Below are 460,080 nucleotides of genomic sequence, written 5' to 3' on the forward strand. Positions count from 1 at the left end.
ATGCGCGGAGTCTTCGCCGGCCGGCTGCGCAACGCCCACCAGGTCGAGTCGCTGGTCGCCAATCTGATCTCGGTCAACCGCCGCTACAAGGCCCACGCGGGGCTGCGCGTCACCGACGTGTGAGTGCGATCGGGCATGGGGGACACTGGGGGGCGAACCGACTCAGCCCCCGGACAGGAGCCGCCCCCATGCCCCGCCTCGCTCTGTACGCCCTCGTCGTCTGCGCCCTCGCCGTAGCAGCGGCCGTGGTCTCCTTCGTCCAGGGCAGCCTCATCGGGATCGTCTGGATCCTGCTGGCGGGACTCTCCTCGAACATGGCCTGGTTCTATCTGCGCAAGAGCCGCGCCGCGAAGTCGGCGAGCGCCCCCGTCACCCGCTGACGCCGAGCCGCCCGCTGACCCGGCCGCGCCGCTCGCGCTACCGCGGGCAGAAGAACCCGGCGGGCTGCCCGTACCAGAAGCGGTAGAAGTTCTGCCCGCAGTACGTGTCGTTGCCGCTGACCCCGACACCGCGCAGGATCGCGTCGATCAGGTCGAAGAACGCGTGGTTCAGTGACGGGATCCACAGGAGCGCGAACACCGCGATCATCCCGACCTGCCCGAACGGCTCGACCTGGCGGCGGACGCTGTGCGGCAGCCAGGGCTCGATCACGCCGTACCCGTCGAGCCCCGGCACCGGCAGGAAGTTCAGGATCGCCGCCGTGAACTGGAGCAGCGCGAGGAAGCCCAGCGCGTAGCGGAACAGCGGTGGTACGCCGTCCAGCGCGTGCAGCCAGAACGGCGCCGTGCAGACGAACGCGAACAGCACATTCGTCAGCGGTCCCGCCGCCGAGATCAGACTGTGCCGCCAGCGGCCCCTGATCCGGCCCCGCTCGATGAAGACCGCGCCACCGGGCAGACCGATCCCGCCCAGCACCAGGAAGATCAGCGGCAGCACGATGGAGAGCATCGCGTGTGTGTACTTCATCGGGTTGAGGGTGAGATAGCCCTTCGCGCCGACCGAGATGTCACCGCTGTGCAGGGCGCTGCGCGCGTGCGAGTACTCATGCAGACAGAGCGACACCACCCACGCCGACGTCACGAAGAGGAACACCGAGAAACCGGGGACCTTCGCGAAGTCCGCCCACACCGCCCAGCCGGTGACCGCCATGACAGCGACGATCCCCAGGAAGACCGGACTGATCCGCCGCTCGCTGCGGCGGGTGAAGGCGGTGGTCATGGACGGAGCTCCTGATGGGTGGGCGGTGCGTGGGCGGCCGTGTCTCAAGAGCTCCGACCGTACAGGTGACACGCGCTAAACGTCTCGCGGTCGGGGAGGGGTTCCGGGCAGGGTGGGGGCATGACGGTATGGCAGGTGGTGTACGCGGACTGGGAGATGGAGTGCTGCGGCACCCCGTTCTCGGTGGGCGACGAGGTCACCTGGACCGTGGGCCCGTACGCCGGGGCCGGCCCCGGCCTGCCCGACGGGACGCTCCGCGTCTCGAACCACAGCATGGGCGGTCCGGAGGCGGAGCCGCTGACGGCGCGCGTCCGGTCGATCCAGGTGATGACGGAGGAGTTCGTGGAGGCGACGAGCGGGTCCGGGTACGAGCCCGTGCCGGGGCGGCTCGGGCTGCGGTCCGTGCGGCGCTGCCCGAAGTGGTTCAGCCGGGAGGCGGACGGGGCCGGCGCGCCGGGTCACGACAGGCGTGCGACCGGTGTCCTGGTCGAGCTGGAAAGACCGGGCGGCTGAGGTGCGCCGGGTAACGGACAATGGGCCCGTGCGCTACCGGATCCTCTCCACGACCCAGGCGCTCCGCCCCGACGGCACGGCCGTCGCCCTCGGCGGGGCGCGGCTGCGTGCTCTCCTCACCGTGCTGGCGCTGCGCGTCGGACGGACCGTCCCGGCGGCCGTGCTGGTCGGCGAGGTGTGGGACGGCGAGCCGCCCGCCGACGCCACCGGCGCGCTCCAGGCGCTGGTGGCCCGGCTGCGGCGGGCCATCGGACATGCGGCCGTCGTCTCCGTGGACGGCGGGTACCGGCTGTGCGCCGATCCGGACGACGTCGATCTGTACCGGTTCGAGCGGCTGGCGGGGGAGGGGGCGCGGGCGCTGGACGAGGGCGACCCGGCCAAGGCGGCCGTTCTCCTGGAGGACGCGCTGGCGCTGTGGCGGGGGATGGTGCTCGCCGACCTCCCCGACCGCACGGCGGTGGCGGCCCGCTGGGAGGCCCGGCGGCTGGACACGCGCCGGGCGGCGCTCGGCGCCGCGCTCGCGCTCGGCCGGGCCGATGAGACGCTGCCGGAGCTGGCCGCGCTCTGCGCCGGCCATCCGATCGACGAACCGCTGCAGGCCCTGCGGATCCGGGCGCTGCGGGACGCGGGGCGGACGGCGGAGGCGCTGGTGGCGTACGAGGAGGTGCGGCGCGGCCTCGTGGAGCGGCTCGGCGTGGACCCGGGGCCCGAACTGCGCTCGCTGTACGCCGAGTTGCTGTCATCCGGCGAGCCCGCCGCAGAGCACCGGCCGGACGGGCAGGCCCCGGCCGCACCCGCCGCCGGACCGGAGACCCCGGGCCAGCAGCCCCCGAGCGGGCAGATCACTGACCGGCAGCCGCCGGGCCTGGACACCTCTGAGCAGGCGAGCCCCGCCCCGGCCCCCGGACGCCCGCCCGGCAACCTGCGGGCCCGGCTGACCAGCTTCGTCGGACGTGAGAGCGACATCGACGCCCTGCGCGGCGACCTCGGGTCGGCCCGGCTCGTCACGCTGCTCGGCCCCGGCGGGGCCGGCAAGACCCGGCTCTCGCAGGAGGCGGCCGAGGCCGCCGCCGGAGCCTGGCCCGACGGGGTGTGGCTGGCCGAACTGGCCCCGGTGGACGACCCGGAGACCGTGCCCGAAGCGGTACTGGGCGCACTCGGCGCCCGCGAGACGGTGCTGCGCGGTGCGGGCGCCGAGGAGATACGCGCCGCCGACCGGCACGCGGACGACCCCCTCACCCGGCTCGCCGAGCACTGCGCGCGGCGCCGGATGCTGCTCCTGCTCGACAACTGCGAGCACGTCATCGGGGCCGCCGCCACCCTCGCCGAGGAACTCCTCGCACACTGCCCCGGTCTGACGATCCTCGCCACCAGCCGGGAGCCGCTCGGGGTGCCCGGCGAGGTCGTACGCCCCCTCGAACCGCTGCCCCAGCCGTCCGCGCTGCGGCTGTTCGCCGAGCGCGGGAGCGCCGCGAGACCGGGCTTCCGGATCGACGACGACCCGGCGGCCGCCACCGAGATCTGCCGCCGCCTCGACGGACTGCCGCTGGCCATCGAACTCGCCGCGGCCCGGCTGCGGATGCTCTCCCCGCGCCAGATCGCCGACCGCCTCGACAACCGGTTCCGGCTGCTCACCGGTGGCGCCCGGACCACCCTGCCGCGCCAGCAGACCCTGCGGGCGGTCGTCGACTGGTCCTGGGACCTGCTGGACGGGCCGGAGCGCACCGTACTGCGCAGGCTCTCCGTCTTCGCCGGGGGCTGCGGGCTCACCGCGGTGGAGGCGGTGTGCGGCGCCGACGCCCTGGACGTACTGGGTTCACTGGTCGACAAGTCCCTGGTGGTGGCGGCCCCTTCGGGCGAAGGCGACATGCGCTACCGGCTGCTCGAAACCGTCGGCGAGTACGCGGCCGAGCGGCTGGACGAGGCCGGGGACCGCGCCGATGCCGAGCGCTGCCACCTGGTGCACTACCGGGAGCTTGCCAGGCGGGCCGACCCCGAACTGCGCGGGCACGGGCAGCGCGCGGCGATCGACCTGCTGGTGCGCGAGTACGAGAACGTGCGCACCGCCCTGCGCCGTGCCGTCGCCGCGGGCGACGAGCAGGAGGCGCTGATCCTGGTGCACTCCCTCGCCTGGTTCTGGCAGATGCGCGATCTGCGCAGCGACTCCAGGCACTGGACCGCCGCGACCGCGGAACTCGGCCCCGACCCGTTCGAACCGCCGGTCGTGAAGGCCCCGCCGCTGCACGCGCGGTGCACGGACGCCCCGCCGCCGATGAGCCCCGAACTCCTGGAGGAGGCGCGGCGCGGGGTGCGGCTGATCCACCTGACCTCGGCCGACCACGACTTCGACGACTGGAACACACCGGAGAGCAGGGAGCGGCTCAGCCGGGTGGTGGAGGCCTACGGGCCCGGGCTGCCGCAGACCTGCCGGAGCCCCGCCTCGCTCTGGTTCTTCGCCGTCATGCTCACCGGCACCGGCTCCCCCGACCAGCTGCGGGTGGTGCTCGACGAGACGGTGCGTTCCTGCCGGAACTTCGGCTACGAGTGGGAGCTGGCCTCCGCCCTGCAGATGCGGGCCAACATCCTGGCCAATCGCAGCGACTGGGCGGGCGACGCGTCCAGGGACGCCGAGGAGGCCCTCGACATCTTCATCCGCCTCGGCGACGCCTGGGGCGCCGGCGAGGCGCTCTCGGCGCGGGGCGAGGCGCGTGAGCGGCGCGGCGACTTCCTGCTCGCTGGTGAGGATTACCGGATGGCCCTGGGCTACGCCGAGAAGCTCGGCGCCCGGACCCAGGTCGCGGTGTTGCGGGCGCGGCACGCCGGGGTGCTCCTCGAAGCGGGCCGCGGCGATGAGGGCGAGGCGATCCTGCGGGAACTCCTGGCGGAGGAGCAGGGCCCCGACCTCGGGCACGAGGTCTGGCCGATGGCCCGGATGTTCCTCGCGATGTGGCTGGGCCGCAGCGGCCGGACGGCGGAAGCACGGGTCGAACTGGACCTGCTGCACGAGAAGTTCACGTCGGGTCCGCTCGCCGTCTTCGAGGGCATCCTGCTCGGTCTGACGGCCTGGCTCGACAACGAGGAAGGCCGGTACGCCGACGGCATCGACCATGCACGGAAGGCGCTGACCCGGACCCGTGATCCGCTGTCGCTGATGGTGGCCCCGCAGATGCCCGCCACCCATCTGGTGACGTATGCCTGGTCGCTGGCGGGCCTCGGCGATCCGGCGGACGCCCGGGACGCGGCGCGGCTGATCGCGTCATCCGACGCGCAGCTGCCGCCCGGCCACTTCAGCGCGGCCACGGAGCGCGCCAACCGAGGGAAGGCCGAGGCGGCCGCCCGCGCAGCGCTGGGGGACGCCGGCTACGAGCGTGCGTACGCCGAGGGCGGTGGCCTCACCCCGGAGGAGGCCACCGCCCTGGTGGAGCGACGCGATCGGTGAACGGGACCGCCGGGCCGGCGGACCCGGCGGCCCGGTCAGGTCTTCTTGCGGAACTTCCGGATCGCCAGCGGAGCGGTGAGCGCGGTGATCGCCACCGACCAGCCGAGCGTCATCAGCACGGAGTGGGCGACCGGGCCGCCGTTCACCAGGTTCCGTGCCGCGTCCGCGAGGTTGGAGAGCGGGTTGTAGTCGGTGAACGCCTGGAGCCAGCCGGGCATCGTGGTGGGCGGGGCGAAGATCGACGAGCCGAACTGCAGCGGCATCAGAACCAGCATGGCCATCCCCTGGACGGCCTGCACCGTCTTCATGGTCAGTCCGAGCAGAATGAAGATCCACATCAGCGAGGCGCCGAACACCAGCGAGAGGCCGATCGCCGCGAAGAGCGAGAGCACCGAGGTGTGGATGGTGAGACCGAGGATGAAGCCCACGGTCAGCAGGATCGTGATGGCGACCAGCATCCGGCCGATCTCCACGACGATCTTCGCGATGAGGACGGACGACCGGGCGATGGGCATACTGCGGAACCGGTCCATCACCCCCTTCTTGAAGTCGTCGTTGACCCCGGTGCCGACGGCCATGGCGATGTTCATGCCCATCATCGCCATCAGGCCGGGGACGACGTAGTCGACGTACTGCGTCTGGTTGCCCTTGCCCGCGATGGCGCCGCCGAAGACGAACACGAACAGCAGGGTGAAGATGATCGGCATGAACAGGACGTCGAACATCGACTCCGGATCTGCCTTGATCTGCAGCGCGTTGCGCCGGGCCAGCGCTCCGATGTGGCGCAGATTGGCCCGCAGCCCGATCCGCCCCTCACCGGCGGTCGCGGCAGTCACGGCGGGTGCCGGTTTCTCGATCGTTGCCGTGCTCATACCGCGGCCTCCTGGACCTGGTCCGTCTTCTCGTTCTCGTCGAAGCCGTCCTGCACGGTGGGCTTCTGGCCGGTGATGGCCAGGAACACCTCGTCCAGGCTGGGCAGATGGGTACCGATGTTGGTGATGCCGAAGCCGCGCGAGGCCAGCAGGCCGACCACCGCGGTCAGTTGCTCGTCGCTGAGGATCGGCACATTGAGCAGGCCCTCGTCGGGCACCGCCTGCGAGCCGGCGACACCGTCGAGCCCTGCCTCGGCCAGGGCGCGCGCCATGGCGGGCAGCTGAGCACGGTCGCTCGGCTCGATCCGGAGGGTGCGGCCGCCGACCTTCGCCTTCAGCTCGTTCACCTTGCCGTTGGCGATGACCTTGCCCTTGTCGATGACCGTCAGCTCGTTGGCGAGCTGCTCGGCCTCCTCCATGTACTGGGTGGTGATGAGCACGGTCGCCCCCTCCGCGACCATCCGCTGCACCTCGTCCCAGACCTCGTTGCGGGTACGGGGGTCGAGACCGGTCGTCGGCTCGTCGAGGAAGAGCACCGACGGGTTGCCGATCATGGAAGCGGCCAGGTCGAGCCTGCGGCGCATCCCGCCCGAGTAGTTCATCGCGGCCTTCTTGGCGGCCTCCGTCAGCGAGAACCGCTCAAGCAGCTCGTCCGCGCGGCGCCTGGCGTCCTTGCGGGGGAGGTCGAGCAGCCTGCCGATCATGTAGAGGTTCTCCCAGCCGGAGAGCTTCTCGTCGACCGATGCGTACTGCCCGGTGAGACCGATGACCCGGCGCAGCTGCCGGGGCTGGGTCAGGACGTTGTAGCCGGCCACGGTCGCGGTGCCCGAGTCGGGCTGCAACAGGGTGGAGAGGACTCGTACGAGGGTGGTCTTCCCGGCGCCGTTGGGCCCGAGCACACCGAGGACCGTGCCCTCCCGGACGTCCAGGTCCACGCCGTCCAGGGCCTTCGTGTCCCCGTAGTGCTTCACCAGCCCCCGCACCTGTACGGCGGGTCCGCCGTTCCCGGGGTTCTTGTCGATTCGCGTCATGCCGACTATCAGACCAGCCACCACTGACAAGTCACCGACAGAATGCCGACAGCCCGCCGATGGGGGATGTCGGCGGGCTGTCGGTCCGTGCGGCAGTGGCCTCGAAGGGGCCCGGGAAGGGCCGGACAGGACCTAGTGGAAGGTGTGCTGCTCCTGCGGGAACGTCCCGCCGACGACCTCGTCGGCGAACTCCTTCGCCGCGTCGCCGAGCGTCCGGCGGAGGTCCGCGTACTGCTTGGTGAAGCGCGGCACCTTGCCGCCCGTCAGACCGACCATGTCGGTGTAGACGAGCACCTGCGCGTCGCACTCGGGGCCGGCGCCGATCCCGACCGTCGGAATGTGCAGGATGCGGGTGACCTCGGCGGCCAGCTCGGCGGGTACGAGTTCGAGTACGACCGCGAACGCGCCCGCGTCCTGCACGGCCTTGGCGTCGCGCAGCAGCTGCTGCGCGGCCTCCTCGCCGCGGCCCTGCACCCGGTAGCCCATGGAGTTGACGGACTGCGGCGTCAGCCCGATGTGCCCCATGACGGGGATGCCGGACCGCACGAGCAGATCGATCTGCTGGTGGGAGCGCTCGCCGCCCTCCAGCTTCACCGCGCCCACGCCCGCGTCCTTGATCAGCCGCATCGCGCTGCGCAGTGCCTGGACGGGGCCTTCCTGGTAGCTGCCGAAGGGCAGGTCGGCGACGATCAGCGCCCTTGAGGTGCCGCGTACGACGGCGGCGGAGAGCATCGTCATCTCGTCGAGGGTGACCGGGACCGTGGTGTCGTAGCCGAGATGGCAGTTGCCCATCGAGTCGCCGACGAGCATCACCGGGATGCCTGCCTCGTCGAAGACGGAAGCGGTCATCGCGTCGTACGCGGTGAGCATGGGCCACTTCTCGCCGCGCTCCTTGGCGCCGCCGATGTCGTGGACGGTGATGCGCCTGCTGCTCCGGCCGCCGTACAGCGCCTTGCTGCTGTCGGCGGGCTTCCCGGCGGAGGCGGTGGGGCTCTGGGGGTTCAACGCGCGCGTCATCGCAACGCTCCTGTTCGTCATCTCGAGGCGCCCTGACGGCGTCCCCGGACCGCCTCCATGGTTGCACCGGACCGCCGTCGTACGGAAGTGGGCTCCGGGCCCGCAACCGGCCGCCGGGTAAAATCTTTTCGATACGAGACGGTGTCGTATCGAAATTGCTAAGCTGTCCGCATGACCAACTCCACGGGGCCAGTCGCAGCGCCCCGCATACCCGAAGCCGTACACCGGCGCCGCTGGGCGATCCTGGCCGCGCTGATGCTGAGCCTGCTGATAGTGGTGCTCGACAACTCCATCCTCAATGTGGCGGTCAAGACCATCGCCGCCCCCGCGCCGACCGGACTCGGCGCCACCCAGAGCCAGCTGGAATGGGCGATCAACGCCTACACGCTGGTCTTCGCCGGACTGCTCTTCACCGCGGGCCTTCTGGGTGACCGCATCGGCCGCAAGAAGGTCCTGCTCTTCGGGCTCGCGGTCTTCGGAATCGGCTCGGTGCTCGCCGCGCTCTCCACCTCGCCGGCCGAACTCGTCGCGTTCCGGGCCGTGATGGGCCTCGGCGGGGCCTTCGTGATGCCCGCCACTCTCGCCGTGCTGATGAACGTCTTCGAGCGCGAGGAGCAGCCCAAGGCCATCGGTATCTGGGCCGGCGGCGTCGGCCTGGCCATCGCCATCGGCCCGATCACCGGCGGAGTGCTGCTCGAACACTTCTGGTGGGGCTCGGTGTTCCTGGTCAATGTGCCGGTGGTGATCGTCGCGCTGATCGCGATGGTGTTGCTGGTCCCCGATTCGAGGGACCCCAACCCCGGCCACATCGACCCGGTGGGCGTGAGCCTGTCCATCGTCGGCCTGGTGCTGCTGGTGTACGGGATCATCCGCGGCGGCGAACTGGCCGACTTCACGGCGCCGTCCGTACTGCTGACCACGCTCGGCGGGGTCGCGGTACTGACCGGCTTCGTGCTGTACGAGAAGCACAGCAGCCACCCGGCCATCGACGTCACCTACTTCAAGAACCCGGCGTTCTCCGCGGCCGTCGCCGCCATCGCGCTGGTCTTCTTCGCGCTGATGGGCGTCACCTTCTTCTCCGCGTTCTACATGCAGAGCGTCCGCGGCTACAGCGCGCTGGAGTCCGGCGTCCTGCTGCTCCCGCTCGCCGCAGCCCAGATGATCTTCTCGCCGCGGGCCAGGCTCGTCGTCGAGCGGTTCGGCGCCCGCGCCGTCTGCACGGCCGGCATGGTGCTGGTCGCCGCCGGGCTTGGCTGTTTCGCGTTCTTCGGCGCTGGTACGCCCATCTGGGTGATGGAGGCCGTCTTCTTCGTCATGGGCACGGGAATGGCCCACATCATGCCGCCGGTCACCGTCTCGATCATGCAGTCGCTGCCCCGTGAGAAGGCCGGTTCCGGTTCCGCGATCAACAACACCTTCCGCCAGGTGGGCGGGGCGCTCGGGGTCGCCGTCCTGGGGTCGGTGCTCTCCGCCTCGTACCGGAGTGGCATCGAGGGTCACCTCGGCGCGGTGCCGCCCGGTGCGCGCAAGGCGGCGGGGGAGTCGATCGAGGCGACGCTGGGCATCGCGGAGAAGCTCGGCCCGGCCGGCCGCGCACTCGCGGGCCGGGCGGACACCGCATTCCTGCACGCCATGCATGTGACGGCACTCGGCTCGGCCGGGGTCGCCCTGCTCGGCGCCGTCGTGGTGGTGCTCTTCCTGCCCGGTCGTCCGAAGTCCGGCGGCGCCGCCGGAGCGGAGGTGGAGGCGGTCCCCACGTCGGCGACAATCGGTACGGACTGAACGGACAGCGAGAGGTGGAGCGGGCGTGCCCCCGACGGAACACAGGCCGGCTGAGCAGCGGCGCGGACGGCCGCGCTCGGAGGCGGTCGAGCGGTCGATCGTCGAGGCCGTGGTGAAGCTGCTGGAGGAGGGCGTCCCGCTCACCGAGGTGTCCATCGAGCGGGTCGCCCGCACCGCGGGCGTCGGCAAGGCGACCATCTACCGCCGCTGGAAGGGCAAGGAAGAACTCTTCATCGATGTGCTCAAGGCCATCGAGCCCGCTGCCCCGGAGCTGCGGGGCACCTCGGTCCGCGACTATCTGGTCGCCATGCTCGAATCGCTGCGCCGGCAGGGCCTCGCGAAGCGCTCATCGACACTGCTGTACAACGTCTTCGCGCAGATGCAGAGCTATCCGGAACTCTGGCGGGCCTACCACGACACGGTCGTCGAGGCCCGCCGCCGGATGGGGGCGGAGATCGTGCGCCGGGGGATCGAGGAGGGCGAGATCCGCTCCGACCTCGCCCCGGACCTGATCAACGACCTGTTCGTGGGGCCCATGCTGCTGCGCACCGTGCTCCGCCCCGAAGCGGAGCTCGATGACGATCTGGCCGCCAGGGTCGTGGACGCGCTCCTGGAGGGGCTCGCTCCGCGCGGAAGCGAGGGGCAGCACAGCTGAAATATGCGCATTCCGTCACAACCGGAACTCCAGGTGCCACCCCCACGTCCTCGTGACAGTACGGCCGTGTCCCCACGGCGCGGAAAGTGCCGTTCCATCGCTTAGTGTCAAGGGCGGGACGGCGTGCACGGCAAGGCAGCGAGGGCAACGGTATGGCGCAGGCGCACTTCACGGACACGGAACACGGCGGCTCGGAGCACGGGCATTCCGAGTCCGGTTCCCGGCGTCTGTTCGGCGGGCGCTGGCGGGGTGACCAGGGCATCTGGCGCCGCGGCATCGTCCTCGCGTGCTTCGCCGTTCTGCTCACGCTGACGATGCTCTTCCACGGGCATCTCCCCAACGACATCGGCAACCTCGGCAGTCTCACCGAGACCTTCCTGCCCTGGCTGGGCCTGATCGGCATCCCGGTCCTGCTCGTTCTGGGGCTGCTGCGCCGCTCGGCCACCGCGCTGATCGCCCTGCTGCTGCCCGTCATCGTCTGGCTGAACGTCTTCGGCGGACTGCTCACCGACAAGTCGGCCTCCGGCGGCGACCTGGTGGTGGCCACCCACAACGTGAACGCGGCGAACCCCGACCCGGTGGGCACCGCGAAGAAGGTCGCCGCTTCGGGCGCCGACGTGGTCGCCCTGGAGGAGCTGGCGGCGGGCAAGGTCTCGACGTACTCGAGGGCCCTCGCGGCCACCTACCCGTACCACGCGGTGGAGGGCACGGTCGGGCTCTGGAGCAAGTACCCGATGAGCGACACCGAGCCCGTCAATATAAGGCTCGGCTGGGTCCGCGCCCTGCGGTCCACGGTCACCACACCCAAGGGCAAGGTCGCTTTCTACGTCGCGCACCTCCCCTCGGTGCGGGTGAAGCTCGACGCCGGGTTCACCGCGTCGCAGCGCGACCAGAGCGCGGACGCGCTGGGTGCGGCCATCAGGAAGGAGCCGCTGAAGGACGTGGTGCTCCTCGGTGACCTCAACGGGACGATGAACGACCGTTCGCTGAACGCGGTGAGCGCGCAGATGCGCTCCACCCAGGGCGCAGCGGGCAACGGCTTCGGCTTCAGCTGGCCCGCGAAGTTCCCGATGGCGCGGATCGACCAGATCCTGGTCAAGGGCGCCGACCCGGTCTCCTCCTGGACGCTGCCCAGGACCGGCAGCGACCATCTGCCGATCGCGGCCCGCATCAAGCTCCAGGGATAGGCGTTCCCGGGAGACGCACATCACTTAACGGGGCGTTCACCTGCCGGAACAAGACGGCGGGGACACTTTGTTCAGCAGGAGAACTTACGCTGGTCCTCGGGCACGCCGCCGTGCCCCCGTTCCCGTACTCCCCGTGATCCCGTCCCCGTGTTCCGCTCTCGTAAGAGAAGGTCTCCCTTCATGCCCCTGGCCCTGCTCGCGCTGGCCATCTCCGCGTTCGGCATCGGCACCACAGAGTTCGTGATGATGGGCCTGCTGCCCAATGTCGCCGACGACCTGGGCACCTCCGTGCCCACTGCGGGCTATCTCGTCTCCGCCTACGCGATCGGCGTCGTCGTCGGCGCCCCGCTCCTCACCGCCATCGGCTCCCGGATCCCGCGCAAGCGGATGCTGCTGCTCCTGATGGCCCTGTTCACCGTCGGCAACCTGGCATCCGCCTTCGCGCCCGGCTTCGGCTGGCTGCTGGCCGGGCGGGTACTCGCCGGGCTGCCGCACGGCGCCTTCTTCGGCGTCGGCGCGGTCGTCGCCTCAGGCCTGGTCGACGAGGGCAGGCGCGGCCGCGCCGTCGCCACCATGTTCCTCGGCCTGACCATCGCCAACATCGTCGGCGTCCCCGCCGCCACCCTGCTCGGGCAGCACCTCGGCTGGCGCGCCACCTTCGTCGTGGTCGGCGTGATCGGCCTGGTGGCGCTGGCCGCGCTGGCCCGGCTCATCCCGTACGTCCCCGTCGACGCACACCAGAGCCTGCGCCACGAGGTGCGCGCCCTCGGCAACCGGCAGGTGCTCCTCGGGCTGCTCACCGCGGTCTTCGGCTTCGCCGGGGTCTTCGCCGTGTACAGCTACCTCGCCTCGATCACCACCGAGGTCATGGGCTTCTCCGAGTCCTCGGTGACCCTGGTGCTCGCGCTCTTCGGTATCGGTATGACGCTGGGCGCGCTGGCCGCCGGGCCGCTGAGCGACCGGGCGCTGCGCCCCACGGTGTACGGCTCGCTGGCCGGGCTCGCCGTCGTGCTGGTCGCGTTCGACTTCACCGTCCATGTGAAGTGGGCCGCGCTGCTGAGCGTGGTGCTCCTCGGCGCGGTTGGCTTCATGACCACGACCCCGCTCCAGATGCTGGTGATGGAGAAGGCCAGGTCGGCCCCCACCCTCGCGTCGGCCTCCAACCACTCCGCCTTCAACCTGGCCAACGCGGGCGGCGCCTGGCTCGGCGGGGTCGCCATCGCGGCAGGCTGGGGCTGGATGTCACCGACCCTGGTGGGCGCGGCGCTCGCCGTGATCGGTCTCGCCATCGCGGTGACCGCGGGCGTGCTGGACCGCGGTACGCGGAAGGGGGCCTCCCGCGTGGTCGCGGAAGGCCCCCGTACGGAGCGTGCGCTCAGCTCGTCTCGCGCCAGCGGTTCGTGATCGGCAGCCGCCGGTCCTTGCCGAACCCCTTCGCGGAGATCTTGGTGCCCGGCGGGTACTGACGCCGCTTGTACTCGGCGGTGTCCACCATCCGGAGCGTCTTCGCCACCAGCTCCGGGTCGAACCCGGCCGCGACAATGGAGTCGAGGCCCTGGTCGGCGTCGACGTACCGCGCCAGGATCGCGTCGAGCACCTCGTAGTCCGGCAGCGAGTCCGTGTCGACCTGACCCGGGCGCAGCTCGGCGCTGGGCGGCTTGGAGATCGAGTTCTCCGGGATCGGCGGCGTCTGGCCCCGCTCGGTCGCCGCCCGGTTCCGCCACTCGGCGAGCCGGAAGATCGACGTCTTGTAGACGTCCTTGATCGGGCCGTACGCGCCGACCGAGTCGCCGTAGAGCGTCGAGTACCCCACCGCCAGCTCGGACTTGTTGCCCGGCGCGAGCACGATCTGGCCCTCCTGGTTGGAGATGGCCATCAGCGTGGTGCCGCGCAGCCGCGACTGGAGGTTCTCCTCGGCCAGGCCGGTGAGCGAGAGCGACTCCATGTACGCGTCGAACATCGGCGCGATCTCCACGGTCCGGTAGTTCAGCCCGGTACGCCGGGCCAGTTCGGCCGCGTCGCCCCGGGAGTGGTCGGACGAGTACTTGGACGGCATCGAGACGCCGTACACGTTCTTCGCACCGATGGCGTCGCAGGCGATGGCCGCGACGAGCGCCGAGTCGATACCGCCGGAGAGCCCGATCAGCACCGAGGAGAAGCCGTTCTTCGCCGCGTACGCCCGCAGGCCCACGACCAGCGCCGTGTACAGCTCCTCGTCGTCGTCGAGCCGGTCGGCGTAGCCGCCGGGCAGCTCGGCCGGGTACTCGGGAACCGGCTTGTCGGAGAGCGTGACGTGCTCGATGCGCAGCCCGTCGGCGACCACGCCGGAAGGGACCGGGCCCGCGGCGGGCAGCTCCAGGTCGACCACCACACAGCCCTCGGTGAACTGCGGTGCCCGCGCGACGACTTCGCCGTCCTGGTCGACCACGATCGAGTCGCCGTCGTAGACCAGCTCGTCCTGGCCGCCGGTCATCGCGACGTACGCGGTGGTGCAGCCGGCCTCCCTGGCCCGCTTGCGGACCAGCTCAAGGCGCTGGTCGTCCTTGTTCAGCTCGTACGGCGACGCGTTGATCGAGACCAGCAGTCCGGCGCCAGCCGACCGGGTGGCGGGGACCCGTCCGCCGTCCTGCCAGAGGTCCTCGCAGATGGCGAGCGCGACATCGACGCCGTGCACCCGGATCACCGGGAGGGTCTCGCCGGGGACGAAGTAGCGGAACTCGTCGAAGACGCCGTAGTTCGGCAGGTGGTGTTTGGAGAAGGTCAGCGCGACCTCCCCGCGGTGCAGCACGGCCCCGGCGTCCCGCGGGGCGCCCGCGGGCTGCCCGTAGCGGGGCTGGGCCTTCTCGGTGCGGTCGAGGTAGCCGACGACGACGGGGACCTCCCCGAACCCTTCGGTGTCCAGCCGGGCGGCGAGCGCGCGCAGCGCGGCCCGGGACGCGTCGACGAAGGACGACCGCAGGGCCAGGTCCTCGACGGGGTATCCGGTCAGCATCATCTCGGGGAACGCCACCAGATGGGCGCCCTGCTCGATGGAGTGCCGGGTCCAGTGGACGATCGCCTCGGCGTTCCCGGCGAGGTCACCGACGGTCGAGTCGATCTGATTCAGTGCGAGGCGTAGTTGAGGCACGTGGCCAGTGTAATCGTCTCTCTGACGCGATGTCCTGCTGGGAGGGTGCGCGGTATGTCACTGCGGCAGGCCGCTGCGGCATGTCACAGCAGTGCCGCCCCGCCCCCACCCGCGATGCGGGGTTGCAGGGGGCGGGGCGGCGACTGTGACTACCGCGTGCGACGACGGGTCGCCGTACCGCGGACGTCAGTGACAGCCTGCGGCGGTCAGCGACGGGCGAACGAGCTGATGTACGTCCGTCCCGGGCTGCCGACACCCGTCACGTCGTCGTAGCCGACGGTGGCGACCAGCGAGGAGTCCGCGCCGAGCGTCCGCAGCGAGGTCAGCAGACCACCGCTCGCGTCGACACTGTTGGCGAAGTCGACCCGGACGACCGACTGGGTGTGGCCCGCGCCCAGCGGGTGGTCGGTGACGTCGTGGTACGCCGGCGTGCCGTAGCGGGAGTAGATCGACGGGTTGGCGAACCCGATCGGAACCCCGTGCTGCGCCTGCTGCGCCAGCGCCTGGATGCCCGCGATGACCGGAGCCGCCAGCGAGGTGCCGCCGATGCGGTACTCGCTGTACTGCTGCGAACCGTCCGGGAAGGTCTGCGTCTGGCCCACCAGGAAACCGGTGTTCGGGTCAGCGATCGCCGAGATGTCCGGAGTGGTGCGCATGGCCGTCTTGCCGTTGGCCTTGGCGAGCTTCCCGGGGACCACACCGCGCTGGTAGAACGGCTGCGCCACGGTCTTGCTGGTGCCGCCGCCCGCGCCGCCGTTGAAGGTGCCGGGGAAGGCCGTCCAGGTCTTGTTGTCGGCCGAGAGGCTCGACTTCAGGGTGCCCCAGCCGGTCTCCCACTGGTACTTGTCGCCCTTGCCCACGGCGAGCGAGGTACCGCCGACCGCCGTCACCCAGGCGGAGTTGGCCGGGGTGTCGACCTGCTTCGTACCGGTGTTGGCGACCTCGTCGCCGTTGTCGCCGGTGGAGAAGTAGAAGCCGATGCCCTCGACGGCGCCCAGCTGGAAGACCTGGTCGTAGGCGGCCGCGACGGCCGGGGTCTCGTTGGCCTCGATGTCGCCCCAGGAGTTGGAGACGATGTCGGCGAGGTGGTTGTCGACGACCTTGCCGAGCGAGTCGAGCAGCGCGTCGTCGTTGCAGGACGCGGCGCCGACGTACACGATGTCCGACTTGGGTGCCACCGCGTGGACGGCCTGGACGTCGAGGGTCTCCTCGCCGTACCAGCCGGCCGCGCCGCACTCGTCGATGTCGGTGTAGTCGCTCGGCAGCACCTGCGAGAGCTGGCCGCCGGCGTACGCGCTGTCGCCGTTGCGCTTGGCGTACTTGGTCGCGTCCTGCGCGATGGTCGGCGAGGCGTAGGCGTCCGTGATGGCGACCGTGACGCCCTTGCCGGTCTTGTTGCCCGCGCCGTACGCGGAGCGCAGCTGCTGACCGGTGTAGCCCTTGATCGCGTAGGGGGCCTTCTCGCCGTACGCGTTCGGAAGCGTCTTGTTGACCTTCGAGCCGTAGTACGACGACATCGGCCCGGCGTTCTTGAAGACCGCGCTGGGCGGGGGCAGCGTCGTGGTGTCGTGCTTGACGTTGTGCGGCGCGTTGTCGAGGCCGACCACCGTCAGCACCGCACCCCGGAGGGACGCGGGCGCAGAAGCCGTCGACGTCGGGGCGCGGTAGGTCTTGCTGCCCTTGCGGTAGTTGTGCAGCTGCGTCGAGAAGGCCTTCTCGGCCGCGCTCACGTCACCGCTGACCGAGACGTAGTGCTGGTTCGAGCCGGTGACCTTCAGACCCGAGGACTTCAGCCAGGCGGTGACCTGCTTGATCTGCTCGGGCGTCGTGCCGAAGCGGGCCTTGGCCTGCTTCGCGCTCAGGTACTTGCCGTAGGAGGCGGACTGCGGGTCCGACACCTCCTTCGCGTACGCCGTCAGGCCCTGGGCGTCGCGCCCGGCCAGATAGACGCGCGCGTTCACCTGGCCCGAGTTCGCGCTCGCGCCACGGTCGGCGGAGGCCTTCGCCCACAGCGGCTTGGTGCCCTGAAGTGCATGGCGGCTGCCCGTACCGGAGTCGGCGTTGGCGCTGGGTATGGACAGAGCCAGCGCGCCGGCGAGCAGTGGCAGTGTCGCTGCCACGCTCAGCCCGGCGCGCATTTTCGAGCGGCTGGATCTCATGGAACCCCCTGTGTTGCGGTTCGTCGCAGGTACGCGTGTACGCCACACCCTGCCCGATGAACAGCTCATGCCAGGGGTATGTGATGACCAAGAAGAGATCAAGGAACGGTCATGAACCGGCAGTTGATCCCGTTGTTGCCGAAGCGCCCCTTTCCTTCAGCAGATCGGCCATGAGCTGCACCTCGGACTGCTGGGCGGCCACCATTCCCTGCGCCAGCTTCTTCTCCGCGCCGACCTTGCAGAGCTGCACACACCCCTCCGCCATGTGGATACCGCCCTTGTGGTGGGCCGTCATCAGCTGGAGGTAGAGGATCTCCGCCTTCCTGCCGCTCAGCTTCCGCAGGGTGGAGAGCTGCGCCGTGGTGGCCATGCCGGGCATCAACGCCCCGTCCGTGGACGGCTCCTGGCCCATCCCCATCCACTGCATCGGCAGCCGGTCCGCGTCGCTCACCGGCAGCCCCCACAGGTTCAGCCAGCCCGTCATCATGCCGCGCTGGTTGGCCTGGGTGTTGGCGATGTCGTACGCGAGACGGCGCACATCGGCGTTGTCCGTGCGGTCCCGCACGATGAACGACATCTCCACGGCCTGCTGGTGATGGACCGACATGTCGCGCGCGAAACCGGCGTCCGCCGATCCCTCGGTGGGCGTCCGCGCGGCGGGAGCGGAGTGCGTGCCGGGGCCCCTGGTGAACGCCATCGTCCCGGCGGCCGCGCACAGCAGGACGAGAACGGCGGCTGCGACGGCCAGCAGCCGGGTGCCCCTGCTCACTGGGCGCCCAGCCCGCCCGTGCACGCCGCGCCCGGCTCCGGGGTCTGCGGGCCCTGCACGTACTTGGTGAAGAACTGGTTCACCCTCGGATCGTTCGCGCCGTCCACCGTCACCTGCTTGCCCCAGGCGCTGAGCATGATCGCACCCGACTGGCCCGGGTACGGGCTCATCAGAGAGTACGGAGTCCTCGACACCTTCGCGCCGAGCTTCTTCACATCGGCCGCCGGGGCCTTGTCCGTGTAGGTGACCCAGACCGAGCCGTGCTCCAGCGAGTGGACGGCGTTCATGTCGGGGAGCGGCTTGGTGTAGACGTTCCCGTTGCAGTCCATCCAGACCTGGTTGTGGTTCCCGCCCACCGGCGGCGTCATCGGGTAGTTCACCTTCGTGGTGACGTGGGTGCGGCCGAGCTTCTTGATGTCCCAGTCCCGCTCACCCTTGATGGGCCCGGCTGTCGTCGCGCCGTCCGCCGTGCTGTCGGACGCCGTGCTGTCCGACGAGCTGTCGCTGACGAGATACGTACCGAAGCCGACCAGACCCGCCACGGCGACCGCCGCCACCGTGATCGCGGCGATACGGACACGGCGCTCACGCGACTTCTCGGCGCGGCGCATCTCCTCTATTCGGGTCCTGCGATCGTTCTTCGAGCCCTGCGTCGAAGCCATCGATGAGTCCTCAAGTCCTGGTGGGATACGGACGGTCCGGGGGCTCAGATCGTAATGGCGGGGCATGCGGCATGGCACAGGGGCCGGACAGCACAAGTGCGGCACTGTGGCCGGGGCACTGGCGTACGGAGGTGGACGAAGGGTGCACAAGTATGCGATCGCCGCGGAACTGCTGCTCTGGTGGGCGGCTCTGACGGCGCTGTGGCTGGTCCTCATCAGCACCGTGGACGTACTGGAAGCAGCGGTGGGAGCGGCGTTGGCACTGCCGGCGGCAGTCGCCGCCCGCGCGGCACGGACGGCGGTGAGGCAACGGTGAACGGCTGGCTCTTCGCCGCCGCCGCGCTGCTGGTGTGCGGGCTGGCACCGGCCCTGTGGGGGGTGGCCACCGGCCCGCTGCGGCGCCGCGTCGTCGCCCAGAACCAGGCCACTCTGCTGGTCTGCCTCGCCCTGCTGCTGCTCGCCCAGGGGTTCGGCCGCTCCTCCGCGTACACCGATCTCGCCCTCGTTCTCGCGGTACTCGGCCCGGTCGGCACCCTGGTGTACGCCCGGCTGCTCGCCGACGACCTGGCGGACGACCCGCCGCACAGCTCCCGGACCAGCTGGCCGGCCGTCGCCGCCACGGTGCTGGTCGTCCTGCCGCTGTGCGTGGTGACCGGGCCGGGCCGGGCGACGGTCAAGCTGCTCGTCATCGGGGCCCTGCTGGTCGTCGGCAACGTCGTCGCTTCACGGGCGCTGGACGACCCGGTCCCGGAGGCGGCGCCCCATGACTGACGCGCTGATCACCATCGCGCTGCTGCTGGTCGCGGCCGCCGCGACCGCCGCGGTCCTGGTCCGGGACCCCGCCCGGCAGGCGCTGGTCCTCTCGGTACTCGGCCTCGCCCTGGCCGTGCTGTTCACCGTCCTCCAGGCCCCGGACGTGGCGCTCTCCCAGCTCTCGGTGGGCTCCGCGCTCACCCCGCTGCTGGTGCTCCTCTCCGTACGCAAGGTCCGCCGCAGGCGCCGGGGCGAGCGGAAGGAGCGGAGCGGATGAGCCGACGGCTGCGACTGTGGGTGCTGGCCCTGGGCCTGGCGGGACTCGCGGCCATGCTCGCCGGCGCGTACCGGCTGCTCCCGCGCTTCGGCGGGGCTGTCCACCCGTACGGCGAGCGCGCGGTGCGGGCGGCGCTGAGCCGGCACACCGCCAACGTCATCTCCTCCGTCAACTTCGACCAGCGGGCCTTCGACACCCTGGGGGAGGAGAGCATCCTCTTCGGCGCGGTCCTCGGCACGGTCGTGCTGCTGCGCCAGACACGGGGCGAGCGGCAGCACCGCCCCGAGCCCGCCCCCGTCCTGCGCTCCGTGCGCCGCTACGCGCTGGTGGCGCTGCCCGTCACCCTGCTCGCGGGGGCGTACGTGGTCGCGCACGGCCAGCTCAGCCCCGGCGGCGGATTCCAGGGCGGCGTCGTGATGGCCACCGCCCTGCATCTGCTCTACATCGCGGTCGACTACCGGGCGCTGGAGCGGGTCCGGCCCATCGGCGTCTACCACATCGGTGACGCGGCGGGCGAGGGCGCCTATCTGGTCCTGGGGCTCGCGGGACTCCTCTGCGGGACCTCGTTCCTCGCCAACTTCCTGCCGTACGGCACCTTCAACACCCTCGCGTCGGGCGGGACCGTGCCGCTGCTCAACGCGGCCATCGGGGTGGAGGTCGCCTGCGCGGTGGTCGTCCTCCTCGCCGGCTTCCTCGACCAGGCACTGGAGATCGAGGAGACAGAGACGGAGACAGCGACGCGATGATGTCCGCACTGCCGTACGCGATCGCCGGATGGATCTTCGTCATCGGTATCTACGGCCTCGCCACCAGCCGCAATCTCATCCATGCCGTGGGCTGCCTCGCCGTCTGCCAGTCCTCCACCTATGTCCTCCTCCTCTCCGTCGGCTACCGCGACGGCGGCACCGCCCCGGTCTTCTCCGATCTGAAGCCGGGCTCACGGCCCCTGGTGGATCCCGTCGTGCAGGCCCTGGCCCTGACCGACGTGGTGGTCGGCGCCACCCTCACCGCACTGCTGCTCGCGCTCGTCGTGCAGGTCGACAAACGGCACGGCACCGTCGACCCCGACGAACTCTCCGAGCTGCGCGGATGAACGGGTCCGGGCAGCTGAACCAGCTGCTGCCGCTGATCGTGGCGCTCCCGCTCGCCGGGGCCGTCGCCCTGGTCGCCGCCGGCCGCAGGCTGCCCAGGTCCGCCGCCGAAGTGATCGCCGCCGCCTTCGCCGCGGGCACCGCGGCGCTCTCCGCCGTCCAGCTCGCGGGCGGCACGGACCACGCAGCCGAATGGGTCGGCGGCTGGACCCCGGAGCACGGGCAGAGCGTCGGCATCGTCCTCACCGGCGACCCGCTCGCGCTGGGCATCGCCACGCTGATCTCCCTGCTCGTCGTCGCCGTACTCGCCTACTCCTGGCGGTACTTCGACGAGCCACCGCTGCGGCACGCCGGGGCGTTCCCCGCGCTCGTCCTGCTCTTCCAGGCAGGAATGTGCGGCTTCGTGCTCACCGGGGACCTCTTCAACGCCTTCGTCTTCTTCGAGCTGATGAGCGTGGTCGCCTATGCGCTCACCGGCTACCGGGTCGAGGAGGCGAAAGCGGTCCAGGGCGCCCTCACCTTCGGCATCGTCAACTCGCTCGGCGCGTACGCCACGCTCACCGGGATCGTGCTGCTCTACGCACGGACCGGTGAACTCGGTATGCGGGCCATCGGGCGCCGCCTGGACGAGCAGGGCGGACCGGACGCCCTCGTCCTCACCGCCTTCGTCCTCATCCTCACCGGGCTGCTCGTCAAAGCGGCCGCCGTCCCCTTCCACTTCTGGCTTCCCGACGCGCACGCGGTCGCCCCCACCCCGGTCTGCATGCTGCTCTCCGGTGTGATGGTCGAGCTCGGGGTGTACGGGACGGGGCGGGTCTACTGGACGGTCTTCGGCGGCCCGGGCGGCGTCCCGGCGCACGACGCCGAGCGGGCCCTGGTGACCCTCGGCGTACTGACCGCCCTGGTCGGGGCGGTCATGTGCTGGTACCAGCGCCATCTCAAACGCCTGCTCGCCTTCTCGACCGTCGCGCACACCGGCCTCTTCCTCGTCGGCCTCGGACTGCTCACCCCGCAGGCGTCTGCGGGCGTCGCGCTGTACGTGCTGGGGCACGCGGGTGTGAAGGCGGCGCTCTTCGCCTGCGCCGGGATCCTCCTCGACCGTTACGGCTCCATCGACGAGCACGAACTGCACGGCCGGGCGCGTGGACTCCCGTTCGTCGGTGTGCTGTTCACGGCCGGCGGTCTCGCACTCGCGGGGCTGCCGCCGTTCGGCACGGCCCTGGGCAAGGCGGTCATCGAGGAGTCGGCAGGCATCCCCCTCACGGTGCTCTGCGTCGCGGTGTCGGTGCTCACCGGGGGAGCGGTACTGCGCGTCGCCGCGCGGGTCTTCGGCGGGTTCGGCAGGCCCCCGGAGGAGAGCCGCCGGTACGAGACGAGCGGTGAGCACGAGGAGCCCGAGACCGGCGACCGGCCGCTGTCCCGCGTCCCCGACACCATGCTCGCGGTGCCGGCGGTGCTGCTCGCCGGGGCACTGGCCGCCGGTGTGGTGCCGGGCATCGCCGGCGCGGTCGGCCACGCGCTGGACGAGGCGATGCCGGGGAAGGCGGACCACGGGCCCGCGTGGTCGGCTGCCGGAGTGCTCCTGGGACTGCTGTCCACGGTGCTCGCGGCGGCCCTGGCCACCGTGGCCGTGCGCCGGCCGGACCGTCTCGGCGGCCCCGACCGGTTCCGGCCACTGCGCCGGCTCCACTCGGGGCACGTCGGTGACTACGTCGCGTGGCTGGTCGCGGGGGCGTCCCTGCTGGGCGCGCTGGTCCGCTGGTAGCCGGCCGGCGGCCCGCACAACATCAACACCGTACGCGGGTGTTCGACGTGGTCGCCGCCCTCGCGGGGGCCGTCCGGGAGGGCGGCGACCCTGACTCGTTCACGGCCCCCACGTGACTCACAATGGAGGCTGCGGTACACCCGAACGGGGTCAGATGTTCGGACGAGGGTTCGCAACATGCTGGAAATCGTGTGGTGGGATGCTCATGAGCCCCGGTGACTCCGGAGGCGTGGGAGCAGGTGGCTGACCAGCAAGGATAGGTAGGAACGGTATGGATAAACAGCAGGAATTCGTACTCCGTACGCTGGAGGAGCGCGACATCCGCTTTGTGCGCCTGTGGTTCACCGACGTCCTCGGGTTCCTGAAGTCGGTCGCCGTGGCACCCGCCGAGCTGGAGCAGGCCTTCGACGAGGGCATCGGTTTCGACGGATCGGCCATCGAGGGATTCGCGCGGGTCTACGAGTCCGACATGATCGCCAAGCCGGACCCCAGTACCTTCCAGATCCTGCCGTGGCGCGCGGAGGCTCCCGGTACCGCCCGGATGTTCTGCGACATCCTGATGCCGGACGGCTCCCCGTCCTTCGCCGACCCCCGCTATGTGCTGAAGCGGATCCTGGCCAAGACCTCCGACCTGGGCTTCACCTTCTACACCCACCCGGAGATCGAGTTCTACCTCCTGAAGGACAAGCCGCTCGACGGCACCCGCCCCACCCCAGCCGACAACTCCGGCTACTTCGACCACACTCCGCAGAACGTCGGCATGGACTTCCGCCGCCAGGCGATCACCATGCTCGAATCCATGGGCATCTCGGTCGAGTTCAGCCACCACGAGGGCGCACCGGGACAGCAGGAGATCGATCTCCGGTACGCCGACGCGCTGTCGACCGCCGACAACATCATGACCTTCCGGCTGGTCATGAAGCAGGTCGCGCTGGAGCAGGGGGTGCAGGCCACCTTCATGCCGAAGCCGTTCAGCGAGTACCCGGGCTCGGGCATGCACACCCACCTCTCCCTCTTCGAGGGCGACCGCAACGCCTTCTACGAGTCGGGCTCCGAGTACCAGCTCTCCAAGGTGGGCCGGTCCTTCATCGCGGGCCTGCTGACGCACGCCGCAGAGGTCTGCGCGGTCACCAACCAGTGGGTCAACTCCTACAAGCGGATCTGGGGCGGCTCGGCGCGCAGCGCGGGGGCGGGCGGCGAGGCCCCCTCGTACATCTGCTGGGGGCACAACAACCGCTCCGCGCTGATCCGCGTCCCCATGTACAAGCCGGGCAAGACCGGCTCGGCGCGGGTCGAGGTCCGCTCCATCGACTCCGGGGCCAACCCGTACCTGACCTACGCGCTGCTGCTCGCGGCGGGGCTCAAGGGCGTCGAGGAGAACTACGAACTCCCGGCCGGCGCCGACGACGACGTGTGGGCGCTCTCCGACTCGGAGCGCCGCGCGATGGGCATCGAGCCGCTGCCGCAGAACCTGGGCGAGGCGATCGAACTGATGGAGCGCAGCGAACTGGTCGCCGAGACGCTCGGCGAGCATGTCTTCGACTTCTTCCTGCGCAACAAGAAGCAGGAGTGGGAGGAGTACCGCTCCGAGGTGACGGCCTTCGAGCTGAGGAAGAATCTGCCGGTGCTTTAAGCGCAGGTCAGAGCGCTTTTCGCCTGTCGCTCGGAAGGGGCTCACGGTCTTGGACCGTGGGCCCCTTCGGCGGTCTGGCTAGCCCTGGGCCGTCTGTGGGCCGTCCGGCGGCGAACCGGGCCGCTGAAACACGGAATCCACGGCCTTGCGGCTACGGCCCTCGCTACTCGGGAGCAGGTGCGTGTACACGCGGAGCGTGAAGCCGGGGTCCGTGTGCCCGAGGTAGGTACTCAGAGCCTTGATGTTCTCGCCCGCGTCCAGGAGCACGGACGCGTAGAAGTGCCTGAGCGCGTGCATGCCGTGCTCGCGGGCCGCCTGGTGTCGTTCGCCAGGCTTGGGCTTGGGGATGACGCCGGCCGTCACGAGAGCGGGCTTCCAGAACCGCGTGTTGAAGTCCGTACGCCGCACTGCGCCGTCGCCGTCGGGGCGGACGAACAAGAGCCGCTTGGTGAGCAGCTCGCCATCGGGGCGCAGCCACGGCAGCGTGACTTCGACGGGTGGATGGGCGTCCATATGCTCCTTGAGGGCATGCGCGACGGAATCGGCGAGTGGTACGTCGCGCTCCTTGTTGCGCTTCGGTGGCGCGAAGACGAGCCGTCCTTCCGCGACCTTCACTTGGTATCCGACGTGCAGCCAGCCGGTATCGAACCCGATCTCGTCGACCGGAAGGCCGAAGATCTCGCCTTGCCTCAGGCCGCATCCCGCGCCCAGGTCGACGGTCGCCCGGTACTGCTCGGGGAGCGCGGCGCGCACGGCGAACGTGCGCTCCGTGGTCCACGGGACAACACGGCGGTTGTTCGGGCCAGGCGCGCGGACGGTGCTCGCCTTGCAGGGATTTCGGTGCAGGTGGTCATCCTCCACGGCTGCCGTGAACACAGCCGAGACGCTCGCGAAGATGACACGGCGGTACGACGATGCGGGTACTGCTCGTTCCAGCTCTGCGAGCCACTCTCGAATGTGCTCCGGCTTGCAAGAACCGAGTGGACGCGTCCCCAGGTAGGGGATGGCGTGGCGCCTGACCTGAACGGATACGGGCTCACGAGTAGTCGCATCGGTCGTCTGCGACTTGAGCCACTTCTCGGCGTACTGGCGGAACGTGGTTCGGCTCGCTTTGGGATCGACGTACCGGCCGCTGTCCATGTCGGCCTCGATCTTCGTCAGCCACTTCTCGGCAAGTCGCTTCTTGCCGTCAGGGAAGCTCTGGGATTTCTCGGTTCCGTCGGGGCCGATGTAGCGGGCCCGGTAGCGCATGCCGGTGCCGTGGCGGTCGGACCTGACGCGGCGGGGCTTGCCGTCGCTGCCGAGGACGGGGTTCCCGTCGTCGTCGGTCTCGGTCTTGAACCAGCGGTCTTGGATGTGGCCTGCCATGTGGCGCGGTCCCTTCTCGACAGCACGCTGGGAGGGCCACGGGGTGGCCCTCCCAGGGGAGTTGAACAGCGGATTCGACTGGTGGTGTCAGGCGGTGTCGGCGTCCACGCGGCGCAGTTCGGTGACGTAGGTCTGCACGTCGGCGGGGTCGTAGCGCAGGTGCTTGCCGATGCGGAAGCCGGGAGGGCCGGTGCGCTTCTTGCGCCACTGGTAGACGGTTTCGAGCGGGACGCCGAACATCGCGGCGATGTCGTCGGGGGTGAGGTACCGGTCGGGCAGGCCGCCGCGCAGAGTGGCGCGGGGGTCGGGTGGAGTGGAACGGGTTCGGCTCATGGCGTCCTCGGGAGTTGAGCCGCGGTGCACGTGAATTGGAGGCGCGTGTGTCCGAGGTTGGGATTTCTGCGTCATCGCGTCATGTCCGTCACGAATGGCCACTGACCTGCTGTTTTGGCGTGACGCAGGGGTGCGGCGGCGCGTCATCGGTGACACAGGGGTGCTGTCGCGGGATGACGCAGGTGACGCACGATGACGCAGCGATTTGCCGTCTGCGTCACCTTGAAGCAGCAGGTCAGGGGCCGTTTTTCCGCCGTGGTGACGGGGGTGACGCAGGGTCTCTTTCCTTCGGACAAAGAGAGGGGGTGTCTGTTGGTAGTGCGCGGCTCTCACGAGCGAAAAGCGAAGGGCGTAGAAGGAGCCGCTTCGCGGCACGTCCTCGGGCGGCGGCAAGCCGCCGAACAGCAAGAAGAGCACTCTGCGCGGCGCCGGGTGCTCTTCTTTCTTGTTCAAGGGCGGCCCTGTCGCCGCAGGTCAGAACACCTGCACCTGCACCTGCTCGGGCTCAGGCGGCGCCGGCCGACGGCTCATCTCGATGTAGCGGGCCGAGCTGGTACGGCCCCAATCGACGAACACGCCCCGCGCGGCCAGCGTCGGCTGAAGCCGCTTGAGCCGGTCGGAGAGCACCTTGCCGGTGGTCGGCCACCCCTTGGGCATCGGACGGCAGTCCTCGCCGCTGTAGAGCCGCGTGAGGGCCGACAGCCAGTCAGCCGACGACATCCGTTGATCGCGGCCCGGCTCGATGGTGGCGGCGTGCTGAAGGACGGTCTGCGCGAGCAGGTCGCCCTCGATCACGTCGTCGTTGAGGTCGTCCAGGCTGCGCCGGTACGCGCTCAGCGCCCCGAACCCGGTGGCCGCATCGAGCTGCGCGCACAGGTGCGCGAAGTCCGCCATGCGCAAGTCGGTCGGGATCTCGGCCTGCGCGGCGCGCCCTTCGCTGGCCGAAGAGGTCCTGAGGGCTGGAACGGACTTTGACGGCACCGAGCGCTCACCGATGCGTAACTCTGAAGCCCGCGTCACGTTGGGGGTCACGGCAGCGCGAGAGGGCGACTTGGAGCAAGCCCTGACGATGGGGGGTCGTGCTCTCGAAGGTGACCGTCAGTCCGTGCCGTCGCTCATCATGACCAGCCGCGAACTGGCTGCCGAGATGAAACGGCGATATGCCTCAGAACCATCCGCACAGGAGTACCTGTCTCGGCTGAACACTCTCGGACGGGCGGCACCCGGATTTCTGCCACAGTGAGTTGCTCAGCAGTCCGAACCTAGAGGAGCAAGCTGAGGATCACTGTCAGTCCCGTCTCGTACGATACGTGGTCTGGTAGCCAACTTTGAGGAGGGGTCGCATGACTACTTTCAAGCGTGAAGCAGACATGCTGCACCCCATCACCACTAGTCGATATAAGTTCACATCTCCCAGGACCCCTTGGGAGCACTTCTACGAGATCCAGACGCCAAAGGGCGTAGCGGACATCATCTTTGCAGTGTTCGACAAGGGTGTCGTCGACGACCGAAAAAGGTGGGGAGTCCACCCGATTCAGTCAAAGTCGGCCATTGATGTCTTATCGCTTCTGACTGCAACAAAGAAAAAGAACGAGGCAGGTAAGCCCGCACCTTCTTCGCTTTCAACGTCAGAGGTTGCCCAAAAAACGCTCACCTCTGCCTCACACCTAAGTCAGCAACTATTCCCCAAGCTCATCGAATACGGCTGGGTCGAGCGGACAGGAAGAGGTCAATGGCAGGCCAAACATCTCTATGAGTGTCCCGCCACAAGCATCTACGCCATCGAAGTCAAGCGCACCGACTGGCAACGGGCGCTCAGTCAAGCCGCCTCGCATACAAAGTTCACCAACAAGACCTTTCTAGCGCTGGACTCCGAACGTCTCCCCAAGGCTCAAAGTGCACTACGTGTTGCACTTGAGCACGCAGGCGTCGGGCTATTCGCTGTATCTGCGAATGAACTGGAAGACCCACTGACGGTGATCGCTAATCCGCCACGCAAGTCACCGCGTAACAGCGAGCGTTCAGTCGTGTCAGAACGCCTCCTTGCTGTCCGCAACTCGGGTGGCAATTCGGGGTTCTGGGGGCACGTCTTCGGTAGGATCGTCACCACAAGCAGCGGCGACGATCCTCGGAAGTCTATGTTGCTTCTTAACTGAGCCGGTCCAGCCAGAGATCTAGATGCTTGGGATCGTTCGCACCACTGAGCGGAACGATCGCCGACGCTGAATCCCTGAAGTCTCTGGCGCCGCGGGCGATAGCTCGCGTTCCTGCTCTTCTTCCCCGGGAATAATCCGATGCTTCAGCCACAGCATCGGCCACGGTCGCAAGATAGTGCGCGCCGGCCCTAGCCTTATCCCACAGGCCGGGAGTTTGAGCACGGCAAAATTCGCAGCCGCATACACTCTGCCCTGGCAACGCCGACAGGCGAGAGTCGGTGTCTACATCGACGACGTGCAACAAGCTACGCCGAAACGTCCTGTTGGTTGGCGCCGGCCGTGGAGTTGTACGCTTAATCTTGATGACTTTTGTGTCAGCGAATGCGCGCTCGCCTGACCCGATTCCCGTAGAGAAGCCGCTGGCCCCCCAAGCAAGCGCGGCCCAGCCGGTCAGTGCAGTGTTCGGGAGAATCAAGAACTTGTCGTTCTCCTCGCAGACACTAGCCAGCTCAACGTAACCGTCTAGGATTTCTGGCGAGGCCAACTGGCCATAGGGTTGCGCCAGAAGAGGCCAACGCACCCGGACGTAGAAGACCTCTTCGTCCATGTCCAGCAGCTCAGCCAAAAGTGAATCCCGCAACCGCTCAGTGGTCAACCAGGTGTACGGGATGGTCACATTGACTGCCAGATTCTCGTAGTCACGCGTTTCCGCGCGCGCCCAGGACACGCAGTCCCTCAGAACCCGCAGACTCTCCGCACGGTCCGCAGGGTTCAACCACAGGCCCGGCGTTAGAAACACCGTTGCGCCCTGCTCGCGCTGGACTCGAATGACATCCGCGACCCAATCGGCAGTCCATCCCGAGGAGAGATTGCGATGGAAGTAGGGCCACTTGGTCGATGTCGAGGGACCGGCAAAGGGCTTGCCATCCCGCTGATCTGCAAGGACCGCTCCATAGGAGTCCGGTCTGGCGAAACACTCTGGGTCAGCGATCTGGACAGGAGCAATCTCCGTATTCCGAAAGAACGTAGGGATGCCGGATGCCCCACTTGGCCGCATGCGCGGGATCGGGGCAACAACGCCCAGGTTGAGCGAGGAGTTATGTGCGGTGTTGATATGGTTTAGCGCAGCCGGGATCAACGCCGCATGCTGATGACTCCGCTGGATCAGGAATAGCGGCTTACCCCCCTGAAGACACTCCTTCGCTTCGGCGAAGCGTTCCTCTTCGATAATATCGCCGAATGCTTCTGTGTCAGCTTCTGCCTCGCTGTCCCAACCGAAGAAATCCTCATCGATTGTTTCAGCATCTGACGCCTCGGCATTCGCCGTGTCGACAACAAAGTGCAGCTCGTCATCGCGTTCCATGTGCTACTCCCCCTTGATGCGAAGGATGGCCTTCGCTACCGTACCCCTCTTATGCGGTTGTTCAGAAAGACAGCGATCAATCAGATCGGAAACAGTAACTGGCACATGTTCCGGAAGAGCAGGTTTGTTCTTGATGCGCTCAAAGAACGTGTCCCAGGAGAGCGTCTCTCCGGGTGCCACGTATGGATGTGTTCCGGTAGCCGCCTCGTAGAGCACGACACCTACAGCCCAGAGATCGCTGGCCTTTAGGGCCCTATCACCTCGAAGTTGCTCAGGCGCCATGTACATCGGTGTCCCAATCGCCTGCGGGTAGCGAGTGATGGACTCCACGTCCATTAGTTTGGCCAGACCCAAATCCAAGACCACAGGGTGGGAATAGTCCCCTCTCCGGAGAGCGATATTGGCTGGCTTCAGGTCTCGATGCAGGAGATTCGCCGCGTGGATGGCGGATATGCCTTGAAGTAGCCCGCTCGCCAGGTTGACTAGCTGATCCCCGGTCGGGCGCCCATTCGGGATCGCCTCAGCCAGGTCGCCGCCCTCGATATACTCGAAAACGAGATTAGCCCTGCGTTTCCCCGCGATCTCCAGGTACATGACGTTGTCGAGGCGTACGACATTCTCAGACGCTACTCGTCGGTAGCTTTCGATCTCACGACGCAGCCGCTCAAGATCCGCATCGTCGCGATAGATGATCTTGTACGCCGCGTCCTTGCCGCCGGTGACGACTCTCCATGTCTCCCCGAAAGTGCCCGTGCCGAGATACGACACGGAAGAAGTGCCAGCCGCTCCCTCGATGTCGGTAGCAGAGAACTGTTGCTCCATCGGTTCACCCCCTTGCACGCTTTGGCATATGACGCTCTGACAGGTTATACGGCAGTCGGGCGCACGGATAAAGCGTCAGAGAAGATGATCCGCATCGGGCCATGAGTGGGCATCGGTTAAGCCGGGGGCCAAACAGGGCGCCAAGCAGCCGCCGCTGCCAGGGTTGTCTCGGACAGTCGTGGACTGCGCTGGAGCCGTACGGGCAGGTCAACACACTCAAACTAAGGTCACGGAGGGCTCGGTCGCGTTCTGGTTGGAGTAGTCGCGCGTTCCGCATGGCTCGCGTTGACGAGCCACTTCGGCTGGAATCACTTGCGTCGAAGATCGCCTTCGCGGGCATGCTGGCTGGGTCGAGCATCAGACGGAACCCCAGGGGGACGGCGTGATCGTGAACCGGTACTTCGGCAGCAAGCAGCCTGATGAGTACGACGAGTTGGAGCAGCACCTCGTTCAGGACCTCAACGCCCCACTCGACTGGCCCGAGGGGGACGGTCTCACCGTCAGCCAGGTCGCCCAAATCGCCTCTGCCGCAACCTGCGACTCCGCGTACAGCCGAGCGGCCAATGGCCACTTGATCGACCTGTTCGCAGCGCTCCCGTTGCCGGGCACCCCGGATGGGAGCGCCTTCTGGAGGCGCATCCTCGACGCCGCAGATGAGGCCGCTTGGAACATCGTCCCGGCCAACATGGGGGGTCCCTTCTTCGACCGTATCCACGAAGGCAACGAAGGCGGCATCGCGTCGCGCGTCCTGAGCTTCCTGGAGGAACTGACGCCGTCTCAGCGTGCTGACGTCGCGGAGGTCATCGGCTCGTCCTTGGACAAAAGCACTGTTGGAGTCAGCGGGCGGTACGGCGGCGAACTGTGGCTGCGGGATGCAGAGATGAGCGCGTGGCGCGTCGCTCTAGCCAGTCGGCGGGAGTTCGAGGCGGCGCAGGACCGCGAGCGGTTCTTCGAAGCGTGGCGCAACGCGTGACCATTTGCGGTCGGCCTGTCCAACGCGTGCCGATGGCAGATCGGCCGGCCGCGCCGGGGGTCGTCACCGGGCCGTCGCTGGGCCGTCAGAGGGCGGCCCGCAGCGACCACCAACGACCACCAATGGCCGCCGCGCCGCAGGTCAGAAGGGAGCCGGGTTAGATCGCGGCAGGCCGCCACAGAGGCTCATCAATTCCTGCGCAACAAGAAGCAGGAGTGGGAGGAGTACCGCAGCGAGGTCACCGCCTTCGAGCTGCGGAAGAACCTGCCGGTGCTGTAGGGGCAGGTCAGCGAGGGTTTCCCGCTCGGTTTTCGTTCCCGGGCCCGCACTTCGCAGGTGCGGGCCCGGAAGGCCGGATCCGGCGGCCATACCCGGGTGATGTGGCTGAAGCCGAGGGAGGTCAGTCCTCCGGCCTGACACAGCCGGTCGGAGGGGCCGCTGACCTCGGTCTGGAGGAGTTGGTAGGCAGCGCCGTGGGACTGGCCCCAGTGCATCGCGGCCCGCCACAGCATCCGGCCCAGCCCCCGCACCCCGGGCAGGACGGCGAAGTACTGGGGCATGAGCTGGGGGCATCCGATGGCATCGGGGCGTACTTCCATGGGGCCGATCGCGCCCACCATGCAGTCTTCGACGGAGGCAGCGAGGACCGGGCCGCACCGGCCGGCCTGCATCTGGGTGTGAAGGAAGGCCAAACCATCGCCCGCCATGGCCTCGGCGAACGGAACGAAGGTCTCCTGCACGGTGGTCGGCCAGTCGGTGACCGGGCGGACCGGGCCGCCGGGGTCGGGGCAGGAACGGGCCGTGAAGTCCTGGAGCTGGATGCGAGGTCGACGGTGAGCGCGTGCGGGTGGACGGGACCGAGAGTCGGCACGATCGGCGCGGTCAGTACGGACCGGAGCCAGTCCCAGCGGAAGAACATGAGCGGCACCCTGAGGGGCGGCCGGTCGGGGTTCGGGCCCCGGCGTGAACGAACCGGGGCCTGGACGGAATCGACCGGGCCGTGTCGGTCAGTGGGGGTTGTCGTCACCGGCGTCGCAGGAGCACTCCGCGCTCTCCACGACGTCATCCAGGCTGCCCCTTGGCTGTAGCCCTCAACGGGTGTCGCTTGTCGACGAGTTCGGATGGCAGTGGAGGGTCTGCGCGCTTCTGGATACCAGTGAGTTCCGATGTCGCTCGACGAGCGTGCAGGCTTTCCTTGACCTGAAGTGCGATTGAGCTTTTAGCGTGTCCTCAAGTTGCTCACCTGCCGATGGGAGAACGCGCTCATGATCCTCGTGACCGGAGCCACCGGAAACATAGGAAGTGCACTGCTGGGGGAGTTGCACGCATGCGGTGCGGGGCCGCTGAGAGGGTTCACCCGTGACGCCTCACGGGCGGCGTTCCCCGCAGAGGTCGAGGCCATTGAGGGTGACTTCGCGGTGCAGGAGTCGTTGAAGCCCGCTCTGGGCGGGGTGCGCTCGCTGTTCCTGTTGTCGCGTGTGGGCCCGGACGCGAACATCCTCGCGGCAGCCCGTCGGGCGGGTGTGGAGCACGTGGTGCTGGTGTCGTCCATTACCGTCCAGACCCATCCGCACCTGGGCCCCGCCGGCGAGAACCTGGCGGTCGAGCGGCTACTCAAGGACAGTGGCATGGCCTGGACGATTCTGCGGCCGACGCAGTTCGCCTCGAACGCTCTGATGTGGGCGGCGTCGATCCGCGACCGTGAGGCGGTCCGCGCGCCGTATGCGGACACCGGGCTGCCCACGATCCACCCCGCGGACATCGCGTCGGTGGCGCGGGTTGCGCTGACCGAGCCCGGCCACCAGGGGCGGACGTATGCCCTGACCGGTCCGGAGCCGGTGACAGCCCGGCAGCAGGTCAAGGCCATCGCGGCAGCCCTCGGGCGGGAGGTGCCCTTCATCGAGATCAGCCGGCAGGAGGCCCATGCTCAGATGGCCGCGGTCTTCGGGCACGAGGCAGCGGATGCAGTGCTCGACGTCACGGGCGGAGACGTCAATGACGAGTTGCTCGCGGTGCGCGACACGGTTTCACAGGTCACCGGCTCGCCGGGCAGACCGTTCCGGCAGTGGGTTGCGGAGAATGCCAACATCTTCCGCTGAGACACCCGGCCGGTGAGAGCTGACATCCTGGCGCGGTGGTCGCGGCGGATCGGCCCATACAGATCAGCCTCGGATTTTGACAGGCGCATCGGTCGCCCGCACTCCCCAAGCGCCCTTCTGCCGGGGACAGTGCCTGCCGTTTTCCCATCTGCCAGGGGCGATTCTGTCCGGGCAGGTGAAGGCTGCCGGGTAGTCATGTGGACGACGTGGCCCCTTTGCTCTGGGTTTTGATCATCTGACGGAGGCTGGTGCGGGCGGCGGTGAGCTCGTCTTCGAGCTCGGTCACGCAGTGGGCGAGGCCGTTGGCCTCGGCGGTCTTGGTGGCGAGGAGTGCTTCCAACTCAACTTTGGAATGGTTGAGTTCATAGACTCTGGTGGTGAGATCGGCGGCGCCGATCTGGTCGAGTTGGTGGCCGAGGTGGAGGCGTGCGTTGCGCTGGAGCTGGTCGCGTTCCGTGCGAAGTTTGCGGATCTCCTCGCGGGCCAGTTCGAGATCGACGCGGAGGCTGATCGTGCTGGCCTGGTTGTCCCGCTTGGAGGGTCGAGGTGCGGTCTGTCCGCTGATGGCGGCCTCAACGTGTTCGCGCACGCCGTCGGCATAGGTGAGCCACGAAGAGACACCGGCGGTGCGAGCGACGGCAGCGTGAGTGATCTTCTCGCCGCTCTGCTGAAGCGACCGGATCGCTTCAAGGACGCGGGCTCGCTCGGCCCGGCTGTCCCGGCGGCGGGCTTCCTTCAGGACCTGCGCGGGAGTCCGGCTCTGCGCGCTCGGGTTCGTCGCCGGTGACTGGGTCACGAGGACCTCCGGTTGATCACTGTCAAGGGGAGGGCGGCGCGTCCGCGGCCGGCTCGCGCCTTTCGCAGAACGGCACTGGCCTCTTCGACCTCCTGGCGTTCCTCGGAGCCCATCGCGTCCAACTGCTTGCGCATCGCGCTCAGGACCTGCTGGAACGCGTCGATCTGGTCGCTGAGGTTGCGGGTGACGAATGGTCGGCGTCCATCGCCTCAGCGGTGAACCGGTCAGCCCGCAGCGAGTTGATGTGCTCCTCGATGGCCGGGAGGTAGGAAGGATCGGGCCGGTAGAAACGCAGCCCGCACACTGGAAGCGGATAGGACACGCGCTTCCGCCGGCTTTGACGTTGGACGGTTCGCGGCAGTTGCCGAACGGGACCGCGACGGAGCGAGCCTCGTGTCGACCAGGGCGTCAAGGTCCTCTCGCTCAGCGATCACGTCGGTGACGCCGCCTACGCCCCCACGTACGAGAACGTCGCCTCGGCCGCCTACCCGCTGAGCAGGGTTACGTACTTCAACGTCAACAAGCGGCCCGGGAAGCAGCTGGACCCGGTGATGGAGGAGCTGATCCGCTTCATCCTCAGCAAGCAGGGGCAGCACGTGGTGGCCGGACAGCAGGTCTTCCTTCCGCTGCGCTCCGGCCAGGCGACAGCCAGCCTCCGGGCACTGAACACCGCGCCCTGACGCCGTCCGCCGATGGCCGCCGCTGGATGGCGGCGACCACTCGGTCAGCGTGCTCTGTCCCGCGAGCGCCCACGAGGAGTCCCGCCCGGTCGTCCGACCGGGCGGGACTCCCCGCGTTCCCGGTGTGGCCGGGCCTGGCGAAGTGGCTCTTGGACTTTGGCAGGGCAGCACTTGTCTTTTCGTCACCAGCCGTTGACGAAGCGTCAGTTGGTGCGTGAACGTGCTTGTCCAAAGCCCTCGGTGAACAGAACCACTCACCAGGCTGCACAACGCCAGCAGTGAACTCCACCCCCACACAGGAGACACACATGCGGATGCGGCACCTGCTCACCACCGGAACACTGGCCACGGCGGCGGGCGCCGCCGTGCTGCTCATGGGGCCCGCGGCCCCCGTACAGGCCGCCGACACCGGGCAGACCCCCGGTACGTACGCCTACTGGAGCGCACCCTCCGACGTCACATCGGTCTCCATCCCGATGACGCTCCAGCACTCGCCCGGCAACTACAACGCCTACTGGTCGACCCAGTTCAACTTCGCCGGCAGCGGGGCCTCCGGTTACATGGGGTTCCAGACCCACCAGGACGGCGGCGGGATGTTCCTCGTCTCGATCTGGAACGGTACGGAGGCCACCGCGGGCGGCTCCGGCACCTACTGCCAGGACTTCGACGAGGGCGGCACCGGCAAGACCTGCCGGCTCGACCAGCGGCCCGTCGAAGGGCACCAGTACGCGATGGAGGCGGCGCAGCAGTCCGGCTCGTACTGGAAGTACTCCATCGTCGACAGGACCGCGGGCACCACCACGGTCCTCGGGAACATCAAGATCGACGGCGACCATCCGATGGCCGGATCCAGCTTCGACAGCTGGACCGAGTACTTCGACTGGAACAACCCCGCCACCGTCTGCGCCGACGCCAAGTACTCCAAGCTGCTGTTCGGCATCCCCACCACCAGTGCGGGCAAGGGCACTTACAACTCCTCCAGCCTCAGCGACACCTGCCAGTCCATCGCCAAGGTGACCCTGGACGCCTCCGGGGCGACGGAGGAGAACGGCATCGGGCAGTAGCCGGGCCCCCGACCGTCTGCCGCGGGACAAGCGCCACCCGCGGCACAAGCGCCACCCGCGGCACAAGCGGCACCCGCCGTCGGCCGGGTCCCCGGGGACCCGGCCGACCCCCGCAGTGCGATGCGGCAACGCCACCGCAGCCCGCTGCGACTACGCTCGGAACCGGACTTCGATCAACCGGTGTTCCGGCCAGCCGGGTGCCACGTGACGAGAGGCGGCAGCATGAGCGTGCCGGGACGCAGAGGCAGTACGTTCACCCGGCTGCTCCGGCACGGTTTCACCGACCCGGCGGCGGCCGAGCGGCTGCTCGACGCCCCCGAGCTGGCCTCCGTACGCGATGATTCCGTCCTGCTCGACGCGCTCGGTGCCACCGCCGACCCGGACCTCGCCCTGCTCGGGCTGGTCCGCATGGCCGAGTCCCAGGAGCCCGACGAGCGGCAGACGCTGCTGGACACGCTGATCGCGGCCAAGCCGCTGCGCGACCGGCTGCTCGGGGTGCTCGGCGCGTCCGAGGCGCTCGGCGACCACCTGGCGCGGCACCCGCACGACTGGCACGCCCTCGTCACGTACGAGACGGCCGATCTGCATCCCGGCGTTCCCGAGTTCGAGGAAGGGCTCGCCGGGGCTACCGACGCGGTGGAGCTGCGGATCGCCTACCGGCGGTGTCTGCTGGCCATCGCGGCCCGGGACGTCTGCGGTACGACCGACGTGCGGGAGGCCGCCGCCGAACTGGCCGACCTGGCAACCGCCACCCTGCGCGCCGCCCTCACCATCGCATCGGCCGCGGCCCCCGAGGACGCCGCGCTCTGCCGCCTCGCGGTCGTCGCGATGGGCAAGTGCGGCGGGCACGAGCTCAACTACGTGTCCGACGTGGACGTCATCTTCGTCGCGGAGCCCATCGAGCCCACCGGCATCGGCGAGAGCGCCGACGAGGCCGGGGCGATGCAGGCCGCCACCCGGCTCGCCGCACACCTCATGCGGATCTGCTCCGACACCAACATCGAGGGCACCATCTGGCCCGTCGACGCGAACCTGCGGCCCGAGGGGCGCAACGGACCGCTGGTCCGTACGCTCTCCAGCCATCTCGCGTACTACGACCGCTGGGCCAAGACCTGGGAGTTCCAGGCGCTCCTCAAGGCCCGTGCGGTCGCGGGCGACGCCGCGCTCGGTGTGGAGTACACCGAAGCGGTCGGGCCCCTGGTGTGGCAGGCGTCCGAGCGGGAGAACTTCGTCGCCGACGCCCAGAAGATGCGCCGCCGGGTCATCGACAACATCCCCCCGGACCTCGTCGACCGCGAACTGAAACTCGGGCCCGGCGGGCTGCGGGACGTGGAGTTCGCCGTCCAGCTGCTCCAGCTCGTACACGGCCGCAACGACGCGACCCTGCGCAGCGGCAACACCCTGGACGCCCTCGCGGCCCTGGCAGCCGGCGGCTACGTGGGCAGGACCGACGCGGCGCAGCTCGACGCGGCCTACCGCTTCCTGCGGGCCATGGAGCACCGGATCCAGCTGTACCGCCTCCGGCGCACCCACCTGGTGCCGGAGGACCCGGCGGACCTGCGCAGGCTCGGGCGCTCGCTGGGACTGCGCACCGAACCTGTCGCCGAACTCACCAGGCAGTGGAAGCGCCATGCGGCGGTCGTCAGGCGGCTGCACGAGAAGCTCTTCTACCGGCCGCTCCTGGACGCCGTCGCACAGCTGGCGCCCGGCGAGATCCGGCTCAGCCCCAGGGCGGCGGGCCAGCGCCTCGAAGCGCTCGGCTACGCGGACCCGGCCGGCGCCCTGCGGCATCTGGAGGCGCTCTCCTCCGGGGTCTCCAGGAAGGCCGCCATCCAGCGCACCCTGCTGCCCGTGCTGCTCGGCTGGTTCGCGGACTCCGCCGACCCGGACGCCGGGCTGCTCGGCTTCCGCAAGGTCTCCGACGCGCTGGGCAAGACCCCCTGGTACCTGCGGCTGCTGCGGGACGAGGGCGCCGCCGCCGAGAATCTCGCCCGGGTCCTCTCCGCCGGCCGGCTCGCCCCCGACCTGCTGCTGCGGGCCCCGGAGGCGGTCGCGCTGCTCGGTGCGCGCGGCGGGCTCGAACCGCGCCCTCGCGAGATCCTGGAGCAGGAGGTGCTGGCGGCCGTCGGCCGCGCCGAGACCCCCGAAGGCGCTGTCGCGTCCGCGCGCGGAGTGCGCCGCCGCGAACTGTTCCGTACCGCGGCTGCCGACCTGATCAGCTCGTACGGCACCGAGGAGAACCCCGCGGAATCCGATCCCGGGGCGCTGGTCGACCGGGTCGGCAACGCCGTCACCGATCTGAACGCCGCCACCATCGCGGGCGCGCTGCGGGCCGCCGTACGGGCGCAGTGGGGCGACACCCTGCCCACCCGGTTCGCGGTCATCGGCATGGGCCGCTTCGGCGGCCACGAGCTGAGCTACGGCTCGGACGCCGACGTGCTCTTCCTGCACGCGCCGCGGGACGGCGTGGACGACCAGGAGGCGGCCCGCGCCGCGAACGCCGTCGTCGCCGAGATGCGCAGGCTCCTCCAGCTGCCGACCGCCGACCCGCCACTGGTGATCGACGCGGACCTGCGCCCCGAGGGCAAGAGCGGCCCGACGGTGCGGACACTGGCCTCCTACGCCGCGTACTACCGGCGCTGGTCGCGCGTCTGGGAGAGCCAGGCGCTGCTGCGCGCCGAGCCGATGGCCGGCGACGCGGAGCTGGGCCGCGGCTTCATCGAGCTCGTCGACCCGCTGCGCTATCCCGTCGAGGGGCTCGGGGACGACGCCGTACGCGAGATCCGCCGTCTCAAGGCGCGAATGGAGTCCGAGCGGATGCCGCGCGGCGCCGACCCGACGCTCCACGCGAAGCTGGGCCGGGGCGGGCTCAGCGACGTGGAGTGGACCGTGCAGCTGCTGCAGATGCAGCACGGCTGGGAGGTGCCGGGGCTGCGGACCACCCGCACCCGGACCGCGCTCTCCGCCGCGCACGCCGCGGACCTGATCTCCACGGAGGACGCGCAGACGCTGGACGAGGCGTGGGTGCTGGCGTCGCGGGTGCGCAACGCGGTGATGCTGGTGCGGGGGAGGGCCGGTGACACGTTTCCCTCGGACGGGCGGGAGCTGGCCGCGATGGCGCGGTACCTGGGGTACGAGACGGGGCACGTGGGGGACATGCTGGACGACTACCGGCGCGCGACGAGGCGGGCCCGCGGGGTGATGGAGGAGCGGTTCTACGGGGCGTAGGTGCGCAGGGGGCGCCTCAGCGGTCCGACGGGACCGATTTGGCCGGTACCGGCTTCAGCGTGCCGTGGATGCCCTGGGTGAAGGTACCGCCCTTGCCGCTGGCTCTGACCTTCTCCGGGACCCGTGGCAGCCGGTGCGGCAGTGCTCCGTACCAGGCGTACGAGAGGCCGGTGCCGAAGGCCAGGCAGAGTACGCCGCCCACCGCGTCCAGCCAGAAGTGGTTCGCCGTCGAGACGATCACCAGGAGGGTCAGGGCGGGGTACACCAGGCCCAGGATCCGGACCCAGGGGGCGCGGGCCAGGGCGAAGATGATCAGGCCGCACCAGAGGGACCAGCCGATGTGCATCGAGGGCATCGCGGCGTACTGGTTCGACATGTTCTTGAGGTTGCCCGAGGCCATCGAACCCCAGGTGTGGTGCACCAGCACCGTGTCGATGAAGTGGTTGTTGTTCATCAGACGCGGCGGTGCCAGTGGGTACAGGTAGTAGCCGGCCAGCGCCACCGCGGTCGTCGCGAAGAGCGCCAGACGGGCCGCCGCGTAGCGCCCCGGATGGAAGTGGAACAGCCAGACCAGGACGCTGATGGTCATGATGAAGTGCAGTGTCGCGTAGTAGTAGTTCATCGCGACGATCAACCATGTCACCGAATTTATGGCGTGGTTGATGTGCTGCTCGACCGAAATACCGAGAAAGTGCTCGGCGTGCCAGATCCAGTCCGCGTTGCGCAGCGCCTCCGCCTTCTGCTCCGGTACCGCGTTGCGGATCAGGGAGTAACCCCAGTAACTCACCGCGATCAGCAGTACTTCGAACCAGATACGGGGGCGGCGGGGCGTACGCAGACGCCCGATGAATGAGATGTGAGGCTCCTTGGCCACGACGGGTGACGCGGTGGCCGAATGGCCGTCCAGTGTCTTCACAGTCGTTTCACCCATAGGGGAAGAGTCTGCCAGAAACTCGGCTTCCCACAGATCATCCCTCGGGAGGGACGCGTCCGCACCCGCTACGCCTTGTTGACGTCCTCGCCCCGGGATACCGGGCCCGACGCGGATCCCGGCGCGGCCGCGGTGGAACCACGGACTACCAACTCGGTCATAAAGACGAATTCGCTGTGCGGTGCAGGGGTGCCGCCGACCTCTTCGAGCAGGGTGCGGACAGCTGCCTGGCCCATGGCGGTGACCGGCTGCCTGATGGTGGTCATCGGCGGGTCCGTGAACGCTATGAGCGGGGAGTCGTCGAAGCCGACCACCGAGATGTCGCGCGGAACGTCGAACCCCAGCTGGCGGGCGGCCCTGATGGCACCGAGTGCCATCATGTCGCTGGCGCAGACCACCGCCGTACAGCCCGACGCGATGAGCTCGGACGCGGCCGCCTGGCCGCCCTCCAGCGTGAACAGCGAGTGCTGGATCAGCTTCCCGCTCTCGGCCGCCGACAGCCCGAACCTGGCCCGCATCTCGGCCTGGAAGCCCTCTGTCTTGCGCAGTACGGGCACGAAGCGCCGCGGTCCGAGCGCCAGCCCGATCCGGGTGTGGCCGAGCGACGCGAGGTGGGTGACGGCCAGCCGCATCGCCGCGCGGTCGTCGGGCGAGATGAAGGGCGCCTGCACCTTCGCCGAGAAGCCGTTGACCAGGACGTACGGCACACCCTGGGCGCGCAGCTGCTCGTAGCGCCGCATGTCCGCCGTGGTGTCCGCGTGCAGTCCCGAGACGAAGATGATGCCCGCGACCCCGCGCTCCACCAGCATCTCGGTGAGCTCGTCCTCGGTGGAGCCGCCCGGTGTCTGGGTGGCCAGGACCGGCGTATACCCCTGCCGGGTCAGGGCCTGGCCGATGACCTGGGCCAGCGCCGGGAAGATCGGGTTCTCCAGCTCGGGCGTGATCAGACCGACCAGACCGGCGCTCCGCCGCCGCAGCCGTACCGGACGTTCGTAGCCGAGTACGTCGAGTGCGGCGAGTACGGACTCGCGGGTGGCCGCCGCTACCCCGGGCTTGCCGTTGAGGACCCGGCTCACCGTCGCTTCGCTGACCCCCGCCTGAGTTGCGATGTCGGCAAGCCGTGCGGTCATGGGAAGGGACTGTACCGGGCGTGTGTCAGATTGCCCACCAGGTGCAGGAATCACCGGGAATGCGCACGGATTCACCGGAGATGTCCGGGGCGGCCGACGACAGCAGCGGCCTTCCCGGTACGCGCAGTTCGACGGAGTCCGGCAGGGTGTTGACGGTGCAGACGAAACCGGGCCGGGTGAAGACGAGTACCCCGTCGGGCCCTTCGAGCCAGCTCATCGGACCGTCGCCCAGACCGTCCACCCGGCGCCGGAGCGCGAGCGCGGCGCGGTACAGCTCCAGGGTCGATCCGGCGTCCCCGGTCTGCGCCGCAACGGAGAGCTCCCCCCAGCCTGTCGGCTGCGGCAGCCATCCCGGGGCGGGCCCGAATCCGTACGAAGGCCCTTCTCCGGTCCAGGGGATCGGCACCCGGCAGCCGTCCCGCAGCCCGTCCTGTCCCGCGCCGCGGAAGAACGACGGGTCCTCGCGCAGCTCGTCGGGCAGGTCGGTGACTTCGGGCAGCCCGAGCTCCTCGCCCTGGTAGAGGTAGACGGAGCCGGGCAGTGCCAGCATCAGCAGCGCGGCGGCGCGGGCCCGGCGCAGTCCGGCCGCCCCGTCCCCGTACCGCGTGACATGGCGTACGACATCGTGGTTGGAGAGCACCCAGGTGGTGGGCGCCCCCACCGAAGCCGTCGCGGCCAGCGAGTCGTCCACCACCGCGCGCATCGCCGCCGCGTCCCAGGGACACCGCAGGAACTGGAAGTTGAAGGCCTGGTGCAGTTCGTCGGGGCGCACGTACAGGGCGAGGCGCCCGGCGGACGGGGCCCACGCCTCGGCGACCCCGATGCGTTCCCCCGGGTAGGAGTCGAGCAACGTCCGCCAGGAGCGGTGGATCTCGTGCACCCCGTCCTGGTCGAAGAAGGGGAGCGTCTGGGAGCCGATCATCCGCACCTGCTCGGCGGTGCCGATGTCGGGCAGCCCGGCGGCCTTGACCATGCCGTGCGCCACGTCGACCCGGAACCCGTCCACGCCGCGCCCGCCGAGCTCCAGCCAGAACCGCAGCACCGACTCGAACTCCGCACGCACCTCCGGGTTCTCCCAGTTGAGGTCGGGCTGTTCGGGGGCGAAGAGATGGAGGTACCAGGAGCCGTCGGACACCCGCGTCCAGGCCGGGCCGCCGAACACCGACTGCCAGTCGTTGGGTGGCAGTTCACCGTCCGCGCCCCGGCCGGGCCTGAAGTGGTAGCGGGTGCGGGCCGGGCCGCCCGCCAGTGCCTCCCTGAACCACACATGCCGGTCCGACGTGTGGTTGGGGACCACGTCCACGATCACCCGCAGCCCCAGCCGGTGCGCGGCGCGCAGCAGCGACTCGGCGTCGGACAGCGTCCCGAACAGCGGGTCAACGACCCGGTAGTCGGCGACGTCGTAGCCCCCGTCGGCCTGCGGCGACGCGTAGAAGGGGGTGAGCCAGACCGCGTCGGCGCCCAGCTCGGCGAGGTACGGCAGCCGCTCCTCGATGCCCCGCAGATCCCCGATGCCGTCCCCGTCGCTGTCCGCGAAGGACCGCACGTACACCTGGTAGATGACGGCGTCCCGCCACCATCGGGTGCGGGCCCCGGATGCGGTGGCCGCGCCGGTGAGCTGCTGCGTCTGCTGCGTCATGAGGGGATGGGTCCCTTTCGGAAGGCTGCAACGTACGGGAACAACGCCGGTGCCCTCCGAAAGTAACAGTCTTGCAAGGGCTTGCGAAGGCCGCCGCGACGCCCAGCGCGGCGTGCGAAGAGCCCCAATGCCCCGTTTGACAAGGGTCATCACGGCAACCGTGCGGACACGCCGAGGTAACGAAGGCGGCTTCTTGCAGAAATTCTTCGCAAGGTCTTTCGGTCGTCTTTCATCCTTGTTACGTTCCTCGACGACCCGGAGCCGTGACGGCACGGCACCCCTCGAAGGAGTTCACATGCGACGTGGCATAGCGGCCACCGCCCTGGTCGCGGCCCTGGCGCTCGCGGCGACGGCTTGCGGCAGTGACAGCGGCAGCGGCAAGGCGGACGGTGTCACCACCATCACCTGGTGGGACACCTCGAACGCCACGAACGAGGCACCGACCTACCGGGCGCTGGTCAAGGAGTTCGAGGCGGCGAACAAGGGCATCAAGGTCACCTACGTCAACGTCCCCTTCGACCAGGCGCAGAACAAGTTCGACACGGCCGCCGGTGCCAAGGGCGCCCCGGACGTGCTGCGCTCCGAGGTCGGCTGGACCCCTGCCTTCGCCAAGAAGGGCTACTTCCTCCCGCTGGACGGCACCGAAGCCCTCAAGGACAAGGCGCACTTCGAGCCCAACCTGCTGAAGCAGGCGCAGTTCGACGGCAAGACCTACGGTGTCCCGCTGGTCACGGACACCCTCGCCTTCGTCTACAACAAGGCGCTCTTCGCCAAGGCCGGCATCACCAAGGCCCCCGCCACCTGGGGCGAGCTGAAGAGCGACGCGGCCGCGGTCAAGTCGAAGACCAGGGCCGACGGCTACTGGGCCAGCACCGCCGGGTACTACGCGCAGCCCTTCCTGTACGGCGAGGGCACCGACACCGTCGACCTCGCGCACAAGAAGGTCACCATCGCCGGTGCCCCCGCGGTCAAGGGCCTGGAGACCTGGAAGGGCCTCTTCAGCGGTCCCGGTCTGCACAAGGCGGACACTACGGCCGACGCCTACGCCCACCAGCAGGACGCCTTCGTCAACGGCAAGGTCGCCTCGATCATCCAGGGGCCCTGGGAGATCACGAACTTCTACAAGGGCTCGGCCTTCAAGGACAAGAAGAACCTGGGCATCGCCACCGTCCCGGCCGGCTCCACCGGCAAGGCGGGCGCCCCCACCGGCGGCCACAACCTCGCCGTCTACGCGGGCTCCGACAAGGCGCACCAGGCCGCGTCGCTGAAGTTCCTGAACTTCATGACATCGGCGAAGAGCCAGGAGCAGATCGCGCTCAAGAACTCCACACTGCCGACCCGCTCCGACGCCTACACCGCCGAGGTCACGGCCGACCCCGGCATCGCCGGCTTCCAGAAGGTGCTCGGCGCCTCGCAGCCGCGGCCGGAACTGCCCGAGTACAGCTCGCTCTGGGGTCCGATGGACACCGAGCTGCCCAAGGTCGCCGACGGCAAGGAATCGCTCCAGGACGGGGTCAAGTCCCTGAGCGAGGACATGGCCAAGCTGGTCCCCGGCTTCACCAACTGATCAGCCGGCCGCCGGGCCCGCAAGCACCCGCGGGCCCGGCGGCCCGATCGTCGTGCGTCACGCCGAACTCCCCTGAAAAGGTGTCAAGATGACCGTTGCCGTCGCAGGCGCGGGCCCGAAGCGTCGAAGGCCGGCGCAGCGCATCAAGCAGTCCTGGCAGAAGCACTGGTACGCCTACGCGATGGCGGCCCCGGTCGTCGTCGTCCTCGGTGTCCTGGTGGGCTATCCGCTGGTCCAGGGCCTCTACCTCACCCTGACCGACGCGAACAGCCTCAACTCGGCCCGCACCATCGGCGTCAACCACATCGACGCCACCTACAAGTTCATCGGGCTGCACAACTACGCGGACATCCTCTGGGGGCCGACCGCCTGGGACCGCTTCTGGTCCCACTTCCTCTGGACCATCGTCTGGACCGCCGCCTGTGTGGCCCTGCACTACTGCATCGGCCTCGGCCTGGCCCTGCTGCTCAACCAGAAGCTCCGCGGCCGGACCCTCTACCGGATGCTCCTGATCCTGCCCTGGGCGGTGCCGACCTTCGTCACCGTCTTCTCCTGGCGGATCATGCTCGGCGACTCCGGCATCGTGAACTCGGTGCTGGGCGGCCTCCATCTGCCCCAGCCCGCCTGGCTGGAGGAGCCGCACTTCCAGCAGCTCGCCGCGATCATCGTCAACACCTGGTGCGGGGTTCCGTTCATGATGGTGTCGCTGCTCGGCGGGCTCCAGTCGATCTCCGCCGACCTGTACGAGGCCGCCGAGATGGACGGCGCGAGCCCCTGGCAGCGGTTCCTCAACGTCACCCTGCCCGGCCTGCGTTCGGTGAGCTCCACCGTCGTCCTGCTCGGCATCATCTGGACGTTCAACCAGTTCGCCATCATCTTCCTGCTGTTCGGCAACGGCGCACCGGACGCCCAGATCCTCGTCACCTGGGCCTACCGCCTCGGCTTCGGCCAGCAGCCCAGGGACTACGCCCAGTCCGCCGCGTACGGCGTGCTGCTGCTCTCCATCCTGATCGTCTTCACCTCCTTCTACCGGCGCTGGCTGGCCCGTAGCGAGAAGGCCAGCAGCTGAGACCGGCCGGACACACAAGAAGGCAGGCCCCCGATGACGACCCAGACGACCCTCACCACAGCGACCACACCGGCGGAGCAGACACCGCCGCCCGTACGGCGGCCCGCCCGCACCGTCCGCCGCGACCGGCCGAGCCGCAGGGCCACCGTGCTCTCGCACACCGCCCTCAGCATCGCCAGCCTGATCGCGCTCTTCCCGATCGCGTGGCTGGCCTTCCTCTCGCTCGGCCCCGACAAGAGCGACTATCTGCACCCGGGCCGGATCTGGTCCAAGATCTCGTTCTCCAACTACTCGTTCGTCCTGGAGCACACCCGCTTCTTCACCTGGCTCGGCAACACCGCCCTGATCGCCGTCGCGACCAGCGTCATCGGGGTCTTCATGGCCGCCACCGCCGGCTACGCGGTCTCCCGGATGAGGTTCCCCGGCCACAAGAAGCTGATGTGGCTCCTGCTGGTCACCCAGATGTTCCCGGTTGCCGTCCTGATGGTGCCGATGTACGTGATCCTCGCGGATCTCGGCCTCATCGACACCTTCGGCGCCCTGATCCTCGTGTACTGCTCCACGGCCGTCCCGTACTGCGCCTGGATGCTCAAGGGGTACTTCGACACCATCCCGTACGAGATCGACGAGGCGGGGCGCGTCGACGGGCTGAGCCCCTTCGGCACCTTCTGGCGGCTCATCCTGCCGCTCGCCAGGCCCGGTCTCGCGGTGGCCGGCTTCTACACCTGCCTCACCGCCTGGGGCGAGGTCGCCTTCGCCTCGACGTTCATGCTCGACGACAGCAAGTACACCCTCGCGGTGGGCCTCTCCAGCTTCGTCAGTGAGCACGACGCCCAGTGGAACTACATGGCGGCCACCGCTGTCCTCATCGCCATCCCCGTCTCCGTCATCTTCTACCTGGTGCAGAAGCACCTGGTCACAGGTTTGACCGCGGGCGGGACCAAGGGCTGAGCCGCACCCCTTCTTTACGCCCCATGACGCATCTGACTCACCCAGGGAAGACATGACTCAGCACTCCGCCGCCCCTGCCACCACCGCCGGCCCGACGACCGCCGCCAGCACCGGCTGGTGGCGGGACGCGGTGATCTACCAGGTCTATCCGCGCAGCTTCGCCGACAGCAACGGCGACGGCATGGGCGACCTCGAAGGCGTCCGCGGCCGGCTGCCGTACCTGCGCGACCTCGGCGTCGACGCCGTCTGGCTCTCGCCGTTCTACGCGTCGCCGCAGGCCGACGCCGGGTACGACGTCGCCGACTACCGGGCCATCGACCCCATGTTCGGCACGCTCATGGACGCCGACGCACTGATCCGCGACGCCCACGCCCTGGGCCTGCGGATCATCGTGGACGTGGTGCCCAACCACTCGTCCGACCAGTGCGAGTGGTTCAAGCGCGCCATCGGCGACGGCCCCGCGTCGCCGCTCCGCGACCGCTACCACTTCCGCGAGGGCAAGGGGGAGAACGGCGAACTCCCGCCCAACGACTGGGAGTCCGTCTTCGGCGGCCCCGCCTGGACCCGGGTCGCCGACGGTGCCTGGTACCTCCATCTCTTCGCCCCCGAGCAGCCCGACCTCAACTGGGAGAACCAGGCGGTCGCCGACGAGTTCCGCTCGATCCTGCGGTTCTGGCTCGACATGGGCGTGGACGGATTCCGGGTCGACGTCGCCCACGGGCTCGTCAAGGCGCCCGGCCTGCCCGACCTCGGCAGCACCGACCAGCTCCGGCTGCTCGGCAATGACGTCATGCCGTTCTTCGACCAGGACGGCGTCCATGAGATCTACCGCTCCTGGCGCACCATCCTCGACGAGTACCCGGGGGAGCGGATAGCCGTCGCCGAGGCGTGGACGCCGACCGTGCAGCGCACCGCGAACTACGTACGCCCCGACGAGCTGCACCAGGCGTTCAACTTCCAGTACCTGGCCACCCACTGGGACGCCGCCGAGCTGCGCGAGGTCATTGACGTCTCGCTGGCCGCGATGCTCCCGGTGGGCGCGCCCGCCACCTGGGTGCTCTCCAACCACGACGTCACCCGGCACACGACCCGCTTCGCCAACCCGCCGGCCGGCACCCAGATCCGCACCCCCGGCGACCGGGGACTGGGCCTGCGGCGGGCCCGCGCGGCGACCCTGCTGATGCTGGCGCTGCCCGGCTCCGCCTACCTCTACCAGGGCGAGGAGCTGGGCCTCCCGGACGTCACCGACCTGCCCGACGAGGTCAGGCAGGACCCGTCGTTCTTCCGCGCGGCGGGCCAGGACGGCTTCCGCGACGGCTGCCGGGTGCCGATCCCATGGACCGCGGAAGGCCCTTCGTACGGCTTCGGCAGCGGTGGCAGCTGGCTCCCGCAGCCCGCGGACTGGGGTGCGCTGAGCGTCGAGGCGCAGACCGGCGACCGCGGTTCCACCCTGGAGCTGTACCGCGGCGCGCTCGCCCTGCGACGGGAGCTGCCGGGCCTGGGCGCCGGCGAGTCCGTCGACTGGGTGCCGGGCACCCCGGACGGAGTGCTGGCGTTCACCCGCCCCGGCTTCCACTGCACCGTCAACACCACCGGCCGCCCCGTACGCCTGCCCGTGCCGGGCCGGATGGTGCTGGCCAGCACCGAAGTCGCCGTGGAGGAAGGCGAGCCGGCGGAAGGCGAGTTCGAGCTGCCCGCGGACAGCACCGTCTGGTGGTCGGTGTGACCGTCCCTCCCCGGCTCGCGCACATCGCCGCGCAGGCCGCCGTCAGCGAGGCCACCGTGAGCCGGGTGCTCAACGGGAAGCCGGGCGTCGCGGACACCACGCGCCAGCGGGTGCTCGCTGCGCTCGACGTCCTCGGCTACGAGCGGCCCGTGCGGCTGCGCCGGCGCAGCGCGGGCCTGATCGGCCTGGTGACCCCCGAGCTGACCAACCCCATCTTCCCGGCCTTCGCCCAGGCCGTGGAACAGACGCTCGCGGGACACGGCTACACCCCGGTCCTCTGCACGCAGATGCCGGGCGGCGCCACCGAGGACGAACTGGTCGAGCAGCTGGTGGAGCGCGGGGTGGCCGGCATCGTCTTCCTCTCCGGGCTGCACGCCGACACCTCGTCGGACCCCGGGCGCTACGCCGGTCTCGCCGAACGGGGGGTGCCGTACGTCCTGATCAACGGCTACAACGAGCGGATCAGCGCGCCCTTCGTCTCGCCCGACGACCACGCGGCGGCGCAGATGGCCGTGCGCCATCTCTCGGATCTGGGGCACCGCAGGATCGGTCTGGCGGTCGGGCCGCTCCGCTATGTGCCCTCGCGCCGCAAGCGGGAGGGGTTCATCGAGGCGATGGCGGACCGGCTCGGCCAGTCCGCGGAAGAGGCCGGAGCCCTGGTCCAGCACACCCTGTTCAGCGTCGAGGGCGGCCGGGCCGCGGCGGGCGCGCTGTTCGACCAGGGGTGCACCGCCGTGGTCTGCGGCAGCGACATGATGGCGCTGGGCGTCGTACGGGCGGCCCGCGAACGCGGTCTCGAAGTCCCCGACGACGTCTCGGTGGTCGGCTTCGACGACTCGCAGCTGATCGCCTTCACCAGTCCGCCGCTGACCACGGTCCGCCAGCCCGTCCAGGCGATGGCCGCGGCGGCGGTGGGCGCGCTCCTGGAGGAGATCGGCGGCAACCCCGTCCAGCGCACGGAGTTCGTCTTCCGGCCCGAGCTGGTGGTACGGGGGTCCACGGCCCGCCGTACCGGCTGACCGGCGGCGGGACCGGCGTGCGAGGCTGAGCGGTGGCAGCGGCGCCGCTCCGCCCTGCCGACCGGACCGGACGCCGTCCGTTCCGGACCAGCAGCCCGCCGGGAGGAAACCGCCATGCCGCAGATCACCGTCGAGTACTCCGAGTCCCTGGAGGACGCCTTCGACCGCAGGGGCTTCGCGCTCGGCCTGCACCCGGTCGTCGTGGAGACGGTCTCCGCAGGGCTCCCCGCCTGCAAGACCCGGTTCGTCAGGACTGCCGGGTTCGTCGTGGGCGACGGCACGGGCGACGACGCCGTGGTGCACGTGGAGATCGCGCTGCTGGCCGGCCGTACCGACGAGGCCAAGGCGCGGCTGAGCGAGGCGGTGCTCGATGTCGTACGCCGCCATCTGAAGCCCACCGGGAGCACGGTGCACCTCTCCGCCGAGACCCGCGATCTGGACGCGTCCTACCACAAGGGCTGAGCGCGGCCGGGGGTTCATGGGGCCGGGTGTTCATGGGCACGGGCCGGCAAGACCGCCCCATGACACCGCGCCCGCCGGGGCCGTTGGCCGGTACTGAGCAGGCGCTCAGCCGGTGCGCTGGGCCGGGAGGTCCGTCGCGGGCGGCGGCGCCAGCGAGAGCAGCCGGCCGACCAGATCCCCGAACGGCCCGTCGGCGGGCTCCTCGCTCAGTATCCGCCGTACGACCGCCGCCATCTCCGTGTCGTACGCGGCGCTCACCGCGGCCAGCGCGGCGAAGTCGTGCACCAACTGCAACTCCAGCTCGGCCCGCGGGATGCTCCGCCCGTCGAGCCAGATCAGCGCGGTCGACTCGGCGAGCGACACCCATGACCTGACCACCAACTGGAGCCTGGCGGGCGGCCCCTGGACGTCCAGATGGGACAGGATCTGGAGATACGCGGCGGTGCGGACCTCGTCGATCATCGCGTTGGTGGTGGTGGAACCCACGGCCGGGCCGCCGCGCATCAGCGCGGAGAAGCCGGGCCCGTGCTCCTCGACGAAGTCGAAGAACCGCTCCATCACCCGCAGCAGCCGCGCCCCCAGCGGCCCTTCGCGCGGCTCGACGAACCGCTCGGCCAGCTCGTCGGCCGCGCGGCGCAGGGCCGCTTCGTACAGACTCTGCTTGCCGGGGAAGTAGTGGTAGACGAGCGGCCGCGAAATGCCCGCAGCCGCGGCTATCTCGTCGATGGAGACATCGTCGGGGGAGCGGCGGCTGAACAGTTCGAGGGCGACGCTGATCAGCTGCTGCCTGCGCTCTTCGACGCCCATCCTGCGGCGTACCCCGGTCGTCATGGGGACAGGGTACCGACTGCGGCGCCGCCGGGTGTTGGCCGTACCGGGGCCGGCTGCGTCACCCGCGCCGGGCGCGGGCGGCTGCCCGGACACCGGGCGGAGCGGTCCGCGGGTCAGCGGGTGAGCCAGTCGCGGAGTATCTCCTCGTGGTGCGCGTCGAGTCCGGGGGTGGTGGACGGCGGGGCGTCGGGGACGCCCTGGAACACGACGGGTTGGCGCAGCGCGGTCATGCCCGCCAGCTCCGGATCCCGGAACCGGCCGGTGACACCCCGCGTACCGACACTGCCGATGGCCTCCCTGAGGTCCTGCACCGGGCCTGCCGGGACGCCCTGTTCCCCGGCGAGCGCGACGATCTCGGCAGCGGAGTGCTGCCGGGTCCAGGCCTCGATGGTGGCGCGGACCTCCGGTTCATGGGCCGTGCGCGCCTCGTCGGTGCGGTACACGGGGTGGTCGGCCAGGTCCGGGCGGCCGATCAGGTCCAGCAGGCGCTGGAACGTACGGTCGTTGGCGGCAGCCAGGACCACCGGTGCGTCGGCCGCCCGGTAGACGCCGAACGGGGTGGACACCGGATGCCGGTTGCCGACCCGGGTGGGCGGGGCGCCGTCGGCCGCCAGCAGGCTGGCACCGGTGAGCTGGAGGGAGACCATCGCGTCCAGCATGGCGATGTCGAGATGCTGTCCCCGCCCGGTGCGGGCCCGTTCGACCAGTGCGGCGCAGACCGCCCATGACCCGTAGAGACCGGCTTGCAGATCGGCGATGGACTCACCGACCTTGGTCGGCTCGCCGTCCGGGGTGCCGGTGGTCTCCATGATCCCCGACATGGCCTGGATGATCAGGTCGTAGGCGGGGCGCGCGGACATCGCGCCCGACTGCCCGAATCCGGAGATGCTCGCGTACACCAGCCTCGGGTTGTGGGCGAGCAGCGCCGGTGCGCCGATGCCGAGCCGGTCGGCGACGCCCGGCCGGAAGTTCTCCACGAGTACGTCCGCCTGCGCGGCCAGCGACCACAGGGTCTCCAGGTCCCCGGGGTCCTTCAGGTCGAGTGCGATGCTCCGCTTGTCCCGGTTCAGCATCGCGAAGTAGACGCTGCGGTCCTTCGCGAACGGGCCGAGCCGCCGGGTGTCGTCACCGCCCGGCGGCTCGACCTTGACGACATCGGCGCCGATGTCGGCCAGCAGGGACGTACAGAACGGGCCGGCCAGCACGCGGGACAGGTCCAGCACACGAATACCGCTCAACGCCGGCATGGCAACTCCTCGGTTGGACACGGTTCGACTCGGTTCGACTGCACAGTGCGTACTGCGTACTGCGCAGTACGCCGAACGCTAGGAGCGCGGAGCGGCCCGGGGATATGTGCACAGCCACGGAGACAGCCGCTGTTGTTGTGCGGCCGCACATGGCGGTGGGCGGTCGGTGAGTGGATGACTTGAGTCCATGAGCACCTCTGAACAGACCTCCCAGGAGCACCTGCCGTACCGGATGCCCGACGAGTACGAGGACTTCCGGGCCTCCGTACGCGCCTTCGCCGAGGACCGGATCCAGCCGCTGGCGGACCGCGCCGACGCCGAGGACGTCTTCTCCGCCGACGGATACACCGAACTCGTCGCCGCCGGATTCCACGCACTCGGCGTCCCCGAACAGTACGAAGGGGCGGGCGCCGACGCGCTGGCCCAGGCCATCGCCATCGAGGAAGTGGCACGGGTGTCCGCGGGCATCTCCACCGTGCTGAGCTCCAACAAACTCGGCGTCACCCCGCTGCTGCTCGCCGGGTCCGACGAGCAGCGCGGCCGGTATCTGCCCGACGTGGCATCGGGCGAAGCGCTGTGCGCGTACGCGATCTCCGAGCGCGAAGCGGGCAGCGATGTCGCCGCGATGACCTGCCGGGCGGAGCCCGAGGACGGCGGCTGGCGGCTCTCCGGCACCAAGAGCTGGATCACAGCGGCGGGCGAGGCCGCCGTACTGATCGTGTTCGCGGTCACCGATCCCGGCCAGGGCAAGCGCGGTATCTCGGCGTTCGTCGTGGAGGGGACCGACGAAGGGATCTCCTACGGCGCCCCGGAACGCAAGATGGGGCTGCACGGTTCGGTCACCAGGGAGGTCCACTTCGACGGTGTCCGCATCCCTGCCGGCCGGCTGCTGGGCGAGCGGGGGCGCGGGCTGCGGCTGGCCCTGGCGACGCTGGACCACACCAGGATCTCCATCGCCGCCCAGGCCGTCGGCATCGCGCAGGGCGCCCTGGACTACGCGGCGGATTACGTACGCGAGCGCCGCCAGTTCGGCCACCCGGTCGCGGAGTTCCAGGGCGTCCAGTTCATGCTCGCCGACATGGCGATGCACATCGAGGCGGCGCGCACCCTCACCTACCGTGCCGCGGCGGCCTCAGAGGCGGGATCCGGGGACCTCACCTTCCTCGGCGCCGCCGCGAAGTGCCTCGCATCCGACACGGCGATGGCGGTCACGACCGACGCCGTTCAACTGCTGGGCGGGGCGGGTTACGTCCGCGACCACCCCGTGGAGCGGATGATGCGCGACGCGAAGATCACCCAGATCTATGAAGGGACGAACCAGATCCAGCGGATCGTCATGGCGAGGAACCTGCCGTAGCAGGAGTCGAGTTGTCGGGCCCGCTCAGCGTCCACGAGGGGGTTCGGTGGCCTCCGCCGTCCGCAGTTCCGCATGGAGGCGTGCGAGTGCCGCGCCGACCGGGGGGACGACCAGTGCCGTCAGAACCAGCAGGCTCACCGCGGCCGGGACGATCTCCATCACGGCGCCCGTGGCATAGGCGTTGTCGTCCGTGAGCCACAGCACGGAGAGACCGACCGGATGGGCGAGAGGCTCCGCCGCGTGCGACAGGACGATGTACGCGGCGACGGCGACACCCATGACCGGTGCGGTGACGCGCAGCGCCCGCCACCGTCGCGGGTGGCCGGTCAGTGACCAGGACCGGCGTACGGCGGCCCGCGCGGTGGACGCGCCGTTCACCGCGGCGGCGGTGGCGAGGCTCAGGCGGAGCCATACGAAGGCCCCGATGACGATGACGAGGGACGTCAGGCCGTTGGCCGACAGCCGGTAGCGCGTACTGCTCCAGTAGTCGAGCGGCTCGATGTCGATGCCCATCATGCCGCCGTCCCGGAAGAAGGCCGCCACGAGATACGCCAGCAGCGCCAGCGGAGCCAGGCACACGATCGTCAGCAGCTGTACGCGGATGGCGAGCCCGATGTGGGGGCGGCTGCGCCGCCACAGCTCGCCGGAGCCCGGGCGATGTCCGCCCGCCTCCGTGTCGCGGACGGCCACGGCATACGCGACATACAGCAGGGCGAGGACGAAGAGGGCGACCAGCAGCAGCAGCCCCATGAAAGGGAGGCTCCTGAGGAAGATGGAGGTGTACTGGTCCGGGTAGTAGCCCAGGGGCGGATCCTCGTACGCGATATCGGAGCGTGCCAGCTTCCAGGTGAGGGCGAAGTCGTGCCAGGAGAGAGCGAATGCCGCCGTCACCAGCGCGGCGCCCACGAGCGCGGTGAACAGCGCGACGCCGGAGGAGAAGCCGAACAGGCTGCGCCACCCGGTGCGGAAGAGCTCCAGGGTGCCCGCGATGAGGCCGCGCCGTGGCGGCGTCCCGCGCCGGATCCCCCCGCCTTCCGGGTACTCCGGGTCCTCCGCTCCGTCCGGCACCGCCGCCCGGCCCTTCTTCTGCGTCACTGCTCGCGCCCCTCTCCGTACGAGCATCACGCTCTCCCAACGGGTTCCCTGCGGTTGTTCTTCGAGGTGAGATGCAGGGGCAACCCCCGGAAGTTCCGGGCTTGATCGCCGTATGACAGGACCGTGACATACGGGCCTGAGAAGGCCGCGCGGAAGGCCGTGCCGGTCCCGGCCTCCCGCGGCGGCTGTTCGTTCGCTACTGCTTGCCGTGTGCGGCAGACCGCTTGGTGATCTCGGTCCTGACCGTCTCGTGCATCTCGTCCGACGTGAAGCCGAGGTTGCGCAGGATCTGCGCGGCCGGGCTCTCCCCGACGCGGATCAGGCCCAGCAGCGCGTGTTCCGTGCCGACCCAGTCGTGGCCGAGGTCGGCCGACGCGCGGCGCGCCTGCTCGATGGCCTCCTTGCTCTCCGGCCGGAACGCGATGTGACCGCGCAGCGCCTTCTCCCCGGACGGCGGCATCGCTTCCTCGACTGCGTCGCGGACGTGTTGCTCCGATCCGGCCTTCGCGATCAGCACCTCGCAGGCCAGGCCCCGCGGTTCGCCGAGCAGGCCGAGCAGGAGGTGTTCGGTGCCGATGAAGTCGTGCTTGTGTGTTCGGGCGGCCTCCTGCGCCAGCACGATGCTGTGCCGGTTCAGGTTGGTGTACCGCTCGAAAGGGCCGGGGGCGTGGCGTTGTTGGGCGGCCTGTTTGGAGACCCCGATGGCGTCGCCGATCTCGGTCCATGACGCGCCGGTCTGCTTGGCCTTGCTGACGTAGTGGTCGATGAGCTGGTCGCCGAGGTCGGACAGGGTCTGGGCGCGCAGTCGCGCCTCGCTGATACGGGCCAGTTCGTCGGTGCCGGGGAGTTCTTGGTCGAGACGGGCGATCAGGTCGGCGAGGCTGATGTCGAGTGGACTCATGCGTCAAGCGTAAGTTGACGCTCGGGGATCGTCAATCTGTAATTGACGATTGTTCCGGGTCTGCTCCCGCAGTTCCGTGCGAGGGTCCGGTGCGGCTCGGCCCCATCAGCCCTTCAGCCCTCGGCCGGGCCGAGCACCTGGAGCGCCAGCCAGAGTTCCAGCCGGTCCTGGGTCGCCGTGAGCCGCTTGCCCAGCAACCGTTCGATCTGGCCGAGCCGGTAGCGCAGCGAATTGCGGTGCAGGTTCATGGCGCGGCAGGTCTCCGTGACCGACCCGTCGTGTTCGAGATAGCTGCGCGCGGTGGCCTCCAGTGCCGCACCGCGTTCGGCGTCGTAGCGGCGTACGGGTTCGAGCAGGGCGGACGCCAGCTCAGCCAGCGGCAGTTCGGCGCTGCTCAGCAGCAGGCCGGGCAGCGACAGGGTGCGGCACTCCTGCACCCCGGGCCCCTGGCGCTGGGCCTGCCGGGCCTCGTGGTATCCGATGCGGATGCCGTGCGCCCCTTGGTGCACCCCGCTGACCCCGACCGCCGTCGTCCCGGGCCCGCCGCCGATGTGGTGCAGCAGCCGGTCGGCGACGGTCCGGGCGTCGCCGTCCGTACCGACGACCACGACGATGCCGTCGTCCAGCGGGCACATCGGGTACGGGTCGGACTGCCCGTGCAGCAGCGCCGCCAGATCGAGGGGCCGCTGCCGCAGCAGGGCAGCGGCCTGGCCCGAACTCGCCACGACCACCCGGTGGCTGCCCCGCGGATCCACGCCGATCCGGGGCAGCTTGCGCTCCGCCTCGGGCCCCGCGAGGCCGTGGTGCAGGATGTCCGCGACGACCTGGCCGACCAGTTCACGGCGTCCGGACAGCAGCGCCTGACGGCGTGCGATCTCCAGGCCGACCAGACCGGCCACCGGCGCGAGCAGCGTGACCTGCTCGTCGGCGCCCCGGGCCACGAGGTAACCGGCGACGGTGCCGTCCGCCCGTACCGGGAAGGAGACCAGACCCGGTCCCGGAGCGGCCGTTCCCGGGGCGTCCGAGGCGTCCGCGACCTCGTCGACGGGCCACCGCGCGGACCGGGGATGCTGCTCCAGCACCGCGCCGGCCGGATCGAGGACCGCCACATCGGCGCCCAGCCGGCGGGCCAGCAACGGGACGAGATGGCGCAGTCCGCGGCCGGCGAGCAGGGCGCCGGTGATCTCCTCCTGCAGCTGGATCATCAACCGGGTGCGCGCGTACTGCTCGGCGAAGATCCGGTCCGCCGCCCACCGGCTGATCTGGATGAACGGGATCTCCACCGGCGACGTCAGCAGCGCAAGACCGTGCCGCTGCGCCGCGGCCCGCAGCCCGGCGGGAACCCGGTTGTGGACCAGCCCGGTCCCGACGCAGAGGGCCGCGACCGGAACCGCCACCAGGTCGCGTACCAGCCGGTCCCACTGGTCGCGGGTGCGCCTGCGCAGCGCGGTGGTCAGCACCAGTTCGCCGCCGCGGAGGAAGGGGACCGGGTCCTCCAGCTCGGTGGTGGACGACCAGCTGATGGGTACGTCGGCCCAGGAGTTCGGGGAGGTGACCGCGGTCAGCCGCAGTTCGGGCTGGGCCAGCAGATCGGACGCGAGGACGGGCACCAGCACAGGGTGCCACAGGCGCCCCGCGGCCCCGGGGTGGTGCAACCGCCCGGAGGAGAGAAGCGAACGGGCCGGCGCCGCACGGAATCCGTGCCGCGCCGGCCCGCCGGCCGGTGGCCGCCCCGTCAGGCGGTGGCCACCGCGAAGACGTGCAGCACGCCGCCGTCCGTCGTGGATGGCAGTGTCACGCTCGCCAGCTGCTTGCCCGCCTGGAGTGTGACCGGTGCGGTCGCGAAGATCTCCGTGCCGACCGGGTCCGTACCGCCGCCCTGGACATCGCGGTACGGGGTGTGCACCGCGACCGTGTTGCCGAACGACGGCTTGTCCGCTCCGCCGCCCAGCGTCCAGTCGCTGAAGCCGATGTCCGCCTTCTGCGTGGTGCCGTCGGTGTACGTCAGCGTCGCCGTACCGCTGGCCGAACCCTCCGCCGCGCTGCCCAGCAGGCTCAGCTTCGTGGCACCCTGCGCCGACGGGACGTTCAGCACCTGCGGGGTGTCCCCGGCCACCTCGATGTTGTCGGGGTCCCCGGCCGCCACCTTCGGCCAGGTGAAGTCGAAGCCGCCGGACGAGACCGTACCCCCGGGTGTGGCGCCCGCCGCTGCCAGCGCCTTGGCCGAGTAACTCCAGCCCTCACCGTCGAAGTTGGCCTGCGGGTTGTCGTCGTCGGTGGAGATGGCCGTGCTGTTGCGGTTCCAGAGCATGCTGTTCTTCGCGGCGACGGTCACCGCGACCGACGTCTTCGGAAGCTCGGTGCCCGCGGACGACTTCAGCGTGACCGGGACCGTGTAGCGGCCCTCCGCCGTGCCGGACGCGGCCGACACGGAGAGCTTCGCGCTCGCCGAACCGCCCGCCGGGACAGTGAAGTCGCCCTGCGCGGGCCGTACGGTGACACCGGCCGGCGGCGTTGCCGTCCAGTGCACCGTGGTCGGCTCCTTCTCCAGCGTCTGCACCTTGACCGTGGTGTCCGCACCCGCGGCGCCGGGCTCGATCTTCAGCTGCTCGGGGGTGGCGCCGGTGAAGTACTTCACGCCGCCGCCCGGGAAGGACGGCGGGGCGTCGGCCGCGGCGCTGCCCCATGAGGTGTCCGCCGTGGCGCCCAGCGTGTAGTCGAGGGTGCCGCCGTGAGTGACCAGTGAGGCGGGGACCCAGGGCTTGCCGGACGTCCGGCCGTTGACCTTCAGCCCGTGGATGTAGGTGTTGCCGGCCGAAGCGGCGGGGGCGTTGACGGTGATGGTCCGCCCGTGCCCGGTGTGCACCACCGCGTGCGGGAACAGCGGCGCGGAGAGCGTCAGATCGGCGCGGCTGGGGTTCTGCGGGTACATGCCGAGCGCCGAGAAGACGTACCAGGACGACATGGTCCCGGCGTCGTCGTTACCGGGAATGCCGCCCGGGGCGTCGGTCCACAGCTGGTCCATCTCCGCGCGGACGGTCTCCTGCGTCTTGTACGGGGCGCCCAGGTAGTCGTACAGATAAGGCGTGTTGATGTCCGGCTCGTTGGTCGCGTCGTAGCGCGTGTCGTCCTTCGCCGAGAAGTCGAACTTGCCGTCCGGCGTACGGAAGAAGGCGTCCAGCCGCTTCACCGCGGTGTCGTCGCCGCCCATCGCGGACGCCAGGCCCGCCACGTCCGAGTACACCATCCAGGTGTAGCGGGCGCTGGTCCCCTCGACGAAGCCGCTGCCGGTGCCGGGTGTGAAGGTGCCCGCCCAGGTGCCGTCGGCTTTGCGGTCGCGGATGTAGCCGCCCTGCGGTGTGGCGTTGGCGTCGAAGACGTTCGTCCAGTTCCCCGAGCGGTCCAGGAACTTCTTCGCGTCGGCGTTCTTCCCGGTCTGCCGGGACAGCTCGGAGAGCCCGTAGTCGGCTGCCGCGTCCTCCAGCGTCTCGGCCGCGCCGCCCCAGCAGTGGCAGTTGTCGGCCGGTACGTACCCGAGGTCGAGGTACTTGTCGAGCGCGGGGCGCTGGCCCACGCACTCGACGTTGCAGCCCGCACTGTCCGAGTCGTTGGCCGTCGGCACGGTCGCAGCCTTGACCAGCGACTTCAGTGCGCCCTTGACGTCGAAGTCATGGCCGCCGAAGGCGTAGATCCCGGCGAGCGCGGCGTCGGACGGGTCGCCCGACATGACGCTCGTCTTGCCGTTCTCCAGCAGCCAGCGGTCCCACTCGCCGCCGCGCTGGCCCGCATAGTTGTAGAGCGACTGGGCGTAGTCGCTGCCCGCCCGGGGGTTGAGCAGCGTCATCAGCTGCACCTGGGCGCGGTACTGGTCCCAGCCCGAGAAGGTGCCGTACTGCGCCTTCTGCCCCTTGGCCAGCCGGTGCGGCTTGCGGTCGGCGCCCAGATAGCGGCCGTCGACGTCGCTGGTCAGCGTCGGCTCCAGCATCGAGTGGTAGAGCGCGGTGTAGAAGGTCGAGCGCTGGGCGTCGGTGCCGCCGCCCACCTCGACCGACTTCAGCACCTTGTTCCAGGCTCCGGCCGCCTGTGACTTCACGGAGCCGAAGCTCTTGTGGGGCGCGTTCTCGGCGCGGAGGTTTGCCTCGGCGTTCTGGGGGCTGACATAGGAGACGGCGACCTTGGCCTGTGCCTCGGTGGTCCCGCCCGCGAAGGTGATGTACGCGCCCGAGCCCTTGCCCTCCACGGCGTTGCCGGACGCGCTGTAGCCCGTACCGCCGGACGCCGATGTGGAGCCCGGGCTGACCGTGCTGTCCTTCCAGGTGCCGACCTTGGCGAACGCCTTGTCGAAGTGGGCGGTGAAGTACAGCGTGTACAGATCGTGCCGGTTGTTCGCGCTCTGCGGACCGCAGAAGTTGCCCGCGGTGACCGAACCCGTCACGGTCCGGGTCTTCTTGTCGATCTTCACGGTGGCGTCCGTGCTGCCGCTCTCCGAGTTGGAGGTGCGGAAGAGCATGCTGGCCGGCTTGGACTTGGGGAACCCGAACTGCCCGGAGCCGGTCCGCGCCGTCGTGGTGAGCGCGGCGGATGCGCCGTTGTCCAGGCCGACCTTGTAGTAGCCGGGCGATGCGCTCTCGTTGGCGTGCGAGAAGGTGCTGGCGTACTTCGCGTCGGTGGTGTCCGCGCTGGGCGAGGAGTCGACGTCACCCGTGTACGGCATGATCGGGATGTCGCCGTTCGCACCGGAGCAGCCCACCCCGTTGAGATGGGTGAGGCTGAAGCCGCGGATCTTCGTGGCGTCGTACTGGTAGCCGCCGGGCGCGGGCGTGGAGACCTGCTTGCCCTTGGAGTTCTGCGGACTCCAGGCCAGCATCCCGAAGGGCTGCACCGCGCCCGGGTAGGTGTTGCCCGCGTTGGCGGAACCGATCAGCGGGTGGACGTACGACACCGGGTCCTTGACGGTGCCGTGCGGGGATGCGGCCGAGGCGGGGGCGGCGGTGGCCGCCATCCCCAGGGCGGCCATGGCGGTCACCACGACGGAGCTGAGCGCTCTGGTCCCGGTGCGCGTCCGACGGCTGTGCGTGTCTGACACCCGTTCCTGCCCTTCGTGTGTGACGGACTCGTTGTGACGGACTCTGTGTGACGGACTCTGTGTGGCGGTCGGTCAACGCGGCAGGAACGGGAGCGCCGTTGACCACTCCGGAGCGGCGCGCCGTTCAGACAACGTTGTCAACGACGTGAGGATGCTCCTCCTGCCGATCCGGGGTGTCAAGGCTCCCCGGGCCCGCGAACGGACCCGGGGAGCACCCGAGGCGCGTCAGGCCTACAGGTCCAGGACCAGCCGCCCGCCCCGCGCCCGTGACACGCAGATCAGCATCGAGTCGTCCCGCTCCGCGTCCGTCAGCAGTTCGTCCCGGTGGTCGATCTCGCCTTCGACGACGCGCTGTTGGCAGGTCCCGCAGAAGCCCTGCTCGCAGGAGTACGGCACATTCGCCACCTCCGCGCGGACGGCGGCCAGCACCGTGGAGCCGGGCGCGACCGTCACCGTACGGCCGGAGCGGCGCAGTTCGACGTCGAAGCTGTCCGAGTCCGCTGCGGCCGCCCGCGGCGCGAACCGCTCCAGATGGAGTGCGGCGCCGGCCGGGAGCGCCGCCGACACCGCTTCGAGCAGGCCCTCCGGTCCGCAGCAGTAGTACGCGGTCCCCGCCGGGTCGTCCGCGAACTCCAGCTCCGGGTACCCCAGTTCGTCCTGCGGGACCACCATCACACGGTCCGTGCCGCCGCCCAGCTTCTCGGCCTCCACCAGGAACGGCATCGATGCGCGCGTACGCCCGCAGTACACCAGCCGCCAGCGCGCACCCGCCGCTTCGGCCGCCCGGAGCATCGGCAGGACCGGGGTGATCCCGATGCCGCCCGCGACGAAGACGTACGAGGCGGCTTCGACCAGCGGGAAGCGGTTGCGGGGGCCGCGGATCTCGATCTCCGCGCCCTCATGGAGCTGTTCGTGCACCTCGCGGGAGCCGCCCCGGCCGTCCTCGATGAGCCGGGTGGCGACCGTGTACGCCGCCCCGTCGGCCGGGTCGCCGCACAGCGAGTACTGGCGGACGAGACCGGACGGCAGCACCAGATCCAGATGGGCGCCCGGTGTCCAGGGGTCGAGCCGTTCGCCGGACGCGCTCTCCAGCCGGAGCCGCACCACGCCGTCGGCCTCCGGAGTGCGCTCGGTGATCAGCAGCCGCCGGCTGACGGTCCGGTGGCGGCCACGGCCCGAGACCGGGGTCTCCAGCGCGGGCAGCGGCCAGAGCGGGGACGCGGTGATACGGCGGCGCAGGGCGCGCTTGACGAGCAGCGCCGCACCGGCGACCAGGACGACCGTACGGACGCGGGGCAGTGACGGTGCCATGTCAGTGAGCTCCGTTCGCGGCAGATGAGTTCGCGGCAGGCGAGTTCGCGGCGGGCGAGTTCGCGGCGGGCGAGTTCGCGAGATAGGCGACGGCCTGCGCGGTGCTGCCTTCCTGCGAGGGGTGGTACGTACGGCTCAGATAGCCCGGTACGGACCGGGCAATGGCCCCGGTCGTGGGCAGCAGCCCCTGCTTGCCGCGCCGATGGTACGCCCGCAGGGTCGCCCGGCCGTCCACGAGCAGCGGATCGTTCTCCATGAAGAACCTGACACCGCGCTGCCAGAGGAAGACCAGCGCGGAGAAAGCGGTCGCCCAGGTGCGCACCCTGCGGCGGTAGCCGCCGTCGATGTGCTGGAAGACCTCGAAGGCGACCGACCGGTGCTCGACCTCCTCGGCGCCGTGCCAGCGCAGCAGGTCCAGCATGGTGGGGTCGGCGCCGCGCCGGTCCAGAGCCTCCGCGTTGAGCACCCAGTCGCCGAGGAAAGCCGTGTAGTGCTCGATCGCTGCGATCGTCGCGACCCGCTCCTTGAGCCACCAGCGGCTCGCCCGGCCGGGCGGCAGCGTCCGGTCGCCGAGCAGCTTCTCGAAGAGCCAGTCGACCTGGGCCGTGTACGGGGACGGGTCGAGCCCCTGTGCCGCGAGATGGGGGAGTACGTCGTCGTGCGCCTGCGAGTGCATGGCCTCCTGGCCGATGAACCCGATGACGTCCTCGCGCAGCCGCGCGTCCCGGATCAGCGGCAGCACCTGCTTGTAGACGTGCACGAACCAGCGTTCGCCCGCCGGGAGCAGCAGATGCAGCACATTGATGGTGTGCGTGGTGAACGGGTCACCGGGCACCCAGTGCAGCGGGGTGGACTCCCAGTCGAAGGAGACCTTGCGGGCCTTGAGTGCTATGTGCTCCGAAGCCACCGGGGCGGGCTGCGTATTAGACATGGCGTCAATGTACCGACGGGTACGCCCGAGGAACAGGGCCTTGCACGCAGCTGTTCGGCTGCGCGAGAGTCCTTGTCGGCCCTGACTGGGGCGGGTCAGCCGGTGCCGTGGGCGCGGGTGAGGGGCTGCTCAGCGCCGGCCGGGCGATCCGGGCGACGGCATGGATTCGTTGAGCGGTACGACGTTGAAGTATTCCTCGATGCGGTCGATGAGGCCGCCGTCGAACCGGAAGTACATCGCCGCGTGTACGTCACTGCGGGACCGGTCGGTCATGGTCAGGTGGAGCACTTGCTGCTGGAGTACTTCGTCGCCGTTCTGGAACTGCCGCACGATGTCGTACCGAAGTGTCTCGACGTCGGCGGCCAACTGCTTCAGCAGTTCCATGTTCTCGTCGATCGGCTGGTCGCCGCTTCCGTCGTTGTGCCACACGGTGGCGGTGCCGGTGCACAGGGATCGCATCGTGGCGTAGTCCCGCACCTCCCACTGCCGGAGGTAGTGCACCGCTGCTGCGCGAAGGTCCTGGTCGGGTGTCATTGTTTCTTCCTCTCGGGTGTGCCGGTTGCGGCGGATGTCAGACGGCGGGGCCGGCCGCGGTGCCCGCGGCCGTCTCATCGCCGAAGACGGGGGCACGTTCCCCCGCTTCGATGCGCAGGGGGAGGTGGTTCTCCCGGGGCGGCAGCGGGCAGGGGAAGGCCGCCGAGAACATGTGGTGAGGAACAACAGCCCGGTTGAAGTCGATACGGGCCGTACCAGCGGCGTCGTCGGGCAGAGGCAGGATCAGCCACCGGCCCATGGCGGGCGTGTCCGTGCCGCTGGTGCCGTCGGTGAACGTGATCAGCAGGGTGTCGCCGCCCACACCGAACGCCCGGAGCGTGTGCCGCTCGCCTCGCAGATCCAAGACGAAGTCACCAGGGGACGGGAGGGTGTCCCGCATACTCGGGCTGGTCAGCCGGGTCACTTCCAGGAGACGCCCGGCGTCCGCCGGACGGAACTCCGCCTCGACGGCCCAGGCCGGATCCCATGGCCACGCCTCGATCCCGCGCAGGCCGACGAGGGTGGGCGCGGCCGGATCCCACACGACCAGGACATGGGCTCCCCGCAGTTCCTCGATGGTGCCGCGCCGTCCGCCGGGGAAGGACAGGCGGCTGGCGCCGGTCAGTTCCACCGCGCCGTCCACGGCTCGGTCATCGACGGAGACGCCCTCCGCATGGGCCGCGGTGAGCGTCAGGCTCCCCGAGAAGCCGGTGGACGTCCACCGCCCCGGGACCTCGGGGATTTCCTGACCCGGTTCCGTGATCAGCCGAGAGGCGATGCGGCCCGCCTTCCCGTCCGGGCCGGCCATCTCCTCCCACCGGCTCCGACGCCACCGGTCGTACCCGGTCAACGCGCCGTCGTCACTGAAGCATTCGCTGGACACAGTGTTCTCCTCTGTAGGGGGCGGTCACCTGTGACCGCCGTCAGGACCGTCGCGGTCCGACCGGTCGTGGCGATGGTTCGGATGGTGCGCTCGCCCGAGAACATGAGCAAAGCTGTTTGCTGTTACGGCAAATGCGGGAAAGGTGCCGTGCTGGTGATCGCGGGCGGCGAGCAGCGGATTCGCGTGCACGTGCGCGTCCGGAACGGCGTCCCACCGGCGGGTTTGCGGATTCGGCAAGTTCTTTTGCCTCATCGGCCAGGGCGGGTGAACATGCCTGATATGAACACAAACCAGTCCGTGGAAGTGATCGTCATCGGCGGCGGTGCCGCCGGTCTGTCCGGGGCATTGACCCTGGCCCGGGCGCGCCGCTCCGTGATGGTGATCGACTCGGGGGAGCCGCGCAACGCGCCTGCTTCCGGCGTGCATGGATTCCTCTCGCGCGACGGCATGCCGCCTCGCGATCTCGTCGCTCGTGGGCAGGAGGAGGTGGCCCGCTACGGCGGCAGTGTGGTGCCCGGTCGTGTGGTCTCGGCCGAGCACGTCGACGGCCTGTTCGAGGTCACGACGGAGACCGGCGAACGCTACAGCGCCCGGCGGCTGCTGGTGGCCACGGGGCTGACCGACGAACTGCCTGAGGTGCCCGGTCTCGCCGAGAGGTGGGGACGCGATGTTCTGCACTGCCCCTACTGCCACGGGTGGGAGATCCGCGACCAGCCCCTGGGAGTGCTGGGGACGGGGCCCATGTCGGTACACCAGGCGCTGCTCTTCCGGCAGTGGACCTCGCGCATCACCCTGTTCACCGCCGACCGCGTCGAGGTCACCGATGATCAGCGCGAACAACTGACTGCGCGCGGCGTCGACGTGGTGGAGGGCGCGGTGGCGGCCATCGAGGTGGACAAGGACCGGCTGACCGGGATTCGGCTGGCTTCCGGCCGGGTGGTCGAGGTCACGGCGGTGGCGTTGAGTCCACGGATGCGTGCCGGCAAGGTGCTGTCGAGCCTGGGCCTCGACCCGGTCGAGCACCCGATGGGAGTCGGCGAGCACATCGAGGCCGATGCGACCGGCCGCACCGCGGTGCCGGGCGTGTGGGTGGCCGGCAATGCCACCGACCTGGCCGCTCAGGTCGTCGGTGCGGCGGCGGCCGGCACGGTGAGTGCTGCCGCGATCAACGCTGATCTGGTGGCGGAGGACACCGGCATCGCCGTTGCCGCGCTGCGGCGCGCGCAGGAAGGCCGGGAGCGGGCGGAGAGCCAAGGGCTGTGAACGCCTGTCCGGTCAGCCCGGAACACGGAAGGGAGAGGGGCATGGGGACTTGAGCGTCCGGCTGGGCCGCTGGAGTGCCGGGCCGCCCCGCCCCAGCTCCGCGTCATCGCAGCGCGCTGACGCGGGTCCCGTCCGCCAGCCGTCCGGTCAGCTGCGCCTTCGCACCCTGCTTCGCGGGCACGGCGAGCAGCGGGCCGGTCGCGCTGCCCGTCACGCCGCCCGTCGTGGCCAGCGAAGTGAACTGCGTACTGCCCGCAGCCAGCACGTACCACTGCCCGCCCCGCGACTTCCACAGCACTCCGGCGAGCACCCGCGGCTGCCGCTTCCCGCAGGCCGGTGAGTTCTCCGCCTTGGCCACCACCGTGTCGGGGTCCGGCCCCCGGCCACCGGGCACCCGGAACTGCGCGAGCACCCGGCTCCCGGCGCCGCGCCAGGTCTCCGCGCGGGTGCAGAGCCAGGCCGCCCGGCCGCCCGACGCGGGCAGTTGCTGGGCGGCGAACTGCCAGGAGTTCACCGTGCGTACGCCGTGCGAGCGGACCACGGGGAGCAGACAGGCGGTGTGCGCCCAGCTCGCCAGGTCCGCCGCACCCGTCACGTCGTGCGGCCCGGCCGGCGGACCCGCGAGCAGCCGGGCCGGGGGCAGCTCGCCCAGATCGGTCACCAGATGCGTGCCCGCGCCGTCGCGCAGCGCGAGCGCGTTCCAGGAGGTACAAGCGCGGGAGGCACCGGGGCCCGGCACCGGATCGGTGACACCGTCGGCCGAGCGGCCCAGTGGCCGCGCCCCCGCAGAAGGGGCGAGCAGGTCCCGCACACTCGCGCCGCGCACCCAGGGCGCCGTCAGATAGCGGACGTTGCCGTCGGACCTGCCCACGACCAGCGCGTCCGAAGCGGCCTCGTCCGCGCCGTCCACCCGCGCGAAATCCAGTGCGCTGCCTCCGCCGCCGTCCTTCGCCTCGGCGTACCGCACCACCCGCAGACCGTCGTAGAGCAGCACGACCACCGCGTCGTCCACCGTGCCCGCGTACAGCAGCTGCGGCGCGCCCATCGGCGGCCCGGCGGGAGTGCCGGGGGTCGCCGAGACCTGTACGGAGTCGCCGGGGCGGGCCCAGACGGCGAGCGCGCGCCGGAGCAGCGCGGTGTCACCGGTGCGGTCGCCGCGCGCGGGCCACACGGAGAAGTCCGTACGGGACGACATCTTCCACGCGGTGCCCGCGACCCGGGTCAGCTTCGCCGGATTCAGGGCCTGTTCGGACACCGGATTGCCGGTGTACGCAGGTGCTGCGGCCCGACCGGCACCCAGACCGCCGTCCGGCAGCGCCAGCAGGGTCCCGCACACCAGGACGGCGGCCGCCGCGACCAGCGCACCCCTGCCACGGCGCCTGCGCCGCAGCAGATCGGTCGGCCTGGCCTGGAGCGAACAGGGGTCGAACGCGGCGGACGCCAGCAGCCCGTACTGCGCCGCCGGGCCGTCCGCCCGGTCCAGCGCCGTTCTGGGATCGGCCACCCCTGCGGCCTCCAGCACCCGCCGTACCCGGGTGTCGTCCAGCCCTTCGAGGCCGCGCAGCGCGTACGCGGCGCGGGCGGGCCCGGAGAGGGCGGAGAGCCGCTGGTCCAGGGCGAGTTCATCGGCGCCGCCGGACCGGGGGAAGAGCCGCAGCCCCCACACCTGGGGCAGCAGCGGCGGCAACTGGGCGCGGCGGGGCCAGGCGTTCCACCGCCGGGGCCGCGCGACCTCCAGCGCCGCCGCGACCACCCGGCCACGCACATAGGCGTAGGCCGGGTCGCAGTCGTCCGCCCGGCGGGGCGACGGAAAGGAATCGGCCGCCCCGGACCGCCGTCCGCGCGGCAGCGCCCGCTGCGCGAGGGAGTGCGCGGTCAGCACCCGGCGGTTGCGGCCGAGCGAGGGCGGCAGGATCAGATACGCCAGCCGGACCAGCCGGGGGTAGTGCTCGACGAGCGCGGCCCCGGCCTGTCCGGCGTCGACATCGGTGGCGGCATCGGCGGCGGCCGGGCCGGGCGCGGAGCGACGGGTGTTTGACGGCACATTCAGCAGAACGAGCGAATGGTGGGATGGTCACCCGGGGCCCCGCCGCGACAGGGCCCCGGCGCGGCTCAACTCAGCGACCAGCCGCTGAAGTCCACGGTCCCGCGCATCCCGTTTCCGCCGTTCGTCGCACTCATGAAGATCCCGGTGTCCTGGCTGTCCGCCGCACTCGGCACGGCGACGGTGGCGACCGCGCGCCAGCTGCTCCCGCCGTCCGTCGAGAAGGAGCCGGTGTACGCCGTGCCCGCCCGCGTGAGCCGCAGCACGACCGGTGCCTTGATCCCGGTGACGCGCTTGTAGGTGTCCAGCGCTCCGTCGCCTTCCGTGTCGTACGAGAGCACGACGCCCTGGCCGGGTGTCACCGCCAGGTTCAGGAACCCGGCAGAGCCCGGGGTGGCCAGGCTGTTGCGCACGACGATCCCGCACCGGGCCCAGCTCCCGGTGTCGTCCTGGGAGTCCACCCGTACTGTCACGCTCGTACCGTCGGTCATCGCCCCCGCGCGGAACGCGGTGCCGAACTGGGTGGTGCCCTTCCACAGGTCCTGCCCGCCGCCGTTGATGGCCAGCCGTCCGTCCAGCTGCCCGAACACGGCGTCGTTGCCGGTGTACGTCCGCCACCCGGCGGCGAGCGGAGCGGCCACGTACACCGCGCTCCGCTCCCGCACGTCCACCTGCTTCCCGCCCTGCGGTCCGAACCGGGTCAGCAGGGTGTACGGCATCGGGCGCAGCGGAGTGGTCAGCGGTTCGGAGGGTGCGGTGACCAGCCACGAGACCGAGCCCGACGCGCCAGGACCGACACTCTTCAGGGAGGTGCCGCCCTTCGGTGTCCCGTTCAGGCCGGTCAGCGTGAAGTCGACCTGGCCGGTCGCGCGCAGCCCGTTGAGGTTGCGGAAGCCGGCCGTGACCGTGCCGGTGCTGCCCGGGGTGAAGGCGACGGGCTGCGCGGAGACGGTGGCGGCGCCCTGGTACGGGGCCGTGGCCAGGGTGTCGTACACCCGCTGCGCTGTGCGGTACGCGTCGCCGGTCGCCTTGACGGGGTACGACTGCGTCCCGTGGGTCCAGGACTGCTCGTCCGGGAACCAGTCGAACGTCTTGGCGTCCCGTCCTTCGGCGAGCGCGGCCGCCAGTTCGTCCAGGAACGCCTGCCACTGCGGGAGGTGGACATCGCTGAGCAGCCCGTGCCAGTCGCGGTTCGCGTAGTTGCTGAGGTGGTCGGCTGCGGTGCGGTCGCCCCACGTGGTGATGAGGGTGCGGGCCGTCCACTCCAGCTGCACCGCCTCGGCCGGGCTGGTGGCGAAGCGCTTCGCCTCCTCCAGCCAGGGACCGAGCAGGAACGCCTGGTGGCAGCCGGCCAGCGTGTCGGCGAGCCGCATCAGCTTCAGCCAGAGCGCCGACAGCGTACGGAGGGTGGCGGCGTCCTTGCCGGTGTAGGCGTCGTGCAGTTGGGGCAGCAGGATCCGGCCCCGGTCGGCGAGTGCCTGCCGGGCGAGATCGACGAGGTCGTAGCGGTACGCGTCCGAGCCGCGCAGCGGTGCGCCGACATCGAGCAGGGCGGCGAAGGCGGTGTCGAACCCGGCGGTGTCGAAGGCGGACTTGACGGAGGCGGTGAGGCTGGGCCGGCGGGCGAAGAGCGAGTCGACCGGGCGTCCGTCGGTGGTGGTCAGCTGGTAAGCGGTGGTGGCGAGCGCGGCGAAGGCCGTGCGCGCGGCGCGGTCGTCGCCGCCGTAGCGCACGCCGGCGTACCGGGTGAACCACGCGGTCCGGTCGATCTTCTCGGTGCGCCAGGCCAGTTCGCTGAAGAGCTCGAAGGCGGCCGGGTCGCGCTCGGCGGCCTCCGGCATGTACGCGGTGCCGACCAGCGCGCTGCCCGCCCGGTCGCGCCACGCCGTGAACTTCTCCGTCCAGCGGTCGGTGTCGGCCCCGATCGTCGTACGGCCGCCGAAGTCGGGGATGGAGCCGAAGGCGTACGGGGCGCCGCCCCAGTCCTTTTCGCGATCGGTGACGGTGTCGATGTCGGAGAGCCCGTCGACGATCAGGATCCGGTCGGTGTCCACGGCCCGGAGCAGTTCGGCGCGCGGGTTGGCGCCCCAGCCGAGGATGACCCAGGTGGCGTCGGGGTGGGCGGTGTGCAAGGAGGTCTCGACGGCCCGGGCGGCGTCGGCGACGGGGACATCACCGGGGGTGCCGCCCTCGTGGAGCAGGTCCATCTTGAAGTGCTGTGCCTCGCCGAGGAGTTCGGACTGGTGCCGGTAGAAGGCCGCGGCCACCCGGTCGAAGACCTCGCTCCTCGGGTCGAGCCAGTCGGGGCGCCGCAGCCCGTTCCAGGTGCCCTGCGGTACGACGTCGGCGCCGGGGTTGCGCTCGGGGAACTCGTCAGGCACGGTCCCGAAGTAGCCGGGGAACACCGGGTGCATCCCCAGTTCGCGCAGCCGGTCGGCGATCCGCCGGCCCAGGGCGGCGCGCCGGTCGATCAGCGCGGTGGAGAGCGGGCCGCCGTATCCGCTCATGTTCTGGAGGAGCCACCAGGGCTGGTGGGAAGGGGCGGGCAGCCAGGCGCGGGCCTCGGTGTCGGAGTACCCGAAGTCCTGGAGCAGCCGGTGGTAGACGGCCTCCTGACCGGGCGTGATGAGGACCTCGTTGCAGCCGTGCAGGGCCAGGACGTCGATCGTCCGCTCCCAGTGCGGCCAGTCCGCGTAGGGGGCGGTGTAGCCGTCGTGGGTGTCGTTGAGCGCGAAGCGGTGCGGGACGGTCGCCGACTGCTGGACGGCCGCGCCGGGTGCGGGCAGCCGTGCGGGGAGGTCGAGCTGCGAGGTGTTCCACGAGATGTGCGCCCGGCACACGTACTTGAGGTACCAGTGGACGCCGGTCAGTGCCGTGGCGGGGCCGGTGGCGGCGACCTCGATCCGGCCCGTGGAGCCGGTGACCCGGAAGCGTTCCGCGCCGGTGAGAAGCGTGAGCGTGAACTGGTCTGCGTGGCGCGGCAGCAGACGCTTCAGGGCGGCGCGGGCCGGGCCGGTGTTGAGGGGCTCCGGTGCGGCGGGGGAGCGTCTCGGGGGGATGGCGGCCGGTGCGCCGGCCGCTGCGGCGGGGGTCGCCTGTGCGCCGATCGCGGCGCCGGCGCCGATCGCGCCCGCGGTGCTCAGCAGCGTACGTCTGGACAGCTCGTGCATCGGCACTCCCTCGTGTTGCGCGTCAATGCTGCTGACGGTCCGTGCGATGACAGATGCATGCGATGCGCACGGTAATGACGAGGGGGAGGCGGAGCAATGGGGCGCACAGGTATGAGTGCGTAAAAGCGGCCCGGTTCCATCTTTCGGCCCGCCGGATTCAGGGTTGGTCAGCCGTGGAGTTGGGTATCACGGCGATCTTCATCAGGCCGATTCCGGTCTGTTGGCAGCTGCTCGGGTGTACGGCACTGACCTGCGAATTGTTCACCCGTTCCCGGCAGGGCCGTTCAGCTGCCTGCCCCGCCGGGCGCCGGCCTCTCGCTCCGGGAGATCTCCGATCGGCATTTCCGGTACGGACGGACCGTTCAATGAATTCGAGTGACCGGTATCGAGCCGCTCATTCGCGGCGGGGCGGCAAAGTGGCAACTGAAAGAAACTGGACCATGAAAAGGGCGGTCTTTCCGGGGGAAAGGCCGCAGATGGGCCACGTTCGCTTATCCGCGGGATCTCGCTCCCGGTTCCGGTCCGTACGGGTCAACCGCCGGTACCGCTACCCCCGGTCGAGATAGGCGAGCACCGCGAGGACCCGCCGGTTGTCGTCGTCCGACACCGGCAGGCTCAGTTTGCCGAAGATGTTCGACGTGTGCTTCGCCACCGCCCGCTCCGTCACCACGAGCTGGCCCGCGATGGCCGCGTTGGAACGCCCCTGCGCCATCAGCTCCATGACCTCCAGCTCGCGCGGGGTGAGGCTGCCCACCGGCTTGTCCTGGGCCCGCCGGGACAGCAGTTGCTGGATCACCTGCGGGTCCATCGCGGTACCGCCCGCCGCCACCCGGCGCACCGCGTCGATGAACTGGTCGGCGTCGAACACCCGGTCCTTGAGCAGATATCCCACGCCTCCCGTACCGTCCGCCAGCAGCTCGCGCGCGTACAACTGCTCCACATGCTGCGACAGGACCAGGACCGGCAGCCCGGGCCTGGCCCGGCGGGCGGCCAGCGCGCACTGGAGGCCCTCGTCCGTGTGGGACGGCGGCAGCCGGACGTCGACCACAGCGACGTCCGGCTCCAACTCGGCGAAGGCCTTTGTCAGTTCGGGTCCGGTCTCGACCGCTGCCGCGATCTCGAAGTCGTACGCCTCCAACATCCGGACCAGGCCGTCTCTCAGCAGGAAGAGGTCTTCGGCGAGGACAACGCGCACGGAATCTCCATCGTCACCATGGTCGGGCCGCCCACCGGGCTGTTGACGGCCAGTACGCCGTCGAATGTACCCAGTCGGCGTTCGATTCCGCTCAGTCCCGAACCCTTTCCCGGCGACGCGCCCCCGCGGCCGTCATCGGTGACCGACATCCGCAGCATCCCCCGGGTGTGGTGGATGTCGACCCAGATCCGGTCCGCCCCCGCGTGCTTGACGGCGTTCGTCAGGACCTCGCTGACCGCGAAGTACGCCGCCGACTCGACCGGGGCCTCCGCACGGCCCGCCATGTCCACCTCGACCTCGGTCGGTACGGGCAGCCGCAGCGCCAGGGCCCTGACCGCGTCACCGAGTCCGCGCTCCGCCAGCACCGGCGGGTGGATGCCGCGCACCAGGTCCCGCAGCTCCGTGAGTGCCTCCGCCGACGACTCGCGGGCCATCGACAGCATCTTCTTCGCCTGCGCCGGGTCCTTCTCGATGAGCGCCTCGACGGTGGAGAGGTTCATGCCCATCGCCACCAGCCTGGCCTGCGCACCGTCGTGCAGATCCCGCTCGATCCGGCGCAGTTCGGCGGCCGAGCTGTCCACGGCGTCGTGCCGGGTCTCGGTGAGCCGGTCGATGCGCTCGCCCAGCTCGGCCTCCCTGGTCGGGGCCAGCACCGAGCGGGTGATGGCGAAGTGGACGCGGATCAGAGCGGGCCCGAAACGCAGTCCGGCCGCGATCCAGCAGACACCGACCAGGGCCGCGAGCGCCGCGGTGGTCCAGCTGTCGACCCGGACGAACTCGTACCAGTAGCCGCCGCCCGCACGGACGATCGGCTTCCACAGACCGAGCAGCAGCAGGATGCCGAAGACCCCCTCGCTGAACAGCGACAGCGGCAGCAGCGCGGTGACCGCGCCCGCCGTCATGTCGACGAGCAGCCAGCGCATGTCGCGCCATGTCGCTGGATCCTTCACCAGCACCGTGCAGCGCTCCACCTGACCGGCTATGCCCGGCCGTGGCTGGAACGGGAGCGGCCGGCGCACCACCGGAATGCGGGTGCCCGTCCACTTGGCCGCCAGCAGCCGGCGCTGGTCGGCGTGCGAGCGGATCAGGTCCAGCAGCGCCGGCGTGGTGAAGACACCGACACCGACCGGGATCAGTGCGATCGAGGTGACCGCCAGGGTGAAGAGCGTGATCGAGCCGATGAGCGACATCCCGGCCAGCGCCAGGCCCCGTACGGCCGCCACCCCCGCGTCGCGTACCTTCGTCGCCCTCATGGTGATGTCCCTCTCGTCCCTGGCCGGGTGATCGCCGGCCTGGACACCAGTGTGGCCGCAAGGGGGCGCCCGGGGCATTGGGTTCCGCACCCGATTCGGGGGTGTAGCTGGCACCACCCCCCGCCCCTCGCCCTATGGCTCCGCACAGGGGGCCTCGACGGCTGGGGCCGTCCGCGGCCCGTTCCTAGCGTGGGAGGCGAATCAACCGACGCTTACAACTGGGGGCGAAACGCCATGAGGCTCAACCTCGCGGCCCGTATCGGTGTGTGGAGCGCGCACCACCGCAGAACAGCCATCATCGGCTGGCTGGTGTTCGTGGTGCTCGCCATGGGCATCGGCGGGGCCTCCGGCATGGTCAACATGTCCGACTCCGAGAACGGCGCGGGCGACTCGGCGCGGGCCACCCGCATCCTGGAGGACGCCGGTCTCAGCCGGCCCGCCGGCGAGATGGTCATGGTGTCGGGCAGGAGCGCCGGCGACTGGAAGCCCGCGGCCCGCGCGGTCACCACGGCCGTCGGGAAGACCGGAGCGGTACGGAACATCGCGGCGCCCGTCCCCTCCAAGGACGGCAGGGACGCGCTGATCACCTTCGACATGAAGGGCGACGCGGACACCGCGGCCGACCGGGTGGGGCCGGTGCTCGACGCGGTGTCCGGGGTGCGTGCCGGCCGGCCGGACGTACGGATCTACCAGTTCGGCGACGCCAGCGCGGGCAAGTGGCTCGGCGACCTGCTCTCCAAAGACCTCCGGTCGGCCGAATTCACCGCCGTACCACTGGCGTTGGGCATCCTCCTGGTGGCCTTCGGGGCCGTGGTGGCCGCGCTGCTGCCCGTCGGACTCGCGCTGACGGCGTGCATGGCGGCCTTCGGGCTGCTGTCACTCGCCAGTCACCAGCTGCACCTCTTCCAGACCACGTACTCGGTGATGTTCCTGATGGGCTTCGCCGTCGGCGTCGACTACTGCCTCTTCTACCTGCGGCGCGAGCGGGACGAACGGGCCGCGGGGCGCGACGCCGAGACCGCGCTGCGTATCGCGGCGGCCACCAGCGGCCGGGCCGTGCTCGTCTCCGGGGTCACCGTGATGGTGGCGATGGCCGGGATGTTCCTGTCCGGCCTGATGCTGTTCAAGGGCTTCGCGCTCGCCACCATCCTCGTGGTCCTCATCGCGATGCTCGGCTCGGTGACGGTGCTGCCCGCGCTGCTCTCCTGGCTGGGCGACCGGATCGACGCCGGCCGGGTCCCGCTGCTGAACCGGCGCGGCAGGCGCGGCGTGCGGCAGAGCGGCGCGACAGCCGGACGGCTGCTGAAGCCGGTGCTGTCCCGTCCCGCGGTCTTCGCGGCCGGAGCGGTGGTGGTGCTGCTGGCCCTGGCGGCGCCCGCGCTGGGTATGAAGACGGAGGAGCTCGGCCTGGAGAAGCAGTTCGGCTCGTCGTCCGAGCTGTCGGTCTCCTACCGCCATATCGCGGACACCTTCCCCGGCGGTCCCGCCCCGGCCACGGTGGTGGTCGAGGCCGACGACATCGGAGCGCCGGGCGTACGCACGGCACTCGCCGGCTTCGACCGGGTCACCGTGCACAGCCGGCAGAACGTCGCGGAGATCGAGGTGCCCCTGCCCACCGGCCGGGCCGGGCTGACCGAACTGCGGGACGAGCGGCTGCCCGCCGTCTTCGACGGCACCGGCGCCCATGCCTACGTCACCGGGGAACTGGCGAACTCGGTCGACTTCAACCATCAGCTCAAGCACGGCATCGTTCCGGTCTTCGCCTTCATCACGGCGGTGACCTTCCTGCTGATGCTCTTCTGCTTCCGCTCGTACGTCATCGCGCTGACGTCGGTCCTCCTCAACCTGCTCTCGGTGGCCGCCGCCTACGGGGTGATGGTCGCCGTCTTCCAGCACGGCTGGGGGGCGTCGCTGATCGGCTCGGAGAAGGCCGGTGCGATCGAGTCCTGGATGCCGCTCTTCGTCCTGGTCGTCCTCTTCGGTCTGTCGATGGACTACCACGTGTTCGTCGTGTCCCGGATCCGGGAGGCGCGCGAACGGGGGCTGAGCACCAGGGACGCGGTCGACGAGGGCATCCGGCGGACCGCGGGCGCGGTGACCGGCGCAGCAGTGATCATGGTCGCGGTGTTCTCGGTCTTCGGCTCGCTCTCGATGCAGGACATGCAGCAGATGGGCGTCGGACTCGCGGTGGCGGTCCTGCTGGACGCGACCGTGGTGCGGATGGTGCTGCTGCCCGCGGTGATGACGCTGCTGGGCGAGCGCAACTGGCGTACACCGAAGGGGGCTTCCCGGCTGCCCGGCCGCGATCACCGCGACGCGCCGCCGAAGGTACCGGCAGGCATCTGACCGTACGCACCCGGCGGCCGCACCAGTTCAGGATCAAAGGCAGCACAGCGCCCTCCCGGGCCGTGGGACAGGGGACCAGCCGGGGAGGGCGCTTCGGTGGGTGCGCGGAGACGGAGACGTACGGGTGTGATCAGGGCGCGTACTTGTACCCCACGCGGCGCACCGTACGGATCGTGTGCCGGTGCTCGGCGCCCAGCTTGCGGCGCAGCCGGGCCACATGGACATCGACGGTCCGGCCGTCGCCCACATGCCCGTAACCCCACACGGTGGTCACCAACTGGTCGCGGCTGTGCACCCGGTGGGGGTGCGCGACGAGATGCGCGAGCAGCTCGAACTCCAGATACGTCAGATCCAGCGTCCGCCCGTCCACCGAAGCGGTGCGCTGCGCACTGTCGATCCGCACCGCCCCGTCGGACGCGGTCGGGGCCGGTACCGGGCCCGGCTGGTGATCGGCGGGCACCAGCACCAGATAGCCGACCATCGGCGGCTGCCCGGGCACGGAGGGCAGGGTGTGCTGGGGTGCGGGCAGCCAGGTGGCGCCGGGCGGCAGGAAGTCCGCGACCGGGACCACCTCGTCACGGTCGACGGACCGCAGCCGGTGCCGGTGGGACGGGAGAGGTGTGGCGGTCGCGGCAGCCGCAGTGGTCGCAGCCGTCGCGGCAGTCGCTGCGGAGAAGGAACGGGTGTCAGCCATGAGTGGTCAGCTCTTTCACGCGGAGAGGTCGTCGAGGGACGTACGTCGTGCGCGCCGGCCGAAGGCTTCGAAGCGGAAGAGGCGTTAGAGGGCCGGCGCCTGTGTCGCACGGCAACACACTCGGTCGAAGTCGTGATGCTGACGGGACGGCCAGAACGGTTCGAGGTCGAAGCGACCGGTCGAGGTGTTCTGATGGCGGGCCATGTGCCCATTGAACCAGATACGCCGGACCGGCAGCAGGGGCTCCCGGCAAAGGAACGGCACGGGGGCGCCCACCGGTGCGGCGGGCGCCCCCGTGGGGAACGCGGTGCGGAGGCGTACCCGGGTGCGCAGAGTGTTCTGGGTGCTCAGGCACTCAGGCACTCAGGCACTCCGGGTACTCCGGGTGCTCAGACCTGTCCTGCCTTCTCCAGCGCGGTGCAGCAGGTGTCGGTGACCAACCGGGTCACCACGTACGGGTCGACGTTCGCGTTGGGCCTGCGGTCCTCGATGTAGCCCTTCCGGTCCCGCTCGACCTGCCACGGGATCCGGACCGACGCACCGCGGTCGGAGACACCGTAGGTGTACTCGTCCCACCGGGCCGTCTCGTGCAGACCGGTCAGCCGGTCGTCGATCCCGGCGCCGTAGTTCTTGACGTGGTCCAACGGCTTCGAGCCCTCGCCCAGCGCCTCGCACGCGGTGATGATCGCGTCGTATCCCTCGCGCATCGCCTGGGTGGAGAAGTTGGTGTGCGCGCCCGCGCCGTTCCAGTCGCCCTTCACCGGCTTCGGGTCGAGCGTCGCCGACACGTCGAAGTCCTCGGCGGTCCGGTAGAGCAGCCAGCGTGCGATCCACAGCTGGTCGGACACTTCGAGCGGCGACAGCGGACCGACCTGGAACTCCCACTGGCCGGGCATGACTTCGGCGTTGATGCCGGAGATGCCCAGGCCCGCGGCGAGGCAGTGGTCGAGGTGCTTCTCGACGATGTCGCGGCCGAAGATCTCGTCGGCGCCGACCCCGCAGTAGTAACCGCCCTGCGCGGCCGGATACCCGCCCTCGGGGAAGCCGAGCGGCCGGTGGCCGTCGAAGAACGTGTACTCCTGCTCGATACCGAAGATCGCCTCCTGCGCCTCGAACCGCCCGGCGACCTCGGCGAGCGCCGCCCGGGTGTTGGAGGAGTGCGGGGTCAGGTCGGTGTTGAGGACCTCGCACAGGACGAGTACGTGATCACCGCCGCGTATCGGGTCGGGGCAGCTGAACACCGGGTTGAGCACCAGGTCGGACGCGTGGCCCTGCGCCTGGCCGGTGCTCGAACCGTCGAAACCCCAGAGCGGCGGCGCCTCCCCGGTGGCCAGGACCTTCGTCTTCGAACGGAGTTTGGCGGTCGGCTCGGTCCCGTCGATCCAGATGTACTCGGCCTTGAACGTCACGGAAGCCATCCTTCGCTGGTGCGGCCCTGCTGGTGCGGCCCTGCGAGTGCGGCAGGTCCATGGCGGCAGCATCGCAATCCGCGGTTTCCCGGCCGTTGCCCGACGGTGAACGGGGTGTTTCCCGGCCCGGATCCGATGGCCGAGACTGGCCGGTATGACGAAGCCATCCGGTACGCAGCCATCCCGTACGCAGCCTTCCCTTGCGCAGCCATCCAGCGCGCAGCCACCCCGTACGAGGCCGCGCATCGGTCTCCTCGGCACCGGCCCCTGGGCGCGGTCCACCCATGCTCCCGCGCTCGCCGCCCACCCGGAGATCGAGTTCAGCGGGGTCTGGGGCAGGCGGCGCGAGGCGGCGGACGAGCTCGCCGCCGAACACGGGACGACCGCATACGACGAGGTGGACGCGCTCCTCGCGGCGAGCGACGCGGTAGCGGTGGCTCTCCCGCCGGACATCCAGGCCCCGCTCGCGGCCCGCGCCGCGGCAGCCGGGTGTCATCTGCTGCTCGACAAGCCGGTCGCCACGACGGTCGCCGGCGCACGCGACGTCGTTGCCGCGGCCGAGCGCTCCGGTGTCGCGTCCGTGGTCTTCTGCACGCTGCGCTTCACACCGGGGGTGGCCGAGTGGATCGCCGGACAGGCCGCTGTGGACGGCTGGTTCACCGGCCGCGCGGAGTGGCTCGGGGCGCTCTTCTCGCCCGGAGCGGACAGCCCGTACGCGGCATCCCCGTGGCGCAGGGAGAAGGGCGGGCTGTGGGACGTGGGCCCGCACGCGCTCTCCGTCCTGTTGCCGGTGCTCGGGGACGCGACGGAGGTCACAGCGGCCGGGGGCGCCGAGGACACCGTCCAGCTCGCGCTGCGCCACACCTCGGGCGCTTCCAGTTCGGCGACGCTCAGCCTGAGCGCCCCGGCCCGAGCGGCGGGCACCACCGTCGAGTTCCGCGGCGCCCACGGGGTCGCGGTGCTGCCGGAGCGCCGGGGCGGGGGTGCGCGGGTGCCGTTCGCCGCGGCGGTCGACGCGCTGCTCGCGGCCGTACGGACCGGTGAACCACATCCGTGCGACGTACGGTTCGGCCTGCGGCTGACCGAGATCCTGGCGGAGGCGGAGCAGCAACTGACCGGGAAGTGACCGGCGGTGGCCGCAGCAGGGCCGCTGAACCCCCGGCCGGGCAGCCCGGCCGGGGGAACTCACCGCCCGAGAGCGTCCCGGACCGCCTCCTCCGTACGCGCCACCACCGCTGTGCCGTCCTCCGCCGTGATGATGGGCCGCTGGATCAGCTTCGGGTGCCCGGCCAGCGCGGCGATCCACCGGTCCCGCGCCTCCGCGTCGCGCGGCCACTCCTTCAGCCCGAGCGCCTTTGCGTCCGGCTCCTGGGCCCGGGTGATGTCCCACGGCTCCAGTCCGAGCCGGCCGAGCACCGCCCGGATCTCGTCCTCACCGGGCACGTCCTCCAGGTATCTGCGGACGGTGTACGAAGCACCTTCCGCGTCCAGCAGGTCCACCGCACTGCGGCATTTCGAGCACGCGGGATTGATCCAGATCTCCATGGGGTCAAAGGTACGTGAGAGGCTGCCGGGACCCTTCTGGCCAGGGGCTTCTGTCAGTGCCCGGCAGTAAAATGGGGGCAGTTCGTGAGGGTCCGCAAGGGCCCCGTCACCAGCGCCTGGAGGTCGCCGATGGCCGTAGCCATGTCCCCGACGGAGTCACTGGTCAAGAAGAAGCTGCCCGCGGGAAAGCCCCGTGACTGGTATGTCTCGCACAACCGCAGGCTGAAGGCGATGCGCCTGGCCATCGCACTGCTCGACACCGGTGTCTACCGACCGGATCAGGCACCGAACCGGAAGATACGCTCCACGGCTGCCCTCGCGGGCATCCACCCGCCGTCCGACGCCACTTGCCGGATGGTGCGCGTCCTGATCCGCTTCGGGCGCTGAGCACAGCACTGCCCGACCGATGTTTCACCGACTGCTTCACCGATTGCTCCACCAGCCGTTCGGCCGGTGGGGGCGGATGTCAGCCCGCTCCCACCGGCCGAACGGCCCCCGGAATCCGGCCCGTTCGACCGTCAGTCCGTGCCGCGCGTCCCGATGACGACCGTGGCGTACCGCTCGGCGCAACTGGCCACCCGCGCGGTCAGCCCGTCCCGGGTGACCGTCCGTACGGCCGCGGGCGCCTGCCGTTCGCTGGTCTCGAACAGGAGGTGGCCACCCGGTGCCAGCCAGGGCAGCGCGGCCGCGGTCACCCGCCGCAGTACGTCGAGGCCGTCCGCACCACCGTCGAGCGCGACGCGCGCCTCGTGCACCCGGGCCTCGGCGGGCAGCAGCTCGATCTCCTCCGTGGGCACGTACGGCACGTTGGCCAGCAGGATGTCGACGTGCCCGCGCAGCGACCGGGGCAGCGGGCCGTAGAGGTCGCCCTCGTACACCCGGCCCCCCGCGCCGGCGACATTGCGGCGGGCGCAGCGGACCGCGGCGGGGTCGACATCGGCTGCGTGCAGCTCGGCTCCGTCCAGCGCGGCGGCGAGCGCGGCGCCCAGGGCGCCCGATCCGCAGCACAGGTCGACGACGACGGCCCCGGGCGGAGCGAGGGCGACGGCCTGCTCGACCAGGAACTCGGTCCGCCGGCGGGGTACGAAGACACCCGCGTCCACAGCGATGCGCAGACCGCAGAACTCGGCCCAGCCCAGCACGTGTTCGAGGGGGAGACCCACGACGCGCCGGTCGACCATGGCGGCCAGTTCGGCAGAGTCGCGGGCGGCGGAGACAAGCAGCTCCGCCTCGTCCTCGGCGAAGACACAGCCCGCGGCCCGGAGCCTGGTGACGACGGCGGAGAGCGGCAGCGGCGATTGAGATGACGGCGGTGACTGAGATGGCTGCGGCGATTGAGATGACGGCGGTGAGGGATGCGACAGATGTGACGGTGGGACCGGCATGTGAGCCTTTCGGGATACCTGTGGGGCTCCCTCGGTCACCTGGGTCAGATGAACCGCACGGCCGTGAGGGGGAGCGCCCGTCCTGCTACAGCGGTAATGGGGCTCACCTCCTCGGTACGGTCCACGGGTCGTGGGGAGGGCAACAGTACATGAGCGGGCGGCGCAGCCGGTGGGCGTACGAGCCGCACCGGTCGCGCCGCCCCGCTGCGGCCTACGACGTGGCGGCCGTGTCCAGAGCGAGTACGCCCTTGGCCGGGACCGTCGCGGTGACCTTGCCGTCGTCGCCGACCGTCACGGTGTTGCCCGCGCAGTTGTCCGGAGACGCCTTGGCGACGTTGCAGTACGTGCCGCCGGGCAGTGACGTGGTGAACGTCTGCTGGAGGTCGCCGTCCCCGTTGTTGAGGGCGACGTACCCCTTGGCGCCGCGCCCGAAGGCGATGGCGCTGCCCTGCGACCACCAGTCGGTCAACGCCGCGTCGCCGACGGCGTTGTGGAACCCGACCATCCCGGTGATCTCGGGGTCCGCGTGCATATTGGTCCAGCCGTCGCTGCCGCTGGGCGGTCCTGCGTCCTTGTCGGACCACTCGTAACCGGAGAAGACGTTCGGCGAGCCGTAGGGGTGCGCCAGCATGAAGGCGTTGGCGAGCTTGTAGGTGTCGCCGTCCTTGTAGCTGAGTGTCGACCCGTTGCGCTCGGTGTCCCAGTCGTCGACGAACGTGGTGGCCTTGTCACCGGCCAGCTTTCCGTCGGCGACGTTCTGCAGGCCGCTGAGGTCGCCGCCCTGGAAGGCGCTCTTGAGGTGGGTGCCGTAGCGGAACTCGTCGACGTCGCCGAGGCCCGTGTACTCGTCGGGCTGTACGGCCTCGCCGCTGCCGTAGATGACCTCCGAGACCCAGAACCCGGGGTCGGGCATCTTGCTCCTGATGCCCTGCAGGTCGGCGGCGGCCATGTGCTTCGCCGCGTCGATACGGAATCCGTCGACGCCCATCTTCCGCAGGCCGGTGAGGTAGCCGGCGATGGTGGACCGGACGTAGTCGCTGCCGGTGTCCAGGTCGGCCAGGCCGACCAGTTCGCAGGTCTGGACGTTCTCGCGATTGGTGTAGTCGGTGATGTCCTGGCGGCAGGTGTGGAAATCCGGGTCGCTGTAGGTCCCCGGGTAGTTGTACTTGCTGTACTGGGTGCCGCCGGTCCCGGTGCCCGACCCGGCCGACATGTGGTTGATGACCGCGTCGGCGATCACCTTGACGCCGGCCGCGTGGCACGCGCTCACCATGCCCTGGAACGCGTCGGCGTCCCCGAGGCGCCCGGCGATCCGGTAACTCACGGGCTGGTACGAGGTCCACCACTGGGGGCCCGCTATGTGCTCGGTGGCGGGTGACACCTCGACGTACCCGTAACCGGCCGGGCCGAGGGAGTCCGTGCAGATCTTGCCGACGTCCGCGTACGGGCGCTCGAAGAGGGTTGCGGTGACGGTCCGGTCGCCGGGAGGCGCGGCCTGCGCCTGCTGCGTCTGCAAGGGAGAGAGGGCGAGCAGGCCGCCGGCGGCCATGACCCCGGCCATGGACGTGCCGATCAGACGGTTGCGCATCGTTTGCGGCTCCTTCGCTGTGCGGGCAGTGCGGTGTCCCGGGGTGGCCGCGTGCGGTCGACCACCGTGGGGGGAGACGCAGAGGAGCCTGCCGCTAAGGCATGAGCACTTCAAGAGTTTGCGCAAAAGTTTCCTGCAAGTTGCAGAAAACTCTTGCCGGTTCATGCTTGCCGATTCATGGAGGAGCTGGTTCTTCCGGGGCGGGCCGCCGCCGGTCTAGCGGGCGGCGGGCCGGCTGCTGCGCGGATGCCGCAGGACGCAGTCGCCGCAGAGGCCGCCGCCCGGGACCCGGTAGTAGAGGCAGCAGTTGTTGCGCAGGAACGCGAAGCCGAGACCCTCCTCGACGATGAAATCGCCGCAGCCCGCGAGGGGTTCGCTCGCCAGCACGGCGGCCGCCAGTGCGGTGGCCCGCGCCTCGGCTTCGGGGCGCCGGCCGTTCAGTACGCGCACCGCCCCGACCAGCGCGGACGCCGCGTTGCCCCGCAGAGTGTGCGGCGAGAGGCCGTACCGGGCCCGCAGGGCCGCGTGGAACGGGCGCAGATGGGCGAGGTGCACCGCCGCGAGTACGGCGCCGGCCGGGTGGTCCGGCTGCGGTCCCTGCGGCGCGAGTACCGGTACGGGCAGCCACAGTTCGAGCGGACCGTCGTCGGTGAGGCGGACCCGCAGCCGCTCCGGGGTCAGGTCCGGCAGCCGCCCGGCGAGTACGGCTGTGCCGAGCGCGACCGACCAGAGGCGGGCGGCGAGACCCAGCTGAAGGGTGGAAGCGGCCACCCGGAGCTGGTCGGTGCCCATCCGCCGGGCGTACAGACGCACATACGCACTGAGCGGGTCGGCCGCGCCGCCACCGTCGCCGGCGCCGTCCGTTCCGTACAGATCCGACAGCGGCCTGAAACCATCCGGGTCCGGCCTCTCGCCGTACCGGACTGTGAAGTACGCCCCTACGGAGTCCAGTTGGGCGAGTACGGCGGAGGCTTCAGTCACGGGGTGCACCAGAGGGTTCGACGGCGGTGGTTCGGTTCGAGCCACGGTGTCACGGGGCCGGGCTATTTCAGCAGCCGGGACATCCGCCGGTCCGCCAGGATTTTGCCGCCGGTCTGGCAGGTGGGGCAGTACTGCATCGCGGAGTCACTGAAGGACACCTCGCGGATCGTGTCCCCGCAGACGGGGCAGGGCTCTCCCGCGCGCCCGTGGACACGCAGACCGCTCTTCTTCTCGGCCTTGAGATTGCGCAGGGCCAGCCCGTGCGACCGTTCGACCGCCTCTCCGAGCGTCGTCCCGATCGCCGTGTGGAGCGCGGCCACCTCCTTCTCGGAGAGTTTGGCGGCCAGCCGGAACGGCGACATCCGGGCCGCGTGCAGAATCTCGTCCGAGTACGCGTTGCCGATCCCGGCGATCACGCTCTGGTCGCGCAGCACGCCCTTGATCTGGCGGCGCTCGCCCTCCAGCAGGCCGGTGAAGGCGGCCAGGGTGAAGGAGTCGGCGAGCGGATCGGGCCCCAGGCGCGCGATGCCCGGCACCTCCAGCGGATCCCGGACGACGTAGACCGCCAGCCGCTTCTGGGTCCCGGCCTCGGTGACGTCGAACCCCGCGCCCTCCGGCTCCTTCAGCCTGACCCGGAGCGCCAGCGGGCCCTTGCCCGGACGGGGCGGTGCCTCCGGCAGACGGTCGCTCCAGCGGACCCAGCCCGCCCTGGCGAGATGCATGACCAGATGCACTCCGCCGATCCCGAGGTCGAGGAACTTGCCGTGCCTGGTCACCTGGTCGAACGACTGCCCTTCGAGCGCAGTGAGGGGCGGGTCGTAGGTCTTGAGCGCGTTGATGGCCACCGGATGGACACGGGCGACGGTACGGCCGACGACGTGCTCACCCAGGAATCGGGTGAGGGACTCGACCTCCGGCAATTCAGGCATAACGCCATTCTGCCTCGCATCGACGCGACCGGACCGCCGGAAGCCGCCGGACCGGTCCGCGCCGGATGCGTCCCTTCGTACGCCGCCGGGGGCAGGCCCGGGGCGGATCGGGCTACCAGGCCCTCGCTCAGGCAGCGGGGACGCGGTCCAGGAAGCCGTGCACCGTACGGATGCGGCCGTCCTCCGCGAGCGCGATCACATCGAACCCGGCGACGGGCGCCGAGCCGTCGGCGAGGGACACCAGTTCCCAGCTGAAGCGGGCGATGCCGTGGTGGCCGTCGACGGTCCCGGTCGGCCGGAACTCGAAGCCGGGGAACTGCTCCCCGGCCGCCGCGATCACGGCCGCGATCCCCTCGTGCCCGGTGACATCGGCCAGCGGGTCGGTATAGCTGCCGTCCTCGCTCCAGGCGGCGGCCACGGCCTTGGCGATCTCGTCGGGCCGCCCGGCGGCGTTCCAAGCCTCGAAGTAACGGGCGACAGCGGTCTCGTGCACAGACATGGTGGATCAGCCTCCGGCAGGTCGTACGGGCGACGGTTACCGAACCCGGGGGGAGTGCGTCCCCGGCCTTCGGATGGCTTCAGCCTGCCGTGCGAGCGCGGAGGGGTCGATTACGTCCGGGGTAATGGTGCCGGTCCGCCGGGATGCCGGACGGCGGCGACGGGCGTCGTGAGCCGCGTCGCGGCGCCGCGACGCGGCTCAGCCCCTCACAGCCACCGCTGGGCCGCCTCGACGCTGTCGCCCCCACTGGTGTTGAACGCGATGGCGGCCTGCGGCGCGTGCTGCCGGACCAGATTCACCGCCTGCTCGAACAGGGGCAGGAGCGGCTCCGGCTTACGGATGCCACCCCCGACGACCACGACGTCCCACGCGCGCCCTGCCAGCGCCGCGACCATCGCGGGACCGGCCGACTCGTCGAGCGGGATCAGCGCCATGGACGCATCGACGCCGAGCTCACCGAAGCGGGCCAGCTCACCGTCGAGAGCCGCACGAATGCCGTCGGCGTCGATACCGGGCACCACGTGGGGATCAATACCGAGAACGAGTACGGAAGCCATCCGGGCAGCCTACGACGGCCCCCGGCGGCGCTCTCACCGCGAACCCGGTCAGGGGGGGCGGGCGGACCGCGGCGGACCACCGCAGCACCCGATCTGCCTCCATATCAGGAGCCGCGGTGAATGTTTTCCGACGGAACGGCTCCGGTTCTTCACCCCGTCACTAGAAACTGACAAAGTGACAGATCAGATGGCGCCGGGACACCGGGGGCCGTCTCCGCTCAGGAGACCCGACCCACTCCGGTGTGCGTGAGCAGACCCCGAGCGCCATACCCCCACCATCCCCGGCCTCCGTGGGGCGAAGTGACAGCCGCCCAGCCGAAGGCATTCCGGGGTCAGTTGCACGGAAGGAAACACCCTTGCACAAGAGAAAAGGGAAGCGATGGCTGCCGGCGGCCGTCCTCGGCGGCACCCTGGCCGCAGGAGCCCTCGCTTTCCTGCCTGCCATCGCCCAGGCGGGGAACGAGGACGACGCGAAACAGCCGAGCACCGCGCAGGCCGACTTCAACGCAGCGGCTGCGGAGTTCAAGGTTCCGGTCTCTGTCCTCCAGGGCGTGGCTCACGAGGAGTCCGGCTGGCAGCAGCACACCGGTTACAGCGACACCGGTGGCTGGGGCCTGATGAACCTCACTGATGTGACACCGGCGATGGTGGCGGACGGTTCGGCCGGCGCATCGGGCCGCTCCGACCTCACCTCGTTCACCGACCACCCCGAACTGCACACACTGCAGGCCGCCGCGAAGCTGACCGGCGTTCCGGCCGGACAGCTCCAGCACAACCGGCGGGACAACATCCGGGGTGGGGCCGCCCTTCTCGCCTCGTACCAGAAGCAGCTCACCGGCAGTACGTCCGCCGACCCGTCGCAGTGGACCGCGGCGATCGCCAAGTACAGCCGGATGACGGACCGGAAGGCGGCCACGTCGTACGTTCACGACGTGTTCGCCACCATCGCGTCGGGCGCCAAGCACGACTCCAAGGCCCCCGCCGGATCGAAGGCGGCGACGGCGGCCACGGCGCCCACCACCGCGGTCACCATGCACGCAGTGCCGTCCGCGAAGCCGGTCACCAGTCAGCTGAGCAAGCTCCGTCTGAAGGACACCTCGTCGCCGCAGGCCGAATGCCCGCAGTCGATGGACTGCCAGTTCGTCCCGGCGGATCCGTCCAACGGGCAGGTGTCCGACCGCCCCGCCAACGGCATAAAGATCAACCAGATCATCATCCACACCACGGAGGGGTCGTACGACGACGCGATCAAGACCTTCCAGACCCCGGGCGGCGCCTCGGCGCAGTACGTGATGCGGTCGTCGGACGGCGCGGTCACGCAGATGGTGGCCGACAAGGACGTCGCGTTCGGTGACGGCAACTACGACAGCAACCTCCACGCGGTCCAGATCGAGCACGAGGGCTTCTCCGCGCACGGCGCGGACTGGTACACGACGGCGGCCTACGAGCAGACCGCCAAGCTCGTGCGGTACCTGGCCGACCGGTACGGTATCCCGCTGGACCGGCAGCACATCCTCGGCCACGACAACGTGCCGGGACCGTCGGACGCCACCCTGTCGGGTATGCACTGGGACCCGGCCGACGGCTGGGACTGGACGCGCTTCATGCAGCTGCTCGGAGCCCCGTTCGACTCCGGCCTCCACGGTGTCGGACCCGTCGGGTCCGCTGTGACGATCACCCCCGGGTTCAGCAACAACCAGCAGACGTACACCGTCTGCCCGGCGGACGACCCGTCGGGTGCGGTCACCACCTGCACGCCGGTGACCGCGCCGTCGAGCGCCCTGTTCGTACGGAGCGCACCGAGTGACGACGCCCCGCTGATCCTCGACCCGGTCGTCCACCCGGACCCCGCGGCCAAGGGCGGCACCGACAGCGTCAGCGACTGGAGCGTCACCGTCCAGGCCGGGCAGCAGTTCGTCGTCGCCGGTCAGCAGGGTGACTGGACGGCGATCTGGTACGACGGCCAGAAGGGCTGGATCCACAACCCGGGCGGCAGCAACACCTCACCCGCCCCGGGCGCACGGATCCTCAGTCCGGCCGGTACCGCCGCCGCCCCGGTGTACGGCACGGCGTACCCGGACCCGTCCGAGTACCCGGCCGGGCTCTCCCCGTCGAAGCAGGCCCCGCTGACGGCGAAGAACTACTCGATCCCGGTCGGCCAGGCCTATGTGGCGGCCCAACCGCCGGTCGCCGGCCAGGACTTCTTCCCCAAGGGAGGACAGGTGGTCACCGGGGCCAAGCGCTACTACACGGTCCAGTTCAACCACCGGTACATCCTGGTCAACGCGGCGGACGTCACGGTGACCCGGACAGTGCGTCACTGACGGACGAAGGCGAAGGCCACCGCGACGGGTGGCGCGGGCGCGGTTCCCGGGGGCCCAACACCCCTGGGAGCCGCGCCCGTTGGGTGTTCCGGGGCCGTTTGCCGCTCACGGAATCCGGTACTCCTGCTCGGGGCGCCCGGTCGTCCCGTAGCGCAGTTTCATCTTCAGGAGACCGCTGGTGACCAGCCCCGCGAGGTAGCGCTGCGCGGTGGCGCGCGAGACGCCGATGAGGGCACCGACCTCGCCCGCCGACAGCGGGGACGCCGAACCCCGTACAGCCGAGAGCACCGCGTCGCCGGTCACCGTGCGGGCGCCGGGATGCCGGGCCGTACGGGTGGCCGGCGGGCTCCGCAGTGCCGCGTACGCGCTCTCGACCGTGCCCTGGTCGACGATCTCCGCGTCGGTCAGCTGGCGGAAGCGGGCGTAACCGCGCAGCTTCTCGGCCAGCAGTTCCGGCGTGAACGGCTTGACCAGATAGGCCAGTGCACCGGCCGACACCGCCCGCCGCACCATCGTTCCCTCGGCGGCCGCGCTCAGTACGAAGGCATCGCAGGCCAGGCCGCGCAGCAGGTCGATCCCGGAACCGTCGGGCAGATAGAGGTCGATCAGCGCCAGGTCCACCGGGGCATCGTCGGCGGCCCGCAGCGCGGCACCGGCGGAGTTCGCCGTGGCGACGGCCCGGAATCCGGGTACGCCGTCCACGAGCGACGCATGGATCCCGGCAACCCGGAAGTCGTCGTCGACGACCAGCACGGAAAACGGCTCACGTTCGGTCATCGGCCTGCCTCATCCACGGTTCCTGCTCCACGGTTCCTGCTCCACGGTTCCTGCGACCACGGCTTCTGCGACCACGGTTCCCGGCCCGGTCGCTCCTGGCTCCATGACTCCTGGCTCCATGACTCCGGGCAGCCGGGCCACGAACACGGCACCGCCCGAGACCCGCCCCTGCTCGGCGCCGCTCTGTCCGGATGCGGACGCCGTTGCTTCGTACGGCCCCGACGGGTCCCGGCGTCCGGCCTCCGGCCCGGGCGGGCCATCAGGTCCAGCTTCCGCCCCGGGCGGGCCATCACGTCCGGCTTCCGGTACCGGTGGACCCCCACGTCCGGCCCCCGCCCCGGGTGGACCCCCGTGCTCGGCGAGATGGACGTCGCCGCCCCTGACCCGCGCGATCTGCCGCGCCAGCGCCAGCCCGATGCCCCGGCCGCCGACGGCCGATGTGTGGTCCTTCGTCGACATGCCCTCGCGGAACACATCGTCGGCCGCTCCGGGCGGAATGCCGTCCCCGGTGTCGGCGACGGTGATGAGGAGGGTGGTGCCCTCGGCCATCAGCTCGACCTCGACCAGGGAAGGGGTGCGCGCCCCGTGCCGGGCGGCGTCGATCGCGTTGTCGACCAGATTGCCGAAGACGGTGGTGACATCGACCGGCGCGGTCACGGTCCCGTCGGCCCAGGTCGCCCCGCCGATCACCAGCGTCACCCCGCTCTCCCGCGCCTGGGCGGCCTTCGCGGAGAGGAAGGCCCGTACGTAGGAGTCGCGCACCGCGTCGATACCGGGCAGGGCCTCACCCAGCGGGCCGGTGCCGAGCAGTGTGCCGATGTACTCGGTCGTCTCCGCGAGGTGACCGCCGTGGACCAGCGCCGAGACCACATGCAGCCGGTTGGCGAACTCATGGCGCTGCGCGCGCAGCGCCGAACTCATCGCCTGGACCGCGTCGAGCTGGCGGGTCAGCGACTCGACGTCGGTGCGGTCCTGCACGGTCAGCAGCGTGCCGAGATCCTGCCCGTCGCGTTCGACCGGCCGCGCCGAGAGCACCAGGACGCGCTCGCCGACCGCCGCCATGACCGGGCTGCCGACGGGCGTACGGATCGTCTCCAGCACCCGCGGTGTCAGCCCCAGTGATGCGACGGACCGTCCGGGCCGGGCCGGGATCGCCAGCAGCCGGCGCGCCTCGTCGTTGACCACGGTGACGGTCCCGGCGTTGTCGACGGCCAGGACCCCTTCGCCGATTCCGTGCAGGACGGCTTCCTGCTCCTGCACCAGACCGGCCAGCTCCTCCGGTTCCAGGCCGAGCGTCAGCCGCTTCCAGCACCGGGCCAGCAGCGCCGAAGCGCCGACACCGAGCAGCAGGGCGGCCACCAGCCAGCCGAGGCCGCCCAGCAGTACGCGGATCAGCTGCGCCCGCACGTCGGAGACGGCGACACCCGCGTTGGCCTCGCCGACGACCCGGTGCGAGCCCGGGGCGTACACCGGGACCTTCGCGACCACCTCGTCGCCGAGATGCGCGTGGTCCCGCGCCAGCACTTCACGACCGGAGAGCGCACCGCTGGGGTCGGTGCTCACCATCCGGCCCAGCTGGGACCGCTGCGGGTGCGCCAGCCTGATGCCCCGGTCATCGGTGACCACCACGAACAGCGAACCCGTCCTGGTGCGGGCCGCCTCCGCCGCCGTCTGGACCGGCCCGGCGGCGAGCGTCGCGCGCGGCGTGCTCGCGGCCCCGCCGCCGGGCCGGGAGTTGGCCGCCGAGTACTGCGCCGCGCCGCGCCGGACGGCGGGCTGGGCGGCGACCGTACGGGCCACCGCGAGCGCACGCAGCTGGTACTCGCTGACGAGCCGGTGCTCGTTGGTGTACGCGAAGGCGCCGAACGCGGTGGCCAGGGTCACCGCGACCACAGCGCACTGGAGCAGCAGGACCTGGGTGCGCAGCCGCACCCGCCCGCGTATCCGCAGGCGCGCGGAGGGCAGCCGGGCGGACAGCCTCCTGGCGGACGGCATCCCGGCAGCCGGTATTCCGGGAGCCGCCTTTCCGGCAGCCGGAATCCTGGCAGCCGGTTTCCTGGCGGACGGTCCGAAGAATCTCACCCGGTCGACGGTAACCGCCTCCGCCCGGTGCACAGAATGCACACAACGCGCGGATCAGGGGTTACGCGGGTTGTGCGCAGAACCTGGAGAGCAGTGGCAGGCGCCGGATAGCTTCCGCCCGGGACACAACGAGCCGCACCAGGAGTTCTCTTGCTGAAGATACCGCGCCCCGGACCACGGGCCCGCTCGCGTCGCACCCGCGGGGGCCTGCTGTGACGGGGCACACCTGGACGCTGCTGATCATCCTGGCGGCAGCCATCGCCGTACTGATCCTGCTGATCAACTCACGGTTGCGGTTCCACCCCTTCGTGGCGCTGATGACCGTGTCGATCGGTGTCGCGCTGGCCGCGGGCGAGCCGGTCGAGAAGATCGCGGAGTCACTGGAGTCGGGCGCCGGAGGCATCCTCGGCAACGTCGGTGTGACCCTGGCCTTCGGCGCGATGCTGGGCAGGCTGCTGTCGGGGTCGGGCGCCACGGACAAGATCGCCCGCTTGATCGTCGACCGGTCGGGGGAACGCTCCCTGCCCTGGTACATGGCGGGCGCCGCCTTCGTCATCGGCATCCCGATGTTCTTCGAGATCGGGCTGATCGTGCTGCTCCCGCTGATCTTCAGCGTGGCCAGGCGCCTCCAGGACACCCACCGGGTCAAGGGCTCGCCGTACGTCTTCCTCGCCACCCCCGCGATCGCCGCGCTCTCGACCCTGCACGGAATGGTGGCGCCGCACCCCGGCCCGCTGGTCGCGGTGGAGGGTCTGCACGCCAACCTGGGCATCACGATCGTGGTGGGCCTGATCTGTGCGATCCCGACGATCATCATCGCCGGTCCGGTGTACGGCCGCTGGATCGCGCCGCGTCTCGACGTACACCCCGACCCGGAACTGGTCGCGAAGTTCACCGGCCCCGAGCGCCCCGACGACACCACGGCCACCGCTGCCGACGGCTCCGCTCCTCCCGCCAACAAGGTCCGCACCGGCTGGGCCCTGACCGCCGTGCTCGTCCCGGTCGTACTCATGCTGCTGCGCACCCTCGCGGAGCTGGTGTACGACGAGTCGAGCCCGGTACGGCACGTCCTGACCTTCACCGGTGAGCCGGTGATCGCCATGCTCGCGGGCTTCCTCTTCGCGCTGTTCGCACTCGGCTACCGCAGCGACATGACCCCCGACGCCATCAGGTCGTCCCTGACGGACAGCCTCAAGGCGGTGGCCGGCATCCTGCTGATCATCGCGGGCGGCGGCGCGTTCAACCAGGTCCTGGAGGACTCGGGCATCGGCAAGGCCGTCGAGTCGGCCGCCTCGGGACTGCACATCAACGTCCTGATCCTGGGCTGGCTGCTGGCCCTGCTCCTGTCCTTCTCGACGGGCTCGGCCACCGTGGGGATCGTCGCGGCGACCGGCATTTTGGCCCCCCTGGCGGCATCCGGCAGCAGCCTGCACACCGCACTGCTCGTCGTCGCGATCGGAGCAGGCTCGATCGGCCTCAACTACGTGAACCACGCGGGATTCTGGCTGGTCAAGGAGTCCTTCGGGATGTCACTCGGCCAGGCCACGAAATCACACACGGCGATCCAGACGATCGTGAGCGTCTGCGGCCTGCTGATGGCCCTGCTGATCTCGGTCGTGGCGTGAACACGGCCTTCCTGCACACCGGATCACGCACCGGACACTGACCCACGACACGACCGAGGGCCGCCGCCCAGCAACTGGGCGGCGGCCCTTTCGCGGTACCGAACGCCGACCTGCGGGCATATCCGCCCAGGCCGGCCGCACGCTCTTAGAGGTCGAAATGCAGTGAGGGATCGCTGCTGACCTGTATCTACACTCTCCCCCGAGGTGGCAGGTGCACAATCGGTGCACCTGACGCAGTGGCTGTTCCCCACCCGGGCGCACCATTCCGAACACATGGAAGATCACTCATCGGTACTCCGCGCGGATGGCTCTCCATATGATTCACGCGGATAGGACGTACCGCAGGAAGGCTCTGCTCCGGAAGCCGGTCCGACACTTCGGGTGTCATATTCTGGCGAGGGCTCTTGGGGGTGACGAACGGCCCCGCTGCGAAGTTCGTTCCGTACTTGCCGCCAAGCACGGATGATCTGAGGAAGCTTCGACAACACCTCGCCCACCTGTGTCAGTAGGAGTGTGAGGCAACCGAAGGCGGCAAGGATGATCAGGCTGATGTTGTCCCAACTCACCGGGCGGCCTCCGACTTCTGCTGCACGGGGGCTCGCCGTCCATCCAAGCGCAAGATCGCATCGCCCAACCGGACTTCGAAGTGATCGCTGACACCGTGAGCAATTGCACCGGAGACGCCAATGGGAGGAGCGGTCAGCGACGCGGCCACATCGTCGACGTAGGGGAAGCCGTTCCACCGGAACGTCCAGCGGTGCCCGTATCCCCGCAACTGTTTCTCGTATCGATCTTCACCGCCGTCGCTGAGCCAGCCGGGCCGCATCAGCGGGTCGGAGAACCAATTGCCGATCGCCCATCCACCTTCGGCGTCCTGTGCGGCAATGCGGCAGGTCAGGCCCGCCAACAGCCGTTCGGCGTCTTCGCTCATGGCAGGGATTTCTTCCAGCTGTGCCTTCTCGTACCCCGTGATGGGCTTGTCGATGGGATGGAAATCCCATCGAGGAGACGGGCGCAGCTTCCCGCCCCAGGTCCCCGAAGGGTTGCCAGTGATGACGAGTTGAGCCCCAGTCGGGAGATGGCGTGCCACGTACGTGCGCCGCCCCCGGAATTCTTCGAAGCGGAGCCCCGGCAGGGAGCTTCCGCCGTCCCGACTGGGTAGGAGATACGGGGCCACGTTATGCGGCACGTCCGTGATGAGGACGAGCCGGTCGAACCGGGGCGAGGCGATGATGTCGTACGCGACGAGAGTGTGGAGCCCCCAAGCGGCGACGCCACGATGAGGTTGCCAAGTTCCCGGTCGGTTGAACAGCCCCAGGGCCAGCAGGGCGCGAAGCCTACGCTGCTCAGGCGAGCAGGTGTCCAGGCCGAGGGAGCCATCACGCGGTACGGCGTCCACAGCAGCTGACCTGGGTTCACCCAGGTACTGCATCCGAGTGCGGGCAATTGTCTTATTGGTGCTTCTGGGCATGCGAATTCCTCGCGCCAACCCGGCTGGCACTTCAGGTCACATACCTAGTGAGTTCACGAATGATCGTCACGGAGCTGGGCGAACCACGCCCATGTGCAGCGTCCTAGGGTGCCGGGCCCGTAGGAAGATGCCGCCTACCGACTCTCCGCGAGCCGGATGCGTAGATGATATACCCCGTTGCAACGGCTGGTCTGCCCCGAGCCCGTCAGCTACCGGCGGTCCAGATGGTGGAACTAGGGGAGCAGCGCCTGGCGGGAAATCCACTCAAGGGCGTCTGCCCCCAGCCTGTCGGGCGCTTCGAACAACGCCGTTTCAACTGCCGCGAGGTCTCTCAGAGCCTCGGGTGCGCCCGACCGGTCCAGTGCAGTGAGACGCTCCATCGCCGAGGCAACGGCGCCGGGCCAGCTCGGCATACCGAAGTGAGTCGGAGCCTTGAACGCGGCCGAAGTCGCTCTGTGCAGCAGCCCCGCGCGCCAGCCCTGTTCACGCATCACCTCCGCGGTGAACCAGACCCGGTCATCGACGTGCTGAACGAACTCCGCCACGGATTCGGATATTTCCCGCAGCATGAACCGCGAACCGCCGGCCCAGGGAAGGTTCACGTCCGAGGCGACTGCAACGAACGCGAGTAGCGCCTCGGGCCCATTGTCCTGAGCAGCCATCAGCGCCGTGCGGGCCCTGCGGTACAGATCGACGCTCTGGGCGAAGATCTCGCCGTCGTTCGGCCCGTCGTCGGCCGCGTGGATCATGTCCAGCGGCCCCTCGCGCCAAGCATCGACTACCAGACCGACCGCCGCCGCGCTCACCAGGACATCCGTGTCGTCCCCGTCGATCCCGAAGTGCTCGAGGACCAAGCGGGCTCCCTCCTGGACGTCCGGAAGAGGCGAGTCCTGCCCTTCGGATTCGGTCTCCCCTAAGCGGGCGGCCAGCTGAGGCGACGGGGGTTCGGACTCTGGCTGCTCCACGGTGACGCCATGCTCCGCCAGATCGTCGAAGACGGCGTCAGGCCCGCAGTCGATGTGAGTGGAGTCGTGGCGTCCCGAGCAGCCTTCCCGGCACTCGAACTCTTCGCACATTTCCGGCTCGTCGGGCTGGGCCTCGTTGATCAAGTGATAGGAGAGCCGCTCAGCCACGGCCCCCCGCGCCGTGATCATGGCCAGGCTGAGCTGGAAGGCCTCGTCCTGGATCTCCGAGTCTTCACGGTCCATAGAATCGGGTGGTTCCGGAGCGTCGGGGAGCCAGGTATGTGCGGACTCCAGCGAGACCAGTAACCAGGCGACGCGCAGTGCCTCGGCATCTTCGCCCCGGGCCAGCCCGGCGACGGCCTCAGCGGCCTGCCGCACGCTGAAGAGCCGGGCGAGATGGCGTTCACGTACCGGCATCCAGGCCGCGGACTCCGCCTGGGCACGCGCGGCGTCGTGTGTGAGTGCGGCGTCTCGGGCCCGCCGTGACCGGGCGACCAACCGCGTTAGACATGGGTAGCAGCCAAACAGTCCCGACGTCGGAGTCGGCCCGAGCGGTACGGGCGGTCGCTCCTCAAAGGGCTCGCCGCAGACGCAGCAATCCAACGCCCCCACCTGGCGAGAGGTGGGGACAGCCGGCAGTGCGGACCGGATCATGGCATGGGCATAGGCAGGGATGTGCATCGTCGACTCCTTGGGAGACTGCGCCGGTTCGCTCACGACGCTGACTCCATGCTCGAGGTCATATCCGAGTGCTTGTCGGCATTTGACACTCCGGACCGGGAAGTTGGCGCAATCTGACATGTGGCCCTTTGCCTGCGACTTCTACACTCTTGGCGCTATCTGACGGTCATCCGGCCGCCACATGAAGAGCCGAAGGGATCTGTCGTTTCGTGACCACCGATACCGTCTTGCCTTCGAATGAAGCCCATCAGGAGCTGGTGCGCGCTCTAGAAGAACTCCACCGAGCGGCCGGGCGCCCCGGCATGCGAAAGGTGAGCGCCCTGGTTGCTGAGGGTGTCCACCCGGCGGTCGTCAGCCATGAGGGAGTCCGTACGACTCTCAGGGGCCTGAACGTCCCCCGCTGGGAGACCGTGCAGTCGATTGTGGCGGTGCTGGCTGCCGCCTGTGTAGATCCGCCCCGTGACCCGACGGCCGAGGTGGCGCGGTTCCTGCCCTTATGGCGCGCGCTGCGGGAGGGAGAACCGGGTGGCATGAAGTCGGCCCGGGAGTTGGCGCTGTCACAGGGTTGGGGCACGGATGACGGGCAGTGGACCGCTGAGGCGGTTGTCGGCATGATGATCAACCCGTTCAATGCCATTGAGATCGCTCCCTCGCTCGCGGTGCCGCACGAGCCGGCGATCTCGGAGGACGAATGGGTGCAGGTCGGCGTCCGGCTCATCGAGGAGAACGGAGCCGAGTTTGCCTTGCGTGCTCTCCTGCGAACTCTGAAGGGCGACTACCTGGGAGCCGAGGAGGGAAGCCCCTTCGGCTACCGCTATCCGGACCAGGAAGCGGTCGAAATGCATACGGCCTTCCGCTACGGCTGCGACCGGATACTCCAGCGCCTCGCGGTGGAGCCGAACCTTCTTCAGCGGTCGATCAGCGCTATGCACGCCGACGAGACCATGGGTCGTGAGGACCGTATCGAGATGCTGCGCGCCGAATCGGACGTGTCCTTGATGCGGGAAGTCATGACAGTGACCCCGGAGACCTGGCACGAACTTTCTGAAGAGGCCCACCATCAGGTCTTCGGCTACCTCATCAAGGAGATCGGCCCGGTGGGCAGATTCGGGCTTCCACCGGACCAGAGGTTTCGCATCACCTGGCGTATCCCCGAGCCGCCGACGGCGTAGCTTCGGTGTGGGGCCCTTCCGTTATCCAAGAGAGTGCCTCTGTATGCAAAACGGGCTTGGCTCCACACCCTGTGTGGAGCCAAGCCCGTTGCGGTGCTCTTGCCTATCGAGTTCGAGCTTTACATCTTAGAGGTCGAAGTACAGCTCGAACTCGTGCGGGTGCGGGCGCAGCTGGATCGGGGCGATCTCCTGCGTGCGCTTGTAGTCGACCCACGTCTCGATCAGGTCGGACGTGAAGACGCCGCCGGCCTGGAGGTACTCGTTGTCGGCCTCCAGTGCGTCGAGGACCGCCGGGAGCGAGGTCGGGACCTGGGCGACGCCCGCGTGCTCCTCGGGGGCCAGCTCGTAGAGGTCCTTGTCGATCGGCTCGGCCGGCTCGATCTTGTTCTTGACGCCGTCCAGGCCGGCCATCAGCAGTGCCGAGAAGGCCAGGTACGGGTTGGACGACGGGTCCGGTGCGCGGAACTCGACGCGCTTGGCCTTCGGGTTCGAGCCCGTGATCGGGATCCGCATCGCCGCCGAGCGGTTGCGCTGCGAGTAGACCAGGTTGACCGGGGCCTCGAAGCCGGGGACCAGGCGGTGGTACGAGTTCACCGTCGGGTTGGTGAAGGCCAGCAGCGACGGGGCGTGCTTCAGGATGCCGCCGATGTAGTAGCGGGCCATGTCGGAGAGGCCCGCGTAGCCCTGCTCGTCGTAGAAGAGCGGAGAGCCGCCGGTCCACAGGGACTGGTGGACGTGCATGCCCGAGCCGTTGTCGCCGAAGATCGGCTTCGGCATGAAGGTCGCGGTCTTGTTGTTGCGCCAGGCGACGTTCTTCACGATGTACTTGAAGAGCATCAGGTCGTCGGCCGCGGCGAGCAGCGTGTTGAACTTGTAGTTGATCTCGGCCTGTCCCGCGGTGCCGACCTCGTGGTGCTGGCGCTCGACCTGGAGGCCGTTCTTGTCCAGCTCCAGGGAGATCTCGGCACGCAGGTCGGCGAAGTGGTCGACCGGCGGGGTCGGGAAGTAGCCGCCCTTGTAACGGACCTTGTAGCCGCGGTTGTTCTCCTCCGCACCGGTGTTCCAGGCGCCCGCCTCGGAGTCGATGTGGTAGAAGCTCTCGTTCGCCGAGGTCTGGAAGCGGACGCTGTCGAACACGTAGAACTCGGCCTCGGGGCCGAAGTACGCCGTGTCGGCGATCCCGGTGGAAGTGAGGTACGCCTCGGCCTTCTTCGCCACGTTCCGCGGGTCACGGCTGTACTGCTCACCGGTGATCGGGTCGTGGATGAAGAAGTTGATGTTGACGGTCTTGTCGCGGCGGAAGGGGTCGACCCGGGCGGTCGACAGGTCCGCGCGGAGCGCCATGTCGGACTCGTGGATGGCCTGGAAGCCGCGGATCGACGAGCCGTCGAAGGCAAGCTCCTCGGTCGGGTCGAAGACCGCCGCCGGGATGGTGAAGTGCTGCATCACACCGGGCAGGTCACAGAACCGGACATCGATGAACTTGACGTCTTCGTCGGTGATGAACTTCTTCACGTCGTCGGCGTTCTGGAACATCCAACTCCTCCTACTCCCGACCCGGGAGGGGCGGGGTTGCGGCTCGTTGTGGGGCCAGTGCGGTGGCACACGCTGGACCTGACCATAGGGACAGCGGATTTCTCAAGCATGACCCATTTGTTTCGCTGAAGTTAACCGGGCCGGGTGCGGTACCGCCGCGACGACCCCCGACCGTACGGATCGGAAGGGGGCCGCAGTACCGTGGACGGGTGGACAACAGGCAAGTAGTCGGATCGTGGCTCTCCGGGCCTGGCGAGGCCGCGAAAGAGATGGGCGCCGACTTCGGCTACCGGGGCAAGCGACTCGGTCTGCCGGAGGAAGGGCCGGGCGCGATCGCGCCGCTGGGCCGCCGGTTCGGGGCCGTTTTCATCGACTGGGCACTCTGCATGCTTATCGCATACGGGCTCATTTCGCGCGGCGGGCAGCAGTCGGCGGGGAACTGGGCCCTGCTCGTGTTCTTCGTGCTGAGCCTGCTCACCGTCTCGACGGTCGGATTCACCCCGGGCAAGCGCCTGCTCCGGCTGCGGGTCGTCGCGGAGGGCGGCGGGCGCCTCGGTACGGGCCGTGTCTTCGTACGCAGTCTGCTGCTCTGCGTAGCCATCCCCGCGCTCATCTGGGACCGCGACGGACGCGGCCTCCACGACCGGCTGGCCCGCGCCGTGCAGGTACGGATCTGACGTAAGGCGGCGCACCGATCTGAGGTACGGCGGCGTACGGATCTGACGTACGGCGGCTGCGGATCTCACGTACGGCGCATTCGGTCACCCAGTACAAACCGTCGCCCGGAGCACACACGACAAGGCGGCCCGGACCACCAGGTCCGGGCCGCCTTGTCGTGTGTGGCGTGGGTCAGCGCGTCTTTCCGCCGCGCGGGGCGCGGGCGCTCTTCGGCATGGGGCCCTTCGGGAGCGGCATGTTCGACATCAGGTCGCCCATCGCGCGCAGCCGGTCGTTGGCAGCGGTGACCTGGGCGCCGGTCAGGATGCGCGGCAGCTTCAGCAGCGTGGTGCGCACCTTCTTCAGCGGCACCTGGCCCTCGCCGTCGCCCACGATGATGTCGTGCACCGGCACGTCCACCACGACGCGCGCCATCTTCCTCTTCTCGGCGGCCAGCAGGGACTTCACCCGGTTCGGGTTGCCCTCGGCCACCAGGACCACGCCGGCCTTGCCGACCGCGCGGTGTACGACGTCCTGGTTGCGGTTCATCGCGATGGCCGGGGTCGTGGTCCAGCCTCGGCCCACGTTTTCGAGCACCGCCGCCGCAGCGCCGGGCTTGCCCTCCATCTGCCCGAAGGCCGCCCGCTCGGCGCGGCGTCCGAAGACGATCGCCATCGCGAGGAAGGCCAGCAGGAAACCCAGGATGCCCAGGTAGATGGGGTGACCGATCAAGAAGCCGACGACGAGGAGGACGCCGAAGACGACGATTCCCAGGCCACCGACGACAAGACCGACCTTGGGATCGGCCTTGCGGGTCATCTTGTAGGTCAGGGCGATCTGCTTGAGCCGCCCGGTGTTCTCAGAGTCTGCGTTTGCCTTCCTCGCCATGGCCAGAAGTTTACGCGGACTAAGAAGTGCGGGCCGCCACGGCCTCCAGTACGTGCTCTGCGTCGACCCGGTCCCTGGCCCGGCGGCGGTCCTCCAGGACCGATGTCCAGGCATTGCGGCGGGCGGTGCGCTGGCCGTTGCTCAGCAGCAGTGACTCGACCGCACGGAGTGCTCCGGTGACGGTCGGGATGGCGGTGGCGCGTACGGACTGGGTCGCGGCCTGCATGATGGGGTCCCCTCGGGACGGCAGCGGATACACAGTGGATACAGCGGTACGGCGAGTGGTGCGGCGCGTGAAGCGGAACGATTCTGCGGCGTCCGGAACTGGTGCTTCCCGGGGCGTGCACCGGATTGTTGCGCCCGGATCGTCGCTCCGGACCGGTGCGTAGTTCCAGAGTCACTGATTGTTGTTACCAAGGCATGTCCGGGCGGTCAAACGCCCATGAAGGCCAGGTGATCCCCGCCGAACGGCCGACGCGGCCCGTAGCAGCCCCCGACCTGCGAGGACCGTACGAGCCGCGTCTCACGGCGACTACCGCACAGTAGTAGCTTGTGCTCAGATTCACACGGCGGCGGCGCCGCGCCGGTCCATCGCCTGGCGGAAGAGCCGGCCCGCGCGGTACGAGGACCTGACCAGCGGACCCGACATCACGCCGGAGTAGCCGATCTCCTCGGCCTCCTTCTGGAGCTCCACGAACTCGGCCGGCTTCACCCACCGCTCGACCGGGTGGTGGCGCGGGGAGGGGCGCAGGTACTGCGTGATGGTGATGAGCTCGCAGCCCGCGTCGTACAGGTCCTGGAGCGCCTGGCTGATCTCCTCGCGCTCCTCGCCCATGCCCAGGATGAGGTTCGACTTGGTGACCAGACCGGCCTCACGGGCCTTGGTGATGACTTCGAGCGAGCGCTCGTAGCGGAAGCCGGGGCGGATCCGCTTGAAGATGCGCGGCACCGTCTCCACGTTGTGCGCGAGGACCTCGGGGCGGGACGAGAAGACCTCGGCCAGCTGCTCGGGGACCGCGTTGAAGTCGGGGATGAGCAGCTCGACCTTGGTGCGGCCCTCGGCCCGCTCGGCCGTCATCGCGTGGATCTGCCGCACGGTCTCCGCGTACAGCCAGGCGCCGCCGTCCTCCAGGTCGTCGCGGGCGACGCCGGTGATGGTCGCGTAGTTCAGGTCCATCGTGACGACGGACTCGCCCACCCGGCGCGGCTCGTCCAGGTCCAGGGCGGCCGGCTTGCCGGTGTCGATCTGGCAGAAGTCGCAGCGCCGCGTGCACTGGTCGCCGCCGATGAGGAAGGTGGCCTCGCGGTCCTCCCAGCATTCGTAGATGTTGGGACAGCCCGCCTCCTGGCAGACCGTGTGCAGCCCCTCGGACTTCACCAGGGCCTGCATCTTCGTGTACTCGGGGCCCATCTTGGCGCGAGTCTTGATCCACTCGGGCTTGCGCTCGATGGGGGTCTGGCTGTTCCGGACCTCCAGACGCAACATCTTGCGCCCGTCGGGTGCGACAGCGGACACGTCCGGCTCCCTACAGCTTCGATTCTTCGGCGAACACCAGGGTACGCCCGTCATATGTATGGCTTGTTCTCCGGCCAACCCGTGGCCGCTGAGGCGCATTCCCCCGAACAGCCCGGACCGCTCCTGTTCCGGACGGGGACGGACCGCCCGGACGAAGCCCGCCGACCGCGTTACGCGGTGGCGCTCTCGACCGTACGCGGTGCCAGGGCCGCGTTCTCCAGCACGTCCCGCAGATGCTTCTCCACGACGGGCAGCACCTCGGCGATCGTGACCTCGCGGCCCAGTTCGTACGAGAGCGATGTCACCCCCGCGTCCCGGATCCCGCACGGCACGATCCGGTCGAACCAGGTGGTGTCCGGATTGCAGTTCAGCGCGAAGCCGTGCATGGTGACGCCCTTCGCGACCCGGATGCCCATGGCGGCGATCTTCCGGTCCTCGCGGCGCTGTCCGGCGTTGGACGGCGCGTACTCGGGGCCGTTCATCCGCGGGTCGAACTCCTCGTCGTGCAGCCGCGGGTCCAGATCGAGCGACAGCCCGCCGATCGACGGGCGCTGCTCCACCGGGTCGCCCAGCACCCAGACACCCGCGCGGCCCTCGACCCGGCTGGTCTCGACGCCGAACTCGGCGCAGACCCGGATCAGCGCCTCCTCCAGACGGCGCAGATGCGCGATCACGTCCACCGGGCGCGGCAGTTTCTGGATCGGATAGCCGATCAGCTGGCCGTAACCGTGCCAGGTGATCTTGCCGCCGCGGTCCACGTCCACCACCGGCGTCCCGTCGAGAGGGCGCTCGCTGTCATCCGTGCGCCGCCCCGCCGTGTAGACGGGCGGGTGCTCCAGGAGCAGCACGGTGTCCGGCGTCTCGTCGGCGAACCGTGCCGCGTGCACCTCACGCTGCTTCTGCCAGGCCTCCCGGTACTCGACGGCTTCCTCGCCGAACCCCAGACGGACAAACCGCAGCTCGCTCACGGCAGCTCCTCATCGCATACGGACAGCGCGCCCCGGAGGGCGCCACCCAGCAACTGTACGACCGCCTCGAACGGCACCCCTGGGCGGGCAGAAACGACACCTCCTCACACGATCGGATGAATCCGGGGCGAAGGTGGCGGAACGAGCGGTTGAGCCCGCTAAATTCGCGCCGTTCCATGAGGGCTGCTCCCGGCCCGGAAGGCAGGAGACCGCACAGCTGATGACGGAACGAACCCCGCAGCGCACGTCCAACCGCCAGCTCGCCGCGCTCATCGGAGAGGCAGGATTCTCCAACGCGGGGCTGGCCAGAAGAGTCGACCAGCTCGGCCTTGAGCACGGTCTCGACCTGCGGTACGACAAGACGTCGGTGACCCGCTGGCTGCGCGGCCAGCAGCCGCGCGGCACCACGCCCGCGCTGATCGCCGAGGTCTTCACCAGACGCCTGGGACGCAGGCTCTCCGCGCAGGATCTGGGGCTCGACGCCTGCGCGCCGGTCTACGCGGGGCTGGAATTCGCCGGTACACCCGAGGAGGCCGTCGACATCGTCAGCGGTCTCTGGCGCAAGGACTCCGGCAGCCACGCCGAACTGCGCAAGATCGCCTTCACCCCGGCCGGGCTCGTCGTGCCGAGCCGGGACTGGCTGATCGGCCGCCCGGACGACTGGGGTACACCCGGTTCGGCCGGTGGAGTGAGGCCGGGGCAGAACGGCCGCGCCGAGCCGCCCCGCTCCGGCGCCAGGGTCCCCGCGCAGCCCCGCCCGACGGTGCCGCGCCAGCGGCAGACCGACCGGACGACCGGGCAGCGGGTCGGGGCCGGGGACGTCGCGGCGCTGCGGTCGGTGGGCGAGCTGTTCCGCACGCTCGACCACGCGTACGGCGGCGGCCACGCCCGGCAGGCCCTGGTGCGCTATCTGGAGCACGAGGCGGAGCCCATGCTCCGCGGGACGTACGGGGAGACGACCGGCCGGCGGCTCTTCGCGGCCGCCGCTGATCTGACCCGGCTCGCGGGCTGGACCTCGTACGACATCGCGGCCCACGGGCTCGCCCAGCGCTACTTCGTCCAGGCCCTGCGGCTTTCGCAGGCGGCAGGGGACCGGGCGTACGGCTCGTACGTGCTCGTCACCATGAGCCGCCAGGCCGTCTATCTCGGGCACGGCAGGGAGGCGGTCCAGCTGGCGCGGGTGGCCCAGCAGGGCATCGGGAGCTCGGCGCCGCCGATCGTCCAGGCGCTGCTGCACGCCGTCGAGGCGCGCGGCCACGGGGTGCTCAGCGAGGTGCGGGCCTGCACGGCCTCCCTCGCCCGGGCCGAGCGGGCCCTGGAGGCGGCCCGTCCCGGCGACGAAGTGCCGTACTGGGCACGGTTCTTCGACGAGGCGCAGTTGGCGGACGAGTTCGGCCACTGCCACCGCGACCTCCAGCAGTACCGGCCCGCCGCGCAGTACGCGGAACGCTCGCTCCAGCTGCGCGCTCCTGCCTTCGCGCGCTCCCGGCTCTTCTGCCGGGTCGTGCTGGCCACGGCGCGGCTGGGCCTCGGTGAGCTGGACCAGGCGTGCGCGCTGGGGGCCGAGTCGGCGCAGCAGGCGGGGGAGATGCGGTCGGTGCGGGCCGTTGAGTATGTGCGCGAGTTCGAGCGGAGGCTGGAGCCGTACCGGGACGCGGCGGCGGTACGGGGGTACCGGGACCGCGTCGCGGCGATGGGCTGAGGCCGGGCGGGCAGGGGCGGCGGGCCGGCCCGCGGGTCTCCGTGCACGCCGCCGTGGCCCGACGGGCCCGCCCGCCGGGCATGCTGAGCCCGGCCGGGGAGCCACACCGGGGCGGCAGGAAGTCGACGGCAGGAAGTCGACGGCAGGAGGCCCGGCGGCACGCGGCCGGAGTCGTGTCACGCGACGAGCGGGAACTCGTCCACCTCGACGTCCGGTTTGATGCCGAAGTCCCGCATGACCGCCTGTGCGGCGCGCCGGCCCGAGGCGAGTGCGCCCTGGGCAGTGCTGGTGTCGCGGTGGTCGCCGCACACGTACAGACCCGCGAGCAGCCGGACCGGGCGGCGCATGTCGTGCGGCGGCGGCATCGCGGGGACCGCGTCGGGGGAGTGGTGGACGGCGAGGAGTTCCCAGTCGTCGGTCGGTGTGCCGTGGAGCGCGGCCAGCTGAGCGCGGGCCGCGCGCTCCAGGCCGGGTCCTGGGGAGCCGAGCACCGTCGACGAGATCAGCGCGCGGCCGTCCGGGGCCCGCAGGGGGTCGACCTCGCTCATGACCGCGCTGTGCGAGACGGGGCCCGAGCGGTCGGCGTCCAGGACCAGGGCCGCGCCGGTGGGCGGAGGCGCCGGGGCGGTGTGGTGAAGGACCGTCACCGGGTGGAAGTCCGGGACCCGCAGACCGGGCAGCAGCCGGGCCGCCGAGCGGGCGTCGGTCGCCACGATGAGCGCCCGGCAGTTCAGCGTGCCGAGCTCCGCCGTGGTGACCGAGCTGATGGAGGCGGCGGTGACGGTCACCCCGGTGCACACCGTGCCCGGTGGCAGCGTCGCCGCCAGCCGCTCGGGCAGGACGGCCGCGCCGCCCGCTGGTACGCACAGCCGGCCGCGGGCGTAACTCCGCAGGGCGAGATCAGCGCAGCGGCTCGACGTGGTCAGCCCGGGGTCGCTCAGCAGCGCGGACAGCAGGGGCTTGAGGACGCCGGTGGCAGTACGGGGCGGGAGGCCGTACGAGCGGAGCGCGGCGAGCGCGGTCTGTTCCGGGCGGGCCGGCAGCCGTTCCATCGGGGTGGCCGCGAGCCGGGCCAGCGCGGCGCCCAGCCTGGCCCGGTCGAGTGCGCCGCTCACGAACGCACCGCCGGCGAGGGCGCTGCCCGCGAGTGCACTGCCCGGGCGTCCGCCGCCCGTAAGCGCGCTGCCCGCGAGGGCACTGCTCAGGGGGGCGCGTGAGGCGCTTCGAAGGGCGCGTGCGGCGCTGAATGCGCCCCGTGTGCCCCGGGTCTCGCCCGTACGGTGCAGAAGGCCCCCGCTGTGCACGAGGACGCCCGGTGAGAACAGTCTGAGGTCCGTCTCGCCCAGACACGGAGCGCGGAGCAGCTCCGGGTACGAGGTGTTCAGGAACCCTCCGGCGCGGTCCAGGCGGAAGCCGCCGGTCAGCTCGGTGGACATGCGGCCGCCCGGCGAAGGGGCGGCCTCCAGGACGCTGACCGACACACCGGCGCTGGTCAGCCGATGAGCTGCTGACAGGCCGGCGAGCCCGGCTCCGACGATGATCACGTCGGCATGGCGTGCGGTACTGAGCACGTGCCCCTCCCCGAGGTCGGCGCGGCCGCGGTCTTCCGTGCAGGGCTGATTCCCCCAACGGGCCGCGGAAATGCCCTGATTCGGGTTGAGAGTAGGGAGCGGGGCGGCGCGGGGCAGGCGCGCGGCGCGGGGGTACGGGGGCGCGGGGTCGCACGGCGCCGGGCCGGTGGGCGGCGTGGGGCCGCGGGGGCCGGGGAAGCCGCCTGTCTGTCGCCTTCAGCGCGGGGGCGTGAACGCGCCCTACGCCGCCGCCCGGATCGCCTCGTCGATCTCCGGGAACGCGAAAGTGAAGCCCGACTCCAGGAGTTTCTGCGGGAGGACCCGCTGGCTCCCCAGGACGTCCCCCGCGAACTCGCCCAGCGCGATCCGCAGCGCGGGGGCCGGTGCCGTGAACACGGTGGGGCGGTGCAGGACCCGGCCCATGGCCGCTGTCACCTCGCGGTTGGTGACCGGCTGAGGGCCGGTCAGGTTCACCGGGCCCGACAGGGTCTCCGTGTCCAGGATGTGGCGCAGCGCCGCGACATGGTCGTGCAGCGCGATGAAACTCCAGTACTGGCTGCCGTCGCCCATCCGGCCGCCGAGCCCCGCCTTGAACAGCGGGAAGAGCCTGCCCCAGGCCCCGCCCTCCTTGGCCACCACAAGTCCGGTACGGGCGAACGCCGTCCGGACGCCCGCCTCTTCGGCCGCGCGGGCCGCCTCCTCCCACTCGACGCAGAGCGAGGCGAGGAAGCCCTCACCGGGGGGCGCGCCCTCGTCGACCGCGCGGTCGCCCGTGTCTCCGTAGTAGCCGACCGCACTGCCGCACAGGAACACCGCCGGCGGCACGTCGAGCGAGGCGACGGCGTCGGCGAGGGTGGCGGTGCCCAGCACCCGGCTGTCCCGCAGCTCCTTCTTGTACGCGTCCGTCCAGCGGTGGTCGCCGACCCCCGCCCCGGCCAGGTTGACCACCGCGTCGCAGCCGGTCAGACCGGCCGTGTCCACGTGCTCCCGGACCGGGTCCCACGCCACCTCGTCCGCGGCCCGTGCGGTCCGGCGGACGAGCCGCACCACCTCGTGGCCGTCGGCGCGCAGGGAACGGCCCAGCGCCGTACCGATCAGTCCTGATGCTCCGGCAATCGCGATACGCATGGGCCCATCCTCACGCACCGCGGTGGAATTGCGCAGCGCCGCCGCCGGTGCCCGTGGCAGAGTGGCTCGCATGTCCGACCCGAACATACGTGTGGCCGTACCCGGTGACGGTGAAGTGCTCGGCGAGCTCGACCGGGCGACCTGGTCCACGCTGCACGAGGTCATGCCGCCGCCCCAGCCCCCGTACCGGCCCTTCTTCGACGAGCACCACCGGCCGGACGGCTGCCTGGTGGCCGAGCTGGCGGGTTCGGTGGTGGGCTACATCCGGCTGGTACGGCCGACCCCGCTCACCAGCAACGCCCATGTACGCCAGATCCAGGGCCTGGCCGTCGCCGCCACGGCGCGCCGCCACGGTGTGGGCCGGGCGCTGCTGAGGGCCGCGTGCGCCGAGGCGCGGCGCCAGGGCGCCACCCGCATCACCCTGCGGGTGCTCGGACCCAACACCCCGGCCCGCGAGCTCTACGCCGCCGAGGGGTTCGCGGTGGAGGGCGTGCTGCCGGGAGAGTTCCACCTGGCGGGCCGGTATGTCGACGACGTACTGATGGGACGCGGCCTCACCGCGTACTGAGCCCGCAGCCACGACCGGGGGGCGCGTGCGCGCTCAGGAACCGAACCGCTCCCACAGGCGCGGATACCGCTCGGCGAGCGCCTCGTCGTCGAAGTCGACCGGCGGCCCCTCCGGGTCGGCGGCCTGCGGCGGAATACCGAGGTCGGGCGTAGGCGCCCCGGTGAGCTGCTCGTACGCCTCGTCGGCCGCGTACCCCAGCTCCTCGCCGTCACCGTCGATCTCCTCGTCGAAGTCGTCGAGGAGATCGGCCAGGGCGTCCGGGTCCTGCAACGCGCCCTCGAAGATCTCCCGGCCCTGGCCGATGAGCCAGCAGCGGAAGTAGTCGAAGGAGTCGCTGTCGCTCTCGCGCAGCAGCACGACCGCCGCACCCCACAGGTCCCAGCGGTACGCACGGTTGTAGCGCGTCTCGAAGTACCGGGCGAACTCCAGTACGGACTCCGGGTCGAGCTGCGCCAATCGCTCGGTGAGCAGGTCGGCATGGTCCTCGGGGTCGCCGTCGGCGGCCGCGCGAGTGCTGTCGATGGTCTCCCAGAACTCCGTCTCGTCCCTCACGCGTCCAGCATCGTGGTTGGCGGGGCGCCGCGCACGCGGAGCGCCGATCAGCGGCCCTCTTGTTACCAGGCGATGTGACCGTCCGATGAATCACTCGTTTGACGGGTGAAGCGATTCGATCACTCACCCCAGAGGGGCCACCCCCGTCATGCGAACGCAAGAGCAACCGGAAGGGGCGCGGTCCGGCGCCGCCCGAGTGGGCGTGGAACAGGCCGAGGCCGCACTCGTCGAGCACTATCCGCGGCTCGTCCGCCTCGCCTACATCACGCTGCCCCCGTCCCTGGGCCGCCACCGCCGGGCGCTCGCCGCGCATGCGGCCGTCCAGCGGGCGCTGCCCGCCTCGCGTGACAGCGGCCCGGACGGGCCGCGCGTGCCCGTTCAGCGCGGCACATCGGAGGACCCCGGGTACGCCCTGGTCAGACAGCGCGTGCTGGCGACCGCCCTGGCGTACGGACAGCGTCCCGGCTGGTGGCCCCGGCAACTGCCCGCGCCGCGTGCGCTGCGGCCCGCGCTGCCCGCCGTCTTCGGGCTGCGGATCTTCCCCCGGTCCGGCGGCGCCGACGAACTCGCCCTGGAACAGGCGCTGTCCGGGACCACGGCGGCCGCCAGGGCCGCCCTCGTGCTGCACCGCATCGAGGGCCTGAGCGAACAGGCCACCCGCACGCTGCTGACGGCTGCGGGCGCAACCGACGCGGGGTCGGCGCTGCGCACGGCGCTCCGGCTGGCCCGTACCCCGGCGGAGACGGGGGCCGACGCGCTGCTGCGGTCCGACGAGTTCGACCCCTGTCTGGTGCACACCCGCCCCACCGATCTGATCCGGCGCAGACAGCGCGTCAGGTTCGCGCGGTGCGTGGGCATCGCCGTGACCGTGCTCGCCGTGGCGCTGGTCGTGGTGGACCGCGACGGGAGCTCCGCGCCGTCCGCCGCGACCGGGCCGTTCAACCCCGCCGTCAGCGCCCGTGCGGTGGACCCCGCGCTGCTGCTGCGCGCCCCGGCGCAGCAGTGGGCCGACAGCTCGCGCATGGACTTCACCGTCTGGCCCGCGCGCGGCGCCCGCAAGGACGACACCGCGCTGCTCGGCCGGGCGCTGAAGGTCTGGGCGAGCCCGTCCCGTACGGTACGGATCTCCGCCACCCAGGGCGCCGCGACCACCCCGCCGGCCCAGCCGTCCCGGCTCCTCTACGCGGGCGACGTGGACGGTGCGGCGGTGGTCCTGTTCGCCGACGGTGAGCGGGTCGTCCGGTACGCCGAACCCACCGGCGGCAAGGGCGCGCCCGCGCTCGACTTCGCGCGCACCGACGACGCCGACATCACCACCGGGGCCGCGGTGGTCGTCGGCCGCACCGACGGCAACGCGCGTTTCCTGCTGGCTCCCTGGGTCGCCGAGTCCGGCACCCGCGACCTCCTCGCCCCGGACGCCCCGGCGCGCCCGCTCGACGAGGGCAAGGACGGGGTGACCGCCCCGGTGTCGAGCCCGGCCACGGTCGTGGGCGGCAAGGGATGCGGCTCCTGGCCCGCGCTCCAGCTCCGCTCATCCAGCAAGGTCGCGGAGAAGCACGCGTTCCTCCTCACCGACCTCGGTGACCTCACGCCCGTCCACCTCACCTACACCCCGCCGCCGGGCGGCGGCGTCCCGGCGCGGCAGCCGAGGGAGGCGACCGGCAGTCAGGCGCTGGTCAGCTGGGCGCACACCGCCTGCTCGCTGACGGGTGTCCGCGGCAGCGGTGTACGCGCCGTGAACAACTGGGAGTACGCCCGCCAGCAGCTCCCCGACAACGGTGGCCGCGCCTCCTGGGTGTGCACCAGGGCGGACACCTGGCAGGGGCCCGGCCGGGTCTCCGTACAGCTCCAGCTCCCCACCGGGCCGGCGTCCCGGCCGGGCGTGATCGTGGCGCAGCAGAAGAACACCGCACTGTGCAGCCGCTTCGGCCAGAACGTACTGGCCGGCGCCAAGTGGAAGTCCGGCTCCGGGCGGTGGTACCTGCTGGCCGCGGGCAGCAGGGAGGTCCGCAGGATCGACGCGACCGGGGGAGTGCGGGCCACGGCGGACGGTACGACGCTGGCGGTACGGGCGGGCAAGGACGACCGGGCCGTCATGTCGGCCCGGCTGGCGAACGGGGACACGCTGAAGGCGCTGGGCTGAGACCGGGTCGATCCGGACTGCCCCGGGAATCCGGACCGGAGCTGTCGGGTATTGCTGGCACGGTGGCCCCATGGAGACAGACAAGCCTTTGACGGGACGAATCGCTCTGGTCGCCGGGGCCACCCGGGGCGCGGGCCGGGCCATCGCCGTACAGCTGGGCGCGGCGGGCGCCACCGTGTACGCGACCGGGCGCACCACCCGCGAGCAGCGCAGCGAGGTGGGGCGTCCCGAGACCATCGAGGAGACCGCCGAGCTGATCGGTGCCGCGGGCGGGACCGGGTTCGCCGTGCCCACCGACCATCTGGAGGAAGAGCAGGTCCGCGCGCTGGCCGAGCGGATCGACCGCGAGCAGGGACGGCTGGACATCCTGGTCAACGACGTCTGGGGCGGTGACCATCTCGCCCGGGTCGGCGAGGAGAACAAGATGTGGGAGATCCCGCTGGAGGAGGGGATCAGGATGCTGGAACTCGGGGTGAAGAGCCACATCATCACCAGCAGCGCCGTACTCCCGCTGCTGGCCCGCACCCCCGGCGGCCTGGTGGTCGAAGTGACCGACGGTACTGCCGAGTCCAATCGCGACTACCGGGTGAACTTCTACTACGACCTGGCCAAGAACGCACCGATCCGGATGGCCGCCGGCCTCGCCCACGAGCTGAAGTCCGTCGGCTCCACGGCGGTCTGTATCACCCCCGGCTTCCTGCGCTCGGAGGCGATGCTCGACCACTTCGGGGTGACGGAGGCGACATGGCGGGACGCCATCGCCAAGGAACCGCACTTCGCCATCGCGGAGTCCCCGGTGTTCGTGGGCCGCGCGGTGGCGGCGCTCGCGGCCGACGCGGACCGTGCACGGTGGAACGGGCAGTCGCTGTCCAGCGGACAACTGGCCGCGGAGTACGGCTTCACGGACGCCGACGGCAGCCGGCCCGACGCCTGGCGGTACATCACGGAGGTCGCGCTCGGCGGGGCCGCCCGGTCGGCGGAGGAGTACCGGTAACGGCTGTCCCGGCTCGGGCGTACAGCGGTAACGGCCGGGCCGGCTCAGGCGTACAGCCGTGCCGCCGCCGTCAGTGCCTCGGCGAAGCGCGCCCGGAGCTCCGGCGGCTCCAGGACCTCCACCTCCGGTCCCAGCGCCAGCAGTTGTGTGTACGCCACCTCCAGCGACTCGACGGGCAGCGCGACCGTCACCCGGCCGAGATCGTCGGGGGCGGAGGCCGCGGTCAGCGCTTCGTTCGCCGCCGCGCGGTCCACGGCGTACGGGAGGGACTCGGCGCCGGACGCGGAGACCCGGACCACCACCTCCGCCCGGAGCAGCGATCGGGCGAACCCGGCGGCCCGCTGCTCCCAGAAGGCGGACAGGTCGAATGCCTCGTCCCGCACGAAACAGCCGTGCTCATCGTGCGTATGGAGCGTGAGCGCGGAGAAGCGGTCGATGCGGTACACGCGGAAGTCGGCCGGATCACACGGATCGGGCACGTCCGGCGGATCGGGCGTGCCCCGCGGATCGGGTATGTGACGCGAACCGGGCGCGTCACGTGAACCGGCCGCGTCCCGTGAATCGGCCGCGTCCCGCGCATCGGATATGCCGCGCGGGCCGCCGTCCGCGCGGGCGCAGACGTACCAGACACCGGCCTTCAGTACGAGTCCGTACGGCTCCAGGACGCGCTCCACCTCGGAGCCGTCCCGGCGGCGGTAGCGCGCCGACACCCGTCTGTCCGCCCACACCGCACCGGCCAGCGGCGCCAGCAGCTCCGGCGTGCTCGGCTCCTGATACCAGCCGGGCGCATCCAGATGGAAGCGCCGGGCCGCCGATGCGGGGGCGTCGCGCAGCGCGGGCAGAAGGGCCGCCGACACCTTCAGGCGGGCCGCCGACGCGGCGTCATCGAGCCCCATCTCCCGCAGTGCGCCGGGCAGCCCGGAGAGGAACAGTGCCTCGGCCTCGGTGCGGGCCAGACCGGTCAGCCGGGTGCGGTAACCGCCGATCAGCCGGTACCCACCGGACCTGCCCCGCTCCGCGTACACCGGAACGCCCGCCTCCGAGAGGGCGAGGGCGTCCCGGGTGACCGTGCGCTCGGACACGGCGAGCTCCTGCGCCAGCTCGGCCGCTGTCATCATCGGCCGGGACTGGAGCAGGAGCACCATCTTGATCAGGCGGGCAGCGCGCATGGAATCAGCATGCACGCCACCACTGACAACGCCCCACGGTCACAGGCCGTAGCGCTCGCGAGCCTCCTTGACCGCCGATACGGGGACCTCGCCGCGCTTGGCGAGCGAGGCCAGCGCCGCGACGACGACCGACTGGGCGTCGACACCGAAGTGGCGGCGGGCCGCCTCACGGGTGTCCGAGAGACCGAACCCGTCCGTGCCGAGCGAGGTCCAGTCCTGCTCGACCCACTGGCTGATCTGGTCCGGAACCTGTCGCATCCAGTCGCTCACCGCGAGCACCGGACCGGGCGCACCGGCCAGCGCCCGGGTGACGAACGGGGTGCGCTGCTCACCGCGGAGCAGCGCCTCGTCGCACTCCAGCGCGTCGCGGCGCAGCTCGCCCCAGGAGGTCGCCGACCACACATCGGCCGTGACACCCCAGTCGGCCGCGAGCAGTTCCTGCGCCTCCAGCGCCCAGTGGATCGCCGTACCCGATGCGAGCAGCTGCATCCGCGGGGCGTCGGCGGCTGCCGCCGTGCCCTCCTTGAAGCGGTACAGACCGCGGCGGATGCCCTCCTCGACGCCCTCGGGCATCGCGGGCTGGTGCTTCGGCTCGTTGTAGACCGTCAGGTAGTAGAAGACGTTCTCTGCGTCCGGGCCGTACATCCGGCGCAGACCGTCCTTGACGATCACCGCGATCTCGAAGGCGAACGCCGGGTCGTAGTTGAGCGACGCCGGGTTGGTGGAGGCGATCAGCTGCGAGTGGCCGTCCGCGTGCTGGAGCCCCTCACCGGTCAGGGTGGTGCGGCCCGCGGTGGCGCCGACGATGAAGCCGCGGCCGAGCTGGTCGCCGAGCTGCCACATCTGGTCGGCGGTGCGCTGCCAGCCGAACATCGAGTAGAAGATGTAGAAGGGGATCATCGGCTCGCCGTGCGTCGCGTACGACGAGGCGGCGGCGATGAAGTCGGCCATGGCGCCGGCCTCGGTGATCCCCTCGTTGAGGATCTGGCCGTCGGTGGCTTCCTTGTAGTACATCAGCTGGTCACGGTCGACCGCGTCGTACGTCTGGCCCTTCGGCGAGTAGATACCGGCCGACGGGAACAGCGACTCCATACCGAACGTACGGGCCTCGTCGGGGACGATCGGCACCCAGCGCTTGCCGGTCTGCTTGTCCCGCATCAGGTCCTTCATCAGCCGGACGAAGGCCATCGTGGTGGCCATCTCCTGCTGTCCCGAACCCTTGATGAGCGCCTTGAACGCACGCTCCTCGGGCTCCGGGAGCACCACCTGGTGCACCCGGCGGGCCGGGGCGGGGCCGCCGAGCTCGGCGCGGCGCTCCTGGAGGTAGCGGACCTCGGGGGAGTCGGCGCCGGGGTGGCCGTACGGCACCAGGCCCTCGTCCAGTTTCGCGTCCGGGATCGGCAGGTCCAGCAGGTCGCGCATGGCGCGGAACTGCTTGCCGTCCAGCTTCTTCATCTGGTGGTTGGCGTTGCGGGACTCGAAGCCCTCGCCGAGCGTGAAGCCCTTGACGGTCTGCGCGAGGATCACGGTCGGCGCGCCCTTGAACTCCAGGGCCGCCTTGTACGCCGCGTACACCTTGCGGGCCTCGTGGCCACCGCGCGAGGTGTGGAAGCACTCGGCGATCTTCGCGTCGGTGAGCAGCTTCGCCAGCTCGGCGAGCGCGGGCTCGGCACCGAAGAAGTGCTGGCGGATGTAGGCCACGTCGCGCGTCGCGTACGTCTGGAACTGCGCGTCCGGCACCTCGCGGAGGCGGCGGATCAGCGCACCCGTGGTGTCGAGCTGGAACAGCTCGTCCCAGGCGGAGCCCCAGAGCGTCTTGATGACGTTCCAGCCGGCGCCGCGGAACTGCGCCTCCAGCTCCTGCACGACCCGGAAGTTGGCCCGCACCGGGCCGTCGAGGCGCTGCAGGTTGCAGTTGATGACGAAGGTGAGGTTGTCGAGGCCCTCACGGGCGGCCAGGGTGAGCGCGGTCGTCGACTCGGGCTCGTCCATCTCGCCGTCGCCGAGGAAGGCCCAGACGTGCGACTGCGAGGTGTCCTTGATGCCGCGGCCGGTCAGATAGCGGTTGAACCGTGCCTGGTAGATCGAGGAGATCGGGCCCAGGCCCATCGAGACCGTGGGGAACTCCCAGAGCCAGGGCAGCCGGCGCGGGTGCGGGTAGGACGGCAGACCGTCGCCGCCCGCCTCCTGGCGGAAGTTGTCGAGCTGCTGCTCGCTCAGGCGTCCGTCGAGGAAGGCGCGGGCGTAGATGCCGGGCGACGCGTGGCCCTGGATGTAGAGCTGGTCGCCCGAGCCGTCGCCCTCCTTGCCGTGGAAGAAGTGGTTGAAGCCGGTCTCGTAAAGCCAGGCGGCCGAAGCGAAGGTGGCGATGTGGCCGCCGACGCCGAACCGGGAGCCGCGGGTGACCATCGCGGCCGCGTTCCAGCGGTTCCACGCGGTGATCCGGCTCTCCATCGCCAGGTCGCCGTCGAAGGCGGGCTCGGCGGAAGTCGGAATGGTGTTGACGTAGTCGGTCTCCAGCAGCTTCGGCAGCGCGAGACCGTCGCCTTCGGCCCGCTCCAGCGTGCGGCGCATCAGATATGCGGCACGGTGGGGGCCGGCGGCCTTGGTGACGGCGTCCAGGGAGGCCGCCCACTCGGCGGTCTCCTCGGGGTCGCGGTCCGGGAGCTGGTCGAGCTCGCTGTGAAGCTTGCCTACGGGGTCGGTCATGGTCGCCGCCTTCCGGACAGAACAGGGGGTGCAGATAGGCCCGGTCTGGCAGGACAGGGCGACGGGCTGGGTGAAGCCCTCCGGAGACTGTAAATCGCTGATCGATGATCGATCAAAGGGTTGAAGGAAAAATCTTTCCGTAACGTAGAAAGTCGGCATTCGGTGTCAGCGATGAGGGCACGCGGTGCCGCGAAAAGGGCCTCTCATCAGGCCCGCGGTGCACATCCGAGCACGTGGTCCTTCACCAGAGGGCCGATCTGCGGGTCCCTCCGGCGGAAGGCCTCGACCAGCGCCTCGTGCTCTTCCGCGTAGGACTTCTGCACGGTCCCCAGCCAGCGGATCGACAGCGTGGTGAACACCTCGATGCCCAGCGACTCCCAGGTGTGCATCAGCACGCTGTTCCCGGCGGCCCGCACCAGCTCCCGGTGGAAGGCCACGGTGTGCCTGACCTGCGCCGCGCTGTCGCCCACCTGGTCGGCCCGGTAGAGCGCAGCGACCGAGGGCTCAAGGACGGAGACGTCGTCGGCCAGCCGGTCGACGGCCAGCTCGGCCGCGATCTGCTCAAGACCGGCCCGGACGGGGTAGCTCTCCTCCAGATCGGCCGCGGTCAGATTCCGTACGCGTACGCCCTTGTTGGGGGCCGACTCGATGAGCCGCAGCGACTCCAGCTCACGCAGGGCCTCCCGGACCGGCGTCTGGCTGACCTCCAGCTCGACGGCGATCCGCCGCTCCACGATCCGTTCACCGGGCTGCCACCGCCCGCGGACGATGCCCTCCACGATGTGCTCGCGAATCTGCTCGCGCAGGGAGTGGATGACGGGCGGCGTCATTTTGTGCTCCTTCGGACCGCATTGGTCTGGCTGAGGCCGGTCGCGCGGACCAGGCTCCCCATGACAATACGGCGGCGCCCCCGTCCGGAAGGAGTCCGGAGGGGGGCGCCGCAGGTGAGGCTGGTTACAGGCCGAGCTCGACCTCGAACTCGCCGGCTTCCAGGATCTCCTTGACCGTCGTCAGGTAACGGGCCGCGTCGGCGCCGTCCACCAGGCGGTGGTCGTAGGAGAGAGCCAGGTACGTCATGTCGCGGACGCCGATGACGGTGCCCTCGGCGGTCTCGATGACGGCCGGACGCTTGACGGTCGCGCCGATGCCCAGGATGGCTGCCTGGTTCGGCGGGACGATGACCGTGTCGAACAGCGCACCGCGCGAACCGGTGTTGCTGATGGTGAAGGTCGCACCGGACAGCTCGTCCGGGCTGATCTTGCTGGACCGGACCTTGCCGGCCAGCTCCGCGGTCTTCTTCGAGATACCGGCGAGGTTGAGGTCGCCCGCATCCTTGATGACCGGGGTCATCAGACCCTTCTCGGAGTCCACCGCGATACCGATGTGCTCGGTGTCGAAGTAGGTGATCGTGCCCTCGTCCTCGTTGATCCGGGCGTTGACGACCGGGTGGGCCTTCAGCGCCTGGGCGGCGGCCTTGACGAAGAACGGCATCGGGGACAGCTTGACGCCCTCACGGGCGGCGAAGGCTCCCTTGGCCTGGTTGCGCAGCTTCATCAGCTTGGTGATGTCCACCTCGACCACGGTGGTCAGCTGAGCCTGGCTGTGCAGCGCCTTCATCATGTTGTCGCCGATGACCTTGCGCATCCGGGTCATCTTGACGGTCTGGCCGCGCAGCGGGGAGACCTCCAGCTTCGGCGCCCTGGCAGCGGCCGCCGGAGCGGCGGACGGCGCCGGGGCGGCGGCCTTGGCGGCCTCCGCGGCGGAGATGACGTCCTGCTTGCGGATGCGGCCACCGACGCCGGTGCCCTTGACCGAACCGAGCGCGACACCGTTCTCGGCGGCGAGCTTGCGGACCAGCGGGGTCACGTAGGCGCCGTCGTCAGCGGTGTTCGCCGCAGGAGCCGGGGCCGGGGTGACGGGGGCGGGGGCCGGAGAGGCGGCGGGGGCCGGTGCGGGCGCCGGCGCGGCCGGAGCCTGCTGGGCGGGCGCCGGAGCCGGAGCAGCCGGTGCAGGAGCGGCGGCCGGAGCAGCCGGAGCAGCGGGCGCCGGGGCGGCAGCGGGGGCCGGAGCCGGGGCGGCAGCGGGGGCCGGAGCCGGGGCGGCGGGCGCCGCTGCCGGGGCCGCACCCTTCGCACCGACGACGGCGAGCCGGGCGCCGACCTCGGCGGTCTCGTCCTCGCCGACCAGGATCTCCAGCAGGGTGCCCGAGACGGGCGACGGGATCTCGGTGTCGACCTTGTCGGTCGAGACCTCAAGCAGCGGCTCGTCCTCGGCGACGTCGTCGCCGACTTCCTTGAGCCAGCGGGTGACGGTGCCCTCGGTGACGCTCTCACCGAGCGCGGGAAGGGTGACGTCCGTGCCCTCGGCGGAACCGCCGGCGGCGGGCGCCTCGGCAGCCGGAGCGGCCGCGGGGGCCGGGGCCTCGGCGGCGGGCGCGGGAGCCTCGGCGGCAGGCGCCTCGGCGGCGGCGGGGGCCGGGGCGGCAGCGGGCGCGCCCGTGCCGTCGTCGATGACGGCCAGCTCGGCGCCGACCTCGACGGTCTCGTCCTCGGCGACCTTGATGGAGGCCAGCACACCGGAAGCCGGAGCCGGGATCTCGGTGTCGACCTTGTCGGTCGAGACCTCAAGCAGCGGCTCGTCGGCCTCGACGCGCTCGCCCTCGGCCTTGAGCCAGCGGGTGACGGTGCCCTCGGTGACGCTCTCACCGAGCGCCGGCAGGGTTACGGAAACCGACATGGTTTCAGTTGCTCCTTACGGATGGGGTCTCCCCTGCTCAAGCGCAGCCGAGAGCTTGGGAAGTCTGGAAGTGGTCGTCGCGCCCAGGGACTGAGTGCCCGGGAGGGCTACTAGTCGTGGGAGTGCAGGGGCTTGCCGGCAAGGGCCAGGTGGGCCTCGCCGAGCGCCTCGCTCTGCGTCGGGTGCGCGTGGATGAGCTGCGCGACCTCGGCCGGCAGAGCTTCCCAGTTGTAGATCAGCTGGGCTTCGCCGACCTGCTCGCCCATCCGGTCACCGACCATGTGGACGCCTACGACGGCACCGTCCTTGACCTGGACGAGCTTGATCTCGCCCGCGGTCTTGAGGATCTTGCTCTTGCCGTTGCCCGCGAGGCTGTACTTGAGTGCGACGACCTTGTCCGCGCCGTACACCTCCTTGGCCTTGGCCTCGGAGAGTCCCACCGACGCGACCTCGGGGTGGCAGTACGTCACCTTCGGCACACCGTCGTAGTCGATCGGCACGGTCTTCAGGCCGGCCAGCCGCTCCGCGACGAGGATGCCCTCGGCGAAGCCGACGTGCGCGAGCTGAAGGGTCGGGGCCAGGTCACCGACGGCCGAGATCGTCTCGACGTTGGTCCGCATGTACTCGTCGACCAGGACATAGCCGCGGTCCATCGCGACGCCCTGCTCCTCGTAACCGAGGCCCTGCGAGACCGGTCCGCGGCCGATGGCCACGAGCAGCACCTCGGCCTCGAACTCCTTGCCGTCGGCCAGCGTGACCTTGACACCCTTCTCGGTGTACTCGGCCTTGTCGAAGAAGGTGCCCAGGTTGAACTTGATACCGCGCTTGCGGAACGCCCGCTCCAGGAGCTTCGAGCTGTTCTCGTCCTCGACCGGCACCAGGTGCTTCAGGCCCTCGATGACGGTCACGTCGGTGCCGAAGGACTTCCACGCCGAGGCGAACTCGACGCCGATGACGCCGCCGCCCAGGATGATCGCGGACTCCGGGACCCGGTCCAGCGTCAGGGCGTGGTCGGAGGAGATGATGCGGTTGCCGTCGATCTCCAGGCCGGGCAGCGACTTCGGTACGGAGCCGGTGGCGAGGAGGATGTGGCGGCCCTGGATGCGCTTGCCGTCCACGTCCACCGAGGTGGGGGAGGAGAGACGCCCCGCACCCTCGATGTAGGTCACCTTGCGGGAGGCGACCAGTCCCTGCAGGCCCTTGTAGAGGCCCGCGATCACGTCGTCCTTGTACTTGTGGACCCCGGCGATGTCGATGCCCTCGAAGGTGGCCTTGACACCGAACTGCTCGCTCTCGCGCGCCTGGTCGGCGATCTCGCCGGCGTGCAGCAGGGCCTTCGTGGGGATGCAGCCGTTGTGCAGGCAGGTGCCGCCGAGCTTGTTCTTCTCGATCAGGGCGACGTCGAGACCAAGCTGCGCCCCGCGCAGCGCTGCGGCGTAACCGCCGCTACCGCCGCCGAGAATCACTAGGTCGAAAACGGTGCTGGCGTCGTTCGCCACGTCACGTCCTCCATGCATGGTGCGCCGGTGCCGGTCTTCCCTGACCGGGCGGCGGCGGGTGTACGGCCGCTTTTATTTCGGCCCTGTGGTGGGGGCCCTGTCCTGCCGAAGACCCATCTTTGCACTTGTCGGCCGCCGACGAGACGCCGGGCCGTAGTGCGGTACGTCCCATCCGCCCTCCGGGCCGCTCACCCGGGCGTACGCACGTACGGATTTCGTTCAGGGCGAACACCGGCAAAGTCACGGCAAAGCCGTACGGCCCCGGGCGGGGAGCCCGGGGCCGTACGGGAGGTGCGGTGGCGTGGATCAGCCGAGGTCGCCGTCGGCGGTGCGCTCCGCGAGGCGCACCAGGGTGCGGATCGCCGAGCCGGTACCGCCCTTGGGGGTGTACCCGAAGGGGCCCGCCTCGTTGAAGGCCGGACCCGCGATGTCCACGTGGGCCCAGGTGATGCCCTCGCCGACGAACTCCTTCAGGAACAGACCGGCCACCAGGCCGCCGCCCATCCGCTCGCCCATGTTCGCGATGTCGGCGGTGGGGGAGTCCATGCCCTTGCGCAGGTCCGCGGGGAGCGGCATCGGCCAGGACGGCTCGCCGACCTCCTCCGCGATCTCGTGCAGCTCGGTACGGAAGGCGTCGTCGTTGGACATGATGCCGAAGGTGCGGCTGCCGAGTGCCAGCACCATCGCGCCGGTCAGCGTCGCCACGTCGACGATCGCGTCGGGCGTCTCCTCGGAGGCCTTCGCCAGCGCGTCGGCCAGCACCAGCCGGCCCTCGGCGTCGGTGTTGAGGACCTCGACGGTCTTGCCGCTGTACATCCGCAGCACGTCACCCGGGCGGGTGGCCGAGCCGGACGGCATGTTCTCGGCGAGCGCCAGCCAGCCGGTGACATTGACCTGGAGGCCGAGCCGCGCGGCGGCGACGACGGCGGCGAACACGGCGGCGGCGCCGGCCATGTCGCACTTCATCGTCTCGTTGTGGCCGGCCGGCTTGAGCGAGATGCCGCCCGAGTCGTAGGTGATGCCCTTGCCGACGAAGGCGAGCGACTTCTCCGCCTTGGAGTGCGTGTACGAGAGCTTCACCAGCCGCGGCGGGGCCTCCGAACCGACACCGACGCCGAGGATGCCGCCGTAGCCGCCCTTGGTGAGGGCCTTCTCGTCGAGCACCTGCACCTTGACGCCGTGCTCCTTGCCGGCCGCGGTGGCGACAGCGGCGAAGGACGCCGGGTTCAGCTCGTTCGGCGGGGTGTTGACCAGGTCGCGGGCGCGGTTGATCTCCTCGGCGACGGTCACGGCGCGCTCGGCGGCGGCCTTGTGCGCCTTGTCCCGCGGCTTGGCTCCCAGCAGGGCGGCCTCGCCGAGCGGACCCCTGGCGTCCTTGGGGACGGCCTGGAACGCGGTGAAGGCGTACGCCCCGAGGAGTGCGCCCTCGCCGATCGCCTGGACGTCCTCGGCGGCCGTGACGGGCAGCGCGAAGGCGGCCTTCTTGGCACCGGCCAGCGCGCGGGCGGCGACACCGGCCGCGCGGCGCAGCGTCTCCTCGGCGTACTCGGCCCCGGCGTCGCCGGCACTCCTGCTGTCCGGTTCGGCGCCGAGCCCGACGGCCAGGACGACCGGGGCCTTGAGGCCGGCGGGTGCGGGGACCTTGGTGGCCTCGCCCTCCGCGCCGGTGGCACCGAGGGTCTCCAGAACGGCGGCGAGCTTTCCGCCGAACGCCTTGTCCACGGCTTCGGCGCCCGGTGCGACCACGGGGCCCTTGGCGCCCTTCGCCACGCCTACGACGACGGCGTCGGCGCGCAGCGTTGCGGCGCCGGCCGTGCTGAGAGTGAGAGCAGTCACGGTGGTGAAATCTCGCTTCCGTTGAGTTGGTCGGTGGCCGATGGATGGGGCCGCCCCGCCGCAGAGCCTACGCTCGGTGACGGAAATCGCCCACGCGGGCTGCTTATTAGACAGAGCAGCAAATACGGCGGGGCGTGCGAGCCGGGCGATGCGCCCCGTGAATGCCCGCTGCCCCGAACGCCGGCGTCACCCGAACGTCAGCACCACCAGGGCGGCCGTCGCCGCCGTCTCGGCCAGCGCGCCGAAGACATCGCCGGTCACCCCGCCGAAGCGGCGCACGCAGTGCCGCAGCAGGAGTTGGGCCGCGCCGAGCGCCAGCAGCACGGCCAGTGCGTGGCGCAGTGCGCCGTACGGACCGAGGAGCGCGCCCGCCGCCGCGCACACCGCGGTGACCCCAACGGCCGCGCCCAGCGCGGCCCCTGCGGGCACGGCCCCGGCCACCGCCGCGCCCAGCCCGTCCGGGCGGGCGGCCGGAACGCCCCGGCGGCAGGCGAGCGTCAGCGCCAGCCTGGCCGCGAGCGCGCAGACGACCGCGCCGGCCGCTCCGTGCGCCCAGCCCTCCCCGTACAGCCGGGCCAGCGCGGCGACCTGGGCGAGCAGGACGAGGACCAGCGTCACCACGCCGAACGGGCCGATGTCCGACTGCTTCATGATGCGCAGCGCGTCATCGGCCGGCTTCCCGCTGCCGAGTCCGTCGGCGACGTCCGCGAGCCCGTCCAGATGCAGACCGCGGGTGAGGACCGCCGGCACGGCCGCGCTCACCACGGCGGCGAGCAACGGTCCCGGCCCGAGCAGCAGCACCGGTGCGCCGAGCGCCGCCGCGCACACCCCCACGACCAGCCCGGCCAGCGGGGCCCAGAGCATCCCCGAGCGCGCCGCGGCCCGGTCCCAGCGCGTCACCCGGACCGGGAGGACCGTGAGCGTGCCGAAGGCGAAACGTATGCCGTCCATGGCGCGCAGGTTATCCGCCGGCGCGGGCGGATAAGTTACGCGTAACAGCCATAAGGGAAGCAGGTGGCATGGGTCACTGGTGGGCACGGAACATCGTGGAACCCGGCAAGCTCCCGCTGACGCTGGCGCTGTTCTCGTTCGTGCTGTCCTTCGTGGTCGTGCGGTCCATCGCCCGGCTGATCCGGGCGGGCCGCGGACCGTTCCGGAACATCACCCCCGGCGGCATGCACATCCACCATGTGGTGCCCGGCGTCATCCTGGTGGTCATCGGCGGCTTCGGCGCGGTGGCCAGCGGGAGACACGGGGTGGGCGGCGCCGTCTGCGCGGTCATCTTCGGAGCGGGGGCGGGCCTGGTCCTCGACGAGTTCGCCCTGCTCCTCCACCTCGACGACGTGTACTGGAGCGAAGAGGGCCGCAAGAGCGTCGAGATCGTGGTGCTGACGGCGGCCCTGGTGGGGCTGATCCTGGGCGGCTTCCTGCCGTTCGGGGTCAACGAGCTGTCGCCCCAGGAGGCCCAGGACCGGGGGGCGTTCATCGTGAACACCGTGCTGGACTTCGCCTTCGCGCTCGTCGCGCTGAGCAAGGGCAAACCCCGGATCGCCCTGATCGGCGCTGTGGTCCCGTTCGTCGCCCTGATCGGCGCCGTCCGGCTGGCCCGGCCGGTGTCCCCGTGGGCCAAGCGGTTCTACCGCACCAGGCACCGGGCCCGCGCCAGGGCGATCCGGCGCGCCTACCGTCACGACAGGCGCTGGGCGGGCCCCCGGCGCCGGCTGGAGGAGTTCATCGGCGGCGCCCCCGACCCGGCCCGGACCAAGCTGCCCGGACGGGACGGCGGACCGCCCCGCTGACGCCTGCGGTCCCGCCAGGCCGCGAGGGCGCAGAGCACCAGCGTCGCCAGGATCGCCGCCAGATGCTCCTTGCCCGCCAGGTTGTCCTTGACGACCAGCTCCAGGACCATGCCCACGATCACCGCGCCGGCCGTCCACCGGGCGCCGAGTCGCCAGCAGACGAAGACGGCGAGACCGACCACGGCGGCCGACGGGCCGGTGTCGACGATCAGCGCGTCCGAGGCCTTCACACCGAAGCTGTTGTCCGGCCCGAACGCGATCGCGGCGCGGGCGTACAGCGTCCCGGCGAGTGTGGTGACGTACGAGATCAGCAGCGTCCGCCACCAGCCGATGCAGATCTCCGCGATGCCGAACACCAGCAGGATCTGGACCAGGGCGCCCCAGACCGGCAGGTCCAGCGCCGGTACGAACAGCGAGAGCGGGGTGCGCAGCAGCGCGAGCCAGAGCGGGTCCATCGCCCGGACGAACCCGATGTCGTGCACCGGCCGCAGCCCCCACGACTGGTTCTGCACGATCTGGAAGCACGCGGTCAGGGCGACGGCGCCGAGCGTCAGCGGGACGGCACGCCACTTCCTGGTGACGAGCGCCGTCCGTACGGTGGTGAACAGCGGCCCCCACTCGCGGCGGGCCGCGGCGCGCAGCGCACGCCGGTTCACCGTCTGGTCCCGAGCTGCTTGCGGTGCAGCCACTCGGGCAGCCCCGGGGCCTCCAGGAACCCCTCGGCGCGCGCCGAGGCGACAGCGATGCGCAGCAGATCCGCGCTCTTCTCGAACAGCATGAAACGGGGCTCCCAGATCGGCCGGTACTTGGCGTTGGCGCGGTACAGCGACTCGATCTGCCACCACCGTGAGAAGAAGGTGAGGAACGAGCGCCAGAGCCTCAGCACGGGGCCGGCCCCGAGCTTCGAGCCACGTTCGAAGACCGATCTGAACATCGCGAAGTTGAGTGAGATCTGCGTGATCCCGATCTCCTTCGCCCGCTGCAGGAGTTCGATGATCATGAACTCCATCAGACCGTTCTCGGCCTCCCGGTCACGGCGCATCAGATCCAGCGAGAGCCCTTCGGGGCCCCAGGGCGCGAAACTCAGGACGGCACGCAACTCGCCGTCGCCGTCCCGGCATTCGAGCATCATGCAGCGCCCGTCCGCCGGATCGCCGAGCCGTCCGAGCGCCATCGAGAACCCCCGCTCGGTGGCTCCGTCGCGCCAGTCGTCGGCCCGGTGCACCAGGCGCTCCATCTCGGCCTCGGGGATCTCCTCGTGCCGCCGGATCCGGACCGTGTACCCGGCGCGCTGCACCCGCTTGTACGCCTGGCGCACCGTCCGCATGGCCCGGCCCTCCAGGGTGAACTCCGCGGTGTCCACGATGGCTTCGTCGCCGAACTCCAGCGCGTCGAGGCCGTGCCTGGCGTAGACCGTGCCGGCCTCCTCGCCGGCCCCCATCACCGCGGGCAGCCAGCCGTGCTCGCGCGCCTCGGCCAGCCAGGGCTCGATCGCCCCGGGCCAGGCCTCCGGATCGCCGATCGGATCACCGGAGGCGAGCGAGACCCCGCCCAGCACCCGGTAGGCGACCGCGGCCTTGCCGGTGGGGGACCACACGACGCTCTTGTCGCGGCGCAGCGAGAAGTAGCCGAGCGAGTCGCGCTCACCGTGCCTGTCCAGCAGGGCGCGCAGCCGCTCCTCGTCGTCCGGGGTGATCGGGTCGACGGCACGCCGGGAGCGGAACGCCGCGAAGAGCACCGCGAGCAGCAGCGCGGTGGACATGACGTTGATGAAGACGTCGACCCAGGCGGGCGTCTCGATGCCCTGGATACGGGAGTCGTTGGGTACCAGCGAGATCAGCCGCATCACGCCGTACCGCCATCGGTCCGGAAACGTCGAACGGTACGTGTCATGGGCCGTGTTGGTGACGGTGACCAGCAGCGCGGCCAGCAGCGAGCAGGCCAGCAGCCCGCCCACGGCAACGGCGGCCGCCAGCTTCGGGTTGGAGCGGTCGCCCTTGGCGTAGTACTCCCGCCTGCCGATCAGCAGCGACAGGACGAAGGCGGCGGTCAGCGCCAGCGAGACCCAGTTCTGCGCGTACCTGCGGAACTCCGGGAAGCACATGGCCAGCACGAGCACCAGCAGGAAGAGCCCGCCCATGACCAGGTTGAGCAGCCAGGCGGCCCGCTTGCGGCGGCGCATGGTGATCGCCAGGAAGAGGCTGAAGGCACCCGATGCGAAGCCCGCGGTGAGCAGATAGGGGGTGAAGAAGTACTCGGTGTTGTGCCGCCGCACATCCTGGCCGAGGGAGACCCATGCGGCGCCCAGCAGGTTGATGAACGTCACGGCACGCAGGTACCAGACGGCGAATGCCGCACAGCGGCGCGACCGGACCGTGGTCAGGGGGGTGCCCCCGGCAGATGTACGGACGTCTCCCATGAAACGCGATGATATGGGGCGCCGGGTGTCCTGCCGGGACGTGCTGCGGCCGACGGCAGGCCGCCGGCCGCGGTGCTACTTCCCACTGTCTCCCGGCGATGGCCCCGCCGCCACCGAAGTCGCGCCATTCCCGGCCCGGTTGGGGGTGTTTCCGGCCGGACGGCACGGACCGGGCACTACCGGGCGGAGGCGTCCTGGGCCGAGGCTTCTGCGTCGGGGGCCTTTGCGTCGGAGACTTCCGCGCCGGGGGCTTCCGTGGCGGCGGCGATCTCGCCGGCGCCGTCCGCCGTACGCTCCGGGAGCTCCGCCGCCAGAGCTGCCGCCGCCTGGACGAGCGGCAGCGCCAGCAGCGCCCCCGCGCCCTCGCCCACCGTCACGCCGTGGTCGAGCAGCGGGGTCAGCGCCATCCGGTCCAGCGCCTTCGCCTGGGCCGGTTCACCGCTGACCTGGCCGGCCAGCCAGGAATCGGGGGCGCGGAAGGCGGCCCGCTGGCCCACCAGCGCGCACGCGGCCGCGACCACCCCGTCGAGGATCACCGGCAGCCGCCGGACCGAGCACTGGAGCAGGAACCCGGTCATCGCGGCCAGATCCGCGCCGCCGACCGCGGCGAGCAGCTCCAGCTGGTCGCCGAGGACCGGCCGGGCCCGGCGCAGCGCGTCCCGGACCGCCGCGCACTTGCGCATCCAGCCCAGATCGTCGATGACCGCTCCACCGCGCCCGGTGACGACCGAGGCGTCCGTGCCGCAGAGCGCGGCGATCAGCGTGGACGCGGCCGTGGTGCCGCCGACGCTCAGATCGCCCAGCACGACCAGGTCGGTGCCCGAGTCGGCCTCCTCGTCCGCGATGGCCATGCCGAGACGTACGGCCTGCTCGGCCTCTTCGACGGTGAGGGCGTCCTCGACGTCGATCCGCCCGGTGCCGCGCCGGACCCGGTGCCGTACGACCTCGTCGGGCAGCAGCGCCGGGTCGCAGTCCAGACCGGCGTCGATGATCCGTACCGGCAGCCCGAGCCGGCGGGCCAGCACCGCGACCGGGCTCTCCCCGTCGAGCACGGCCCGCACCAGTACATGCGCGCTCTTGGCGGGCCGCGCCGACACATCGAGTTCGGCCACACCGTGATCGCCCGCGAAGAGCACCACGCGCACGTTGTCGACCGGCCTGACCGGTACCGCGGACTGCGCTGCCGAGAGCCACTCACCCAGCTCGTCGAGCCGGCCCAGCGCGCCGGGCGGGACGGCCAGCCGCTCCCGGCGTTCCTCGGCTTCGCGCCGTACGCCGCTGTCGGAACGTTCGATCAGATCGGAGAAGTCGTCGAGATTCAGCGCGCTCATTCGCCGAACAGTACCGGCACCTTTCCCGCGGGACGCCGCGCGGCCCGTACCTCCCGCCGATACCTCGATCCGTGCGCCGGATCGCCGGCACCGCCCCGTCGAGGATCACGGTCAGCCGCGCAGCACGACCGCCTGCCCGGCGACGACCAGGAGAACGTGCTCGCACTCGGCGGCGAAGGCCGCGTTCAGACGCCCGAGTTCGTCCCGGAAGCGCCGCCCCGACGCGGTCGCCGGCACCACACCCGAGCCCACCTCGTTGCTGACCGCGACGACCATGCGCCGGGTGGCCCTGACCGCGGCGACCAGCTCGCTCACCCGCTCGTGCAGCGCCCGTTCGCCGCCGTCCGCCCACCGCTCGTCCTCCCAGGCGCCCACCCGGTCCATCGCGTCGGTCAGCCACAGGGACAGGCAGTCGATCAGCAGCGGGGGCCCGTCGTGCTCCGCCAGCAGCGGCAGCAGGTCGCAGGTCTCCTCGGTCCGCCAGGAGCCCGGTCTGCGCTCGCGGTGCAGCCCCACCCGGGACGCCCACTCGGCGTCCCCGTCGCGGCTGCCGCCCGTCGCGACGTACACGACCCCCGGGAACCCCTCCAGACGCCGTTCGGCTTCCACGGACTTCCCCGAGCGGGCCCCGCCGAGCACCAGCGTGCGGCGCGGCAGGTCGGGCACCGCGTGGTACTCGCCGACGATCAGCGTCGTCCCGTCCGGTACCGCCCGCGCCCCCGCGGCGGCCAGCCGTCTCGCCAGCTCAGGACCCGGCGGCACCTCGTGGCCGAGGTGGACGGCGAGCACATCGGTGGTGGCACCGACGGCCCCGGCCGACCGCAGCCTGGCCAGGGCGTCCGGGCGTCCGACGACATCGGCCAGCACCATCTCGTACGGAGCCCGGCCGTCGTCGGGGAATCCCGCGGGTGAGGCGCCCGGCGGCAGGTACAGCAGCCGCTCGCCCTCCGGCGACGTCACCTCGTACCCGGTGCCGGGGGAGTCCATCGCGACCGCCCGTACCCGGTGCCCGCTGATCAGCGTCAGCACGCGTCCGTCGGCCACCCGGCCGGCCTGCGGCAGCCCGGCCGGCAGCTCCACCGGGGGCCCGTTGTGCGGATGGGTGAGCAGCACCTGGCGTACGCCGGCCAGCGAGTGCCCGGCGCGTGCGGCGGCCATGGCGGCCCCCGGAGTGAGGTCGAGCAGCAGTACGCCGTCGACGAGCAGCGCGGTCGCCGCCCGTGCCCGCTCGCCCCGGGCGGCCGCACAGACGGCGCAGGGACAGTCGGGACGGGGCAGCCCGTCGGGGGCACCGGTGCCGAGGAGAGTGAGTTCCACAGGAAGATCCTCCCGCGCGGCCGCTCGCGGTGCTCGCCCGGCTACGCTGCCAGCAGCTGTTGAACCCGCCGGGGAGACCCGTACGGGATCCCGGCCGGCCGAAGACAGCGTGGCATCCAGTGGCATCCAGGAGGCGGACATGGCATGGACGTGGCGGTTCGAGAAGTCCGACGGTACGGAGACCCAGCCGGCGGTGGCGCCCGATGAGTTCACCACGCAGGGCGACGCGGAGTCCTGGGTCGGCGAGGTGTGGAAGGAGCTCGCCGACGGCGGCGCCGACCAGGTGACGCTCTTCGAGGACGCGACCAAGATCTACGGCCCGATGAGCCTGCACCCGAAGGAGACGGCGGACGGCGCGGACGCGGCCGGTCCGGCGGCCTGAGACCCCCGTTCCGGCAGCGGTGAGGGGCGGCGCCCGCACGGGCACCGCCCCTCACCGCTGCGTGGACGCGCGACTTCGCGGACCCGGTCTACATCGTGCCGAGCGTGACCTCCGCCGTCTTCGCGCTGCCGTTCCGCTCGTAACCGACCTTGACCTTCTGCCCCGGCTTGTACGAAGCCAGCACCTCGGAGAGCGCCGTCAGCGACTTGACCTGGGTGGCGGCCACCCGGGTGACGATGTCCCCGGTCTTCAGCCCGGCGGCGCCCGCAGCGCCGCCCTTCGTGAGGGAGACCACCGCGACCCCCGCGGGCTGGAAATTGGCGCCCACGACGGTGCGCCCGGTGATCCCCAGGGCGGCCCGGCCCGAGTTGGTGACCTTGCCGTCCTTGATGATCTGGCCCGCGATGTTGGTCACCATCGAGGCCGGGATGGCGAAGCCGATGCCGGGTGCGGCGCCGCTGCCCAGCTGCGGATCGGTCGCCGCCAGCGTGGGGATGCCGATGACCTTCCCGTCCAGGCCGACCAGTGCGCCCCCGCTGTTGCCGGGGTTGATCGCGGCCGAGGTCTGCACCATGTTCCCGATGGTGGCCCCGGTGCCGCCGCCGGAGCTGCCCTCGCTGACGGTGCGTCCGGTGGCGGAGACGATCCCCTGGGTGACGCTGCTGGAGAGCCCGAGGGGCGAGCCCAGCGCGAGCACGATCTTCCCCATGTCGACCTTGGACGACTGGCTGAAGGAGGCGGCCTTCAGCCCGGACGGCACCTTGTCCAGCTTGATGACCGCCAGATCCTGTGCGGGGTAGCTGGAGACGAGCCGGGCGTGCAGCTGGCCGCCGCCGGTGGCCGATGTGACCTTGAACTGCTTGGCCTTGCCGACCACATGGGCGTTGGTGACGATGTCGCCCTTGCTGTCGTAGACGATGCCCGAGCCGAGGTCGTTGCCCGACTCGATCTGGACGACCGAGGGCAGGACGTTCTTGATCACCTGCTCGTAGTTGCTCTGCAGGGCGTCCCCGCCGTCGGTGGCGGCGGGGTCGGCAGCCACCGACGGGGACGCCGAAGGACCGTGGCCGGCGGCGGGGCCTGTCGACGAACCGGAACCTGAGCAGCCGCCGACCAGGGCGACGCCACAGATTCCTGCGGTCAGCGGCAGCAGCAACCGGTGCGCACGGCTACGGACACGGCCACGGGTACGGGAGGAATCCATGTCCGTAGTGTCGCTTTTGCCAGGTGGGGTCTGCCTGCGGTGCGCCGCCGATCAGGGGAATCCCCGGAGGGCGGAGCCGGAAGCGGGCCCGGGCGGGCGTCAGCCCCGTACACCGCACAGATGCAGCAGCGCCGCCACGTTCTTGTACGGCTCGGTGCGCCCGGCACGGTCCTCGGCCGCCAGCAGCTGGTCCAGCTCGTGGGCGGACGGCAGCTCCTCGTCATTGCCCACGTTGTCCGTGAAGACCCGGACCCCGTACCAGGCATGGAGGGGGGCGGCGATACCGGCCAGGGTGGCGGTGACCGCTTCGAGCCGGTCGGCGCGGGCCTTCAGGCCCAGCCGGTTGGTGTACGTGTCGCTGTCGAAGGCGGCCAGCGCGCCGGGCCAGTCACCGGCCATCCCCGGCCGCATGGCGAGCGCGTCGGCGTTCCGCACGAGCAGCGAGAGCAAGCCGCCGGGTGCCAGCATCCGGGCGAGACCGGCCAGCATCGCGTCCGGCTCATCGGCGTACATCAGGACGCCGTGACAGAGCACCACGTCGAAACTGCCGGGCAGGAAGTGCGCACCGGTCTCCCGGCCGTCCCCGTCCAGCAGCCGCATCCGCGCGCGGATGCCCTCCGGCTCGGTGGCCAGCGCGTCACGGGCCACCTTGAGCATCGCGGGGTCGGACTCCAGGCCGGTCAGCGTGTGCCCGGCACGGGCCAGCCGCAGGGCCTGGGTGCCCTGCCCCGTACCGACGTCGAGGATCCGCAGCCGCTGCCCCACCGGGAAACGCGCCGCGAGCTGCTCGTCGAGCTGACGCGCGACGAGCTCCTGGCGGACGGTGTTGCGGAGCCCTCCCAGGCCCTTCAGCCATGCGGCCGAAGCGCCGTCGAACCCCGAGACGCCCGTGCTCAGGGCCGCTCTCCGCGCTTGACCTGCGGCTTCGGCAGGCGCATCCGGCGCATCTGGAGCGTGCGCATCAGACCGTAGGCCAGGGCGCCGCCCTTGGGCTGGTCCGGGAAGCGCTCGTTCATCTGCTTCCTCATCCGGAACCAGACTCCGGCCGAGTCGATGATGATCAGCACGATCACGATGAGCCAGAGCAGCAGCGCGATGCTCTGGATGCCGGGCACCTGGATGACGCTCAGTACCAGGATGACCACGGCGAGCGGCAGGAAGAACTCGGCGAGGCACCAGCGCGAGTCCACGTAGTCCCGCGCGAAGCGGCGGACCGGGCCCTTGTCCCGGGCCGGCAGATAACGCTCGTCGCCGCTGGCGAGAGCCTCACGCTGCTTGGCCATGTCCGCACGGCGGGCCTCGCGCTGACGCTTGGACGCCTCCTTGCGGTCGGTCGTGGGAGTGACCGCGCGGCGTCGCTGGGACTGCGCCTCATTCCGCTTGGGGGTGGGGCGACCTTTGGGAGCCTGCGGGTCGCGGGGCTGCTTGGAGAGGTCCGGCGTCACCTTGGAGGTGCGGACCTTCTCTTCATTGGCGCGGCTTCGGAACACAAAACCCAAGGGTACGGGGTGCCGTGCGGGGCGCCAGGACCGAGGGGGAACGATCGCGCAACGGTCTGCCCGGCCGGGAGCTCCCTGCGCTGGTTCCGCCGGTTCTGCGGGGCTTTCCCCGAGGTGTCCCTACTCCCTGCGCGGGAGCGGAATCGCCTCACCTCGTCCTGGAGGAGGAGCGCATCCGCTCGCGAACAGTGCGGTAATGGATGCAGGGCCCGTAGTGTGGGTTCAAGTGCTGGAGCTGAAGTCCGTCAGAAGGGGGCGCGCGAAGCCCATGAGCGGTGTCATGAAGCGTATGGGAATGATCTTCCGCGCGAAGGCCAACAAGGCCCTGGACCGGGCCGAGGATCCGCGCGAGACCCTCGATTACTCGTACCAGAAGCAGCTCGAACTGCTTCAGAAGGTACGCCGCGGGGTCGCCGATGTGGCTACCTCGCGCAAGCGTCTCGAACTGCAGCTGAACCAGCTGCAGGGACAGTCCACCAAGCTGGAGGACCAGGGACGCAAGGCCCTCGCGCTGGGCCGTGAGGACCTGGCCCGGGAGGCGCTGTCGCGCCGTGCCGCGTTGCAGCAGCAGGTCACCGACCTGGAGACGCAGCACCAGACGCTGCAGGGCGAGGAGGAGAAGCTCACTCTCGCCGCCCAGCGTCTGCAGGCCAAGGTCGACGCCTTCCGTACGAAGAAGGAGACCATCAAGGCCACCTACACGGCGGCCCAGGCGCAGACCCGGATCGCCGAGTCCTTCTCGGGTATCTCCGAGGAGATGGGCGATGTCGGCCAGGCCATCGCACGGGCCGAGGACAAGACCGCCCAGCTGCAGGCCAGGGCGGGTGCGATCGACGAACTGCTCGCCTCGGGTGCCCTGGACGACCAGTCCGGCATGGGCAAGGACGACATCTCCGCCGAGCTGGACCGGATCTCCGGTGGTACGGATGTGGAGCTGGAACTGCAGCGCATGAAGGCCGAGCTGGCGGGCGGGTCCTCCGCTTCCCAGCAGGCCATCGAAGGCAGTGAGCCGCAGGACAGGCCCCATCCGAATCTGGACAAGCAGTAGGGACGCGTCATGATCGTACGGATCATGGGTGAAGGCCAGATGGAGCTGGCCGACAGCCACCTCACGGAGCTCAACAAGCTGGACGACGAGCTGCTCGTCGAGGTGCAGGGCGGCGACGAAGCAGGTTTCCGTCGCACACTCCACGCCCTGCTCGACAAGGTCAGGGACCTGGGAACGCCGCTCCCCGACGACTCCCTGGCACCGTCGGAGCTGATCCTGCCGCCCGCCGAAGCGACTCTGGCGGACGTCAGGGACATGCTCAACGACGACGGTCTGATCCCGGGCTGAGCCACCCGGGCCGCCGCTGGGCGGCCCGCCCGGACGACTCCGGCGACGTGCTGTCCGGCGCCCCGTCCCGTCCTGCTCCCTCCGGCCGAGGGGACGGAACAGGACGGGGCGCCGTGCTGTCGGCGGACGTGCTGCCCCGTGGAGGTGCGGTGCGGTGCGGGGAGAACACCGCGCGGAAACGCAGTGCAGTGCCGGGGGCGCCGGCCGAGCGGCCGGACCAGGTTGCGGCACGCCGTACCGTTGCTGGACGTGACCCCACCGTCGAAAGCCGCCACCCGCTACGCCCGGGCCAGCGGCTGGCTGCGCGCCCATCCGACGGCGCTCGACGCCGTGCTGGCCCTGGCGGTGCTCGTCTGCATGATCACCGGTTCGTTCGCCTCGGCCGGCGGCCCCGACGGCCCGACCTTCGGCACCAGGAGCCCCGAGCTGCGCAGCGTCATCCTGATGCTGGTCGGCGCTGCCGCTCTGGTGCTGCGGCGCCGCAGTCCGATGCCCGTGCTCGCGGTGACCGGCGCGGTCACCATGGTCGAGCTGATCGCGGGCGAGCCGCCCGCGCCGGTGGCGATGAGCGCGGTCATCGCGCTCTACACGGTCGCCTCCCGCACCGACCGCCCCACCACCTGGCGGGTCGGGCTGCTCACGATGGCCGTGCTGACGGCATCGGCGATGTGCTTCAGCCGGACCCCCTGGTACTCGCAGGAGAACCTCGGGATCTTCGCGTGGACCGGAATGGCGTCGGCGGCGGGCGACGCCGTACGCAGCCGCCGCGCCTTCGTCGACGCCATCCGGGAGCGGGCCGAGCGGGCGGAGCGCACCCGCGACGAGGAGGCCAGGCGCCGGGTCGCCGAGGAGCGGCTGCGGATCGCCCGCGACCTCCACGACGTCGTCGCCCACCACATCGCCCTGGTCAACGTCCAGGCAGGGGTGGCGGCCCATGTCATGGACAAGCGCCCCGACCAGGCCAAGGAGGCGCTGGCGCACGTACGGGAGGCCAGTCGCTCCGCGCTCAACGAACTGCGCGCCACCGTCGGCCTGCTGCGCCAGTCCGGCGACCCCGAGGCACCCACCGAACCGGCGCCGGGCCTCGCGGTGCTCGACGACCTGGTCGACACCTTCCGCAACGCCGGACTCCCGGTGGAGGTGGCCTGCAGCCACGAGCAGACCGCCATGCCCGCCGCCGTCGACCTGGCCGCGTACCGGATCATCCAGGAGGCGCTGACCAATGTGCGCAAGCACGCGGGGCCCGGCGCGCGGGCCGAGGTCAGCGTGGTGCGGGTGGGCCCCGCCCTGGAGGTCACCGTCCTCGACGACGGCGCGGGCCAGGACGGTGGGAGCCAGGACGGCGCGGGCCGGGGCGGGGAGTCCGGGCCGGAGAGCGCCGGGTACGGCGCGGTGGCGGACGGCGGGGGCCACGGCCTGACCGGGATGCGCGAGCGGGCGGCCGCGCTGCGGGGTTCCTGCTCGGCGGGGCCCCGCTACGGCGGCGGCTTCCGCGTACAGGCGATACTGCCGGTCACGGCCGGAGCGGGGGAGGACGTATGACGATCAGGGTGTTGCTCGCCGACGACCAGACGCTGCTGCGCAGTGCGTTCCGGGTGCTGGTGGACTCGGAGCCCGACATGGAGGTCGTCGGGGAGGCGGCGGACGGCGCGCAGGCGGTGACCCTCGCCCGCTCGGAGGCCCCCGATGTCGTCCTGATGGACATCCGGATGCCCGGCACGGACGGACTCGCCGCCACTCGCATGATCAGCACCGACCCCGAACTCACCGCGGTGCACGTGGTGATGCTCACGACCTTCGAGGTGGACGAGTACGTGGTCCAGTCCCTGCGGGCCGGTGCGTCCGGGTTCCTCGGCAAGGGCGCGGAGCCGGAGGAGCTGCTCAGCGCCATCCGTATCGCGGCGGCGGGGGAGGCGCTGCTCTCCCCGGTCGCCACCAAGGGGCTCATCGCGCGTTTCCTTGCCCAGGGCGGCAGTTCGGACGGATCGGACCCCGAGGCGTACGCGGGACGGCTCGCCGCGCTCACCGTCCGCGAGCGTGAAGTCCTCGTCCAGGTCGGCGGCGGCCACTCCAACGACGAGATCGCCGAGCGGCTGTCCGTCAGCCCGCTCACCGTCAAGACACATGTGAACCGGGCGATGGCGAAGCTGGGGGCCCGCGACCGGGCCCAATTGGTGGTAATCGCCTACGAATCGGGCCTGGTCCACCCAAGGGCGTAGCGGCCGCCTACTCCAGCTGCGGTATGCGCCGGATAAGTAGGGCACCTGGGAGCGACGAATCCGGCCTGCCGGATGGCTGAAGGTAGACGTGGGTCACACGTGCCCCCCTCATACCCCGCCGTACGTTCAGTCATTCCTCCGGCTCCACCTGCCTCGCACGCCACAGAAGAGAGACCCCATGTCCTGGCTGTCCAGATTCAGCCTCGCGCAACGGGCCCTGATCGGGCTGATATCGATCGTCGCCGTCGTCTTCGGTGCGATCGCGATACCGCAGCTCAAGCAGCAGCTGCTGCCCACCATCGAACTGCCGATGGTGTCGGTGCTCGCCCCGTACCAGGGCGCGTCCCCCGACGTGGTCGAGAAGCAGGTCGTCGAGCCGCTCGAAGACACCATCAAGGCTGTCGACGGCATCAAGGGCGTGACCTCCACGGCGAGTGAGGGCAACGCCGTGATCATGGCCCAGTTCGACTACGGCAACGGCACCAAGCAGCTCGTCGCCGATGTCCAGCAGGCCGTGAACCGGGCCCGGGTGAAGATCCCCGACTCGGTCGACCCGCAGGTCGTCGCCGGTTCGACGGACGACATCCCGACGGTCGTCCTCGCGGTCACCTCCAACAAGGACCAGCAGGCCCTCTCCGACCAGCTCAACCGCTCGGTCGTCCCGGTCCTGCAGAACATCGACGGTGTCGGCCAGGTCAGCGTCGACGGCGTGCGGGACCTCCAGGTCACCGTCACCCCCGACTCCCAGAAGCTGGCGGCCGCCGGACTGAACGCGGCGACCCTCAGCCAGGCACTCCAGGCGGGCGGTGCCACCCTCCCGGCCGGTTCGTTCTCCGAGGACGGCAAGAGCCGCACGGTCCAGGTCGGCGGCGGCTACACCTCGCTGAAGCAGATCGAGGACCTGCGCGTCACCGGCCAGCCCGCGCCGGGCGGCGCCTCCGCGGGAGGCAAGGCCCCGAAGCCGGTCCGCCTCGGTGACATCGCCAAGGTCGCCGAGCAGCCCGCGACCCCGGTCTCCATCACCCGTACGAACGGAAAGCCCAGCCTCTCCCTCTCGCTGACGATGGACCAGGACGGCAGCGCCGTCGCCATCTCCGACGCGGTCAAGGACAAGCTCCCCGAGCTGCGCAAGACCCTCGGCTCCGACAGCGACCTGACGGTCATCTTCGACCAGGGCCCGTCCGTCTCGAAGTCGATCTCCGGCCTCACCACCGAGGGCGCGCTCGGCCTCCTCTTCGCCGTGATCGTCATCCTGCTCTTCCTGGCGTCGCTCCGCTCCACCCTGGTCACCGCGCTCTCCATCCCCATCTCGGTGCTCCTGGCGCTGATCGTGCTGTGGACCCGTGACCTCTCGCTCAACATGCTCACCCTCGGCGCGCTCACCATCGCGATCGGCCGGGTGGTCGACGACTCGATCGTCGTCCTGGAGAACATCAAGCGGCATCTGAGCTACGGCGAGGAGCGCCAGGCGGCGATCATCGGCGCGGTCCGGGAGGTCGCGGGCGCGGTCACGTCCTCCACCCTGACGACCGTGGCGGTCTTCCTGCCGATCGGCCTCGTCGGCGGCATGGTGGGCCAGCTCTTCGGCTCGTTCTCCATCACGATCACCGCTGCGCTGCTCGCCTCGCTGCTGGTCTCGCTGACGGTGGTCCCGGTCTTCTCGTACTGGTTCCTGCGCGCCCCCAAGGGCTCGGCCGGTGTCGACCCGCAGGAGCTGCGCCGCAGGGCCGAGGAGAAGGAGGAGCGCGGCCGCCTGCAGCGCTTCTACGTCCCGGTGCTGCGCTTCGCGACCCGGCGCCGTATCACCAGCCTGGTCATCGCGGCCGTGGTGCTCATCGCCACCTTCGGCATGGCCCCGCTGCTCAAGACCAACTTCTTCGACCAGGGCGACCAGGACACCCTCTCGCTCACCCAGAAGCTCGACCCGGGCACCAGCCTGCAGGCCGCCGACACCGCGGCCAAGAAGGTCGAGAAGGTGCTCGACGGCATCGACACGATCAAGAACTACCAGGTCACCGTCGGCTCCTCCGGCTTCGCCGCTGCCTTCGGCGGCGGTACGGGCGCCAACCAGGCCTCGTACCAGGTGACCCTGAAGAACGCGTCGGACTACGACGCGACCCAGGACCGCATCGAGAAGGGCCTCGCCAAGCTGCACGGCATCGGCGACGCCAGTGTCGGCAGCGGCGGCGGCTTCGGCGATCAGGACCTCAGCGTCGTGGTCAAGGCCGGCGACGGCGACACCCTCAAGAAGGCGTCCGAGCAGGTACGGGCCGCTGTGGCCAAGCTCGACCACGTCAAGGACGTGCAGAGCGACCTCTCGCAGAGCGTGCCGCGCATCTCGGTGAAGACCAACGACAAGGCGGCCGCAGCGGGCTTCAACGAGACGACGCTGGGCGCGGCCGTCGGCCAGGCGGTCCAGGGCACCAAGTCGGGCCAGATCATCCTGGACGACTCCGAGCGGGACGTCGTCGTGAAGTCGGCGCAGCCGGCCGCCACCCTCGCCCAGCTGCAGAACCTGAACCTCGGCGCGGTCAAGCTCGGCGACATCGCCACGGTCAAGCTGGTCCCGGGACCGGTCTCGATGACCCGTATCGACGGCGCCCGCGCCGCGACGATCACGGCGAAGCCGACCGGTGACAACACGGGCGCGGTCACCACCGCGCTCCAGTCCAAGATCAACGAGGTCAAGAAGGCGCTGCCCAGCGGTGCGACCGTCGAGATCGGCGGTGTCTCCTCCGACCAGAGCGACGCGTTCAAGAACCTGGCGCTGGCCATGCTGGCCGCCGTCGCGATCGTGTTCATGCTGCTGGTGGCGACGTTCCGCTCGCTGGTCCAGCCGCTGATCCTGCTGGTCTCGATCCCGTTCGCGGCCACCGGAGCCATCGGTCTGCTGCTCGCCACCGGCACCCCGATGGGTGTCCCGGCGATGATCGGCATGCTGATGCTCATCGGCATCGTGGTCACCAACGCGATCGTGCTGATCGACCTGATCAACCAGTACCGCTCGCAGGGCCTCGGCGTGGTCGAGGCGGTCGTGGAGGGCGGCAGGCACCGTCTGCGGCCGATCCTGATGACCGCACTGGCGACGATCTTCGCGCTGCTCCCGATGGCGCTCGGCGTCACCGGCGAGGGCGGGTTCATCTCGCAGCCGCTGGCGGTGGTGGTGATCGGCGGTCTGATCACATCGACGCTGCTGACGCTGCTGCTGGTGCCGACGCTCTACGCGCTGGTGGAGCTCCGCAAGGAGCGCCGGGCGGCGAAGAAGGAGGCCAAGCGCCAGAAGCAGTCGGGTGACGGGACTCCCTCGGGCGCCGACTCGACGTCGGACGAGCCGGAGCCGGCGAACGTCTGACACCCGGCACACGCACGAGCGGGCCCCGCACCGGCATCCGGTGCGGGGCCCGCTCGCGTTGTTCCGTGCTGCGGCCGGTTACCGGGGGATCCGGTGGTCCGGCCGCAGGCGCCGCTACGGCAGTGCCAGCATCCGCTCCAGCGCCAGCTTCGCGTACTTCTCGGTCTCCGGATCGACCTCGATCCGGTTCACCAGATTGCCCTCGGCCAGCGACTCCAGCGTCCACACCAGATGCGGCAGATCGATCCGGTTCATCGTCGAGCAGAAGCACACCGTCTTGTCGAGGAAGACGATCTCCTTGTCCGGGTGCGCGTTGGCCACCCGGCGCACCAGGTTGAGCTCGGTCCCGATCGCCCACTTCGAACCGGCGGGCGCCGCGTCGAGCGCCTTGATGATGTACTCGGTCGAGCCCACCTCGTCCGCGGCCGAGACGACCTCGTGCTTGCACTCGGGGTGGACCAGCACCCGTACTCCGGGTATCCGCTCGCGGACGTCGTTCACCGAGTCCAGCGAGAACCGCCCGTGCACCGAGCAGTGCCCGCGCCACAGGATCATCTTCGCGCCACGCAGCTGCTCGGCCGTGAGGCCGCCGTTCGGCTTGTGCGGGTTGTAGAGGACGCAGTCGTCCAGCGACATCCCCAGGTCACGTACGGCGGTGTTGCGGCCCAGGTGCTGGTCGGGGAGGAAGAGGACCTGCTCGCCCTGGTCGAAGGCCCACTCCAGGGCGCGCTTCGCGTTCGACGACGTACAGATGGTGCCGCCGTGCCGGCCGGTGAAGGCCTTGATGTCGGCGGACGAGTTCATGTACGAGACGGGCACCACGCGGTCGGCGACGCCGGCGTCGGTCAGCACGTCCCAGCACTCGGCGACCTGCTCGGCGGTGGCCATGTCGGCCATCGAGCACCCCGCCGCCAGGTCGGGGAGCACGACCTTCTGGTCGCCGGTGGTCAGGATGTCCGCCGACTCGGCCATGAAGTGCACGCCGCAGAAGACGATGTACTCGGCCTCCGGCCTGGCGGCCGCGTCGCGGGCGAGCTTGAAGGAGTCGCCGGTCACGTCGGCGAACTGGATGACCTCGTCGCGCTGGTAGTGGTGGCCGAGCACGAAGACCTTGTCCCCGAGCTTCACCTTGGCCGCGCGGGCGCGCTCCACCAGGTCCGGGTCGGACGGGGAGGGCAGGTCGCCCGGGCACTCCACACCGCGCTCGCTCTTCGGGTCGGCCTCGCGGCCGAGCAGCAGCAGCGCAAGTGCCGAGGGCTGTACATCGAGATCCTGACGGGGCTGGGCGGTGGTCACGACAGCACCCTTTCTTCTCAAGAAACACGTGCGGCTTGTGCCGCTCCGGTGGAGCCGGTGCGGGCACCGGGGCCTTCTCGTCTAAATGACGTTATCTATCATAGCCGCTTCACGTCAGATTGACGATGCCAATCTCGTCAGTGTGACGTATCCCTGGGCGCCCGGATCTGTGACGTGACGGAAAGGGTGTGCGAGCATGAAGGGGCAAAGAGAAGTGCCAGGCCCCGGAATGAATCCGTGGCCCTGCCGGTTGCAATGGTCGGCAAGCAGTCCGTACTTCCCCTGCCTCGGCGGGGAGACCCCATCCCGGGAGTGAAGCAGATGTCCGTATCGGACGAGAAGACCACGGTGAGCGACGGCATCCTCCTGTCCGACGCCGCCGCGTCCAAGGTCAAGGCCCTGCTCGACCAGGAAGGCCGTGACGACCTCGCGCTCCGCGTCGCCGTCCAGCCCGGCGGCTGCTCGGGCCTCCGCTACCAGCTCTTCTTCGACGAGCGCTCGCTCGACGGCGATGTGGTCAAGGACTTCGGGGGAGTCAAGGTCGTCACCGACCGGATGAGCGCCCCGTACCTGGGCGGCGCCTCCGTCGACTTCGTGGACACCATCGAGAAGCAGGGCTTCACGATCGACAACCCGAACGCCACCGGCTCCTGCGCCTGCGGCGACTCGTTCAGCTGAGCCCTGGCCGAGTTTCTCGGCAAGGCACGCAGAGGCGGCGGTCCCGGACATCCGGGGCCGCCGCCTCTGTCGTCGCCGGCTGTCGTCCCTGCCTGTTTGCGGTACGGGCTGTTCGCGGTACGGACTGTTCGCGGTACGGGGCCGTCTCACATCCGGGGTACGGGGTCACCGTTCGCCGCGTTGACGACCTGCCGGCTCCCCAGTGGCTGTTCCAGCACCACCTTCTGCGTCACCGCTCCGATGATGTCGGGGCAGACCGTCCCCGGCTTCGGGCTGGGCGCGCTCAGCGCCAGCCGCACCGTGTCCTTGTTCTCGGTGGTCCGTACGCCGTACCGGCCGCACACCCGGCCCATGATGCGCAGGGTCAGGGTCCGCCCGTCGGCGCGGTAGGCCGTCGGCGTCTGGTCCGAACCGCCGGGACGGTTTCCGTCCGCGGGCGGCTCCGGCTTCGCCAGATAGCGGTCCGCCACCGCCGTCGCGGTGACCGTGGCGGGTCCGGTCGTACCCTCCGGTCGTGTCCCGAACAGCCAGGAGGGGACGAGGATCTGCCGCCCTCCGGCCAGCCGCACCGCGAGCCCCAGCTCCGCGTGGCTCACGGTCACCTGCCGGGACTCGGGCGCCTTCGGCGGAGACGACGGTGCGCAGGAAGCGGACGGCGGGGCGCTCGCCCGGCCGGCGGTGGTGCCGGCGCTGCTGCTGGCGGCGCTCTTACCGGTACCGGCGGCCGAGCGCTCGGTGAGCGGCTCCATGGTGGCGCAGCCCCCGCTCCCGGCGCCCGGGGCCCCGGCCGCGGGCGTGTTCAGCCGTTTCAGCGCGTCGGCCGCGCTGATCAGTGGATACTCCGCACCTTTGACGGGAGCCTTCAACGGGCCGCTGCCGCCGGTCAGCCGGCCGTCCGCTCCGACCTGGAGCCCGGTCGTCCAGCCGGACGTGGGCAGCCCGCCGATCTTCGGCTCTGCGTTCACCACCCGCACCGAACCCATCACCCGGCCGGCGTCGAGCTTCGCGTCACTCTCGCCCAGCGCCTTCAGCAGCGGAGCGGCAGCGGCCTTCGCCGCCCGCTCGCTCACGGCCTTCCCACCGCCGGCCGAGGCGGTCCCGCCGGTTGAACACTCCTTCCCCTGCGGGCAGTTGTCGCCGCCGCCGCTGCCGAACCGGGTGTACGTCCAGGTGCCGGGGGCCTGCCGGGCGACCTGGAGCAGCGGGCCCGAACCGTCCTTGGCCGCGCCCACCTTCCAGTCCGTACCCACGAGCCGCGGTGTGCCGGGCACGCCGAGCGCGTCGGCCAGCTTCGCCACGTCGGCGGCGCTGACGGTGCCGTCGGCCCGGTACACCGGAGCCGTCTTCGGCGGGTCCGGGAAGGTCCCTGCGGGGCGGTAGACGGTGCCCCGCGGGTCGGGTTCCCCCGGCGCGATGCCCGGGGAGCCGCTGCTCCGCGCCGACTGGTCCAGCGCGAGGGGAGGCGGGTCCGTGGTGCCGGTGGGGGCGCCGCTGGTCTCCGTGCCGCCGTTGTCGTGGCCGGCCGCGGTCGCCGCCCAGTAGGCCCCGCCGCCTCCGGCCAGCAGCACCGCTGCCGCAACCGAGGTGATGGCGGCGGGGGACCGCCGCCGACGGGGACGCGCCGTGTCGTGCTCGGGTCGCTCGCTGCTCACCGCATGCTCCTTCGACTCCGCTGCCGTCCACTGCCGTGTGGCCGTTCCCCCGTGTGGGGGAACAGGGGTGGGACGGGGCGGGGGAGCGCACGGTTCCCTGTGCTGTCCGCCCTGCTGCTTCGGCTGCCCGCTCAGCGCCGCTCAGGCGCCGTACCCGGACATTCAGTCGCCGTACTCGGACATGGCGTCGATCAGCCGCGCGGAGGCGGGCGGCACGGTGACCCCGTGGATCAGGGACGGGGGTACGGGAGTGGGCGCGGGCGCCACGGGCACCACCCAGTGCGGGGCCATGCGCGCGCAGTCGCCGCGCAGATCGGTCAGGTCGGCTTCGGACTCGGACGGAGCTGCGGGGTGCGGCGCGATGGAGTTCGGCATATCGCCACCGTAGGCACGGGTCGGCCTGCGGAGAAAGACCTACTATCGGGTAGTTTCCTCCCTTCGAGCCGAGAGGCGTGAACCGGTAGCGTGAGGTGTCAGCCTCCCTCCTCCGCATCCGCAGGAGTCCTCGCCGTGCGAATCGCAGTCACCGGCTCCATCGCCACCGACCACCTCATGACCTTCCCCGGCCGCTTCGCCGACCAGTTGGTCGCCGATCAGCTCCACACGGTCTCCCTCTCCTTTCTGGTCGACAACCTCGACGTACGGCGCGGAGGCGTCGGCGCCAACATCTGCTTCGGGATGGGCCAGCTCGGCACGGCCCCGATCCTGGTCGGCGCGGCCGGCTCGGACTTCGAGGAGTACCGCGCCTGGCTCGACCGGAACGGTGTGGACACCGAGTCGGTCCGGATCTCCGAGGTCCTGCACACCGCCCGCTTCGTGTGCACCACGGACGCCGACCACAACCAGATCGGCTCGTTCTACACGGGCGCGATGAGCGAGGCCCGCCTGATCGAGCTCCAGTCGGTCGCCGAGCGCGTCGGCGGTCTCGACCTGGTGCTGATCGGCGCCGACGACCCCGAGGCGATGCTCCGCCACACGGAGGAGTGCCGCACCCGTTCGATCCCGTTCGCTGCCGACTTCTCCCAGCAGATCGCGCGGATGACCGGTGAGGACATCCGTACGCTGCTCGTCGGCGCGACGTACCTCTTCTCCAACGAGTACGAGAAGGGGCTCATCGAGTCCAAGACCGGCTGGACCGAGGAAGAGATCCTTGACCGGGTCGGCCACCGGGTCACCACGCTCGGCGCCCGGGGCGTCCGCATCGACCGCAAGGGCGAAGACCCGATCGTGGTCGGCTGCGCCGAGGAGGAGGCGAAGGTCGACCCGACGGGCGTGGGCGACGCGTTCCGCGCGGGCTTCCTGTCCGGGCTCTCGTGGGGCGTCGGCCTGGAGCGCGCGGCGCAGATCGGCTGCATGCTCGCCACGCTGGTGATCGAGACGCTGGGTACGCAGGAGTACACCCTGGGCCGCACCAACTTCATGGACCGCTTCACCAAGGCGTACGGCCACGACGCGGCGGCAGAGGTCCAGATCCACCTCCCGTAGCCCACCGGCGGCAGGACCGGACCCCTGGGGCGCTTCCGTACGGCCCCGGCGGACCGGCTCACGACACGCGGCGCACCCGGAAGGCGGTCCCCCCGTCGACCGGGTGCGCCCCCTCGTACTCCTGCCCCCGCATCTCGCACCACGCCGGCACATCGAGCCGCGCGGCCTCGTCGTCCGAGAGCACCGTCACCACCCCGCCCACCGGCACGTCCCCGATCACCTTGGCCAGCTCGATCACCGGGATCGGGCAGCGCTTCCCGAGCGCGTCCACGACAAGCTCCGCCGCGGGGCCGCCCTCGGGGTCCGGCACAGTCGCCCCCTCCGGCTCCGCCGCCGCTCCCCGCGCCGGCCCCTGAGCCGCACCCGCCACCGGACCGTTTCCGGCACCCAGCCGCTCCCGTACGGAACGGACCACGCCCGGCAGTACCTCCAGGAACCGGTCGACCTCCGCCTCGGCCACGCCCAGCGGCAGCGAGACGCGGACGTTCCCCTCCGAGAGCACCCCCATCGCCCGCAACACATGACTGGGCGTCAGCATGCTGCTGGTGCAGGACGAACCGGATGACACGGAGAAACCGGCCATATCGAGCTCGTGCAGCAGAGTCTCTCCGTCGACATAGAGACATGAGAACGTCACGAGATGCGGCAGCCGTCGCACCGGATCCCCGACCACCTCGACATCCGTCACCAGTTCGCCCACCGAGGCCCTGATCCGGTCCACAAGAGCGCGCAGCCGTACGGATTCGGCCGCCGCCCCGGCCCGCACGGCCCGCAGCGAGGCCGCGGCGGCCACGATCGCCGGGACGTTCTCGTAACCGGCGGCGCGCCCCGACTCCCGCTCGTCCGCCGGGCCTTGAGGGACGAACCTCACACCCTTGCGTACGGCGAGCAGCCCCACCCCGGCCGGCCCGCCCCACTTGTGCGCGCTGGCGGTGAGCAGCGACCAGTCCCCGTCGACCGGCCCCCACCCCAGCGACTGGGCCGCGTCCACCAGCAGCGGCACCCCGGCGGCCCGGCACGCGTCGGCGACCTCGGCGACCGGCTGTTCGGTGCCGGTCTCGTGGTTGGCGGACTGCAGACAGGCCAGCGCGGTCCGGGCGGTCAGCGCGGCCGCGTACGTCCCCGGGTCCACCGCCCCGGTCCGCCCGACCGGCACTTCGGTCACCGAACCGCCGCCCGCCTCATGGGCCGCCGCCGAATGGAGCACGGAGGAGTGTTCGACCGACGACACCACCAGGTGGCCGCCGACACGCCGACGGCCAGAAAGTGCTCCAGTAATTCCGGAGTGGACCGCCCGAGTGCCGGACGAGCTGAATACGAGCTCGTCCGGGCGGCATCCGACCGCCTCGGCCGCCGCCTCGCGGGCCGCGTCGAGCAGCAGCCGCGCCTTCCGCCCCTCCCGGTACAGCCGGGCGGGATCGGCCCAGCCGTCGTCCAGGGAGGCTTGCAAGGCCTGACGTGCGACGGGGTGCAGGGGCGCGGAGGACGCGGCATCGAAGTAGGACACGGCGCCACGCTAGTCTGCGGCTGCGGACGGACCGCCTGCCTCGTCGGGGGAGGGATCGTCAGATCCCCGCCGGAAGCCGGGATTCCACCCCTTCGGGGTGTCGGACGGCGCGTTGGGCACCCTCCCCGCGCGGCCCCAAATGGCCTCCAGTAGGGTTTGGTCCGCATAAACATCCAAACCCCTGCCCGAGCAGGACCGGCGACCGACCTCGATGCGGCCGCAGCCGGCCGCACGGGCGAGACTCTCGGGAAGGCGCTACGTGAGTCCCAACGGCTCCGACCGCTCGTCGCGGCGCCCGATGCGGCGGAAGCTGCCGCAGGTGCTGACTGCGGGCCTGATCCTTGTGACCGCTACCGGTTGCTCGTACAAGGATTTCCCCCGCCTTGGTATGCCCACCCCGGTAACGGAAGAGGCACCTCGGATCCTCTCCCTCTGGCAGGGCTCGTGGGCGGCAGCGCTCGCCACGGGCGTGCTGGTGTGGGGGCTGATCATCTGGAGTGTCATCTTCCACCGGCGTAGCCGGACCAAGGTGGAGGTACCTCCGCAGACCCGGTACAACATGCCGATCGAGGCGTTGTACACCGTGGTTCCTCTGATCATCGTCTCGGTGCTCTTCTACTTCACCGCGCGCGATGAGTCGAAGATCCTCAGTCTTTCGCCGAAGCCCGCCCACACGATCAACGTGGTCGGCTTCCAGTGGAGCTGGGGCTTCAACTACGTGGAGGACGTGGACGGCAACCCCTCCACGGGCAACGCGGCGAAGACCACAGAGCTGTCCGATATCCCGGACCGCTTCACCAAGGATTTCCCCAAGGGAGCCGAAGGCGTCTACGACGTCGGTACGCCGGCCTCCCGGAACCCGCAGACCGGCAACCCGGGGCCGACCCTCTGGCTGCCCAAGGGCGAGAAGGTCCGCTTCGTTCTCACTTCGCGCGACGTCATCCATGACTTCTGGGTGGTGCCGTTCCTCATGAAGATGGACGTTGTCCCGGGCCACACCAACTCCTTCGAGGTGACCCCCAACCAGGAGGGCACCTTCCTGGGCAAGTGCGCTGAGCTGTGCGGCGTAGACCACTCCCGGATGCTCTTCAATGTGAAGGTCGTCTCCCCGGAGCGCTACAAGCAGCACCTCAAGGACCTGGCGGCCAAGCACCAGAACGGCTACATCCCCGCCGGGATCGCGCAGACTGGCCACGCCAAGAACGCGGAGACGAACAACCTGTGAGCATCCTCAACGAACCTCAGGGTGCCGCCGCAGCAGACGACTCCTACGAGAGCGAGCTGCCGGTACGGCGCAAAGAGCCGGGAAACATCGTCATCAAGTGGATGACCACCACTGATCACAAGACGATCGGCACGATGTATCTGGTCACATCGTTCGCCTTCTTCTGCATCGGCGGTGTGCTGGCGCTCGTCATGCGCGCCGAGCTGGCCCGTCCGGGTACGCAGATCGTGTCGAACGAGCAGTTCAACCAGGCGTTCACGATGCACGGCACGATCATGCTGCTGATGTTCGCGACGCCGCTCTTCGCCGGATTCGCGAACTGGATCATGCCGTTGCAGATCGGGGCGCCCGATGTGGCGTTCCCGCGGCTGAACATGTTCGCGTACTGGCTGTACCTCTTCGGCTCGCTCATCGCGGTCGGTGGCTTCATCACCCCGCAGGGCGCGGCCGACTTCGGCTGGTTCGCCTACTCCCCGCTGTCGGACGCCGTCCGGTCGCCCGGTGTCGGCGCCGACATGTGGATCATGGGTCTGGCCTTCTCGGGCTTCGGTACGATCCTCGGTTCGGTCAACTTCATCACCACGATCATCTGCATGCGTGCCCCTGGCATGACGATGTTCCGTATGCCGATCTTCGTGTGGAACGTCCTGCTGACCGGTGTGCTGGTCCTGCTGGCCTTCCCCGTCCTCGCCGCGGCACTCTTCGCGCTGGAGGCGGACCGCAAGTTCGGCGCTCATGTATTCGATGCGTCAAATGGCGGCGCGCTCCTATGGCAACACCTCTTCTGGTTCTTCGGCCATCCAGAGGTGTACATCATCGCGTTGCCATTCTTCGGAATTATTTCCGAAGTGATTCCAGTGTTCTCCAGAAAGCCGATGTTCGGATACATCGGCCTGGTCGCTGCGACGATTTCGATCGCCGGTCTTTCCGTGACGGTGTGGGCCCACCACATGTACGTCACCGGCGGCGTGCTCCTGCCGTTCTTCTCCTTCATGACCTTCCTGATCGCAGTGCCGACCGGTGTGAAGTTCTTCAACTGGATCGGCACGATGTGGAAGGGGTCGTTGTCCTTCGAGACACCGATGCTCTGGGCCGTCGGCTTCCTGATCACCTTCACCTTCGGTGGTCTGACCGGCGTCATCCTGGCCTCGCCCCCGATGGACTTCCACGTCTCCGACTCGTACTTCGTGGTCGCGCACTTCCACTACGTCATCTTCGGCACCGTGGTCTTCGCGATGTTCTCCGGATTCCACTTCTGGTGGCCGAAGTTCACGGGCAAGATGCTGGACGAGCGGCTCGGCAAGATCACCTTCTGGACGCTGTTCGTGGGCTTCCACGGCACGTTCCTGGTGCAGCACTGGCTGGGTGTCGAGGGCATGCCGCGTCGTTACGCGGACTACCTCGCCGCTGACGGCTTCACCACGCTGAACACCATCTCGACCATCAGCTCCTTCCTGCTGGGCCTGTCGATCCTGCCGTTCTTCTACAACGTCTGGAAGACCGCCAAGTACGGCAAGAAGGTCGAGGTCGACGACCCGTGGGGCTACGGCCGTTCGCTCGAATGGGCGACGTCCTGCCCGCCGCCCCGGCACAACTTCACGACCCTCCCGAGGATCCGCTCCGAATCCCCGGCGTTCGACCTGCACCACCCGGAGATCGCGGCTCTCGACCAGCTTGAGAACCACGGCGCCGGTGACAAGGTCCTGTCCGGCGGCAAGGAGGCAGGCAAGTGAAGGTCCAAGGCAAGATGTTCATCTGGCTGGCCGTCTTCATCCTCGCCGTGGCGGTCGTCTACGGCGTGTGGTCGAAGGAAGCAGCCGGAACGACGGCCCTCTTCATGGCCTTCGGGCTGAGCATCATGATCGGCTTCTACCTGGCCTTCACGGCCAGGCGGATCGACGCCGGCGCGATGGACAACAAGGAGGCCGACGTCGCGGACGACGCCGGTGAGGTGGGCTTCTTCGCCCCGCACAGCTGGCAGCCGATCTCCCTGGCTGTCGGCGGCGCGCTCGCCTTCCTGGCCATCGCCATGGGCTGGTGGCTGCTGTACTTCTCGGCACCGCTCGTGGTGGTCGGCCTCTGGGGCTGGGTCTTCGAGTTCTACCGCGGAGAGAACCAGAACCAGTAGGGGCTGAGCCCCACCGCTGGACCGTATGAGGAGGCCCGGACGCCAATCAGGCGTCCGGGCCTCCTCATTTGCAGTCATCCGGCGTGCCGTTACCAGGGGATCTTCTTAACGTGTGCATATGAGCCATGCACCTCGAATCCGTACGGTCCTGAGCTGCACGCTGCTGGTCGTGTCCCTTGGGGCAGCGGCGACCGCGTGCGGCAGTTCCGGCAGCAATCCGCTCTCGGCCTCGCCGTTCAACGCGGCCGATTCGATCTCCTTCAACGGCCCCAAGGGCGACGGCAAGGCCGACCCCGACAAGCCACTCGAAATCACCTCCAAGGATGACGACGGCCGCATCACCGACGTGACGGCCACCGACAGCACAGGACGCCAGCTGGCAGGCGAACTCTCCGCCGACGGCACCAGGTGGCACAGCACCGCTCCGCTGGCCGCAGGTGTCCACTACACGGTCCGGGTCGCCACTGAGGACGACCAGGGCGCGCCGGGCAACCGGACGATGGCGTTCGACACCAAGCCCGCCTCCAACCGGCTGAACGTCACCTTCGGCCCCAAGGCGGGGGAGTACGGAGTGGGCCAGCCCGTCACCGCCCAACTCAGCGCCCCGGTCAAGGACAAGGCGGCCAGGGCACAGGTCGAGCGCGCCCTGAAGGTCGACTCGGTGCCCGCCGTCGAAGGCGCCTGGTACTGGGTGGACAGCAAGACGCTGCACTACCGGCCGAAGGAGTACTGGCCCGCGCACGCCACGGTCAACGTGCACAGCAACCTCAACGGGATAAAGGTCAGCAAGAAGCTCTACGGCGGCACGGCCAAGCCGCTCAAGCTGAAGACAGGGGACCGCCTGGAGGCGATAACCGACGCCTCGTCCCACGAGATGACGGTCAAGCGCGACGGCCACGTGATCAACACCATCCCGGTGACCACGGGCAAGCCGGGCTTCGCCACCCGCAACGGCGTCAAGGTCGTGCTGGGCAAGACGTACTACGTACGGATGACCAGTTCCAGCATCGGGATAGCCGCCGGCAGCTCCGACTCGTACGACCTGCCGGTCTACTACGCGACACAGGTCACACTCAGCGGTGAGTACGTGCACGCCGCGCCCTGGTCCGAGGGCTCGCAGGGGTCCGCCAACACCAGCCACGGCTGCACCGGTATGAGTACCGGCAACGCCGAGTGGTTCTTCAACCACGTGCGCCAGGGCGACATAGTCTCCGTCGTCGGCAGCGACGGCGACACGATGACGCCCTTCGACAACGGCTACGGGGACTGGAACCTGTCCTGGGCCAAATGGGCCAAGGGCAGCGCCCTGACGAACGGAAAGCCGAACACGGAGACACCCGCGGAGACGGCCCGGCTGCGGCCCGCCGCGCTCTGAACCGCGACCCGCGCCGTGCTTCCGCGGGGGAGGGTCCGGGCCCCCTGTTCAGGACCCGTCAGGACCCCGCGGACACGGTGCCCGTCGCGAGCCTGTCACGCACCAGAGCGGCCAGTGAGGCCGCGAACTCCACCGGTTCCACCGGAAGGGTCACCGCGGCGTCCGCACGGCTCCAGGTGGCCAGCCAGGCGTCCTGCGGACGGCCGATCAGCAGCAGCACGGGCGGGCAACGGAAGACCTCGTCCTTGATCTGCCGGCAGACGCCCATACCGCCCGCGGGGACCGACTCGCCGTCCAGCACGCAGGCGTCGATCCCGCCCCTGTCCAGGGCGCTGAGGACCGCGTCGAGCGTCGCGCACTCCAGGTACTGCACCGGCGGCACGTCCGAGGCCGGCCTGCGACCCGCCGCGAGCCGTACCTGTTCCCGGGTATTCGCGTCGTCGCTGTAGACCAGGACCGTGGCGCTCGGCTGCATTGTTCCTCCGTGACGGCTGTGTCTTCGGGATCAGCGGGATCTGCCGGGCCCGCGGGGCCCGTTGGGGTCGGACCCTGGCGCGGATGCTACTCCGTCCGACACCCCGTCAACACCGTTACGGACCGCCTCGCGATGGGCTGTTAGGGCTGGACACGACCCGCTGACACACCGAACGGCACCCCCCAGGGTGAGGGCGGGATAAGCGACCGACATAATGTCGGTCGTGGCGACAGCAACGACAGTAGAAACCGGGCACGCGCACCCGTCGGTCAATCGGCCGAACCTCACCAGCGTCGGAACCATCATCTGGTTGAGTTCCGAGCTGATGTTCTTCGCGGCCCTCTTCGCGATGTACTTCACCCTGCGATCGGTGACGGGTCCCGAGCACTGGAAGGATATGGCGTCCTCGCTGAACGTTCCTTTCTCGGCGACGAACACCACGGTCCTTGTGCTCTCCTCTCTCACATGCCAGCTCGGCGTCTTTGCCGCCGAGCGTGGCGATGTGAAGAAGTTGCGCTCGTGGTTCTCGATCACGTTCGTGATGGGTGCGATCTTCATCGGAGGCCAGATCTTCGAGTACACCAACCTGGTGAAGGAGGACGGCCTCTCGCTCTCCTCCGACCCGTACGGTTCGGTGTTCTACCTGACCACGGGCTTCCATGGCTTGCATGTGACAGGCGGCCTGATCGCCTTCCTGTTCGTTCTCGGCAGGACATACGCAGCCAAGAGATTCACGCACCAGCAGGCGACCGCAGCCATCGTCGTGTCCTATTACTGGCACTTCGTCGATGTCGTGTGGATCGGCCTCTTCGCGACGATCTACCTGATCAAGTAATCGGGCCCGACGCCCCACTCATCCAGCAAGCACCGACGCAGAAGATCCTGACACCGGGGTAATCCGTGAAAAAGCTCTCCGCACGACGACGCCACCCGTTGGCGGCGGTCGTCGTCCTACTCCTCGCGCTGGCGGCCACCGGGGGGCTGTACGCCGCGTTCGCTCCCGCGGGCAAGGCGCAGGCCGACGACACCTCCCAGTCCCTCGCCATCAGTGAGGGCAAGAAGCTGTTCTCCGTGGGCTGCGCAAGCTGCCACGGAATGGGCGGCCAGGGCTCGTCCGACGGCCCCAGCCTGGTCGGCGTCGGCTCAGCCGCCGTGGACTTCCAGGTCGGCACCGGCCGTATGCCTGCCCAGCAGCCCGGCGCCCAGGTGCCGAAGAAGAAGGTCATCTACTCGCAGGGCCAGATCGACCAGCTGGCCGCGTACGTGGCCTCGCTCGGCGCCGGACCCATCGCGCCGACCTCGAAGCAGTACAGCGACCAGGGCGCCGACACCGCAGCCGGTGGCGACCTCTTCCGCACCAACTGCGCCCAGTGCCACAACTTCACGGGTGAGGGCGGTGCACTGACGCACGGCAAGTTCGCCCCGAGCCTTGAGGGCGCGAGCCCGAAGCACATCTACGAGGCCATGCAGACCGGCCCGCAGTCCATGCCGAACTTCCCCGACACCACGATGCCGGAGAAGCAGAAGCAGAACATCATCGCGTACATCAAGACCGTCAACGGCGACAACTCCGCCAGCGAGGGCGGCCTCAAGCTGGGCGGCCTCGGTCCGGTCAGTGAGGGTCTGTTCGGCTGGATCTTCGGACTTGGTGCGCTGATCGCAGTTGCCATCTGGGTCGCGGCCCACACCGCTAAGGCCAAGAAGTCATGAGTAGCCAAGAGAATTCCGAAGAGAACCTGCCGAGTGAGCAGGACCCCGCGCACGGCGCGGTGGAGCCCGCGGACGACCCGTTCGCGGACCCGGGACTGCCGGCCCACAAGCCGCGTATCCAGGACATCGACGAGCGGGCCGCCAAGCGCTCCGAGCGCGTGGTCGCCTTCCTGTTCACGCTCTCGATGCTGGCGACGATCGGGTTCATCGCGTCCTACGTGATCTTCCCCGTCGACAAGATCATCTTCGTCTTCCCGTTCGGGCACGTGAGCGCGCTCAACTTCTCCCTGGGTCTGACCCTGGGTGTGGCGCTCTTCACGATCGGCGCCGGCGCGGTCCACTGGGCCCGCACGCTGATGTCGGACGTCGAGATGCCGGCCGAGCGTCACCCGATCGAGGCCCCGGCCGAGGTCAAGGCGCAGGTCCTGGCCGACTTCGCGGCAGGTGCCGCCGAGTCCGGCTTCGGCCGCCGCAAGCTGATCCGCACCACGATGTTCGGCGCGATGGCCATGGTGCCGCTCGCCGGTGTGATGCTGCTGCGCGACCTCGGTCCGCTGCCGGAGAAGAAGCTCCGCAAGACGCTGTGGGCGCGCGGCAAGGTGCTCATCAACATGAACACCAACCAGCCGCTGCGTCCCGAGGACGTGTCCGTCGGTTCGCTGACCTTCGCCATGCCGCAGGGCCTTCAGGAGTCCGACGAGGACTTCCAGACGCAGATCGCCAAGGCTGCCCTGATGATCGTCCGTATCCAGCCGGAGAACATCAAGGACAAGAAGGAACGCGAGTGGGCCCACGACGGCATCGTCGCGTTCTCGAAGATCTGCACCCACGTCGGCTGCCCGATCAGCCTGTACGAGCAGCAGACGCACCACGTGCTCTGCCCGTGCCACCAGTCCACCTTCGACCTGTCCGACGGCGCCCGCGTCATCTTCGGCCCGGCCGGCCACCCGCTTCCGCAGCTGCGGATCGGTGTGAACGGCGAGGGTAATCTCGAAGCGCTCGGCGACTTCGCAGAGCCCGTCGGTCCTGCCTTCTGGGAGCGCGGATGAGCACCGTGACGGATACACAGCGCAAGGCGCCCGCCGGCGAGCGGGTGGCCGACTGGGCCGATGGCCGTCTGGGCATCTACGGCCTGGCCAAGACCAACATGCGCAAGATCTTCCCGGACCACTGGTCCTTCATGCTCGGGGAGATCTGCCTCTACACCTTCATCATCATCATCCTCACGGGTGTCTATCTGACGCTGTTCTTCCACCCGAGCATGAACGAGGTCGTCTACGACGGCCCGTACGTGCCGCTCCAGGGCATCCACATGTCCGAGGCGTACGCCTCGACGGTGAACATCAGCCTGGAGGTCCGCGGCGGTCTGCTCATCCGGCAGATCCACCACTGGGCCGCGCTGGTCTTCCTGGCCGGCATGCTGGTGCACATGATGCGCGTGTTCTTCACGGGCGCCTTCCGCAAGCCGCGCGAGATCAACTGGCTCTTCGGCTTCCTGCTGCTGGTGCTCGGGATGTTCACCGGCTTCACCGGCTACTCCCTCCCGGACGACCTGCTCTCCGGTACGGGTGTGCGGTTCATGGAGGGCGTCATGCTCTCCATCCCGATCGTCGGCTCGTACCTGTCGATGTTCCTGTACGGCGGTGAGTTCCCCGGCGGCGACTTCGTCTCCCGGTTCTACTCGGTCCACGTGCTACTGCTGCCGGGCATCATGCTCGGCCTGCTGGTCGGCCACCTGATCCTGGTCTTCTACCACAAGCACACGCAGTTCGCGGGTCCCGGCAAGACGAACAAGAACGTCGTCGGTATGCCCCTGCTGCCGGTCTACATGGCCAAGGCCGGAGGCTTCTTCTTCCTGGTCTTCGGTGTCATCGCCGCCATGGCCGCGATCGCCTCGATCAACCCGATCTGGGAGATCGGCCCGTACCGTCCGGATCAGGTGTCGACCGGCGCCCAGCCCGACTGGTACATGGGCTTCTCCGAGGGGCTCGTCCGCATCATGCCGGGCTGGGAGATCAACGCCTGGGGTCACACACTCGTCCTGGGTGTGTTCATCCCGATCGTGGTCTTCCCGCTGGTCCTGGTCGGTATCGGCGTCTATCCGTTCATCGAGTCCTGGATCACCGGGGACAAGCGCGAGCACCACATCCTGGACCGCCCGCGCAACGCCCCCACGCGTACGGGTCTCGGCGTCGCCTGGATCACGCTCTATCTGATCCTGCTCGTCGGCGGCGGCAACGACCTCTGGGCCACGCACTTCGATCTGTCGATCAACGCGATCACCTGGTTCGTCCGGATCGGGATGTTCGTCGGACCGGTCATCGCGTTCATCGTCGCCAAGCGCTGGTGCCTGGGTCTGCAGCGCCGTGACCGGGAGAAGGTGCTGCACGGACGCGAGTCCGGTGTCATCAAGCGCCTGCCGCACGGTGAGTTCATCGAGGTGCACGAGCCGCTCAAGCCCCAGCAGCTGCACACCCTGACCGCGCACGAGCAGTACCAGCCGCTCGAAATCGGCCCCGAGGTCGACGAGAACGGTGTCGCGCGCAAGGTGTCCCGTCTGACCCGGGTCCGCGCCAAGCTGAGCAAGGGCTACTACGGCGAGCACAACCAGATCGAGAAGCCCACTGCCGAGGAGTACAAGGAGATCACCAGCGGCCACGGTCACCACTGATCACCTGACCGACTGAAAAGTCGCCACAGCAGGAGCCCCGTCCATTCGCTGGACGGGGCTCTTCGCTGTCACCCGGAGCTGGATAAGCTTGGCCGCATCCCTATTCGACGGTGGACCCCAGGAGTGGACCATGAGCGTTGTGACCCCGGTCGGCGGCGACAGCGTGGCGGCACACTCCTGGCCGGGCGTGCTCGACTCGCTGCTCCGCGGCATCGACCAGAGTGCGGACGCCACCGCCTGGGCGATGGACCGCATCATGAGCGGCGAGGCGACGGACGCGCAGATCGCCGGGTTCGCGGTCGCCCTGCGTGCCAAGGGCGAGACGGTCGCGGAGATCAGCGGTCTCGTCCGGGCGATGTACGCGCACGCCAGGCTGATCGACGTGCCCGGCCCGAGCGTGGACATCGTCGGCACCGGCGGCGACGGCGCCAACACCGTGAACATCTCGACCATGTCCTCCATCGTCGTGGCGGGCACCGGCGCCAAGGTCGTCAAGCACGGCAACCGCGCGGCGTCGTCCCAGAGCGGGGCGTCCGACGTCCTGGAGAAGCTGGGCGTCAATCTCCAGCTGACCCCGGAGCGGGTCGTGGAGGTGGCCGCCGACGCGGGCATCACCTACTGCTTCGCGGTCAAGTTCCACCCCGCACTGCGCTATGTGGCCGCCGCCCGGAAGGAGTTGGGGATCCGCACCACCTTCAACTTCCTGGGTCCGCTCACCAACCCGGCGAAGGTCCGGGCACAGGCGACCGGTGTCTCCGACGCGCGGGTGGCGCCCATCATCGCGGGGGTGCTGGCCGAGCGCGGTTCGTCCGCTCTCGTGTTCCGCGGCGACGACGGGCTGGACGAGCTGACCACCACCGCCACATCCAGGGTCTGGACGGTGGCGGACGGCACGGTGCACGAGGAATCCTTCGACCCGCGCGACGTGGGCATCGGACTGGTCCCCGTGGAGGCGCTGCGCGGCGGCGACTCGTCGTACAACGCTGATGTGGCCCGCAGGCTGCTGTCCGGTGAAGCCGGTCCGGTACGGGACGCGGTCCTGCTGAACTCGGCGGCTGCGCTGGTCGCGCTGGACCCGGGCAGCGGATCCCTCAACGAGCGGATCGCGGCGGGTATCGCGCGGGCCGCCGATTCCATCGACTCCGGGTCGGCGGCCCGCGCGCTGGAGCGCTGGGTGGCCGCCAGCAACGCCTGAGCCCCTGTCCCTCTCACGACACCCCACCGCACAGCACACCCAGGGCGCAGTCGCGCAGCTCCGGCCGGCCATCGGTCTCATGCTGTGGACTGCGCCTTGGCACGTCCGGATACGTATGGCAGGATCCTCTGCAGGTCATGAGTGACAGCGACTACGGCCCCAGCCCGCTGTCCGGCAACCCTCCGTCCGTGGCGGGGTGCCCTGGGTGAAGACCAGGCCGTGGGCAGCGAAGTCCTCGGCAAGCGCGGATCCCTCGACAGGGATCCTGGTCGTCGAGGGAGATCTTCCGTGGTTCAGCGAATGCGATAGGGCAGTAGCCCCCTTCTCCGCACCCCTTTCCTTGCACTGCCGCGTGTGGCACGCGCAGTGAATTCGCCTGCCCTTTTCCGGGAGTTCGTCATGTCTGTTCCCAGTGCTGCCGTCAACGCGTCGGTTTGTAAGGATTCCTCCGAGAATCTCCCCGTCCTCGGGAGGGACGTCCTGGTCCCGCTCGTCACCGGAGGCGAGGTCACCTACGCGGCACTGGACTACGCGGCGAGCGCCCCGGCCCTCCAGCGCGTCTGGGACGACGTGGCGGCGTACGCCCCGTACTACGGCAGCGTGCACCGCGGCGCCGGGTACCTCTCGCAGCTCTCCACCGACCTCTTCGAGAACAGCCGGACGACTGTCGCCGAGTTCCTCGGCTGCCGTCCGGACGACCAGGTCGTCTTCACCCGTTCGACCACGGACTCGCTCAATCTGCTGGCCTCGGCGGTCCCCGAGGGCTGCGAGGTCTTCGTCTTCGAGACCGAGCACCACGCCTCGCTGCTGCCCTGGCGTGACGCCGCCGTGACCTACCTCAACGCCCCGCGCACCCCGCAGCAGGCAGTCGAGACCCTGGAGCGCGCGCTGGCGGACCGTAAGACGCCGGAGGCACCCGCCCTCGTCTGTGTCACGGGCGCTTCCAACGTCACCGGTGAGCTGTGGCCGGTCAAGGAGCTGGCGGTCGCCGCCCACGCCCACGGGGCGCGCATCGTGCTGGACGCGGCGCAGCTCGCACCGCACCACCCCGTGGACATCACGGAGCTGGACGTCGACTGGGTCGCCTTCTCCGGCCACAAGCTGTACGCGCCGTTCGGCTCCGGGGTCCTCGCGGGCCGCTCCGACTGGCTGCTCGCCGCCGAGCCGTACCTCGCGGGCGGCGGCGCCTCCCGCAGCGTGGCCCGGCGCGCCGACGGCGGTGTCGACGTCGAGTGGCACACCACCGCCGCCCGCCACGAGGCCGGATCGCCCAACGTCATCGGGGTCCACTCCATCGCGTCCGCCTGCCGGGCGCTCACCGACGCGGGCTTCGACTCCCTGGTCGAGCGCGAGCAGATGCTGGTCGGCAAGGTCCTCGACGGGCTCGGCGAGGTGGACGCGGTCCAGGTCCTCTCGCTCTTCGGCGACGATGCCCCGCGGGTCGGGGTCATCTCGTTCGTGGTGGACGGCTGGAACAGCTCGCACTTCGCGGCGGCGCTCTCCGCCGAGTACGGCATCGGGGTGCGCGATGGTCTGTTCTGCGCCCACCCGCTCGTACGCACCCTGCTCGGCAGCGACCCGCAGGACCAGGGCGAGTGCGGTGCTCCGGAGGGTGAGCCGGGCGAGCGTTCGCTCAACGCCGTCCGGGTGAGCTTCGGCGCCGGTACGCCGGACGAGCACGTGGAGCGCTTCGTGGGCGCGGTGAAGGAACTGGTGCGCGACGGTGCCCGCTGGAACTACCGCACCGAGGACGGCCGCTGCGTGCCGGCTGTCTGACCGCGGCGACGCGAACGCGTGACGGCCGTCCGGCGCGGGGCGGGGCTTCTCAGGCCTCGTGGCCCTGCGGCAGGGCGGCCGTCACGCGTCCAGGCCGATGGCGAAAGCCGCTTCCAGGTCGTGCTGCGAGTAGGTACGGAACGCCACATGCGTGTCCGTAGCCTCCACCCCGGGGATCTTGCTGATCCGGCCGGGGATGATGTCCGCCAGATCGTCGTGGCGAGCCACCCGGACCAGTGCGATCAGGTCGTACGTACCGGTGACGGAGTAGACCTCGCTGATGTTCTCCAGGGCGGCGAGCGATTCGGCGATCTCGGGGATCCGGTCCACGCTGGTCTTGATGAGCACGATCGCGGTGATCACGGCTTGCTTTCTCCCTCGGTGGCCGTCGCTGGGAGTTTCACTCTAGTCGTACGCCAGTACCGCACCGCCGCGTAGCCGAAGCCCAGCGAGAACCCCACCAGATGGGCCGTGTAGGCGACCCCGGGTCCGGTGCCGGTCTGCTGCCCGGCCGCCAGCCACTGCAGGACGAACCAGAAGACCAGCACGATCCAGGCGGGGAAGCGCAGCGGCAGGAACAGCAGGAAGGGGAAGATGCTCGTCACCCGGGCCCGGGGGAAGAGGCTCAGGAAGGCGCCGAGCACCGCCGAGATCGCACCCGACGCACCCACCAGGGTCTGGTCGGAGCCCGAGTGGGTGAGCGCGTACGCCGTCAGGGCGATATAGCCGCTCACCACATAGAAGACGGCGAAGTGCAGGCGCCCCATGCGCTCCTCGGCCATCGCGCCGAAGACGTACAGGAACAGCATGTTGCCCAGCAGATGCAGCCAGTTCGCGTGGATGAAGAGTGCGGTGAGCGGGGTGAGCAGGGCCCCCGCCGTACCGCTCATCAGTTCGGTGGGCACGACGCCCCAGTGTTCGAAGTACGCGCTCTGGGCGGCGAGGAGGTTGTCGCCGGTCCCGTAGGCCGGATCGAGCCCGGAGACGGGGCTCATCAGGAAGACCAGGCAGCACACCCCGATCAGGCCGTACGTCACCACCGGCCCGCCGAGCGCGTCCGCGCGCCGCCCCGGCGCCTTCCGTCCGGGTGCATCCCGCCACTTGAACATTGACCGAGCATGGCCCAACCGGACGCAATCGGGCAGATCGCCTCGCCGGGCCCCGTACGGTCGGCAGGTCCGCCCCCGGGGTATGCCGTAGGCCGTAGGGTTGCGGGGAGTACATCCGCAGTTCGATGGCGCACCGCGACCGAGGCAGTACGAACGAAGAGGACGCACGTATGACGACGGTTCCCACGCCGACCGCCGACACCCGGTGGCGCTGCACACTCTGCGGCAATCTCACCCGGTTCGACGTGACGCGCTCGTCGAAAGTTGTCGAGTACATACATCTCGACCTGGCCGGTGAGCCCACAGTGGAGGAGCGCGAGGTGGTCAGTGAGACCATCGAGCAGGTGCGCTGCCGGTGGTGCAACGCGGTGGACCAGATCGAGCTGGTGGACAGGCCGGGCGGCGGCTCCTGAGGGAGCCCCCCGAAGAGCGACAGTGGGGTGACGGATGGTGGAGGCTGAAGGCGGTGCGGAGCCGGCCGACGCGGCCGGCGACGCCGCAGAGGCGCTCGACCGTCCGCTGCCCGAAGGGGTACGGCGGCGTGTGGTCGCCCTCGTCTCCGACGCATTCGGCGGGCTGACCGTACCCGAACTCCCGGCGCAGCTGCGGCAGTACGCCCGGTTCACCCCCACCAGGCGGGCCAAGTTCGCGGGCAACGCGATGGCGGCGGCCCTGGAGGGCGACGCGCTGTTCCGCCGGCGTATCGGTGAGCGGCTGAAGGAGTCCCAGCCCGAACTGACCGGGGCGCTCGAAGCCGGCTCGCCGCCCGCGGCCGCCGACCCGGTGGACGTGGCGGCGGCCGCCTACGTACTGCGTCCGGCCGGCTGGGTGAAGCTCGTCGCCGCCGCGGGCGAGGAGGCCCAGCGCGTGGTCGCCGAGCGCGCCGACGAGGCGGGCCGGCACGAGCTGGAGCGGCTGCGCGCGGAACTGGCGGACGCGCGGGCGCAGACCAGGACCGAGAACGAGCGGCTGCGTACGGAGCTGGACGCGGCCCGCAAGGATGCTGAATCGCTTCAGCGCAAGCTGCGCAGCGCGCAGAGCGATGTGAAGCGCGGCGAGGCGGCGCTGCGCCGCTCCGGCTCCGAGATCGAAACGGTCCGGTCCGACGCCGCGGCGCGCGTCGCCGCGGCGGAGAGCGAGTCGCGGCGGCTGAAGGCGCGGCTCGGTGAGGCCGAGGCGGCGGTCGAGGCCGGCCGCCGAGCCGTACGCGAGGGGCGTTCCGTCGAGGACATGCGGCTGCGGCTGCTCCTCGACACGGTGCTCGACGCCGCCCAGGGGCTGCGGCGCGAACTGGCCCTGCCACCGGTGACCACGCGCCCCGCCGACTCCGTCGACGCGGTCGAGCCGGGCCGGCTCTCGCCCAAGGACATCGCGGCCAGGGCGCTTTCCGACACCGACCCGGCCCTGCTCGACCAGCTGCTCTCGCTGCCGCAGGCCCATCTGGTGGTGGACGGCTACAACGTCACCAAGACCGGCTATCCGCAACTGCCCCTGGAGAAGCAGCGGTTGCGCCTGCTCGGCGGTCTCTCGATGCTCGCGGCGCAGACGGGCGCCGAGATGACCTGTGTCTTCGACGGGGCCGAGCTCGCGGCGCCGGTGCTGCTCGCGCCGCCGCGCGGCGTGCGGGTGCTGTTCAGCAAGCCAGGGGTGACCGCGGACGAGGTGATCCGCCAGCTGGTCAGGGCGGAGCCCTCCGGGCGTCCCGTGGTGGTCGTGTCGGCGGACCGCGAGGTCGCCGACGGCGTGGCGAGATCGGGCGCCAGGCCCGTTGCGTCCGTCTTGTTGCTGAAGAGGCTTTCGCGCGCCTGATAACTCCTGCGCACAATGCCCGACTTCGCGCCGGGCGTTTTCCACCACAGCGTCAAGTGACCGTTACTGCCCGTGCGGTGTCTGTAAAATATGCACTCAGTGACCAAGATTTTTGGCAACAGGATTTGAACTGATCACAAGAAGGTCACTAAGGTCGGGCCTCGAACCTTCGCGCGGTCGATCACTCATCCAGGGTGGCAGCGAAGGAACCGCCGAAGCCTTCACGGTTTTGCTACGTGTTCGGCGGCTCTGAGGAAGAAGGAGCTCGCCTCCGTGGCGTCCCACCGTCGACTGAAGCAGCCGAGCCGCACCCGCGTGACCGTGCTCACCGCGACCGCTGCCGCTGCTGTGGCCCTGACAGCTCAGGCCGCACACGCAGACCCGAAGCCGACCAAGAGCGAGGTCAAGGCGAAGGTCGACAAGCTCTACGAAGACGTCGACGCGGTCAGCCAGAAGTACGACGGCGCCAAGGACCAGCAGAACAAGCTCAAGAAGCAGGTCGACGACCTCCAGGACAGCGTCGCTCGCGGCCAGGGCGACCTCAACAAGCTGCGGGGCCAGCTCGGTTCGATCGCGAGCGCCCAGTACCGCTCGGGCGGCATCGACCCGTCGGTCCAGCTCTTCCTCTCGTCCGACCCGAACACCTTCCTCGACAAGGCCACCGCGCAGGACCAGCTGAGCGATCAGCAGGCCGACGCGGTCAAGAAGATCCAGGCCAAGCAGCGGGCCCTCGCCCAGGAGCGTGCCGAGGCGCAGGACAAGCTCAAGGACCTGGCGTCGACGCGCACGGAACTCGGCAAGAAGAAGCAGGAAGTCCAGGACAAGCTCGCCGACGCGCGCAAGCTGCTCTCCTCCCTGACCGCTGCCGAGCGCGCCTCGATAGCCGCGGAGAACCAGCGCGCCAACCGCGACAACAGCCGTCCCGACCTCGGCAACTCCGTGCCTGCCTCCGCCCGCGGGGCCGCCGCCCTCAACGCGGCGAAGACCCAGCTGGGCAAGCCGTACGTGTACGGAGCCACCGGACCCGCCTCCTTCGACTGCTCGGGGCTGACGTCCTGGGCGTACGCGCAGGCCGGTGTCACGATCCCGCGCACCTCGCAGGCCCAGGCCAACGCCGGTCAGCGCATCTACTCGCAGAGCGCCCTCAAGCCGGGCGACCTGGTGCTCTTCTACGGCGACATGCACCACATCGGCATCTACGCGGGCAACGGCACGGTGCTGCACGCACCGCACACCGGCGCGGTCGTCCGGTACGAGGCGATGGCCGACATGCCCTTCCAGTTCGGCGTCCGCATCTGATCGGGACCCCTTCCGTACGGCGCCGCCGACACCGCCCGATCGGGCGAATTACGGTGCTGTGAGCTGACTCCCCGCCCCGTCGTGACCTTGAGGTCTACGGCGGGGCGTCACTCTGTGTGCACGGCGGGGTCTTTGGTCACAGCGTGGTCACACGGCTACTGTCCGGCGTGCGGTGCCCGGCAACCGGTCCGCCCATCGGGGCGGCAGGGACCGCACGCAGCGGAAGGAGTGCGGCTCCTGTGGTGTCCCATCGCCGTGCCACCCAGTCCGGCCTCGGCCGGAGCACCCGGATCACCGTGCTGTCCGCCGCGCTGGCGACGGCCGCGGCAGGACTCGGGGCCGCACCGGCGGGCGCCGAGCCGCACGAGTCGGCTGCGGTCACCAAGAGCGAGGTCGACGGCCTGTACGCGCAGGCCGAGCGGGCCACCCAGCAGTACGACAAGGCGGACGAGCAGGCCCAGCGGCTGCGCCACCAGGTCAGTGAGGCACAGGACGGCGTCGCACGCGGCCAGGAGCAGCTCAACGTGATGCGCGGGGCGCTCGGTGCGCTGGCAGGGGCCCAGTACCGCGCGGGTGCCATCGACCCCTCGCTCGCCCTGCTGCTCTCGTCGGACCCCGCCTCGTATCTCGACAAGGCCGCTGCCCTGGCGCAGCTCGGCGATGTCCGGGCCGGTGAACTGCACCGCATCGAGCAGGCCCAGCGCGAGCTGACACAGCGGCGCGCCGACGCGACCCGCAAACTCGCCGAACTCCGCAGCAGTCGCACCGAGGTCGCCCGCCACAAGCGCACCGTCGAGGGCAAACTCGCCCGCGCGCGCCGGCTGCTCGACGCGCTGCCCAGCGGGCAGCGCGCCCAGTACGACCAGGTCTCGCGCTCGGACCGGGGCGCACTGCCCGAGCTCGGCGCGCTGCCGGTGTCGGGCCGGGCCGCCGCCGCCGTGGCCGCGGCCCGCAGCGCGCTCGGCAAGCCCTACGTGTGGGGAGCCAACGGCCCCTCGGGCTTCGACTGTTCGGGGCTGATGCAGTGGGCGTACGCGCACGCGGGCGTCTCCCTGCCGCGCACCTCGCAGGAGCAGCGGTACGCGGGCCGGCAGATCCCGCTCTCCCAGGCGCAGCCCGGGGACCTCGTGGTGTACCGCAGCGACGCCAGCCACGTCGCGATGTACATGGGCAACGGCCAGGTCCTGCACGCGCCGTATCCCGGGGCCAGGGTCCGCTACGACCCGGTCGGCATGATGCCCGTCTCCTCGGTGACCCGGGTCTGACCTGTGCCGGGCGGCGGTCGGGCCGGTCCGTCGGGGCACGTACGATCGGCGGCGTGACAGCGCGGGGGAGCATGACGGGACGGAAGCGGGCCGCCGGCTGCGCGCTCGCCCTCTGCCTGCTGCTTCCCGCGTGCGGCGGGCCTTCAGGACCCGGCTCGTCCGGCACCGCGGAGCGCGACATCCGCCGCACTCTCGACCGCCGGGCCGCCGCCGTCGTCGGCCATGACGAGAGCGGCTATCTGTCCGTCGTCGATCCACGGGCGAAGGGGCTGCGGACGGCGCAGCGCGCGGAGTTCCACAACCTCGCCGCCCTACCGCTGAGTTCCTGGCAGTACCGGGTCGACGAGGTAAGGCAGGCGGGCGCCACCGCCACCGCGCAGGTCGAGCTGCGGTACCGGATCTCCGGTTACGACAGTGCGCCGGTGGCGGCCCGGCGCACGCTCAAGCTGGTGCGGCGCGACGGCCGCTGGTACCTGGACGACGACAGCCCCGCCACCGGCACCGGGCAGCAGCTCTGGCAGCAGGGCCCGGTGCGGATCGCCCGCGGCAAGCACAGCCTGGTGCTCGGCGTCGGCGAGTCCGGCGGGCTGCTCCGGCAGGTGGCCGCCGTCGCGGACCGTGCCGTCCCCGCCGTCGACAAGGCGTGGCACCGCAAGTGGGCAGGGCGTGTGGTGGTGCTGGTGCCGTCATCGCTGGACGCGATGGGCGCGCTGCTCGGCTCGCCCGCCGCCACCTACCGGGGCATCGCGGCGGTCACCACCGGCGAGGCGGGCGGCTCCGGGGCAGCGCCCGCCGACCGGGTCATCGTCAACCCCGAGGCGTACGCCCAGCTGGGCCAGTTGGGCCGGCAGGTGGTCATCAGCCACGAGACCACCCATGTCGCCACCCGCACCGCGACGTCCGCGGCCACCCCGCTCTGGCTCTCCGAGGGATTCGCCGACTGGGTCGCCTACCGGGGCACCGGCAGCAGCCCCCGGGAGACGGCACCGGAGCTCCAGCGGGCGGTGCGTTCGGGGTCGCTGCCCGCGACCCTGCCCACGGACGCCGACTTCGCCTTCAGCGACAGTGCCGACCGGCTGGCGCGGGCGTACGAGGGCGGCTGGCTGGCCTGCCGGCTGATCGCCGAGCACTGGGGCGAGCAGAAGCTGACCGACTTCTACCGGGCGGTCGGGGCGCACGGGCAGCGCGACGGCGCGGTGGAGGAGGCCATGAACGACGTGCTCGGTACGGATCCGGACGCCTTCACGGCACGGTGGCGCGAGTACCTCAGGGCGCAGCTGGGCTGAGCGGCTCATGGCCCGCGTCGGTGTCTCCGGCGGCCCCGGCGGCTGAGGCAGCTTCGGGCTGTGTGGTGCTGCCGGGCCCGGCGGCGGCCCCGTCCTCCGCCGCCGTCCGCCCGTGCCGTGGGACCGTGTGCCGCCACAGCGCGCGGGCCGCGGCCAGCGACGCCACGACCAGCAGGCCGTTCCGTACGAACATCAGCACAAGCCCGACCGCGTCCCCGGCCACCACATGGTCGAACCCGAGCGGGAACTCCAGGAAGGTCACGGCCGTGGCGCCCGCCACCAGCAGGACCGGGACCGCCATCGCGCTGGTACGGAAGACCAGGCAGACGGCGCCGAGGCCGACCAGCCACACCAGGTACTGGGGGCTGATCACCCGGCTCGTCGTGGTGAAGAGCAGCACCGCGGTGAACGCCGCGTCGCACGGCGTCGCCGGAGCGTACTCCCTGGCCCGCAGCCGCCACAGCAGCAGCCAGCCGAAGGCCGCGGCGGTCAGCCCCAGCGCGACGGCGCTCACCGCGTGGACATATGGTCCGACGAACTCCACCGAGCCGTAGGTGAGCAGCACCTGCCCCTGCCAGCCGAACTGCCGGGCCACCTGGAAGACCAGACCACCCAGCGACTCGACCTCGGTGCCCCGCTCGCGCTGGAAGGTGAGGAAGGCGAAGGCGCCGGGCACCGCCGTGCCCGCGAGCAGCAGCAGGCCCGCTGCCGTCGCCGCGAAGGCCGACCAGGACCGGCGCGCGGTACGGCCGCGCCGCACGCCCGCGAGCAGCAGCGCGGGCCAGACCTTGAGCAGGGCCCCGAACGCGGCCAGCGCGCCCATGGTGCGCGGCCGGCGGGCCCCGGCCAGCAGCGCGGCCACCGCGACCGCGGTCACCATCAGGTCGTACCTGGAGTACGCGGTCGGGCCGAGCAGCGGCAGGCCCCCCACCCACACCCAGACGCCGGCCGGCCGTCTGCCGGGCCGGCCCGCCGTGTACACCAGCAGACCGAGCACCACCGCGTCGGCGATGAGGGTCAGCACGAAGAAGGCCGGTGCGTAGCCGAGGAACGGCAGCAGGGCGGGGGAGAGGACCGCGAGTGCCGCACCGGGCGGGTACTGCCAGGTCACGTCGGAAAGCGGGAAGGTGCCGGTCCGCAGCACCTCGTACCAGCCGTGGTAGATCCCCGACACATCGACGGTGACGTCGGCCCCCGGGACGACAAGGACCTTGAACACGCAGAGCATCAGCAGCGCCCTGGTCGCGGCCCACACCACGACCGGAAGCGCCGTGCCGCGTACGGCCCGCCGGACCGCCCCGTCCGTTGTGACGGCCTGCGCCGTGGTGTGCTCCGACATCGGGGTCATGATGCCGTGCGAGGGCGGGCGGGAGCGGTGAGGCAGGGCCGTTGGGTACTGTCGGCGGCGATGCACAAGACGTTGATCGTGACCAATGACTTCCCGCCGCGCCCCGGCGGTATCCAGGCGTTCCTGCACAACATGGCGCTGCGTCTGGACCCCGGACAGCTCGTCGTCTACGCCTCCACCTGGAAGCGCGGCGCCGAGGGCGCGGCGGCCACCGCCGCGTTCGACGCGGAGCAGCCGTTCACGGTCGTACGCGACCGGACCACGATGCTCCTGCCCACCCCGCGCGTCACGGCGAGGGCGAGCGGGCTGCTGCGCGAACACGGCTGTACGTCGGTGTGGTTCGGGGCGGCGGCCCCGCTCGGCCTGATGGCTCCGGCGCTGCGGGCGGCCGGCGCCGAACGGATCGTCGCCACCACGCACGGCCACGAGGCGGGCTGGGCGCAGCTGCCCGGGGCGCGGCAGCTGTTGCGGCGCATCGGCGAAGGCACGGACACACTCACCTACCTCGGCGAGTACACCCGCTCGCGGATCGCCGCCGCGCTGTCCCCGGCGGCCGCCGCCCGCATGGTTCAACTGCCGCCGGGCGTCGACGAGAAGACCTTCCACCCGGCCTCGGGCGGTGCGGCGGTACGCGCCCGGCTCGGGCTCACGGACCGGCCGGTGGTCGTGTGCGTATCGCGGCTCGTCCCGCGCAAGGGGCAGGACACCCTGATCCTGGCGATGCCCCGGATCCTGCGGGAGGTGCCGGACGCGGTGCTGCTGATCGTGGGCGGCGGACCGTACGCCGGGGACCTGGAGAAACTGGCGGCACGGACGGGCGTCGCGGACTCGGTGCGCTTCACCGGGCCGGTGCCCTGGGCGGAGCTGCCCGCGCACTACGGCGCGGGCGACGTCTTCGCCATGCCGTGCCGCACCCGCAGGGGCGGGCTCGATGTGGAGGGGCTCGGCATCGTCTACCTGGAGGCGTCCGCGACCGGGCTGCCGGTGGTGGCGGGCGATTCGGGCGGCGCGCCCGACGCGGTGCTCGACGGTGAGACCGGCTGGGTGGTGCGGGGCGGCTCGGCCGATGACGCGGCGGACCGGATCGTCACGCTGCTCCAGGACCCCGGGCTGCGGCGGCGGATGGGCGAGCGCGGCCGGGCGTGGGTCGAGGAGAAGTGGCGCTGGGACCTGCTCGCCGAGAAGCTCAGGGAACTGCTCTGAGGGCACTGCTCTGACGGAACCGGAACCGGAACCGGAGCCGGTGCGGAACCGGGACCGTGTGCGTAGCCGTAGCCGTAGCCGTAGCCGTAGCCGTAGCCGGAACCGCGACCGGGTGCGGGCCGCGCGGCCCGCACCCGGTTCTCGTGTGGTGCCAGGTCAGCCCCGGTAGATCGCTTCGATCTCGTCCGCGAAGTCCTTCGCCACCACAGCGCGCTTGAGCTTCAGCGACGGTGTGATGTGCCCCGCCTCCTCGGTGAGCTGCGCGGGCAGTACCCGGAACTTGCGGACGGACTCGGCCTTGGAGACCGCCGCGTTGCCGTCGTCCACCGCCCGCTGGATCTCGGCGAGCAGCTCCGGGTCCTCGCGCAGCGACAGCGCGGTGGACCCCACCGGCTTGCCGTTCTCCTCGGCCCACCGCGCCAGGAACTCCTCGTCCAGCGTGATCAGCGCGCCGATGAACGGCCGCCCGTCGCCGACCACCATGCACTCGGCGACCAGGGCATGAGCACGGATGCGGTCCTCGATCACCGCGGGGGCGACGTTCTTGCCGCCCGCGGTGACGATGATCTCCTTCTTGCGGCCGGTGATCGCGAGATAGCCGTCCTCGTCGAGCGTGCCGATGTCACCGGTGTGGAACCAGCCGTCCGCCAGCGCATCGGCCGTCGCCGTCTCGTTGTTCCAGTAGCCGCTGAACAGGTGCTCGCCGTGCAGCAGCACCTCGCCGTCGTCCGCTATCCGTACGACCGAACCGGGCAGCGGCTGGCCGACCGTGCCGATCTTCTGCCGGTCCCACGGGTTGAAGGCGGTCGCCGCACAGGACTCGGTGAGGCCGTACCCCTCCAGCACTGTGAAGCCGATGCCCCGGTAGAAGTGGCCGAGCCGCTCGCCCAGCGGCGCGCCACCGGAGATCGCGTACTCGCCGCGTCCGCCGAGTACCGCCCGCAGCTTGCTGAAGACCAGCCGGTCGAAGACCTTGTGCTTGATCCGCAGGCCCGCGGACGGGCCCTGCGGGGTACCGAGCGCGCGGCTGTAGGCGATGGCGGTGTTCGCGGCCTTGTCGAAGATCTTTCCCTTGCCGTCGGCCTGCGCCTTGGCGCGCGCCGAGTTGTAGACCTTCTCGAAGACCCGGGGCACGCCCAGGATCAACGTCGGCCTGAAGGAGGCCAGTTCGTCCGTGAGGTGCTTGATGTCCGGTACGCAGCCGATCTTGATCGGCGCCATCACGGAGGAGACCTCGACCAGCCGGCCGAAGACATGCGCGGCGGGCAGGAAGAGCAGCACCGAACACTCGCCGCTGCGGAACAGCGGTTTCAGCCGCTCCACGATGTTGCCGCACTCGGCGAAGAAGCTGCGGTGGGTCAGCACGCAGCCCTTCGGGCGGCCGGTGGTCCCCGACGTGTAGACGATGGTGGCCGGATCGTCGGCCCGCGCCCGGGAGCTGCGCTCGTCCACGGTCGCGTCCGTGACCCCGGCGCCACTCGCCCTGAGCTCGTCGACGGCGCCCCGGTCGATCTGCCAGACGTGCTTGAGGGCCGGCAGCGAGTGCCGTACGGCCTCCACGGTCGCGGCGTGCGCGTCGCTCTCCACGAGCACCGCGACCGCTCCGGAGTCGCCGAGTATCCACTGCACCTGCTCGGCCGAACTGGTCTCGTACACCGGCACGGTGATCGCGCCCGCGCTCCAGATCGCGAAGTCCAGCTGCACCCACTCGTACCGGGTACGGGACATCAGCGCGACCCGGTCCCCGGGCTGCACACCCGCGGCGATCAGGCCCTTCGCGGCGTCATGGACCTCGGTGAGGAACCGGGCGGCGGTGACATCGGTCCAGGCGCCGGCCACCTTGCGGCCCATCACCGCGGCATCGGGGTGCTGAGCGGCGTTGCGGCGGATCAGATCTGTCAGATTGCCGTCCGATGGGACCTCGTACAGGGCCGGAAGGCTGAACTCACGCAAGACTGCTGCTCCTCTGGTCGACATCGCTGTCGCCACGACTGGACCTGACCGCCCGGACGTTACCCATGGGTACGCGGTTCCCGATAGGGGGTTCCGGCCAGATGTTCCATGCGTCACACGACACCGCTGTGCTTCGCGCAGAGTAGTCCACGCATGTCGAGCGGCGGCGGTATTCGCAGGTCCGGCACCCTCTATCCATGTTGTGCCCAGGAGTCCTAGGGTGATCTCCATGCGCGTGCATGTGGTCAGTGACGTCCATGGCAACACCAGCGGTCTGGCGAGGGCCGGCGACGGCGCCGACGCTCTCATCTGCCTCGGCGACCTGGTCCTCTTCCTGGACTACGCCGATCACTCCCGCGGGATCTTCCCCGACCTCTTCGGGGTCGAGAACGCCGACCGCATCGTGGAGCTGCGCACCGCGCGCCGCTTCGACGAGGCGCGCGACCTCGGCCGCAGGCTCTGGAGCGGGGTGGACCGCGACACCGCGATCGAGACGGCGGTGCGCAGCCAGTACGCCGACATGTTCGCGGCCTTCCCCACTCCGACGTACGCGACCTACGGCAACGTCGACATCCCACCGCTCTGGCGCGAGTACGCCCGCCCCGGTACGACCGTCCTGGACGGCGAGCGCGTCGAGATCGGCGGCCGTGTCTTCGGCTTCGTCGGCGGCGGCCTCAGGACCCCGATGCGCACGCCCTACGAGGTGAGCGACGAGGAGTACGCGGCCAAGATCGAGGCGCTCGGCGACGTCGACGTGCTCTGTACGCACATCCCGCCCGAGGTCCCGGAGCTGGTGTACGACACGGTGGCCCGCCGCTTCGAGCGGGGCAGCCGCGCCCTGCTCGCCGCGATCCAGCGCATCCGCCCGAAGTACGCGCTCTTCGGGCATGTGCACCAGCCCCTGTCCCGCCGGGTCCGTGTCGGCCGGACCGAGTGCGTGAACGTCGGCCACTTCGCTTCGACCTCGCGGCCCTGGGTCATGGAGTGGTAGCGGTCAGTGGTGGGCGGTCAGCGGTAGCCGGTCGGTGGTGGGCGGTCAGCGGTCCGGTGCGCACGCGATAGCCTTCACAGCGCATGCACACCGGATTCCGCACTGGAGGAGCCACGGCGATGGCTGAACACACCAGCTCAAGCATCACGATCGAGGCCGCACCGGCCGACGTCATGGGCGTGATCGCCGACTTCGCCCGCTACCCGGAGTGGACCGGCGAGGTCAAGGAGGCCGAAGTGCTCTCCACCGACGCCGAGGGCCGCGCCGAGCAGGTCAGGCTGGTGCTCGACGCCGGCGCGATCAAGGACGACCACACCCTCGCGTACACCTGGACCGGCGCCGACGAGGTCAGCTGGACGCTGGTCAAGTCGCAGATGCTCCGCGCGCTCGACGGTACGTACCTCCTCGCCCCGGCCGGTGACGCCACCGAGGTCACCTACCGGCTGACCGTCGACGTCAAGATCCCGATGCTCGGGATGATCAAGCGCAAGGCCGAGAAGGTCATCATCGACCGCGCCCTGGCCGGTCTGAAGAAGCGGGTCGAGTCGGGCGCCGCAGCACAGTCCGAGGGCTGACGCCCGATGCGTACGGTCCTCGTCACCGGCCTCGGCGGCGCGGGCCGCACCACCGTCGCGGCGGCCACCGCGCTGGCGGCCGCCCGCGAAGGCGAACGGGTCCTGCTGCTCTCCACCGACCCGGACCCGGGTGAGAGTCTGTCCGCCGCCCGCGACGCGGGGGTGCGGGCCGAACGGATCGACTCCGGCGCACACTTCCGTACCGAACTGCTGGCCCTCCAGGAACGCGGCGCCGCGGCCCTCGATCTGCTCGGCGCTGCCAGGCTGGAGGAGGAGGAGCTGACCGAGCTGCCGGGCGCCGGGCAGCTCGCGCTGCTGCACGCGCTGCGCACCGTCGACAGCGCCGAGTGGGACCTGACCGTCGTCGACATGCCTCCCGTCCAGGAGACCCTGGCCGTCCTCGCCCTCCCCGAGCAGCTCCGCCGCTACCTGCGCCGGCTGCTGCCGCCCGAGCGGCAGGCGGCCCGGGCGCTGCGCCCGATGCTGGCCCAGCTCGCGGGCGTCCCGATGCCCGCGCAGTGGGTGTACGGGACGACCGCCCGGTGGGAGGACGAACTGGCCGCGGTCCAGGCCAGGATCGACGACCCGGACACCACCGTGCGGCTGGTGGCCGAGCCGGGACCCGCCGCCACCCGGGCGCTGCGCACCGCCCGTACCGGGATCGCCCTGTACCGCCGCACCCTCGACCTGGTCGTCGCGAACCGGCTGCTGCCCACCGGCTCCCGCGACCCCTGGCTCGCTGCGCTCGCGGCACAGCAGCAGGAGCACCTCAAGGAGCTGTCGGCCTGCTTCGGCGACGTGGACGTGGCGGAACTTCCCCATCTGGGACGCGCCCCGCGCACCGCCGACGAGCTGGTCCCGCTGGAACGCCCGGCCGCTCGCCGTGCGGCGGCCCCGGAGTGGAGCGTCGAGGACCGGCTCGCCGACGACGGCGTGCTGGTCTGGCAGCTTCCGCTGCCCGGCGCGGTCAAGGAGGAGCTGGGCCTGGTGCGGCGCGGCGACGAACTGCTGCTCACCGCAGGGCCGTTCCGCAGGACCGTCACCCTGCCGTCGGCGCTCCGCCGCTGCACGGTCGAGGGCGCGGGGCTCACGGACGGGGTGCTGGGCATCCGGTTCGCGCCCGATCCGGGGCTGTGGCCGCAGAGCCGCTGACCGGGCCGGATACGGAGCCGTCGACCGAGCGGCCCGACCGCCGCTGACCGGGCCGGTGAACGTAGCAGGGCCGTTCGGGTAACGTCGTAAGTACGGTCCGAAGTACACCCGTATCCGTCGCAGGAGTCCGCCATGAGCGAAGCCACCGAGCAGCCCGACACCGACTCGGACGCCTGGGCGAAGGCCTGCGCCGAGGACCTCGCAGCGGAGAAGGCCCGCCGCCGCGCCCAGTACGGAAGCCCCGAGGGATCGGCGGCCGACGAGCTCAAGAAGCTCTTCGAAGCGGTCGCCGACAAGGTGTCCGACTTCCAGTCGTCGCTCCCCGGCATGGCCGCCCAGGGCGCCGTGCAGCAGTTCCTCAGCCAGGCGAAGTCCGTCGTCGAGCCCGTGGTCGAGCGCAACCCCGATGTCTTCGACCACCTGGCGGCCGCCGGCGGTGAACTCCTCGCCGCCTACCGTTCGGCGGTGGAGAAGCAGGAACAGCGGTGGACCGCGGGCCGGGAAACGGCCGAGGGCCGGGACGCGGGCAAGGACGACGGCGGCGACGAGGGCCCCGGCCCGGCCGAGCGCATCGATCTGGACTGATCACCCCGGGCCTGCGGCCCTCGGGTACGGTTGCCCCTCAGCGGGGCTCGACCGAAAACTGAGGGACTCATGGGACTCACCATCGGCGTCGACATCGGCGGCACGAAGATCGCGGCCGGAGTGGTCGACGAAGAGGGCGCCATTCTCGATGTGCACAGGGTGCCCACCCCGCCGACCGCCGAAGGCATCGTCGACGCTATCTGCGCGGCAGTCTCCGAGGCCGGCAAGGGGCACGAGATCGAGGCGGTCGGCATCGGGGCAGCCGGATACGTGGACGACAAGCGGGCGACCGTCCTCTTCGCGCCGAACATCAACTGGCGGCACGAGCCGCTCAAGGACAAGGTCGAGCAGCGCATCGGCCTGCCCGTGGTCGTGGAGAACGACGCCAACGCGGCTGCCTGGGGCGAGTACAAGTTCGGTGCGGGCCAGGGGCACGAGGACGTCATCTGCATCACGATCGGCACCGGTCTCGGCGGCGGCATCATCATCGGCAACAAGCTGCGCCGTGGACGGTTCGGTGTGGCCGCCGAGTTCGGCCACATCCGGGTCGTCCCGGACGGGCTGCTGTGCGGCTGCGGCAGCCAGGGCTGCTGGGAGCAGTACGCGTCGGGCCGGGCCCTCGTCAGGTACGCGACGCAGCGCGCCAACGCCACCCCGGACCACGCACAGGTGCTGCTCGGCCTCGGCGACGGCACCCCCGGCGGCATCCAGGGCAAGCACATCAGCGAGGCCGCCCGCCAGGGCGACCCGGTGGCCATCGACTCGTTCCGCGAGCTGGCCCGCTGGGCCGGCGCCGGTCTGGCCGATCTGGCCTCGCTCTTCGACCCTTCGGCCTTCATCGTCGGCGGTGGTGTGTCGGACGAGGGCGAACTGGTCCTCGACCCGATCCGCAAGTCGTTCCGGCGCTGGCTGATCGGCGGCGCGTGGCGACCGCACGCCCAGGTGCTCGCGGCCCAACTGGGCGGCGAGGCAGGGCTGGTGGGCGCCGCAGACCTGGCCCGCCAGGGCTGACACGGGCAGTTGGACCGGCGCCTGCCGCATCCCCGGGGATGCGGCAGGCGCCGGTCCAACTGCCCGTCGTAGGGTGTCGCCCATGGCGATCACTACGCTGCCCGAATCTCGTACTGAGAGCGGCTCGGCCGTAATCCGGGTGCTCAGTTACAACATCCGCTCGATGCGCGACGACCGCGCGGCGCTGGTCCGGGTGATCCGTGCCTGCGACCCCGATCTGGTCCTCATCCAGGAGGCCCCGCGCTTCTTCCGCTGGCGCAAGGCCGCGGCCCGGCTCGCGGCCGCCACCGACCTGGTGACACTCGGCGGCGGAGCCCCCGCGGCCGGCCCGCTGCTGCTCTGTTCGCTGCGCGCCACGGTGGAGCGCAGCGAGGACGTGCTCCTGCCGCGCACCCCGGGGCAGCACCGGCGCGGTTTCGCGACCGCCGTGATCCGTATCGGGGGTGCCCGGCTCGGTGTGCTCAACTGCCATCTGAGCCTGCAGCCCGCCGAGCGCCACACGCAGGCGGGGCTGCTGCTCGACCGGCTCGGCTCGATGGACGTCCCGCACGCGGTCGTCGCCGGAGACCTCAACGACCGCCCGGACGGCCGGAGTTTCCGGCGGCTGGCGGCGGAGCTCCAGGACTGCCGTGCGGTGAAGCCGTGGGGCGGCGAGCACACCTACCCGGCGGCCGACCCGGACCGGCGGATCGACGCGGTCTTCGCGACGCCGGAGGTCGAGGTACTGGGGTGCGGAGTGCCGCAGGACATCCCGCAGGCGGACCTCCGGGCGGCGTCCGACCATCTCCCGGTACTCGCGGCGCTCCGGGTACGGACCGGCCCGTCCGGCGCCTGAGGCGACCGGATCAAACCAAGGGCAGCAGTCCTAGACCACGGCGCCCCGGCCGGGATCGTCCTCGTCGTCGTCCCCCGGCCCCATCCGCACCACCAGCGCCGCGAACCCGCCGAGGAACCCGCCGATACCGAGCGTCGCGAGCCACCACGTCATGTCCCAGCTCAGCACCACGGCGAGGATCAGCAGCACCGGCCCGCCCACGACGGCCAGCCACGCGAACTTCGCTGTGACGTCCGCCTCGGGGAGATCCGGGTCGGGCTGGACGAAGTGGCCCTCGTCCGAAGGGCCGAGGTCGTCGTCGGACGGCTGCGCCAGGCCGTGGTCGCGCGGGCCGCCGACGCCCGGGGCAAAGACGACCGAGCTGCCCAGCGGCCGGCCGGGCCCGCTCGCCGGACCGGGCTCGGCGTCCGCGTCCGGTTCCTCGGCCGCCGGCTCCCGGGCCCCGTCGGCGTTGACCCCCTCCTCCAGCAGGGCGAGGTCCTCCACCGACTTGAAGGGCTTGGTGCCCGCGGGATCGGCGGGCTCCTCGCCGTACCCCGCGACGATCGCCGCCCACACCGCTTCCTCGTCGATCGGCTGCGGTTCGCGCTCCGCCTCGTTCTCAGCCACCGGTGGTGCTCCCCTTCATCCCGACGCTCGGAGCGAGGCGGCCGATGAACGCGTGGCTCTGCTCGAAAATCCGCTCCGCATCGTGGTCCAACGTCGCCACGTGGTAGCTCTGTTCCAGCAGGACCTCCTCGACGTCCGTCGACGAGACCCGGCTGAGGATGCGGGCCGAGTCCGAGGGCCGCACCACATGGTCCTCGGCGCTGTGCAGCAGCAGCAACGGCTGAGTGACCTGGGGCAGTTCACGGTCCACCAGCCGGCAGAAACGCCGCAGCGAGTGGGCGCAGTGCAGCGGCACCCGGTCGTAACCCACCTCGACGGAGCCGCCCAGCGCGATGTCGCTGGCGATCCCCTTCGTCGTACGCACCAGATGCCGGGCGACCGGGAGCGCCTGCGCCGCGAGGCCGTGCACCTTGTTCAGCGGGTTGACCAGGACGAGGCCGCTCACCGAGTGGCCGTGCTTGGCGGCCAGCCGCAGGGCCAGCGCGCCGCCCATCGAGAGGCCGAAGACGAAGACCCGCTCGCACCGGTCGAGCAGGGCGCGCAGCTCGCGGTCCACCTCCGCGTACCAGTCCTGCCAGCCGGTGACCTGCATGTCCTGCCAGCGCGTGCCGTGCCCCGGAAGCAGCGGCAGCGAGACCGTCAGTCCCTGCTCGGCCAGATACCCGGCCCAGGGCCGCAGCGACTGCGGCGATCCGGTGAATCCATGGCAGAGGAGGACGCCGGTCTCTCCGCCTTCGTGGCGGTAGGGCTCGGCTCCAGGAAGCACCGGCACCGGGGTCTCCTGTTCGTCAGGTCTCGAAAGGTGTACTTCACCGTACGCGACCGGACCGACACCGACCAGGGCCGTCACCCCAGGACCGGGGGCGGATGGCCGGGGGCGCACGCCCCGCGCGGGATATGGTCGGTCCGACCGTCACAGGAAGGCATGCGAGTTGATCTACGGCGCAATGAAGTTCGCCATCGGGGGATCTCTGAAGGTCGCCTTCAGGCCCTGGGTGGAAGGGCTTGAGAACATCCCCGCGGAGGGGCCCGCCATCCTCGCGAGCAACCATCTGTCGTTCTCGGACTCCTTCTTCCTGCCCGCCGTGATGGACCGCAAGGTCACCTTCATCGCCAAGGCCGAGTACTTCACGTCGCCCGGTGTGAAAGGGAAGCTCACCGCCGCTTTCTTCAAGGGCGTCGGCCAGCTGCCGGTCGACCGCTCGGGCAGCCGCGGCGCGGGTGAGGCCGCGATCAGGAGTGGTGTCGAGGTGCTGGCCCGGGGCGAACTCTTCGGGATCTACCCGGAGGGCACCCGCTCACCGGACGGCCGCCTCTACCGGGGCAAGCCCGGAGGCCTCGCCCGGGTGGCGCTGGCGTCCGGTGCCCCCGTCATCCCCGTCGCGATGATCGACACCGAGAAGATCCAGCCGCCCGGACAGGTCATGCCCAAGCTGATGCGGCCGGGCATCAGGATCGGCAAGCCGCTCGACTTCAGCCGCTACTACGGCATGGAGAACGACCGGTTCATCCTGCGCTCGGTGACCGACGAGGTCATGTACGAGATCATGAAGCTCTCCGGCCAGGAGTACGTGGACATCTACGCGACCGCTGCCAAGCGCCGGATCGCGGACGAGGACAAGGCCCGGAAGGCCGCCGAGGCCGCCGGGGCCGGAGAGAAGAGCGACGGGGCGGACGGGTCCGGCAGCTAGCCGTACTGTCCGTCAGGGGTGGGTGTGATGGCGAAGGACCGGCGCGAGCGCGTCGTACGGATGTCGGTGGAGCTGCCCCTGTGGCGGGCTCTGACCGCGTACCGCGTGCTGACGATGGTCTACGCGATCCTGCTGTTCGCTTTCGCCTACCGGGAGTTCCACCGCCCGTGGGTGGCCATCGGCTACTTCGCGGTACTGACCGTCTGGACCCTGGCGACCCTTCCCAGGGTGGCCAACGCCGCCCGCTGCACCAAGCGCTTCCTGGGCGCCGATCTCACCGTCGCCCTCGCGGGCATCCTGCTGACGCCCGTCGCCGACTCGCACGCCCGGGTCGTCGGGGGCGCCACGACGATGCCGTCCATATGGACCGCCGGCTCCGTCCTGGCCTTCGCCATCAAGGGCGGCTGGCGCTGGGCCGCCTTCGCGTCGTCGCTGGTGGCGGTCGCCAACGTCACCGAGCGCGGTGAGCCCAGCGGGGACACCATCCACAACGTGATCCTGGTGTGGATCGCCTCCATCGCCATCGGCTACATCGTCGAGGTCGCCCGGGCTTCCGAGCGCACTCTCGCGCGCGCCCTGGAGATCGAGGCGGCCACCCGTGAGCGGGAGCGGCTGGCCCGCGACATCCACGACAGCGTGCTCCAGGTGCTGGCCATGGTGCAGCGGCGTGGCGCCGAGCTGGGCGGGGAGTCGGCCGAGCTCGGCAGGATGGCGGGGGAGCAGGAGGTGGCCCTGCGCACCCTGGTCTCCAGCGGTCTCGTCCCGCCGGCCCGGGACCCCGTCAGCACCGACGGGGCTCCCGGCGGCACTGACGGGGACGGACCGGATGGACGGGACGGACCGGACAGGCGGGGCGGCGGGTACGGGGCCGGACGGGAGCCCGGTGCGCGGGAAGCCGGCGGGCCTGAGCCGGGGCCCTGCGACCTGCGGGCGCTGCTCGCCCCGAACGCCGGATCGCGGGTGACCTTCGCGGAACCGGGTGCTCCGGTGTTCCTGGAGCCGGTGGCCGCGAAGGAGCTCGCCGCGGCTGTCAGTGCCGCCCTGGACAATGTCCGCAGACACGCGGGCAGCGGAGCCCGGGCGTGGATCCTGTTGGAGGACGAGCCGGACGAGGTGATCGTGACCGTACGGGACGACGGCCCCGGTATCCCGGCGGGGAGGCTCGCGGTCGCCGAGGGGGAGGGGCGTCTCGGTGTCGCTCTCTCCATCCGCGGCCGGCTGCGGGATCTGGGTGGCAGCGCCGAGCTGATCTCGGTACCGGGTCAGGGCACCGAGGTGGAACTGAAAGTCCCGAGGAGCACGCGGGATCCGGGGCACAAGCGGAACGCACGGGGGAGCGGACGGACATGAGCGAGCGGAACCGGATGAGTGAGCAGCGGACGGTCAAGGTGATGGTGGTCGACGACCACCCGATGTGGCGGGACGCGGTCGCCCGGGATCTGGCGGCCGCCGGCTTCGACGTCGTCGCCACGGCGGGCGACGGCCCGCAGGCGGTGCGGCGGGCCAGGGCCGTCACCCCCGACGTCCTGGTGCTCGACCTCAACCTGCCGGGCATGCCGGGCGTACAGGTCTGCAAGGAGCTGGTCGGAGCCGACCCCGGGCTCCGGGTCCTGGTGCTCTCGGCGAGCGGTGAGCACGCCGACGTACTGGAGGCGGTGAAGTCCGGCGCCACCGGCTATCTGCTGAAGTCGGCCAGTACACAGGAGCTCTCGGACGCCGTCCGCAGCACCGCGGCAGGCGACCCGGTGTTCACGCCGGGCCTGGCGGGCCTGGTGCTCGGCGAGTACCGCAGACTCGCGTCCGACCCGGCGCCCGCGGCCTCCGACGAGCCGAAGGCCCCGCAGCTCACCGAGCGGGAGACCGAGGTGCTGCGGCTGGTCGCGAAGGGGCTGAGCTACAAGCAGATCGCCGAACGCCTGGTCATCTCGCACCGCACCGTGCAGAACCACGTACAGAACACCCTGGGCAAGCTCCAGCTGCACAACCGTGTGGAGCTCGTGCGGTACGCGATAGAGCGCGGCCTCGATGATGCCTAGAGCCCTTCGTCCGGAACAGGCCGCGGCAGTCAAGGCCAACCGCACCCGGCAGGGCGGGAATTGACCTTCCGCCCTATCCCTTTGTGACCTGGGTCACCGTAGCGTGGACGGCGGTGTCTTCCACTGCGAACGGTGTCTTCCACTGCGAAGGGACGTGGTTCCATGCGGGTCGGAGTGCTGACCGGGGGCGGCGACTGCCCCGGGCTCAACGCGGTCATCCGGGCTGCCGTCCGCAAGGGCGTGCAGGAATACGGCTTCGGGTTCACCGGATTCAAGGACGGCTGGCGCGGCCCCCTGGAGGGCGACACCGTCACACTCGGCATCCCGGAGGTGCGCGGGATCCTGCCGCGCGGCGGCACCATCCTCGGCTCGTCGCGCACCAACCCGTTCCGCACCGGGGACGGCGTCGACCGGGTACGGGAGAACCTCGCACGGGACGGGGTCGACGCGCTGATCGTGATCGGCGGCGAGGACACGCTGGGCGTGGCCGGCCGCCTCTGGGACGAGTACCGGGTCCCCTGTGTCGGCGTACCGAAGACCATCGACAACGACCTCTCGGCCACCGACTACACCTTCGGGTTCGACACGGCGGTGGGTATCGCGACCGAGGCCATCGACCGCCTCCACACCACCGCCGAATCACATATGCGCGTCCTGGTGGTCGAGGTGATGGGCCGGCACGCGGGGTGGATCGCCCTGCACTCCGGGCTGGCCGGCGGCGCCAACGTCATCCTCATCCCCGAGCAGCGCTTCGACATCGACCAGGTCTGCTCCTGGGTGACTTCGCGCTTCCGCGCCTCGTACGCCCCGATCGTGGTCGTCGCCGAGGGAGCGATGCCCAGGGACGGCGACGCGGTGCTCAAGGACGGCACCCTCGACTCCTTCGGCCACACCCGGCTCTCCGGGGTCGGCGAATGGCTCGCCACCGAGATCGAGAAGCGGACCGGCAAGGAGGCCCGCACCACCGTCCTCGGCCATGTCCAGCGCGGCGGCACCCCCAGCGCCTTCGACCGCTGGCTGGCCACCCGGTTCGGCCTGCACGCGATCGACGCCGTACGCGACGGGGACTTCGGCAAGATGGTCGCCCTCAGCGGGACGGACATCGTGCGGGTGCCGATCGCCGAGGCGACCGCACGGCTCAAGACGGTCGACCCCGCGCTCTACCGTGAGGCCGGGGTCTTCTTCGGCTGAGCCCGGGCGGGCGGGCCCGCGCCGCCGAGGCTGAGCGGGCCCGCGCACTACGCCGTGCACCAGCGCCGTACGTCCGCTGTCCGCGCCGGACGGCCGTCTACACCAGCACCCCCGCCAGCAGCCCGGCCACGAGACGGGCGCCGTTCTTCGTCAGTACCGACTCGGGGTGGAACTGCACACCGGCGAACCCGTCCCCGCGCAGCGCGTGCACCTCGCCGCCGACCGGTTCACGGCTCAGCTCGATCCGGTGCATCGCCAGCTCCGCCGCCGCGCTGTCGTCGCACCGCGCCGTGTACGAGTTGTAGAACCCGACCGTCTCCTGGCGTCCGAAGAAGTCGATGCGCTCCTGGGCGCCCTGGTGGGGGACCGCCTTCCGGACGATCTCCAGGCCCAGTTCGGCCGCCAGCAGCTCATGGCCCAGACACACCCCGAGCAGCCCGTGCCGGTGGTCGCGGACCAGCTCCGCGGTGAGCCCCCGCAGGAACCGCATCTTCGGGTCGGTCCGGTCCGCCGGGTTGCCGGGCCCCGGGCCGAGCACCACCGGGCCCCGGTGCCCCAGGACGCTCTCCCGCAGACCGGGCTCGTCGTACCGCCGCACCGTCACCTCCAGCCCCGAGGACCGCAGCAGATGCGCCAGCATCGAGGTGAAGGTGTCCTCCGCGTCCACCACCAGTGCATGGCCCGCCACGGTGGCGGTCGTCTCCTGCATCCGCAGCCAGAACGGCGCGAGGTCGGCCCGCCGCGACTCCAGGGCGGCCCGCACCCGGGGGTCGTCCGCGAGCCGCGGCCCCGCCGTCTCCCGGCGGGGCCGGCCCTCCCGCACTCCGAGGGCCGTCAGCACCCCCGCCCCCTTGGCATGGGTCTCGGCGACCTCGCTCGCCGGGTCCGAGTGGCGTACGAGCGTGGCGCCGACCGAGACCCGCAGCGCGCCCCCGGCCGAGATGTCCGCCGTACGGATCAGGATCGGCGAGTCCAGCGTCTGCGCCCCGCCCGCGTCGCGCCCGATGAGCGCCAGCGCGCCCGCGTAGTAGCCGCGCCCGTCCGCCTCGTACCGCTCGATGACCCGGCAGGCGTTCTGCACCGGCGAACCGGTGACAGTCGCCGCGAACATCGTCTCCTTCAGCACCTCCCGCACATCCATCGAGCTGCGGCCCCGCAACTCGTACTCGGTGTGCGCGAGATGGGCCATCTCCTTCAGCCGCGGTCCGACGACGACCCCGCCCATGTCGCCGACGGTGCACATCATCTTCAGCTCCTCGTCCACCACCATGGAGAGCTCATCGGTCTCCTTGCGGTCGCCGAGGAACTCAAGCAGCGCCTCGGTGGTCGGCCCCTCCGGCGGATAGCGGAAGGTCCCGCTGATCGGGTTCATCACGACCGTCCCGCCGGACATCCGGACGTGCACCTCCGGGCTCGCGCCGACCAGGGTGCGCTCCCCGGTGTGCACCACGAAGGTCCAGTACGCGCCCCGCTCACCGTCGAGCAGCCGCCGGAAGAGGGCCAGCGCGTCCGCCCGTCCGAAGCCGGGGACCGAGCCCGTGTACGTACGGCGGATGACGAAGTTCGCCCCTTCGCCGCGGCCGATCTCGTCCGCGACGACCCGTCCGACGATCTCCCGGTAGGCGTCGTCGCTGATGTCGAAGCCGCCGTCCTCGACCTGCACGCCGTGGGCGGGCAGCTGGTCGAGCACCTCGCCGAGCGGCAGCTCGTACGTCTCGTCGGCGACCAGCACCGCCAGCGGAGTCCCGTCGTCGCGTACGTCGAAACCGCGCTCCGCGATCTGCCGGAACGGCACCAGGGCCAGCACCGGACCGCTGCCGCCGTCCGGGATGTCCGCGAGCCGTGCCACCTCGTGGACCTCGCCGGTCAGCAGCTCGACCGTGTCGTGGTCATGGCCGGGAGCACGCCTGCGCAGCAGGGCGAAGGGGCGGTGGTCGTCCAGCAGTGCGCTGATGAGCATCGGGGTTGTTCCTTCCGGGCGCCCCGCGGTGCGGGGAGGGGATACGGAGAGGAACGGCCGGTGGAAACACGGAAGGCCGCCCCTCGGGCGGCCTTCGCTTCGTCTGTGCGCGCGATGTCAGTGGGCCGCCGGATGAGCGGTCCACCACCAGTTTCGAATCGTCGTCGCGAACATGGTCGGGACTGTAGCGCATCGGCGATGCCCGTCCGGGATGCCCGTCCGTCTCATCCACCGGGCACCACCAGAACCGGTGACGGTGACCCCGTACTGTTGGCGGTGTGACCGTGAACGCTGAAACCCAAACCCCCGCCGCAGAGGCGGCCTGGCGACACCTTCCCGCGGTGCAGCAGCCCGAGTACCCGGATGCCGGAGCCCTGCGCGATGTGATCGCGGACCTCACGTCGTATCCGCCGCTCGTCTTCGCGGGCGAGTGCGACCAGCTGCGCGAGCGTCTGGGAGCCGTGGCCAGGGGCGAGGCGTTCCTGCTTCAGGGCGGGGACTGCGCCGAGGCCTTCGACGCCGTGTCCGCGGAGCAGATCAGGGCGAAGCTGAAGACGCTGCTGCAGATGAGCGCCGTGCTCACCTACGCGGCCTCCGTGCCCGTGGTGAAGGTCGGCCGGATCGCGGGGCAGTACTCCAAGCCGCGCTCCAAGGGCACCGAGACCCGCGACGGCGTGACGCTCCCGACGTACCGCGGTGACTCGGTCAACGGCTTCGACTTCGACGAGAAGTCCCGGATCCCGGACCCCGAGCGGCTCAAGCGGATGTACCACGCGTCCGCCTCGACGCTGAACCTGGTCCGCGCCTTCACCACCGGCGGCTACGCCGACCTGCGCCAGGTGCACGCCTGGAACCAGGACTTCGTGAAGTCCTCGCCGTCCGGGCAGCGTTACGAGCAGCTCGCCCGCGAGATCGACAGCGCGCTCAACTTCATGAAGGCGTGCGGGACCGACCCGGCGGAGTTCCGCGCGGTCGAGTTCTACGCCTCGCACGAGGCGCTGCTCCTCGACTACGAGTCGGCGCTGACCCGCACGGACTCCCGTACCGGCAAGCTCTACGACACGTCCGGCCACATGGTCTGGGTCGGCGAGCGCACCCGGCAGCTGGACCACGCGCACATCGAGTTCGCCTCGCAGATCCGCAACCCGATCGGCGTGAAGCTCGGCCCGACGACCACGCCGGAGGAGGCGCTCAGCTACATCGAGCGGCTGGACCCGGACCGCGAGCCCGGCCGGCTGACCTTCATCGTCAGGATGGGCGCCGACAAGGTCCGCGACAAGCTGCCGAACCTGGTCGAGAAGGTCACCGCGTCCGGCGCCCAGGTCGTCTGGGTCACGGACCCGATGCACGGCAACACCTTCGAGGCGGCGTCCGGCCACAAGACCCGCCGCTTCGACGACGTGCTCGACGAGGTCAAGGGCTTCTTCGAGGTCCACAAGAGCCTCGGCACGCACCCCGGCGGCATCCATGTCGAGCTGACCGGTGACGACGTCACCGAGTGCGTGGGCGGCGGCGACGAGATCTTCGTCGACGACCTGCACCAGCGCTACGAGACGGCCTGCGACCCGCGGCTCAACCGCAGCCAGTCGCTCGACCTGGCGTTCCTGGTCGCGGAGATGTACCGGGCGCAGTAGGCGGCAGGACAGCGGTACCGGCAGGACAGCGACACCGGCAGTACAGCGGAAAGGGCCGTGGGGCGCGGATCACAGCGATCCGGACCCCACGGCCCTTTTGCACCCCCGGAGCGGCGGGTAAGGTTAGGATTGCCTCACCGAAGCTGCTGAAGCTGCTTCGGGGTGGTGCCCGTCGTCAGCGATCCCGTCCGGGAGGTGAACCCGCGTGTATGTCTGCTCGTGCTTCGGCGTGACCGAGAAGCAGGTGAAGGACCACGCGGACGCCGGTGCCTGCACCCCCCGCGAAATAGCGTCGGCCTGCAAGGCCGGTACGGACTGCGGCGGCTGCGTACGCAGCATCCAGGCGCTCCTCGGCCGGGGAAGCTGCCCCCGCCGTGAACTGCTCGACGGGCGGCGGCAGCCCGCACAGGAGCCCGTCGGCCGGCCGGAGCCCGCCGGATCACCGCTCCCCGAAGCCGCCTGAGCCCCGCCCCGGCCCGTCCCTCTCAGCTCTCCGGCTGCTCGATCAGCTGGGCGATGTAGAGCGGCTCACCGAGTTTCTCGACCAGCTCCAGCTGGGTGTCGAGATAGTCGATGTGGTGTTCCTCGTCCGCCAGGATCGACTCGAAGATGTTCGCGGATGTGATGTCGCCCTTGTTGCGCATGACCTCGATCCCGCGCCGGAGCCGGTCGATGGCCTCGGCCTCGACCTGCCGGTCCGCCTGGAACATCTCGGTGACCGTCTGGCCCACCCGTACGTGGAAGAGCCGCTGGTAGTTCGGCAGCCCCTCCAGGAAGAGGATCCGGTCGGTGAGGATCTCGGCGTGCTTCATCTCGTCGAACGACTCGGACCTGGTGTATTTCGCGAGCTTGGTCCAGCCGAAGTTCTCCTGCATCTTCGCGTGCAGGAAGTACTGGTTGATCGCCGTGAGCTCTCCGGTCAGCTGCTCGTTGAGAAACTCGATGACCTCGGGGTCGCCCTGCATCGCAGAGGCTCCTTCCAGGGGTGGATCCGGGCAGATTCCGCGCATCCTGTCACCGCCCACCGGGGCAGTCCAGTAAGTGCAGGCTTAGTACGAGTTGACCTCATCGGTGCAGACCTGGTCATGACCACCCCGCGAGGTCTGTCACCATGGATACATGGGTCAGCCGGAGAGCCGGGAGCAACAGGGAGCGGTGCAGTCCGAGCTCCCGCCGGGGCAGCGGCTGCAGCGCGGCTGGCCGGTGACGCACTACGGCCCCGTCCCCAAATTCAAGCCCGACCGGTGGGAATTCCGGGTCTTCGGCGCCACCGCGGACGGTGAGAAGCACTGCTGGAACCACGAGGAGTTCTCGGCTCTGCCGTTCTCCACCGTGGTCGCCGACCTGCACTGCGTGACGAAGTTCTCCATGCTGTCGGCCGAATGGGGCGGCGTACGGGCCCGGACCCTGGTCGAGCTGGCACCGCCCGCGCCCCAGGTCACCCATGTGATGGTCTGGGCCGAGTACGGCTACAGCGCCAATCTGCGCCTGGCGGAATTCACAGATGCGAAGACTCTCTTCGCGACCCACAAGGCCGGTGAGCTGCTGACCGCCGAGCACGGGTTCCCGCTGCGTCTCGTCGTACCGAAGCTCTACGCCTGGAAGGGCCCGAAATGGGTCCGCGGGATCGAGTACATGACCGCGGACCGCCGTGGCTTCTGGGAGGAGCGCGGGTACCACAATCTCGGCGACCCCTGGCAGGAGCAGCGCTACTCGTACCAGGAAGGCCCCGGCGACGGCCCCGAGCTCTGAGCGGGCTGCTCACCGGTGGTGGAACCGTTCAGCGGAATTGTTCAGGGGTTTCCTCAGAGGCGGAGCGACTTCAGGCGGGCCACGTCCGCCGTGTGCCCCTCCTTGCCGCCGGGGGTCTCGATGATCAGCGGCACCCCCTCGGTCGCCGGGTGGGCGAGCAGTTCCCTGAACGGCTCCGCCCCGATATGACCCGCGCCGATGTTCTCGTGCCGGTCCTTGTGGGCGCCCGTGGCTTCCTTGGAGTCATTGGCGTGGATCAGCTTGAGCCTGCCCTCGCCGACGGTGTCCACGAGGAGGTCCAGGGTCTGGTCCATCCCGCCGGGACCCGCGAGGTCGTGCCCGGCCGCGTGGATGTGGCAGGTGTCCAGGCAGACGCCGAGCCGCGGGTGGGAGTCGAGCGCCTCGAAGTACGGGCCGAAGTCCCAGGTGCGTGAGCAGAGCGAGGAGCCCTGGCCCGCCGTCGATTCGAGCAGCAGGAACGGGTCGTCGTCGTGGGTCAGCTCGTCGAGCAGCGGCAGCAGATGCGTACGGACCTGCGCGAGCGCCTCGGACCGCGGACGGCCGCCGGTCGCGGAGCCGGTGTGCACGACGACGCCCAGCGCGCCGATCTCCCGGCCCCGGCGCAGTGAGTGGCGCAGGGACTCCACCGACTTCTCCACGGTCGCGGCCGTGTGCGAGCCGAAGTTGATCAGATACGGCGCGTGCACATAGGCCGCGATCGACTCGTTCGCGCACTCCTTGCGGAACTGCTCGTCCTGGTCCGGGTTCCCGGTGGGGGTGGCCCAGCCGCGCGGGTTGGCCACGAAGACCTGCACGGTCTCCGCGCCCAGTTCACGGGCGTAGGACAGTCCGGCCCTGGCGAGGCCGCCGGCCACGGGGACATGGCCGCCGATGGGGTTGCGCACGGTGTGTTCAGAGTCCCTTGGTCTTGATGGTGATGGTGCTGCCCTCGGGGGCCTGGCTGCCGCCGTCGACGGACTGGGTGTCGACGGTGTCGCTGAAGGACAGGAACGGCTTGTCGACATGGACCTTGAAGCCCTTGTCGGTGAGCGCGCTCTTGGCGTCGTCCACGTTGTCGCCCGTGACATCGGGGACGGTGATCATCCGGGGGCCCTTGGACACCGTCAGCGTGACGGTGTCGCCCTCCGCCGCCCGGGCCCCGTCGGCGGGTGACTGTTTGGCGATCTGCCCGGCGTCCTCGGGGGAGTTGATCCGCCCCGGTGCGACCACGACCTTGAGGTTCTCGTCCTGCAGGTCGGCGCGGGCGTCCTCCAGGGACTCGCCCGTGACATCCGGTACGTCGACCGGGGCGCCCTTGGAGACGACCAGGGCGATCGCGGAACCGGCGTGCCGGGTGCCGGACGCCGGGTCCGTACGGATCACCTTGCCGCGGTCGACGTCTTCGCTGAACTCCTTGGTGACCATGCCGGAGGCCAGTCCGGCCTTCTTCAGATCCTGCCGGGCCTGTGCGAGCGGCTCACCCCCGACGTGCGGCACCCGGACGATCTCGGGCCCGCGCGAGACGACCAGGGACACCGCGTCGTTGTCCCGGATGCGGGCGCCCGACGCCGGACTGCTGCTCATGACCTGGCCGCGGTCGTAGGTGTCGCTGAATTTGTGCTCGGTCTTCTTCACGTCGAGACCGGCGGCCGACAGCCGCGACTTCGCGGCCTTCTCGGGCTGGCCGAGGAGTGAGGGGACCCGGGTGAACTGGCCCGAGTTGATGTACCAGACACCGGCGCCGACCCCCAGTACCAGAAGGACGGCGACGACCGACGCGACCAGACCGCGGCGGGTCCGTCGGCCGCGTCGCACGGGCCGCCGTCCGGGCTCGGGCTCCTCCGCGGGGGGCATCACCAGACGGCTGGTCCGGTTGATCCCCGCGGCGGGCAGCGGGCGCCGGATCACATCCGTACGGTCCTCGGAAGAGCCGGCCCCGGCCGCCCGGGAGTCCATCGGCCCGCTCGGGAGCGCCTGCGGCGGTACGGCATCCAGCTCGGCGTCGCTCAGTGCGGCACGGGCCTCACGGACCTGGCCGAGCAGCGCCACGGCGTCGTACGGCCGGTCATCGGGGTGCCGGGCGGTGGCGCTCGCCACCAGGCCGTCCAGCCGGGCGGCGAGCCCCGGTACGGCGGCGGACGGCGCGGGCACGCCTTCGTTGAGGTGCTGGTAGAGGACCTGGGCGGCGGTGTCGCCGCTGTGCGGTTTGGCGCCGGTCAGCATCTCGTACAGCACCACACCGCAGGCGTACACGTCCGCCCGGGTGTCGGCCGTGCCCTGCTCGATCTGCTCGGGGGCCAGATAGGAGACGGTGCCCAGGATGGTGCCCGTGCTGTTCGTCTCGGTGTCCACGGCCCGGACGAGGCCGAAATCGGCGACCTTGACCCGGCCGTCGTCCCCGATCAGGACGTTCTCCGGCTTCATGTCGCGGTGGACGAATCCGGCCCGGTGCGCGGCGCCGAGTGCGGCCAGCACCGGCTCCAGGATGTCCAGGGCGGCGCGGGGGCACAGCGCGCCCCGCTCGCGCAGGACGTCGCGCAGCGTGCACCCGGCGACGTACTCCATCGCCAGATAGACATGCGCGCCGTCCGCGCCCTGGTCGAACATGCCGACCACATTGGGGTGGTCGAGGCGTGCGACGGACTTGGCCTCGCGGATGAACCGCTCCACGAACGTGGCGTCGACCGCCAGCGCGGGGTGCATCACCTTGAGGGCGACCACCCGGTCCAGACGGGTGTCGACGGCCCGGTAGACCGTGGCCATGCCACCGATGGCGATGCACGCCTCCACCCGGTAGCGGCCGTCGAGCAGCTGCCCGACGAGCGGGGCTTGCGGGTCACCAAGCGTCGTATCCACGCTGGCGAGTGTACGAGTCGGCGCTGACAGGGCCTAAGCCGTCCTGGTGAATCGGCCGCGACTGAAGCCGAGCTGTGACAGGGCGGGCGGGGGCCACGGGGAAGGCATCACACCCCTCCGCGGCCCCCGCCCGATCCGAGTGGGAGGCCCTGGAACGCGGGCCGCTCCGGTGGAGGGCCGCGCGCCCCTCAGAAGGCGGGCCGCTCCGGATCGAGGGCCGCACGGCCCTCCTCCGGTGACGACGCCCGGGCGAAGTGCCTCCGGGGGATCCGGCCCGCCCGGTACGCGAGCCGGCCCGCCTCCACGCCCCGCCGCATCGCCGACGCCATCAGCTCCGGCTCCTGCGCGCGCGTCACCGCCGACGCCAGCATCACGGCCGCGCACCCCAGCTCCATCGCCAGCGCCGCGTCCGACGCCGTACCGGCCCCCGCGTCGAGGATCACCGGCACTCCGGCCCGCTCCACGATGAGCTGGAAGTTGTGCGGGTTGCGGATACCGAGCCCGGAGCCGATGGGGGAGCCGAGCGGCATGATCGCCGCGCAGCCCGCCTCCTCCAGCCGCCGGGCCAGGACCGGGTCGTCGTTCGTGTACGGCAGGACCGTGAAGCCGTCGTCGACCAGTGTCTCGGCGGCGTCGAGCAGCTCCACCGGGTCGGGCAGCAGGGTGTGCTCGTCCGCCACGACCTCCAGTTTGATCCAGTCCGTGCCCAGCGCCTCACGGGCCAGGCGGGCGGTCAGGACCGCCTCGCCCGCCGTGAAGCAGCCGGCGGTGTTCGGCAGCACCTTGATGGCGAGCTTGTCGAGCACCGAGAGGACCGAGCCCTGCACCGTGGGATCGAGGCGGCGCATCGCGACCGTCGTGAGTTCGGTGCCCGACGCGATCAGGGACCTCTCCAGCACATCGAGGCTCGGCGCACCGCCGGTCCCCATGATCAGCCGGGAGGAGAAGACGGCGTCCGCGAGAGTGAGGGGATCGTCTGCCATGTCCGGTTCAGCCTCCTTGGACTGCGGTGAGGATCTCGACGCGGTCGCCGTCGCCGAGCGGGGTGCGGGACCACAGGCCCCGGGGTACGACGGTCTCGTTGACCGCGGCGGCGACCCCCGACGGAGCGCTGGTGAGGCCGGTGACCAGCACATCGACGGTGGTGCCCGGCGCGATCCTGCGGGGTTCGCCGTTGACCGACACAGCGACCGGCGGCGCATCGGCCGGCGGCACGTCCGTGGGTGTGGGAGGCATGTTCATGCGGACTGCTCCTGTTGTACGGGGGAGAAGCGCCGGGGAGTGAAGGCGCGGGCCTCGGCGGGCAGCTCCCCGGTGGTGAGCAGTTCGGCCATCACATCGCCGGTGACGGGGGTGAGCAGCACACCGTTGCGGAAGTGGCCGGTGGCCAGCAGAAGGCCGGGCAGCGCGCTCGGGCCGAGCAGCGGCGCGTTGTCGGGCGACGCGGGACGCAGCCCCGCGATCGTCTCGGTGAGCGGGAGTTCGGTGATGCCGGGCACCAGCTCATGGGCGTCGCGGAGCAGTTCGTACACCCCGCCCGCGGTGACCGTGGTGTCCCAGCCCAGCTCCTCGCTGGTCGCGCCGATCACAAGTTCGCCGTTCTCGCGCGGGACCAGATAGAGGTGGCTGCCCCGGACGACCGCCCGGACGGTCCGGCTGAGGAACGGCGCGTACACCGGCGGCACCGTCAGCCGCAGCACCTGCCCCTTGACCGGGCGTACGGGCGGAAGCACGTCGGCCGGTACGCCCGCGAGCTGTCCGCTGCGGCTGCCGGCCGCCAGCACCACCTGGCCGGCGCTGAGCGCGACGCCGCCGGCGAGCACCACACCGGTGGCCCGGCCGCGCTCCACCGTCAGACGCTCGGCCCGGTCGCGGTGGAAGACGACCCCGGCCCGCTCGCACGCGGTGAGCAGCGCCTTCGCCAGCCGTCGTGGGTCCACCTGGTGGTCGCCGTCCACCCGCAGCCCGCCGCGTACGCCCGGCGCGAGCATCGGTTCGAGGCGCCTGCACTCGCGCCCCGTGAGCCACTCGGACTCCAGGCCCGAGCGGCGCTGAAGTGCGTGCAGCTCCCGCAGATGTGCCCGGTCGTCGAGGTCGAGCGCCACGGCGAGGGTGCCGCAGGAGCGGTAGCCGAGATCCTGTCCTGAAGCCTCCTCCAGCTCGGCGGCGAACGCCGGATAGCGGCGGGCGGACTCCAGGTTCAGCCCGAGCAGGACCTGCTCGCCGTAGTGGAGTTCCGTGACGGCCGCCAGCATCCCGGCCGCGACCTGTGCGGCTCCGCCGCCCGGCTGCGGGTCGGCGACCGCGGTGCGCAGTCCGCGCTGCGCCGACCGCCAGGCGGTGACGAGACCGATGATCCCGCCTCCGACGACCAGTACGTCCGGCAGCGCGTCCGAGGTGTCGGCGCGGTGTGCGTGCTGGTTGGAGTGGTGTGCGTGCATGGGCGTCCAGCCCCTCCCTTCGCCGGCATGACCCGGATCAGGTTCGTACGGTCGGAGGCCGTCCAGCCTCCCTCTCAGCCCGGTGCGCCCGGACTCCCGCGAGTGGTTCAGCCCGGCCAGCCTAACCCCGGTCCCCGCCGCCCCGTAAGGCGTCCCCGGGCGGCCCCCTGTCCTGACGGTGTGTCAGCTGTTTATGGTGACCGGGTGAGTGAGCCGAGGAACGTCGTCATCGCCGGTGCGGGCATGGCCGGAGTGCAGACCGCTGTCGCCCTGCGGGACCAGGGCTTCACCGGACCCGTCACGCTGATCGGTGAGGAGCCCCACCAGCCGTACGACAGACCGCCGCTCTCCAAGTCCGTGCTGCTCGGCAAGGCCGATGGCTCCGCCTTCGACGTCGACTTCGGCGCGCTCGGGGTCGAGCTGCTGCTGGGGTGCGAGGTGACCGGCGTACGCCCGCACGACCGGGAGCTGGACACCGCGCGCGGCCCCGTCCCGTACGGGTCGCTGGTCGTCGCCACCGGTGCCGGTCCGGTCACGCTGCCCGGCAGCGAGGGCGTCCCCGGCGTCCATCTGCTGCGCACCCTCGACGACGCGGGGCGGCTGCGGGCCGTTCTCGCCGAGCGGCGGGACGTCGTGGTGGTCGGCGCGGGCTGGATCGGCGCCGAGTTCGCCACGGCCGCCCGCGAGGCGGGGTGCGCCGTGACGGTCGTGGAGGCGGCCGGCCGGCCCCTGGCCGGGGCGCTGCCGGCCGAGATCGCGGCGCCCATGGCCGACTGGTACGCCGACAGCGGAGCCGAACTCGTCACCCACGCGCGCGTGGCCCGTGTCGAGCCGGGCGCCGTGGTCCTGGAGTCCGGGCGGCGGCTGCCGGCCGGGGCCGTCCTCGTCGGCATCGGGGCCAGGCCCGCGACCGGCTGGCTGGCCGGCTCGGGCATCGCGCTGGGCGCCGACGGCTCGGTCACGGCCGACGAACGGCTGCGCACCTCGGTCGCCGATGTGTACGCGGTCGGCGACTGCGCGTCCTTCCCCTCCCGCCGGTACGGCGAGCGGCTGCTGGTCCACCACTGGGACAATGCCCTCCAGGGGCCGCGCACGGTAGCGGCGGACGTGATCGGCGAGACGCCGCAGATCTACGACCCGGTGCCGTACTTCTGGTCCGAGCAGTTCGGCCGCTTCGTCCAGTACGCGGGCCACCACGCGGCCGCCGACACCCTGATCCGGCGCGGCGACCCGTCGGGTTCGGCCTGGTCGGTCTGCTGGCTGCGGGAGGAGCGGCTGGTCGCGGTGCTCGCCGTCGGCAGGCCCCGGGACCTGGCCCAGGGCCGCAAGCTCATCGAGTCGGGAGCCCCGGTGGACCCGGTCCGCGCCGCCGACCCCGCCGTGCCGCTCAAGTCGGCGGTCCGCCGGGAGGTGAGCCGGCCGTGACGGCGCGCGCCCTGAAGGGCTGAGTCCGGGTATCGGCTGTCAGTGCGGGATGGCAGGCTTGTCCCGTGACCGAGATTGACGCAAAAACCGATGCTCTCATCCCCGCCTGGCTGCACCTCCCCGATATCGCCGAGATGTTCGACATCGAGGTGACCCGCGTACGCCAGCTGGTCAAGGACGGCAAGCTCATCGCCGTACGCCGTGGTGAGAACAGGGCGCTCCAGGTGCCCGCCGCCTTCATCGACGGCACCAAAGTGGTCAAGGGCCTCTCCGGGACCCTGACGCTCCTGCGGGACGACGGCTTCAGCGACGAGGAGATGCTGGAGTGGCTCTTCACCCCCGACGAGACCCTGCCCGGCACGCCCGCGCAGGCGTTGAGCGAGAATCGCGGGACGGAGGTGAAGCGCCGGGCCCAGGCGCTCGCCCTCTGAGCAGAGTGTGATCACCTCGCGGTGTACGGACCGGGCCCGCCCCGGGCCGTACACCGCGGTCCATCGCTGTCCGGCCGCCCAGCTGTCCAACGGCCCGGCAGCCCGCCGCCGTCCATGGGGGGAACGCCCGATGTCCACCGCACCCGCACCGCTGTCCGATGCCCGCCTGTACCTCTGCACGGACGCGCGCAGGCGCCAGGGGGACCTGCCCGAGTTCCTGGACGCAGTCCTGGCCAACGGCGTGGACATCGTCCAGCTCCGGGACAAGGGCATGGAGGCGGCCGAGGAGCTGGACCACCTCCGGGTCTTCGCCGATGCCTGCCGCCGGCACGGCAAGCTGCTCGCGGTCAACGACCGGGCGGATGTCGCACACGCCATCGCGTCCGACGTGCTGCACCTGGGCCAGGGCGACCTGCCGGTGCCCGCGGCCCGTGCGCTGCTCGGCCCCGACGTGCTCATCGGCCGCTCGACCCACGCCGAGTCCGAGGTGGACGCGGCCGCCGCGGAGCCGGGCGTGGACTACTTCTGCACCGGCCCCTGCTGGCCCACCCCGACCAAGCCGGGACGGTACGCACCGGGGCTCGGCCTCGTGCGGTACGCGGCGGCGCTCACCACCTCGCGCCCCTGGTTCGCGATCGGCGGGATCGACGCGGGCAACCTGGACGAGGTGCTGGACGCGGGAGCGCGCCGGGTGGTGGTCGTCCGCGCGATCACCGAGGCGGACGACCCGGCCGCCGCCGCTGCTGCTCTCGCCGCCCGGGTCCGGGCCCGTACCGGGCAGGAAGCCGGGTAGGGAGCCGGGCCGGGAGTCCAGGAGGGTAAGTCGGCAGGGGCCGGGCGGTGAGCCCGGCAGGGAAGCGGACGCGGCAGTTCCGGAGGATCCGGGAAGTGTCCGATGGGTGGACAACTATCTCGCAAATCGGTCATAAGGTCTCGGCGTGGTTGGGGTAGCGGCAAGCCCTGACTAATCTGCCCGTATGGCCTTCGGCACCTCATCCACCAGAACCGACCACGCCCCGACCGTGCGTGACCTGCTCGCGACCGGCAGGACGCTGTACTCCTTCGAGTTCTGGGCGCCCAAGACCGAGAAGGGCGAGCGGAACCTCTGGAACGCGCTGCGCCGCGTCGAGGCGGTGGCACCCAGCTTCGTCTCCGTGACCTACGGCGCGGGCGGTTCGTCGCGTGCGGGCACGGTCAGGGCCACCGAGCAGATCGCGTCCGACACCACGCTCACCCCGGTCGCGCACCTCACGGCCGTCGACCACTCCGTCGCCGAGCTCCGCAACATCATCGGCCAGTACGCGGACGCCGGAATCCGCAACATCCTGGCCGTGCGCGGCGACCCGCCCGGTGACCCGATGGGCGAGTGGGTCAAGCATCCGGAAGGCGTCATGTACGCCGCCGACCTGGTCCGGCTGATCAAGGAGTCCGGCGACTTCTGCGTCGGCGTCGCGGCCTTCCCCGAGATGCACCCGCGCTCGGAGAACTGGGAGAGCGACATCCGGCATTTCACCGACAAGTGCCGCGCCGGTGCCGACTACGCGATCACCCAGATGTTCTTCGACCCGGAGGACTACCTGCGGATGCGCGAGCGGGTCGTCGCCGCCGGCTGCGACACCCCGGTCATTCCGGAAGTCATGCCGATCACCAATGTGCGGCAGTTGGACCGGTTCGCACAGCTCAGCAACGCACACTTCCCGTCCGACCTGAAAGAGCGCATCCACGCGGTCAAGGACGACCCGGCCGCTGTACGCTCCATTGGCATCGAGTTCGCTACGGAGTTCTGCGCGAGGCTGCTCTCCGAGGATGTCCCTGGGCTGCACTTCATCACGCTGAACAACTCCACCGCGACCCTCGAAATCTACGAGAATCTCGGACTGCACAAGCAGTCCTGACCGGCACATCCGCCCCCCGCACGGGGCGGTGGCCGCAGAGAGGGGCGTACATGGGCTGGACGGTCCTCTATGTCGGGTTCGCATTCGTCGCGCTGTGGCTGCTGGGCGAAGTGCTCCTCCAGTACAAGGCCAGGCTGCGCTGGCGGCTGCTCGCCTTCGCCGGATTCCTCGGCGTGGTCATCGGTGTGCTGCTGCACTCCGTGCCGGTGATCGTGGTCGGGGCCATCGCGTTCGCCGTCGGCCAGCTGTACGTCACGCTCTCCTTCCGGCGCGGCTTCTCGACCGGCTGGGCCATAAAGGGCGCACCCCGGGAGAAGAAACGGCGCAGGGCACGCGGCGGGAGCGCGGCGAAGGACCCGGTACTCGAAGTCTCGGACCTGGAGTACGAGCAGCCCGGGCAGGAGCAGCCGGGCAGCCAGGACCAGCTGGACGGCACGCAGCGGGGCGGCCACGAGGACGCCTTCGCGCAGCACGGCCACGGCCAGGACCAGGATCACGACGGCTACGGGCAGCCCGCGTACGGCGCCGGCGGCTACGGGACGGACGAGGGCTCCGGCTACGACGGGTCCGCCTACCCGCCGCACACCGCGGACCCCGCCGGCTCCCCGCAGTCGCAGACCCCCGAGCCGATGGCCGCCGGCGTCTACGCCCCGCAGCCGATGCCCGACGACACCGGCCAGTACGGCATATACAGCGACACGGCGTACGGAACCGGAGCGCAGTACGGCTCCGGCTACGACCGCAACGGCCAGAACGGCCAGTCGTACGACGGCCAGTACGGCTACGGCGGCGAGCAGCAGCAGTACTCCGCCTACTCGGACCCGTACATCGGCGCGGGCCAGTACGGAGCCTCCTACGGAGGCCAGCAGCAGTACACCGATCCGTACGCGGACCAGTACGCCAACGACACCCCGCCCGGCGGGGTCTGGGTCCCGCAGCAGCGCGACACCGAACCGGCGTACGGCGCCCCGTACACCCCGCAGTACGACGAGCACCCCGAGCACCCCGAGCACCCGGGGCAGCCGCCGTACCAGAGCGGTCACAACGGCTACAACGAGCAGCAGCGGTACTGAGCGCCGGCGGCGGCGCCGGGCGGGGACGCGGTGACCCGGCGCGGGCGGCCGGTGCCGTGCCGTCCGCCGGGTGCTCACTGCGAGCCGCGGAACCCCTCGCCCTCGACGATCAGCCCGGCGGCCAGCGCCCCGGACATTCCGGCGTGGGCGAGTCCGCCGCCCGGGTGCGACCAGCCGCCCGCCAGATACAGGCCGGGCAGCGGCGACCGGTTGGGGGCGGGCAGCAACTGCCCCTGCGCACCGGCCAGGGCGGGCCCCGGCACCTGGAGTGAACCGGTTTCCCGCAGGGTGTCGGCGGGGGTCCGTACCTCGCGCCACAGCACGCGCTCGCGCAGCCCGGGCGCGGCGGTCTCCGCGGCTGCCACCACCCGGTCGGCGAACGCCGCAGCGTGTTCCTCGGTGGCCCACTCCTGCGCGCCGCCGACGGTCCCGCCGATGACCGGCACGGTGACCGTCAGTGTGAGGGACTCGTGACCCGGGCCCGGGACCAGCGCCGGATCGTCCGGGCGCAGCACCGTCACCATCGGCAGGGCGCGCTCCGTCCGGTGCACCACGGTGCGGTGGACGGTGCCCGCTTCCCGGTCCCCGCGCAGCGCGAGGCAGACCACGAACCGTCCGGTCCGCAGGTCCGTCTCCCGGTGCGGCCACCCGAGGGCCGACGGCAACGGGGCGCCCGCGACCACCTGATCGGCATCGACGCCACTCCCGTCGGCCAGCTCCAGACCACAGGCCCGGCCGTCCTTCTCGCGTACGCCGGTGACCTCGGCCGAGAAGACGAACTCGACCTTCCGCGCCAGGCACCGCGCGTACACCGCGTCCGCCAGCGCGCGCATCCCCCCGCGCACGTACCAGTTGCCGAAGGTCTGCTCCATGTACGGCAGAACGGCCGCCGACGCCGGCGCGGTCAGCGGATCGAAACCGTAGGACAGCGCGTAGCTCGCCAGCAGGGCGGCCAGCCTCGGATCCCGCAGCTCCCTGCCGCCGATCTCGCCGAGCGTGGACGTGCCGCGCCGCAGCAGCCCGGTCCTGAGCGCCGGGTACGGATCGCGGCCGAGCGGGCCGGGATCGGCGGGCAGCGGCTCTTCGAGGAGCGGGCGCCTGGTCCTGTCCCAGGTCTCCCGCGCCCGGTCGAGGAACGCACCCCAGCGGGCGCCCGCGCCGCCGCCCAGCGCCGCGTCCAGGGCCGCGACGGCCCCGGCGCGTGAGGCGTTCGGCAGCACGACGTCGGTCCCGTCGTCGAAGAGATGGCGGCTCGCCGGGTCCACCTGCACGAGTTCGACGCACTGCTCCAGCGGTTCACGGCCCGTCTTCACGAACAAGTCGCGGTAGACGGCGGGCAGTTGGAGCAGTCCGGGCCCGGTGTCGAAGGCGAAGCCGTCGCGTGCGAAGCGGCCCACCGCCCCGCCGTGGGTCGCCGTACGTTCGTACACCGTCACCCGGTGGCCTGCCACAGCCAGCCGGGCGGCAGCCGCCATGGCGCCCATCCCGGCGCCGATCACCGCAATCCGTGCCATGGCGGGAACTTTATCGGTGCCCTGCGCGCCCCCGGTGGGGCGGCGCACACACGTCTGAGTATCCGTACCTAGAGGCAGAGATGAGTAGTTACGCGGATGGGCCCCCACCTGCGAAGACGGCAGAGTGTGGGACACGGAAGGGGCGCAGCGCCGGCACTGCCGACACGGGGCGGCGGAACGGCGCGGCTCCCCCGACGAGTACGGGATGTACGGGGGAGTACAGCGGGGGAGTACGGGGGAAGCGCCGCCAGGAACGGCCCGGGAGACCGGGCCGGGACGGGCGGCGCTCTTTCTTTGTGAAGGCCCAGGTCAGAGCCGATTGTCAGTGGTGGCCCGCACGATGGGCACAGACGGCCACAGTGCCGTCACGCGACGACAGGAGGTTCCGTCATGGCTGGCTCGAACGCCGCACCAGCGCACCAGCACCGTGTCACCGCCCCTGCCCCTTCACTCGTCCCCGCTCCATTCGTCCCCGCGGGCGACATCCACCCGGTCGCGCGCCGCACCACGGCGCCCGCTGCCGCCCTCGACCTGCTGACCCAGGCGCGGGCCGGACTGGACGAGGCCGCCGGGCTCGAAGCGCCCAACGAGCGGTACGCGACGGCCCACCTCGCCGCGCTGCGTACCGCCGCCGCGGTCCTCGCCTCGCGGGCCAGGCCCGAGGCGGTGCCGCGCCGGAAAGCGGGCGGCGCCCGCCGCCGGAACGCCATCCGTACGGCCTGGGAGCTGCTGCCGGAGCTCGCGCCCGAGCTGACCGAGTGGAGTGCCCTCTTCGCCTCCGGAGCCGGCCGCAGGGCCAGGGCCGAGGCCGGTATACCGGGCGCGGCGAGCAGCCGCGACGCCGACGATCTGCTGCGCGACGCGGCCATGTTCCTGCGCCTGGTCGAGCGGTTGCTGGCCCTCCAGCCGGTGCTGCCGCGGCCCGGGACGGAGCAACCTCCACGGGGTGAGCACGTGGGGTGACCAGGGGGACCTTCCAAGGCAATAGGGTGGGAGCCAGTCTTTGCTGTCTACGGCCCGCCGTCCGCGGCGGCACCGCGCCGAGGAGTCAACCGCCGTGTCGGACCAGCCGCGCCCCCGCGCCTCCCTTCGTACCGCCGTGGTGTGGGACGTACTCAAGGACGCCCTCGACCGTCGGGCCGAAGCGTCCGGCCGGTCCACCCTGGACGTCCTGGACACCGGCGGCGGCACCGGGAACTTCGCGGTGCCCGTCGCCCTCCTCGGTCACCGGGTCACCGTGGTCGACCCCAGCCCCAACGCACTCTTCGGCCTGGAGCGCAGGGCCGCGGAGGCCGGGGTCGCGGACCGGGTGCGCGGGGTGCAGGGCGATGTGCTCGGCCTGTTCGACGTGGTGGAGCGCGGCGGATACGACGCGGTGCTCTGCCACGGCGTCCTCGAATACGTGGAGGACCCGGCCGAGGGCATCAGGAACGCGGTGGACGCGCTCCGCCCCTCCGGCGCGCTCAGCCTGCTCGCCGCCGGGCTCGGTGGCGCCGTCCTGGCCCGGGCGCTGGCCGGGCACTTCAGCGAAGCCAGGCAGGCGCTGACGGACCCGGCGGGACGCTGGGGCGACGGCGACCCGGTGCCCCGGCGCTTCAGCGCGGAACAGCTCACCGGGCTGGTCACCACGGCCGGTCTGGAGGTCGGCGCGGTGCACGGTGTCCGGGTCTTCGCCGACCTGGTTCCCGGGGTTCTGGTCGACACCGAGCCGGGTGCCCTGGAGGCCCTGCTGAAGCTGGAGGCGGCCGCGGCGGAGCTGCCCGCCTTCCACTCGGTCGCCACCCAGCTGCACGTTCTGGGCGAGAAGCAGGGCTGATCAGCAGTGCAGTCGCGCACGGACTGACACACAGGCCCCCCATACGGGGGCTAGTCCCCGTATGATCGGGGTAACCATCCGGCATGACGGTCCGGCCGTCGGGGAATGCACGCCCCGGCAGCTGTGCCTGCATGGCGGCCCGGATGGTGAATTGGCGTAGAGGGCGGGTTTCACGGGGGCGAATCCCTGCCTATTCTGGAAGGGCCGCATCACGGTCGTACCCCGCGACCGACGAGTAGGAGGACTCCGTGCCGCTCTCGGAGCACGAGCAGCGCATGCTCGAGCAGATGGAGCGAGCGCTGTACGCCGAAGATCCCAAGTTCGCGACAGCGCTTGAGGGAAGCGGGCTGCGTACGTACACCCGTCGCCGGGTGTACCAGGCGATCGCTGGCTTTCTGGTGGGTATCGCCCTCCTCATGGCAGGAATGGTCGCTCAGCAGATCTGGATCAGTGTGGTGGGGTTCCTCGTCATGCTCGGCTGCGCGGTGCTCGCGGTCACCGGATGGCGCAAAGCGCCCAAGCCCGGTGAACAGCAACAGGCCGGAGCCCCGGCCCCGGGCCGGCAGGCCAGGAAACACCGTTCGGTGATGAATCGCATCGAGGAGCGCTGGCAGCGCCGCCGCGACGAACAGGGGCACTGACCCCGGCTGTCCGACGATGGACCAACGCTGGACCAGCAACGGACCAGCGATCGAGGGGCGACCGCCCGGAAGCGGTCGCCCCTCAGCCATGACCGGCCCCCGGCGGCCCGTGCGCGGGCGGTTCAGCCGCGCTGCCGGGAGGGCCGCAGATTCGCCATCCGCCTGCCCAGCCCCGCACGGCGGCGGCCCCAGCGGTCCGCCGCACGCTCCCGGCGCCGGGAGATCTCCCACACCACTCGTACGGATGAGGACGGCGCCAGCACCGCACGGACCCGTGTCACCCGGCCCGCACCGGTCCGCAGCGCGGCCCGGACCAGCAGGACGTCATCGGTGAGGCGGCCCACCTCACCGGCTCGGGGCGCGTACAGCACCTGCTCCACCGCGTGCGCGGCCCGGTGCACCGCATCGGCCGCCGGACCCGCCAGCCCACCGGTCCGTACGATCCGGTCGGCCGACTTCCGAGGGGTGAGCGAGTCATCGGGCCGGACCCCGTAGTCCCACGCCGAATCGGTGATCTCCCGCCAGGCCGACAGCGTCCGCTCTGCCGCCGACGCTCCGGCGGACCCGGGCGTGCGCCCGCCGGACCCCAGCCGCCGGGCCCGCGCTCTGATACGCCAGAGCATCGGCAGCACGAGCAGCAGGACCACGAGCAGTGCAGCCAGCCCCAGGCCCACCTCCGCGCCCAGGCCGGTGCCCCGGCCGGCCGGCGGCACTCCGCCGCCCTGTGCCGCTGCCCCGCACCCGCTGATCTTGCGCAGCTGCGGCGGACAGGCGGACGCCGCGGACGGGGTCGCCTCCGGAGCGGGCGATGACGTGGACTCCGGCTGCGCAGGAGAGGCCGGACCGTCGGAGGAGTTGTCCGCCTGGGTGTAGGACGGTACGGAACCACGGGTGGGCGTCGGCTCGAAGCGTGTCCAGCCCACCCCCTCGAAGTACAGCTCGGGCCAGGCGTGCGCGTCGCGCAGCCCGACCGACATCGTGCCGTCCGGCTGCGCGGTGCCCGGAGTGAAGCCCACCGAGACCCTGGCCGGGATGTGCAGCGTCCTGGCCATCGCCGCCATCGTGAAGGCGAAATGGACACAGAAGCCCTGCTTCTCCTTCAGGAAGCGCGCGATGGCTTCGGTACCGGTGCCCGACTGCACCTGAGTGTCGTAGGTGAAGCCGCCCTCCGACGCGAACCAGTCCTGCAGTTTGACCGCACGCTGGTAGTCGTTCGTGGCGCCCTTCGTCACCTGCTCCGCCGTGGATTTCACCACGCCGGGCAGCGAGCCCGGCACCTCCGTGTACTCCCGGAGCAGGGCGGCGGGCGCAGGCGGGGCCGAGGCCAGCTGCGCCGGCGTCGGCTGTACGACCAGGCTGTCCACGCCGTACTGCGCACCGCGGGTGGTCTGCCCGCGGTCGCCGACGAGCGTCCGCCCGGCCGGCTCGAAGCGCCAGCGGCCCTTGATGTCCACCTTCGTCGCCGGATAGGGGAGCGGCAGCCAGTTCTGCGCGTACCAGCCGGCCGCCGAGATATTGGTCTTGACCTCGGTGGTGCCCACATCGGAGCCGAGCCCCTCCGGTCTCGGCAGTTCCTTCGGAACGCCCTGGATCCGGCGCTCCGACGACTTCCACGCGGTGCCGTCGAACTGGTCCAGCGAGACGATCCGCAGATACATCCCGTCGGTGTCGACCGCGTTGGTGCGGTAGCGCAGCACCTCGCGGTCGTCGGACTGGGTGAGGCTGTTCTGCAGCGAGACCAGCGGGTTGACCGCGGAGATGGTCCCGCCGCCCCCGGCTCCGGTGCCCCGCCCCGCGCCGCCGAGCAGCCCGGTGTCCATCGCGGGCAGCGCGGCCGGGAGCACCAGGGCGAACCCCAGCGCGGCCACCCCGATGCGCCGCCCCGTGCGGACCGGCGCCGACGGGCCGCCCGTACCGCCCGTGGAACCGGCGCTCCCGCGCTCGCGGGGCGAGCCGCCGAAGACCCGTCCCCACTGGGAGAGCCTCTCCTTGCTCTCGGCCAGCAGGAGCAGCAGATAGCCGGACGCGGCGAGCACGAACCACAGCCAGGCCGCGCCGCTCTGCGAGATGCCGGCCGCCACCGAGTACAGCGCGAGGAGCGGCAGTCCGGCCGGCGCGGCACTCCGGAACGTCACCGCCAGCGCGTCCACCAGCAGCCCGACCACCAGTACTCCGCCGAACAGCATCAGCCGTATGCTCGCGGTCGTCGGCGCCGGTATCGAGTACTGCCCGATGTCGTCGGCGCCCGTCCGCAGCATCGCCCCGAAATGCTCAACGGCCTCCGGGCCCGGCACGATGCCGCCGAGCGCCTGGCCGTGCGCGAAGACCACGGTCAGCATCAGCAGCGCGGTCACCGCCTGCGCCGCCACGGTCAGGGGCCGCGCCAGCGGGACCCGCCGGGCCAGCGCGCCCACGCCGCTCTGTACGGCCAGCAGCAGTGCGGCCTGGATGATCCACGTGACCGGCTGGACGAGCGGCAGCAGCGCACACGCGGCCAGCATCGTGGCCGCGTAGGCGCACAGCGCCAGCCTCGCCCGGCTGCTCATGACCATCCCCCTGTGCTTGCGCCTGTGCCTGTGCCTGTGCCTGCGGCGCCTGTGCCACTGCCCGCGCCGGTTCCCGTCGCCGCCGTGCCGCCGCCCGTAGCCGCTGTGCCGCCGTACCAGGACGCCGGGTCCGTACCGCCGCGCTGCTGCCCCGCCTGCCGCCACAGCTCGGTGAGCACCGCCCCGGGCCCGACCTCCAGCGCGGTCCAGCCGGCGTCCCGCAGCAGCCGCAGTGTCCGGGTGCCGTGCTCCGCCGCCGCCTCCCCGTGCACCCAGGCGTCACTGTTCAGTACGAAGGCGACGGCGGCCCCACTGCGCTGCCGTATCCGGGCGGCGACCGCGGCCTGCTCCTCGTCCAGACTGCCGAAGAAGGCGACGAGAAGTCCTTCGTTCCCGCCGCGCAGCACGTCGTACGAGCGGGAGAGCCCGGCCCCGTCGGAGTGTCCGACGACGGCGAGCGCGTCCATCATCAGCCCGGCCGAGTCGGCGGACTCCTGGGTGGCCCCGGCGAATCCCCCCGAGCCCTCGCCCGGCACCGAGCTGCCCGTGTCCGTCAGCAGCCGTACCGAGAAGCCCCGTTCGAGTACGTGCACCAGCGCCGACGCCGCCCCCGACACGGCCCATTCGAAGGCCGAGTCCGGCCCCGCGCCCTCATAGGCGGTCCGGCGGGTGTCGAGCAGCACCGTGCAGCGGGCCCGCTGCGGCTGCTCCTCGCGGCGCACCATCAGCTCGCCGTGGCGGGCGGTGGAGCGCCAGTGCACCCGGCGCAGATCGTCGCCGTGCCGGTATCCGCGCGGGATCACATCGTCCTCGCCGGCCAGCGCGAGCGAGCGCTGTCTGCCGTCCCCGTACCCGGCCGACTCACCGGTCAGCCGGACCGGCGGCAGCTGCTCGGTCCTGGGAATCACCGTCAGGTTGTCGTGCGCGCTGAACGACCTGGTCAGCTCGCACATCCCGAACGGGTCGGTGAGCCGCAGCTGGAGCGGGCCCAGCGGATACCGCCCGCGCAGATCGGAGCGGACCCGGTACGACACCTCGCGCCGCCCGCCCGCCTCCACCCGGTCCAGGACGAAACGGGGCCGCGGCCCCAGCACGTACGGCACCCGGTCCTGGAGCATCAGCAGCCCCGTGGGCAGCCGCGAGACGTTGTCCATCCGCAGATGGACGCGGGCCTCGGACCCGGCGGGCACCCGGGCGGGGGAGAGCCGCCTGCTGGCCGCGACGCGGTACCGCGTACGGAACAGCACGGCCACACACACCAGCGGCAGCACAGCGAGCAGCAGCCCCACCCGCAACAGATCGCTCTGGCCCAGGACATACGCGCAGACCGCCGCGGCGACACCTGCCGCGATGAACGAGCGGCCCCGTGTGGTCAGCCCCGACAGCGCGGTCCGCAGCCCGCCGCTGTCCTCGTCGGCGGCGGCCGGAGCACCCCCGACGGCCATCACAGCCGCCGGGCGCCGGGCTGCTGGTTGTTGTACGCGGGAACGGGAGTCCGCTGGAGGATCTCCAGGACGACCTGCTCGGCGGTACGGCGGTTCAACTGGGCCTGGGCCGTGGGCAGCAGCCGGTGCGCGAGCACCGCGACGGCCAGCGCCTGGACGTCGTCGGGCAGCGCGTACTCCCGTCCGCTCAGCGCCGCCGACGCCTTGGCGGCCCGCAGCAGGTGCAGGGTGGCGCGGGGGGAAGCGCCGAGTCTGAGGTCCGGGTGGCTGCGGGTGGCCGTCACCAGCTGCACCGCGTACCGCCGCACCGCGTCGGCGACGTGCACCGCGCGCACCGCGTCGATGAGCTTCAGGATCTCGTGGGCGTGCGCCACCGGCTGGAGGTCGTCGAGCGGTGAGACACCGCCGTGCACGTCGAGCATCTGGAGTTCGGCCTCGGGGCTGGGATAGCCGATGGAGACCCGCGCCATGAACCGGTCGCGCTGCGCCTCGGGGAGCGGGTAGGTACCCTCCATCTCCACCGGGTTCTGCGTGGCCACCACCATGAACGGGGCGGGCAGCTCGTACGTCTTCCCGTCGATGGTGACCTGGCGCTCCTCCATCGATTCGAGCAGCGCCGACTGGGTCTTCGGCGATGCGCGGTTGATCTCGTCGCCGATCACGATCTGCGCGAAGATCGCCCCGGGCTTGAATTCGAAGTCGCGCCGCTGCTGGTCGAAGATCGAGACACCGGTGATGTCCGAAGGCAGCAGGTCGGGCGTGAACTGGATGCGCCGCACCGAGCAGTCGATGGTGCGGGCCAGCGCCTTGGCCAGCATGGTCTTGCCGACGCCCGGCACATCCTCGATGAGAAGATGCCCCTCGGCGAGCAGCACGGTCAGCGAAAGCCGTACGACCTCGGGCTTGCCCTCGATCACACCCTCCACCGACCCGCGGATACGCTCCGCCGTGGTCGTCAGATCCGCGAGGCTCGCTCGATCGTCATAGGTCGTCACCCGGCCCTCCTCGGCCCTACTCCCACGCTCCTGAGAAGCAGGGGATACCCGTCCACGGACCTGGGCACTGCGTACGGCCCCGGCCCAACCCCGAACAGCTGACGCCCCGCCCGGAGGGATCCGGACGAGGTGTCGCCCTCGCATTGTTGTTGCCGTTACCGCTTCGTGTCACTCGCCTGTGGACAAGTGGGCCGGATATGTCGCAGGTTGCCGTGATTTCGTCCTGCTCCGAGGGTGCGAACGGCAGCCCGGAACCTCACTCCTGAGGGTTCTGGCCGACCGGGTCGATCTCGCGCAGAAGCCCCGCCCGTACGTCGAAGACGAAGCCCCGGACGTCGTCGGTGTGCAGCAGGAAGGGCGAGGTCCGCACACGCTGCATCGACTGGCGTACGTCCTGGTCGACATCGCGGAAGGACTCCACAGCCCAGGGCGGACGCTGACCCACCTCTTCCTCCAGCTCGATCCGGAAGTCCTCGGTGAGGCTCTCCAGGCCGCAGCTGGTGTGGTGGATCAGTATCACGCTCCGCGTGCCCAGGGCGCGCTGGCTGATGGTCAGGGACCGGATGACGTCGTCGGTGACCACACCGCCCGCGTTGCGGATCGTGTGGCAGTCACCGAGATCGAGCCCGAGAGCCTTGTGCAGATCGAGTCGCGCGTCCATGCACGCGACCACAGCCACCTGGAGTACGGGGCGCGCGTCCATGCCGGGGTCCTTGAACGCCTCGGCGTAGTGGCGGTTGGACTCGACGAGCCGGTCGGTCACCGTTCCGCCGTCGGACACGGCCAGGTGCGGACGGGACGGGGTGGGCTCTGCGGGAGAGTGCGCAGCGGTCGACATGTGTATGACGGTAGCCGCCGTTGATCGAACGGTCCTGCCAGGGGGCCGGAAAAAAAGTGTCAACACGGGCGGTTGTGAGCTAATCCACAGCGGTGATGGCCAGTAACCCGTTCGGGTGAAAGCCGGGGTCCGCGGCGCGCTGGGCGGTTGATTGACCGGGGGGACGAGTGGACTAAAGTGGCGCGAAGTGGGAGGCGTGAGCGTCGTCACGTGCTGTACGGGCGCACTCCTCACGGTCACTCACCGCAGACACATCTGCTTGACGGACATATCCCGCACACCCGCGCATGCGCGGCGTACGTACGGCCCGGCCCTCTCCCGCTCGCCGGCCGGCCGACGCCCTTCCCGGCGCCGGCGGACCGTCCCCTTCCGAGCGGGCGGGGACCCGGCAGTACGTCCGGCCGCGCCGTACCTGAGAGGGCGCATGAGCCAGTCCCGACATGTCCCGGTGATGCTCCAGCGATGCCTGGACCTGTTGGCCCCGGCGCTCGCCCAGCCCGGTGCGGTCGTCGTCGACTGCACCCTCGGCCTCGGCGGCCACAGCGAGGCGCTCCTTTCGACCTTCCCGGCGGCCCGGCTGATCGCACTCGACCGCGACAAGGAAGCCCTGCGGCTCTCCGCCGAGCGGCTCGCGCCGTTCGGCGACCGGGCCACCCTGGTGCACGCCGTCTACGACGAACTGCCCGAGGTCCTGGACCGGCTGGACGTCCCGCGCGTACAGGGAGTCCTCTTCGACCTCGGCGTCTCGTCGATGCAGCTGGACGAGGCGGACCGCGGTTTCGCCTACGCCCAGGACGCCCCGCTCGACATGCGGATGGACCAGACGACCGGCATGGGCGCCGCCGAGGTGCTCAACACCTACCCGCCCGGCGAACTGGTCCGGATCCTGCGCGCGTACGGCGAGGAGAAGCAGGCCAAGCGGATCGTCTCCGCTGTCGTACGGGAGCGTGAGAGGGAACCGTTCACCAACAGCGCCCGGCTGGTCGAGCTGATCCGCGACTCGCTGCCGCAGGCCGCCAAGCGCACCGGCGGCAACCCCGCCAAGCGCACCTTCCAGGCCCTGCGCATCGAGGTCAACGGCGAACTGACCGTGCTGGAGCGTGCCATTCCGGCCGCCGTGAAGAGCCTCGCCGTGGGCGGGCGCATCGCCGTCCTCTCGTACCACTCGCTTGAGGACCGGCTGGTCAAACAGGTCTTCGCGGCGGGCGCTGCCAACACGGCGCCGGCCGGTCTGCCGGTGGTGCCCGAGCGCTACCAGCCGCGGCTCAAGCTCCTCACCCGCGGTGCGGAACTTCCCGCGGAGGAGGAGGTCGCGGACAACAGGCGCGCGGCACCCGCCCGGTTGCGGGGTGCGCAGCGCATCCGCGAGGAGGCGCTGTGAGCAAGCCGCCCCGGCAGTTGAAGGGCCGGGCCGCGCGGCTCGCCGCGCTCATGCCGGCCGGGCCCGGCAGAGCGGCCCGGATGCCCTTCGTGCTGCTGGTCGTGGTGCTGCTCGGCGGTGGCCTGATCACGCTCCTGCTGCTCAACTCGGCGCTGAACGAAGGTTCTTTCAAGCTCAGCAAGGACCAGAAGCAGATCACCGAGCTGACCGACGAGGAACAGGCGCTGCAGCGGGACGTCGACGGCCGCTCCGCACCCGGGGCGCTGGAGAAGCGGGCCCGCGAACTCGGCATGGTGCCGGGCGGCGGCCCCGCCTTCCTCGACCCGGACGGCAAGGTCCTGGGCCAGGCCGCCGAGTCCACGGCGCAGCCCGCACCGCCGCCTCCGGCCACGCCCAAGCCGTCCGCCACCCCTTCGGCACCGGCCGCGACCCCCTCGGGCGGCGCGCCCTCCGCGCCGGCCGGCACGACAGCGGCGCCGACCCATACCCCCGGCAGGTGACGCAGTGCCGTCCAAGGAACCCCCGCGCCGCCGCGTACCGGGACCCGCGCGTCCGGCACGGCCCGCCGCACGGAGCGCACGCCCGGCGCAGCGCCGCCCGCGCCCCGCACGCCGGCCCAGGACACTGCGGCTCGGCAGCCCGCGCCCCCGGCTGCGGCTCGTCAGCCTCGCCCTGGCCCTCGTGATGGCGGTCTTCGTCGTACGGCTGCTCCAGGTCCAGGCCATCGACGCGAGTGCCTACACGGCCAAGGCGGACAAGAACCGCTATCTGAGCCACACGCTGACCGCCGAGCGCGGGGAGATCACCGACCGCAGCGGTGTGGCCCTGGCCGCCAGCGTCGACGCGTACGACATCACGGCCGACCCCACGATGTTCAGCCGGGCCCAGAGCCACGCGACCGACGCCCCCGAGCAGGCGGGCGCTCTGCTCGCACCGATCCTCGGTGAGGACGCCGAGGCGATCGCGCGGAAACTCAGGACGCCCGACACCCGTTACGTACTGCTGGCGAGCCGGCAGACCCCGCAGGTCTGGAACCAGATCAAGGACCTGAAGAACGTCTTCGCGCAGAAGGCGTCCGCGGACAAGGCCAAGGGCGGCAAGGGTGCCGATGTGATGGCCGGGGTCTTCCAGGAGCCGAGCACCAAACGCGTGTACCCGAACGGCGACCTCGCAGCCGGGGTGCTCGGCTGGGTCAACTCGGCGGGCCAGGGCGCCGGCGGCCTGGAGTCCTCGCTGAACAAGGAGCTGGCGGGCAAGAACGGCAAGATCACTTATGCCCAGTCGGGCGGCCGTACGGTGCCGACCGCCGGGACGAGCGAGAAGCCGGCCGTCCCCGGCTCGGACGTCGAACTGACCCTGGACCGTGACATCCAGTGGGCCGCGCAGAGCGCCATCGCCGCCCAGGTGAAGGAGTCCAGGGCCGACCGCGGCTATGTGGTGGTGCAGGACACCAGGAGCGGTCAGGTCCTCGCCATGGCCGACGCGCCCGGCTTCGACCCCAACGACCTGACCCACGCCGACCCCGCCGCACTCGGCAACGCCGCGGTCCAGGACGCCTACGAGCCGGGCTCCGTCAGCAAGATCATGTCCATGGCCGCCATCATCCAGCAGGGGGTGGCCACCCCGACGACCCATGTCACCGTCCCCAACCGGCTGCACCGCGGGGACCGGCTCTTCAAGGACGACGTCGACCACGACACCTGGTCGCTGACGCTCAACGGCGTACTGGCCAAGTCCAGCAACATCGGCACCATCGAGGCCGCGGGCCAGCTCGGCAAGACGCAGCCCGAGGCCAACAGGGTCCTCTACTCCTATCTGCACAAGTTCGGCATCGGAAGTCCCACCGGGGTCGGCTTCCCCGGCGAGACATCGGGGATCCTGGCCAAGCCGCAGGACTGGTCGACGTCCCAGCAGTACACGATCCCGTTCGGACAGGGGCTCTCGCTCAGCGCGCTGCAGGCGGCCTCCGTGTACTCCACGATCGCCAACGGCGGTGTACGCGTGCAGCCCTCGCTGATCAGCGGCATCAAGGGCCCCGACGGCCGCTTCACCCCGTCGCCGGCCCCGAAGGAGAGCCGGGTCGTGAGCGAGCGGACGGCGAAGACGGTCTCCCGGATGCTGGAGTCGGTCGTCAGCGACGTGGAGGGCACCGGCATCTCCGCCCGTATCCCCGGCTACCGGGTCGCGGGCAAGACGGGCACGGCCAACCGGGTGGACCCGAAGACAGGCCGCTACAGCGGATACACCGCCTCCTTCGCGGGCTTCGCCCCCGCCGACAAACCCCGGGTCACCGTCTACTGCGCCATCCAGAACCCCACCAGCGGAAGCCACTTCGGCGGCTCCACCTGTGGCCCTGTTTACAAAAAGGTCATGGAGTTCGCCCTCAAGACCCTCCAGACCCCGCCGACCGGCAAGAAGGCCGACCCGCTGCCGGTCACCTTCGGCCCTCACCAGTGACTGGGAACCATCAGTGACGACGATCACCCCCGAGCCGGGGAACCGGAACACCGCCGCACCCTCACTTCGCGGGGAGCCCGGTGCGCCCGGTACGCTCACCGCCGTGCCACACGCTGATCAGTACCAAATCGCCCAGAAAGACCTTTCTGTGACCTATCCGGGAGCACCCCGTCCGGCCGAGGTCCGACCGACCCCTCTGGGGGATCTGGCAGGACGAGTGGGCATCGCGTCACCTGGTGCCGCTGAGGTCACCGGCATCACCCATGACTCCCGGGCCGTGCGGCCCGGAGACCTGTACGCCGCACTCCCCGGCGCCCGGCTGCACGGCGCCGACTTCGTCGAGCAGGCGGCAGGCCTGGGAGCCGCCGCGGTGCTCACGGACCCCACGGGCACCGAACGGGCCGAGGCCACCGGGCTCCCCGTGCTGACCGTCCCCGACCCGCGGGCCGTCATGGGCGAGCTGGCCGCGGAGATCTACGGGCACCCCGGCCGCGACCTCCTCCAGATCGGCATCACCGGCACATCGGGCAAGACCACCACGGCGTATCTGGTCGAGGGCGGCATCCGGGCGGCCGGGCACCTCAGCGGCCTCATCGGCACGGTCGAGATGCGGATCGGCGACGAGCGCATCAAGTCCGAGCGCACCACCCCCGAAGCCACCGACCTCCAGGCGCTGTTCGCGGTCATGCGCGAGCGCGGGGTCGACACGGTCGCCATGGAGGTCTCCAGCCACGCGCTGGTGCTCGGCCGGGTCGACGCCTGCGTCTTCGACGTCGCGGTCTTCAACAACCTCAGCCCGGAGCACATGGAGTTCCACTCCGGGATGGAGGACTACTTCCAGGCCAAGGCGCAGCTGTTCACCCCGCTGCGCAGCAAGGTCGGCGTCGTCAACTACGACGACGAGTACGGCCGCCGGCTCGTCGACGAGGCGACCGTCCCCATCACCACCTTCTCCGCCGAGGGGCATCCGGACGCCGACTGGCGGGCCGAGGACGTCGAAGTCGCCCTGTTCACCAGCACCTTCACCGCCGTCGGCCCGCAGGGACAGCGCATCGCCGCCACCTCGCCGCTGGCCGGCCCCTTCAACGTGGCCAACACCCTCGCCGCGATCGTCACCCTCGCCGTCGCGGGCACCGACCCGCAGACCGCGGCCGACGGCATCGCCGCCGTCCCCGGGGTGCCGGGCAGGCTGGAGCGGGTGGACGCCGGGCAGCCGTACCTCGCCGTCGTCGACTACGCGCACAAGACGGACGCCGTCGAGTCGGTGCTGCGGGCTCTGCGCAAGGTCACCGAGGGCAGCCTGCACATCGTGCTCGGCTGCGGCGGCGACCGCGACAAGACCAAACGCGGCCCGATGGGCGCGGCGGCGGCCCGCCTCGCCGACACCGCCGTACTGACCTCCGACAACCCGCGCGGCGAGGACCCCCTCGCGATCCTCGCCGCGATGATCGCCGGCGCCGCCGAGGTCCCGGTGCACGAGCGCGGCGACGTGCTGATCGACTCCGACCGCGCGGCGGCCATCGCCGCGGCCGTGGCCCGCGCCCGCCCCGGCGACACCGTGCTGGTCGCAGGCAAGGGCCATGAGCAGGGCCAGGACATCGCCGGCGTGGTACGCCCCTTCGACGACCGCCAGGTCCTCCGCGCAGCAATCGAGCGCGCAGCAATCGAGAACAACAGTCAGGGATGACCAAGTGATCGCCCTTTCCCTCTCCGAGATCGCCGACATCATCGGCGGGCAGTCGCACGACATACCGGATCCGTCCGTCCTGGTCACCGGTCCTGTCGTCACCGACTCCCGCGCGGTGCGGCCCGGCAGTCTCTTCGTCGCGTTCGCCGGTGAGCGCGTAGACGGCCACGACTATGCGCGGAGCGCCGTCGAAGCCGGAGCGTCGGCCGTGCTGGCCACCCGGCCCGTCGGCGTGCCGGCCATCGTGGTGCCCGACGTGACCGCCGCGCTCGGGACGCTCGCGCGTACCGTCGTGGAGCGCCTGGGTACCGAAGTCGTCGCACTCACCGGTTCCGCCGGCAAGACGTCGACCAAGGACCTGATCGCCCAACTCCTGGAGCGCAAGGGTCCGACGGTCTACCCGGAAGGAAATCTGAACAACGAGATCGGCCTGCCCCTCACCGCGCTGCGGGCCGACGAGAACACCCGTTACCTGGTTCTCGAAATGGGTGCGCGCTACATCGGCGACATCCGCTACCTCACCGGCCTGGTGCCGCCGAAGACCGGTCTCGTCCTCAACGTCGGGACCGCGCACATCGGGGAGTTCGGCGGCCGCGAGCAGATCGCCCAGGCCAAGGGCGAGATGGTCGAGTCGCTTCCGGAGCACGGCGTCGCCGTGCTCAACGCCGACGACCCGCTCGTACGTGCCATGTCCTCCCGGACCAAGGCGCGCCTCCTGCTCTTCGGAGAGGCGGATGAAGCGGACGTACGTGCCGAGAAGGTCCGCCTGACCGACACCGGGCAGGCCGCATTTACGCTGCACACACCCACCGGGTGCAGCGAGGTGACCTTGCGCCTGTACGGTGAGCACCACGTGTCGAACGCGCTCGCCGCGGCCGCCGTCGCACATGAGTTGGGCATGTCCGCTGACGAGATCGCAACGGCGCTCTCCGAGGCAGGCACGCTCTCCCGCTGGCGCATGGAGGTCACCGAGCGTCCGGACGGTGTGACGGTCGTCAACGACGCCTACAACGCGAACCCCGAATCCATGCGAGCCGCGCTGCGTGCGCTGGCGGCCATGGGCAAGGCCTCACAGGCGAAGGGGGGACGCACGTGGGCGGTGCTCGGTCAGATGGCCGAGCTCGGAGACGAGTCACTCGCCGAGCACGACGCGGTCGGACGGCTGGCCGTCCGGCTCAACGTGAGCAAGCTCGTGGCAGTCGGGGGCAGGGAAGCGTCCTGGCTGCAACTGGGCGCCTATAACGAGGGTTCGTGGGGTGAGGAGTCGGTGCACGTGTCCGACGCGCAGGCGGCCGTCGACCTGTTGCGCAGTCAACTGCGTGAGGGAGACGTCGTGCTGGTGAAGGCGTCCAGGTCGGTGGGGTTGGAGCAGGTGGCGAACGCGCTGCTCGACGGTGGTACCGAGGGCGAGGTCGCCGCCCGATGAAGCAGATTCTCTTCTCGGGAGTCATCGGACTCTTCCTCACCCTGGTCGGCACACCGCTGCTGATCAAGCTGCTTGCCCGCAAGGGGTACGGGCAGTTCATCCGGGACGACGGACCGCGTGGCCACCACGGCAAGCGCGGTACGCCGACCATGGGTGGTATCGCCTTCATCCTGGCCACGATCATCGCGTACCTCGCCACCAAGCTGATCACCGGCGACCCGATGACGTTCTCGGGTGTGCTGGTGCTCTTCCTGATGGCGGGGATGGGTCTGGTCGGGTTCCTCGACGACTACATCAAGATCGTCAAGCAGCGCTCGCTGGGCCTGCGGGCCAAGGCGAAGATGGCCGGCCAGCTGATCGTCGGTATCGCCTTCGCCGTCCTGGCCCTGATGTTCAAGGACTCGCGCGGCTACACGCCGGCCTCCACGAAGCTCTCCTTCGTCTCGGACTTCGGCTGGTCGATCGGACCGGTCCTCTTCGTCGTCTGGGCGCTGTTCATGATCCTGGCCATGTCGAACGGGGTGAACCTCACCGACGGCCTCGACGGCCTCGCCACCGGTGCCTCCGTGATGGTCTTCGGCGCGTACACCTTCATCGGTGTCTGGCAGTTCCAGGAGTCCTGCGCCAACGCGGCGACCCTGACCAACCCCAGCGCCTGCTTCGAGGTCAGAGACCCACTGGACCTGGCAGTCGTCGCATCGGCCCTGATGGGCGCCTGCTTCGGCTTCCTGTGGTGGAACACATCGCCCGCCAAGATCTTCATGGGCGACACCGGGTCGCTGGCGCTGGGCGGCGCGCTCGCCGGGCTCGCCATCTGCTCCCGCACCGAGTTCCTGATGGCCATCCTCGGCGGCCTCTTCGTCCTGATCACCATGTCCGTCGTGATCCAGGTCGGCTCCTTCAAGATGACCGGCAAGCGCGTCTTCAAGATGGCGCCACTCCAGCACCACTTCGAACTCAAGGGGTGGTCCGAAGTCCTTGTCGTGGTCCGCTTCTGGATCATCCAGGGCATGTGCGTGATCGTCGGCCTCGGGCTCTTCTACGCGGGCTGGGCGGCCGCCAAGTGATCTGGCAGGGCAAGCGCGTCACCGTGGCGGGCATGGGCGTCTCCGGGCTTCCGGCGGCGCGCGCCCTGCACGGCCTCGGCGCCGAGGTCACCGTCGTCAACGAGGGCGCGGACGAGCGCGCCCGCGCCCAGGCCGCCGAACTCACCGCGCTGGGCATCACGGTGCGCCTCGGCGACGCGACGACCCTGCCGGAGGGCACCGAACTGGTCGTCACCGCCCCCGGCTGGCGGCCGGACAAGCCGCTCTTCCTGGCGGCGGCCGAAGCAGGGGTGCCGGTCTGGGGCGACGTCGAACTCGCCTGGCGGCTGCGGCGTCCGGGCGCCGCGCCCTGGCTCGCGGTCACCGGCACCAACGGCAAGACCACGACCGTACGGATGCTCGCCTCGATCCTGCGCGCCGCCGGGCTGCGCACCGAGGCCGTCGGCAACATCGGCGTCTCGCTCCTGGACGCCGTCCTCGGCGACGAGGAGTACGACGTACTGGCCGTGGAGCTCTCCAGCTACCAGCTGCACTGGGCGCCCAGCCTGCGCGTCCACTCGGCCGCCGTGCTCAACCTGGCGCCCGACCACCTCGACTGGCACGGCTCCATGGCGGCGTACGCGGCCGACAAGGGCCGGGTCTACGAGGGCAACACCGTCGCCTGCGTCTACAACGCCGCGGACCCCGCCACCGAGGAACTCGTCCGCGCGGCCGACGTGGAGGAGGGCTGCCGGGCCATCGGCTTCACCCTCGGCACGCCGGGCCCCTCGCAGCTCGGCGTGGTCGACGGGATCCTGGTCGACCGCGCCTTCGTGGCCGACCGCCAGAAGCAGGCCCAGGAGCTGGCCGAGATCGGGGACGTCAACCCGCCGGCCCCGCACAACATCGCCAACGCCCTCGCCGCGGCCGCGCTGGCCCGCGCGTACGGCGTGGCGCCGGCCGCCGTACGCGACGGACTCCGCGCCTTCCGGCCGGATCCGCACCGCATCGAGAAGGTGGCCGACGTCGCGGGTGTCGCGTACGTCGACGACTCCAAGGCCACCAACACCCATGCCACCGAAGCCTCCCTGGCCGCCTACGACCCGATCGTCTGGATCGCGGGCGGTCTCGCCAAGGGCGCGAGCTTCGACGATCTGGTCGGCGGGGCGGCGAAGCGCCTGCGGGCCGTCGTGCTGATCGGCGCCGAGCGGGCGCTCATCGCCGAAGCCCTGGCGCGACACGCCCCGGAAGTACCGGTGGTCGACCTCGACCGGACCGACACTGGGGCGATGTCGGCGGCGGTCCGGGAGGCGGCACGGCTCGCCCGGCCGGGGGACACGGTCCTGCTGGCTCCGGCCTGTGCCTCCATGGACATGTTCGCCAACTACAACAAGCGTGGCGAGGCATTCGCCGACGCGGTACGCGAGTTGGCCGCCGAGAGCGGCTAGTGCCGCGGCAGGCAAGGTTTGCCCGTCAAGGAGCGGCGTTCGGTGCGGCGAGAGTGCGTGCCGGGCGTCGCGACGGGGCAAACGTTGCCTGCCGTGGCACTAGGAGCATGTCTCCTGGCCGGCCGTACGGCCCCGCGCCGGGACCCGGCAGAAGAAGCCGGGCACGAGTGGAGGGGACAGGCATGCCGGTCAAGGACAGAGGCGGGCGTGGCGGTACGGGGACGGCGCGCCGCCCGTCCGCGGCCCGGCGCGGCTCCGCACCGCGCGGCGCGGGCGGCAGCCAGCTGCGCCGCACCTACGAGCAGGCGCGGAGCACCCTGGACCGCCCTCTGACGGCCTACTACCTGCTGGTGGGGTCGGCGCTCCTGATCACGGTGCTCGGCCTGGTGATGGTCTACTCCGCCTCGATGATCAAGGCGCTGGAGATCTCCGAACCCGGCTCCTTCTTCTTCCGTAAACAGCTCTTCGCCGCGGCACTCGGCGGCGGTCTCGCGTTCATCGCGACCCGGATGCCCGTCAAGCTGCACCGGGCCTTCGCCTACCCGCTGCTCGCGGCCACCGTCTTCCTGATGGTCCTCGTCCAGGTGCCGGGGATAGGGCGTTCGGTCAACGGCAACCAGAACTGGATCTCGCTGGGCGGCCCCTTCATGCTCCAGCCGAGCGAGTTCGGCAAGCTCGCCCTGATCCTGTGGGGCGCCGACCTGCTCGCCCGCAAGCAGGAGAAGAAGCTGCTCACGCAGTGGAAGCACATGCTCGTGCCGCTCGTCCCCGTCGCCTTCATGCTGCTCGGACTGATCATGCTCGGCGGCGACATGGGCACGGCGATCATCCTCACCGCGATCCTGTTCGGGCTGCTGTGGCTCGCGGGAGCGCCCACCCGGATGTTCGCGATGGTGCTCGGTATCGCGGCGTTCATGACGTTCCTGCTGATCAAGACCAGCCCGAACCGGATGGGCAGGCTCGCCTGCATCGGCGCGACCGACCCGGGCCCGCAGGACCAGTGCTGGCAGGCGGTGCACGGAATCTACGCGCTCGCGTCCGGCGGCTGGTTCGGATCCGGACTGGGTGCGAGTGTGGAGAAATGGGGCCAACTCCCCGAGCCCCACACCGACTTCATCTTCGCCGTCACCGGGGAGGAACTGGGCCTTGCGGGGACTCTGTCAGTACTCGGCCTCTTCGCGGCTCTAGGCTATGCGGGTATCCGCGTGGCCGGACGCACGGAGGACCCCTTCGTGAGGTACGCAGCGGGAGGTGTGACCACCTGGATCACGGTCCAGTCCGTGATCAACATCGGTGCGGTGCTCGGTCTGCTGCCGATCGCCGGTGTCCCGCTCCCGCTGTTCTCCTACGGGGGCTCCGCCCTGCTGCCGACCATGTTCGCCGTCGGGCTGCTGATCGCCTTTGCGCGGTCGGACCCCGCAGCGAGAACGGCTCTGGCCTTGCGGAGGCCCGGGGTGAGATGGAAGTCGATGAGACGGCGCGTCAAGAAGCGTCCGTCCGGAGAGCGGTGAATTTCGGTGCATGTCGTACTCGCCGGCGGGGGGACCGCCGGCCACATCGAGCCGGCGCTCGCCCTTGCGGATGCCCTGCGCAGGCAGGACCCGGCCGTGGGCATCACGGCCCTCGGCACGGAGCGCGGACTCGAAACCCGCCTCGTGCCCGAACGGGGTTACGAGTTGGGGCTCATCCCCGCCGTACCACTGCCCCGCAGGCCCACGCCTGAGCTGATCACCGTCCCCGGACGGCTGCGCGGGACGATCAAGGCCGCCGAGCAGATCCTGGAGCGGACCAGGGCCGACTGCGTCGTCGGCTTCGGCGGCTATGTGGCACTGCCCGGCTATCTCGCGGCCAAGCGGCTCGGGGTGCCGATCATCGTCCACGAGGCCAACGCAAGACCGGGGCTCGCCAACAAGATCGGCTCCCGGTACGCGGCCGCCGTGGCCGTCTCCACCCCGGACAGCAAGCTCCGCGGCGCCCGCTACATCGGCATCCCGCTGCGCCGCACCATCGCCGTCCTCGACCGGGCCAAGGTCCGCCCCGAGGCGCGGGCCGCCTTCGGGCTCGACCCCAACCTGCCGACGCTGCTGGTCTCCGGCGGCTCGCAGGGGGCCCGCCGCCTCAATGAGGTGGTCCAGCAGGTCGCCCCGGTGCTCCAGCGCTCCGGGATCCAGATCCTGCACGTGGTCGGCCCGAAGAACGAACTGCCGCGTGTCGACAACATGCCCGGAATGCCGCCCTACCTCCCGGTACCGTACGTGGACCGGATGGACCTCGCGTACGCCGCGGCCGACATGATGCTCTGCCGCGCGGGCGCGATGACCGTGGCCGAACTCTCCGCCGTCGGGCTGCCCGCCGCCTATGTGCCGTTGCCGATCGGGAACGGCGAACAGCGGCTCAACGCCCAGCCGGTGGTCAACGCGGGCGGCGGCCTGCTGGTGGACGACGCTCAGCTGACCCCCGAGTGGGTGCAGGGCAACGTCCTGCCGGTTCTCGCCGATCCGCACCGGCTGTTCGAGATGTCCCGCGCCGCCGCCGAGTTCGGCCGCCGGGATGCCGATGATCTGCTTGTCGGCATGGTGTACGAGGCGATTGCGGCGCGCCGCCAGGCGTGACGCCCGAAGGAGCGAGCGTGGCCGGACCGACGACCGCACAGCGCGGTGAGCGCCATCCAGCGGCGGAGTCCGGCCGCGGCCGCCCCAAGGGGCAGGGGAAGCCCCCCGGCCGCCTCCGGCCGCGCGGCAGGCGGCTGGTGATCCTGGTGCTTGTCGTCCTGTTGCTTCTGCTGGGCGGCAGTATTTGGGCGCTCTATGGCTCTTCCTGGCTGCGGGTGGAGCATATTCGGACCACGGGGATGCGGGTTCTGACCCGGGACCAGGTGGAGTCGGCCGCGGCCGTTCCGATCGGCGATCCGCTGATTTCTATCGATACGGATGCGATGGAGAACCGGCTTCGGACGAAATTGCCCCGAATCGACTCGGTGGTTGTCGCCCGTTCATGGCCGCACGGCATCAGCTTGAAAGTAACCGAGCGAAAGCCGGTACTGCTCATGAAGTCGGGCGGTAAGTTCACAGAAGTGGACGCGAAGGGCGTGCGTTTCGCCACAGTGGAAAGCGCCCCCCGTGGAGTGCCGGTCCTTGAATTGACTGCCGGTCAGTCACCGAGTCTCCGCCGCTTCGGTGCGGACCGGCTGCGGGTCGAGGCGGTCCGGGTCGCCGGAGAACTTCCTTCCGCTGTCGCCCGGGACACCCTTTTCGTCCGGGTCAGTTCATACGACTCCATCTCGCTGGAGCTGACCGGGCACCGCACGGTGGCCTGGGGGAGCAGCGAGTTCGGCGCGGCCAAGGCGCGCGCGCTCACCGCGCTGACGAAAGCAGCCCCCAAGGCGGCGCACTTCGACGTGAGCGCCCCCACCGCCCCTGCGGTGTCAGGGAGTTGACGCACATCCTTGCTGGCCAGCACCCTGGTTGGTCAGCGCAACGGCTGATCACATAGGGTGAAAAGAAAAACGGGAGGTTCGGCGTGTTCATTGAACGTGCGCCACTTGTCGACTTAGTGTCCTGTTCGGAGAGTCCAAGGAGCAGACACACTGGTAACCCTGAACTTCACAGTTAGGGTTCGGGTCGGCGTTCGGACCGTCCCATCGGCATCCGTCGTCGCGACGCGGCAAGCGCGCAGCGGCGACACGTAACTCGAGGCGAGAGGCCTTCGACGTGGCAGCACCGCAGAACTACCTCGCAGTCATCAAGGTCATCGGTGTCGGCGGCGGTGGTGTCAATGCCATCAACCGAATGATCGAGGTCGGCCTCAAGGGCGTCGAGTTCATCGCGATCAACACCGACGCACAGGCCCTGTTGATGAGCGACGCCGACGTCAAGCTCGACGTCGGCCGTGAACTGACCCGCGGCCTCGGCGCCGGGGCCAACCCGGCAGTCGGGCGCAAGGCGGCAGAGGACCACCGTGAGGAGATCGAGGAGGTCCTCAAGGGGGCCGACATGGTCTTCGTCACCGCAGGAGAAGGCGGCGGCACCGGCACCGGCGGCGCACCCGTCGTCGCCAACATCGCCCGTTCACTGGGCGCACTCACCATCGGCGTGGTCACCCGTCCCTTCACCTTCGAGGGGCGGCGCCGCGCCAATCAGGCGGAGGACGGCATCGCCGAACTCCGCGAAGAGGTCGACACCCTCATCGTCATCCCCAACGACCGCCTGCTGTCCATCTCGGACCGCCAGGTCAGCGTCCTCGATGCCTTCAAGTCGGCGGACCAGGTCCTGCTGTCGGGTGTCCAGGGCATCACCGATCTGATCACCACACCGGGCCTGATCAACCTCGACTTCGCCGACGTCAAGTCCGTGATGTCCGAGGCCGGATCGGCGCTCATGGGGATCGGCTCGGCCCGCGGCGACGACCGCGCGGTGGCCGCGGCAGAGATGGCGATCTCCTCGCCACTGCTCGAAGCGTCCATCGACGGCGCACGCGGGGTGCTGCTCTCCATCTCCGGCGGTTCGGACCTCGGTCTCTTCGAGATCAACGAGGCCGCACAGCTGGTCAGCGAGGCGGCCCACCCCGAGGCCAACATCATCTTCGGCGCCGTCATCGACGACGCGCTCGGTGACGAGGTGCGGGTGACGGTCATCGCGGCCGGCTTCGACGGCGGACAGCCGCCGACCCGCCGGGAGAGCGCCACGGGTTCCGGCACCGCCAAGCGCGAGGAGCCCGTTCCGGTACGGGCCGCGGAGACGCCCCGTTCGCTCGGCGGTCTCGGTGCGGTCACCCAGCGCGAGGAGACTCCGGCACCGGCCGACACGGAGCGTGTGAACGAGGCCCCGGCAGCGCCGGTCGCCCCGCCGCAGGTCCCGCCGGCCCGTCCGTACCAGGACAGCCAGGCCGAAGAGCTGGACGTACCGGACTTCTTGAAGTGATGCGGCGTCCCATAACCGCGTACGACACCGCGATGTCTACGAACGGCGCGCACTTCGCTTTCACCGACAGGTGGGGCGGGGTGAGCGCCGTTCCGTACGATGAGCTCAATCTCGGCGGAGCGGTCGGCGACGACCCGGCCGCGGTCGTGACGAACCGTGAACTCGCGGCGCGCTCGCTGGGCATCGACCCGGCGCGGGTCGTCTGGATGAACCAGGTGCACGGGCGCGAGGTCGCCGTGGTCGACGGCCCCTGGGCACAAACACTCGGCGACGGTGCGGAAATCCCCGCCACCGATGCCGTCGTGACAGCCCGCCGGGGGGTCCCGCTGGCGGTGCTCACCGCCGACTGCGTCCCCGTACTGCTCGCCGACCCGGTCGCGGGGGTGGTGGCCGCGGCGCACGCGGGCCGTCCCGGGCTTGTCGCCGGGGTGGTCCCCGCCGCGGTCGGCGCGATGGTGTCGCTCGGCGCCGACCCCGCACGGATCACGGCCCGCACCGGCCCCGCCGTCTGCGGCCGTTGCTACGAAGTGCCCGCCGATATGCGGGCCGAGGTCGCACGGACCGTTCCCGAAGCCTGGTCGGAGACGAGCTGGTCCACACCGGCGGTGGATGTCACCGCAGGAGTGCTCGCCCAGCTGTCGGCGCTCGGCGTCGCGGACCGGCAGCACTCGCCGGTCTGCACTCTGGAATCGACCGACCACTTCTCCTACCGTCGCGACCGCACCACCGGGCGGCTCGCCGGATATGTCTGGCTGGACTGATAGGGCATGACGGACCGTAAGCGTGAACTCACCGCAAACCTGGCCCGCGTGGAGGAACGTATCGCTTCCGCGTGCGCGTCCGCCGGGCGCGAGCGGGAGGAGGTGACCCTGATCGTGGTCACCAAGACGTATCCCGCGAGCGATGTGCGACTTCTCTCGGAACTCGGCGTACGGCAGGTCGCGGAGAACCGCGACCAGGACGCGGCGCCCAAGGCCGCCGAGTGTGCGGATCTGTCGCTTTCCTGGCACTTTGTCGGTCAGCTTCAGACGAACAAGGTCCGCTCTGTGGCGAGTTATGCCGATGTAGTGCAGTCGGTGGACCGGGCCAGACTTGTTACATCTCTCTCAACCGCCGCCGTCCGGGCGGACCGTGAACTGGGCTGCCTGGTTCAGGTCGCGCTCGACGCGGAGGCCGGCGGGCGGGGTGAGCGGGGCGGCGTCGCACCCGACGGCGTCGGCGAGTTGGCCGATTCGGTGGCCGCCGCGCCAGGACTGCGGCTCGACGGGCTGATGACCGTCGCACCGCTGGCCGGACCGTACGCGGGACGGCAACAGGCGGCGTTCGAGCGGCTGATGGAAATCTCATCCCGCCTGCGCGCGACCCATCCTGCTGCCAACATGGTGTCAGCAGGGATGAGTACGGACCTCGAAGAGGCAGTGAAGGCGGGTGCGACACATGTCCGCGTCGGCACTGCGGTACTCGGCGTCCGTCCCCCGCTCGGGTAACGTCGCGAAGCAAGTCGGACCACAGCAGAAAATATGGTCATTCCCGCCGATCGGCGGGCAGACCCAGTGGATCGCGGGCACTTGGTGACGCTGCGAAATTGGCACAAGGGCGATCCACCACAGAGCGGAGGACTCAGAGCATGGCCGGCGCGATGCGCAAGATGGCGGTCTACCTCGGCCTCGTGGAGGACGATGGGTACGACGGCCCGGGGTTCGACCCCGATGACGAGTTCGAACCCGAGCCCGAGCCCGAGAGGGACCGACGGCGACACCAACCTCCGCATCAGTCGCACCAGTCCCAGCAGGACGAACCGGTGCGAATGGTGCAACCGCCCGCCCAGCGCGAGCCTGTTGCGCTACCGGCGGAAAGCGGACGACCCGCCCGAATCGCCCCCGTGGCGTCCATCACACCTGAACGCCCGAGTATGGAGAAGAACGCCCCGGTGATCATGCCCAAGGTTGTGTCCGAGCGGGAGCCCTACCGCATCACCACGCTGCACCCCCGGACCTACAACGAGGCCCGTACCATCGGGGAACACTTCCGTGAGGGCACTCCGGTGATCATGAATCTGACCGAGATGGATGACACGGATGCGAAGCGACTTGTCGACTTTGCCGCAGGACTTGTCTTCGGTCTGCATGGCAGCATTGAGCGGGTGACGCAGAAGGTGTTCCTGTTGTCGCCTGCTAACGTCGATGTCACGGCGGAGGACAAGGCCCGTATCGCAGAGGGCGGTTTCTTCAACCAGAGCTGAGAACGAGACACCGGGTACAACCCCGGCCGGGAGGCCGGAAGACGAGAACGTCAGGGGAGAGGGAAGCGTTAGATGGGCATCGCATTGGATGTGGTCTACATCGCGCTGATGTGTTTCCTCATCGTGTTGATCTTCCGGCTTGTCATGGACTACGTCTTCCAGTTCGCCCGTTCATGGCAACCTGGCAAGGCGATGGTGGTCGTTCTGGAGGCCACTTACACTGTCACCGATCCACCGCTCAAGCTTCTGCGGCGGTTCATTCCGCCGCTGCGTCTCGGGGGCGTGGCACTCGACCTGTCCTTCTTCGTTCTGATGATCATCGTCTACATCCTGATCAGCATTGTGAGCCGGGTGTGAACGATTCGGTCCTGCCGACTGCCGACGACTACGTAGAGGTGAAGAAGAGATGCCGCTGACCCCCGAGGACGTGCGGAACAAACAGTTCACGACCGTCCGCCTCCGAGAAGGCTATGACGAGGACGAGGTCGATGCCTTCCTCGACGAGGTCGAAGCCGAACTGACGCGACTGCTCCGCGAGAACGAGGATCTGCGCGCCAAGCTGGCAGCCGCCACGCGTGCCGCCGCGCAGAATCAGCAGCAGGGCATGCGCAAGCCGCCCGAGCAGCAGGACGGCCGCGGCGGTCCGAACGCTCCGGTGCCCGCCGCCATATCCGGTCCACCGCAGGGCCAGCAGCAGCCGCAGATGGGTCCGCCCCAACTGCCGGGCGGTCAGCCCCAGCTGCCTGCAGGTCCTGGCGGTCACGGCCCCGGTCCCCAGGGCCAGCACGGTCCGGGTCCGCAGGGTCAGCACGGCCCCGGTCCCCAGGGCCAGCACGGTCCGGGTCCGCAGGGTCAGCACGGCCCCGGTCCCATGGGCCAGCAGGGTCCGATGGGCGGCCAGGGTCAGCTCGGCCCGGGTCCCATGGGCCAGCAGGGTCCGATGGGTCAGGGTCCGATGGGCCAGCAGGGTCCGATGGGCGGTCAGGGGCAGCTCGCACAGGGCCCCATGGGCGGTCCGATGGGCGGCCACGGCGGTCCCCCGCAGATGCAGCAGCAGGGCCCCGGCGGCGACAGCGCTGCCCGCGTGCTCTCGCTCGCGCAGCAGACGGCCGACCAGGCGATCGCGGAGGCCCGTTCCGAGGCCAACAAGATCGTCGGCGAGGCGCGGAGCCGTGCCGAGGGTCTGGAGCGGGATGCCCGCGCCAAGGCCGACGCACTGGAGCGGGACGCTCAGGAGAAGCACCGCGTGGCGATGGGCTCCCTGGAGTCCGCCCGCGCGACGCTGGAGCGCAAGGTCGAGGATCTGCGTGGCTTCGAGCGTGAGTACCGGACCAGGCTGAAGTCCTACCTGGAGAGCCAGCTGCGTCAGCTGGAGACCCAGGCGGACGACTCGCTGGCCCCGCCGCGTACCCCGGCGACCGCTTCGCTGCCGCCGTCGCCCTCGATGGCTTCGGCCGGTGCGGGCGCGATGGGACACGCGCAGCAGAGCATGGGCGGGAACCCGTCCATGGGCAGTCAGCCGTCGATGGGCGGTGCCCCGTCGTACGGCGGTCAGCAGCAGATGTCGCCGGCGATGACTCAGCCGATGGCGCCGGTGCGGCCGCAGGCTCCGCAGCCGATGCAGCAGGCACCTTCGCCCATGCGGGGGTTCCTGATCGACGAGGACGACAACTGATCGTGAGTGCGTTGAGCGCTTGACGGTCGGCAGACTGAGGGCCGGGCCCCGGGGTTTTCCCTGGGGCCCGGCCCTTTTGTGTGTGGGTGGGCGGTTTGTGTGGTGGGTGCGGGTGCGGGTGCGGGTGCGTTTGGTGGTGCGGGTGGGTGGCGCCTGCGGCGGGCCTGTTCTCCCCTCCCCGCCCCTTCCCGTAACCGGGGCTCCGCCCCGGACCCCGCTCCTCAAACGCCGGAGGGGCTGGAGGTGGGGCTGGGGTTGGGGGCCCGAGTTGGGCACCGGACGGGCTGGAAGCGGGGCTGGGGATGGGGTCTGAGTTGGACGTCGGAGGGGCTGGAGGTGGGGCTGGGGTTGGGGGTCTGAGTTGGACGTCGGAGGGGCTGGAGGTGGGGCTGGGGTTGGGGGTCCGAGTTGGACGCCGGACGGGCTGGAAGTGGGCCGGGGTTGCGTTCCGCGAAAAGCCCGATGGGCCCGGTCGGGAAGTTCCGGCCGGCCCCATCGGGGGTGGTGCGGGTGTTACGCCTCTGTCCTGTGGAGGCGGAACGTCAGTGCGAGGCCCTCGTCCGTGAACGGGGCGCCGTAGGGTGCTTCGCCCTCGCCCTCCGCGTAGTCCAGGGCCAGCACCTCGTCCGCGATCAGGCCCGCGTGTTCGGTCAGGGCGTCCCTGGTCTCCGGGGCGGTGCTCGACCAGCGGACCGCGATGCGGTCCGCGACGTCCAGGCCGCTGTTCTTGCGGGCCTCCTGGATCAGGCGGATCGCGTCGCGCGCCAGCCCGGCCCTGCGCAGTTCCGGGGTGATCTCCAGGTCCAGGGCCACCGTCGCGCCCGAGTCGGACGCCACCGACCAGCCCTCGCGCGGGGTTTCGGTGATGATCACCTCGTCGGGGGAGAGCGTGACGGTCTCACCTTCCACCGTCACCGATGCCGTGCCCCCGCGCAGCGCGAGCGAGAGCGCTGCCGCGTCGGCCTCGGCCACCGCCTTGGCCACCGCCTGGACGCCCTTGCCGAAACGCTTGCCCAGCGCGCGGAAGTTGGCCTTGGCCGTGGTGTCCACCAGCGAGCCGCCGACCTCGGAGAGCGAGGCCAGGGACGAGACGTTCAGCTCCTCGGTGATCTGGGCGCGGAGCTCGGGCGTCAGTGACTCGAACCCTGCCGCCGCGACCAGCGCGCGGGAGAGCGGCTGGCGGGTCTTGACGCCCGACTCGGCGCGCGTCGCACGGCCCAGCTCCACCAGGCGCCGCACCAGCGCCATCTGCTGCGAGAGCTGCGGGTCGATCGCCGCCAGGTCGGCCTTCGGCCAGCTGGAGAGGTGCACCGACTCCGGGGCGTCCGGGGTGACCGGGGTGATCATGTCCTGCCAGACCCGCTCGGTGATGAACGGGGTGAGCGGCGCCATCAGCCCGGTGACCGTCTCGATCACCTCGTGCAGCGTGCGCAGCGCCGCAGCGTCGCCCTGCCAGAAGCGCCGGCGCGAGCGGCGCACGTACCAGTTCGACAGGTCGTCGACGAAGGCGGACAGGAGCTTGCCGGCCCGCTGGGTGTCGTACGCGTCCAGCGACTTGGTCACCTGGTCCACCAGCGCGTTGAGCTCGCTGAGCAGCCAGCGGTCCAGGACCGTGCGGTCGCCGGGTGCCGGGTCGGAGGCCGAGGGGGCCCAGCCGGACGTACGGGCGTACAGCGCCTGGAAGGCCACCGTGTTCCAGTACGTGAGGAGGGTCTTGCGGACCACCTCCTGGATCGTGCCGTGGCCGACGCGGCGGGCCGCCCACGGGGAGCCGCCGGCCGCCATGAACCAGCGCACCGCGTCCGCCCCGTGCCGGTCCATCAGCGGGATCGGGTCGAGGGTGTTGCCCAGGTGCTTGGACATCTTCCTGCCGTCCTCGGCGAGGATGTGGCCCAGGCAGACGACGTTCTCGTAACTCGACTTGTCGAAGACCAGCGTGCCGACCGCCATGAGTGTGTAGAACCACCCGCGTGTCTGGTCGATGGCCTCGGAGATGAACTGCGCCGGGTAGCGGCGCTCGAAGAGTTCCTTGTTCCGGTACGGGTAGCCGTACTGCGCGAACGGCATCGAACCCGAGTCGTACCAGGCGTCGATGACCTCCGGGACCCGGGTCGCGGTCTTCTCGCACTGCGGGCACGGGAAGGTGACCTCGTCGATGTACGGGCGGTGCGGGTCGAGCTCCGACTGGTCGGTGCCGGTCAGGTCGGTCAGTTCGGCGCGCGATCCGATGACGGTGAGGTGGTCGTCCTCGCAGCGCCAGATCGGCAGCGGGGTGCCCCAGTAACGGTTGCGGGAGAGCGCCCAGTCGACGTTGTTGTTCAGCCAGTCGCCGAAGCGGCCCTGCTTGACCGAGTCCGGGAACCAGTTGGTCTTCTCGTTCTCCCGGAGCATCGCGTCCTTGACCGCGGTGGTCCTGATGTACCAGGACGGCTGCGCGTAGTAGAGGAGCGCGGTGTGGCAGCGCCAGCAGTGCGGGTAGCTGTGCTCGTACGGGACGTGCCGGAAGAGCGCGCCGCGTGCCTGGAGGTCGGCTACCAGTGTCTCGTCGGCCTTCTTGAAGAAGACACCGCCGACGAGCGGGACGCCCTCCTCGAACGTGCCGTCGGGGCGGACCGGGTTGACGACCGGCAGGCCGTACGAACGGCAGACCTTGAGGTCGTCCTCACCGAAGGCGGGGGACTGGTGGACGAGTCCGGTGCCGTCCTCGGTCGTGACGTACTCGGCGTTGACGACGTAGTGCGCCTCGGCCGGGAAGTCGACCAGCGTGAACGGGCGCTGGTAGGTCCAGCGCTCCATCTCGGCGCCGGTGAAACGCTCGCCCGTGGTCTCCCAGCCCTCGCCGAGCGCCTTTTCGAGCAGCGGCTCGGCGACCACCAGCTTCTCCGTGCCGTCGGTCGCGACGACATAGCTGACGCCGGGGTGCGCGGCGACAGCCGTGTTGGAGACCAGCGTCCAGGGAGTGGTCGTCCAGACCAGCAGGGCGGCCTCGCCCGCGAGGGGCCCGGAGGTGAGCGGGAAGCGCACGAAGACGGAGGGGTCGACGACCGTCTCGTACCCCTGGGCCAGCTCGTGGTCCGAGAGGCCGGTGCCGCACCGCGGGCACCAGGGGGCGACGCGGTGGTCCTGGACCAGCAGGTCCTTGTTGAAGATCTCCTTCAGCGACCACCAGACGCTCTCGACGTAGGACGGGTCCATCGTCCGGTACGCGTTGTCCAGGTCGACCCAGTAGCCCATCCGGGTGGTCAGGTCGGCGAAGGCGTCGGTGTGCCGGGTGACCGAGGCGCGGCACTTGTCGTTGAAGGCGGCGATCCCGTACGCCTCGATGTCCTGCTTGCCGGTGAAGCCGAGTTCCTTCTCGACCGCCAGCTCGACGGGCAGACCGTGGCAGTCCCAGCCCGCCTTGCGCGGCACGTGGTAGCCCCGCATCGTGCGGAAGCGCGGGAAGACGTCCTTGAAGACACGGGCCTCGATGTGGTGCGCGCCCGGCATGCCGTTGGCGGTCGGCGGTCCTTCGTAGAACACCCACTCGGGGCGTCCTTCGGACTGCTCCAGACTCTTCGAGAAGACCTGTGCCTCCTGCCAGAAGTCGAGCACGGCGTGCTCAAGGGCGGGCAGGTCGACCTGGGCGGGCACCTGGCGGTACAGGGGCGGTGTCATCGAACTCCTCCAACGGACGTTTCTCTCTCCGTCGGAGGGACGAGAGCCCAGTCGCTCCCGCGGTACCACCCTCCTTGGCCCCGGCTGTCGTGCCGTGGCCCCCTCATTGGGGTCGCGGTGCCGGTTCTACTCGCCCCGTCCACTGGCTCACGGGCTTTCTTCCGACGGCTCAGGGGTGATCTTCACGCCGTGCCTGCCTCCGGGCTCACACCGTCCCCGGATCGCTCGTGGCCGCTTGCGCCGCTACTCGTCCCGTCCATGCCTTCCGCTGGGGCCAGTGTACGGGCCCGCATGGACGGGTTCCGACCGGTTTTCCCGCGGGCGCTCGCGGCCGCCGGGCTGACCCGAATGGCCACACGTGGCCCCGCGGGATACCGGGACTCCCGGTTGGCGGATTACCGGGCGGGGAGCTGGGCACAACGCTTGCAGGCTCGGCTTGTCCAGGACGTGAGGAGGGCTGAACCGGCGGCGTGCCCCGTTGCCGCGGGACTGGTGTCGATTTATCGTCCCAGCAGACTCGCGAGCAAGATCACAAAATGTGAAGGGGCCGCGGCCATGGTGGCGAAGAAGACCGCCGGATCGAGATCGGCGTCCGCAGAATCCACTGGGGCGACGGCCGGGGACGCGGCAGGCGAGCACGGAGCCGCCGCGGACGGGACCGTCGCCGGGAAACCCACCGCGAAGAAGGCCGCGGCGGCGAAGAAGGCAGCAGCCAAGAAGACCGCAGCCAAGAGGGCGCCCGCCAAGAAGGCGCCCGCGAAGAAGACCGCAGCCAAGAAGGCGGCTGCCAAGAAGACGGCCGCGAAGAAGGCCGCGTCCAGTACGTCACCGGGCCACCCGGCGCCGGACAGCACGGCCGCGACCGCGGCGCAGGGGGCGGCCGAGGCCGCGGAACAGACGGGAGCCAAGACGGTGGTTGCGAAGAAGAGCGCCGGCGGGAGCGCGGCGGCCGGCAAGCCCGCCCCCTCCGCCGTGCCCAAGGCCCGGGTCGCCGCGCCCGTGGCCCCGGGGGAGCTGCCCGTACGGCCCGGCGAGGACCCCTGGACCCCGGAGGAGGTCGCCGACGCCCGGGCCGAGCTGCAGAGCGAGGACCTGCGGCTGGGAGCCGAGATCGCGGCGGCGGAGACGGCTCTCGCCGGTCTGATGCGGGACTCCGGCGAGGGCGCGGGTGATGACCAGGCCGACACCGGCACCAAGAACATCACCCGGGAGAGCGAGCTGGCACTCGCGGCCAACGCCCGCGAGATGCTGGAGCAGACCGAGCGGGCGCTGGAGCGGCTCGACGCCGGGACGTACGGGCTCTGCGAGAACTGCGGCAAGCCGATCGGCAAGGCGCGCATGCAGGCATTCCCGCGCGCCACCCTCTGCGTCGAGTGCAAGCAGAAACAGGAACGCAGGTCCTGAGAGCTTCGGGGGCGGTGTGTCGTACCCTCGTCCTCAGTCAGGTACTAGGGCGAGGGAATCACGTGGCAGAGGCGGAGCGCATCATCGGTACGCCGGACATTCCCGAGTCGGCAGGGGACGCACCGGAGCAGCCGCCCGAGGAGGAGACCTCCGCGGTGGCCGCCCCCGGGGCGCATTCCGCGGACGGAGCGGCCGCCGACGGGCCGGCCGTGGACGAACCGGCCGCCGACGGGGAGAGCCCCGACGAGCGGCCCCGGGGCAAGCGCAGGCTCACGGTGCTCTTCGTCGTGGCCGTCCTCGCCTATCTGCTCGACCTGGTGAGCAAGACGATCGTGGTGGCCAAGCTGGAGCACCACGCCCCCGTCAAGGTGATCGGTGATCTGCTGCAGTTCGACGCGATCCGGAACGCGGGCGCCGCCTTCGGGCTCGGGTCGGCGTACACCGTGATCTTCACCATTGTCGCGGCGTCCGTGATCGTGGTCATCGTCCGGCTGGCCAGGAAGCTCTACAGCGCGCCCTGGGCGGTCGCGCTCGGTCTGCTGCTCGGTGGCGCGCTGGGCAATCTGACCGACCGGATCTTCCGCTCGCCCGGCGTCTTCCAGGGCGAGGTCGTCGACTTCATCAGGCCCGCGCACTTCGCGGTGTTCAACCTCGCCGACTCCGCGATCGTCTGCGGCGGCATCCTGATCGTGCTGCTGTCGTTCAAGGGCCTCGACCCCGACGGGACCGTCCACAAGGACTGACGGACCGGCGGGTCCTCCGGGCAAGGCATACTCGACGGGTGAGTACCGTTCCCGAGATCCGCACCCTGCCCGTTCCCGATGGCCTGGAGGGCGAGCGCGTCGACGCCGCCATCTCCCGCATGTTCGGGTTTTCCCGCACCAAGGCGGCCGACCTCGCCGCCTCGGGAAAGGTCCAGGTCGACGGGTCAGTGGTCGGGAAGTCCGAGCGGGTCCGGGGCGGCGCCTGGCTGGAGGTCGAGATGCCCGCGGCCGCCGCTCCCGTGCAGATCGTCGCCGAGCCCGTCGAGGGCATGGAGATCGTCCATGACGACGACGACATCGTGGTGATCCTCAAGCCCGTCGGTGTCGCCGCCCACCCCAGCCCCGGCTGGACCGGCACCACCGTCATCGGCGGCCTCGCCGCAGCCGGGTACCGCATCTCCACTTCGGGCGCGGCCGAGCGCCAGGGCATCGTGCACCGGCTGGACGTGGGGACGTCCGGGCTGATGGTGGTGGCCAAGTCGGAGCGCGCGTACACCCTGCTCAAGCAGCAGTTCCGGGAGCGCACGGTCGACAAGCGCTACCACGCGCTGGTGCAGGGCCACCCCGACCCGATGAGCGGGACGATCGACGCCCCCATCGGGCGCCACCCCAACCACGACTACAAGTGGGCCGTGACGGCCGAGGGCAAGCCGTCCGTCACGCACTACGACCTGATCGAGGCGTTCCGGGCGGCCTCGCTGCTCGACATCAAGCTGGAGACCGGGCGTACGCACCAGATCCGGGTGCACATGTCCGCCCACCGCCACCCCTGTGTGGGCGACATCACCTACGGCGCCGACCCGACCATGGCGAAGCGGCTCGGTCTGACGCGGCAGTGGCTGCACGCGATGAGCCTGGGCTTCGAGCACCCGTCGGACGGGCAGTGGGTCCAGTTCCGGAGCGAGTACCCGGAGGACCTGCGCCACGCGCTGGAGGCGATCCGGGCGGAGAGCGAGCAGCGGTGACCAGCGGGTACGAGGTGCGGGTGGTGGCCGACAAGGCCGGTCTCGACGCCTGCTTCGCCGTCCGCAGGGACGTCTTCGTGACCGAGCAGGGCGTGCCGCCCGAGCTGGAGTACGACGCGTACGACGCCCTCGGCGCGGCCACCGTGCATGTGCTGGCCGCCGGCGCGGACGGGCCGCTGGGGACCGGGCGGCTGCTGCTGCCCGCCGCCGGACCCGGGCGCGGGGTGGACGAGCCGGGCGTCGGCTCGCTCGGCCGGCTCGCCGTCGCCGCTGCCGCGCGGGGCAGGGGCGTGGGTGTCGCGCTGGTCCGGGCGATCGAGGACGCGGCCCGTGAGCGCGGGCTGACCGCGGTGGATCTGCACGCGCAGACCCATGCGCTGGGTTTCTACGAGCGGCTGGGGTACGTGGCGTACGGACCCGAGTTCCCGGATGCGGGCATCCCGCACCGGGCGATGCGCCGCACCGTCGGGGACAGCGCCGCGCATCGCACCGGCGCGGACAGCAAGTAAGGCGGACTGCGGGCAAGTCAGCGCCGGGCGAGGTGCAGCCCGGTCAGGACGGCAGCCCCCACGGCTCGGCCGGCCCGTTCGCCGGTACGTCCCTGGGCCCCCGGGACGCGTGGGCGCCGCGCGGGGTGACCACGGCCGTCGCGCCGCGCGGCAGCCGCACCGCGATCCGGCCGGGGCCCGTGCCGTGCCAGGACAGCGGACGACCGTGCTCGTCCCGTACGTCGACCGCGCCGGAGATCCCGTGGTCGAGCGTGAGCGGTTCGCCGGCCTCGCTCCGGATCCGTATCCAGCGGGTGGCGCCGCCCGCACGGTCCGCGTCCACCAGGAAGGCGCCCTCGGTGCGCAGGGAGGCGATCGACGCGTCCGCCCACCGCTCCGACACCGAGGGGAACACCTTCAGCACCCCGCCGTCGCCCTGCACCGCCATGTCCAGCATCGACTGGACCGCGGCCAGGGGGGATTCGAGTGCGAGGTTCTTGCCCTCGCGGTACATCGTGTTGGGCGTCATCCGACAGTCGGCGACGGTGTTCCCGTCGGTGAAGAAGGTCAGCTGGTCCAGCGCCTTCTCCGGCTCGCCCATCACCGAGTACATGGACGACGAGGTGGCGTAGCTGTAGCCGTGCCAGGCGCTCTGCATGCTCGTCCAGTGGGCCAGCGAGCGCCGCATCACATCCCGGTCGCCCTGCCTGTCCCACTTCCGCTCGCGCAGCGGATAGAGCCAGAGCAGATGGGAGTGGTGGCGGTGCGAGTCCGCCAGCGGCACGTCCTTGCCGATCATCACCCCGTCCGCCGGGTCCTCGGCGTACGGGGTGAGCCGCGCCGAGATGTCCCGCCACTGCCGGGCGCGGGGGTCGTCGACGCGCAGCAGCCGGGCCGAGTCGATGAGCGTACGGGCGCCCCAGCGGATCAGTGAGAGGTCGTAGGTGCAGTCCGCCGCGTTGGCGTACTCGGGGGAGCGGGTGGTCAGCAGGTGCAGCTTGCCGTCGCCGCCCTCGTGCAGGAAGTTGGCGTAGAAGTTGATGGCTTTCGCGAGGATCGGATACACCACGTCACGCAGGGTGGCGAGGTCCATCGAGTGCCGGTACGAGAGCCAGACGTTGTGCAGCGCCCAGGTGAGATTGCCGAAGTTGTCGGAGATGTGGTCGGAGCCGGGGACCCCGACGTCGTACGTGTCGCCCGCCCGCAGCTGCCAGTCGGACGGGTGGCCGAGCGCGTAGTTGTGGCCGTCGCGGTAGGCGGCAGGAACGGACGTCGGCAGGTTCTTCTCGAAACGGCGGAACGCCCGGGTCACCGAGTCCAGTTCGGGGTGGTTGGTGCCGTTGACCGCGGGCATCCCGATCTGGACGTTGAGGTTCCACCACACCGCCGTCCAGCTGTTGCCGACCTCCGGGTACCAGGGCCCCCACTCGGACAGGGTCGGGCCCTGGGCGCGGGTGGTCGAGGCCATCTTGTAGAGCTGGAGGACGTAGAACGCCTGGAGCCGCTTGTCCGGTACGGAGAGGAAGCTGCGCCGGTAGTAGGCGTGCCACCACTCGCGGTGCCGGGCGACCAGCCGGTCGGGGCCGGTGGCCAGCGCGCGGTCCACCGCCGCCACGGCGTCCGCGGTCGCCTGCCGCACATCGCCGGGGAAGCGGTAGACCAGTTGCGCGGCCAGCAGCCGCCCCGTCCCCTCGCGCTGCTCCCGCCAGGCCGTCGTCCAGCCGCCGCCCGCCAGCAGCGGCTGTTCGACGAAGCCGGCGCCGACCCGCGGGTCCGGATTGGGCGTGTAGTCGGCCGGCTTGTCGATGAGCCGGGTACTGGCGGCCTGGAGCCACTGGAAGGCCCAGGCGGCGGACTCCTCGCCCGCGCTCGGCCGGGTCGAGACCAGCAGCGCGCCCGAGTCGTTCTGGACGAGCGCGGAGAAGGCCAGGGAGCCGCGGGTGGTGGTGAGCGTGCCGCGCAGCTCCGCGTCGTACGGATCGAGCGTCCAGTCGACCGCGGTGATCTCCCCGGCCAGGGTGAGCGTGAAGTACCCGACGGGCAGCCGGGAGTAGCCGGTGCCGCCGCGCCACTGGCCGCGCTGGTCCTGCACCTGGGTGTGGCTGATCATCAGCTTCAGCGTGTTCGCGGACGCGCCCCGGTAGAGCTGTGCGCCGAGGTAACCGTTGGCGAGGAACGGGGCGTCCTGCCAGCCGGTGGGCAGCCGACGCCACTTCATGGCGGCGGCGCGGACCGTCCGTTCGTACACGTCGGGGCCGTGCGACCCGGGCCGGCCGTCGGCCGGGGCCGCCCAGGCGGTGCGGGACCCGGCCAGCCAGAGGGCGGCGGTCGCGCCCGCCGCCGTACCGGCGAAGTGTCTGCGGGAGAGCTCATGCACGGTGGAGGCTCCTGTTCGGTACGGGGGTGCGGTCCGGGGCGCCCCCGAGCGGGGCGCGGCGCGTGGTGACGCGCCTCATGAGGCGAGCAGTTTCCGGCAGGCGTCGACGGACGGGCCCATGCCGTGGTCGGGGTCGGCGCCGTACACCCCGTTCGCGTCCTTCTGGCCGAAGCCCAGCGGCTGGTAGAGCGTGGCGCAGGACGGCTCGCGGTCGGCGAGCCGCTGCCAGGAGGCCCAGGCGCTGTCGTACGCCCGCAGATGGGCGGCCATCAGGTGGCTCCGCTCGCCCGCGTAGGCACGCAGCATCACCTGCCAGCCGTGGTGGATGACCGAGTACAGATGCAGGCCGTAGCGGGACGAGACGCGCAGGAATGCGCGGTCGGCCCGGTCGCGCAGCGGAAGCCGCCCGGAGAGCGCGCTGATCTCCTGCCAGATCCGGGCCGCCTGCGCCTTCTCCGCCAGGATCCGCTCGACGCTGCCCGCCGCGACGATCGCCCGGTAGTCGTCGGTGAGGTCCTTGTCGGAGCCGCCGAGGTACTGGTCGCGGGTCCAGGTCAGCCGCTTGACCTGGGTGAGCGCGCTGTAGTGGCCGCGCAGGGTGCCGGCCGCGGAGAGCAGCGCCAGCCGGTGGAAGCTGTCGACGGCGCTGCCGGACAGCCCGGCGCGGTGGGCGTACGCGCGGAAGGCGCCCGCCTCGCCGAGCCCGGTGTCACGGGTCCAGCGGGCCACCACCCACATGTTCAGGTCGCACCAGAGCTCGTTGGTGATGTACGGGCCGCGCCAGCCACCGCCGCGCGACCAGGTCCACACCCCGGCGAACAGCGGGTTGCCCGCGAGATCCGCGAGACCCTGCGGGCCGGGCAGACCGGCGTACTCCTCGAAGCCGTTGATGACGCCGTCACCGATGTAGTCCGGGCAGGCGCCCTTCGCCTCGTACTCGCGGGCGCACTCCACTTCGGCGATCTGCCGGTGGTTCCCGATGCCCAGGGTCGGGTTGAAGGCGACGGTCCGCCAGAAGTCGACCGCCGTGTGCTTCACCGAGAACAGCAGGTTCCGGTGCGGCTCGATCGCGTCGGTGACGGTGCGGTAGAACGCCGGGTCGTTGGTGAGCGGGTCGCCGCCGGTGGACCAGGTGCGGTAGAAGAGCCGCTTCCCCGCGCGGACGCACACCTCGTCGCGCAGCAGACCGATCAGCAGGTGGTGGCTGTCCTTCCCTTCGGTGATCGGGTTGTTGCCCGTGTGGTACGGCACGTTCTGCAGATAGGTCTCACCGGTCCGGATGACCAGACCGTCGATGCCGGGGAAGCGGGCGAAGACCTCACGGAGCATCAGCCGGTGGATCTCCAGGGTGCGCGGGCGGTGCAGGCTGATCCGGCCCTGGTCGTCCAGGACCTCGTCGCCGTACAGCTCGACCAGCCGTTTCGGCAGCACGATGATGTCGGTGAAGAAGTACGAGTCGATGCCCGCGGCGTGCGCGCGCCGGATGTGCTCGTCGATGCCCCTGGCGTTCTCCTCGACCCAGGCACGCGCCTCGGACCCCGCCGGAAAGATCCGATCGTCGACGGTGTCGAAGGTGACTCCGGTGTGCGGCGGGCGGAACTCGTTGATGACCTGGCCGTCATATCCGTACGAGGCAAGGGTGCGCGGGTCGTTGTAGCGGGACTCGGTCATCGGCTCGCCCGGGTTCGCCTGGACCATGTCCATGAGGAAGGGCAGCCGCCTGCCGGGGGAGTGGGCGGGCGGCCGGGCCGGTGCGGTGGAGGCGTACGCGTGCGGGGCGGCGCCGAGGGCGAGCAGCGCGCCCGCACCGGTCGCCGCGGCGCCCAGGACTGCTCTCCTGGACGGCGGTTGATGCGCGGAGGGCATATGAGCTCCAGTCAGGTATGTGTCGACAGTTCTCGTCCCTGAATCCATGCACCCTGCATAGTGCCCGCGCCTCAACCGGACGGGAAGACCTCGCGCACCATAGACATCGGATGAAAGATGGAGTGCGGCCAAGGCGGAGGCGGAGCAGGCGGGGCTATTGGGCTGATACGCACGTATTGCATGGCACGCTTGAGCCACTGACCGTCAAGGTTTCGGCAGCGATGCCGACGGAGATTCCGACAGCCCCGGAGGGCAACCCGTGGACCAATTGGCACTGCTGCTCCTGCTGTTGATCGGGGCGGTGGTCTCCGTACCGATCGGTGAGCGGCTCGGGCTGCCCGCCCCGGTCCTGATGACGCTCCTCGGGATCTGCCTCGCCCTGCTGCCCTTCGTGCCGAATGTCGACATCCCCTCGGGCTTCATCCTTCCGCTGGTGCTGCCGCCGCTGCTGTACGCGGCCGTACAGCGCACCTCCTGGCGGCAGTTCACGGCCAACTTCCGGCCGATCCTGCTGCTCGCCGTCGCGCTGGTCTTCGTGACGACGGCCGCGGTGGCCGCGGTCGCGAGCGCGATGGTGCCGGGCCTGCCGATCGCCGCGGCCGTCGCGCTGGGCGCGCTGGTGGCGCCGCCCGACCCGGTGGCGGCGACCGCCGTCGCCGGCGCGCTCGGGCTGCCCCGCCGGCTCGTCTCGATCCTGGAGGGCGAAGGGCTGTTCAACGACGTGACAGCGATCGTGCTCTACCACGTGGCGATCGCCGCCGCCGTCACCGGAACCTTCTCCTGGCCGGTCGCGGCGGGCCAGTTGGTGCTCTCCGCCGTGGTGGCCCTGGTGGTGGGACTCGCCCTCGGCTGGCTCACCAACAAGCTGATGGGGCTGCTGGGCGACACCACCCTGCAGATCGGTCTGACCCTGCTGGTGCCCTTCCTCAGCTATGTGCTGGCCGAGGAGTTGATGGGGTCGGGCGTGCTGGCGGTGCTCACCTCCGCGCTGTTCCTCGCCGAACACACCGCCGACGCCGACGACGTACGCGGCCGGCTGGAGGGCAACGCCTTCTGGGAGATCGTCGACACCCTCGTCACCGGGGTGACCTTCGGTCTCATCGGGCTCGAACTGCATGTGGTGTTCGGCACCGCGAACGGGCATCTGGCCGAGATGATCGGCTGGGGCGCGGCAGCCGTGGGAGTCGTCGTCGCACTGCGCCTGGTGTGGCTGCTGCCCGCCACCTGGCTCGCGAAGAGACTGCACACCCTGCGGGACTACGACGAGGACATCCCCACCAGCTGGCGCGAGACCATCGTCATGTGGTGGGCCGGGATGCGCGGGGTCGCCTCGGTCGCGCTGGCCCTCGCCATCCCGATGACCAAGGACGACGGCAGCCCCTTCCCGGCGCGCAGCGAGATCATCTTCATCGCCTTCGCCGTGGTCATGGTCACCCTGGTCTTCCAGGGGCTGACCCTGCCCTGGCTGGTGAAGAAACTGGGCGTCCGCTCGGACGCCGGCGCCGAGCGCGAACTCGAACGGAGCCTGGCGGTACGGGCGGCCAAGGCCGCCAGACACCGGCTCAAGGAGATCCAGGACGTCGAGGAGCTGCCCGAGGAGGTCATGGAACGGCTGGCCCGCGGCGCCTTCGAGATCGGCGTCAGGATCAGCCCCGGGATGGTCGACGAGGAGCGGCACGCCGCGTATCTGAAGCGGGCCGAGCGGGTCAGGACCACCCAGCGGATCCAGCGGGAGATGATGTCGGCGGCCCGTCACGAAGTGCTCTCCGCGCGCAACGAACCCGGCGCCGACCCGGAGATCGTCGACCGGGTGCTGCGCCACCTGGACGTGCGCAGCCTGCGGTAACGCGCGTCACTGCGGCGGCCCCGGCCGTCAGCTCCTGGTCAGCCCCGGCCGGTCCTGGGAGCGGGGTCGTGCTTGAACAGATCCGGTCCCCAGTGGTTCTTCGCCAGCTCGGCCGGTGCGGTCGCGACCTTGGGCAGGGCGTACGGGTGCTCGTCACGCAGCCAGGCGATCAGCTGCTCCCGTACGGCACACCGCACGGTCCAGATGTCGTCCGAGTCCTTCGCGGTGACCACGGCCCGCACCTGGATGGTGCTCGGAGTGGTGTCCGTGACGGCGAGCGACCAGTTCCTGCCGTCCCACGACGGGATCTCGCTCAGGATCTCCCGCAGCTTCTCGCGCATCTGCGGGACCGGCGTCGAGTGGTCGAGCTGGAAGAAGACGGTGCCGGACATCTGGGCACCGCCGCGCGACCAGTTCTCGAAGGGCTTGCTGGTGAAGTACGACACCGGCATGGTGATCCGGCGCTCGTCCCAGGTGCGCACCGCGAGGAAGGTCAGCGTGATCTCCTCGACGGTGCCCCACTCGCCGTCCACGACCACCGTGTCCCCGATGCGGACCATGTCGCCGAAGGCGATCTGCAGCCCGGCGAACAGGTTGCCCAGAGTGGACTGGGCGGCGACACCGGCGACGATGCCGAGGAGCCCGGCGGAGGCCAGCAGCGAGGTGCCCGCGGTACGCATCGTGGGGAAGGTCAGCAGCATCGCCGATGCGGCCACCGTCCCGACGATCGCCGTCACCACCCGCTGGATGAGCGTGACCTGGGTACGGACCCGGCGGAGCCTGGCCTGGTCGTGGGTGGTCGCCGCGTAACGGGCGTACGAGGAGTCGACGATCGCCGTGGCGATCCGCAGGGCCAGCCAGGCCGTGAAGCCGATCAGGACCAGGGTGAGGAACTGCCCGATCCCGGTGGAGTGGTGCTGCACCGGCTTGAACCGCACCTGCTGGTAACTGCCGCGCAGCAGCCCGGTGATCAGGACCGACTGCAGCGGTACCCGGCAGCGCCGCAGCAGGCCCCAGAGGGGGGTCTCGTGGTGGCGCTCGTCGGTTCGCTTGAGCGCGCGGTCGACCAGCCAGCCCACCGCGAGCGTCAGCAGCACCGAGCCGCCGATGACGATCAGGGGACGCAGTACGGTCTCCATGCTTCCGGCCGAAGCTGGCACCATGGCCACGTGAACATCATCCTTTTCCATTCGACGTACGGTTTGCGGCCTGCCGTCCGTGCGGCGGCCGACCGGCTGCGTGCGGCCGGTCATCAGGTGTTGGTGCCCGATCTTTTCGACGGTAAGACTTTCGGGACCGTCGAGGAAGGCATGGCCTTCAAGGAGGAGCTCGGCTCCGAAGAGCTGCTGAAGCGCGCCGTGACGGCCGCCGCTCCCCACTCGGACGAGGGCCTGGTCTACGCCGGGTTCTCGCTCGGCGGCTCCCTCGCGCAGAATCTTGCCATCGCGGACGAGAAGGCCCGCGGACTGCTGCTTCTGCACGGGACGTCGGACATCGCCGACGACGCGTCGGTGGACGAGCTGCCCGTACAGCTGCATGTCGCCGACCCCGACCCGTTCGAGCCGCACGACTGGCTGAACGCCTGGTATCTGCGGATGCAGCGGATCGGGGCCGATGTGGAGGTGCACCACTACGCGGGCGCGGGCCACCTCTACACCGACCCCGAGCTGCCCGACTACGACGCCGAGGCGGCCGAGCGGACCTGGCGGGTCGCACTCGGCTTCCTCGAAACGCTCTAGGGTCTTCCGCTGGATCAGGCCGGATCGGGCCGGATCAGGCCTTGAGGGCCTTGTCCAGCGCGGTGTTGAAGTTCGCGACGCTCATGGGGGCGTTGTCACTGCCCGGGGTGGTCAGCTTCTTGCCGTCCATCTTGAGGGTGGGCGTCCCCGTGACACCGCTCTTGTCGAACTTCGCGGACATCTTCATCGCCCACGCGTCATAGGTGCCGTCGGTGACGGCCTTCTGGAAGGCCTTGTTGTCCTTCAGTTCCGGCACGGTCTGCGCGATCTTGATGAGATACGAGTCGTCCTTGAACGTGTCCGTGGTCTCATCGGGGTGCCACTTCGCGGAGTACATCGCGGTCTTGTAGTGCTCGAACGCGGTGGGGCTCACATTGAGCGCGGCGCCCAGAGCGCTCAGACCGTTCTTCGAGCCCTCGCCGCCGTTGTTGTCGATGAACGTGGCACCGATGTACTGGATCTTGAACTTGCCCGCGTCGAGGTCCTTCTGCACCGTCGCGCCGACCGTCTGGTCGAACGTCGCGCAGATCGGGCAGCGCGGGTCCTCGTACATCTGGAGCGTCTTCTTGGCCGACGCCTTGCCGACGACGACCGTGGTGCCGTCCGTGCCCGTGGTGTTCTTCGGCGCGACGACCTTGGCGCTCTTCGCCGCCTCCCAGCCGGAGGGCTTGTTCAGCTGCATGACGCCGTAACCGACGCCCGCGGCGATCGCGAGGACGACGATGATGGAACCGCCGACGAAGAGCTGCCGACGGGTCTTGTCCTTCTTCGCCTGGCGCTCGCGCTCGGCGCGCAGCCGCTCGCGGGCCGCTGCTTTGTTGGTCTGGTTGTTGCGTGCACTCATGGTGGGGTTCTCCGTGTGGTACGTGGTCGGGGCAGGGCGGAACTGCGTACTCAGCTCAGGACGGGAGCCGGGTACGGAGGTCCGCGCAGTCCCACGGAGTGCACGAGGAGCAGGGTGCGCGAGGTGCGCGGGCGGTGCGCGGGGAGTGCCCCGTCCCGCACGGCGGTGCGGGCCGCTCCGACGACGGCCACCGCGACGAGCAGCGGCCGGAAGGCGAGGGCGCCGACCGAGCGGGCCACCGAGGCCAGCGCGCTCTCGCCGCGCCGCAGCCAGAGCGCGGCCAGCAGCCCGACCGCGACATGAGCGCCGAGCAGCAGCCAGGGCAGCGCCGGAGCCTGCGAGTCGAGCAGCGCCACCGCGTCCTTGCCGGGGCCGGTCACGGCGGCCAGCGGGGTGCCGACCTGGCCGCCGCAGAGCACATCCACCCCGACCGAGCGCAGGGCGCCCGCGACGGGGCCGCCCGACGGGCCGTAACAGACATGCTGGCCGGTGGTGAAGACGGTGTCGGCGGCGAGTTCGAGCGGAATGAGGACGCCCGCTATCGCCCCGAAACCGCGCTCGCGGCCGGCCAGCGCGAAGGCCACGGTGAAGACGGCGGCGGCGAGCGCCGCCACCGTGACCGGCGGCAGCGGGACCTGTGAGAGGAGCACATGGGACGCAGTGGAGAGGGTCACGACCAGCGCTGTGAAAAGCGCCGCGCGAACCGCTCTGAGCTGTGTCCCTGATATGTCCATCGGCCCCGAGTGTGCCATGGGCGCAGGTAAGAGACCCTTAAAGGTTCCTGAGTCTAGAGACCGGGGATCCGGCCATTGCGGAACAATTCCACGAAAATCGCGTGGTCACGCCGGGTCTGCGCCCCGTACGCGTGCGCGAAGTCCACCAGCATCTTGGCGAAGCCGTCCTCGTCGGCCGCGATGGCCGCGTCGATGGCGCGCTCCGTCGAGAACGGCACCAGCGAGTGGCCGCTCTCGTCGTCCGCCGCCGCGTGCATGGTGGCCGTGGCCCGGCCGAGGTCGGCGACGACCGCCGCGATCTCCTCGGGGTCGTCCAGGTCCGACCAGTCGAGATCCACCGCGTACGGCGAGACCTCGGCCACCAGCTGCCCGGCGCCGTCCAGCTCGGTCCAGCCGAGCCACGGGTCGGCGTGCGCCTGCAGGGCGCGCTGCGAGATCACCGTGCGATGGCCCTCGTGCTGGAAGTACCCGCGGACCGCCGGGTCAGTGATGTGCCGGGAGACCGCCGGGGTCTGGCTCTGCTTCATGTAGATGATCACGTCGTTCTCCAGGGCGTCGCTGTGGCCCTCCAGGAGAATGTTGTACGAGGGCAGCCCGGCCGAGCCGATCCCGATGCCCTTGCGGCCCACGACGTCCTTCACCCGGTACGAGTCGGGGCGGCCCAGGCTCTCCTCCGGCAGCGTCTCCAGATAGCCGTCGAAGGCGGCGAGGATCTTGTACCGCGACGCCGCGTCGAGCTCCACCGTGCTGCTGTCGGTGGTGAAGCGCCGCTCGTGGTCGCGGATCTCCGTCATGGAGCCGAGGAGCGCGAATCTGGTGCGCGACCTGGCCGCGCGCAGCACGCCGAGCAGCGGCCCCTCGGCGGTGTCCAGCGTGAACGGAGGCACGTCGTCGTCCCGGGCGCCGGACGCCAGGACCCGGATCCGCTCGCGGTAGGCGGCCGCATAGGTCTCCACCAGACCGGTGATCTGGTCGTCGCTGAGCGCCTTGGCGTGGCCGAGCAGCGCCAGCGAGGCCGCGAAGCGCTGGACGTCCCAGGTGAAGGGGCCCACATAGGCCTCGTCGAAGTCGTTCACATTGAAGATCAGCCGGCCGTTGGCGTCCAGGTAGGTGCCGAAGTTCTCCGCGTGCAGATCGCCGTGCACCCAGACCCGGCCGGTCCGCTCGTCCAGATACGGTCCGCCCTCCGCGCTCCCGCCCAGGTCCTCGTAGAAGAGGCAGGCCGCGCCCCGGTAGAAGGCGAAGGCCGAGGCCGCCATCTTCCGGAACTTGACCCGGAAAGCAGCCGGATCGGCGGCCAGGAGCTCGCCGAACGCGGTGCCGAAAACGGCGAGAATCTGCTCGCCGCGCTCCTCGGAGCTGGGCTGCGGGACCGACATCGCGGGTGCCTCCAGGTGCATCACATAAGGGACAGCTGTTCCAACGGGCTCAACGCACGGAGCCACCCGGGAGTGCCCCGCGACTGTCGGTGGGCCGACGTAGACTTCGTCGCTGTTCCCCCACTCGTCCCAGGAGGCACCCCCGTGACCAAGCCGCCTTTCACGCACCTTCACGTCCACACGCAGTACTCGATGCTGGACGGTGCCGCGCGGCTCAAGGACATGTTCAACGCCTGCAATGAGATGGGCATGTCGCATATCGCGATGTCCGACCACGGGAACCTGCACGGGGCGTACGACTTCTTCCATTCGGCGAAGAAGGCGGGTGTGACGCCGATCATCGGTATCGAGGCGTATGTCGCTCCGGAGTCGCGGCGGAACAAGCGGAAGGTCAAGTGGGGCCAGCCGCATCAGAAGCGCGACGACGTGTCCGGTTCGGGTGGTTATACGCATAAGACGATCTGGGCGGCGAACAGTACGGGTCTGCACAACCTGTTCAAGCTGTCGTCGGACGCGTACGCCGAGGGCTGGCTGCAGAAGTGGCCGCGGATGGACAAGGAGACGATCTCCCAGTGGTCCGAGGGCCTGATCGCCTCGACCGGCTGTCCGTCGGGTGAGGTGCAGACCCGGTTGCGGCTGGGGCAGTTCGACGAGGCGATGCAGGCGGCCTCCGACTACAAGGACATCTTCGGTGAGGGCCGGTACTTCCTGGAGCTGATGGACCACGGCATCGAGATCGAACGCCGGGTCCGCGACGGCCTGGTGGAGATCGGCCAGAAGCTCGGCATCCCGCCGCTGGTGACGAACGACTCGCACTACACCTACGCGCACGAGGCGAGCGCGCACGACGCCCTGCTCTGCATCCAGACCGGCAAGAACCTCTCGGACCCGGACCGCTTCCGCTTCGACGGCACCGGCTACTACCTCAAGACGACCGACGAGATGTACGCCATCGACTCCTCGGACGCCTGGCAGCAGGGGTGCGCCAACACCCTGCTGGTCGCGGAGCAGATCGACACCTCGGGCATGTTCGAGAAGCGCGACCTGATGCCGAAGTTCGACATCCCGGACGGCTACACCGAGATCACCTGGTTCCAGGAAGAGGTCCGGGTCGGCATGGAGCGCCGGTATCCGGGGGGTGTCCCCGAGGACCGCCAGAAGCAGGCGGCGTACGAGATGGACATCATCATCCAGATGGGGTTCCCGGGGTACTTCCTGGTGGTGGCCGACTTCATCATGTGGGCGAAGAACAACGGCATCGCGGTCGGCCCCGGGCGTGGTTCGGCGGCCGGCTCGATCGTCTCGTACGCGATGGGGATCACCGACCTCGACCCGATCACGCACGGGCTGATCTTCGAGCGGTTCCTCAACCCCGAGCGTGTCTCGATGCCCGATGTCGACATCGACTTCGACGAGCGCAGGCGCGTCGAGGTGATCCGGTACGTGACGGAGAAGTACGGCGCCGACAAGGTCGCCATGATCGGCACGTACGGAAAGATCAAGGCCAAGAACGCGATCAAGGACTCCGCGCGCGTGCTCGGCTATCCGTACGCGATGGGTGACCGCCTCACCAAGGCGATGCCCGCCGACGTCCTGGGCAAGGGGATCGACCTCAGCGGTATCACCGACCCCAAGCACCCGCGGTACAGCGAGGCGGGCGAGATCCGGGGGATGTACGAGAACGAACCGGACGTCAAGAAGGTCATCGACACCGCCACCGGCGTCGAGGGCCTGGTCCGGCAGATGGGTGTGCACGCGGCCGGCGTGATCATGTCCAGCGAGCCCATCGTCGACCACGCCCCGGTCTGGGTCAGGCACACGGACAACGTCACCATCACGCAGTGGGACTACCCGCAGTGCGAGTCGCTCGGCCTGCTGAAGATGGACTTCCTGGGCCTGCGCAACCTGACGATCATGGACGACGCCGTCAAGATGGTGAAGGCCAACAAGGGCATCGACCTGGAGATGCTGTCCCTCCCGCTGGACGACCCCAAGACCTTCGAACTGCTCTGCCGCGGTGACACGCTCGGCGTCTTCCAGTTCGACGGCGGCCCGATGCGCTCCCTGCTGCGCCAGATGCAGCCCGACAACTTCGAGGACATTTCCGCCGTCTCGGCCCTGTACCGGCCGGGCCCGATGGGCATGAACTCGCACACGAACTACGCGGAGCGCAAGAACAACCGCCAGGAGATCACCCCGATCCACCCGGAGCTGGAGGAGCCCCTCAAGGAGGTCCTCGGCCTCACCTACGGCCTGATCGTGTACCAGGAGCAGGTGCAGAAGGCCGCCCAGATCGTCGCCGGTTACTCGCTCGGCGAGGCCGACATCCTGCGCCGTGTGATGGGCAAGAAGAAGGCCGACGAACTGGCCAAGAACTTCGTGCTCTTCGAGGCCGGGGCCAAGAAGGAGGGCTTCTCGGACGCGGCGATCAAGGCACTCTGGGACGTCCTGGTGCCGTTCGCCGGATACGCGTTCAACAAGGCGCACTCCTCCGCGTACGGCCTGGTCACCTACTGGACCGCCTACCTCAAGGCCAACTACCCGGCCGAGTACATGGCGGCGCTGCTCACCTCGGTGCGCGACGACAAGGACAAGTCGGCGATCTACCTCAACGAGTGCCGCCGCATGGGCATCAAGGTGCTGCCGCCCAATGTGAACGAGTCCGAGTCCAACTTCGCCGCCCAGGGCGACGACGTGATCCTCTTCGGCCTCTCCGCGGTGCGCAACGTCGGTACGAACGTGGTGGAGTCGATCATCCGCTCCCGCAAGGCCAAGGGGAAGTACAGCTCCTTCCCCGACTACCTCGACAAGGTCGAGGCCGTGGCCTGCAACAAGCGCACCACCGAATCGCTCATCAAGGCGGGTGCCTTCGACGAGATGGGACACACCCGCAAGGGCCTCACCGCGCACTTCGAGCCGATGATCGACAACGTGGTCGCGGTCAAGCGCAAGGAGGCCGAGGGGCAGTTCGACCTCTTCGGCGGCGGCGAGGAGGACAGCTCCGAGCCGGGCTTCGGGCTCGACGTGGAGTTCTCCGACATCGAGTGGGAGAAGTCGTATCTGCTCGCGCAGGAGCGGGAGATGCTCGGTCTCTACGTCTCCGACCACCCGCTCTTCGGGCTTGAACACGTGCTCTCGGACAAGAGCGACGCCGCCATCGCCCAGCTGACCGGTGGGGAGCACTCGGACGGCGCGGTCGTCACCATCGGCGGCATCATCTCCGGCCTCCAGCGCAAGATGACCAAGCAGGGCAACGCCTGGGCCATCGCCACCGTCGAGGACCTCGCGGGCACCATCGAGTGCATGTTCTTCCCGGCCACTTACCAGCTGGTGTCGACCCAGCTGGTCGAGGACACCGTGGTGTTCGTCAAGGGCCGGCTCGACAAGCGCGAGGACATCCCGCGCCTCGTCGCGATGGAGATGCAGGTCCCCGACCTGTCGTCCGCCGGGACCAACGCCCCGGTGACGATCACCATCCCCACCGTGAAGGTCACCCCGCCGATGGTCAGCAGGCTCGGTGAGATCCTCTCCCACCACCGGGGCAACTCCGAGGTGCGGATCAAGCTTCAGGGCTCCCGCAAGACCACGGTGCTCCGGCTCGACCGGCACCGGGTGCAGCCCGACCCGGCACTCTTCGGCGATCTGAAGGTGCTGCTGGGCGCGGCCTGCCTGGCGGGCTGAGCCGCTTGAGGGGCGCGCCGTGCACGGCGCGCCCCTCGAACATCATTACGGCGAAGATCAGTTGTGGCCGAAGCGCTTCTGGTGCTTACGTGCGACATCTGACGGGCTGCCCTGCGGCATCGACTGCGGCTGGGACTCATTCTGCGACTCGAACGAGCTGGACCGGGCGTCCTCGCCGCTGCGTTCGGCGGCGGACGAGCGGTCCTGCTGACTGCCGTGCTTATGGCGGTTCTTGTGCTTGGCCATGGTGATGCCTCCTTGAGGGGGACTAGGGGCCAGGGCCGCGACCAGATTCACATATCGCACAGACTGCCGCATTTTGGATCATTACCGTGCGTAATGAGGGCTTGTCCCGCGTTACTTCGGACCAACTTCGCGCTACGCCACGCCGATGATCGAGTTCCGGCCGTTAACCCTCGTACGGTCGGGCAGACTCGAAGGAAACCCGAAGTACTTCCCCTTCTCCCGAGGTACCCGAAAGAGGGTGGATCGCGTGGACCGCTGCGTCGTCCTGGTGGACGCCGGATACCTGCTGGGAGCCGCCGCGAGTCTTCTCGCGGGAGAACCTGCCCGCTCCCGCATCACTGTCGACCACGCGGCGCTCATCCAGGGCCTGCGCGAGCGAGCCGAGGACGACACGGAGCAGCCGCTGCTGCGGATCTACTGGTTCGACGGCGCCCCCGACCGGGTGCCGCAGCCCGAACACCGCAGGCTGCGGGTGATGCCGCGGGTGACCGTCCGGCTGGGCGCACTGACGAGGAGCGACGGCCGCTGGGCGCAGAAGGGCGTCGACGCCGCCATGCACGCGGAACTCACCGAACTGGCCAGAAATCGCGCCTGTTCGGACATCGTGCTGGTCACCGGCGACGGAGATCTGCTGCCCGGCCTGATGTCCGCGAAGGAGCACGGCGTGGCCGTGCACCTGTGGGCGGTGCAGGCGGCCGACGGGGACTACAACCAGTCCGAGGACCTGGTGGCCGAGGCCGATGAGCGCCGGGTGCTGGACCGGACCTGGATCACCAAGGCCGTACGGGCCAAGGAGACCGGCGGGGCCTGCGCACCGGCGTCCGCGCCCCGCCCGGAGATCGCCGCGATCCTCTCCGCCCCGCTCCCGGAGTCGGCGCTCGCCGCGTCGGCCGAGCGGGCGGCGCAGGCCGCCGCCGTGCACAACGTCGCGACGGCGGGCCCGGCCACCGAGCAGCCCACCGACGAGGAACGGGCGCACGCGGCGGCGGCCAGGGGAGGTGTCCCCACCCCCAAGGACCTCGCGGGCCTGCGCGGCCCCGGAGCGCAGCCCGCCGCCCAGCACCCGGCGAACGCGACGCTGCGCTGGTCGTCCGAGCGCGGCTGGATCGAGCGCCCCGGCGGCCAGGCCGGTGAACCGGCGGAGACCGCGTCCCTGCCGACGCTCGCCCAGGTCACCACGGCGGAGCAGCGGTGGGCGGACCGCGAGGAGGACATCACCACGGTCGGCGGTGACCCCTTCGAGGTGGGGCAGGTCTTCGCCAGGCGGTGGATGGAGCGGCTGCCGGACCCCGGCCATGTGCAGAAGCTGTCGGCGATGTACCCGCGGATCCCGCACCGGATCGACGGTGAGCTGCTGCGGTACGCGGCCCGGTTCGGGCTGCTCGCCCACAAGGACGACCAGATCGACGAGCACGACCGGTACGCGATCAGGGCCGGGTTCTGGCGGGAGATCGACGTACGGGCCGCGGAGCACGCGCCCGCGGGGGAGCAGACCGGGCGCTGACGTGTGCCGACGGCCGTCACCGGGAGCGGGCGCGACCGGCCCCGGCGCCCTTCCGGGCTGCCCAACCCCGTAGGCTCGTCCCTCGTGAGTACGGGCAATGTGTGCGTGGTGCGCGAGCTGGTGAAGACGTACCCGGCCGCGCGCGGCAGACGGGGGGCTCCCGCCACGCCCGAGGTGCGGGCCACCGACGGGATCTCCCTGACCGTGCGCCGCGGCGAGATCTTCGGGCTGCTCGGACCCAACGGCGCGGGCAAGTCCACCCTCGTACGCCAGCTCACCGGGCTGATGCGGCCCGATTCCGGCCACGTCGAAGTGCTCGGCCACGATCTCGTACGCCATCCCGAACGCGCCGCGCGGCTGCTCGGCTATCTGGGCCAGGAGTCCACCGCGCTCGACGAACTGACCGTCGCCCTCGCGGCGGAGACCACCGGCCGGCTGCGCGGTCTCTCCGTGCCGGACGCGCGCCGGGAACGGGACGCCGTACTGGAGGAACTGGGGATCACCGAGCTCGCCGGGCGGCCGCTCAAGAAGCTCTCCGGCGGCCAGCGGCGGCTCGCCTGTTTCGCCGCCACGCTCGTCGGGGACCGCTCGCTGCTCGTCCTGGACGAGCCCACCACCGGGATGGACCCCGTCGCACGGCGCGCCGTGTGGGCCGCGGTCGACCGGCGGCGGGCCGAGCGCGGCGTGACCGTCCTGCTGGTCACCCACAACGTCATCGAGGCCGAGACCGTGCTGGACCGGGTCGCCGTCATCGAACGCGGCCGGGTGATCGCCTGCGACACCCCGGCCGGGCTGAAGGCCCAGGTCGCGGGCGAGGTCCGGGTCGAGCTGGTCTGGCGGGAACGGGCGCCGCTGGACATCCCGGAGGTCGCAGCGCTCCGCGAGTCCGCGCAGGAGTCCGGGCGCCGCTGGGTGCTGCGGCTGGCACCCGACGAGGCACGGGCCGCCGTCGCCACGGTGACCGGCGGGCCCGCCTTCAGCGCACTCGACGACTTCACGCTGTCCACACCGAGCCTGGAGGACGTGTACATGGCGCTGGGCGGCCGTACGAAGGGGCTGGTGAAGGCGTGACCGCAGTGGTCTCCGCGCAGTCCCAGCCGAATCCGGAGATCCCGCCGCGCGGCGAGACCCTCCCCCCTGGCGGCTCCGGCGCCCGGGGCGGCCTGCCCGGTGCCGCCGGCGCGGCCACCGGGGCCGAGCCGCTCGCGCCGCGCGCCCGGCTGCTGCCGGCGCTCGCCGCGGTCTACCGGGCCCAGCTGTCACGGGCCCGGGTGGCGCGCATCCCGCTGCTCTTCGTGGCGACGTTCCAGTCCGTCGGGATCATGATCCTGATGCGCGGGGTCGTCGACGGCGGCGACGAGGCCCGCGCCGTGGTGGCGGGCTCGACCGTCCTGGTCGTGGCGTTCGTCGCGCTCAATCTGCTCGCGCAGTACTTCGGTCAGCTGCGTGCCAGCGGTGGACTCGACCACTACGCCACCCTGCCGGTGCCGCCCGCGTCCGTGGTGCTGGGGACCGCCGGGGCGTACGCCTCCTTCACGGTGCCCGGCACGGTCGTCACCGCCGTCGCAGGGTCCGTGCTCTTCCAGCTGCCGCTGGCGCATCTGTGGGTGCTCGCCGCCGTCGTCCCGCTCGCCGGGGCGGCGCTCGCCGGGCTTGGCGCCGCGCTCGGACTGCTCGCGCCGCGCCAGGAACTCGCCACCCTGCTCGGGCAGCTCGGGATGTCCGCCGCGCTGCTCCTCGGCGTGCTCCCGGCAGACCGGCTGCCGGGGCCGATCGCGTACGCCCGCGACCTGCTGCCGTCCACCTACGGGGTGGAGGCGCTGGCCCGTACCTTCGGCGACCACCCGGACTGGCCGGCGGTCGGCGCCGACCTCGCTGTGTGCGCCGCGGTCGGAGTGGTCTCGCTGGCCGTGGCCACCTGGGCCTACCGGCGGGCGGCGGTCCGGTGAGGCGGCACACAGGGCAGCCTGGCACGATGGCAGAGTGACCGCGCCACTGACACCTCCGCACCAGCCCCCGAACGACGACCCCTGGCAGAAGGGTCCTTCGGGAGCCACCCCCTGGCCGGGTCCGGAGCAGGCAGGTGACGACGACGGCCCGGGACTGCGGGCCGAGCTGGTGCAGGCCGCCGTCGTGGCGGTCGTGCTGGCGGTCCTGGGCGTGCTGCTCGGCCTGCTGTGGATGTGGCTCGCGCCGCGCGTTCCGCTGATCTCCGACGGCAAGGCCGTCTACCTCAAGGACTCGGAGGGTGAGCAGGCGATCGGCGGGGACGGCACGTTCGCGCTGCTCGGCCTGGCGTTCGGCGTGGTGAGCGCGGCCGCCGTCTTCCTCTTCCGCAGGCGCGGCGGGGTGCCGCTGGTCATCGCCCTCGCCGTCGGCGGCCTGCTCGGCTCGCTGCTCGCCTGGCGCGTCGGGATCTGGCTCGGCCCGTCGCAGGACGTGGTCGCGGCCGCGAAGCACGCGGGCAAGGGCGTCACCTTCGACGCACCGCTGAAACTGGCCGCGAAGGGCGCACTGCTCGCGTGGCCGGTGGCGGCGATGATCGTGCACCTGGGGGTGACCGCGGTGTTCGGACCGCGGGACCCCGAGCCGGAGTGGACCCCGCCGTCCCCGCCCGCCACGCTGCCTCCGCTGTCGTACGAGGACCCCGCTCCGGAGCCGGGCGAAAGGCGTTAGTGCCGCGGCACTAGACCGCCGGGTCGTACGGGCGGCCCGCCCGCCCCACCACGGCCAGCAGCGCCCCGGTGAGCCCGGCCAGGTCCGCAGGGGACAGCTCCACCTCAAGCCCCCTGCGCCCCGCCGATACGCAGATGGTCCCGTGCTCCGACGCCGATGCGTCAAGGACCGTGCGGAGGCGCTTGCGCTGGCCCAGCGGGGAGATGCCGCCGAGCACGTACCCCGTGGTGCGTTCCGCCACGGCCGGGTCCGCCATCGTGGCGCGCTTGCCGCCCACCGCTGCGGCCAGGGCCTTGAGGTCCAGGCTGCCTGCGACCGGGACGACGGCCACGGTCAGTTCGCCGTCCACATCGGCCACCAGCGTCTTGAATACCCGGTCGGGGGTGACCCCGAGCGCTTCGGCGGCCTCCCCGCCGTAGGAGGCGGCGGCCGGGTCGTGTTCGTACGTGTGCAGCGTGTACGCCGTGCCTGCCGCGGCCAGCGCCGCCGTGGCCGGCGTGCCCCCCGACTGCTTCTTCTTCGCCTTCTTCGCCACGTGCGCGCTCCTCGGGTCAGTTGAGGTGGGTCGGGGCCCGGGTCAGGTCCGTGGCGGGCAGCGACGGCAGATGCCGGATCACCGCGGTCTCCGACCGCAGCAGCTTCAGCTCCTCGCGCAGCCGGGTCGCGATGTCCGGCGCTTCGAGCAGTTTCTGCTTGGCGGGCACGTCCAGCACGGCGGCCGCCGCGACCAGGTACGAGACCACCGAGGGCTCGTCGGGAAGCTCGGCCCCCGTGGTGAGCGAGCGTTCGCGTGCACCGGCCAGCCGCTTCTGATAGGCGCGGAAGGCGCGCAGCACACCCTCAGCGAGGGCGCCCGCGTCGTCCCCGGCGTCCTCGGGCAGTTCCTCGACCTCGGCGGTCAGATACGGGCCGCTCGCGTCCAGCGAGTGGATCCGCACCCGCGCCGTGCCGGTGGCGAGCACCTCGAAGCTGCCGTCGTCGCGCTCACGGATCGTGGCCGCGTCGGCGATGCAGCCGATGTGGTGCAGGGCGGTGGCCGGGTCGTCGCCGAACCCGGCGGCCGGGCCAGGCTCGGGCAGTGCGGCGCGGCCGGGCAGCCCTGGCAGCGTGGGCGCCACCTCGGAACCGTCGCGGATGGCGACGACGGCGAAGCGCCGTGGCTCGGCCTCGTCGTCCACCTTGAGCAGGTCGCGCATCATGGCGCGATAACGCTCCTCGAAGATGTTCAGAGGCAGCACGAGGCCCGGGAACAGCACCGAGTTCAGCGGGAAGAGAGGGAGGCGCGCGGTGGTCACAGCGGTCAAGCGTAATGGCCGCGGCCACGGGCGCGCCCCGTCCTGTCCCGCCGCGCACCCCCGGGAGCGGCCAGCAGGCGTGCCGCGCCGCGCAGTTCGAGGAACCGGCCCAGCGGGTCGTCACTCAGCCGGGCCCACGGGAACGAGGTCACGTCCGGGCCGATCAGCCGGAACTGCTCCACAGCTTCGGCCCACCTCTCCCGGCTGACCAGCACGTACACCAGCAGATTCCGGATCTCCGCGAGCAGCGCGTCGCCCGGCCGGTACCCGGCGGACAGCGCGACGGCGCGGTCGGCCGCCCCGTCGATCCGCTCGCGGACGGCGGCCGGCTGCCCGCCGCCGACGAGGTACGCGAAAGCCGCCCGTACCGGCAGCGCCCGCACCAGCGATCCGGGCGGTGCGTCGTCCGCGGCCTGCTCCGCGAAGTCGAAGCACTCGCGGTGCGAGCCGTGCCACTGCACCGACAGATAGCGCAGGGCGGCCACATGGCAGCCGTAGTGCCACGGGGAGCGGCGCAGCGCCTGCTCCCAGAGGGTCTCGAAGTCGGTGTGCGTGGCGTGCACTCCGCGCGCGTGGTCCAGAGCGATGCGCCACGGCACCGGGTCCCGGGGATCACCGTCGGCCGCCGCCTCGACCAGCGGGCCGATCTCCCGCAGCAGTTCGGCCCGGGCGGGGGAGTCCCAGGCCCTGAGGACCGCGAGGCCGGCCGCGAGGAGCAGCGCGTCCGGGTCGTGCGGCGAGGCCGCGAGCCAGCCGGAGAGCCATTCGTCCCTGCTGAGGGCGAAGGCGGCGAGCCGGGTGAGGTAGCGGTCGCGGTGCTCCCAGCCGGATGTCGCCCGTGTGGCGGCCAGCAGTGCGGCCGCCGGCCCGTGGTCCCCCTCGGCCGCCGCGACGAGCACGGGCGCCAGCCGGGCGTCGGGGACGTCGAGCAGCACCTCTTCGTCGCGGTGGCCGCCCGGCCCGTCGGCGGGCCGGTGCGGCGGGCGGCGCCCCGTTCCGGTCAGGGAGCGCAGGGAGCGCAGGGGCATGGCGCGGAGGGAGGGCAGAGAAGTAATGAGGGACATGGTGCGGACCATTGAAAACCGCAGGTGAGGAGGGCGCCAGGGGCAGGACGTGAAGCTTTCGTATCGGGGTGATGGTTGTACGCGGGGTGGTCAAGGAGCGGTAAAGAGGTAGGGGGAGCGGTAAAGAGGTAAGGGGGCGGACCGGACTTCCCGGACGCGGACTCACCCACCCCGCCCCGCAGGACCCACCCACCGCACGACGCACCCACCGCACGACGCACCCACCGCACGGCACCCGCCCACCGCACGGCACACCCACCGCACGACGCACCCACCGCACGGCACACCCACCGCACCCGGCCCGTCAGCTCCGGCGCAGCAGGCGGGTGGCGCCCGTCGCGACCGTCGTGGCCAGGATCCAGCCGAGCACGATCAGCGCGGCGGCCGCCCACTGCCAGCCGCCGCACAGCTTCCAGTAGCCGTCCTGCCCGAGGTTGACCACCGGGATCAGCAGATCCAGTGCGTAGAGCGCCGCGTTCCACTGCGGATGCCCGTCCCGGCTCATCGGCTCCGGGTGGTAGCGCGAGAACGCGACCGTTCCCGCCGCCCACAGCACCGCCATCCAGAGCGCGGCCCGCCCCGGCCGGTAGCCGTACGCCACCGTCCAGTCCTGGAGGTACCCCCACACCTTGGCGGCCAGCGGCAGCGTCTCGCGCCGTCTGCGCTGCTTCGCGAGCAGCACCTCGCGGGCGTCCGCGTCCTCGCCGCTGTTGCGCAGCACCGACGCCAGCCGTTCGTACGGCTCCGGCGCGTACTCCGGAGTCGCCGCCGTCACCCACTCCAGCCGCTGCTCCAGCGGGAATCGGCCGACCGGGATGAGGTTCTCGTAGCTGAAGCCGCCCATCGCCAGACCGCCGGGACCCGGCCAACTGGTCGACATATCGACCAGGTTGACCACCTTGGCGCCCGAGAGCACCACCCGGCCCTGCTCGGGGCGGTCCCCGAGGAAGCGCAGTTCGGGGGTCTGGATACGGCGCAGTGACAGCTCCTGGTCGCTATGCATACGGAACTTCGCACTCCGCAGGTCGAGGGCGTCCCCGAACCGCCCGTCGTCAAGCCGTATCCCGCCGACGCACTCGAACGGCTGGATCCTCGTCCCGTACGGCGGGGTCGGCCCGGTGCCGTACGGGGGAGTGGTGCCGCCGCCGTCCGGTGTCACCCCGGCCGCCGACAGATAGAGCGTGCGCTCCACCGAGAGCTGCGGTGCGTTCAGCGCCCGCCGTCCGTCCGGATTGAGCAGCCGGCTGCCGTTGAAGCTCAGCGAGACCCCGATCCGCGCCGAGCGCAGACTCACCTCGCCGTGCGACTCGATCATCTCGGCCTGCAGATCCTGCGCCACGTACAGCCCGTCGGCCGCGATGGAGCGGCCCTTGCGGTCCGGGTGCACCACCATCATGTTGATCAGCAGATCCGTGCCGATCTGCGCGTCGGTCAGCCGGATGCCGCCCGCCACCCGGCAGCGCGGCAGATGCAGATCGCCCTCGCTGTGCAGCCGGGCCGCCTCAAGACGCGGCATCGCGCAGCCGACCATCCGGACCGTGGTCACCCGGCACTCCGGCAGCAGCACCTCGTCCTCGAACCGGCAGCCGGTCAGCTCCACGTACGGAGTGACCGTGCCGCCCGCGAGATCCAGCGCGCCGGTGATCTGCACCCCGGTCAGCTTGAGCGAGGCGACCCGGCCCGCCAGCGCCGGCGGCCCGCTGAGCAGCAGCAGGGCCACCACGCGCGCACGGACCGTGCGCTCGGGGCCCCAGGTGCGGGCCGAGAGCGGATTGTCCATGACCGGGTTACGGGTGCGCAGATCGTAGGTGCTGCCGTTGCGGAAGGCCTCCCACATGCCCAGCTCGGCGCCGGTCAGCCAGTTGGGCGCATGCTCGTCGTGCTGCGCCTCTGTCACTGCCGCCCCTCCCTGCCCACGAGTGATGGAGTGAACGCTAGCGGTCACCGTCAGGGGGCCAGTTGTGTATCAGCCACTGATACGGGCGACCGGAGGCCGTAACCGGTCTGAGAGAATTGGTGTCATGATCTCCCGAATCGATCTGCGCGGCGACGCCCTCCCCGAGGGTGGCGCCCTGCGCGACCTGCTGCCCCGTGCCGACTTCGACGTACAGGCCGCCCTGGAAAAGGTGCGGCCGATCTGCGAGGACGTGCACCATCGCGGTGACGCGGCGCTCATCGAGTACGCGGAGAAGTTCGACGGTGTGCGGCTGGAGCAGGTGCGGGTGCCCGCAGCCGCCCTCGCCGACGCTCTGGCCGGGCTCGACCCGGCCGTCCGGGCGGCCCTGGAGGAGTCGGTCAGGCGCGCCAGGCTGGTCCACCGCGCCCAGCGACGCGCCGAGCACACCACCCAGGTCGTCCCCGGCGGCAAAGTGACCGAGAAGTGGGTACCGGTCGAGCGTGTCGGGCTGTACGCGCCGGGCGGACGCTCCGTCTACCCCTCCTCGGTGGTCATGAACGTCGTCCCCGCCCAGGAGGCCGGGGTCGAGTCGATCGCCCTCGCGTCCCCCGCGCAGAAGGAGTTCGGCGGTTTGCCGCACCCGACGATCCTGGCCGCCTGCGCGCTGCTCGGCATCGACGAGGTGTACGCGGCGGGCGGCGCCACCGCCGTCGCGATGTTCGCCCACGGCACCGAGTCCTGCCCCCCGGTCAACATGGTCACGGGCCCCGGCAACATCTGGGTCGCCGCGGCCAAGCGGTACTTCACCGGCCGGATCGGCATCGACGCCGAGGCGGGCCCGACCGAGATCGCCGTACTCGCCGACGACACCGCCGACCCCGCGCACGTCGCGGCCGACCTGATCAGCCAGGCCGAGCACGACCCGATGGCCGCCGCCGTCCTCGTCACCGACTCGGCCGAGCTGGCCGACGCGGTCGAGAAGGAGCTGGCGCCGCAGGTCGCCGCCACCAAGCACATCACCGAGCGGATCGTCCCCGCGCTGGAGGGCAAGCAGTCCGCGATCGTTCTCGTCGACTCGGTCGAGGACGGCCTGAAGGTCGTGGATGCGTACGGCGCCGAGCACCTGGAGATCCAGACCGCCGACGCCGCAGCGGTCGCCGCCCGGGTCCGCAACGCCGGAGCCGTCTTCGTCGGCCCCTGGGCCCCGGTCTCCCTCGGGGACTACTGCGCCGGGTCCAACCACGTCCTGCCCACCGGCGGCTGCGCCTGCCACTCCTCGGGCCTCTCCGTCCAGTCGTTCCTGCGCGGCATCCACATCGTCGACTACACCCGGGACGCGCTCGCCGAGGTCACCCACCACGTGGTGACGCTCGCCGAGGCCGAGGACCTGCCCGCGCACGGCGCGGCCCTCAAGGCGAGGTTCGGATGGAAGGTGCCCACCGCATGACAGGCATCGACGACCTGCCCGTACGGGACGAACTGCGCGGCCAGTCCCCGTACGGCGCGCCCCAACTGGACGTCCCCGTACGGCTGAACACCAACGAGAACCCGTACCCGCTGCCCGAGGCGCTGATCGACCGGATCACCGAGCGCGTACGGGAGGCGGCCCGCACGCTCAACCGCTACCCCGACCGGGACGCCGTCGAGCTCCGCACCGAGCTGGCCCGCTACCTCACCAGGACCGCGGGGCACCCGGTCGGCGCGGCCAACGTCTGGGCGGCGAACGGCTCGAACGAGGTCATCCAGCAGCTGCTCCAGACCTTCGGCGGCCCCGGCCGCACGGCCATCGGCTTCGAGCCCTCGTACTCGATGCACGCCCTCATCGCGCGCGGCACCGGCACCGGCTGGATCTCCGGACCGCGCAACGAGGACTTCACCATCGACGTGGCGGCGGCCGAACGCTCCATCGCCGGGAACCGGCCGGACGTCGTCTTCATCACCTCGCCCAACAACCCCACCGGCACCGCGGTCGACACCGAGACCGTCCTCGCGCTGTACGAGGCGGCGCAGGCGGCGGGCCCCGCGATGGTCGTGGTGGACGAGGCGTACGGCGAGTTCAGCCACGCGCCCTCGCTGCTCCCGCTGATCGAGGGCCGCCCCCACCTGGTCCTCTCCCGGACCATGTCCAAGGCGTTCGGCGCGGCCGGGCTGCGGCTCGGCTACCTCGCGGCCGACCCGGCCGTGGTCGACGCCGTCCAGCTCGTACGGCTGCCGTACCACCTGTCATCGGTCACCCAGGCCACCGCGCTCGCCGCCCTGGAGCACACCGATACCCTGTTGCGGTACGTCGAGCAGCTGAAGGACGAGCGCGACAGGCTCGTCAGTGAGCTGCGCTCCATCGGATACGACGTGACCCAGTCCGATGCCAACTTCATCCAGTTCGGCCGCTTCCAGGACGCCTCGGCTGCCTGGCGGGCGATCCTCGACCACGGTGTCCTGATCAGGAACAACGGGGTCCCCGGATGGCTGCGGGTCTCCGTGGGCACTCCGGCCGAGAACGACGCGTTCCTCGAAGCGGCACGCACACTGCACAAGGAGATCACCGCATGACTCGCGTGGGCCGCATCGGACGGGTGGAACGCACCACCAAGGAGACCTCGGTCGTGGTCGAGATCAATCTCGACGGCACCGGCAAGGTCGACGTGTCGACGGGGGTCGGCTTCTACGACCACATGCTCGACCAGCTGGGCCGCCACGGCCTCTTCGACCTCACGGTCAAGACGGACGGCGACCTGCACATCGACTCGCACCACACCATCGAGGACACCGCCCTGGCGATCGGCGCCGCCTTCAAGCAGGCGCTCGGCGACAAGGTGGGCATCTACCGGTTCGGCAACTGCACGGTGCCGCTGGACGAGTCGCTCGCCCAGGTCACCGTCGACCTGTCGGGCCGCCCCTACCTGGTGCACACCGAGCCGGAGAACATGGCGCCGATGATCGGCGAGTACGACACGACGATGACCCGGCACATCCTGGAGTCGTTCGTCGCGCAGGCCCAGATCGCGCTGCACGTCCACGTGCCGTACGGGCGCAACGCCCACCACATCGTGGAGTGCCAGTTCAAGGCCCTGGCCCGCGCGCTGCGTTACGCGTCCGAGCACGACCCGCGGGCAGCGGGCATTCTTCCTTCGACCAAGGGCGCCCTGTAAGCATGACTGGCCTCAACACCATCCTCATCGTCGTCGGCCTCTTCCTGGCCGGCGGTATCTACTCCTTCGTCAAGCAGAAGATGCCCGCGAGCCTCATCGTGCTGCTCTCCATCGGAGCCGTGATGTGCCTGGCGGCGGGTGTGATGCGTATCCAGGGAATCTGGACATGACCGCCCGCAGGAAGGTCGTGGTCTTCGACTACGGCTTCGGCAACGTCCGCTCCGCCGAGCGCGCGCTCGCGCACGCCGGCGCGGACGTCGAGATCACCCGTGACTTCGACCGCGCCATGAACGCCGAAGGGCTGCTCGTCCCCGGTGTCGGTGCCTTCTCCGCCTGTATGAAGGGGCTCAAGGAGGCCCGCGGCGACTGGATCGTCGGCCGCAGGCTCGCCGGCGGCCGCCCGGTCATGGGCATCTGCGTCGGGATGCAGATCCTCTTCGAGCGCGGCATCGAGCACGGCGTGGAGACCGAGGGCCTCGACGAGTGGCCCGGCACGGTCGGCCCGCTCAAGGCCGACGTCGTACCGCACATGGGGTGGAACACCGTGGAAGCCCCGGCGGACACCGAGCTCTTCGCCGGGCTCGACGAGGCAGCGCGCTTCTACTTCGTGCACTCCTACGCGGCGCACGACTGGTCGCTCGAAGTCACCAACGCCAGGATCCGCGCCCCGCGCGTCACCTGGGCCACGCACGGCGAGCGCTTCGTCGCGGCCGTCGAGAACGGCCCCCTGTCGGCCACCCAGTTCCACCCCGAGAAGTCCGGCGACGCCGGCGCCCAGCTGCTGACCAACTGGATCGGAACCCTCTGATGTCCGCCTTGCAGAAGAAGCTCGAACTCCTCCCCGCCGTCGATGTCCGGGACGGCCAGGCGGTCCGCCTCGTCCACGGAGAGTCCGGCTCCGAGACCTCCTACGGCTCACCGCTGGAAGCCGCGCTCGCGTGGCAGCGGTCGGGCGCCGAGTGGCTGCACCTGGTCGACCTCGACGCCGCCTTCGGCACCGGCGACAACCGGAAGCTGATCTCCGAGGTCACCTCGGCGATGGACATCAAGGTCGAGCTCTCCGGCGGCATCCGCGACGACGCGTCGCTGGCCGCAGCCCTCGCCACCGGCTGCACCCGGGTCAACCTCGGCACCGCCGCGCTGGAGACCCCCGAGTGGGTCGCGAAGATCATCGCCGAGCACGGCGACAAGATCGCGGTCGGCCTCGACGTACGCGGTACGACCCTCAGGGGCCGCGGCTGGACCCGGGACGGCGGCGACCTCTACGAGACGCTCGCCCGCCTCGACTCCGAGGGCTGCGCCCGCTACGTGGTCACCGACATCGCCAAGGACGGCACGCTACAGGGCCCCAACCTGGAGCTCCTGAAGAACGTCTGCGCGGCCACCGACAAGCCCGTCGTCGCCTCCGGCGGCGTCTCCTCGCTCGACGACCTGCGGGCCATCTCCTCGCTCGTCCCCTCCGGCGTCGAGGGCGCGATCGTCGGCAAGGCGCTGTACGCCAAGGCGTTCACCCTGGAAGAGGCCCTCGAAGCGGTAGCGGTGGCGGCATGAGCGAAGGCGCCACGGACGACGGCGTACGCCGTATCGCCTCCGGCGGCCCGTGGGAGGAGGCCTTCGGCTACTCCCGCGCCGTGGAGCTGCCCAACGGCCTCGTCCTGGTCGCCGGCTGCACCGCCATGGCCAACGGCCGGATCGCGGAGGGCGGACCGTACGAACAGGCCGTCACCGCCTTCGGCGTCGCCGTCGACGCGCTCAAGGAGCTCGGCCTGGGCGCCGAGCACGTGGTCCGCACCCGGATGTACGTCACGCACGCCCGTGACGTGGACGAGGTCGGCCGCGCCCACAAGGAACTGTTCGACAAGGTGCGGCCCGCCGCATCCATGATCATCGTCTCCGGTTTCGTCGACCCCAGCCTGGTCGTCGAGGTCGAGGTCGAGGCGTACCGGGGGAAGCACGCATGACACTCGCCGTACGGGTCATCCCCTGCCTGGACGTGGACAACGGCCGCGTCGTCAAGGGAGTCAACTTCCAGAACCTCCGGGACGCGGGCGACCCCGTCGAGATGGCCAGGCTCTACGACGCCGAGGGCGCCGACGAGCTGACCTTCCTCGACATCACCGCCTCGTCCGGCAACCGCGAGACGACCTACGACGTGGTGCGCCGCACCGCCGAGCAGGTCTTCATCCCGCTCACCGTCGGCGGCGGCGTCCGTACCACCGAGGACGTCGACAAGCTGCTGCGCGCGGGCGCGGACAAGGTCGGCGTCAACACCGCGGCCATCGCCCGCCCCGAGCTCATCAGCGAGATCGCCGAGCGCTTCGGGCGCCAGGTGCTCGTCCTCTCGGTCGACGCCCGCCGCACCGCCGACGGCACCTTCGAGGTCACCACGCACGGCGGCCGCCGGGGCACCGGTATCGACGCCGTCGAGTGGGCGCACCGGGCGGCCGAGCTGGGGGCGGGCGAGATCCTGCTCAACTCCATGGACGCCGACGGCACCAAGGACGGCTACGACACCGAGATGATCGCGGCGGTACGCGCACACGTCACCGTCCCGGTCATCGCGAGCGGTGGCGCGGGCGCCCTGGAGCACTTCCCGCCGGCAGTCGGCGCGGGCGCCGACGCGGTGCTCGCCGCATCGGTCTTCCACTTCGGTGACCTGCGGATCTCCCAGGTCAAGGACGAGCTGCGGCAGTCCGGCCACCCGGTCAGGTAGCACCGGACACCCGGCCGGGCAGCGCCGGACAACGGCCGGGTAGCACCGGACACCGGCCGGGCAGCACCGGCTGCCGGTCAGGAAGAGCCGCCCGGCCGCCCTCCCGCAGGGGCGGCCGGGCGCTCGGACTCACAGACCGAGCTTGGCCTCGATCGCCTTGGCCGACGCCTCCGCGTCCCCGTCGACCTCCACCTTCGCCGCGTCCTGCCGGCCGAAGGCGAACATCGTCAGCTCGCCCGGCTCCCCGGTGACCGTCACCACCGGTGTGCCGCGGTGCGCGACCGCGGTCTGGCCGTCGGGCCGCCGCAGCACGAGCCCCACCGGCGCCCTGCGCCCCATCAGCCGGGCCCCCTTCTCAAGACGCCGCCACAGCGCCTCGGCGAAGACCGGGTCCACCTCACGGGGCGACCAGTCGGGCTGCGCCCGCCGCACGTCCTCGGCATGTACGAAGAACTCGACGGCGTTGGCGCCCTCGTCCACCTGCTTGAGCGAGTACGGCGAGAACTTGGGCGGCCCCGTACGGATCAGCTGGATCAGCTCCTCGTACGGCTTCGCGGTGAATTCGCCCTGCACCCGGTCGAGGCGCCCCTTGAGCGCGCCGATCAGGATCCCGCCCGCCGCGTCGAGCCGCCGCTCGCGTACCACCACATGGGCGGCGAGATCGCGGGTCTTCCAGCCCTCGCAGAGCGTCGGGGCGCCGGGACCCGCCGCCTCCAACAGGTCGGCGAGGAGAAGTCGTTCGCGCTTGGCATGGGTCGACATGCCCGCCAGCGTACGACCGCGCTCGCCGTTCCGCCCAGTGGGCTGTGGTGGGCCGGGTCCGCCGGGCCGCGCGGGCGCGGCACAATGAATCCATGACCAGCACGCCCAGCACACCGCAGTCCACCGGTCTCGACCCCGCGATCGCCGCACGCCTCAAGCGCAGCGCGGACGGCCTGGTGCCGGCCATCGCCCAGCAGTACGACACCGGTGAGGTGCTGATGCTCGGCTGGATGGACGACGAGGCCCTGCACCGCACCCTCACCACCGGCCGCTGCACGTACTGGTCGCGCAGCCGCCGGGAGTACTGGGTCAAGGGCGACACGTCCGGGCACGTGCAGCACGTCAAGTCGGTCGCACTCGACTGCGACGCCGACACGGTCCTGGTGAAGGTGGACCAGGTCGGCGCGGCCTGCCACACGGGCGAGCGGACCTGCTTCGACGCGGACGTCCTGCTGGGCTGATACAGCGGCCGACTGGCGACCGAGCGCCGGGCCGACGGCCCCTAGACTTCCGCCATGGACCTGGAGACCTTCCGCAAGCTCGCCGCCGACCGCCGCGTCATCCCCGTCACCCGCACCCTTCTCGCCGACGGAGACACCCCGGTGGGCCTCTACCGGAAGCTCGCAGCGGAGCGCCCGGGCACCTTCCTCCTGGAGTCCGCCGAGAACGGCCGCACCTGGTCCCGCTACTCCTTCATCGGCGTACGGTCCGCCGCCACCCTCACCGAACGCGACGGCGCCACCCACTGGGAAGGCGCCCCGCCGGTCGGCGTCCCGGTCGACGGCGACCCGCTGCAGGCGCTGCGCGCCACCGTCGAGGCGCTGCACACCCCGCGCGACCTGGCGGGCGGGATGCCGCCCTTCACCGGCGGCATGGTCGGCTACCTCGGATACGACATCGTGCGCCGCCTGGAGAAGGTCGGACCCGGCGAGCGCGACGACCTGAAACTCCCCGAGCTGACCATGCTGCTCACCTCGGACCTCGCCGTACTCGACCACTGGGCCGGCACGGTCATGCTGATCGCCAACGCGATCAACCACAACGACCTCGACACCGGGGTGGACGAGGCCTACACCGACGCCGTGGCCCGGCTCGACGCCATGGAGGCGGACCTCGTGCGCCCCGCCGGGACCGCACCCGCCGTACTGCCGGCGTCCGAGCTCCCCGAGTACACCGCGCTCTGGGGAGGCAAGGACTACCAGGACGTGGTCGAGGACATCAAGGAGCGCATCAGGGCCGGTGAGGCCTTCCAGGTCGTGCCGTCCCAGCGCTTCGAAACGGCCTGTACGGCGAGCGCGCTGGACGTCTACCGGGTGCTGCGCGCCACCAACCCCTCGCCGTACATGTACCTCTTCCGCTTCGACGGCTTCGACGTCGTCGGCTCCAGCCCCGAGGCGCTGGTCAAGGTCGAGGACGGGCGCGCCATGGTGCACCCCATCGCCGGGACCCGGCACCGCGGCGCGACCCCGCGCGAGGACCAGGAGCTCGCCGACGAGCTGCTCGCCGACCCGAAGGAGCGCGCCGAGCACCTGATGCTGGTCGACCTCGGCCGCAACGACCTCGGGCGGGTCTGCGAGCCGGGCTCCGTGGAGGTCGTCGACTTCATGTCGGTCGAGAAGTACTCCCACGTCATGCACATCGTCTCCACCGTGACCGGCCGGGTCGCCGAGGGCCGCACCGCCTTCGACGTCCTCACCTCGTGCTTCCCCGCCGGCACCCTCTCCGGCGCCCCCAAGCCCCGCGCGCTCCAGATCATCGACGAGCTGGAGCCCACCAGGCGCGGGCTCTACGGCGGCTGCGTCGGCTACCTCGACTTCGCAGGTGACTCCGACACCGCCATCGCCATCCGCACGGCGCTGCTGCGCGACGGCACCGCCTACGTCCAGGCCGGGGCCGGTGTGGTCGCCGACTCCGACCCGGTCTCCGAGGACAACGAGTGCCGCAACAAGGCGGCGGCCGTGCTCCGCGCCGTCGGTTCGGCCAACCGCCTCACCGGTCCTTCGGGGCGTAGGGGATAGTGGAGGACGTGAGTGCCGTACCCCAGCCCCGATCCGAAGCAGGACCGGCCGCAGCCTCCCCGGGCAGCCGCCGCAGTCTTGCCACCGCTCTGCTACTCGGCGCAGTCGGCGCTGCCGTCGTCCTCCTGTCCTCCGGGCAGACCTGGGCCCGGGGCAACGCCCCGGTCGGTGGCGGAGTCCTGCCGCTGACGGCCGACGGGGGTGATGTCACCGGAGTGCCCACGGCCCTGGCGATCGTCGGTCTGGCCGCTCTCGTCGCGGTCTTCGCGGTACGCAGCGCGGGCCGTGTCTTCGTCTCCGCGCTGCTCGCCCTCTGCGGGGCCGGCGCGGGCGTGGCGGCCGTCGCCGGAGCGGGCGACAGCGCCGCACTGAACGACAAGGCGGCCACCAGCGCCGGCAACACCGCCACCACCATCGAGGCGCTCTCCCACACGGCCTGGCCCTATGTGGCCGCGTTCGGCGGCCTGCTGATCCTCTTCGCGGGCCTGCTCGCCCTCCGCTACGGTAAGCAGTGGCCTGCCATGTCCAGCCGGTACGAGCGCGACGGCACCCCGCGACCGCGCCGGCCACGCACGGCACCGGATCCGGAACGGCCCGAGGAGATCTGGAAGGCGCTCGACCGCGGCGAGGACCCCACGCGCGAAGCGTGACGGACAGCTCACCCCCCAGCTCATCGCCCGGCACGGCGGTGCGCGACAATGGGCGTGAGCTTCCGGCGCCCGGCCGGGCCACGGCTGGGACGGGCGACCGCGGAACACGGCTCGCATCAGGGCCTGGACACACAGCAACGAGGAGCAACTCATGGCGGGCACCAGCCACGGACACACCCCGGCCGCCTGGACCGGCGTCATCATCGCCTTCATCGGCTTCTGCGTCTCGGGCGCCTGCATGGTGGTACCCAGCCCGATCGGCGTCATCGTCGGACTGGTCGTCGTGGTACTCGGCGGTGTCGTAGGCGTCGCCATGAAGGCCGCGGGCCTCGGTATGCCGAAGGAGTCCGAAGCCAGCATCCAGGCCAGGGCGCGGGCTTCCCAGGCGCAGGCGCACTGACGGACCGCTCCGCGAGTACCGTCCGGCGGGGCGCAGTCCGGTTCTCCGGGCTGCGCCTTCCCGTATGAGCTGCGCCTTCCCGTCCGAACAGGGAGAATCGCCGAGTGGACCCCAACGCAGCCCCTGCCGCCCTCCGCGCCCCGGCCCCGCCGCCGGCCTGGCTCCCGGCGCCCGGACACCCCGGGCCCCCCGTCTCCGGACACCCGGCGCCCCCGGCCCCCGAGCCGCTCGTACGCCGGCTTCTCGTACCGCTCGGCACGCTGGCCGCGGTCGCCGCCGCCTTCACCTACGTCGGCGCCGTCGACCCCAACCACCCCGGTCACTACCCGGTCTGCCCGCTGTACGCGGTCACCGGCATCTACTGTCCGGGCTGCGGCGGGCTGCGCAGCGCCCATGCCGTCGCCCACGGCGACTTCGCCGCGGCCCTCGGTGACAACGCGCTCGCGGTCGTCGGGTACGCCGTCTTCGCCGTGGTGATGGTGGTGTGGCTGATTCGCGCCGTAAGGGGACGGCCGGCCGAGCGGTTCACGGTCCGGCCCGCCCTCTGGTGGGGCATCGGCGCCGTCGTCCTGGTCTTCAGCGTGCTGCGCAACCTCCCCATGGGGTCGTTCCTGGCCCCGTGAGCGTCTGCGGGACCGGAACTCGCACCGACCGGATGCGGGGCCCGGGGTCTTCTACGGATAACATCACCATGGCTGATCCTGATCCATCCACACGTCCCGGAAGGGGGCCGCTCGCGTGAGTGTGCTCGACGAGATCATCGAAGGCGTACGCGCCGACCTCGCGGAGCGGCAGGCGAGCGTCAGCCTCGACGAGCTCAAGGACCGCGCCGCGAAGGCTCCCCGGGCCAAGGACGGCGTCGCGGCGCTCCGTGGCGACAGCGTCAAGGTCATCTGCGAGGTCAAGCGCTCCAGCCCCTCGAAGGGCGCGCTGGCGGCCATCGCCGACCCCGCCGCGCTCGCCGCCGACTACGAGGCGGGCGGCGCGTCCGTCATCTCCGTACTGACCGAGCAGCGCCGCTTCGGCGGCTCGCTGGCCGACCTGGAGGCCGTCCGGGCCAAGGTCGACATCCCGGTCCTGCGCAAGGACTTCATCGTCACCGCGTACCAGCTCTGGGAAGCACGGGCGTACGGAGCCGACCTGGCGCTCCTGATCGTCGCGGCCCTGGAGCAGGAGGCGCTCGTCTCGCTGATCGAGCGCGCCGAGTCCATCGGGCTCACCCCGCTGGTCGAGGTCCACGACGAGGACGAGGCCGAGCGCGCGGTCGCCGCCGGAGCCCGGGTCATCGGGGTCAACGCACGCAATCTCAAGGACCTCAAGGTCGACCGCGGCACCTTCGAGCGCGTCGCCCCCGAGATCCCCTCGCACGTGGTCAAGGTCGCCGAGTCCGGGGTCCGCGGCCCGCACGACCTGATCGCCTACGCCAACGACGGCGCCGACGCCGTGCTGGTGGGCGAGTCCCTGGTCACCGGCCGGGACCCGAAGGGCGCCGTCGCCGACCTGGTCGCCGCGGGCGCCCACCCGGCCCTGCGGCACGGGCGGGACTGACCCCCATGGCCATTGCCCGTCTCTCGCGTGGGTGCAAGCCCCGCGGCTGCCGTGCGCCCGCCCGGCGGGTGCACGGACGACGGGTGCGCTACCACATCGGTTCCGAGCCCGGCCAGATCAACGGCATGCGATGGCGTCGCTGAGCGGACAGCTCAGCAACACCTCTCACCTCCTGCGTACCACCCCTTACGTACCTGCGGAGATCACGCATGTCTTCAGAGTTCTTCATCCCGGATCCGGACGGCCGGATCCCCAGCGCCGAGGGCTACTTCGGCGCCTTCGGCGGCAAGTTCATCCCCGAGGCGCTCGTCGCCGCGGTGGACGAGGTCGCCGTCGAGTACGACAAGGCCAAGTCCGACCCGGCCTTCGCGGCCGAGCTGAACGACCTCATGGTCAACTACACCGGCAGGCCGAGCGCCCTCACCGAGGTGCCGCGGTTCGCCGAACACGCCGGTGGCGTACGGATGTTCCTCAAGCGCGAGGACCTCAACCACACCGGATCGCACAAGATCAACAACGTGCTCGGTCAGGCCCTGCTCACCAAGCGCATGGGCAAGACCCGGGTCATCGCGGAGACCGGGGCCGGACAGCACGGCGTCGCCACGGCGACCGCCTGCGCCCTCTTCGGTCTCGAATGCACCATCTACATGGGCGAGATCGACACCGAGCGCCAGGCGCTCAACGTCGCCAGGATGCGGATGCTCGGTGCCGAGGTCGTCGCCGTGAAGTCCGGCAGCCGCACCCTCAAGGACGCCATCAACGAGGCGTTCCGCGACTGGGTCGCCAATGTGGACCGCACGCACTACCTCTTCGGCACGGTCGCCGGGCCGCACCCCTTCCCGGCGATGGTGCGCGACTTCCACCGGGTGATCGGCGTCGAGGCGCGGCGGCAGATCCTGGAGCGCGCGGGCCGGCTCCCCGACGCCGTCGCCGCGTGCGTCGGCGGCGGGTCCAACGCCATCGGACTCTTCCACGCGTTCATCCCGGACGCCTCGGTGCGTCTCGTCGGCTTCGAGCCCGCCGGACACGGCATCGCGACCGGCGAGCACGCGGCGACGCTCTCCGCCGGTGAGCCGGGGATCCTGCACGGCTCCCGCTCGTACGTGCTCCAGGACGAGGAGGGCCAGATCACCGAGCCCTACTCGATCTCCGCCGGGCTCGACTACCCCGGCATCGGCCCGGAGCACGCCTATCTGAAGGACGCCCGCCGCGGCGAGTACCGCGCGGTGACCGACGACGAGGCGATGCAGGCGCTGCGGCTGCTGTCGCGCACCGAGGGGATCATTCCGGCCATCGAGTCGGCGCACGCGCTGGCCGGTGCGCTGGACCTCGGCAAGGAGCTGGGCAAGGACGGGCTGATCGTGGTCAACCTGTCCGGCCGCGGCGACAAGGACATGGACACGGCCGCCCGCTACTTCGGGCTGTACAGCGCGGACGCGGAGGTGGCAGCCAAGTGAGCCAGAACAGCGGAAACAGCGGAACTGGCGCGCACGGCGGGCACGGCGGAAACACAGCGCTCCTGAGCTCGGTCCTGGCCGGGGCGAAGGCCGAGGACCGGGCGGCGCTCATCGCGTACCTCCCGGCCGGATTCCCCACGGTCGACGGCGGGATCGAGGCGGTGAAGGCCGTCATCGAAGGCGGCGCCGACATCGTCGAGGTGGGGCTGCCGCACAGCGACCCGGTCCTCGACGGTCCGGTCATCCAGACCGCCGACGACATCGCGCTCAAGGGCGGGGTGAAGATCGCCGACGTACTGCGCACGGTGCGCGAGGGGTACGAGGCCACGGGCGCGCCCATCCTCGTCATGACGTACTGGAACCCCATCGACCGGTACGGCGTCGAGCGGTTCACCGCCGAGCTGGCCGAGGCGGGCGGCGCCGGCTGCATCCTGCCCGACCTGCCGGTCCAGGAGTCCGCGCTGTGGCGCGAGAACGCGGAGAAGCACGGTCTCGCGACCGTCTTCGTCGTCGCGCCGAGCAGCAGGGACGAACGGCTGGCGACGATCACCGCGGCCGGGTCCGGCTTTGTCTACGCGGCCTCGCTGATGGGGGTCACCGGAACCAGGAACTCCGTGGGCGAGCAGGCCCAGGAGCTCGTACGGCGCACCCGCGCCACCACCGAGCTGCCGGTGTGCGTGGGGCTCGGGGTCTCCAACGCCGAACAGGCCGCCGAGGTCGCCGTGTTCGCCGATGGAGTGATCGTCGGGTCCGCGTTCGTCAAGCGGATGCTCGAAGCGGAGAACGGCGCCGCGGGTCTGGACAGCATCCGCGAACTGGCGGGCGACCTGGCCAAGGGCGTACGCAGAAGCTGACGCCGTCGCTCGTACGGGTGGAACTGGGACCGGGGAGGCGCGCTCGTGCCTCCCCGGTTCGTTGCTGCGGGTGTGAGCGAGAAGAACCGAGACGCGAAGAGGGCCGCCCGCGAGCGGCTCATCGAAGAGCGCGAGAAGCAGAAAGCCCGTGACCGGCGCAAGCGGGGAATGATCGTCGGCGGCTCCGTGGTGGGGGTGCTGGCGCTGGCCGCGGTGATCGGAGTGGTCGCGGCCAACTCCGGCTCGGACAGCGGCAGTGACAGCGCGAGCAGCCCCCTCACCGTGCCGAGCGGCGCGACCGGAAAGGACAGCCTGGCGGTCCCCGTGGGCGCGAGCGACGCACCGTCCACGCTCACCGTCTGGGAGGACTTCCGCTGCCCGGCCTGCGGCCAGTTCGAGAACGGCTTCCGCAGCACGATCCACGAGCTGGAGAATTCCGGGCAGCTGAAGGTCGAGTACCACCTCGCCACGCTCATCGACAGCAACATGGGCGGCACGGGCTCGCTGCGCGCGGCCAACGCCGCCGCCTGCGCGCAGGACGAGAGGAAGTTCCCCGCGTACCACGACGTGCTCTACGAGAATCAGCCCGAGGAGACCACGGACCCCTACGCCCAGAACAGCAAGCTGATCGAGCTGGCAGGGAAGGTGAAGGGGCTGAAGACTGCGGCCTTCACCTCCTGTGTGAACGGCGGGAAACACGACAGCTGGGTGAAGCGGTCGAACGCGGCCTTCCAGAAGGGCGGCTTCAGCGGCACCCCGACGGTCGAGCTCAACGGCTCGTCGGTCTTCCCGAAGAAGGGCAATGAGCAGATCTCGCCCGCCAATCTGAAGAAGTGGGTGACCGAGGCCAACCAGGGCAAGAAGGCGGGCACGGTCTCACCGGCGCCCGCGGCCTGAGCCCACCGGGACAGGGCCCTGTCACGCACGGCGTTACGCACGCTTGTTACGCACGGCCTTGTTACGCATACGTTGCCGGGTGGGTGGTCCGACGGCCCACCCGGCCATGTAGCGTCTGCGGTGCCATGAACCTTGCCTTCATTCCCAGTCCGTCGACCGGCGTGGTCCATCTCGGACCGATTCCGCTGCGCGGCTACGCGTTCTGCATCATCATCGGTGTCTTCGTCGCCGTCTGGTACGGCAACAAGCGCTGGGTCGCCAGGGGCGGCAGAGTGGGCACCGTGGCCGACATCGCGGTCTGGGCCGTGCCCTTCGGCCTGGTCGGCGGGCGGCTCTACCACGTCATCACCGACTACGAGCTGTACTTCAGCAGTGGCCGGGACTGGGTCGACGCCTTCAAGATCTGGCAAGGCGGCCTCGGTATCTGGGGCGCGGTCGCGCTCGGCGCGGTCGGCGCCTGGATCGGCTGCCGCCGCCGCGGTATCCCGCTGCCCGCGTGGGCCGACACACTGGCCCCGGGCCTCGCCTTCGCCCAGGCCATCGGCCGCTGGGGCAACTGGTTCAACCAGGAGCTGTACGGCAAGCCGACCGATCTGCCCTGGGCGCTGAAGATCAGTGCGGGCCCCGACAGGATCGCCGGGACGTACCACCCGACCTTCCTCTACGAGTCGCTCTGGTGCGTCGGCGTCGGTTTCCTCGTCATCTGGGCCGACCGCCGCTTCAAGCTCGGCCATGGGCGGGCGTTCGCGCTGTACGTCGCTTCGTACTGCGTGGGCCGCGCCTGGATCGAGCACATGCGGGTCGACTACGCGCACCACATCCTGGGGCTGCGGCTCAACGACTGGACCGCGCTGATCATGTTCCTGCTCGCCGTGACGTACTTCGTCGTCTCGGCGAAGCTGCGGCCGGGCCGCGAGGAGATCGTCGAGCCCGCCGCGGCGGAGGCGGACCGGGAAGCCGGGGACGACGCCGAGGCCGCCAAGGCTGACGACGCCAAGGCCGAGGACGCTGACGGTCGTGCCGGTGTCGGTGCCGATGGTGCCGGTCCCGACGCCCCTGCCGACGCCGGCAAGAGCGACAGCCCGGCTGCGGCCGATACGCAGGACGAGGCAGCCGGGACCGCCGAGCCGGCCGGGGTCAAGGCGGAGGCGCAGGCCGAGAAGGGCTGACCGGCCCGCTCAGTACCCGCATCTCAGGCGCACCCTGTGTCTCAGGTGCGCCGGCGCTCCGTCTCAGGTGCGCCTGCGTTCCGCGAGATCCAGCGTGCGCCGGGCGCCCGCCACCACTGCCGCATCCACGAAGCGGCCGTCGGGCAGTGCCAGCGCCCCCTCGTCGGTGGGCGCGGCCAGCACGATGTCCCGCGCCGCCCGGACCTCCGCCGCGGTGGGCAGATACGCCCGCTCGATCACCGGCAGCTGCCTCGGGTGGATCGCCGCGCGCCCCAGGAACCCCAGCGCCCGGCCCCGTGCGCAGGATGCCGCGAGCCCGTCCAGATCCCGTACGTCCGCGTACACCGACTGAGCGGGCGGAGCCAGTCCTGCCGCCCGTGCCGCGACCACCGCGCGGCTCCGGGGCCAGGCGAGGCCCGCCTCGTCGTACACGCCCAGATCGGCCCGGAGATCCGCCTCGCCGAGAGCCAGCCCGCACACCGCTGGGCTGGCCGTGGCGATCTCGTAGGCACGTTCCACGCCCAGCGCCGACTCCAGTATCGGATAAAGCGGAACGCCCTCCCGGCCCGCGGCGGCCGCCGCCCAGCCGGCCACTCTGCGCACCTCCGCGGGCCCGTTGGCCTTCGGCAGCCGCAGCCCCGCGAGGCCCGGAAGACCGGCGACTGCCCGTACGTCCGCCTCGGCGAGCGGCCCGTCCAGCGCGTTGATCCGGACATGGACCGGCGAGGGGCCGGGGGCCGGATCGGCGAGGAGTTCGGCGGTGGCGTCACGTGCGTAGGCCTTGCGGTCGGGTGCGACCGCGTCCTCCAGGTCGACCAGCACCACATCGGCGCCGGCCGCCAGCGCCCGCGCCACCACAGCGGGCCGGTCGCCCGGCACGTACAACCAGGTCAGCACGGTCCGCACCGGGCTGCGCGCGGGCAGTTCCTCCGACACGCTCACCGGACCGCACCCGACTCCCGCAGGGCCGCGATGTCGGCGGGCTCCAGGCCGATCCCGGTCAGCACGGCGTCGGTGTCGGCGCCGTGCGGCCTCCCCGCCCACTTGATGGCGCCCGGCGTCCCGGAGAGCCGGAAGAGGACGTTCTGCATCCTGATGGTGCCCAGCTCCTCGTCGGGGACCTCCGCGATCGTGCCCAGCGCCCGGTACTGCGGGTCCGCCATGACATCGCCGATCTCGTAGACCGGCGCTATGGCCGCCTGCGCCTCCTCGAACGCCGTCACCACATCGGCCCGGTCGTGCCGGGCTATCCAGTCACCCACTGCCGCGTCCAGCTCGTCGGCGTGCCGGGCGCGCTGCGCCCCCGAAGCGAACCACGGCTCGTCGATGAACTCGGGCCGCCCCACCAGCCGCATCACCCGCTCCGCGATCGACTGTGCCGACGTCGAGACAGCCACCCAACTGCCGTCGCGGGTGCGGTAGGTGTTGCGCGGCGCGTTGTTGTTCGACCGGTTGCCGGTGCGCGGCTGCACATAGCCGAGCTGGTCGTACCAGATGGGCTGCGGGCCCAGCACCGCCAGCATCGGTTCGATGATCGCCATGTCCACGACCTGGCCGCACCCGGTGCGGTCCCGCCCGGCGATGGCCGCCATCACGGCGTACGCGGTGGAGAGCGCGGCGATCGAGTCGGCGAGGCCGAACGGCGGCAGCGTCGGCGGTCCTTCCGGCTCGCCGGTCATGGCGGCGAAACCGCTCATGGCCTCGGCGAGCGTGCCGAATCCGGGGCGCCGGGAGTACGGACCGAACTGGCCGAACCCGGTCACCCGCGCCAGCACCAGCCGGGGGTTGGCCGCGGACAGCTCCTCCCAGCCCAGGCCCCACTTCTCCAGGGTGCCGGGCCGGAAGTTCTCGATGATCACATCCGCGCCGGCGGCCAGCCTCAGCAGCACGTCGCGACCGTCCGGCGACGAGAGGTCGAGCGTGATGTTGCGCTTGTTCCTGCCCAGCAGCTTCCACCACAGCCCCACGCCGTCCTTGCTGGGACCGTGCCCGCGTGAGGGGTCGGGCCTGCGGGGGTGCTCCACCTTGATGACCTCGGCCCCGAAGTCGCCGAGCAGGGTCGCGGCCAGCGGCCCGGCGAAGAGCGTCGCCAGATCGAGGACGCGCAGCCCTCCGAGCGAGGACGGCTGAGGGCCTGCTGCGTCTGCCGGGCCTGCCGGGTCTGCTGCGCCCGCTGTGTCTGTCGTGTCGTCGTCGTGCATGAGTCGCTGTTCCTCCGCTGCCCTGCTCATACCGCCCTGTCCCTCCGCCGCACATGGCGCAGCGTGCGCTCGGCGAGCGTGTCGAAGCCGATGCCGTCCAGGCCGCCCACCGTGGTGGCCAGCCGGTTCCGCAGGGGCGCGGTCCAGCGGGCCGGCACGGCGCGCGGGCCGCCCGCGAGCAGTCCGGCGACGCTGCCCGCCGTCGCCCCGTTGGAATCGGTGTCCCAGCCCCCGGACACCGCGCGGCAGATGGAGCCGGTGAAGTCGCCGTCCGCGTGGGTCAGCGCCGCCGCGAGCAGCGCCGCGTTCGGCAGTACGTGCACCCAGTGGTGGTCGCCGTACGCCGAGTGCAGCTCGTCCACGACCGACTCGAACGCGGCGGCGGTGCGCAGCGGTTCGGCGGCGGCCCGGCCGATACCGAACCGCACGGCGGCCGCGTACCGGGAACCCGGCGGCACGACCGAGAGACCGGCCCGCAGACACGCGTGGATGTCCGCGCCACCGCCCGCGGCTGCCGCGATCACGGCGGCGGCGAACATCTCGCCGTACACCCCGTTCGCCGTATGGGTGAGCACCGCGTCCCGCCAGGCCGCGGCGGCTGCCGCGCCCGGATCACCCGGGTGCGTCCAGCCGAAGACGTCGGCCCTGATCTGCGCACCGATCCACTCGCGGAACGGATTGCGGTACGCGGCGGTGTCCGGAGGTTCGGCCCCCGCGAGCAGATTGCGGTACGCGACCCGCTCGGCGGTGAAGGTCCGGCCGGCCGGCAGCTCGTCCAGCCACAGCTGTGCCACGTCCGCGGTGCTGAACTCCGGCCCGTACCGGTCGAGCAACAGCAGCCCGAGCAGCGGGTAGTTGAGGTCGTCGTCCTCGGGGGCGCCGTCGATGTTCTCGGCGAGCGAGGTGGGGCGCGAGCGGCGGTTCCACGGATGGGCGGCGGCCACCTCCGGGTCGAGACCCACCTCGGTGAACCAGCTGTCCAGCGGCCAGTTGCCGGTGGAGCGGGCGATGGCCCGGATGCCGTCCAGCGTCAGCTTCTCGACCGGCTTGCCGAGCACACAGCCCGCGGCCCGGCCCAGCCAGGACGCCTCAAGCCGTGAGCGCAGCGCGTCCCGGTCCACCGGACCGTCCGCGGGGGCGGGCCACTCGGGGCACAGCGCCCTGATCGCGGGCAGCTCCGTCGGCTCGTCGGCCGCCAACGGCGAGGCAGTCGCGCCCAGTTCGTCCAGAATTTCACAGGCGAGCGTCCGCAGCTCCGGTGCGGCGGGTGCGGCGGAAGCGCCCGCGCGGGCCGGCGCCGGATGGCCGCCCGCCGCAGTCCACCGCCGCTCGGCAGCCGTCGGATCGCGCCCGTCCTGCGCCGCCTGGCGCAGCTCGTGCCCCACCAGGTCCTCGGGCTGCACCCAGGTCAGCCGCAGCGGACGGCCGGTCGCCGCCGGGGAGCCGGGGGCCGTCACCGGGCACCCGCAATGGCACCGAACAGCGCCTCGTGCTCCCGGCGCCGCTCCAGATCGCGGGCGAACACCTCGCGGGTGACGCCCGCGAGTGCGGCGGCCGGAGTGTGCAGATCGAGACGGCTCGCCGTGGCGACCTCCCCGGCCCAGTCGGCGGGGACCGCGCTCTCGCCGTAGAGCGCACCGACGATCGCACCGCTCATGGTGGCGATGGAGTCGCAGTCCCGGCCGTAGTTGACGGAGCCGAGTACGGTCTCACGGAATTCGCCGCGGCCCGCGAGCAGCATCCCGAGCGCCACCGGCAGCTCCTCGATGGAGTGCAGCCGCGACGGGCGGCGGGCGCCCAGCGACGGCTTGCGGTACTCGGGGCCCACCGTGTCGAAGGGGGCCACCGCCTCGCGCAGCGGCTTCAGCGCCGACTCGAACCCGTCGTGCGCGGCGGCCACTTCGCAGACCGCCTCGATCGCCGCGCGGGTGCCGTCCTTCGCCAGTCCCAGCACGTCACCGACCACGGAGTCGGGGGTCGCGCCGGGCTTGCAGGCCGCGGCCACCGCAGCGGCGAAGACCGCTGCCGCCTCCCGGCCGTAACTGGACTGGTGGGCGCCCGCGATGTCGAGGGCCTCGGCGTACGCGTTCGCCGGGCTGCCCGCGTTGACCAGGCCGACGGGCGCCATGTACATCGCGGCGCCGCAGTTGACGATGTTGCCGACCCCGGCCTCGCGCGGGTCGACATGCCCGTAGTGCAGCCGCGCGACGATCCACTTCTCGGCGAGGAAGATCCGCTGCAACGGCAGTGCCTCCGCCTCCAGTTCGGGGATCCAGCGCGGTGTGCCCATCAGGTCGGGCACCAGGTGGTCGGCGACCGCGTACGCGTCGAGGTGGTCGCGCACGGTCTCGTAGACGCGGATCAGCGCATGGGTCATCAGAGTGTCGTCGGTGACGTGCCCGTCGCCCTTGTGGTACGGGGCGATCGGCCGGGCGGTACGCCACTCCTCCTTGTAGAAGGGCTCGACGATGCCCTGCACACGGCCGCCGTGCCGCTCGCTGATGGCTTCCGGGGTCCAGCCCTCCACCGGGCCGCCGAGCGCGTCCCCGACGGCCGCGCCGATCAGGGCTCCGGTGGTGCGGTCCTCCAGGGAGGGGGTGGGCACGGTCATGAGCGGGTTCCTTCCGGGAGGACATGCAGAGGGGAGGCGAGCCGTGCGGCGACCTCGACGAGGTCGGTGCCGGCCAGCTGGGGCAGGGCGCAGCCGACGAGGGTGCGGCAGCTGTCCCGCCAGGTGTCGGGCAAGGACCCGGCGCCGCCGATGGCGCCGGTGAGGGCGCCCGCCAGCGCGGGCGCCGAGTCGGCGACCCGGGACAGACAGGCGGCGGACGGCACCGCCTCGGCGAGCGCGCCGCCGGCCGCGAGCGTCATCGCCAGGGCGACGGGCACCGTCTCGGCGGCGGCGATCCCGTAGCTGTAGACGTGGTCGACGATCTCGTGCTCCAGGACGGGGACCAGCGCGAACGCACTGCCGGGGCGGCCCGTGCCGGCGGCCGTCGCGGTCCGGGCGAGCGCCACCGCGTGCAGCGCGTTGCGGCGGATCTCGCTGCCGTCGGGGAGCTGTGCGAGCGCCTCGTCCACACAGGCGGCGGCCGTCGCTCCGCCCAGTGCGGCGGCGACCGCTGCGGCCATCGCGCGAGCGCCGTGCACCCCGTCACCGTCCTGGGTGTAGCGGGCGTCGAACTCCGCGAGGTCGGCGGCGGCGGCCGGGTCGCCGGGGTGCACCACGGCGAGTACCGCGGCGCGCACACAGGCGGCGTCGTCGAAGTGGTGCGGATTGTCATGGCCGGTGGCCGGGGGCCGCAGTCCCGCCGCCAGATTCCCGAGACCGGCCCGTACGGAGATCCGGGCGCGCAGTGGGATCAGCGCCGACTCGATCTCGTCGGCCTGCGCGGACGCGGCGGCCACCTCGTCGGCGAGCGCGTTCCAGGCCAGCGCCAGCGCGGAGCGCACCCGCTGCTCTGGGGAGAGATCGCTGTGCCCCGACGAGGCGGCCGACAGGATCGCCTGCGCGGTGAACGTGGCCCACTCGGCGTCGTCGGAGGGTCCCAGCTGGAGCGGGGCCGGCGGCTGGTTCAGGGCGATGGGCACCGGCAGTGTGGTGGTGGCGTTCTGCTCGGCGAAGGTGTCCAGTTCACGGGTGAGCCTGCGGGTCCAGTTGGGCAGCAGCGCCGCGCGGTGCCGCCCGGCCGGCCAGCCCGCGGCGTCGCCCGCGGCGATCCCCAGGAGCAGGCCCTCCACCCGGCGGTGCGGATCGCGGCCGGACAGCTCGGGGGCGGGACGGTTCAGCTGTGTGGTCACGAGGCGGCCTGCCTGTTCTCGTTCGACGGGTCGGTCGCCCGGCCCGGCACCGCGTTCAGCGGCAGCAGCCCGTCGGCGGCGTCTGCCGTCGCGTCCAGCGGCAGCAGCGCGTCGGCGACATCGAGGATGTGGCGTCCGGCCATGGCGGGCAGACAGCTGCCGCGCACCGGCCCGATGGCGGCCGCCCAGTGGGCGGGGATGCCGCTCTCGCCACCGAGCGCCCCGGCGAGTGAGCCCGCGACGGCCGCCGTGGTGTCGGCGTCGCGGCCCATGTTCACGGCCGTCAGCACCGACCCGCGGAAGTCGCCGCCTGCGGCGATGAAGGCCCCGAAGGCGAGGCCCACCGCCTCGGGTGCCAGATCGGTCCACGGGTACCCGCCGATCACGACGGCCGAGCGCACCGCGCGTTCGACCGGGAGCGGCGAGCCGTCGGGCCCCGGCACCGCCCGGCGGGCCGCGCTGACCGCGCGGTGCAGCGAGCGTGCGGTCCAGGAGTCCTCGGGGATCACCGAGAGCGCGGCCTGCACCACCGCGTCGGGACTGTCGCTCACCATGGCGGCGGCCACTCCTGCGGCGACGGCCTGCCCGCCGTAGATCCCCTCGCCGTCATGGCTGACCGTGCCGTCCACCGCGACCAGCCGGGCCGCCTCGGCGGGCCGCCCCGTCGCGTACACCCCGAACGGCGCGGCCCGCATGGCGAGTCCGTCGCTCCACGCGTGCCGGTGCTGGGCGGAGATCGGGGCCGCGAGCCCGCGCCGCAGGTTCTCCAGGGTGCCGCGCTCGCTGAACCCGGCGCCGCGGAACGGGCCTTCGTCGCGGTCGGCGATCCACAGGTGCCACGCCGCCTCGACATGGGCGACGGTCAGCGCCGAACCGTGCTCGGCGAGCAGCAGCCCCGAGAAGATCGCGTACTCGGTGTCGTCCGTACCGGCCGGCTCGTCCAGGACGAAGCCCTCGATACGGCCCCAACGCTCCCTGATCCGGGAGGGCTTCATGTTCTCGGCGGGGGCGCCCAGGGCGTCCCCCACGGCCAGGCCGAGGAGGGCGCCGCGGGCGCGGTCCCGGAGCGTACCGGGGAGACCGGGCCGCTCGCGCCGGAGCCGGGCCGGGGGTGGTCTGTTCGCCGTGTCTGCTTCGGTGGCCGGGCCTGGGCTGCCGCTCATGGGCTGATCGTGCTCATTTCTGGGGTTGTGCGGGCGCGGGCGCGGGAGGCGTCAGCGCTGGTAGCGGTCGAGGACCCGCTGGCCGTCGCCGGTCAGCTTGGAGCGCAGCGAGCTCAGACCGATCGAGCCGTTGTAGTACTCCTGGAAGGCGGGGGTGGCGATCTTGTCCTTCCACTCGGCGTAGCCACGCACCCCGAGTACGGGGGAGGGGATCAGGTCGCCTGCCATCTCGCTGCCGGTGCGCCAGCCGTTCTCCGGGGTGCGCAGCGCCGGGTCCTTCAGCGCCGAGCGGCTGTCGGGCAGCAGCCAGTCGCCGAGGGCGAGGCGCGCGGCGTTCTTGCCCTGGGTGAGGAAGGAGATGAAGTCGACCGCCGCCTGCTTGTGGTGCGAGTCCTGCGAGACCGACAGGGTCTGCGGTACGACCCCCTGCGAGCTGCCCCGCGGTCCGCTCCCCGCGGGCATCGGCAGGACCGTCCAGCCGAAGCCCTTCGGCGCCTGCTGCTGGACCTGCTGCCGGAAGGAGAAGTTCAGCGGCACCATGGCGTACTTGCCGGCGAAGAACCCGGGCAGAGTGTCCGAACCGCCCATGCCCAGACTGCTCTTGGGCGCGGTGTGGTCCTGGTTGATCTGCCGGTTGATGACCTGGGACACCGCGGAGTCGGCGGCGTCGAAGCTCACCTTGTTCTTGCCGTCCGCCTTTTTGAAGATCTGCCCGCCGGTGGACGCGGAGCTGTTGACGGACTGGCTCACCGGCTCCTTCATCGACCAGGCGACGCCGTACCGCCGGGTTTTCCCGCCCGGCCCCCGGACCGTGAGCTTCTTGGCGGCCCGCTCGAACTCCGGCCAGCTCCAGGGGTGGGTGGCGGTCGGAATCCGTACGCCGGACGCCTTGAGCAGTTTGGTGTTGGCGACCATGACCCGCGGCTCCTGGAGGAACGGCACGCCGTAGATCCCCTTGTCGAAGGTGGTCATGTCCCACGACTGCCGGGGGATGTCCTTGTGCAGCGACGCGGGCAGCATCCCGCGTATGTCGGCGAGATAGCCGCCGTACGCGAAGTCCGTGAGGTCCGACGCGTCGTCATGGATGATGTCCGGCGCCTGGCCGCCCTCGAAGGAGGTGAGCAGCTGGTCGTGGATGCCGTCCCAGCTGCCCTGTACGTACTTGACGTGGACGTCGGGGTGGTGTCTGTTCCACTGCGCGACCAGTGCCTTGTTGGCGGCCACGGAGTCCTTCTGCCAGGCCAGGCTGAGGAATTGGAGCGTGACCCGGCCGGACGAGTCGTCACCGCTGTCGCCCTGGCCGCAGCCGGTGACGAGGACCAGCCCGGCAGCGGCGGCCAGCGCCGTCACCGCGGTACGGATCCGGTTACGGGTGCGCATCAGCCCTTCACCGCCCCTGCGAGCATCCCGCCGACCAGCCTGCGCTGGAGCAGCGCGAAGAAGAGCAGGCTGGGGATGGTGGCGATGACGGAGGCCGCGGCGAGCGGTCCCAGGTCGGCGACGCCCTCGGCGCCGAGGAAACGGGTCAGGATCACGGACATCGTCTGGTTCTCCGGGGACTTGAGCAGCACGAGGGCGAAGAAGAACTCGTTCCAGGCGGTGACGAAGGTGAACATCGCCGTCGCGACCAGACCCGGGGTCAGCAGCGGGAAGACCACGCTGACCAGGGTCCGCAGCCGCCCGGCGCCGTCGACGGCCGCGGCCTCCTCCAGCGTGACCGGGACGGCCTTGACGTACCCCTGGAGCATCCAGAGCGAGAACGGCAGGTTCCAGACGACGTACACCGCGATCAGACCGGCGAGCGAGTTGATCAGGTGCAGGTTCTTCAGCACCAGGAACAGCGGGATGATGATCAGCACGAACGGGAACATCTGGCTGACCAGCACCCAGCCGTTGGCCACCGTGGACATCCGGCTGCGGAAGCGGACCAGGGCGTACGCGGCGGGCACCGCGAGCGCCACCGAGATCACCGTCGCGCTGCCCGCCACGATCAGGCTGTTGAGCGCGGAGTGCAGCAGCGGCTGTGCGTCGAAGGCGGCCCGGAAGTTGTCCAGGGTCGGGTGCTGGGGGAGCCAGGTCGGGCTGATGGACCCCAGTTCCCTGGGGGACTTGAACGCGGTGGACACCAGCCACAGCAGCGGGAACGCCAGGAAGACCAGATAGCACAGGAGGGCCAGGTACTGACCGGTGCGGCCGGCCGTCCGCCGGGCGCGGAGCTGTGCGGGGACACTCATGCCGCCTCCTCCTTGAGCTTCTTGCGCAGGAACACGGTGAGGAGGACCGCGATGAGGGCGACCATCACCAGACCCATCGCGGCCGCGTAGCCGAACTGGCCGTACTTGAAGGCCTCTTCGTACGAGAAGAGCATCGGCAGCCGGGTCTTGCCGCCGGGTCCGCCCTGCGTCAGCACGTAGACCAGGCCGAACGAGTTGAAGTTCCAGATGAAGTTCAGCGCGGTCACGGCGACCACCACCGGCCTGAGGGCGGGCCAGGTGACGGTGGTGAAGCGGCGCCACATCCCGGCGCCGTCGAGCTGCGCTGCCTCCTTCAGCTCCACCGGTACGTTCTGCAGCCCGGCGAGCAGCACCACGGTGGTCTGCGGCATCCCCGCCCACACACCGACGACGATCACGGCCGGGAGCGCCACCGAGAGGCTGGTCAGCCAGTCGACGTTGTCGCTGATCAGGTGCAGCTGCATCAGCGTCTTGTTGAGGATGCCCGCGTCCGGGTGGTACACGAGCCGCCACATGATCCCGACGACCACCTCGGGCATCGCCCACGGGACCAGCGCGAGCGTGCGGGCCAGCCAGCGGAAGCGCAGGTTCTCGTTGAGCAGCAGGGCCAGGCCCAGCGCCAGCACGAACTGGAGCACGGTGACGCTGACGGCCCAGACGATGCCGATCCGGAACGACTCCCAGAACAGCGAGTCGTGCAGCAGATCGACGAAGTTGGCGAGGCCGGTGAACTGCGTCGACGTGGTGCGCCCGGCCTGCGAGTCGGTGAAGGCGAGCGAGAAGCCGTACAGCAGCGGCCCCACGCTCAGCACCAGGATCGGTATCAGGGCGGGCGCCAGCAGGAACCACGCCCCCCGGTCCAGACCGAGCGCCCGTCTGCGCTGGTCGGGGGTGCGGGGCGGTGGGGTGCCGCGGTGGCCCGCGGCGTCTTTGCCACGGGCTGCGGTGAGACTCATACGGACCTCGGGTTCTCCAGGTCGGTCGCCGGCGCGGTGGAGGCGCGTACGACGAGGCGGGGTACGGCGGTGCTGTGCTGCGGGGCTTCGGGGGCCGCGCCCTGGCCGAGCCGGGCGAGCAGCAGTCCGGCCGCCCGTCTGCCGCGCTCGACGGAGCCCAGGTCGACGCTGGTCAGCGGCGGCCAGGCGGCCTGGGCCAGGGCGCTGTCGTCCATTCCCGCCACGGCGATGTCGTCGGGGATGCGCAGCCCGCGGGAGTGCAGGGTGCGGACCGCGCCGACGGCCAGCTGGTCGTTGGCGCAGAAGAGTGCGTCGGGGGAGGCGGCCAGCAACTGCTCGGCCGCCGCTGCGCCGGACTCGGTGGCGAAGTCGGTGTTGACCACGAGCGATTCGTCGTAGCGCAGGCCCAGGCTGTCGAGGGCCTTGCGGTAGCCGGTGGCGCGGTTGCGTCCCGGCACCGTGTCGAGCGGGCCGTTGATGAAGGCGATCCTGCGCCGCCCCGTCCCGTGCAGATGGCGTACGGCGAGCCCGACGCCGCGCACGGAGTCGGCGCGCACGCTGTCGACCGGCACGTTCTCCGGCAGCGAGCCGATGATCACGACCGGGGCGGCCGCCGAGCTGAGCGCCTTCGCGTAGGCGCCGGTGATGCGGATGGGGCAGAGGATCAGCCCGTCGCTCGTGCGGTCGCCCAGACTGCGGATCGCGGCGAGCTCGTCCTCCACGACCGCGTCGGTGGAGTGCAGCAGCAGCCGGTATCCGGCGGCCCGGGTGACGGACTGGATCCCGCGGACCATCGCCACGTACACCGGGTTGCCGATGTCCTCCATCGCGAAGGTCAGCTGCCGGGTCCTGCCGCCCTTGAGCGAGCGGGCCACGGCGTTCGGTACGTAACCGAGCTCCGCGACCGCGCGCTCGACCCGCGAGACGGTGTCGGGGCGTGCGCCGACGCCGTTGAGCACCCGGGAGACGGACGCGATGGACACCCCCGCGCGCTGGGCGATCGACACGATGGTCGGTGTCCCGTTCTGCGGCATGTCTGCCCCCTGAGCATCCGTGACCTGGTGTGAGTGCGCGCTGTAAACGTTTCCAGCAACTGGAAACGTTTACAGATACTGGAGACCCGGCTCGGGGACGTCAATGCGTCTGTCGTGTGATCCACGTCTCCATCGAGATTCCGGAGGATCGCATCCGGGCTGGTCCCGGCCCTTCGCACCCCTGGTAAGTACGGCCTTCCTTGCTGGCGAGAGCCATTTTTCGTGCGTACTTTCGACTGTGTTCCCGGGTCCGCTGCGCGGAGCCGGGGCGCTGACGCAAGAGAGAGGGCGGGGACCGATGTCCATCATGGAGAACGAGGCGGCGCTGCATGAGGCGCACCGCGACAACCACACCCACCGGGACGTCAACGGCGGCTGGCTGCGCCCCGCCGTCTTCGGTGCGATGGACGGGCTGGTCTCCAACCTCGCGCTGATGACCGGGGTCGCGGGCGGCGACGTATCGCACCGCACCATCGTGATCACCGGCCTGGTGGGCCTCGCGGCCGGAGCCTTCTCGATGGCCGCGGGCGAGTACACGTCGGTCGCCTCGCAGCGCGAGCTCGTCCAGGCCGAACTCGAAGTGGAGCGGCGGGAGTTGCGCAAGCACCCGCTGGACGAGATGAAGGAGCTCGCGGCGCTCTACGTGTCGCGCGGGGTGGAGCCCCGGCTGGCGGCCGAGGTTGCCGAGCAGCTCTCCAGGGACCCCGAGCAGGCGCTGGAGATCCACGCCAGGGAAGAGCTGGGCATCGACCCGGACGACCTGCCGTCCCCGCTGGTCGCCGCACTGTCGTCCTTCGGTGCCTTCGCGCTGGGCGCGCTGCTTCCGCTGCTCCCGTATCTGCTCGGCGCCACCGCGCTGTGGCTGGCCCTGCTGCTGGCCCTGATCGGTCTCTTCGGCTGTGGCGCAGTGGTGGCGCGGGTCACCGCGCGCTCCTGGTGGTACAGCGGGCTCCGGCAGCTGGCGCTGGGAGGGGCTGCGGCCGGGATCACCTACGCGCTGGGCGCGCTGTTCGGCACCGCCGTGGGCTGATCGGCTCCCGGGCCTTCACCGGTCCGGGGGAGTGAGGCATTATGCGTCGAGCATCATAGGTATCGGCTGCCCGGCGGTTTTGAGTGACGAACCACCGGGCATAAGCCGGAAGCGCCGCAGGCAACGCCGCCTGCACCTATCCGGGCCCACGGACGCCGATCCGGCCGTGTCGCCCCACCTCCACCGCTCCGCGGTGTCCGCATGTTGGAATGAAAACATCCGCTTTTCGAGAAGCACTCCATCATGTAACCTGCTCGAAATTTCGCAGAGGGCCAACGTCGTCCCTATGCACTTGCATATGCCACGACGACGACGGGAGAGCCGATGCGCATCCACGCCTGGTCGCCCATGGAGGGTCGCCCCGCCCCGCAGGGGCTGTACGACCCCAGCAACGAGCACGACGCCTGCGGTGTCGGGTTCGTGGCCACTCTTACCGGCGTGGCCAGCCACGAGCTGGTCGAGCAGGCGCTGACCGTACTGCGCAATCTCGAACACCGCGGCGCCACCGGATCCGAGCCGGACTCCGGCGACGGAGCGGGAATCCTGCTCCAGGTGCCCGACGCTTTCCTGCGTGAGGCCACCGGATTCGAGCTCCCCGAAGCGGGTGCGTACGCCGTCGGCATCGGCTTCCTGCCGCTCGACGACAGCCCCGCTGCCGTCTCGCGGATAGAGACGCTGGCCGCCGAGGAAGGCCTCACCGTCCTCGGCTGGCGCGAGGTCCCGGTCACCCCGGACCTGCTGGGCAGCGGCGCCCGCGCCACCATGCCCGAGTTCCGTCAGCTCTTCGTCGCCGACGCGCCGCAGGGTGAGGACGCCCCTGCCACGGGCATCGCGCTCGACCGCAAGGCCTTCGTCCTGCGCAAGCGCGCCGAGCGCGAGGCCGGGGTCTACTTCCCCTCGCTCTCCGCCCGCACGATCGTCTACAAGGGCATGCTCACGACGGGGCAGCTGGAGCCGTTCTTCCCGGACCTCTCCGACCGCCGCTTCGCCACCGCCGTCGCCCTGGTGCACTCGCGCTTCTCGACCAACACCTTCCCGAGCTGGCCGCTCGCCCACCCGTACCGCTTCGTCGCGCACAACGGCGAGATCAACACGGTCAAGGGCAACCGCAACTGGATGAAGGCCCGCGAGTCCCAGCTCGCGTCCGACCTCTTCGGACCGCAGAAGCTGGACCGGATCTTCCCCCTCTGCACCCCCGACGCCTCGGACTCCGCCTCCTTCGACGAGGTCCTGGAGCTCCTGCACCTGGGCGGCCGCTCGCTCCCGCACTCCGTGCTGATGATGGTCCCCGAGGCGTGGGAGAACCACGAGTCGATGGACCCGGCACGCCGGGCCTTCTACCAGTACCACGCGACGATGATGGAGCCCTGGGACGGCCCCGCCTGCGTCACCTTCACCGACGGCACTCAGGTCGGCGCGGTCCTCGACCGCAACGGTCTGCGCCCCGGCCGCTACTGGGTGACCGATGACGGCCTCGTCGTCCTCTCGTCCGAGGTCGGCGTCCTGGACATCGACCCCGCGAAGGTGGTCCGCAAGGGCCGTCTGCAGCCCGGCCGGATGTTCCTCGTGGACACCGCCGAGCACCGCATCATCGAGGACGACGAGATCAAGGCCGGTCTCGCCGCCGAGCAGCCGTACGAGGAGTGGCTGGAGAGCGGCGAGATCGAGCTGGAGGACCTCCCCGAGCGCGAGCACATCGTGCACACCCACGCCTCGGTCACCCGCCGCCAGCAGACCTTCGGCTACACCGAGGAGGAGCTGCGCATCATCCTCGCGCCCATGGCCCGCACCTCGGGCGAGCCGCTCGGCTCCATGGGCACGGACTCGCCGATCGCCGCGCTCTCCGCGCGCCCCCGGCTGCTCTTCGACTACTTCACCCAGCTCTTCGCGCAGGTCACCAACCCGCCGCTGGACGCCATCCGCGAGGAGCTCGTCACCTCGCTGCGCTCCACGCTCGGCCCCGCGGGCAACATCCTGGAGCCCACAGCGGCCGCCTGCCGCAGCGTCACGCTGCCCTTCCCGGTGATCGACAACGACGAGCTCGCCAAGCTGATACACATCAACGCCGACGGCGACATGCCGGGGATGAAGGCCGCGACGCTCGCCGGCCTCTACCGGGTCGGCGGCGGTGGCGACGCCCTCGCCGCCCGGCTCAAGGACATCTGCGACGAGACCGACGCCGCCATCGAGGCGGGCGCCCGGCTGATCGTCCTGTCCGACCGGCACTCCGACGCCGAGCACGCCCCGATCCCCTCGCTGCTGCTCACATCGGCCGTCCACCACCACCTCATCCGCACCAAGCAGCGCACCCAGGTGGGCCTCCTCGTCGAGGCCGGTGACGTACGCGAGGTGCACCACATCGCCCTGCTGATCGGGTACGGCGCCGCCGCCGTCAACCCGTACCTCGCCATGGAGTCCGTCGAGGACCTGGTCCGCGCCGGCACCTTCATCGAGGGCCTGGAGCCCGAGCAGGCCATCCGTAACCTGATCTACGCCCTGGGCAAGGGCGTCCTGAAGGTCATGTCCAAGATGGGCATCTCGACCGTGGCCTCCTACCGGGGCGCGCAGGTCTTCGAGGCCGTCGGACTCGACCAGTCCTTCGTCGACACGTACTTCAACGGCACCGCGACCAAGATCGGCGGCGCCGGACTCGATGTCGTCGCCACCGAGGTCGCCGCCCGGCACGCCAAGGCGTACCCCGCGTCCGGCATCTCCGCATCGCACCGCAAGCTGGAGATCGGCGGCGAGTACCAGTGGCGCCGCGAGGGCGAGCCGCACCTCTTCGACCCGGACACGGTCTTCCGCCTCCAGCACGCGGCGCGCTCCGGCCGGTACGACATCTTCAAGAAGTACACGGACCGGGTGAACGAGCAGTCCGAGCGGCTGATGACGCTCCGCGGCCTGTTCGGCTTCGCCTCCGGCCGCGAGTCCATCCCGCTCGACGAGGTGGAGCCCGCGTCGGAGATCGTCAAGCGCTTCTCCACCGGCGCCATGTCGTACGGCTCCATCTCCAAGGAGGCGCACGAGACCCTCGCCATCGCCATGAACCAGCTGGGCGGCAAGTCCAACACCGGTGAGGGCGGCGAGGACGCCGACCGGCTGTACGACCCGGCGCGCCGCTCGTCCATCAAGCAGGTCGCATCCGGCCGCTTCGGTGTGACCAGCGAGTACCTGGTCAACGCCGACGACATCCAGATCAAGATGGCGCAGGGCGCCAAGCCCGGCGAGGGCGGCCAGCTGCCCGGCCACAAGGTCTACCCGTGGGTCGCGAAGACCCGGCACTCGACGCCCGGCGTCGGCCTCATCTCGCCGCCGCCGCACCACGACATCTACTCCATCGAGGATCTCGCCCAGCTGATCCACGACCTCAAGAACGCCAACCCGGCGGCCCGCATCCACGTGAAGCTGGTCTCCGAGGTCGGTGTCGGCACGGTCGCCGCGGGCGTCTCCAAGGCGCACGCGGACGTCGTCCTCATCTCCGGACACGACGGCGGCACCGGCGCCTCCCCGCTCACCTCGCTGAAGCACGCGGGCGGCCCCTGGGAGCTCGGCCTCGCCGAAACCCAGCAGACGCTGCTGCTCAACGGTCTGCGGGACCGCATCGTCGTACAGACCGACGGCCAGCTGAAGACCGGCCGCGACGTCATCATCGCCGCGCTCCTCGGCGCCGAGGAGTTCGGTTTCGCGACCGCGCCGCTCGTCGTCTCCGGCTGCGTCATGATGCGCGTCTGCCACCTCGACACCTGCCCGGTCGGCATCGCCACCCAGAACCCGGTGCTGCGCGAGCGCTTCTCCGGCAAGGCCGAGTACATCGTGAACTTCTTCCGGTTCATCGCCGAAGAGGTCCGCGAACTCCTCGCCGAGCTGGGCTTCCGTACCCTCGAAGAGGCCGTCGGCCACGCCGAGCTGCTCGACACCGAGCGGGCGGTCAACCACTGGAAGGCGCAGGGGCTCGACCTCAACCCGCTCTTCCACGTCCCGGAGCTGCCCGAGGGCGCGGCACGCCACCGCACCGCCGAGCAGGACCACGGCCTGGAGAAGGCGCTCGACAACCAGCTGATCAAGCTGGCGGCCGACGCGCTGGCCGCCGACTCCGCCGAGGCCGCCCAGCCGGTCCGCGCGCAGGTCGCCATCCGGAACATCAACCGGACCGTCGGCACCATGCTCGGTCACGAGGTGACGAAGAAGTTCGGTGGCGCGGGCCTGCCCGACGACACCATCGACATCACCTTCACCGGCTCCGCGGGCCAGTCCTTCGGCGCCTTCGCCCCGCGCGGGGTCACCCTCCGGCTGGAGGGCGACGCCAACGACTACGTCGGCAAGGGCCTCTCCGGCGGCCGCATCGTCGTCCGCCCGGACCGCGGCGCCGAGCACCTCGCCGAGTACTCCACCATCGCGGGCAACACCATCGCCTACGGCGCGACCGGCGGCGAGCTGTTCCTGCGCGGCCGCACCGGCGAGCGGTTCTGCGTCCGCAACTCCGGCGCGACGGTCGTCTCGGAAGGCGTGGGCGACCACGGCTGCGAGTACATGACCGGCGGGCACGCCGTGGTCATCGGCGAGACCGGCCGGAACTTCGCCGCCGGTATGTCGGGCGGTGTCGCGTACGTGATCGACCTCGACCCCGACAACGTCAACGCCGGAAACATCGGCGCGGTCGAGTCCGTCGACGACACCGACAAGCAGTGGCTGCACGACGTCGTGCGCCGCCACCAGGAGGAGACCGGCTCCACCGTGGCCGAGAAGCTGCTGGCCGACTGGGACACATCGGCGGCCCGCTTCAGCAAGATCATCCCGACCACCTACAAGGCAGTGCTCGCCGCCAAGGACGCCGCTGAGCTGGCAGGTCTCTCCGAGAACGAGACCACCGAGAAGATGATGGAGGCGGCGACCAATGGCTGACCCCAAGGGCTTTCTGACAACGGACCGCGAGGTCGCGCAGACCCGCCCCGTCGATGAGCGGGTGAAGGACTGGAACGAGGTCTACGTTCCCGGATCCCTGCTGCCGATCATCAGCAAGCAGGCCGGCCGCTGCATGGACTGCGGTATCCCGTTCTGCCACAACGGCTGCCCGCTGGGGAACCTCATCCCCGAGTGGAACGACTACGCGTACCGCGAGGACTGGTCGGCGGCGTCCGAGCGGCTGCACGCCACCAACAACTTCCCGGAGTTCACCGGACGCCTCTGCCCGGCGCCCTGCGAGTCGGCGTGTGTGCTCGGCATCAACCAGCCCGCCGTCACCATCAAGAACGTCGAGGTCTCGATCATCGACAAGGCGTGGGACAGCGGCGACGTCACCCCGCAGCCGCCCGAGCGGCTCTCCGGCAAGACGGTCGCGGTCATCGGCTCGGGACCGGCAGGACTCGCCGCCGCCCAGCAGCTGACCCGCGCCGGGCACACGGTCGCCGTCTACGAGCGCGCGGACCGCATCGGGGGACTGCTCCGGTACGGCATCCCCGCGTTCAAGATGGAGAAGTCCCACATCAACCGGCGCATCGAGCAGATGCGCGCGGAGGGCACCAAGTTCCGCACCGAGACGGAGATCGGCCGCGACATCGACGCGGCGAAGCTCCGCCGCAGGTACGACGCGGTGGTCATCGCCGCCGGCGCGACGGTCTCCCGGGACCTGCCCGTACCGGGCCGTGAGCTGAACGGCATCCACTTCGCCATGGAGTACCTGCCGCTCGCCAACAAGGTGCAGGAGGGCGACCTCACGGTGGCCCCGATCACCGCCGAGGGAAAGCACGTCGTGGTCATCGGCGGCGGCGACACCGGCGCCGACTGCGTGGGCACCGCCCACCGCCAGGGCGCCGCTTCGGTCACCCAGCTGGAGATCATGCCCCGGCCCGGCGACGAGCGGAACGCCGGCCAGCCCTGGCCGACCTTCCCGATGCTCTACAAGGTCACCTCCGCGCACGAGGAGGGCGGCGAGCGCATCTACGCCGTGTCGACCACGCACTTCGAGGGTTCCGAGCCCGAGGAGGGGGAGACGGTCGGAAACGTCAAGTACCTGCACCTCGTCGAGGTGGAGTTCAAGGACGGCAAGCTGGAGCAGCAGCCCGGCACCGAGCGCCGGATCCCCGCCGAGCTGGTCACCCTGGCCATGGGCTTCACCGGAACCGACCAGGCCAACGGTCTCGTCCAGCAGTTCGGCCTCGAACTCGACGCCCGCGGCAACATCGCCCGCGATGCCGACTACGCGACCAATGTGCCCGGCGTGTACGTTGCTGGGGACGCGGGCCGCGGCCAGTCGCTGATCGTCTGGGCGATCGCCGAGGGCCGCTCGGCGGCGCGCGGCGTGGACCGTTTCCTCACGGGCGCCAGCGAGCTGCACGCCCCGATCAAGCCGACGGACCGGGCACTGACGGTCTGAAGGACCCACCGATACGTCCCGCACAATGGGGTGCGGAACTGAACGCGGCGCCTGCCTTGTCCCCGACCGGACACTGGGTGGGCGCCGTGGCGCGTCCAGCAGCCAGCAGCGGCTCGCAGCGGCCTTCAGGAGGCGGCGGACGACGACACGGAGGGCGAGGGAGTGGACCAGCGCATGGATCAGCGGGCCGGCCGGCGGGCGGTGCGGGCGTGACAGTACGGATACTGCGGGCCGGCGAGCGGGCCGCCGCGCCCTGGAAGAACGGCGGCGGGGTCACCCGCGAGATCGCCGCCGGGCCCGAGGGTGCCGGGATGGACACCTTCGCCTGGCGGGTGAGCCTGGCGGATGTCGGCGCCGACGGGCCGTTCTCCGTGTTCCCCGAGGTCACCAGGGTGCTGACGGTGGCGGACGGCGCGGGGATGGAGCTGACCGCCGGCGGGGTCCCGCTGCGGGCGGACGAGCGGTTCGTGCCGCACCGCTTCGCCGGAGACGTGGCGACGCACGGACGGCTGCTCGACGGCCCCGTCGTGAACTTCAACGTGATGTACCGCGAAGCGCTCACCGAGGCGCTCATCTCGGTCGTACGGGGCAGACTCACCGTCGCCGTCCCGCCGGGCGCCACCGTGCTGGTCGTCGCGCTGGACGGCGCCGCGGTCCTGGAGGACGCGGGCGCGGCCCTGGGACCCTACGACGCGGCGTTGGTGACCGGGGACTCACCGGGTGTGCTGCGGGCCGACGGCCACACGGCCCTCGTCACCCTGCGCAGCGTGGCGCGGGACCGCAGCAGGGCGCGGAGCTCCTGAATTCCCTTGCCCCACACGTGTGTTGAGGCATGATGCGATCATGACTTCATTCGTACGCCATGTCACGGTCGACTGCGCCAACGCCTATGAACTCGGCAGCTTCTGGGCCAAGGTCCTCGACATTCCGCTCACGGACGAGGACAAGCCGGGTGACCCCGAGGCGCTGATCCAGGCCACCGGTTTCGGGCTGCTCTTCATTCAGGTGCCCGAGCCCAAGCAGATCAAGAACCGCTTGCATCTGGACCTCCAGCCGACGGACCGCACCCGGGAGGAGGAGGTGGAGCGGCTGCTGGCACTCGGCGCCACGCTCGTCGAGGACCACCGCAGGCCCGACGGCCGGGGCTGGGCGACGATGGCCGACATCGAGGGCAACGAGTTCTGTGTCGAGCGGAGCACCGCCGAGCGGTCCAGGGGCTGACCGGCCGCGTTCGGCGGGCGGTGGCCCGGCCGTCCGCGTCCGGTCGTCGGGTCAGTGGTGTACCAGGCAGAAGGGGTGCCCGGCGGGGTCCGCGTAGATACGCCAGCCCGGCGCGCTGTCGTCGAGCAGATGGGCGCCCGCGTCGAGCACCTCGACCTCCGCCCGGTCGAGGTCGGGCACGCTGAAGTCCAGATGGAACTGCTGGGGCCGGGTCGGGTCCGGCCAGGCCGGTGCGCGGTGGTTCTCGGCGCGCTGGAAGGCCAGGACCAGACCGGACGCGGTGTGCAGTGTGGACCAGTCGGAGCTGAGCGTCCAGCGGGGGTCGGGCCGGTCGACACTGCCGCCGAGGACCGACCGGTAGAACGCGGCCAGGTCTGCGGGGGCGGGGCAGTCCAGCACTATGCACTGCAATTCGGCGATCATGCCCGGAATCCTAGGCTGCGGGCCGCCGCGTCCCGTACGGGGAGGGGGCGTCCCGGACACCACGGGCGCGGGTGAACGTCAATCGAACAGTGCGGGGACTCTCTCACCCTTCCGGTCCGTTTTCCGGGGCCCGTCCCGGCTTCCGCCGGCTTCCGGGGCGTTCCGGTGTGCGTGATCAACTGGTGTTACGGCCCAGGCGAGTTGACCGGCGGCCGGGTTCCGTACGGGGCGGAACCACCGGTCGGAGGGGTGCGCGGAGATCATTCGGGTCCCGTTGGGTCCAGACATCCGGGCGACAAGCGTGCTAGGCTGACGTTGTTGCAGTTTTGGTACCCATGAACTTTATGTGCGCCTGACGGGAATGCTCCGACAGGCGCATTATTGTTTTCCGGCTTTCTCCGGATGGGGTTCAATGCGGCGACGCGGAATTCGTAAAGTGCGAATTTCCGGCACTGCACCTGTTGAGGAGAATGTTATGGCCACCGGTACCGTGAAGTGGTTCAACTCGGAAAAGGGCTTCGGCTTCATCGAGCAGGACGGCGGCGGCGCCGACGTCTTCGCCCACTACTCGAACATCGCCACCCAGGGCTTCCGTGAGCTCCAGGAGGGCCAGAAGGTCTCCTTCGACGTCACGCAGGGCCAGAAGGGCCCGCAGGCGGAGAACATCGTCCCGGCCTAATTGTCGGACGCGTACCTCGCTGACCGGGGCCCGCACCTCCAAGGTGCGGGTCCCGGTTTGTGCTGTCCTACATCCGGCAGGAAGGCTTGAACCGCATGACCCGCTCCGCTGAACGCCCGGCACGCCCCGCACGCACCAGTCCGCCGAGGGGCCGAGGCAAGGCCCCCGCAAAGTCTCCGGCCCGCAAGGCAGCTCCCAGGCCTGCCGAATTCACGCTGCCGGACACCATCACCCCCGCGCTGCCCGCCGTCGAGGCCTTCGCCGAGCTGGACATGCCCGCCGCACTCCTCAAGACCCTTGCGGCCCAGGGTGTGACCGACCCCTTCCCGATCCAGGCAGCCACCCTGCCGAACTCCCTCGCGGGCCGCGACCTGCTGGGCCGCGGCCGGACCGGCTCCGGCAAGACCCTGGCGTTCGGGCTGGCGATGCTGGCCCGTGTCGCGGGCCGCCGCGCCGAGCCGAAGGCGCCGCTGGCCCTCGTGCTGGTGCCCACCCGCGAGCTGGCGCAGCAGGTCACCGACGCGCTGACGCCGTACGCCACCTCGGTCCAGCTGCGGCTGACCACTGTCGTCGGCGGGATGTCGATCTCCAAGCAGTCCGGCGCGCTGCGACGTGGCGCCGAGGTGCTGGTCGCCACCCCGGGGCGGCTCAAGGACCTCATCGAGCGCGGCGACTGCCGCCTCGACCAGGTCGGCATCACCGTGCTCGACGAGGCCGACCAGATGGCCGACATGGGGTTCATGCCGCAGGTCACCGCACTGCTCAAGCAGGTCGAGCCGGGCGGTCAGCGGATGCTGTTCTCGGCGACCCTGGACAAGAACATCGACCGGCTGGTCAAGATGTTCCTGACCGACCCGGTCGTGCACTCGGTGGACCCGTCGGCGGGCGCGGTGACCACGATGGACCACCACGTGCTCTATGTCGCCGACGAGACCGACAAGAAGGCCGTCACCACGCGCATCGCGGCACGCGACGGTCGGGTGATCCTCTTCCTGGACACCAAGCGGTCCGTCGACCGTCTGGTGAAGCGGCTGCTGGCCAGCGGCGTACGGGCGGGCGGGCTGCACGGCGGGCGCTCCCAGCCGCAGCGCAACCGCACCCTCGACCAGTTCAAGAACGGCCAGGTCACCGCGTTGGTCGCGACCAACGTCGCGGCGCGCGGCATCCACATCGACGACCTCGACCTGGTCGTGAACGTGGACCCGCCCACCGACCACAAGGACTACGTCCACCGCGGCGGGCGCACCGCGCGGGCGGGCGAGTCGGGCAGCGTCGTCACGCTCGTGCTCCCGGAGCAGAAGCGCGAGATGACCCGGCTGATGTCGGACGCGGGCATCACGCCCAGGACCGCCCGGGTCAGGTCCAGCGACGAGGAGCTCACCCGGATCACCGGGGCGCAGGAACCCTCGGGTGTGGCGATCGTGATCGACGTACCGCAGCAGGCCACCGCGCCGCAGCGGCGCTCCAGGCCCAGCAGGCCCGCGACCGGGGCAGCCGCCCCGGCCGGGCAGGGCCGTGGAGGACGCGGCCGCCGTGGTGGCCAGGGCCGTGGTGGTCAGGGCCAGGGCGGCGCCCAGGGCGGTCAGGGCCGTGGCGGCGCCGGCCGTGGTGGCGGCGGTCAGGGCCGTGGTGGCCAGGGCGGCCGCAGGGCCGCCGCCTGACGGCAGTGTGAGGCCGGGCCCCTCCGCTCAGCGGGCCCGGTGTCAGCTCCGGGGGTGCAGGTCGACACGGACCGTCAGCAGCTCCGTCCCCATCGCCCGGACGACCGCCGCGTTCAGCGCGCGCAGCGGATGCCCCCGGGCGAGGGTGCGCTGCCGGGCGTACGGGTCGTCGCCGGGGAGCAGCTGGGCTGTCCCCGGCACCCAGACGGAGCGGCTCCCCGCACGGAGCCGGACCCGCACGTCAGGGCAGTCCCGGATGTTACGGACGTAACCGGCGTGCATGCCGTGTTCCGCGACGATCCAGAACACCGTCCCCTCCCGGCCCTCGCCGACCGGGGTGGTGCAGATCTGTCCGGTGACCCGCCCGCGCGTCTCCAGCAGCGCGTAGCCGGGCGCGGCCCCGAGCCGCAGCAGCAGCCGGACCGGCGGGTTGATCAGATACCGCTGGAGCGGCCGCACCAGTGTGTGCTTGGTCTCCACGCGCATGAAGGTGACTCCCTCTCGCCGGATCGGCCGGACAGGCCCTAGGTGTCGCAGTCCAGGACGGTGCGGCAGAGCCCGCAGCGGGCCCGCACCCGGCCCCGGACCGGTACCCGTATCCGCTGATGGCAGGTCGGGCAGGCGAAACTGACGCGCAGTCCGTCCGCCGCCTCCTCGAAGGCGTACGGCATCCCCGGGGCGGAGCGGCCGCCGTGCTCCTGCGCGTACCTGCGGTGCTTCGCATAGGCACGCCGCCCGGCCCACCCCGCGGCGGTCAGCGGCGGGCGGCTGCTGTCCTGGCCGGCCCGGGCCCGCCCCTTCGTGTACGCCGTGTAGGCCTGCGGGCTGGTGAACCAGATCGACGGGTCCTCGTCGAAGAGCAGCGCCCGCTTGGCCAGGACGTAACCGAACTCCTCAGGGGTGAGATAGCCGAGCTTCTGGCTGGACACCTCGTCCTCCCGGAACGCGTCGAGCAGCAGCCAGCCCGCCCCGAGGTAGGTCGTCGCGGTGTCGGTGAGGATCTCGTTGTCCCGGGTCCCCGCGAAGCCGAGGCCGAGCCGGTGCAGCAGCACATGCATGACCTCATGGGCGAGAGCCGCCCCGATGTCGCCCCTGTGGGTACGGAAACGGTCATTGAGCTCGATGAAGTACTCCGGCCCCGCGGCCAGTTCGACCGCGGCCGCGTGCTCCATCTCGCGGAAGCTGACGATCATGCGGGCGTCCGGCAGCCGCAGCTGGTGGACCAGCGCACGGGCCACCCGCTGGGCGCCCAGATGCAGATCGTCCACGTCGGAGAACGCGACATCGACGGGTGCGACGCTCGGCGTGTAGCTGAGGACGCCGTCGTACGAGAGGCGCCTGTGCAGTGCCGTGATCGCCGCCTGCACTGTCTCCAGATGCGGAAATCCGTGTACGACCGCGCTGTCGTCCGTCACGTGTCCACTCTACGGCCGGGCGGAAACGGCGGACAGCGGCCATTGTCGTGGGAGTAGCCCTTTCCGGACGACGGGACCAGGTCCTGTCCGGGCAGGGCTTGAGGACCCCTCAGCCCCCACGAGAGGAAGCCCGTTGAACCAGCCAGTGCGCACCATCGGACGAACTGCGGCCATCGGCGCCGCCGTACTCGCCGCCCTCAGCCTCCAGCCCGCCCCGGCCTCGGCCGCCGCCCCCGAACCCGTCGTCGGAGGCACCCGGGTGGCGGAGGGCCAGTACCCCTTTATGGTGCATCTCTCCCAGGGATGCGGCGGAGCCCTCTACGCCAAGGACATCGTCCTCACTGCGGCCCACTGCGTGTCCAAGTCCGGGGCCAACACCTCGATCACCGCCACCGCGGGCTCGGTCGACCTCCAGGGCCCGCGCGCCGTCCACATCAAGTCCACCCAGGTCGTCCAGGCCCCGGGCTACAACGGCAAGGGCAAGGACTGGGCGCTGGTCAAACTGGCCGCGCCCTTCGACCTGCCGACCCTCCCCACCGCCACCAGCACGGAGTACGACCAGGGAACGTTCACCATCGCGGGCTGGGGTTCGACGAGCGAGGACGGCGGCCAGCAGCGCTATCTGCGGCAGGCGACCGTCCCGTACGTGTCCGACGAGCAGTGCGGACAGGCGTACGGAACGCAGTTCAACGCCGGTGACGAGATCTGCGCCGGAGACGTCGCCAAGGGCGGCGTCGACACCTGCCAGGGCGACTCGGGCGGCCCGATGTTCCGCAAGGACGACCAGGGCGGCTGGATCCAGGTCGGGATCGTGAGCTTCGGCCAGGGCTGCGCCGAGCCGGGCTACCCGGGTGTGTACGCCCAGGTGTCGGCCCTCTCGGCGGACATCAAGTCGGCCGCGGACGCGCTGCACTGAGGCCGCGACGGGTGCCCGGCGCACGAGCCGGGCAGAAGTCCGGCTCGCGAGCCGGGTAAAAGAAGGGCCAAAACCGGTCGGAGGAACGGACAGGGAGCCCGGGCAAAGCGCCTGATATCGCTTTAGTCCAAGACCTGTCCCTCCTTTGTCCATAGGCTCACACGCCCCGCCCCTCCATCGTGACGTGCACGGATGATCGTCGCGATGGAGGAGCGAGCGTGCACGAAGAAGACCGAGGGCCCAGCCGCAGGACCGTGGTGGCCGCCACCGCGCTGGCCGGTGTCGGTGCGGCACTCGCCACCCCGTCCGCCTTCGCGGCGGACGCGGCGGCCACGGGCTCCGGAGCCACCGGCGGAGCCGAGGCCGTCCTGCGTTCCGAAGCCCTCGACGTACGCGTCGACCGCGGCTTCCCGCGCATCGTGTCGTACACCGACCGCCGGACGGGCGCGCTGCTGCACGGGCAGGAGGACCCCGTCACCTCGGTGCTCATCGACGGCGCCCCGCACACCCCGAAGGTGACGTCCGGGCCCGGCCGGGACCGGATCGCGTACACCCTCGCCTTCGACGGCGGGACCGAGATCGGTGTCGAGATCCGGGTCGACGGATGGCGGACCGACTGGCGGGTCACCCGTATCGCGGACACCGCGGCGCTGCGCGTCGGGACGCTGGAGATCCCCGCCCTCGCCTTCCTCTCGGTACGCAGCGACCAGCCGGGCGCCACCCTGCTGGCCGCCAAGCTCGACCTGGACAAGGCCAAGAGCGGCGACACCCTGGTGAAGGTCGCGCCCGACAGCGCGGCGGACGCGGCGCCCGTCGGCTGCGCGTACGCCGTGGTGGCGCACGACGGGCTCGGCGGGGCCGTCGAGACCAACACGGTCTACGACAATCCGGCCGACACCCCGGGCGCCACCTGGGAGAACGGCCGGATGTGGCGGCAGACCGTCAAGAAGGACGGTTACGTCAAGGCGCAGCTGGCGTGCGGTCAGTGGACCCACCGCGCGGACACCTCGCCGGTGGACGCCACCGAACCACTGCCGTACGCGACCGTCATCCTCACCCGGGACCGCAACGGCGACGGCGTGGTCGACTGGCAGGACGCGGCCATCGCCTTCCGCGACATCATGGTGACCCCGCTCGGCGCGGACGACACCCATCTGCGGGTCGTCCCGCACATCCCGTTCAACTTCGCCTCGCAGGCCACCAACCCGTTCCTCGCGACGCTCGACAACGTCAAGCGGATCTCGCTCGCCACGGACGGGCTGCGCCAGTACACGCTGCTCAAGGGGTACCAGTCGGAGGGCCACGACTCCGCCCACCCCGACTACGCGGGCAACTACAACGAGCGGGCCGGCGGGCTCGCCGACATGAACACCCTCGTCAAGGAGGGCAGCAAGTGGAACAGCGACTTCAGTGTGCACGTCAACGCCACCGAGTCGTACCCCGTCGCCCACGCCTTCTCCGAGAAGCTCGTCGACAAGACCAACAAGCAGTGGGACTGGCTCGACCAGTCCTACCGCATCGACTCCCGGCGTGACCTGGTGTCGGGCGACATCATCAAGCGGCTCCAGGACCTGCGTAACGACACGCACCCCGCGCTCAACGCCATCTACTTCGACGTCTTCCGGGAGTCCGGCTGGAACGGCGACCGGCTCCAGCGCGCCCTGCGCGAGCAGGGGTGGACGGTCAGCAGCGAGTGGGGCCACGGCCTGGAGCGCTCCTCGGTGTGGTCGCACTGGGCGAACGAGACCGACTACGGCGCCGACACCTCGCGCGGCATCAACTCCCAGCTGATCCGCTTCATCCGCAACCACCAGAAGGACGTCTTCTCCAACAAGTGGCCCACGCTGCTGGGCGCCGGGCGGATGGGTAATTTCGAGGGCTGGGTCAACAAGACCGACTGGAACGCCTTCTACGACATCATCTGGACCGAGGCGCTGCCCGCGAAGTACCTCCAGGCCTACCCGGTCAAGCGGTGGACCGAGCACGAGATCACCTTCTTCGGCCCCACCGGGACCGTCGTCGGCGACACGGACGGCAACCGCCGCATCACCACCGACGGACGGGTCGTCTACACCGGCGGCAGCTACCTGCTGCCCTGGGAGCCCCGCAGGGCGACCGACCCGGAGAAGCTCTACCACTACAACCCCAAGGGCGGCAGCACCACCTGGCAGCTGCCGCGCGGCTGGTCGCACTCCTCGCGCGTCGCGCTCTACCGGCTGACCGACCAGGGTCGGGTGCACGCCGGTGACCTGGCGGTCCGCTCGGGCAAGGTCACCGTGGAGGCCACCGCGGGACAGCCCTATGTGCTGTACCGCTCACGGGTAGCAGCCCCGGCCGAACCCCAGTGGGGGCAGGGCACTCCGGTGTACGACCCCGGCTTCAACTCCGGCTCCCTGAAGGGCTGGCAGACCACGCCGGCCGGGGGAACCGCCTCCGTCGTACTGAACTCCATCGGCGACTACGAGCTGGTGATCGGCGCCGGAGCGGCCACCACCGTCGGCCAGCGCCTGGGCCGGCTGCCCGCCGGCACCTATGTCGCCTCGGTGCAGGTCGAGGTCGGCAAGAAGGCGGGGGAGCGGCGCAGGGCCGCCCTGGAGATCCGTACCGCCGACGGCGTGACCGCCGCCAACTGGACCGACACCTCGTGCGCGGGCAACTACGTCGCGGCCGACCGCAAGCACGAGACCCGCTTCCAGCGGATGTTCACGTACTTCACCGTGCCGGAGAGCGGCGGCCGGGTCGACCTCACGCTGCGGGTGGCCGCGGGCGACGCGCAGGTGCGGTTCGACAACCTGCGGATCGCCGGGGCGAAGCCCACCCGGAAGGCGGGCACGGTGGCCTTCGAGGACTTCGAGAACGTCCCGCAGGGCTGGGGCGTCTTCGTCAAGGGCGACGCGGGCGGCTCGACCGACCCGCGGACCCATGTCGGGCAGCGGCACGCGCCGTTCACCCAGCGGGGCTGGAACGGCAAGGTCATCGATGACGTCATCGACGGCGGCCAGTCGCTCAAGTCGCGCGGCGAGAACGACGGCCTGGTCTACCGGACCGTCCAGCACACTGTCCGCTTCGAGCCGTCGAAGCGGTACCGGGTCTCCTTCCGGTACGAGAACGACACGGCCGGCCAGTACGCCTGGATCACCGGCGTCGACGAGCCCGCGGCGCGCGAGCTGGACCGCAAGGCACTGCCCGTCGCGACCGAACCGACGCAGCTGAGCTACGAGTTCACCGCGCCGGCCGATGGCGACGCCTGGGTGGGACTGCGCAAGGTCGGCGACGACGGTGTCGCCGAATTCGCGCTCGACGCCTTCGAGGTCCGCGAGGTGTAGCGGAGCCGGACGCATCCGACGGTGCGGTGCGCGGTGGGCCGGTCCTCAGCCGAGGACCGGCCCACCGCCGTAACCGCCCGGTGTGCGCGGGGGGTTACGGCGGGGGTTCCAACGAGGGGGTTTCAGCGGAGCGCCAGCCCCGGCTCGCCCGCATCCGCCGCATCCGCCGCGAGCTCCAGCACCCACACCTCGTTCTCGCCCTCGCGCAGTACCGGGCCCGGTACGAACAGTGAACTCTGCGGCCCCGCCGACCAGTAACGGCCCAAGTTGAAGCCGTTCACCCAGACGAACCCCCGCACCCACCCGGTCAGTTCGAGTGTCGCGTCCCCGGCCCCGCTCACCTCGAACGTCCCCCGGTGCAGCCCCCGGGCCCCGGAATCCGGGCCGCCCGGCGGCACCGCACGGAACGGCAGCTTCGCGACCGCCGACGCGTCGTCGAACGCGTCGAGCCGCAGCCCCCGCGCACGCACCCCGTGCAGATACTGCCGCTCGTGCAGCACCCCGCCCGTCAGGCCCTTCGGCTCACCGAGACGCGGGCCGTAGTTGACCCGGCCCAGCGACTCCACCCACAGCTCCACCGACGCGGGCCCCGCCACCGGAGCGCCCAGCTCCGTGCGGACCCCGTCGACGTACAGCTGCGCCGCATCGCGCACTCCGGGCGCGGTCAGCGGATACGGCTTGCGCGGGCCCGGCACCTGTACGCGGTAGCGGACCAGACCCCGGTCGACATCCAGCTCCTCGAACGACGGGGGAGCACCTGTGACCTGCTCGGGCCCGCCCAGCGCGTCCGTCACCTCGCCGAGCGGCACCCACTCGGGGAGCGCGGCCCGTACGGGCGCCGCCAGCGCGGCAGGGGACGGCGGCAGTTCGGGCAGCGGCCCGTCCGCGTACTCCGCCAGCACCTCGCGGAACAGCCAGAACTTCCGGGTCGGCCGCCCGTACTCGTCGATGGGCGCACCGTAGTCGTACGAGGTCACGGTCGGCTGCAGCTCGCCCTCGTGCAGCTCACCCGAGCGGTTGGCGCCCGCCCAGCCGGCGAAGTTCGTCCCGCCGTGCGCCATGTACAGATTCACCGAAGCCCCGCACTCCAGGATCTCCCGCAGCGCCCGCGCGGCGTCCGCCGGATCCCGTACGACGGGCTCGGCGCCCCAGTGGTCGAACCAGCCGCACCAGAACTCCATGCACATCAGCGGCCCCTTCGGCCGGTGCCGGCGCAGCACGCCGAAGCCCTCGCGCGCGCCCGCGCCGAAGTTGGCCGTGGCCAGCACCCCGGGGACCGAACCGCCGGTCAGCATGTGGTCCTCGGGACCGTCCGACGTGAACAGCGGCACGCTCACCCCGAGCGTGCGGAGCAGCCCCGCCATATGGCGCAGATAGACCTGGTCGGATCCGTAACTGCCGTACTCGTTCTCGACCTGCACCATGATCACCGGGCCGCCCCGGTCGATCTGCCGGGGGACGATCTCACGCAGCAGCCGGTGGAACCAGCGGTCCACCTGGCGCAGATACTCAGCGTCACGCGTCCGCACCCGCGCACCGAGCGCTCCGGTCAGCCAGTGCGGCAGCCCGCCGTTCTCCCACTCGGCACAGATGTACGGTCCCGGGCGGACGACCGCCCACAGGCCGGCCTCGTGCGCGGCGTCCAGGAACCGGCCGAGTGCCTGCACGTCATGGAAGCGGCCCTGCTGGGGCTCGTGCAGATTCCACGGGACGTATGTCTCAACGGAGTTGAGCCCCATGGCCCGGAGCATGGCCAGCCGGTGTCCCCACTGGTCCTCGTGCACCCGGAAGTAGTGCAGCGCCCCCGACAGCAGCCGGACCGGCCGCCCGTCGATCAGGAAATCCTCGTCACCCACAGTGAAATCAGCCACGTCGACACTCTCACCTCTGGCGGCGGCCCGGTCCATGGACAAAGATCAACGCTCGTTGGACGCAAGAGACCGCAGTCAACAACCCGTGAAGATCGCGACGCACCGTACAGGAGGCCGGAAAAGGGATGTACCACACCTGGATGCGCTACTTCACTCCGAGCCCCGCCCACCACAAGCTCGGCCTGGTCTGCCTCGGAGTGGGCCTCCAGCACGGCACCCTGCCCGCGGTCGGCCCGCGGACGCTCGACCACCATGTCGCTGTCGTCGTCGGTGCGGGCAGCGGCTGGTACCGCGGCGCCGACGGACGCCGTACGACCGTCACCGCACCCGCACTCATCTGGATCACCCCCGGCGCCACCCACCACTACGGAGCAGATCCGGCCACCGGCTGGGACGAGTCCTTCGTCGACTTCACCGGGCCCGCCACCGCCACCTACACCGAACTCGGCTACATCGAACCCGACCGGCCCGTCGTCCCGCTCACCGACGTCGCGGGCGCACGCGCCGCCGTGGGGCGCATCGTCCGCGCCGCGCGCCGCGGGAACCCGCTGCTCGACGTGGAGAGCGGGGCCGCCGTCCACGAACTGCTCGTCGCGCTGCGCCGCGCCCGCGCCGACACCGACGCCGAAGGCGCCCCCGTCCTCCAGGCGCTCGCCCGCGACGCCTTCCAGCCGCTGACCGTCGCCGAACACGCGGCCCGGCACGGCATGACCCCGGCCGAACTGCGCAGCGCGGTACGGCAGGGGGCGGGCTGCAGCCCCAAGGACTACCTCCTGGGCATCCGCCTCGGCCGCGCCAAGGAACTGCTCGCCGCCACCGATCTGCCGGTCGCCGCCGTCGCCCGCAGAGTGGGCTACGACGACCCCGCGTACTTCTCCCGGCTCTTCACCCGCCGGGTCGGAAAGGCCCCGGTCGTCTTCCGCCAGCAGCAGGGACACACCGTGCCCGGCGGCTGGAGTGACCAGATACCGGACCCCGACGACCCGCCGACGATCACGACGTAAGCTCGACGACCATGACCGAGACAGCCCCGTCCGTACAGGCCGAACTGGACCGCCTGCGTGGATCCATCGACAACATCGACGCCGCCGTCGTCCACATGCTCGCCGAGCGCTTCAAAGCCACCCAGCAGGTCGGCCTCCTCAAGGCGCGCAACCAGCTCCCGCCCGCCGACCCGGCCCGCGAGGCCCGCCAGATCGCCCGGCTGCGCAGCCTCGCCGAGAGCGCGAAACTCGACCCGGCGTTCGCCGAGAAGCTGCTCAACTTCATCGTCGCGGAAGTGATCAGACACCACGAACGCATCGCGGACGGCTCGGCGACGGACAAGTGACCGGGGCCCGCCGGTGGGACGGGGGGCCGGCGTCGGCCCTCGTGGCAATCGACCACGCGGCGCCGGCCCCGGGGCGGCTGGTCCAAGGCGCTCCCGTCCGGGGACAGCTCTCGTGATGACCGGTGCGTAGTGACCCCTGTGGTGGCTGCATGCAGGTGTGAATTCGGGACAGTTGGTGCAGGCAGTAGCTGCGACCGGAGGCGTCCCTGATGGGGCCGAGCTGTGCATGGCGTGGGCAATTTGTCCATGAATAGGGAGTATGCGCACATTCTCGGATGGCGTTGACGCGTTGATTGGTGACGTCCGGGTGATCGGAAAGGGAAGCGAGCCGGCAGAGCAAAATTTGGATGTGCGCAGTGCTTCTTGGCCGGTACTCGTGTCCTCATGGCCGACGGGGAAAAGAAGAAAATTGAAGACGTCAAGATGGGTGATGAGGTAGAAGCCACCGATCCTGGAACGGGTAAATCCGGTCACCGGAAAGTGACCCGCCTCATCGTCACTAATGACGACAAACGCTTCAACGCTCTTTCCATCGCCACAAAAAGCGGTACGGAAAAGATCACCGCCACCTATGAGCATCCCTTCTGGTCCCCCTCTGAAGGGCGCTGGACCGGGACGGCCAAGCTGAAGCGGGGTATGACCCTGCTGACGGACGACGGCAGCAGAGTCACGGTCACGGCCAACCGCCCCTTCGTCAAGCACGCGAGGACCTATAACCTTACGGTCGAGGGCCTCCATACGTACTATGTGCTGGCGGGGGAAACGCCGGTACTCGTTCACAACAGCAACTGCGGAATTGGTCGGGAGCTGATCGGTGACGAGAGGGCGGATCACATCCTTGATGGTCACAGGTACCCGGGGGCGCCGGGTAAGGACGCTTTCCCGCAAGGGTGGTCTGATGACCAGATTTTGGATGCTGTTGCTGACGTGGTGACGAGTCCAAATAGTCAAAGGACCTGGTACAAGGGATCTGCTGTGCATGCCGAGAGAACCCTGAAGACCAGGAAGGGCGAACCTGCGGTTCAGAATGTGATCGGGTCAGTGGGAGGGGTGAGAATGCTAGTGCGTTACGAACCTCTCACTGGGAAGGTGCTCACAGCTTTCCCGCACTGAGGAAATGGTCCACCCGATCCGGGTGTAGCGAATTCGATGATTGGAGGATTAATGGAGAGAGATGCGAATCTGATGGAACTGTTGCATCGTTTGGACGATCCCGAATGTCCAGAAACGCCAGCTGACTACAATGCGGGCGATGCTGCAGCTTCGTTCAGCCGTCTGGCTGTGCAGGTTGGTTCTCACTTCTCGACGCCTTGTGGAATCGATCGAGACATCCAGGACTCCGCGCAGTACGGACGAATCGAAGTGCCAGGGGAAGCCACAGTCTGTGGGACGAGGATTGTTGCCCTGGTGAGCAAGTTCAAGCCATTGGCAATGGTGGCGGCCGATAACCCTGGCGCCTTCTTGGGTACGGATGAAGCGCAGGCTGAAGGCGAGCTCGACGCGAATGACCTTGAGAAGGTAGAGCAAGTTCTCGCTGAATCGGGGTACATCACGATTCCGGAAGAACTTCTTGAAAGAAGCTATGGCGGGCCCACTCTCTTGCGTTTCCACGGTTCTGGGGAGCCGAGTTGGTGGGACCGGTTCTTCGGTTCTTTCTGATGGGTCTCAAGTATCGGGTTCCGTAACGTTGGTTCTCATGGATCGCATGGGGTTCGTTACCCGATTCGACCCATCCGCGCCATGAGAAGGACCATGCAGTGGCAAAGATCAGCCCCGCCGAGCTGTGCTTGGCGGGGCTGATCTGGCGTTTGACGGCAGTAGTTGACGGCAACGTCAGCGGACGCCAGTGGCGGGTGGTGGTGGTTCGTCGCCGCCGGAGCGGGCCGTCTCGGTGGTTTCCCGGCTGCCGAGCGCGGTGCTGAGGGTGTCGATGGCTTGCCGCTGGAGGCGGAGGCGTACGTGGGCGTAGACGGTGGCGGTGACGCCGATGTGGGCGTGGCCGAGGAGTTCCTTGATGACGACGAGATCGACGCCTTGTTCCAGGAGGAGGGTGGCGGTCGAGTGCCGGAGGTCGTGGAAGCGGATCGTCCGGAGTTCCGCGCCGTGGAGGAGGCGGCGAAAGCGGCGGGTGAGGTTGGTGGGACGAGCGGCCTGCCTTTCGGGTGGTGGAGACGAGCCCGTTGTCCGTCCAGCCCGTTCCGGCCGCCTGGCGCTCGTCCTGCTGCCGTTCTTGGTAGGTTTTGAGGGAGTTGAGGCATTCAGTGCGCAGGGCGAGTCCGTCTAGCGCGTAGCGCCTGCGGTCCAACAGCCCCACCCGAGCCCCGGCCGCCCCCTGTGACCGCCCCGCCGCACCCTCTCGTACCGACCTCACCACACCCCCTCACCCCACCCCGCCTCCCACCACACCCCGTACCGACCCGCGCCGCCCGCAGTACCCGAGACCCCGTGCGCGACGCCGACGGCGTACGGCACGATGGGCCCATGTCCGTACTGACGCGCGATGAAGCGCAGCTCCGAGCCCAGCTCCTCGATGTCCAGCGGTACACGATCGACCTCGATCTGACGCAGGGCGACGACACCTTCGACTCCCGTACCGTCATCCGTTTCACCGCGCGTGCGGCCGGAGACACCTTCGTCGAGGTCAAGCCCGCCGAGCTGCGCTCCGTGACTCTCGACGGGCAGCCCATCGACCCCGGGACGCTCTCCGGGAACCGGCTCCCGCTCACCGGCATCACGCCCGGCGAGCACGAGCTGCTGATCGACGCCGCGATGCGCTACTCGCACACCGGCGAAGGAATGCACCGGTTCACCGACCCCACCGACGGCGAGACCTACGTCTACACGCAGCTGTTCATGGAGGACGTCCAGCGCGTGTTCGCCGCGTTCGACCAGCCCGACCTCAAAGCCGTCTTCCAGCTCGGCGTCACCGCACCCGACGGCTGGACCGTCCTCACCAACGCCGTCGCCGAGCGGACCGACGGCGGCGGCTGGCAGGCCGCACCCACCCCCCTCATCTCCACCTACCTCGTCGCCGTCGCCGCGGGCCCCTGGCACTCCGTGACCACCGAGCACGCCGGGCTCCCCTTCGGCCTGCACTGCCGCCGCTCACTCGCACCCCACCTCGACGCGGACGCCGACGAGATCTTCGAGATCACCCGCGCCTGCTACGACCGGTACCACGAGAAGTTCGACGAGCCGTACCCCTTCGACTCGTACGACCAGGCCTTCGTCCCGGAGTTCAACGCCGGCGCCATGGAGAACCCCGGCCTGGTCACCTTCCGCGACGAGTTCATCTACCGCTCCGCCGTCACCGACACCGAGCGGCAGACCCGCGGCATGGTCATCGCCCACGAAATGGCCCATATGTGGTTCGGCGACCTCGTCACCCTCCAGTGGTGGGACGACATCTGGCTGAACGAGTCCTTCGCCGAGTACATGGGCTACCAGACCCTCGCCGAAGCCACCCGCTTCACCGGCACCTGGGTCGACTTCGCCATCGCCCGCAAGACCTGGGGGTACGACGCCGACCAGCGCCCCTCCACCCACCCCGTCGCCCCCGACCCGGCGCTCGTCCCCGACACCGCGTCCGCGATGCTCAACTTCGACGGGATCTCGTACGCCAAGGGCGCGTCCGCGCTGCGCCAACTCGTCGCCTGGCTCGGCGAGAAGGACTTCCTCGCCGGGATCAACGTCCACTTCGCCCGGCACCGCTTCGGCAACGCCACCCTCGCCGACTTCATCGACAACCTGGCGTCCGCCACCGACCGCGACGTCCACGCCTGGGCCGCGCGGTGGCTGGGCACCACCGGAGTCGACACCCTCACCCCCACCGTCACCGAGACCGACAACAACTGGTCGTTCAGCGTCGCCCGCACCGGCAGCCGCCCCCACCGCATCGCCGTCGGCGCCTACGACCACGACCCGGTCGACCCCTCCCACCTGGTGCTGCGCGCACGCTTCGAACTCGACGTACCCGCCGAGGACAGTGCCGCCGCCACCACCGCTGACACCACCGACGCCGCCAGGACCTTCCAGGGCCGCCGCCCCGACCTGCTCCTCCTCAACGACGGCGACCTCACCTACGCCAAGGTCCGCCTCGACGCCGCCTCCTGGGAGACCGCAGTACGCGCGCTCTCCGGCCTCCCCGACCCGCTGACCCGCGCCGTCGTCTGGAACGCCGCACGCGACATGGTCCGCGACGGCGAACTGCCGCCCACCGCCTACCTGGACGCCGCGCTCGCCCACCTCCCGCACGAGGCGGACCTCGCCGTCGTCCAGGGCGTCCTCGTCTTCGCCGCCACCCAGATCGCCGACCGCTACCTGCCGCACGCCGACCGGTCCGCCGCACTCGCCACCGTCAGCACGATCTGCCGCGCGCTCATCCGCCGCACCGAGGACGGGAACAACCCCGGGCTCCGCCTCGTCGCAGTCCGCCACTTCATCGACGCGGCCACCCAGCCCGACGGCATCCAGGCCTGGCTCGACGACGGCGGCGTCCCCGGCGGCCCCGAACTCGACCCCGAGTTGCGCTGGCGCATCCTCCACCGCCTGGCCGCACTCGGCGCCGTCGACGAGAGCGTCATCGACGCCGAACTCGACCGGGACATCAGCGCCACCGGACAGGAAGGAGCCGCCCGCTGCCGGGCTGCGCTGCCCGCACCGGAGGCCAAGGCCGCGGCATGGCAGCGGATGTTCAGCTCCGACGACCTCTCCAACTACCTGTTCAACGCCACCGCCGGCGGCTTCTGGCAGGCCGAACAGACCGAACTCGTCGCGCAGTACGCGGAGCGCTACTACGAGGACGCCGTCGCCCTCGCCGGCCGCCGGGGCCCGGCCATCGCCGAGGCCGCCGGACGGTACGCCTTCCCCGCGTACGAGGTCACGCCCGAGGCACTCGCCCGCGGCGAAGCCTGTCTGCGCGAGACCGACATGATCCCCGCCCTGCGCCGCAAGCTCACCGACCAGCTCGACGACCTGCGGCGCGCCCTGGAGGTCCGCCGGGCCTGACCGCAGGTGCGGGGCGGCAGCCCCTTGTACCACCCCAGGAGGCTCCAACTTCCCCCCGCACCAGGGCAATACCACTTTCGGGTTGAGCTCGTTGTGCTCTTCGGGCGCGCCGCCTGTCCCCCGTACAGGCTGGGGCGACAGCCCCGAGCGCACCGAAGGACACCCGTATGAGTACGCCGCCACTCGCCGGAGGGGCCGCAGGGCCGAACGCCCTGCGGCCCCTCGTCGGTACCGTCCTCGACGCGCTGCACGACGGGGCCGCCGACCGGATCGGCCCGCTGCCGCCCGGCGGCCCGGAAGCCGTCGCCGTACGGGTACGGGCCACGGCCCACCCCGTGCTGCCCGACACCGGAACCGGCGCCGAAGAAGCCCTGCGCACCCTGGTCCACGCCATCACCGAAGGCGCGGCGGACCCCGCCGACCCACGCTGCGCGGCCCATCTGCACTGCCCGCCGCTCGCCGTCGCCGCAGCCGCCGACCTCGCCGCCTCCGCCCTCAACCCCTCGATGGACTCCTGGGACCAGGCCCCCGCGGCCTCCGAGCTCGAAGCCCTCGTCACCCGCGCCATCGCCGCCGAGATCTACCCGGCGGGCGACGCGCTCGTCACCACCGGCGGCAGCGAGTCCAACCAGCTCGCACTGCTCCTCGCCCGCGAACGCCACGGCGCCGTCCGGATCGTCTGCGGCGCCAACGCCCACCACTCCCTGCACCGCGCAGCCTGGCTGCTCGGCCTCCCCGAACCCCTCACCGTCCCGTCGCCCTCCGGAACCATCGACCTCGCCGCGCTCGACGAAGCACTCACCGCGACACACGGCCCGGTCCTGGTCGCGGCCACCGCCGGCACCACCGACGCCGGACTCATCGACCCGCTCCCCGAGATCGCCGACCTCTGCGACCGGCACGGCGCCGAACTGCACATCGACGCCGCATACGGCGGCCCGCTCCTCTTCAGCGACCTCCACCGACCCCTGCTTGCCGGCCTCGAACGAGCCCACTCGGTAACCCTCGACCTGCACAAACTCGGCTGGCAGCCGGTCGCGGCAGGACTCCTCGCCGTCCCGTGCCCCGCCACCCTGGACGCCCTCACCCACCAGGCCGACTACCTCAACGCCGACGACGACACCGAAGCCGGCCTCCCCGACCTCCTCGGCCGCTCCCTGCGGACCACCCGGCGCCCCGACGTCTTCAAGATCGCCGTCACACTCCGCGCCCTCGGCCGGAGCGGCCTCGCCGCCCTCATCGACCGCACCTGCGCCATCGCCGCAGAACTCGCCGACCTCGTCGAGGCCCGGCCCGGCCTGGAGCTCTACGACCGGCCCACCATCTCCACCGTGCTCTTCCGCCCCACCGGAGCGGACGACGCGACCGTGGCCGCCATCCGCCGCACCCTCCTCACCGAGGGCCATGCCGTACTCGGCCGGGCCCGCGCGGACAACCGCCTCTGGCTGAAAGCCACCCTGCTCAACCCCCACGCCACCACCGGTGACCTGGAAGCTCTCCTCAAACTCCTGGAAGGCAGTACGCCCCGATGACGACGGACCAGCAGGCTTCCGCAGACCAGCCCCACGATCTGGTGGGGGTCGGCATCGGACCGTTCAACCTCTCCCTCGCGGCACTCGCCCACCCCCTCACCGAACTCTCCACCGCCTTCTACGAACAGCGCCCCGCATTCCACTGGCACCCCGGCCTGCTCATCGAGGACGCCACCCTCCAAGTCCCCTTCCTCGCCGACCTGGTGACCCTCGCCGAACCCGCCAGCCCCTGGTCGTTCCTCAGCTACCTCAAGGAACGCGAGCGGCTCTACCCCTTCTACTTCGCCGAGCACTTCCACATCAGGCGCACCGAGTACGACGCCTACTGCCGCTGGGTCAGCGAGAGCCTGCCCGGACTCCACTTCGGCCACCAGGTCGACGCCATCCGCTGGAACGCCGAACACGCCCTCTTCGAAGTCGACTTCACCCAACTCGACGCCGACGGAGAAGCCGAGGCACTCGGCCGCGCCCACACCCGCAACCTGGCACTCGGCGTCGGCACCGAGCCGTACATCCCGGAGACCCTCAAGCCGCTCGCCGAAGCACCATCCGTACCCGTCGTGCACTCGTCCGACTACCTCGCCAGCCGCGAACGGCTCCTCGCCGCAGGGCACATCACCGTCATCGGCGCGGGCCAGTCCGGCGCCGAGATCTTCCTCGACCTGCTCCGGGCCCGCCCCGCAGGCCAGGAGAAGATCACCTGGCTCGCCCGGACCGAGGCCTTCGCCCCCATGGAGTACTCCAAGCTCGGCCTGGAGCACTTCACCCCCGACTACACCCGCTACTTCCACCAGCTGCCCGAGTCAGCCCGCGACTCCCTCGCCCCGCAGCAGTGGCAGCTCCACAAGGGCATCGACGCCGAAACCATCGCGGCCATCCACGGCGAGCTCTACCGCCGCACCCAGCACGGCGGCTGGCCCGACGCCGTCCTCACCCCGGGCGTCACCGTCCGCACCGCCGGACGCGTCGCCACCACCAAGGTCGAACTCCACCTCGAACACGCCCGGCAGGGCTCCCGCTCCCGCCTCACCACCGACGCCGTGGTCCTCGCCACCGGCTACCGGGAACGACCGCTCGACGGAATGCTCGCCGGCCTCGACCCCTACATGCGGCGCGACGCGTCCGAGCGCCCCCGCATCGACGACCAGTACCGGCTGCTCCTGGACCCCGCCGTCACCGGCTCCGTGTACGTACAGAACGCCGAACGCCACACCCATGGCGTCGGCGCCCCCGACCTCGGCCTCGCCGCCTGGCGCAGCGCGACGATCCTCAACTCCCTCACCGGGAAGGACCCCTACCCGCTGCCCCGGCGCACCGCGTTCACCAGCTTCGGCCTCGACCGCGAGCACGCCCTGCCCCCGCAGAGCCGCACCCGCCTCGTCCCGCTGGCCGAACGCAGCAGCTGAGCGGTCGTCGAGCACACGGGCAACCGGCCGGACCGCCGCACCCGGCCCGGCCGGGCCCGCAAACCCGGCCGGACACCCGGCCACGCCCTAGAAGACCGGCGTACCGTCCCGCGTCAGCTTCCAGTCCACCGAAGCGAACTCCGACGCGTCCACCGTCCCCTTCGCCTGCACCCACGCGATGATCGTGTTCCGGATCTCGTCCGAATTGGCCCACAGCTGCTTGGCGGACGGCACATGCGGGAAGTTACCGCCGCCGCTCGCCCGGTAGTTGTTCACCGCCAGCACGAACTGCGCCGCCGGATCGATCGCCTTACCGCCGAAGGACAGCTTCGCGATCCGCGAACCGGCCGTCTTGGCGATGTCGATCTCGTACGTCAGACCCGACACCGCGTCATAGTTGTAGTCCGGCGTGTCATCCGCGTTCGTCAGCTTCGAGGTGTCGACAGGACCGCCCGCCGGCGTCTGCACGTAGTAGCGCGCCGAGAACTCCAGATAGTCCTTGATCTGCGCACCCGTCACCAGACGGGCCTCCAGCGTGTTCTCGAACGGGTACAGGCCCGCCGCGTCCTTGATCGTCACGTTCCCGGCGGGAATCTGCGCCGTATGCGAGAAGCACGACGCCTGCGAGAGCACCGGCAGCGCCGCGTACTCACCACCGGCCAGCGCCGCCTTCACCGTGTCGGTCTGGACGGCGTTGATCAGATCGATGATCGGCTCGTCCTTCCACGGCGCGTCCGCCGTGGTCATCGCGGCGGACGACGTCCCGATCACCTCGTTGACGTACGCCACGACCTTCTTGTGCTCGTCCGTCAGCAGCTTCACGAGCTCCGGGTCCTCGGCCGCGGTATTGGAGTTCAGCACCCGCGCACCGGCCTTCTCGACCGCCCAGCGACCCTTCTCCCACACCAGGTCGAAGTCGAAGACCGTGAGCCGCTCCCCCCACATCAGCGGCTCGGAGAGAACGACCTGCTTCCCGGTCTTCTTGTTCTCCACGAACCTCTCGGGGATCTCGACATGCGCATGGCCCACCAGGATGGCGTCGATCCCCGGCACCTGCTCGGCCACCAGGGCGGACGCGTTCTCCACGTACGGGATCTGGTCACCGTACGAGGATGTGCCGCTGGCTCCCGAGTGCGCCGCCACGAGCACCACGTCGGCACCCATGGAACGCAGCCGCGGCACATACTTCGCCGCCTGCTCCTCCAGCCCCGGAAACACCATCTTGCCCTGCACGTTCGCCTTGTCCCAGATGGCGATGCCCGGGTTAGTCAGCCCGAGGATCGCGACCTTCACATCCCGGCCGTGCGGTGTGCGGAGCGTCCTGAAGACGTACGGGGCGAACGCCGGCCTGAGCGTCTTCGCGTCCAGGGCGTTGGCCCCCAGCAGCGGGAAACGGCACTGCTCCTCGAACTTCCGCAGCACCGGAATGCCGTAGTTGAACTCGTGGTTGCCCAGCGCCGCCGCGTCGTAGCCGATGTGGTTCATCGCCTGCGCCATCGGGTGCACCGGACCGTGCTTGGCCGTGATCGGGTCGATCTTCGCGTAGTAGTACGACAGTTGGGTGCCCTGGATGGTGTCGCCCGCGTCGATCATCAGGGTGTTGTGGCGGCCTCTCTCCTCGCGGATCCCGTTGACCAGCGTCGAGATCTTCGCCAGGCCGACGTCGTTGTGTGCGGCGTCGTCGAACTCCTTGTCCGTGAAGTAGTCCCAGTTGAAGACATGGCCGTGCAGATCGGTCGTCCCCATCACGGTGAAGGAGTACCGCTTCGGCGGACGCCCGTGACCGTGGCCATGGCCGTGCCCCTGCGCCTCAGCGGGCACTGCCGTGCCTCCGGCGATGGCCACACCGGCGCCTGCGGCGGCCGAAGTACCCAGGAACGTCCTACGGTTGAGCGGCATTTCGTCTCCCTAGTCACGTGCACAACGCGCGTAGATGCGGACAGCAACCATGCACAACGCGCGTAGATTCTGACCCAGGAGCCACGCGGTGCAACACCCCCCGCAGGTTTCGATCTGGTGACCGCCGACTGTCGTACCGGGGTGCGACAGTGGGAACCATGACCGACGAAGTCCCGTACCCCTCCGCAGCCCCCTACGGCACGCCCGACACCCCCCGCGTCGCCGTGCGCGGCGAGGCGAGCCTCGAAGTCGAACCCGAGACCGCCACCCTCACCGTCACCGCGAGCGCCCGCGGCAAGGACCGCCGGGCAGCGCTGCAGGACCTCACCCGGCGCAACGCCGCCATCTTCGAACTCGCCAGGGAATACGGCGAAGCCGTCGAGAAACTGGAGAGCGGCGCGCTCTCCGTCAGCCCCGAACCGGCCCAGCACGGCTGGGGCGAAAGGGTCCGCGCCTACTCCGGCCACGTCCGGATCACCGTCGCACTCAACGACTTCACCGCACTCGGCGAACTCACCGCCCGCCTCGCCGGCCTGGAACTGACCCGCGTCGAAGGACCCTGGTGGGCGCTGCGCCCCGGATCGCCCGCACACCGCGACGCCCGCCGGCAGGCCGTGCGGGACGCCGTCACCCGCGCCCGTGAGTACGCCGAGGCGCTCGGCGCCGAGCTGACCGCCCTGGTCGAGCTCTCCGACCCGGGCGCGGACGGTGCGCGCCCGCCCGCCCCCGGCTTCGCCGGCACCCGTGGCTTCAGAGCGGCGGCACCCGGCGGGGCGGACGACGTACCGGCCATCGACCTCGAACCCCAGCGCCAGACCGTTTACGCACAGGTGAACGCCCGTTTCACCATGTCACCACCGGCGCTCTGAGGCCCGCACCGGGAATCCGGCCCGGCCCGGAAGCCCGGGGGAGCCACGGCCGGCAGTCGGCCGACGGTCAGGGGACGCAATTCCGCATAGGGCCCATCGGAATTGCTCATCAGAGCGCACGCGCGCACAATTCAACAGTTGTCAATAGCCTTTCATGTAAAGGTGGTTGAGTCGTCATGTGTGACCCATCACTTACCCATCGGTAAGGCATACGCTCGAACCATGCGCCGAGCAAAGATCGTTTGTACCCTGGGCCCCGCGACCGACTCGTACGACCAGATCAAGGCACTGGTCGAAGCCGGTATGGACATGGCCCGATTCAATCTCAGCCACGGCAGCTACGCCGAGCACGAGGAGCGTTTCCGCCGCGTACGCAAGGCGGCCGAGGAGACAGGCCGCAGCGTCGGCATCCTCGCGGATCTTCAAGGCCCGAAGATCCGCCTCGGCCGCTTCGCCGAAGGCCCCGTACTCCTTGAACGCGGCGACGAGTTCACCATCACCGTCGCCCCCGGCGCCCGGGGCGACCGGAGCAGCTGCGGCACCACCTACAACGGCCTCGCCGGGGACGTGACCACCGGCGAGCGCATCCTCGTCGACGACGGCAAGGTCGCCCTCGAAGTCACCTCCGTCGAAGGCCCCCGCGTCCACACCCTGGTCGTCGAGGGCGGCATGGTCTCGGACCACAAGGGGCTCAACCTCCCCGGTGTCGCGGTGTCCGTCCCCGCCATGTCCGAGAAGGACGCCGATGACCTTCGCTGGGCCCTGCGGACCGGGGCCGACATCATCGCGCTCTCCTTCGTGCGCAGCGGCCGGGACGTCGACGAGGTCCACCAGATCATGGAGGAGGAGGGCCGCAGGCTCCCCGTCATCGCCAAGATCGAGAAGCCGCAGGCCGTCGAGAACATCGACGGGATCGTCGCGGCCTTCGACGGCATCATGGTCGCCCGCGGTGACCTCGGCGTCGAGATGCCCCTGGAACAGGTGCCGATCGTCCAGAAGCGCGCCGTGAAGCTGGCCAAGCGCAACGCCAAGCCCGTCATCGTCGCGACCCAGATGCTCGACTCGATGATCGACAACTCCCGCCCCACCCGCGCCGAAGCCTCCGACGTCGCCAACGCGGTCATCGACGGCACTGACGCCGTGATGCTCTCCGGCGAGACCAGCGTCGGCAAGTACCCGGTGGAGACGGTCCGGACGATGGGCCGCATCGTCGAGGCCGCCGAGGAGGACATCCTCGCCCGCGGCCTGCCGCCGCTGAACGACCGCAACAAGCCGCGTACCCAGGGCGGCGCCGTCGCCCGCGCGGCCGCCGAGATGGGCGACTTCCTCGGCGCGAAGCTGCTCGTGGCCTTCACCCAGTCCGGCGACACGGCGAAGCGGCTCTCGCGCTACCGCTCACCGATCCCGCTGCTGGCCTTCACCCCGGACCCGGCAACACGTGCCCAGCTCACCCTGACTTGGGGTGTGGAGACCTATCTCGGCCCGCACGTGGAATCCACGGACGAGATGGTCGCGCAGGTCGACGAACAACTCCTGAAGGCGGGCCGCTGCCAGAAGGGCGACATCGTCGTCATCACCGCGGGCTCCCCGCCCGGCGTCGCGGGCTCCACCAATCTGGTCCGCGTCCACCACGTCGGGGAGGACGATTCGCCGAAGTAGCCAGACTGGTCAGCAGTAGACCAGGGCCCCTCGAATTCGCTGCTGAGGGGCCCTTTCGCGGCTCAGTACTTCGGACCTACGTGTGCATCCATGAGTGCAACGGATCCGCGCTTGGCCACGGAGATGTTGTATGGCCTGCTGTGGCGGGTGCAGCTCTTCCATTCGACGCCGAGTTTGTCGAGGGTGTCGGTGTAGAGACGGCGGATGTCGTCGGACACGTTGGTGAACCAGTACCTGGGGTATTCGTAGCGCTTCCGCTCACCACCGACGATGCGGGTGGTCCAGTTTGTGTTCCGGCATCCGTCGGAGTGGATCAAGCCGCGCACGAACGGCCAAGGATATTCATCGACAATCTGCTGCTGCCAGGGTTCCAGCGCGATGGTTCGGTCGTGCTTTTTCCCGGGGCCGTGCTGGGGGAACAGGCATGGCCAATGTCTGCTGTAACCGGTGACGGCAACACAACCTTCCTTCTGGACCAAGCAAAGGGAATCGCTTGGACTAACGGCACTGATCGCTTCGCGGCACGTCTCGATGAGCCCCGGCCAGGAGTTGGAACAGGCGATGCGCAAGTAGTACCCAATCTTGGGATGAGGGCTGATGCAGCCATCGCCGAGGTAGAGGCCGAGTAGATATGCATATGCGGCGGCGTCGTCGGGGGTTCCGGGTTCGAGGCGGCACCGTGCGCAAGGGGCTAGGCGGGGGTGGGCGAGAGGCTCCACGTGGGTCTGCCATTCGCGGATTGCGGCCCGTGATATACCCGTCTGCTTGCTGACGGAGTTGAGGCTGTGACCTTGGCCGACGAGTTCAAGTGCGAGCTTGCGTGCGCTGAGGTCGTACATGGATGCGAGACTGGCCCGAACATCGCTGCTGCCGCACCCGTTCGACGCTGCGTTCGCTGAGGCGAGTGAAGATCTCCAATAAGGGGTGGGCCTTGGAAGCGAAGGTAAAGTGCCCTGGGTGGGATTCGAACCCACGCTGTCGGTGGTTTGAGCACCGTGTCTCTTCCGCTGGACTACCAGGGCTTGCCTTGAGATCAAAGGTTAGCGGAGACCCGCCGTGACTCAAACATACAGGAGCTAGGTAGGCTCAGGTAGCAGCACCTGCCATGAATCAAGGAGCCCCGTGACCGCCCCCGAGTCGCCCCAGCCCGTCGCCGACGACGACAAGTCGCACGTCCCGCCGCTGACGACCCGTGTCGTCATCGCCGAGGACGAGGCCCTCATCCGCCTCGACCTCAAAGAGATGCTCGAAGAAGAGGGCTACGCGGTCGTCGGCGAAGCCGGTGACGGTCAGCGGGCCGTCGAGCTGGCCCGGGAGCACCGGCCCGATCTGGTGATCCTCGATGTGAAGATGCCCGTTCTGGACGGGATCTCCGCCGCCGAGAAGATCACCGAGGAGTCCATCGCCCCGGTCCTGATGCTGACCGCGTTCTCGCAGCGCGACCTCGTGGAGCGGGCCAGGGACGCCGGAGCGATGGCGTATCTCGTGAAGCCGTTCTCCAAGAGCGACGTCGTGCCCGCCATCGAGATGGCCGTCTCCCGCTTCACCGAGCTGAAGGCCCTGGAGCAGGAGGTCGCCGACCTCTCGCAGCGGCTGGAGACGCGGAAGCTGGTGGACCGGGCGAAGTCGGTGCTGCAGACGCAGTACGGGCTGACCGAGCCCGCCGCCTTCCGATGGATCCAGAAGACGTCGATGGACCGCCGGATGTCGATGCAGCAGGTCGCCGAGGCGGTCATCGAGGACGCCGAGGAGAAGAAGGCGGCCAAGGAGCAGTAGCTCCGGCGCGGCTCCAGGTCCGCAGTACGAAGGCGACAGCCGGACGGCCCGCCCCGGGAGATTCGGGGTGGGCCGTCCGGCTGTGTGCTGCGGGGACCGGGCGGACCGGGTTCAGTCCTCGCCGAGGTACGCCTTGCGGACCGACTCGTCGTGCAGCAGGTCGTGGCCGGTACCGGAGAGCGAGATCTTGCCGATCTCCATGACGTACCCGTGGTCGGCCAGCGACAGCGCCGCCTGCGCGTTCTGTTCGACGAGCAGGATCGTCATGCCCTGGGACTTGAGCTCGACGATGGTCTCCATGATCTTCTGCATCATGATCGGCGAGAGGCCCATGGAGGGTTCGTCGAGCATCAGCAGCTTGGGCTGCGACATCAGCGCCCGGCCCATGGCGAGCATCTGCTGCTCACCGCCGGAAAGGGTGCCCGCTGCCTGCTTCCGGCGTTCGCCCAGGATCGGGAAGAGGTCGTAGGCGCGCTGGATGTCCTTCTCGATGCCTTCCTTGTCGTCCCTGAGGAACGCTCCGAGCTGGAGGTTCTCGAAGATCGACAGGCGCGGGAAGATGTGCCGGCCCTCGGGGGAGTGGGCCAGGCCGAGGGCGACGACCTTGTGGGCCGGGATGCCCGCGAGCGGTTTCCCGTCGAAGGCGATCGTGCCGCCGGCCGGTTTGATCAGGCCGGAGAGGGTGCGCAGGGTGGTGGTCTTGCCGGCGCCGTTGGTGCCGATCAGGGTGACGACCTGGCCGGCTTCGACGCTGAAGGAGATGCCCTTGACGGCCTCGATCTTGCCGTAGGCGACCCTGAGGTCCTGGACCTCCAGGAGAGCGGTCACTGGGTGTCTCCTTCGGTACCGGTGGAGCTGGTGGTACTGGTCGTGCCCGTGGTGCTTGTCGTGCTGGTGGTACCTGTCGCGGCCTCGGCCGCTTCGACCTCGGCCACCTCCTCGTCCCCCGGTGCGCCTTCGAAGGGCGTTCCCAGGTAGGCCGCGATGACGCGTTCGTCGCCCTGGACCACCTCCGATGTGCCCTCGACGAGCTTCTCGCCCTGGACGAGGACGGCGACGCGGTCGCAGAGGTTGAAGATGAACCGCATGTCGTGCTCGATGACGAGTACGGCGATGCCCTGGTCCCGGATGGCGAAGACGAGCTCCTCGGTGGCGCGGGTCTCCTGCGGGTTCATCCCGGCGGTGGGCTCGTCGAGCAGCAGCAGACCGGGTTCGCTGGCGAGGGCGCGGGCGATTTCGAGCTTGCGCTGTTCGCCGTACGGGAGGTTGCGCGCGAGGTGGCCGGCCTTGTGGGCCAGGCCGATGAACTCCAGGAGTTCTGTTGCCCGTTCGCGGGACCTGGCCTCGGCCCGGTGGAAGCCGGGGCCGCGCAGGATGGCGGACCAGAGGCCTTCCTTGGTCCTGGTGTGGCGTCCGACGAGGACGTTCTCCAGGACCGTCATATTGGCGAAGAGCCGGATGTTCTGGAAGGTGCGGGCGATGCCCGCCTTGGTGACGAGGTGCGGTTTGGGCGGCAGGACGGTGCCCTTGTAGCTGACCTTGCCCTCGGTGGGGACGTAGAGGCCGGTGAGGCAGTTGAAGAAGGTGGTCTTGCCGGCGCCGTTGGGGCCGATGAGGCCGACTATCTCTCCGGCGTTGACGGTGAGGTCGACGTCGCGGACGGCGGTGAGGCCGCCGAAGCGCATGATGACGCCTTCGGCCTGGAGCACGGGGGCGGCGGTGGCTTCCGGGGCCGGTGCGGTCGTGTGCGTGGTCATGTCGTTCCTCACGCCCCTGCCTTGCCTGCGGGGACGGTTTCGTCGCCGGTTGTGCGTTGTTCCGGCAGGTCGGGTGCGCTGTCCTCGTGGAATTCGAGCTGGTGCCGCCGGTTGGCGATGACGCCTTCGGGGCGGAAGCGCATCAGCAGGACGAGTGCGATGCCGAAGGCGAGCAGTTCGTACTGCTTGAGGAAGCCGAGCTTCTCCGGGATGAGGTAGAGGAAGGTGGCACCGAGGATCGGGCCGCCGACCGTTCCCATGCCGCCGAGTACCACTGCGGCCAGCAGGAAGGCCGAGTTGGGCGGGGCGGCTCCGGCGAACTGGTACGGGGCGGGGGTGACGCTGTAGGTCACGTGCGCGCTGACCGTTCCGGCGAGGCCCGCGAGGGTGGCGCCGAGTGCGAAGGCGATGAGCTTGACCCGGAAGCCGTTGATGCCCATGGCGGTGGCCGCTGTCTCGTCCTCGCGGATGGCGATCCAGGAGCGTCCGATACGGGAGTCGGCCGCGCGGTTGAAGACCAGGACGACGAGTCCGGTGATCACCAGCATGAGCAGGAAGTAGTTGGCGAACCGGCCGAGGGTGAAGCCCGCGATGTTGTGGGAGGCACCGAGGTTGAACCCGAAGAGTTCGAGGTCCGGGATGGAGGGGATGCCGTTGGGGCCGTTGGTGATGTCGGGGCCCGACGAGCCGTCCAGGCTGTTCACGGCGATGCGGAAGATCTCTCCGAAGCCCAGGGTGACGATCGCGAGGTAGTCGCCGCGCAGTCGCAGGGTGGGTGCGCCGATGAGGACGCCGAAGATCAGGGAGGCTGCCATTCCGGTCAGGGCGGCTGCCCAGAACGGGAATTGGACGCCGGAGAAGGTGGAGAACTCGGATCCGGAGACCAGTGCCGCCGCGTAGGCGCCGACGCCGAGGAAGGCGACGTAGCCGAGGTCGAGGAGTCCGGTGAGGCCGACGACGATGTTGAGGCCGAGGGCGACGGTTCCGAAGATGAGGATGTTCACGCCGAGGTTGGCGTTGTGGTCCTCGCTCTGGGTGAACGGGAAGATCGCCGCTGCGAGGAACGCCATGGAGGTGGCGAATCCTTTGTGCCGGGCGTTGAGTTCGGAGAAGCGGTCGGTGAGTCCGGCGCCGAAGAGCGCCCAGGCGTTGAAGACGACGAGCAGGACGAACGCGATGAAGACTTCCGGCTGTTCGTCGGGGACGCCGATGCCGTACGTGAAGACGATGAGGCCGAGCACGGTGGCGGCGGTGATGACCACGCGCTGTCCCCAGGCCGGGAGCGCCTGGGCTGCGGGGATCGGGTCGGCCTTGGCGAAGTAGGACTTCGCGGTGGTGCCGGGCCTGGGCAGCGCGAGTGTGCCGACGAGGGCGACTGCGGCGCCCACGGCGGCGATCCAGCCGCCCGGGTCGAGGTTGACGAGCCCGCCGAGTTCGAAGGCGATGGCGAGGACGACGTACCAGACGACGGCGAACGCGGCGAGCGCCGCGAGGAAGACCGGGGCGGTCGCGCCGCTGGGGTTGAGCCAGCGCAGTCCGCGTACGCGAGCGTGGCTGAGGACGAAGAGGAGGGTGACGACGCCGCCGATGACCGCGAGGAACTGGAGTCCTGAGGGGTTCCCGGAGTAGGTCAGGTCGTCGGCGAAGTCGGACTCCCAGGTCCAGGAGAGGAAGGCGCTCACGATGGTGATGACGGCGCCGGCGATGGTGAGTACGCGGGCGGCGACCAGCGGGAGCGGGATGAGCGGCGAGGCACCGGAGGGGGTGGCGGCACTGGTGGCGGTGGGCTCGTTGGCCGGGTTGGTGCCGGTGGTGCCGGTGGTGCCGGTGGTGCCGGTGGTCTCGGCGTTCGCGTCGGGCTCGTTGTTCTGGGTGGGTTCCATGTCCGTCACGCCCTGTCCGCGACGCGTTCGCCCAGTAGACCTTGTGGTCGTAGGAGCAGTACGAGAATCAGCAGCACGAAGGCCCAGACCGCCGACCATGCCTGGCCGCCGAGCTGATGCATACCGGGAACCTGGTCGATGTACGCGGTGGCCATGACTTCGGCGACACCGAGGACGAGACCGCCGAGCATGGCGCCGTAGATGTTGCCGATGCCGCCGAGCACGGCCGCGGTGAAGGCTTTGAGGCCGGCCTGGAAGCCCATGCTGTAGTCGACGTTGCCGATCTTGAAGCCGTACGCGATGCCGGCGACGGCGGCGAAGAGGCCGCCGATGGCGAACGCGATGACGATGATGCGGTTGGTGTCGATGCCCATGAGCTGGGCGGTGTCGGGGTCCTGGGCGGTGGCCTGCATGGCGCGGCCGGTGCGGGAGGTCCGGGTGAAGACGGCGAGAGCGGCCATGCAGAGGGGGGCCGCGATGATCAGGAAGAGGTCGCCGCTCTGGATGTCGATGGAGCCGAGGTGGTACGGGCCGCCGGGCAGTGGCGGGAAGACGCGGGCGTTCTCCGCGCCGGGGTACCAGTTGAAGACTGCCTGCTGGAGTGCGAGGGAGAGGCCGATCGCGGTGATGAGCGGTGCGAGTCGTGGCGCGCCGCGCAGGGGCCGGTAGGCGAAGCGTTCCGCTCCGACGGCGACGAGTACGGCGACGATGGCGCCGCCCACCAGCATGGCCGGCAGGGCTATCCACATCGAAGTGCCGTCAGGCAGTACGTACATGTAGACCGTCAGCGCGCCGAAGCCGCCGGTCATGAATATCTCGCCGTGGGCGAAGTTGATGAGCTGGACGATGCCGTACACCATCGTGTATCCGATGGCGATCAGCCCGTACATCGAGCCGAGGAACAGCCCGTTGGCCAGCTGTTGCGGCAGGGAGTTCACCGCATGGCCTCCATGTGGGTGGGGTGTGAGCTACGGGGAGACTGCGGGCCGCGCGGTGACTGGTGGTCGTGGCCGCGCGGCCCTGTGCACTGCGGTGTTCCTGGTCAGCCGGCCGGCGTGTAGATGCCGCTCTTGACGGCCTTCCAGGCGCCGTTCTTGACCTGGTAGACGGTGAGCTGCTTGTTGGTGGTGTCGCCGTACTGGTCGAAGGAGACGTGGCCTGCGATGCCGTCGAAGTCCGTCTTCTGGACGGCGTTGACGATCTGCTGGCGGGCGTCGGACGGGACCTTGCCGTCCTTCACCACGGCGCCGACGGCCTTGATGATGGCGGTGGCGGCGTCGTAGGAGTATCCGCCGTAAGTCCCGTAGTCACCGGTGTACTTGGCGGCCTTGTACTTCGCGATGAAGTCCTTGGCGGCGGGGAGGGACTCGACGGGGACGCCGACGGAGGTGGCGAGGTCGCCCTCGGCCGCCTTGCCCGCGGTCTTGATGTAGGTGGGTGAGAACATGCCGTCGCCGCCCATGAGCGGGATGTGGGCGCCGGCGTCCTTGAGCTGCTTGGTGATGATCTGGGACTCGTCGTACTGGCCGCCGTAGTAAAGGATGTCGGCGCCGGAGTTCTTGATCTTGGTGACGAGGGTGGAGAAGTCCTTGTCCCCGGTGTTGACGTGGTCCTGGCCGGCCAGCTTGCCGCCCGCCTTCAGGAAGTTGGCCTTGAAGAGCTTGGCGAGACCGGCGCCGTAGGTCTGCTTGTCGTCGACGACGAAGACCTTCTTCTTCTTGAGCGTCTGCCCGGCGTACTGCGCGGCGAAGCCGCCCTGGAGGGCGTCCGTGGTCGCGGTGCGGAAGTACGTCTTGTACGGGCGGACCTTCTTGGTCTGCCAGTTCTTGCCCTGGGTGAGCTCGGGGGCGGTGTTCGCCGGTGATATCTCGACCAGGTTGGCGGTGGCGAAGACCTGCTGCATGGTCTGTGCGACACCGGAGTTGAGCGGTCCGACGACGCCCAGAACGTTGTTGTCCGCGACCAGCGCGGAGGCGTTCTGCTGGCCGGTCGGCGGCAGGGCCTTGTCGTCGAGTGCCTTGATGCTGAACTTCACGCCGGGCACGGTGTTGTTCTTGTTCGCGTCATCGATGGCGACCTTGACGCCGCCCTGGATGCCGAGGCCGGTGGCGGAGTTCGCTCCGGTGAGCGGCGCGTCGACGCCGATGACGACCTCGGTCTTGCCGCCGCTGCTGCCCTTGCTGTCCTTGTTGTCGCGCGATCCACAAGCGGTGAGTGTGAGCGCGCCTGTGGTCAGCACGGTGGTGAGTATGAGCAACGAACGCTGTCGCACGATGAATCCTCTCCCTGGCGCCGCCGCCTCTGCTGAGGCGCCGTAGGTCTCGCCGGGCCGTACTGGATTGGTGCAGGGCCGTGCTGCAGACGCGCCCGGCGGCGCGGTGACTGGGCGTGACTCTAAGCGCAGGTGACGGAAGTGCGGACCATCGAAGGTCAGGATGTGACTGTCTTGTTATGACCGGAGCGGCGAACGGTAGGCGCACTGCGGACAGTTGGGAGAAATGCGGTCACCATGTATCTGCCCGGGATGTGAGAACGTGCAGTTCCGCTAAGGGGCTTGAGGCAATCATGGTGCTGTCGGCGGGTGCGCGGTGCGGGTGTCGCAAAGCCGCCGCCGGGCGGGCCGGCGGCGGGGTGCGGGGGCACCGCGGAATCCCTCATTCATTGCGGTTTTGTTACGCAGCGTGACATGAAAGTGCGACGGCCGGTGTTCTGCGTGACGGATACGGCCGCTGGGGCGTGTCCGCGACGTCGCCCGGTCGTGGAGAGCGGGTGGGGTCAGCCCGCGGAGCCGTCGGGGGCGGCGTCGCGCAGAAGGCAGGTGAGCCGGGCCGTGCAGACCCGCTTGTCCTGTTCGTCGGTGATGACGATCTCGTACGTCGCGGTGGACCGGCCGCGGTGGACCGGGGTGGCCACCCCGGTGACCAGCCCGCTGCGGGCGCCGCGGTGATGCGTGCAGTTGAGGTCGACGCCGACGGCGAGCTTGGAGGGGCCGCCGTGCAGCATCGAGCCGACGGAGCCGAGGGTCTCGGCGAGTACGGCGGACGCGCCGCCGTGCAGCAGGCCGTACGGCTGGGTGTTGCCCTCGACCGGCATGGTGCCGACGACGCGGTCGGCGGCGGCCTCGATGATCCGGACGCCCATCCGCTCGCCGAGATGGCCTGCGGAGAACAGCGCGGGCAGGTCGACGCCGAGCTCGGCGTACTCGTCGATGACCTCTTGAGGGAACTTCACGGTGGTCTGCTCGCCCATGGTGGTCCGGCTCCGATCGTCGTGGCGGCTGCTGCGCCGGCTTCCGGCAGCGGACCGCTGGCGGGCCCGCCCGGTGGCTTAAGCGAACGCTTAGGCCGTGGCGGATTGTTCCAGACGGACCACCAGGGACTTGCTCGTGGGGGTGTTGCTGACGTCGGCGGTCGCGTCCAGCGGGACCAGGACGTTCGTCTCCGGGTAGTACGCGGCGGCGCAGCCTCGGGTGGTCGGGTAGTGCACCACCCGGAAGCCGGGGGCGCGCCGCTCGACGCCGTCCTTCCACTCGCTGACCAGGTCGGCGTACGAGCCCTCGGCGAAGCCGAGCTCGCGGGCGTCGTCCGGGTTGACCAGGACGATGCGGCGGCCGCCCTTGATGCCGCGGTAGCGGTCGTCGAGGCCGTAGATCGTGGTGTTGTACTGGTCGTGCGAGCGCATGGTCTGGAGCAGCAGCCGCCCCTCGGGGAGCTCCGGGTGCTCGACGGGCGCCGCGGTGAAGTTCGCCTTGCCGGTGGCCGTGGGGAAGCGGCGCTCGTCACGCGGGGCGTGCGGGAGGGCGAAGCCGCCGGGCGCGGCGATGCGGGTGTTGAAGTCCTCGAAGCCCGGCACGACGCGCGAGATCCGGTCCCGGATCGTGGCGTAGTCCTTCTCGAACTCCTCCCAGCCGATGGCGGATTCGGCGCCGAGGACCGCGCGCGCCATCCGGGCGACGATGGCCGGCTCGGAGAGGAGCCGCGGGCCCGCGGGGGCGAGGTTGCCCCGGGAGGCATGGACGAGACCCATGGAGTCCTCGACGGTGACGAACTGCTTCCCGCCCGCCTGGACGTCCTTGTCGGTGCGCCCGAGGGTGGGGAGGATCAGGGCGCGGCTGCCGGTGACGGCGTGCGAGCGGTTCAGCTTGGTCGACACGTGCACGGTGAGGGAGGCGCGGCGCATGGCTGCCTCGGTGACGTCGGTGTCGGGTGTCGCACCCACGAAGTTCCCGCCCATGGCGAAGAAGACCTTGGCCTTGCCGTCGCGCAGCGCCTCGATGGCGCGGACGACGTCGAAGCCGTGGTGGCGGGGCGAGGTGATCCCGAATTCCTTGTCCAGTGCGTCGAGGAACGCGGGATCGGGGCGCTCGAAGATGCCCATCGTGCGGTCGCCCTGGACGTTGGAGTGCCCGCGTACCGGGCAGACACCGGCGCCGGTGCGGCCGATGTTCCCGCGCAGCAGCAGGAAGTTGACCACTTCGCGGATGGTCGGCACCGAGTGCTTGTGCTGGGTCAGGCCCATGGCCCAGCAGACGATGGTCCGCTTGGAGGCGAGGACCATCGCGAGGGCCTGCTCGATGTCCGTGCGGGAGAGGCCGGTGGCGGTGAGTGTCGCGTCCCAGTCGGCGGCGCGTGCGGCGGCCGCGAACTCCTCGTATCCGTGGGTGTGTTCGCGTATGAACAGCTCGTCGGTCGCGCCCTCGGTCTCGATGATCAGTTTGTTCAGGAGGCGGAAGAGCGCCTGGTCGCCGCCGATGCGGATCTGCAGGAAGAGGTCGGTGAGGGCCGCCCCCCTGAGCATGCCCTGCGGGGTCTGCGGGTTCTTGAAGCGCGCAAGGCCGGCCTCGGGCAGCGGGTTCACGGAGATGATCTTCGCGCCCGCGGCCTTGGCCTTCTCCAGCGCGGAGAGCATGCGCGGGTGGTTGGTGCCCGGGTTCTGCCCGGCGACGATGATCAGGTCCGCCTGGTGCATGTCGTCGAGGGAGACGCTGCCCTTGCCGATGCCGATCGTCTCCGAGAGCGCCGATCCGGACGACTCGTGGCACATGTTGGAGCAGTCGGGCAGGTTGTTCGTGCCGTAGGCGCGGGCGAAGAGCTGGAGCAGGAACGCGGCTTCGTTGCTGGTGCGGCCCGAGGTGTAGAAGAGCGCCTCGTCGGGGGAGTCCAGCGCCCGCAGCTCCTCGGCGATGACCTCGAAGGCACGCTCCCAGCTGACCGGCTCGTACCGGTCGCCGCCCTCCGGCAGGAGCATCGGCTCGGTGATCCGGCCCTGCTGTCCCAGCCAGTAGCCGCTGCGCGACGCGAGATCGGCGACGGGGTGCTCGGCGAAGAACGCGGGCGTGACCCGGCGCAGCGTCGCCTCCTCGGCGACGGCCTTGGCGCCGTTCTCGCAGAATTCCGCGGTGTGCCGTTTGTCGCCCTCGGGCCAGGCGCAGCCGGGGCAGTCGAAGCCGCCCTTCTGATTGACCTTGAGAAGGGTCCTCGCGGTCCGCACCACGCCCATCTGCTGCTGGGCGATCTGCAGGGTGTGGCCGATGGCGGGCAGCCCGGCGGCGGCATGATGCGGGGCCGTGACCTGCGGCGCGTCCTGAACCGGGTCACCTGTGGGCGGCTTGGCAGCCATGGCGCTCTCCTTCGAGCGGGCGGATCGGCGTACAGCCCCGATCCTGTCACGCGCCACTGACAGCCGTTCCGGTGAGGTGTGCGGAGGTCTGGATTGTCAGTGCTCCGTGGCAGGATCGGACCCGTGGCAAAGACAGCATCGAAGCAGACCGCAGACACCCGCCCCCGCCTGCTCCTCATGGACGGGCACTCTCTGGCGTACCGGGCGTTCTTCGCGCTGCCCGCGGAGAACTTCACGACCGCGAGCGGTCAGACGACGAATGCCGTCTACGGCTTCGCGTCGATGCTGGCGAACACACTGCGTGATGAGGCGCCCACCCACTTCGCGGTGGCTTTCGACGTCTCCCGCAAGACCTGGCGAGCGGACGAGTTCCCCGAGTACAAGGCGAACCGCTCCAAGACCCCCGACGAGTTCAAGGGCCAGGTCGAGCTGATCGGCGAAGTGCTGGACACGATGCGGGTGGACCGCTTCGCGATCGAGGGCTTCGAGGCGGACGACGTCATCGCGACGCTCGCCACCCAGGCCGAGGCGGCCGGCTTCGAGGTACTGATCGTCACCGGTGACCGGGACTCCTTCCAGCTGATCACCGACCATGTCACCGTGCTGTACCCGACCAAGGGCGTCTCCGAGCTCACCCGCTTCACACCGGAGAAGGTCGAGGAGAAGTACGGCCTGACCCCGCAGCAGTACCCGGACTTCGCGGCGCTGCGCGGCGACCCGTCGGACAACCTTCCGGGTATCCCCGGCGTCGGCGAGAAGACGGCCGCGAAGTGGATCAACCAGTTCGGTTCGTTCGCCGAGCTGGTGGAGCGTGCCGACGAGGTCAAGGGCAAGGCCGGGCAGAATTTCCGCGATCACCTGGATGCGGTGCGGCTCAACCGCCGGCTCACCGAGATGGTCCGCGATGTCGAGCTGCCGAAGGGCCCGGCGGACCTGGAGCGCGCCGCGTACGACCGGGAGGCGTTCGCGCACGTGCTGGATGTGCTGGAGATCCGGAACCCGAGCCTGCGCGAGCGGCTGCTGGCCGTCGACCCGGGTGCGGCGGACGAAGCGGACCAGGCTCCGGCCGCCGGAGTCGAGCTGGACGGCTCCGTGCTGGCCTCCGGGGAGCTGGCGCCCTGGCTGGCCGAGCACGGCGGGCAGCCGCTGGGCATGGCCACCGTCGAGAGCTGGGCGCTGGGCACCGGCAGTGTCCGCGAGATCGCGCTCGCCGCGGCGGACGGGCCCGCCGCCTGGTTCGACACCACCCAGCTGGACGAGGCCGACGAGCAGGCCTTCGCCGCCTGGATCGCGGACCCGGAGAGCCCCAAGGTCATGCACAACGCGAAGAACGCGATGCGGGTCTTCCCCGAGCACGGCTGGAGCGTCGAGGGCGTCGCGATGGACACCGCGCTCGCCGCCTATCTGGTGAAGCCCGGCCGGCGCTCCTTCGCGCTGGAGCCACTGGCCGTGGAGTACCTGGGCCGGGAGCTCGCCCCGGCGGCCTCCGCCGACGGCCAGCTCGCCTTCGGAACGGATGAGCAGGCCGAGGCCGAGTCCCTGATGACCCAGGCCCGCGCGGTGCTCGACCTCGGCGACGCGTTCGGCGAGCGGCTCCAGGAGGTCGGCGCCACCGGACTGCTGCACGATGTGGAGCTGCCGACGTCGATCCTGCTGGCCCGGCTGGAACGGCACGGCATCGCCGCCGACCGCGCCCATCTGGAGGGAATGGAGCAGCAGTTCGCCGGTGCGGTGCAGCAGGCCGTGAAGGAGGCGCATGCGGCGGTCGGGCACGAGTTCAACCTCGGCTCGCCCAAGCAGCTGCAGGAGGTCTTCTTCACCGAGCTCGGTCTGCCCAAGACGAAGAAGACCAAGACCGGGTACACGACGGACGCGGACGCGCTGGCCTGGCTGGCCGCGCAGACCGAGCACGACCTGCCGGTGATCATGCTGCGCCACCGGGAACAGGCCAAGCTGCGGGTGACCGTCGAGGGCCTGATCAAGATGGTGGCCGCGGACGGCCGGATCCACACCACTTTCAACCAGACGGTGGCGGCGACGGGCCGGCTGTCGTCCACCGACCCCAACCTGCAGAACATCCCGGTGCGTACGGACGAGGGCCGGGCCATCCGCCGCGGCTTCGTCGTCGGCGAGGGGTACGAATCGCTGATGACCGCCGACTACAGTCAGATCGAACTGCGGGTGATGGCGCATCTGTCGGAGGACGCCGGGCTGATCGAGGCGTTCACCTCGGGCGAGGACCTGCACACCACGGTCGCCTCACAGGTGTTCGGGGTGGAGAAGTCCGCCGTCGACCCGGAGATGCGGCGCAAGATCAAGGCGATGTCGTACGGACTCGCCTACGGGCTCTCGGCGTTCGGCCTCTCCCAGCAGCTGAACATCGAGGCCGGCGAGGCGCGCGGGCTGATGGACACCTTCTTCGAGCGGTTCGGCGGGGTGCGGGACTATCTGCAGCGCGTCGTCGAGGAGGCCCGCGCCACCGGGTACACCCAGACGATGCTGGGCCGCCGCCGCTATCTGCCCGATCTCAACAGCGACAACCGCCAGCGCCGTGAGATGGCCGAGCGGATGGCGCTCAACGCCCCCATCCAGGGCACCGCGGCGGACATCGTCAAGGTCGCGATGCTGAAGGTGGACCGGGCACTGGCCGGGGCCGGGCTGGCCTCGCGGATGCTGCTCCAGGTGCACGACGAAATCGTGCTGGAGATCGCCTCCGGCGAGCGCAAGCAGGTGGAGGAGATCCTCCGCAGGGAGATGGCGGCCGCGGCACAACTGCGGGCCCCGCTCGATGTGTCGGTGGGTGTCGGCGCGGACTGGGAGTCGGCCGCACACTGACCCCGGCCCGGCCCGGGGTGCGGGCTCCGGGCTGCGCACCGCGGCAGGAAGACGCCCGGCGGCCCGGAGCTGAAGAATCGGTGAAAAGCGATCAGTGGCCGGTGTTGCGAGGGCGGTAGTTGTCGTAATGTCACCGGAGTCCCGCGCTGGGGGGCGCGATCAGTCGACGGGGAGGAACCACACCTATGGCACCGCACTTCAGCAGCCGGTTGCGCAAGGGGGCGACGGCGACCACGGTGGCCGCGCTGGCGGTGGCGGCGATGACCGCTTCGCAGGCGCCGGACGCCATGGGCAGCCAGTCCCCGGACAACAGCAGGCAGGCCGCTGACGCGACGCCACCGTCCGGTACCCCGGTGAGCGGCGACTCCCCGTACTTCACCGACCTTCCCCCGCTGAACACCCCCGCCAAGCCGGCAACTCCCGTCACCACTCCGGCCGGAGCTGACGCGGCCGGCATACCGGCTTCGGTGCTGGCCGCCTATCGGAAGGCGGAGCAGACCGTCGCGGGCACCGACCCCGGCTGCCATCTGCCGTGGGAGCTGCTCGCGGCGATCGGCAAGGTCGAGTCGGGCCAGGCGCGCGGCGGGCGGGTGGACTCCGCGGGCACCACACTCAGCCCGATCCTCGGCCCCGTGCTCAACGGCGCGGGCTTCGCCAACATCTCCGACACCGACAACGGGAAGTACGACGGCGACACGACGCACGACCGCGCGGTCGGCCCGATGCAATTCATCCCGTCCACCTGGGCCACCTGGGGTCAGGACGGGAACGGCGACGGCAAGAAGGACCCCAACAACGTCTTCGACGCGTCGCTCGCCACCGGCCGCTACCTCTGCGCCGACGGCCGCGACGTCTCCGGACAGCACGATCTCGACCAGGCGATCCTGGGCTACAACCACTCGCAGGAGTATCTGAGTACGGTCCTGTCCTGGTTCGAGTTCTACAAGAAGGGCACCCACGACGTCCCGGACGGCACCGGCGTGCTGCCCGCCGGTACCGGACCCGACGGCCAGGGGTACGGCGGAGGAGACCACGGCGACGCACCCCGTGCGGGCGACAGTCCCTCCCGTCCCGGCTCGACGCCGTCCCCGTTCCCGTCCAAGGCGCCCAGGCCCAGCCCCAAGCCGACGAAGACCGGCGCCGGGACGATCGCACCTGCGCCGGGCCCCAGCAAGAGCGGCAAGCCCTCGGCATCCCCGAGCCCTTCGGGCAGCCCGAGCGGTTCGCCCTCGCCGAGCGGCTCCGGCTGCCCGACCCCCTCGCCGTCGCCGTCGGACAGCGCGAGCCCGAGCCCCTCGCCGTCCCCCTCCGGCTCGGCCAGTCCCTCACCGTCGCCCACGCCGTCCCCGTCCGGCAGTGCGAGCGGTTCGCCGTCGCCGTCCCCGAGCAGGAGCGGCAGCCCGGCTCCCTGCGCCACCGGCTGACCCAGGTCCGTCCAGCCGTCCGAGTCACCGAGCCCGGCCGTGCACCGAAACCGGTGTGCGGCCGGGCTCCGTCGTGCCCGCCCGGATCCGGCCCGGACAACAGGTCGGCGCAACGTGTTCTCATCTCGCCGCCGCATTGCTACGGTGCCCCATCCCTGACGATGCATCAGATCCCGTAGGAGGCCGTGCATGCGCGCCCTCGTAGCCGCCGCCATCGGGCTGGCCGTGGCCTTCGCCCTCGTCCTCACGATCACGGCGGTCGGTTCACCCACCGGCAAGACCTCGCCCAAACCGTTGCTCACCACCGTCCCCGGCCCCAAGAGCCAGTAAGGCCGAGAGCCAGGCACCAAGAGCCGGGCCCAAGAGTCAGTAGGCCCCAAGACCCAGTAGGAGGACGGCCATGCGCCGTAAAGCCAGTCTGGTGCTGCTCGCCTTCGCGGTCTTCTGCGCCGCCATGTCCCCGCTGATGCGCTGGTACGCCTTCCCCCGGCTGGCGAAGATCCCGGCCAACCAGTACCAGGAGGAAGTCCTGCAGGCGAAGCCCGCGACCCTCCTCGACTACGGCACCATGCAGGCCAAGAAGGTCCCCGAGGTCACCATCGTGCAGACGCTCCGGGGCAATGTCGCGGAATCCAACCGCATCGAGCAGAGCGCCGGACGTGATGTCGTCGTCTGGGACTCGCTGTCCTATGTCGCCGGACCCGACGGCAAGATGGTCTCCGAGATCCCCGAGCGGTACATCTTCGACGCGCACACCCAAGCACCGGTCCACGCGACCGGCGAGATGGTCGACGGCGACCCGGTCAGCCGGACGGGCATCGAGTTCAAGTGGCCGTTCCTCACCCAGAAGCGCGACTACGAGTACTTCGACGCCCAGACCCACACCTCGGCCCCCATCCACTACCGGGGCACGGTGAAGTTCCACGGTCTCGACGTGTACTACTTCGAGGAGACCATCCCCTGGACCAAGGTGTCGATGCCGAAGAAGATGCCGGTCAAGGGCATCACCCCGGAGTCCGTCGCGAAGACCGGCACCACCCGCTGGTACTCCACCAAGCGGATGTTCTGGGTGGACCCCGTCACCGGTGCCCCCGTCAACGGCGAGGAGATCCACAAGGAGGAGCTGCGCGGCGGCACCCTGCTGGGCGGCCGGGCCAAGGTCACCGCGTTCGCCGGGGACGTGAAGATGCGCCCGGACTACGTCAACTACACAGTCAACCTGGTCAAGTCGAACCGGCTGCTCGTGCTGCTGCTCACCTCGTACCTGCCCTGGGGCTTCCTGGGCCTCGGCATCTGCCTGCTCGCGCTGGCGCTCTGGCTGGAGGCGCGCAGCCGCCGGCCGGGGGAGCCCGACCGGCCGGACGCCCGGCTGCCCGACCCGGAACCGGTCATCGTCTGATCCGTAACACCAGATCCGTAACACCACGAGAACACCATGAGGTCGTGAGCGCTGAACCGGCGGCAGCCCGGCCGGAGGCGGGCCGCAGCGCGGTCTGCTTCCGGTTCTGGCCTACCCCCGGTTCTGGCGGGCTTTCGTGTACCGCGTCGGCGCCGCATCCGAAGGGTCCTCCGGCCACGGGTGCCGGGGATAGCGCCCGCGCAGTTCCGCCCGCACCGACCGGTAGCCCTCCCGCCAGAACGACGCCAGATCGGCCGTCACGGCGGCGGGACGCCCGGCCGGAGAGAGCAGATGGACCAGGACCGGCACCCCCGCTACCGCAGGCGTCTCGGCGAGGCCGAACATCTCCTGGAGCTTCACCGCGAGCACCGGCTGCGGGCCGCCGTAGTCCAGCCGGATCCGGGACCCGCTCGGCACCTCGTACCGCTCGGGCGCCAGCTCGTCCAGCCGCGCTGCCTCGCCGGTCGCCCAGGGCAGCAGCCTGCCGAGCGCCTGCCCGGCCTCGGTCCGTGCCAGGTCGCTCCGCCGCCGCGCCCTGGACAGTTCGGGCTCCAGCCACTCGTCGGTCCGCGCCAGCAGCGCCTCGTCCGACACGTCCGGCCAGCCGCCGCCCACCTCCCGGTGCAGAAAGGCGAGGCGCTGCCGCAACTCCCGTGCGTGCGGGGTCCAGCGCAGCAGCCCGAGCCCCTCGCGCCGCAGCCCGTCGAGCAGTGCTTCCCGTACGAGGGCGGGCGGCGGGCTCTTCAGCGGCCGTACCGCCAACTCGACCGCGCCCAGCCGTTCCACACGCCGGGCCAGTACCTCACCGTCCGCCCAGCGGACCTCGTCGGCGGTGCTGAGCAGATGCCCCGCCGCAAGCCGTGCGGTGTCCTCGTCGACGACGGCGGCCAGCCGTACCCGCGCCGACGCGGCGGTCGCCGGACGGTCGGCCACCGCGACGGCGATCCACGGCGCACTGCGCAGCCGCGACCCGGCCGCCGTCTCCGCCCCGGTCCCCGACACCATCAGGAACGCGCCCTCACCCCTGGCCCGTGCCACCCGCTCGGGGAAGGCGAGGGCGGCCACCAGACCCGCCACCACGTCGTCGCTGTCATGACCGCTGCCACCGTCATGGCCGCCGTCACGGGCTCCGTCCCGCGCGCCCCGTCCCGTACGACCGCTGCCACCGCCATGACGGCTGTCACCGGCTGCTCCGTCCCGCGCGCCCCGTCCTGTCCGTGCGCCGTCCACCCCCGACGCCAGCCTGCGGACCTCCTGGCGCCAGCGGCCCGCATAGCCGTCGCCCCCCGCGCGTGCGGCGCGCCAGGCGGCGGTGAGATCGTCCCCGTAATCCCGGGGCGGCTCCTCGCTGAGCAGCGCCACCACCTCCGCCGCCCGGCGTGCGCCGACTTCGCGTGCGCCGTCGAGGAGCGCCCGCGCGAGCCGGGGGTGCAGCCCGAGCCGTGCCATCCGTACGCCCCGGCCGGTGGCCCGGCCGTCCCCGTCCACCGCGCCGATCGCGGCCAGCACCTCGCGCGCCGCGCCCATCGCCCCGGCGGGCGGCGGGTCGAGCAGGGCGAGGCCCCCGGCCGACGGATCGCCCCAGCAGGCCGCCTGGAGGGCGAACGCGGCCAGATCGGCGACCTTGATCTCGGGCGAGGGGAAGCGGGTGAGCCGGGTGTCCTCGGCCTCCGTCCAGCAGCGGTAGACGGTGCCCGGCGCCTCCCGGCCCGCCCGTCCCGCGCGCTGCCGGGACGCGGCCTGCGAGACCCGTACGGTCGTGAGCGCGCTCAGCCCGCGCGCATGGTCGGTGCGCGGCTCGCGCGCCAGCCCGGCGTCCACCACCACCCGTACCCCCGGCACGGTCAGCGACGACTCGGCCACCGACGTCGCGAGCACCACCCGGCGGCCGGCCGATCCCGCGAGCACGGCGTCCTGCACGGCGGCGGGCGCACGCCCGTGCACCTGGAGCACCTCCACGCCGAGATCCGACAACGGCCCGGTCAACTGCCCCGCCACCCTGGTGATTTCACCGACCCCCGGCAGGAAGCAGAGCACATCGCCGGTCCGCTCGGCCAGCGCCCTCCGGACGACCGAGGCGACATGCGTGAGCAGGGCGGGATCCACCCGCATCCCGTGCGGCGGCCGCACGGGCCCGGCGGGCGGCGCCCACACCGTCTCCACCGGGTGGGACACGCCGTGCGCCTCCACCACGGGGGCGTCGCCGAGCAGCCGCGCCCACCCCTCGGCGTCGGTCGTCGCGGACGCCGCCAGCAGACGCAGCTCAGGGCGGAGCGCGGCCCGCACATCGAGGAGGAAGGCGGCGACGGTGTCCGCGTCGAGGTGGCGTTCGTGGCATTCGTCGAGCATGACCACGTCCACCCCGGCCAGCTCCTGGTCGCGCTGGAGCCGCTGGAGCAGAACGCCGGTGGTGACGACCTCCACCACGGTGTCCGGTCCCACGGTCCGCTCGCCGCGCACGGTGAATCCGACCCGCCCGCCGACCTGCTCGCCCAGCAGCCACGCCATCCGCCGCGCGGCGGCCCGTGCGGCGATCCGGCGCGGCTCGGCGACGATCACCTTCCGCACCGGGCCGTTCCCGGCCGCACCACCGACGAGCCCCGCCAGCACCAGCGGCACCAGCGTGGTCTTGCCGGTGCCGGGCGGCGCGCACAGCACGGCGGCGCCGTGCGCGTCGAGGGCCCGTTCGAGGGCGGGCACGGCGGTACAGACGGGAAGCACGTCGAGCGCGCCGGTACGGATCACCCGGTCAGTCTCGTACGTCGTCCCGTACGCAGACGAAAATCGCCGAGCCCGGAATGAGCTTCCCCCGCAGCGGGGACCAGCCGCCCCACTCCGACGTGTTCCACTCAGGCCACTGCGGCTCGACCAGATCAGCCAGCCGGAACCCGCCCGCCAGCACGTCCCGCACCCGGTCACCGAGGGTGCGGTGGTGCTCGACGTACACCGCGTTCCCCCGCTCGTCCTGCTCGACGTACGGGGTGCGGTCGAAGTAGGAGGACGTGACCGTCAGGCCCTCGGGGCCCGGCTCGTCGGGGAAGGCCCAGCGGATCGGGTGGGTGACCGAGAAGACCCAGCGCCCGCCGGGCCGCAGCACCCGGTGCACCTCGCGGAACACCTTCACCGGGTCCGCGACGAAGGGCACGGCGCCGTAAGCGGAACAGGCCAGGTCGAAGGAGCCGTCGCGGAACGGCAGGACCGAGGCGTCCGCCGCCACCAGCGGGACCTCGGCCACGCCGGGCCGGTTCTCACCGATCCGCAGCGCGTGCTGGAGCTGCCGGTGGGAGACGTCGAGGGCCACCGGGCGTGCGCCCTGGGCGGCCAGCCAGCGCGAGCACTGGGCGGCCCCGGCGCCGATCTCCAGGACGTCGAGTCCCTTCAGTCCCTCGGCCGGGCCCAGCAGCTCGGCCTCCACCTCGTCGAGGCCCTCGGGCCCCCAGACGAAGCGGTCGTCGCCCAGGAAGGAGCCGTGCTCGGTCTGGTACTCGTCGGCGTTGCGGTCCCACCAGCCCCGGTTGGCCCGGCTGCTCTCGGTGTCCCCGGCGTCACGGCGTGTCGCCTCGGGCTCGTTCTCGTACTCTTCGCTCATCGTGCCAGTCTGTATCGTCGGTTCCGGTGGCAGTCGTCGCGGTGGTCGTGACGGCACCGGAGGAAACGGCGCCGGGCCGGTGTCGGGGCCGATGTGGCCTCGTACAACAGAAGTTGTGCCGGGATTGGTGCGATCCGCCCTGGGTGTGCGCCTTCGCGCATTGACCGTGTCCGGCCGTCCCCGTATGCTACAAGTTGCGCTGCGAGCCTGCGCTCCTCAGACCTAGCAGGCTGCGCTTGCATCTGTTGCATGTCCCCTCGGTTATCGAGGCGCCACCGATGTGTTCGGCAACGAACACGGAATACCGGATCGGCGCTTCCTGGGCTGTCCGGCGTCTGCAGAGGCGATACGGGCTCCCGGCGTAGCAGTACCTACGACTTCAATGTCCGTACCGGAGCCCTTTCCCACATGACGAGCAGCACCGAGACCACCGCCACCACGCCGCAGGTTGCGGTCAACGACATCGGCGACGCGGACGCGTTCCTCGCGGCGATCGACGAGACGATCAAGTACTTCAACGATGGCGACATCGTTGACGGCGTCATCGTCAAGGTTGACCGGGACGAGGTTCTCCTCGACATCGGTTACAAGACCGAAGGCGTCATTCCGAGCCGCGAGCTCTCGATCAAGCACGACGTCGACCCCAATGAGGTCGTCAAGGTCGGCGACGAGATCGAGGCCCTGGTTCTCCAGAAGGAGGACAAGGAAGGCCGCCTGATCCTCTCGAAGAAGCGCGCTCAGTACGAGCGTGCCTGGGGCACCATCGAGAAGATCAAGGAAGAAGACGGGATCGTCACCGGCACCGTCATCGAGGTCGTCAAGGGTGGTCTCATCCTCGACATCGGCCTCCGTGGCTTCCTGCCGGCCTCCCTGGTCGAGATGCGTCGTGTCCGCGACCTCCAGCCCTACGTGGGCAAGGAGCTTGAGGCCAAGATCATCGAGCTGGACAAGAACCGCAACAACGTGGTCCTGTCCCGCCGTGCCTGGCTTGAGCAGACCCAGTCCGAGGTGCGCCAGACGTTCCTCACGACCCTGCAGAAGGGTCAGGTCCGCTCCGGCGTCGTCTCCTCGATCGTCAACTTCGGTGCCTTCGTGGACCTGGGTGGCGTCGACGGTCTCGTGCACGTCTCCGAGCTCTCCTGGAAGCACATCGACCACCCCTCCGAGGTTGTCGAGGTCGGCCAGGAAGTCACCGTCGAGGTTCTCGACGTGGACATGGACCGCGAGCGTGTCTCCCTGTCGCTCAAGGCGACGCAGGAAGACCCGTGGCAGCAGTTCGCCCGTACGCACCAGATCGGTCAGGTCGTCCCGGGCAAGGTCACGAAGCTCGTTCCGTTCGGTGCGTTCGTGCGCGTCGACGAGGGCATCGAGGGCCTGGTCCACATCTCCGAGCTGGCCGAGCGCCACGTGGAGATCCCGGAGCAGGTCGTCCAGGTCAACGACGAGATCTTCGTCAAGGTCATCGACATCGACCTTGAGCGCCGCCGCATCAGCCTCTCGCTGAAGCAGGCCAACGAGTCCTTCGGCTCGGACCCGGCCTCGGTCGAGTTCGACCCGACGCTGTACGGCATGGCCGCGTCGTACGACGACCAGGGGAACTACATCTACCCCGAGGGCTTCGACCCCGAGACCAACGACTGGCTTGAGGGCTTCGACACCCAGCGCGAGGCCTGGGAAGGCCAGTACGCCGAGGCGCAGGCGCGCTTCGAGCAGCACCAGGCCCAGGTCATCAAGTCCCGCGAGGCCGACGAGGCCGCTGCTGCCGAGGGTGCTGCCGCTCCGGCCGCGACCAGCGGTGGCAACGCCGGTGCGGGTGCATCGGGCGGTTCGTACTCCTCGGAGTCGGACGACAACTCCGGCGCCCTGGCGTCGGACGAGGCCCTGGCCGCCCTGCGCGAGAAGCTGGCCGGTGGCCAGAGCTGACGCTCAGGTCCCAGCTGGTGAATAGCTGAAGTCGAGGCCCGCTCCCTCCGGGGGGCGGGCCTCGCTCATGTCCTGGGGCAGGTGGTTGCCTGTGAAGACGTGGCTGCGGGGAATGCGCGGGCCGTACGGGACGTTCTCCCCGGTGAACACGAGGAGGAGCGGTAATCGTGCTTGATCCGCAAGATTTGTACGCATGGGAGCCGAAGGGCCTGGCAGTCGTCGATGTGGCGCTCGCGCAGGAGTCGGCCGGACTTGTCATGCTCTATCACTTCGACGGGTACATCGACGCGGGCGAGACCGGCGACCAGATCGTCGAGGGTCTGCTGGACACGCTGCCCCACCAGGTGGTCGCCAGTTTCGACCACGACCGGCTCGTGGACTACCGCGCACGCCGCCCCCTGCTGACCTTCAAGCGCGACCAGTGGACGGACTACGAGACCCCGACGCTCGACGTGCGCCTGGTCCAGGACGCCACGGGCGCGCCCTTCCTGCTGCTCTCGGGCCCCGAGCCCGATGTCGAGTGGGAGCGGTTCGCGGCCGCGGTCGAGCAGATCGTCGACCGGCTCGGCGTCCGTATCTCGGTGAACTTCCACGGGATCCCGATGGGCGTCCCGCACACCCGCCCGGTCGGGATCACCCCGCACGGCAACCGCACGGACCTGATGCCCGGCCACAAGTCGCCGTTCGAAGAGGCGCAGGTGCCCGGCAGCGCGGAGTCGCTGGTGGAGTTCCGGCTCGCGCAGTCGGGGCACGACGTGCTCGGTGTCGCCGCCCATGTGCCGCACTACGTCGCCCGGTCCTCGTATCCGGACGCGGCGCTGACCGCCCTTGAGGCCGTCACCGCGGCGACCGGTCTCGTACTGCCGAGCGTCGCGCACGCCCTGCGTACCGAGGCGCAGCGCACCCAGGACGAGATCGAGCGCCAGATCGGTGAGGGCGACGAGGAACTGACCGCCCTGGTCCAGGGACTTGAGCACCAGTACGACGCGCTGGCCGGATCGGAGACCCGGGGCAATCTGGTCGCCGAGGCGGTCGAACTGCCGTCGGCGGACGAGATCGGCCGCGAATTCGAACGGTTCCTCGCGGAGCGGGAGGGCGACGTCTGAGGCCCCGGCGGAAGGCAACGGCGTACAGGGCCTAGGCTCCTGGCCATGCTGAAAGTGGGATTGACCGGTGGAATCGGCGCCGGCAAGAGCGAAGTGTCCCGGCTGTTTGTCAGTTACGGAGCGGTACTGATCGACGCCGACCGGATCGCCCGTGAGGTGGTCGAACCGGGAACTCCGGGTCTTGCGGCCGTGGTCGAGGCGTTCGGCGAGTCCGTTCTCGCCGGGGACGGCAGCCTGGACCGGCCCGCGCTCGGGGCGATCGTCTTTGCCGACCCGGACCGCCTGGCGACGCTGAACTCGATCGTCCACCCGCTCGTCGGAGCCCGCTCCGCCGAGCTGGAGGGCCTGGCGCAGGCGGATTCGGTCGTCATCCACGACGTACCGCTGCTGACCGAGAACGGCCTCGCCCCGCTCTACGACCTGGTGGTCGTGGTGGACGCGGCGCCGGAAACGCAGCTGGACCGGCTGGTACGGCTGCGCGGAATGCAGGAGTCCGAGGCACGTGCCCGGATGGCCGCCCAGGCCACCAGGGAGCAGCGCCGCGAGATCGCCGACATCCTGATCGACAACGACGGCCCGCTGGACGCCCTGGAACCGCAGGTGCGCTCGGTCTGGGAGCGGCTGACGGAGCGGGCCGGGGGCTGACCGCCCCACCGGCCTGTCCCACCGGACCGGCAGTGGTCAGGGCAGCCACAGCCACAGCAACCACAGCAGCCTCAGCTACGACGGAGAAAGGCCAGCACCGATGTCCCACAGCAACCCCGAGACCCACGTCATCGACTACCGCGCGGCCGAACAGCTGCTGGACGCCCGTGATCCGCGTGGTGCCGTGAAGCTGCTGGACGAGGTCATCGCGGCTCACCCGGAGAACACCGCGGCACGCCTGCTGCGCGCCAGGGCGTTCTTCGCCGCCGCGCAACTCCGTCCGGCCGAGCTGGAGTTCCAGCTGGTCCTGGAACGCGAGCCGGACAACGCCTTCGCGCACTTCGCCCTGGCCCGCACCTTCGAGCGGGCCGGCCGCCCCGAACAGGCCAGACGTCACTTCAGGCTGGCCGCTGCGCTCGACCCGCAGCCCGAGTATCTGCGGGCCGCGCGGTTCGACTCCGAGGACTGACCCGGGAGTTCGGGACGGCGGCGGGAACGACGGCCGGGGCACGTTCGTTCTGTACGGCATGAGCGTCAGGATGCGCGAGGGGTACGAAGGCACGGGGCCGGGAGCAAGAACGCCCGACGGGTGTTCCGTCGAGCTGTACAAGCGGCTGCCGGTCGGAGACGAACCGGATGTCGTGGCCGCTGCGGTCCCGGCCGGAGCGAGCGTCCTCGAACTGGGCAGCGGGGCGGGCCGGGTCACCCGTCCGCTGGCCGAACGGGGCTTCACGGTCACCGCGGTGGACGAGTCACCCGGAATGCTGGAACAGATCGCGGGCGTCGACGGCGTCCGCACGGTCTGCAGCCCGATCGAGAAGCTGGACACCGGCGAGAGCTACGACGTGGTGCTGCTGGCGTCGTTTCTGGTGCACGCGGGAGACCCGCGGGTACGCGAGGGGCTGCTGCGCACCTGCCGGCGCCATGTGAAGGACGACGGCTGTGTGCTGGTGCAGCGCGAGGGCCTGGACTGGCACGCGGACGTTCCGAGGGAGCGGCGCAACAGCGCGGGCGGGATCGTGCGCATCAAGTCCGCGACCCCGGTCGGTGACGGCGTGGACGCGATGCTCTGCGAGTACGTCTACCCCGACGCGACCTGGACGCAGACCTTCCTGTCGCGTCCGCTGAGCCGCGAGGAGTTCGAGCGGCACCTGGGGGAGGCCGGGCTCGTCGTGGACAGATATCTGACGGACGACGGCACCTGGGTCCGGGCGCTGCCCGCACAGTGAACACCCGATGCCCGGGGTACCGGCGGCCGCCGGTGGCGAACACTGTGACCCGCGGAGCGCCCCTCTCGGTGGACCAGGGTGTCCCGGTGGGCCGGGGCGTATCAGTGGACCCCGGTGCCTCAGTGGACCAGGGTGTAGCTGCGCCAGGCCACGAGCGGTGGTGTCACCGTGTTCGTCATCGTGGTCGCGTTGTACATCGACGGCTTTCCGGTGCAGCCGGCGCCCGGGTACAGCCACATGTCGATCAGGGTGTTGTTGGCGACGGCCGCGGCGCCCCCGCGCGGCAGCGGGTGGCAGCCGGTCACGGACGGATTCGAGACGGTGACGACCTTCGAATCCGGCGTGGTGTACGAGATCGTGCCGACCGCCGAGCGGTTGAGACCGGAACACCCGGCCACGGCGAACGGCAGGAGCACTGCGCCGGCGATGAAGCCGAGGCGCCGGTGATCGGACATGCGCGGTCCCGTCTGTACGGAGAGTCACTGGTGGGAGCCAGCCTGCCCGCTTCCGGACTCCTCGGCATCCGGTGCTGGGCCGCGCGGGGGACGGTGCTCAGTCCACGACGGCGGTCGCGGTGATCTCGACCAGCTGGCCCGTGTACCCGAGGCAGCTGACGCCCAGCAGGGTCGAGGTGTGCGGCCCCGCGCTGAGGCCCGAGGCCTGTACGGCCTGCCAGACGCCGGACAGGACTGCCGGAGTGTCGCCCACGACGTACACGGTGCTGGCGACGACCTGCGAGAGATCGCTCCCGATCGCCCGCAGCGCCTCGTCCAGATTGGCGAGGACCTGTCCGGTCTGCACCACCGGATCTCCGGGACCGACCAGCTCTCCCGTCGCGTCGAGCGGTACCGAACCTGCCATGAAGGCGAGCCGCTGCCCGGCTTCGACCACCGCCGCATGTGCGTAGCCGGGAGGTGGGAAGAGTGTCGGAACCGTGGTGTGCCGGGCCATCAGGACCGCCTTTCACCCGGCATGAGGAGCCGGGATCTTTACGGGAAGATCGCGGCACGGTATCAGGGGGGAGGCGCCCGGCGCCGCTCCTTTTCCGGCGCCGCTCCCTGCTCCGGCCGACTCCGCCGGGCGGGCCGCGCGCCGGTGAACGCATGTTTCCGATCGAGCCGTTGGGGCCCGAATTGAAGAGTGGAGATCTGAACCAGATGGAACCGGTGTGCATGACGCGGCAGGGTGCCGTCCGCGGTCGGATGGACGACGCAGGAGTGGCGTCCTTCCTCGGAATCCCTTACGCGGCGCCGCCGTTCGGACCGCGCCGATTCCGTGCGCCGGCGCCGCCCGCACCGTGGCAGGGCGTACGGGAAGCCCATGCCCACGGTCCGACCGCGCCCAGAGCGCCGTACGCGCCCCCCTTCGACGCGCTCATCCCCGAGGAACTCGGCAAGGACGGCGAGGACTGCCTCAACCTCAGTGTCTGGACGCCCGAGCCGGGGCCCAACGGCGGGCTCCCGGTCATGGTGTGGCTGCACGGAGGGGCGTTCTCGAACGGCTCGGGGTCGGCTCCCGCCTACGACGGCAGGGCGTTCGCCCGCGACGGTGTGGTCTGCGTGACGGTCAACTACCGGCTGGGCACCGACGGCTTCCTGAGCCTGGAGGGCGCGCCCGACAACCGCGGGCTGCTCGACCAGATCGCGGCCCTGGAGTGGGTGCGCGAGAACATCGCGTCCTTCGGCGGCTCCCCGGACCGGGTCACGGTCTTCGGGGAGTCGGCCGGCGCGATGAGTATCGGTGTGCTGCTCGGGATGGAGCCGGCGCGCGGGCTGTTCAGGCGGGCCGTTCTGCAGAGCGGGGGCGCACATCACTTCCTGCGCCCCCGCTCCGCCCAGCTGATCGCCGCACATCTCGCCGAGCGGCTCGGCGTCGCCGCGACCGCCGAGGAGTTCGCCGCCCTGCCGCTCGCGACGCTGCTCGGCGCACAGGCCGAGCTGCGCGCGGAGATCGGGCGCCGTCCCGATCCGGAGCTGTGGGGGGACGCCGCGCTCAATGCGATGCCCTTCGAGCCGGTCGCTCCCGGGCTCGCCCTGCCGGGCCCGGACTGCGGTGTCGAGCTGCTCGTCGGCAGTAACCGGGAGGAGAACCGCCTCTTCATGGTGCCGACCGGACGGATGGACACGATCACGGACGAGCGGTTGCGGCTGGCGGCGACGGCGTACGGCCTCGACCCGGACCGGGCCCTCGCCGTCTACCGCGCGGGCCGCGGGCAGGCGAGCGCGGGCGAACTGCTCGACGCGGTGGCGACCGACTGGTTCTACCGGATTCCCGCCCTCCGCCTGGCCGAGGCCGTGCCCGGTACGCATGTCTACGAATTCGCCTGGCGCTCACCGCAGTTCGACGGCGGACTCGGCGCCTGCCACGCGTCCGAGCTGGGCTTCGTCTTCGACAATCTGCGCGATCCCACCTATCTCCCGATGCTCGGGAGCCACCCGCCCCAGGCGCTGGCGGACACGGTGCACAGTGCCTGGGTGGCCTTCGCGGAGACCGGGGACCCGGGGTGGCCGTCGTACGGACCCGACCGCACCACGATGATCTTCGCCGACGAGTCCGGCCCCGTCGACGATCCACGACCGGCGGAGCGGGCCCTGTGGGAAGGGGTGCGCTGAGCCGCTTCGGAGTTCGCCGAGGGGTTGCCCCCTGCACCTGCCGCACGCCAGGGCCAGGCCGTCGGAATCCACTGTCGGACCCGGCTGTCAGACCCCGCACCTACACTCGCAGAGAGATGGGAACCAGGGCGGAAGGGCAGGTGAGCGGGGTGCGGCGGACAGCGGAGACGCAGGGGACGAGCGGGGCCGGACCCACGGCGCTCACCCGGCAGGCCGTGGTCTTCCTGCCTGCCGTCCTGCCCCGCGAGGGCCGGTTCGCCTTCTGGGACCCGGCGGCGCCCCAGCCACCGGCCGCCGGCCCCGACGAGCTCGTTGTCGTACGGCGGCACGGTGCGGCGGCCCGTCGCAGTACCGTGTCCGCCGTTCTGCTGCCCCTCACCGAGGCGCTGCCGCTGCTGGCCGCCGCCCGGCACTCCCCGGTCGCCCACCCCGCCGCCCGCTGCTGGGGCGCGGCGGCGCTGCACGCCCTGCAACTGGCCGCGCGCGGGCGGTTCCTGCCCGGACTGACCGCGGATGACCATGACGCCTGGCGGGCCGGACCGCTCGACGCGGAGGATGTCGCACATCTGCGCGCGGTGGCCGCCGCCATGCCGCCCGAGGCGTACGCCGTGCCGTTTCCCGGCCGCACGCCCCTGGAGCTCCCCGAGCCCGAAGGGCTGATCCGGTCGTTCTACGACGCCGTCGCCGACGCCCTGCCGCGCACCCCGGCCGCACCGCACGCGGCCGGGTCCGCATACGCCGCCCGCGCACCGCAGCGGCTGCCGGGGCTGCGCGAGTGGGCGGCCGAGGTGGCGGCCGGGGCGGACGCGGGCGTACAGGTCTCGCTCCGGCTCGACCTCTCCGGTTACGAGCTGTTCGACCGGGCCGACGACGTGGCCGCGCCTGCGGACGGCGCCCCTGCGGGCAGCGCCTTTGCGGACGGTGCCCCGGCGGACGGCGCCGACGGTGACACCGGAGCAGCCGGTCATGTCGCGGCACGGGAGCGGCGGGCCGCCGCGGCTGTCGTCCAGGTGCACAGCCTCGCCGACCCGACGCTGGTGGCCGACGCGGGACGGCTCTGGGCCGGTGACGGCGACGAGCACTTCGGGCCGCGGGTGCGGATCGACGCCGTACTGGCGCTGCGGCGCGCGGCGCGGGTCTGGCCCCCGCTGGCCGGGCTCCTGGAGCGGCCGGTGCCCGACGTACTGCCGTTGTCCGAGGACGAGTTGTACGAACTGCTCGGCCCCGCGGCCGCACGGCTCGCCGCGGCGGGCGTGGCCGTGCACTGGCCGAGGGACCTGGTCCGGTCGCTGTCCGCGGCCGCGGTCGTCAGACCGGCACCCGGCTCGGCCACGGACGGCACCGCGTTCTTCGACGCGGAACAGCTCTTCTCCTTCAGCTGGCAGCTGGCCATCGGCGACGACCGGCTGACCGAATCGGAGATGGACCTCCTGGCCGAGGCGCACCGCCCGATCGTGCGGCTGCGCGACCAGTGGGTCGTCATCGACCCGGCCCTCGTGCGGAAGGCACGCAAGCGGGAGCTGGGGCTCCTCGCACCGGTGGACGCGCTCTCGGTGGCACTGACCGGCAGCGCCGACGTGGACGGTGAGCAGGTCGATGCGGTCCCGGTCGGCGCGCTCGCGGCCCTGCACTCCAGACTCACGTCGGACACGGCGCCGCTGCCGCAGCCCGCGGGACTTGAGGCCACGCTCCGCGACTACCAGCTGCGCGGTCTCGGCTGGCTGGATCTGATGACCTCGCTCGGCCTCGGCGGCTGCCTCGCCGACGACATGGGCCTCGGCAAGACGATCACGCTCATCGCCCTCCATCTGCACCGCGCCCGGCCCGAACCCACGCTGGTGGTCTGCCCCGCCTCACTGCTCGGCAACTGGCAGCGCGAGATCAACCGCTTCGCCCCGGGCGTGCCCGTACGCCGCTTCCACGGCACGGACCGCTCGCTGACCGGCGCCGAGGGCGGCTTCGTCCTGACGACGTACGGCACGATGCGCACCAGCGCCGCCGAACTGGCCGGGCACCCCTGGGGCATGGTCGTCGCCGACGAGGCACAGCACATCAAGAACCCCAACGCGGCGACGGCGAAAGCCCTGCGCACCATCCCGGCCCCGGCGCGGGTCGCGCTCACCGGCACACCCGTGGAGAACAACCTCTCCGAACTGTGGGCGCTCCTCGACTGGACGACCCCCGGGCTTCTCGGCCCGCTCAAGACGTTCCGCGCCCGCCACGCGAGGATCGTCGAGAACGGCGAGGAGGACGGCGCGGTCGAGCGGCTGGCCCGGCTCGTCAGACCATTCCTCCTGCGCCGCAAGAAGTCCGACCCGGGCATCGCCCCCGAGCTGCCGCCCAAGACGGAGACCGACCACCCCGTCCCGCTCACCAGGGAACAGGCATCGCTCTACCAGGCGGTCGTCCGCGAGTCGATGGCGGTCATCGAAGCCGGCGAGGGCCTCGGCCGGCGCGCCCAGATCATGAAGCTGCTCACCGCGCTCAAGCAGATCTGCAACCACCCGGCGCAGTATCTGAAGGAGGGCCCCTCCCGCCTCGCCGGACGCTCGGGCAAGCTCGCCCTCCTCGACGAACTCCTCGACACCATCCTCGCGGAGGGCGGATCCGGCGGCGCCGTCCTGGTCTTCACCCAGTACGTGGCGATGGCCCGGCTGCTCTCCGAACACCTCACCGCACGCGGCATCCCCTCACAACTCCTGCACGGCGGAACGCCCGTGGCCCGGCGCGAGGAGATGGTGGACCGCTTCCAGGCCGGCGAGTGCCCGGTCTTCCTGCTCTCCCTCAAGGCGGCCGGGACCGGGCTGAACCTCACCCGAGCCGGTCATGTCATCCACTACGACCGATGGTGGAACCCGGCCGTCGAGGAACAGGCCACGGACCGTGCGTACCGCATCGGCCAGACCCAGCCCGTGCAGGTCCACCGGCTGATCACGGAAGGCACCGTGGAGGACCGGATCGCCGAGATGCTGACGGCCAAGCGTGCGCTGGCCGACGCGGTGCTCGGCTCCGGTGAGAGCGCCCTCACCGAGCTGGGCGACGCGGAACTCGCCGACCTGGTGTCCTTGCGGAGGGCCTCATGAGCAGCTGGTGGGGGAACGCCTGGGTGGCCGCCCTGGAGGCGCTGTCGCTCGACGCGGGCCGCCTCGAACGGGGCAGGAGTTATGCGGACGGCGGCCATGTCGCCGCGGTGAACGTCGCACCGGGCCGCATCCTTGCCTATGTGCAGGGAAGCCGCCCGCGCCCCTACCGGGCGGAACTGCGGCTGCGTACGCTCTCCGGCGCCGACTGGGACCACTTCCTGGAAGCGGCCGCGGCCCAGCCCGGCCATATCGCCGCGCTGCTCGACAAGGACATGCCCCACTCGCTGGTCGACGCGGCGGCCGAGGCCGGTGTCGCCCTGCTCCCGGCGCCGGGCGATCTCGTCCCGTCCTGCACCTGCCCGGACAGCGGCCGCCCCTGCAAGCACGCCGCAGCCCTCTGCTACGAGACGGCCCGGCTCCTCGACGCAGACCCGTTCGTCCTGCTCCTGATGCGCGGCAGGGGCGAGCGTGAACTCCTCGACGAACTGGCCCGGCGCAGCGCGGCCCACTCGGCACGGGAGCAGCCACCCGCACCGCCCGTCCCCGGAGTCCCCGCCCGGGAGGCCCTCGCCCCGCGGTTCCTGCCACCCCTGCCCCCGCCGCTGCCCGTCGGGCCGTACCCCGGGCGTCCGCCCGCCTATCCCGAGACGCCCGGGGCCCCCGACCCCTCGGCCCTCGACGACCTCGCCACCGACGCCGCGGCGCGCGCCCACACGCTGCTCACCACCGGGGCCGACCCCGTCAGCGGCCTCACCCCCTGGCAGGACGCGGTCCGGCTGGCAGCGGCCCGCCCCACCGCCGGGCTGACCGCCACCACCCGGACGCTCTACCGCAGACTCGCGTCGGCCACCGGCCGCACCCCCACCGACCTGGCGCGGGCGGTGGCCGCCTGGCGACAGGGCGGCGCCGAAGGCCTGGCCGTCCTCGAAACCCCGTGGGATCCGCCCGCCGGCCCCTTCGACCGGGCCCGTCCCGCGCTGGCCGCCGCCGGGCTGCCGCGCTTCCAGCCCTCGCGCAACCGGCTGACCGTGCCCGGCGGCGCGCTCCAGCTCCGCTTCGGCCGGGACGGTCGCTGGTACGCGTACGAATCCGACCCGGGCCGGGACGACTGGTGGCCCCGCGACACCCCGCACCCCGACCCGGTGGAGGCGCTCCGGCGCTAATCTTGAAGAGCGGTATGCGAACAGGACCCACGACCCGGCTCGCACGACCCGACGCAGACGATCCGAATCAAGGGGGCACGGTGGACGCGGAGTTGACGGCGCTGGTGACGGCGGGGGCGACCACGCTCGTACAGCAGATGGCGACCGACGCATGGGCACGTACGCGCGACCGGGTGGCTGCCTTCCTGGCCCGCCGCGGCAATGTGGACCCCGCCGCGGTCTCCGCCGAACTGGACGCGTCCCGCGCCGAGTTGGCGACCGCCCGGGAGGACGGCGACGAGGAGGCCGCCGCCGATGTGCAGGGGGAGTGGCGGCTGCGGATGCGCCGCGCGCTGCTGGCCGATCCGGACGCCGCAGCGGAACTGCGCGAGCTTGTCGATGAGTTGGCCCCACCGGCGCCCGTTCAGCGCACCGGCGACGTCAATATCAGCTTCAGCGGCGTCAACCAGTACGGGATGATGATCCAGGCCGGGAACATCGAGAATCTGCACCCCGGCCAGGGCTGAGGGCCTTGTGCGCAACGACATCAGCGGTACGGTCCACGGCCCCACTGTGCAGGCGGAGCGGATCGGCAGTGTGAGCTTCCAGCAGGCCCCGGCGCCGTTCCTGGTGCCGGGCGCCCCGGTGCCCCGCGCGCTGCCGTCGGCTCCCCGGCACTTCACCGACCGGCGGTGCGAACTGGACGAACTGGAAGCATTGTTGGCGCAGGACGACGACGCGCCCAAGGTCGTCGTCCTGTGCGGCTCCGAGGGCATCGGCAAGTCCGCGACCGTGCTGCACTGGGCGACCGGCCTCGCGCGGCGCTACGACGGCGGGCAGCTGCACGTGGATCTGCGAGGCGAGTCCACGGCCACCGCGCTCAGCCCCTCGGTCGTACTGGTGGGCTTCCTGCACGCCCTCGGGATGGACCCGCGATGGGTTCCGGCGGACGAGGGCGCCCAGGCCGAGCGGTTCCGCACCCTCACCGCGGGACGCAGACTTCTGACCGTCCTCGACAACGCGCACTCCGTACCCCAGGTGCTGCCCCTGCTGAGCGCCGCACCCGGCTCTCTCACCCTGATCACCAGCCGCAGGAGACTGCCCAAGCTCTTACGTGAGAAGGGCGCCCACCACATCGAACTCGGCCCGCTGGAGCCACCGGACGCCGAGCTGCTGCTGACCCGTATCGCACACGGCCGTGACGCCGCCGGGGTGCGGGCCGTCGCCGAGCGCTGCGCGGGGCACCCGCTCGCGCTCTGCATGGCCGGGGAACGGGTAGCCGTCAGACCGCATCTGTCCTGGCAACGGCTGGAGTCCGACATGGCACAACACCAGGAACCCGCCGCGGAGCACGGCCCGGCGGACCCTGTCCCCGGTATCGCGGACGCCTCCTACGCGGATCTGTCACCGGAAGCGGCCAGGCTCTACCGTCTCGCCGGACTGCGGCCCTGGCCCTCGGTCACCGTCGCCGCGGCGGCCAAGCTCACGGACGTACCGGAACCCCGTGCGGCGGAGCTGCTGGAAGAGCTCGCCGACATCCATCTGCTGCAGGAGACGGCGCCGGGCCGCTACCGCTTCCACGACCTGATCCGGGCCCACGCCGAACAGCGCGCGCTGCACGAGGAAGGTCCGGCCCGCTCGGCGGCGGCCGTCCGCCGGCTCCTCCTGCACCATCTGGACACGGCAGTGGCCGCGGACGCCTGTGTGATCCCCGGGCGCTGGCATCTGGGCCCCGCCTACCCCCGGATCACCGCCGCCCCGCCCGCGTATGCATCGCCCGCCGAGGCGCTCGACCGGCTGGCGGCGGAGCGGGAGAATCTGGCGGAGGCGGTGCGGACGGCTGCGGAGTACGGGCACGACGACCTCACCTGGCAGCTGTGCGAGGCGTTGTGGGGCCTGTATCTGCGGATGGGGTTCCACCAGGAGTGGAAGGCCACCCACCGGCTCGGGGTGGAAGCGGCGGGCCGTACTCCGCAGACACCTGAGGCAGCCGGGCGGATGCACACCCAACTGGGCTTCGCTCACCTCGGGTTGTCCGAATTCGCGGAAGCCGAGGAGGAGTTCCGGGCGGCGGCAGCGGCCGACAGCGCCTGCGGTCATACGCGCGGTGAGTCCACGGCCAGGGAGTCGCTGGGGCTGCTGCGGCTGCGCCAGGGCCGGTACGAGGAGGCGGAGAGCAGCCTCGCCCTGGCCCGCGCGGCGGCCGGGCAGGTCGGTGACGCACGGGCCCTCGCGCTCCTCGACCACCACATCGGCCGGGCACTCGCCGGACAGGGCCGGTTCGCCGAGGCCACCGCGCAGCTGGAAGCGGCTCGCGAGCGGCTCCGGTCCCTTCCCGACCCGTACAACGAGGCACGCGCCCTGATGAGCCTCGGTGAGACGGCGCTCACCGCGGGTGATCCGGCGGGGGCCGAGCGGTGGCTGGCCGACGCGGCGCAGCGGATGGCCGCCGAGGACGCGGTCGTCCAGCAGGCGGCCATCGCGGAACTGCGGGCGGAGGCGGCAGCAGTACCGGAGCGCGCGAAGGCATTCCTCCGTGAGGCCCTGGCTCTCCACGAGCGAACGGGAGCGCCGGGGGCGGCGCAGGTCCGGGCGGAGCTGGACGCTATGGAGTGAGCGTCACCCGCATCTGATGCCGGGCGGTCCCGGTCACCACGGTCAGGTGGCCGGGGTGATCCCCGGCGATGAGGTCGCCGATGACGTGGCCGCTCTCCAGCCAGGCGTGCAGCGCGGAGGCGTACACCGCCGGATCGGGGCCCGGTCCGGTCCCGGTGGGAGCCCCGGTCAGTGTGAGCAGGGTCCCGTCGGCCGTGCGGACCAGACAGCTGTCGCGCCCGGTCACGGCCACCGCCATCGCCGCGTACCTGAACCGGTGCGACACAGCGGTGGCCCATGCGACGGCCGGGCCGGGCGCCCAGGTGCCGGTCCCGTCACCGGCGCCGTCGGCCGGGTCGTCCGGGCCGTGACTCAGTACAAGATCGGCGAGCGCGATCCGGCTCGGGTCGGGGGTCTTGTCGGGCACCACGGTGTGCGCGTCACCAGAGGCATCCGGCTCCGGATCGGCCGCAGGCTCCGCGTAACGGGTGACGGAGACCTCCCGGTCGCCCAGCATCCGGGTCACCACCCGCAGCGGGGACAGGACCCGGGCGGGCCCGGAATCCGGCGCCGGCAGCCGGTCCAGCAGCGCGGGCCACGGCGGTTCGTCCCGCCGCAGCAGCCGGTAGAAGGTCCGCCGCAGCAGCGTGCCCGACTCACCGGGTGCCGATGTGGTCTGCGCGGTGACCGCGTCGTGCCGGCCGGGGAACCACCCGTCGAGCAGGCCCTCGATCTGCGGGCGCGGCGGCTTGTACGGGCGCAGGTGCGGCGCGGTCCGGCCCAGCGCCGCCACCGGCGAAGCGGGGTCCAGATCCTCGTGGGGGAAGGCGCCGAGAAGGACGGGCCGGCCGATGGCCGCCGCGTAGAACGTGACCGACCCGTGGTCGCCGATGACGGCGTCGGATGCGACAAGTGCCTGGCGCCAGGGCCCGAGCGGCGGTATGACGGTGAGTCCGGCGTCCCGCGCCCGCCTGAGCCACCGGTCTATCTGACCCGGTCCGTGGCCGTGCCAGATATTGGGATGGAGAACCGCGCATATCCGGTACTCGTCAACAGGCAGACTGCCCGTCAGCTCACGCAGCAGCCACGGAAAGCTCTCCTGTGCGAAGAGCGAGTGCGGGCCCCAGGTGGAGTTGAGGACCACCAGCCGCTGTCCGGGAGTGACGCCGAGCCTGCGGCGGAAGGACTCGCGCGAGGGCAGGGCCGCCAGGATCCGGTCGAAGCAGGGGTCCCCGGCCAGTACGGCGGTCGGCACGGCCTCGGGGCACGAGAGGCGGAGCCGTTCGAGCTGTTCGGGGTGGGAGAGGACCGTGGCGGCGGCCAGCGGTACGCCCCCGTGGAGCAGCCACTCGGGCGCGAGCCCGAAGACCGGGACGGACGGGGGCGCGGTGGTCCGGGCTTCCCCCCTGCCCGCGCACTCCGCCGGTTCGCCCTCTGCCCGTCCGCCTTCCGCCCGTCCGGTGTCCGGTGTCCGGTGTCCGGTGTCCGGTGTCCGGTGTCCGGTGTCCGGTGTGGCCAGCCTCTTATTGTAACCAACCCCGTGCGAAAGGATGGCCAATTTCCCCTGGAACGCGTCCAGTTCACCGCCGTAACTCGCGCTGACCACCAGATCGAAATCGGTCTCCCGCGCCTGCTCCCAGGGCAGTACCGGCAGCCCCGCCCGCGCGAGCAGATCCGCCACTCCCCCCAGAAAGGGGGAGGACCCGGTGCAGGTGGCCAGCGCCTGTACGTCCAGGTCGCTGTCGAACAGCGGTAGCACGTCCAGCAGTCGGGTCGCGGACGTCACGTTGTGCACGACGAACAGCACACGCCGGGCCCCGGTCCGTGTCACCCACTGTTCCGCATCCCGCCCCACCGGCACCCGCAGCCACATCCCGCCACCCTAACGGCCTCCGTCACTGCGGGCGGGAGAGGACGTAACACCGGCCGTTGTCCCTGGTTGTCCGGTTGCCCGTCCTTCTCCGGCCGGCCGGACCGCACCTGCCTCGGACTCAGCCCGGGACATCGGACTGCCGCAGTTCGAGAACCTGGACCCCGTACGGCTCCAGCGTGACCTCCGGCGACTCCACCCCCGTACCGAGTCCGAAGAACCTGCCCCCGCCCGGCCGCACGGTCAGCGTGTCCTGCGACTGGCTGACCAGCCAGACGAAGCGCCGGCCGTCCTCGTGCACCAGCACATCGGCGCTCACATACGGGGTGTCCACCGTCACCGGACGCGCCACCCCCGCGACCTCCGCCAGGGCCTCGTACAGCCGGTGCGTCTGCTCCGGGTTGACGCGCGGGGTGCGGGCGGCCATGTGCTCCAGCGGATAGGTGGCCAGCACCGTCCGGCCCGCCCCCGTCTCGTTCACCAGCAGCGCCGGCCGGCCGTGCGCGTCGGTCGCCACCACGCGCGCGCCCACCGGCACGACCGGCAGGTAGGCGATGCTGTCCTCGTTCCCCGCGACCGGGAAGCGCAGCGTCTCGCCGGCCTTCAGCGGGCCGAAGTCCTCGGTGAAGGTCAGGTCGATGACGGTGTCCTCGACCGGCTCGGCGACCCCGTACGACAGCTGGTGCTCCACGCCGAACAGCCCGTCCAGGTCGTGGAACCACGGCCCGCGGGTCGCCGGGTGCTCGCCCGAGCAGAACGACAGGTAGACCGTCGCCCCCTCGCGGGCCCTCCGCTCCAGGTCCCGCCGGGTCCGGGTCGTCAGCTGGCGGGTCGAGGGCAGCAGATACAGCTGGACGTCCTCGGCGAGCCCGTCCGCCTCCCGGGTGAACCCGACCGGCAGATCGGCGCCGTGCGCCGCGACGTACCCCTGCTGGAGCGAGGAGAAGATCAGCGGACGGTCCGCCGGCCTGCTGTACGGGTAGCCGCGCTCCAGGAACGCCGGGACGACCAGCGCGGCCCCCGCGTCCGACCGCCGGCACCGGGCGAAGTCGACCTGGCCGAGCACCGTGGCGAAGGCGGAGAGTTCCCGCAGCGGCTCCTTCGCGCGCCCCGCGCCGTCCGTGATGCCGAAGTGCATCTCGAAGGGGTGGTGGTCGTACGGTGACTGCTCCCACAGGTCGTCGTAGTCGGTGTTGTTCCAGGCGATCCAGCCCGTCGCCCCGCCGAGCAGCGAATTGTGCAGCGTCTGGCGGTAGTACACCCCCGCGTTGCGCGCCGACACGGTGTCCGTGGAGAGGCCGAACTCCTCAAGCACCACCGGCTGCCCCGTGACCGACGCCAGTTCGCACTCGAAGGCCGCCCGGTAGTGCTGGCGCACCGCGTCGGTGTCCGAGCGGTAGACATGCGGGCCGACGAAGTCGACGTACTCGGCGGTCTCGCGCAGCGAGAATCCGTTGTCGCGCCCGGTCACCTCCTGGCCCCAGGCGCCGTCGCCGAGCGAGACGGGCTGAGTGCCGCCGGCCGCCCGCACCGCGTTGCACATCGACTGCGCCCACGCCGTCACCACATCCGACGACGGCGGGTCGACCTGGTAGATCCGCCCGTACCCCGGCATCTCATTGGTGATCAGCCACCCCGTGACGGCGGCGTGGTCCTTGAAGCGCCGGGTCATCTCGCTCGCGAACCAGGCCTGCCGGCCGACCATCCACACGTCCTCGTAGAGATCGCGTCCCGCACGCCACACCGGGTCCCAGTTCTCACCGGACATATGGCCGACGATGAAAGTGGGGACGGTGCCCATCCCGTACTCGCTGTGCGCGTCCAGGAAGTCCCGGAAGCGGTCGCACAGTTCCTCGTCGATCCGGTGCGGCTCGGGGTGGAAGTCCGGCCAGTAGAAGAACGAGCGGGTCATGTTGAGCCCGTGCTCGCGCAGCACGGCGAGCTCCTCGCGCACCACACCGGGGTCGTAATTGCGCCACATCAGGGGGCCGCCGGTGCGGGACCAGAAGTTGGCGCCGAGCCAGGGCAGAACGGCCGGGTCGTGGGCGAGCTGGGCGCTGTGGCGCTGCATGTGAAGTGCTCCAGAAAATCAGACGGGACCGGTCGACTCGCGTACGACGAGCCGGGGTTGTCCGGTGAGGGGTTCAGGGGGTACGTCCTCGCCGCACTGCGCGAGCAGCGCCCGGGCGGCAGCCGCGCCGGCCCGCTGGACGTACTGGTCGACCGTGGTCAGCCGGGGGTGGATCCAGCTGCCGACCGGCAGGTTGTCATAGCCGACGACGGACAGTTCCGCGGGCACGGAGAGCCCCGCGCGCTGCGCCGTGCCGATGCCGCAGACCGCCATCGAGTCGTTGGCGAAGACGATGGCGGTGGGCCGCGGGTCGAGGGCGAGCAGCCGCTCGGTGGCGGAAGTGGCCGCCGCCTCGGTGAAGTCCGTGTGGAGCACCGCGACCGGGGCCAGGCCCGCCCCGGCCAGGGTCTCCTCGAAGACCCGCTGCCGGAAGCGCGTGTGGAGCAGCCCCGTCGGCCCGGTCACATAGGCGATGCGCCGGTGTCCCAGATCCAGCAGATGGCGGACCGCCTCGCTGACTCCGCTGCCGTGCGCCGTGCCCAGCAGGACCGCGGGCAGTCCGAGCCGTTCGAGCAGCGGCGGGCGCGGGTCGTCGGCCCGGTGCTCGGTCAGCACGGCCCCGTCGACCCGGCCCTCGGCGGCGAGGCGTTCGTACAGCGCGGTCTCCTCGCGCACATCGCCGGTCAGATGCAGCAGCAGCCCGTACCCGCGCGGCGACAGCTCGCTCTCAAGACCGGTGATCAGCTCGGAGAAGTGCAGGTCGGTGCCGAGAACGTCGGTGGGGCGGCGTACGACCATCGCGACCGTGTGCGTACGGGCCCTGCGCAGCGCGCTCGCCGACGCGCTCGGCGACCAGCCGAGCCGCCCGGCCGTCTCCAGGACGCGGCGCCGGGTCGGCTCGGAGATCCGGCCGGTGTTGTTGAAGACCTTGGACACGGCCGCCGTGGAGACCCCGGCCTGCGCGGCGACGTCCTTGATCGTGGGCCGGGAGCCGGCCGCCGGAGCCGGGCTCACATCTTCACCGCGCCGCTGACCAGGGCCTGTTGCATTCGCTTCTGCAGCAACGTGTACATGATCCAGACCGGGACGAGGGTGAGGATCGTACCGGCCGTGAGGATGCCGTAGTCGGTGCCGATCTGCGATTTGAGGGTGGGCAGAGCGACCTGGATGGTCCGCAGGTCCGGGTCCGGGCCGATGATGATCAGCGAGTACAGGTACTCGTTCCAGAAGGTCAGGAAGTTCAGCAGCAGCACCGTCGCGATGCCCGGCATACACATCGGGGTGTAGATGTGCCGCAGTACGCCGAAGGTCGACGCGCCGTCGATCCGGGCGGCCTCCTCCATCTCCGGCGGGATGGTCCGCATGAACTGGATGAGGATCACCACCGACAGCGGCATCGCGGTGGCCGGCAGGAACAGCACCATGAACAGCCGGGTGTGGAAGAGCCCGGTGGCAGCGGAGAGCAGGAAGGTGGGGAAGAGGGCGGCGAAGGTGGGGATGAGGAAGCCGAGCGAGAAGATCCGCTCGATGGCGGCGCCGGCCCGGCCCCGCGCGCGGGCCAGCGCGAACGCCGCGGGTATGGCGAGCCCCAGCGTCAGGGCCAGCGAGAACACCGTGACGATCCCTGAGTTGAGGATCGCCATCCCCAGATCGGCGCTCTCGAACGCGGTACGGAAGTTCCCGAACCCGAACGACGTCGGAGGGGCGAGCGGGTGGGCGAAGATGGCCTCGTTGGACTTGAACGCCGACGCCAGGAAGTAGTACAGCGGGACGGCGAGCAGGACGGCGTACGCCCACACCAGAATGTGCGCGGGGAGCCAGGACTTTCTGAACTTCATGGTGGCCATGGGGTCGGGCTCCGATCAGTAACTCTGGCGGAAGACACGGCGGATGGCGAGCAGCCCGGCGAGCCCCGCGAGGAAGAGGACCACACCGACGGCCTGGCTGTAGCCGAGGTCGCTCTCCATGAAGGCCTTCTCGTAGACGAGGAAGGACAGCGTGGTCGAGGAGTTGGCGGGGCCGCCCTGGGTCAGCAGCAGCACCTGCTGCGCGGAGCCGAAGAGCGTCCAGAGGAACTGGAGCATCGTGACGACACCGACGTACTCCTTGATGACCGGGAAGTGGATGCGCCACATGGCGCGCCAGTGCCCGGCCCCGTCCAGCTGCGCCGCCTCGCCGATCTCCTCGGGCACGCTGTCGAGCCGTGCGGCGAAGAGGACGGCGGTGAACCCGATTCCGGCCCAGACGTCCAGGGCGATCAGGCAGTAGAGCGCGGTGTCGGGATTGGCGAGCCAGGCGTCGGTCACCGATCCGAGGCCGACGGACTTCAGGGCGCCGTTGACCAGGCCGTCCGGGGAGAGTGCGGCGTAGAAGACCATGGCCTTGGCCGGGGTGGAGATGAGCCCGGGGACGAACAGCAGATAGCGGATCACCTTGTGGCCCGGCGGCTTCTGGGCGACGTAGTACCCGACCATGTAGGCGCAGACGATCATCACCGGAAGCGCGATGACCATCTGGAGACCGGTGTTGCGCATGGCCTGCCAGAAGACCGGATCGTCGAAGAGCGCCTGGAAGTTGCCCGCTCCGGCGAAGGACGTCGGCTGGAGCATGCCGGGCCAGTGCAGGGCGGCGATCACGAAGATCGCGACCATCGGCCCGACCATGAAGACCAGATACCAGACGAGGGCGGGCAGCGCGAGGATCGTGGTGCGCGGACCGCGCCGCTCGCGCCGCGCGGCGGGTGGGACCGCCTGCCGGGAGGCGGGCCTGACGGACGAGGTCATCGTCATGGGGTTGCCTCCTCAGGCGTTGCGGTACGCGCCCTGGAGCGCGGAGAGAATACGGCGGGAGCTGACGCCCGGGGTGAAGGCGGTGCTGGTGGCCTGGATCATCGGCTGGACGGCCGACGGCGGTACGTAGAGGTCGGGCAGTACCACCTGGCTGACGCTGTCGCCCAGTTGCTGTGCCTTGGCGACCAGCGGGAACGTGTCGCTCAGGGTGTCCGTCCGTACCGCCATGTCCCGGCCGCCCTCCGATACGAACCGGCTGACGACCTCCGGCCGGTACATGAAGCGGACGAACTTCTCGACGGTCTCGATCTTCCTGGTGCCGTTGGGGCTGACCCAGAAACCGGAGACGGTGAAGGTCCGCAGGATGGTCGGCTTGTCGTGCACAGCGCCGGGAGGCAGCGGCCAGCCGCCGACATCCGTCTGGCTGGCAACGTTGTCAGGAACGCGGGCGAGCGCGGAGGACATCGCCGACTGCATGGCGGCCGCCCCGGTGTTGAACTGCGTGGTCATCGAGTCGGTGGTGAGCCCCTGGGCCTTGTCGGTGAAGACACCGGCGTCCCGCAGCTCGACGAAGTACTCGATGCCTTCCCGTGCGCCCTTGATCCCGCTGAAGTCGCCGGTGGCGTAGAGCTTCTTGGCCTGGTCGGCGGTCAGGAAGGACTGGATGATCTGGGCGAGGAGCTTCTGCCCCGTCCAGTCGTTGCCGCCGATGGTGACGGGGGCGGTGCCCTTCGCACGGAGCTTCCTGGCCGCGGCGATCAGCGCGTCCCCGGTGAGCGGGATGTCCTCGACGCCTGCCTTGCGCATCAGGCCGCGGTTGAAGGCGACGGGCCAGTTGCTCGCGATGTACGGGAGGGCGCGGAGCCGGCCCTTCTCGTCGGTCCACTCGGCGAGCGCGGCGGGCAGGATGCGCTTGCGCAGGTCCCAGTCGTCGAGATAGCCGTTGACGGTCACCGTGGCGCCGAGTTCGGTCCAGGAAACGGTCTTGTCGTAGAGGTTGACCATGACGACGTCGGCCTCTTTGTGCGCCAGCCGCGACGTCTCGTAGACCTGTCCCAACTCGTCCCCGTTGATCAGGGTCTTGACCTTGAGTCCCGGGTTCTCCTTGCGGAACATGTCGAGCACGGCCCGGAAGGTCGCGGAGCCGGGCGCGGTGCCGCCCAGCGAACTGTGGACGACCAGGGTGTCGGGGTCGGATTCGTCCCCTCCGAGCATCCCGCACCCGGAAAGACCGGGCACGGCGACACCGGCGGCGACGGCCGCACCCGCGGAGATGAACCCACGGCGATTCAGCATGGAACGCACGGCGTGCGGCCTCCTACGGGGGAGCAGGGGAGTGGGCACCCGGCAGGTGGTTAATCGATACACCTTCGAGGTGGGAGCACCGTACGAGGCAGCGGGGGAGTGGTCAACCCCCCGTTGCACATGGTGAACCGGCGTGGTGGGGACGGGCGAAATCGGGTATTCGTCCCGCCGGTGCAGAGCATTCGTCCGGCCGGGGCGAGGTGTTCGTGCGGCCGGTGCGAGGGAGACGGGCCGTTGTCAGGGGCTGGTGAGGATGACCAGTTGCCGGGTGGCCCGGGTCATCGCGACATAGCGGTCGACAGCTCCTTCGATGCCCTCGCCGAACGCCTCCGGGTCGATCAGGACGACCAGGTCGAATTCGAGGCCCTTCGACAGCTCCGGGGTCAGCGACCGGACACGGGACGTCGACCGGAACGCGGGATCGCCGATGACGCACGCGATCCCCTCGGCGTGTGCGGCGAGCCAGGTGTCGAGGACCGCTGCCAGATCCGCGGCGGATCCGTGTACTACGGGGACCCCGGTGCTGCGGATGGAGGCGGGCACGTTGGCGTCCGGGAGCGCGGCCCGGATGACCGGCTCGGCTTCCGTCATGATTTCCTCCGGCGTCCGGTAGTTGACGCTCAGGGAGGCCAGGCTGATCCGGTCGAGCCCGACCCGTTCGAGCCGTTCCCGCCACGGCTCCGTGAACCCGTGCCTGGCCTGGGCGCGGTCCCCGACGACGGTGAAGCTCCGGGACGGGCACCGGAGCAGCAGCATCTGCCACTCCGCGTCGGTCAGTTCCTGCGCCTCGTCCACGACGACATGTGCGAACGGTCCTGCGAGCAGGTCCGGTTCGGCGCCGGGCCGTGCGGTCTCGTCGACCAGGCTGTCCTTGATGTCCTGTCCGTGCAGCATCGTCAGCACACCTTCACCGTCGTCGTCCGCGTCGAGCAGGGTGTCGACGACCATGGCCATCTGCTCGCGTTCGGCGGCGACGGCGGCGTTGTGCCGGTGCTTGCGCCGTGACGCCTCCGGGTCGCCGAGCCGCTGCCGTGCCGCGTCCAGGAGCGGCAGGTCGGACACCGTCCAGGCCTGGGCGTCCGCGCGCTGCAGCCGCCGGACGTCGTCGGGGCCGAGCCAGGGGGCGCACATCCGCAGATAGGCGGGCACCGACCACAGGTCTCCGACGATGTCAGCCGCTTCGAGCAGTGGCCATGCGCGGTCGAAGGCGGTGAGCAGCTCACGGTCCTGCAGCAGCGACTTGCGGAGCAGTTCGGCCGGTACATCGCCGTCGTCGTGCTGGTCGGTCCTGACCACCTTGTCCGCCAGGATCGTGAGCAGCTCCTCCCGGACCTGGTCGCGCGCCTCGTTGTGCGGAGTGCCCGGTTCCGCTGCTTCGAACGCGACGGCCCAGTCGTCGGCGCTCAGCCAGATGTCGGACCAGTGGGTCGTGACCGTCATGCCCTTGGCGGGCGGCTCCTCGTAGAACCTGACGGCCGTCTCGACCGCCCCGACCAGGTCCGCGGACGACTTCAGGAGGGCCACGCCCGGGTCGGTCTCGGTCCCTGCCGCGGCCCCCTCGGCGACGAGGTCCCGCAGCGTGCAGGTCTGCACGCCCTCCTCTCCGAGGCTGGGGAGGACATCGGCGACGTACCCCAGGTACGGCTGGTGCGGACCGACGAACAGCACGCCGCCCCGGTGGTGGCCGAGGTGGGGGTCGGAGTAGAGGAGGTAGGCGGAGCGGTGCAGAGCGACGACGGTCTTTCCGGTACCCGGGCCGCCGTCGACGACGAGGGCGCCGCGGGATCCCGCGCGGATGATGGCGTCCTGATCGGCCTGGATGGTGCTGAGTACGTCTCGCATCCGTGGCGACCGATGGGCGCCCAGGCCGGCGATGAAGGCGGACTGGTCGTCGAGCGCGGCATGTCCGGCAAACCCCTTCGAGGTGAACACCTCGTCCCAGTAGTCGCTGATGAGACCGTCCGTCCAGCGATATCTGCGGCGGCTCGCCAGGCCCATCGGGTTGGCGTGGGTGGCTCCGAAGAACGGCTCGGCCGCGGGGGAGCGCCAGTCGAGCAGCAGCCGGCGGCCCGCGCTGTCCTTGAGGCCGAGGCGTCCGACGTACACGGGGTCGGGGCTGTCCGCGCCGACCATGCGCCCGAGGCAGAGATCCAGGCCGAAACGGCGCAGTGTGCGCAATCGGGCGGTCAGCCGGTGGATCTCCATGTCCCGGTCCATCGCCTGCCGGCCGATGCCGCCGGGCGCCCTGCGCTCGGCATCGAGGCGGGCGGAGAGCTCGGCGATCGACTGGTCGAGGCACTCCGCGATGGCCGCGAAGTGCTGCTCATCGCCGGAGATCAGTGCCGGGTCGGCCTTGGGGGAGAGACGGTCGGGGAGGTCGAACGCTCTGGTGGGCAGAGGGTTCACGTCGCTGGTTCCGATCTGTTGGGTCCGATCCGAGGTGGCTCGCGGCCGTTGCGCGCGCCCTTGCCGCCCTTGCGCTCAGCCCGCGTTCAGCACGCGCGCAGCACGGCTTCTGGACCGGTGTGACGAAGGCGTCGGGCTTGGCGGCCATCACTGCGGGCATCACCGCGGGCATGGTGGCGGCACATTTCGCGACCGGCGCTTGTGTTTCTGTTTCCTTTTCCGTTTCCGTGGATTCCGGCCTCGGCCGACGATTCTGCGGTACGACCGGGGCCTTGCCGCAAGCCCCCCAGTGCGCTATAAATTAAGAGTGGCAAGGAGTGGGTAACCCTCTTTGCCTTTTGTTTTGTCTCCCGCCGTCCGCTCGGGAGGCTCAGCCTCCCGAGCGGGGCGTGGCCCCCGGCGTCACGGGCGTGGCCCCGGCGTCACAATGACTTCGACCAGTCGGTCAGAGTGGTGAAGTCCCTCTCCCGCAAGCCGTGTCGGGGGGCTATCCGCAGGAGGAGCGACGGCGCGTCATGGTGTGTCGTGACATGAGCCGTGTCCAGGTCCGTGATCATGTCGTCCACCCAGGCGAAGGGGCGGCCCGCGGCCCACTCCAGGAGTGGGCGGGTCTTCCAGTAGAGCCCGTCGGGATCCGTCGCGAAGAGCTCGGGCCATTCGATGACCGGAAGGGCGCGCGGCAGGCCGATGGCCGGGGCGATCATCTCGTTCGCCTCGTGCATCCAGGTGGTTGCCCACACGAGTTCGAAGGGGAGGGCGGTGAGGCGGGCGCCGTGCTCCGGATGGAGCCGCACGCACAGGCCTCGCCGGTGGGCCCGGGAACCCGGTGTCTGGCGCGCGAGCCAGTTCGCCGGGTGGAAGCGGTGGGCCGTGTATCCGCGCAGGCGGGCGAGCCGGGCGGAGTACGGGTTGAGGGGGCCATCCACGTCGATCAGCAGCAGCGGGCGATCCGTCATGGCCCATTACTTCCCCTGGCGGAGCACCCCAATGTCAGTGGTACTGCATAGAGTTGACACGTGGTCGAAGAGACGCGGAACAGCGTGAGCGGGCAGGCCCGAGTGGGGACGGTCGTGCAGGCCGGAAGCGTGGGGGAGGTCCACTTTCATCAGAGTGCGGATACAGGTCCTGAGATCACCGCGTTCCAGCTGCCGCCCGGCGCGGCGCACTTCGTCGACCGGGACACCGAACAGGCCTCTGTGGCCAGGGTGGTTCAGGAACACAGAGGAACGGGCCGAGCCGTCGGCGGAGTTGCTGCGGAGCGGCCGCTCGTCGTAGCGGTCCACGGGCTGCGCGGCGTCGGTAAGACAGCGCTCGGGGTGCGGCTCGCGCGGGGACTGGCCGAGGAATTTCCTGATGCCCTGCGGTTCGTCGACCTCGACGACCACCGCCGGGACGGCGGCGTCGAGACAGCCGAGGTCCTGGGTGAGCTGCTCCGCTCGCTGGGCGTGCGGCCGGACTGGGTGGAACCGGCGTACGCCGGACGCCGTCGGCAGTACTGGGCCCGCACTCAGGGCAGACGCCTGGTCCTCGTGGTCGACAACGTCAGGTTCGGGCTTGAGCTGGAACAGCTGATGCCCGCATCGGCGGACTCCGTCGTGATCGCCATCGGCCAGGGCCGGCTGGACGACCTGAAGGGCGGCGCCGATCTGGAGATTCCGCTGGGTCCGCTCGGACACGAGCACGCGGCGCAGCTGCTGCGCGCCATCGCCGACGATCCGCGCTTCTCCACCGAACCCGCGGCGGCCGAGGCCCTGGCCAGGGCGTGCGGCGGCCTGCCCGCCGCGCTGGAGGTCGCGGGCGAGTGGCTGCGCAAGCACCGCAGGAGGACACTGATGCGGCTGGTCGCTCAGCTGACCGACGAGCTGGCGGAGAGGGGCCTCCCCTTGGTCGAAGCTGTCTGGGACGCGGCATACGGAGACCTCGGACCGGATGCCGCCCGGCTGTACCGGCTGCTCGCGGTGCACCCCGGCCCGTATCTCCTGCCGGAGGCTGTTACCGCACTGTTCGGCGAGGGCGCGGACGCCGCCGAGGACGCTCTGGAAGAGCTGGAGCGGGCCAGTCTGCTGCTGCCAGGGCGGGGCGGCCGCCCGGCGATGCACGATCTGCTCCGGGCCCATGCAGTGCGCTGCGCACGGCGTCACGGCGGGGAGACCGAGGCCGCTGAGGCACGCGGGCGGGTGATCCGCTGGTATCTGCGCCAGGCCCAGCGGGCGGACGCGCTGGCCGCCGGACCGCGCATGAAGTTCGCCGACGCGATGCCCGCCGTCGAGGGGGCACCGGATGTGGAGTTCGCGGCGGGCAAGCTGGGAGCCCTGCGGTGGCTGGAGGGCGAGCACCTCGCACTGTACGGATGCGTCCGTGCGGCCTACGCGTACGGCATGGACACCGAGGCCTGGGCGCTCTGCGAACCCTTGTGGACGCATTTTCTCGACCATGCGCACTACGGCGAGGTGACCGAGGCCTTCCGCACGGGCCGGGACGCCGCTCAGCGCGCGGGGCACATCGCCGCACTGGTGCGGATGCGCTGCCAACTGGCCCGCCCGCTGTGGGAACAGAAGCGGTACGAGGAGGCGGAGACCGAGGTGGGGCTCGCAGTGGGCGGCGCCCGGCTGCTCGGCGGAGCCCCGGCGGACGGCGAGCTGAAACTGTGGGCGTCCGCGCTGGAGTTCCGCGGCCGGGCCCGCTCCGAACAGGGGGACTGGGCGAGCGCCGTACCGGACTTCGAGGAATCCCGGCAGATCCACACCCGGATCGGCAACGCCTACGGGGTACTGCTCCAGACCCACCTGCTGGGCCAGGCCGCCGCGGCTCTGGGCGAACCGGACCGGGCGGCAACGCTGTTGGCACGCGCCCACGAGATGGCCCGGGAGCAGGAGCGCGAACGGATGACCGCCAGGACCGGCTTCGAGCTGGGCCGGGTGCTGCAGGGGCTCGCCCGCCGGGAGGAGGCCGCCGCACTCTACGCGGCCGCCCTGGACGGGGCCCGTGAGCGTGGCTCCGGGCGGGACGAGGTGCGGGTCCTGGAGGCGCTCGGCTCGTTGGCGGCGGACTGCGGCGACGAGGAGGCGGCCTCGGCGCACCGGGCGTCGGCCCGGGCGATCTGCGAACGGGAGGGCGGTCTCCCGGACACCGGCGCGGGCGGCCCGTCCTGATCCGCACGTGCCTGATGCGCGGCGGCTACAGCTCGTGCGCGGCCTCGTCGTCGGCGGCGGGAGCCAGATGTGCGCGGTACGTCCGGCCCGCCACTTCGCAGTGCAGGGTGACCGGAACGCCGGGTTGCGGGTTGTCGGGGTACGGATTGTCGGTGAGCCAGGCGTGCACACCGGAGAGAACGGCGGCCGGATCGGTCCGTACGACCGTCCCTTCATCGGAGGATCCCTCGACGCGGACGGTGAGCAGAGGAGTCTGCGCCCTGCGGAGCAGCCAGCGGGAGCCGGAGAGTTCGACGGCGGCGGTACGGCGCCCCGGGTGGTCCGCGAGCGTATGTGCGGTCCAGCCGGCTGCCGTCCAGGTGACGGAGTGCGGCGCGGTCCGGTCGGGCCGGGTACGGCGGCGGAAGAGCAGTGCCGCGCTCTGGGACAGGGGGGCGGTGGCGCGTTCCAGTTCCACCGCGAGGTGATGGGCCGGGAGTTCGGCGGGGGCGGGACGGCGTTCGATACGGATCTCCGCCCCGTGGATCTCCGTTTGCACGGTGAAGGCTGTCGGGGTGCTCGGGGCAGGAGCGGGCTGCGGAAGAGGGCGGGCGCTGATAGCGGCCGTCGGGGGAGCGATGGCCAACAGCGCGTAGAGCTCGGTACGCAGTCGGTCCAGAGCCCTGCCCTGTTCGGCGAAGGCCGGTGCGGCCAGGGCGCGGACCGTTTGCGGCGAGTTGGCCGCCAGCGCCGGTTCCAGGTCTGCCGCCGTGTCCAGGACCGTTACCCGGGAGAGGAGTTCGGCCATCGGTGTGCCGGGGATGAGTTCGCTGCCGCCGTCGCATCCCGCTGCCATCGGGATGCCGAGGGCCGCCGCGTACAGCGCAGTCGAGCCGTGGTCGGTGATGACGCCGTCGGCCGCCACGAGGACCGAGGCCCACTCTTCGTACGGCCGCGGCAGGAGCAGCCCTGACGCGAGAGCGGGGGAGAGGGCCTGCCGCAGGTCGTACGAGCCCGTCCTGCTGTGCTCGTTCGGATGCACGATCAGCGCCAACTGGTAGGCGTCGCAGTCGAGATGCTCGGCCAGCTCGGTGGGCAGATCGGGCCGCCGCTCCAGCAGGGACTCCGGTCCCCAGGTCGAGGTGAGGGCGATGAGCCTGCGGCCTCCGGTCCCGAGAGAGGCGCGATAGGCGTCACGGCGCGGAAGCGATGCGAGCATACGGTCCAGGACGGGGTCTCCGACCACGCTCGCGCGGGCGGCGGCGGCCGGGCAGCCGGCCGCGAGCCGTGCGACCTGGCCGGGGTGGGCGAGCCCGTGCAGATCAGCAAGGGGCCGGCCGTCGCGCAGCAGCCACGCCGGATCGAGCCCGGAGGCCGAATCGGCGGATCCTTCCCCGGCGAGCGACTTGTTGAAGCCCGCTCCGTGCGGGAGCAGGGCGAGCGGTCCGGTGAGCAGGTCCAGATCGCCTTTGGGGCTGGCGGCGACAATCAGGTCGTACGGCTGCCGCAGGGCCTCCGCCCAGGGGACGGTGCGCGCATCCGCGGCCTCGATCGCGGCGAGTGCGTCGACCCCGAAGTCAGAGCCCGGGACCAGAGTGAACCGGCGGCGGCCGATCCGGTTGTCACCGGCGAAGACCGGCGCTACGTCGAGAAGCCGGTGCAGGGCGGTTGCTGAACGCGCCGCGAAGAGGACCGACTTCTGACGGTTACCCGATCCGCCGCTGTCCGCTGTCCGCTGTCCGCTGCCCGCTGCCCGCTGCCCGCTGCCCGCTGCCCGCTGCCCGCTGCCCGCTATTGGATTGTTCATCCTAGTCCGCGGGGCACTGTCAGATATGGCGTTTTTGTCATTCTCTGGTGTAGGTGATGGCTTGGGCAGTGGCATGCCGAGATCCTACCGGGGGCGCCACTGCCGTTCCTCTCCCCCTGAACTCCGGCAGCCCCCCTGAACTCGGGCGGCAATAATCCCTGGATCTACGGGAGTTGTCGCTGATACGTTCCATCCGTGGCGAAACTCAATCAGATCATCGCAGTCGAAAAGGGAATCAAGTCAAAGTCCCACCAGGACCTCACCGCGGCCCAGCAGGGACTGCAGAAGCCGGTCCTGCTGTCGGGAATTTCCCGCACCTACCAGCCGAAGGACGAGGAGGGCGAGCAGTTGCCGCCCGAGTCCACGCGGGTACAGGTGCAGGCCGAGGACGTGCTGCGGGACACCGCCGCCACCCTGACCAGGCTCTTCGATGTCACCGCCACCAAGGACTGGGCGAACTGCTCCGCCCGCGCCGATGTGAAGGTCGACGGACGCGTGCTGCTCACCGCCGTGCCGGTCTCCTATCTGCTTTTCCTGGAGAAACAGCTCACCGATCTCCATTCCTTCGCACGGAAGCTGCCGATTCTCGACGCATCCGAATTCTGGGTGCAGGACCCCTCGACCGACGCCTGGAAGACCGAGCCGGTGCGCACGGTCCGTACGAGGAAAGTGCCCCGCAACCATGTCAAGGCCGAGGCGACCGAAAACCATCCGGCGCAGGTCGAGGTGTATTACGAGGACGTGCCGGTCGGTTACTGGACCACAGTGAAGTTCTCCGGTTCGCTGCCCGCCCGCCGGGTCAATGAGCTGGTGGGCCGGATCGAGAAGCTTCAGCAGGCGGTGAAGTTCGCACGCGAGGACGCGAACAGCGCCGACGTCACCGACGAGCACGTGGGCGATGCGGTATTCGGCTACCTCTTCGGGGACGGGCAGGGGTAGCGTCACAGACTCCCCGGCCGCCTCAGTGCGGCCCGGGGTGCGCGAGGAGCGCAAGCTGAAACTGAAGTTCGTCGTGATGCAGCGGCATGAGCCGCGTCCCATCTCAGACTCTCGCTCCAGACTCAGCATTCGCCGCTCATCGCCGGTCCGACCGGGCACGGGCTTGGTCGTCGGTTGCCGGTTCGACCCCGGCCCGCCCCTCTCCCTGGGGCGGTAGCTCAATGGCAGAGCGCGACGACGTAACAGCTGACCTGTGCCCTCAAGCGCGCCGGCGTGTGCAGTGGGGCGGCATCATCAGGGCCCGGGGGTTGGACATACCTCCGGGCCCGCTCCATGCCACCGTGCTGGCTCCCCGCTGCCCCCACTGTTCCCCGTCCCCCTCCTCTACTCCCCTACTCCTCCTCGCCCCGCTCTTCGACGGCAAGGACCGTTCCGTACGCGCCGAAGCCCGCGATCACCAGGCCGTCCCGGAACGTCAGCACCTCATAGACCCGCCCTCCGATCTGGTTCCGATAGTCGATCACGAGCGAGTCCACCCCCGCCCGTACGTCCATGACGTCGAAGTGCAGATCGGGGATACGGGCGAGCCCCGTCCGCCAGTACGCCCGCAGCTCGTCCTTGCCACGAACCGTTCCTGACGCGTCACCGTTGAAGCGCTCGATCATCGGCGAACTGAAGGTCACGTCCTCGTGGTAATGCGCGAGAATGCGCTCCAAGTCGTGCGAGTTCCAGTCCTCCCGCCACTCCGCGGCGAACTTCTGCGCGAATTCCAGATCCATACGGCCGATCGTAGAGGCCGGTTCGGTGATGATGAACGGGTGCGACTCGAAGCGATCTCCTGGGAACGGCTGACCGACGCTCTGGCCCGGAGCGCCGACGAACTGAAGGCCGCGGACGGCGGTCCCTGGCCCAAGATCGCGGTGGACGGTGCGCCCGCCGCCCCCACCGGAGAGCTGGCGACCGCGATCGCCGAGGGGCTGCGGGCCCGCGGCCGGTCCGTCCATGTGGTCAGTACGCAGGGCTTCCTGCGCCCGGCCTCACTCCGGTACGAGTACGGGAAACGTGACCCCGACACGTACTACAGCGGTTGGTTCGACACCGGCGCGCTCTGGCGCGAGGTCTTCGGCCCCCTGGAGGCGGGCGGCAGCGGACGCGTGCTGCCCGACCTCTGGGACCCGGTGACCGACCGCGCCACGCGCAGTCCGTATCAGCGGCTGCCGGACGGCGGGGTGCTCATCGTGCAGGGGCCGTTGCTGTTCGGACACTGGTTTCCCTTCGACTTGAGCGTTCATCTGCGGCTCTCGGCGGGCGCACTCCAGCGCCGCACCGGTACGGACGAGCAGTGGACCCTGTCCGCCTTCCAGCGGTACGAGGAAGAGGTCGCTCCCGCGGAGACCGCGGATGTGGTCGTACGGGCGGACCACCCCGGCCATCTCGCCTGGAGCGGACCACCGGCCTGAGCCGGAAAGCCGCACCAGGTACGGACGACCCCGGCCATGAAGGCGCCTGGCCATGAAGGCACTTGGCTACGAAGGTCATCCTGGCTCCGCAGATCCCTGCACGCGAGGTCCCTAGACCAGGCGCTTTATCTCGCCCCGCACCCGGTAGAAGCCGCCCGACGAGGAGTGCAGGGCGTCCACCACATAACGCGCGCCCGGCTGCCGTATCCCCCGGGGGAACTGCACGTGCCAGGTCGGCTCATAGCCGTCCGACACCACCTGGACCCGCAGTCGGCCCCCGACCTGGACGCACTCCACGACGATCCCGGCGCCCGGGGCGGGAAGCGCGCTCACCGTGGCCACGTCCGCCGTCGGAGTGTAGGTGGGCAGCGCCGCGGCCTGCTTGACATCCACGGCGACCGGCAGGCTTCCGCCCTGCGCTGCGGTGATCGCCGCCTCACTCGCGTCGATGCAGGCCAGCGAGCCGTCGGTGGTCACGACATAGAGCTTCTCGTCGTGGTACTGCATGGAGAGCGCCGAACCGCCGCCCGTTCCCAGCTTCCACAGCCGGGTGCCGTCCGAGGTGAAGCAGTAGACCGACGAGGCCAGGTCGCCCGCGAAGACATACTCACCGTCGGCGGATGTCGCACACGAGTACACGGCCGCGTCGCACTGGTACCGCGCTTCGCTCCGGCCGGTTGCCTTGGAGAGCCGCTCGACCACCTGACGGCCGGTGCCCGCGTACACCGACGTCTCCTCCTGCCAGCCGAAGAGCACGCCGCCGAAGGTGTCCGTGTGCCACAACTCGCCGCTGCCGTCGGCCGCGTACGCCGTCACGCCGTGCGTGTGCCCGTGGTAGACCGCATGGTCGTCGGCCCGCACCATCCAGGCGTTGTTGCCCTTCGAGCGGCGCGACCACTGGAACTCGTCCTCGTGGTCGATGACGGTGAGGCCGCCGTTGTGGTCCGACACGTTCAGCACGCCCTCGTGGATGTCCAGCCAGAAGATGTCCACGTCCTCCGCGATCTCGTAGGCGGCGAACGGCACCTTGGACGACAGGTCGTACACCTTGCCGTCGTCGCAGCCCGCGTAGATCCAGAAGTCGTCGGCGACCAGGCACTTGACCCCGTCGGGCAGCGAGAAGCGCGCCAGCACTTCGCCGTCGTGGCCCAGCGTGTACACATCGCCGCGCTGATTGCCCACCCAGCAGTGGTCCTCGTCGATATGGATCCCGAACGCCGAAGTGCCGGTACGGAAGCGCCAGAGAACGGGCGCCGTGGCCCGGGCCGTCGAGGGGGCGGAGGTCACCTGACGGCGGGTCACCGCCCGCGCCGCCCGCTGCCCCTGCACCGCGGGGGCGTACCCCTTCCGGACCTTCTCGCCCACCTTCTTCGCCGCGGCCGCTTGTGCCTTGGCCGCGGTGGGGAAGGTCGAGACCTGGCGCTGGCCGTCCGCACCGATCCGGCCGTACCGCACGGCCACCGTCGTCCCGTTCACGGTCACTTCGTAGAACTTGTGCGCTCCGGCGCCCTCCTGGGACAGCTCCAGATATGTCGTCACTCCCGACCCGCCAGTGGCCACAGCACACCCCTCCCCAAGGACCGGCCCGATCGGCCTGTCCAACTGATTCCAAGCTAGACGCGACCACTGACAATCGGCCGCGCACGCCCGGTGAGGCTCCCGCCGGAACGGGAAGGTGATGGCCCAGCAGAACGGGAAGGCGATGGTCCAGCCGGCACGGCCCGTGGACACCGGATTCATCCAGGCCGGCCCGGTCGCTAAGGTTGCCCGCCATGACGACAAGTGATCAGACACCGCCCTCCTTCGCCGTGCACATACCGGATGCCGAACTGGAGCCCGAGCCGCTCGACCCCGCGCAGATCGTGTCCGGAGACCCCGTGGTCACCGGCAAGGTCCTGTGGGAGTCCGCGGACGGCACACAGCTGCGCGGTATCTGGCAGATCACGCCCGGAGTGGTGACCGACACCGAGGCCAACGAACTGTTCGTGGTCGTCAGCGGGCGTGCGACCGTCGCGGTCGAGGGCGGCGAGACGCTGCGGATCGGCCCCGGCGACGCGTGTGTGCTGCGGGAGGGCGACCGCACGACCTGGACCGTCCACGAGACGCTGCGCAAGGCGTACCACATCAGCCTCTGAGGCATCTGAGGCCTTGAGGCATCTGAAGCCTCTGAAGGTACTGACCACGGGCCCGCCGGCCGCCGTGGCCCCGGGGCGCCCAGTGCGCCTGGCGGGGCCGCGCAGGCCGCGGCCGTCGAGGAACACCCAGAACAGACGACGGTCGGACCAGAACAGACGACGGTCGGGTCAGGCGACGGTCGGAACAGACGACCTCAGTACGGGCGACGCTCAGAACAGGGGCTGCGGCAGCACGCCCTCCAGCGCCAGGAGCTGCCGCTTCGTCTCCGTGCCACCGCCGAATCCGCCCAGACCGCCGTCGCTCTCCACCACCCGGTGACAGGGCACGACGACGGGGAGTGGGTTCGATGCCATCGCGACGCCCACCGCCTGCGCGGCCGCCGGCTGTCCCACCCGGCGGGCGAGGTCGCCGTACCCGACGACCGACCCGTACGGCACCCCGTCCGCCAGTTCGCGCAGCACCCGGCGGTTGAACCCGGCGGTCAGTGTCCAGTCCAGTGGCAGCGTGAAGGTGCGCAGGTCACCGTCGAAGTAGGCAGCCAGCTGGCGTATGGGCTCCGCCAGCCGCGCCGATTCCGGCGCTTCGACCGGCGCGGCAGCGAACCGTGCGGTCAGCTGCTCCAGTGCCCTGCGGCGCACCGCGGGAACGGCATGGAACATGACGCTCACCAGCCCCCTGCTGGTCGCGGCCAGCAGCAGCGGACCGATGTCGCTGCTGATCGTGGTCCACTCGATCTCGACGACCTGCGTTCCGTTCTCCACGCCCCCACCGTACGGCGGCCCACCGACAACGCGGCCGGGCGGCGGACGGACCCGGTTGTCAGTGGGTGGTCGTACGGTGGTTGCATGCGGCCCGTTTCCAAGATCGAACGCACGGTGGCGCCTTTCGAGGTCGTCAGTCCCTACCAGCCCAGCGGTGACCAGCCGACGGCCATCGCTGACCTCGAAAAGCGTATCCGTGCAGGTGAGAAGGACGTCGTCCTGCTCGGTGCGACCGGCACAGGCAAGTCGGCGACCACCGCCTGGATGATCGAGAAGCTTCAGCGCCCCACGCTGGTGATGGCGCCGAACAAGACGCTCGCCGCCCAGCTGGCGAACGAGTTCCGCGAGCTGCTCCCCAACAACGCCGTCGAGTACTTCGTCTCGTACTACGACTACTACCAGCCCGAGGCGTACGTACCGCAGTCCGATACGTACATCGAGAAGGACTCCTCGATCAACGAGGAGGTCGAGCGCCTGCGCCACTCCGCGACGAACTCGCTGCTGACCCGCCGCGACGTGGTCGTGGTCGCCTCGGTCTCCTGCATCTACGGCCTCGGCACGCCGCAGGAGTACGTGGACCGGATGGTGTCCCTCAAGGTCGGCGAGGAGCTGGACCGGGACGAGCTGCTGCGCCGGTTTGTCGACATCCAGTACACGCGCAATGACGTTGCGTTCACCCGGGGCACCTTCCGGGTACGGGGCGACACCATCGAGATCTTCCCCGTGTACGAGGAGCTCGCCGTCCGGATCGAGATGTTCGGCGACGAGATCGAGGCGCTCTCCACGCTGCACCCGCTCACCGGCGAGATCATCAGCGAGGACGAGTCCCTCTACATCTTCCCGGCGACCCACTACGTGGCAGGCCCGGAGCGCATGGAGAAGGCGGTCAACGGCATCGAGAAGGAGCTGGAGGAGCGGCTCGCGGAGCTGGACAAGCAGGGCAAGATGCTGGAGTCCCAGCGGCTGCGTATGCGCACCACCTACGACCTGGAGATGCTGCGCCAGATCGGCAGCTGCTCCGGTGTCGAGAACTACTCGATGCACTTCGACGGCCGCGACCCCGGCACGGCACCCAACACCCTCATCGACTACTTCCCGGAGGACTTCCTGCTCGTCCTGGACGAGTCGCATGTCACCGTTCCGCAGATCGGCGCGATGTACGAGGGCGACGCCTCCCGCAAGCGCACTCTGGTCGACCACGGCTTCCGGCTGCCGTCCGCGCTGGACAACAGGCCGCTGAAGTGGGAGGAGTTCCAGAAGCGCATCGGGCAGACCGTCTACCTCTCCGCCACACCGGGAAAGTACGAACTCTCCCGGGGCGACGGCTTCGTGGAGCAGATCATCCGCCCCACCGGGCTCGTCGACCCCGAGGTCGTCGTCAAGCCCACCGAGGGCCAGATCGACGACCTGGTCCACGAGATCCGTACGCGTACGGAGAAGGACGAGCGGGTCCTGGTCACCACGCTCACCAAGAAGATGGCCGAAGACCTGACCGACTACTTCCTCAACCTGGGCATCCAGGTGCGCTATCTGCACAGTGATGTCGACACGCTGCGCCGTATCGAGCTGCTGCGCGAGCTGCGGGCCGGGGAGTACGACGTGCTGGTCGGCATCAACCTGCTGCGTGAGGGGCTCGACCTCCCCGAGGTGTCGCTGGTCGCCATCCTCGACGCCGACAAGGAAGGCTTCCTCCGGTCGGGCACGTCGCTGATCCAGACGATCGGCCGTGCGGCGCGAAATGTCTCCGGGCAGGTCCACATGTACGCGGACCGGGTCACCCCGGCGATGGAGAAGGCCATCGAGGAGACCAACCGCCGCCGCGAGAAGCAGGTCGCGTACAACAAGGAGCGCGGGCTCGATCCGCAGCCGCTGCGTAAGAAGATCAACGACATCGTCGCGACGATCGCGCGCGAGGAGGTCGACACCGAGCAGCTGCTCGGTACGGGTTACCGCAAGGCGAAGGACGGGAAGCAGCCGCAGGCCCCGGTGCCCGCGCTGGGCGGTGCGGCAGTCAAGGGCGCCAAGAGCGCGAAGGGGGCGAAGAAGGCCCCGACCGACCGCCCCGCCGAGGAACTGGCCGGGATCATCGAGGAGATGACCGAGCGGATGCGCGCCGCCGCAGCGGACCTGCAGTTCGAGGTGGCCGCCCGGCTCCGTGACGAAGTCGGTGAGCTGAAGAAGGAGTTGCGCCAGATGAAGGAGGGCGGGCTGGCCTGACCCGCCCGGCCTGACCCAGCCGACCCTGCTGTCGCAGAACGACTGGTGCAGGAGCGATCGCAGGAGCGGCTTCTGACAGAACCGCTACTGCCAGAAGTGCTGCTGTCAGAACGGCTCTTGCCAGAACGGCTCTTGCCAGGACGACTGTTGCAAGAGCGACACAAAAACGCCCCGGCCCTCCTGCGGTGTCCGCGCGACTGCGTAGGGTGCGGGGAAAACGTGGGGAAACAGGAAGAAGGGACAGCGCGTGACGGCCAATTTTGCCAAGGGCCCTGGCGTCAATCTGACCAAGGGGCAGGCCATCAGCCTGCAGAAGAACGACGGGGGCACCCTGACGGCGGTGCGGATGGGGCTCGGCTGGCAGGCGGCGCCGCGCCGTGGGCTGTTCGGTTCCCGCACCCGGGAGATCGACCTCGACGCATCGGCGGTGTTGTTCGCCGACAAGCAGCCCGTGGACGTGGTGTTCTTCCGCCACCTCGTCAGCGACGACGGCTCGGTGAAGCACACCGGTGACAACCTGGTCGGCGGCGCGGGCCAGGGAGGCGACGACGAGGCGATCCTCGTCGATCTCGCCCGGGTCCCGGTCCACATCGACCAGATCGTCTTCACGGTGAACTCGTTCACCGGTCAGACGTTCCAGGAGGTGCAGAACGCCTTCTGCCGCATCGTCGACGAGACCAACGGCGAAGAGCTCGCCCGCTACACGCTCGACGGCGGCGGCCAGTTCACGGCCCAGATCATGGCGAAGGTGCACCGTTCGGGCGGTGGCTGGCAGATGACGGCCATCGGCAACCCGGCCAACGGCCGCACGTTCCAGGACCTGATGCCGGCGATCCTGCCGCACCTGTAGGCGCCACCACCCGGCCGGTCACCACCACCCGGCTATCTCCGAGAGTGCGCGAGCAGTTCCCGGCGGCACGAGGCTGCCGGGAACTGGCTGTTCCGGCCGGCGGAACCGCAAGCTGACGACCGAGTGCAACGCGACGAGGGGACACGCGCGATGACGGCCGAGCTGGTCCGGGGGCAGAACCATCCCCTGCCCGTGGCCCGACTGGAAATCCGGGTGTCGGCAGGGAAGCCGGTCCTGGCCGGTGCCACGCTCAGCGACGAGCAGGGCCGGGTCCGCGGCGCGGAGTGGGTGGCCCATCCCGGATCTCCGCAGCTGCCCGGCCTCGAAGTGTCCCGGCAGGCGGCGGCGGACCACCGGCTCGCGGTGGACCTGGAAGCACTGCCGGAGGCCGTGCACCGGGTGAACGTCCTGCTGGCTCTGCCCACCGGCCCCGGCGGCCCCAGCTCGTTCGCCTCCGTCGCCGCACCCTTCACCGCTGTCACCGGGCCGGCCGGTGCGGAGGTCGTCAGCTACACCATCACCGGACTGGGCGCCGAGTCGGCAGTCGTCGCCCTGGAGCTCTACTGCAGACAGGGAGCCTGGAAGGTCCGTGCCGTCGGCCAGGGGTACGCGGGCGGCCTTGCCGATCTGCTCGGTGACCAGGGGCTGCCGGGCGCCCGGGACCTCGCGGACGCGATCCAGGCCGCAGCCGTCGGCAGCGCGGCCCGCTCGGTGGCCCCGCCGTGCACCGCGCAGGCCCCGCCGCATACCGTGCCGGGCGGCGATGTGCGTCCCGGCCCGGGCTTCGGTGACCGTCCCGAGGAACGTGCCACCACCCCCGTGCCACAGTCCCCGCGACCGGTGCCGGGCGAGGGACCGGGCGTTCCCGGAGCCGGCGGGCGCCCCGAGGGCGGCCCGGTCGACTACACGCATCCGCGCCGGCAGCGCGCCGCGCCTCCGACGCCGCCCCCGGCTGTGCCCGGCCCCCGGCCCGGCGAGCAGCACCGGCCCGTCGCGGGCGACGCCACCGGCTGGTCCATGGAGGAGCGTCTGTACAACCAGGTCCGGGGCATGTTCGAGGACCTGGCCCGGGCGGCCGCCGCGTACCGCAGCGCTGTCGATTTCGCCGACTCGCGTCTGGAACGCGAGATCGACGAGGCGCTCTCCGACCCGCGCAGCCGTACCGGTTCCGCAGGTGCCGAAGCCCGGAGACAGGCGCAGGAGAAGCGGGACGGGCTGGCAGCTCGGGCACGAGAGGTGCTCGACCGGGACCTCGACCAGCTCGTCGCCGAGTCCGAGGTGGTCGAGCCGGCCCTGGCCCCGGCCTTCGCCCGCTGGGACCACCCCGTCTGGCACGGGTACCGCGTCCCGGCCGAGGCTCCGCTCGCGCTGCGCGCCGGTGATCTGCACCTTCCGGTCCGTCCCGGGCTGCGCATCCCGATGCTGGTGCGGCTGCCACTTGAGCGCGGCCTCTGGGTCGACAGCGGCCGTACCGGATCCGGGGCGGAGCTGGACTCCGCCGGGCTGCGCACCCGCGCCATGGACACCGCCGTCGCCCACGCCGCTCGCCTGCTCGCCGTCCACCCGGCGGGGGAGTTCACCGTGCAGGTGATCGATCCGGCGGGCTCGGGCGCAGGACCGCTGGCTCCGCTGACCGCCTCCGGAGTGCTCGACGCACCGCCGGCGACCGGCGCGCAGGGGGTGGCTGCCGTACTGGCGCGCCTGGTGCAGCGGGTGGATCTGGTGCAGATGGCGGTGCGCGGAGGTGCGGCCGACTCCCTCCCGCCGGATCTGGACCCGGCGGAGCAGCTGCTGATCGTCAACGACTTCCCGCACGGTTTCGATGACCGCGCCCTCACACACCTGCGCTACCTGGCCGACGAGGGGCCCTCCGTCGGTGTCCATCTGCTGATGGTCGCCGACCGGGAGGACGCACGGGAGTACGGTCCGGTGCTCGACCCGCTATGGCGTTCGCTGCTGCGCATCACCCCGGTCCCGGACGACCACATAGCCGACCCCTGGGTCGGGCATGCCTGGACGTACGAACCGTCGCTGCCGCCACCGGGCAGTGAGGTGCTGCGGAACGTGCTCGACCAGGTCGCCGCGGCCCGCCGAGTCTGGCCCCGACCGGTTCCCCCAGCCCCTTGAGGTGCCTTCAGGCCCTTCCGGTCCTCCCGGATCGCTGCCGTCTCCGTACCTCTCTGCACTCTTGACCTGCGTGCTTGGATTATTCTTTACCAAGCTCTTTACCTTCCCTTGGTGTTCCCTGTACTGTTCTTGGTGCGGAGGGGAGTACTCCCCAAGTGCGGCGCACCCGTCAGTACGGACCTGTCAGGTCCCGGGGCGCCGGCCCGATGAGCCGGTCCGTCCGGCGCGGGTGGAAGAGACCTCCGGCAGCGACGACGCTGATCAAGTAGCCGTAGCAAACGCCGGAGGCGTAATGGACGTGTCACTGACCCTGTGGGCCCTGACCATTCTTGGCCTGGGCGCCCTGATCGCGGCCGACTTCGTGATCGGTCGCAAGCCCCATGACGTATCGGTCAAGGAGGCCGGTGTCTGGACCGTGGTCTGGATCGCCCTGGCCGCGCTCTTCGGCCTCGGCCTGCTGCTCTTCGGCGGCGGCCAGGCGTCCGGCGAGTTCTTCGCGGGCTTCATCACCGAGAAGTCGCTGAGCGTCGACAACCTCTTCGTCTTCATCCTGATCATGGCGAAGTTCTCGGTGCCGTCCCACCTGCAGCAGCGGGTGCTGCTGTTCGGTGTCCTGATAGCCCTGGTGCTGCGTGCGGTCTTCATCGCGGCGGGCGCGGCGATCATCGCCGGCTTCTCGTGGGTCTTCTTCCTCTTCGGTGCGTTCCTGATCTACACCGCCTGGAAGCTCATCAAGGAAGCGCGTTCGGGCGACGAGGAAGAGGAGTTCGAGGAGAACCGCCTCCTCAAGTCGGTCGAGCGGCGTTTCGGCGTGGCCGACCGCTACCACGGCACCAAGCTCTTCATCCAGCAGAACGGCAAGCGGATCATGACGCCGCTGATGGTCGTGATGCTCGCCATCGGCACCACCGACGTGCTGTTCGCGATGGACTCGATCCCCGCGATCTTCGGCCTCACCAAGGACCCGTACATCGTCTTCACGGCCAACGCCTTCGCCCTCATGGGGCTGCGCCAGCTGTACTTCCTCATAGGCGGCCTGCTGAAGAAGCTGGTGCACCTCAGCTACGGGCTGTCGGTCATCCTCGGCTTCATCGGCGTCAAGTTGCTGCTGCACGCGCTGCACGAGTCCGGGGTGCCCGTCCCGGAGATCTCCATCCCCGTCTCGCTGGCGGTCATCTGCGGCGTGCTGATCGTCACCACGGTCACCAGCCTCCTCGCCAGCAGGAAGCAAGCGGCAGCGGAGGCGGCCGGGGCGTCGGACAAGGACGGCATCGACGCCTGACGGCCGGTCGGCCCAGGGAGAAAAAGGGGGCAGGTCTACGGGTACGCCCGCGGCTCACCAGCCGCGGGCGCGCCACTCCGCGAGGTGTGGGCGCTCATTGCCCAGCGTGGTGTCGTGCCCGTGCCCCGGGTAGACCCAGCTCTCGTCGGACAGCCGGTCGAAGAGCTTCTCCTCGACACCGTCGAGCAGGCTGGTGAAGGCCTTCGGGTCGTCGAAGGTGTTCCCGACCCCGCCGGGGAAGAGGCAGTCGCCGGTGAAGACATGCGGGTGGCCGTGCGGGTCGTCGTAGATGAGTGCGATCGAGCCCGGGGTGTGGCCGATCAGCCGGCGGGCGCTGAGCTCGACCCGGCCCACCCAGATCCTGTCACCGTCCTCCACGGGGACGTCGGTGGCGACCGGGATGCCCCCGACGTCGTACCGCCCCGCGTAGGTGCGGGCGCCCGTCGCGTCCACCACGTCCTGCAAGGATTGCCAGTGGTCGCCGTGGCGGTGTGTGGTGACCACGGAGGCGATCGAGTCGTCCCCGATCAGTTGCAGCAGCGTCTCGGTGTCGTTGGCCGCGTCGATCAGCAGCTGCTCTCCGGACTCCCGGCAGCGCAGCAGATACGCGTTGTTGTTCATCGGGCCCACCGCGACCTTGGAGATCATCAGAGCTGTCAGCTCGTGTACGTCCGCCGGGCCGCCGACCTTCACCACTCCGCTGTACGTCATGGTGCCGAGTCTAGAGCGGCAGACCGGGCCGGGGGCGGGGGTGTTCGGTACGAAGTGCTGGTTCGGTACGGAGTACTAGAGCGACGGCAGTACCGGCAGCGCGCCGCCGCCGGGGACCGTCAGCCCCTTGCCGTCGCCGCGGCCCGACAGCCAGCCCAGCAGCGCGGTGGCGGGCCCTTCGACACCGGCCACTGCGGGATCGCCGGAGAAGCGGTCCCGCAGGAAGCCGATCTCCCGCCGGGTGAACTCCGCGGGAAGATCCGCCAGCTCGTAGCCGATGCCGAGATCGACGTGGTGCAGCTCGATCTCGGCCCACCGCCGGAAGGGGACGCGGGCGGCCGTGTCCGTGACGCCGTTGCGGAGGGTCACGGTGCGGGACCAGTCCGCGGGAAGTGCCGCGCGCTCACGGAGCCGGGCCGCGCTCTCGCGCAGGTCGGTCAGCTGTGCGGCGAGCGGGCGGTGAGCGTCGCGCTCGATGTCGGCGTCGCGGGCCTCGGCGGATGCGTACATCGGCAGACCGGCGAGAACATTTCCGATCGCGTCGGCGTTACGTGAGAGATGGGCGAGGACATGACCGCGGGACCAGCCGGGGAGCCGTGACGGTTCCGCGGCCGTGGCGTTGTCCAGTCCGGCAGCCGCGGCCAGGAGCCGTTCGGTCGCCTCGTCCAGGGATTCCAGGTCGCGCACGTGATCGATCATGCGGCTGACGATAGGCCCCTCCACTCCTTCGGGTGAAGCTCTTTACCGATGGCCGTAATTCGAATGCGCGTGCTATAGGCTCGTGAGAGACATCCAACAAGCCATCTTCAGACATCGCTGAGGCGCCCCCCATACCCTGGGGAGGGGGCTCCGCCCCTGCTTCTTCTCTCAGAAAGGTGCGGACCGGCGTGGCCGACCGTCTCATCGTTCGTGGCGCTCGCGAGCACAATCTCAAGAACGTCTCGATCGACCTCCCGCGTGACTCCCTGATCGTCTTCACCGGGCTCTCCGGATCGGGAAAGTCCTCCCTCGCGTTCGACACGATCTTCGCCGAGGGGCAGCGCCGCTATGTCGAGTCGCTCTCCTCGTACGCCCGGCAGTTCCTCGGGCAGATGGACAAGCCCGATGTGGACTTCATCGAGGGGCTGTCCCCCGCTGTTTCCATCGACCAGAAGTCGACCTCGCGCAACCCGCGCTCGACGGTCGGCACCATCACCGAGGTCTACGACTACCTGCGTCTGCTCTTCGCGCGCATCGGCAAGCCGCACTGCCCCCAGTGCGGCCGGCCCATCTCGCGCCAGTCCCCGCAGGCCATCGTCGACAAGGTCCTCGAACTGCCGGAGGGCAGCCGCTTCCAGGTGCTCTCGCCGCTCGTGCGGGAGCGCAAGGGCGAATTCGTCGACCTCTTCTCCGACCTCCAGACCAAGGGGTACAGCCGTGCCCGGGTGGACGGCGAGACGATCCAGCTCTCCGAGCCGCCCAAGCTGAAGAAGCAGGAGAAGCACACCATCGAGGTGGTCATCGACCGCCTCACGGTCAAGGACAGCGCCAAGCGTCGCCTCACCGACTCGGTGGAGACCGCGCTCGGGCTGGCCGGCGGCATGGTCATCCTGGACTTCGTCGATCTGCCCGCGGACGACCCCGAGCGTGAGCGGATGTACTCCGAGCACCTCTACTGCGCGTACGACGACCTGTCCTTCGAAGAGCTGGAGCCGCGCTCCTTCTCGTTCAACTCGCCCTTCGGCGCCTGCCCCGACTGCACCGGCATCGGGACGCGCATGGAGGTCGACCCCGAGCTGCTCATCCCGGACGAGGACAAGTCACTCGACGAGGGCGCGATCTCGCCGTGGTCGCACGGCCACACCAAGGAATACTTCGCACGGCTGGTCGGTGCGCTCTCCGAAGAGCTCGGATTCCGGACGGACATCCCCTGGGCCGGGCTGCCGCAGCGCGCCAAGAAGGCCCTGCTGAACGGCCACAAGACCCAGATCGAGGTCCGCTACCGCAACCGGTACGGGCGGGAGCGCGCCTACACGACCTCCTTCGAAGGCGTGGTGCCCTTCGTCAAGCGGCGGCACTCGGAGGCCGAGAGCGACTCCAGCAGGGAGCGCTTCGAGGGCTATATGCGCGAGGTGCCCTGCCCGACCTGTGAGGGCACCCGGCTGAAGCCGATCGTCCTCGCGGTCACCGTGATGGAGAAGTCCATCGCCGAGGTCGCCGCGATGTCGATCAGTGAGTGCGCGGACTTCCTGGGCCGGCTGAAGCTCAACGCCCGCGACAAGAAGATCGCCGAGCGGGTGCTCAAGGAGGTCAACGAACGGCTGAAGTTCCTGGTCGACGTCGGTCTCGACTACCTCTCGCTCAACCGCGCGGCGGGCACGCTCTCCGGCGGCGAGGCGCAGCGCATCAGGCTGGCGACGCAGATCGGTTCCGGTCTGGTCGGTGTGCTGTACGTGCTGGACGAGCCGTCCATCGGCCTGCACCAGCGCGACAACCACCGTCTCATCGAGACGCTCATCCGGCTGCGCGACATGGGCAACACCTTGATCGTCGTCGAACACGACGAGGACACCATCAAGGTCGCCGACTGGGTCGTGGACATCGGCCCCGGCGCGGGTGAGCACGGCGGCAAGGTCGTGCACTCCGGGTCGCTGAAGGACCTGCTCACCAACAAGGAGTCCCTGACCGGCCAGTACCTGGCGGGCAAGAAGGCCATCCCGATCCCGGACGTGCGCAGGCCCGTGGACCCGGGGCGGCGGCTGACGGTGCACGGTGCCCGGGAGAACAACCTCCAGGACATCGACGTGCCCTTCCCGCTCGGGGTGCTGACCGCGGTCACCGGTGTCTCGGGATCCGGCAAGTCGACCCTGGTCAACGACATCCTCTACACGCACCTGGCGCGTGAGCTCAACGGCGCGCGTACGGTGCCCGGCCGGCACACCCGGGTCGACGGCGACGACCTGGTCGACAAGGTCGTTCACGTCGACCAGTCGCCCATCGGCCGTACTCCCCGGTCCAACCCGGCGACGTACACCGGTGTCTTCGACCATGTGCGCAGGCTCTTCGCCGAGACGATGGAGGCCAAGGTCCGCGGGTACCTGCCGGGGCGCTTCTCCTTCAACGTCAAGGGCGGCCGCTGCGAGAACTGCTCGGGCGACGGCACGATCAAGATCGAGATGAACTTCCTGCCGGATGTGTACGTCCCGTGCGAGGTCTGCCACGGCGCGCGCTACAACCGGGAGACCCTTGAGGTCCACTACAAGGGCAAGTCCATCGCCGAGGTCCTGGACATGCCGATCGAAGAGGGCCTGGACTTCTTCGAGGCCGTCCCGACCATCGCGCGTCATCTGCGCACGCTCAACGAGGTGGGCCTCGGCTACGTCAGGCTCGGGCAGTCCGCGCCGACGCTGTCGGGCGGCGAGGCACAGCGGGTGAAGCTGGCGAGCGAGCTCCAGAAGCGCTCCACCGGCCGCACCGTCTATGTCCTGGACGAGCCGACGACGGGCCTCCACTTCGAGGACATCAGCAAGCTGATCAACGTGCTGTCGGGCCTGGTCGACAAGGGGAACACGGTGATCGTCATCGAGCACAACCTGGATGTCGTCAAGACGGCGGACTGGGTCATCGACATGGGGCCCGAGGGCGGCAACGGCGGAGGCCTGGTCATCGCGGAGGGCACCCCGGAGCAGGTCGCGGGGGTCCCGGCCAGCCACACCGGGAAGTTCCTCCGGGACATCCTGGACTCCGACCGGATCAGCGACGCGACTCCGGTCAGCAAGGCGCCGGCGAAGAAGGCCGCAGCGAAGGGGGCCGCAGTGAAGAAGGCAGCGGCCAAGAAGCCGGCAGCGGAGAAGGCAGCGCCGAAGAAGGCGGCCGCGAAGAAGACGACGCGTACACGCCGCGCCTCGTCGTGACTGTGCTGTCGATGCGGCGCAGTCCGTGCTGTGCTGTCCGAACCGGGCTGTCCGCGCGGTGCTTGTCCGCGCGGTGTTGTCCGTGACTCCGGCGGTGACGGGGGGCCGGCGCCCCTGACGGATGGGGGAGCGTGAGGCCTTGACGGAGGTACGGACCGACGACGGCGCACGGCTCTGGGCCGTGCGCCGGGGCCAGGGTCAGCCCGTGGTGTTCTGCCACGGCGGCCCCGGCCTGTGGGACACCCTGCAGGACGTGGCCGACCTGCTGCCCGGGTACGCCGTGCACCGCTGGGACCAGCGGGGCTGCGGCCGCTCGGGCCCGTCCGACGGCCCGTACACGGTGGCCCGCTCGGTCGCCGACCTCGAAGCAGTCCGCCGCCACTTCGACCTGGACCGGATGGCGCTGCTCGGCCACTCCTGGGGTGCTCAGCTGGCCCTGTGCTACGCGCTGGAGCACCCCGGCCGGGTCGGCGCACTCGTCTATGTCTCCGGCACCGGCATCGATCCGGTGGACACCTGGTATCCCGAGTTCGTCCGCGCGTTCCGCCGGGGCCTGGAAGCGGCACCGGAACCCCGGGGGGAGCTGGACGACCGCAGCAGTGTCGTACTGCGCTGGTCGGTGGAGTTCCAGGACCGGACCCGCGCGCACCGGCTCGCGGAGCGGATGGCCACCCCCTGGTACGGGGTCAACCTGGCCGCCAACGACACCATCAACGCGGAGAACCGATGGAGCTGGGGCACCCCCGCCCTGCGCGGACGCTGTGCGGAGCTGGACATCCCGGTACTGATCGTGGACGGGGACCGCGACCTCCGTCCGCGCTCGGCCGTGGACTCCCTGGCGAGCGCCCTGCCGCGGGCCGAGCGGGTCGTCCTGCGCGGTGCCGGGCACCTTCCCTGGGCCGAGGACCCGGCAGGCTTCCGGTCGGCGGTGACCGCCTTCCTGCTCAGGCAGCCGGGCCTGGCCCCTCCTGATCCGGACTGATCCGGACTGATCCGGACTGATCCGGCCTGATCCGAACGGCCTGACTCCAACGACTCCGGCCCAATCCCAACGACTCCGGCCCGGTCCTCACGCGGGCCCCGGCCCCCACACGGGCCCCGGTCCGAGGGTGCGAGTCCCTAGGTCAGCTCCCGCGCGTACGGCGGCTGGGCCCCCGTACGTGAGCAGGTCACCGCGGCCGCCCGGGCCGCGAAGCCCAGGACCTGGGCCCAGTCGTCGCCGGACAGCGCGCCCGTCGCCGCGGCCGACAGGGCGTCCCGCTCCGCAAGGCTGTGCAGCAGCGCGGCGTTGACCGTGTCACCCGCGCCGATCGTGTCCACCACATCGACCGCCGCACCGGGGACCGCGTACTCGCCGCCCGCCCTGGTCCGTACGGTCAGGCCGTCGCCGCCGTGCGTGACCACCACCGCCTGCGGCCCCGCGGCCAGCCACTCCTCCGGGGTGCCGCCGAGCCACTGGGCGTCCTCCTCCGACAGCTTCAGGAGGGTGACATCGGGCAGCCAGCCCCGGAACCGCTTCCGGTAGGCGTCCCCGTCCTGGATCAGCCCCGCCCTGATGTTCGGGTCGAGCAGGGTGAACACCCCGCGCGCCGATTCCCGCCGCAGCAGCGCCTCGTACGCACTCGCACCCGGTTCGAGGACCAGCGAACAGGTGCCCAGCGACAACGCCCGTACCTCGGCGGGCAGTTGCTCCGGGAGTTGGAAGAGCCGGTCCGCGCTGCCCTCGGCGTAGAAGCCGTATCCCGCGGAACCGTCGTCGCTCAGCGCCGCCACCGCGAGCGTCGTCGGCTCCGGTCCGCGCTGCACCAGCGAGAGGTCCACCCCGGCCGCCCGCAGCCCGCCGAGCAGCGCCTCGCCGAAGCCGTCGGTGGACACCCGCGAGCAGAAGCCCACCCGGGCACCGAGCCGCCCCAGGGCGACCGCCGTGTTGTAGGGCCCGCCGCCCAGCCGTGGCAGCAGTGCGGGCAGCGGCTCACCGGGCGCGGCGGCGTTCTGCGGCACCAGGTCGATCAGGGACTCTCCGGCGACGGTGATCACGGATCCCGAACGTAGCCGAAGTTCCCGGGCCCGTAAACGCCGCGAACACCCCGTGCGATGGCGGAGATCTCCACCGGTATGGTCGGTTCCGTCGCTGATGCCTGCTGAACAGTGGAGCCTCCCATGTCCGGTCTGCCCCCCGCTCGTCGTTCCGTCCTTATGGGGGCCGCCCTGGCGGGCGCCGCGGGGCTCGGGCTCACCGCCTGCTCCGGCGGGGGCGGTGGCACCTCGTCCGGGCCGGACAAGCCCGTCGACCTCGGCGCGGCGGACGCCGTGCCGGTCGGGGGAGTGAAGTACTACCGGGACCAGTTCCTGCTCGTGAGCCGGCCGAGCGCCGACGAGTACAAGGCGCTCTGGTCGCGGTGCACCCACCAGAACTGCCCCCTGCAGAAGATCGAGGGCAAGGTCGGCATCTGCCCCTGCCACGGCAGCCGCTTCGACGTCACGACGGGCAAGGTGCTGCAGGGCCCCGCCAGCCGCCCGCTCGCCGACGTACCGGTCAAGGTGGTGGGCGGAAAGCTGATCGCGGGCCCCGACAAGAAGGCCTGACGCCCGCCCGCGGCGACTCCGCGCTGTCAGTCACCGCCAGTAGGGTGGGAGACATGGCAGACCCCTCCAGTTACCGCCCCAAGCCGGGACAGATCCCCGACTCCCCGGGGGTCTACAAATTCCGCGACGAGCACCACCGGGTGATCTACGTCGGGAAGGCGAAGAGCCTGCGCCCGCGCCTGTCCTCGTACTTCCAGGACCTGGCCCATCTCCACCCGCGCACCCGGACGATGGTCACCACGGCGGCCTCCGTGGAGTGGACGGTGGTCGCCACCGAGGTCGAGGCGCTCCAGCTCGAATACTCCTGGATCAAGGAATTCGACCCCCGTTTCAACGTCAAGTACCGCGACGACAAGAGCTATCCGTCCCTCGCGGTGACGATGAACGAGGAGTTCCCGCGGGTGCAGGTGATGCGCGGCCCCAAGAAGAAGGGCGTGCGCTACTTCGGTCCCTACGGCCACGCCTGGGCCATCCGCGAGACCGTCGACCTGATGCTCCGCGTCTTCCCCGTACGCACCTGCTCCGCCGGGGTGTTCAAACGCTCCGCGCAGATCGGCCGCCCCTGCCTCCTCGGCTACATCGGCAAGTGCTCGGCGCCCTGCGTCGGCCGCGTCACCCCCGAGGAACACCGCGAACTCGCCGAGGAGTTCTGCGACTTCATGGCCGGCCGCACCGGCACGTACATACGCCGCATCGAGCAGGAGATGCGGGACGCGGCGGAGGAGATGGAGTACGAGAGGGCGGCCAGGCTCCGCGACGACATAGAGGCGCTCAAGCGCGCCCTGGAGAAGAACGCGGTCGTCTTCAACGACGCCACCGACGCCGACCTGATCGCGGTCGCCGAGGACGAGCTGGAGGCCGCCGTCCAGATCTTCCACGTCCGGGGCGGCCGGGTCCGCGGCCAGCGCGGCTGGGTGACCGACAAGGTCGAGGCCGTGGACACCTCCGGCCTCGTGGGGCATGCGCTCCAGCAGCTGTACGGCGAGGAGAAGGGCGAGGGCGTGCCCAAGGAGGTGCTGGTCCCGGCCCTCCCGGAGCAGGCCGAAGCCGTCACCCAGTGGCTCGCGGACCGCCGCGGTTCGCATGTCTCGCTGCGCATCCCGCAGCGTGGCGACAAGAAGGACCTGATGGCGACCGTCCAGCGCAATGCCCAGCAGGCACTGGTGCTGCACAAGACGAAGCGCGCCTCCGACCTCACCACCCGCTCCCGGGCCCTGGAGGAGATCGCCGCCGCGCTCGGCCTGGACAGCGCGCCGCTGCGGATCGAGTGCTACGACATCTCGCACCTCCAGGGCGACGACGTGGTGGCGTCGATGGTGGTCTTCGAGGACGGTCTGGTCCGCAAGGGGGAGTACCGCCGCTTCCAGATCAAGGGCTTCGAGGGGCAGGACGACGTCCGGTCCATGCACGAGGTGCTCACCCGGCGCTTCCGGCGGTACCTCCAGGAGAAGGAGCGGACGGGGGAGTGGACCGAGGAGCAGGCCGCCGGGGCCGTCGAGGACGACGGCCGTCCCAAGCGGTTCGCGTACCCGCCCCAGCTGGTGGTGGTCGACGGCGGCCGGCCCCAGGTGGCGGCGGCGAAGCGCGCTCTCGACGAGCTGGGCATCGACGATGTCGCGGTCTGCGGTCTCGCCAAGCGGCTGGAGGAGGTCTGGCTGCCCGATGACGACGACCCGGTTGTCCTGCCCCGGTCCAGCGAGGGGCTCTACCTCCTCCAGCGGGTGCGTGACGAAGCCCACCGTTTTGCCATCACCTATCAGCGCGCCAAGCGGGCCAAGCGCTTCAAGGCGGGGCCGCTCGACTCCGTCGCCGGTCTGGGCGAAACCAGGAAACAGGCCCTGATCAAGCACTTCGGCTCCGTCAAGAAGCTGAAACAGGCCACAATCGAGCAGATCTGCGAAGTGCCCGGGATAGGCCGCAGGACGGCCGAGTCGGTGGCCGCGGCGCTCGCACAGGCGGCCCCGGCCGCCCCTGCCGTGAACACGGCAACAGGAGAGATCATTGAAGACGACGGGGACGACGACGGGGGCGACACACATGAGTGATGAGCAGGAACGGGACGGAGCAGACGTGAGTACGGGCAGTGCGGGCACGGGCACACCGGCCGAGACCGCGGAAGCAGCCATTCCGGAGCTGGTGATCATCTCCGGGATGAGCGGCGCCGGGCGTTCCACCGCGGCGAAGTGCCTGGAGGACCTGGGCTGGTTCGTCGTCGACAACCTCCCGCCCGCGCTGATCCCCACCATGGTCGAGCTCGGCGCCCGCTCACAGGGCAACGTGGCCCGTATCGCCGTGGTCGTCGACGTACGCGGCCGCCGGTTCTTCGACAACCTGCGCCAGTCCCTCGCGGACCTGGCCGCCAAGCAGGTCACCCGGCGGATCGTCTTCCTGGAGTCGTCCGACGACGCGCTGGTGCGCCGCTTCGAATCGGTCCGCAGACCGCACCCCCTCCAGGGGGACGGCCGGATCACCGACGGCATCGCCGCCGAACGCGACCTGCTGCGCGAGCTGCGCGGTGACGCCGACCTGGTGATCGACACCTCCAGCCTCAACGTGCACGAACTGCGGGCCAAGATGGACGCCCAGTTCGCCGGCGACGAGGAGCCCGAGCTCCGGGCGACGGTGATGTCCTTCGGCTACAAGTACGGACTCCCGGTCGACGCGGACCTCGTCGTCGACTGCCGGTTCCTGCCCAACCCGCACTGGGTCCCCGAGCTGCGCCCCTTCACCGGCCTCAACGAGGAGGTGTCCGCGTACGTCTTCAACCAGCCGGGCGCCAAGGAGTTCCTCAACCAGTACAGCGAGCTGCTCCAGATCATCGCCACCGGCTACCGGCGCGAGGGCAAGCGCTACGTGACCATCGCCGTCGGCTGTACCGGCGGCAAGCACCGCTCCGTGGCGATGTCCGAGAAGCTCGCCGCCCGGCTGGCGTCGGAAGGGATCGAGACGGTGCTGGTCCATCGCGACATGGGGCGCGAGTGACAGGGCGCAGCACCGCCAAGCTGCGGCGCGTACGGCTGGTACCGGGCCGGATCAGGCGCGGCACCCAGCCGAAGGTCGTCGCGCTGGGCGGCGGGATGGGGCTCTCCGCCTCGCTCGCCGCGCTGCGCCGCATCACCGGGGACCTGACCGCCGTGGTGACCGTCGCCGACGACGGCGGCTCCAGCGGCCGGCTCCGCGAGGAGCTGGGCGTGCTGCCGCCCGGCGATCTGCGCAAGGCGCTCGCCGCGCTCTGCGGGGACGACGACTGGGGGCAGACCTGGGCCCGCGTGATCCAGCACCGCTTCCAGTCCAAGGGCGAGCTGCACGAGCACGCGGTCGGCAATCTGCTGATCGTCGCCCTGTGGGAGCAGCTCGGCGACCATGTGCAGGCCCTTGACCTGGTCGGCAGGCTGCTCGGCGCGCACGGCAGGGTGCTGCCGATGTCCGCGGTGCCGCTGGAGCTCCAGGCGCTGGTCCGCGGCCACGACCCGGCCCGCCCGGACGATGTCGACACGGTCCGCGGCCAGGCCACGGTCGCCCTCACGCCGGGTGAGGTGCAGTCCGTGCACCTGGTGCCGAACGACCCGCCGGCCGTCCCGGAGGCCGTCGCCGCGGTCCTCGACGCGGACTGGGTGGTGCTCGGTCCCGGCTCCTGGTTCTCCTCCGTGATCCCGCACCTGCTGGTGCCCGAACTGCTCGACGCGCTCGTCGAGACGAAGGCGCGCAAGGTGCTCTCGCTCAATCTCGCGCCGCAACCCGGTGAAACCGATGGCTTCTCACCGCAGCGTCATTTGGAGGTTTTGGCCCGACACGCCCCTAAACTCGCCCTGGACGTGGTGCTTGCCGACGAGGCCGCCGTGCCCGACCGCGCGAGTCTCGCCGAAGCCGCCAAAGGGCTCGGCGCGGCGGTCGAGCTGGCGCCCGTGGCCTCGCCCGACGGCTCCCCTACCCACGACAGGGAGCTGCTGGCCGCCGCGTACGACCGTATTTTTCGGATGCATGGAAGGATCGGCCCATGGCGATGACGGCAGCGGTGAAGGACGAAGTCTCCCGGCTCCCCGTCACCCGGACCTGCTGCAGGAAGGCGGAGGTTTCGGCGATTCTTCGGTTCGCCGGCGGGCTGCACCTGGTGAGCGGGCGGATTGTGATCGAGGCGGAGCTGGACACCGCCATGGCGGCGCGCAGGCTCAAGCGGGACATCCTGGAGATCTTCGGGCACAACTCCGAACTGATCGTGATGGCCCCCGGCGGGCTGCGCAGAGGCAGCCGCTACGTCGTACGGGTCGTGGCGGGCGGCGATCAGCTGGCACGCCAGACCGGCCTGGTGGACGGCCGCGGCCGCCCCATCCGCGGTCTGCCCCCGCAGGTGGTCTCGGGGGCCACCTGTGACGCCGAGGCGGCCTGGCGCGGCGCCTTCCTGGCACACGGCTCGCTCACCGAGCCCGGCCGCTCCTCCTCCCTGGAGGTGACCTGCCCCGGGCCCGAGGCCGCGCTGGCCCTGGTGGGCGCGGCGCGCAGGCTGCAGATCGCGTCCAAGGCCCGTGAGGTCCGCGGTGTGGACCGGGTCGTCGTCCGGGACGGGGACGCCATCGGCGCCCTGCTCACCCGGCTCGGCGCGCACGAGTCCGTCCTGGCGTGGGAGGAGCGGCGGATGCGCCGCGAGGTCCGCGCCACCGCCAACCGCCTCGCCAACTTCGACGACGCCAACCTCCGCCGCTCGGCACGGGCCGCGGTCGCCGCCGGGGCCAGGGTGGGCCGCGCGCTGGAGATCCTCGCCGACGAGGTGCCCGAGCACCTCGCGGCGGCCGGCAGGCTGCGGATGGAGCACAAGCAGGCGTCGCTGGAGGAACTGGGCGCGCTCGCCGACCCGCCGCTCACCAAGGACGCCGTCGCGGGCCGGATCCGCCGGCTGCTCGCCATGGCCGACAAGCGGGCGCAGGATCTGGGCATTCCCGGTACGGAGTCCACGCTGTCGGAGGAGATGGACGACAGCCTCGTCGGCTGAACCGTCCGGCCCGGCGGAAGCCCCCGCTGTATTCCCGATTCCTGATGTCGCATTCCGGAAGAGTCCAACGCGTCGGTGCCGGTGCCCATATGGGTACCGGCACCGACGTATGAGCCGGTGAATGTACTGGTGGGTAGGGGTGTCCGCACCGGATGTCAAATTCCGTACGGTCCTGTTCGATATGACCCTGGGGGCTTTCGAGAGGTAGGGTCGGAGGCGGTCGGGGACATCCCATACATCTCGCCGTGGCGTCGAAACCCGGCGTACCAACGAGGAGATCGAGTTCGTGACGATCCGCGTAGGCATCAACGGCTTTGGCCGCATCGGTCGTAACTACTTCCGCGCGCTGCTGGAGCAGGGTGCTGACATCGAGATCGTGGCTGTCAACGACCTGGGTGACACCGCGACCACCGCGCATCTGCTGAAGTACGACACGATTCTGGGCCGTCTCAAGGCCGAGGTCACGCACACCGCAGACACCATCACCGTTGACGGCCACACCATCAAGGTGCTGTCCGAGCGCAACCCGGCCGACATCCCCTGGGGTCAGCTGGGCGTCGACATCGTGATCGAGTCGACCGGCTTCTTCACGAAGAAGGCCGATGCCGAGAAGCACATCGCCGGCGGCGCCAAGAAGGTCCTCATCTCGGCTCCGGCCAAGGGCGAGGACATCACCATCGTGATGGGCGTCAACCAGGACAAGTACGACGCGGCCAAGCACAACGTCATCTCCAACGCCTCCTGCACCACCAACTGTGTGGCGCCGATGGCCAAGGTTCTCCTGGAGAACTTCGGCATCGTCAAGGGCATGATGACGACGGTCCACGCGTACACCAACGACCAGCGCATCCTGGACTACCCGCACTCGGACCTGCGCCGCGCCCGCGCCGCCGCCGAGAACATCATTCCGACCACCACGGGTGCCGCCAAGGCCACCGCGCTGGTCATCCCGGAGCTTGAGGGCAAGCTCGACGGCATCGCGATGCGCGTCCCGGTCCCGACCGGCTCCGTGACCGACCTGGTCATCGAGCTGGAGCGCGAGGTGACCAAGGACGAGGTCAACGCCGCGTTCCAGAAGGCCTCCGAGGGCCAGCTCAAGGGCCTCCTCGACTACACCGAGGACCCGATCGTCTCCTCGGACATCGTCAACTGGCCGGCGTCCTGCACCTTCGACTCCTCCCTGACCATGGTCCAGGGCAAGAGCGTCAAGGTCATCGGCTGGTACGACAACGAGTGGGGCTACTCCAACCGCCTGGTCGACCTGACCGTCTTTGTCGGCAACCAGCTCTGAGCACGGGCCGGTAGGCAACTCGATGTGAGCACGGGGCCCGGACTGCGCGACGAAGCGCGGTCCGGGCCCCGTGGCCTGTCCAGATCGTCCAAGGAGTCCAGGAACCCATGAAGACCATCGACGAACTTCTCGCCGAAGGGGTCGCGGGCAAGCGGGTATTCGTCCGCGCCGACCTCAATGTGCCGCTCTCCGGCACCACCATCACCGACGACGGCCGGATCCGTGCCGTCCAGCCGACGGTGGCCAAGCTCGCGGAGGCCGGCGCCCGTGTCGTCGTCGCCTCGCACCTCGGCCGCCCGAAGGGCGCCCCGGACCCGGCGTTCTCGCTCGCGCCCGCGGCGGCGCGCCTCGGTGAACTCCTCGGCGCCGACGTCGCGTTCGCGACCGACACGGTCGGCGATTCCGCCAAAGCCACCGTCGCCGCTCTCAAGGACGGCCAGGTCGCCGTCATCGAGAACCTCCGCTTCAACGCCGGTGAGACCTCGAAGGACGACGCCGAGCGCGGCGCCTTCGCCGACCGGCTCGCCGAGCTGGCCGATGTCTACGTCGGCGACGGCTTCGGCGCCGTGCACCGCAAGCACGCCTCGGTCTACGACCTCCCGGCCCGCCTGCCGCACGCCGCCGGCTACCTCATCGCCACCGAGGTCGCCGTCCTGAAGAAGCTGACGTCCGACGTCAAGCGCCCGTACGCCGTGGTCCTCGGCGGCGCCAAGGTCTCCGACAAGCTCGGCGTCATCGACCACCTGCTCGACCGGGCCGACCGCATCCTCATCGGCGGCGGCATGGCGTACACCTTCCTCAAGGCCCAGGGCCACGAGGTCGGCAGCTCCCTCCTCCAGGAGGACCAGATCCCGGTGGTCCGCGAATACCTGGAGCGCGCCAAGGCCAAGGGGGTGGAGTTCGTGCTCCCGGTCGACGTCGTGGTCTCCGCGGAGTTCCCCGACCTCAAGGCCAAGGAGCCGACACACCCCGAAACCGTTCCCGCGGACGCGATCCCGGCCGGGCGGATGGGTCTGGACAACGGCCCCGAGACCAACAAGCTCTACGCATCGAAGCTCGCCGACGCGGCCACCGTCTTCTGGAACGGCCCGATGGGCGTCTTCGAGCACCCCGACTACGCCGACGGCACCCGCGCTGTCGCGCAGGCGCTCCTCGACAGCCAGGCCTTCACGGTCGTCGGAGGCGGTGACTCCGCCGCCGCGGTCCGCATCCTGGGCTTCGACGAGAACAAGTTCGGACACATCTCGACCGGTGGCGGTGCCAGCCTCGAATACCTTGAGGGCAAGACGCTTCCCGGCCTCGCCGCACTGGAGAACTGACAACCTCATGACAAATCAGAGCACCCGCACCCCGCTGATGGCGGGCAACTGGAAGATGAACCTCAACCACCTTGAGGCCATCGCGCACGTCCAGAAGCTCTCCTTCGCGATCACCGACAAGGACTACGACGCCGTCGAGGTGGCGGTCCTGCCGCCCTTCGTGGACCTGCGCTCCGTCCAGACACTCGTCGACGGCGACAAGATCAAGATCAAGTACGGCGCCCAGGACATCTCGGCGCACGACTCCGGCGCGTACACCGGTGAGATCTCCGGGCCGATGCTGGCCAAGCTCAAGTGCGCCTATGTGGCCGTCGGCCACAGCGAGCGCCGCCAGTACCACGCCGAGACCGACGAGATCTGCAACGCCAAGGTCAAGGCCGCCTACAAGCACGGCATCACCCCGATCCTCTGCGTCGGCGAGGGCCTGGACGTCCGCAAGGCCGGCCAGCAGGTCGAGTACACGCTGGGCCAGCTCGACGGCGGGCTCAAGGACATCCCGGCCGACCAGGCCGAGTCGATCGTGATCGCGTACGAGCCGGTCTGGGCCATCGGCACCGGCGAGGTCGCCACCCCCGAGGACGCCCAGGAGGTCTGCGGGGCGATCCGCGGCCGGCTGGCCGAGCTGTACTCGCAGGAGCTGGCCGACAAGGTCCGCATCCAGTACGGCGGCTCCGTCAAGTCCGGGAACGTGGCCGCGATCATGGCGCAGCCCGATGTGGACGGTGCGCTGATCGGCGGCGCCGCCCTCGACGCCGACGAGTTCGTCAAGATCGTCCGGTTCCGCGACCAGTGAGTATGCGCTAGCGCGGATCCGTCGTACCCTTGCGGGGCCGAGACGGCTGGCAGCAGCCGTCCGGCCCCTTCGTCCGTTTTGAGTTCCGAGGAAGTTGGTCCAGCCGTGATTCTGGGGTTCTCGATCGCCCTGATCGTCTTCAGCCTGCTGCTGATGCTGCTGGTGCTGATGCACAAGGGGAAGGGCGGCGGCCTCTCCGACATGTTCGGTGGCGGTATGCAGTCGTCCGTCGGTGGCTCCTCGGTCGCCGAGCGCAACCTCGACCGCATCACCGTGGTGCTGGCCCTGCTGTGGTTCGCGTGCATCGTCGTACTCGGCCTGCTGATGAAGCTGAAGAACTGACCGTCCGTATCCACGTTCTCTCCGCGTGTTGCCCGCGTTTCGGTGCGGGGGTGTAACTCCAATCACTGGACGCGCGTTGGGCCTTCCGTAGACTGGGGCATCTTCGAGCACCATCACGCAGGGAGTTACGACCGTGGCAAGTGGCAACGCGATCCGGGGAAGCCGGGTCGGAGCGGGGCCGATGGGGGAGGCCGAGCGGGGCGAGTCCGCACCGCGCCTCCGCATCTCCTTCTGGTGCTCGAACGGGCACGAGACGCAGCCGAGCTTCGCCCACGATGCGCAGGTTCCGGAGACCTGGGACTGCCCGCGCTGTGGGTTCCCGGCCGGTCAGGACAGCGACAACCCCCCGGACCCGCCGCGCACCGAGCCGTACAAGACGCACCTCGCCTACGTGCGCGAGCGGCGCAGTGACGAGGACGGTGAGGCGATCCTCGCCGAGGCCCTCGCGAAACTGCGGGGCGAGATCTGACAGCGTGAATTCCGGCCGGAACCCACTCGGGTGTCCGGCCGGACTGCGTAGCGGCCACTGCCCATAGCCGGGAGCGCTGGTCGCGACGCTCGTGCGCCGGATCAATTAGGTTGGACGGAGCGGGGCATGTACGCAGGTACGAGAAGAATGGACTGATGTCCGAGATGAACGCAGAAGGCCGTACCAGGCTCAACCAGATGCCCGAGTGGACAGCTCTGGGCAAGCACCGGGAGCAGCTGGGCGACACGCGTCTGCGGGAGCTGTTCGACAGGGATCCGGAGCGAGGGCGCACCTACACCCTCCGGGCGGGCGACCTGTATCTCGACTACTCCAAGCACCTGGTGACCGGCGAGACGCTCGGCCTGCTGCGCGAGCTGGCCGACGCCGCCGGGGTGGCCGGGCTGCGTGACGCGATGTTCCGCGGCGAGAAGATCAACACCACTGAGGACCGCGCGGTGCTGCACACCGCGCTCCGCGCCCCGCGCGGCGCGGTGGTCGAGGTGGACGGCGAGAACGTGGTGCCCGCCGTGCACGCCGTGCTCGACAAGATGGCGGCCTTCTCCGACAAGGTCAGGTCGGGGGAGTGGACCGGCCACACCGGCAAGCGCATCAGGACCGTCGTCAACATCGGCATCGGCGGCTCGGACCTGGGCCCCGCGATGGCGTACGAGGCGCTGCGCTCCTTCACCGACCGCAACCTCCAGTTCCGCTTCGTCTCGAACGTCGACGGGGCCGATCTGCACGAGGCCGTAAGGGACTTGGACCCGGCGGAGACGCTTTTCATCATCGCCTCCAAGACCTTCACCACCATCGAGACCATCACCAACGCGACCTCCGCGCGCAACTGGCTGCTGACGAATCTGAGGGCCGATCAGGACGCGGTGGCCAAGCACTTCGTGGCGCTGTCGACGAACGCGGAGAAGGTCGCGGACTTCGGTATCGACACGGCCAACATGTTCGAGTTCTGGGACTGGGTCGGCGGGCGGTACTCGTACGACTCGGCGATCGGCCTCTCGCTGATGATCGCGATCGGCCCGGAGCGCTTCCGGGAGATGCTCGACGGTTTCCACCAGATCGACGAGCACTTCCGCACCGCGCCGCCCGAGGAGAACATCCCGCTCCTGCTGGGCCTGCTGGGCGTCTGGTACGGCGCGTTCTTCGACGCCCAGTCGCACGCGGTCCTGCCGTACTCGCACTACCTCTCCAAGTTCACCGCGTACCTCCAGCAGCTGGACATGGAGTCCAACGGCAAGTCCGTCGACCGTGACGGCAATCCGGTCGACTGGCAGACGGGGCCCGTGGTCTGGGGGACGCCGGGCACCAACGGCCAGCACGCGTACTACCAGTTGCTGCACCAGGGCACCAAGGTCGTCCCGGCGGACTTCATCGGCTTCGCCAAGCCCGTCGACGACCTGACGGCGGGTCTGGCGGGCCAGCACGACCTCCTGATGGCGAACTTCATCGCCCAGACCCAGGCCCTGGCCTTCGGCAAGACACCCGACGAGGTACGGGCCGAGGGCGTCGCCGAGGAGCTGGTCCCGCACAAGACGTTCCGCGGCAACCACCCGACGTCCACGATCCTCGCCGATGCGCTCACCCCGTCGGTCCTGGGCCAGCTGATCGCGCTCTACGAGCACAAGGTCTTCGTCCAGGGCGCGATCTGGAACATCGACTCCTTCGACCAGTGGGGCGTCGAGCTCGGCAAGGTGCTCGCCAAGAAGATCGAGTCCGTCATCACCGGCGGCAAGGGCGGCGCTGACCTGGACAGCTCCACCGCCACGCTGGTCGACACCTACCGCGCGCTGCGGGCCAAGCAGTAGCAGCGCGGTACGGACACAGCAGGACCGGCCCGCACCCCCCTCGGCAGGGAGTGCGGGCCGGTCCTGTTCCGTACGGCGCCCGGCCGGTGTCAGGCGGTGGCCGGCGCGTAGAGCTGCGGCGGCAGCTGCGAAGCGGCCGCCGTGTCGAGGAGCCACAGCGTCCTGCTGCGGCCCCGGGCGCCCGCTGCCGGGGCCTGGACCTCGCCGGCCCCGGAGAGGGCGAGAGCCGCGGCCCCCGCCTTGTCCTCGCCCGCCGCGAGCAGCCACACCTCACGTGCGGCCCGGATCGCGGGCAGCGTCAGCGACAGCCGCACCGGCGGCGGCTTGGGCGCACCGTGCACGCCCACGACGGTGCGTACGGTCTCCCGTACGGCCGGGAGCTCGGGGAAGAGCGAGGCCACATGCGCGTCCGGGCCCACCCCCAGCATCAGCACGTCGAACGACGGCACGTCGCCGTGGTCCTCAGGACCCGCCGCCGCGGCCAGCTCCGCCGCGTACGAAGCGGCGGCCGCCTCCACGTCGCTGCCGTACGGGCCGTCCGAAGCGGCCATGGCGTGCACCCGCTCGGGGGCCACGCCCACCGAGTCGAGCAGCGCGGCCCGCGCCTGGGTGACGTTCCGCTCGGGGTCGCCCTCCGGCAGGAAGCGCTCGTCGCCCCACCACAGGTCGATCCGCGACCAGTCGACGGCGTCCCGCGCGGGCGCCTCGGCGAGGGCCGCGAGCAGCCCGTTGCCGTTGCGCCCGCCGGTGAGCACCACCGAAGCGGAGCCGCGGGCGGCCTGGGCGTCCACGATCTTCGTGATCAGCCGGGCCGCCGCGGCCTGGGCCATCAGCTCCTTGTCGCGGTGGACGACGAGCTGCGGCGCACTCACTTCGACGCCGCCTTCTTTGCGGGTGCCTTCTTCGCGGCGGCGGCCTTCTCGGGCTTCTCCGCCCCCTCGGCCGTGTCCCCGCCATCCTGCTTCGGCGCGGGGGTGACCAGCCGGTCCACGCCGTACTTCAGCGAGGCCGCGTAGGTGTCGTCCGGGTCCAGCCTGCGCAGCTCCTCGGCGAGCAGCTCCGAGGTCTCCCGGCGCTTCAGCGCCACCGCGCGGTCCGGCTGGCCCTCCATGCAGAGCGTGGCCAGCGAACCGTCGGGGCGGTCCAGCACGATCTCGCCGTGGTCCGTCTGCATCCGTACGGCCGTGAGACCGGGTCCGGACGAGATGGAACGGGTCACCGGTACGTCGAGCCGGTCGGCGAGCCACATCGCGAGCAGCTCACAGCTCGGATTGAACTCCTCGCCCTCCACCTCGGCGCCCTTCACCCGGCTCGGCACCTGGTCCAGCGCCGCGGCGAGCATCGAACGCCAGGGGGTGATGCGCGACCATGCCAGGTCCGTGTCGCCCGGGGTGTAGGCGGCGGCGCGGCCCGAGAGCTCGGCGATGGGCTGCTCGGCGGCGTACGAGTCGGTGACACGGCGCTGGCCGAGCGCACCGAGCGGGTCCTTCGCCGGGTCGAGCGGCGCGTTCACCGGCCACCAGACCACCACGGGGGCGTCCGGCAGCAGCAGCGGCAGCACCACCGACTGGGCGTGGTGCAGCACCTCGCCGTACATCCGCAGGACGACGGTCTCGCCGCTGCCCGCGTCCGTACCGACCCGGATCTCCGCGTCGAGCCGGGCCGCGGCCCGGTCGCGCGGGGAGCGGGAGACCCGCTTGACGACCACGAGGGTGCGCGAGGGGTGCTCGCGCGACGCGTCGTTGGCCGCCTTGAGCGCGTCGTAGGCGTTCTCCTCGTCGGTCACGATGACGAGGGTCAGCACCATGCCGACGGCGGGGGTGCCGACGGCGCGGCGCCCCTCCACCAGTGCCTTGTTGACCTTGCTGGCTGTGGTTTCCGTCAGATCGATTTTCATGGCCGACGCCAGCTCCGTCCTTCTCGTGCGAGCATTTCGTCCGCCTCGGCCGGTCCCCAGGTGCCCGACTCGTACTGCGCGGGCTTTCCGTGGCTGTCCCAGTACTCCTCGATCGGGTCGAGGATCCGCCAGGACTGCTCGACCTCCTCCAGGCGCGGGAAGAGGTTCGAGTCGCCGAGCAGCACATCGAGGATGAGCCGCTCGTACGCCTCCGGGCTGGACTCGGTGAAGGACTCGCCGTACGCGAAGTCCATCGACACGTCCCGGATCTCCATCGAGGTGCCGGGCACCTTGGAGCCGAACCGCATGGTGATGCCCTCGTCGGGCTGGACGCGGATGACGATCGCGTTCTGGCCCAGCTCCTCCGTCGCCGTGTGGTCGAACGGGGAGTGCGGGGCGCGCTGGAAGACCACGGCGATCTCGGTGACGCGGCGGCCCAGGCGCTTGCCGGTGCGGAGGTAGAAGGGGACGCCCGCCCAGCGGCGGTTGTCGATCTCCAGCCGCACCGCGGCGTAGGTGTCGGTCGTCGACTTGGGGTCGATGCCGTCTTCCTGGAGGTAGCCGACGGCCTGCTCGCCGCCCTGCCAGCCCGCGGCGTACTGGCCGCGCACGGTCTCCTTGCCGAGGTCCTTGGGCAGCCTGACGGCGCCCAGCACCTTGGTCTTCTCGGCCACCAGCGCATGGGCGTCGAAGGAGGCGGGCTCCTCCATCGCGGTCAGCGCGAGCAGCTGGAGCAGGTGGTTCTGGATGACGTCACGGGCGGCGCCGATGCCGTCGTAGTACCCGGCCCGGCCGCCGATGCCGATGTCCTCGGCCATGGTGATCTGGACGTGGTCGACGTACGACCGGTTCCAGATCGGCTCGAAGAGGGTGTTGGCGAAGCGGAGCGCCAGGATGTTCTGGACGGTCTCCTTGCCGAGGTAGTGGTCGATCCGGAAGACCTCGTTCGGCGGAAAGACCTCGTGCACGACCTTGTTGAGCTCCTGGGCGCTCTTCAGGTCGTGGCCGAACGGCTTCTCGATGACCGCGCGGCGCCAGGAGCCGTTCCGCTGGTCGGCGAGACCGTGCTTCTTGAGCTGCTGGACGACCTTGGGGAAGAACTTGGGCGGGACCGACAGGTAGAAGGCGAAGTTGCCTCCGGTGCCCTGCTGCTTGTCCAGCTCCTCGATCGTCGACTTGAGGGTGGCGAACGCCGCGTCGTCGTCGAAGTCGCCCTGGACGAAGCGCATCCCCTGGATGAGCTGCTGCCAGACCTCCTCGCGGAACGGCGTCCTGGCGTGCTCCTTGACCGAGTCGTGGACCACCTGGGCGAAGTCCTCGTCCTCCCAGTCGCGGCGCGCGAACCCGATGAGCGAGAAGCCCGGCGGGAGCAGGCCGCGATTGGCCAGGTCGTAGACAGCGGGCATCAGCTTTTTACGGGACAAATCACCCGTGACGCCAAAAATGACCAGGCCCGACGGCCCCGCGATACGCGGGAGCCGTCGGTCCGCAGCGTCACGCAGCGGGTTGCTGCTTGACAAGGTTTCAGCCCTTCGCAGGGGCGAGGCGTTCGAGCTCTGCCTCAGTGGACTTGAGCAGGTCGTTCCAGGAGGTCGCGAACTTCTCGACACCCTCGTCCTCCAGGACCTGTACGACATCGTCGTACGAGATCCCGAGCTTCTCCACGGCATCGAGCTCGGCGCGGGCCTGCTCATAGGTGCCGGAAACCGCGTTGCCGGTGATCTCGCCATGGTCGGCGGTGGCGTCGAGCGTCGCCTCCGGCATGGTGTTCACCGTGTTGGGCGCGACCAGGTCCACGACGTACATCGTGTCGCGGTACGCCGGGTCCTTGACGCCGGTCGACGCCCACAGCGGACGCTGCTTGTTGGCGTGCGCCTTGTCGAGGGCGGCCCAGCGGTCGGAGGAGAAGACCTCCTCGTACGCCTGGTAGGCGAGCCGCGCGTTGGCCACGGCGGCCTTGCCCTTGAGGGCCTTGGCCTCGTCGGTGCCCAGGGCGTCCAGCCGCTTGTCGATCTCGGTGTCCACGCGGGACACGAAGAAGGAGGCGACCGAGTGGATCTTGGAGAGGTCCAGGCCGGCGGCCTTGGCCTTCTCCAGGCCCGCCAGGTAGGCGTCCATGACCGCGAGGTAACGCTCCAGCGAGAAGATCAGCGTGACGTTGACGCTGATGCCCCGGCCGATGGTCTCGGTGATGGCCGGCAGGCCGGCCTTGGTCGCCGGGATCTTGATGAGCGTGTTCGGGCGGTCCACCAGCCAGGCGAGCTGCTTGGCCTCGGCGACCGTGGCCGTGGTGTGGTGGGCGAGACGCGGGTCGACCTCGATGGAGACCCGGCCGTCCTGGCCGTCCGTCGCGTCGAAGACCGGGCGCAGGATGTCGGCGGCGTCACGGACGTCCGCCGTCGTGATCATGCGGATGGCCTCCTCGACGGTGACCTTCCGGGCCGCGAGGTCGGTGAGCTGCTGGTCGTAGCCGTCGCCCTGCGAGATCGCCTTCTGGAAGATCGACGGGTTGGTGGTGACACCCACCACGTGCTGCTGGTCGATCAGTTCGGCGAGGTTGCCGGATGTGATGCGCTTGCGCGAAAGGTCGTCGAGCCAGATCGCGACGCCTTCGTCGGAGAGGCGCTTGAGTGCGTCTGTCATGGGAATTGCATCTCCTACTTGTTCGTATATAAGCGTCAGCGCGCTGCGGCTTCGAGCGATTCCCTGGCGGCTTGGGCGACGGCCTCGGCGGTGAAGCCGAACTCGCGGAAGAGGACCTTGCCGTCGGCGGACGCACCGTAGTGCTCCAGCGACACGATCCGGCCCGCGTCACCGACGAAGCGGTACCAGGTCAGACCGATACCGGCCTCGACGGCCACCCGCGCCTTGACGGCCGGCGGCAGCACCGAGTCGCGGTACGCCTGGTCCTGCTCCTCGAACCACTCGACGCACGGCATCGAGACCACCCGGGTCGGAACGCCGGCGGCCTGGAGCTGCTCACGCGCCTCGACGGCCAGCTGGACCTCGGAGCCGGTGCCGATCAGGACGACCTCGGGCGCGCCGCCCTCGGCGTCGAACAGCACGTAACCGCCGTTGGCCACACCATCGTTCGCCTCGTACACCGGCACACCCTGGCGGGTCAGCGCGAAGCCGTGCGGGGCTCCCTTGCCGAACACCTTGGTGTAGCGCTGGAGGACCTCGCGCCAGGCGATGACCGTCTCGTTGGCGTCCGCCGGGCGGATCAGGTTCAGGCCCGGGATGGCGCGCAGGGCGGCCAGGTGCTCCACCGGCTGGTGGGTCGGGCCGTCCTCGCCGACGCCGACCGAGTCGTGCGTCCACACATAGGTGACCGGCAGGTGCATCAGGGCGGAGAGCCGTACGGCGTTGCGCATGTAGTCGGAGAACACCAGGAAGGTGCCGCCGTAGATGCGGGTGTTGCCGTGCAGCGCGATGCCGTTCATCTCCGCGGCCATGGCGTGCTCTCGGATACCGAAGTGGACCGTGCGGCCGTACGGGTCGGCGCCCGGCAGCTGGTTCCCCTCGGGCAGGAAGGACGACGTCTTGTCGATCGTCGTGTTGTTCGACCCGGCGAGGTCGGCCGAGCCGCCCCACAGCTCCGGGATGACCGTGCCCAGCGCTTCGAGCGCCTTGCCGGAGGCGGCGCGGGTGGCGATGGAGGCGCCGGTCTCGAACGCGGGCAGCTCCTTCGTCCAGCCCTCGGGCAGCTCGCCCGCCCTGACCCGGTCGAACCGGGCGGCGTGCTCCGGGTTGGCGGTGCGCCAGGCGGCGAAGCCCTTCTCCCAGACGGCCCTGGCCTCACGGCCGCGGTCCAGCAGGGCGCGGGTGTGCGCCAGGACCTCGTCCGACACGTCGAAGGACTTCTCCGGGTCGAAGCCGAGGATCTTCTTGGTCGCGGCGACCTCTTCGTCGCCGAGCGCCGAGCCGTGCGCCGCGCCGGTGTTCTGGGCGTGCGGGGCAGGCCAGGCGATGATCGAGCGCATCGCGATGAACGACGGGCGCCCGGTCTCGGCCTTGGCGGCCTGGAGCGCCGCGTACAGGGCGGCCGGGTCGAGGTCGCCGTTCGCCTTCGGCGCCACACGCTGGACGTGCCAGCCGTACGCCTCGTAGCGCGCGCAGGTGTCCTCGGACACCGCGGTCTCGGTGTCGCCCTCGATCGAGATGTGGTTGTCGTCCCACAGCAGCACGAGGTTGCCGAGCTTCTGGTGGCCGGCGAGCGAGGACGCCTCGGACGAGATGCCCTCCTGGAGGCAGCCGTCGCCGGCGATCGCGTAGATGAAGTGGTCGAACGGGGAGGTGCCGGGGGCAGCCTCCGGGTCGAAGAGACCGCGCTCGTACCGGGCGGCCATGGCCATGCCCACGGCGTTGGCGACACCCTGGCCCAGCGGGCCGGTGGTGGTCTCCACGCCGGTGGTGTGTCCGTACTCCGGGTGCCCCGGGGTCTTGGAGCCCCACGTACGGAACGCTTCGAGGTCTGCCAGCTCCAGGCCGAATCCGGCCAGGTAGAGCTGGGTGTAGAGGGTCAGCGAGGAGTGACCGGCCGAGAGGACGAACCGGTCACGACCGGTCCACTCGGGGTCCGCCGGGTCGTGCCGCATCACCTTCTGGAAGAGGGTGTACGCGGCCGGGGCCAGGCTCATGGCCGTACCGGGATGGCCGTTGCCGACCTTCTGTACGGCGTCCGCGGCCAGCACGCGGGCGGTGTCGACGGCCCGCTGGTCCAATTCGGTCCACGCGAGTTCAGTGGTGGTCGGCTTGGTACTCACCCTGGGTCAGGGCTCCTCTCCACATATGTAATCCCGGTTACGTTCGGTGCACCGGGCGTTGTCGAGCCTACCCCCGTAGCAACGCCCCTTTTTTCGAGTTCCCGCCGGTGGCAGACAGACACTTCCCAGGGTGCGGGCGCGGCCGCCGATCCGCCCGTCGAAGAGCGCACCTCCGCTCGTAAGAGCCCCCCCTTTCCACCCCGAACTACAGGCCCAACACGACCGCACCCCCGGGGATGGCGACGTATGGGCAACGTCTAGAGTGGCGTGGTACGCGCAAGTCTTTACCGGCCCTTCACGGTCGGAACTTGCTGGGAAATTCTCTGTCAGGGGTGTACGTGACGGCCGTCGAGTCCCGACCCGCAGGGGTCGTCCTGACTCCCAGCCCGGGGGCCCATCGGCCATTCGGGGCCCGTGTCAAGGGTTTTGTGGCGCTGACCAAGCCGCGGATCATCGAACTGCTGCTGATCACCACCGTTCCGGTGATGTTCCTCGCCAAGCAGGGCGTGCCCAATCTGTGGCTCGTCCTGGCCACCTGCTTCGGTGGATATCTCTCCGCCGGCGGCGCCAACGCGTTCAACATGTTCATCGACCGCGACATCGACGCGCTGATGGACCGCACGTCGCAGCGTCCGCTGGTCACCGGCATGGTCTCGCCGCGTGAGTGCCTGGTCTTCGCCTTCGCGCTGGCCACCGTCTCCACGCTCTGGTTCGGGCTGCTCGTCAACTGGTTCTCGGCGGCGCTCTCGCTGGGCGCGCTCCTCTTCTACGTCGTCGTCTACACGATGATCCTCAAGCGCCGCACCTCGCAGAACATCGTCTGGGGCGGCATCGCGGGCTGTATGCCGGTGCTCATCGGCTGGTCCTCGGTCACGGACTCGATGTCGTGGGCCCCGGTCATCCTCTTCCTGGTGATGTTCTTCTGGACGCCGCCCCACTACTGGCCGCTGTCGATGCGGGTCAAGGACGACTACGCCCGCGTCGGGGTCCCGATGCTGCCGGTGATCGCCACCAACCAGGTCGTGGCCAAGCAGATCGTCATCTACAGCTGGGCGATGGTCGTCGTCTCGCTGCTGCTGACCCCGCTCGGCTACACGGGCTGGTTCTACACGGTGGTGGCCGTGCTGGCCGGCGCCTTCTGGCTGCGGGAGGCGCACGCGCTGCGGAACCGGGCCAAGAACGGGGTGACGGGCCCCAAGCTCAAGGAGATGCGGCTCTTCCACTGGTCCATCACCTATGTCTCGCTGCTCTTCGTGGCGGTCGCGGTGGACCCCTTCCTGCGGTAGGCCCCGCGTTCTCCCGCGGCACGGACGCTCGTCCGGTCCGCTCAGGTACTTCCCGATATGGGCAGGTGCAGTGGTTCACGCCACTGCACCTGCCCATGTCGCGTCCCACTACCCGCTAGTAGCATGCGGCCATGGCAGATACGCAGGTTGACGAGAAGCGGGACGCCCGAGCCGACCGGAAGACGGCCAGGCTCGCCCGGCAGATCCAGGCCTTCGGCCGGGAGCACGGCGGCGCCGAGGCGCAGCTCGCGTACATCGGTGAGCGCGGCGCCCGCATCGTGCTGGTCGGCGAGGACGGCGGCTGGGGAGACCTGGTGGCACCGTCGTACGCCATGGCGCAGAGCGCGACCGAGCAGGCGGGGGTCACCGTCCACGAGTCCTTCGACGGCGATCTCGCGGCCAAGGTCCGCACCGGCCCGTACGAGTGGAAGCGGATGGCCGGTATCCAGCTCGGCGGCTCCCGGGCCGGCGCAGACCGCTGAGGGCAGCGGCCGAGGCCAACACCTGGGGGCGGGTTTCCGCGTTAGGGCTGGAGGAGAACAGCCCGAAGCGGAGGCCCGGATGATCGAGACACCCTGCCTGGTGGACCAGTACTGCCACGGCGTGCTCCGCACCGAACTCGGCCTTGGGACCTTCGAGGCGCACCTCGGCAGCACCCCCGGGCCGCCCGCCCCCGGCACCACCTTCTTCGACACCCAGACCGGCTTCGCCGTACGGCGCTGGTGCCCGCCGCTGCTCGGCCTCGAACCGCACTGCGCCCCCGCGCGCTACCTCGCCCGCCGCCGGGAACTCGGCGTGCCGGAGGTGGGGAGACGGCTGCTGCGCTCCAGCGGCATCAGCACCTATCTGGTGGACACCGGGCTGCCGGGCGATCTCACGGGTCCCGCCGAGATGGCATCGGCCGGCGACGCCGACGCCCACGAGATCGTCCGCCTCGAACTCCTCGCCGAGCAGGTCGCCGACACCTCGGGCACCGTCGACTCCTTCCTCGCGAATCTGGCCGAGGCGGTGCACGGAGCGGCCGGCTCCGCCGTGGCCTTCAGCTCGGTGGCCCCGGTACGGCACGGACTCGCCCTGGCGCCCGACCCGCCGGGCGCCGGCGAGGTGCGCGGCGCCGCGGGGCGCTGGCTCGCGGACCGACAGGTCGGCGGCAGCCTCACCGATCCGGTGCTGCTGCGCCATCTGCTGTGGAACGCCGTCGCGTCCGGCCGCCCGCTCCAGCTGCACATCGGGGCGGGTGACCCGCTGCTGCTGACGGACCTCATCGTCGCCGCGACCGGACTCGGCACCGATCTGGTGCTGCTGCACGGCTATCCGTACCACCGGCAGGCAGCGCAGCTGGCGAGCGTCCACCCGCATGTGTACGCAGACCTGGGCCCGGCCCTGGCGCACACGGGGGCGCGGGCCGCTGTCGTGCTCGCGGAGATCCTGGAGCTGGCGCCGTTCGGGAAGCTGCTGTTCTCCAGCGGCGCCCGGGGGCTCCCCGAGCTGCATGTGGTGCGTGCGCGGGTGTTCCGGGAAGCGCTGGCCCGGACGCTGGGCGGCTGGGTCGAGGACGGCGCCTGGTCGCACACCGACGCGACACGGGTCGCCGGAATGATCGCGGCAGGCAACGCGCGCCGCGTCTACGGCCTCGAAGGGCCGGACAGCTAGAGTCCGGGGCCGGTTCTAGACGGCGGTGAGCGCCGAGTTCTCCGACTGCGCGGGGATCTCCGCACCGGACAGCGGCCGCTCGCGGAGCGAGAGCAGCACCCGCAGTACACCGATCCACACCAGCGATGCGCCGAACATGTGCAGCCCGACCAGGACCTCGGGGGTGTGCGTGAAGTACTGGACGTAGCCGATCACGCCCTGGCCCATCAGGATCAGGAAGAGATCGCGGGCCCGGTGCAGCGGTCCGACAGGCGCGTCCACCGCCTTCAGTACGAACCAGAGCGCCGCGGTGAGCGCCACCACGACCCAGGCGAAGTCGGCGTGCAGCTGCGCGATCATCGCCCAGTCGACCGGGATGCGCTCCACCTCGCTGGTGTCGCCCGCGTGCCGCCCCGCTCCCGAGACGACCGTACCGACCGCGATCAGCCCGGCCGACGCCACGACGAGCAGCCAGGTCAGCTGGACGACCGCCCTGCCCACCAGGGGGCGGGGTGCGCCGTCGCCCTCACGGACCCGCTGCCAGGTCACCACGGCGACCGTGAGCAGCGCGGTGGCCAGCAGGAAGTGCAGGGCCACGGTGTACGGGTTCAGGCCGACCAGCACCACGATGCCGCCCAGCACGGCGTTGCCCATGACCACCCAGAACTGGGCCCAGCCGAGCCGGGTCACCGAGCGCCGCCACGGCTTCTCCGAGCGGGCGGCGATGATCGTCCAGCCGACCGCCGCGCACAGGACGTACGTCAGCATCCGGTTGGAGAACTCGATGGCTCCGTGGAAGCCCATCGCGCTGGTCGTGGTGAGGCTCTGGTCGGTGCACTTGGGCCAGGTCGGGCAGCCGAGGCCGGAACCCGTGAGCCGCACTGCCCCGCCGGCGACGATGATGATCACAGCCAGCACGACGGCCGAGAGCGCCGCGCGCTGCACGGTCCGGGGGCCCGGAGTCCAGCGGTCGGCGATGAAGGCGAGTGGATTGCGCACGGCGCCAACGGCTTCGGCGCGGGTCAGTTTCGGCACGGGGACATCGTAGGCCGGGCGCTTGTGCGTACTTTCACGAGGGGGCGCTTTCTACTCCCATCGGAAGTACCGGGCGGCCGCGCCCAGTCCGAGCACCGCCCACACCGCGACGATCCCCAGATCGCCCCACGGCATCGAAGCGCCGTGCTGCAGGACGTCCCGCAGGCCGTCGGAGAGCGCCGAGACCGGCAGCAGCTCCAGTACGGACCTGACGCCACCGGGGAACTTGTCCATCGGCACGATCACCCCGCCGCCGACGAGCAGCAGCAGGAAGACGAGGTTGGCCGCGGCCAGCGTGGCCTCCGCCTTGAGCGTCCCCGCCATCAGCAGGCCCAGGCCCGAGAAGGCGGCCGTACCGAGGACGAGCAGCAGCAGGACGGCGAACGGGTTGCCGTGCGGCGACCAGCCGAGCAGCAGCGCGATCACGGTCAGCAGGACGATCTGCAGGACCTCGGTGACGATCACGGCCAGCGTCTTGGAGGCCATCAGCGCCCAGCGGGGGAGCGGTGAGGCGCCGAGCCGCTTGAGCACCCCGTACCTGCGCTCGAAACCGGTCGCGATGGCCTGCCCGGTGAAGGCCGTGGACATCACGGCGAGTGCCAGGATGCCCGGGGCCAGGAAGTCCACGGACTTGCCGGCACCGGTGTCGACGATGTCGACCGCGGAGAAGAGGACCAGCAGCAGCGACGGGATGATCACGGTCAGCAGCAGCTGCTCACCGTTGCGCAGCAGCATCTTCGTCTCGAAGGCGGTCTGCGCGGTGATCATGCGGGACAGCGGGGCCGCCCCCGGCCGCGGGGTGTACGTACCGGCGCTCATGCGCGCAGCTCCTTGCCGGTCAGTTCCAGGAAGACATCTTCGAGGGTGTGGCGCTCGACCGAGATGCGGTCCGGCAGCACACCGTGCTGGGCGCACCAGGAGGTGACGGTGGCGAGCAGCTGGGGGTCGACCGTACCGGTGATCCGGTAGGCGCCCGGGGTCAGCTCGGCCGCCGCCGAGCCGTCCGGGAGCGCCTTCAGCAGCGAGCCGACGTCGAGCCCGGGCCGTCCGCCGAAGCGCAGGGTGTTCTCGGCGCCGCCGCGGCAGAGCTGCTCGGGGGTGCCGTGCACGACGGCCCGGCCCGCGTCGATGATCGCCACCTCGTCGGCGAGCTGCTCGGCCTCGTCCATGAAGTGGGTGGTGAGCACCGTCGTCACCCCGTCCGCGCGCAGCTCCCGTACGAGATCCCAGGTGGACCTGCGGGCCTGCGGGTCGAGGCCGGCGGTCGGCTCGTCCAGGAAGATCAGCTCGGGGCGGCCCACGACGGCCATCGCGAGGGCGAGCCGCTGCTGCTGCCCGCCGGAGAGCCTGCGGTACGTCGTGCGGCCGCAGCTCTCCAGGCCGAGCCGCTCGATGAGCGAGTCGACATCGAGGGGGTGCGCGTGCAGTTTCGCCATGTGGCGCAGCATCTCGTCGGCGCGGGCGCCGGAGTAGACGCCGCCGGACTGGAGCATCACCCCGATCCGGGGGCGCAGCCGGGCCGCGTCGGCCACCGGGTCGAGACCCAGGACCCGGACGGTGCCGGCGTCGGCGCGGCGGTAGCCCTCGCAGGTCTCGACGGTGGTGGTCTTGCCTGCGCCGTTGGGCCCGAGTACGGCGGTGACAGTGCCCGCGCCGACCGTGAGGTCCAGGCCGTCCACAGCGGTCTTGGCGCCGTACCGCTTGACGAGGCCGCGTACCTCAACGGCGGGATCTGTACTCATACGGGGGAGTCTACGAAGCGGGCGGGGCGCGGATCGTGCAGGGGCCCGAGGGCATGGGGGAACAGGCATCCGGCCCTGTTTAGGTAGCCCTAAGTGATCGAGGCCACCGCTGGAGTCCCCGATCTTCACTTGTCGCGCACCGGTGAATTACGCAACAATGGCGTTGTGAAAAACGTCGGCGAGGCTCCAGTCCGTGGGACTGCCCAGGAGGAACTCGCGACCGGTGAGCGGTCCACCCGCAACCGGGTCGCGCGCTCCATCCTGGACCACGGCCCGTCCACCGTCACCGAACTGGCAGGACGCCTCGGGCTCACCCCGGCGGCCGTCCGCCGCCATCTCGACGCCCTGGTCACCGACGATGTGGTCGCCGCCCGCGAGCAGCGGGTGTACGGCGCCAGGACCCGGGGCCGTCCCGCCAAGGTCTTCGCGCTGACCGACTGCGGCCGCGACGCCTTCGACCAGTCCTACGACCAGCTCGCCGCCGACGCGCTGCGGTGGATCGCCCGGCGCTCCGGTGACGACGAGGTCATGGCGTTCGCCCGCGACCGGCTCGACACCCAGGCCGCGGCCTACCGCGAGGCCATTGACGCCGCGGCGCCGGAGAACCGCGCCGAGGCTCTGGCCAAGGCGTTGACCGCCGACGGGTACGCTGCTACGGCGCGAAGCGCCCCGGTCGGCGAGCAGCTCTGCCAGCACCACTGCCCGGTGGCCCATGTCGCCGAGCAGTTCCCGCAGCTGTGCGAGGCGGAGACCGAGGTCTTCTCCCGCCTGCTCGGGACCCATGTGCAGCGTCTCGCCACCATCGCCCACGGCGACGGTGTGTGCACGACGTTCATTCCCAAGAACGCCCATCAAGCCCATCAGGTAAACGACTCAGCATCCGCCAGCACGGCCGGGAGGAACCCCGCATGACTCTCCCCACGGAGACTGCCCACCCCGAACTCGAGGGCCTGGGTACGTACGAATTCGGCTGGGCCGACTCCGACGTGGCAGGTGCCGCGGCCAAGCGCGGCCTGTCCGAAGCTGTCGTCCGCGACATCTCGGCGAAGAAGAACGAGCCCGAGTGGATGCTGAAGCTGCGTCTCAAGGGCCTCAAGCTCTTCGGCAAGAAGCCCATGCCGAGCTGGGGCTCCGACCTGTCGGGCATCGACTTCGAGAACATCAAGTACTTCGTGCGGTCCACCGAGAAGCAGGCGGAGTCCTGGGAGGACCTGCCGGAGGACATCAAGAAGACGTACGACAAGCTCGGCATCCCGGAGGCGGAGAAGCAGCGCCTCGTCGCGGGTGTCGCCGCCCAGTACGAGTCCGAGGTCGTGTACCACCAGATCAACGAGGAGCTGGAGGCGCAGGGTGTCATCTTCATGGACACCGACACCGCGCTGAAGGAGCACCCGGAGCTCTTCCAGGAGTACTTCGGCACGGTGATCCCGGTCGGCGACAACAAGTTCGCCTCGCTGAACTCGGCCGTGTGGTCCGGCGGTTCGTTCATCTACGTGCCGAAGGGCGTGCACGTCGAGATCCCGCTGCAGGCCTACTTCCGCATCAACACGGAGAACATGGGCCAGTTCGAGCGGACGCTGATCATCGTCGACGAGGACGCCTACGTCCACTACGTCGAGGGCTGCACCGCCCCGATCTACTCCTCGGACTCGCTGCACAGCGCCGTCGTCGAGATCATCGTGAAGAAGGGCGGCCGCTGCCGCTACACGACGATCCAGAACTGGTCGAACAACGTCTACAACCTCGTCACCAAGCGTGCCGTGGCGTACGAGGGCGCGACCATGGAGTGGGTCGACGGCAACATCGGCTCCAAGGTGACCATGAAGTACCCGGCCGTCTACCTGATGGGCGAGCACGCCAAGGGCGAGACCCTGTCGATCGCCTTCGCGGGCGAGGGCCAGCACCAGGACGCCGGCGCCAAGATGGTCCACATGGCCCCGAACACCTCCTCCAACATCGTCTCCAAGTCGGTGGCGCGAGGCGGCGGCCGTACCTCCTACCGCGGTCTGATCGAGATCGGCGAGGGCGCCGAGGGCTCCAAGTCCAACGTGCTCTGTGACGCGCTGCTCGTCGACACGGTCTCCCGCTCGGACACCTACCCCTATGTGGACGTCCGCGAGGACGACGTGTCCATGGGCCACGAGGCGACCGTCTCCAAGGTCTCCGACGACCAGCTCTTCTACCTGATGAGCCGCGGTATGACGGAGTTCGAGGCGATGGCCATGATCGTGCGCGGCTTCGTCGAGCCGATCGCCAAGGAGCTCCCCATGGAGTACGCCCTGGAGCTCAACCGGCTGATCGAGCTGCAGATGGAGGGATCGGTCGGCTAGCAGCCGCCCGCCCCTCGCCCGACCCCCGTATCCACCAGAAAGCGAGCACGACGACAGCCATGGCTGAGGCTCAGAACATTCCTGCGGGTTCCACTACCGCCGGGTCCATCGCGGTGGCTGCCGAGTCCACCGTCGCCACCCGGATGAGCGCGCCGCCGTCCTTCGACGTGGCGGACTTCCCGGTCCCGCACGGCCGCGAGGAGGAGTGGCGGTTCACTCCGCTGGAGCGGCTCAAGGGCCTGCACGACGGCACCGCCGTCGCGACCGGCGCCGGCGTCGAGGTCGAGGTGTCCGCCCCCGAGGGCGTGCACGTCGAGACCGTCGGCCGTGACGACGCCCGCATCGGCAAGGCCGGCACCCCGGTGGACCGGGTCGCCGCCCAGGCGTACTCCTCCTTCGAGAAGGCCTCGGTCGTCTCGGTGCCCAAGGAGACCGTGCTCAGCGAGCCGATCCGGATCGCCGTGCGCGGCGTCGGCGGTGTCGCCTACGGCCACCAGGTCATCGAGCTGGGCGCCTTCGCCGAAGCCCTCGTGGTCATCGACCACACCGGTGACGCGGTGCTCGCCGCCAACGTCGACTACATCCTGGGCGACGGCGCGAAGCTGACCGTCGTCTCCGTCCAGGACTGGGAGCCCGGCGCCGTCCACGTGGCGCAGCACAACGCGCTGGTGGGCAGGGACGCCTCGCTCAAGTCGGTCGTGGTCACCTTCGGCGGCGACGTCGTACGCGTCCACCCGCGCGTGCAGTACGCGGGCCCCGGCGGCGATGCCGAGCTCCTCGGGCTCTACTTCACCGACCACGGCCAGCACCAGGAGCACCGCCTCCTCGTCGACCACAACGCGCCGCACTGCCGGTCGAACGTGGCCTACAAGGGCGCGCTCCAGGGCCAGGACGCACACGCCGTCTGGATCGGCGACGTCCTGATCAGGGCCGCCGCCGAGGGCACCGACTCGTACGAGCTGAACCGCAACCTCGTCCTCACCGACGGCGCGCGGGTCGACTCGGTCCCGAACCTGGAGATCGAGACCGGCGAGATCGCCGGCGCGGGCCACGCGTCGGCCACCGGCCGCTTCGACGACTCGCAGCTCTTCTACCTCCAGTCGCGCGGTATCCCGGAGGCCGAAGCCCGCCGCCTGGTGGTCCGCGGCTTCTTCGCCGAGCTGGTCCAGCAGATCGGTCTGCCGGACGTCGAGGAGCGCCTGCTCGACAAGATCGACGCCGAGCTGCAGGCAGCCGTCTGATGGCCGCCTTCGTCAGAGCCTGTGCGCTGAGCGAGCTGGAGGACGACACCCCGAAGCGGGTGGAGATCGACGGCACGCCGGTGTCCGTGGTCCGTACGGAAGGGGAGGTGTTCGCGATCAACGACATCTGCTCGCACGCGAACGTCTCCCTCTCCGAGGGCGAGGTCGAGGACTGCACCATCGAGTGCTGGCTGCACGGTTCCAGCTTCGACCTCCGCACCGGCAAGCCGTCCGGCCTTCCCGCGACGCGCCCCGTCCCCGTTTACCCCGTAAAGATCGAAGGGGACGATGTGCTCGTCTCCGTATCCCAGGAGTCCTGAGTCACCCATGGCAACGCTTGAAATCCGCGACCTGCACGTCTCCGTCGAAACCGAGAACGGTACGAAGGAGATCCTCAAGGGCGTCGACCTGACCGTGAAGCAGGGCGAGACCCACGCCATCATGGGCCCGAACGGCTCCGGCAAGTCGACGCTGGCGTACTCCCTCGCGGGGCACCCCAAGTACACGATCACCAGCGGCACCGTCACCCTCGACGGTGAGGACGTGCTGGAGATGACCGTCGACGAGCGGGCCCGCGCCGGCGTCTTCCTCGCCATGCAGTACCCGGTCGAGGTCCCCGGCGTCTCCGTCTCCAACTTCCTGCGTACGTCGGCCACCGCCATCCGCGGCGAGGCGCCGAAGCTCCGTACCTGGGTGAAGGAGGTCAAGACGGCCATGGAGACCCTCCAGATGGACCCGGCCTTCGCCGAGCGCAACGTCAACGAGGGCTTCTCCGGCGGTGAGAAGAAGCGCCACGAGATCCTCCAGCTGGAGCTGCTCAAGCCGAAGATCGCGATCCTCGACGAGACGGACTCCGGTCTGGACGTCGACGCGCTGCGCCAGGTCTCCGACGGCGTCAACCGCGTCCGTGAGGGCGGCGAGGTCGGCACCCTGCTGATCACCCACTACACGCGCATCCTGCGCTACATCAAGCCCGACTTCGTGCACGTCTTCGCGAACGGCCGGATCGCCGAGTCCGGCGGCCCGGAGCTCGCCGACAAGCTGGAGAACGAGGGCTACGAGGCATACACGAAGGGTGGCGCAACAGCGTGACACAGCTGCCGGGCCTCCTGGACACCGACGCGATCCGCAAGGACTTCCCCCTGCTGGATCGTGTGGTCCACGACGGGAAGAAGATCGTTTACCTGGACAACGCGGCGACCTCGCAGAAGCCGCGCCAGGTACTCGACGCGCTGAACGAGTACTACGAGCAGCACAACGCCAACGTCCACCGCGGCGTGCACGTGCTCGCGGAGGAGGCCACGGCGCTGTACGAGGGCGCCCGCGACAAGGTCGCCGCCTTCATCAACGCGCCGAGCCGCGACGAGGTGATCTTCACCAAGAACGCCTCCGAGTCGCTCAACCTCGTGGCCAACATGCTCGGCTGGGCCGACGAGCCGTACCGGGTCGACCACGAGACCGAGATCGTCATCACGGAGATGGAGCACCACTCCAACATCGTGCCGTGGCAGCTGCTCTCGCAGCGCACCGGCGCGAAGCTGAAGTGGTTCGGCCTCACCGACGACGGCCGCCTCGACCTGTCCAACGTCGAGGAGATCATCACCGAGAAGACGAAGATCGTCTCCTTCACGCTGGTCTCCAACCTGATGGGCACGGTCAACCCGGTCGAGACGATCATCCGGCGCGCCCAGGAGGTCGGTGCGCTCGTCTGCATCGACGCCTCCCAGGCCGCACCGCACATGGTGCTCGACGTGCAGGCGCTGCAAGCCGACTTCGTGGCCTTCACCGGCCACAAGATGGTCGGCCCGACCGGGATCGGCGTCCTCTGGGGCCGTCAGGAGCTCCTTGAGGACCTCCCGCCGTTCCTCGGCGGCGGCGAGATGATCGAGACCGTGTCGATGCACTCCTCGACCTACGCCCCCGCGCCGCACAAGTTCGAGGCGGGTACGCCCCCGATCGCCCAGGCCGTCGGCCTCGGAGCGGCCGTGGACTACCTCTCGTCGATCGGCATGGACAAGATCGCCGCGCATGAGCACGCGCTCACCGAGTACGCGATGAAGCGTCTCGCCGACATCCCGGACCTGCGGTTCATCGGACCGTCCACGGCCCTGGACCGCGGCGCGACGATCTCCTTCACGCTCGGTGACATCCACCCGCACGACGTGGGCCAGGTCCTCGACGAGGAGGGCATCGCGGTCCGGGTCGGCCACCACTGCGCACGGCCGGTCTGCCTGCGGTACGGAATTCCTGCGACCACGCGAGCGTCGTTCTATCTGTACTCCACGCCCGAAGAGGTCGACGCACTGGCTGACGGGCTGGAGCACGTACGGAATTTCTTCGGCTAGGGCCTTTTCGTTTGGACCGTGCCGGGCCGGACAGGGCCGGCTACACCGACGAGGACATCGGGTAGGGACTGGATCGTGAAGCTGGATTCGATGTACCAGGAAGTGATCCTGGACCACTACAAGCACCCGCACGGGCGCGGTCTCCGTGACGGCGACGCCGAGGTGCACCACGTCAATCCGACGTGCGGCGACGAGATCACGCTGCGTGTGCGGTACGAGGGCGACCGCATCGCGGACGTGTCGTACGAGGGCCAGGGCTGCTCCATCAGCCAGGCCAGCGCGTCCGTGATGAACGAACTGCTGGTCGGCAAGGAGCTGGGCGACGCCCAGAAGATCCAGTCGACCTTCCTGGAGCTGATGCAGTCCAGGGGGCAGATCGAGCCGGACGACGCGATGGAGGAGGTACTGGAGGACGCCGTCGCGTTCGCCGGTGTCTCGAAGTACCCGGCGCGCGTCAAGTGCGCGCTGCTGAGCTGGATGGCGTGGAAGGACGCGACGGCGCAGGCGCTGTCCGAAGGGAAGACCGCATGAGTGACAACGAGACCGCCACGATGAAGCCGGCCTCCGAGGAGGAGGTCCGCGAGGCGCTGTACGACGTCGTCGACCCCGAGCTGGGGATCGACGTGGTCAACCTGGGCCTGATCTACGGCATCCACGTGGACGACGCCAACATCGCCACGCTGGACATGACGCTGACGTCCGCGGCCTGCCCGCTGACCGATGTCATCGAGGACCAGGCGAAGTCGGCCACCGAGGGCATCGTCAACGAGCTGAAGATCAACTGGGTCTGGATGCCGCCGTGGGGACCGGACAAGATCACCGACGACGGCCGCGAGCAGCTGCGCGCGCTCGGCTTCAACGTCTGACGGCGCTGCCGCCCAACAGCCCTCCCCGTACTGCCGATACGGCCCCGGTGCTCCGCGCACCGGGGCCGTATTGTGCTGTTCGCGTTCCGTACGTACGGTGTGCGCGCCCCGTTGGCGCGGAGACCGGAGCCTTCTCGTCGACGACACCCCCACCGCCATCCCCCACGACGAGAGGGTCCCCGTGCAGATCTCTGCCATCCTGTTCCGCCGCTCGTTCCGTCCGAGGACCGGCATCGTGGCCGCCGCCGCGGGCGGACTGTTCTCCCTGGTCCTCACCGGCGCCAACGCCCCCGCGCACGCGGCGAGTTACGGAACGCCCACGCTCTCCCTCTCGGCCGGCTACCTCTCCGGCGCGGTCGGCGCCACCGGTGACCCGGCCGTCACCGTCACCGTGGGGCAGAGCGGTGCGGACGCCTCGGCGCTCACCGTGGCCGCTTCGGCCAGTTCCAAGTCCTCCGTCGCCGGGACCGGCGATGTCTCCGTCACGGGCAGCGGCGCCACCCGCCGGGTCACGGTCGGCGCCCGCGCACAGGGCTACACCGACCTCACCATCGAGGTCACCGGCCTCGGTGGCAAGACCGCCACCAAGACCCTGCACTACGCCGCGTCCGCCGCGGTCCAGCACAGCGCGGACACCCGCTACTTCACCGGCTCCTCCGACGCCTCCGCCGCCGTCTCCGTCGGCGGCGGCTATGTGGTGGTGGCCGACGACGAGTCCAACACCCTGCGGCTCTACGACGGTTCGACATCCGGGGCGCCCGTGCGGACCTGGGACTTCAGCGACGAGCTCGGGGTCAAGAAGGAGATCGACATCGAGGCCGCGGCCCGGGTCGGCGACACGGTCTACTGGACGGGCTCGCTGGGCAACAACAAGGACGGCGAGTACAAGCCCGACCGCAACCGGATCTTCACCACCGAGGTCACCGGTTCGGGAGCCGCCACCCAGCTGTCCTTCGGCGGCTCGTACGCGAAGCTCCGTGACGACCTGGTCGCCTGGGACAAGGCCAACGGCGACCGTTACGGGTTCGCCGCCGGCACCGAGGACGGCCAGGTCCCCAAGCAGATCGACGGATTCAACATCGAGGGGCTGGAGTTCGCGCCCGGTTCGTCCAGCACGGCCTACCTCGGCTTCCGCGCGCCCCTGGTGCCGCCGAAGAACGGCGGCAAGGCGCTCATCGTGCCGGTCACCAACATGGACAAGGTGGTCACCGGCACGAAGGCCGCCTTCGGCACACCGATCGAGCTGGACCTCGGAGGGCTCTCCATCCGGGACATCCGCAAGAACGCGGCCGGTCAGTATCTGATCGTCGCCGGTTCGTGGGCCGCCGACGACAACTCCGATCCGTACGCCCTCTACTCCTGGGACGGTGTCGCCGGGCACACCCCCGTGAAGCGGGCCGACCTGCCGACCAGCGACCCGGGCGGCTGGGAGGCCGTGGTGGACGTCCCCGACCTGAACGCGGCCGGGGCGCGCGCCCAGCTGATCACCGACGACGGATCGGCCGACCTCTACGGGGACGGCACGGAGGCGAAGGACCTCACCCACGACGAGTGGAAGAAGTCCCGCGCCACCTGGTTCACCGTGGGGAAGTGACGTTCGGCGGCTGCTGCCCGGCGGGCTCTGCGGCCGCCGCCTCGATGAGCACCGGCCCCAGCTCCTCCCGGCGCATCCGGCGGTCGACGTAGAGCAGTCCCGTCACCAGCTGAGGGAAGGTCACCGACACGATCTGGCTGAGCGTCTGGCCCAGCAGGGTGATCGCCAGATAGCTGGTGAGACCTGCCACCAGCTGGGCCGCGCTCGGGTCGGACGCGGTGTCCAGGGGGAGCCTCAGGCTGTGGAACATCCCCAGCGTGGTGAAGGGGAGCTGGATGAAGGAGCCCGCGATGGAGCCGAGCACCAGGGCCAGCAGCGAGATGCCGCAGACCCGCCACCAGGCGCCCCGCACCAGCCGGGCCGATCGGCGCAGTGCGCCGATCGGCCCCTGGCGCTCGAAGACCACGGCGGCCGGTGCCAGGCTGAGGAGCACCCACAGCCATACGCCCAGCGGCAGCAGGACCAGCCCGCCGAGCACGCCCACCACCACCGCCACGGCGATGCTGTGCGCACCGACCGTCGCGACGACGACGGCGACCACTGCCCCCGCGACCAGCAGCAGCGGCACGAGGGTGATCAGCCCGCTCAGCAGCACGGTGCCCAGCACCGGAAGCACCCGCGACCAGGCCCGCCGCCAGACGGCCCGGAAGGATGCCGGCCGGCCGAGCACCGCTTCCTGCAGCACGCTCGCACTGGTCGCGTAGACCATGGCGGTGCAGACCATGGTCAGCAGCGCGGTGCCGAGCAGCACCCCGGCGAACCCCAGCACCACGGGACCGGCCCGGCCCCAGGTGACGTCGGACGCCTCGGGTGCGTGGACGATGCCGTGGATCCGGTCGGAGAGCGACGCGTAGAGGACCGCGAGCGCCGCCGCGATGACCGCGGCGGCGCCGCCGTACACCACCGCTGCCACGCCGAACAGCTGCTTCCAGTAGCGGCCGGCCGTGGATATCGCGCCGTTGAGGATGTCGCTGAGCTGCAACGGCTGCAGGGGTATCACGCCCGGCTTGGGTGCCTGGGGCGGCAGTGGGGCGCCCCAGCCCGGCGGCCCCCACCCCGCAGGCCCCCCGTGCGGCGTACTTCCGTACGCGCCTGCCCACCCCGAGTCCTGTGCCACTGCTCGCTCCGTTCCCTGTCTGTCGACCGTCCGGTGTCGGCCGTCCGGATTTCCGTACCGGATTCCGCCGGACGGCACACCGTAGCCCGTCGCTGATGTGTACGGTCGTACACATGCCCTATGTACTGCTTGCCGCGGCCATCGCCGCAGAGGTCGGCGGGACCACCGCCATGAAGTACAGCGACGGATTCAGCCGGTTGTGGCCCTCGCTGGCGACGGCGGCCGGCTATGTGCTCGCCTTCGTCCTGCTCGCCCAGGTGCTCAAGTCCCTTTCGGTGGGCACCGCTTACGCGATCTGGGCCGGCACCGGCACCGCCGCCATCGCGGCCATCGGCATGGTCTTCCTGGGGGAGTCGCCGAGCGTGGCGAAGCTCGCCGGTATCGCCCTGGTCATCGGCGGGGTCGTCCTGCTCAATCTGGGCGGCTCGCACTGATGGGCCGGCGCTACGACCCGGACCGCCGGGAGCGGATCATCGACGCCGCGATCCGGATCGCCGGCGACCAGGGCATCGCGGGGCTGAGCCACCGCTCGGTCGCGGCGGAGGCCGATGTGCCGCTCGGCTCGACGACGTACCACTTCGCCACGCTCGACGAACTGCTGATCGCCGCGTTGCGGAAGGTCAGCGACGATCCGCAGTCCGCGGGCACGGGGTGGGCGACGGCGCTCGCCGGGCCGGGCGCAGGGCTGGCCGAGCGGCTCACGGCGCTGCTCGGGGGGCTCGTCGCGGAGGACCGGAGCCGGGTGCGGCTGGAGTACGAGCTGTATCTCGCCGCACTGCGCCGTGAGGCCCTGCGGCCCGTCGCGGCGGAGTGGCTGGACGCTTTCGTGGAGGTCGTCCGGGCCCATGTCGGCGGTGACGCCGCCACAGCCCGCGCGCTGGTGGCCCTGATCGACGGGCTGCTGATCCAACTCCTGCTGACCGGGCGGGCGTTCGATCCGGATGAGGTACGGGAGGCGCTGCTCCGGATCATCGGGGGCCGGGACGTCCCGGGCGCCGGAGCCCCCGGCGTCAGCGGCTGACCGCGGCGAGTGCCGCCCGCACGCTGTCCTCGATGTCCGTGACCGGGTACAGCGCCTCGCGGACGGTCCGGTCCCGGTCCACCACCAGCGTCAGCCGCTTCAGCCTGCTGACCCCCGCCGTGCGGAAGGTGGGCAGCCGCAGTGCGGCCGCCAGCTCCAGGCCCGCGTCGGAGAGCAGCGGGAAGCGCAGCCGCTCCTTCTCGGCGAACGCCCGCTGCTCGTCGGGGCGCTGGGTGGAGACCCCGTGCACGGTCGCCCCGGCGGCGGTGAACTCCGCCAGCCGGTCGCGGTACGTGCACGACTCCAGGGTGCAGCCGGAGGCCCCGGGGATCCCGGCCCAGCCGGGCGGGTAGGAGGCGCGCTCCGCGTAGGCGGCGGGGAAGCAGTACAGGACGGTGTGCGCGGCGGCCGGGTCGACCGGGTCCAGCAGGCGCCCGTCCGGACCGGTGAGCCGCAGCTCGGGTACGCGCGTGCCGATCAGGCCGCGCACCCGCTCGGCCTCCTTCGATGTCTCACCGGCCGTCGCCATCGTCTCTCCCTCTCCCAGTACCCAGGTGTCCCCCCAGTCCTGGAGGGCGATCAGCACCGGAAGCAGGGCGCTGCCCCGCGGGGTGAGCCGGTACTCGTATCTGACCGGGCGCTCCTGGTACGGCTCGCGCCTCAGCACCCCCGCGTCCACCAGCAGGCGCAGCCGCTCCGTCAGTACCTTGCGGGACATCCCCAGCTCCCGCTGGAGCGCGTCGAAGCGGTGCACCCCGCGCGCGGTGTCCCGCACGATCAGCAGGGTCCACCAGTCGCCCACGACGTCCAGGGCCTGGGCGATCGCGCAGTCGGCGTCGTCCAGACGGGTGCGCTGTGTCATGGACCCCTCCGTCCCGGTCGTCCCGGTCTCCGCCGTCCCGGTCCCCGTCGTTCTTCCCCGTGTGCGGGCTCATGGTGCCACAGTGAGTTCCCGGTGGGAACTCGGTGGAGACGGCCGACCGCTGAGACCGGTTCGCCGGTGCGGCGCCCGGCCGGTTAGGTTTTGGTCATGACCGACACGCTCTCGCAGACCCCTGCCCGCTCCACCGGCGCCGTGGCCGCCGGACTCGCCACGATCGCCGCCGACGGCACCGTTCTCGACACCTGGTTCCCCGCGCCCGGACTCACCACTGAGCCCGGCCCCGCGGGCACCGAGCGGCTCTCCGCCGAGCGCGCCGCGGAGCTGCTGGGCGAGGCCGCCCCGAAGGCCGTGGGCCCCGACCCGCGCCGTGGCGTCGAGGTCGTCGCCGTCCGCACGGTCATCGCCTCGCTCGACGACAAGCCGCTGGACACGCACGACGTGTATCTCCGGCTGCACCTGCTCTCGCACCGGCTGGTCCAGCCGCACGGCCAGAGCCTGGACGGGATGTTCGGCCTGCTCGCCAACGTCGCCTGGACCTCGCTCGGCCCGGTCGCCGTGGACGACATCGAGAAGGTGCGGCTGAACGCCCGCGCCGAGGGCCTGCACCTCCAGGTCACCTCGATCGACAAGTTCCCGCGGATGACGGACTACGTGGCGCCCAAGGGCGTCCGGATCGCCGACGCCGACCGGGTCCGCCTCGGCGCGCACCTCGCCGACGGCACGACCGTCATGCACGAGGGCTTCGTCAACTTCAACGCGGGCACGCTCGGCACCTCCATGGTCGAGGGCCGGATCTCCGCGGGCGTCGTGGTCGGCAACGGCTCCGACGTCGGCGGCGGCGCCTCCACCATGGGCACCCTCTCCGGCGGCGGCAACGTCCGTATCACCATCGGGGAGCGCTGCCTGGTCGGCGCCGAGGCGGGCGTCGGGATCGCGCTCGGCGACGAGTGCGTCGTCGAGGCCGGGCTGTACGTCACCGCGGGTACCCGGATCACGATGCCCGACGGGCAGGTCGTCAAGGCCCGCGAGCTCTCCGGCGCCTCGAACATCCTCTTCCGCCGCAACTCGGTCACCGGCACGGTGGAGGCCCGTCCGAACAACGCCGTCTGGGGCGGCCTCAACGAGATCCTGCACAGCCACAACTGAGGCTGCCCCGCCCGCCGTCCGGTGCCGGTCTCACCCGGCGGCGGGCAGCTCCGCATACGCCCTGCGCAGCCCGTCGACCGCATCGCGGCCGGCGGGCCGCAGCGGTTCACGGACCGGTCCGGACGGCAGCCCGGCCGCGCCGAGCAGGGCCTTCGCGGTCACCGTGCCCGGCAGGCCGGACGCCATCATCAGCTCCACCAGCGGGGTGTTGAGCCGGTTGAGCCGCGCGGCCTCGGCGGGATCCGGCGCGGCGTAGGCGTCGAGCACCGCCCGCAGCTGCCGCGGGGCAACGTTCGCGACCGTACTGACGAAGCCCGATCCGCCGACCGCGTACAGCGGCAGGTTCAGTTCCTCGCAGCCGGAGTAGTAGGCGAGCCCGGTACGGGAGATGACCTTGGTGGAGCCCAGCAGGTCGTAGGCGCAGTCCTTCACGGCCGTGATGCGCGGGTGCCCGGACAGCCTCAGCAGTGCCCCGGTCCCGATCCGGGTACCGGTGCGGCCGGGGATGTCGTAGAGCATCACCGGCAGGCCGGTGGCGTCGGCGACCGTACGGAAGTGGGCTTCGACGGCGTCCTGCGGAGGGCGGCTGTAGTACGGCGTCACCACCAGGAGGCCGTCCGCGCCCGCGCTCTCGGCCGACCGCGCCAGCTCGACGGTGTGCCGGGTCGAGGCGCTGCCCACCCCCGCCACGATGTGGGCCCGGTCGCCGACAGCCTCCACGACCGCCCGTACCAGCGCGGTCTTCTCGGCATCGGTGGTGGTCGGGGACTCTCCGGTGGTGCCGCTGAGGACGAGCCCGTCACACCCCGCACCGACCAGATGGACGGCGAGCCGCTGCGCGCCCTCCAGGTCGAGCTCACCGGCAGCGGTGAACGGCGTGATCATTGCGCAGAGCGCACGCCCGAAGGGCGGTGAAGGGGTCATGACGGCAGTCTCGCCTCAGCGGAGAGTGAAGGTCCACTTAGTTCTGCTTCGGGTGAATGCGAAGCATGCCTGAACAGTGCCTGCCGGTGCCCAGGCCTGCGCACCGGAGTGTGCGCGAGATCAGCGGCAGATCAGTAACCCGTGCCGGTGCTGGCGCTGCTCGAAGCCGAACTGCTGCTCGACGGCGAGCTGCTGGACTTCGGTGCGGCGGCGGTGATCTTCTTGCCGTCGGGACCCACGACGTACCACTTGGCGCCGAACTGAGTGAGACCCTGGCCGTTGAGCTCGCCGGGATTGCGGTCGCCCAGGTACGTGTAGAGCGGGTGGCCCTTGTAGGTGACCTGCTTGGCGCCGCCGCTCCGGACCGACGTGCTGAGCAGCTTGGACTGCACCCCGCTCTCCGCGGTCGGCGTGTTCGTGACCAGCAGCGGCGGCCACGCCTTGGCGCAGGCGCCCATGCAGGTCGACTTGCTGGTCTTGTCCGCCTCGAAGAGGTAGAGCGTCCGGCCCTTCCCGGTGACCAGGATCTTGCCCAGCGGGGTCTTCTTGACCATGACCGTCCTCAGAGCGGTCGTGGCCGACGGGCTGCTCGACGCCGTCATGCTGCTGGAGGGCGAGGATCCGGCCCCGGGGTCCTGGGGCTTCGATCCGCTGGAACAACCGCTCACCGCCGCGGCGAAAAGGCCAACCGCAGCTACGGCGGCCGCTGTATTGATGCTGCTCCTCATGGAGGCTCCTCCGGTCGGCCGCCGGGCGGCGGCGCGCTGGTGGCCGGCCCGGAGCGGGCCGCCGGATCCACTCGACCGCGAGTCCGGGCCGCGGGCCACCCGGAAGAGCCGTCCGGAGTACAGCTCCCGGGAGGCCGGGCGACTGCCGCCGGCCGCTACGAAGCGTCCGGAGCGTCAGCCCGGCGGGTCTGCTGAGGGGCGTGCCTGCGCCTGCGCCGGAGCACCAGCGGCACGGCGCCCATCAGGCCGGCCGCGGCGGGGGCCGAGGCCGCGGCCGCGCTGAGGCCGGACTGGCTGAAGGTGGCGGGGACCGGCAGGTTGTTCAGCCGGTTGAGCGGCCAGGCGATGACCTCGGCGCGCCCCACGACGTCCTTCACCGGGACGGAGCCGCCGCCCTTCTCGTCCTGGTGGTAGCGGGAGTCGGCCGAGTACTGCCGGTGGTCGCCCATGACCCAGATGTGGTTCTTGGGCACCTTGATCTTGAACTGGCCCTGCGGGTCCGTACTGCACGGGGTGTTGCCGGGGAAGACGTACGGCTCCTTCAGAGCCTTGCCGTTCACCTTCACCGGGCCCGTGCCCTTGCACTCCACGGTGTCGCCGCCGACCCCGATGACCCGCTTGATCAGATCCCGCTCATTGGCGGACGGCATCAGCCCGATGTAGCTCAGCCCCTTCTGGACCGGGTTGGGCTTGCTGACCGGCTCGTCCGCCAGCCAGCCGTCCGGGTCGTGGAAGACGACGACCTCGCCGCGGTGCGGCTCCGCGCCGAACCACGGGGTCAGCTTGTCCACCAGCACGCGGTCGCCGGTCTGCAGCGTGTTCTGCATGGAGTCCGACGGGATGGAGAACGCCTGCAGCAGGAACGTTTTGATCAGCAGCGCGAGCACCAGCGCGATGACGACGAGCAGCGGCAGCTCCTTCCAGAAGGAACGCTGCGTGCTCCTGGTGGTGCTGCCGTGCCCCGAGTCCCGCGCGTCCGACGCGTCGCTCTCCTGGCCTGACTCCGTGCCGACCGTCACATCCCCCACCCTCACTGCGTCCGGGAGCTGGATAATTCCACCCAGATCTTCGCACGCATCCCGCTCCGCCCGGATCACGCCCTTATCCCGGGCACATCCGGCACCGGCGGGCGGGGGTGTGTGTGGTACGGCACCCCGCCGGGAGCCGGTCACGCCCGGCGGGGGTGCCGTCCGGCCGGTCGATGTCCGGCCGGACGTACTACGGCCGGAAGCGCAGCACGCTCGGGTCGTGGTCGCTGTTCTGGTCGGCGAACTCGGCGTTGATGTGGACGATGTCCAGCTGGTACTTCCGCACCGACGGGCTCACCAGGATCTGGTCCAGGATCTGCGAGTTGCCCTCGTACACATAGGAGTAGCGCTCGTTCGCAGGCAGCGAGTACGCCGTCGCCGACAGCGCCTTCCCGTCGGTGAGGATCTTCGCGGTGCCGGAGAACTCGAAGTCGTTGAGGTCGCCGAGCACCACGACCTCGGCGTCCGGCTGCACCGAACGGATCTTCCTCACGAACGTGTTCACGGCCTTGGCCTGCTCGTGCCGCTCCGTCTCCGAGCTGCGCGCCGGGGGCTGGTACTGCGAGTCGATCGCCTGGTCGCCGCCCTTCGACGCGAAGTGGTTGGCGACCAGGAAGACCTTCCTGCCGCGGAACGTGAACTCCCCGGCGAGCGGCTTGCGGCTGTCCTTCCAGGCGGGGTTGGCCGGGTCGACACGGCCGGGGGAGCAGGTCAGCGCGGCCTTGCCGTGCTGGGAGACGACGCCGGTGGCGCTGGTCGCGGTGCCACCCGCGCGGTCGGTGAAGCCGACGCGGTCCGGGTTGTAGAGGAAGCCCTGGCGGATGTTGCCGCCGGGCTCTCCGCCGTCCGCCTGGTCCACCGGGTCGATGGAGCGCCACTGATAGCGGGGGCCGCCCGCCGCGACGATCGCGTCGATGAACTTGCCGACCGTGACATCGGCCGCGACCACACCGTCGTTCTTGGCGCCGTCGTTGTCCTGGATCTCCTCGATGGCCACGATGTCGGGCGACGAGAGATGGTCCACGACCCCGGCCGCCAGCTTGTCGAACTTGCTCTGCGGGTCTGTCGGGTCCAGGTTCTCCACGTTGTACGTGGCGACGGCCAGCTCGTCCCTCTGCTGCTTGCGGGTGACCTCGGGCTTGATCCGGCCCTTCTTCACGGTGCCCAGCTGCCGGGCGGCCACGGTGTACGTACCGGCGAACTGGTTGTAGTCCAGGGGGCCTTCGGTCGTACCGCTCAGCGAGTCACCGACATTCGCCACCGGGAACGCCCCGGCGGTGGCGGGGGCCAGTGACTGGACCATCAGCCGGCCGGTGTTCTGCGAGGTGTACCCGTTGTAGAGGGTGCCGCCGCGCCGGGTCGGGCGCTCGTCCGGCTTCACGGTGACCCACAGCTCCCCGTAGGTGTCGGTCGCGCCGGTGACCCGTGAGGTGCCGATCCGGACGTTCATGCCCTCCAGGGACTCGTAGCGGTCGAGGGCGTACTTGTCCGGCCGCAGGGTGAGGCCGTTGATGCTGCCGCCCGCCGCCCTGTCGCCCGCGGGGGCGAAAGTGCCGGGCACATCACGGGAGTTGATGACCGTCGCGGCGGGCAGCGGGTTGCCCGAGGAGACGACGGTCACGGCCGGCCTGCCGATCTCGGTGACCGACTGGTTCCCGGAGGCGGCGCCGCCGGGTATGTACTCGTCGACCGTGCCGGAGACCGTGACCGAGTCGCCCACGGCGACGGTCGGCGCCGAGCTGGTGAAGACGAAGACCCCCTCGCTGGTCGCGGGGTCGGCGTCCGGGTGCGGGTCCTGGAACCAGAAGCCCTTGGAACCGGACGTCCGCACACCCGTCACGATGCCGGGCACACCGGTCACCGCCTTCCCGGCCAGCGGGGAGAGGCGGGTGCTGCCCTGGATGTCGTGGATCCTGACCTCGGCCGCACCGGCCGACGCGGGGGTGACGGCGAGCAGACCGGCGGCCAGCGCGGCCGTCACCACGGCGGTGACGGCCGCCGGCTTTGCGATGGGGAAAGCGGGAAGAGCGCGCATCTACAGAACTCCGGAGGTGAGGGTGGAGTGGACCGTGGGGCTACGTTCTACGTTCTACGCGCGTCAATCTCTTGGGTGGGAAGGGGAGTTGTCAAGGGTCCGCCGGTGGCCGGAGGTTGACGGGTACATGAACCAGGTGGCATGGGTCGAAATGCGTCTACGCTGGGTCGCCCGAACCGTATGCCAGAAGACCGCGCCCTCTCGCCGGTCGGTCTCAGCCCCGAGGAGAACCACCGATGTCCGGAGACCGCCCCACCCTGCCGCCGGTGCGGCTGAACTCCGAAGCGGAACTCGCACGTGACGCGCTGGCCGCACCCCTCCTCACGCGGGCCGTCCGGCTGGCGCGCTGGGCCGGGCCCGGCACGCGCGTCGGTGCGGGGGGCGAGCTGGTCGACGAGCAGCTGCCCGCGGCGGCGGCGGAGCTCGGTCTCGGCGCGGACGAGGACGGCGCTGCCCTGGCGAGCGAGGCGTGGCGGCTCGCCGTCGACACCGGGCTCGTGGACATCGTGGACGCGGAGGACGGCCAGGACGCCGAGGACGCCGAGGACGGCGAGGACGGCGAGAGCGGCGAGGACGCCGAGGGCGGGGCGGCCCCCGGCGAGAACCTGGCGCTGATCACGTCGGGCAGCCCCCAGGAGATCCTGGCGCTCTGGCTGGACGGCCTGGAGACCGTGCACGCCGACGCCATCGCCCCGCAGTTCGACGACTTCGCCGACCTGGTGGGCGACGACGGCGAGATCGACTTCGGGAAGCTGGAGTGGGACCCCGAGGCGGAGGCGGAGTTCCTCGACGGCGTGCTGGGCAACCTCTATCTGCTCACCGTGACGGAGACCGGCGCCCAGGACGCCCCGGTGCCGCTCCCCGCGCTGGCCGCCTCGATGATCGTCCCCGACGACATGGGTGAGCCGACGGACGACGTACTGGAGCAGGTGTCGGAGGCGATGATGCGCCTGGACGACCAGTTCAGCCTGCTCGAACCGATCGGCCTGGTCGAGTACCACCCGGTCGACGAGGCCCTGATGGCCGAAGAGGCGGAGTACGCGGAGGGACAGGGTGGCCCGGAACGGCCGGTGGACGACGAGGACGTCTCCCGGTACGGCATGGTGCGGCTCACCCCGCTCGGTCTGTACGGGATCCGGGCCCGGATGCTGGACGCGGGCGTCGACGCCCCCGCCGTCGGCGAGCTCGCGGACAAGGACGCGGGCGCCCTGCTCGACGCCCTGGTGAACTTCCCCGAGGGTGCCGCACGCGCCGAGACCGTGCTCTGGCTGGGCGGCCGTGAACCGGCCGCCGCCGCGAAGGAGTTGCTGTCCGCCGCACGGGGCGTGGACCGGGGCGCGCCGCTGCGCAGGCTGCACTGCCAGCAGGCGCTCTCGCTGGTGGCCGACGACGCGGCGGAGCACGAGGTGCGCGAGGTGCTCGACGACGCGCAGCTCGGCGGGCTCGCCCGGGTCTGGCTCGCCGAGCGGGGTGCGGCCGATGTGCCCGCGCCGCCGGAGTCGATGATCTTCTGGCTGGCGATCGACACGCTGGCCGCGCAGCTGGACGCGGACGGTGAGGTCGAGGAGCTGCAGGGGCTCGTGGAGGGGCTGACCGGACAGCACAGCGGCTTCTTCGAGGCGGCCTGGCGGGTGGAGCACCCGGCGACGGCCGAGGTGCTGGAGGCGATGGGGCAGCTGCACCCGGACCGCAAGGCGGCGAAGGACGCCCGCAAGGCGGCCTTCAAGGCCCGTTCGCGGGCCTGAGGGCGGATGCGCGGGCCCGGGGGCGGAACGCCGGGCCCGAGGGCGGACGGCCGGGCCCGGGCGCGGACGGCCGGGCCCGATCCGAACGAGAGACCCTGGGCTTGAGGGGCGCCGCCCGGTCCCTCAAGTCCGCAGGTACGACGCCCCGTTGAGGTCGAGCACGGTGCCCGACGACCACTCCGCGGCCGGCGAGGCCAGCCACAGCACCGCGGCCGCGATCTCGTCGGGCGACGCCACCCGGCCGAACGGCGACTGCGCCCGGATCGCCTCGCCCTCGGCGCCGCTCAGCCGGTCCGCCACCCGCTCCGTCTCGAAGAAGCCGGGGGCGACCGAGGCGACCCCGATCCCGTACGGAGCGAGGGAGACGGCGAGCGACTGGCCGAGCGCGTGCACGGCCGCCTTGGTCGCGCCGTACGCCGGGTGGTCGGGCTCGCCGCGGAACGCCCCGCGCGAGCCGATGTTCACGATCCGGCCGCCGTTGCCCGCGTCGATCATGCGGCGCCCGGCGAGATGGCTGATCTGCGCGGTGGCGAGCAGATTGACGGCGACGTGCTGCTGCCAGACAGCCACCCACTCCTCGTACGGAGTCCCGGGCAGCGAATGGGGCCCGCGCATTACGGCGGCGTTGTTCACCAGTACGTCGATGCCGCCGAGGCCGTCTGCCGCGCGCCCGGCGACCTCGGCGGCCACCGCCGGGTCCGAGAGGTCGCCGCCGACCAGGACGTGGCCGGAGCCCGGGAGCGCCGCGAGCGTGTGCCGGGCGTCGTCCTCCCTGGTCCCGTAGTGCACCGCCACCAGGTCCCCGTTGGCGGCGAAAGCGTGGGCGGCGGCGCGGCCCAGGCCGCGGGAGGCACCTGTGATGAGGACGCGACGGCCGGTTGCTGGGAATTCCATCCCCTGATCATCGCAGGCGGAATCCACCCGCGGAAACCTTGCCCCAGGGCCGTGCGGCGGGACAGACATGGCGTGAGGAGGTCTCGCGGGCGCATACTGAAGCCAATGACTAAGTCAGCCGGATCCCGGCGCCACCTGCCCTCCAGTCCCTTCAACCGCCCGGCCCAAGCCGCCGCACCCATCGAGATCTTCGATATCGGCGACCGTGTTTCGCATGATCAGTTCGGGCTCGGAAGAGTCATCGGAATCGAGGGCGACAATGACGCTGTGCTCATCGACTTCTCCGGGCGTCAGGGGAGGATCCTCAGCCCTTACGCCAAGCTGACCAAGCTCTGAGTCCGGCGAGGACAGGTCAGCCAGGCCGGGCGGGTAAGCCCGGCCAGTCAGGGAACGGCCGCCGGACCTCGGGTACGAGGGCGGCGTGAGGTGACCCGGTGGGATGCCGGGTCACCGTTCCGTATGGGGTCCGTGTGGGGCCACCGGGGCGGAGCATCCCGGTGTGGCGGGCGACATTGACGCCGGTGCCGACGATCGCGACGATGAAGCAGGCAGTGGCGATCGCAAGGAGCATCTGATGCCGAAGCCGATGCGGGCCGATGCGCGCCGCAATTACGAACGTCTCCTGAAGGAGGCGGCCCTGGCTTTCGCCGAGCGCGGGGTGGACGCATCGCTGGACGACATCGCGAAGCGCGCGGGCGTCGGCTCGGGCACGCTCTACCGCCACTTCCCCACGCGGCAGGACCTCCTCGAAGGGGTCTACGTCGACAGCATCGACGAACTCGCCGACCAGGCCGTCGAATTCGGTGCGTCGGCACGGGCGCCGGGCGAGGCGCTGGCCGACTGGCTGCAGAAGCTGGCGGAGCAGATGATCCACCTCCGCGGCCTCAAGACGCTGCTCGGAGCGGCGATGGCCGACGGCAGTACGCCGGTGATCTCGGACTGCAGCGGCCGGCTCATGGACGCGGCGGCCGACCTGCTCACGGCCGCGCAGAAGGCCGGTGCGGCGCGCGCGGACCTGGAGACCGCCGAGGTGCTGCGGCTCACGCACGCGGTGGCCACGGCGGCCGAGCTCGGTGCGGGCGGGCCGCCCGACGTGCGCCGCTATCTGTCGCTGATGATCGAGGGGATCGGCGGCGGGGACCCGCGGGCGATGTCCCGGTGAGCCGGGCCGGCCCGGTGGACGGCGTCACCGGGGAACCGCCGGCACTGCCCGGGGTCACGGCCGGAGCGGGAGAGGGGACGGGGACGGCGGACGGGGCCGGACCGGAGGACAGGAGCCGGACGGTGCTGTGCCGGATGTGCGGCAGGCCGCTGACGGGTCTGGCCTCACGGCGCACCGGACTCGGCCCGGCCTGTGACGCGAAACTGCACCCGGCGGGACCGGACATCCGGACCCGCAGGCACGGGGTCGACCAGGATCCGATTCCCGGCCTGGACGGTACGTCGGGCGGCGACGCCCGGGGCGACGGCTGACCGGCCGGAGCTGTGCGGCGAGGTCGGTGCGGCTGGAGCTGAGCGGCAGGATTCGAACGGCTGGACCGGCCGGTCCTAGGCCGCGGGCTCGATGCCGCCCTGTATCGCGGCCGCCCACTCCAGCAGCAGGATTTCGTAGTCCTCCGAAGGCCACTCGCCGTCCGTCTTCTGGGCATCGACGAGCCTGCGGATGGCGTCGTTGGCCTGGGAGGCGGAAGGGGTGGTGGGCATACGAACAAGGCTACGGCCTGCCACTGACAGTTAACCCTCATCTGCGCGTGGTATCGGTCACGTGTTCCGGGAAAGGACGTGTTGTCCGTCACTGGTACCGGCCGGTAAGGCGTTCGGCGGCCTTAACGGGCCTTTACGGGGACGGAGTTCGGGCCCGCGGGGTTGCCTCCCGGTGGTGCGACGCGGGTCACCTCGGCGCCTTCGCGCACCCCGGCCGGTACTTCGTGCGGCGCGCCGTGCTGAGCACCGGCCGGCAGGGTTTCGAGCTTCGCGCGGCCGTCCTGGATCGCGTGGTCGAGCGGGAGGCTGCCGTCGCTGACGGCGATGCAGGTGCCGGCGTCCAGGGTGAGCCGGACACCCGGGTGCTCGGCGGGGCCGTCGCCGTAGAGCGGCTCGCCGCCGTCGGTGCGGACATGGAACACGCCCTCGTCCATCCGGACCTCGACCACGCCGGGGCCGAGCCCGGCCAGATGCCGGGCCAGCGGAATGGCGAACCAGTGTGCGCGCAGGGCGTCCGTCGGCCGCCGCTCGGCCAGTGCGGGGCTGCCCCAGTCGGCCAGCGCGGTGAGAACGGGCAGCAGTGCGGCCCCCCGCGCCGTCAGCTCGTACACGGAGGCGGGCGCGGGCGGCGGCAGCCTGCGCCGGGTCGCAAGACCCTCACGCTCCATGTCCTTGAGCCGTGAGGCCAGCACGTCGGTGCTCACGCCCGGCAGATCGGCGTGGAGGTCGGTGTAGCGGCGCGGGCCCGCCAGGAGTTCGCGGACGATCAGCAGGGTCCAGCGGTCTCCGACGGCGTCGAGCGCGCGGGCGGCGGCGCAGTACTGGTCGTAACTTCGGCGTGGCATGTACCGCAGTCTAGACAGAAAGTTGGACTTTCCAAGCTGCTACTTGGTAAAACCAAGTGAAGCAAGTGAGACCTGGGAGGGCCACGGCATGGAGTTCCGCCAGTCGAACAAATTGAGTGAGGTCTGCTACGAGATCCGGGGCCCGGTGATCGAGCAGGCCAACGCACTGGAGGAAGCCGGGCACAGTGTGCTGCGCCTGAACACCGGTAACCCCGCGCTCTTCGGTTTCGAGGCGCCGGAGGAGATCGTCCAGGACATGATCAGGATGCTGCCCCAGGCGCACGGCTACACGGACTCGCGGGGCATTCTCTCGGCGCGGCGTGCCGTGGCCCAGCGCTACCAGGCGCGCGGGCTGCCCGATGTCACCGTCGATGACGTCTTCCTCGGCAACGGGGTCTCCGAACTCATCTCGATGGCGGTCCAGGCGCTCCTGGAGGACGGGGACGAGATTCTCATCCCGGCGCCCGACTTCCCGCTCTGGACGGCCGTCACCACGCTGGCCGGCGGGCGGGCGGTGCACTATCTGTGCGACGAGTCGGCGGACTGGTACCCGGACCTCGACGACATGGCCTCGAAGATCACCGACCGTACCAAGGCCGTGGTGATCATCAACCCCAACAACCCCACCGGCGCGGTGTATCCGCGTGAGATCGTCGAGGGCGTCCTCGATCTCGCCCGCCGCCACGGCCTGATGGTCTTCGCCGACGAGATCTACGACCAGATCGTCTACGACGACGCCGTCCACCACTCGGCCGCCGCCCTCGCACCCGATCTGGTCGTCCTCACCTTCAGCGGTCTGTCCAAGTCGTACCGCGTCGCGGGCTTCCGGTCCGGCTGGCTGGTCGTCACCGGGCCCAAGCAGCACGCGAAGAGCTATCTGGAGGGGCTGATGATGCTCGCCTCCATGCGGCTGTGCGCCAACGCCCCTGCCCAGTACGCCATTCAGGCCGCGCTGGGCGGCCGCCAGTCCATCAGGGATCTGACGGCGCCTGGCGGCCGCCTGCATGAGCAGCGCGACAGGGCGTGGGAGAAGCTCAACGAGATCCCGGGCGTCTCCTGTGTGAAGCCGAAGGGCGCGCTCTACGCGTTCCCCCGGCTCGACCCGAAGGTCCACCGGATCCACGACGACGAGAAGTTCGTCCTGGACCTGCTGCTCCGGGAGAAGATCCAGGTGGTGCAGGGCACCGGCTTCAACTGGCCGCGCCCCGACCACTTCCGGATCCTGACGCTGCCGCACGCCGACGACCTGGACGCGGCGATCAGCCGGATCGGCCGCTTCCTGGCCGGCTACCGCCAGTGACGCAGGTGCGGGGCCCCGCCGCTACAGGGCCTTCGCCGCGGGCTTGACCATGCCCCGGACCGTGCGGGACTTCACGAAGTCGCCCACCGCCGTCATCTCCCACTCGCCCGAGAACTGCCTGATCAGCTTGGCCATCAGCACCCCCGTCTGCGGCTCGGCGCCGGTCAGGTCGAACCGCACCAGCTCTTCCCCGCTCGCCGCGTCGATCAGCCTGCAGTACGCCTTGGTCACCTCGGTGAACTTCTGGCCGGTGAAGGAGTTGACCGTGAAGAACAGGGCGGTGGCCTCGGCGGGGACCCGGCCGAGGTCGACCACGATCACCTCGTCGTCGCCCGCGCCCTCGCCCGTGAGGTTGTCGCCGGAGTGCTTGACCGCGCCGTCGAGGATCGAGAGCTTGCCGAAGTAGCAGCTGTCGATGTGGTCGCGCTGCGGGCCGAAGGCCATGACCGAGGCGTCGAGGTCGATGTCCTTGCCACGGACGGCGGGCTCCCAGCCGAGGCCCATCTTCACCCGGGACAGCAGCGGCTTGCCGCCCTTGACCAGCGAGACCGTCTGGTTCTTCCGGAGGCTGACCCGGCCCTTGTCCAGATTGATCCGCCCGGTGCCGGCGGGCGGGGCCGGGGGCGCGGCGGGGGGTGCCGGCGGGGCAGCGACGGCGACCCGGGGATCCACCGGCGGCGCGGCCGGCATCGGCGGGGCCGCCGGGGCCGCGGCGGGTGCCGGTGCGGCCGCCGGTGCGGCCGGCTCCTCGACCGACACACCGAAGTCCGTCGCGATACCGGCCAGGCCGTTCGCATACCCCTGGCCCACGGCGCGCACCTTCCACGCGCCGTTGCGGAGGTAGATCTCCACGATCACCAGCGCGGTCTCGGTGCCGAGCCGGGGCGGGGTGAAGGACGCCAGGACGCTGCCGTCGTCGGCCGAGCGGACGGTGGCCGTCGGCTCGATGCCCTGGAACGTCTGGCCCGCCGCGTCCGGGCTCGCGGTGATCACGATCTTTTCGATGCCCGCGGGGACGGCCGCCGTGTCCACCACGATCGCGTCCGGCGCCGAACCGCCGCCGGAGCGGTGGCCGACGCCGGGGCCCGACGGCTGGTTGTAGAAGATGAAGTCGTCGTCCGAGCGCACCTTGCCGTCGGCGGTGAGCAGCAGGCCCGACACGTCGAGCCGCACCGGAGCCGCCACATCCACCGCGACGCGGGAGATCGGGAGCGGGATGTTCGAGCCTGGGGTCATTACGGTCATGTCCGGAGGAACGAGCGGCAGGGCTTTACGGTTCCTTGAATCTTTCCCGGCTCTCCGACGGCCGTCCCGGGCTCCCGGGCCTCCACCCGTAAGGCAAGCCCCGTACGTTCCTCCGCTCCCGGGTCACTTCCCCGGCAGCACCACGATCTTCCGGCCGATGCCCGCCTTGAAGCGGTCCAGCGCCGCCGGATAGCTCTCCAGCGGAAGCCGGTCGCTGATGAAGACCGCCGGGTCCAGCACCCCGGCGGCGAACAGTTCGGCCGCCCGCTCGTAGCTGTGCAGCACCGCCATCGAACCGGTGATCGTGATCTCCTGGTTGTAGATCCGGTACGGGTCGATCGTCGCCCGGGTCGCGTAGTCGGCGACACCGAACTGCAGATACGTCCCGGCCTTCGCCACCCGCCCCAGACCGTCCTGGATCGCGGCCGCGTTGCCGGTCGCGTCGATGACCACGTCCCAGCCCCGCCCGGCCCGGTCCAGCTCGTCCGCGCCGCCCGCCGCGGCGGAGCAGCCCAGGGCGCGGGCGGTGGTGAGCCGCTCCTCGTTGATGTCGACCATGTCCACACTGGCCGCGCCGGTCCGCTTGGCCAGCTCCAGCATCATCAGCCCCATCGTCCCGGAGCCGTAGATCAGCACATGCGAGCCGAGCCGGCTGTTCAGCACGTCGTAGCCGCGTACCGCGCAGGACAGCGGTTCGATCAGGGCCGCGTCCTCGGTCCGTACGTGGTCGGGCAGTTTCACGCAGTTGGCGGCGGGCGCCACCGCGTACTCGGCGGCGCCGCCCGCGGTGGTCACCCCGATCGCCGCCCACTTCTCGCACATGTTGTTGTGGCCGAGACGGCAGTAGCGGCACTCGAAGCAGTACAGGGACGGGTCCACGGCCACCCGGTCGCCCGCGGCCAGCGAGGTGACATCGGAGCCCAGCGCCACGACCGTCCCCGCGAACTCATGGCCGGGCACCACCGGCAGGGTGGGTGCGAACTCGCCCTGGAGGATGTGCAGATCGGTGCCGCACAGCCCGCACGCGGCCACTTCGACGATCACGTCGCGCGGCCCCGGGGTGGGGTCCGGCACCTCCCCGTACCCGACCTTGCCGACGGCTTCGATGATGGCGGCCTTCATTTCACGGCTCCCAGCGAAAGGCCCTGGACCAGCTTGTCCTGGGCGGCGAACCCCGCGGCGAGCACCGGCAGGGAGACGACGAGCGACGCGGCGCACACCTTCGCCAGGAACAGGCCCTGGCTGGTGATGAAGCCGGTCAGGAAGACGGGCGCGGTCTCGGCGACGACGCCCGTGAGCACCCGCGCGAACAGCAGCTCGTTCCAGCTGAAGATGAAGCAGATCAGCGCGGTGGCGGCGATTCCCGGCATGGAGATCGGGGCGACGATCCGGGTGAGGATCACCGGCAGCCTGGCGCCGTCGACCCGCGCCGCCTCGATGACCGCCACCGGCACCTCCGCCAGGAAGGACTGCATCATCCACACCGCGATCGGCAGGTTCATCGAGGTGTAGAGGATGACCAGCATCCAGATGTTGTCGAGCATCCCGGTGTTCTTGGCGAACAGATAGACCGGCAGCAGCCCGGCGACCACCGGGAGCATCTTCGTGGAGAGGAAGAAGAACAGGACGTCGGTCCACTTCTTCACCGGCCGGATCGAGAGCGCGTACGCGGCGGGCAGCGCAAGCACCAGCACACAGAGCGTCGAGACGACCGAGGCCACGGCCGAGTTGGCCAGCGCGGGCCAGGGGCTCGCGCCGCCGCCCGCGCCGAAGAAGTCGCGGTAGCCGTCCAGGGTGAGCGAGGCGGCGAGCGACGGCGGGTTGGTGGCCGCGTCGGTCTCCGCGTGGAAGGAGGTCAGCGCCATCCACGCGATCGGCAGGAAGAAGAGGATCCCGGCGAGCCAGGCCGTCAGGCCCAGCAGTGCGCCCCCGGTACGGGCGGCGCCCCGGGGCGCCGCCGTGTCTGCGGATTTCATGCGCGTGATGCCTCCTCGCTGAAGAGGGACGAGACCACGCGGAGCGCGAAGGTCGCGATGATGATCGTGCCGATGACGACCAGGACCCCGGCGGCGGACGCCAGACCGTTCTCGTGCGCCTGGTAGAAGGCCTGGTAGACGGTGTACGGAAGGTTCGCCGTGCCCAGGCCGCCCGAGGTGATGGTGAAGACGGCGTCGAAGTTCTGCACGATGTAGATCGAGCCGAGCAGCGCGCCCAGTTCCAGATAGCGCCGCAGATGGGGCAGCGTCAGATGGCGAAAGATCTGCCAGCTGCCCGCGCCGTCGATCCGCGCCGCCTCGATCAGCTCCGGTGAGCGGCTCTGCAGCCCGGCCAGCAGGATCAGCATCATGAACGGCGTCCACTGCCAGATCAGCGCCGCCTCGACCGCGAGCAGCGGGGTGTTCGACACCCAGTCGGGCTGCGGCGCGCCCCCGCCGCCCACCCAGTGCAGCAGCCCGTTGAAGAGCCCGTACTCCGGGTTGTAGAGCACATGCTTCCAGAGCAGCGCGGCCGCCACCGGGACCAGCAGGAACGGCGCGATCAGCAGCGTACGGACGAACCCACGGCCCTTGAAGCGGCGGTCGAGCAGCAGCGCGAGGACGAGCCCGAGCACCAGGCTGACGAGCACCACAGCGACCGTCAGCAGCACCGTGGTGAGGACCGACTTGCGCAGATCCGGGTCGGTGAGCACATCGGAGTAGTTGGCGAAACCGGTGAAGTGCCGGGCCTTCGGATAGAGCGCGTTCCAGTTGAAGAAGGAGATCACCACGGTTGCCACGAAGGGCAGTTGGGTGACCACGATCATGAAGATCAGAGCCGGCAGCAGCGGGGCCCGGGTGGCCCAGGCGCGCAGCCGGCTGCCCGGCGGGGCTGTTGGACCGGGAGGGGACGCCGCGCGGACCGCGGCCGGAGCGGTGGTGGCTGTCATCGTCCCTCGTACTCCTTCGCGATCTTCGCGGCGAGCCGCTGGGATGCGGCGATGGCCGAATCGACGGACTTGCGCCCGGCGATGGCGGCGCTGATCTCCTGGGAGACCTTGGTGCCGAGGTCCGTGAACTCGGGGATGCCGACGAACTGGATTCCGGGCGCGGGGCGCGGCTGGACCCCCGGGTTGCCGGGCTTGGCACTTCTGATGGCGTTGAGCGTGACGTCCCCGAACGCGGCGGACGCCTTGCGGTAGGAGGGGTCGGCGTAGGTGGACGCGCGTTTCCCGGCCGGGGCGTCGGACCAGCCGGTCTCCTTGCCGACGAGCTGCTCGTACTGCTTGCCCGAAGCCCAGGAGATGAACTTCCAGGCCTTGTCCGGGTTGCGGGAGGTCTTCTGGATGCCCCAGGCCCAGGTGTAGAGCCACCCGGAGTTGTCCGTCTTCTCGACCGGCGCGGGTGCGTAGCCGATCTTGCCCTTGACCGGGGACTTGGCCGACTCCAGCGAGCCGGCGGCGGAGGTCGCGTCGTACCACATGGCGGTCTTCGACTGGGTGAGGTCGTTGAGGCACTCGGCGAACCCGGACTGCGCGGCCCCCGACTCGCCGTGCTGACGCACCAGTTGGACGTAGAAGTTGACGGCCTGCTTGAAGGCGGGGGCATCGAGCCGGGCCTTCCAGTCCTTGTCGAACCAGGTCCCGCCGAAGGTGTTGACCACGGTGGTCAGCGGCGCGATCAGCTCGCCCCAGCCGGGCAGGCCGCGCAGACAGATGCCCTTCATCCCCGGTTTCGCGCCGTCGGCCTTAGCGGCCAGATCGGCGACCTGCTGCCAGGTGGGGTGGGCGGGCATGGTCAGGTGCTTCTGCGCGAAGACGTCCTTGCGGTACATCAGCATGGACGACTCGCCGTAGAAGGGCTCGCCGTAGAGCTTCTTGTCGTCCCCGGTGAGCGATTGCCGCAGCGCGGGCAGGATGTCCTTCTGGTCGAACGCGGTGTCCTTGGCCGTGTACGGGCCGAGGTCGTGCAGCCAGCCGTTCCTGGCGTAGATCGGGATCTCGTAGTTGCTCAGCGTCGCGACGTCGTACTGGCCCGCCTGGTTGGCGAAGTCCTGGCTGATCTTGTCGCGTACGTCGTTCTCGGGCAGCACGGTGAAGTTCACCTTGATGCCCGTCTCGCGGGTGAAGTGGGCGGCGGTGAGCTTCTGCAACTCCGTCATCTGCGGGTTGTTGACCATCAGCACATTGATCGAGTCCCCGCCGGACCCGCTTCCTCCGGCGCCGGTCCAGCAGCCGGACAGGCTGATGAGCAGCGCCCCCGATGCGGCCTGCGCGAGCAGTGCGCGCGGCCTCCGTCGGCTCGGGCTTCGCATGGATCGCTCCTCGGGTGGGTTTTTGCGTGGACCGGCCGGGCTCAGACTCGGATGACCTGCGGTCCCAGCAGGGAGTAGCGGTGTGCCTCGGGCGCGGGCAGCAGGGTGCTGGTGACGATGGTTTCGAAGTCGGTGACATGGGCGAACCGGCAGAAGCTCGACGCACCGAACTTGGTGTGGTTCCCGGCGAACACCCGGCGCCTGGCGGCCCTGACCGCCTGTGCCTTGACCTCGCCGACCGCCGGGTCGGGGGTGGTCAGACCGTGTTCGCGGGAGATCCCGTTGGCACCGATGAAAGCCAGGTCGATGACGAACCCGGACAGCATCCGGGTCGTCCAGTGGTCGACGGTGGCCAGGGTGCCCGAGCGCAGCCGGCCGCCGAGCAGCAGGACCGTCGTGCGCTCGGCCAGCGCCAGTGCCCCCGCCGTCACCAGGGAGGCGGTGACCACGGTCAGCGGGCGGTCGTGCGGCAGGCATTCGGCGATCAGCTGCGGGGTGAACCCCTCGTCGATGAAGACCGTTTCGGCGTCGCCGAGCAGCTGGGCCGCCGCCTCGGCGATCCGCCGCTTCTCCGGTACGTGCATCGTCGTCCGGAAGTCCAGGGTGGTCTCGAAGCCCGCGCTCTCCACCGGGTAGGCGCCGCCGTGCGTCCGCCGCACCAGCCCGTGGTCCTCCAGCGCGCGCAGATCGCGGCGCACGGTCTCCTTGGCCACGCCCAGCCGTGCGGACAGCTCGGTGACATCGACCGAGCCCGCTTTCCGGGCGGACCGGACGATCTCCCTCCGGCGCTGCTCCGCGCTCACTGACACTGGACCTCCTCGGATTCGGCCGGCCGAGTGGGGCGCCGGCCGTGTGGAGATTTGTACAGCCGCCCCGCTGGTGTGAACAGGGCAGGAACGGGCCTGATCACGCCCGTTTCTGCCCGTTTCCATGAAGGGTGACACCGCACCCACCTGGGGTGGCGTGCCCGTCCGGGCATGACAAAGGCCCGTCCGGCGTACGGACGGGCCCGTTCACTGCCCGGATGCGGGCGCCCGCTGTGCGGTTGACCGGCGCGGGCCGGTCAGCGCGGCCAGATCGGCGGGTCGGTGAGGAACGGTCCGCCGAGGTGGGAGTGGGCCGGGTTCGCCGGGTCGAGCTCGCCCTGTTCGGCGATGAGCTCAGCCGCGTACGGCTCGGAGTCGTCCTGCGGCTCGTACCCCAGCGCCCGCGCCGACGAGAGGTCCCACCAGATACGGGTGTTGGCCGAAGAGCCGTAGACCACCGAGTGGCCGACGCCGTCGGCGGTCAGGGCCGCGTGGAAGAGCCGCGCGCCGTCCTGCGGGCTCATCCAGACGGAGAGCATCCGGACGGACGTCGGCTCGGCGAAGCAGGAGCCGATCCGGACGGACACCGTCTCCTGGCCGAACTTGTCCCAGTACAGCTGCGCCAGATCCTCCCCGAAGCACTTGGAGAGCCCGTAGTACGTGTCCGGCCTGCGCGGGGTGTCGACCGGGATCAACGTGCCCGGGGCGGCCGGGACCCGGCTCCCCGGGCTCGGGGTGTAGCCCACCGCGTGGTTGGACGAGGCGAAGACGATCCGTCCGGTGCCCGCCTCGCGGGCCGCCTCGTAGAGGTTGTACGTGCCCTCGATGTTGGCCCGGAGGATCTTGTCGAAGGACGATTCGAGGGAGATACCGGCGAGATGGATGACGGCGTCGACTCCCCGCACCGCCTCGCGCAGCGCCTCCTTGTCGGCCAGGTCCGCGGTGATCGCCGCGGGTTCGCCCTCGACCGGTACGGCATCGAAGAGGCGCAGCTCATAGCCGTACGCGGGCAACAGGCCCCGCATCAGGGTGCCGAGGCCTCCGGCGGCTCCGGTGAGCAGGATGGTGCGGGGAGCGGGCATGAGCGGGTCTCTCCTCGGTGAATCGGAACCGGCCGGCCGTGCGGGCGGGATGGACCGGCCGACCGCGACGACGGATGGGTCGCACAGCCATCGCATGTCTATGGGTGGATGACATTCACATGTATGGACAAGTGCAGGGACAAGCTATGAAGGCCCGGGAGCCCCGTCAAGTGCCGCGCGGGGGTGCGGATTCTGCTTCTGTGGTGGCGTTTCTCGTCTTGACCGCCCCGGCGCCGCTGGCTTAGCGTGGCAATGTTCAGAAATATAGACACTGATCAGAATTGTGCACGCGGAACTGTGCACGACTGGATGCCCCAGGGAGCGCCCGTGTCCTCAGCCCCGCTCGCCGGCCGACTTGATGGTCTGCTGTTCTTCCCCGTGACTCCGTACGGGCCGGACGGCGCCGTCGACCTCGATGCCTTCCGGGCGCATGTGCGCAGCGGCATCGACTCCGGCGCGGCCGCGGTCTTCGCCTGCTGCGGCACGGGCGAGTTCCACGCCCTCGGCCCGGAGGAGTTCGGCGCGGCCGTCGCCGCCGCGGTCGAGGTGAGCGCGGGCCGGGTGCCGGTCGTCGCCGGCGCCGGATACGGCACGGCGCTCGCCGTCCAGTTCGCCAGGACCGCGCAGGAGGCGGGCGCCGACGGGCTCCTCGCCATGCCGCCGTACCTCGTCACGGCGGGCCAGGACGGTCTCGTCCGCCACTACACGGCGCTCGCGGCGGCCACCACGCTCGACATCATCGTCTACCAGCGCGACAACGCGGTGTTCACGCCCGAGACGGTCGTGGCCCTCGCCCGGGTCGACGGGATCATCGGGCTCAAGGACGGGCACGGCGACCTCGACCTGATGCAGCGCATCATCAGCGCGGTCCGCACCGAGCTGCCCGGCCGGGACTTCCTCTACTTCAACGGGCTCCCCACCGCCGAACTCACCGCGCTCTCCTACCGCGCCATCGGCGTCACGCTCTACTCGTCAGCGGTCTTCTGCTTCGCCCCGGACATCGCGCTCGCCTTCTACCGCGCGCTGCGCTCCGGTGACGACGCGACGGTGAACCGGCTGCTCGACGCCTTCTACCGGCCGCTCGTCGAGCTGCGCAACCAGCGGCGCGGGTACGCGGTGTCGCTGATCAAGGCCGGGGTGCGGCTCGGCGGACTGGATGTCGGCGAGGTCCGCCCGCCGCTCGGTGAGCCCACCCCCGAGCACATCGCACAGCTCGCCGCCATCATCGAGCGGGGCCGCGCGGCACTGGCCGTCCCGGCGGGCGCGGCGGGTGCGGGGGAGCGGGCGTGAAGACCTCGGCCTTCCTCTATCCCTGGGACGTCGTCGGCGACCCGCAAGCCCCGGCCCGCATCGCGGACCTCGGCGTCCAGCAGGTCACCCTCGCCTCCGCCTACCACTCGACCCGCGCCCTGACACCGCGTCATCCCCGGCACCGGATCGTCACCGCAGGACACGCGTCCGTCCTCTACCCGCCGTCCCCGGAGCGGTGGGCCGGGCGGGAGCTGCGCCCGTACGCGGCAGGGCCCTGGGCCCCCACCCCCGACCCGTACGGAGAGGCAGCGGCAGCGCTGGCCGCCGCCGGCCTGGAAGTCCACACCTGGGTGGTCCTGGCGCACAACTCCCGCCTGGGCACCGAGCACCCCGGCACTTCGGTGGTCAACGCCTACGGGGACCGCTACCCCTGGGCGCCCTGTATCGCCCAGCCCGCCACCCGTGCCTACCTCACCGAGCTGGCCGCCGAGGCCGCGGTGCGTCCCGGGGCGCACGGCACCGAACTGGAGTCGCTCGGCTGGTACGGCCTCGCCCATCTGCACGCCCACGACAAGATCGCCGGAGTGGGGCTCGGCGACGCGGGCCAGTACCTGATGTCGCTCTGCTTCTGCCCGGTCTGCGCGGAGGGGTACGGCGGACTCGGCCTGGACGCCGACGAGTTGAGCGCGGCCGTACGCCGGGCGCTGGAGCCGGGGTGGTCCACCGGATCCTCCGATGCGGGCAGCTCCGCGATCGAGAAGCTGCTCGGGGCCGGTACCGCCGCCGCCGTGCTCCAGTGGCGCACCCGGACCGCCCGGACGCTCCAGGAGCAGGCCGTCGCCGCGGTACGGGCCGCGGCGCCCTCCGGCTTCCAGGTGCTGCTGCACGCCGACCCGGCCGCCCACCACTGCGGGGCGAACGCGGGCGTCGACCCCGAGCACATCCTCGGCGTCGCCGACGGGGTGGTCGTGCCCTGCACCGGCGGTCCCAGCCTGCTGGCCCCCTTCGCCGTGCACCGCACGGACCGCACGGTGCTCGCGGCCAACCTCACCGTCGTCTCCGGCATGGGTGGCAGCCCGGCCACCCTGGCGCAGGACGCGGCCCGCGCCGCCGGGCTCGGAGCGACCGAACTGCGGCTGTACCACGCCGGGCTGGCGTCCGACGCCGATCTCACGCTCGTACGGGCCGCGCTGTCCTGACCTCCGGGCGCATTGGTCGCCCGGCCGGCAGAACGGGCTGGACAGGCGGGGGTTGGCGGCCGGTGCGGGGCGGGCGGGCACCGGTGGCCCCGGTAGCCCAGAGGGGTCGGCCGGGCACCGCGGGCGAGCAACCTCACAGGCCCCACCAGTCACCTGCGCAACATCTCCACAGGGGTGAACCTCGTTACCGGGCTATGACATAGCCGGCTTGACAGTCGCTGACATCACGCAAGTAGGTTCGATATGCACTGATGTTTTTCCTACATACCGGCGTCCCCACGCCGGAAGAAGGGACGCCCATGGGTTCCCACGCCCGCCCCAACCGGATCCACCGCACCGGAGTCCGGATCGCGATGGTCGCACTGGTCGGAGCCGCTCTGCCGCTCGCCGCCGGTGGCCTCGCCGAGGCGGCCACCCCCGGTGCCACGCACTCCGCCGACGACAACGGCGCGCAGGGCAGCGAGGCCACCACCCCGGCCGGCCAGAACCAGCACGTGCAGCAGCAGTCGCAGCCGGCGCAGCACGCCGTCAGGGCCGCCGACGCTCAGGTCGCCAAGGATCAGGCCGGTCCGCAGATCAGCGCCGATCACGCCTTCCTGCTGGATGCCCGCGACGGCAGCCAGGAGCGGGAGATGTGGGCCGGGGCCAAGGCCGACGAGAGCGTCCCGATGGCCAGCACCACCAAGATCATGACCGCCCTGGTGGTGCTCAAGCACCCGGAGTGGCTGAACCATCAGATCACGGTGAAGCAGGAATACCGGGACTACGTCCAGCAGGTCGGCGGCAGCACCGCCGACCTCCAGACCGGTGACACGCTGACCGTCGAGCAGCTGATGCACGCCATGCTGCTCCCGTCCGGTGACGACGCCGCGATGGCCCTGGCCGACAACCTCGGCTCCGGGGCCACCCAGGATGCCCGGATCGCGGACTTCGTGAGCCAGATGAACGCCGAGGCTCAGCAACTCGGCCTCACCGGCACGCACTTCGACACCTTCGACGGCATCTCGCACGGCAACAACCACAGCACCGCCCGCGACCTGGCCAAGCTCGGCCAGCGCGCGATGCTGCAGCCGGTGTTCGCCGACATCGTGAACGAAAAGCAGTTCAAGACCGAGGCCCCGGCGGCCAACGGCCACACCCGGTACTACACCTGGAACACCACCAACGAGCTGCTGGGCACGTACGACGGCGCCCTGGGCGTCAAGACCGGCAGCGGCCCCGAGGACGGCTACTGCTTCGTCTTCGCCGCCAAGCGGGACAACCGCACCCTGGTCGGCGCGATCCTCAAGGACAAGGACGACGCCTCCCGCTTCGGCGACGCCACCAAGATGCTCGACTGGGGCTTCGCCCACTGAACTGAGCAGGCAGCGCCTCCGCCACTACCGGCGGCGGCGCAGCCTCGCGTCCTCGATCGCGGGCGGTGCGGCCGCGTAGTTGTCCGCCGGGTCGAGGTCGGTTCCCGGCGGGACGATCTCGTCGATCCGGTCGAGGATCTCGTCCGACAGCTCGATGTCCGACAGTTCGGTACGGGGCAGCCGTGTGTGAGACAGCCCGGTGTGAGACAGCCCGGTCCCGGCACCATGGAGAAGCCCGTCCAGCTGTTCCTGTGTACGGGGACCGATCAGGACCGTGGAGACCGCCGGATGCGCGCGTACGAAGGCGATCGCGAGCTGCGGCAGCGTCATCCCCGCCTCCTCCGCGAGCACCGTGAGCCGGGCGAGCGCCGCGGCCTTCAGGGCACCGGCCGGAGTGGACGTGTCGTAGTGCGACGGGAAGACGGACGACATCAGCCTGGCCCGGTGGGTGGCCGGGAGGTCCGCCCGCCCGGAGAGCCAGCCGCTGTTCAGCGGACTGAAGGTCAGCACACCCAGTCCGTGGCGGAGCGCGGTCGGGAGCACGGCGGCCTCCGGCCGGCGGGTGAAGATGGAGTACATGGGCTGCTCGGTCAGGAACCGGTGGGATCCGCGCCGCTCCGCCGTCCACTGCGCCTCGACCATCATCTCCGCAGGGAACATGGACGATCCGAACGCCCTGATCTTGCCTGCCTGTACGAGGTCGGACAGCGCGGCGAGCGTCTCGCCGGTCTCGGTTCGGTGGTCGGGCCGGTGGATCTGGTACAGGTCGATGTAGTCGGTGCCGAGCCGGCGGAGGCTGTCCTCGACCGCGCGTACGATCCACCGCCGTGAGCCGCCCCGCTGGTTCGGGTCGTCGCCCATCGGCCGTCCGAACTTCGTCGCGATGACCAGACCGTCCCTGCGGCCCTTGACGGCCTTGCCGACGATCTCCTCGGACTCGCCCCTGGAGTAGACGTCGGCCGTGTCGATGACATTGATCCCGGCGTCGAGCGCGCTGTGGATGATACGGATCGCGTCCCCGTGGTCCGCGTTGCCCAGACTCCCGAACATCATCGCGCCGAGCGCGATCTCGCTGACGGATATTCCGGTCGACCCGAGGGTCCTGCGCTTCATTACGTCATGCCTCCGGCGCTTCGCTTGCAGATTCCCCACCAGCCAACACGCCGCCCCCGCCCGTCCGGTAGACGAATCCTGCCGCCCGCTTGCACGATCCTGCCGACATTGCTCTAATCCCGCCATGACAGACGCGCCAGTACCAGAGGGGGCAGCACCGGACGCGCCGGCACCGGATGCGGCAGCACCACCCGGATCCGCGGCGCGGACCGCGGAACTCCTCGGTGAGCTACGGACGCTGATCGTGCGCCACGCAGGCCGCGGCCCGCAGCTGAAGACGGAGATCCTGGACGGCGTGGCCATCACCTGCGCGTACCGTCCCACCCTCCCGGTGAGCGCGATGGCGGAACCGTCGCTCGCGGTCGTCGGCCAGGGCGTCAAGCGCACGATCCTGAACGGCGTGCCCCACGACTACCGGGCGGGGCAGTACCTCGTCGTGTCGGTCGACCTGCCGGTGACCGGTCAGGCGCTCGAAGCAGACGAGGACGAACCCTTCGTCGTCTTCAGCATGACGCTGGACCCGGCGGCGATCGCACCGCTGCTCCTGGAGACCGGCAACATCACGAAACCGCCCGCCTTCACGGGCCTCGCGGTCAGCGACGCGACGCCCGAACTGCTCGATCCGGTCGTCCGGCTGCTGCGCCTGCTGGGTCGCCCGGACGACCTCCGGGTGCTCGCACCCGGCATCGAACGGGAGATCCTGTGGCGTCTCATCACCGGTGACCAGGGCGCGCTGGTCCGCCAGATCGGCCTCGCCAACAGCAGCATCGCGCACATCTCCCGCACGATCCGCTGGATCCGCCGGCACTACGACGAACCGCTGCGCATCGCGGACCTCGCCGACCTGGCCGGTATGAGTCCGTCGGCCTTCCACCGGCACTTCCGCTCCGCGACCTCGATGACCCCGATCCAGTTCCAGAAGCAGATCCGGCTGCGGGAGGCGCGCGCCCTGCTCCTGACGGGGCCGGTGGACGTCGCGGACATCGGCCACCGGGTGGGCTACGGGAGCCCGTCCCAGTTCAGCCGCGAGTACCGCAAGGCGTTCGGCGCCCCGCCAGGCCGGGACGCGGCCCGGCACGCGGAGCACGGCTGACGGACGCACGGCCGCCGGAACAGCGCACTCCCGACGAACTAGCCGCGCACCCCGTACACATGGGGGGTCGTGGTGGTGAGCGCGGCGAAGCCCAGCCGCTGGAGGATCGGGCGGCTGTCGTCGGACGCGTCGACCTGGAGGAGGCGGACGCCGCGTGCGGCGGCGATTCCCGCACGGTGGGCGACCAGGGCGCGGTAGATGCCGCGACCACGCCAGGCCGGGGCCGTGCCGCCGCCCCAGAGACTGGCGAAGCCGGTGCCCGGACAGAACTCCATCCGCGCCGCGCAGACCGGTTCGTCACCGGCCATCGCCACCACCGCGGCCAGCGAATCCGGGTCGTCGGTCAGCCGGTTCAGCACCTGCTGGTGGATCCGTGAACCGTCCTCGCCGAACGCCGCCTCGTGCGCGCGTGTCATGAGAGCCACCCCGGCCGCATCGGTCACGGGACGCAGCTCCACCCCTGCGGGCAGCCGCACCTCGGTCGGCAGCGACCGGACCTCGGCGACCATCAGGGTCTCCGGCGGCTCGGGTGTGAACCCGGCCGCCACGAGCCGGTCCGCCAGGTCGGCCGGGCGGTCGTGGGCGTACAGCTTCCACTCGAACTCGCGGTTCAGCGCGGTGAAATGCCGGACCTCCCCGGCGATCGCCGCATCGGCGGTGGCCGAGTCGAGCCCGGACCAGACGACACCGTTCCAGCTGTCGGCGTCCGGACCGGTCTGCCGCACGACGTCGCCGACACGTTCGACCACGCTGCCGGGGCCGTCCGGGGGCGCGTCCCGCCGCATCCGAAGGTCGAACTCCGCCCGTACCGCTTCGAGATCCATCCGGTCACTCAACAACGGGGCCCCACGGGCCGCAACCGGGTTTCTCCGCAACAGATCCGCAAAGTGCCTTGTGCAGTCCATGTGATGCGCGTAGACATCCAGTGACCTGCAGTTCACCAACAGAACCGGAGCAGACGCGTATGCCCTCCAGACTCGCCAGGATCTCCGCGTGTACGGTCGCCCTCGCCGCGGCCGGCAGCGCCCTCTACGGCATCGGCGTCGCCACCGCCGACAATTCGGTGCCGCGGACCGACCGGGAGATCCCCAACGTCACCAAGGTCGAAGACAGCATCAACGCCTACTACGGCGGTACGGCGGACGCCTCGGGCGCCTACCAGGCCTCGCCGAAGAGCAACTACGCCAAGCAGGTCGAAGGCATCGAGGCGCGGGCGAAGCGGCAGATCGCCGGGGCCGCCCACCGCACCGGCCACGGCCGCAAGCCCGCCATCGTGCTGGACGTGGACGACACGACGCTGCTCACCTACGACTACGAGAAGAAGAACGGCTTCGCCTACAACGCAACCGCCTTCAACGACTACGTCCAGAGCGCGCGGTCGATCGCGGTCTTCGGGATGCCCGACGTCGTCAACTACGCCGCGAAGAAGGGCGTTACGGTCTTCTTCCTGACCGGACGTGACGAGACGCAGCGCACCGCTTCGGCCACCAACCTGACCCGGGCCGGATACCAGGTGCCCGTGGACAGGTCCCACTTCTACCTCAAGGACCCGAACGCGGCCCCGCCCTATCTGAGCTGCGGAACGCCGAAGTGGACCTGCACCACGGTCCAGTTCAAGGCCGGGACGAGGAAGCACATCGAGTCGCTCGGTTACGACATCGTCGCCAACTTCGGGGACCAGTACTCCGACCTCGGCGGCGGTTACGCCGACAAGACGTACAAGATCCCGAACCCGATGTACTTCCTGCCGTGACCGGACCGGTCCCGCGCTGACAGCCGCCGGGGGAGGGGTCGCTCCGTGCCCGCTCCTCCGGCGACGGGGAACGGACTCGCCTGCGCCGCCAGGGCGTCAGCTCGTCAGGTCGTTGGGGCCGGAGCCGCGCGCCGCGCCCTGACCGTCTCGTACCGCAGCGCCACGCCCGTCACGACCGCGCCGGTTCCCTCCCACAGCCCCACACCCAGGAACCCGGAGGGCGCGCGGCCGGATACGACGGCCGTGGTGAAGACCGCGAAGGTCAGCAGCCGGAACGGCACTGTCCAGCGGAAGAAGCCCTTCCAGTCGGCGGCGGCAGCCAGTACGTAGTACACGCCCATGTTCACCGCGGCCATCGAGGAGGCCGTGATGAAGGTCCGGGTGTAGTCGGACGCCGGGCGGCCGGCGGCGGGGGCGGCGAAGCCCAGGGTCTTCAGCAGCGCGTCGGGGGAGATCAGACCCACGGCTCCCAGGACGGCGGCGAGTACGCCGAAGACGGCCATGGTCCAGCCGGACGGGGAACGGGGCAGTCGTATGACCATGGCGGCACCCTACGGCCCGGCGCGCCTGCCGGGGGCCGTAATGGATCAACGTAAAGGATCGCCGGACTGGATCACCGATCGGGATCACCGATCGGCTGTCACCGGCCGGCTACTTCAGCGCCGCCGCCATCATCTTCTGGGCGACAGGCCCCGCCAGGCCGTTGCCGCTCACCTCCGCACGGGCCGCGTCCGAGTCCTCGACGAGCACCGCGACAGCCACCTCCTTACCGGTCGACTTGTCCTTCGCGTACGACGTGAACCAGGCGTACGGCGCCTTGTCGTTGTTCACACCGTGCTGGGCCGTGCCGGTCTTGCCGCCCACCACGGCGCCGGGGACCTTCGCGCTCGAACCCGTGCCCTGCTCGACGACCGTCTGCATCGCACTCTGGAGCTGGGCCGCCGTGGACGACGAGACGATCCGCTTGCCCTGGTCCTTCCCGTAGGACTGGAGGGTGTTGCCGTCGCCGTCCGTCACCTTGGAGACCATGTGCGGGTCGGCCATCACCCCGTCGTTCGCCAGGGCGGACGTCACCATCGCCATCTGGAGCGGGGTGGCCGTCACATCGAACTGGCCGATGCCGCTCAGCGCCGTCTGCGCCTTGTCCATGTGCGAGGGGTAGTTGCTCGGCCAGGCGCGCACCGGCACGTCCTGCTTGGAGTCGTTGAAGCCGAACTTCTCCGCCATCGCCTTCACCTTGTCCTGGCCCAGGTCGTCGGCCACCTTGGCGAAGACGGTGTTGCAGGAGTATTCGAGGGCGGTGCGGAGCGTCGCGTTCTTGCAGGGGTCCGATGCGCTCTCGTTCGTGAGGTCCGTGGTCGTGCCCGGGAGCCGGTAAGGGTCGGGGCTGTCGGTCTTCTCGTCGATCGACGAGAAGAGCCCGTCCTCCAGCGCGGCCGACGCGACCACCAGCTTGAAGGTCGACCCCGGGGGCAGCGGCTGGCGCAGCGCCCGGTTGAGCATCGGCTGGTTCTTGTCGGTGGTCAGCTGCTTCCAGGCGTCGCCGTCCGTCGTACCGCTGATCTTCGACGGGTCGTAGGACGGCGTGGACACCATCCCCAGGATCTGGCCGGTCTTCGGATCGATGGCGACGGCGGCGCCCTTCTTGCTGCCGAGCGCTTCGTACCCCGCCTTCTGCACGGAGGGGTCGATGGTCGTCAGGACGTCACCGGGGGCGGTCTGCTTGCCGGTGAGCGCGTCGATCGGGTTCTTCAGCCGGCTGTCCGTCCCGTCGAGGACGTCGCTGTAGATCCCTTCGAGCTGCGTCGACCCGTACGCCTGCGAGCTGTACCCGGTCACAGCCGAGTACAGGTCTCCGTCGGCGTATGTCCGCTTGTAGGCGAGGTCGCCGCCGTCCGTCCGCTTCGACCCGGTGACCGACCTCCCTCCCACGATGATGTCGCCCAGCGGCTTCGCGTACTGCGCGATGGCGGTCCGCCGGTTGTTCTTGTTGTCTGCGAGGGCCTTGCTCTCGTACGTCTGCACCCAGGTCGCCCGCACGAGCAGAGCGAGGACCAGCAGCAGGCAGAAGACCGAGGCGCGCCTGATTGTCTTGTTCATCCCGTGTGAGGACGAGTGGGGCGGGCGGAACCGTTCCTTTCCGGCGGATTTCTCAGCGATCTCTCATCTGCCGGGCCGCCGGGCCGCCGGGTTGCCGTACTTCCGGCCGTCGTGGCTCAGAGCCGCCGGGTGGCGAGGGTCAGCCGGTCGCGGGCGTCGAAGAGCGCGTCCTTGACCATCTGCTCGTGGGCCGGGGTGAGCCTGGCCACCGGCACCGAGCAGCTGATCGCGTCGCGGGCCGGGGTCCGGTACGGGATCGCCACGCCGAAGCAGCGCAGCCCCAGCGTGTTCTCCTCGCGGTCCACGGCGTACCCCTGCTCGCGGACGAGGTGCAGCTCCTCGATGAGCTTCTCGCGGTCGGTGATGGTGTGCTCGGTCAGCTGCGGCATGGTCTCCGGCAGCATCTTGCGGACCTGCTCGTCACTGTGGGTGGCGAGCAGCGCCTTGCCCAGTGAGGTCGAGTGCGCGGGCAGCCTGCGGCCGACCCGGGTGAAGGGGCGCAGGTAGTGCTGCGACTGCCGGGTGGCCAGATAGACCACGTTGGTCCCGTCGAGGCGGGCGAGGTGGATGGTCTCCGTCGTGTCGTCGGAGAGCCGGTCCAGGGTGGTCCGGGCCGCCGCGACCACCTCGTCGCCGTCGATGTACGACGTGCCGACGAGCAGGGCGCGTACGCCGATGCCGTACCGGGTGCCGGTCGCGTCGGTCTCCACCCAGCCCAGCTCCACCAGTGTGCGCAGCAGCATGTAGAGACTGGACTTGGGGTAGCCGACCGCCTCCTGCACGGCCGCGAGCGAGTGCATACCGGGGCGCCCGGCGAAGTACTCCAGCAACTCGACCGTCCGCACCGCGGACTTGACCTGCGCCCCACCTGCTGCCTCGGCAGTCGACATTCGACCCTGCCCCTCTTGTCAATGCTGAACGCGCGTTATTAGAGTTCCAGGAGAAATTCATCATCAGGAACAGTGTTCAGAATACCGAACAACTTTACCGAACAACTCGTTGTGCGGCAGTGGTTTGCGGCAGTGGATCTGGAAGGACGTTCGCGGTGGCAGCAACACCAGTCTGGAGTGTCGACCCCCGAACCGGGAAGCAGCGCGAGCAGGTCGCGCTGGAGGCCACGACGGCCGAGGTGGACCAAGTGGTCCGCGCCGCCCACGCCGTGTGTGCGTCGCTCGCCGACCGCAGGATACGGGCGGCCCTGCTGCGTACCGCCGCCGACCTGCTCGACGAGGCCGGGCCCCATGTCATCGAGGCCGCCGACGCCGAGACCGCGCTCGGTCCTGGCCGGCTCACCGGTGAACTGGCCCGCACGACCGCGCAGTTCCGGGCCTTCGCCGACGTGATCGACGAGGGTTCGTTCCTCGACATCCGCATCGACCACCCGGACGCCGCCGCGACCCCGCCCCGGCCCGACCTGCGCCGGTACAAGCTGCCGCTGGGCGTCGTCGCGGTGTACGCGGCGAGCAACTTCCCGCTGGCCTTCTCGGTACCGGGCGGCGACACCGCGAGCGCACTCGCGGCCGGCTGCCCGGTCGTGGTCAAGGCGCACCCCGACCACCCCGCGACGTCCGAGCTGTGCGCCTCCGTGCTGCACCGGGCCGCCGAGCAGGTCGGTCTCGACCCCGCGGTGGTCTCCGTGGTGCACGGCTTCGACGCCGGAGTGGCGCTCGTCAAGCACCCGCTGGTCTCCGCCGCCGGTTTCACCGGCTCGCTGCGTGGCGGCCGCGCCCTCTTCGACGCGGCTGCCGCCAGGCCGGTCCCGATCCCCTTCCACGGCGAGCTGGGCTCGCTCAACCCGGTCGTGGTGACGGAGGCCGCGGCCGCCGAGCGCGCCGAGGAGATCGGGGCAGGGCTCGCGGGCTCCGTCACACTCGGCACCGGCCAGTTCTGTGTGAAGCCCGGCTTCGTGCTCGCGCCCACCGGGCCCGGCGGCGACGCCCTGGTCAAGGCGCTGACCGCCGCGGTCAGCGACAGCGAGGCCGGTGTCCTCCTCGACCACCGGATGCGCGACAGCTTCCTGACGGGCGTACGCGAACGGGCCGCCCTGACCGGGGTCGACGCCCCGGTCACGCCCGGGGCGGGCGGCGAGCACACCGTCAGCGCGGGCTTCCTGACACTGCCCGCCGCGCTGCTCGCGGCGGACGGCGAGCACGATCTGCTCCTGGAGGAGTGCTTCGGACCGGTCACGGTCGTCGCACGCTACGGATCCACCGACGAGATCACCGCGGTGCTCTCCCGGCTGCCGGGCAATCTGACGGCGACCCTCCAGGTCTCCGCCGCCGAGGCCGCGGGCGAGGGCACCGCCGCCGCCCTGCTCGACGAGCTCACCCCGCTCGCCGGGCGGGTCCTGGTCAACGGCTGGCCCACCGGGGTCGCGGTCGCCCCCGCCCAGCACCACGGCGGCCCCTACCCGGCCACCACCTCCACCTCCACCTCGGTCGGCGGCACCGCCATCGAGCGCTGGCTGCGCCCGGTCGCGTACCAGAGCACGCCCGACGCGCTGCTCCCGCCCGAACTGCGCGAGGCCAACCCGCTGGGCCTGCCCCGCCGCATCAACGGCCTGCCCGAGTGACCCGGCTGCCCGAGCTGCCCTTCCCGCTGTTTCCGGAGGGCCCGCAGACCCCCTGGTCGTACGCGGAGGGGGCGCTCTCGGTGCGCGCCGGAGCGCGCGAGGACCTGTTCGTGCCCCCGGCGGGCGACTCGCTCGATCCGGCGTCGGACGCGCCCAGGCTGGTCGGCACGCCACCGCCCGGCGACTTCCAGCTGATCGCCAGGGTGGCGGTCGGCTTCGCCGGCGCGGGGGACGCCGGCGCGCTGTACCTGGAGACCGGCAAACGGGAGTGGGCCAAGCTCTGCTTCGAACTCTCCCCGGACACCCCCACCATCTGCTCGGTCGTCACCAGGGGGCACTCCGACGACGTCAACTCCTCGGTGGTGGAGGGCGACAGCGTCTGGCTCCGGATCAGCCGGACCGGGAAGGCCTTCGCGTTCCACGCGTCGGCCGACGGTGAACGCTGGACCTTCGTACGAGTCTTCGCACTCGGCGACGGACCGGCGGAGACCGGCGCCCGGATCGGCTTCCTGGCCCAGTGCCCCGAGGCGGACGGCTGCGCGGTGACGTTCGACTCCCTCGTCTACCGGGACCGTGCGCCCAAGGGGCTGCGCGACGGGAGCTGACGCCGGGGCCGGGCGGGACCGCGTTCGGCCCCGCCCGGCGGACCGGCCTCACCCCCAGCGCCTGTCGGGCCTCTTTCAACCGCACTGCAACCGCGCGGTGATCAGCCGGCGTCCTTCCCGCCATGACATCCGTTGCTCTGATCCGCCCGGCCCGCCCGGAGGACATCGACACCATCGCCGCACTCCACGCCGCGGCCCGTGCCACGTACTACGAAGGCCGGATACCGGTCGAGGAGTACGCCGGCCCCGAGGTGCACGCGCAGGTGCGGGAGGGGTGGGTCGGCGCGATCGGCCGGCAGGACGGCGGGGTGCTCTGCGCCGAGGTCGCGGGCATCGTCGCCGGGGTCACGTCGTTCCGGGTCTTCAACGGGGCCATGACCCTCATGCAGTTCCACGTCGACCCGGCCCGCTGGAGCCGGGGGATCGGCGGCGCCCTGCACGACGCGGTCGTCGCCGCCTGGCAGCGGGACGCGGTGCCCGAGGCGCGGCTCGAAGTGTACGAACACAATCTGCGCGCCCAGCGGTTCTACGCCCGCCACGGGTGGCTGCCGGCCGAGCCTGCGGTCAGCGACCCCGACAGCGCGCACATCTCGCTGCGGCTGGAGATCCCGGCCGTCCTGGCCCGGAGCTGAGAGCGGGGCACCCCTCCCGGTGGTGGGGGCGGCGTGACGTCATCCCCGGTCGCCCGGGGCTGCCCCCTGCTGCGGCGGCCGGTGGATGTCGAGGTGCGGAGGGGTGCCGGTCAGCGGCAGTTTGTGCACGAACGCGCGTCGCAGCGCGTGGTACGGCGCCTCCGGATCGCCGAAGGTGCGGGCCATCCGCGCCAGTTCGTCCTCCCGGTGGGCCGCCAGCGGCCTGACCTCCTCCTCGTGCTCCAGCTCCGCCTTCTTGGCCGCGGCCCGCGACTGCGCACCGGAGGACGACGCGAGGAGCGCCGCGAGCCGGATGACCGTGCCCGGGAAGTCCTGCGGGCCGCACTCGACGATCCGGTCCACCAGGCCGATGCGCTGCCCGGCGGCCGCGCTGACCGGCAGCGCCCGCCGCATCAGCTCCCCGGCGACCTCCGCACCCGCCCGGCGCGGCAGCGTGCGGGTCCAGTACTCGGATCCGTACAGGCCCATCAGCCGGTAGTGCGGGTTCAGCACCGCGCCCGCCCTGCACCAGACCTCGTCCGCCGCCAGGGCCAGCATCACCCCTCCGGCGGCGGCGTTGCCGCCCACGGCGGAGACCACCAGACGGTCGGTGGTCGTCAGAACGGCCTCCACCAGGTCGTCCATGGCGCTGATGTTGGCCCAGGACTCCGCCGCCGGATCGGTGGCCGCCTCGATCACGTTGAGATGGATGCCGTTGCTGAAGAAGTCCCGGCCGCCGCCCAGCACCAGGACCGAGGTGGGCCGGGCCAGAGCGGTCCGGTACGCGGCGAGCAGCCGCTCGCAGTGCGCTGTGCTCATCGCGCCGCCGGGGAAGGAGAACGTCAGGAACCCCGCCTGCCCCTCCTCCCGGTACCGGATGTCGCTCCAGGTGCGGAAGTTCTCGTCCGGCCGCAGAGGCGCGGGGAGTTCGGGCAGTTCCGGGAGCCGGTCGCCGAGCGCGCTGACGGCGGGCAGTTTGTACGTGGGCGGCTGCCCGGAACCGCGCCGGGGCCGCAGCTCCGGGATCCACACCGCCCCGTCGGCCGTCGCCCGGCAGACGGCGCCCGCCCGGGTGGCCAGCAACTCCCCCGGCTGCCCGCGCAGTTGGTCCTCGGGATGGCCCCCGTGCAGGAACCACTCGGCGCCGAGCAGTTCGTCCCGTACTCCGGGGTTCGAGTCGGCGGCACGCAGCTTGCGTACGACCGCCGCGGTGGAATCCGCCCGCCAGTCGATCCGCCGCTGCTCCTGCCGGAGAAAGGGCCGGGTGCCGACGCCTCCCTGGCGCGTTTGTCGGGGGGACTCCTGCTGCTGCGGTTCGGGGGAGTACGTGCCTGACGCGAAGCGCTCCACGGCCAGCAGCACGGCCCGCAGCGCCGCGTCGGAGATCTCGTTGCGGTAGAGATCGCTCTTGCCGACCGGGGGTACCGGGCACTCGGCGGTGGCCCAGACATCACCGGCGTCCATGACCGCGCCGGCCTGCAGAACGGTGACCCCCCACCGGGCCACGCCCTCGTGGATCGCCCAGTCCAGGGAGGAGGGCCCCCGGTCCCCGACGGGTCCCGGATGCACGATGAGGCAGGTGTGCGCCGACCAGATGTCTTGCGGGACAGCGGTCTTCAGCAGCGGGGCGACGATCAGCTCGGGCCGGTGCCGGCTGATGGCCTCCCGCAGCGCCGTGTCGTGCAGGGCGGGGTCCGGCAGCGCGATGGCGACGGCCACCGTGTGGCCGTGGTCCCGCAGCTCGGCGTGCACACGCTGTGTCAGGCTGTTGAAGGCACTCGCGACGAGCAGGATGTGCACGGCGGTCTCCCGGTGATCGGACGCTCCACGGCCGGGGCGGGGCCGACCGCCTGCGATCGTCGGGCACCCGGACGGCGAGGGGCGGACGCCGGGCTGAGGTGTAGCCCGAAAGCGGAGCACCCTGGGCCATCTGCGGCGTCCGGCCGAGCCGGGTCCGCCCCGGCGCTGATGCGGTCCGCTGTCAGGAACCCGGCCGGCCCCCGCCGTCCCACCAGGGCTGCCTACTCGACGACGCGCACGGCGCCCGACGGGCAGAGCATGCCGGCCTCACGCGCCGCGGCGCGGTCCTCGTCGCCGGGATCGGCGGCCAGCACCTTCACGACACCGTCGTCGTCCTGGTCGAAGACCTCCGGCGCCGTCAGCGCGCACAGGCCCGCGCCCACACAGACCTCCCGGTCGGCCGTCACCCGCATTGCTGCTCCTTCCGCCGCGGTCACCAGGTGACCGGGAGTTCGTTGACGCCCTGGATCGTCGTACCCGGACGCAGGGTCAACCGGTCCACCGGCACCGCCAGCCGCAGGTTCGGCAGCCGGTCGAACAACGCCGTGAGGATGACCTCCAGTTCGAGGCGGGCCAGGTTCTGGCCGAGGCACTGGTGCACCCCGTAGCCGAATGCCAGATGGTGGCGGGCCTCGCGCCGCACGTCGAAGGTGTCCGGCTCCGCGAAGACCGAACTGTCGCGGTTGGCGATGGAGTTGGTGACGATGACACCCTCGCCGGCCCGGATGCACTGGCCGTCGACATCGATGTCAGCCGTCGCGATGCGTGCCCCGGCGATGTCCGCGATCGCCAGATAGCGCAGCAGCTCCTCCACCGCCCCCGGTACCAGCGACGGGTCGGCCCGCAACGCGGCGTACTGCTCGGGGTGTTCGAGCAGGGTGATGACGCTGAGAGAAGTCATCGACGCCGTCGTCTCGTGGCCGGCCACCAGCAGCAGGATGGCGGTCGACACCAGCTCCTCGCGGTCGATCGCGCCCTTCTCCAGCTGCTCCGTGACCAGGGTGCTCAGCAGGCCCGGCCGGCGCTCGCCGCGCAAGGAGTCCACCAGGCCGCCCAGATAGTCCTCCAGCTCGTCCCGGGCGGCACGCGTCCCCGCCACGTCCGTGGACTGGATCAGCCGCCTGCTGGCGTCCTGGAAGAAGTCGTGCTCGGCGTAGGGCACGCCGAGCAGTCGGCAGATCACCATGGACGGCACGGGCAGCGCGAACTGGCTGACGAGGTCGGCGGGCGGCCCGGAGGCGATCATCTCGTCCAGGAAGCCGTGCACGATCTGCTCCACGTCCTCCCGCATCCCCTTGATGCGCCGGACGGTGAACTCGCTGATGGTCATACGGCGCTTCGGCCCGTGCTCGGGCGGGTCGAGGCCGATGAAGGCCGGCCGGCGGTCCCGGAAGCTCACCACGCGCTCGGAGGTCGCCGGGAAGGCGTCGTCCGTCCGGTCGGACGACAGCCGGGGATCGGCGAGCAGCTTTCGCGCGGTGTCGTACCCGGTCACCAGCCATGCCTGCCGGCCGTCGTAGAGGGTGACCCGCTGCAGCGATCCCTCCCGCTCCCGGAGGTCGTTGTACTGGTCGGGAAGTTGGTAGGGGCAGGTGCGGTCGCTGGGAAAGGCGGGGGCGCCTGATGGGGGCGTCGTAACGGTCTCGGTCATCGTTCCCCTCGATGTACTCGACGCTTAAAGAACGGTCCGTTCTCTAATAAGGAGGCTAGGCTGACGCGCTCGGGGTCCACAACGGGTGTTTCGACAAATGGCTGGGAGTCATGCATCCAATCAACGGGGACGCGGCGGACCGTTCGGCCGGCGACCACCGCAGAAACCCTCGCCGCCGGGGCGAGGAGCTGGAGAACGCCATCCTGGCGGCGGTCCTCGACGAACTCGCCGAGGTCGGTTACGCCGGACTGACGATGGAGCGCGTGGCCGTAAGAGCCCGCACCGGCAAGGCCACCCTGTACCGGCGGTGGCCCAGCCGCGCCGAACTCGTCATCGACGCCTGCGCGGCCCGACGCCTGACCGAGGCGGATCTGCCCGACACCGGCGCCCTGCGCACCGACGTGATCGCCGTGCTGCGGCAGCTCTCCGCCAGGCTGGCCACCTCGCACGGCGACATCCTCCGCGGCCTGATCACGGAGGCCATGCACGATCCCGAGTTCGCCCGGCTGGTCCGCGAACGGGTCGGCCCCGCAGGCCCCGGACCGATCAAGAGTGTCCTGTTGCGTGCTGTCGCACGTGGCGAGATCGCGCCGTGGGTGCCCGCCTCACGGCGCGCCACCGTGGCGGTCGACCTGCTCCGCAACCACTATCTGCTCTACGGTGCCCCGGTCCCGGAGGACGTCATCGCCGAGATCGTCGACCACGTCTACCTCCCCCTCCTCCTCGCTCCACGGAGCGCCGTGCCGGACATCCCCGCGGCCCCGCCGTCGACCGGTGCGGCCGGGGAGGCGTAGCCCGCGGAGGGTGCAGCCGTCCGCTGTCAGCGGCGCGTACTTCGCTCGCGCAACCCGGCGAGGGTCCGAAGCCGGGAATGGGCGGGTCCGTGCGCATGTTCACCAGGGTGCGCGGGGGCCTCCTGCGCCGTACGACCCTGGAGAGATGAAGAACATGCGCGTCGAGATCTGGAGCGACATCGCCTGCCCCTGGTGCTACGTGGGCAAGGCCCGGTTCGAGAAGGCCCTCGCCGGCTTCCCGCACCGTGACCAGGTCGAGGTGGTGCACCGCTCCTTCGAGCTCGACCCGGGGCGGGCGAAGGGCGATGCCGCGCCCGTCCTGGAGATGCTCAGCAAGAAGTACGGACTGAGCACGAGCAGGCACAGGAGGCCGAGAACAACATCGCGGCCAACGCCGGTGCCGAGGGGCTCGGCTACCGCACGGAGGGCCGTGACCACGGGAACACCTTCGACATGCACCGGCTGCTGCACCTCGCCAAGGAGCACGGGCGCCAGGACGAGCTGATCGGGCTGCTCTACCGGGCGAACTTCGCCGACGAGCGGTCCGTCTTCGACGGCGACGCGTATCTGGTGGAGCTGGCCGTGGAGGCCGGGCTCGACGCCGACGCGGTCCGTGCGGTGCTCGCCGACCCTGCCGCCTACGCCGACGACGTACGCGCCGATGAGCGCGAGGCGGCTGAACTCGGTGCGAACGGCGTGCCGTTCTTCGTCCTCGACCGGGCGTTCGGCGTGTCCGGCGCCCAGCCCGCCGAGGTCTTCACCCAGGCGCTCGGCCAGGCCTGGGACGCCAAGCCCCGGCTCGCCGCGGTCGGCGGGGACGGCGAGGTCTGCGGCCCCGACGGCTGCGAGGTCCCGGCGACGGGCGACCCGGCCTGACTCTCCGGCTGCTCCGCCCCTGGTCACCGCCCGCCGAGAAGGTGCGTCGCGTCGTGGAAGGCGCGGCGCACCGCTGCGATGCCGTCCCCGTCCCGGCTGGGATGCACCCGGTTGGTGAGCAGCACCGCGTACCGTCCGGTCGCCGGGTCGACCCACAGGCTCGTGCCCGTGAACCCGGTGTGCCCGTACGAGTCCGGCCCGAAGGAGTCGCCGACGGGGGAGCCGGCCGGGTCCTGGCCCTGCCACGCGAGCCCCCTGCGCAGCGCGAGACCGTCCGTGTGGCCCGCTGTCATCAGGGCGAACGTCGCGGGGCGCAGCAGCTCCCGCCCGCCGCCCGCCAGTGACCGGCCCAGCCGCTCCATGTCGCCCAGGGTGGCGAACAGACCGGCGTGGGCGGCCACCCCGCCGAGTACAGCGGCGTTCTCGTCGTGCACCTCGCCGGTCACCACCCGGCCGCGCCACGGGCAGTCCTCGGTGGCCACCGCGCGGGCCCGGCCCGCCGCGTCCGGGGTGAATCCGGTGTCCGCCAACCCCAGGGGTGCGCAGACCAGTTCCGCCACCAGCCGGTCCAGCGGGCGCCCGGTGGCGGCCTCCGCGATCAGCCCGAGCAGGATGAAGCCCTGCGAGGAGTACTCGACGCGGGCGCCCGGGGGAGCGGTCGGCGGCAGCTCCCGTACCGCGTCCAGCAGCGCCGCACGCGTCGGGCTCTCCCGGTAGAGCGGTACCCGGCCGGGCAACCCCGAGGTGTGCGTGAGCAGTTGATAGAGCGTCAGGTGTGATTTGTCGCCGCCCCGGTACTCCGGCAGATGCGCGCCGACCGTGTCGGTGAGCGCCAGGGCGCCCGCATCGATCAGGGCCATCACCGCGAGGCCCGCGACCGGCTTGGTCACCGATGCGAGATCCCACAGCTCGCTGCCGTCGAGCTCAGGACCGGCCCAGCTCCTGGTGCCGGTCCAGCCCCGGTCCAGCGGGCCGTCGGCGGTGCCGACCGACCAGGCGGCAGCCGAGTACACCCGGCGCTCCCGTCCGGCGGCGAGCAGGTCGGCCGGCCGGCCGGTGTCCGCCGCACCTCCCGCCGGCTCCGTACCCCCCGCTGGCTCCCTGCCCACCGCTGAGTCGGTGCCCGCCGCCGAGTCCATGCCTGCCGCGCTCATGTCCGGTCACCGTCCCATGCGGTCGTGCCTCCGACGACGCCCAGTGCGGGGCCGCTGCTGCCGAGGCCGGCCGAGACCGTACGGGCCGCCGCGCGCACCATCGGGCCGAACAGTCCGGCGCTCTCCGGATCCAGGGTGAACGTCAGCCCGGAGATGCCGATCGCGCCCACCACCCGCCCGTCCCCGTCCGTCACCGGTGCGGCCACCGCGCGGACGTCCAGCTCGTGGTACTCGTCGTCGACCGCGTAACCCCGCTCCGCCGTACGGCGCAACTCGGCCCGGATCGCGCGGGGTTCGGTGAGCGTACGGGAGGTGTGTGCGGTGAGCGGGGTCTCTTCGAGTACCGCTGCCACCTCCGGCTCCGGCAGCGCGGAGAGCATCGCCAGACCCGCCGCGGTGCAGTACAGCGGGGTCTCGCCGCCGGGCCGGGTGCTCAGCAGGTAGCCGCGCACCGGTTCGGACTGCTCCAGGTGTACGGCGGTGGTCCGGTGCCGTACCGCGTAGTACGCGAGCTGGCCGGTGCGGGTGCGCAGATCGGCCAGTGCCGGGCGGACCAGCCGGAGGTCGTCCCCGGTGTCCAGCGCGGCGGCGGCCAGGCCGAGCAGCCGGGGCCCCGCGCGGTAACTGCCGCCCTCCGCCGGCTGGGCGAAGCCGTACTCGGCCATCGTCCGCAGATGGCGGTGGACCGTCGGTTTGGTGAGTCCGGTGCGCCGCGCGATCTCGCCCAGCCGGTGCGGGCCGCCCGTCTGTACCAGTGCCTCCAGTACCTCCATCGCTTTGTCGACCGGGCCCTTCCCGGGCTCCTGCTCGCTCGATCGGGTGTTGACCGTGTTCGGCATGACGCCTAGCTTAACCCCATCGCATTCCATCTTCCGGAACGGAAGTGTTGTTCAATGGAACGAATACGTCAGGGGTGGGCCGTGGACCGCAATCACCCGTCCCGCCGCGACGTGGTGCGGCTCGGCGGTCTGCTCGTCCCGGCCGTCGCCGCCCCGGCTCTCCTGACGGGGTGTGGTGCCGACCCCGCGAGCAGCGCCGGCAATGTCCTGCGGGTCTCGCAGCCCGGCGACGCCACGACCATGGACCCGCAGAAACAGGGCGACATGGTGTCGATGAACGCCCTGATCAACATGTTCGACACGCTCACCACCCGGGGCCGCGACAACAAGCTGCACCCGCGCCTGGCGCTCTCCTGGACGGCCCGCTCCGAGCGGACCTGGAGGTTCCGGCTGCGCCCCGGCGTGAAGTTCCACAACGGCGAACCCTGCGACGCGGCCGCCGTGAAGTTCAGCATCGAGCGGCTGCTCGACCCGGCGACCAAGTCGCCCATCGTCGAGCTGCGTTACGTGAAGAGCGTGAGCGTCGTCGACCGGCTCACCGTGGATGTGCACACCACGCTGCACGACCCGATCCTGCCCGACAAGCTCTCCCTGTTCGGCGGAGTCGTCGTCCCGCCGCGCTATATCGCCCGCGTCGGGGACGAGGGATTCGCCAACCACCCCGTCGGCACAGGCCCGTTCACCTTCGTCAGCTGGCAGCGCGACCACCAGCTGCGGATGCGGGCCAACCCCGGGCACTGGCAGGGCAGGCCGAGCGTGGACGAACTGGTCTTCAGCCCGGCGCCCAACCCGTCCTCCTCGCTCGCGGCCCTCCAGAGCGGCGGCGTCGACCTCGTCACCGGGCTGACCCCCGACGCCGCCCAGCAGCTGGACGGGTACACCGGGGTGACGCTGGACAGCTACCCCGGCATCCGCACCTCGTACCTCTCGCTGAACACCCTGGACGGCGGCCCGCTGGGCGACCACCGGGTGCGGCAGGCGCTCAACCACGCGATCGATGTCCCGCTGCTGATCAAGGCGGTGCTGGGCGGCAAGGCCCGTGAGGTCCCCGCGATGATCCCGCGCGGCGCCTTCGGCTTCGACCCGTCCGTCAAGCCCTTCACCCGCTCGGCGGCGAAGGCCCGCGCACTGCTCGCCGAAGCCGGATACCCGCACGGATTCTCCACCACGCTCACCGCGTCCAACGTCGACTCCAACGTCGCCGAAGCGCTCTCCGGACTCCTCGCCCGCGCCGGGGTGCACGCCCGCGTCGCCCTCCTCGACCCCGGTACGTACGCGGCCCGGCTCACCTCCGACGACCACGGCGCGCTCGGCCCGATGTATCTGGCGGCGAGCACCGTCTGGACCCTCGACGGCGAGAGCATGCTCCAGTCCGTCGTACGCAGCGACCGCAGGCAGAGCCGCTGGCACTCCAAGGAGGCCGACCGGCTCATCGACACCGAGGAGCTGTCGGTCGACCCCGCGGAACGCGCCCGCGCCTTCTCCGACCTCCAGCGGCTGATGCGCGAGCAGGCGCCCTTCGTCTTCCTCTACCAGCTCGACAACATCCTCGCCCGCAACGCGCGGCCCCGGTGGAAACCGGGCGTCGTGGGCTCGCTGGCCATGCAGAACGCGGAGGTCACGGTATGAGCGACCTGTCCCTCCGGGAACCGGACACGACGACGCCCGGCCCGGCCCGCCGTACCGCCCGCGACCGGACCCGGCTGCTGCGCGGCGTCCTGGTGCGGCTGGGCACCGCGCTGCTCGTCCTGCTGTGCACGGCGACCGTCTCGTTCTTCCTGGTCCGGCTCTCCGGCGACCCCGTCAAACAGCTGCTCCCGCCGGACGCCACGGCACACCAGGAGACCGTGCTGCGGGCGAGCCTCGGACTGAACCGGCCGCTGCTCACCCAGTACCTGGACTTCCTGTGGGGGCTGCCCCGCCTCGACTTCGGGAACTCCCTCTTCTACAACGAACCGGTCAGGACCGTCCTGGCCGACCGGCTGCCCGCCACCCTCCAACTCGCGGGCGCCGCACTGGTGGTGACCCTGGTCATCGCGGTGCCGGCCGGGATCTTCGCGGCCATGCGCCGCGGCCGGGCCTCCGACCGCGGAGTGATGACCGGAGTGCTGCTCGGACAGTCCACCCCGCCCTTCTGGGTCGGCATCCTGCTGATCCTGGTCTTCGCGGTGGGACTGCATGTCCTTCCGGCGTCCGGATACGGCACCTTCGCCAACCTCGTGCTCCCCGCGGTCACCCTCGCCGTCTACTCCATCGCGGTCGTCGCCCGGCTGCTGCGGTCCTCACTGATCGACGTGCTCTCCTCCGACCACATCCGTACCGCGAGGGCCAAGGGGTTCGGCCCGGTCAAGGTGGTGCTCAGGCACGGGCTGCGCAACGCGTCGCTGCCCGTGATCACGGTGGTCGGCCTCGAAGTGGGCAGCCTGCTCGGCGGCGCGATCCTCACCGAACAGGTCTTCTCCTGGCCCGGCGTCGGACAGCTGACGATCGAGGCCATCTCCAAACGCGACTTCCCGCTGGTCCAGGCAACGGTGCTCTTCTTCGCCGCCACCTTCGTCGTGGTGAACCTGCTGGTGGACCTCTCCTACAGCTTCCTCGACCCGAGGGTGAGGTCAACCAAGTGAGTCCGCTGCGCCCGGTGAGTCCCAAGAACACGACGAACACGCCGGACACGATGCCTGTTGCACCGCCGGCACCTCCCGCCCCGGCCGCGCCGCCGGCCCGCGGTCCCGGATCCGCCGCACTGCGGGCCCTGCTGCGCAACCGGCTCGCGGTCATCGCCCTGGCCGTACTCGCGGTCATGCTGATCGCCGCCGTGTTCGCCCCGCTCATCGCCCCCTGTGACCCGAACGCCCAGAACCTGCTGCTGCGGCTCCGGCCGCCCGCCTGGCAGCACGGCGGCAGCAGCGCCCATCTCCTCGGCACCGACCAGCTCGGCCGGGACATGCTGTCCCGCGTCATCTACGGCACCCGGGTGTCGCTCCTTGTGGGCGCGGGCGCCGCGCTCCTCGCCGGAGTCATCGGCACCGCCGTCGGGCTGGCCTCCGGCTACTTCGGCGGCTGGACCGACCGCGTACTGATGCGGCTGGCCGACGTCCAGCTGGCCTTCCCGGCGATTCTGCTGGCGCTGGCCATCGTCGGATTCCTCGGCTCCGGCCTCTGGTACGTGATCCTCGTGCTCGGCTTCACCGGCTGGGTCTCCTACGCCCGCGTCGTCCGCTCCGAGGTCATGTCGCTGCGCTCCCGCGACTTCATCACCGAGGCACGGGCCATCGGCGTCACGGACGCCACCATCATGCGCCGCCATCTGCTGCCCAACGTGATGGCGCCTCTCGCCACCATCGGCACCCTGCACATCGCCGCCGCCATCGTCGCCGAGGCGTCCCTGAGCTACCTCGGCCTCGGTGTCCCCAAGGAGACCGTCACCTGGGGCTCGATGCTCTCCGACGGACAGCTCTACCTGGGCACCTCCTGGTGGCTCGCCGTCTTCCCCGGAGCCGCCCTGATGATCACCTCGCTCGCTGTCAACATCACCGGCGACGCCCTGCGCGACGTCGCGGACCCGAAGGCGTACCGCCGATGAAGCCCACCCCCGCGCCCACCCCCGAACCCGCAGATCCGCTGCTCCGCATCAACGACCTCAGCGTCGATTTCCGGCTCGAAAGCTCCACCGTGCACGCCGTCCGGGGTGTCTCCCTGGAGGTCGACGCCGGGGAGACGCTCGCCGTCGTCGGCGAGTCCGGCAGCGGGAAGACGGCCACCGCACTCTCCGTACTGCGCCTCAACCCGGCGCCGCCCTGCGTCTACAGCGGCGGCGAGATCCTCTTCGACGGCCACGACCTGCTCGCGCTCTCCGAGAAGGAGCTCGGCCGGATCAGGGGCCATGACATCGCCATGGTCTTCCAGGACCCGATGACCAGCCTCGACCCGCTCCAACGGGTCGGCAGCCAGGTCGCCGAAGTGCTCAGGCACCACCAGGGGCTGTCCAGGTCCGAAGCCCGGGAGGCCGCCGTCGCGGCCCTGGACGAGGTCGGCATCCCCGACCCGGAACGCCGCTACCGGCAGTACCCGCACGAGCTCTCCGGCGGGCTGCGCCAGCGCGTGATGATCGCGACCGCGCTGGTCGCCAGGCCGCGGGTGCTCATCGCCGACGAGCCGACCACCGCCCTCGACGTCACCGTGCAGCGGCAGATCCTCGATCTCCTGGTCGAGCTGCGGCAACGGCACGGCATGGCCGTCGTCCTCATCACCCACGACCTCGGCGTGGTGGCCGAGACCGCCGACCGGGTCGCCGTCATGAACCGCGGCCGGGTCGTGGAGACCGGCGACGTCCTGGACGTCTTCGCGCACCCGGCGGACGACTACACCCGCCGGCTCCTGGACGCCACCCCCCGATTGGAGCCGGCATGACATCAGGACAAGGCAGTCCACTGCTCGAACTGGACGGACTGCGCAAGGAGTTCGGCAGCAGGCCGGTGAGCGTGGCGGTGGACGACGTGTCGCTGACGGTGTACGAGGGCGAGACCCTGGCCCTGGTCGGCGAATCGGGGTGCGGCAAGACCACGCTGACCAGGCTGCTGCTGCGGCTCATCGAACCCACCGCGGGCC

Annotated in this window: 394 protein-coding genes, 1 tRNA gene, 9 pseudogenes and 2 riboswitches (2 of these 406 running past the window's edge); of the genes and pseudogenes, 221 read left to right on the plus strand and 183 right to left on the minus strand. The window is 70.6% G+C overall.

Translation table 11 applies throughout. The features are described 5' to 3' along the window. Both npdG and OG385_RS24340 read left to right on the plus strand, forming a co-directional pair. Window positions 1-123, plus strand: partial view of an NADPH-dependent F420 reductase gene (gene npdG, locus OG385_RS24335; RefSeq protein WP_266857630.1) — the end only. Its footprint begins 582 nt before the window's first position; 123 of the gene's 705 nt are visible here — the last part of the coding sequence; its start codon lies beyond the left edge, outside the window; it ends in the stop codon at window positions 121-123. A 65-nt stretch (window positions 124-188) separates the two neighbouring features. Then, window positions 189-380 (plus strand): hypothetical protein, encoded by a 192-nt coding sequence (locus OG385_RS24340; protein WP_266857631.1) that lies wholly within the window; start codon window positions 189-191, stop codon window positions 378-380. A 37-nt stretch (window positions 381-417) separates the two neighbouring features. On the opposite strand, the gene OG385_RS24345 is transcribed toward OG385_RS24340, so the two are convergent. Beyond that, window positions 418-1,218: a site-2 protease family protein gene (locus OG385_RS24345; RefSeq protein WP_266857632.1), complete on the minus strand. Its 801-nt coding sequence runs from the start codon at window positions 1,216-1,218 to the stop codon at window positions 418-420. Between the two features lie 120 nt (window positions 1,219-1,338). Here OG385_RS24345 and OG385_RS24350 point away from each other — a divergent pair, with 120 nt between their 5' ends. Together OG385_RS24350 and OG385_RS24355 are read left to right on the plus strand one after the other, a co-directional pair. Then, window positions 1,339-1,731, plus strand: a complete 393-nt coding sequence (locus tag OG385_RS24350) for a DUF6578 domain-containing protein (RefSeq protein WP_266857634.1) — start codon at window positions 1,339-1,341, stop codon at window positions 1,729-1,731. 28 nt (window positions 1,732-1,759) lie between these two features. After that, window positions 1,760-5,170 (plus strand): BTAD domain-containing putative transcriptional regulator, encoded by a 3,411-nt coding sequence (locus tag OG385_RS24355; protein ID WP_266857635.1) that lies wholly within the window; start codon window positions 1,760-1,762, stop codon window positions 5,168-5,170. Between the two features lie 35 nt (window positions 5,171-5,205). Here OG385_RS24355 and OG385_RS24360 read toward each other — a convergent pair whose 3' ends face one another. The 3 genes from OG385_RS24360 to panB form a co-directional block, all read right to left on the minus strand. Then, entirely contained in the window at window positions 5,206-6,042 is an 837-nt protein-coding gene (locus OG385_RS24360) for an ABC transporter permease (RefSeq protein WP_266857637.1), read from the minus strand. Further along, the gene (locus OG385_RS24365; protein ID WP_266857639.1) at window positions 6,039-7,073 is read right to left on the minus strand and encodes an ATP-binding cassette domain-containing protein; all 1,035 of its coding nucleotides are present in this window, start codon (window positions 7,071-7,073) and stop codon (window positions 6,039-6,041) included. Before OG385_RS24365 ends, OG385_RS24360 begins: the two co-directional genes overlap by 4 nt. A gap of 132 nt (window positions 7,074-7,205) precedes the next feature. Further along, complete coding sequence (panB, locus tag OG385_RS24370; protein ID WP_266857640.1) at window positions 7,206-8,090, minus strand: 3-methyl-2-oxobutanoate hydroxymethyltransferase; 885 nt, start codon at window positions 8,088-8,090, stop codon at window positions 7,206-7,208. Between the two features lie 171 nt (window positions 8,091-8,261). Between panB and OG385_RS24375 the strand changes: the two genes are divergently transcribed. From OG385_RS24375 to OG385_RS24390, 4 genes are all read left to right on the plus strand, one after another. Further along, a complete protein-coding gene (locus OG385_RS24375; RefSeq protein ID WP_266857642.1) occupies window positions 8,262-9,872 on the plus strand; it encodes an MFS transporter in 1,611 nt (536 codons plus the stop codon). 25 nt (window positions 9,873-9,897) lie between these two features. Continuing rightward, complete coding sequence (locus tag OG385_RS24380; RefSeq protein ID WP_266857643.1) at window positions 9,898-10,527, plus strand: TetR/AcrR family transcriptional regulator; 630 nt, start codon at window positions 9,898-9,900, stop codon at window positions 10,525-10,527. A gap of 152 nt (window positions 10,528-10,679) precedes the next feature. Then, window positions 10,680-11,714: an endonuclease/exonuclease/phosphatase family protein gene (locus OG385_RS24385; protein WP_266857645.1), complete on the plus strand. Its 1,035-nt coding sequence runs from the start codon at window positions 10,680-10,682 to the stop codon at window positions 11,712-11,714. Window positions 11,715-11,894: 180 nt separating this feature from the next. Further along, window positions 11,895-13,118 carry an MFS transporter gene (locus tag OG385_RS24390; RefSeq protein WP_266857647.1) on the plus strand — a complete coding sequence of 408 codons (1,224 nt, stop codon included), beginning with the start codon at window positions 11,895-11,897 and terminating at the stop codon, window positions 13,116-13,118. Here OG385_RS24390 and OG385_RS24395 read toward each other — a convergent pair. The 4 genes from OG385_RS24395 to OG385_RS24410 all read right to left on the minus strand — a co-directional run bounded on the left by OG385_RS24395 (window position 13,090) and on the right by OG385_RS24410 (window position 18,431). Then, window positions 13,090-14,841, minus strand: coding sequence for an NAD+ synthase (locus tag OG385_RS24395; protein WP_266857649.1), 1,752 nt, complete (start codon window positions 14,839-14,841; stop codon window positions 13,090-13,092). The genes OG385_RS24390 and OG385_RS24395 overlap by 29 nt on opposite strands. A gap of 206 nt (window positions 14,842-15,047) precedes the next feature. Then, a complete protein-coding gene (locus OG385_RS24400) occupies window positions 15,048-17,000 on the minus strand; it encodes a protease pro-enzyme activation domain-containing protein (protein ID WP_266857651.1) in 1,953 nt (650 codons plus the stop codon). Between the two features lie 109 nt (window positions 17,001-17,109). After that, window positions 17,110-17,697, minus strand: a complete 588-nt coding sequence (locus tag OG385_RS24405) for a DUF305 domain-containing protein (protein ID WP_266861134.1) — start codon at window positions 17,695-17,697, stop codon at window positions 17,110-17,112. A gap of 68 nt (window positions 17,698-17,765) precedes the next feature. Continuing rightward, window positions 17,766-18,431, minus strand: coding sequence for a DUF3105 domain-containing protein (locus OG385_RS24410; protein ID WP_266857653.1), 666 nt, complete (start codon window positions 18,429-18,431; stop codon window positions 17,766-17,768). 142 nt (window positions 18,432-18,573) lie between these two features. On the opposite strand from OG385_RS24410, the gene OG385_RS24415 reads away from it, so the two are divergent. The 7 genes from OG385_RS24415 to OG385_RS24445 all read left to right on the plus strand — a co-directional run bounded on the left by OG385_RS24415 (window position 18,574) and on the right by OG385_RS24445 (window position 23,950). Continuing rightward, window positions 18,574-18,747 (plus strand): hypothetical protein, encoded by a 174-nt coding sequence (locus OG385_RS24415; RefSeq protein ID WP_266857655.1) that lies wholly within the window; start codon window positions 18,574-18,576, stop codon window positions 18,745-18,747. Next, window positions 18,744-19,202 carry a monovalent cation/H+ antiporter complex subunit F gene (locus OG385_RS24420; RefSeq protein WP_266857657.1) on the plus strand — a complete coding sequence of 153 codons (459 nt, stop codon included), beginning with the start codon at window positions 18,744-18,746 and terminating at the stop codon, window positions 19,200-19,202. The genes OG385_RS24415 and OG385_RS24420 overlap by 4 nt, the downstream gene beginning before the upstream one ends. After that, on the plus strand, window positions 19,195-19,461 hold the full coding sequence (locus tag OG385_RS24425) for a DUF4040 domain-containing protein (RefSeq protein ID WP_266857659.1): 267 nt from the start codon (window positions 19,195-19,197) through the stop codon (window positions 19,459-19,461). Before OG385_RS24420 ends, OG385_RS24425 begins: the two co-directional genes overlap by 8 nt. Next, complete coding sequence (locus OG385_RS24430) at window positions 19,458-20,207, plus strand: MnhB domain-containing protein (protein ID WP_266857661.1); 750 nt, start codon at window positions 19,458-19,460, stop codon at window positions 20,205-20,207. The genes OG385_RS24425 and OG385_RS24430 overlap by 4 nt, the downstream gene beginning before the upstream one ends. After that, window positions 20,207-20,554, plus strand: coding sequence for a sodium:proton antiporter (locus OG385_RS24435; RefSeq protein ID WP_266861136.1), 348 nt, complete (start codon window positions 20,207-20,209; stop codon window positions 20,552-20,554). Before OG385_RS24430 ends, OG385_RS24435 begins: the two co-directional genes overlap by 1 nt. Window positions 20,555-20,568: 14 nt before the next feature. Continuing rightward, window positions 20,569-22,317 carry a complex I subunit 5 family protein gene (locus OG385_RS24440; RefSeq protein WP_266861138.1) on the plus strand — a complete coding sequence of 583 codons (1,749 nt, stop codon included), beginning with the start codon at window positions 20,569-20,571 and terminating at the stop codon, window positions 22,315-22,317. Window positions 22,318-22,588: 271 nt separating this feature from the next. After that, the gene (locus OG385_RS24445; RefSeq protein ID WP_266857663.1) at window positions 22,589-23,950 is read left to right on the plus strand and encodes a glutamine synthetase family protein; all 1,362 of its coding nucleotides are present in this window, start codon (window positions 22,589-22,591) and stop codon (window positions 23,948-23,950) included. 78 nt (window positions 23,951-24,028) lie between these two features. Here the strand turns inward: OG385_RS24445 and OG385_RS24450 are convergent, their stop codons facing one another. The 3 genes and pseudogenes from OG385_RS24450 to OG385_RS24460 form a co-directional block, all read right to left on the minus strand. After that, complete coding sequence (locus OG385_RS24450) at window positions 24,029-25,318, minus strand: site-specific integrase (RefSeq protein WP_266857664.1); 1,290 nt, start codon at window positions 25,316-25,318, stop codon at window positions 24,029-24,031. 87 nt (window positions 25,319-25,405) lie between these two features. Further along, window positions 25,406-25,651, minus strand: coding sequence for a helix-turn-helix domain-containing protein (locus OG385_RS24455; RefSeq protein WP_266857666.1), 246 nt, complete (start codon window positions 25,649-25,651; stop codon window positions 25,406-25,408). A gap of 474 nt (window positions 25,652-26,125) precedes the next feature. Then, window positions 26,126-26,581: pseudogene (locus tag OG385_RS24460) on the minus strand (ATP-binding protein); the annotation flags it as partial. Between the two features lie 413 nt (window positions 26,582-26,994). On the opposite strand from OG385_RS24460, the gene OG385_RS24465 reads away from it, so the two are divergent. Further along, the gene (locus OG385_RS24465; RefSeq protein WP_266857667.1) at window positions 26,995-27,807 is read left to right on the plus strand and encodes a hypothetical protein; all 813 of its coding nucleotides are present in this window, start codon (window positions 26,995-26,997) and stop codon (window positions 27,805-27,807) included. On the opposite strand, the gene OG385_RS24470 is transcribed toward OG385_RS24465, so the two are convergent. Both OG385_RS24470 and OG385_RS24475 read right to left on the minus strand, forming a co-directional pair. After that, on the minus strand, window positions 27,800-29,170 hold the full coding sequence (locus OG385_RS24470; RefSeq protein WP_266857669.1) for a hypothetical protein: 1,371 nt from the start codon (window positions 29,168-29,170) through the stop codon (window positions 27,800-27,802). The genes OG385_RS24465 and OG385_RS24470 overlap by 8 nt on opposite strands. A gap of 3 nt (window positions 29,171-29,173) precedes the next feature. Then, window positions 29,174-29,992, minus strand: a complete 819-nt coding sequence (locus tag OG385_RS24475) for a serine/threonine-protein kinase (RefSeq protein WP_266857671.1) — start codon at window positions 29,990-29,992, stop codon at window positions 29,174-29,176. 382 nt (window positions 29,993-30,374) lie between these two features. On the opposite strand from OG385_RS24475, the gene OG385_RS24480 reads away from it, so the two are divergent. Beyond that, window positions 30,375-30,965: a hypothetical protein gene (locus OG385_RS24480; RefSeq protein ID WP_266857672.1), complete on the plus strand. Its 591-nt coding sequence runs from the start codon at window positions 30,375-30,377 to the stop codon at window positions 30,963-30,965. Window positions 30,966-31,336: 371 nt separating this feature from the next. On the opposite strand, the pseudogene OG385_RS24485 reads toward OG385_RS24480, so the two are convergent. After that, window positions 31,337-31,884, minus strand: a pseudogene (locus OG385_RS24485) (GNAT family N-acetyltransferase); the annotation flags it as partial. 346 nt (window positions 31,885-32,230) lie between these two features. On the opposite strand from OG385_RS24485, the gene OG385_RS24490 reads away from it, so the two are divergent. Further along, the gene (locus OG385_RS24490; RefSeq protein ID WP_266857674.1) at window positions 32,231-33,064 is read left to right on the plus strand and encodes an NAD(P)H-binding protein; all 834 of its coding nucleotides are present in this window, start codon (window positions 32,231-32,233) and stop codon (window positions 33,062-33,064) included. A 193-nt stretch (window positions 33,065-33,257) separates the two neighbouring features. Here the strand turns inward: OG385_RS24490 and OG385_RS24495 are convergent, their stop codons facing one another. Both OG385_RS24495 and OG385_RS24500 read right to left on the minus strand, forming a co-directional pair. Further along, window positions 33,258-33,860, minus strand: coding sequence for a DUF6262 family protein (locus OG385_RS24495; RefSeq protein ID WP_266857676.1), 603 nt, complete (start codon window positions 33,858-33,860; stop codon window positions 33,258-33,260). Beyond that, a pseudogene (locus OG385_RS24500) lies at window positions 33,857-34,256 on the minus strand (site-specific integrase); the annotation flags it as partial. The pseudogene OG385_RS24500 and the gene OG385_RS24495, both read right to left, overlap by 4 nt. Window positions 34,257-34,279: 23 nt before the next feature. Between OG385_RS24500 and OG385_RS37400 the strand changes: the two are divergent. The 3 genes and pseudogenes from OG385_RS37400 to OG385_RS24515 form a co-directional block, all read left to right on the plus strand. After that, window positions 34,280-34,540 (plus strand): annotated as a pseudogene (locus OG385_RS37400) (phosphate ABC transporter substrate-binding protein, PhoT family); the annotation flags it as partial. Window positions 34,541-34,848: 308 nt separating this feature from the next. Next, window positions 34,849-35,604, plus strand: coding sequence for a hypothetical protein (locus OG385_RS24510; protein WP_266857680.1), 756 nt, complete (start codon window positions 34,849-34,851; stop codon window positions 35,602-35,604). A gap of 222 nt (window positions 35,605-35,826) precedes the next feature. Further along, window positions 35,827-38,832 (plus strand): bifunctional [glutamine synthetase] adenylyltransferase/[glutamine synthetase]-adenylyl-L-tyrosine phosphorylase, encoded by a 3,006-nt coding sequence (locus tag OG385_RS24515; RefSeq protein ID WP_266857681.1) that lies wholly within the window; start codon window positions 35,827-35,829, stop codon window positions 38,830-38,832. Between the two features lie 16 nt (window positions 38,833-38,848). Here the strand turns inward: OG385_RS24515 and OG385_RS24520 are convergent, their stop codons facing one another. The 3 genes from OG385_RS24520 to OG385_RS24530 all read right to left on the minus strand — a co-directional run bounded on the left by OG385_RS24520 (window position 38,849) and on the right by OG385_RS24530 (window position 42,532). After that, window positions 38,849-39,763 (minus strand): phosphatase PAP2 family protein, encoded by a 915-nt coding sequence (locus tag OG385_RS24520; protein WP_266857682.1) that lies wholly within the window; start codon window positions 39,761-39,763, stop codon window positions 38,849-38,851. A 68-nt stretch (window positions 39,764-39,831) separates the two neighbouring features. Beyond that, a complete protein-coding gene (locus tag OG385_RS24525; RefSeq protein WP_266857683.1) occupies window positions 39,832-40,893 on the minus strand; it encodes a LacI family DNA-binding transcriptional regulator in 1,062 nt (353 codons plus the stop codon). A gap of 25 nt (window positions 40,894-40,918) precedes the next feature. Continuing rightward, window positions 40,919-42,532 (minus strand): alpha-amylase family glycosyl hydrolase, encoded by a 1,614-nt coding sequence (locus OG385_RS24530; RefSeq protein WP_266857684.1) that lies wholly within the window; start codon window positions 42,530-42,532, stop codon window positions 40,919-40,921. A gap of 295 nt (window positions 42,533-42,827) precedes the next feature. Here OG385_RS24530 and OG385_RS24535 point away from each other — a divergent pair, with 295 nt between their 5' ends. From OG385_RS24535 to OG385_RS24560, 6 genes are all read left to right on the plus strand, one after another. Further along, complete coding sequence (locus OG385_RS24535) at window positions 42,828-44,099, plus strand: extracellular solute-binding protein (protein ID WP_266857685.1); 1,272 nt, start codon at window positions 42,828-42,830, stop codon at window positions 44,097-44,099. 88 nt (window positions 44,100-44,187) lie between these two features. Then, window positions 44,188-45,168: a carbohydrate ABC transporter permease gene (locus tag OG385_RS24540; protein ID WP_266857687.1), complete on the plus strand. Its 981-nt coding sequence runs from the start codon at window positions 44,188-44,190 to the stop codon at window positions 45,166-45,168. 33 nt (window positions 45,169-45,201) lie between these two features. Next, a complete protein-coding gene (locus tag OG385_RS24545; protein ID WP_266857689.1) occupies window positions 45,202-46,119 on the plus strand; it encodes a sugar ABC transporter permease in 918 nt (305 codons plus the stop codon). A 52-nt stretch (window positions 46,120-46,171) separates the two neighbouring features. After that, the gene (locus OG385_RS24550) at window positions 46,172-47,845 is read left to right on the plus strand and encodes an alpha-amylase family glycosyl hydrolase (protein WP_266857691.1); all 1,674 of its coding nucleotides are present in this window, start codon (window positions 46,172-46,174) and stop codon (window positions 47,843-47,845) included. Beyond that, window positions 47,842-48,864 (plus strand): LacI family DNA-binding transcriptional regulator, encoded by a 1,023-nt coding sequence (locus OG385_RS24555; protein ID WP_266857693.1) that lies wholly within the window; start codon window positions 47,842-47,844, stop codon window positions 48,862-48,864. The genes OG385_RS24550 and OG385_RS24555 overlap by 4 nt, the downstream gene beginning before the upstream one ends. Window positions 48,865-48,978: 114 nt before the next feature. Further along, the gene (locus OG385_RS24560) at window positions 48,979-49,326 is read left to right on the plus strand and encodes a 5-carboxymethyl-2-hydroxymuconate Delta-isomerase (protein WP_266857695.1); all 348 of its coding nucleotides are present in this window, start codon (window positions 48,979-48,981) and stop codon (window positions 49,324-49,326) included. Between the two features lie 105 nt (window positions 49,327-49,431). Here OG385_RS24560 and OG385_RS24565 read toward each other — a convergent pair whose 3' ends face one another. Together OG385_RS24565 and OG385_RS24570 are read right to left on the minus strand one after the other, a co-directional pair. Beyond that, entirely contained in the window at window positions 49,432-50,157 is a 726-nt protein-coding gene (locus OG385_RS24565; RefSeq protein ID WP_266857697.1) for a TetR/AcrR family transcriptional regulator, read from the minus strand. 113 nt (window positions 50,158-50,270) lie between these two features. Continuing rightward, a complete protein-coding gene (locus tag OG385_RS24570; RefSeq protein ID WP_266857699.1) occupies window positions 50,271-51,404 on the minus strand; it encodes a CaiB/BaiF CoA-transferase family protein in 1,134 nt (377 codons plus the stop codon). Between the two features lie 187 nt (window positions 51,405-51,591). Between OG385_RS24570 and OG385_RS24575 the strand changes: the two genes are divergently transcribed. Beyond that, window positions 51,592-52,761, plus strand: a complete 1,170-nt coding sequence (locus OG385_RS24575) for an acyl-CoA dehydrogenase family protein (protein ID WP_266857701.1) — start codon at window positions 51,592-51,594, stop codon at window positions 52,759-52,761. A gap of 24 nt (window positions 52,762-52,785) precedes the next feature. Here the strand turns inward: OG385_RS24575 and OG385_RS24580 are convergent, their stop codons facing one another. The 8 genes from OG385_RS24580 to OG385_RS24615 form a co-directional block, all read right to left on the minus strand. Further along, window positions 52,786-53,856 (minus strand): hypothetical protein, encoded by a 1,071-nt coding sequence (locus OG385_RS24580; protein ID WP_266857703.1) that lies wholly within the window; start codon window positions 53,854-53,856, stop codon window positions 52,786-52,788. 196 nt (window positions 53,857-54,052) lie between these two features. Continuing rightward, window positions 54,053-54,757 (minus strand): Clp protease N-terminal domain-containing protein, encoded by a 705-nt coding sequence (locus OG385_RS24585; protein ID WP_266857705.1) that lies wholly within the window; start codon window positions 54,755-54,757, stop codon window positions 54,053-54,055. Window positions 54,758-54,870: 113 nt separating this feature from the next. After that, entirely contained in the window at window positions 54,871-56,367 is a 1,497-nt protein-coding gene (locus OG385_RS24590; RefSeq protein ID WP_266857707.1) for a PucR family transcriptional regulator, read from the minus strand. Window positions 56,368-56,492: 125 nt separating this feature from the next. Next, entirely contained in the window at window positions 56,493-59,774 is a 3,282-nt protein-coding gene (locus tag OG385_RS24595) for a GH92 family glycosyl hydrolase (protein WP_266861139.1), read from the minus strand. 300 nt (window positions 59,775-60,074) lie between these two features. Continuing rightward, window positions 60,075-61,154, minus strand: a complete 1,080-nt coding sequence (locus tag OG385_RS24600) for a PDR/VanB family oxidoreductase (RefSeq protein ID WP_266857708.1) — start codon at window positions 61,152-61,154, stop codon at window positions 60,075-60,077. A 1-nt stretch (window position 61,155) separates the two neighbouring features. Then, entirely contained in the window at window positions 61,156-62,085 is a 930-nt protein-coding gene (locus OG385_RS24605; protein WP_266857709.1) for a metal-dependent hydrolase, read from the minus strand. A 129-nt stretch (window positions 62,086-62,214) separates the two neighbouring features. Beyond that, complete coding sequence (locus OG385_RS24610; protein WP_266857711.1) at window positions 62,215-62,619, minus strand: nuclear transport factor 2 family protein; 405 nt, start codon at window positions 62,617-62,619, stop codon at window positions 62,215-62,217. 37 nt (window positions 62,620-62,656) lie between these two features. Beyond that, window positions 62,657-63,502 (minus strand): DUF1684 domain-containing protein, encoded by an 846-nt coding sequence (locus OG385_RS24615; RefSeq protein ID WP_266857713.1) that lies wholly within the window; start codon window positions 63,500-63,502, stop codon window positions 62,657-62,659. 30 nt (window positions 63,503-63,532) lie between these two features. Here OG385_RS24615 and OG385_RS24620 point away from each other — a divergent pair, with 30 nt between their 5' ends. After that, window positions 63,533-64,765: an NAD(P)/FAD-dependent oxidoreductase gene (locus OG385_RS24620; RefSeq protein WP_323183845.1), complete on the plus strand. Its 1,233-nt coding sequence runs from the start codon at window positions 63,533-63,535 to the stop codon at window positions 64,763-64,765. 103 nt (window positions 64,766-64,868) lie between these two features. Here the strand turns inward: OG385_RS24620 and OG385_RS24625 are convergent, their stop codons facing one another. The 4 genes from OG385_RS24625 to OG385_RS24640 form a co-directional block, all read right to left on the minus strand. Beyond that, window positions 64,869-66,809, minus strand: a complete 1,941-nt coding sequence (locus OG385_RS24625; protein ID WP_266857715.1) for a hypothetical protein — start codon at window positions 66,807-66,809, stop codon at window positions 64,869-64,871. Window positions 66,810-66,877: 68 nt separating this feature from the next. Further along, on the minus strand, window positions 66,878-69,979 hold the full coding sequence (locus tag OG385_RS24630; RefSeq protein WP_266857717.1) for an alpha-N-acetylglucosaminidase TIM-barrel domain-containing protein: 3,102 nt from the start codon (window positions 69,977-69,979) through the stop codon (window positions 66,878-66,880). Window positions 69,980-70,526: 547 nt separating this feature from the next. Continuing rightward, window positions 70,527-71,174, minus strand: coding sequence for a response regulator transcription factor (locus tag OG385_RS24635; RefSeq protein ID WP_266857719.1), 648 nt, complete (start codon window positions 71,172-71,174; stop codon window positions 70,527-70,529). Continuing rightward, window positions 71,138-72,427, minus strand: coding sequence for a sensor histidine kinase (locus OG385_RS24640; RefSeq protein WP_266857721.1), 1,290 nt, complete (start codon window positions 72,425-72,427; stop codon window positions 71,138-71,140). The genes OG385_RS24635 and OG385_RS24640 overlap by 37 nt, the downstream gene beginning before the upstream one ends. A 234-nt stretch (window positions 72,428-72,661) precedes the next feature. On the opposite strand from OG385_RS24640, the gene OG385_RS24645 reads away from it, so the two are divergent. Then, window positions 72,662-74,773, plus strand: coding sequence for an MMPL family transporter (locus tag OG385_RS24645; protein WP_266857723.1), 2,112 nt, complete (start codon window positions 72,662-72,664; stop codon window positions 74,771-74,773). 130 nt (window positions 74,774-74,903) lie between these two features. On the opposite strand, the gene OG385_RS24650 is transcribed toward OG385_RS24645, so the two are convergent. Continuing rightward, the gene (locus tag OG385_RS24650; RefSeq protein ID WP_266857725.1) at window positions 74,904-75,467 is read right to left on the minus strand and encodes a winged helix-turn-helix domain-containing protein; all 564 of its coding nucleotides are present in this window, start codon (window positions 75,465-75,467) and stop codon (window positions 74,904-74,906) included. 389 nt (window positions 75,468-75,856) lie between these two features. Further along, window positions 75,857-76,876 carry a glutamine synthetase gene (gene glnII, locus OG385_RS24655; protein ID WP_266857727.1) on the minus strand — a complete coding sequence of 340 codons (1,020 nt, stop codon included), beginning with the start codon at window positions 76,874-76,876 and terminating at the stop codon, window positions 75,857-75,859. A gap of 154 nt (window positions 76,877-77,030) precedes the next feature. On the opposite strand from glnII, the gene OG385_RS24660 reads away from it, so the two are divergent. Further along, window positions 77,031-78,002 carry a Gfo/Idh/MocA family protein gene (locus tag OG385_RS24660; RefSeq protein WP_266857729.1) on the plus strand — a complete coding sequence of 324 codons (972 nt, stop codon included), beginning with the start codon at window positions 77,031-77,033 and terminating at the stop codon, window positions 78,000-78,002. Between the two features lie 59 nt (window positions 78,003-78,061). Here the strand turns inward: OG385_RS24660 and OG385_RS24665 are convergent, their stop codons facing one another. Beyond that, the gene (locus OG385_RS24665; RefSeq protein WP_266857731.1) at window positions 78,062-78,421 is read right to left on the minus strand and encodes an ArsC/Spx/MgsR family protein; all 360 of its coding nucleotides are present in this window, start codon (window positions 78,419-78,421) and stop codon (window positions 78,062-78,064) included. A gap of 129 nt (window positions 78,422-78,550) precedes the next feature. Here OG385_RS24665 and OG385_RS24670 point away from each other — a divergent pair, with 129 nt between their 5' ends. Next, complete coding sequence (locus OG385_RS24670; protein WP_266857733.1) at window positions 78,551-78,808, plus strand: hypothetical protein; 258 nt, start codon at window positions 78,551-78,553, stop codon at window positions 78,806-78,808. A gap of 131 nt (window positions 78,809-78,939) precedes the next feature. On the opposite strand, the gene OG385_RS24675 is transcribed toward OG385_RS24670, so the two are convergent. From OG385_RS24675 to OG385_RS24700, 6 genes are all read right to left on the minus strand, one after another. Further along, on the minus strand, window positions 78,940-79,806 hold the full coding sequence (locus OG385_RS24675; protein WP_266857734.1) for a putative protein N(5)-glutamine methyltransferase: 867 nt from the start codon (window positions 79,804-79,806) through the stop codon (window positions 78,940-78,942). 211 nt (window positions 79,807-80,017) lie between these two features. After that, complete coding sequence (locus OG385_RS24680) at window positions 80,018-81,394, minus strand: alpha-amylase family protein (protein WP_266857735.1); 1,377 nt, start codon at window positions 81,392-81,394, stop codon at window positions 80,018-80,020. Window positions 81,395-81,610: 216 nt separating this feature from the next. Beyond that, window positions 81,611-82,375 (minus strand): (2Fe-2S)-binding protein, encoded by a 765-nt coding sequence (locus tag OG385_RS24685; protein ID WP_266857736.1) that lies wholly within the window; start codon window positions 82,373-82,375, stop codon window positions 81,611-81,613. A 62-nt stretch (window positions 82,376-82,437) separates the two neighbouring features. Further along, window positions 82,438-83,304 carry an Fpg/Nei family DNA glycosylase gene (locus tag OG385_RS24690; RefSeq protein ID WP_266857738.1) on the minus strand — a complete coding sequence of 289 codons (867 nt, stop codon included), beginning with the start codon at window positions 83,302-83,304 and terminating at the stop codon, window positions 82,438-82,440. Between the two features lie 127 nt (window positions 83,305-83,431). Then, window positions 83,432-83,803 (minus strand): nuclear transport factor 2 family protein, encoded by a 372-nt coding sequence (locus OG385_RS24695; RefSeq protein WP_266857740.1) that lies wholly within the window; start codon window positions 83,801-83,803, stop codon window positions 83,432-83,434. Between the two features lie 206 nt (window positions 83,804-84,009). Next, window positions 84,010-84,360, minus strand: coding sequence for a hypothetical protein (locus OG385_RS24700; RefSeq protein WP_266857742.1), 351 nt, complete (start codon window positions 84,358-84,360; stop codon window positions 84,010-84,012). 356 nt (window positions 84,361-84,716) lie between these two features. Here OG385_RS24700 and OG385_RS24705 point away from each other — a divergent pair, with 356 nt between their 5' ends. After that, complete coding sequence (locus OG385_RS24705; RefSeq protein WP_266857744.1) at window positions 84,717-86,684, plus strand: amidase; 1,968 nt, start codon at window positions 84,717-84,719, stop codon at window positions 86,682-86,684. A 105-nt stretch (window positions 86,685-86,789) separates the two neighbouring features. Here OG385_RS24705 and OG385_RS24710 read toward each other — a convergent pair whose 3' ends face one another. Together OG385_RS24710 and OG385_RS24715 are read right to left on the minus strand one after the other, a co-directional pair. Then, window positions 86,790-87,461, minus strand: a complete 672-nt coding sequence (locus OG385_RS24710; RefSeq protein ID WP_266857745.1) for a response regulator — start codon at window positions 87,459-87,461, stop codon at window positions 86,790-86,792. Window positions 87,462-87,470: 9 nt separating this feature from the next. Next, complete coding sequence (locus tag OG385_RS24715) at window positions 87,471-89,543, minus strand: sensor histidine kinase (protein ID WP_266857746.1); 2,073 nt, start codon at window positions 89,541-89,543, stop codon at window positions 87,471-87,473. 212 nt (window positions 89,544-89,755) lie between these two features. Between OG385_RS24715 and OG385_RS24720 the strand changes: the two genes are divergently transcribed. Next, window positions 89,756-91,168, plus strand: a complete 1,413-nt coding sequence (locus tag OG385_RS24720; RefSeq protein WP_266857748.1) for a GntP family permease — start codon at window positions 89,756-89,758, stop codon at window positions 91,166-91,168. Window positions 91,169-91,730: 562 nt separating this feature from the next. Here the strand turns inward: OG385_RS24720 and OG385_RS24725 are convergent. Together OG385_RS24725 and OG385_RS24730 are read right to left on the minus strand one after the other, a co-directional pair. Beyond that, a complete protein-coding gene (locus OG385_RS24725) occupies window positions 91,731-92,567 on the minus strand; it encodes a hypothetical protein (RefSeq protein ID WP_266857750.1) in 837 nt (278 codons plus the stop codon). A gap of 305 nt (window positions 92,568-92,872) precedes the next feature. Continuing rightward, window positions 92,873-94,021 carry a hypothetical protein gene (locus OG385_RS24730; RefSeq protein ID WP_266857751.1) on the minus strand — a complete coding sequence of 383 codons (1,149 nt, stop codon included), beginning with the start codon at window positions 94,019-94,021 and terminating at the stop codon, window positions 92,873-92,875. A 473-nt stretch (window positions 94,022-94,494) separates the two neighbouring features. Between OG385_RS24730 and OG385_RS24735 the strand changes: the two genes are divergently transcribed. Next, window positions 94,495-95,457, plus strand: coding sequence for a hypothetical protein (locus OG385_RS24735; RefSeq protein ID WP_266857752.1), 963 nt, complete (start codon window positions 94,495-94,497; stop codon window positions 95,455-95,457). A gap of 126 nt (window positions 95,458-95,583) precedes the next feature. On the opposite strand, the gene glnA is transcribed toward OG385_RS24735, so the two are convergent. After that, complete coding sequence (gene glnA, locus OG385_RS24740; protein ID WP_266857753.1) at window positions 95,584-96,993, minus strand: type I glutamate--ammonia ligase; 1,410 nt, start codon at window positions 96,991-96,993, stop codon at window positions 95,584-95,586. A gap of 209 nt (window positions 96,994-97,202) precedes the next feature. On the opposite strand from glnA, the gene OG385_RS24745 reads away from it, so the two are divergent. After that, the gene (locus tag OG385_RS24745) at window positions 97,203-97,670 is read left to right on the plus strand and encodes an RDD family protein (RefSeq protein WP_266857754.1); all 468 of its coding nucleotides are present in this window, start codon (window positions 97,203-97,205) and stop codon (window positions 97,668-97,670) included. A 172-nt stretch (window positions 97,671-97,842) separates the two neighbouring features. On the opposite strand, the gene OG385_RS24750 is transcribed toward OG385_RS24745, so the two are convergent. The 4 genes from OG385_RS24750 to lipB form a co-directional block, all read right to left on the minus strand. After that, window positions 97,843-98,538, minus strand: coding sequence for a DUF4191 domain-containing protein (locus OG385_RS24750; protein WP_266857756.1), 696 nt, complete (start codon window positions 98,536-98,538; stop codon window positions 97,843-97,845). Window positions 98,539-98,557: 19 nt separating this feature from the next. Beyond that, entirely contained in the window at window positions 98,558-98,764 is a 207-nt protein-coding gene (locus OG385_RS24755) for a hypothetical protein (protein ID WP_266857758.1), read from the minus strand. Between the two features lie 336 nt (window positions 98,765-99,100). After that, window positions 99,101-100,054 (minus strand): lipoyl synthase, encoded by a 954-nt coding sequence (gene lipA / locus OG385_RS24760; protein ID WP_266857759.1) that lies wholly within the window; start codon window positions 100,052-100,054, stop codon window positions 99,101-99,103. 170 nt (window positions 100,055-100,224) lie between these two features. Then, a complete protein-coding gene (lipB, locus tag OG385_RS24765; protein ID WP_266857761.1) occupies window positions 100,225-101,022 on the minus strand; it encodes a lipoyl(octanoyl) transferase LipB in 798 nt (265 codons plus the stop codon). A gap of 220 nt (window positions 101,023-101,242) precedes the next feature. Here lipB and OG385_RS24770 point away from each other — a divergent pair, with 220 nt between their 5' ends. Next, a complete protein-coding gene (locus OG385_RS24770) occupies window positions 101,243-102,724 on the plus strand; it encodes a regulator (RefSeq protein ID WP_266857763.1) in 1,482 nt (493 codons plus the stop codon). A gap of 176 nt (window positions 102,725-102,900) precedes the next feature. On the opposite strand, the gene OG385_RS24775 is transcribed toward OG385_RS24770, so the two are convergent. Together OG385_RS24775 and OG385_RS24780 are read right to left on the minus strand one after the other, a co-directional pair. Beyond that, the gene (locus OG385_RS24775) at window positions 102,901-104,295 is read right to left on the minus strand and encodes an NAD(P)/FAD-dependent oxidoreductase (protein WP_266857765.1); all 1,395 of its coding nucleotides are present in this window, start codon (window positions 104,293-104,295) and stop codon (window positions 102,901-102,903) included. Between the two features lie 240 nt (window positions 104,296-104,535). Further along, window positions 104,536-105,423 carry a TIGR01777 family oxidoreductase gene (locus OG385_RS24780; protein ID WP_266857766.1) on the minus strand — a complete coding sequence of 296 codons (888 nt, stop codon included), beginning with the start codon at window positions 105,421-105,423 and terminating at the stop codon, window positions 104,536-104,538. Between the two features lie 70 nt (window positions 105,424-105,493). Between OG385_RS24780 and OG385_RS24785 the strand changes: the two genes are divergently transcribed. Next, window positions 105,494-105,991, plus strand: a complete 498-nt coding sequence (locus OG385_RS24785) for a GNAT family N-acetyltransferase (RefSeq protein ID WP_266857768.1) — start codon at window positions 105,494-105,496, stop codon at window positions 105,989-105,991. Between the two features lie 33 nt (window positions 105,992-106,024). Here OG385_RS24785 and OG385_RS24790 read toward each other — a convergent pair whose 3' ends face one another. Further along, window positions 106,025-106,543, minus strand: a complete 519-nt coding sequence (locus tag OG385_RS24790) for a DUF4240 domain-containing protein (protein ID WP_266857770.1) — start codon at window positions 106,541-106,543, stop codon at window positions 106,025-106,027. 148 nt (window positions 106,544-106,691) lie between these two features. Here OG385_RS24790 and OG385_RS24795 point away from each other — a divergent pair, with 148 nt between their 5' ends. Both OG385_RS24795 and OG385_RS24800 read left to right on the plus strand, forming a co-directional pair. Continuing rightward, the gene (locus OG385_RS24795) at window positions 106,692-108,686 is read left to right on the plus strand and encodes a hypothetical protein (protein WP_266857772.1); all 1,995 of its coding nucleotides are present in this window, start codon (window positions 106,692-106,694) and stop codon (window positions 108,684-108,686) included. Between the two features lie 70 nt (window positions 108,687-108,756). Then, window positions 108,757-109,680: an SDR family oxidoreductase gene (locus OG385_RS24800; RefSeq protein ID WP_266857774.1), complete on the plus strand. Its 924-nt coding sequence runs from the start codon at window positions 108,757-108,759 to the stop codon at window positions 109,678-109,680. Between the two features lie 44 nt (window positions 109,681-109,724). On the opposite strand, the gene OG385_RS24805 is transcribed toward OG385_RS24800, so the two are convergent. From OG385_RS24805 to OG385_RS24835, 7 genes are all read right to left on the minus strand, one after another. Beyond that, on the minus strand, window positions 109,725-110,849 hold the full coding sequence (locus OG385_RS24805) for a YafY family protein (protein ID WP_266857775.1): 1,125 nt from the start codon (window positions 110,847-110,849) through the stop codon (window positions 109,725-109,727). 39 nt (window positions 110,850-110,888) lie between these two features. Continuing rightward, window positions 110,889-113,558: a pyruvate dehydrogenase (acetyl-transferring), homodimeric type gene (aceE, locus tag OG385_RS24810; RefSeq protein WP_266857777.1), complete on the minus strand. Its 2,670-nt coding sequence runs from the start codon at window positions 113,556-113,558 to the stop codon at window positions 110,889-110,891. A gap of 206 nt (window positions 113,559-113,764) precedes the next feature. After that, window positions 113,765-114,388, minus strand: coding sequence for a GntR family transcriptional regulator (locus OG385_RS24815; protein ID WP_266857779.1), 624 nt, complete (start codon window positions 114,386-114,388; stop codon window positions 113,765-113,767). A 124-nt stretch (window positions 114,389-114,512) separates the two neighbouring features. Beyond that, window positions 114,513-116,294 (minus strand): 2-oxoglutarate dehydrogenase, E2 component, dihydrolipoamide succinyltransferase, encoded by a 1,782-nt coding sequence (sucB, locus tag OG385_RS24820; RefSeq protein ID WP_266857781.1) that lies wholly within the window; start codon window positions 116,292-116,294, stop codon window positions 114,513-114,515. 110 nt (window positions 116,295-116,404) lie between these two features. Beyond that, window positions 116,405-117,793 carry a dihydrolipoyl dehydrogenase gene (gene lpdA / locus OG385_RS24825; RefSeq protein ID WP_266857783.1) on the minus strand — a complete coding sequence of 463 codons (1,389 nt, stop codon included), beginning with the start codon at window positions 117,791-117,793 and terminating at the stop codon, window positions 116,405-116,407. Window positions 117,794-118,099: 306 nt separating this feature from the next. Then, window positions 118,100-119,629: a leucyl aminopeptidase gene (locus tag OG385_RS24830; RefSeq protein WP_266857784.1), complete on the minus strand. Its 1,530-nt coding sequence runs from the start codon at window positions 119,627-119,629 to the stop codon at window positions 118,100-118,102. A gap of 186 nt (window positions 119,630-119,815) precedes the next feature. Beyond that, a complete protein-coding gene (locus tag OG385_RS24835; protein ID WP_266861142.1) occupies window positions 119,816-120,589 on the minus strand; it encodes an adenosylcobinamide-GDP ribazoletransferase in 774 nt (257 codons plus the stop codon). Window positions 120,590-120,648: 59 nt separating this feature from the next. Here OG385_RS24835 and OG385_RS24840 point away from each other — a divergent pair, with 59 nt between their 5' ends. After that, on the plus strand, window positions 120,649-121,428 hold the full coding sequence (locus tag OG385_RS24840) for a hypothetical protein (protein WP_266857785.1): 780 nt from the start codon (window positions 120,649-120,651) through the stop codon (window positions 121,426-121,428). Here OG385_RS24840 and OG385_RS24845 read toward each other — a convergent pair. From OG385_RS24845 to OG385_RS24860, 4 genes are all read right to left on the minus strand, one after another. After that, window positions 121,317-122,084 carry a hypothetical protein gene (locus OG385_RS24845; protein ID WP_266857787.1) on the minus strand — a complete coding sequence of 256 codons (768 nt, stop codon included), beginning with the start codon at window positions 122,082-122,084 and terminating at the stop codon, window positions 121,317-121,319. The two genes, OG385_RS24840 and OG385_RS24845, sit on opposite strands and share 112 nt — an antisense overlap. Then, window positions 122,081-123,847, minus strand: coding sequence for a phosphatidylglycerol lysyltransferase domain-containing protein (locus OG385_RS24850; protein ID WP_266857789.1), 1,767 nt, complete (start codon window positions 123,845-123,847; stop codon window positions 122,081-122,083). The genes OG385_RS24845 and OG385_RS24850 overlap by 4 nt, the downstream gene beginning before the upstream one ends. 176 nt (window positions 123,848-124,023) lie before the next feature. Continuing rightward, a complete protein-coding gene (gene cobT / locus OG385_RS24855; RefSeq protein ID WP_266857790.1) occupies window positions 124,024-125,178 on the minus strand; it encodes a nicotinate-nucleotide--dimethylbenzimidazole phosphoribosyltransferase in 1,155 nt (384 codons plus the stop codon). Window positions 125,179-125,289: 111 nt separating this feature from the next. Beyond that, window positions 125,290-126,495 (minus strand): bifunctional adenosylcobinamide kinase/adenosylcobinamide-phosphate guanylyltransferase, encoded by a 1,206-nt coding sequence (locus tag OG385_RS24860; protein ID WP_266857791.1) that lies wholly within the window; start codon window positions 126,493-126,495, stop codon window positions 125,290-125,292. A gap of 139 nt (window positions 126,496-126,634) precedes the next feature. Between OG385_RS24860 and OG385_RS24865 the strand changes: the two genes are divergently transcribed. Continuing rightward, on the plus strand, window positions 126,635-126,877 hold the full coding sequence (locus OG385_RS24865) for a hypothetical protein (protein ID WP_266857793.1): 243 nt from the start codon (window positions 126,635-126,637) through the stop codon (window positions 126,875-126,877). Window positions 126,878-126,965: 88 nt separating this feature from the next. Here OG385_RS24865 and OG385_RS24870 read toward each other — a convergent pair whose 3' ends face one another. The 3 genes from OG385_RS24870 to OG385_RS24880 form a co-directional block, all read right to left on the minus strand. Continuing rightward, complete coding sequence (locus tag OG385_RS24870; protein WP_266857795.1) at window positions 126,966-128,081, minus strand: S1C family serine protease; 1,116 nt, start codon at window positions 128,079-128,081, stop codon at window positions 126,966-126,968. A 99-nt stretch (window positions 128,082-128,180) separates the two neighbouring features. Continuing rightward, window positions 128,181-128,933, minus strand: coding sequence for a methyltransferase domain-containing protein (locus tag OG385_RS24875; RefSeq protein ID WP_266861144.1), 753 nt, complete (start codon window positions 128,931-128,933; stop codon window positions 128,181-128,183). A gap of 41 nt (window positions 128,934-128,974) precedes the next feature. Continuing rightward, window positions 128,975-129,571 carry a DUF3043 domain-containing protein gene (locus OG385_RS24880; RefSeq protein ID WP_266857796.1) on the minus strand — a complete coding sequence of 199 codons (597 nt, stop codon included), beginning with the start codon at window positions 129,569-129,571 and terminating at the stop codon, window positions 128,975-128,977. Window positions 129,572-129,776: 205 nt separating this feature from the next. On the opposite strand from OG385_RS24880, the gene OG385_RS24885 reads away from it, so the two are divergent. From OG385_RS24885 to OG385_RS24905, 5 genes are all read left to right on the plus strand, one after another. Beyond that, window positions 129,777-130,628, plus strand: a complete 852-nt coding sequence (locus tag OG385_RS24885; protein ID WP_266857798.1) for a PspA/IM30 family protein — start codon at window positions 129,777-129,779, stop codon at window positions 130,626-130,628. Between the two features lie 9 nt (window positions 130,629-130,637). Beyond that, on the plus strand, window positions 130,638-130,916 hold the full coding sequence (locus OG385_RS24890; protein WP_266857799.1) for a hypothetical protein: 279 nt from the start codon (window positions 130,638-130,640) through the stop codon (window positions 130,914-130,916). 249 nt (window positions 130,917-131,165) lie between these two features. Continuing rightward, entirely contained in the window at window positions 131,166-132,458 is a 1,293-nt protein-coding gene (locus OG385_RS24895) for a sensor histidine kinase (protein ID WP_266857801.1), read from the plus strand. Then, window positions 132,455-133,135 (plus strand): response regulator transcription factor, encoded by a 681-nt coding sequence (locus tag OG385_RS24900; RefSeq protein WP_266857803.1) that lies wholly within the window; start codon window positions 132,455-132,457, stop codon window positions 133,133-133,135. Before OG385_RS24895 ends, OG385_RS24900 begins: the two co-directional genes overlap by 4 nt. A 178-nt stretch (window positions 133,136-133,313) precedes the next feature. After that, a complete protein-coding gene (locus OG385_RS24905; protein ID WP_266857805.1) occupies window positions 133,314-136,487 on the plus strand; it encodes an efflux RND transporter permease subunit in 3,174 nt (1,057 codons plus the stop codon). A gap of 114 nt (window positions 136,488-136,601) precedes the next feature. Here OG385_RS24905 and nadA read toward each other — a convergent pair whose 3' ends face one another. Then, complete coding sequence (nadA, locus tag OG385_RS24910; protein WP_266857807.1) at window positions 136,602-137,783, minus strand: quinolinate synthase NadA; 1,182 nt, start codon at window positions 137,781-137,783, stop codon at window positions 136,602-136,604. 321 nt (window positions 137,784-138,104) lie between these two features. Here nadA and OG385_RS24915 point away from each other — a divergent pair, with 321 nt between their 5' ends. Further along, window positions 138,105-138,461 carry an iron-sulfur cluster assembly accessory protein gene (locus tag OG385_RS24915; RefSeq protein WP_164264231.1) on the plus strand — a complete coding sequence of 119 codons (357 nt, stop codon included), beginning with the start codon at window positions 138,105-138,107 and terminating at the stop codon, window positions 138,459-138,461. Window positions 138,462-138,607: 146 nt separating this feature from the next. On the opposite strand, the gene OG385_RS24920 is transcribed toward OG385_RS24915, so the two are convergent. Both OG385_RS24920 and OG385_RS24925 read right to left on the minus strand, forming a co-directional pair. Further along, window positions 138,608-140,113: a hypothetical protein gene (locus OG385_RS24920; RefSeq protein WP_266857812.1), complete on the minus strand. Its 1,506-nt coding sequence runs from the start codon at window positions 140,111-140,113 to the stop codon at window positions 138,608-138,610. Window positions 140,114-140,275: 162 nt separating this feature from the next. Continuing rightward, window positions 140,276-140,488, minus strand: coding sequence for a hypothetical protein (locus OG385_RS24925; RefSeq protein ID WP_266857814.1), 213 nt, complete (start codon window positions 140,486-140,488; stop codon window positions 140,276-140,278). Between the two features lie 135 nt (window positions 140,489-140,623). On the opposite strand from OG385_RS24925, the gene OG385_RS24930 reads away from it, so the two are divergent. Beyond that, on the plus strand, window positions 140,624-141,598 hold the full coding sequence (locus OG385_RS24930; RefSeq protein WP_266857816.1) for a carbohydrate kinase family protein: 975 nt from the start codon (window positions 140,624-140,626) through the stop codon (window positions 141,596-141,598). A gap of 58 nt (window positions 141,599-141,656) precedes the next feature. Here OG385_RS24930 and OG385_RS24935 read toward each other — a convergent pair whose 3' ends face one another. Next, complete coding sequence (locus OG385_RS24935) at window positions 141,657-143,105, minus strand: cysteine desulfurase/sulfurtransferase TusA family protein (protein ID WP_266857818.1); 1,449 nt, start codon at window positions 143,103-143,105, stop codon at window positions 141,657-141,659. Window positions 143,106-143,364: 259 nt separating this feature from the next. On the opposite strand from OG385_RS24935, the gene coxB reads away from it, so the two are divergent. The 4 genes from coxB to OG385_RS24955 all read left to right on the plus strand — a co-directional run bounded on the left by coxB (window position 143,365) and on the right by OG385_RS24955 (window position 147,833). Beyond that, window positions 143,365-144,330: a cytochrome c oxidase subunit II gene (coxB, locus tag OG385_RS24940; RefSeq protein WP_266857820.1), complete on the plus strand. Its 966-nt coding sequence runs from the start codon at window positions 143,365-143,367 to the stop codon at window positions 144,328-144,330. Continuing rightward, complete coding sequence (gene ctaD / locus OG385_RS24945) at window positions 144,327-146,063, plus strand: cytochrome c oxidase subunit I (RefSeq protein WP_164264237.1); 1,737 nt, start codon at window positions 144,327-144,329, stop codon at window positions 146,061-146,063. The genes coxB and ctaD overlap by 4 nt, the downstream gene beginning before the upstream one ends. After that, window positions 146,060-146,458: a cytochrome c oxidase subunit 4 gene (locus OG385_RS24950; protein WP_266857821.1), complete on the plus strand. Its 399-nt coding sequence runs from the start codon at window positions 146,060-146,062 to the stop codon at window positions 146,456-146,458. The genes ctaD and OG385_RS24950 overlap by 4 nt, the downstream gene beginning before the upstream one ends. Before the next feature lie 118 nt (window positions 146,459-146,576). Next, window positions 146,577-147,833 carry an Ig-like domain-containing protein gene (locus tag OG385_RS24955; protein ID WP_266857823.1) on the plus strand — a complete coding sequence of 419 codons (1,257 nt, stop codon included), beginning with the start codon at window positions 146,577-146,579 and terminating at the stop codon, window positions 147,831-147,833. Between the two features lie 58 nt (window positions 147,834-147,891). Here OG385_RS24955 and OG385_RS24960 read toward each other — a convergent pair whose 3' ends face one another. Next, window positions 147,892-148,308, minus strand: a complete 417-nt coding sequence (locus tag OG385_RS24960) for a hypothetical protein (protein WP_266857825.1) — start codon at window positions 148,306-148,308, stop codon at window positions 147,892-147,894. A 214-nt stretch (window positions 148,309-148,522) separates the two neighbouring features. On the opposite strand from OG385_RS24960, the gene OG385_RS24965 reads away from it, so the two are divergent. The 6 genes from OG385_RS24965 to OG385_RS24990 all read left to right on the plus strand — a co-directional run bounded on the left by OG385_RS24965 (window position 148,523) and on the right by OG385_RS24990 (window position 155,660). Further along, the gene (locus OG385_RS24965; protein WP_266857827.1) at window positions 148,523-149,143 is read left to right on the plus strand and encodes a heme-copper oxidase subunit III; all 621 of its coding nucleotides are present in this window, start codon (window positions 148,523-148,525) and stop codon (window positions 149,141-149,143) included. Between the two features lie 65 nt (window positions 149,144-149,208). Further along, window positions 149,209-150,018 (plus strand): c-type cytochrome, encoded by an 810-nt coding sequence (locus tag OG385_RS24970; protein ID WP_266857828.1) that lies wholly within the window; start codon window positions 149,209-149,211, stop codon window positions 150,016-150,018. After that, a complete protein-coding gene (locus tag OG385_RS24975; RefSeq protein WP_266857829.1) occupies window positions 150,015-151,067 on the plus strand; it encodes a Rieske 2Fe-2S domain-containing protein in 1,053 nt (350 codons plus the stop codon). The genes OG385_RS24970 and OG385_RS24975 overlap by 4 nt, the downstream gene beginning before the upstream one ends. Beyond that, on the plus strand, window positions 151,064-152,689 hold the full coding sequence (locus OG385_RS24980) for a ubiquinol-cytochrome c reductase cytochrome b subunit (RefSeq protein WP_266857831.1): 1,626 nt from the start codon (window positions 151,064-151,066) through the stop codon (window positions 152,687-152,689). The genes OG385_RS24975 and OG385_RS24980 overlap by 4 nt, the downstream gene beginning before the upstream one ends. 130 nt (window positions 152,690-152,819) lie before the next feature. After that, window positions 152,820-153,884: an anthranilate phosphoribosyltransferase gene (gene trpD / locus OG385_RS24985; RefSeq protein WP_266857832.1), complete on the plus strand. Its 1,065-nt coding sequence runs from the start codon at window positions 152,820-152,822 to the stop codon at window positions 153,882-153,884. A gap of 133 nt (window positions 153,885-154,017) precedes the next feature. Then, a riboswitch (SAM riboswitch) is annotated at window positions 154,018-154,135 on the plus strand. Between the two features lie 148 nt (window positions 154,136-154,283). Then, on the plus strand, window positions 154,284-155,660 hold the full coding sequence (locus OG385_RS24990; RefSeq protein ID WP_266857834.1) for an aminotransferase class V-fold PLP-dependent enzyme: 1,377 nt from the start codon (window positions 154,284-154,286) through the stop codon (window positions 155,658-155,660). An 81-nt stretch (window positions 155,661-155,741) separates the two neighbouring features. On the opposite strand, the gene OG385_RS24995 is transcribed toward OG385_RS24990, so the two are convergent. Then, entirely contained in the window at window positions 155,742-156,023 is a 282-nt protein-coding gene (locus OG385_RS24995; RefSeq protein WP_164264247.1) for an Lrp/AsnC ligand binding domain-containing protein, read from the minus strand. Beyond that, entirely contained in the window at window positions 156,020-156,769 is a 750-nt protein-coding gene (locus OG385_RS25000) for a rhomboid family intramembrane serine protease (RefSeq protein ID WP_266857836.1), read from the minus strand. The genes OG385_RS24995 and OG385_RS25000 overlap by 4 nt, the downstream gene beginning before the upstream one ends. Window positions 156,770-156,939: 170 nt before the next feature. Between OG385_RS25000 and OG385_RS25005 the strand changes: the two genes are divergently transcribed. From OG385_RS25005 to OG385_RS25025, 5 genes are all read left to right on the plus strand, one after another. Next, on the plus strand, window positions 156,940-157,182 hold the full coding sequence (locus tag OG385_RS25005; protein ID WP_266857837.1) for a hypothetical protein: 243 nt from the start codon (window positions 156,940-156,942) through the stop codon (window positions 157,180-157,182). A gap of 34 nt (window positions 157,183-157,216) precedes the next feature. Next, on the plus strand, window positions 157,217-158,578 hold the full coding sequence (locus OG385_RS25010; protein WP_266857838.1) for an NYN domain-containing protein: 1,362 nt from the start codon (window positions 157,217-157,219) through the stop codon (window positions 158,576-158,578). Window positions 158,579-158,851: 273 nt separating this feature from the next. Then, window positions 158,852-159,877: an NlpC/P60 family protein gene (locus OG385_RS25015; protein WP_266857839.1), complete on the plus strand. Its 1,026-nt coding sequence runs from the start codon at window positions 158,852-158,854 to the stop codon at window positions 159,875-159,877. 239 nt (window positions 159,878-160,116) lie between these two features. Then, complete coding sequence (locus tag OG385_RS25020) at window positions 160,117-161,142, plus strand: NlpC/P60 family protein (RefSeq protein ID WP_266857840.1); 1,026 nt, start codon at window positions 160,117-160,119, stop codon at window positions 161,140-161,142. 53 nt (window positions 161,143-161,195) lie between these two features. Next, window positions 161,196-162,428, plus strand: a complete 1,233-nt coding sequence (locus OG385_RS25025; RefSeq protein WP_266857841.1) for a hypothetical protein — start codon at window positions 161,196-161,198, stop codon at window positions 162,426-162,428. On the opposite strand, the gene OG385_RS25030 is transcribed toward OG385_RS25025, so the two are convergent. Next, on the minus strand, window positions 162,409-163,656 hold the full coding sequence (locus OG385_RS25030; RefSeq protein ID WP_266861146.1) for a glycosyltransferase family 87 protein: 1,248 nt from the start codon (window positions 163,654-163,656) through the stop codon (window positions 162,409-162,411). The genes OG385_RS25025 and OG385_RS25030 overlap by 20 nt on opposite strands. A 180-nt stretch (window positions 163,657-163,836) precedes the next feature. Between OG385_RS25030 and OG385_RS25035 the strand changes: the two genes are divergently transcribed. Beyond that, window positions 163,837-164,979, plus strand: coding sequence for a glycosyltransferase family 4 protein (locus tag OG385_RS25035; protein WP_266857843.1), 1,143 nt, complete (start codon window positions 163,837-163,839; stop codon window positions 164,977-164,979). A gap of 156 nt (window positions 164,980-165,135) precedes the next feature. On the opposite strand, the gene OG385_RS25040 is transcribed toward OG385_RS25035, so the two are convergent. After that, window positions 165,136-166,932, minus strand: a complete 1,797-nt coding sequence (locus OG385_RS25040; RefSeq protein WP_266857845.1) for a long-chain fatty acid--CoA ligase — start codon at window positions 166,930-166,932, stop codon at window positions 165,136-165,138. 229 nt (window positions 166,933-167,161) lie between these two features. Between OG385_RS25040 and OG385_RS25045 the strand changes: the two genes are divergently transcribed. The 6 genes from OG385_RS25045 (at window position 167,162) to OG385_RS25070 (ending at window position 172,081) form a co-directional block, all read left to right on the plus strand. Continuing rightward, the gene (locus tag OG385_RS25045; protein WP_266857847.1) at window positions 167,162-167,923 is read left to right on the plus strand and encodes a metallophosphoesterase; all 762 of its coding nucleotides are present in this window, start codon (window positions 167,162-167,164) and stop codon (window positions 167,921-167,923) included. Window positions 167,924-168,042: 119 nt separating this feature from the next. Continuing rightward, window positions 168,043-168,498, plus strand: a complete 456-nt coding sequence (locus OG385_RS25050) for an SRPBCC family protein (RefSeq protein WP_266857848.1) — start codon at window positions 168,043-168,045, stop codon at window positions 168,496-168,498. Window positions 168,499-168,504: 6 nt separating this feature from the next. After that, complete coding sequence (locus tag OG385_RS25055) at window positions 168,505-169,650, plus strand: ArsA family ATPase (RefSeq protein ID WP_266857849.1); 1,146 nt, start codon at window positions 168,505-168,507, stop codon at window positions 169,648-169,650. A gap of 132 nt (window positions 169,651-169,782) precedes the next feature. Then, window positions 169,783-170,235 carry a DUF5304 domain-containing protein gene (locus OG385_RS25060; protein ID WP_266857851.1) on the plus strand — a complete coding sequence of 151 codons (453 nt, stop codon included), beginning with the start codon at window positions 169,783-169,785 and terminating at the stop codon, window positions 170,233-170,235. A 69-nt stretch (window positions 170,236-170,304) separates the two neighbouring features. Beyond that, the gene (locus OG385_RS25065; protein WP_266857853.1) at window positions 170,305-171,246 is read left to right on the plus strand and encodes an ROK family glucokinase; all 942 of its coding nucleotides are present in this window, start codon (window positions 170,305-170,307) and stop codon (window positions 171,244-171,246) included. A gap of 82 nt (window positions 171,247-171,328) precedes the next feature. Continuing rightward, window positions 171,329-172,081, plus strand: a complete 753-nt coding sequence (locus OG385_RS25070; RefSeq protein ID WP_266857854.1) for an endonuclease/exonuclease/phosphatase family protein — start codon at window positions 171,329-171,331, stop codon at window positions 172,079-172,081. Between the two features lie 30 nt (window positions 172,082-172,111). Here the strand turns inward: OG385_RS25070 and OG385_RS25075 are convergent, their stop codons facing one another. Beyond that, entirely contained in the window at window positions 172,112-172,690 is a 579-nt protein-coding gene (locus tag OG385_RS25075; RefSeq protein WP_266857855.1) for a hypothetical protein, read from the minus strand. Continuing rightward, window positions 172,683-173,462: a carboxylesterase gene (locus OG385_RS25080; protein WP_266857856.1), complete on the minus strand. Its 780-nt coding sequence runs from the start codon at window positions 173,460-173,462 to the stop codon at window positions 172,683-172,685. Before OG385_RS25080 ends, OG385_RS25075 begins: the two co-directional genes overlap by 8 nt. Before the next feature lie 160 nt (window positions 173,463-173,622). Between OG385_RS25080 and OG385_RS25085 the strand changes: the two genes are divergently transcribed. The 4 genes from OG385_RS25085 to OG385_RS25100 all read left to right on the plus strand — a co-directional run bounded on the left by OG385_RS25085 (window position 173,623) and on the right by OG385_RS25100 (window position 177,608). Continuing rightward, window positions 173,623-174,381 carry a 1-acyl-sn-glycerol-3-phosphate acyltransferase gene (locus tag OG385_RS25085; RefSeq protein WP_266857858.1) on the plus strand — a complete coding sequence of 253 codons (759 nt, stop codon included), beginning with the start codon at window positions 173,623-173,625 and terminating at the stop codon, window positions 174,379-174,381. Between the two features lie 27 nt (window positions 174,382-174,408). Next, window positions 174,409-175,731 carry a MacS family sensor histidine kinase gene (locus OG385_RS25090; RefSeq protein ID WP_266857860.1) on the plus strand — a complete coding sequence of 441 codons (1,323 nt, stop codon included), beginning with the start codon at window positions 174,409-174,411 and terminating at the stop codon, window positions 175,729-175,731. Next, a complete protein-coding gene (locus tag OG385_RS25095) occupies window positions 175,728-176,417 on the plus strand; it encodes a response regulator transcription factor (RefSeq protein WP_266857862.1) in 690 nt (229 codons plus the stop codon). The genes OG385_RS25090 and OG385_RS25095 overlap by 4 nt, the downstream gene beginning before the upstream one ends. A 162-nt stretch (window positions 176,418-176,579) precedes the next feature. After that, the gene (locus OG385_RS25100) at window positions 176,580-177,608 is read left to right on the plus strand and encodes a 6-phosphofructokinase (protein WP_266861148.1); all 1,029 of its coding nucleotides are present in this window, start codon (window positions 176,580-176,582) and stop codon (window positions 177,606-177,608) included. Between the two features lie 97 nt (window positions 177,609-177,705). On the opposite strand, the gene OG385_RS25105 is transcribed toward OG385_RS25100, so the two are convergent. Continuing rightward, window positions 177,706-179,568, minus strand: coding sequence for an anthranilate synthase family protein (locus OG385_RS25105; RefSeq protein ID WP_266857864.1), 1,863 nt, complete (start codon window positions 179,566-179,568; stop codon window positions 177,706-177,708). 117 nt (window positions 179,569-179,685) lie between these two features. After that, complete coding sequence (locus OG385_RS37485; RefSeq protein WP_353963171.1) at window positions 179,686-179,796, minus strand: trp operon leader peptide; 111 nt, start codon at window positions 179,794-179,796, stop codon at window positions 179,686-179,688. Window positions 179,797-179,846: 50 nt separating this feature from the next. Here OG385_RS37485 and OG385_RS25110 point away from each other — a divergent pair, with 50 nt between their 5' ends. After that, window positions 179,847-181,202 carry a class II 3-deoxy-7-phosphoheptulonate synthase gene (locus OG385_RS25110; RefSeq protein ID WP_266857866.1) on the plus strand — a complete coding sequence of 452 codons (1,356 nt, stop codon included), beginning with the start codon at window positions 179,847-179,849 and terminating at the stop codon, window positions 181,200-181,202. 205 nt (window positions 181,203-181,407) lie between these two features. Continuing rightward, the gene (locus tag OG385_RS25115) at window positions 181,408-181,665 is read left to right on the plus strand and encodes a bacterioferritin-associated ferredoxin (RefSeq protein WP_266857868.1); all 258 of its coding nucleotides are present in this window, start codon (window positions 181,408-181,410) and stop codon (window positions 181,663-181,665) included. Window positions 181,666-181,687: 22 nt separating this feature from the next. Here the strand turns inward: OG385_RS25115 and bfr are convergent, their stop codons facing one another. Continuing rightward, window positions 181,688-182,167 (minus strand): bacterioferritin, encoded by a 480-nt coding sequence (bfr, locus tag OG385_RS25120; RefSeq protein ID WP_266857870.1) that lies wholly within the window; start codon window positions 182,165-182,167, stop codon window positions 181,688-181,690. Between the two features lie 154 nt (window positions 182,168-182,321). On the opposite strand from bfr, the gene OG385_RS25125 reads away from it, so the two are divergent. Further along, window positions 182,322-182,954, plus strand: a complete 633-nt coding sequence (locus OG385_RS25125) for a sulfite oxidase-like oxidoreductase (protein WP_266857872.1) — start codon at window positions 182,322-182,324, stop codon at window positions 182,952-182,954. Between the two features lie 53 nt (window positions 182,955-183,007). On the opposite strand, the gene OG385_RS25130 is transcribed toward OG385_RS25125, so the two are convergent. The 5 genes from OG385_RS25130 to thiO form a co-directional block, all read right to left on the minus strand. Continuing rightward, window positions 183,008-183,859: a deoxyribonuclease IV gene (locus tag OG385_RS25130; protein WP_266857874.1), complete on the minus strand. Its 852-nt coding sequence runs from the start codon at window positions 183,857-183,859 to the stop codon at window positions 183,008-183,010. Between the two features lie 7 nt (window positions 183,860-183,866). Continuing rightward, window positions 183,867-185,810, minus strand: coding sequence for a Stk1 family PASTA domain-containing Ser/Thr kinase (gene pknB, locus OG385_RS25135; protein ID WP_266857876.1), 1,944 nt, complete (start codon window positions 185,808-185,810; stop codon window positions 183,867-183,869). A 188-nt stretch (window positions 185,811-185,998) separates the two neighbouring features. Next, on the minus strand, window positions 185,999-186,793 hold the full coding sequence (locus OG385_RS25140) for a thiazole synthase (protein ID WP_266857878.1): 795 nt from the start codon (window positions 186,791-186,793) through the stop codon (window positions 185,999-186,001). 7 nt (window positions 186,794-186,800) lie between these two features. Further along, a complete protein-coding gene (gene thiS / locus OG385_RS25145; RefSeq protein WP_266857880.1) occupies window positions 186,801-187,052 on the minus strand; it encodes a sulfur carrier protein ThiS in 252 nt (83 codons plus the stop codon). Then, a complete protein-coding gene (gene thiO / locus OG385_RS25150) occupies window positions 187,049-188,251 on the minus strand; it encodes a glycine oxidase ThiO (RefSeq protein ID WP_266857882.1) in 1,203 nt (400 codons plus the stop codon). The genes thiS and thiO overlap by 4 nt, the downstream gene beginning before the upstream one ends. After that, a riboswitch (TPP riboswitch) is annotated at window positions 188,249-188,361 on the minus strand. It overlaps the preceding gene by 3 nt. Before the next feature lie 94 nt (window positions 188,362-188,455). Between thiO and OG385_RS25155 the strand changes: the two genes are divergently transcribed. The 5 genes from OG385_RS25155 to OG385_RS25175 all read left to right on the plus strand — a co-directional run bounded on the left by OG385_RS25155 (window position 188,456) and on the right by OG385_RS25175 (window position 193,075). Then, complete coding sequence (locus OG385_RS25155; protein WP_266857884.1) at window positions 188,456-189,676, plus strand: NAD(P)/FAD-dependent oxidoreductase; 1,221 nt, start codon at window positions 188,456-188,458, stop codon at window positions 189,674-189,676. Between the two features lie 65 nt (window positions 189,677-189,741). Further along, window positions 189,742-190,107, plus strand: a complete 366-nt coding sequence (locus OG385_RS25160; protein ID WP_266857886.1) for an Rv2175c family DNA-binding protein — start codon at window positions 189,742-189,744, stop codon at window positions 190,105-190,107. A 130-nt stretch (window positions 190,108-190,237) separates the two neighbouring features. Next, entirely contained in the window at window positions 190,238-190,900 is a 663-nt protein-coding gene (gene thiE, locus OG385_RS25165; protein WP_266857888.1) for a thiamine phosphate synthase, read from the plus strand. 184 nt (window positions 190,901-191,084) lie between these two features. Further along, window positions 191,085-192,002, plus strand: coding sequence for a methylenetetrahydrofolate reductase [NAD(P)H] (gene metF / locus OG385_RS25170; RefSeq protein WP_266857890.1), 918 nt, complete (start codon window positions 191,085-191,087; stop codon window positions 192,000-192,002). Window positions 192,003-192,052: 50 nt separating this feature from the next. After that, the gene (locus tag OG385_RS25175) at window positions 192,053-193,075 is read left to right on the plus strand and encodes a hypothetical protein (protein WP_266857892.1); all 1,023 of its coding nucleotides are present in this window, start codon (window positions 192,053-192,055) and stop codon (window positions 193,073-193,075) included. Window positions 193,076-193,149: 74 nt separating this feature from the next. On the opposite strand, the gene OG385_RS25180 is transcribed toward OG385_RS25175, so the two are convergent. Beyond that, window positions 193,150-194,589 (minus strand): NAD(P)/FAD-dependent oxidoreductase, encoded by a 1,440-nt coding sequence (locus tag OG385_RS25180; RefSeq protein ID WP_266857894.1) that lies wholly within the window; start codon window positions 194,587-194,589, stop codon window positions 193,150-193,152. Window positions 194,590-194,979: 390 nt separating this feature from the next. Here OG385_RS25180 and OG385_RS25185 point away from each other — a divergent pair, with 390 nt between their 5' ends. From OG385_RS25185 to OG385_RS25195, 3 genes are all read left to right on the plus strand, one after another. Beyond that, the gene (locus OG385_RS25185) at window positions 194,980-195,552 is read left to right on the plus strand and encodes an SAV_6107 family HEPN domain-containing protein (RefSeq protein ID WP_266857896.1); all 573 of its coding nucleotides are present in this window, start codon (window positions 194,980-194,982) and stop codon (window positions 195,550-195,552) included. 94 nt (window positions 195,553-195,646) lie between these two features. Further along, the gene (locus OG385_RS25190; RefSeq protein WP_266857898.1) at window positions 195,647-196,405 is read left to right on the plus strand and encodes a methyltransferase; all 759 of its coding nucleotides are present in this window, start codon (window positions 195,647-195,649) and stop codon (window positions 196,403-196,405) included. 248 nt (window positions 196,406-196,653) lie between these two features. Beyond that, on the plus strand, window positions 196,654-197,046 hold the full coding sequence (locus tag OG385_RS25195) for a DUF3040 domain-containing protein (protein ID WP_266857900.1): 393 nt from the start codon (window positions 196,654-196,656) through the stop codon (window positions 197,044-197,046). A gap of 122 nt (window positions 197,047-197,168) precedes the next feature. On the opposite strand, the gene OG385_RS25200 is transcribed toward OG385_RS25195, so the two are convergent. From OG385_RS25200 to OG385_RS25215, 4 genes are all read right to left on the minus strand, one after another. Then, window positions 197,169-199,592 (minus strand): DUF3488 and transglutaminase-like domain-containing protein, encoded by a 2,424-nt coding sequence (locus OG385_RS25200; protein ID WP_266857902.1) that lies wholly within the window; start codon window positions 199,590-199,592, stop codon window positions 197,169-197,171. Next, window positions 199,589-201,037, minus strand: coding sequence for a DUF58 domain-containing protein (locus OG385_RS25205; RefSeq protein ID WP_266857904.1), 1,449 nt, complete (start codon window positions 201,035-201,037; stop codon window positions 199,589-199,591). Before OG385_RS25205 ends, OG385_RS25200 begins: the two co-directional genes overlap by 4 nt. Continuing rightward, on the minus strand, window positions 201,037-202,032 hold the full coding sequence (locus OG385_RS25210) for a MoxR family ATPase (RefSeq protein WP_266857906.1): 996 nt from the start codon (window positions 202,030-202,032) through the stop codon (window positions 201,037-201,039). Before OG385_RS25210 ends, OG385_RS25205 begins: the two co-directional genes overlap by 1 nt. A 256-nt stretch (window positions 202,033-202,288) precedes the next feature. Continuing rightward, on the minus strand, window positions 202,289-202,870 hold the full coding sequence (locus OG385_RS25215) for a carbonic anhydrase (RefSeq protein ID WP_266857907.1): 582 nt from the start codon (window positions 202,868-202,870) through the stop codon (window positions 202,289-202,291). A gap of 424 nt (window positions 202,871-203,294) precedes the next feature. Between OG385_RS25215 and rsmH the strand changes: the two genes are divergently transcribed. The 16 genes from rsmH to OG385_RS25295 all read left to right on the plus strand — a co-directional run bounded on the left by rsmH (window position 203,295) and on the right by OG385_RS25295 (window position 221,130). After that, complete coding sequence (rsmH, locus tag OG385_RS25220; RefSeq protein WP_266857909.1) at window positions 203,295-204,251, plus strand: 16S rRNA (cytosine(1402)-N(4))-methyltransferase RsmH; 957 nt, start codon at window positions 203,295-203,297, stop codon at window positions 204,249-204,251. Then, window positions 204,248-204,751, plus strand: coding sequence for a septum formation initiator family protein (locus OG385_RS25225; RefSeq protein ID WP_266857911.1), 504 nt, complete (start codon window positions 204,248-204,250; stop codon window positions 204,749-204,751). Before rsmH ends, OG385_RS25225 begins: the two co-directional genes overlap by 4 nt. Window positions 204,752-204,755: 4 nt before the next feature. Continuing rightward, window positions 204,756-206,708, plus strand: a complete 1,953-nt coding sequence (locus OG385_RS25230; protein ID WP_266857913.1) for a penicillin-binding protein 2 — start codon at window positions 204,756-204,758, stop codon at window positions 206,706-206,708. Between the two features lie 13 nt (window positions 206,709-206,721). Then, window positions 206,722-208,395, plus strand: coding sequence for a UDP-N-acetylmuramoyl-L-alanyl-D-glutamate--2,6-diaminopimelate ligase (locus OG385_RS25235; RefSeq protein ID WP_266857915.1), 1,674 nt, complete (start codon window positions 206,722-206,724; stop codon window positions 208,393-208,395). Between the two features lie 4 nt (window positions 208,396-208,399). Further along, on the plus strand, window positions 208,400-209,821 hold the full coding sequence (murF, locus tag OG385_RS25240) for a UDP-N-acetylmuramoyl-tripeptide--D-alanyl-D-alanine ligase (RefSeq protein ID WP_266857916.1): 1,422 nt from the start codon (window positions 208,400-208,402) through the stop codon (window positions 209,819-209,821). After that, complete coding sequence (mraY, locus tag OG385_RS25245; protein WP_266857918.1) at window positions 209,818-210,888, plus strand: phospho-N-acetylmuramoyl-pentapeptide-transferase; 1,071 nt, start codon at window positions 209,818-209,820, stop codon at window positions 210,886-210,888. The genes murF and mraY overlap by 4 nt, the downstream gene beginning before the upstream one ends. Beyond that, window positions 210,870-212,294, plus strand: coding sequence for a UDP-N-acetylmuramoyl-L-alanine--D-glutamate ligase (gene murD, locus OG385_RS25250; protein ID WP_266861150.1), 1,425 nt, complete (start codon window positions 210,870-210,872; stop codon window positions 212,292-212,294). The genes mraY and murD overlap by 19 nt, the downstream gene beginning before the upstream one ends. A gap of 182 nt (window positions 212,295-212,476) precedes the next feature. After that, entirely contained in the window at window positions 212,477-213,805 is a 1,329-nt protein-coding gene (gene ftsW, locus OG385_RS25255; protein WP_266857920.1) for a putative lipid II flippase FtsW, read from the plus strand. Between the two features lie 6 nt (window positions 213,806-213,811). Next, the gene (murG, locus tag OG385_RS25260) at window positions 213,812-214,906 is read left to right on the plus strand and encodes an undecaprenyldiphospho-muramoylpentapeptide beta-N-acetylglucosaminyltransferase (protein WP_266857922.1); all 1,095 of its coding nucleotides are present in this window, start codon (window positions 213,812-213,814) and stop codon (window positions 214,904-214,906) included. A gap of 17 nt (window positions 214,907-214,923) precedes the next feature. After that, window positions 214,924-215,730 (plus strand): cell division protein FtsQ/DivIB, encoded by an 807-nt coding sequence (locus tag OG385_RS25265; RefSeq protein WP_266857923.1) that lies wholly within the window; start codon window positions 214,924-214,926, stop codon window positions 215,728-215,730. Between the two features lie 274 nt (window positions 215,731-216,004). Beyond that, the gene (ftsZ, locus tag OG385_RS25270; RefSeq protein ID WP_266857925.1) at window positions 216,005-217,213 is read left to right on the plus strand and encodes a cell division protein FtsZ; all 1,209 of its coding nucleotides are present in this window, start codon (window positions 216,005-216,007) and stop codon (window positions 217,211-217,213) included. Window positions 217,214-217,245: 32 nt separating this feature from the next. After that, a complete protein-coding gene (gene pgeF, locus OG385_RS25275; RefSeq protein ID WP_266857927.1) occupies window positions 217,246-217,974 on the plus strand; it encodes a peptidoglycan editing factor PgeF in 729 nt (242 codons plus the stop codon). Window positions 217,975-217,980: 6 nt separating this feature from the next. Further along, window positions 217,981-218,700, plus strand: a complete 720-nt coding sequence (locus tag OG385_RS25280; protein ID WP_266857929.1) for a YggS family pyridoxal phosphate-dependent enzyme — start codon at window positions 217,981-217,983, stop codon at window positions 218,698-218,700. 140 nt (window positions 218,701-218,840) lie between these two features. Then, window positions 218,841-219,455, plus strand: coding sequence for a cell division protein SepF (locus OG385_RS25285; RefSeq protein WP_164264969.1), 615 nt, complete (start codon window positions 218,841-218,843; stop codon window positions 219,453-219,455). Between the two features lie 72 nt (window positions 219,456-219,527). Then, window positions 219,528-219,812, plus strand: a complete 285-nt coding sequence (locus OG385_RS25290; RefSeq protein WP_250303709.1) for a YggT family protein — start codon at window positions 219,528-219,530, stop codon at window positions 219,810-219,812. Window positions 219,813-219,861: 49 nt separating this feature from the next. Next, on the plus strand, window positions 219,862-221,130 hold the full coding sequence (locus tag OG385_RS25295) for a DivIVA domain-containing protein (protein WP_266857931.1): 1,269 nt from the start codon (window positions 219,862-219,864) through the stop codon (window positions 221,128-221,130). 513 nt (window positions 221,131-221,643) lie between these two features. On the opposite strand, the gene ileS is transcribed toward OG385_RS25295, so the two are convergent. Next, entirely contained in the window at window positions 221,644-224,787 is a 3,144-nt protein-coding gene (ileS, locus tag OG385_RS25300; RefSeq protein ID WP_266857933.1) for an isoleucine--tRNA ligase, read from the minus strand. A gap of 555 nt (window positions 224,788-225,342) precedes the next feature. Here ileS and OG385_RS25305 point away from each other — a divergent pair. From OG385_RS25305 to OG385_RS25320, 4 genes are all read left to right on the plus strand, one after another. Beyond that, window positions 225,343-226,191, plus strand: a complete 849-nt coding sequence (locus tag OG385_RS25305) for a TraR/DksA family transcriptional regulator (RefSeq protein ID WP_266857935.1) — start codon at window positions 225,343-225,345, stop codon at window positions 226,189-226,191. Between the two features lie 62 nt (window positions 226,192-226,253). Next, entirely contained in the window at window positions 226,254-226,934 is a 681-nt protein-coding gene (lspA, locus tag OG385_RS25310) for a signal peptidase II (protein ID WP_266857937.1), read from the plus strand. Window positions 226,935-226,972: 38 nt separating this feature from the next. Next, window positions 226,973-227,920 carry an RluA family pseudouridine synthase gene (locus OG385_RS25315; RefSeq protein WP_266857939.1) on the plus strand — a complete coding sequence of 316 codons (948 nt, stop codon included), beginning with the start codon at window positions 226,973-226,975 and terminating at the stop codon, window positions 227,918-227,920. Then, the gene (locus OG385_RS25320) at window positions 227,917-228,429 is read left to right on the plus strand and encodes a GNAT family N-acetyltransferase (protein WP_266857941.1); all 513 of its coding nucleotides are present in this window, start codon (window positions 227,917-227,919) and stop codon (window positions 228,427-228,429) included. Before OG385_RS25315 ends, OG385_RS25320 begins: the two co-directional genes overlap by 4 nt. A gap of 43 nt (window positions 228,430-228,472) precedes the next feature. Here the strand turns inward: OG385_RS25320 and OG385_RS25325 are convergent, their stop codons facing one another. Further along, window positions 228,473-230,785 (minus strand): hypothetical protein, encoded by a 2,313-nt coding sequence (locus tag OG385_RS25325; protein ID WP_323183849.1) that lies wholly within the window; start codon window positions 230,783-230,785, stop codon window positions 228,473-228,475. Window positions 230,786-230,860: 75 nt separating this feature from the next. After that, window positions 230,861-232,651, minus strand: coding sequence for a hypothetical protein (locus OG385_RS25330; RefSeq protein ID WP_266857943.1), 1,791 nt, complete (start codon window positions 232,649-232,651; stop codon window positions 230,861-230,863). A gap of 259 nt (window positions 232,652-232,910) precedes the next feature. Between OG385_RS25330 and OG385_RS25335 the strand changes: the two genes are divergently transcribed. Further along, window positions 232,911-234,497 carry a Na+/H+ antiporter gene (locus OG385_RS25335; RefSeq protein ID WP_266857945.1) on the plus strand — a complete coding sequence of 529 codons (1,587 nt, stop codon included), beginning with the start codon at window positions 232,911-232,913 and terminating at the stop codon, window positions 234,495-234,497. Between the two features lie 38 nt (window positions 234,498-234,535). On the opposite strand, the gene OG385_RS25340 is transcribed toward OG385_RS25335, so the two are convergent. Beyond that, on the minus strand, window positions 234,536-235,636 hold the full coding sequence (locus tag OG385_RS25340; RefSeq protein WP_266861152.1) for a mechanosensitive ion channel family protein: 1,101 nt from the start codon (window positions 235,634-235,636) through the stop codon (window positions 234,536-234,538). 30 nt (window positions 235,637-235,666) lie between these two features. Here OG385_RS25340 and OG385_RS25345 point away from each other — a divergent pair, with 30 nt between their 5' ends. Next, complete coding sequence (locus OG385_RS25345) at window positions 235,667-236,236, plus strand: dienelactone hydrolase family protein (protein WP_266857947.1); 570 nt, start codon at window positions 235,667-235,669, stop codon at window positions 236,234-236,236. A 34-nt stretch (window positions 236,237-236,270) separates the two neighbouring features. Here OG385_RS25345 and OG385_RS25350 read toward each other — a convergent pair whose 3' ends face one another. From OG385_RS25350 to OG385_RS25360, 3 genes are read right to left on the minus strand one after another with little or no spacing between them, the layout of a single operon-like run. Next, complete coding sequence (locus OG385_RS25350; RefSeq protein WP_266857949.1) at window positions 236,271-237,080, minus strand: thioredoxin domain-containing protein; 810 nt, start codon at window positions 237,078-237,080, stop codon at window positions 236,271-236,273. 50 nt (window positions 237,081-237,130) lie between these two features. Next, window positions 237,131-237,814, minus strand: coding sequence for a hypothetical protein (locus tag OG385_RS25355; RefSeq protein WP_266857951.1), 684 nt, complete (start codon window positions 237,812-237,814; stop codon window positions 237,131-237,133). 53 nt (window positions 237,815-237,867) lie between these two features. After that, window positions 237,868-239,193 (minus strand): DUF2252 domain-containing protein, encoded by a 1,326-nt coding sequence (locus tag OG385_RS25360; protein WP_266861153.1) that lies wholly within the window; start codon window positions 239,191-239,193, stop codon window positions 237,868-237,870. 144 nt (window positions 239,194-239,337) lie between these two features. Here OG385_RS25360 and dnaE point away from each other — a divergent pair, with 144 nt between their 5' ends. Continuing rightward, window positions 239,338-242,874 carry a DNA polymerase III subunit alpha gene (gene dnaE / locus OG385_RS25365; protein WP_266857953.1) on the plus strand — a complete coding sequence of 1,179 codons (3,537 nt, stop codon included), beginning with the start codon at window positions 239,338-239,340 and terminating at the stop codon, window positions 242,872-242,874. Between the two features lie 57 nt (window positions 242,875-242,931). Here dnaE and OG385_RS25370 read toward each other — a convergent pair whose 3' ends face one another. Beyond that, window positions 242,932-243,120, minus strand: a complete 189-nt coding sequence (locus OG385_RS25370) for a hypothetical protein (protein WP_266857955.1) — start codon at window positions 243,118-243,120, stop codon at window positions 242,932-242,934. Between the two features lie 238 nt (window positions 243,121-243,358). Here OG385_RS25370 and OG385_RS25375 point away from each other — a divergent pair, with 238 nt between their 5' ends. From OG385_RS25375 to OG385_RS25390, 4 genes are all read left to right on the plus strand, one after another. Continuing rightward, window positions 243,359-244,624 carry an NYN domain-containing protein gene (locus OG385_RS25375; protein ID WP_266857957.1) on the plus strand — a complete coding sequence of 422 codons (1,266 nt, stop codon included), beginning with the start codon at window positions 243,359-243,361 and terminating at the stop codon, window positions 244,622-244,624. A gap of 99 nt (window positions 244,625-244,723) precedes the next feature. Beyond that, window positions 244,724-245,695 (plus strand): ABC transporter ATP-binding protein, encoded by a 972-nt coding sequence (locus OG385_RS25380; RefSeq protein WP_266861155.1) that lies wholly within the window; start codon window positions 244,724-244,726, stop codon window positions 245,693-245,695. A 92-nt stretch (window positions 245,696-245,787) separates the two neighbouring features. Then, a complete protein-coding gene (locus OG385_RS25385) occupies window positions 245,788-246,573 on the plus strand; it encodes an ABC transporter permease (protein WP_266861156.1) in 786 nt (261 codons plus the stop codon). Window positions 246,574-246,607: 34 nt separating this feature from the next. Continuing rightward, window positions 246,608-247,300, plus strand: a complete 693-nt coding sequence (locus tag OG385_RS25390) for a hypothetical protein (RefSeq protein ID WP_266857959.1) — start codon at window positions 246,608-246,610, stop codon at window positions 247,298-247,300. A 10-nt stretch (window positions 247,301-247,310) separates the two neighbouring features. Here the strand turns inward: OG385_RS25390 and ybaK are convergent, their stop codons facing one another. The 4 genes from ybaK to OG385_RS25410 all read right to left on the minus strand — a co-directional run bounded on the left by ybaK (window position 247,311) and on the right by OG385_RS25410 (window position 251,556). Continuing rightward, window positions 247,311-247,835: a Cys-tRNA(Pro) deacylase gene (gene ybaK, locus OG385_RS25395; protein WP_266857961.1), complete on the minus strand. Its 525-nt coding sequence runs from the start codon at window positions 247,833-247,835 to the stop codon at window positions 247,311-247,313. Between the two features lie 16 nt (window positions 247,836-247,851). Continuing rightward, window positions 247,852-248,595: an LON peptidase substrate-binding domain-containing protein gene (locus tag OG385_RS25400; protein WP_266857962.1), complete on the minus strand. Its 744-nt coding sequence runs from the start codon at window positions 248,593-248,595 to the stop codon at window positions 247,852-247,854. Window positions 248,596-248,600: 5 nt separating this feature from the next. Beyond that, window positions 248,601-249,659: a hypothetical protein gene (locus OG385_RS25405; protein ID WP_266857963.1), complete on the minus strand. Its 1,059-nt coding sequence runs from the start codon at window positions 249,657-249,659 to the stop codon at window positions 248,601-248,603. A 304-nt stretch (window positions 249,660-249,963) separates the two neighbouring features. Further along, window positions 249,964-251,556 carry an oxidoreductase gene (locus OG385_RS25410; protein WP_266857964.1) on the minus strand — a complete coding sequence of 531 codons (1,593 nt, stop codon included), beginning with the start codon at window positions 251,554-251,556 and terminating at the stop codon, window positions 249,964-249,966. 124 nt (window positions 251,557-251,680) lie between these two features. On the opposite strand from OG385_RS25410, the gene hisD reads away from it, so the two are divergent. The 8 genes from hisD to hisF are packed head-to-tail and all read left to right on the plus strand — an operon-like array spanning window position 251,681 to window position 257,418. Then, entirely contained in the window at window positions 251,681-253,003 is a 1,323-nt protein-coding gene (hisD, locus tag OG385_RS25415) for a histidinol dehydrogenase (RefSeq protein WP_266857965.1), read from the plus strand. Then, window positions 253,000-254,106, plus strand: a complete 1,107-nt coding sequence (locus OG385_RS25420; RefSeq protein ID WP_266857966.1) for a histidinol-phosphate transaminase — start codon at window positions 253,000-253,002, stop codon at window positions 254,104-254,106. The genes hisD and OG385_RS25420 overlap by 4 nt, the downstream gene beginning before the upstream one ends. A gap of 5 nt (window positions 254,107-254,111) precedes the next feature. Next, on the plus strand, window positions 254,112-254,705 hold the full coding sequence (hisB, locus tag OG385_RS25425) for an imidazoleglycerol-phosphate dehydratase HisB (RefSeq protein ID WP_266861158.1): 594 nt from the start codon (window positions 254,112-254,114) through the stop codon (window positions 254,703-254,705). 2 nt (window positions 254,706-254,707) lie between these two features. After that, complete coding sequence (locus OG385_RS25430) at window positions 254,708-254,875, plus strand: hypothetical protein (protein WP_266857967.1); 168 nt, start codon at window positions 254,708-254,710, stop codon at window positions 254,873-254,875. After that, the gene (gene hisH / locus OG385_RS25435; RefSeq protein ID WP_266861160.1) at window positions 254,866-255,513 is read left to right on the plus strand and encodes an imidazole glycerol phosphate synthase subunit HisH; all 648 of its coding nucleotides are present in this window, start codon (window positions 254,866-254,868) and stop codon (window positions 255,511-255,513) included. The genes OG385_RS25430 and hisH overlap by 10 nt, the downstream gene beginning before the upstream one ends. Then, window positions 255,513-256,256: a bifunctional 1-(5-phosphoribosyl)-5-((5-phosphoribosylamino)methylideneamino)imidazole-4-carboxamide isomerase/phosphoribosylanthranilate isomerase PriA gene (gene priA, locus OG385_RS25440; RefSeq protein ID WP_266857968.1), complete on the plus strand. Its 744-nt coding sequence runs from the start codon at window positions 255,513-255,515 to the stop codon at window positions 256,254-256,256. Before hisH ends, priA begins: the two co-directional genes overlap by 1 nt. Next, complete coding sequence (locus tag OG385_RS25445; protein ID WP_266857969.1) at window positions 256,253-256,666, plus strand: RidA family protein; 414 nt, start codon at window positions 256,253-256,255, stop codon at window positions 256,664-256,666. Before priA ends, OG385_RS25445 begins: the two co-directional genes overlap by 4 nt. Beyond that, on the plus strand, window positions 256,663-257,418 hold the full coding sequence (gene hisF / locus OG385_RS25450; RefSeq protein ID WP_266857970.1) for an imidazole glycerol phosphate synthase subunit HisF: 756 nt from the start codon (window positions 256,663-256,665) through the stop codon (window positions 257,416-257,418). The genes OG385_RS25445 and hisF overlap by 4 nt, the downstream gene beginning before the upstream one ends. A gap of 129 nt (window positions 257,419-257,547) precedes the next feature. Here the strand turns inward: hisF and OG385_RS25455 are convergent, their stop codons facing one another. Beyond that, window positions 257,548-258,180, minus strand: a complete 633-nt coding sequence (locus tag OG385_RS25455) for a TIGR03085 family metal-binding protein (RefSeq protein WP_266857971.1) — start codon at window positions 258,178-258,180, stop codon at window positions 257,548-257,550. Between the two features lie 92 nt (window positions 258,181-258,272). Between OG385_RS25455 and hisI the strand changes: the two genes are divergently transcribed. From hisI to lgt, 11 genes are all read left to right on the plus strand, one after another. Further along, window positions 258,273-258,641 (plus strand): phosphoribosyl-AMP cyclohydrolase, encoded by a 369-nt coding sequence (gene hisI / locus OG385_RS25460; protein ID WP_266857972.1) that lies wholly within the window; start codon window positions 258,273-258,275, stop codon window positions 258,639-258,641. A 54-nt stretch (window positions 258,642-258,695) separates the two neighbouring features. Next, on the plus strand, window positions 258,696-260,198 hold the full coding sequence (locus OG385_RS25465; RefSeq protein WP_266857973.1) for an anthranilate synthase component I: 1,503 nt from the start codon (window positions 258,696-258,698) through the stop codon (window positions 260,196-260,198). Further along, window positions 260,198-260,848, plus strand: a complete 651-nt coding sequence (locus OG385_RS25470) for a TIGR02234 family membrane protein (protein ID WP_266857974.1) — start codon at window positions 260,198-260,200, stop codon at window positions 260,846-260,848. The genes OG385_RS25465 and OG385_RS25470 overlap by 1 nt, the downstream gene beginning before the upstream one ends. Window positions 260,849-260,999: 151 nt before the next feature. Continuing rightward, window positions 261,000-261,248 (plus strand): HGxxPAAW family protein, encoded by a 249-nt coding sequence (locus OG385_RS25475; protein WP_266857975.1) that lies wholly within the window; start codon window positions 261,000-261,002, stop codon window positions 261,246-261,248. 104 nt (window positions 261,249-261,352) lie between these two features. Continuing rightward, window positions 261,353-261,871, plus strand: a complete 519-nt coding sequence (locus tag OG385_RS25480) for a DUF2752 domain-containing protein (protein ID WP_266857977.1) — start codon at window positions 261,353-261,355, stop codon at window positions 261,869-261,871. A gap of 115 nt (window positions 261,872-261,986) precedes the next feature. Continuing rightward, complete coding sequence (gene trpC, locus OG385_RS25485) at window positions 261,987-262,796, plus strand: indole-3-glycerol phosphate synthase TrpC (RefSeq protein WP_266857979.1); 810 nt, start codon at window positions 261,987-261,989, stop codon at window positions 262,794-262,796. Window positions 262,797-262,801: 5 nt separating this feature from the next. After that, window positions 262,802-262,939, plus strand: a complete 138-nt coding sequence (trpM, locus tag OG385_RS37505) for a tryptophan biosynthesis modulator TrpM (protein WP_368078203.1) — start codon at window positions 262,802-262,804, stop codon at window positions 262,937-262,939. Window positions 262,940-263,005: 66 nt separating this feature from the next. After that, a complete protein-coding gene (gene trpB, locus OG385_RS25490) occupies window positions 263,006-264,253 on the plus strand; it encodes a tryptophan synthase subunit beta (protein ID WP_266857981.1) in 1,248 nt (415 codons plus the stop codon). A 62-nt stretch (window positions 264,254-264,315) separates the two neighbouring features. After that, window positions 264,316-265,107, plus strand: coding sequence for a tryptophan synthase subunit alpha (trpA, locus tag OG385_RS25495; protein ID WP_266861162.1), 792 nt, complete (start codon window positions 264,316-264,318; stop codon window positions 265,105-265,107). Window positions 265,108-265,179: 72 nt separating this feature from the next. Beyond that, window positions 265,180-266,004 carry a thioredoxin domain-containing protein gene (locus OG385_RS25500; protein ID WP_266857983.1) on the plus strand — a complete coding sequence of 275 codons (825 nt, stop codon included), beginning with the start codon at window positions 265,180-265,182 and terminating at the stop codon, window positions 266,002-266,004. Between the two features lie 125 nt (window positions 266,005-266,129). After that, entirely contained in the window at window positions 266,130-267,173 is a 1,044-nt protein-coding gene (gene lgt, locus OG385_RS25505) for a prolipoprotein diacylglyceryl transferase (RefSeq protein WP_266857985.1), read from the plus strand. Window positions 267,174-267,236: 63 nt separating this feature from the next. Here the strand turns inward: lgt and OG385_RS25510 are convergent, their stop codons facing one another. Genes OG385_RS25510 through OG385_RS25555 form a run of 10 tightly spaced genes read right to left on the minus strand, consistent with a single transcriptional unit; the run spans window position 267,237 to window position 278,562 of the window. After that, the gene (locus OG385_RS25510) at window positions 267,237-268,115 is read right to left on the minus strand and encodes a CoA ester lyase (RefSeq protein WP_266857987.1); all 879 of its coding nucleotides are present in this window, start codon (window positions 268,113-268,115) and stop codon (window positions 267,237-267,239) included. Next, the gene (locus tag OG385_RS25515) at window positions 268,112-269,404 is read right to left on the minus strand and encodes a CaiB/BaiF CoA-transferase family protein (protein WP_266857989.1); all 1,293 of its coding nucleotides are present in this window, start codon (window positions 269,402-269,404) and stop codon (window positions 268,112-268,114) included. The genes OG385_RS25510 and OG385_RS25515 overlap by 4 nt, the downstream gene beginning before the upstream one ends. Continuing rightward, entirely contained in the window at window positions 269,401-270,831 is a 1,431-nt protein-coding gene (locus OG385_RS25520) for an ADP-ribosylglycohydrolase family protein (RefSeq protein ID WP_266857991.1), read from the minus strand. The genes OG385_RS25515 and OG385_RS25520 overlap by 4 nt, the downstream gene beginning before the upstream one ends. Continuing rightward, complete coding sequence (locus OG385_RS25525) at window positions 270,828-271,985, minus strand: ADP-ribosylglycohydrolase family protein (protein WP_266857993.1); 1,158 nt, start codon at window positions 271,983-271,985, stop codon at window positions 270,828-270,830. The genes OG385_RS25520 and OG385_RS25525 overlap by 4 nt, the downstream gene beginning before the upstream one ends. Next, a complete protein-coding gene (locus OG385_RS25530) occupies window positions 271,982-273,175 on the minus strand; it encodes an ADP-ribosylglycohydrolase family protein (RefSeq protein WP_266857995.1) in 1,194 nt (397 codons plus the stop codon). The genes OG385_RS25525 and OG385_RS25530 overlap by 4 nt, the downstream gene beginning before the upstream one ends. Further along, the gene (locus tag OG385_RS25535) at window positions 273,172-274,338 is read right to left on the minus strand and encodes an ADP-ribosylglycohydrolase family protein (RefSeq protein WP_266857997.1); all 1,167 of its coding nucleotides are present in this window, start codon (window positions 274,336-274,338) and stop codon (window positions 273,172-273,174) included. The genes OG385_RS25530 and OG385_RS25535 overlap by 4 nt, the downstream gene beginning before the upstream one ends. Window positions 274,339-274,389: 51 nt before the next feature. Then, a complete protein-coding gene (locus OG385_RS25540) occupies window positions 274,390-275,718 on the minus strand; it encodes an ABC transporter substrate-binding protein (protein ID WP_266857999.1) in 1,329 nt (442 codons plus the stop codon). After that, window positions 275,718-276,572, minus strand: coding sequence for a carbohydrate ABC transporter permease (locus tag OG385_RS25545; protein ID WP_266858000.1), 855 nt, complete (start codon window positions 276,570-276,572; stop codon window positions 275,718-275,720). The genes OG385_RS25540 and OG385_RS25545 overlap by 1 nt, the downstream gene beginning before the upstream one ends. Continuing rightward, window positions 276,569-277,528 carry a carbohydrate ABC transporter permease gene (locus OG385_RS25550; protein WP_266858002.1) on the minus strand — a complete coding sequence of 320 codons (960 nt, stop codon included), beginning with the start codon at window positions 277,526-277,528 and terminating at the stop codon, window positions 276,569-276,571. The genes OG385_RS25545 and OG385_RS25550 overlap by 4 nt, the downstream gene beginning before the upstream one ends. Continuing rightward, entirely contained in the window at window positions 277,525-278,562 is a 1,038-nt protein-coding gene (locus OG385_RS25555; RefSeq protein WP_266858004.1) for a LacI family DNA-binding transcriptional regulator, read from the minus strand. The genes OG385_RS25550 and OG385_RS25555 overlap by 4 nt, the downstream gene beginning before the upstream one ends. Window positions 278,563-278,860: 298 nt before the next feature. Here OG385_RS25555 and OG385_RS25560 point away from each other — a divergent pair, with 298 nt between their 5' ends. The 5 genes and pseudogenes from OG385_RS25560 to OG385_RS25580 all read left to right on the plus strand — a co-directional run. Beyond that, window positions 278,861-279,592: a VIT1/CCC1 transporter family protein gene (locus tag OG385_RS25560; protein ID WP_266858005.1), complete on the plus strand. Its 732-nt coding sequence runs from the start codon at window positions 278,861-278,863 to the stop codon at window positions 279,590-279,592. 324 nt (window positions 279,593-279,916) lie between these two features. Next, the gene (gltB, locus tag OG385_RS25565) at window positions 279,917-284,494 is read left to right on the plus strand and encodes a glutamate synthase large subunit (protein WP_266858007.1); all 4,578 of its coding nucleotides are present in this window, start codon (window positions 279,917-279,919) and stop codon (window positions 284,492-284,494) included. After that, on the plus strand, window positions 284,487-285,965 hold the full coding sequence (locus OG385_RS25570) for a glutamate synthase subunit beta (protein WP_266858008.1): 1,479 nt from the start codon (window positions 284,487-284,489) through the stop codon (window positions 285,963-285,965). The genes gltB and OG385_RS25570 overlap by 8 nt, the downstream gene beginning before the upstream one ends. Window positions 285,966-286,174: 209 nt before the next feature. Next, the gene (locus tag OG385_RS25575) at window positions 286,175-286,768 is read left to right on the plus strand and encodes a HutD family protein (RefSeq protein ID WP_266858009.1); all 594 of its coding nucleotides are present in this window, start codon (window positions 286,175-286,177) and stop codon (window positions 286,766-286,768) included. A gap of 40 nt (window positions 286,769-286,808) precedes the next feature. Beyond that, window positions 286,809-287,177: pseudogene (locus tag OG385_RS25580) on the plus strand (VOC family protein); the annotation flags it as partial. A 60-nt stretch (window positions 287,178-287,237) separates the two neighbouring features. Here OG385_RS25580 and OG385_RS25585 read toward each other — a convergent pair. Next, window positions 287,238-287,609: a VOC family protein gene (locus tag OG385_RS25585; protein ID WP_266858011.1), complete on the minus strand. Its 372-nt coding sequence runs from the start codon at window positions 287,607-287,609 to the stop codon at window positions 287,238-287,240. A gap of 475 nt (window positions 287,610-288,084) precedes the next feature. On the opposite strand from OG385_RS25585, the gene OG385_RS25590 reads away from it, so the two are divergent. After that, window positions 288,085-288,288, plus strand: coding sequence for a cold-shock protein (locus OG385_RS25590; RefSeq protein WP_015607926.1), 204 nt, complete (start codon window positions 288,085-288,087; stop codon window positions 288,286-288,288). Between the two features lie 95 nt (window positions 288,289-288,383). After that, complete coding sequence (locus OG385_RS25595; RefSeq protein ID WP_266858012.1) at window positions 288,384-289,949, plus strand: DEAD/DEAH box helicase; 1,566 nt, start codon at window positions 288,384-288,386, stop codon at window positions 289,947-289,949. Window positions 289,950-289,991: 42 nt separating this feature from the next. Here the strand turns inward: OG385_RS25595 and OG385_RS25600 are convergent, their stop codons facing one another. Both OG385_RS25600 and OG385_RS25605 read right to left on the minus strand, forming a co-directional pair. Further along, complete coding sequence (locus OG385_RS25600) at window positions 289,992-290,435, minus strand: nitroreductase/quinone reductase family protein (RefSeq protein WP_266858014.1); 444 nt, start codon at window positions 290,433-290,435, stop codon at window positions 289,992-289,994. Between the two features lie 38 nt (window positions 290,436-290,473). Further along, window positions 290,474-291,364 carry a hypothetical protein gene (locus OG385_RS25605; RefSeq protein ID WP_266858015.1) on the minus strand — a complete coding sequence of 297 codons (891 nt, stop codon included), beginning with the start codon at window positions 291,362-291,364 and terminating at the stop codon, window positions 290,474-290,476. A gap of 133 nt (window positions 291,365-291,497) precedes the next feature. Between OG385_RS25605 and OG385_RS25610 the strand changes: the two genes are divergently transcribed. Beyond that, the gene (locus OG385_RS25610) at window positions 291,498-292,280 is read left to right on the plus strand and encodes a trypsin-like serine protease (RefSeq protein WP_266858017.1); all 783 of its coding nucleotides are present in this window, start codon (window positions 291,498-291,500) and stop codon (window positions 292,278-292,280) included. A 218-nt stretch (window positions 292,281-292,498) separates the two neighbouring features. Next, window positions 292,499-295,606 carry an endo-alpha-N-acetylgalactosaminidase family protein gene (locus OG385_RS25615; RefSeq protein ID WP_266858019.1) on the plus strand — a complete coding sequence of 1,036 codons (3,108 nt, stop codon included), beginning with the start codon at window positions 292,499-292,501 and terminating at the stop codon, window positions 295,604-295,606. A gap of 122 nt (window positions 295,607-295,728) precedes the next feature. Here OG385_RS25615 and OG385_RS25620 read toward each other — a convergent pair whose 3' ends face one another. After that, entirely contained in the window at window positions 295,729-297,477 is a 1,749-nt protein-coding gene (locus OG385_RS25620; RefSeq protein WP_266858020.1) for a beta-galactosidase, read from the minus strand. 125 nt (window positions 297,478-297,602) lie between these two features. Here OG385_RS25620 and OG385_RS25625 point away from each other — a divergent pair, with 125 nt between their 5' ends. The 4 genes and pseudogenes from OG385_RS25625 to OG385_RS25645 all read left to right on the plus strand — a co-directional run bounded on the left by OG385_RS25625 (window position 297,603) and on the right by OG385_RS25645 (window position 300,466). Beyond that, a complete protein-coding gene (locus OG385_RS25625; protein WP_266858022.1) occupies window positions 297,603-298,481 on the plus strand; it encodes an AraC family transcriptional regulator in 879 nt (292 codons plus the stop codon). 11 nt (window positions 298,482-298,492) lie between these two features. After that, window positions 298,493-298,807 (plus strand): chorismate mutase, encoded by a 315-nt coding sequence (locus OG385_RS25630; RefSeq protein WP_266858024.1) that lies wholly within the window; start codon window positions 298,493-298,495, stop codon window positions 298,805-298,807. A 345-nt stretch (window positions 298,808-299,152) separates the two neighbouring features. Next, window positions 299,153-299,599, plus strand: a pseudogene (locus OG385_RS25635) (Hint domain-containing protein); the annotation flags it as partial. 393 nt (window positions 299,600-299,992) lie between these two features. Continuing rightward, the gene (locus OG385_RS25645; RefSeq protein WP_266858026.1) at window positions 299,993-300,466 is read left to right on the plus strand and encodes a hypothetical protein; all 474 of its coding nucleotides are present in this window, start codon (window positions 299,993-299,995) and stop codon (window positions 300,464-300,466) included. A gap of 174 nt (window positions 300,467-300,640) precedes the next feature. Here the strand turns inward: OG385_RS25645 and OG385_RS25650 are convergent. Then, window positions 300,641-301,082, minus strand: a pseudogene (locus OG385_RS25650) (tyrosine-type recombinase/integrase); the annotation flags it as partial. Between the two features lie 206 nt (window positions 301,083-301,288). On the opposite strand from OG385_RS25650, the gene pepN reads away from it, so the two are divergent. The 3 genes from pepN (at window position 301,289) to OG385_RS25665 (ending at window position 306,752) form a co-directional block, all read left to right on the plus strand. After that, complete coding sequence (pepN, locus tag OG385_RS25655) at window positions 301,289-303,814, plus strand: aminopeptidase N (RefSeq protein WP_266858027.1); 2,526 nt, start codon at window positions 301,289-301,291, stop codon at window positions 303,812-303,814. A 167-nt stretch (window positions 303,815-303,981) separates the two neighbouring features. Continuing rightward, window positions 303,982-305,346, plus strand: coding sequence for an aminotransferase class V-fold PLP-dependent enzyme (locus tag OG385_RS25660; protein WP_266858029.1), 1,365 nt, complete (start codon window positions 303,982-303,984; stop codon window positions 305,344-305,346). Continuing rightward, on the plus strand, window positions 305,343-306,752 hold the full coding sequence (locus OG385_RS25665; protein WP_266858031.1) for a lysine N(6)-hydroxylase/L-ornithine N(5)-oxygenase family protein: 1,410 nt from the start codon (window positions 305,343-305,345) through the stop codon (window positions 306,750-306,752). Before OG385_RS25660 ends, OG385_RS25665 begins: the two co-directional genes overlap by 4 nt. A gap of 87 nt (window positions 306,753-306,839) precedes the next feature. Here OG385_RS25665 and OG385_RS25670 read toward each other — a convergent pair whose 3' ends face one another. Next, window positions 306,840-308,651 carry a bifunctional UDP-sugar hydrolase/5'-nucleotidase gene (locus OG385_RS25670; protein WP_266858033.1) on the minus strand — a complete coding sequence of 604 codons (1,812 nt, stop codon included), beginning with the start codon at window positions 308,649-308,651 and terminating at the stop codon, window positions 306,840-306,842. Window positions 308,652-308,809: 158 nt separating this feature from the next. Between OG385_RS25670 and OG385_RS25675 the strand changes: the two genes are divergently transcribed. Then, window positions 308,810-309,520 carry an SIMPL domain-containing protein gene (locus OG385_RS25675; protein WP_266858035.1) on the plus strand — a complete coding sequence of 237 codons (711 nt, stop codon included), beginning with the start codon at window positions 308,810-308,812 and terminating at the stop codon, window positions 309,518-309,520. Window positions 309,521-309,742: 222 nt separating this feature from the next. Then, the gene (pyk, locus tag OG385_RS25680) at window positions 309,743-311,179 is read left to right on the plus strand and encodes a pyruvate kinase (protein WP_266858037.1); all 1,437 of its coding nucleotides are present in this window, start codon (window positions 309,743-309,745) and stop codon (window positions 311,177-311,179) included. A 62-nt stretch (window positions 311,180-311,241) separates the two neighbouring features. On the opposite strand, the gene OG385_RS25685 is transcribed toward pyk, so the two are convergent. Both OG385_RS25685 and OG385_RS25690 read right to left on the minus strand, forming a co-directional pair. Further along, window positions 311,242-312,018, minus strand: coding sequence for a transcriptional regulator (locus OG385_RS25685; RefSeq protein WP_266858038.1), 777 nt, complete (start codon window positions 312,016-312,018; stop codon window positions 311,242-311,244). Window positions 312,019-312,128: 110 nt separating this feature from the next. Further along, a tRNA-Leu gene (locus OG385_RS25690) sits at window positions 312,129-312,201 on the minus strand. A 100-nt stretch (window positions 312,202-312,301) separates the two neighbouring features. On the opposite strand from OG385_RS25690, the gene OG385_RS25695 reads away from it, so the two are divergent. After that, a complete protein-coding gene (locus OG385_RS25695) occupies window positions 312,302-312,955 on the plus strand; it encodes an ANTAR domain-containing response regulator (RefSeq protein WP_266858039.1) in 654 nt (217 codons plus the stop codon). Window positions 312,956-313,066: 111 nt separating this feature from the next. Here the strand turns inward: OG385_RS25695 and OG385_RS25700 are convergent, their stop codons facing one another. From OG385_RS25700 to OG385_RS25730, 7 genes are all read right to left on the minus strand, one after another. Next, the gene (locus OG385_RS25700; protein ID WP_266858041.1) at window positions 313,067-313,783 is read right to left on the minus strand and encodes an ABC transporter ATP-binding protein; all 717 of its coding nucleotides are present in this window, start codon (window positions 313,781-313,783) and stop codon (window positions 313,067-313,069) included. Then, window positions 313,780-314,712, minus strand: a complete 933-nt coding sequence (locus OG385_RS25705) for an ABC transporter ATP-binding protein (RefSeq protein ID WP_266858043.1) — start codon at window positions 314,710-314,712, stop codon at window positions 313,780-313,782. The genes OG385_RS25700 and OG385_RS25705 overlap by 4 nt, the downstream gene beginning before the upstream one ends. A gap of 8 nt (window positions 314,713-314,720) precedes the next feature. Beyond that, window positions 314,721-316,595 (minus strand): branched-chain amino acid ABC transporter permease, encoded by a 1,875-nt coding sequence (locus OG385_RS25710; RefSeq protein ID WP_266858045.1) that lies wholly within the window; start codon window positions 316,593-316,595, stop codon window positions 314,721-314,723. 5 nt (window positions 316,596-316,600) lie between these two features. Continuing rightward, window positions 316,601-317,533 carry a branched-chain amino acid ABC transporter permease gene (locus OG385_RS25715; protein WP_266858047.1) on the minus strand — a complete coding sequence of 311 codons (933 nt, stop codon included), beginning with the start codon at window positions 317,531-317,533 and terminating at the stop codon, window positions 316,601-316,603. A 104-nt stretch (window positions 317,534-317,637) separates the two neighbouring features. After that, window positions 317,638-318,867, minus strand: a complete 1,230-nt coding sequence (locus OG385_RS25720) for a branched-chain amino acid ABC transporter substrate-binding protein (protein ID WP_266858049.1) — start codon at window positions 318,865-318,867, stop codon at window positions 317,638-317,640. A gap of 503 nt (window positions 318,868-319,370) precedes the next feature. Beyond that, window positions 319,371-319,844 carry a PaaI family thioesterase gene (locus tag OG385_RS25725; protein ID WP_266858050.1) on the minus strand — a complete coding sequence of 158 codons (474 nt, stop codon included), beginning with the start codon at window positions 319,842-319,844 and terminating at the stop codon, window positions 319,371-319,373. Between the two features lie 90 nt (window positions 319,845-319,934). After that, entirely contained in the window at window positions 319,935-322,214 is a 2,280-nt protein-coding gene (locus OG385_RS25730) for an FdhF/YdeP family oxidoreductase (protein ID WP_266858051.1), read from the minus strand. Window positions 322,215-322,337: 123 nt separating this feature from the next. On the opposite strand from OG385_RS25730, the gene polA reads away from it, so the two are divergent. The 4 genes and pseudogenes from polA (at window position 322,338) to OG385_RS25750 (ending at window position 327,872) form a co-directional block, all read left to right on the plus strand. After that, entirely contained in the window at window positions 322,338-325,049 is a 2,712-nt protein-coding gene (gene polA / locus OG385_RS25735) for a DNA polymerase I (protein ID WP_266858052.1), read from the plus strand. A gap of 185 nt (window positions 325,050-325,234) precedes the next feature. Continuing rightward, window positions 325,235-326,227: pseudogene (locus OG385_RS25740) on the plus strand (lytic transglycosylase domain-containing protein); the annotation flags it as partial. Between the two features lie 435 nt (window positions 326,228-326,662). Continuing rightward, a complete protein-coding gene (locus OG385_RS25745) occupies window positions 326,663-326,803 on the plus strand; it encodes an SPW_0924 family protein (protein WP_266858054.1) in 141 nt (46 codons plus the stop codon). A 70-nt stretch (window positions 326,804-326,873) separates the two neighbouring features. Continuing rightward, window positions 326,874-327,872, plus strand: coding sequence for a DUF3068 domain-containing protein (locus OG385_RS25750; protein WP_266858055.1), 999 nt, complete (start codon window positions 326,874-326,876; stop codon window positions 327,870-327,872). A gap of 111 nt (window positions 327,873-327,983) precedes the next feature. Here the strand turns inward: OG385_RS25750 and OG385_RS25755 are convergent, their stop codons facing one another. Both OG385_RS25755 and OG385_RS25760 read right to left on the minus strand, forming a co-directional pair. Further along, a complete protein-coding gene (locus OG385_RS25755) occupies window positions 327,984-330,617 on the minus strand; it encodes an ATP-dependent RNA helicase (RefSeq protein ID WP_266858057.1) in 2,634 nt (877 codons plus the stop codon). A gap of 4 nt (window positions 330,618-330,621) precedes the next feature. After that, on the minus strand, window positions 330,622-331,461 hold the full coding sequence (locus tag OG385_RS25760; protein WP_266858059.1) for a class I SAM-dependent methyltransferase: 840 nt from the start codon (window positions 331,459-331,461) through the stop codon (window positions 330,622-330,624). 408 nt (window positions 331,462-331,869) lie between these two features. Between OG385_RS25760 and rpsA the strand changes: the two genes are divergently transcribed. The 5 genes from rpsA to OG385_RS25785 all read left to right on the plus strand — a co-directional run bounded on the left by rpsA (window position 331,870) and on the right by OG385_RS25785 (window position 336,364). Further along, on the plus strand, window positions 331,870-333,384 hold the full coding sequence (rpsA, locus tag OG385_RS25765) for a 30S ribosomal protein S1 (protein ID WP_266858061.1): 1,515 nt from the start codon (window positions 331,870-331,872) through the stop codon (window positions 333,382-333,384). A gap of 167 nt (window positions 333,385-333,551) precedes the next feature. Beyond that, window positions 333,552-334,490, plus strand: coding sequence for a PAC2 family protein (locus tag OG385_RS25770; protein ID WP_266858063.1), 939 nt, complete (start codon window positions 333,552-333,554; stop codon window positions 334,488-334,490). Between the two features lie 45 nt (window positions 334,491-334,535). Beyond that, window positions 334,536-335,135 (plus strand): dephospho-CoA kinase, encoded by a 600-nt coding sequence (gene coaE, locus OG385_RS25775; protein WP_266858065.1) that lies wholly within the window; start codon window positions 334,536-334,538, stop codon window positions 335,133-335,135. 100 nt (window positions 335,136-335,235) lie between these two features. After that, window positions 335,236-335,604, plus strand: coding sequence for a tetratricopeptide repeat protein (locus OG385_RS25780; protein WP_164267220.1), 369 nt, complete (start codon window positions 335,236-335,238; stop codon window positions 335,602-335,604). A gap of 58 nt (window positions 335,605-335,662) precedes the next feature. Next, window positions 335,663-336,364, plus strand: coding sequence for a bifunctional 2-polyprenyl-6-hydroxyphenol methylase/3-demethylubiquinol 3-O-methyltransferase UbiG (locus tag OG385_RS25785; RefSeq protein ID WP_266858068.1), 702 nt, complete (start codon window positions 335,663-335,665; stop codon window positions 336,362-336,364). Window positions 336,365-336,483: 119 nt separating this feature from the next. Here the strand turns inward: OG385_RS25785 and OG385_RS25790 are convergent, their stop codons facing one another. After that, complete coding sequence (locus tag OG385_RS25790; RefSeq protein ID WP_266858070.1) at window positions 336,484-336,819, minus strand: hypothetical protein; 336 nt, start codon at window positions 336,817-336,819, stop codon at window positions 336,484-336,486. 97 nt (window positions 336,820-336,916) lie between these two features. Next, window positions 336,917-337,315 (minus strand): RidA family protein, encoded by a 399-nt coding sequence (locus tag OG385_RS25795; protein WP_266858072.1) that lies wholly within the window; start codon window positions 337,313-337,315, stop codon window positions 336,917-336,919. A 221-nt stretch (window positions 337,316-337,536) separates the two neighbouring features. Between OG385_RS25795 and OG385_RS25800 the strand changes: the two genes are divergently transcribed. From OG385_RS25800 to OG385_RS25820, 5 genes are all read left to right on the plus strand, one after another. After that, entirely contained in the window at window positions 337,537-338,976 is a 1,440-nt protein-coding gene (locus OG385_RS25800) for a carboxylesterase/lipase family protein (RefSeq protein WP_266858074.1), read from the plus strand. A 116-nt stretch (window positions 338,977-339,092) separates the two neighbouring features. Next, on the plus strand, window positions 339,093-342,059 hold the full coding sequence (locus OG385_RS25805; protein WP_266858076.1) for a DEAD/DEAH box helicase: 2,967 nt from the start codon (window positions 339,093-339,095) through the stop codon (window positions 342,057-342,059). After that, window positions 342,056-343,222: an SWIM zinc finger family protein gene (locus OG385_RS25810; protein WP_266858078.1), complete on the plus strand. Its 1,167-nt coding sequence runs from the start codon at window positions 342,056-342,058 to the stop codon at window positions 343,220-343,222. The genes OG385_RS25805 and OG385_RS25810 overlap by 4 nt, the downstream gene beginning before the upstream one ends. Window positions 343,223-343,302: 80 nt before the next feature. Further along, window positions 343,303-343,728 (plus strand): hypothetical protein, encoded by a 426-nt coding sequence (locus OG385_RS25815; RefSeq protein ID WP_266858080.1) that lies wholly within the window; start codon window positions 343,303-343,305, stop codon window positions 343,726-343,728. 7 nt (window positions 343,729-343,735) lie between these two features. After that, window positions 343,736-345,817, plus strand: a complete 2,082-nt coding sequence (locus OG385_RS25820; RefSeq protein WP_266858082.1) for a tetratricopeptide repeat protein — start codon at window positions 343,736-343,738, stop codon at window positions 345,815-345,817. Here OG385_RS25820 and OG385_RS25825 read toward each other — a convergent pair. The 8 genes from OG385_RS25825 to OG385_RS25860 all read right to left on the minus strand — a co-directional run bounded on the left by OG385_RS25825 (window position 345,807) and on the right by OG385_RS25860 (window position 357,193). Continuing rightward, the gene (locus tag OG385_RS25825; protein ID WP_266858084.1) at window positions 345,807-347,669 is read right to left on the minus strand and encodes a hypothetical protein; all 1,863 of its coding nucleotides are present in this window, start codon (window positions 347,667-347,669) and stop codon (window positions 345,807-345,809) included. The two genes, OG385_RS25820 and OG385_RS25825, sit on opposite strands and share 11 nt — an antisense overlap. Before the next feature lie 118 nt (window positions 347,670-347,787). Next, complete coding sequence (locus OG385_RS25830) at window positions 347,788-349,737, minus strand: cellulase family glycosylhydrolase (RefSeq protein WP_266858086.1); 1,950 nt, start codon at window positions 349,735-349,737, stop codon at window positions 347,788-347,790. A gap of 18 nt (window positions 349,738-349,755) precedes the next feature. Continuing rightward, window positions 349,756-350,751 carry a LacI family DNA-binding transcriptional regulator gene (locus tag OG385_RS25835; RefSeq protein ID WP_266858088.1) on the minus strand — a complete coding sequence of 332 codons (996 nt, stop codon included), beginning with the start codon at window positions 350,749-350,751 and terminating at the stop codon, window positions 349,756-349,758. Beyond that, window positions 350,748-351,575: a carbohydrate ABC transporter permease gene (locus tag OG385_RS25840; protein WP_266858090.1), complete on the minus strand. Its 828-nt coding sequence runs from the start codon at window positions 351,573-351,575 to the stop codon at window positions 350,748-350,750. The genes OG385_RS25835 and OG385_RS25840 overlap by 4 nt, the downstream gene beginning before the upstream one ends. Window positions 351,576-351,599: 24 nt before the next feature. Next, the gene (locus tag OG385_RS25845; protein WP_266858091.1) at window positions 351,600-352,526 is read right to left on the minus strand and encodes a carbohydrate ABC transporter permease; all 927 of its coding nucleotides are present in this window, start codon (window positions 352,524-352,526) and stop codon (window positions 351,600-351,602) included. Between the two features lie 12 nt (window positions 352,527-352,538). After that, complete coding sequence (locus tag OG385_RS25850; protein ID WP_266858092.1) at window positions 352,539-353,831, minus strand: ABC transporter substrate-binding protein; 1,293 nt, start codon at window positions 353,829-353,831, stop codon at window positions 352,539-352,541. A 237-nt stretch (window positions 353,832-354,068) separates the two neighbouring features. Beyond that, on the minus strand, window positions 354,069-356,237 hold the full coding sequence (gene helR, locus OG385_RS25855; protein ID WP_266858094.1) for an RNA polymerase recycling motor ATPase HelR: 2,169 nt from the start codon (window positions 356,235-356,237) through the stop codon (window positions 354,069-354,071). Window positions 356,238-356,659: 422 nt separating this feature from the next. After that, window positions 356,660-357,193: a hypothetical protein gene (locus OG385_RS25860; protein WP_266858096.1), complete on the minus strand. Its 534-nt coding sequence runs from the start codon at window positions 357,191-357,193 to the stop codon at window positions 356,660-356,662. Window positions 357,194-357,253: 60 nt separating this feature from the next. Here OG385_RS25860 and OG385_RS25865 point away from each other — a divergent pair, with 60 nt between their 5' ends. Continuing rightward, window positions 357,254-359,389 (plus strand): tetratricopeptide repeat protein, encoded by a 2,136-nt coding sequence (locus OG385_RS25865; protein ID WP_266858098.1) that lies wholly within the window; start codon window positions 357,254-357,256, stop codon window positions 359,387-359,389. Between the two features lie 25 nt (window positions 359,390-359,414). On the opposite strand, the gene OG385_RS25870 is transcribed toward OG385_RS25865, so the two are convergent. After that, window positions 359,415-361,175 (minus strand): translation initiation factor 2, encoded by a 1,761-nt coding sequence (locus OG385_RS25870; RefSeq protein ID WP_266858100.1) that lies wholly within the window; start codon window positions 361,173-361,175, stop codon window positions 359,415-359,417. A 195-nt stretch (window positions 361,176-361,370) separates the two neighbouring features. Between OG385_RS25870 and OG385_RS25875 the strand changes: the two genes are divergently transcribed. Next, window positions 361,371-362,114 carry a hypothetical protein gene (locus tag OG385_RS25875; protein WP_266858102.1) on the plus strand — a complete coding sequence of 248 codons (744 nt, stop codon included), beginning with the start codon at window positions 361,371-361,373 and terminating at the stop codon, window positions 362,112-362,114. 392 nt (window positions 362,115-362,506) lie between these two features. On the opposite strand, the gene OG385_RS25880 is transcribed toward OG385_RS25875, so the two are convergent. Beyond that, window positions 362,507-362,893, minus strand: a complete 387-nt coding sequence (locus OG385_RS25880; RefSeq protein WP_266858104.1) for a nuclear transport factor 2 family protein — start codon at window positions 362,891-362,893, stop codon at window positions 362,507-362,509. A 39-nt stretch (window positions 362,894-362,932) separates the two neighbouring features. Here OG385_RS25880 and OG385_RS25885 point away from each other — a divergent pair, with 39 nt between their 5' ends. Beyond that, the gene (locus OG385_RS25885; protein ID WP_266858106.1) at window positions 362,933-363,574 is read left to right on the plus strand and encodes a uridine kinase; all 642 of its coding nucleotides are present in this window, start codon (window positions 362,933-362,935) and stop codon (window positions 363,572-363,574) included. 111 nt (window positions 363,575-363,685) lie between these two features. Here OG385_RS25885 and OG385_RS25890 read toward each other — a convergent pair whose 3' ends face one another. Beyond that, window positions 363,686-365,134 carry a WGR domain-containing protein gene (locus OG385_RS25890; protein ID WP_266858108.1) on the minus strand — a complete coding sequence of 483 codons (1,449 nt, stop codon included), beginning with the start codon at window positions 365,132-365,134 and terminating at the stop codon, window positions 363,686-363,688. Between the two features lie 212 nt (window positions 365,135-365,346). Here OG385_RS25890 and OG385_RS25895 point away from each other — a divergent pair, with 212 nt between their 5' ends. Next, the gene (locus OG385_RS25895) at window positions 365,347-365,709 is read left to right on the plus strand and encodes a cupin domain-containing protein (RefSeq protein WP_266858110.1); all 363 of its coding nucleotides are present in this window, start codon (window positions 365,347-365,349) and stop codon (window positions 365,707-365,709) included. A gap of 210 nt (window positions 365,710-365,919) precedes the next feature. Here the strand turns inward: OG385_RS25895 and OG385_RS25900 are convergent, their stop codons facing one another. Next, the gene (locus OG385_RS25900) at window positions 365,920-366,471 is read right to left on the minus strand and encodes a methylated-DNA--[protein]-cysteine S-methyltransferase (RefSeq protein WP_266858112.1); all 552 of its coding nucleotides are present in this window, start codon (window positions 366,469-366,471) and stop codon (window positions 365,920-365,922) included. A gap of 84 nt (window positions 366,472-366,555) precedes the next feature. Between OG385_RS25900 and uvrB the strand changes: the two genes are divergently transcribed. The 4 genes from uvrB to OG385_RS25920 all read left to right on the plus strand — a co-directional run bounded on the left by uvrB (window position 366,556) and on the right by OG385_RS25920 (window position 372,947). Continuing rightward, the gene (uvrB, locus tag OG385_RS25905; protein WP_266858114.1) at window positions 366,556-368,688 is read left to right on the plus strand and encodes an excinuclease ABC subunit UvrB; all 2,133 of its coding nucleotides are present in this window, start codon (window positions 366,556-366,558) and stop codon (window positions 368,686-368,688) included. A 283-nt stretch (window positions 368,689-368,971) separates the two neighbouring features. Then, window positions 368,972-369,538 carry a TerD family protein gene (locus OG385_RS25910; RefSeq protein ID WP_266861166.1) on the plus strand — a complete coding sequence of 189 codons (567 nt, stop codon included), beginning with the start codon at window positions 368,972-368,974 and terminating at the stop codon, window positions 369,536-369,538. Between the two features lie 150 nt (window positions 369,539-369,688). Next, window positions 369,689-371,665 (plus strand): TerD family protein, encoded by a 1,977-nt coding sequence (locus OG385_RS25915; protein ID WP_266858116.1) that lies wholly within the window; start codon window positions 369,689-369,691, stop codon window positions 371,663-371,665. A 292-nt stretch (window positions 371,666-371,957) separates the two neighbouring features. Continuing rightward, window positions 371,958-372,947, plus strand: coding sequence for a TerC/Alx family metal homeostasis membrane protein (locus tag OG385_RS25920; protein WP_266858117.1), 990 nt, complete (start codon window positions 371,958-371,960; stop codon window positions 372,945-372,947). 54 nt (window positions 372,948-373,001) lie between these two features. Here the strand turns inward: OG385_RS25920 and OG385_RS25925 are convergent, their stop codons facing one another. Both OG385_RS25925 and OG385_RS25930 read right to left on the minus strand, forming a co-directional pair. Further along, window positions 373,002-373,658, minus strand: a complete 657-nt coding sequence (locus tag OG385_RS25925) for an MBL fold metallo-hydrolase (protein WP_266858118.1) — start codon at window positions 373,656-373,658, stop codon at window positions 373,002-373,004. Between the two features lie 75 nt (window positions 373,659-373,733). After that, complete coding sequence (locus OG385_RS25930; RefSeq protein ID WP_266858119.1) at window positions 373,734-374,357, minus strand: maleylpyruvate isomerase family mycothiol-dependent enzyme; 624 nt, start codon at window positions 374,355-374,357, stop codon at window positions 373,734-373,736. Between the two features lie 188 nt (window positions 374,358-374,545). Here OG385_RS25930 and uvrA point away from each other — a divergent pair, with 188 nt between their 5' ends. Continuing rightward, window positions 374,546-377,551, plus strand: a complete 3,006-nt coding sequence (uvrA, locus tag OG385_RS25935; RefSeq protein WP_266858120.1) for an excinuclease ABC subunit UvrA — start codon at window positions 374,546-374,548, stop codon at window positions 377,549-377,551. Between the two features lie 139 nt (window positions 377,552-377,690). Further along, the gene (locus OG385_RS25940) at window positions 377,691-378,533 is read left to right on the plus strand and encodes an alpha/beta fold hydrolase (protein ID WP_266858121.1); all 843 of its coding nucleotides are present in this window, start codon (window positions 377,691-377,693) and stop codon (window positions 378,531-378,533) included. 137 nt (window positions 378,534-378,670) lie between these two features. Here the strand turns inward: OG385_RS25940 and OG385_RS25945 are convergent, their stop codons facing one another. Continuing rightward, the gene (locus tag OG385_RS25945; RefSeq protein WP_266858122.1) at window positions 378,671-379,588 is read right to left on the minus strand and encodes a carbohydrate kinase; all 918 of its coding nucleotides are present in this window, start codon (window positions 379,586-379,588) and stop codon (window positions 378,671-378,673) included. A 123-nt stretch (window positions 379,589-379,711) separates the two neighbouring features. Between OG385_RS25945 and OG385_RS25950 the strand changes: the two genes are divergently transcribed. From OG385_RS25950 to pgi, 11 genes are all read left to right on the plus strand, one after another. After that, a complete protein-coding gene (locus OG385_RS25950; protein ID WP_266858123.1) occupies window positions 379,712-380,137 on the plus strand; it encodes a Rieske (2Fe-2S) protein in 426 nt (141 codons plus the stop codon). 53 nt (window positions 380,138-380,190) lie between these two features. After that, on the plus strand, window positions 380,191-382,182 hold the full coding sequence (gene uvrC, locus OG385_RS25955) for an excinuclease ABC subunit UvrC (RefSeq protein WP_266858124.1): 1,992 nt from the start codon (window positions 380,191-380,193) through the stop codon (window positions 382,180-382,182). After that, window positions 382,175-383,119, plus strand: coding sequence for an RNase adapter RapZ (gene rapZ, locus OG385_RS25960; RefSeq protein WP_266858125.1), 945 nt, complete (start codon window positions 382,175-382,177; stop codon window positions 383,117-383,119). The genes uvrC and rapZ overlap by 8 nt, the downstream gene beginning before the upstream one ends. Beyond that, a complete protein-coding gene (yvcK, locus tag OG385_RS25965; protein ID WP_266858126.1) occupies window positions 383,116-384,144 on the plus strand; it encodes a uridine diphosphate-N-acetylglucosamine-binding protein YvcK in 1,029 nt (342 codons plus the stop codon). Before rapZ ends, yvcK begins: the two co-directional genes overlap by 4 nt. Further along, the gene (gene whiA, locus OG385_RS25970; RefSeq protein ID WP_266858127.1) at window positions 384,135-385,124 is read left to right on the plus strand and encodes a DNA-binding protein WhiA; all 990 of its coding nucleotides are present in this window, start codon (window positions 384,135-384,137) and stop codon (window positions 385,122-385,124) included. The genes yvcK and whiA overlap by 10 nt, the downstream gene beginning before the upstream one ends. Before the next feature lie 286 nt (window positions 385,125-385,410). Continuing rightward, window positions 385,411-386,415, plus strand: a complete 1,005-nt coding sequence (gene gap / locus OG385_RS25975) for a type I glyceraldehyde-3-phosphate dehydrogenase (protein WP_266858128.1) — start codon at window positions 385,411-385,413, stop codon at window positions 386,413-386,415. A 107-nt stretch (window positions 386,416-386,522) separates the two neighbouring features. Beyond that, window positions 386,523-387,734 (plus strand): phosphoglycerate kinase, encoded by a 1,212-nt coding sequence (pgk, locus tag OG385_RS25980; RefSeq protein WP_266858129.1) that lies wholly within the window; start codon window positions 386,523-386,525, stop codon window positions 387,732-387,734. Window positions 387,735-387,741: 7 nt separating this feature from the next. Further along, window positions 387,742-388,527, plus strand: a complete 786-nt coding sequence (gene tpiA / locus OG385_RS25985) for a triose-phosphate isomerase (RefSeq protein WP_266858130.1) — start codon at window positions 387,742-387,744, stop codon at window positions 388,525-388,527. A gap of 105 nt (window positions 388,528-388,632) precedes the next feature. Further along, the gene (gene secG / locus OG385_RS25990; protein WP_266858131.1) at window positions 388,633-388,869 is read left to right on the plus strand and encodes a preprotein translocase subunit SecG; all 237 of its coding nucleotides are present in this window, start codon (window positions 388,633-388,635) and stop codon (window positions 388,867-388,869) included. Window positions 388,870-389,002: 133 nt separating this feature from the next. Beyond that, a complete protein-coding gene (locus OG385_RS25995; protein ID WP_164263395.1) occupies window positions 389,003-389,338 on the plus strand; it encodes an RNA polymerase-binding protein RbpA in 336 nt (111 codons plus the stop codon). Window positions 389,339-389,502: 164 nt separating this feature from the next. Further along, window positions 389,503-391,158, plus strand: coding sequence for a glucose-6-phosphate isomerase (pgi, locus tag OG385_RS26000; protein ID WP_266861168.1), 1,656 nt, complete (start codon window positions 389,503-389,505; stop codon window positions 391,156-391,158). Window positions 391,159-391,247: 89 nt separating this feature from the next. Here pgi and pgl read toward each other — a convergent pair whose 3' ends face one another. Genes pgl through tkt form a run of 5 tightly spaced genes read right to left on the minus strand, consistent with a single transcriptional unit; the run spans window position 391,248 to window position 397,821 of the window. Further along, window positions 391,248-392,030, minus strand: coding sequence for a 6-phosphogluconolactonase (gene pgl / locus OG385_RS26005; protein ID WP_266858134.1), 783 nt, complete (start codon window positions 392,028-392,030; stop codon window positions 391,248-391,250). Further along, on the minus strand, window positions 392,027-393,055 hold the full coding sequence (gene opcA, locus OG385_RS26010; protein ID WP_266858136.1) for a glucose-6-phosphate dehydrogenase assembly protein OpcA: 1,029 nt from the start codon (window positions 393,053-393,055) through the stop codon (window positions 392,027-392,029). The genes pgl and opcA overlap by 4 nt, the downstream gene beginning before the upstream one ends. Beyond that, on the minus strand, window positions 393,052-394,575 hold the full coding sequence (gene zwf / locus OG385_RS26015; protein ID WP_266858138.1) for a glucose-6-phosphate dehydrogenase: 1,524 nt from the start codon (window positions 394,573-394,575) through the stop codon (window positions 393,052-393,054). The genes opcA and zwf overlap by 4 nt, the downstream gene beginning before the upstream one ends. A gap of 4 nt (window positions 394,576-394,579) precedes the next feature. Then, entirely contained in the window at window positions 394,580-395,698 is a 1,119-nt protein-coding gene (gene tal, locus OG385_RS26020) for a transaldolase (RefSeq protein WP_266858140.1), read from the minus strand. A gap of 35 nt (window positions 395,699-395,733) precedes the next feature. After that, window positions 395,734-397,821 (minus strand): transketolase, encoded by a 2,088-nt coding sequence (gene tkt / locus OG385_RS26025; RefSeq protein ID WP_266858142.1) that lies wholly within the window; start codon window positions 397,819-397,821, stop codon window positions 395,734-395,736. A gap of 338 nt (window positions 397,822-398,159) precedes the next feature. Here tkt and OG385_RS26030 point away from each other — a divergent pair, with 338 nt between their 5' ends. The 3 genes from OG385_RS26030 to OG385_RS26040 all read left to right on the plus strand — a co-directional run bounded on the left by OG385_RS26030 (window position 398,160) and on the right by OG385_RS26040 (window position 400,760). Further along, complete coding sequence (locus OG385_RS26030) at window positions 398,160-399,107, plus strand: heme o synthase (protein ID WP_266858144.1); 948 nt, start codon at window positions 398,160-398,162, stop codon at window positions 399,105-399,107. Between the two features lie 131 nt (window positions 399,108-399,238). After that, a complete protein-coding gene (locus OG385_RS26035) occupies window positions 399,239-399,589 on the plus strand; it encodes a hypothetical protein (protein WP_266858146.1) in 351 nt (116 codons plus the stop codon). Window positions 399,590-399,668: 79 nt separating this feature from the next. Continuing rightward, window positions 399,669-400,760, plus strand: a complete 1,092-nt coding sequence (locus tag OG385_RS26040) for an amidohydrolase family protein (protein ID WP_266858148.1) — start codon at window positions 399,669-399,671, stop codon at window positions 400,758-400,760. 15 nt (window positions 400,761-400,775) lie between these two features. Here OG385_RS26040 and OG385_RS26045 read toward each other — a convergent pair whose 3' ends face one another. From OG385_RS26045 to OG385_RS26055, 3 genes are read right to left on the minus strand one after another with little or no spacing between them, the layout of a single operon-like run. Further along, window positions 400,776-401,774 carry a heme A synthase gene (locus OG385_RS26045; RefSeq protein ID WP_266858150.1) on the minus strand — a complete coding sequence of 333 codons (999 nt, stop codon included), beginning with the start codon at window positions 401,772-401,774 and terminating at the stop codon, window positions 400,776-400,778. 51 nt (window positions 401,775-401,825) lie between these two features. Then, on the minus strand, window positions 401,826-402,593 hold the full coding sequence (locus OG385_RS26050; RefSeq protein ID WP_266858152.1) for an ABC transporter permease: 768 nt from the start codon (window positions 402,591-402,593) through the stop codon (window positions 401,826-401,828). Next, window positions 402,590-403,516: an ABC transporter ATP-binding protein gene (locus OG385_RS26055; RefSeq protein WP_266858154.1), complete on the minus strand. Its 927-nt coding sequence runs from the start codon at window positions 403,514-403,516 to the stop codon at window positions 402,590-402,592. The genes OG385_RS26050 and OG385_RS26055 overlap by 4 nt, the downstream gene beginning before the upstream one ends. A 165-nt stretch (window positions 403,517-403,681) precedes the next feature. Between OG385_RS26055 and OG385_RS26060 the strand changes: the two genes are divergently transcribed. The 9 genes from OG385_RS26060 to OG385_RS26100 all read left to right on the plus strand — a co-directional run bounded on the left by OG385_RS26060 (window position 403,682) and on the right by OG385_RS26100 (window position 411,892). Further along, a complete protein-coding gene (locus OG385_RS26060; RefSeq protein ID WP_266858156.1) occupies window positions 403,682-404,428 on the plus strand; it encodes a metalloregulator ArsR/SmtB family transcription factor in 747 nt (248 codons plus the stop codon). Next, on the plus strand, window positions 404,425-405,846 hold the full coding sequence (gene sufB / locus OG385_RS26065) for a Fe-S cluster assembly protein SufB (RefSeq protein WP_164263422.1): 1,422 nt from the start codon (window positions 404,425-404,427) through the stop codon (window positions 405,844-405,846). Before OG385_RS26060 ends, sufB begins: the two co-directional genes overlap by 4 nt. A 59-nt stretch (window positions 405,847-405,905) precedes the next feature. Continuing rightward, entirely contained in the window at window positions 405,906-407,087 is a 1,182-nt protein-coding gene (sufD, locus tag OG385_RS26070) for a Fe-S cluster assembly protein SufD (RefSeq protein WP_266858159.1), read from the plus strand. Next, window positions 407,087-407,407, plus strand: coding sequence for a bifunctional 3-phenylpropionate/cinnamic acid dioxygenase ferredoxin subunit (locus OG385_RS26075; protein ID WP_266858160.1), 321 nt, complete (start codon window positions 407,087-407,089; stop codon window positions 407,405-407,407). Before sufD ends, OG385_RS26075 begins: the two co-directional genes overlap by 1 nt. Before the next feature lie 7 nt (window positions 407,408-407,414). Beyond that, entirely contained in the window at window positions 407,415-408,179 is a 765-nt protein-coding gene (sufC, locus tag OG385_RS26080) for a Fe-S cluster assembly ATPase SufC (RefSeq protein ID WP_266858162.1), read from the plus strand. Next, window positions 408,176-409,432: a cysteine desulfurase gene (locus tag OG385_RS26085; protein WP_266858164.1), complete on the plus strand. Its 1,257-nt coding sequence runs from the start codon at window positions 408,176-408,178 to the stop codon at window positions 409,430-409,432. The genes sufC and OG385_RS26085 overlap by 4 nt, the downstream gene beginning before the upstream one ends. Before the next feature lie 75 nt (window positions 409,433-409,507). Next, window positions 409,508-409,963 carry a Fe-S cluster assembly sulfur transfer protein SufU gene (sufU, locus tag OG385_RS26090; RefSeq protein ID WP_266858166.1) on the plus strand — a complete coding sequence of 152 codons (456 nt, stop codon included), beginning with the start codon at window positions 409,508-409,510 and terminating at the stop codon, window positions 409,961-409,963. Further along, window positions 409,960-410,298: a metal-sulfur cluster assembly factor gene (locus OG385_RS26095; protein WP_164263434.1), complete on the plus strand. Its 339-nt coding sequence runs from the start codon at window positions 409,960-409,962 to the stop codon at window positions 410,296-410,298. Before sufU ends, OG385_RS26095 begins: the two co-directional genes overlap by 4 nt. Window positions 410,299-410,554: 256 nt before the next feature. Beyond that, window positions 410,555-411,892, plus strand: a complete 1,338-nt coding sequence (locus OG385_RS26100; protein ID WP_266861170.1) for a hypothetical protein — start codon at window positions 410,555-410,557, stop codon at window positions 411,890-411,892. On the opposite strand, the gene OG385_RS26105 is transcribed toward OG385_RS26100, so the two are convergent. Continuing rightward, window positions 411,876-412,892 carry a hypothetical protein gene (locus tag OG385_RS26105; protein WP_266858169.1) on the minus strand — a complete coding sequence of 339 codons (1,017 nt, stop codon included), beginning with the start codon at window positions 412,890-412,892 and terminating at the stop codon, window positions 411,876-411,878. The genes OG385_RS26100 and OG385_RS26105 overlap by 17 nt on opposite strands. Before the next feature lie 230 nt (window positions 412,893-413,122). Between OG385_RS26105 and OG385_RS26110 the strand changes: the two genes are divergently transcribed. Next, window positions 413,123-413,443: a multidrug efflux SMR transporter gene (locus tag OG385_RS26110; RefSeq protein ID WP_266858171.1), complete on the plus strand. Its 321-nt coding sequence runs from the start codon at window positions 413,123-413,125 to the stop codon at window positions 413,441-413,443. After that, a complete protein-coding gene (locus OG385_RS26115) occupies window positions 413,443-414,030 on the plus strand; it encodes a TetR/AcrR family transcriptional regulator (protein WP_266858172.1) in 588 nt (195 codons plus the stop codon). The genes OG385_RS26110 and OG385_RS26115 overlap by 1 nt, the downstream gene beginning before the upstream one ends. Here OG385_RS26115 and OG385_RS26120 read toward each other — a convergent pair. Continuing rightward, complete coding sequence (locus OG385_RS26120; protein WP_266858174.1) at window positions 414,020-414,892, minus strand: winged helix-turn-helix transcriptional regulator; 873 nt, start codon at window positions 414,890-414,892, stop codon at window positions 414,020-414,022. The two genes, OG385_RS26115 and OG385_RS26120, sit on opposite strands and share 11 nt — an antisense overlap. Window positions 414,893-415,060: 168 nt before the next feature. Between OG385_RS26120 and dapD the strand changes: the two genes are divergently transcribed. Next, window positions 415,061-416,059 (plus strand): 2,3,4,5-tetrahydropyridine-2,6-dicarboxylate N-succinyltransferase, encoded by a 999-nt coding sequence (gene dapD / locus OG385_RS26125; RefSeq protein ID WP_266858176.1) that lies wholly within the window; start codon window positions 415,061-415,063, stop codon window positions 416,057-416,059. 30 nt (window positions 416,060-416,089) lie between these two features. Here dapD and dapA read toward each other — a convergent pair whose 3' ends face one another. The 4 genes from dapA to OG385_RS26145 form a co-directional block, all read right to left on the minus strand. Then, entirely contained in the window at window positions 416,090-416,983 is an 894-nt protein-coding gene (dapA, locus tag OG385_RS26130; RefSeq protein ID WP_266858178.1) for a 4-hydroxy-tetrahydrodipicolinate synthase, read from the minus strand. 131 nt (window positions 416,984-417,114) lie between these two features. Continuing rightward, window positions 417,115-417,711 (minus strand): hypothetical protein, encoded by a 597-nt coding sequence (locus OG385_RS26135; RefSeq protein ID WP_266858180.1) that lies wholly within the window; start codon window positions 417,709-417,711, stop codon window positions 417,115-417,117. Window positions 417,712-417,866: 155 nt separating this feature from the next. After that, window positions 417,867-418,730 (minus strand): signal peptidase I, encoded by an 864-nt coding sequence (gene lepB, locus OG385_RS26140; RefSeq protein ID WP_266858182.1) that lies wholly within the window; start codon window positions 418,728-418,730, stop codon window positions 417,867-417,869. Window positions 418,731-418,929: 199 nt separating this feature from the next. Continuing rightward, a complete protein-coding gene (locus OG385_RS26145; protein WP_266858184.1) occupies window positions 418,930-420,774 on the minus strand; it encodes an endonuclease/exonuclease/phosphatase family protein in 1,845 nt (614 codons plus the stop codon). A gap of 236 nt (window positions 420,775-421,010) precedes the next feature. Here OG385_RS26145 and OG385_RS26150 point away from each other — a divergent pair, with 236 nt between their 5' ends. After that, window positions 421,011-422,519 carry a hypothetical protein gene (locus tag OG385_RS26150; RefSeq protein WP_266858186.1) on the plus strand — a complete coding sequence of 503 codons (1,509 nt, stop codon included), beginning with the start codon at window positions 421,011-421,013 and terminating at the stop codon, window positions 422,517-422,519. Window positions 422,520-422,642: 123 nt separating this feature from the next. Here the strand turns inward: OG385_RS26150 and OG385_RS26155 are convergent, their stop codons facing one another. Beyond that, entirely contained in the window at window positions 422,643-423,413 is a 771-nt protein-coding gene (locus OG385_RS26155; RefSeq protein ID WP_266858188.1) for an SDR family NAD(P)-dependent oxidoreductase, read from the minus strand. A gap of 105 nt (window positions 423,414-423,518) precedes the next feature. Here OG385_RS26155 and OG385_RS26160 point away from each other — a divergent pair, with 105 nt between their 5' ends. The 3 genes from OG385_RS26160 to OG385_RS26170 all read left to right on the plus strand — a co-directional run bounded on the left by OG385_RS26160 (window position 423,519) and on the right by OG385_RS26170 (window position 424,886). Then, complete coding sequence (locus tag OG385_RS26160; protein WP_266858190.1) at window positions 423,519-423,749, plus strand: CarD family transcriptional regulator; 231 nt, start codon at window positions 423,519-423,521, stop codon at window positions 423,747-423,749. Window positions 423,750-423,987: 238 nt separating this feature from the next. Beyond that, a complete protein-coding gene (locus OG385_RS26165; RefSeq protein WP_266858192.1) occupies window positions 423,988-424,575 on the plus strand; it encodes a TetR/AcrR family transcriptional regulator in 588 nt (195 codons plus the stop codon). Next, entirely contained in the window at window positions 424,572-424,886 is a 315-nt protein-coding gene (locus OG385_RS26170; protein WP_266858194.1) for a DUF6011 domain-containing protein, read from the plus strand. The genes OG385_RS26165 and OG385_RS26170 overlap by 4 nt, the downstream gene beginning before the upstream one ends. A 75-nt stretch (window positions 424,887-424,961) precedes the next feature. Here the strand turns inward: OG385_RS26170 and OG385_RS26175 are convergent, their stop codons facing one another. Both OG385_RS26175 and OG385_RS26180 read right to left on the minus strand, forming a co-directional pair. After that, a complete protein-coding gene (locus OG385_RS26175) occupies window positions 424,962-425,117 on the minus strand; it encodes a hypothetical protein (RefSeq protein WP_266858196.1) in 156 nt (51 codons plus the stop codon). Window positions 425,118-425,239: 122 nt separating this feature from the next. After that, the gene (locus tag OG385_RS26180; protein WP_266858198.1) at window positions 425,240-425,962 is read right to left on the minus strand and encodes a helix-turn-helix domain-containing protein; all 723 of its coding nucleotides are present in this window, start codon (window positions 425,960-425,962) and stop codon (window positions 425,240-425,242) included. Window positions 425,963-426,050: 88 nt separating this feature from the next. Here OG385_RS26180 and OG385_RS26185 point away from each other — a divergent pair, with 88 nt between their 5' ends. Continuing rightward, entirely contained in the window at window positions 426,051-427,262 is a 1,212-nt protein-coding gene (locus OG385_RS26185; RefSeq protein WP_266858200.1) for a pyridoxal phosphate-dependent aminotransferase, read from the plus strand. Window positions 427,263-427,283: 21 nt separating this feature from the next. On the opposite strand, the gene OG385_RS26190 is transcribed toward OG385_RS26185, so the two are convergent. The 7 genes from OG385_RS26190 to OG385_RS26220 all read right to left on the minus strand — a co-directional run bounded on the left by OG385_RS26190 (window position 427,284) and on the right by OG385_RS26220 (window position 434,685). Continuing rightward, window positions 427,284-428,507: a TerD family protein gene (locus OG385_RS26190; protein WP_266858201.1), complete on the minus strand. Its 1,224-nt coding sequence runs from the start codon at window positions 428,505-428,507 to the stop codon at window positions 427,284-427,286. Window positions 428,508-428,630: 123 nt separating this feature from the next. Then, window positions 428,631-429,629 carry a zinc-dependent alcohol dehydrogenase family protein gene (locus tag OG385_RS26195; RefSeq protein ID WP_266858203.1) on the minus strand — a complete coding sequence of 333 codons (999 nt, stop codon included), beginning with the start codon at window positions 429,627-429,629 and terminating at the stop codon, window positions 428,631-428,633. Beyond that, window positions 429,626-430,483 (minus strand): carbohydrate ABC transporter permease, encoded by an 858-nt coding sequence (locus tag OG385_RS26200; RefSeq protein WP_266858205.1) that lies wholly within the window; start codon window positions 430,481-430,483, stop codon window positions 429,626-429,628. The genes OG385_RS26195 and OG385_RS26200 overlap by 4 nt, the downstream gene beginning before the upstream one ends. Further along, the gene (locus OG385_RS26205) at window positions 430,480-431,433 is read right to left on the minus strand and encodes a carbohydrate ABC transporter permease (RefSeq protein ID WP_266858207.1); all 954 of its coding nucleotides are present in this window, start codon (window positions 431,431-431,433) and stop codon (window positions 430,480-430,482) included. The genes OG385_RS26200 and OG385_RS26205 overlap by 4 nt, the downstream gene beginning before the upstream one ends. Next, a complete protein-coding gene (locus tag OG385_RS26210; protein WP_266858209.1) occupies window positions 431,430-432,797 on the minus strand; it encodes a sugar ABC transporter substrate-binding protein in 1,368 nt (455 codons plus the stop codon). The genes OG385_RS26205 and OG385_RS26210 overlap by 4 nt, the downstream gene beginning before the upstream one ends. 41 nt (window positions 432,798-432,838) lie before the next feature. Further along, the gene (locus OG385_RS26215) at window positions 432,839-433,600 is read right to left on the minus strand and encodes a DeoR/GlpR family DNA-binding transcription regulator (RefSeq protein ID WP_266861172.1); all 762 of its coding nucleotides are present in this window, start codon (window positions 433,598-433,600) and stop codon (window positions 432,839-432,841) included. Window positions 433,601-433,860: 260 nt separating this feature from the next. Then, window positions 433,861-434,685, minus strand: coding sequence for an NAD(P)-dependent oxidoreductase (locus OG385_RS26220; protein ID WP_266858211.1), 825 nt, complete (start codon window positions 434,683-434,685; stop codon window positions 433,861-433,863). Window positions 434,686-435,012: 327 nt separating this feature from the next. Here OG385_RS26220 and OG385_RS26225 point away from each other — a divergent pair, with 327 nt between their 5' ends. The 3 genes from OG385_RS26225 to OG385_RS26235 all read left to right on the plus strand — a co-directional run bounded on the left by OG385_RS26225 (window position 435,013) and on the right by OG385_RS26235 (window position 438,490). Beyond that, window positions 435,013-435,975 (plus strand): 5-dehydro-4-deoxyglucarate dehydratase, encoded by a 963-nt coding sequence (locus OG385_RS26225; RefSeq protein ID WP_266858213.1) that lies wholly within the window; start codon window positions 435,013-435,015, stop codon window positions 435,973-435,975. Further along, on the plus strand, window positions 435,972-437,135 hold the full coding sequence (locus OG385_RS26230) for a hypothetical protein (protein WP_266858215.1): 1,164 nt from the start codon (window positions 435,972-435,974) through the stop codon (window positions 437,133-437,135). The genes OG385_RS26225 and OG385_RS26230 overlap by 4 nt, the downstream gene beginning before the upstream one ends. 299 nt (window positions 437,136-437,434) lie before the next feature. Then, the gene (locus OG385_RS26235) at window positions 437,435-438,490 is read left to right on the plus strand and encodes a D-alanyl-D-alanine carboxypeptidase family protein (RefSeq protein WP_266858217.1); all 1,056 of its coding nucleotides are present in this window, start codon (window positions 437,435-437,437) and stop codon (window positions 438,488-438,490) included. A 24-nt stretch (window positions 438,491-438,514) separates the two neighbouring features. On the opposite strand, the gene OG385_RS26240 is transcribed toward OG385_RS26235, so the two are convergent. Next, window positions 438,515-439,603 (minus strand): aldo/keto reductase, encoded by a 1,089-nt coding sequence (locus OG385_RS26240; protein WP_266858218.1) that lies wholly within the window; start codon window positions 439,601-439,603, stop codon window positions 438,515-438,517. A 124-nt stretch (window positions 439,604-439,727) separates the two neighbouring features. Between OG385_RS26240 and OG385_RS26245 the strand changes: the two genes are divergently transcribed. Continuing rightward, the gene (locus OG385_RS26245; protein WP_266858220.1) at window positions 439,728-440,696 is read left to right on the plus strand and encodes an AraC family transcriptional regulator; all 969 of its coding nucleotides are present in this window, start codon (window positions 439,728-439,730) and stop codon (window positions 440,694-440,696) included. A gap of 38 nt (window positions 440,697-440,734) precedes the next feature. On the opposite strand, the gene OG385_RS26250 is transcribed toward OG385_RS26245, so the two are convergent. After that, entirely contained in the window at window positions 440,735-441,520 is a 786-nt protein-coding gene (locus tag OG385_RS26250) for a GNAT family N-acetyltransferase (protein ID WP_266858222.1), read from the minus strand. Window positions 441,521-441,660: 140 nt separating this feature from the next. On the opposite strand from OG385_RS26250, the gene OG385_RS26255 reads away from it, so the two are divergent. Continuing rightward, entirely contained in the window at window positions 441,661-442,449 is a 789-nt protein-coding gene (locus OG385_RS26255; protein WP_266858223.1) for an HAD family acid phosphatase, read from the plus strand. 104 nt (window positions 442,450-442,553) lie between these two features. On the opposite strand, the gene OG385_RS26260 is transcribed toward OG385_RS26255, so the two are convergent. From OG385_RS26260 to OG385_RS26270, 3 genes are all read right to left on the minus strand, one after another. Next, window positions 442,554-442,991, minus strand: coding sequence for a hypothetical protein (locus OG385_RS26260; protein WP_266858224.1), 438 nt, complete (start codon window positions 442,989-442,991; stop codon window positions 442,554-442,556). A gap of 109 nt (window positions 442,992-443,100) precedes the next feature. After that, the gene (locus tag OG385_RS26265) at window positions 443,101-444,549 is read right to left on the minus strand and encodes a penicillin-binding protein 2 (RefSeq protein WP_266858226.1); all 1,449 of its coding nucleotides are present in this window, start codon (window positions 444,547-444,549) and stop codon (window positions 443,101-443,103) included. A gap of 116 nt (window positions 444,550-444,665) precedes the next feature. Beyond that, the gene (locus OG385_RS26270; RefSeq protein ID WP_266858228.1) at window positions 444,666-445,439 is read right to left on the minus strand and encodes an IclR family transcriptional regulator; all 774 of its coding nucleotides are present in this window, start codon (window positions 445,437-445,439) and stop codon (window positions 444,666-444,668) included. Window positions 445,440-445,594: 155 nt separating this feature from the next. Here OG385_RS26270 and OG385_RS26275 point away from each other — a divergent pair, with 155 nt between their 5' ends. The 3 genes from OG385_RS26275 to OG385_RS26285 all read left to right on the plus strand — a co-directional run bounded on the left by OG385_RS26275 (window position 445,595) and on the right by OG385_RS26285 (window position 448,358). Beyond that, window positions 445,595-447,121, plus strand: coding sequence for an aldehyde dehydrogenase (NADP(+)) (locus OG385_RS26275; RefSeq protein WP_266858230.1), 1,527 nt, complete (start codon window positions 445,595-445,597; stop codon window positions 447,119-447,121). Then, window positions 447,118-447,726 carry a DUF1349 domain-containing protein gene (locus OG385_RS26280; RefSeq protein ID WP_266858231.1) on the plus strand — a complete coding sequence of 203 codons (609 nt, stop codon included), beginning with the start codon at window positions 447,118-447,120 and terminating at the stop codon, window positions 447,724-447,726. Before OG385_RS26275 ends, OG385_RS26280 begins: the two co-directional genes overlap by 4 nt. A gap of 122 nt (window positions 447,727-447,848) precedes the next feature. Continuing rightward, window positions 447,849-448,358: a GNAT family N-acetyltransferase gene (locus OG385_RS26285; RefSeq protein ID WP_266858232.1), complete on the plus strand. Its 510-nt coding sequence runs from the start codon at window positions 447,849-447,851 to the stop codon at window positions 448,356-448,358. A gap of 39 nt (window positions 448,359-448,397) precedes the next feature. Here the strand turns inward: OG385_RS26285 and OG385_RS26290 are convergent, their stop codons facing one another. The 3 genes from OG385_RS26290 to OG385_RS26300 form a co-directional block, all read right to left on the minus strand. Next, entirely contained in the window at window positions 448,398-450,158 is a 1,761-nt protein-coding gene (locus OG385_RS26290; RefSeq protein ID WP_266858233.1) for a hydrogenase maturation protein, read from the minus strand. A gap of 221 nt (window positions 450,159-450,379) precedes the next feature. Beyond that, a complete protein-coding gene (locus OG385_RS26295) occupies window positions 450,380-450,571 on the minus strand; it encodes a ferredoxin (RefSeq protein ID WP_266858235.1) in 192 nt (63 codons plus the stop codon). Window positions 450,572-450,591: 20 nt separating this feature from the next. Next, window positions 450,592-451,809 (minus strand): cytochrome P450, encoded by a 1,218-nt coding sequence (locus OG385_RS26300; protein ID WP_266858237.1) that lies wholly within the window; start codon window positions 451,807-451,809, stop codon window positions 450,592-450,594. 110 nt (window positions 451,810-451,919) lie between these two features. On the opposite strand from OG385_RS26300, the gene OG385_RS26305 reads away from it, so the two are divergent. Continuing rightward, on the plus strand, window positions 451,920-452,603 hold the full coding sequence (locus tag OG385_RS26305) for a TetR/AcrR family transcriptional regulator (RefSeq protein ID WP_266858238.1): 684 nt from the start codon (window positions 451,920-451,922) through the stop codon (window positions 452,601-452,603). Between the two features lie 154 nt (window positions 452,604-452,757). Continuing rightward, window positions 452,758-453,479: pseudogene (locus OG385_RS26310) on the plus strand (DsbA family oxidoreductase). 23 nt (window positions 453,480-453,502) lie between these two features. On the opposite strand, the gene OG385_RS26315 reads toward OG385_RS26310, so the two are convergent. Together OG385_RS26315 and OG385_RS26320 are read right to left on the minus strand one after the other, a co-directional pair. Beyond that, window positions 453,503-454,633 carry a serine hydrolase gene (locus OG385_RS26315; RefSeq protein ID WP_266858240.1) on the minus strand — a complete coding sequence of 377 codons (1,131 nt, stop codon included), beginning with the start codon at window positions 454,631-454,633 and terminating at the stop codon, window positions 453,503-453,505. Beyond that, window positions 454,630-455,472: an IclR family transcriptional regulator gene (locus OG385_RS26320; RefSeq protein ID WP_266858242.1), complete on the minus strand. Its 843-nt coding sequence runs from the start codon at window positions 455,470-455,472 to the stop codon at window positions 454,630-454,632. Before OG385_RS26320 ends, OG385_RS26315 begins: the two co-directional genes overlap by 4 nt. 54 nt (window positions 455,473-455,526) lie before the next feature. Here OG385_RS26320 and OG385_RS26325 point away from each other — a divergent pair, with 54 nt between their 5' ends. The 5 genes in view from OG385_RS26325 to OG385_RS26345 are tightly spaced (at most 50 nt apart) and all read left to right on the plus strand, a layout consistent with a single transcriptional unit that may run on beyond the window. Then, on the plus strand, window positions 455,527-457,101 hold the full coding sequence (locus OG385_RS26325) for an ABC transporter substrate-binding protein (RefSeq protein WP_266858244.1): 1,575 nt from the start codon (window positions 455,527-455,529) through the stop codon (window positions 457,099-457,101). Further along, on the plus strand, window positions 457,098-458,096 hold the full coding sequence (locus tag OG385_RS26330; RefSeq protein ID WP_266858246.1) for an ABC transporter permease: 999 nt from the start codon (window positions 457,098-457,100) through the stop codon (window positions 458,094-458,096). Before OG385_RS26325 ends, OG385_RS26330 begins: the two co-directional genes overlap by 4 nt. Before the next feature lie 50 nt (window positions 458,097-458,146). Beyond that, window positions 458,147-459,055 (plus strand): ABC transporter permease, encoded by a 909-nt coding sequence (locus OG385_RS26335; protein ID WP_266858247.1) that lies wholly within the window; start codon window positions 458,147-458,149, stop codon window positions 459,053-459,055. Beyond that, a complete protein-coding gene (locus tag OG385_RS26340; protein ID WP_266858249.1) occupies window positions 459,052-459,882 on the plus strand; it encodes an ABC transporter ATP-binding protein in 831 nt (276 codons plus the stop codon). The genes OG385_RS26335 and OG385_RS26340 overlap by 4 nt, the downstream gene beginning before the upstream one ends. Then, window positions 459,879-460,080: the start of an ATP-binding cassette domain-containing protein gene (locus OG385_RS26345; RefSeq protein ID WP_266858251.1), read on the plus strand. 659 nt of this gene lie beyond the right edge of the window; 202 of the gene's 861 nt are visible here — the first part of the coding sequence; its start codon is at window positions 459,879-459,881; its stop codon lies off the right edge, out of view. The genes OG385_RS26340 and OG385_RS26345 overlap by 4 nt, the downstream gene beginning before the upstream one ends.

It is taken from the genome of Streptomyces sp. NBC_01306 (assembly GCF_026340465.1).
In the GTDB taxonomy this organism is placed as follows: domain Bacteria; phylum Actinomycetota; class Actinomycetes; order Streptomycetales; family Streptomycetaceae; genus Streptomyces.

What these genes read in the sequence shown, in the direction of transcription:
- OG385_RS24410 (WP_266857653.1), bottom strand. Translation starts at nt 18,431, where the DNA reads ATGGCTTCGACGCAGGGCTCGAAGAACGATCGCAGGACCCGAATAGAG.
- OG385_RS24865 (WP_266857793.1), top strand. Translation starts at nt 126,635, where the DNA reads ATGGCATGGACGTGGCGGTTCGAGAAGTCCGACGGTACGGAGACCCAG.
- sufD (WP_266858159.1), top strand. Translation starts at nt 405,906, where the DNA reads ATGGCTGAGGCTCAGAACATTCCTGCGGGTTCCACTACCGCCGGGTCC.
- OG385_RS25880 (WP_266858104.1), bottom strand. Translation starts at nt 362,893, where the DNA reads ATGGATCTGGAATTCGCGCAGAAGTTCGCCGCGGAGTGGCGGGAGGAC.
- OG385_RS25010 (WP_266857838.1), top strand. Translation starts at nt 157,217, where the DNA reads ATGGTGGAGGCTGAAGGCGGTGCGGAGCCGGCCGACGCGGCCGGCGAC.
- OG385_RS24385 (WP_266857645.1), top strand. Translation starts at nt 10,680, where the DNA reads ATGGCGCAGGCGCACTTCACGGACACGGAACACGGCGGCTCGGAGCAC.
- OG385_RS26305 (WP_266858238.1), top strand. Translation starts at nt 451,920, where the DNA reads ATGCATCCAATCAACGGGGACGCGGCGGACCGTTCGGCCGGCGACCAC.
- OG385_RS24445 (WP_266857663.1), top strand. Translation starts at nt 22,589, where the DNA reads ATGGATAAACAGCAGGAATTCGTACTCCGTACGCTGGAGGAGCGCGAC.
- OG385_RS25180 (WP_266857894.1), bottom strand. Translation starts at nt 194,589, where the DNA reads ATGGCACGGATTGCGGTGATCGGCGCCGGGATGGGCGCCATGGCGGCT.
- thiS (WP_266857880.1), bottom strand. Translation starts at nt 187,052, where the DNA reads ATGAACATGCCTCCCACACCCACGGACGTGCCGCCGGCCGATGCGCCG.
- OG385_RS25515 (WP_266857989.1), bottom strand. Translation starts at nt 269,404, where the DNA reads ATGAGCAGGGCAGCGGAGGAACAGCGACTCATGCACGACGACGACACG.
- OG385_RS26180 (WP_266858198.1), bottom strand. Translation starts at nt 425,962, where the DNA reads ATGCCACGCCGAAGTTACGACCAGTACTGCGCCGCCGCCCGCGCGCTC.
- OG385_RS26165 (WP_266858192.1), top strand. Translation starts at nt 423,988, where the DNA reads ATGCCGAAGCCGATGCGGGCCGATGCGCGCCGCAATTACGAACGTCTC.
- OG385_RS24345 (WP_266857632.1), bottom strand. Translation starts at nt 1,218, where the DNA reads ATGACCACCGCCTTCACCCGCCGCAGCGAGCGGCGGATCAGTCCGGTC.
- OG385_RS24550 (WP_266857691.1), top strand. Translation starts at nt 46,172, where the DNA reads ATGACTCAGCACTCCGCCGCCCCTGCCACCACCGCCGGCCCGACGACC.
- OG385_RS25455 (WP_266857971.1), bottom strand. Translation starts at nt 258,180, where the DNA reads ATGTCGACCCATGCCAAGCGCGAACGACTTCTCCTCGCCGACCTGTTG.
- hisD (WP_266857965.1), top strand. Translation starts at nt 251,681, where the DNA reads ATGATCTCCCGAATCGATCTGCGCGGCGACGCCCTCCCCGAGGGTGGC.
- OG385_RS26330 (WP_266858246.1), top strand. Translation starts at nt 457,098, where the DNA reads ATGAGCGACCTGTCCCTCCGGGAACCGGACACGACGACGCCCGGCCCG.
- OG385_RS24795 (WP_266857772.1), top strand. Translation starts at nt 106,692, where the DNA reads ATGCGAACGCAAGAGCAACCGGAAGGGGCGCGGTCCGGCGCCGCCCGA.
- OG385_RS25340 (WP_266861152.1), bottom strand. Translation starts at nt 235,636, where the DNA reads ATGGAGACCGTACTGCGTCCCCTGATCGTCATCGGCGGCTCGGTGCTG.
- OG385_RS25330 (WP_266857943.1), bottom strand. Translation starts at nt 232,651, where the DNA reads ATGCCCTCCGCGCATCAACCGCCGTCCAGGAGAGCAGTCCTGGGCGCC.
- OG385_RS24560 (WP_266857695.1), top strand. Translation starts at nt 48,979, where the DNA reads ATGCCGCAGATCACCGTCGAGTACTCCGAGTCCCTGGAGGACGCCTTC.
- OG385_RS24545 (WP_266857689.1), top strand. Translation starts at nt 45,202, where the DNA reads ATGACGACCCAGACGACCCTCACCACAGCGACCACACCGGCGGAGCAG.
- dapD (WP_266858176.1), top strand. Translation starts at nt 415,061, where the DNA reads ATGACCGACACGCTCTCGCAGACCCCTGCCCGCTCCACCGGCGCCGTG.
- OG385_RS26220 (WP_266858211.1), bottom strand. Translation starts at nt 434,685, where the DNA reads ATGCCCGCTCCCCGCACCATCCTGCTCACCGGAGCCGCCGGAGGCCTC.
- panB (WP_266857640.1), bottom strand. Translation starts at nt 8,090, where the DNA reads ATGACGCGCGCGTTGAACCCCCAGAGCCCCACCGCCTCCGCCGGGAAG.
- OG385_RS24700 (WP_266857742.1), bottom strand. Translation starts at nt 84,360, where the DNA reads ATGGCTTCCGTACTCGTTCTCGGTATTGATCCCCACGTGGTGCCCGGT.
- OG385_RS25830 (WP_266858086.1), bottom strand. Translation starts at nt 349,737, where the DNA reads ATGCAGCGCCACAGCGCCCAGCTCGCCCACGACCCGGCCGTTCTGCCC.
- OG385_RS24800 (WP_266857774.1), top strand. Translation starts at nt 108,757, where the DNA reads ATGGAGACAGACAAGCCTTTGACGGGACGAATCGCTCTGGTCGCCGGG.
- hisI (WP_266857972.1), top strand. Translation starts at nt 258,273, where the DNA reads ATGACCAGCACGCCCAGCACACCGCAGTCCACCGGTCTCGACCCCGCG.
- rsmH (WP_266857909.1), top strand. Translation starts at nt 203,295, where the DNA reads ATGAGCCAGTCCCGACATGTCCCGGTGATGCTCCAGCGATGCCTGGAC.
- OG385_RS24605 (WP_266857709.1), bottom strand. Translation starts at nt 62,085, where the DNA reads ATGTCTAATACGCAGCCCGCCCCGGTGGCTTCGGAGCACATAGCACTC.
- OG385_RS24570 (WP_266857699.1), bottom strand. Translation starts at nt 51,404, where the DNA reads ATGCCGGCGTTGAGCGGTATTCGTGTGCTGGACCTGTCCCGCGTGCTG.
- OG385_RS26240 (WP_266858218.1), bottom strand. Translation starts at nt 439,603, where the DNA reads ATGAAGCGCAGGACCCTCGGGTCGACCGGAATATCCGTCAGCGAGATC.
- OG385_RS25525 (WP_266857993.1), bottom strand. Translation starts at nt 271,985, where the DNA reads ATGACCGTGCCCACCCCCTCCCTGGAGGACCGCACCACCGGAGCCCTG.
- OG385_RS25290 (WP_250303709.1), top strand. Translation starts at nt 219,528, where the DNA reads ATGGGCATCGCATTGGATGTGGTCTACATCGCGCTGATGTGTTTCCTC.
- OG385_RS24390 (WP_266857647.1), top strand. Translation starts at nt 11,895, where the DNA reads ATGCCCCTGGCCCTGCTCGCGCTGGCCATCTCCGCGTTCGGCATCGGC.
- bfr (WP_266857870.1), bottom strand. Translation starts at nt 182,167, where the DNA reads ATGCAGGGCGACCCCGAGGTCATCGAGTTTCTCAACGAGCAGCTGACC.
- OG385_RS25200 (WP_266857902.1), bottom strand. Translation starts at nt 199,592, where the DNA reads ATGAGCAGCCGGGCGAGGCTGGCGCTGTGCGCCTACGCGGCCACGATG.
- OG385_RS25355 (WP_266857951.1), bottom strand. Translation starts at nt 237,814, where the DNA reads ATGGACATATCAGGGACACAGCTCAGAGCGGTTCGCGCGGCGCTTTTC.
- OG385_RS25760 (WP_266858059.1), bottom strand. Translation starts at nt 331,461, where the DNA reads ATGAGCGAAGAGTACGAGAACGAGCCCGAGGCGACACGCCGTGACGCC.
- OG385_RS24915 (WP_164264231.1), top strand. Translation starts at nt 138,105, where the DNA reads ATGTCCGTATCGGACGAGAAGACCACGGTGAGCGACGGCATCCTCCTG.
- coaE (WP_266858065.1), top strand. Translation starts at nt 334,536, where the DNA reads ATGCTGAAAGTGGGATTGACCGGTGGAATCGGCGCCGGCAAGAGCGAA.
- OG385_RS24755 (WP_266857758.1), bottom strand. Translation starts at nt 98,764, where the DNA reads ATGCAGGCCGCGACCCAGTCCGTACGCGCCACCGCCATCCCGACCGTC.
- OG385_RS26300 (WP_266858237.1), bottom strand. Translation starts at nt 451,809, where the DNA reads ATGACCGAGACCGTTACGACGCCCCCATCAGGCGCCCCCGCCTTTCCC.
- pgk (WP_266858129.1), top strand. Translation starts at nt 386,523, where the DNA reads ATGAAGACCATCGACGAACTTCTCGCCGAAGGGGTCGCGGGCAAGCGG.
- OG385_RS26260 (WP_266858224.1), bottom strand. Translation starts at nt 442,991, where the DNA reads ATGGTCATACGACTGCCCCGTTCCCCGTCCGGCTGGACCATGGCCGTC.
- OG385_RS25420 (WP_266857966.1), top strand. Translation starts at nt 253,000, where the DNA reads ATGACAGGCATCGACGACCTGCCCGTACGGGACGAACTGCGCGGCCAG.
- OG385_RS24520 (WP_266857682.1), bottom strand. Translation starts at nt 39,763, where the DNA reads ATGGGTGAAACGACTGTGAAGACACTGGACGGCCATTCGGCCACCGCG.
- OG385_RS25140 (WP_266857878.1), bottom strand. Translation starts at nt 186,793, where the DNA reads ATGGCAGACGATCCCCTCACTCTCGCGGACGCCGTCTTCTCCTCCCGG.
- OG385_RS25475 (WP_266857975.1), top strand. Translation starts at nt 261,000, where the DNA reads ATGGCGGGCACCAGCCACGGACACACCCCGGCCGCCTGGACCGGCGTC.
- OG385_RS25930 (WP_266858119.1), bottom strand. Translation starts at nt 374,357, where the DNA reads ATGATCGATCACGTGCGCGACCTGGAATCCCTGGACGAGGCGACCGAA.
- OG385_RS24475 (WP_266857671.1), bottom strand. Translation starts at nt 29,992, where the DNA reads ATGGAGCAACAGTTCTCTGCTACCGACATCGAGGGAGCGGCTGGCACT.
- gltB (WP_266858007.1), top strand. Translation starts at nt 279,917, where the DNA reads ATGCGCATCCACGCCTGGTCGCCCATGGAGGGTCGCCCCGCCCCGCAG.
- pepN (WP_266858027.1), top strand. Translation starts at nt 301,289, where the DNA reads ATGTCCGTACTGACGCGCGATGAAGCGCAGCTCCGAGCCCAGCTCCTC.
- OG385_RS25630 (WP_266858024.1), top strand. Translation starts at nt 298,493, where the DNA reads ATGACCGAGACAGCCCCGTCCGTACAGGCCGAACTGGACCGCCTGCGT.
- OG385_RS25370 (WP_266857955.1), bottom strand. Translation starts at nt 243,120, where the DNA reads ATGGCCAAGCACAAGAACCGCCATAAGCACGGCAGTCAGCAGGACCGC.
- OG385_RS26200 (WP_266858205.1), bottom strand. Translation starts at nt 430,483, where the DNA reads ATGAAATCCGCAGACACGGCGGCGCCCCGGGGCGCCGCCCGTACCGGG.
- sufB (WP_164263422.1), top strand. Translation starts at nt 404,425, where the DNA reads ATGACTCTCCCCACGGAGACTGCCCACCCCGAACTCGAGGGCCTGGGT.
- pgeF (WP_266857927.1), top strand. Translation starts at nt 217,246, where the DNA reads ATGTCTACGAACGGCGCGCACTTCGCTTTCACCGACAGGTGGGGCGGG.
- OG385_RS25005 (WP_266857837.1), top strand. Translation starts at nt 156,940, where the DNA reads ATGACGACGGTTCCCACGCCGACCGCCGACACCCGGTGGCGCTGCACA.
- OG385_RS26185 (WP_266858200.1), top strand. Translation starts at nt 426,051, where the DNA reads ATGGAGTTCCGCCAGTCGAACAAATTGAGTGAGGTCTGCTACGAGATC.
- opcA (WP_266858136.1), bottom strand. Translation starts at nt 393,055, where the DNA reads ATGAAAATCGATCTGACGGAAACCACAGCCAGCAAGGTCAACAAGGCA.
- OG385_RS26245 (WP_266858220.1), top strand. Translation starts at nt 439,728, where the DNA reads ATGACAGACGCGCCAGTACCAGAGGGGGCAGCACCGGACGCGCCGGCA.
- OG385_RS24645 (WP_266857723.1), top strand. Translation starts at nt 72,662, where the DNA reads ATGAGGCTCAACCTCGCGGCCCGTATCGGTGTGTGGAGCGCGCACCAC.
- OG385_RS26235 (WP_266858217.1), top strand. Translation starts at nt 437,435, where the DNA reads ATGGGTTCCCACGCCCGCCCCAACCGGATCCACCGCACCGGAGTCCGG.
- OG385_RS25790 (WP_266858070.1), bottom strand. Translation starts at nt 336,819, where the DNA reads ATGTCCGATCACCGGCGCCTCGGCTTCATCGCCGGCGCAGTGCTCCTG.
- OG385_RS25535 (WP_266857997.1), bottom strand. Translation starts at nt 274,338, where the DNA reads ATGAGCGGCAGCCCAGGCCCGGCCACCGAAGCAGACACGGCGAACAGA.
- OG385_RS25590 (WP_015607926.1), top strand. Translation starts at nt 288,085, where the DNA reads ATGGCCACCGGTACCGTGAAGTGGTTCAACTCGGAAAAGGGCTTCGGC.
- OG385_RS25125 (WP_266857872.1), top strand. Translation starts at nt 182,322, where the DNA reads ATGGGTCAGCCGGAGAGCCGGGAGCAACAGGGAGCGGTGCAGTCCGAG.
- rapZ (WP_266858125.1), top strand. Translation starts at nt 382,175, where the DNA reads ATGAGTGATGAGCAGGAACGGGACGGAGCAGACGTGAGTACGGGCAGT.
- thiO (WP_266857882.1), bottom strand. Translation starts at nt 188,251, where the DNA reads ATGCACGCACACCACTCCAACCAGCACGCACACCGCGCCGACACCTCG.
- OG385_RS24535 (WP_266857685.1), top strand. Translation starts at nt 42,828, where the DNA reads ATGCGACGTGGCATAGCGGCCACCGCCCTGGTCGCGGCCCTGGCGCTC.
- OG385_RS24435 (WP_266861136.1), top strand. Translation starts at nt 20,207, where the DNA reads ATGTCCGCACTGCCGTACGCGATCGCCGGATGGATCTTCGTCATCGGT.
- OG385_RS24640 (WP_266857721.1), bottom strand. Translation starts at nt 72,427, where the DNA reads ATGAGGGCGACGAAGGTACGCGACGCGGGGGTGGCGGCCGTACGGGGC.
- OG385_RS24525 (WP_266857683.1), bottom strand. Translation starts at nt 40,893, where the DNA reads ATGACCGCACGGCTTGCCGACATCGCAACTCAGGCGGGGGTCAGCGAA.
- OG385_RS26340 (WP_266858249.1), top strand. Translation starts at nt 459,052, where the DNA reads ATGAAGCCCACCCCCGCGCCCACCCCCGAACCCGCAGATCCGCTGCTC.
- OG385_RS24600 (WP_266857708.1), bottom strand. Translation starts at nt 61,154, where the DNA reads ATGGCACCGTCACTGCCCCGCGTCCGTACGGTCGTCCTGGTCGCCGGT.
- OG385_RS25555 (WP_266858004.1), bottom strand. Translation starts at nt 278,562, where the DNA reads ATGCCGCAGAACGGGACACCGACCATCGTGTCGATCGCCCAGCGCGCG.
- OG385_RS25050 (WP_266857848.1), top strand. Translation starts at nt 168,043, where the DNA reads ATGGCTGAACACACCAGCTCAAGCATCACGATCGAGGCCGCACCGGCC.
- OG385_RS24400 (WP_266857651.1), bottom strand. Translation starts at nt 17,000, where the DNA reads ATGAGATCCAGCCGCTCGAAAATGCGCGCCGGGCTGAGCGTGGCAGCG.
- tal (WP_266858140.1), bottom strand. Translation starts at nt 395,698, where the DNA reads ATGACAGACGCACTCAAGCGCCTCTCCGACGAAGGCGTCGCGATCTGG.
- OG385_RS25285 (WP_164264969.1), top strand. Translation starts at nt 218,841, where the DNA reads ATGGCCGGCGCGATGCGCAAGATGGCGGTCTACCTCGGCCTCGTGGAG.
- OG385_RS25860 (WP_266858096.1), bottom strand. Translation starts at nt 357,193, where the DNA reads ATGACGGATCGCCCGCTGCTGCTGATCGACGTGGATGGCCCCCTCAAC.
- OG385_RS24780 (WP_266857766.1), bottom strand. Translation starts at nt 105,423, where the DNA reads ATGCGTATCGCGATTGCCGGAGCATCAGGACTGATCGGTACGGCGCTG.
- OG385_RS25920 (WP_266858117.1), top strand. Translation starts at nt 371,958, where the DNA reads ATGGACGTGTCACTGACCCTGTGGGCCCTGACCATTCTTGGCCTGGGC.
- cobT (WP_266857790.1), bottom strand. Translation starts at nt 125,178, where the DNA reads ATGAGCGCGCTGAATCTCGACGACTTCTCCGATCTGATCGAACGTTCC.
- OG385_RS26115 (WP_266858172.1), top strand. Translation starts at nt 413,443, where the DNA reads ATGGGCCGGCGCTACGACCCGGACCGCCGGGAGCGGATCATCGACGCC.
- OG385_RS24425 (WP_266857659.1), top strand. Translation starts at nt 19,195, where the DNA reads ATGACTGACGCGCTGATCACCATCGCGCTGCTGCTGGTCGCGGCCGCC.
- OG385_RS24530 (WP_266857684.1), bottom strand. Translation starts at nt 42,532, where the DNA reads ATGACGCAGCAGACGCAGCAGCTCACCGGCGCGGCCACCGCATCCGGG.
- OG385_RS24610 (WP_266857711.1), bottom strand. Translation starts at nt 62,619, where the DNA reads ATGACACCCGACCAGGACCTTCGCGCAGCAGCGGTGCACTACCTCCGG.
- OG385_RS25070 (WP_266857854.1), top strand. Translation starts at nt 171,329, where the DNA reads ATGGCGATCACTACGCTGCCCGAATCTCGTACTGAGAGCGGCTCGGCC.
- OG385_RS25445 (WP_266857969.1), top strand. Translation starts at nt 256,253, where the DNA reads ATGAGCGAAGGCGCCACGGACGACGGCGTACGCCGTATCGCCTCCGGC.
- OG385_RS25895 (WP_266858110.1), top strand. Translation starts at nt 365,347, where the DNA reads ATGACGACAAGTGATCAGACACCGCCCTCCTTCGCCGTGCACATACCG.
- OG385_RS25925 (WP_266858118.1), bottom strand. Translation starts at nt 373,658, where the DNA reads ATGACGTACAGCGGAGTGGTGAAGGTCGGCGGCCCGGCGGACGTACAC.
- OG385_RS25350 (WP_266857949.1), bottom strand. Translation starts at nt 237,080, where the DNA reads ATGAGTGCACGCAACAACCAGACCAACAAAGCAGCGGCCCGCGAGCGG.
- OG385_RS25730 (WP_266858051.1), bottom strand. Translation starts at nt 322,214, where the DNA reads ATGGCTGCCAAGCCGCCCACAGGTGACCCGGTTCAGGACGCGCCGCAG.
- OG385_RS24785 (WP_266857768.1), top strand. Translation starts at nt 105,494, where the DNA reads ATGTCCGACCCGAACATACGTGTGGCCGTACCCGGTGACGGTGAAGTG.
- OG385_RS25675 (WP_266858035.1), top strand. Translation starts at nt 308,810, where the DNA reads ATGACCGACGAAGTCCCGTACCCCTCCGCAGCCCCCTACGGCACGCCC.
- OG385_RS25750 (WP_266858055.1), top strand. Translation starts at nt 326,874, where the DNA reads ATGCGCCGTAAAGCCAGTCTGGTGCTGCTCGCCTTCGCGGTCTTCTGC.
- OG385_RS25625 (WP_266858022.1), top strand. Translation starts at nt 297,603, where the DNA reads ATGTACCACACCTGGATGCGCTACTTCACTCCGAGCCCCGCCCACCAC.
- OG385_RS25090 (WP_266857860.1), top strand. Translation starts at nt 174,409, where the DNA reads ATGGCGAAGGACCGGCGCGAGCGCGTCGTACGGATGTCGGTGGAGCTG.
- OG385_RS24900 (WP_266857803.1), top strand. Translation starts at nt 132,455, where the DNA reads ATGACGATCAGGGTGTTGCTCGCCGACGACCAGACGCTGCTGCGCAGT.
- OG385_RS24365 (WP_266857639.1), bottom strand. Translation starts at nt 7,073, where the DNA reads ATGACGCGAATCGACAAGAACCCCGGGAACGGCGGACCCGCCGTACAG.
- uvrB (WP_266858114.1), top strand. Translation starts at nt 366,556, where the DNA reads ATGCGGCCCGTTTCCAAGATCGAACGCACGGTGGCGCCTTTCGAGGTC.
- OG385_RS24510 (WP_266857680.1), top strand. Translation starts at nt 34,849, where the DNA reads ATGCGGATGCGGCACCTGCTCACCACCGGAACACTGGCCACGGCGGCG.
- OG385_RS24975 (WP_266857829.1), top strand. Translation starts at nt 150,015, where the DNA reads ATGAGTAGCCAAGAGAATTCCGAAGAGAACCTGCCGAGTGAGCAGGAC.
- OG385_RS26195 (WP_266858203.1), bottom strand. Translation starts at nt 429,629, where the DNA reads ATGAAGGCCGCCATCATCGAAGCCGTCGGCAAGGTCGGGTACGGGGAG.
- OG385_RS25430 (WP_266857967.1), top strand. Translation starts at nt 254,708, where the DNA reads ATGACTGGCCTCAACACCATCCTCATCGTCGTCGGCCTCTTCCTGGCC.
- mraY (WP_266857918.1), top strand. Translation starts at nt 209,818, where the DNA reads ATGAAGCAGATTCTCTTCTCGGGAGTCATCGGACTCTTCCTCACCCTG.
- OG385_RS25645 (WP_266858026.1), top strand. Translation starts at nt 299,993, where the DNA reads ATGGAACTGTTGCATCGTTTGGACGATCCCGAATGTCCAGAAACGCCA.
- lgt (WP_266857985.1), top strand. Translation starts at nt 266,130, where the DNA reads ATGAACCTTGCCTTCATTCCCAGTCCGTCGACCGGCGTGGTCCATCTC.
- OG385_RS25840 (WP_266858090.1), bottom strand. Translation starts at nt 351,575, where the DNA reads ATGAAGTTCAGAAAGTCCTGGCTCCCCGCGCACATTCTGGTGTGGGCG.
- OG385_RS24515 (WP_266857681.1), top strand. Translation starts at nt 35,827, where the DNA reads ATGAGCGTGCCGGGACGCAGAGGCAGTACGTTCACCCGGCTGCTCCGG.
- OG385_RS25810 (WP_266858078.1), top strand. Translation starts at nt 342,056, where the DNA reads ATGAGCAGCTGGTGGGGGAACGCCTGGGTGGCCGCCCTGGAGGCGCTG.
- OG385_RS26135 (WP_266858180.1), bottom strand. Translation starts at nt 417,711, where the DNA reads ATGAGGAGCAGCATCAATACAGCGGCCGCCGTAGCTGCGGTTGGCCTT.
- OG385_RS25915 (WP_266858116.1), top strand. Translation starts at nt 369,689, where the DNA reads ATGACGGCCGAGCTGGTCCGGGGGCAGAACCATCCCCTGCCCGTGGCC.
- aceE (WP_266857777.1), bottom strand. Translation starts at nt 113,558, where the DNA reads ATGACCGACCCCGTAGGCAAGCTTCACAGCGAGCTCGACCAGCTCCCG.
- whiA (WP_266858127.1), top strand. Translation starts at nt 384,135, where the DNA reads ATGGCGATGACGGCAGCGGTGAAGGACGAAGTCTCCCGGCTCCCCGTC.
- OG385_RS25305 (WP_266857935.1), top strand. Translation starts at nt 225,343, where the DNA reads ATGGTGGCGAAGAAGACCGCCGGATCGAGATCGGCGTCCGCAGAATCC.
- OG385_RS26315 (WP_266858240.1), bottom strand. Translation starts at nt 454,633, where the DNA reads ATGAGCGCGGCAGGCATGGACTCGGCGGCGGGCACCGACTCAGCGGTG.
- OG385_RS24885 (WP_266857798.1), top strand. Translation starts at nt 129,777, where the DNA reads ATGGATGCAGGGCCCGTAGTGTGGGTTCAAGTGCTGGAGCTGAAGTCC.
- OG385_RS25055 (WP_266857849.1), top strand. Translation starts at nt 168,505, where the DNA reads ATGCGTACGGTCCTCGTCACCGGCCTCGGCGGCGCGGGCCGCACCACC.
- OG385_RS24350 (WP_266857634.1), top strand. Translation starts at nt 1,339, where the DNA reads ATGACGGTATGGCAGGTGGTGTACGCGGACTGGGAGATGGAGTGCTGC.
- sucB (WP_266857781.1), bottom strand. Translation starts at nt 116,294, where the DNA reads ATGTCGGTTTCCGTAACCCTGCCGGCGCTCGGTGAGAGCGTCACCGAG.
- OG385_RS25030 (WP_266861146.1), bottom strand. Translation starts at nt 163,656, where the DNA reads ATGCTCTGCGTGTTCAAGGTCCTTGTCGTCCCGGGGGCCGACGTCACC.
- OG385_RS25950 (WP_266858123.1), top strand. Translation starts at nt 379,712, where the DNA reads ATGTCCGGTCTGCCCCCCGCTCGTCGTTCCGTCCTTATGGGGGCCGCC.
- OG385_RS25825 (WP_266858084.1), bottom strand. Translation starts at nt 347,669, where the DNA reads ATGTGGCTGCGGGTGCCGGTGGGGCGGGATGCGGAACAGTGGGTGACA.
- OG385_RS25785 (WP_266858068.1), top strand. Translation starts at nt 335,663, where the DNA reads ATGAGCGTCAGGATGCGCGAGGGGTACGAAGGCACGGGGCCGGGAGCA.
- sufC (WP_266858162.1), top strand. Translation starts at nt 407,415, where the DNA reads ATGGCAACGCTTGAAATCCGCGACCTGCACGTCTCCGTCGAAACCGAG.
- OG385_RS25710 (WP_266858045.1), bottom strand. Translation starts at nt 316,595, where the DNA reads ATGGAACCCACCCAGAACAACGAGCCCGACGCGAACGCCGAGACCACC.
- OG385_RS25660 (WP_266858029.1), top strand. Translation starts at nt 303,982, where the DNA reads ATGAGTACGCCGCCACTCGCCGGAGGGGCCGCAGGGCCGAACGCCCTG.
- OG385_RS26110 (WP_266858171.1), top strand. Translation starts at nt 413,123, where the DNA reads ATGCCCTATGTACTGCTTGCCGCGGCCATCGCCGCAGAGGTCGGCGGG.
- OG385_RS25175 (WP_266857892.1), top strand. Translation starts at nt 192,053, where the DNA reads ATGGGCTGGACGGTCCTCTATGTCGGGTTCGCATTCGTCGCGCTGTGG.
- OG385_RS25215 (WP_266857907.1), bottom strand. Translation starts at nt 202,870, where the DNA reads ATGTCGACCGCTGCGCACTCTCCCGCAGAGCCCACCCCGTCCCGTCCG.
- OG385_RS24770 (WP_266857763.1), top strand. Translation starts at nt 101,243, where the DNA reads ATGACGGAACGAACCCCGCAGCGCACGTCCAACCGCCAGCTCGCCGCG.
- OG385_RS24650 (WP_266857725.1), bottom strand. Translation starts at nt 75,467, where the DNA reads ATGGCTGACACCCGTTCCTTCTCCGCAGCGACTGCCGCGACGGCTGCG.
- metF (WP_266857890.1), top strand. Translation starts at nt 191,085, where the DNA reads ATGGCCTTCGGCACCTCATCCACCAGAACCGACCACGCCCCGACCGTG.
- OG385_RS25570 (WP_266858008.1), top strand. Translation starts at nt 284,487, where the DNA reads ATGGCTGACCCCAAGGGCTTTCTGACAACGGACCGCGAGGTCGCGCAG.
- OG385_RS26155 (WP_266858188.1), bottom strand. Translation starts at nt 423,413, where the DNA reads ATGGAATTCCCAGCAACCGGCCGTCGCGTCCTCATCACAGGTGCCTCC.
- OG385_RS25870 (WP_266858100.1), bottom strand. Translation starts at nt 361,175, where the DNA reads ATGAACAATCCAATAGCGGGCAGCGGGCAGCGGGCAGCGGGCAGCGGG.
- trpM (WP_368078203.1), top strand. Translation starts at nt 262,802, where the DNA reads ATGGCCATTGCCCGTCTCTCGCGTGGGTGCAAGCCCCGCGGCTGCCGT.
- OG385_RS26335 (WP_266858247.1), top strand. Translation starts at nt 458,147, where the DNA reads ATGCCTGTTGCACCGCCGGCACCTCCCGCCCCGGCCGCGCCGCCGGCC.
- OG385_RS25405 (WP_266857963.1), bottom strand. Translation starts at nt 249,659, where the DNA reads ATGTCCCTCATTACTTCTCTGCCCTCCCTCCGCGCCATGCCCCTGCGC.
- OG385_RS25000 (WP_266857836.1), bottom strand. Translation starts at nt 156,769, where the DNA reads ATGTTCAAGTGGCGGGATGCACCCGGACGGAAGGCGCCGGGGCGGCGC.
- OG385_RS24375 (WP_266857642.1), top strand. Translation starts at nt 8,262, where the DNA reads ATGACCAACTCCACGGGGCCAGTCGCAGCGCCCCGCATACCCGAAGCC.
- OG385_RS26075 (WP_266858160.1), top strand. Translation starts at nt 407,087, where the DNA reads ATGGCCGCCTTCGTCAGAGCCTGTGCGCTGAGCGAGCTGGAGGACGAC.
- OG385_RS26095 (WP_164263434.1), top strand. Translation starts at nt 409,960, where the DNA reads ATGAGTGACAACGAGACCGCCACGATGAAGCCGGCCTCCGAGGAGGAG.
- pgi (WP_266861168.1), top strand. Translation starts at nt 389,503, where the DNA reads ATGAACGCAGAAGGCCGTACCAGGCTCAACCAGATGCCCGAGTGGACA.
- OG385_RS25280 (WP_266857929.1), top strand. Translation starts at nt 217,981, where the DNA reads ATGACGGACCGTAAGCGTGAACTCACCGCAAACCTGGCCCGCGTGGAG.
- OG385_RS25035 (WP_266857843.1), top strand. Translation starts at nt 163,837, where the DNA reads ATGCACAAGACGTTGATCGTGACCAATGACTTCCCGCCGCGCCCCGGC.
- OG385_RS26160 (WP_266858190.1), top strand. Translation starts at nt 423,519, where the DNA reads ATGACTAAGTCAGCCGGATCCCGGCGCCACCTGCCCTCCAGTCCCTTC.
- uvrC (WP_266858124.1), top strand. Translation starts at nt 380,191, where the DNA reads ATGGCAGACCCCTCCAGTTACCGCCCCAAGCCGGGACAGATCCCCGAC.
- OG385_RS24450 (WP_266857664.1), bottom strand. Translation starts at nt 25,318, where the DNA reads ATGGCAGGCCACATCCAAGACCGCTGGTTCAAGACCGAGACCGACGAC.
- OG385_RS24465 (WP_266857667.1), top strand. Translation starts at nt 26,995, where the DNA reads ATGACTACTTTCAAGCGTGAAGCAGACATGCTGCACCCCATCACCACT.
- OG385_RS25545 (WP_266858000.1), bottom strand. Translation starts at nt 276,572, where the DNA reads ATGAGTGTCCCCGCACAGCTCCGCGCCCGGCGGACGGCCGGCCGCACC.
- glnA (WP_266857753.1), bottom strand. Translation starts at nt 96,993, where the DNA reads ATGTTCCAGAACGCCGACGACGTGAAGAAGTTCATCACCGACGAAGAC.
- OG385_RS25540 (WP_266857999.1), bottom strand. Translation starts at nt 275,718, where the DNA reads ATGCGCACCCGTAACCGGATCCGTACCGCGGTGACGGCGCTGGCCGCC.
- OG385_RS26205 (WP_266858207.1), bottom strand. Translation starts at nt 431,433, where the DNA reads ATGACAGCCACCACCGCTCCGGCCGCGGTCCGCGCGGCGTCCCCTCCC.
- OG385_RS26325 (WP_266858244.1), top strand. Translation starts at nt 455,527, where the DNA reads ATGGAACGAATACGTCAGGGGTGGGCCGTGGACCGCAATCACCCGTCC.
- OG385_RS24695 (WP_266857740.1), bottom strand. Translation starts at nt 83,803, where the DNA reads ATGTCTGTGCACGAGACCGCTGTCGCCCGTTACTTCGAGGCTTGGAAC.
- OG385_RS24730 (WP_266857751.1), bottom strand. Translation starts at nt 94,021, where the DNA reads ATGCCGGTACGTGAACGCCATCTCGCCCGGCTCTTCAGCGTGCGGCAG.
- OG385_RS24840 (WP_266857785.1), top strand. Translation starts at nt 120,649, where the DNA reads ATGGGTCACTGGTGGGCACGGAACATCGTGGAACCCGGCAAGCTCCCG.
- OG385_RS26270 (WP_266858228.1), bottom strand. Translation starts at nt 445,439, where the DNA reads ATGTCGACTGCCGAGGCAGCAGGTGGGGCGCAGGTCAAGTCCGCGGTG.
- OG385_RS26320 (WP_266858242.1), bottom strand. Translation starts at nt 455,472, where the DNA reads ATGCCGAACACGGTCAACACCCGATCGAGCGAGCAGGAGCCCGGGAAG.
- OG385_RS24960 (WP_266857825.1), bottom strand. Translation starts at nt 148,308, where the DNA reads ATGCAGCCGAGCGCCACGGTCCTGGTCTACAGCGACGACGCGAATACC.
- OG385_RS25100 (WP_266861148.1), top strand. Translation starts at nt 176,580, where the DNA reads ATGCGGGTCGGAGTGCTGACCGGGGGCGGCGACTGCCCCGGGCTCAAC.
- OG385_RS26210 (WP_266858209.1), bottom strand. Translation starts at nt 432,797, where the DNA reads ATGCGAAGCCCGAGCCGACGGAGGCCGCGCGCACTGCTCGCGCAGGCC.
- OG385_RS25595 (WP_266858012.1), top strand. Translation starts at nt 288,384, where the DNA reads ATGACCCGCTCCGCTGAACGCCCGGCACGCCCCGCACGCACCAGTCCG.
- OG385_RS24665 (WP_266857731.1), bottom strand. Translation starts at nt 78,421, where the DNA reads ATGGAGATCTGGATCAATCCCGCGTGCTCGAAATGCCGCAGTGCGGTG.
- OG385_RS24870 (WP_266857795.1), bottom strand. Translation starts at nt 128,081, where the DNA reads ATGGATTCCTCCCGTACCCGTGGCCGTGTCCGTAGCCGTGCGCACCGG.
- OG385_RS26050 (WP_266858152.1), bottom strand. Translation starts at nt 402,593, where the DNA reads ATGAGCGCCGGTACGTACACCCCGCGGCCGGGGGCGGCCCCGCTGTCC.
- OG385_RS26255 (WP_266858223.1), top strand. Translation starts at nt 441,661, where the DNA reads ATGCCCTCCAGACTCGCCAGGATCTCCGCGTGTACGGTCGCCCTCGCC.
- ileS (WP_266857933.1), bottom strand. Translation starts at nt 224,787, where the DNA reads ATGACACCGCCCCTGTACCGCCAGGTGCCCGCCCAGGTCGACCTGCCC.
- OG385_RS26285 (WP_266858232.1), top strand. Translation starts at nt 447,849, where the DNA reads ATGACATCCGTTGCTCTGATCCGCCCGGCCCGCCCGGAGGACATCGAC.
- OG385_RS25095 (WP_266857862.1), top strand. Translation starts at nt 175,728, where the DNA reads ATGAGCGAGCGGAACCGGATGAGTGAGCAGCGGACGGTCAAGGTGATG.
- OG385_RS24980 (WP_266857831.1), top strand. Translation starts at nt 151,064, where the DNA reads ATGAGCACCGTGACGGATACACAGCGCAAGGCGCCCGCCGGCGAGCGG.
- OG385_RS26120 (WP_266858174.1), bottom strand. Translation starts at nt 414,892, where the DNA reads ATGACACAGCGCACCCGTCTGGACGACGCCGACTGCGCGATCGCCCAG.
- OG385_RS26055 (WP_266858154.1), bottom strand. Translation starts at nt 403,516, where the DNA reads ATGAGTACAGATCCCGCCGTTGAGGTACGCGGCCTCGTCAAGCGGTAC.
- OG385_RS25685 (WP_266858038.1), bottom strand. Translation starts at nt 312,018, where the DNA reads ATGTACGACCTCAGCGCACGCAAGCTCGCACTTGAACTCGTCGGCCAA.
- OG385_RS24470 (WP_266857669.1), bottom strand. Translation starts at nt 29,170, where the DNA reads ATGGAACGCGATGACGAGCTGCACTTTGTTGTCGACACGGCGAATGCC.
- OG385_RS24490 (WP_266857674.1), top strand. Translation starts at nt 32,231, where the DNA reads ATGATCCTCGTGACCGGAGCCACCGGAAACATAGGAAGTGCACTGCTG.
- OG385_RS24850 (WP_266857789.1), bottom strand. Translation starts at nt 123,847, where the DNA reads ATGGGAGACGTCCGTACATCTGCCGGGGGCACCCCCCTGACCACGGTC.
- trpB (WP_266857981.1), top strand. Translation starts at nt 263,006, where the DNA reads ATGTCTTCAGAGTTCTTCATCCCGGATCCGGACGGCCGGATCCCCAGC.
- OG385_RS25805 (WP_266858076.1), top strand. Translation starts at nt 339,093, where the DNA reads ATGGGAACCAGGGCGGAAGGGCAGGTGAGCGGGGTGCGGCGGACAGCG.
- OG385_RS24925 (WP_266857814.1), bottom strand. Translation starts at nt 140,488, where the DNA reads ATGCCGAACTCCATCGCGCCGCACCCCGCAGCTCCGTCCGAGTCCGAA.
- OG385_RS24430 (WP_266857661.1), top strand. Translation starts at nt 19,458, where the DNA reads ATGAGCCGACGGCTGCGACTGTGGGTGCTGGCCCTGGGCCTGGCGGGA.
- OG385_RS25205 (WP_266857904.1), bottom strand. Translation starts at nt 201,037, where the DNA reads ATGGCCGTCGGGGGTGCTCCGGCCGCCGCCGACGAGGACAGCGGCGGG.
- OG385_RS24670 (WP_266857733.1), top strand. Translation starts at nt 78,551, where the DNA reads ATGGCCGTAGCCATGTCCCCGACGGAGTCACTGGTCAAGAAGAAGCTG.
- OG385_RS26040 (WP_266858148.1), top strand. Translation starts at nt 399,669, where the DNA reads ATGATCGAGACACCCTGCCTGGTGGACCAGTACTGCCACGGCGTGCTC.
- OG385_RS26145 (WP_266858184.1), bottom strand. Translation starts at nt 420,774, where the DNA reads ATGCGCGCTCTTCCCGCTTTCCCCATCGCAAAGCCGGCGGCCGTCACC.
- OG385_RS25045 (WP_266857847.1), top strand. Translation starts at nt 167,162, where the DNA reads ATGCGCGTGCATGTGGTCAGTGACGTCCATGGCAACACCAGCGGTCTG.
- OG385_RS24955 (WP_266857823.1), top strand. Translation starts at nt 146,577, where the DNA reads ATGAGCCATGCACCTCGAATCCGTACGGTCCTGAGCTGCACGCTGCTG.
- OG385_RS25585 (WP_266858011.1), bottom strand. Translation starts at nt 287,609, where the DNA reads ATGATCGCCGAATTGCAGTGCATAGTGCTGGACTGCCCCGCCCCCGCA.
- OG385_RS25360 (WP_266861153.1), bottom strand. Translation starts at nt 239,193, where the DNA reads ATGTCGGTCCCGCAGCCCAGCTCCGAGGAGCGCGGCGAGCAGATTCTC.
- OG385_RS26175 (WP_266858196.1), bottom strand. Translation starts at nt 425,117, where the DNA reads ATGCCCACCACCCCTTCCGCCTCCCAGGCCAACGACGCCATCCGCAGG.
- OG385_RS24360 (WP_266857637.1), bottom strand. Translation starts at nt 6,042, where the DNA reads ATGAGCACGGCAACGATCGAGAAACCGGCACCCGCCGTGACTGCCGCG.
- dapA (WP_266858178.1), bottom strand. Translation starts at nt 416,983, where the DNA reads ATGACCCCTTCACCGCCCTTCGGGCGTGCGCTCTGCGCAATGATCACG.
- OG385_RS26035 (WP_266858146.1), top strand. Translation starts at nt 399,239, where the DNA reads ATGGCAGATACGCAGGTTGACGAGAAGCGGGACGCCCGAGCCGACCGG.
- OG385_RS37485 (WP_353963171.1), bottom strand. Translation starts at nt 179,796, where the DNA reads ATGAGACGGACGGGCATCCCGGACGGGCATCGCCGATGCGCTACAGTC.
- ftsW (WP_266857920.1), top strand. Translation starts at nt 212,477, where the DNA reads ATGCCGGTCAAGGACAGAGGCGGGCGTGGCGGTACGGGGACGGCGCGC.
- OG385_RS25600 (WP_266858014.1), bottom strand. Translation starts at nt 290,435, where the DNA reads ATGCGCGTGGAGACCAAGCACACACTGGTGCGGCCGCTCCAGCGGTAT.
- OG385_RS24890 (WP_266857799.1), top strand. Translation starts at nt 130,638, where the DNA reads ATGATCGTACGGATCATGGGTGAAGGCCAGATGGAGCTGGCCGACAGC.
- OG385_RS26190 (WP_266858201.1), bottom strand. Translation starts at nt 428,507, where the DNA reads ATGACCGTAATGACCCCAGGCTCGAACATCCCGCTCCCGATCTCCCGC.
- OG385_RS24805 (WP_266857775.1), bottom strand. Translation starts at nt 110,849, where the DNA reads ATGCGCGCTGCCCGCCTGATCAAGATGGTGCTCCTGCTCCAGTCCCGG.
- OG385_RS25105 (WP_266857864.1), bottom strand. Translation starts at nt 179,568, where the DNA reads ATGCTCATCAGCGCACTGCTGGACGACCACCGCCCCTTCGCCCTGCTG.
- thiE (WP_266857888.1), top strand. Translation starts at nt 190,238, where the DNA reads ATGTCCACCGCACCCGCACCGCTGTCCGATGCCCGCCTGTACCTCTGC.
- OG385_RS24680 (WP_266857735.1), bottom strand. Translation starts at nt 81,394, where the DNA reads ATGCGCAACCGTCTGATCGGCACGTCCATGGCCGGGGTCATGGCCGCC.
- OG385_RS24750 (WP_266857756.1), bottom strand. Translation starts at nt 98,538, where the DNA reads ATGGCGAGGAAGGCAAACGCAGACTCTGAGAACACCGGGCGGCTCAAG.
- OG385_RS25670 (WP_266858033.1), bottom strand. Translation starts at nt 308,651, where the DNA reads ATGCCGCTCAACCGTAGGACGTTCCTGGGTACTTCGGCCGCCGCAGGC.
- trpD (WP_266857832.1), top strand. Translation starts at nt 152,820, where the DNA reads ATGAGCGTTGTGACCCCGGTCGGCGGCGACAGCGTGGCGGCACACTCC.
- OG385_RS25795 (WP_266858072.1), bottom strand. Translation starts at nt 337,315, where the DNA reads ATGGCCCGGCACACCACGGTTCCGACACTCTTCCCACCTCCCGGCTAC.
- OG385_RS25780 (WP_164267220.1), top strand. Translation starts at nt 335,236, where the DNA reads ATGTCCCACAGCAACCCCGAGACCCACGTCATCGACTACCGCGCGGCC.
- OG385_RS24905 (WP_266857805.1), top strand. Translation starts at nt 133,314, where the DNA reads ATGTCCTGGCTGTCCAGATTCAGCCTCGCGCAACGGGCCCTGATCGGG.
- OG385_RS25065 (WP_266857853.1), top strand. Translation starts at nt 170,305, where the DNA reads ATGGGACTCACCATCGGCGTCGACATCGGCGGCACGAAGATCGCGGCC.
- OG385_RS24990 (WP_266857834.1), top strand. Translation starts at nt 154,284, where the DNA reads ATGTCTGTTCCCAGTGCTGCCGTCAACGCGTCGGTTTGTAAGGATTCC.
- OG385_RS26150 (WP_266858186.1), top strand. Translation starts at nt 421,011, where the DNA reads ATGTCCGGAGACCGCCCCACCCTGCCGCCGGTGCGGCTGAACTCCGAA.
- OG385_RS24585 (WP_266857705.1), bottom strand. Translation starts at nt 54,757, where the DNA reads ATGAGTCCACTCGACATCAGCCTCGCCGACCTGATCGCCCGTCTCGAC.
- OG385_RS25185 (WP_266857896.1), top strand. Translation starts at nt 194,980, where the DNA reads ATGGCTGGCTCGAACGCCGCACCAGCGCACCAGCACCGTGTCACCGCC.
- OG385_RS24690 (WP_266857738.1), bottom strand. Translation starts at nt 83,304, where the DNA reads ATGCCTGAATTGCCGGAGGTCGAGTCCCTCACCCGATTCCTGGGTGAG.
- OG385_RS24405 (WP_266861134.1), bottom strand. Translation starts at nt 17,697, where the DNA reads ATGGCGTTCACCAGGGGCCCCGGCACGCACTCCGCTCCCGCCGCGCGG.
- priA (WP_266857968.1), top strand. Translation starts at nt 255,513, where the DNA reads ATGTCCGCCTTGCAGAAGAAGCTCGAACTCCTCCCCGCCGTCGATGTC.
- rpsA (WP_266858061.1), top strand. Translation starts at nt 331,870, where the DNA reads ATGACGAGCAGCACCGAGACCACCGCCACCACGCCGCAGGTTGCGGTC.
- OG385_RS24595 (WP_266861139.1), bottom strand. Translation starts at nt 59,774, where the DNA reads ATGGCCGCCCTGGGGATGGCGGCCACCGCCGCCCCCGCCTCGGCCGCA.
- OG385_RS25705 (WP_266858043.1), bottom strand. Translation starts at nt 314,712, where the DNA reads ATGACCACGCACACGACCGCACCGGCCCCGGAAGCCACCGCCGCCCCC.
- OG385_RS24965 (WP_266857827.1), top strand. Translation starts at nt 148,523, where the DNA reads ATGTCGGTCGTGGCGACAGCAACGACAGTAGAAACCGGGCACGCGCAC.
- OG385_RS24340 (WP_266857631.1), top strand. Translation starts at nt 189, where the DNA reads ATGCCCCGCCTCGCTCTGTACGCCCTCGTCGTCTGCGCCCTCGCCGTA.
- OG385_RS24455 (WP_266857666.1), bottom strand. Translation starts at nt 25,651, where the DNA reads ATGAGCCGAACCCGTTCCACTCCACCCGACCCCCGCGCCACTCTGCGC.
- hisF (WP_266857970.1), top strand. Translation starts at nt 256,663, where the DNA reads ATGACACTCGCCGTACGGGTCATCCCCTGCCTGGACGTGGACAACGGC.
- OG385_RS25550 (WP_266858002.1), bottom strand. Translation starts at nt 277,528, where the DNA reads ATGAGTCTCACCGCAGCCCGTGGCAAAGACGCCGCGGGCCACCGCGGC.
- OG385_RS24815 (WP_266857779.1), bottom strand. Translation starts at nt 114,388, where the DNA reads ATGACGCCGCCCGTCATCCACTCCCTGCGCGAGCAGATTCGCGAGCAC.
- OG385_RS24675 (WP_266857734.1), bottom strand. Translation starts at nt 79,806, where the DNA reads ATGCCGGTCCCACCGTCACATCTGTCGCATCCCTCACCGCCGTCATCT.
- pyk (WP_266858037.1), top strand. Translation starts at nt 309,743, where the DNA reads ATGCGCCGAGCAAAGATCGTTTGTACCCTGGGCCCCGCGACCGACTCG.
- OG385_RS24565 (WP_266857697.1), bottom strand. Translation starts at nt 50,157, where the DNA reads ATGACGACCGGGGTACGCCGCAGGATGGGCGTCGAAGAGCGCAGGCAG.
- OG385_RS25725 (WP_266858050.1), bottom strand. Translation starts at nt 319,844, where the DNA reads ATGGGCGAGCAGACCACCGTGAAGTTCCCTCAAGAGGTCATCGACGAG.
- OG385_RS24660 (WP_266857729.1), top strand. Translation starts at nt 77,031, where the DNA reads ATGACGAAGCCATCCGGTACGCAGCCATCCCGTACGCAGCCTTCCCTT.
- OG385_RS25295 (WP_266857931.1), top strand. Translation starts at nt 219,862, where the DNA reads ATGCCGCTGACCCCCGAGGACGTGCGGAACAAACAGTTCACGACCGTC.
- OG385_RS26295 (WP_266858235.1), bottom strand. Translation starts at nt 450,571, where the DNA reads ATGCGGGTGACGGCCGACCGGGAGGTCTGTGTGGGCGCGGGCCTGTGC.
- OG385_RS26250 (WP_266858222.1), bottom strand. Translation starts at nt 441,520, where the DNA reads ATGGATCTCGAAGCGGTACGGGCGGAGTTCGACCTTCGGATGCGGCGG.
- OG385_RS24630 (WP_266857717.1), bottom strand. Translation starts at nt 69,979, where the DNA reads ATGCACGAGCTGTCCAGACGTACGCTGCTGAGCACCGCGGGCGCGATC.
- OG385_RS25465 (WP_266857973.1), top strand. Translation starts at nt 258,696, where the DNA reads ATGGACCTGGAGACCTTCCGCAAGCTCGCCGCCGACCGCCGCGTCATC.
- OG385_RS25060 (WP_266857851.1), top strand. Translation starts at nt 169,783, where the DNA reads ATGAGCGAAGCCACCGAGCAGCCCGACACCGACTCGGACGCCTGGGCG.
- OG385_RS25560 (WP_266858005.1), top strand. Translation starts at nt 278,861, where the DNA reads ATGTCCATCATGGAGAACGAGGCGGCGCTGCATGAGGCGCACCGCGAC.
- tpiA (WP_266858130.1), top strand. Translation starts at nt 387,742, where the DNA reads ATGACAAATCAGAGCACCCGCACCCCGCTGATGGCGGGCAACTGGAAG.
- OG385_RS26265 (WP_266858226.1), bottom strand. Translation starts at nt 444,549, where the DNA reads ATGAACAAGACAATCAGGCGCGCCTCGGTCTTCTGCCTGCTGCTGGTC.
- OG385_RS25845 (WP_266858091.1), bottom strand. Translation starts at nt 352,526, where the DNA reads ATGACGATGACCTCGTCCGTCAGGCCCGCCTCCCGGCAGGCGGTCCCA.
- OG385_RS25800 (WP_266858074.1), top strand. Translation starts at nt 337,537, where the DNA reads ATGACGCGGCAGGGTGCCGTCCGCGGTCGGATGGACGACGCAGGAGTG.
- OG385_RS25745 (WP_266858054.1), top strand. Translation starts at nt 326,663, where the DNA reads ATGCGCGCCCTCGTAGCCGCCGCCATCGGGCTGGCCGTGGCCTTCGCC.
- OG385_RS25665 (WP_266858031.1), top strand. Translation starts at nt 305,343, where the DNA reads ATGACGACGGACCAGCAGGCTTCCGCAGACCAGCCCCACGATCTGGTG.
- OG385_RS24710 (WP_266857745.1), bottom strand. Translation starts at nt 87,461, where the DNA reads ATGACCGAACGTGAGCCGTTTTCCGTGCTGGTCGTCGACGACGACTTC.
- OG385_RS24575 (WP_266857701.1), top strand. Translation starts at nt 51,592, where the DNA reads ATGAGCACCTCTGAACAGACCTCCCAGGAGCACCTGCCGTACCGGATG.
- OG385_RS24540 (WP_266857687.1), top strand. Translation starts at nt 44,188, where the DNA reads ATGACCGTTGCCGTCGCAGGCGCGGGCCCGAAGCGTCGAAGGCCGGCG.